Here is a 346,254-nt window from a genome sequence, read left to right as displayed (position 1 = left end):
GCACCTTCTTGACGCGCCTGCCATTCGAGACACGAACACTGCAGTTCTACTTTCCTGAAGAGTTTCGATGTCGGCAGGCGTACGAAAGTCTTGGAGGCCCAAACCCGTGGGCCACAGGCGATGCACTATGAAGTTTTCAGTTTCCGACCTGCTGCGATGACCAGCGACATCGCGGATGCGGGCACGGACTTGGATGCGGGCCGTCCGGATTCGGATTGGCACGTTGGTTTCGCCGGTGAAGATAGCCCGGCCCTACTCGATATGGTTGGCGTCGGACAGCGATCGGCGCATGTGGCATCGGCTCCGCAAGTATCGGTGCTGCGAGACATGGCGGGGCCGTGCCGCGCCGTGCCGGGTCACGACGCCTGCGTCCCGGATAGTAGTGTACGCGCCGGTGGTACGCGGGGCTGGCGCTGACGTTCGAAGGTCTCCACGACGACCATGCGCCCTCCACAGCATGGGCATGGTGGCCGGATCTCGTCCGGTTCGGTTGGCATATCGGCCGCGGCCGGCGGCGCCACCCCGAGTAGCTGGCAGACGTGGTCGAGATGGGCCTTACGAGCTGCACCGGCGAGCAGGGCGTAGGGACGAATGCGGTGGAAGCCCTGTGGGAGAACGTGGAGAAGGAAGCGGCGGATGTGCGGCCCGACCCGCTTGCCAATGCCCGCCGCCACGCTCGCATCGACGACGATGCGGTGTAGCTGCCGCGTGCTGAGCGGCTTGAGATAGTGCTGGCCGGGGAACAGCCAGCCGTCGACGTGCAGCACGCCCTCTTGCTGTCCAACCTTCCACCACTCGCGCAGCAGCGCCGATGGGAGCATGGCGTTGCGATAGCGGCCGCCTTTGCCGCGCTCGACCCTGAGCAGCATGTGCTCGCTGTCGACGTCACGCACCTTAAGAAGTGAAAGTGTTCATGGCAGGGCTCCTTCTCATGAACCCCCGATGCTCTGCCCGCCTCCCGAAGAGCTCAAATCAAGCGCGACGCTCGCCCGTTCACCTCAACCGTGCTGCGAGCACCCCTCCCGCGCAGCGGGTTCGTGCTCCCACCACCTTAAGCCATTCCGGGATGGCTCTTAAACCCATAAAACCGGACGGTTTAGCAACATGAACGGGCGACCGGAGTTGAAAACGAAAACGTGTTGCGGACAGCCGGGATTGCGTCTTTTGGCCAGCAACAGTCGTTCCCAATAGTTCACAGGATCGGTCGCGACCCAACCATCGTCAAAGCGCGATGGCCGCTGCTGGTGCAGCGTGGAGCCGTTCGATGTCGGTACGTGGAGGCGCTCCAAACAATCGCCTGTATTCGCGGCTGAATTGCGATGGGCTGTCATAGCCGACGGCAAAGCCTGCCGTGCTCGCGGTGGCACCCCCTGCCAGCATCAGGCGTCTGGCCTCCTGCAACCGCAGCTGTTTCTGATACTCCAGCGGCGTCATGCGGGTGATTGCTTTGAAGTGCGCGTGGAGCGAGGAGGGGCTCATGCCAGCCTCGGCTGCGACGTCGTCGATGCGGATCGGCGCATCGAAATCCCGGCGGATAGCGGCGATCGCGCGGCTGACCTGATTGAGGTGACTGCCAGCGGTCGCGACGTGACGAAGCATCGGGCCATGCGGGCCGATGAGCAGACGGTAGAGGATCTCCCGCTCAATGAGCGGCGCCAGCGCGGCGATCGTGTCGGGGCGGTCGAGCAGCTTGAGCAGCCGGCATGCCGCGTCGATAAGGTCGGGATCGCCGGGATAAACGCCGAGTACCGGCAGATCCGTACGGGCCACCCCGCCGCCCTCGCTCGCGATCAGATCGGCCAGCATCGCGGAATCGAGATCGATCTTGCAGCAGAGATAGGGTCGCTCAGCGCTCGCATCGAGCACATGACCGACCAGCGGTAGGTCAACCGAGACCAGGAGGTAACGGGCGGCATCATAGACGACGCTGTGCTCGCCGATAGACACGCGCTTCGACCCTTGGGCGATCAGGCATAGCGAGGCCTCGTAGACGGCAGGCGTGGGGGTGCTCGGCGCGTCGGCCCGGATCAGCGACACATGCGGCATCGCCGTGCTGCAAACGCCTGTGTTCGCGACGTGCCGATCAATGACAGCGGCGAGTTCGGCGATCCGGTCCATGCCGACGATCCTTCCCCACTTCCGCGTCGCGGGCAAGCACCCGGCCTCGATTCTGGAGGATCGTGCAAGCTATTAGGATGATCGCTCTACCGCCCGACACAGGCCATGGCCCATCTGCGTCCCGTCACTGCAACGGAAGGACTGCATCATGGCAGGAAGTATCGACAAGGTTGTCCTCATTACTGGCGCGTCGAGCGGGATCGGCGAGGCAACTGCGCGTGAACTGGCCGAGGCTGGTGCCCGGCTGTTCATCGGCGCGCGTCGCGGCGATCGCCTGAAGGCACTCGCCGATGAGCTGGGCGAAAGCGTCGCCTGGCAACCACTCGACGTCACCAACAGCGCCGTTTTCGACGCGTTCGTGGCGGCCGCCGAAGCGCGCTTCGGGCGTGTCGACGTGCTGGTCAACAATGCGGGCGTGATGCCGCTGTCCCCGCTCGCTCAGCTGAAGCGCGACGAGTGGAAGCGGATGGTCGACGTCAACATCCACGGCGTCCTTAACGGCATCGCCGCGGTCCTGCCGCGGTTCGTGGCGCAGCGAAGCGGCCATGTCGTTAACGTCGCCTCGGTCGCCGCGCACATGGTGATGCCGACCGCAACGGTTTATTGCGCCACCAAACATGCCGTGCGCGCCATTACCGAGGGGTTGCGGCAGGAGCATGACGAGGTCCGCTCGACGTTGATCTCGCCGGGCGTGGTCGCCACCGAGCTGGGCCATGACATCACCGATCCTGAGATTGCGGCGGCACTGACCGGGTGGCGGAAGAAGGCGCTGACGCCGGACGCGATCGCGCGAGCCGTTCGCTACGCCATTGAGCAGCCGGAGGGAGTCGACATCAACGAAGTGATCGTACGCCCGACCGCAGCGGACATGTGAGTGCGTGGGCGTGCCGGTGTCGTACCCCGGCATGCCCAAACAATCGGTTCGTCCACATCAACGCGCGGCAAGTATCAGGTAGCTAGAAGGGCTCGGGAACGGCCGATGTGGGTCACCGCTATCGTTGTGCGTTGACATGCCGTCGACAGTCGAGGCGACGTGACGCGTCGGTTGCAAGCAAACACCCGCACATGCTGAACGTCAGCATTCGCAACGATGCTCTCGGGCATGTATTCACGCCGCCGAACATCCCTCTTCGATGGCGAGATCTCGCAGGATCGCGTGCAACCGATCGCCGCTGAAGCGGGAGGGGTCGAACTCACTTGCCCTGCTGATGTCGGCAAAGCGCGAAGCGTCAGCATCCGAGAGGCCGACAAAGCCCATCGCCCAGTTCGGAAAGGTTCTTCCTGCGATCGGCTCCCGTGCGAGCAGAGATACCTCGCCGTAGCGTTCATCCTGCTGGATGCGCTCGACCGCGGCTTCTACGCTGTCGAGCGGACCTTCCAAGACCTGAGCAAAGCAACCGGCATTGAACATCAAGGCGCCGGTAATATCATCGCGAGCATTGTTGCTGCGGCTAATCGCTAAAATGGCATGTAGCTCGGCAGCGAGCGTGTCTGGAACTCGATGCGCATCAACGCACTGGCGGACACAGCATTCAGATTCCGCATAACAACTCGTCTGCCCTGCACGCTCTTTCTCTTGAGCTCGTGGGTTTGGCGGTTTGAAATACGGAGCAGGAATCGAGCGGGAATCACCGGGTATGCTCCGCCTCGCCGTTGCGCGGCAGCAACCCGATCCGGGCCGGGTGCTTCTGCGTCCATCGACAAGGAAAGCCGTGCCCCGCTAGGACGATTAATGTCCAAAAAGGGGCGCGACCAAGGTGAACTAAACGGCCGGATGTGGGTCGTAGCCTCGCAGACTTTCTCGCCTAATGCACGAGGGCCAGAGCCTGGGCGTGGTGTAGGCGAGCAAGCTGGGGCGTTCCCGTCTCAGTCTGCGAAGCGTCAGCAGGTAAGAGGGGCACAGGACGCCCGTAAAGGAAGCCTTGGCCAAGCTGACACCCCAGATGTCTCAGCTGAACCGCCTGAGCTTCGGTTTCGATACCTTCCGCCACGACAACTTTTCCCAAGCCGCGCCCCAGGCCGAGGATGGCGCGCACGATGGGCAGCGTTCCGCCATCTGATTGGCCGATACCGGCGACGAAAGAGCAATCGATCTTGATCCGGTCAATCGGCAACTTGCGTAGATGGACAAGCGAGGCATACCCCGTCCCGAAATCATCAAGCGCGATACAGACGCCGGCGTCATGCAACATGCGCAGGTTGGCAAGAATGCTGTCCGCCGCCCGGTCGAGCATCACACCCTCCGTCACTTCGACGCACAGGCGGGATGGCGCGATGCCATGATAGGCGAGCCGATTGAGGACGCTCTTGGCAGCCTGCGGCCCGGACAGCTGCGCCGAGGTGAAATTCACGCTTAATACGCCAAGCCGCGCACCATGTTCGCGCAATTGGGCAAGCGCGAGTTCGAAGACATGCTCCTGGACGAGCAGTCCAATCCTTTCTGCCACCAGCACGTCGGCGAAACGATCCGGCGTCAGCAGACCATGGCGCGGGTGGTTCCACCGCAGCAACGCCTCGTAGCCGCAGGCTGTTTCGGTGGCGAGCGACACGATCGGCTGCATGTACAGCTCGAACTCCTCCCGTTTCAGCGCCGCTTCGGCGTCGCCGATGAACTCGACCTCTAAGTCGCGTAAGCTGCGTTGCAGGAGATCGTAGCGGGAGTAGCGCGCCCGGCCGAGCCGCTTTGCGGTGTAGAGTGCGAGATCGGCGTTCTGATACAGCAGGTCCAGCGCCTGGGCGTCATCGGGATAGCGCGCCGATCCGACGCTGAGCGATAACGTGCGCTGCTGCTCCGTCTCGCACCAGGCGTCTCCCTGCAAACTGCTTATCGCGTCGGCGAGTGCGACCTCCGCCAGCAGGGCGCCTTGACACAGGATCGCGAACTCGTCGCCGCCAATGCGCGCGATATCAGTGTCCGGCAGGCACCCCGTGGCGGCGGAAAGAGCCGATGCAACATACCGCAGCAGCACGTCGCCAGCGGCGTGGCCCAACCTGTCGTTGACGTCCTTCAGATAATCCACGTCGATCAAGAACAGGCTGAAGGGCGTGCCGGCGGCGATGAGCGTGTGTCCTCTCTCCTGGAACGCAGCGCGATTGCCAAGCCCGGTGAGGAAGTCTGTGTGCGCCGCCAGACGAAGCGTCTTTGCCTCGGCAAGATCGATTTCGCGTCGCTGACGCGCCCGTTCAAGTTCCTGCCGGATCAACCGGAACCGGTCGGCAATTGCTAGCGACAGCACAAGCGCCTCAAACGCGAGCGCCGCAAATGTCATCATGTCGACGCCGTCGTTCTGCGGTGCAAGCCCGAGGTTGCGGGCCAGCCGCGCCAGAAAGACGCAAATCACCGGTCCCCAGCCGATCATGTAGAACCAGATCACGCGGCTGCCCCGACGTACCGCGATGCAACATGACGCCGCAACCACTATGGCCGTGCCCGCGATCGCATAGTTCAGCAGCCTATCCGTGACGGTCGCCGGCAGCCACATGTCCGCTGCCGCCATCAGGCCCAGCGCGGCTCCAGCAGCCGCCAGTACACGACCCGCCATGGCCAAGCCGCCCGGCAGTCTGCCCTCCTCGACCACCGCAAAGAAGAACATGTTCCCCGCCGCCACCATCAACCCGACGAGCACGAAGTCGATCCGGACCGCAACCGGTCCGACGAGGCTGGGCAACAGGAACGTGGCCATGTTTGTCCAGACCAGACCATAGCAGAGCGCAACGGTGACCCACAGCAGGTACCATCGCTGGAACGCGTACCGCTGGCCTGTGTGGATCACCAGATTGTAGAGCAACGCCGAAAGCAAGGTTCCGACAAAGAGCCCCATCAACAGCAACCACCTTGTGTCGCCTGCCGTCATTTCAGAGCTGGAGATCGCGACGATCTTCCGCATAAGAGTCAGATCATCGATGTGCCGGAACCCGAGGTAAAGGCCCTGAACGTCCCGGCCGGGCGGCGCGACGGTAAACTTCAACAAGCCGCCAGGCGCCGCATGGTCGTCGAGGTGAGAGTACGCATCGGCGTGACGGATCATGCCGTCGCGACCGGCCACAAGCACCGCGATCCGGTCAAATCGCGTTTGGTCGACGAGGAGGTGCCACTGAGGCGGCAGATCGCGCAGGCGAGATGTGTCGAGACGCAGCCAAAGCCAAGTCTTGCTGCTGGTCGGCGCGCCGGTGCCGCAGCGATACCGGGCTGTGGCTACCGCTGCGTTCGTCGTGGCGTCAGGGAGGGTGACGGTACAAGCCGTCCGGCGCAGATCGACGCTGCTGGCCGACGCAGCGTGCGGCGTCATGCTCAGAGCAAGCAACAGCAATGTGAGCCAGAGCTCTTTATATCTCGATATCACTATTGCGGCCCCCACCGCGGATCGTCTCGTCTCCCGCTACGGTAGATTTCCTAACAAAGAGGCAACCATCCGCCGGGTCGGCGGCAGCAGGCAGCAGGTGTCTCGCAGCGCTCCCCGGGAGCACCCGCGCCAGTTAACTGGCCTGCTGCAAACTCCAGTAAGGCTCGACCGAAGGGAGGTGTGCAACTGGAACCTCACCGACGAACGTCCGGATCCAGTCGGCGCAGTACAGCATTCCGCCATCGACCGACTTTGCCTCGCCGAGCAGGATCAGCCCCTTCTTTGCTCCGCTCGCGACCATGTCCTGGGCGTACTCGACCGCCTCCCATTCGTGGCTGTAGCCACACACGACAACGTCGGCCGGCCCGTTGAGCAGCGCGATCGTCGGTAGCTGGCGGGCGTTCCCCCAGCTTGCCGCGACACGGGTGACCGGCAGCGCGGGATCGCCGACGACACGCAACGTGCGATCGTCGAGCGTGGCGTGAAGCGATTGTGCCAGCGCGAGCAGCGTCGTCTGCGGTAAGGCGTACAGCGGCACGCCTGGCGTCTGCCGATGCGCTTCCCATCCAAGCGTCCGCGCCATGCCGGTGTCTATGCCGTTCTGCCATCGGTCGTGCAGGTCGAGGACGACAAGGCCGCGCGCACGGATGAACTCACGCTTCGCGGCGAACAGGCGGTTGCCGGCGACGTGATTGAGTTGGTCGCCTTCGGACCAGAACGTTGGATCGTAGCTGACGACGAGGTTGCAGCCTTTCGTGGTCGCCACTTGCAACGCGTCGATCGACGCCATCGCGACCGTCGCTATGCCGGTCACCACGGTAGTTGGGTCGCCCGCGACGACACGGTCAATCGCGGACATCACCGCGCCATCCGTCGCCGCGGCGGCAAGGATGCGGTCGGCGAGCTGGAGCGCGGTGACGGGTTCACGCGGCGGCGTTGCGGGTTCGTTCACGCCGACCATCCCTTCGTGTCGATCTTGAGCGTGGGGTGATCGAGGTTCCAATAGGGCTCGACGATCGGCACGTATCGCACCGGCACCTCGGGTACGAAGCCTTTCAGCCAGTCGGCGCAGTAGCGCATCCCCCATTGCTCCGACTTGACGTGGCCGAGGATGATCAGCGCCTTCTTGCCACCCATCGCGACCAGGTCCTGCACATAGGCGATCAGGTCCCAGTCCTGCGCCTCGCCGATCACGAGCACATCAGCATGATCGAGCAAGGTGATGCCGGGGAACGCGCTGCAATAGCCCCAGCTTTCGTATACGGTCCGGACGGGCAGCGCCGGATCGCCGACGACGCGCATCGTCCGCGCGTGCATCTTCCGGCCGAAATCCGCGGCGAGCGCGCCCAGCGTCGTCGGCGGCAGCTTGAACAGCCGCTGGTCGTCCGGGTGCATGTACGCCGTCCACCCCATCAGCTGCTGCGTGCCGTAATTGATGCCGTCGACCGGTTTGAGCGCATGCCAATTGTCGTGGAAGTGGAACGAGACCATGTCGTGCGCACGCAGGAAGGCGAGCTTCTTCCGGTAAAGCGGATCGTCCTGCAACTGCGTCAGCGTGTCGGGGTGCGACCAGTAGGTCGGCTCGTGCGTGACAACCATGTTGAGGCCCTGTCGCGCCGCGGATTTCAGGGCATCGAACGTCGCCATCATGGTGGTGCCGATGCCGCGCACAGCCGTCTCGGGTGCGCCCGCCTTGAAACCGTCCACGCCCTGCGCCTTCCAGGGCGCGCCGATGTGCTGCTGCATCCGTGCGATCACCTCGCCTGCGGTCAACGGCTTTGCCGCCAGCGCCGGCGAGCCCAGACCTGCCCCGACGGCAGCCGCTGCGATCCCGCCGGCGATCACGTCACGGCGCAACGGCGCATTCCGGTCCATCCACCTCTCCCTTGACTACCCGGCATCCTACAACTGCCATTCCCGACTGCAAGGCCACGGGCCGACGCGCCGCGTGCAACGCATCGCGCTGCATGATAGCTGGAGTGCAGGAGAAGGTTCAGCATGCGCATCGTCGCCCTTATGATCGCGTCGTTCCTGTCGCTCGGCGTGGCTGCTGCAAAACCAGCGCGCTCCCCGGACTACGCCGCCGTGCAGGCGCGTCTCCAGCGCGGGTGGAACAGCTGGGACACCAATACGGTCACCGGGCAGGTGCTGCTTCCCTACGGCCTGCAGATTCGGCTCGGCTTGAAAAAGGACAGCGCAGAGAACACGAACGCGTTCCTGCCAACGGCGCTGATCGGCCGCAAGGCGGCGGGCGAGGAGACGGTGTTCCCGGGTCCGCACGCTTACGATGGCTCTTACACCGAACTACGAGTCAAATGGCGCGGGATCGAAGTACGGCTGGAAACCGCGCATGTCGGAGACGATCTCGTCATGCTGGTGACGCCGCTCTCGGCGTCCGCACGGTCGCCGGATTCGCTCGGAACCGCCGCGACCCGCGCGAACACGACGTTCCGGTCGGATGCGGAAGCGACCAGCCAGCCGCCGGTCGCGACCCTGTCGGCCGCGATGATCTGGAACCGGCCCGGCAACGTCGCGCGCGAGGGCGCCAACATCGTGGCGCGACTGCCCGGCGCCGTCGTTACGATCCATGCCGCCGGACCGGAGATCGACGAGGTTCAGGTGCCCGTGACCGGCCCATACTTCGCCTTTCGCCTGGATCGCCCGGCCGCGGTCAGCACTGGCAAGCCGAGGAACCTCGCCGAGATCACCACGCTGGTCGCGACAGCGCGCGCCGCGTTCGCTGCCCGCACCTCGGCGGCCGGGGCGCCCGCCGAGGTGCGTGGGGCGATCGAGACCGTACTCGGCTGGGACACCATCTACGATCCGGCTGGCGGGCGCGTCATGTCGCCCGTCAGCCGGATATGGAATCAGAACTGGGGCGGATATGTCCTGTTCGATTGGGACACGTTTTTTGCCGCCACCATGGCCTCGCTCGGAAACCGTGATCTCGCCTACGCCAACGCGCTGGAGGTGCTGAACGAGGTATCCCCTGCCGGTTTCGTACCGAATTTCGCGCGCGGCGGCGGCTGGAAAAGCTGGGACCGATCCGAGCCGCCCGTCGGCGCTATCACCATATTGGGTCTCTATCGCCGCTTCCACGATCGGTGGTTGCTTGAGGACAGCTACGACAGGCTGCTGAAATGGAATTCGTGGTGGCCCGACAACCGGGGCGCCGGCGAATATCTGACCTGGGGTAGCGATGCGACCCGGCCGCCGATCAACCCCGACGATCCCAGCGCCGGCACTCTGCAAGGGGCCAGATACGAGTCCGGGCTCGACAATAGCCCGATGTACGATGGGGTCGGCTTCGACGGCCGCAAAATGCAGCTCGCCGATGTCGGATTGATGAGCCTTTACATCGCAGACTGCGACGCGCTCGCCACCATCGCCGGCGAGCTTGGCCGAACCCGAGACGCTGTCGATCTTCGCGCCCGATCCGATCGCTATCGCCGCAGCCTTGCGACGCTGTGGGATCCCGTCGATCACATCTACCGCAACAAGGACCTGCGGACGGGCAGGTTGAGCGAGCACCTGTCGCCAACCAATTTCTACCCTCTGCTCGCCAACGTCCCGTCGCCGCGCGCGGCGGATCAGATGATCCGCGGGCATCTGCTCAACCCGGCTGAGTTCTGGGGCGATCGCGTCATTCCGTCGATCGCGCGCAGCGACCCGGCGTTCAAAGATCAGGATTACTGGCGAGGTCGGATTTGGGGGCCGATGAATTATCTCGTTTGGAAAGGGCTCGGCAACTACCACACCGATATGGCGCTCGCTGCCCGCCGGCAGCTGGCCGACCGATCGCTGGCGCTGTTCATGGGGGAGTGGCGCTCAAAGGGGCATGTCCACGAGAACTATAGCGCGGTGTCAGCCGACAGCGACACAGTCGCGACGACGGACTGGTTCTACCACTGGGGTGCGCTCCTCGGCTTCATCGGATCAGGCGTCGAGCAGGGGAACCCGATCGCACCGAGGCAGCCGTCGCATCGACAGGTCGCCACCGTGGCCAATCAGTCGCGTCGAAACTGACAAGACCGTCACGGCGGCGCTCGCCCGTGCTTCCTGCCCTGTAGTGCGCAGATAGCGTGCGATCTTGGTAGGGTTGCTGATCGTATTTTCGCGGTTATCGGAGAGTATTACCGCCGGACGACCGGTCGCGCTCGTCACCTTCGCTACCAATGAGATCGGCTCCAGCCCTACGGTGCGGCAGGAGCACATGCACAGAAATTGACGGTGAGGTTGCAGCCTCAGAAGCAGGGATAGCCGCTTTCGAGGACTGACCAAGCCGCACTGAGTGATCAAATACCGAGGGCTCCCCGATCCGCGACCGAGACATCGCCACCCAGTACCTGCGCCTAACCGCTGGGAAAAAGGTGAGGTAGGGGAAGTCCGGCGGAAAGGCAGGGTCCAATTCCAGCGTATCCACCATGCCAGCGCGGAAAGCAGCAGCGCTGGCATATAGGCCAGCGTTCGACGTTCCTGGAGCAATGGCAGTTGCTCGAGTATCCGACGTTCATTCTCAATCCATCGCCCCAAGCGTGCCCGTGTAGAGTTCCCCTGCGCGATCAGAGATGATGTGGCAATGTCCGAGTAGACGGCCCTTGGGCATGAACAAACGGCGGAAATTGGGGCGAGAAGCTCGGAATGGCCGGGATTAGATCATGTTCTCCGATTTCCGCGAGTGGCGTCGGCCGCAGGTTCTCCGTTGGCAACGTGGTCGTCGGCTCACGACGCTGACGGTCGCGTCGCTCTGTCGGCTTTAGACAAGCTCGTGCCGGCAAAGAGGTAAGCTCAACCAATGGTGAGTTACGGCGTAACCAGAGGCATCGGAGCCTGAGCCGAACCTCTCATGCCTGCCCGACCGACCAATGCCGCAGTATCTCCGAACTGAAGTGTAAACCTTCATCCCGCGATGGTGAAGACCGACCCGGAGTCCACCCGGATGCCGGCGCCGTTGATGAAGCTCGCACGTTCCGAGCACAGGAACGCGACCGCTGCGGCGACTTCCTCGGCCCGGCCACGGCGCTTCAACACCATGCCCGGCCGTTCCTCCTCGAGGAAGCTGTCGATCGCCGCATCGAAACTTTCGCCGCGTTCGTCAGCGCGCTTGCGCATCATCTTGTCGGTCATCGGCGTCGCGATGAACGCGGGCGAGACGGTGTTGACCAGCACGTTGTCGCCGCCATAGGCCTTGGATAGTCCCTTCGCGAGGGCCAGAATACCCGCCTTCGACGCGCAATAGGCCAGCTCATCGACATAGGGCTGAACCGCATCTTCGGAGGCGAACAATACGATCCTGCCCCAGCCGCTCGCGCGCATTGCCGGGATCGCTTCACGGCACATCCGCACCGCGCCAAACAAATTGATATCGAGCGTCTGTTGCCAGCCGGCATCGTCGACGTCGAGAAAATCGCCGGTCGCACCCGTCACGCCCGCGGCGTTGACGTAGATATCGGGATTGCCAAGCCGGTCGCGAACCTCTGCCCAGATCGAACGAACGTCGTCGGGCTTGGTGACGTCACCGGCTACCGCGACAACGTCGCCAAGCGGCGCGAGCTCCGCGATCGCCTCGTTCAGCGTCCCGCCGGGCTGATCGGTGATCGCGACGCGCACACCCGCCTCGAGCAACAACCGTGCGGTCTCCTTGCCCATGCCGGAGTCCGCGCCGCTGATCAGCGCGATACGGTTCTTGATGCCCAGATCCATGATGAACTCCTCAGTGCCTTGATGCGAGAAAACGGTCGGCAGTGCGCAGCGACAGTGCCATGATCGTCAGCGCGGGGTTGGCTGCGAGCGCGCTGGGAAAGACAGAATTGTCGCAGATCAGCAGGTTCGGGACGTCGAAGCTGCGACCGTCGGGGTCGACCACTGCGGCGTCGCCAGCCGTTCCCATACGGCACGTGCCGACCGTATGGGCGGAGCGGTCGACCGCGACAATGTCCCTCGCGCCGGCCGCAGTCCAGATATCGGTAAGCGTGCGGCGGGCGTGACGGTCGATCGCCTGTTCGTTGGCGTGGTAGCTAAAGTCGATCCGCGCCTTGCGGTGACCGAACGCATCGACTTCGTCGGCGAGCGTCAGGCGATTGTCGGCATGTGGCAGGCATTCGCCGTTGATCCCGATGCCAGCCAAGCGGTTGTAGCTCCTCAGGAAGGTCTCAAGTCGTTCGCCCCACATGCCAGCCCCTCGTGTGAGCCCGTTCGCGACATTGACAGGAAGTACGCCGAGACTCTGAATCAGATAACCACCGGCACAGTCTGTGTCGCCGGGCCGCAGCATGTCCTCGCTGATCAGCGAGGAGGGGTAACCCCTGTTCATCCGCATGTCAGCGTCAAACCGGCCCCAAATCTGCGTCGCGACATGCGCCATGAAGTTACGGCCGACCTGCCCGCTTGAGTTGGCGATGCCGAGGTTGAGCAGCAGGCGTGGCGTCTCCACGCCGCCTGCGCACAGAAAAACGGCCGAGCATCGTTGCCGATGCTCCGCGTCGTCCTGCCGATACACGACCGCGCTGATCCGGCCGCTGCGACTGAACTCGAACGACACCACGCGCGCTTCGGCGCGGATCTCGGCGCCATGCGCGTGCGCAAGCGGCAGGTAGGTCGTATCCATGCTGGTCTTTGCAGCGGTGCGACAGCCCTGATGGCAAGTGCCACAATTGACGCAGGCCTGACGCTGCCCCCAATGCGGCTGTTCGCGATCGCGCGAGACCAAGGCTGCCGGCGCGTCAGTGGCGACCATGCCAATCGCCGCACAGCCACGCGCCATAGCGTCGGCTGCGGCATTGCGCGCGACGGGCGGATAGGCATATCGGCGAGACGTGTCCCAGGGATACTCAGTTGGCCCTGATATGCCGGTAAACTGCTCCACTTCCACGATGTAGCGGATCAGCTCTGCATGATCGATCGGCCAGTCGGCGCCCTTGCCGCTGAGCGTCTTCAGTTTCAGGTCGCGAGGATCCGGTCGTGGGCAGAAAGCGCCCCAGTGCAGTGTCGATCCGCCGACGCCCATGCCGGAGTTGTTCGAGCCGAACGCCGTGGGCGTGGTCCCGCCGCTCAGCCGTTCCTCCATCCAGTAGATGTCGGCCGCAAGCTCGTCGGCAACATGGTCGTCCGGGCGGAACGTTCGGCCCGCCTCCAGCGCAACCACCGACAGGCCGGCCTGCGCAAGCCGTGCGGCAAGGGGAGCGCCGCCCGCGCCGGTACCGATCACCACCGCGTCAACGACATCGGCCGGGGCGTAACGCTTCGCGCTCACGACATCCGCTCCGGTGACGGCTGCCATGTTTCCAGATCGTCGGCGGCGGTACGGGTATAGCCCTGTTTGCGGCGGCCATCGCCGCCGACTGCAAAGCCGTCATAGCCGATTGCCGCCATCGTCGCTGGCAGCGACATCCAGACGCGAACGGTTTCGGCGCGAACGTCCTCGAACCACAAGGCCATCTGTTCGGGTGAAAGCTGCGCCGCGTCCTCGCTGCTGCCGATCGCGCCATCGGCAACGTGTTCCAGCAAGCGGGTTTGCGCATCCCGTTCCAGCGCGGCGAAACCGCTCGTCGCCAGCGTCGCGAGCCCGCGCTGCCACGCTTCACGATCAGGCGGTAGCGCCGCGAACCGCCAGCCGTCGCCCGTACCGTCAGCGATGCTGGCGATGATGCGGTCCGCCAAGACGGCAACGTCGCCCGCATCGGGCAGGATCTGCGCGACTATAGCCGTGGCCGTCGCGCGGTCTTCAGCCGCCCAGAGTGATGTTTGCGGCGGCGGGCGCATACGATCCATAAGCGCGACGCGCGTCCTACGGCTGACGCGATCAGAGGCAAGCAATCTTGCGAAGTCCGGGGGTAGTTCGGCCTGAGCGACGCGCGCGACATGGCCTTCGAGCAGCGACGCGAGCACCTCCGGCTGTTCGTACGGAATGAGATGTGCCGCCCCTTGAACAACCTGAACATCGGCGGTGATGTAATGCGGTAGGTTGAGCCGACGCTGGGCATCTTCGCCAAGATCGCCATCGTCCGCGCCAGCGACGATCTGCGCCGGGATCGTGATACGCCCGGCATCAGCGCTCCAGTCTTCACGACTTCCGCGTTCCAGCCACCCAAGCCAGGCTTCCCGGCTGGAGCGCTGAACGTCTTCGATTGCGGAAGTTCGCAATGCGTCCGCCAATCGGGTTGCGGTATTGGCGTCGACGAACGTCGCCGCTTCTGCCTGGGACGCCTGGTTGTCCGCAAACCACCCGATCATTTCAGCGCGGCGATCCTCATCCATCGGTTCGGGAGAGGGGGGAGATGCCGCGACTAGTACCACGCCGAGCACACCTGACAGGCCGATCTCGCCACGTGCCGCGCGGGCGGCAACGAGTGTGACGATCTTACCACCCATGCTGTGTCCGACGAGCACGCAGGAGGTCAGCGCGCGCGAGCGGATCTCGTCCGCGAGCCAGTCTGCCATCGCCCTGACATCGAGGTAACCGCGTCGTGCCGCCGCACCGTAGCCAGGCAGATCAAGCGCCACGCAATCGCGCGTCGGCAGATGATCAAGGACAAGCTTCCACTCTTCCGCGCTGGCGCCAAGTGCGTGCAGAAACACCAACGTCGGTCCGGTCATGCAGCCTCGCAAATTCAACTGGATGCCTGACGTTGCAGCTAAGCGTCAGTTCCGGTTGGATGTGCCGATCGCACAAATATCCTTCAAAACATCGCCGAGCGATCACCCCCGTTGCGCCGCTTTCGCCGTCAGAGATCTCTGGTCATCCACGCATGCACGGAAGCGTGTGCCGCCTGTCGCTACACATGATCGCATCGAAATTCGCGTTTTTATCGGACCTGACGCGGACCTTTAGAGCCATGTTCCCTGTTGTATGCCCGCACGATCCCAAACACCGAGATGGAGTTGAAGCTCATGGCGAAGAAGCCTGCCAAACAGACTGCCCCTTCCACTGACGAAGCGCAGCCGCGCTATGCCGTCGAATATCGCGAAATCCAGCCGTACGGAACGTTGAAGAATCTACCGATCGCGCTTGAGGATAACGCCCGTGCGCAAAGCGTGGAGATCCTCAATCAGGTTTTGGTCGATACGATGACCCTGCGCGACATGTACAAGAAGCATCATTGGCAGATGTCTGGTGCGACCTTTTATCAGCTTCACCTGCTGCTCGATAAGCACTTCGAGGAGCAGTCGGCATTGGTCGACATGATTGCTGAACGTATCATGGCGCTTGGCGGCATCAGCATCGCCATGGCGCCTGATGTCGCGGAAATGACCCGCATCCCCCGTCCGCCCAGAGGTCGGGAGGACGTTCCGTCGCAGCTTGCACGCCTGCTTGAAGCCCATGAGATCATCCTGCGTCAGGCCCATGAGGGCGCGGAAGCCGCAGACGAGTCCGGGGATGACGGCACCAACGATTTGCTGGTCAGCAACATCATCCGTACCGGTGAGCCGCAGGTATGGTTCTTGGCCGAACATCTCGCGGCAACCGAACTGGTCCGCCCAGACGCGTAAAGAGTCGGATGACGCACACGACTTGGTTGTGTGCGTCACTTCCGACGCCCATCGCGCTGGCAGCGCGCGGGGCGGATACGGCTTGTGTCGTCTGGCAAGTCGGGTAGTTCTTCAGTGCGAGCTGCAGTTATAACTCCGGACAAACTCAGCCGGCATAGGCTGATCACGAATACGGACGGTTCTGGGCCAGCCCGGATTGCGTTGCGGCAGATCAATCATCGAACCAGATACAGCGCGCGGGCTACTGTTCCGAACGCTCAGTCCGCGAAGCTGGTCGACCGGGAGAGCGTATCCCAGGCATCGCGTTCCGTCTTCATCGCATCCAGCTTCTGATCGACTAAGCCCAGCGCATCGGCGCCGAGAAAAAGCCGGGTAGGCGGGCTTTCGGCTTCGACCAAGGCGAGCAGCGCCTGGGCGGCCTTGGCCGGATCGCCCGGCTGGTTGCCGCTCTTGGCTTGGCGCGCTTCTCGCAACGGATCCATCACCGCGTCATAGTCTGCAATGCTGCGCGGCGTACGGTCCATCGAGCGCCCCGCCCAGTCAGTGCGGAACTGGCCGGGCGCAAGCGCCGTCACCCGGATGCCAAAGGCCGCCACCTCCTTGCCGAGGCTTTCGGAGATACCCTCGAGAGCGAATTTGCTACCGCAGTAGAAGCTGATCCCTGGCATGGTGATGAACCCACCCATAGAGGTCACGTTGACGATGTGGCCAGCCCGGCGCTCCCGCATGCCAGGCAGCACCGCCTTTATCATCGCCACGGGTCCGAAAACGTTGGCGGCGAACTGCCGCTGGAGATCGTTGATCGAAGATTCTTCCAGCACGCCCTCATGGCCGTAGCCGGCGTTGTTCACCAGCACGTCGATCGGCCCGATCTCCTGCTCCGTTTTGTCGACTGCCAAAGGGATGGCGGTATAGCTTGTGACATCGAGCACGAGCGGATGCGCACGGCCGGGCGCGAGGGCAGCGAACGCACCGGCGTCGCCGTCCCGCCGCACGGTACCGATTACCTTGTGTCCGGCTTTCAGCGCACCTTCGGCAAAGGCGCGTCCCAAGCCCGAGCTGACGCCAGTGATCAGGAAGGTTTTGGGCAGAGTGATGGTCATGCGATACCTCCGGGGCAAACCACGTACATATAACATGATATAGGAAGCGTATGCCGGGCAGCAAGACAAGGGTTTCGACTTTCGAGAAAGGTGAGCCCGTTCGCCAGCGGATCCTCGATGCGGCGGAACGGCTGCTCCGCAGCGGCGAGGCCGAGTTCTCGATGCGCGACCTTGCCGCCGAAGCAGGGGTCAGCTTCGCTACACCCTTCAACCAGTTCGGAAGCAAGGCGGGGATCATGCACGCTCTGTCCGCCCGGCGGATTGAGAGCATGGCGGAGCGCTATGCTGCCGTGACGCCTCCAATAGACGCAACAGGTCGCGTTCGGCTGGCGATTGAGGTGGCAGTTGCCGTCATGCTGGACGAGCCCGACGTGAACCGTGCGGTGATGGGGTCGATTGCCACCGCGGGGCCAGCAAGAGCCGATGCCTTGACCCGGTCCACAGCCTTCTGGACGCTGGCGGTGGGCGCCTCCGAAGGTGAGGCTGCGCCGAACCGGCAACGTTGGCGCGATCTGCCCATCCAACTCGCCTTAGCCTTTCGCGGGGCCTTGTCGTTTTGGTCGGCTGGTGAGCTACCCGACGCAGAGCTTGCTCCGGCGGCCCTCGCAACTGCGAACACCCTGATGCTCGGCTTTGCCAAGCAATAGCAGCCTTTTAGGGTCTGCAAGCGCCATTCGGGCGATCATCGTGCTTGAAAAGGCAGCACGGCAACGTGTCGGCTACGCAGGCCGACCTTCATATTGCTTTACGGCCTTCCCTTATCCCAATCGCATGCTCACCTCTGTCTAGGCTGCCTGCAACCAAGCGATCGCGTCCGCCCCGGCCGGCAGATACGCCGGTGCGCTCATGTCAGTCACCGCGCGCCAGACCGCCGCGGCAACGTCCTCGGATGAGGTGTTCGGGCCAGTGTCCTGCTGCCAGCCCGCCATCACCTGCTCAACCAACGGCATGTAGGACTCCGGGACGCCGCCGGTTATCAGCGCGTGGGCGTTGTCCCCCCTAAGCGCGTCGTCGGCGCGCGGCCCGGTAGCACAACCCGGACGCGCGCGTTGAACGGCGCGAGTTCGAGATCCACACTGTCTGAAAAGGCATTCACGGCCGCCTTGCTGGCTGTGTAAACCGACAGCAGCGGCAGCGGCCGGTAGGTCCGAGGAGGTGACGTTGACGACGACGCCGTTGCGCCGCTCGCGCATCTGCGGCAGCACCGCCTGCATCATCGCGATCGTGCCGAGCGTTTTGGTCTCAAGGATGTGCCGCGCCGCCTCGATCGGCGTGCCCTCTAGTGCGTTGAGGAAGCCGACACCGGCATTGTTCACTAGAGCGTCGATCGGACCCGCATACGCCTGCGGCCACGTGCCAGCAGCTCCTGCAAGATTGCTGGGACGCAGACGGGACCGTTGGAACGTCCGAGATCGATGGAGCTTAGTACTACCGACAGCCCACCAAGTTGGTAGGCGATCATCGACATCTGTCGATCTTTATCAGGTTCTGTTTAGCCGGTTCGCAGCTGGCAGGCGGCCGTTCGTAAAGCTGCGTGGCGCATGATGGTAGGGCCGCATAGCGAGGTTTCACTCTGCCACTCCTGACGCTGACTAAGCGGCTTAACAAAGCAAGGGAGCCATTAGATCAGCAGTTTGTTCATCTCAGACGCCGCCGCATGATCGAGCGGTCCTTAGGAAACAGATGCCGATCAAATTGAAGCCACTTACCGAGCAGGTCATCGTCGTCACCGGAGCCACGAGCGGCAACGGCCTTGCCATAGTGGAGCAGGCCGTGAAGGCCGGATCTGCTGTGGTGGCTGTCGCGCGAAACGCAGACGCGTTGGAGGCTTTGCAGGCGCGGCTGCGGGCCAATGGCGGCCGGATCGCAACCTGCATTGCCGATGTCAGTGATATGGCCGCAGTCGAGCGGGTAGCCGTCATCGCCACAGAGGCGTTCGGCGGGTTCGACAGCTGGGTCAACAACGCAGGAGTGGGCACGTACGGCACGTTGGAGCAAGTGCCGGTTGAAGATCACCGGCGCGTATTCGACGTGAACTACTTCGGTACTCTCAACGGCTCGCTTGTCGCAGCACGGCATCTGCGTGGGCGAGGCGGCGCGATCGTCAACGTTGGCTCGATTCTTGGTGACCGCGCGATTGTCCAGCAGGGCGCATATTGCGCAACCAAGCATGCTGTGCAGGCGCTGACCGATACGCTGCGTATGGAGCTTGAGCGTGAAGATGCTGGCATTTCCGTCACGTTGGTGAAGCCCGGTGCGATTGATACGCCCTTTCCTGAGCATGCTCGCAACTTCATGGACAAACCGCCCCGACTGCCACCGCCGCTCTACGCGCCCGAAGTGGTTGCTGACGCCGTGCTGTTCGCCTGCGCTCATGCCAAGCGCACGCTCTATGCGGGCGGCGGCGGACTGCTCTCGTCTGCACTCTCCCAAGCAGCTCCGCGCCTGGCCGACCTGGCGATGGAAGTCGTCGGTACCACTGCCCAGCAGAAACCCGGCGACCCAGGTGATCCGAAGCGCCGGGACAATCTTTATGAGGCGCGTACTGACGCGCTACGCGGCAGCCAGCATGTTCATGCCCGCCGATCCAGTCTCGCCCTACAGCTTCAGAAGCTGCCGTTTTCCTCTGTTGCACTCGCGGCCATCGGTGCTTCAGCCGTCGCGCTTACGGCGCGCGCTGTCGCGCGACGGCGTTGATATCTACAAACGCCGCATCAGGTGTTTAGTCGCGGCATCTGGTCGATCAACGTTGTATTGAAGTTGCTCAACGACACAGATCGCTGCTCGCGCCTCTTTGTACACGGAGAAGTGCAACAGCGATCGTGAAGATCGTACATGCCTAAATCGGAAGCGAGGTCGGCAAAACCTTCAAGGTCGGTGGTTCCGATGTTGGCTTCTGCCCTGCTAGCACCTGCGTGGTGTAAAACGTCTACACGCGTGAAAAAATTAGCGCTCTGCGAAATGTCTTTGGTGTACCAGCCGCCGACAAAAACGGGCGATCGGCACTGCGACGGCACGAACGTCCTGCCAACGTCACACAGCGGGGAAAACTACATGCGAATGCGTACGATCATCTGGACAAGTGCCGCGCTGTTCATCGCGGGGCCGGCGATGGCGGACGACGAACCGCGCTTTTGCCCGACACGCCCGAGCATTGGCGGGTCGAGCTGCACCACCGAGCCGGGGCAGGTGCACGTGGAATATTCGTTCCTCGACTGGCAGCGGGACGATCAGGCCGACCAGCGTAACGACCGGATCGTAACGGCGGATCTTCTGACCCGCGTCGGTGTCGGCAAGAACACCGAGCTGCAACTGGGTTGGACCGGGTTCGGGCATGACCGTACGCGCGACAAGACGTCCGGCGCCATCGACACAGTCAATGGCACGGGCGACGTTACGTTCGCGGTCCGCCAGCATCTTGCGGGCGCGGAAGGGAAGCCGTTCTCCACGGGTATTCAGGCGTTTGTCACGGCGCCGACCGGTCGCAATCCGGTCGGTGCGGGAACATGGACGACGGGGGTGATCATTCCCGTTCAATACGATCTTACCGAAAAGGTTGCGGTTTCGTTCACCGGGGAGGCGGACGCCGCCGCAAACGAGTCAGGCGATGGGCGGCACCTTGCCTACAGCGGCATCGCGGGCCTGCGTTATAAATTGACCGGCAACATCTCAACCTTCGCGGAGCTGTCGCTCGAGCGTGACGATGATCCGGAAAAGCACGAGACGTTCGCACTCGCGGCGATTTCGACAGCTTGGCGGCCGATCAAGACGCTGCAGTTCGACGTGTCGGCGGTGGCAGGGCTCAACCGCGCGTCGCCGGACATCCGGCTCGTCACCGGCGGGGCGGTGCTGTTCTAGCACTGCGCGCGCGAGGCAATGCCCTAGCCGGAGCAGGACCGAGGCATCTCGGTAAACGCCACAGAGTGGCTGGGGCTTCGCGCTTGCCACAGGGCCACCGGACGTGACAGCATGTCCTCCAACGACGATCCGGCTGAGGACGTTGGGGAGGATGATGAATGACGGTACGCCGGTTTCTGCTTCTGCTCGGCATGATCGGCACGTCGGCAACGGCGGCGCCGGTGGTGAAGATCGCGCAAGGCAGCTTGAACGGTAGCGAAGCCGCCGGTGTCGCGGTGTTCAAGGGCATCCCCTACGCGGCGCCCCCGGTCGGCACCTTACGCTGGCGGGCGCCCGCAGCGGCCCCGACATGGTCCGGGGTGCGACAAGCCGCGGCATACGGACCGGTTTGCCCCCAGGCGCACGTCACCTGGGCCGGGCACGACCTCGATCGCACCAGCGAGGATTGTCTCACGCTTAACGTGTGGACGCCGCACGCGGAGGTCGGTGCGCGCCTGCCGGTGCTGGTCTGGTTCCACGGCGGCGGGTACACCGCTGGCGCAGGCTCGCAGAGCACCTATGAGGGTAGCAGGCTCGCGCGCCGGGGCGCGGTGATCGTCACGGTCAACTATCGCCTCGGCGTGCTCGGCTATCTCGCCGATCCGGCGCTCAGCAAGGAGGCGAAGAACGGCACCTCCGGCAATTACGGCTTGCTTGATCAGATCGCCGCGCTCCGCTGGGTGCAGGCGAATATCGCGCGGTTTGGCGGCGACCCCAAGAATGTCACGGTCGCGGGGCAGTCGGCGGGCGGTGGATCGGCGATGTTGGTGACGATCGCGCCGCGTGCCCACGGCCTCTTTCAGAAGGCTATTTTTGAGAGCGGCGCGGCGCTCGGTCTGCCCGGCGCGGGCGAGACCGGGCTCGGCCCGGCAGAGGCGGCCGGCGCGGCGTTCGCGAGAACGCTCAAGGTGCAGACCCTTGCGCAGCTTCGCGCGCTGCCGGTGGCGACGCTGTTGAGAGCGGTCACGCCGCGTGTGAGCACCGGCCCGATCCTCGACGGCAAGGTGGTGCCGATGGATATCACCGCCGCCTATCGCAGCGGTCGGGACGCGGGCGTGCCGATCCTGCTCGGCTGGAACAGCAACGAGGCGGCGCGTTTCATCGATCATGCGACACTGGCGGGCTACGCCGCATCCGCCCGGCAGAGCTATGGGCCGCTCGCGCCCGGCTTGCTGCGCCTATACCCCGCGACGACCGAGGCTGCCGCCACGCGCGCCGCACAGGATCTTATGAGCGACGCCGGCTTCGGCTGGCGAAGCTGGAGTATCGCCGAGGCGCGAAACAGGGCAGGCGCGGCTCCGGTGTTCCTCTACCAGTTCGACGATCCCCCGCCGGGGCCGGACGGATCGCGTACGGATGGCGCGGTTCACTCCGATGAGCTTGGCTTCGTGTGGGGGAACGATGATCCGCACGAGCGCTGGTCGGCCGCCGATCGCGCGCTGGCCGACGATATGCAGGCTTATTGGGTCGATTTCATGCGCAAGGGCGATCCCAACGGCTCCGGCCTGCCGCGATGGGATGCATATCGCGGCAGAGGGACTGCGGTGTGGCTGCGTCGCGACGGCATAACGGTGGCGCGCCCGCTCCGCGTGGAGAAACTGCGTGACGTGGACGCGTTGCTACCCCGGTAAGGGCACGCCGCTCCGGAGGTGTTCGCGAGCCTGTTCATACGGCGCGGCGGGTGTAGGTTGCAGCCAATCGCCACAGGCATCTGGAGGGGGCGGCATGCCCGCACGACCACCTAACGCGTGTTGCTGTCCACTCGGTCAAACCCGCGACCGGACGATCCAGACCCCGGTTCTCGCGGGCCAGCGCGCGTGATCCCCGCCGTATTGGCTGCGTGTCTGAGCGTTGCGCCGGTTTCGGCCCATCCTCCTCCCGCCGGTGCGGCAGGCGCGCCTGAGCCGTCGTCGCTGGCGCCATTGCTGCTTGCGACCCTGGACGAGACGCTGGATGTCGCGGGCGATCCGCTCAATGCAGCGGAGGTCCGGACCCGCCTGACTTTGCCGGTCGCGGTGAACGGTGTTGGTCCCTTCCGCTTCGTGGTGGATAGCGGAGCGGACCGATCAGTTGTCGGGTTGCGCCTGGCCGCCCGGCTGCGGCTGCGTCCGGAGGGTTGCCTGCGTCTGCACGGCATGGCCGCGACCACACTCGTGCCCGCCGTGCACCTCGACAGTCTCGACTGGGGCGGCGGGCAAATCGAGAACGTGTCGACGCCCGCGCTCCCTGACGAGGCGATCGGAGCGGACGGGCTGCTCGGCATAGACGCTCTGGCCGGCCGGCGACTGAAGCTGGATTTCGAAGCGCGAGCGATCACCGTGGAGGATCCACAGCGGCGTGAGACGTCATCGGCAGGGGAGCCGGGCGATATCGTCGTGACGGCGCGGCGGCAGCACGGGCAATTGATCCTGACGGCGGCGACGTCTTCCGGCGTCAAGATGCTCGCTGTCATCGACACGGGGGCGGAGGTCACAGTCGGCAACAGTGCGCTGCGCGCGCGCGTGCTGGCGCGCAAACAACCGCTTGAGCCGCATCCGGTCGATCTGATCAGTGTGACCGGGGATCGATTGATCGCCGATCTGGTGACCATACCGGATCTCTCCATCGGGGGCCTGCGAATCAGGGATCTGCCGGTGGCGTTTGTCGACGCGCCGCCGTTCGCGCTCTTCGGGCTGTCCGATAAACCCGCCGTGTTGCTCGGCAGCGACGTGCTGCAGGCGTTCAGACGCGTCAGCCTGGACTTTCGCCGCCGCAAGGTGCGCTTTTCGTTACGCGCACCGCGATAGCGCCGATCGCAGCACCCGCAATCCGGTCCTTGTCGACGGGCGGGGGCGCGGCTAGCGCTGCGTCACCAATCGTTGGGGGAAGATGTCGGATGCTTACCAAACGCGCGTTTGTCGGGATGCTGATGGCGGGTACGACTCTGCCGCTGATCGAGCCTGTCATGGCCTGCGCCGCCACCGGCACCAGCGCCGAAGACGCTCGGCTGCTGCACTTCCTCGATGCGGCGTTCGATGCGAGTGTCGCGCTCAGCCCGGAGACGCAGACCAGCCTCGGCCTCAAGACGAACTACGACCGGCTCGACGATTACACCGACGCGGCCGCACAGCGCGCGCAGACGCTGGAGGACGCGCAACTCGCCGACATGCGGCGCAGTTTCGCGCTCGACCGGCTTGGGCCGGATGCGCAGCTCAGCTACCGTTTGTTCGAGGCGCAGGTCGCCACCGACAAGCGCCAGTCCGCGTTCCGCGATTATGCGTTCCCGGTGTCGACCAACGGCAGCCCGGCCGGCAACATCCCGGTGTTCCTCATCAACCAGCACCGCATCGATACGGTGGCGGATGCGCACGCCTATGTCGCCCGGCTACGCGACTCGCTGCGGGTGATGCGGGAGGTCGCCGCGACCATGCGGAAACAGGCGGCGAAGGGTATCGTGCCGCCGAAGATGGTCTTCGCTCCCGCGCGCGGGGACGCTCGCCAGGTCATCACTGGCGCTCCGTTTGACCACGGCGCGGACAGCAGTCTGCTCGCTGATTTCAAGGCGAAGGTCGGCAAGCTTTCCGCCCCCGATGCAACCAAGACAGCGCTGGTCGCGGAGGCGGTGGCGGCGCTGACGGGGCCGTTCCGGCAGGGCTTCGATGTTCTGTTCGCCGCGCTCGACGAGATCGAGCCGCTTGCCAAGGGTAATGACGGCGCATGGAGCCTACCGGGTGGCGACGCTTATTATCAGGCGCGGCTCGCCTATTATACCACGACCGACATGACGGCGGAGCAGATCCACCAGCTTGGGCTGGATCAGGTGCGATCGATTCATGCTGAGATGACGGCGGTGATGACGCGTGCCGGGTTTGCCGGATCGCTGCAGGATCTGTTCGCGGCGCTGCGCACCGACCCGAAGTTCAAATATCCCAACACCGATACGGGCCGCCAGCTTTACCTTGCCGATGCGCGCGCGGCGATCGCGCAGACCATGGCGGCCGCGCCGCGTTTCTTCCGTCGCCTGCCCAAGGCTCCTCTGGAAGTGCGCGCGGTCGAGACATGGCGGCAGGAGACCGCCCCGGTCGCCTTCTACGATCAGCCTGCGCCCGATGGATCGCGGCCGGGCATTTTCTACGTCAACCTAGCCGACATGACGCAGGTGCAGAAAACGCAGGTGGAGGGCATCGCCCACCACGAAGGCGCGCCCGGACACCATTTTCAGATCGCCCGCGCGCAGGAACTGACCGGCGTGCCTAAGTTCCGCCGCTTCGGCTATTACGGCGCGTATACCGAAGGTTGGGGGCTCTATTCCGAGCGGCTCGCCAAGGAGATGGGTGCTTACCGCGATCCTTATTCGGAACTGGGAATGCTCGCCCTGCAGGTCTGGCGTGCTTGTCGGCTCGTGCTTGACACGGGCATGCACGCCAAGCGCTGGAGCCGTGACCAAGCGATCGCCTATTTCACCCAGAACGCGCCGCTGTCGGCGCGTGACGTGGTCAAGGAGGTCGACCGCTACATCAACAATCCCGGTCAGGCGACGAGCTATATGGTCGGGCAGCAGCGGATATCCGCCTTGCGGCACAAGGCGGAAGCGGCGCTGGGCGCGCGGTTCGACATTCGCGATTTTCACGAGGTGGTGCTGGCGCATGGCGCGTTGCCGCTCGACGTGCTGGCGCAGCAGGTCGATGCCTGGGTTGCCGCCGGCTGACGATCTGGCGCCGGTTGCGAACCGCCTTGGTTTCGATGGAGGTCATGTTGACTGCCGCCGCGGGCACAGCAATGGTGGCGTTCTGATGAAGAGGTAGCCGATGTTCATGAACCGCCGCGCCGTCCTCGCCGGAGGGGTGGCGCTGATTGCCAGCCGCCTCGCTGCGCAAGCGCCCACGCCCGCTGTCCCCCGTGTCCGCCGGCTGTCTCCCGCGTTGGATCAAATGGTGCTGCCGGGGTCGCAGCCGGAGGTGATAGCCACCGGTATTCGCTGGGCAGAGGGTCCGTTATGGGTTGAAAAGGGCAAGTATCTGCTCTTCGCGGACCCGCCGGCCAATATCGTCCGACGCTGGCAGCGGGACCGCCCGGTTGCGGTGTTCCTCGATCCTTCGGGGGCGGCCGGTACTGATCCGAAACTGGTTCGCGAGCCAGGTGCCAACGGGCTGGCGCTGGATGCACATGGCAGGTTGCTGATCGCCAACAGCGGCGGGCGGAGCATCGACCGTGTCGATCTGGCGACCGGGAAACGGGTGGTGCTGGTCGATCGTCACGCCGGCAAGCGTTTCAACAGCCCCAACGACATGCATGTCGCGCGCGATGGATCGATCTACTTCACCGATCCGCCATATGGGCTGGAGGGGGGCGATGCCTCGACGTTGAAGGAGCAGGCGGTCAACGGCGTCTACCGTCTGCGGCCAAACGGTGCGATCGAACTGCTCGACGGCAGCCTGCCGCGGCCTAACGGCATCGCGATGTCGCCGGACGAGCGCCGGTTGTACGTGTCGGTGTCCGACGAAAAGGCGCCCCGGATCATGGTGTACGACCTCGACGCCCGGGGCATGCCCCGCAACGCGCGTGTTCTGCTCGACGCGCGGACCTTGCTGGCGGGGGGTGCGCCCGGTCTGCCCGACGGGATGAAGGTCGCGCGCGACGGAACGTTGGTCTGTTCGGTGCCCGGCGGCATGATGTTCATGACGCCGGAAGCGGAGCCGCTTGGCCTCGTCGAGGATGGCTCGCCGATCGCGAACTGCGCGTTCGGCGAGCGGGGTGCTGCGCTGTTCATGACGTCTGGCACCCGCGTGCTGCGGCTGGCGCTCAAACCCGGCTGGCAGGCGGGCTGATCCCCGCGCGCCTGCGCAGCTCGATGGCGGAGGTCGTCCGTTGAAGGCCATCAGTCCGCCGTCTACCGGCAGGCTCACCCCCGTACACCATAGGCGCGGCGTCGCCCGGTAGGAACGCCATCATCGCCACGATGTCTTTGGAGGCGTGCCGGTGTTCCGAGCCATATCCGTTCCCTGAACTTGGCCATCAACTCCGGCTCTGCCTGTATGTCCTGTCCAACAGGCTCGGATTCACCGCCTTGACGCGACGCTGCCCTTGGCCGCACCATGTTGGTCACCACGCCTTTCGACGGATTGTAGGCGAACATGCACCATCCGCCCGAGCATGGCTCAGGCGAAGATGTCGGCCAGCCTGTCGGCGTCGGGACCATCCTTCCAGTTGCGCAACTCAATGAACAAAGACGCGCCGACGATCGTGAACCACGTCAGCACGACCGTCGTGACGATCGATCGCAGCAGCGCGACGGCCAGCGACGGCGGCATCGGCGCACTGATATGGCCACCGCGGGTGAACGCGCCGAAGGTGCCATAGCCCGCCACGCTCGCTAGGCCGACAGCGATCAGGACGAGCATATAGATGACGAAGGCGAGCAGCATGATGCCGAACACCGGCCAGCGCGCGCCCTTGGTCAGCGCTCGGCTGCGGCCGAATGCGCCGAACACCCCCGTCCGTTCCGCCACGACGGCGGGAAGGCACACCGCCCACATGACGGCGAGGAGGATCCCGGGCACCAGCAAGAAGATACTGCCGATCCACACGCCCAGCACGAACAGGAGATAGACCGCGAATAACGGCAGGGCGCGCTGTGCACCGACCTGGAGCATCTCGCGCAGATCGGCCGACCGCCCTTGATCGTGCGCGACGGTCGCCTGAACGAGGGCACCGCTGGCGACGAGCCACAATATCGCGACGACGAGCCCATAGAGGCCGAACGCTGCATAGCCGCCCCCGGTCAGGCTCCGGTTCGGCAGCGCCCATCCGCTGACTTGCCCGATCAGCAGTTGCGGCAGCGCGATCAGCACATAGGTGACGCCCAGCGTCGCGAGCGGATTGGCCTTGATGACATTTACGCTGCGGCCGAACACACTACCGACGGACAATCCGTGGCGTTGTTCGACGAACGACTGACTTGCCATGCTGCTTCTTCCCCCCAAGACCGCCCTTCCGCCGATGGTGACGAAGCGACGTGACGCTGTCCAGCGGGATCGCTCCGGAACATGGCGATAGCGGATTGCGCCGTACGCGGATCCGGCTAAGTTCGCAGGCGGGGCAGCGCGTCGTCGCTGGGAGGGCACCATCGGCGCATCAGCACAGGTTTCGGCGGCGGATCGACTGGCCGGGGCACATGCCGCGCTGCGTGCCGATCCGTCGGTGCAGTTCACGCTGACGCGCGTACCGGCGCCGCCGCAGCCGCCCGAATGGCTCCGCACGCTCGGGCACTGGATCGCGAACCTGTTTCGGCCGGTCGGGCGCTTGCTGCGCGGGCTGTCCAGCCTGATGCCGGACGCGCCCTATGCCCGCATCCTGCTGTGGACGCTGCTCGCCGCGATCGCGGCGGCGGTGATCTGGATGATCGTCGATCGCATCCGTTCGGGCGAATGGCGGCTGCCCACGTGGCGGCGCGGCAGCAAGGCGACACCGGAAGCGGACGAGGACGGCTGGTCGCCGGGTGCGGAGCCGGCCCGGACATGGTTGCGGGAAGCGGACCTGCTTGCCGCCGAAGGGCGCTTTGCCGAAGCGATCCACTATCTCCTGTTTCATTCGATCGACGATATTGCCCGTCGTCGCCCGGCCTTGAAGCGGCCGTCGCTGACCAGCCGAGAGCTGGCCTCCGCGACACTGCTGCCCGCCGCTGTTCGCCCGCTGTTCGCCAGCATCGCCGGGCTGGTCGAACGCAGCCTGTTCGGCGGGCGTCCGGTCGTGGAGGAGGACTGGCAGGTTGCGCGGGCTGCTTATGCCGACCTCGCGCTGCCGCAGCGGTGGCGCGCGTGAGCGAGGTTTCGATCGCAGCCGCCGGAGCAGGTGACGGCAAGAACGCCGACAGCATCTTCTCGCCGCTGGCGGTGGCGCTGATGCTGGTGATCGGCATTCTGGGTTTCGCCGGATCGTTGCTGCTCGGGGCGTATGCGCCCGACCTGCGATCGGGCCATAATGCGGGGGCACACGCGCTATCCACTGCCGCGACCGGCTACGCGGGCATCGTCGAACTGGCGCGCGCCACCGGGCGCAATCCCCACATCATCCGTGCGGAAGAGGCGTGGAATGACGAGGATCTGGTCGTCGCCACGCCCGAACACGGCACCGTGAACATGAGCAAGTTCCTGAAGGCACGCCGTGGCCGCCCGACGCTGATCGTCCTGCCGAAATGGGACACGGTGGCGGACGGTCGGACGAGCGGCTGGGTAAACGTCGCCGGTCTGCTGCCGGCATTCGACCCTGCCGGCGTCCTCGCACCCGGCGTTGTGATGACAGTCACCCGCCACCGCAGCGGCGCGCGGATGCTGCGCGTGGTCGGCCCGGGAACACCGTCGCTGGTGACATCGGCACCGCAGCCATTGCAGGTGGTGACGTCGCCTGCGCTGCTGCCGGTCCTGACCGACGATGCCGGCCGGATCGTGCTGGGCTGGATCAACGGTACCAGCATATACGTCCTCGCCGATCCCGATCTGCTGAACAACCACGGCATCCGCCGGCTCGACCGCGCGCGCGGGGCGCTCGACCTGCTCGACTACGTCAATGCGAACGGTGCGCGGGGTATCGGCTTCGATGTGACGCTGAACGGCCTTGGCCGGGGTCGCAGCCCGCTGAAGCTTGCGTTCGAGCCGCCGTTTCTCGCGATGACGCTGGCGATCGTCGTCGCGCTCGCGCTGGTCGGGTGGCAGGCGCTGGTCCGCTTCGGGTCGGCGCAACCGCCCACGCGCGCCGTTGCCTTCGGCAAGGCCGCGCTGATCGACAACAGCGCGATGATCGTCCGCAAGGCGGGGCGGGAAGGCGGGCTGGGCACGCGCTACGCCGCGCTGATCCGCGACCGTGCACGCGCGATGTTCGGTGTGCCGGCGCATTTGCCGGACGATGCGGTCGATCGCTATCTGGATCGTCTGCAAGGGGCGACGACGTTCACCGCGCTTGTTGCCGACGCTGGCGACGCGAAACATCCCGCCGACATGCTCGCAGCGGCACAGGCGCTGCACCAATGGCAACAGGAGAAGACACGGTGACGGTCAACGAGGTTCAGGCGCTGGGGGCGGCGATCCGTGCCGAAATCGGCAAGGCGGTGGTCGGCCACGACGCCACTGTCGACCTGCTGTTGGTTGCGCTGTTCGCGGGCGGGCATATCCTGCTGGAAGGGCCACCGGGCACCGCCAAGACATTGCTCGCGCACAGTTTCGCGCAGACCCTCGGGCTGAAGTTCGGGCGGATTCAGTTCACCCCCGATCTGATGCCGGGCGATATCATCGGCGCGAACCTGTTCAACTTCCAGACGTCCGCCTTCACGCTGACGCGCGGGCCGATCTTCACCGAACTGCTGCTCGCGGACGAGATCAATCGCACCTCGCCCAAGACGCAGGCGGCGTTGCTGGAGGCGATGCAGGAACGCACCGTCACCATCGACGGCGAAAGCCTTGCGCTCAGCACGCGCTTCACCGTCGTCGCAACGCAGAACCCGATCGAGCAGCAGGGCGTCTACCCGTTGCCCGAGGCGCAGCTCGACCGGTTCCTGTTCAAGCAGACTGTAGCCTACCCCACTGCCGAGGAAGAACGCCGGATCGTCGCCGGCCACGGCGCGCGGCAGGCGGCGATGTCGCCCGCCGACTGGGGCGTGGAGGCTCGTGCGGATGCCGCGACGATCGATGCGGCGGTGGCTACGGTCGCAGGCGTGCGGCTGGTCGATGCGGTGATCGACTATATCGTCGCGTTGATCCGGGGCACGCGCGGTGTCGCCGATCTCGAAAGCGGCGCCTCGCCGCGCGCCGGTGCGATGCTGGCGGGCGCGGCGCGCGCGCGGGCGGCGCTTGACGGGCGCGACTTCGTCATTCCCGACGACGTGAAGACACTGGCACCGGCGTTGCTGCGCCACCGGCTGATCCTGTCTCCCGCCGCCGAGATCGGCGGGCGCACGGTCGAGGACGTGGTGGCGCAGATCATCGACACGATCGAGGCGCCGCGTTGATCTATCCGACCCGCATGGCGGTGCTGGCGGCGGTGATCGGTGCGCCGGTCACGTTGCTGGTCGCCGTGCTGTTTCCGGCCGTCTGGTATGCGGGGCTGGGCTGGCCTCTGGCGGTGCTGATCCTGGTGGTTGTCGATGCGCTGCTGGGGCACGCGCGTGCCGGCGCGACGCTCGCGCTGCCGCAGTCGGCGTCGGTGGGTGTGTCGCTGACGGTGCCGGCCGCGGTAACCATCACCGGCCAATACGTCCGGGGCGTTGCGCAGGTGGCGATGGCCCGCGATCCGCTGGTCGCGGTCGCCAACGATGGGCGGGTCGACGTGATGCTCGACGACGGTCGCGGCACCGCTGCGCTGGTCCTGACCCCGCTGCGTCGCGGCACCGCGCGTTTCGCGGCGATCTGGGTGCGCTGGGCGGGACCGCTTGGGCTGGTCTGGCAGCAGGCGCGGATCGACGAGGCGCATACACTGCCGATCCTGCCCGATGTCGAGGCGGTTCGTCGCGACGGGGCGCAGGTGTTCCAACGCCACGCCGTGCAGGGTCTGCTCGCGCAAAGCGACCGTGGCGACGGCAATGACTTCGATGCCCTGGTCGAGTTCCGCTCGGGCATGGACCGGCGCGCGATCGACTGGAAACAGACGGCGCGCCACCGCAAGCTCTACGCCAAGGAATATCGCACCGAACGCAACAGTCAGATCGTCTTCGCGATCGATGCCGGGCGACAGATGTCGGACCCGATCGGCGGCATCCCGCGTGTCGATCGTGCGGTCTCGGCGGCGTTGCTGACCGGCTGGCTGGCGCTGAAGCTGGGGGATCGCGTCGCGCTCTATGCCTTCGATTCACGCCCGCGCGTCGCCAGTGGCTTCATCAGCGGCGCGCCGGCTTTTCCGGAGCTCCAGCAACTCGCGGCGGCGGTGGATTACAGTGGCGACGAGACCAATTACACCTTCGCGCTGACCACGCTTGCCGCGCGGCTGACGCGACGGTCGATGATCGTGCTGTTCACCGAATTTACCGATCCGATTTCCGCGGATTTCCTCGTGCGGGCGGTCGCGCGATTGCTCAAGACCCATCTCGTGCTGGTCGTCGTGCTGCGCGACGACGAACTCGAAACCATCGTCGATGCGGCGCCGGTTCAGCCCGCCGACGTGACCCGCGCGGTGACCGCGGCAGCGCTGCTGCGTGATCGCAAGCTGGTGCTGCTGCGGTTGCGTCACCTCGGTGTCCACGTCATCGAAAGCGCCTATGATCAGGTCGCCGAGCGGCTGGTCGAAGGTTATGTCGACCTCAAGCGAAGGAGCCTGTTGTGAGCGCTTTCGTCGATGCCGCCGCGCCGCTGCTCAACGCCAGCCGCTTCCGCGCCGCGCACGAAGCGGAATGGATACGGCTAGAGGCGCTGCTGAAGCGGATCGAGAAGCGCTCGGTCCGCGTGCTTACCGACGACGATCTGCTTGCTTTGCCGTTGCTGTACCGCGCGACACTGTCGTCGCTGTCGGTCTCGCGCCAGACCTCGCTCGACCGCGCGCTGATCGCGTATCTGGAGCAACTGTGCGCGCGGGCGTACTTTCAGTTGTATGGCGTGTCGGATTCGGCGTGGCGCGACCTTGGGCGGTTCTTCACGCAAGGGTGGCCGGGGGCGGTCGCGTCACTCTGGCGCGAGACTTTGGTGATGGCCTTCCTCACCCTGGTGGGCGCGGTTGCCGCCTATCTATTGGTCCGTGCCGACCCCTCCTGGTATTTCGGCATCATCCCCGAAGGGCTGGCGGGCGGGCGTGATCCGGACGCATCGGCGGCGGCACTGCGCGCTACGCTCTACCATAGCAGGGACAGTGGCCTCGGCGTGTTCGCCAGTTTCCTGTTCAACCACAATGCGCAGATCGCGATCTTCGCCTTCGCACTGGGCTTCGCGTTCGTCGTGCCGACCGCGCTGCTGATCCTCTACAACGGGCTGATGCTCGGCGCGATGATCGCGGTGTTCGCGGGCAAGGGGCTGGGGCTGAACTTCGTCGCCTGGCTGGCAATCCACGGCACTACCGAGATGTTCGCGATTATCATCGCAGGCGCGGCGGGCATGCGGATCGGTACCGCCATCGCGTTTCCCGGGCGGGAGGAGCGGATGGTGGCAGTGGTTACCGCCGGGCGCACCGCCGCGATCGCCATGGCGGGCGTGGTGCTGATGCTGGCGGTGGCGGCGATGCTCGAAGGGATCGGGCGGCAGGTGGTGACCGGCGACGGGCTACGCGCTGGCATCGGCCTTGCCATGCTGGCGGCGTGGCTGGTCTATTATTACGGCATCGGGAGGCGTTATGCGCAGAACCGGCGCGGCTAAGCCGCCTGCCACCCTCCGCCGTCGCTTCGTCACGCCGGAAGGCGTCGATCTCCAGCTCGAACTCGGCGGGGCGGGCACCCGCGCGGCGGCGTTCCTGATCGATGTGGTGTTGATGGTAATCCTGCTCGTCGTGGCGTCGCTCGGCCTGTTCGCGATCGGAACCGCGACGCGGGCGGACCTTGCCAAGATCCTCTGGCTGATCGGTGCATTCTGCCTGCGAAACGGCTGGTTCGTCCTGTTCGAGATGGGCGGGCGTGGCGCCACGCCCGGCAAGCGGCTGATGGGGCTGCGGGTCATCGCGCGCGACGGCGCGCGGCTGACCGCTGGCGCGGTGCTGGCGCGCAATGCGATGCGCGAGATCGAGGTGTTCCTGCCGCTTTCCTTCCTTGCCGCGCAGGCGGCGACCGGGACGGCGGATGCTTTCCTGAGCATCTTCGCCTTGTTGTGGAGCGGCATCTTCCTGTTCTTTCCGCTGCTCAACCGCGATCGGTTGCGGATCGGCGATCTCGTCGCGGGCACCTGGGTCGTGCAAACCTCCGCACAGCGTCTCGCCGCGGACCTGTCGACGACGCGCGATCAGCCGCGCCGGATGTTCAGCGATGCGGCGCTCGCGCTGTATGGTGTGTATGAATTGCAGGCGCTGGAGGAGGTGATCCGCAGCGGGGATGCACTGGCGCGGACCACCGTCGCGGCGACGATCCGGACCAAGGCGGGGCTGCCCGACGATGGCGACGACGACGGCTTTCTGGCCGATTATTACACCGCGCTTTGCGCAAGGCTGGAGCGGGGGCTCCTTGTCGGGCGGCGCCGGCTCGACAAATTCGGCGCGTAAAGGGCAGGCGCTGATATCGTACTTGCTTGCTACCATCGCCGCTTGTCGCCATCGGCCGGCGATCACAGTGCCCCCTCCCGGTGTGTGCGGGAAGGGGCATAGCCGTCACCAGACATGCACCCGCTTATCGGGTGCCAGATACAGCTTCTGACCCGGCTGAACCTTGAACGCGGGATACCACGCATCGAGATTGCGCACGGTCTGCGCGCGGAACCGGGCGGGTGCGTGGCCGTCGGTGGCGATGCCCGATCGCAGCGCCGCGTCGCGTTCCTTTGCGCGCCAGTTCTGCGCATAGGCGAGGAACAGGCGCTGGTCGCCGGTCATCCCGCCGATCACCGGGGCGGGCTTGCCGCCAAGCGAGGCGTGATAAGCTTCGTATGCTGCGGTCAGCCCGGCGACGTCGGCGATATTCTCGCCCAGCGTCTGGCGACCGTTGACGTGCAACCCCGGCAGCGCCTCATACGCGTCGTACTGCGCGACCAGCGCTGCACCCTGCTGCTTGAAGTGCGCGAAGTCGGCGGGCGTCCACCAGTTGCGCAGCTTGCCCGTCGCGTCGAACAGTGCGCCGGTATTGTCGAAACTGTGGCTGATCTCGTGGCCGATCACCGCGCCGATCGCACCGTAATTGGCGGCGGCATCGCGATGCGGATCGTAGAACGGTGCCTCGAGGATCGCCGCCGGGAAATTCAGCGCGTTCTGGAGCGGCAGGTTTACCGCGTTGACGGTCTGCGGCGTCATCCACCATTCGCCCTTGTCGGGCGCCTTGCCGAGTTTGCCGAGCTGATGGTGATATTCGGCCAACCGCGCGCGCTGGATATTGCCGACCGGATCGTCCGCCTTGATCTCCAGCGCGCTGTAGTCGCGCCACGACTCTGGATAGCCGATGCCGACGCGCATTGTTGCGATCTTGCGCCGCGCCTCGGCCTTGGTGGCGGGGGCCATCCAGTCGAGTGCTGCGACGCGCGTGTCGAACGCGGCGAGGATGTTCTTCACCATCCCCTGAATATCCGCCTTGGACGAGGCGGGGAAGAACCGCTTCGCATAGATCTGCCCGACCGCGTCGCCGAGATACGCGTTGACTGCGGCGATGCCGCGCTTGTCGCGCGGGCGCTGCGCCGGGGTGCCCGACAGCGTATGGCCGTTGAACTCGAACGACGCCTGATCGAATGCCTTGGGCAGCACGGACGTAACGGCGTTAATATGGTGGAACGTCAGCCAGTCCTGCCATGCCGCGAGCGGCTCGCTCGCCACCAGCTTCGCGAGACCCGCGGTCGCGGCCGGTTGCCAGACGATGAAGGTCTGCTGCCCACCGAGCCCGGCCGCGCCGAAGAACGCCGCCCAGTCCAGCCCCGGCGCCTTCTTCGCGAAATCCGCTCTGGCCCACGGGTTGTTGGCCTTCTCCGGGTCCTGACTCGATATGTTGTCGAGGTGCGCGGTGGCGATTTTCGTTTCCAGCGCCATCACCCGCTGCGCGCGCGCCGCAGGGTCGCTCATGCCCGCAAGCGTGAAGATACGCGTCAGATAGGCGACGTAGGCGGTGCGGATCTTCGCCATCTCGGGCTTGGCCGACAGGTAATAGTCCCGCTCGGGCATGCCGAGGCCACCCTGTAGCAGGTACGGCACTTCCGTATCGGGGTGGGTGAAATCCTGCGTCACGAACAGGCCGAACAGATGCTCGGTGTGGAAGTTGGAGGCGTTGAGCGGATCGACATCGGCGCGCAGGTCGCTGCCGAGCATCTTTGCCAGGACGGTCTTGTCGCTGATCGCCGCGATCGCGGCGAGCTCGGGCTTGATCGGCGCGAGGCCACGCTGCTCGATCGCGTCGGTGTCGAGGAACGCGTTGTAGAAGTCGGCGATGCGGCGCTGGTCGCTGCCGGCTGCGGCGTTGGCCTTCGCCGCATCGCCGATCACCTGCGCGTTGCGCCGTTCGGCGATGTTGAACACGTCGAGAAACACGCCGGTCGAGGCGCGGTCGGCCGGGATCGTCGTCTTCGCGCGCCAGGCGCCGTTGGCATATTGATCAAAGTCGTCGCCCGGCTTCACCGACGTGTCGATGCCCGCCGTATCGATGCCGGATGCGGTCGCCTTCGCCTTCGCCTGGGTCGTCGTGTCGGTCCCGGCAGGTTTGGAGCAGGCGGTGGTGGCGAGCAGCAGAGCGACGAACAGGGCGGAACGCTTCATGGGGCAACCTCTTGCGATCGGTATTGGCACGCGCGTACACCGTGCTCTCATCCAGTGCCAGATCGTGAGTGCCCCCGGCCGTCTGCGAAGGCGAGGCATGCGTTGGTCTGATCTTCCGACAGGCCAGTTCGTTCGGACAATGGTTGTACCGAACCCGGAATGCATACCGCTTTGGCGTACCATGACAGGTCCGATCTGCTGTATTGGCACATCACAACGTGGTGGTGCGGAACCACAGCCATAGTCGCTGCTTTACAGGTTGATGTTAGCTGCCTCCCCCATCGGCCCTGCTTCCGGTGGTAACAGCCTCGACCGCGCTGGGATTCGTCTAAGCTATTGGTGGCGACACGGGCGCCTGCCAAATCTGGACGACCCGCGCCTGTTCACCGAATGGATACAGTACCGCAAGCTTCACGACCGTGATCCGCGTATGCCGATGCTCGCGGACAAGGTGGCGGTGAAGGCGTGGGTGGCGGCCCGGCTCGGCGCGGATTGGGTGATCCCGACGCTCTGGCATGGGGCCATGCTGCCGCCCGCTGCGGTGTGGCCGACGCCCTTCGTGGTCAAGGCGCGGCACGGCTGCAACCAGTCCCGGTTCGTGTTCAACGATGCCGCGGCGTGGCTCGCCGTCCGGCGCGATGCCGCGCGGTGGATGAGGAAGCGGTACGGCGTATGGCTAAGCGAGTGGTTGTACCAAGATATCCCGCGCGGGCTGCTGGTCGAGCCGTTCGTGGGTGTCGATGCAACGCTGCCCGTCGACTACAAGTTCTTCGTTTTCGCCGGGCGGGTCGAATACGTGCAGGTCCATCTCGGGCGCGGGGCGCGACACCGCTGGATCGTTTTTGATCGTGAATGGCGGCGGCTGTCCCGGCGGACCGAAGACCCTGATCCTGCACGTCCGAATGCCCTTGTGCGGATGATGGCGGCTGCCGAAACCCTCGGACAGGGCTTCACCTTTGTGCGGGTCGATCTGTACGATGGTGCTAACGGACCGCTGTTCGGGGAGATGACCTTCTATCCGGGATCGGGGCTGGATCGCTGCGATCCGGTTTCACTCGACATGCGGATGGGGCGTGACTGGCAGTTGGCATTAGAACATCCCGCAGCGAGGGCGGCCGCATAGGATCTCGTCGTAGAGCTTTCCGCGTATCATCAGGAGAGCGCGTTTTCCCGCCAGCCGCCGCCTACCGCCCGGATCAGCCGAACGCTCGCCTGGAGCCGGCGGGTCTCGAGATCCAGCGCGGCGCGGCGTGCACGCAGCGCCGTCGTCTGGGCGGTAAAGACCTCCAAATACGTGACGGCACCCTTGGTGTAGCGGTGAAGCGTCAGCCGTTCGGTAATCGCCGCCTGCCGTACCGCTTCGTCCTCGGCCGCAGCCTCGTCGCCAAGGTGGCGGAGCTGCGCCAAATTGTCCTCCACTTGCTGGAACGCGGTCAGCACCGTCGCGCGATAGTCCGCGCTCGCGCTCGCCCATCGGGCGCGGGCGGCGGCGAGTTCGGCACGGCGGCGCCCGCCGTCGAACAGGTAGAGAACCGCGCTCGGTCCGATCGACCAGATCTCGTTGGGGGCGGAGATCAGGCCGGGCAGACCGGTGTTCTGAAAGCCACCGCTCGCACCGAGCCGGATCGCCGGGAAGAACGCCGCCTTGGCCACGCCGATCCCGGCGTTGGCGGCGGCGACGCGGCGTTCGGCGGCGGCGATATCGGGGCGGCGCTCGATCAGCGTGGAGGGCAGGCCGATCGGTACCGCAGGCACTGCGACGTCAGGAGCGCTCGGCGCGATTGAGAAGTTCGACGCGGGCGTCCCGGTCAGGCTGGCGATGGCGTGTTCGGTGACGGCACGGGCGGCGGCGACATCAGCGAGTTGCGCGCGGGCCTCCGCGAGTTGCGCGCCAGACCTGCTCGTCTCGATACCGCTGGCGATGCCGGCCTGAAAACGCCGCGCGATCAGGTGATCGGCCCTGGCGAAGGCAGCGACCGTCTGGGTGAGCAGCTCGGCCTGCCGGTCATATCCGCGAAGCGCCATATAGTCGCTCGCAAGGTCGGCCTGCAGGCTCAGTCGGACCGCCCCGAGATCGTCGCCGCTCGCCTGCACCGAAGCGTTCCCCGCCGCCACGCTGTTGCGAACCCGGCCCCACAGGTCGATCTCGTAGCCGAAGCTCGCCTCGACCGTGTCCGCGCTGTAAACGTCCGGCTGGTTGGCGCCGCGTAGCGGGCGGTTATCGGACTGCCGATTGCGGGTGAGGCTGGTGTCCACGCCAAGCGTCGGCAACAGCCCAGCCCTAGTTTGGCCAAGTGCGGCGCGCGCACCGTCGTAGCGGGCGAGTGCACCGGCAAGGGTCGGATTGTCGCTGGCGATCTTGGCCTCTAGGTGGTCGAGCGTCGCATCGTCGAACACCGTCCACCAGTCACCGGGCAAAGCCGCTGTCGTGGCGGCGGGCTGCCACGGGCCGGCTTCCTTGTAGGCCGCGACCGGTGTGGTGACCGGCGGGTGATAGGGCGGCGCGAACGAACAGCCGGCGGTGCCCGCCGCCAGCACCAGCGCAAACAGCGTGCGCTTAGCCATGCGTACCACCTTCGACGCGTACTAATTGCCCCTCCGCAATCGAGTCCGGCGGGTTGTCGACGATCTTTTGTGTGGCAGGCAGGCCGGACGTCACCTCCACCGTCTGGCCGAGATCGCGACCGATCGTGATCGGGCACAGGTGAATGTGATGATGCGCGCCGACGGTCGCAATCTGGGTACCTTGCGCGCGGAACAGCAGGGTGCTCGACGGGATCTGCACCGTCCCAGACTGCCCGCGTACATCAAAGCTGACCTGCGCGTAGCCCCCCGGCCGCAAGGCGCCGTCCCGATTGTCGGCGATCAGTTGGACCTGAAACGTCCCGCTCTGCGTGTTGATCGCACCCGAACTGCCGACCACGTGCGCGGCGAAGGTGCGGCCCGGATAGTCCGGTACGGTGAGTGTTGCGCTCAGGCCCGGCGTGATCGCAGCCGAGTAGCTTTGCGGCACGTTGACGTAGATGCGGATGCGTCCGGTATCCGCGACGGCGAACATCGGTGTCTGCACGCTTGCGCCCGGGCCGACGAGATCGCCGATATCGGCGGATCGCACCGTCACGGTGCCGGCGAACGGCGCGCGCACGGTGGAAAACGCCTTCTGCGCGAGCAGCCGGCCAAGATCGGCGCGCGCCGCCATCACGGCCGCGTCGCGTACCGCAAGATCCCCGTTCTTCTCGTCCACCTCCTGCTTGGACACGGAATTGTCGGTCAGCAGGTCGTTCCAGCGCGCCGCCGTCGAGCGCGCCAGACCGGCGTGCGCCTGCGCGCTGACCAGTGCCGCCCGCGCGGAGACGATCTGCTGATCGAGTTCGGGCGTATCGATCTTGCCGAGCGGCGTGCCCGCGCCGACCTGCGCGCCGATGTCCTTGTACCACGCGCTGACATAGCCGCCGACGCGGGCGTAGAGCTTGGCGGCATTCCAGGCCTGCATGGTGCCGGGCAGGGTGAGCGCGTCGCTTGCCGAGGATGCCTTTACCGGCACGAGATGCACTGTCGGCACAGCACGCGCGTCCGACCAGCTTTGCGCGGTGTCGGTATCGTGCGCCCGCACCATGGTACCGGCCGCGATCACGCCGGCGGCGACCAGAGCGGCGACGATGCCGGCGGTCTTTAGGCCGTGCGGTGCCTTGGCGGGCGCTGCGGCGGGGGTGGCTTCATCCGGCATGAGCGAGGGTTTCCGTGGTGGAAGTTGCTGGGGCAGGGGCAGGGTCAGGGGCGGTGCCGCGTGCGCGGCGGTGCGCGATCGAAAAGACCACGGGTACGAAGACGAGCGTGGCAAGCGTCGCGCAGATCAGCCCGCCGATCACGGCGCGGCCCAGCGGCGCGTTCTGCTCGCCGCCTTCGCCCAGGCCGAGCGCCATCGGCGCCATGCCGATGATCATCGCGAGCGCCGTCATCAGCACCGGGCGGAAGCGGGTTGCGCCGGCTTCGGCGGCGGCGCGAAAGGCGTCGCCCGTGTCGGCAAGGCGTTCACGCGCGAAGCTGACCACCAGCACCGAGTTCGCGGTGGCGACGCCCATGCACATGATCGCGCCCGTCAAGGCCGGCACCGAAAGCGGCGTATGCGTGGCGAACAGCATCCACACGATCCCGGCGAGCGCCGCCGGTAATGCCGACACGATGACGGCCGGGTCGATCCAGCTCTGGAAATTGACGACGAGCAGCAGATAGATCAGCACGATCGCGCCGATCAGGCCGAAGATCAGGCCGGAGAACGCGGTGTTCATCGTCTCGACCTGGCCGCGCAGCTTCACGCTCGCTCCTTTGGGCAATGCCGCCTTGTTGGCGTCCAGCACCCGCTGGATATCGCCCGCCACCGCGCCGAGATCGCGGCCCTGCGTGGTCGCGTAGACATCGTAGGATGGCTGTACGGCATAATGTGTCACCACCGCCGGCGATGGCTCACGGTGCAGCGTGCCGAGCCCGCCAAGGATCTGGTAGCTGCCGCCAGCCCCGGTGATCGGCAGGTTCTCGAGCGCGGACAGGGAATCTGTACGGTATTGCGGCGTCTGCACCACGATCGGGTAGGACACGCCGTTCTTCGGGTTCAGCCAGAATGCCGGCGCGACCTGGAAGCTGCCGGCGAGGTTCACCGCCATGCTGCGCGTCACGTCGTTTTCGGTGATGCCGACCCGGTTCGCCCGCGCGCGGTTCACGTCAAAGTCGAGTTCTGGGTAGGCTTCGGTCTGCTGCACCCGTACATCGGCGATGCCGGGTATGTGGCGCAGTTTCGCCGCCAGTGCATGCGCATAGGCCTTGCTGCCCTTTGTATCGCGGCCGGTCACCATCACGTCGATCGGCGCGGGGGCGCCGAAGTTGAGGATCTGGCTGATGATGTCGGCAGGCAGGAACGAGAAGACGGAGCCGGGGAAACTGTCGGGCAGCGCCTTGCGCAGCGCCCGCACGTAGCCGGCGGTCGGCGCGTGTCCCTCGTTCAGCGTAACGAGGATGTCGCCGTCCTGCGGTCCGACGCCGCCGGTGTTTGAATAGGCGCGGTTGATGCCTGACACCGGCATGCCGATGTTGTCGACGATGGAGCCAAGATCCGCAGGCGGGATGACGCTGCGGATGCGATCCTCGACATGGTCGAACATCGCTGCGGTTTCTTCGATACGCGTGCCGATCGGTGCGCGGACGTGCAGGTTGATCTGGCCGGCGTCGATGGTCGGGAAGAAGTTGCGGCCCAGCATCGGGATCAGCGCGAACGAGAGCAGCACGACCAGCAGGAAGGCGGGCACGAACACCCGCCGCCGCGCCAGCGCGAAGTCAAGGATGGCGACGTAATAGCCGCGCACCCGCTCGAAGCGATGCTCGAACCCGCTCTGGAACCTGCGCAGCACGTTGCGGCTGTTCGGGCGGCCGGCCCTGGCGTCATGGCTGACCATCACCTCGGCGGTGTGTTCGCCGGCGTGTTCGCGCAGCAGGTAATTGCCCATCGTCGGGACGAGCGTGCGTGACAGCACGAACGAAGCGATCATCGCGAACACGACCGCCATCGCCATCGGCGCGAACAGGAAACCGGCGACGCCGGGCAGGAAGAACATCGGCAGGAAGGCGATACAGATGCACATCAGCGACACGAACGCCGGCCCGACGATCTGCCGCGCGCCGTCGAGGATCGCGGCGCGTACCGGCTTGCCCTGTTCGAGATGCCAGTTGATGTTCTCGATCGTGACGGTCGCATCGTCGACCAGAATGCCCACCGCGAGCGCGAGGCCGCCCAATGTCATGATGTTGAGCGTCTGTCCCGCCGCCGCGAGCCCTGCCACGGCGGCGAGGATGGCGAGCGGGATCGAGGCGGCGATGATGACCGTCGAGCGCCAGGAGCCGAGGAACAGCAGGATCATCAACGAGGTGAGCGCGGCGGCGATCACGCCTTCCTTGATGACGCCCGATACGGCGGCTTTCACGAACAGCGACTGGTCCGACAGCGGCTGCACCTTCAGCGACGGCGGCAGCGTTTCGCGGATCTTGGGCAGCAGCGCCTTGGCCTGGTCGACGATCGCGACGGTCGAGGTCGCACCCGATTTCAGGATCGTCATCAGCACCGCGCGTCCACCGTTGACGCGGACGATGTTGCGCTGCGGCGGCGATCCGTCGCGGACATGCGCCACGTCGCGCATCGTCACGGTCGCGCCGTCAACCGTCTTGATCGGCAGATCGTTGAGTTGGTCGATCACCTCGGGCGAGTTGTTGAGGCGGACGTTGTATTCGTACTGGCCGATCTTGGCGGTGCCGGCGGGCACGATCTGGTTCTGCGCCGCCAGCGCCGCGCCGACGTCGCTCGCGGACAGATGTCGTGCCTGCAAAGCGGCTGGATCGAGGTCGATCTGGATCTGGCGTTCCTTGCCGCCATACGGAGATGGGATCGCCGCGCCCTGCACGGAGGCGAGGGCAGGGCGGATGAAGTTCTGCCCCAGGTCGAAGATCTTCTGTTCGGACAGGTCCGTCGCCGACAGCGCGAGCTGCAGGATCGGCACCGTCGAGGCGTTATAGTTCAGGATCTGCGGCGGGGTAATGCCCGGCGGCATCTGCTTCAGCACGGTCTGCGAGGCGGCGGTCACCTGCGCTGACGCGGTCCGGATGTCGACGCCCGGCTGGAAGAAGATCTTCACCACGCCGATGCCGTTCAGCGACTGGCTCTCGATATGGTCGATGTCGTTGACCGAATTGGTCAGCTGGCGCTCGTAATAATAGACGACACGGCCGGCCATGTCCTCCGGCGGCAGACCGCGATAGGTCCACACCACGGCGATCACCGGGATCTTGATGTCCGGGAAAATATCGGTCGGCGTGCGCACCCATGCGATCGAGCCGCCCAGCACGATCAGGATGGCGAGGACGACGAACGTGTACGGCCTGCTGAGCGCAAGTTTGACGAGATGCAGCACGATAAACCCGATCTTCCGCGTGGGATGACGGGGCTCCCTCTATGCGCGTTGCAGCGCCGCGCACCTTAAATGAATTTCACCTTGCGATGAGGATCCGGACGACGAGCCCCGGCGCGGCGTCGCCGAGGTCGAGCGTGAACCCGTGCAGGTGGACGATTGCGGCAACCACGCTGAGGCCAAGACCGCTGCCCGGAATCGCCGCCGCATCCACGCCGCGGTAAAACCGGCGCAGCGCCGCTTCGCGCTCGCCCGCGGGAAGCCCGGGGCCATCGTCACGAACGGCGATCTCGACCGTCTCCGCTTCTACCGCCAGCGACAGGACGACGTGGCCGCCCGAACGGGTAAACTTGATCGCATTGTCGGTCAGGTTGCTTACCGCCTCGAACAACAATTGCGGGTCGGCGTTGATCGCCACATCCGCGTCGCCTGCCAGCGTCAGGGTGACGCCGGCATCTTCGGCAAGCGGTTCGTACAGATCGCGCACATCGGCGAGCAGCGGCGCGAGCGACACGGATGCGAAGCCGGCACGGCGGCCACGTGCCTCCAGTTCCGAGATCCGCAACAGCGCTGCGAAGCGGTCCAGGACCAGATCGAGATCGCCGATCGCGGAACGGGCGAGCCCCGCCAGTTCCGGGTCGGCCACGCTGTGTTCGACGACCCGTTGCAACTTGCCGCGCACATGCGCGAGTGGTGCGCAGATCGTGCGCGACCGCGTCCGTCACGTCCTTCACCTGCGCGACGACGCGTTCAACCTCCTCGATCATCGTGTTGACGGTCCCGGCGAACAGATCGAGCTCGTCGCCGCGTCGCCCGACCGGCATCCGCAGATCAAGCCGCCCGGCAGCGATACGCCGGCTGGTCTCCTGTAGATCGCGCACGCGCCGAAGCGGGGCGAGGCTGAGCAGGAACCCGGCGCCAAGCACCAAAGCGACGATGGCAAGCCCGCTGGCGACGAGGATGATGAGAATGCGGTGGCGCAGATCGACGATCGGCCGGATATCGCGCGCGATCAAAATCCGCTCGCCGGTCGGTGCTTCGATCGCCAGCACGCGCAATGGTCCGTGTTCGCCCGCGCGCGCCGCTATGTTGGCTGGATGATCGAAACGGAAGGTGCCGGCGACGCGCAGGTTGCCCGCGATCAGCTCGCCGCCACGCGCCTGCAGACCGAAATAGGTGAGGCCGCTCGCATTATGGCGGATTTCGCTCGCGATCTGCTCGGGCAGCGACTCGGCCGCAACCTCGCGCAACCGTTCTGCTTCGTGCGAGAGGATATGATCGGTGCGGACGGTCAGCTCGCGCGCTGACAAGGCGTAGATCAGCCCGAGCAGCGCCACCATGCCGAGCGCGAACACCAGGCCGAGTAGAACGGTCAGCCGGAACGTGCTGGTCTTGCGGATCTCACGCAGATGCAACCGTTCAACCGGCATCGAGACGATATCCCTCGCCCTTGACGGTCACGATTGCGGAGGGGTGGCCGGGCCGATCGAGCTTCTTGCGCAGCCGCGCGATATGGACGTTGATGAGGTTCGCGCCGGGATCGAAGTAATAGCCCCAGACCTGTTCGAAGATGATCCGCCGGCTGAGCGTATCCCCGGCGTGGCGCGCGAGCATCTCGAGCAGGCGAAACTCCATGTGCAGCAGCTTCACCGGTTCGCCCGCAACCGTGACCGTACGACGGATCAGGTCAATGGCGATCGCCCCGACGCTCAGCACCGCAGCCTCCGGCGGTTCCTGTCGACGGCGCAGCAGCACCTCGACGCGCATCGCCATCTCCTCGGGTGCGAACGGCTTGACGAGATAATCGTCACCGCCCGCACGCAGGCCGTCAATCCGCGCGTCAACGTCGCTCAGCGCGCTGATCATCAGCACGGGCAGCCTGATCCGCCGCTCGCGCAGCGCCGCCACCACCGCCAGCCCGTCAAGGCCCGGTAACATGCGGTCAAGCGTAGCGATGTCGAACGGCTCGCGCGTGGCCCGTTCCAGCGCGACATGGCCGTCCGCCACGTGCACGACGTCATGGCCATGCGCGACAAGCCCGGTCGTTATCTGGAGTGCGGTGTCGGGATCGTCCTCGATGACCAGGATTCGCGCCATGACGGGTCCCTTGATGTTCGGCCGGGCTCTACCCGATGTTCGCCCGCATCGCGAGCGGCGCCAAGACCGGCGAGCTCAGCCTCCGAAACCGAGCGCTGCCACACCCGTCCACACCGCCATCGCAATCATCAGCACGTTCTCGGTCAACGACAGGAAGCCGAGCGGCACGTTGCTGGATCCGCCCACGCACGCACATTTCAACGCGCGCTTGTCGATATAGACCGCCTTGACGACGGAGATGGCTCCGATACCGCCGATCAGCAATGCCACCGGCGCCGACAACCACGCCAGCACGCCCGCGATCATCAGCACCCCCGCCAACGCCTCCGCGAATGGATAGATATAGGCGTAGCGCACCCATCGTCTCGCCAGCAGATCGTAGTTGAGGAACATCGTGGCGAAGCTTTCAATGTTCTGGAGCTTGAGCAGCGCCAGCACCACCATGCTGAAGCTGATGAACCACGCGGCGGCACGCGGCGTGAACGCCGTTGCATAGACGCCATAGCTGACGGCGAGCGCCATCAGCGCGGTCACGGCGAACAGCGCGGCAACCGGCGTGTATGTCGTCGCCTTCGGGTCCGCGACGGTCTTGCCGAAGTGGCGACGAAGGTCGTCGTAACCGCCGATCCGAGCCCCTGCGATAAATACCTGCGGCGTCGTCTTCACGCCGTTCTCCAGCTTAAACGCATCGGTTGCCTCGCGTGAGGTCAACCACCTGTCATCGACGGTGTAACCCTGGCGCCGCAGCAGGTCCTTCGCCTTCAACCCATATGGGCAGACGTGCTTGTCCATCACCATTCGGTACAAGGTGGCGGTACGAGGTTCGGCGATTACAGGCATGGGCGGCTTTCGACGTATATGGATGACCTGTAACCAACATAGGGTCTGTACCATGGTACAGAGTCAAGACGTGTGACGATCAGCCGGAATCGACTGCGCTGCCCGCCAAAGCACTGACGATGCCGTTTCCAAGCAAAAGCGGACGTGCCATCAAGGCTGACAAACGCGAACGATCGGGAGAGTGCGCATGAGGTCCAACGTCTTACGCGTGGCGGCACTGGCAGGCCTGTTGATTACGGGAACAGCGGCAGCGCAGAGCGATCCCGTCGTGCGCACCACCAATGGTGCCGTACGTGGGGTGAGCGAGGGCGGTGTGGTTTCGTTCAAGGGAATACCCTTCGCCGCCCCGCCGGTCGGTCCGTTGCGTTGGCGCGCGCCGCAGCCGGTGCAGCCCTGGGGCGCGGTGCGGGATGCGACGGCGTACGCCGCAGACTGCATGCAACTGCCGTTTCCAAGCGACGCGGCGCCGCTCGGTACCGCACCGGCGGAGGATTGCTTGTACGCCAATGTCTGGCGACCAGCGGGCGCGGCGAAAAACCTGCCGGTGATGGTGTGGATCTACGGCGGCGGCTTCGTCAACGGCGGATCTTCGCCGCCCACGTACAGCGGTGCGGCGCTGGCCCGTGACGGCATTATGGTGATGAGCTTCAACTACCGGCTGGGCCGGTTCGGCAGCTTCGCGCATCCAGGCCTCAAGCCGGCAGATGCCGATTACGGACTGCTGGACCAACTCGCCGCCTTGCGGTGGGTGAAGAGCAACATCGCGCGCTTCGGTGGCGATCCTGCCAATGTTACGATCGTCGGGGAGAGTGCGGGCGGCATGTCCGTCCACGCGCTGCTGACGTCGCCGGCAGCGACCGGACTGTTCAGCCGCGCGGTGGTGCAGTCGGGTGGCACGGGATCGTCGAACGGCCTGTCGTTGGCGACTGCCGAGGCGGCGGGCATTGCCTTCGCCGCGAGCAAGGGCATCGCCGCCGACGATCCGCAGGCCGCCGCGAAGCTACGCGCGCTGCCCGCTGAACAGGTGGTCGACGGCCTCAACCTCGCCGCGATGAACCGGGGCGGCTATAGCGGCCCTGTGCCCGACGGCCGCACCTTCGTGGATAGCCTCACGGCTTACCGCGCGGGGCGCTTCGCGCACGTGCCGGTGATGATCGGCGCGACCAGTGACGACATCGGTGGCGCGGACGGCGCGATGATCACCGGCGCGCGCGATCTTGCCGGGTTGCTCGCAGGGCAAAAGGTGCCGGTCTATTATTATCGCTTCGATTATGTCGCGACTTCGGCACGGACGCCTCGCACCAAGGGCGCGAGCCATGCCACCGACATCCCGTTCTTCTTCGACACCGCCGATATCAAATATGGGTCCGCGACCAGCGAAGCCGACCGTACGGCGGCGCACGTCATGTCCGGGTACCTGGTCAACTTCGTGAAGACCGGCGATCCCAACGGCGGTGGGGCCCCGACGTGGCGGAGATATGATGCGGCCGATCCGGTGATGCTGACGCTCACGCGCAGCGGCAGCGCCAGCATCGCCGCGGAATAGTGGCGGTCCTTTGAAATGAAGCCGAATCGATGTCGGCAGTCTGAAGCTTGCCGAGATGCGCGGCGCTGCCGACACTGCTCAGCTCAAGACGCGAGAGATTTCGATGTAATCAGATTGACGTTTCGCCACATTAATCATCCTTCAACCCGTTTCGGGCACGATCCGACCAGATCCGGGTTGCCAAGCTACATTCCTAAAGCTTGGTCTGGACGACCCAATCCTTGAGAGGTGCGTAATGCGTTTGATTTCATCCAAAGCGTCCGTGGCGGCAGCCATCCTGATCGGTTCGGTCGCCCTCGGCGGCTGCGCTACCAAGGGGTATGTGAACGATCAGATCGCAACCGTGAATTCCCGTATCGACGGCATCGATGGACGGCTCCGCACGACGGAAGGTACGGCAGGTCAGGCGCTCAGCCAGGCACAGGCCGCAGCCGGTCAGGCGCAGCAGAACGGGCAGCGGATCGATCAGCTCAGTGGTCGCGTCGACGGAATGGACCAGCAGGTCCAGCAGCTTCAGCAGCGTGCCCAGCGCCGGCCACGCGGCTGATTGACAGCACGTCGCTATTGCATTGGCGGGGCAGCTTTGCTGAACACTATCGTCGTGTCGATGAAGTTGCTCCGTATTGACTGCCACGCCGCCGTTATTGCGGCGGCGTGGCTTGTGCTCGCGCCGTCGCCCGCCATCCCGGCGACGGTGGCGGTGCCGGCTACCCATGCCAAAGCCAAGCCGAAGGCCGCGCCGCCGGCAGCGCGCCGGGCCGCGACCAAACGCAAGGCCGTAGCCAAACCCACCGCGTCCGTCGCTGTGCCGGAGGTGGTGCCGTCCGAAGCCGCCGCGCGCGTGCTGGCTTGGGTGGCGGCGGAACACGACAACGGTTCGTTGCCGTATATCGTCATCGACAAGCAGGCCGCCACCATGTTCCTGTACCGTGCGGACGGGGAGCTTGTCGGCACGGCGCCGGTGCTGCTCGGCATTGGCGTAGGCGACGATTCCTCGCCCGGTGTCGGCGCCAAGAGCCTTGCGGAGATCGGTCCCGCCGAACGGACTACGCCGGCCGGCCGGTTCGTCGCCAGGTTCGGCAAGGCATTCGGTGGCACGCGCGTGCTGTGGGTCGATTATGCCGACTCCGTCGCGCTGCATGCGGTGATTACCACCCACAAAAAGGAACGCCGCGTCGAGCGGCTGCTTTCGCCGACGCCCGACGACAACCGCATCAGCTTCGGCTGCATCAACGTCGGCACCAGCTTCTATACCAAGCAGGTGCGCCCGCTGTTTCAGAAGAAAGGCGGGATGGTCTACATCCTGCCCGATACCAAACCGCTCGACGACGTGTTCCCGCGCCTGCGGCTGCTGCCCTATATCGCCACCGACCCGCGGCCCGCCGCCACTGGTGCATAGTCCTGCGATCGCTTAACGCTGGACGCGACCGGTCAGCGCAGCGCGCCGCCCCTAGACGATCCTCTCGGGGGAAATGATGTGACCTTGGATACTCGCGCATTCTGGCGCCGCGCCCGCGCAACGCAGATGAGCGTGATCGTCGATGCGGACGATTATTTCCGCAACGCACGAGCGGCGATGCTCAAGGCGCAGCGTCGTATCATGCTGATCGGCTGGGACTTCGATGCGCGTATCGAACTGACCGATCAGGCGCGCGAAGACGGCGAGCCACGTCGTGTCGGTGATTTCATCTACTGGCTGATCGAGCGCAATCCGCAGTTGGAAGTGTATCTGCTGCGCTGGGACGTCGGCGCGCTGAAGACGCTGATGCGGGGCTCGAACATCGCTATGATCCTGCGCTGGATGCGGCATCCCCGCATCCACACCAGGCTGGACGGCTTCCACCCGCCTGCCGCATCGCATCACCAGAAGATCGTCGTTATCGACGATTGCCTGGCGTTCTGCGGCGGTATCGACATGACCAGCGAACGCTGGGACACGCGCGCGCATCGCGATGACGAGCCCGGCCGGGTGACGCCGCGCGGCAAGCCCTATAAACCATGGCACGATGCGACGACCGCGCTGCAGGGACCGATCGCGGCCACGCTCGGCGAACTCGCGCGCGATCGCTGGTCGCGCGCCGGTGGCGGCGAAATCTCCCCGATCACGTCGCAGGCCGATTGCTGGCCGGACCTGCTGACCCCCGACTTCCGCGATGTCGAGGTCGGAATCGCACGTACCCGGCCCGAAATGCCGGACTGTCCGGAAATTCGGGAGATCGAGGGGTTGTTCGTCGCGCAGATCGCGGGCGCGCGAACCAGCATCTACGCGGAGAGCCAGTATTTCGCCTCGCGCCGCATCGCCGAGGCGATCGGCGCCCGGCTGGCCGAGCCCGACTGCCCGGAAATCGTCATCATCAACCCGCGAAGCGCGCAGGGCTGGCTCGAGCCGGTGGCGATGGACACCGCCCGCGCGCGGTTGTTCGCTGCGCTCAAGCAACGCGACCGGAACGATCGCCTGCGGCTGTACCACCCCTATACGGCGGGTGGGGAGGCGATCTACGTTCATGCGAAGGTGATGATCGTGGACGGGCGGACGCTTCGGATCGGATCGGCCAACATGAACAACCGTTCGATGGGCCTCGATACCGAATGCGACGTTATGATCGACGCGGGGGACGAGGGCGCGCAGGCGATCTGCGCCATTCGCGACGGCCTGATCGCCGAACATCTCGGCGTGCCGACCGAGCGGATAACCACCGAGATCGCCGCACGCGGCTCGATCATCGCGACGATCGAGGCTCTGCGCGGCGATGGGCGATCGCTGCGTCCCTATGAGGTGCCGGATCTCAACGCAGTCGAGACGTGGCTCGCGGACAACGAGGTGCTCGATCCCGAAAGCCCGTCCGAGATGTTCGAGGCGACCAGCAAGCGCGGTCTGTTCCGGCGCCTGCGACATCCGTTCGGCTGACCTCAGCGGGCGTTGGGAGCTTACTTGTCGCTGCCGTGGCCTGTTCGGCCGCGGCCACTCAGGTGCGGCTACATTAGCAGTTTTGCGGCCGCGCCACCGGTCGCGATCCGCCGAGGCTTACGCGCTCAGCGCGACGGTTGCGTCGAGAACAGGCGCGATCGGCGGCAGCGCACGAAAGCCGGGCTTTGCGAAGATATAGCCTTGGACATAGCGGACGCCGATCGCTTCCAATGCGCGGAGCTCCGCGACCGTCTCGATGCCCTCGGCAATAACGGTGATCGCCAGCTTCTCGCACAGACGCACCACGCTTTCGACGATCATGCGGCGTGGCAGGCTGGAATCGAGCCCGCGCACCAGATCCATATCGAGTTTGATGACATCCGGCTGGAACCGTGCGAGCAGGTTCAGCCCGGCATGTCCGGCGCCGAAATCGTCGAGTGCGGTGCCGAAACCCATTCGTTGATAGGTGGCGACGATATTCGCCACGTGCGCGGGATCGACCATTTCCTCGTTTTCGGTGAACTCGAAGATCAGCCGGTCGATCGGCAGGCCGACCTGCGCTGCTGTCTTCAGCGTTAACTGGATGCAGGCGGCCGGCGAATAGACTGCGTTGGGCAGGAAGTTGATCGACAGCTTGGCGTCGGTGTTGAGGATACCCGCCGCGACCGCGCCCTCGATCGCGGCCACCCGGCAACGCTGATCGAAGGCATAGCGGTTCTCCGGCGTGACACGCGCGAGCACGCTCGCCGCGCTCTCGCCGTCAGCCCCGCGCACCAGCGCCTCGTATGCGAACGGCTTGTCGGTGCAGATGTCGACGATCGGCTGGAACGCCATGGCGATGTCGAAGTCGATCGCGGCTCCATCCCGACAGCCAGTACACGGCGTCAACTTCGTCGTCACATCACGCATCGTTCGCTCCTCGCGCCCGACCGATACCGCACGAGGTATAAACGATCACTTACCAAACTTTGGCTAAGTGACTGGGCTGGGCTTTAAAACGTGATGAAAGGGTGTTTGGGGCAGGCTTGATATCTTCTGAGAAAAGCACGCTGCGCGACCTGCACGGCACCGTGCTGCGGCAAGCCGGCTATACGCCAATGCTATGCGATAGCATGCAATCGATCTCGAATTGCTACGCACGACACGCCTAATCGGATGCCATCACGAACGGCACCGCACTCCCGCGCCGCCGTCTGGGGCAAAACGATGACCAGCAGGAACCGGGTCGGCACGCCGCCGAACATCATTGCCGATCGCTCGGCGTACGCGCGCCGGTCGCTCATGCCGAACACGCGCGTCTAAGGATCAGCCGATGCAAGATGTGCTCTGTGTCGCGGGCCTCCTCGGCCTCGTGCTGGCGACGCTCGCCTACATCCGACTTTGCGACAACGCCTGAGGAGGCTGCCATGACGCTCGACCTATGGCTCGCCGCGATCGCCGCCGCGGGCCTGCTCACCTATCTGGTGGCGGTGCTCATCCGCCCCGAACGCTTCTGAAGGGGGCGGCGCCATGACCATACAGGGCTGGATCCTGATTATCGTGTTCGTGGGCGTGCTGCTCGCGCTGACCAAGCCGGTCGGCGCGTGGCTGTTCGCGCTGTACGAGGGCCGTCGCACGCCCTTGCACGCCGTCCTGGGGCCGGTGGAGCGCGGCTTCTATCGTTTGTCGGGCGTGAACCCGGCGGAGGAGCAGGGCTGGCGGCGCTATGCCGTGCACATGCTGTTGTTCAACGCCGCGCTTATGCTGTTCAGCTACGTTGTGTTGCGTGCACAAGCGTTCCTGCCGTTCAACCCGCAGGGGCTGGCGGCACCGGTCGGGCATCTCTCGTTCAACACCGCGATCAGCTTCACCACCAACACCAACTGGCAGAGCTACGGCGGCGAATCGACCATGTCGAACCTCAGCCAGATGCTCGCGCTGACCATCCACAACTTCCTGTCGGCGGCGACCGGCATCGCGCTCGCCTTCGCGCTGTTCCGCGGGTTCGCGCGGCGCGAGAGCAAGGCAATCGGCAATTTCTGGGCGGATATCATCCGCATTACGCTATACCTGCTGCTGCCGGTCTGCCTGATCTACGCTGGCGTGCTGATCGCGAACGGCGTGCCGCAGACGCTCGCCGGTACGGTCGACATCTCCACCATCGAAGGCGCCAGGCAGACGCTCGCGATCGGCCCGGTGGCGAGCCAGGAAGCGATCAAGATGCTCGGCACCAACGGTGGCGGCTTCTTCAACGCCAACTCGGCGCACCCGTTCGAAAACCCCAACGCCTTTACCGATCTGCTGCAGATGCTGTCGATCTTCGTGATCGGCTTCGGCCTGACCTGGACGTTCGGCAAGGCGGTCGGCGATACGCGGCAGGGCTGGGCGATCCTGTCCGCCATGCTCATCATGTTCCTGATCGGCACCGCCGTCAGCTATTCGGCGGAAAGCGCGGGTAACCCCGTGCTGCATCACCTCGGCGTCGCCGGCGCCAACATGGAGGGCAAGGAGGTGCGCTTTGGCATCGCCGCGTCCTCGCTGTTCTCGGTGGTGACGACGGCGGCATCGTGCGGCGCGGTCAACGCGATGCACGACAGCTTCACCGCGCTCGGTGGCCTGGTGCCGCTGTTCAACATCCAGCTTGGCGAAGTCGTGGTCGGCGGCGTCGGTGCGGGCATCTACGGTTTCCTGCTGTTCGCCATCCTCGCCGTGTTCGTGGCGGGGCTGATGGTCGGCCGTACGCCCGAATATGTCGGCAAGAAGATCGAAGCCCGCGAAGTCAAACTGGCGGTGCTGGCGATCGCGGTGCTGCCGCTCGTCATCCTCGGCTTCACCGCGCTGTCATCGGTGCTGCAAGCAGGGCTGGCAGGGCCGCTCAACAAGGGGCCGCACGGCTTCTCGGAGATCCTCTACGCCTTCACCAGCGCGGTCGGCAACAACGGCTCCGCCTTCGCCGGCCTCACCGCCAACACGCCGTATTACGACGGTATGCTCGGCGTCGCGATGTGGATCGGGCGCTTCTTCATCATCGTGCCGATGCTGGCGATCGCCGGCAGCCTTGCCGCCAAGAAGCACACGCCAGCCGGCGCTGGATCGTTCCCAACCACCGGCGGCCTGTGGGTCGGGCTGCTGGTCGGCACGGTGCTGATCCTGGGCGGGCTCACCTTCCTGCCGAGCCTCGCGCTCGGTCCGATCGCCGATCATCTCGCGATGATCCGCGCACAACTCTTCTAAGCGGGGACGCCCAAGATGGCACGCGCACAATCAAACACGCTGTTCACGGCGGAGCTGATCCTCCCCGCGATCGGTGACTCCTTTCGAAAGCTCGATCCACGCGAGTTGATCCGCAACCCGGTGATGTTCACCACCGCCGTGGTGGCGACGCTGCTGACGGTCCTGCTGGTCGTCGGGCATGACGGCCTCTCCACCGGCTTCAAGCTGCAACTCGTCGTGTGGCTGTGGCTGACGGTGCTGTTCGGCACCTTTGCCGAAGCCTTGGCTGAGGGGCGCGGTAAGGCGCAGGCGGCGAGCCTGCGCGACACCAAGGCGGAATTGCGCGCCAAACGCCTGATCGGCGTCGAGGGTGCGTGGGAAGCGGTGCCCGCCACGCAACTCTCGGTCGGCGACGTGGTGCTGGTCGAGACGAACGACCTGATCCCGTCCGACGGGGAGGTGATCGAGGGCGTCGCCTCGGTCAACGAAGCCGCCATCACCGGCGAAAGTGCGCCGGTGATCCGCGAGGGCGGCGGCGACCGGTCTGCGGTGACGGCGGGCACGCGCGTCATCTCCGACCAGATCAAGGTGCGCGTCACCGTCGAACCCGGCCAGGGCTTCCTGGATCGCATGATCGCGCTGGTCGAGGGTGCCGAGCGCCAGAAGACTCCTAACGAGATCGCGCTGACGATTCTGCTGGTCGGTCTGACCATCATCTTCCTGATCGCGGTCGGCACGATCCCAGCGTTCGCGCTCTACGCCGGCGGGAGCATCCCGATCGCCATCCTCGCGGCGCTGCTCATCACGCTGATCCCGACCACCATCGCGGCGCTGCTGTCGGCGATCGGCATCGCCGGCATGGACCGGCTGGTGCGCTTCAACGTGCTCGCCAAGTCGGGCCGCGCGGTCGAGGCGGCGGGCGATATCGACGTGCTGCTGCTCGACAAGACCGGCACCATCACCATCGGTGACCGTCAGGCGAGCGAGTTCCGTCCGGTCGGCGGCGCATCGCCCACCGATCTCGCCGAAGCGGCGCTGCTCGCCAGCCTGGCCGACGAAACCCCGGAAGGCCGCTCGATCGTCACGCTCGCGCGCGAACAGTTCGGCATCCGCACCGCGGTGCTGCCGGACGGGGCGGAGGTGATCCCCTTCACCGCACAGACCCGTATCTCGGGCGTGCAGATCGGCGCCAACCTGATCCAGAAGGGCGCGGTCGAATCGATCCTGCGCGCCAATCCGGGCGTCGGCGAAACCGCCACCGCCACCGAATTGCGCCGCATCACCGACGAGATCGCCCGCGCCGGCGGCACCCCGCTGGCGGTGGCGGTCGATGGCAAGCTGGTCGGCGCGATCTTCCTCAAGGATGTGGTCAAGGCCGGCATCCGCGAGCGGTTCGGCGAACTGCGCGCGATGGGCATCCGCACGGTGATGATCACCGGCGACAACCCGCTCACCGCCGCCGCCATCGCCGCCGAGGCGGGGGTGGACGACTTCCTCGCGCAGGCCACGCCCGAGGACAAGCTCGCGCTGATCCGCAAGGAACAGGGGGGTGGCCGCCTCGTCGCGATGTGCGGCGACGGCACCAACGACGCGCCCGCGCTCGCGCAGGCCGACGTCGGCGTCGCGATGAACACCGGCACGCAGGCCGCGCGCGAAGCCGGCAACATGGTCGATCTCGACAGCGATCCGACCAAGCTGATCGAGGTCGTGGGTCTCGGCAAGCAGTTGCTGATGACGCGCGGCGCGCTCACCACCTTCTCGGTCGCGAACGACGTGGCGAAGTATTTCGCGATCATCCCGGCGATGTTCGTCGCGCTCTATCCCGGCTTGGGCGTGCTCAACGTGATGGGGCTCAGCACCCCGCAATCCGCGATCCTCAGCGCGATCATCTTCAACGCGCTCATCATCCCGCTGCTCGTGCCGCTCGCGCTCAAGGGCGTGACGTACAAGCCGATGGGGGCGGGGCCGCTGCTCGCGCGCAACCTCGCCGTCTATGGGCTGGGCGGCCTGATCGCCCCGTTCATCGGCATCAAGCTGATCGACCTCGCCGTCGGTGGCCTCGGCCTCGCCTGAAAGAACCCGAACCATGAACAACGATATTACGTCGGCAATCCGCCCGGCCATCGTGATGACCATCCTGTTCGCACTGCTGCTGGGGCTGGCCTATCCGCTCGCGATGGTCGGCTTCGGGCAGGCGATCTTCCCCGCGCAGGCGAACGGCAGCCTCGTCACCGATGGTGGCAAGGTGATCGGCTCGACCGTGGTCGGGCAGGCCTTCACCGCCCCGCGTTATTTCAACACCCGTCCGTCGGCGGCGGGCAAGGGCTATGACGGCCTTGCCTCCTCCGGCTCGAATTACGGCCCGACGTCGCAGGCCCTCGCCGACCGCGTGAAGACCGACGTCGCCGCCGCCAACCGTTCCGCACCAGGGATTCCAATCCCCGCCGATCTGGTGACGGCCTCCGCCTCGGGACTGGATCCCGATCTCAGCCCCGAGGCGGCTTTTTTCCAGGTTCCCCGCATCGCACGCGTGCGCGGGTTGCCGGAAGATCGTATCAGGACGCTGGTGACCCAACATATCGACCATCCCATCCTCGGCTTCCTGGGTGAACCGCACGTCAACGTGCTGTCGCTCAACCGCGCGCTCGACGGCTTGCGTTGAGCGAACCCGGCCGACCTTCCCCCGACGCCCTGCTGCGCCACGCGGCGCAGGAGGGCAGGGGTACGCTCAAGATTTTCCTCGGCGCCGCCCCCGGCGTCGGCAAGACCTACGAGATGCTCTCCGACGGCGCGGGCCGGTTGCGCGAGGGCGTCGATACGGTGATCGGCGTGGTCGAGACGCACGGCCGCGCCGAGACCGAGGCGATGACGCGCGGCTACGAAACCGTCGCCCGCCGCAGCGTCCCCTATGAGGGGCGTACCCTGCACGAGATGGATATCGACGCGATCCTGGAACGCGCGCCCCGACTCGTGCTGGTCGACGAACTCGCTCACACCAATGCGCCCGGCAGCCGCCATCCCAAACGCTATCAGGATGTCGAGGAACTGCTTGCCGCCGGGATCCATGTCTATTCCACGCTCAACATCCAGCATATCGAGAGCCTGAACGACGTCGTCGCGAGCTTCACCCGCGTGCGGGTGCGCGAGACGGTGCCGGACAGCATCCTCGAAACCGCGGAGATCGAGGTGGTGGACATCCCGCCTGACGAACTGATCGAGCGGCTGAAGGCGGGCAAGGTGTACCTGCCGCAGGAGGCGACGCGCGCGCTGTCGCACTTCTTCTCCAAATCCAATCTGTCCGCTTTGCGCGAACTGGCGCTGCGCCGCGCCGCGCAGGCGGTCGATGCGCAGATGCTCGATCACGTCCGCGCGATGGGGCTGGGCGGCACCTGGGCGGGCAGCGAGCGCGTGGTGGTGGCGATCAGCGAGATGCCCGGCGCCGACAACCTCGTCCGCGCCGCCAAGCGCCTCGCCGATGCGCTGCATGCACCGTGGACGGCGGTGTTCATCGAAACCCCGCGCACGCAAGGCTTCGGCAAGGAGCAGCACCGGCGCCTCGCGGTGGCGATCAACCTCGCCACGCAACTCGGCGGGCAGATCGCTACGGTGCCCGCCACCAGCGTCACCGAGGGGCTGAAGACCTTTCTCGACGAGGCGCGCGCCACCCACCTGATCGTCGGCAAGTCGCACCGCTCGCGCTGGTTCGAGCTGCGCCATGGATCGGTGGTGGACCGGCTGGTGCGCGAGACGCCGGCGGTGGCGGTCCACGTCCTGCCGCTCGATGCGGAGCCGTCGCCGCGCCCTGGCCGTGTGACGCGTGCGCGGGCGCTATGGGGCAAGCCGTCCGGCTATGTGTGGGCGAGCCTGATGGTCACGGCGGTGACAGGGGCGGGCATCGCGCTTTTCCACATCCTCAACCTCGGCAACGTGGCGCTGTTGTACCTGCTGCCGGTGATGGTCGCCGCCAGCCTGTTCGGCGTGCGTACCGGACTGTTCGCGGGGCTTGCCTCAAGCCTCGCCTATAATTTCTTCTTCCTGCCGCCGACCGGCACGCTGACGATCAGCAACCCGGAAAACGTCGTCTCGGTGTTCGTGCTGCTCGGCGTCGCGGTCGCCACCAGCCAGTTGACGTCGCGGGTGCGTGCGCAGGCCGATCTCGCCGCCTCCAGCGCGCGGGTGAATGCTGCGCTGGCCGGCTTCCTGCGCCAGTTGACGGTGCTGAGCGGCCGCGAGGACGTGCAGCGGGCGATCTGTATCGAGATCGCGCGGCTGTTCGGCCGCAGCGTGGTGTTCCTCGCCCCCGCCGGGGGCCACGGGTTGAGCGTCGAGGCGGCGAGCGACCCGACTTACCGGCTCGATACGATGGATCTGGCGGCGGCGGGTTGGTCGTTCGACACGCGCGCGGCGACGGGCAAGGGATCGGACACGCTCGCCGCCTCCGAATGGCTTTTCCAGCCATTGGTGGCGGGCGACCATGCGCTCGGCGTGCTCGGCCTGTCCGATGCCGGCGCGGGCGACCCGGTCCGGCCCGACCAGTTGCCGTTGCTCGCCAACCTGGTCGATCAGGCGGCGCTGGTGCTGGAACGCTTCCGGCTGGAAAGCGAGATGCGCGACGTCGACGTGATCCGCACCCGCGACAAATTGCGTGGCGCGCTCCTCTCATCGGTCAGCCACGATCTGCGTACGCCGCTCACCTCGGTGATGGCCGCCGCCGCCGCGCTCGACCACGGTGCCACGCCCGAATTGATCGCCACCATCAAGAGCGAAGCGGCGCGGCTCAACCGCTTCGTGTCGAACCTGCTCGACATGGCGCGGGTGGAGGCGGGCGCGCTCAACCTCAAGATCGAGGCGATCGATCTGTCCGATGCGGTGACCGGCGCCGCGCACGACGCGCGCGGCGCGCTACAGGGGCACGACCTGCGCTTGCAGGTTCCCCCGGACCTGCCGTTGGTGCGCGCCGACCCGCAGTTGCTGCACCATTGCCTGCTCAATCTGCTCGATAATGCAGGCCGCTATGGTGATCCCGGTACCCCAATCGTGATCGAGGGCACACACCGGTTCGGTACGATCTGCCTCGCCGTGTTGGACGAAGGGCCGGGGCTCCCGCCCGGCCGCGAGCAGGAGGTGTTCGAAACCTTCCGCCGCTTTGAGGGGTCGGACCGGGTGGTCGGCGGCACCGGTCTCGGGCTTGCCATCGTCAAGGCATTCGCCGAGGCGATGGGCATTACCGTCGAGGCCGCCAACCGCGAGGAAGGGGGCGCGCGCTTCGGGTTGACGTTCCCCTCAAACCTCGTGGTACGGGCCGCCGCACCGGAGAGTATTTGACGATGTCCGCCACCATCCTCGTCATCGACGACGAACAGCCGATCCGCCGCCTGCTCCGCAACACGTTGGAACGCGCCGGGTACCGCGTGGTCGAGGCGATGAACGCGGGCGACGCGCTGCAGGTGTTCCGCGCCGAACGCCCGAGCGCGGTGCTGCTCGATCTCGGCCTGCCTGACCGTGACGGGCTCGAAATGGTGCCGCTGCTGCGCAAGGCAGGGGAGGTCGTCATTCTCGTGATTTCGGCGCGCGACGAGACCGACCAGAAGGTCGCCGCGCTCGATCTCGGCGCGGACGATTATGTCACCAAGCCGTTCGATACAGAGGAATTGCTCGCCCGGCTGCGGGTCGCGTTGCGGCACCGCAGCCTGTCGAGCGTAGCGCCGAAGATCGTCCGTCGCGGCGATCTGGAGATCGACTTCGACGAGCGTACCGTGCGGCGTGGCGGCGAGGATCTTCACCTCACCCGCAAGGAGCACGACGTGCTGACGGTGCTGGCCCGCAACATCGGTCGGGTGGTGACGCACGACCGCATCCTCGCCGCCGCGTGGAGCCGCGAGGAAGATCCGCGCATCGAGTACCTGCGCATCGTCGTGCGTAACCTGCGCGGCAAGCTGGAGGCGCCGGGGCCGGTCGGCTCCGTCATCGCCAACGAACTCGGCGTAGGATACCGGCTGCTCGCCGATGGTTGACGGTTAGCGGTACGCGTCAGTCGCCAGTGCGCCGGGCCGGCCTGTGGTGGTCAAGACCTGATCGACCCTGCGCAGGCTGGCGTGGCCGTCGAAGCGGTAGCGTTCGATCCGTCGGTCGTCGGCGCATTGCAGGATGATCTGGTGTTCATCGTCGCTCCATGCCGCGCCTTGGCAGAGCCGACCGGTGCGCGCCTGCGCGACCATTTGCAGCGTGTCGCCGGCGACCGCAAGCACCACGATCGTGCCGGCGTCCTGGTGCTTTGGATCGGCGGGCGGCAGGTTGGTGCCGTCGAGCAGCGTCACCTCCAGAAACCGTCCCGATCGCGACAGCGCCAGCCCTTCGGCGGCGGGCGGCAGCGCCGGTCCCGGTGTGACGTGGAGCGTTGCGGTATCGACTGCGGCAACGAAGGTCTCGCTGCCGCCGGAGGCGATGCGCGACGCCGCGACATAGGCGGTGCGGCCATCCGGACTGAGCGCGATCCCCGAGGCGCCGCTGCCGACCTCGGCTGTGTCGGACGCGACGACCATCCCGCCGCCACCGATGGCGAGCCGGAAAATTCGGCCGCCGCCACCGACCACCAGCGCACTGGCGCTGTCGGGAAGGAAGCGCGCGGAGACCGGCCGCGACCCTGCCGGGAAGCCGACGGACCCCTGCGCAACGAGGTGACCACCAATGATGGCAAACGCCGACACGCTGTTGGCGCGCGCATTCGCGACCAGCACCCGTTTTCCGTCTGGTGCGACCGCGACGCCGCTCGCGCCTGCGCCGGCATGAACGGTTTCGATCAGTCTGGGCCGTGCCGGTGTCGTCAGATCGACCAGCGACACCGCGTCGCCTGCGGACAGCGGCGGGGCGCCGTCAGGATCGAACGCCTGCGACGCGCTGACGATCGCATAATGTCCGTCCGGCGTCAGCTTCACGCTTTCGGGCGGGCCGGTCATGCTGGCCGGCACCGCGATCGTGGCAAGCGTCCGCAGGCCGCTGGAATCGAGCGCGAGGATACGCAGCAGGTCCGGCGTCACCCCGGCGGATGTGTCGCCCGGCCGTACCGGCTTGCCGTCTTCGGCCGAAACCAGGATTTGCCGCGCGGTGACGGGCATGGTCCCGCACGTCGCGATGAGCAGACCGATGCCGACGACGCTCCTGATCCATCTGCGCTGTGCCATCGCCTGCTCCTTTGGTACGCAGCCTTAGCCGGGTTCCAGCGTTGGCGACAATCACAGGTCGTGACGCCGCGCGCGGGCGAGACGCGGGCGGGACGCGGGCGGGACAAATGGCCGGCTCGGGTGTTGCACATCGCGCGCAACCCGGCGATGAAGCCTGATTGCCGCGGAACGTCGCGCCTTGCATGGCTGCGGCTTGACGCGGTGCCTCGCTGTCGCTTCGGCGCGCGGGGCCGATTGTAATGGAGTATATAAAATGGCCAAACCGGTGAACGATATCGAGGCCGCCGCCGCCGAAATCGTAGAGTTGCGCACGATGTCGAGCGCGCCGACCACTGAGGCGCGGACGCTGGAACGTGCGCTGGGCGCGCAGATCCGGCTGCTCAGGCGGCGGCAGGACCTCTCGGTGTCCGATCTCGCCACGGCGGCGAGCATTTCGCTGGGGATGCTTTCCAAGATCGAGAACGGGCAGATCTCGCCTTCGCTGACGACGGTGCAGTCGCTCGCGCATGCGCTGTCGGTGCCGATTTCCTCGCTGTTCGAGAGTGTCGAGGAACGGCAGGATTGTTCGTTCGTGCCGGCCGGGCGCGGGGTCAGCATCGAACGGCGCGGCACCAAGGCGGGTCACAACTACCAGTTGCTCGGCCATCTTTCACGCGGCGACGTGGTGGTCGAGCCGTATCTCATCACGCTCAACGAGGAAGCGACGCCGCACACCAGCTTCAGCCACGCCGGAGTCGAGTTGATCCACATGATCAAGGGGGAGATCAAGTATCGCCACGGCAGCGAAACCTACCATCTGCGCCCCGGCGACACGATGATGTTCGACTCGGGCGCGCTGCACGGGCCCGAGGCGTTCATGGGGCTGCCGCTGCAATACCTTTCAATCATCGTCTATCCGCGCAACCACGGCTGAGCGCCTAGACTCCGTGGTGCGCGGCACCTATATACCGACCGGTATGGAACACGTTGACACTCTTGCGCCCCCGAAAGGGCGACCGCGCGAATTCGATCTTGATACGGCTCTGGCTGCCGCGCTGCGGGTGTTCTGGCAGAACGGCTACGAAAGCGCGTCGATGGCGGAATTGACCGCTGCGATGGGTATAACAAAGCCGAGCCTGTACGCCGCGTTCGGCAACAAGGAACAGCTGTTCCACAAGGCGCTCGACCTCTACGAACGCGACAAGCTGGCCTATACCGAAAAGGCGCTTGCTGCGCCCACCGCACGCGGCGTGGCAGAGCGTTTCCTGCGTGGCGCGCTCGAAATGCAGACGAGTTCGTGCGATCCGAAGGGTTGCATGGCGATCATGAGCGTCATCTCCTGCGGTGCCGAAGCCGAGTCGATCCGTGCGGATGTGATCGCGCGGCGTGCCTCATCGGAGGTGGCCCTGGTCGAGCGGTTCCAGCGCGCCAAGGACGAGGGTGAGTTTCCCGACGGGCTTGAGCCCAAGGCGCTGGCTCGGTTTCTTTATGCGATCATGCAGGGCTTATCGGTTCAGGCGAGCACGGGCACCTGCTGCATGGACCTGACCCAGCTTGTCGAAACGAGCCTGTCGGTGTGGCCGACCAAATAGGACGTCCGCTGGCTCTAAAACTAATTTACCTACCGGTACAGAATGCGGTTGACGCGGTGCAGGCGCTGATTATATACCGCTTGGTATCGAAGCCGGGATAGACAGCCCGGTGTAGCGGCGGAAGGGAAACGCCCATGAGAAAACCTACCGGCTGATTTTCAGCGGCCGCATGTACGCGTGCCGCTTTAGCGTTCCACATCATCTGCATCAAAAACACGGCGGAGCGTGACTCCACGGTCGCCGGTGTTTGCTCAATTCACCCAAGCCGCCGGCCCTCGCGACGCATCAGCGTTCGCGTAACGGTGCCACGCGGCTGCTCAAGGGGACTGACCATGGCCTATCTCGATCTCGAACATCCCTTCGCCGCCCCGGCGACCAGCCGCCAGAGCGCCGATGCGCCGGCTGCCCCCGCTTTCTCCGCGCTCGAATGGAGCGTCATCGCGGTTGCCCGCCGCGACAAGATCAGCAGCCTGAGCGAGCCCGGTCCGGTGTCGCGTGCGTTCGGCGGGCTGTTCGGTCTCGGCAGGACGTCGCGTTTGGCCGAACCGAAGCTGGAAACGCTGCGCCGGCTGGCGGTGCACGCATGGCGGCGTGGTTACGCGCTGCCTGCCTCCGAGGTCGCCGCGTTCCTGACGGCAGGCTTCAGCATGGCGCAGGCGGAGCTGCTGGTGGCGAGCGTCACTGGTGGCACGGTCGGGTCGCTGGCGTGGAAGATAGCGGCATGAACATGGAAACCCACATCGAGACCGCCGAGGCGAGACCGATCTCGCGCGGCTGGTCGAGGATGCCGGGTTGGAAGCGCTCGCCACGATCTTGCTGGCGGTGATCGGCTATGCCGGTGCTAAGCTGGTTGCGCCTGCGCCACGGTGGCGAGCCCGCTGGTGTGCGACGTCAACAAATGGCACGATTACGTCGGCCGCTTCTCGCCTAGCCGCTCGGTAAAGAAACGCTCGCGCGCCGATGGCGAAGTGGCCAGCGTCAACCGCGACGGCGATGTTGCGAGGAAAGGCCAGTTGCTGTTTACCATCGACGCGCGCCCGTATGCGTCACAATTCGGCGAAGCCAGAGCCAATGTCGGCAGCGCGGCCAGTCCGCTGACGCTGGCCGAATTCGTTCTCAGCCACGCTACCGGGCTACCGGGCTACCGGGCTAGCGCGCCAGCGGGAGGGCACGATCGACTTCCTGACGGTATTGGATGCGCAGCGGACCTTCGCCGACGCGGATGCGGACCTTGCGACGGCGGACGTCCGCATCGCGGATGCACAGGTCGATCTGTTCCGGTCCTTGGGGGGCGGGTGGTCGGCGCCGTCGGTCGCGACGACCGGCGCGGGCGATCATGCGGGGCGCTAGCCGCGTACGATGTTCAGGTGGAGCCGGTCAGAACCAGAGGCGGGCGAGGCAGTACAGTCCCACCCACAAGGCGAGACTAATCGGCAGCGCCGCCACGATGCCAGCGATCGGCCCGCGCCTGACACTGTTGTCGGCTTGCGTGTCCTGCGTCGCTTGCAGCTCGTAAGCGGCGACGATCGGTCCTTCATACATCTGGCATCTCCTTGATCGTAATATAGGAGGCCGGTTAAGAAATCGAAAAGCCGGGGGCTGCCCGTAGCGAATTTGTACGTAAGCCGGCGCTAACCGGATGCAACGCTTGCGACGAACAGCCAGCTACGGATCGCGCTGGCGAGATTCGGTGGGTCGGCGGCGGTGATCCGCACGGCATCGATCTCGGCGATCAGCGCGCTGAGCGGTAGTGCATGGTTGCGCGCCGCAGCTTCGAGCGCCTGCCAGAACACCGGTTCGAGGCTGATCGACGTCGGGTGTCCGGCGATCGTCACCGAACGTTTGACCGGGCCGGTGAACCCGGCCTGAGGCGCGACGATCCGCGTCAACGGACTGAACAGCCGTCTGTGCGGTTCGCCCCGCTGAACCCGACGGGCAGCGGCACGCCGAGCAGGTCGCGCAACGCGAGATCCGCGTTGCAATAGCGCCGTTCGCTGTGCAGCGTTGCGATTGTCCGGAACTGCAGCGGCGGGCCGATCCCATCACCGGTCTTTACCAGTCTATCGACTCGCACCGACGCGTGTTCATGGTCCGCCAGCGGCCGTACGGGCGTGGTATCGAGCCGCGCGCTCAGCACCAGGCTGGCCGGTGCTCCGCCGATGGTCGCGCGCGCGAACCGGACGGTGCCGAGGACACGCTCTCCGTCGAATGGAGCGTCGCGGATGATCTCGCCACCGTCCGCTGTGCTGGCCACGCCGACGGGATTGCCCTCGCTTGGTCCGGTCAACACCATCCAGACGTGATAGCCATGCGCGTTCCCATTGCCGCGCCATGCTTCGATGATCGTTGCAGCACCGCCGCCGGGCAGGAAGCCGGGCACGCGGTTGCTGCCGGGACGAAGCGTGATCGGCGCGAGTGGGTCAATCTTCGGTGCAGGTGCAGCCGCCACCGCAAGCAGCGCAAGCGGGAGCAGCGCCCGTATCACGGCGTATCGAACAGCGCCGCAAGCTGTTCGATGATCGTTCCGCCAAGCTGTTCGGCATCCATGATCGTGACGGCGCGCGCATAATAGCGTGTCACGTCGTGGCCGATGCCGATTGCGACCAGTTCGACCGGGGAACGCGTCTCGATCCAGCCGATCACCTGGCGAAGATGCCGTTCGAGGAAGCTGCCCGAATTGACGCTCAAGGTGGAGTCATCGACCGGCGCGCCGTCCGAGATCACCATCAGGATCTTACGCTCCTCACGTCGCGCGATCAGCCGCGAGTGCGCCCACAGCAGCGCCTCGCCGTCGATATTTTCCTTGAGCAGCCCCTCGCGCATCATCAGCCCGAGATTCGGCTTGGCGCGCCGCCACGGCTCGTCCGCCTGTTTGTAGACGATGTGGCGAATGTCGTTGAGGCGGCCGGGTTGCGCCGGACGGCCGGCGGCGAGCCACGCCTCCCGGCTTTGGCCGCCCTTCCACGCGCGGGTGGTGAAGCCGAGGATCTCCGTCTTGACGCCGCAGCGTTCCAGCGTGCGGGCGAGGATGTCCGCGCTGATCGCCGCGATCGAGATCGGCCGACCGCGCATCGAGCCGCTATTGTCGATCAGCAGCGTGACGACCGTGTCGCGGAACTCGGTCTCGCGCTCTATCTTGTAGCTAAGCGAAAGCATCGGGTTGACGACGATCCGCGCCAGCCGTGCTGCGTCGAGGATGCCTTCCTCCTGGTCGAAATCCCAACTGCGGCTCTGCTGCGCCATCAGCCGGCGTTGCAGCCGGTTGGCGAGTTTCGTGACCGCGCCCTGCAAATGGACGAGTTGCTGGTCGAGATACGCGCGCAGGCGGATCAGTTCGTCGGCGTCGCACAGATCGGTTGCCGCGACGACTTCGTCGAACTTCGTGGTCCACGCCTTGTATTCGAACTGCGGCGGGAAATCGGACGTCGGGCGGTTGGGGCGGGTCGGCAGCATGCCGTCCTCGCCGTCGTCGCCGGGTTCGCCTTCGCCATCGTCGAACTGCTGGTCGTCGCGGTCTTCACCTTCGCCGTCCTGCTCTTCGCTGTCGCTGTCGGAGCCGCGCGCCTCGATCTCGCCTTCGCCCTGTTCGCTCTCGGAATCGCCCTCGTCAGTATCGTCGGTCTGTTCCTGCTCGTCGGTGCCTTCCTCCTCCGAACCGCCCTCATCGGTTTCCTCGGGCACCAGTTCGCCCTCGACGAGATCGAGATCCTGAAGCAGTCGCGTGGTCAACCCGGCGAACGCGCGCTGATCGTCGATCGCCAGTGCCAGAGCGTCGAGGTTGCCGCCGGCGTTGCGTTCGATCCAGTCGCGCACCAGCGCAAGGCCAGGCGCGGCGGCGGCGGGGGACTGCTTCCCGCTCAGCCGCTCGCGTACGATCAGCCCGAGCGCGGTGGACAGCGGCACCTCGTCGCGGTTGCGCGCGCGGGTGATCGGATCGGTGCGCAGCTTGGCGTCGAGCGCTGTCGCGAGATTGTCGGAGATGCCGACAAACCCGCGTGCACCGATCGCCTCGACCCGCGCGTCCTCGACCGCATCGAATACCGCGCGCGCCACGGCTTCGGCCGGCGCACCCCGGTCGTGCAGTTTGGCATCGTGATGCCGCAGACGCAGCGCGAAGCCGTCGGCGAACCCGCGTGCCTCCGCCACCTGCGCGGCGGGCAGGTTGCGCGCCGGCATCGGCACCTTGATGTGCTTGCCGGATTGCACGGGCGCATCGGCGGTGAAGCCAAGCTCCACCTCCGGCTCGCGTGACAGCGCGCGCGTCGTGCCGCCGAGCACGGTCTTGAAGCGGTCTAGCGGGGTTTCGGTGGCCATCGGCTGTCCGGTTACGCCTTCGCGACCACGCTCTCGGGCAAGTCCTTGCCGAACACGCGCTGATAATATTCCGCCACCAGCGGCCGCTCGGCCTCGTCGCACTTGTTGAGGAACGACAGGCGGAACGCGAAACCGATATCACCGAAGATCAGCGTGTTCTGCGCCCAGGTGATGACGGTGCGCGGGCTCATCACGGTCGAGATATCGCCGTTCATGAAGCCACGCCGGGTGAGGTCCGCAACCTTGACCATCTGCTCGACGGTCTGCTTGCCCTCCGGCTTGTCGTATTCGCCCGACTTGGCCAGCACGATCTGCGCCTCCACCTTGGCGGGCAGATAGTTGAGCGTGACGACGATGTTCCAGCGGTCCATCTGACCCTGGTTGATCTGCTGCGTGCCATGATACAGCCCGCTGGTATCGCCGAGGCCAATCGTGTTGGCGGTGGCGAACAGACGGAACCACGGGGAGGGGCGGATCACGCGGTTCTGGTCGAGCAGGGTCAGCTTGCCCTCGGTCTCCAGCACGCGCTGGATCACGAACATCACGTCGGGGCGCCCGGCGTCATATTCGTCGAACACCAAGGCGGTCGGCGTCTGGAGCGCCCAGGGCAGCAGCCCCTCGCGGAATTCGGTGACCTGCTGGCCGTCCTTCAGCACGATCGCGTCGCGGCCGACCAGATCGATCCGGCTGATGTGCGCGTCGAGGTTGATACGGATGCACGGCCAGTTGAGGCGCGCGGCCACCTGCTCGATATGGCTCGACTTGCCGGTGCCGTGATAGCCCTGCACCATCACGCGGCGGTTGTGCGCAAAGCCCGCGCAGATCGCCAGCGTGGTATCCTTGTCGAACACATAGGCCGGGTCGAGATCGGGCACGCGTTCATCCGCTTCGCTGAACGCGGGAACCTCCATGTCCGAATCGATGCCGAACAGGTCACGGACCTTGGCCATGCGGTCGGGCGCGTCGAGGATCGTCGTCTCGCGGCTGTCGGGCTGGGTGTTGGGAATGTCGGTCATGTCGTCTGCGTACCGTGATAAGAGCTGTCGCGAAGCCCCCTAACGCATCGCGCGCGCAAACGGCACTCCGCTTTGTTCACTGCGAACGATATTGCCTTGCGTCAAGCCGTCTTCCCCACGCGTAGCGGCGGCATCGTACGTTACGTTCGATACTCCTGCGGCGCATCCGTCGTGCAAGATGAGTCAGGAGACGTTAGCGATGAGCAAGCGGATCTTCGTGAACTTGCCGGTCGACGACGTGACGAAATCGGTCGTCGCAGGTGGAAGGCGCGGGGCTGAACCCGGCCGCGCCGCCCGACGGCGGGCGGGCGCGAACCGGCGATCACGCGAAGGCGCGTGCACTCTTGAGGTGCGTGTAAGCCGCGATGACGTCCTGTAGCTTCTTCTCGAAGCTGCGATCGCCGCCGTTGCGGTCCGGATGATATTTGCGGACGAGCTCGGCATAGCGCTGGCGCAGGCCCCGCCGATCGACATCGGTCGACAGCTCCAGCACCTTCAGCGCGCGCCGATCAATGTCGGACAGCGGCTTGCCGTCCTGCCGCGACGCGGCCGCCTGGGTACGTTCGCGGAAACGCGCGCCGATCGCGTCGAGCGGGTCGGCGAAGTCGGCCCATTTCGGCGGTCGGTCGGCGCCGCCGTTGCCGGTGAAGGCGCGCGTCTCGCGTTCCCAGCCGGCATAAGGCCGCTGCGCGTCGTGAATCTCGTCCACGCTCATACCCGCGAAGAAGTTGTAACGGGCATTGAACGCGCGAACATGATCGAGGCAGAACCAGCGATACGGGCGCGGCCCCTCGAAGTCGTTCCTAGGCCCCTCCGCCGGCGCGCGGAACTCGCCGGGCAGGTCGCAGCCGGGTTCGTCGCACACGCGCGCGCTCCCTTCCACCCGCCCATGGAAGCGGACGTTCGGTCGGTCTTTCTTTTCGGTCTGGCGTGCCACGCCGGCTCCCTGAAATGCTGAAACGGACTATATAGGCGCGATGAACACGCTCGCCACCGGCTCCGTCGCGGATCAGATCGCCGCCCGTCTCACCACCGCGCTCGCGCCCTCGCTGCTGGAGGTGGTCAACGACAGCCACCACCACGCCGGCCACATGGGCGACGACAAGTCGGGGGAATCGCATTTCACCGTCATCATCGAAAGCGCGGCCTTTGTCGGCATCTCGCGCGTTCAGCGGCAGCGGCTCGTCAACCAGGCGCTGGCGGAGCTGCTCGCCGAGCGCATCCACGCGCTGGCGATCAAGGCACGCGCGCCGGGAGAATGAGATGAGCTATTCCTTGTGGTACTGGCCCGACCTGCAGGGGCGCGGCGAGTTCGTACGCCTCGCGATGGAGGCGGGCGGCATCGCCTATACCGATCGCGCGCGCGCCGCTGGCGCCGAGGCGTTGCTGGCGGATCTTGAGGGGCTCACCGGGCGCGGGGCGTTTGCGCCGCCGTATCTCGAAACCGAGGACGGCGTGGTGTCGCAGGTCGCCAACATCCTCGCCTACCTTGGTGAAAAGCATGCCATCGCGCCGTCCGGCCGCGCCGATCGCCAGTGGCTGAACGCGGTGCAACTCACCATCGCGGATCTCGTCGCGGAGGTGCACAACGTCCACCATCCGGTGGCGATGATGGGTTATTACGACGACCAGAAGCCCGAAGCGGCGCGCGCCGCCAAGCAGTTCCGGGCTGAGCGGCTGCCCAAGTTCCTGCGCTATTTCGAGCAGGCACTCGCCGCCAACGCGGGCGACTGGTTGATGGGGGAGACGTGGAGCTATGGAGACACCTCGCTGTTCCAGATCGTCGCGGGTCTGCGCTACATGTTTCCGAAGCGGATGGCGGCGATCGAAGGCAATTATCCAGCGCTGATCGCGCTGCACGACCGCGTCGCAGCGCTCGACGGGATCGCCTCATATCTCGCCAGCGATCGGCGGATCGCGTTCAACACCGACGGCATCTTCCGTCACTATCCCGAACTCGATGCGGCATGAGCGAACGCAAGCAACGCCCCGCCGCGCGCATCCTGTTGCTCGACGGGGCAGGGCGAATCCTGCTGTTCCGCTTCACGCCGCATGATCGGCCGCCGTTCTGGTGCACGCCGGGCGGCGCGGTCGATCCGGGCGAAAGCTACGAGGCGGCGGCGCGGCGCGAACTGTTCGAGGAGACCGGCATCGTCGCGGAACCCGGACCGCAGGTCGCGCGGCGCATCGCCGACTTCATCACGCTGGACGGTGTGCCCGTCACCGGCGACGAACGCTATTTCCTAATCCGCGCCGACACGGTCGAGGTCGATACCAGCGGCCACACCCCGCTCGAACAGCGGGTGATGCAGGAATGGCGTTGGTTCGCCCGCGACGAGATCGCCGGCTTTCCCGAACCGATCTTCCCGGTCGACCTGCTCGACATGCTCGCTACGCTGGAAACGCCATGACAGACGACCTCATCCTCCAGACTTTGCTGCCCGTCACGCACGATCTCGGTGGCTTCAAGGTGCATCGTACCTTGCCGGCGAAACCGCGGACGATGGTGGGGCCATTCATCTTCTTCGACCAGATGGGACCGGCTCATCTCCAAGCGGGTAACGGGATCGACGTGCGCCCGCACCCGCACATCAATCTCGCCACCGTCACCTATCTGTTCGGTGGCGCGATCGGGCATCGCGATTCGATCGGCAGCGACGTGCGGATCGAACCGGGCGCGGTCAATTTGATGACGGCGGGTCACGGCATCGTCCATTCCGAACGCTCGCCCGAGGACGAGCGCGGGCGCGGCCCGGAATTGTCCGGTATCCAGACTTGGCTCGCGATGCCCGAGAAGGACGAGGAAATGGACCCGGCGTTCGAGCATCAGTCCGCCGCCGACCTGCCGATGCTGCGCGACGGCGGCGTAGAGGCGCGCGTCATCATGGGCGATCTGTGGGGGCTGAGCGCGCCGACCACCAGCTATGCGCAGACGATCTATGCCGATATCGTGCTCGCCCCCGGCGGCAGCGTTCCGATCGACGCATCCGCCGATGAACGTGCGCTCTATGTCGCATTGGGCGAGGCGACGCTGGACGGCATGACGCTGGAGCCGATGACGCTGTACGTGCTGCGCCCCGGCACCACGCCGACGCTGCGTTCTGGTGCGGGCGGGCGGGTGATGCTGGCCGGCGGCGAGGCGTTCGCGACACCACGGCATGTATTCTGGAATTTCGTCTCCTCCAGCCGCGAGCGGATCAACGAGGCCAAGCGCGCATGGAAGGCCGGCGCGTTCCCCAAGGTACCGGGCGACGACAAGGAGTGGATTCCGCTTCCGGAGGTACCGCTCACGGTCAGCTACCCGTGATCCGTGTTTCGCTCGCCACGGGCGTCGCTCTCGACGTCGCGGTGGCGGGCGATCGGGCGCATCCGGCGATCATCCTGCTGCACGGCTTCCCCGAATCGCACCGGACGTGGCGGCACCAGATCCCGGAACTGGCGAAAACGCATTTCGTGATCGCGCCCGATCAGCGCGGCTATGCGCGCTCGTCCAAACCGGCGCCGCTGGAGGCGTATGCACCGGACAGGATCATGGCCGACGTGTTCGCGCTCGCCGACCATTTCGGACGGGACACGTTCACGCTCGTCGGGCATGATTGGGGCGGGGCGATCGCCTGGGGTGCGGCGATGAGCCGGCCCGATCGGGTGACGCGCCTTGTGATCCTCAACGCACCGCACCCGGCGCTGTTCGCGAAAACGCTGGCCAACCCGGCGCAGGCGAGAGCGAGCGGCTATATTGGCGTCATCCGGCGTACCCGGCTTGACCGGTCGCACGCGCTGGCGCGGGTGTTCGGCAGCCATGTCGTGCAGTGGCTCGCGGTGCTGGCGATAGGGCGTGAGCGAGCCGCGCATCTTGAGGAATGGAGTCAGCCCGGCGCGATGACCGGCATGCTGAACTGGTACCGCGCAGCGGCGGAGCAGCACGAAAACGCCCGACCGGAGCGGCCGGGGAACAGCTCGGGAGGTCTCGACGATCGTGTCGTCACGCAGCCGACGCTGGTGATCTGGGGAATGCGTGACCGTTATCTGTTGCCGGTCCAGCTTGACGGGCTTGCGTCGCTCGTGCCCGACCTGACGTTGGTGAAGCTCGACGCGGGGCATTTCATCCCCTGGGCGGCGGCCGATGCGGTCAACGCCGCGCTGCGCGGCTGGCTTGATCGCAGCTGACCTGCCCGGCGGCGCGGGTCACTTCCGCCCGATCTCCCGCGTGAGCATCGCCTCCAGCCGCGCCGGGTCGATCGCGCGGATGACCTCCGCCGGTTGCTCGCCAAGCCCCGGCTGATCGCCCGCGCGCCACGACAGCATGTCGCCGTAGCCTGCCGAAAACACCGTGTTGTAATCGATGAACAGCGTCTCGCGCTGCGTGACGATCGACGGATCGAGCCACACCGCTGCGGCAATCTCATCCCACAGCGGCCAGTCGGTGGGCAGTGTGGTGATGAACTTCGCGACCTCGGGCGTGGCGCTTCCAGCAAGCCGCGCCTGCAAGGTAGCGGAAAGCTGCGTCGCGGCGGAAGGATCGACCGGCACCGCCACGATCCTCCGCCACGGCGCGTGCGAGACGATGCTTGCCGCTTCCGGATCAAACCGGGCGTTGAACTCGCGGCGTGGCGTGTTGGTGTAGTCGCGCGCGAACTCCGTCGCGACCGTGCCGCGCAGCATCTGATGCGGGTTCAGGCTGCCGGCCATGTAGACCAGTTCCTTCGCCAGCCCCGCGAAGCTTGGGTCAAGCCGCTGTGCCAGCGCGAGATTGGTCAATGGCCCGGTGGCGAGGATCGTCACCTCGCCCGGATATTTATGCACCATGCGGATCAGGAAATTGGCGGCGATCTCATCCGCCGGCTTCGTGGTCGGGTTGCCGCCGGGCCGATCGACCGGGCTGCTCGGGCCGGGTACGTCGCGTGCTGCCTGCCCGGCGGCCGGCTTGGTCCAAGCGCCGCGCCACGAGAGCTTACCGTACAGCGCCTCCCACCGGTCGGTCTGCGCTTCGGTGTTGAGGAGCGGATAGGTTGCGCCCTGAACCACCGGCACGTCGCTGCGATGCGTGAGCTCCAGCCCCTTCAGCGCCATCGCCGTCGCACGGTTCGCCCACACGTTGCCGGATACGGTGGTGAGGCCCAGCACCTCTACATCCGGATCGCCCAGAAGCATCAGATGCATCAACTGAAAGCCTTCATCGTCGATGATGACCTTCCGCTTCGGCGCCGCGTCGGCCACGCTTATGCTGAGCAGGACCGCGAGGATCAGCGCGGCAAGCCGCATCACCGCGCCGCCATGAAGGCGTCGATCTCGGCGAGATGGGTTGCCACCGTTTCTGGAGCGAGGAACGACCCGGTAAAGCTGTTGCGCGCCAGCGTCGCCAGCGCCTCCCGGTCGAGCGCGCCCGCGACTGCGCGGTAATTATCGCCGACATAGCCGCCAAAATAGGCGGGATCGTCCGAATTGACGGTGGCTTTCAGGCCGAGGTCCAGCATCCGGCCGATCGGATGCGCGGCAATGTCCTCGACCACGCACAGCTTGAGGTTGGAGAGTGGGCAGACCGTCAGCGTCATTTCCTCCGCCGCCAGCCGGCTGACCAGTGCGTCGTCCTCGAGCGCACGGTTGCCGTGGTCGATGCGGTCGACGTGCAGCACATCGAGCGCCTCCCAGACGTAAGCGGCGGGGCCTTCCTCGCCGGCATGGGCGACGAGCTTCAGCCCCTTTTCGCGCGCGGCGGCGAACACACGCGCGAACTTCTCGGGCGGGTGGCCCACCTCCGAGGAATCCAGCCCGACGGCGGCGATCCGGTCGAGCCACGGCTCCGCCGCGGCAAGTGTCGCGAAGGCGGCCTCTTCGCTGAGGTGGCGCAGGAAACTCATGATGAGGCTACTGGAGATGCCGTGCTGCGTCTCCGCCTCGGCCATGCCTGAAAGCAGCCCCTCGATCACCGTCCCGAATGCGACGCCGCGATCGGTATGCGTCTGCGGATCGAACATGATCTCGGCATGCCGCACGCCATCAGCGACGGCACGATCGAAATAGGCGGCAGCAAGATCGTGGAAGTCTGCCTGCGTGCGCAAGACGTCCGCACCCGCATAATAGATGTCCAGGAAGTCCTGGAGGTTGCCGAACGCATAGGCTGCGCGAACATCCTCCACGCTGGCATAGGGGATCGCCACACCGTTGCGCTGCGCGAGCGCGAACATCAGTTCGGGTTCAAGGCTTCCTTCGATGTGGAGGTGCAGTTCGGCCTTGGGCAGGCCGGTGATGAAGCTGTCGATATCAGTCATGCGGTAGCTTATCCGCGCGGCTCCACGGCATCAAATGCAATGATGGCGCTGCGGCTTGCGCGGAACGCGTTTGATCGCGCACATGTTCAGCCGAGGCGGTTCGGTGTCCAGGTGACCAGTACCGACACCGCCATGATGCCGAGGTCGAGCGCCGCTTGAACTTGGTGCGGAGCGAGATCGCGCGGATCGTGCAATTGGATACGCAGATCCGCCGATGGATGCCGCGCGGCGAGTGTCGCGACCAGTACCAGCGCCAGAACCATAGCCGCCCGTCGATTGCGCATGATTGATCTCCCCGCGTTCATCATACGGGAGGCCGGCGATGGCGGCAAGCGCTGCTCAGGCGGCAAAGCGCTGTAGCGCAGGTGAGCCGCGCGTGCGGTCGCGCCCGGCCGCTTTCGCCTCGTAAAGGGCGGCGTCGGCGGAACGGTACAGCGCCTTCCAGTCGACTTCGCGCATCAGCGGGCCGGTGCAGGTGCCGATGCTGGCCGTAACCTGAATGTCGAATGGCATACGCGCGTTGCGGAGCCGGTCGAGGATTTGGTCGGCCAGCGCACCGGCGTTGGCGCCGGTGACCACCGCAAACTCCTCACCGCCAAGACGCGCGACCAGCGCATCCGCAGGCAGCGACTGGCGTAGTGTCCGTGCAAAGATGCGTAGAACCTCGTCGCCGCCATCATGGCCGATCGTCTCGTTTACGCGCTTGAAGTGGTCGAGATCGATGACCAGCAGCGTGAAGTCGCCCTCGCACCCGATCGCGCTGCGCAGGAACGCACGACGGTTGAGCAATCCGGTAAGCGGATCGGTATCGGCCAGCAATCGTGCCGCAATCTCCTGCTCGCGTGCCTCATCACGCTCGCGCGCCAGCAACAGCACGCGGTGGCCGATCGCAAGGCTCGACAGCAAAGCCTCCAACGTCATCGACAGCACCGATGAATTGTCGAGCCAGAAACTGTACGGGCCGCCAAACATGCCCCACAGCACCCGCACTACCGCAAGCACGAGCGGTACTGCCCAGGCAAGCGTGAAGAATGGCAGAAACGCGCTGTGCTGCCGCCACGCGTTGAAGAGGATCGGTACGACCGAACCGAGCAACAGCAGAAACCCGAGCGCATAGGCGGTGTCGAGCACGTGTAATTCGATTGGGGCGATCGCCACGATGCCAAGCGTCGGCACGCCGACCGCGACACTGGAGATGATGCTGAGCCGCCGTAGCCGTGCGGTCATCACGCCTTGCTCGAAGAAATCGCCCAGGAAGGCGAGGGCGGAAATCCCGGTCAGCGCCAGCAGCGCATAGTTGATCTTCATGCGTGCGGTGTTGGCGAGATCAGGCGTCAACCAGGCCAGCGCGCCGGAGGAACTGATCACATAGGCGATCAGCGAGAGCATCATCACGCAGTAGAACCGCATATAGCGGTGGCGTAACGCATAGGCGAGGCCAAGGTTGAACAGCAGCAGCGCCGTGCACGCGCCAGCGATAGCCGCGTACAGCGCGGCGAGATGAATGTCTGACCGACCGACTTCTCCGCCTGTCGCCACCGTAGGCGCGAGGAGTAGCCCGCGAATGTTCGATACCCCCTCGATGTGCCAGAGCAGTCGCACCAACGGCGCTTGGCGCCGCGGTAACCAACGCTGCGAAATCGCGCCGAGCCGGAGATCGCGCGAAACAGCACGGTCGTCGGAACGGATCGAGACAATCGTGCCATCCGCAAACAGTGCATGTACCGTCGTCGCGCGCTGCCAGACCGTGGACGAACGCACCGCCAGCCGGTCGACGCCGGCGGTGACATCGAGCGGCTGGCTCATCAGCCAGAAATCACCGTCACCGAAGCGGACCTGGGGCGTTTTGCAATCGAAGCCGTGCGGATGGCGGAACAGCTTGGCGGCAGTCATCCCCGGCGCATCGCGTAGTACGCACGTCGTGAGCGGCAGCCCGACCGGACCGGCTTTCACGACGGCACACGCAGGCAGCAGGCACACGCCGCAGATGATCGCGAGAAAGGTCGCGAGGCGGCAAACAAGGCTGCGAAGGGGTTCGTGCCGCGACATCGGACGTGTTGCTAAATCGATATGAACAACAATCGGTAAATGCGGATGGCGCAGCGGCATCAGGGCAGTTGGCACGCCTGACACCTCAGCGGCGTGGCGGCAGAGGCTAGCTCGGACCCGCGCAGGTGCCTTTTTCCCGACCAGTCGGGAGCCGGCTTCGGCGGGCTCCGCTGCAGCCGCGACCTTCTTCGGCATCTGAGAAAAGATTTGGTCGCGTGCCGCTGGAGCCGGTCGGCTCTGAAATGCGCCGCCCCGCCACCAATGGACGGGATCAGCCGGCGGGTTGGGGATCACCTCAACCCGCCGGCATTCTCCTTACTTGGCCGGCGTTTCCGCCTTGTCGAGCTTGGTCTTCTTGGGCTTCTTTGGTGCCGCCGGCGTGATTTCGAAGGCGAGGGCATTGTCCTTCATCTTCACCGTCACTTCGCCGCCGTGCACCAGCTTGCCGAACAACAGTTCCTCGGCGAGCGGCTGCTTGATCTTTTCCTGGATCAGACGACCCATCGGACGTGCGCCGTACAGCTTGTCATAGCCCTTGGTGGTGAGCCATGCCTTCGATTCATCGTCCAGGTTGATGTGGACGTTGCGATCAGCAAGCTGAAGCTCGAGCTGGAGGATGAACTTGTCCACCACTCGCGCGACCACCTCGGTCGGCAGGTAACCGAACGGCACGATCGCGTCGAGCCGGTTGCGGAACTCCGGCGAGAACATCTTCTGCACCGCCTGCTCGTCCTCGCCCTCGCGGGTGAGGTTGCCGAAGCCGAGCGTCTCCCGTGCCATGTCCGACGCGCCGGCATTGGTCGTCATGATGAGGATGACGTTGCGGAAATCGACTGTCTTGCCGTGCTGGTCGGTGAGGCGGCCATTGTCCATCACCTGCAACAGGATGTTGAACAGGTCCGGGTGTGCCTTCTCGATCTCGTCGAGCAACAGCACGCAATGCGGCTGCTGGTCGATCGCATCGGTGAGCAGTCCACCCTGATCGAACCCGACATAGCCCGGAGGCGCACCGATCAGCCGGCTTACCGAATGCCGCTCCATATATTCCGACATGTCGAAGCGCTGGAGCGGGATGCCCATGATCGTGGCGAGCTGCTTGGCGACCTCGGTCTTGCCGACGCCCGTCGGGCCGGTGAACAGATAGTTGCCGATCGGCTTCTCCGGATCGCGCAGACCCGCACGGCTGAGCTTGATGGCGGACGCAAGTTTCTCGATCGCGGCATTCTGGCCGAACACCACCCGCTTGAGATCGGTTTCGAGACTCTCAAGCGCCTTGGTATCGTCGGTCGACACAGATTTCGGCGGGATGCGCGCCATCGTCGCGATGACAGCCTCGATCTCGCGCGTGGTGATGGTCTTCTTCCGCTTGGGCGCGGGCACCAGCATCTGCATCGCGCCGACCTCGTCGATCACGTCGATCGCCTTGTCGGGCAGCTTGCGATCGTTGATGTAACGCGCCGACAGTTCGACCGCCGCCTTGATCGCGTCGGGCGTGTACTTGACCGAATGGTGCGTCTCGAAGGCCGAGCGCAGGCCCGACAGGATCTTGATCGTATCCTCGATCGTCGGCTCGTTCACGTCGATCTTCTGGAACCGGCGCAGCAGCGCGCGATCCTTCTCGAAGTGGTTGCGGAACTCCTTGTAGGTGGTCGAGCCGATGCAGCGGATCGTACCGCCCGACAATGCCGGCTTGAGCAGGTTGGACGCATCCATCGCCCCGCCGCTGGTCGCGCCGGCGCCGATCACGGTGTGGATCTCGTCGATGAAAAGCACGGCGTGCGGCAGCTTCTCGAGTTCGTTGACGACCGCCTTCAGCCGCTCCTCGAAATCACCGCGATAGCGCGTACCCGCGAGCAGCGCGCCCATGTCGAGCGAATAGATCACCGCCGGCAGCAGCACCTCGGGCACGTCGCCCTCGACGATCTTGCGCGCGAGCCCTTCGGCGATAGCGGTCTTGCCGACGCCGGGATCACCGACATACAGCGGGTTGTTCTTGGACCGGCGGCACAGGATCTGCACGGTTCGATCGACCTCGGGGCCGCGCCCGATCAGCGGATCGACCTTGCCGTTCTTGGCCTTCTCGTTGAGATCGACGGTGAACTGCTTGAGCGCGCTCTCCGCCTTGCCCTTGGACTCCGCCTTGGGCTTTTCTTCCTCTGCGCCCTTCACGTCGCGCTGCTCCGGGGTGGCGCCACCCTTGCCGACGCCATGCGAGATGAAGCTGACGGCATCGAGACGGCTCATGTCCTGCTGCTGGAGGAAATAGACGGCGTAGCTCTCGCGTTCGGAGAACAAGGCGACGAGCACGTTGGCGCCGGTCACTTCGTCACGGCCGGACGACTGGACGTGCAGGATCGCGCGCTGCACGACGCGCTGGAAGCCGCTGGTCGGCGACGGATCGGTCGCGACATCGACCTTGAGCGCTTCGAGTTCGGTGTCGAGGTAATGCGCGACAGTGGTCTTCAATTCGGGCAAATCGACTCCGCACGATGCCATCACTTTCGAGGCATGCTCGTCATCGACCAGCGCAAGCAGCAAATGCTCGAGCGTGGCATATTCGTGGCGCCGCGACGACGCGGCTTCGAGCGCCTTGTGGAGGGTGGTTTCCAGCGCTGAGGCGAAAGAGGGCATCAGGTTACTCCATGCGGGCCGCAAGCGAACGCGCGGCCCTTTCCGACTATGTTGGATGGCGGGGGGTTCGCATCAAGCACTTGAAATGCGCCTGCCCGCTTACTGTTGCGTTCGCCGCCCAGGGTGGCGGGTGCGGTCACGCCTTGAACAGGCCGTCCGCGAGATTGCGGTGCTTGGTGGCACGGTCGATCTGTTGCCGGCTGCGCGCCGCCTCCGCCTCGAGCAGCGCAATCCGCGCCGTCAATTCCTCCAGCGAGAGACGTTCGAGATCCTGCCGCGCCAGCAGCGCCAGCGGATCTTGCGGGTTTTTCGCGAGAATCTCGTCGAAGTCCATGCCCTGATCGTTGACCCGTGGGGCGACGATGTCAATAAGGCCGAATACGGGTCGAAGCCGGCAAAAAAACAGGGCGGCGCATACATGGATATACCGAAGATGATGCGGGCGATCGATCCCGAGGCGCCCGGCGGACCGGAGGTGCTGCAAGTCGTGGAACGCCCGGTGCCGGAACTTCGCGATGGCGAGGTGCTGGTCCGCGTGGCAGCGGCGGGCGTCAATCGGCCAGACGTGCTGCAACGCCAAGGCGGCTACCCGCCGCCGCCCGGTGCATCCTCGATTCCGGGGCTCGAGATCGCAGGCGAGATCGTCGCGGTCGGCGAGGGGGTCGGTGCGGAGATGATCGGCCAGCCGGTCTGCGCGCTGCTCGCCGGTGGCGGTTATGCCGAATATGCGAGCGTGCCCGCCGGGCAGTGTCTGCCGGTGCCAGACGGTCTGTCGATGGCGGAGGCGGCGGCGCTGCCCGAGACGCTGTTCACGGTGTGGACCAACCTGTTCGAGCGCGCCTATGCGATCGAAGGCGATACCGTGCTGGTCCACGGCGGCACCAGCGGCATCGGCACGATGGCGATCAGCCTCGCCAGGATCTTCGGGCTGACCATCATCGTCACCGCCGGATCGGACGCGAAGTGCGCGGCGGCGCTGGGCCTCGGCGCGGATCATGCGATCAACTATGCGAGCGAGGATTTCGTCGAGCGTGTCCACGCGATCACCGGCGGGGCGGGCGTGGCGGCGGTGCTCGACATGGTCGGCGGGGATTACCTGCCGCGCAACCTCAAGTGTCTGGCAGACGATGGCCGCCACGTCTCGATCGCGGTCCAGCGCGGCGCGAAGGCGGAGATCCCGATCTTCGAGATCATGCGCCGCCGCCTCACGCTGACCGGATCGACGCTGCGCGCGCGAGACGGCGCGTTCAAGGCGCTGGTCGCGGACGAGCTCCACCGCACCGTCTGGCCGCATGTCGAGGCGGGGCGGTTGCGCCCAGTAATGGATCGCAGCTTTCCGCTCGCGCAGGCGCCCGACGCGCACCGCCGCATGGAGGAGGGAAGCCACATCGGCAAGATCGTGCTGACGCTGGAGGATTGAGGGCGTGGCCGACGATACCATCGTAGTGCGCGATCGGTATCGGCGATGGGGAATCGGCGGCGTGATCCTGCTTTACATGCTGGCCATGCTGGCGTTGACCGATCGCAGCCTGCCGTTCGGCCGTCGCGCGCTGATCCTGCCGGGCGCGAGCATCGCCACCGCAGCCGCGCCGGCCGGCTATGCCGACGCGCTTGACCAGTACGGCGTGCATCTGTCCAAGCGCGGCGGTGCGGGCCCCGCGCAATCCGCTCCGCTTGCGGCTCCCGACCGGTTGCATTTCGGCTATTCGGTGATGGAGACGAGCATCCTCGGCGCGCCCTACTGGGTCGGCAGGGACGATGGCGATGTCGTCTATTACGAGACACTGCGCGAATTCGTCTACGCGCCGGTGAGCGACGATTACATGCGCAAGGTGCACCTGCCGGGGCCGGTGCCGCTGGCGTCGCAGCACTTCGCATGGTGGGGCCATGTTTGGGGCTGGGTATTGCCGATCGCGCTTGCCGGCTGGGGGTGGTTTGAGATCGGCGCGGCGCGCCGCAAGCGCGACGTCGAGGGGGTGATATGATGACCGACCTGATCCTGCACGAATATGCCAATTCGGGGAACTGCTACAAGATCCGCCTCACCGCCGCGCATGTCGGCGCGATGATCGAGCGGCGTGAGTATGATATCCTGAAGGGCGAAACGCGCACACCCGGCTTTCTCGGCACCGTCAACGCCAACGGCCGCATCCCCGTCCTCCAGATCGGCGACACGTTCCTGCCCGAAAGCAACGCAGCCTGCGTCTGGCTCGCGCATGGTTCGGCGTTGATCCCGCAGGATCGCTTCGACCATGCCGACATGCTGCGCTGGATGTTCTGGGAACAGTATAACCACGAACCCAACGTCGCCACGCTGCGCTTCTGGCGCGCTATGGTGGGCGAGGCGAACCTCACCGCCCAGCAGCGCGAGCAGATCCCCGCGCGCGAAACCGCCGCCGCCGCCGCGCTCGCGTTGATGGAGGAGCATTTGGCCGCGCGGGACTGGTTCGCCGCCGGTCGCTACACGCTCGCCGATATCGCGCTCTACGCCTACACGCATGTCGCTGGCGAGGGCGGGATGGACCTCGCACGCTATCCGGCGACCACGGCGTGGCTGGCGCGGGTGGCGGCGCAGCCGGGGCATATCGCCATCACCGCGTAACGCAGATGTCATGCCAGCGGACACAAGCTGTAACATTGCACGGGCATAGCCCGGACCAGCCCAGACTGGACCCGGGAGAGACCGTATGGACGCCGTCACCAGAATCGCGATGACCCTGTTGCCCGGCGACGGCGCCGTCACGGACCTTGCCGATTTCGCCAATTCCACGCCGTCGATCCCCGAGCGCAGCCCGACCGAGCGGCAGCGCTTCCGCACGATCTGGATCAGCGATATCCATCTCGGTACGCGCGGCTGCAATGCCGAGATGTTAATCGACTTCCTCGACCACGTCGACAGCGACACGCTGTTTCTGGTCGGCGACATCATCGACGGCTGGCGCCTGAAGAAGAAGTTCTACTGGCCGGACGCGCACAACGACGTGGTGTGGCGCCTGCTGAAACGCGCTAAGCGCGGCACCGAGGTGGTCTACATCCCCGGAAACCATGACGAGGTGATGCGCCAGTTTTCGGGTCTCAGTTTCGGCGGCATCTCGATCCGGCGGAAAGCGATCCACACCACCGCCGACGGCCGTCGCCTGCTGGTGCTGCACGGCGACGAGTTCGACGCGATCACGCTCGCGCACAGATGGCTGGCGCATGTCGGCGACGTCGCCTATGAAACGCTGATGGCCCTGAACCGGGTGGTGAATGCCTATCGCCGCCGGTTCAACATGCCATATTGGTCGCTGTCCAAACATGCGAAGGCGAAGGTGAAGAACGCGGTCGAATTCATCTCGAACTACGAGCAGGTAATCGCCGAGGCGGCCGGTGCGCGCGGCGTCGATGGCGTGGTGTGCGGCCACATCCACACCGCCGAGATGCGCGACATCAACGGCGTACAATATTATAACGACGGCGACTGGGTGGAGGGCTGCACCGCGCTGGTCGAGCATTTCGACGGCCGCATGGAAGTGCTGCACTGGGCCGACGAGATCGCCGCCCGGACTGCCCGCGAGGCGGAAGCGGCGGCACCCGCGAAGATCGAGATGATGGCGGCCTGACGCAGGTGCGGATCGCGATCGCCACTGATGCGTGGAGCCCGCAGGTCAACGGGGTCGTGCGCACGCTGCAATCGGTCCGCGCCGAGCTGGAACGCCAGGGGCATGAGGTGCTCGTGGTCTCGCCCGATCAATTCTACTCATTGCCGTGCCCGACCTACCCGGAAATCCGCCTCGCGCTCGCCAGCACGTCGGGCGTCGGCAAGATGCTGGCCGACTTCAACCCGCACGCCATCCACCTCGCCACCGAAGGGCCGGTGTGTCTTGCCGCGCGGCGCTGGTGCCTGTCCCAAAAGTTCCCGTTCACCACCGCCTATCACACGCAATTCCCAGATTACGTTTCGGCACGCACCGGCGTGAACCCGGAATGGGTCTGGCGCTACATCCGCTGGTTCCACGCGCCCGCGCAGGCGATCCTCGCCTCGACACCCTCGATCGAGGCGACGCTCAAGAGCCACGATCTCAACAACGTCCGCGAATGGGGGCGCGGTGTCGACCTGTCGCTGTTCTCGCCTGCGACCGCGGCCGATCAGACCATCCGCGCGCTGCCCGGTCCGATCCTGCTCTACGTCGGCCGTGTCGCGGTGGAGAAGAACGTGGAGGCGTTTCTCACCGCCGAGCATCCCGGCACCAAGGTCGTCGTCGGCGACGGTCCGGCGCGGGGCACGCTGGAAGCACGCTTTCCGGAGGCGCATTTCCTCGGCGCCCGCTTCGGCGCGGAACTTGCTGCGGCTTATGCAGCGGCGGATGTGTTCGTCTTCCCCAGCCGCACCGACACATTCGGGCTGGTGATGATCGAGGCGATGGCGTGCGGCACCCCGGTAGCGGCGTACCCCGTCACCGGGCCGCTCGACGTGCTGAGGCCAGGCGTCGGCGTGATGGACGACGACCTGGACGCCGCGATCGCGCAGGCGCTGACGCTCGATCGCGCGGCTTGCGCGGCGTATGGAGGCAGCTTCACCTGGGAGGCAAGCGCGCGCCAATTCTTGAAGGCGCTGGCGCCCGTGGGGCTCGACGACGCAGCCATCGCCGCGTAAGCGCGAGCGATTTTTCGGCCGGCGCTTGCTCCGGCGCGCCAATAGGATTAAGCCATCCTCATTATTGCGGCCGCTCCGAAAGGGGCGGCCCTTTCCGTTTTAAGGAGTGACCCGTGGCCCAGCCGCTCATGCCGCACGCGACCGCGTCCTGGCTCGTCGACAACACCGCGCTTTCGTTCGAGCAGATCGCCGAATTCTGCGGCCTGCACATCCTGGAAATCCAGGCCATCGCCGACGATACCGCCGCGACCAAGCTGACCGGCCGCGATCCGGTGCGCGCGCATGAAGTGACGCAGGAGGAGATCGACAAGGGGCAGGCCGATCCCGAGTATCGCCTCGTCATGTTGAAGGGGCCGGAGCAGGTCCGCCGCACCAAGGGGCCGCGCTACACGCCGGTGTCGAAGCGGTCGGACAAGCCCGACGGCATCGCCTGGATCATCCGTAACCACCCGGAAATCTCGGACGGCGCGATCAGCCTGCTGATCGGCACCACCCGCACTACCATCGCCGCGATCCGTGACCGCAGCCACTGGAATATCGCCAACATCACGCCGAAGGACCCGGTGACGCTCGGCCTCACCACGCAGCGCGAGCTGGATGCGGCGGTGGCTAAGGCAGCGAAGGCGGCCGGGATCGAAGCGCCGGTCGACACGCGTCTGGAGGGCGACCGCGAGGCGCTTATCACCGAACTACGCGCTCAGCGCGAGCAGGCCGCGCGCGTTGAGAGCGGCGAGGGCGCCAGCACCACGCCGGCTGAACCGACTGCCGAGACGCTGTTCCGTCGGTAAACCACTAGAAATCCGTCGCTGACACCTCCCCCGGCCTGCGCCGGAGGAAGGTGTCAGGACGGCGGCCACGCTTCCGACTGTCGGAGCGCAAAACGACCACTCGACGCACCGCCAGAGCGCTACAGCGATTTTGTACCGCTCGGTCTGGTAAGCGGCCGCCCGTGTGCCTACATCGGGTGCATGACAGCTTATTCCCTCCTTGATCTCGTCCCTGTCGTCGCTGGCGGCACGGTGGCGCAGAGCCTCGCCAACGCCGCCGATCTCGCTCAGGCGGCCGAGCGGCTCGGTTTCACCCGCTACTGGACCGCCGAGCATCACGGCATGCCCGGCATCGCCAGCGCGGCGACATCGGTCGTGCTCGGCCACGTTGCCGCCGCTACCAAGACGATCCGCATTGGCGCAGGCGGCATCATGCTGCCGAACCACGCGCCGCTTGCCATTGCCGAGCAGTTCGGAACGCTCGATGCGCTGTTCCCCGGCCGTATCGACCTTGGTCTGGGCCGCGCGCCGGGTTCCGACCAGCGCGTCGCCCGTGCGATGCGCCGCACGCTCACCAGCGACGCCAACGCCTTCCCGCGCGACGTGCTCGAACTACAAAGCTATTTTGCGGACGACGGCCAGACCGGCATCACTGCGACACCGGGTGCTGGCGCGGACGTTTCGCTATGGATCCTCGGTTCCAGTACGTTCGGCGCGCAACTCGCCGCCATGCTTGGACTTCCCTACGCGTTCGCTTCGCATTTTGCGCCCGACGCGTTGATGGAGGCGATCGCGATCTATCGCCGTGATTTCAAACCATCCGCCGTGCTCGCCAAACCGCATCTGGTGGCCGGATTCAACGTGATCGCCGCTGACACCGATGCCGAGGCCGAGTATCTCGCCTCCTCGCAGCAGCAGGCGTTCATCGCGTTGCGCACGGGCACACCGGGCCTGTTGCCACGCCCGGTCGAGGGCTATCGCGCTGGCCTCGGCGCGCAGGGCAACGCGATGCTCGACCATGTGCTGCAATGCTCGGCAATCGGCAACGAGGCGACTGTTGCGCGGGGCATCGCGGCGTTCATCGACCGGACTGGCGTCGACGAGATCATGCTCACCAGCATGATGCACGACCACGGAGCCCGCAAACATAGCCTTGAGATCGCTGCAAGCGCGATGCAGTCGCTCACGCCGGAACGCGTCGCCGCCTGATCTGGGGGCGACGAACCGCGAGCCTTCGTGTCAAGCGGGGGCCCGGCACCCGGCATTGCCGCCTCGCCGCCGTTTGGGATGAATGGCGCTAGAGTCAGCCGATCTGGATGCGTATGCCTTCGGCCTCCACCACCGGCGCCAGGCCGGCATAATCCGGCACCATTACGCAGTCCGTCTGCAGCGGGGTGCCGTGCGTTGCGGTCAACACCAGCACGTGAGCGCCAGCAGCTTGTCCGGCGGCGATCCCTGCGGGTGCGTCCTCCAGCACCAGACATGCCGCCGGATCGACGCCGAGCCGCTCCGCCGCAAGCAGATATCCGTCCGGCGCTGGCTTGCCGTGGGTGATATCCCCCGCCGTTACGAATATGGCCGGCGGCGTCAGTCCGGCGGCGGCGAGCCGGCGCTCGGCAAGCTCACGCGGTGCCGAGGTGACGATCGCCCAGCGGTTCGCCGGCAGCGCGGCGGTGAACGTCACCGCACCGGGCAGCGCGACGATGCCGTCGACATCCTCCATCTCAATCGCGGTCAACCGCGCTGCCTCGCCTTCGGGATTGGCAACGCCCAGTCGTCGCATCGTGTCGACCGCACGGACACCATGCATGATCGCCAGCACGTCCGCCGGGTCTAGTCCGATGTCCCGTGCCCAGCGGCTCCAGCATCGTTCGGCGGAGGCGACGCTGCTCAGCAATGTCCCGTCCATGTCGAACAATAGCCCCGCAAACGCGCGGCCGTAGATAACACTCACACCATTCCCCTAGTTCGCTGCCGGCAACCGCAGCCGCACCAGCAGCCCGCCGAGATCATCGCTTTCCTCCAGCGCGACGGTGCCGCCATAGATCTCCGCCACATCACGGACGATCGCCATGCCGAGACCCGTCCCGGGCTTGCCGCTGTCGAGCCGCACGCCGCGATCGAAGATGCGCGCGCGCTGTTCCTCGGGAATGCCCATGCCGTCGTCCTCGATCAGGAATTCGACGAAGCCGGCCTGCGCCTTCACCGTCACGAACACGCTGCCGCCGCCGTACTTCGCGGCGTTCTCGACCAGATTGCCAAGCATCTCGTCGAGGTCCTGCCGTTCGACATGAACCTGCAAATCCTTTGGCCCGTCGGTGTCGATCCGCACATGGCGGTACAGCCGCGCCACTGCACGTTCGACCGATTCGAGACTGGGCCACACATCCGCGCGGCTGTGCGCGGAGCCGCGCCGGCCAACAGCTCGTGCGCGTGCGAGGTGATGGTCGACCTGCCGCCGCATCGTCCGCGCCTCACGCACTACTGTCTCGCCGAGGTCGTCGGCCTGCGCGGTCGCCGCGTTCATGATGACGGTGAGCGGGGTCTTCAACGCGTGCGCGAGGTTGCCGGCATGACGACGCGCTTCCTCGGCCTGTTTCTCGTTATGCTCGATCAGCGCGTTCAGCTCCTCGACCATCGGCGCGACCTCGATCGGCATCGCGCGCTCGATCTGACGCGCTTTGCCCGCGCGCATCCGGGCGATCTCCTCGCGCACTTTCCGAAGCGGCCACAGCCCGTAGAAGGTCTGGAGCGCCGCCATCACGATCAGCCCGAAGCCGAGCAGTGCGAAGCTCTTGAGCAACGTCGAGCGCAACACCTTGATCTGCGCGTTCAGCCCGGCGCGGCTTTGCGCGACCTGGAAGCGCCATTTTACCGGCGATCCGGGGATCTGCACATCGCGTTCGACAATGCGAAGCTTTTCGTCTGGAAATTGGGCGCTGTCATAGACGTGAACGCTAAGATCTTCGTGCGTACCGCCATAAGCCAGACGTCGGTCCCACAAGGAACGCGAACCGAACGGCTCGTGCCCTTTTGCGCTGACCTGCCAGTACAGACCTGAATAGGGTTCAAGAAAACGCTGGTCGGCGGCCGCCCGATTAAAGATCACCTCACCATCGGCGATCTCCGACGAAACGATCTGCGCGTTGAGCACATATTCGAGCTGATCGTCGAAGTTTTTGGTGACTGCACCGGTCAGCACCCGGTCGAGCGCATATCCGCCGCCGCACAGCAGCAGCAGGATCCACGCCGCCGCCACGCCGATCATGCGCCGGCTCAGCGAGCCGGTGGTGCGCACGCGCGGGTTGGGCGGCGAGATATCCTGCGGGGCGGCGTTATCGCTCATGCGGTCGGCGCCTCACACGGCAACCGCCGGGGCTGATAGAAGAGAGGACGCCCGACCATGACCCCGGCGTCGCCTTACGCTTTTGGCTCTTCGAGGCTGTAGCCGAGGCCCCGTATCGTGGTGATGACATCCTGTCCGAGTTTCTTGCGGATGCGCGTCACAAAAACTTCGATCGTGTTGGAATCGCGATCGAAATCCTGATCGTAGATATGCTCGATCAACTCGGTGCGGCTCACCACCTTGCCCTTGTGGTGGAGCAGGTAGCTGAGCAGCTTGTATTCCTGCGCGGTCAGCTTCACCGGTTCGCCCGCCAGGGTCACCTTGCCGCTGCGCGTATCGAGCCGCACGTCGCCCGCAATCAGTTCGGACGAGGCGTTGCCCGAGGCGCGGCGGATCAGCGCACGAAGGCGCGCGATCAGTTCCTCGGACTGGAACGGCTTGGCGACGTAATCGTCGGCACCCGCGTCCAGCCCGGCCACCTTGTCCGACCAGCTGTCGCGCGCGGTCAGCACCAGCACGGGCATCACCTTGCCCTCCTTGCGCCAGCGGTCGAGGACGGTCAGCCCGTCGATCTCGGGCAGGCCGAGATCGAGCACCACCGCGTCGTAATTCTCGGTCTGGCCGAGAAACAGCCCTTCCTCGCCGTCTGTGGCGAGGTCGATCGCATAGCCTGCGCCCTCGAGCGTATTCTTGAGCTGCTGGCCGAGATTGGGTTCGTCCTCGACGATCAGAACGCGCATTGCTGTCCCCTTTGGAATGTCAGCGGGTTGAGGCTCAATGGCCGGTGCGGCCGATGATTTGGCCGGAGCGGCCATCCACATCGACCCAGATGACGACGCCATCGCGCAGGAACTTCAACGTGTAAACGCCGCTTTCCCCCTCGAAATCGAAACCGAGGTACTGGCTGCCCCGCATCGTCGGCAGCACGCGCGCCTCGATTTCGCGCAAGGGGAGGATGCGGCCCTGCTGGCGCTGCCGCCACGCCTGCTGCTGGTCGCGCTGCTGCGCCGGCGCGGCAGACGCGAGCGGCGCTGCAAGCAGCAGCGGTAGTAGCAAGGCGGACAGCATCTTCATGGCGTGTCGCATAGGGGGCTCGCGTTGAACAGCCTGTGAATAGCCGGCGGCGCACGCGAACAGCAAAGCTGCTCGCGAGACGCCGCCAGGCCGGCCGGCGGGTCGGCTCAGCCGAACCCGTCCGACGACGCGGGATTTACTCCCGCGCCGGGTTTGAATGAGGTGATGCCCAAGCCACAAGAACCACCCCCAAACCGTTCGTGCCGAGCGAAGTCGAGGCACATGCGCTTCAGGCGGTCCCTCGACTTCGCTCGGGATGAACGGGGGAAGGGGAAGGTCGCGCCGCGGCAAAGCCGCGTCGTCGGACGGCGCTTGGGCGCCGCCGGCCGGGCGTGCGCCGGCCTTTGCTTTAGCTGCGCTAAAGCGTTAGGCGCACGCCATGCCCGCACCCATCCTCGCTTACGAAAATCTCGGTGTTATCCAAGGCTCCGGCTGGTTGTTCCGGGGGCTCGACATCAACGTCGGTCCGCGTGACCGGCTGGCACTGATCGGCCGCAACGGCGCCGGCAAGACCACCCTCCTCAAACTGCTCGCCGGCGTGATCGACAGCGACGAGGGGCGGCGCACGATCGTGCCCGGCACCCGCGTCGTCCTGCTCGAACAGGAACCGGACCTGCGCACCTTCCCGACGCTTGGCGATTACGTGATGGGCGGCGACAACCCGCCCTTGCAGTACGAAGCGGACGCGATCGCCGATCAGCTCGGCATCGACCTCTCCCGCGAATCCGCCTCCGCCTCGGGCGGTGAGCGCCGCCGCGCCGCGATCGTCCGTGCGCTCGCGCTCGACCCGGACGTGCTGCTGCTTGACGAGCCGACCAACCACCTCGACATCGCCGCGATCGACTGGCTGGAGGAATGGCTCAACCGCTTCCGGGGCGCGTTCGTCGTCATCAGCCACGATCGTACCTTCCTCACCCGCCTGACCAAGCAGACGCTGTGGCTCGACCGCGGGGCGATGCGGCGTGCGGAGATCGGCTTCGGCGGGTTCGAGGCGTGGACCGAACAGGTCTATGCCGATGAGGAACGCAACGCCCAGCGGCTCGACGCCCGGCTCAAGCTGGAGGAACATTGGCTGCTGCGCGGCGTCACCGGCCGGCGCAAGCGCAACCAGGGCCGCCTCACCAAGCTGATCGAGATGCGCGCCGAACGCGCCGCGATGGTCGGCCCGCAAGGCTCCGCCAACCTGACGATCGGCACCGACGACGCGCGCAGCAAGGTGGTGATCGACGCCAAGCATATCTCCAAGCGTTTCGGTGCCCGGACCATCATCGACGACCTGACGCTGCGCATCACGCGGAAAGACCGGATCGGCATCGTCGGCGCGAACGGCGCGGGCAAGTCGACGCTCATCAAGCTGCTTACCGGCACGCTGGAGCCGGACAGCGGCACCATCAAGTTCGCGCAGACGATCGAGGCGATCGTGATCGATCAGCAGCGCATCAAGATGGAACCGCAGAAGACGGTACGCGATGTGCTGGCCGATGGCGGCGACTGGGTGGAAGTGCAGGGGGTGCGCAAGCACGTCATCGGCTATCTCAAGGACTTCCTGTTCGACGGCCATATGATCGACGCGAAGATCGGCACGCTGTCGGGCGGCGAACGCTCGCGCCTGTTGCTGGCGCGCGAGTTCGCGCGGCCGTCCAACCTGCTGGTGCTGGACGAGCCGACCAATGATCTCGACCTCGAAACGCTCGATCTGTTGCAGGACGTGATCGGCGATTTCGACGGCACCGTGCTGATCGTCAGCCACGATCGCGACTTCCTCGACCGCACCGTCACGGTGACGCTCGGGCTGGACGGCTCGGGCACGGTCGACGTGGTGGCGGGCGGTTATGAGGATTGGGAGCGCCAGCGCCGCGAGAAGGCGCGCGGTGGCAAGCGCGAGAATCCGCGCAAGGTCCAGCCGACCGCACCGCCGCCGCCTACGCCGAAGGTCAAGCTCACCTACAAGGACCAGCGCGACTACGAACTGCTGCCCAAGCGCATAGAGGAACTCGACACGGCGATTGCCCGAGACGAGGCGCTGCTGGCGGACCCGGCGCTGTACTCGAAGGACTTTGCGAAATTCGAGATGCTGACCAAGGCGGTCGCCAAGGCCCGCGCGGATAAGGATACAGCGGAAATGCGCTGGCTGGAACTGGCGGAGATGGTCGGAGGGTGAGCAGTCGATGAGGCTGGCCGCAGTAGGCCGCTCCAACGTTGGCAGCGGCTACCCTATTTACGGTCGACGGGCGTGATCGCGGCGCCTTGGACTTTCCACAGCCGGTGATCGGGCGTCGTCACGAAGATCGACATGTGCATGCTGTACGAAGCGAAGACGTGTATTTCGGTAGGGACAGGATCAAGCAGGTCGTTGACCACAAAGCCGACCGGCTTGGCGCCGGCGGGTAACTTGGGCGCGGTCATGTTGATGCACCTGACGCTATAGGGGCGCGAGGCGAGAACCTGTCCGTCGGGTCCGATGATGACGCGAAAGTTGCCGCCGAGGGGATAGGTGCCCGCGTCCTGCTGCGCCGACAGAAGGTAGACCGCGACTGGCCCGCCTGAGCGTGACGGCAGGACGACCGTGTTGAACGGTGATGGCGTACAGGGCTTGTACGCGCGCTCCTTTGCCCGTTGTGCAGCGATATCCCGCGCTTTCGCCAGCGTGAGCTGCCGAGGCGTGAGCGCAACCGGCTGGTCCAGCAGCGTCTTCTGCTCGACCTTGCCGTTTCGGACGTCGGCGACGAAGAATGCCTGCGCGTGCGCCGTGTCGCCGTGATAATAGGTGACGTGCAATGTCTGCATGTCGATCGGTTCGACGATATAGCCGCCGCTACCCGTCAGCTGCTGTTTCGGCGCGGTCGCCCGCAGCGCGTCGGTGCTCACCCATGCGGCCCGGTCGAACGCATAGAGGATCTGGCCGAGACTGGAGGACTGTGCGATCCGCTGTTCGTCGGACGGTGCGGCGGGGGATGGTTCGACGCTCGGCGCAGGAGCAGGAGGACTGGCGAGAGCCTGAGCGGCGGTCACAGCCAGCATGATCGTCATCAGCACGCTAATCTCCCCTCAGCCGGACGTGTAACCCCGAAAGTCTTGCCTCTAGAACACCGCCGCCACCAACTGCCGGAACGCATCCGCGCGGTGGCTGATTGCGGCCTTCTCCTCCGCCGGCAGTTCCGCGAACGTCTCCTCGCGGCCGAACGGCACGAACACCGGATCGTAGCCGAACCCGATGCGCCCGCGCGGTGGCCAGGTCAGGTGCCCCTCCGCGCGGCCCTCGAACCACTGGACGTGGCCGTCGGGCCACGCCAGCGCCAGCGTGCAGACGAAATGCGCGTCGCGCGAGGCATCCGGCCCCTTGGCGGCCAGCGCATCCTCGACCTTTTGCATCGCCAGCGCCCAGTCGCGCCCGGTCGGCGTTTCCGCCCAGTTGGCGGTGTAGACGCCGGGGTCGCCACCCAGCGCATCCACGCACAGCCCGCTGTCGTCGGCGAGCGCGGGCAGGCCGGACAGATCGGCGGCGGTGAGCGCCTTCAGTTCGGCATTGGCGACGAAGGTGGTGCCGGTCTCCTCCGGCTCGGGCAGGTCGAGCTCCTTCGCCGACACCGCGTCGATGCCATAGGGCGCGAGCAGCGCGCGGATCTCGCGCACCTTGCCCTCGTTGTGGCTGGCGATGACGAGCTTGCCGGGGGCGAGCTTGCGGATCGCCTGTGGCACCACCTCGTCCGTCATTTCGCCACCGCGCGCGCCTGTGCCGCGAAGATATCCGCGCAGCCCATGCGCGCCAGCCGCAACAGCCGGAGCAGCGCCTCCTCGTCATAGGTCGCGCCCTCCGCCGTCGCCTGCACCTCGGCGATGTTGCCGCCTTCGAGCAGCACGAAATTGGCGTCCGCGTCGGCGTTCGAATCCTCGTCGTAATCGAGGTCGAGCACCGGCGTGCCGTTATAGATCCCGCACGAAATCGCCGCGACCTTCTGAGTCAGCGGGTCGGCGGTGAGTTTCCCTTGCGCCAGCAGTCCATCGATCGCGAGCCGCAGCGCCACCCACGCGCCCGAGATCGAGGCGGTGCGCGTGCCGCCATCGGCCTGGATCACGTCGCAATCGAGCACGATCTGACGTTCGCCGAGCAGCTTGAGGTCGGTGACGGCCCGCAGCGACCGCCCGATCAGCCGCTGGATTTCCTGCGTGCGCCCGGACTGCTTGCCCTTCGCCGCTTCGCGGCTACCGCGGGTGTGCGTCGCACGCGGCAACATGCCGTATTCCGCCGTCACCCAGCCTTCGCCGCGCCCGCGCAGGAACGGCGGCACCTTCTCCTCGACCGAGGCCGTGACCAGCACCTTGGTCTCGCCGAAGCCGATTAGCACCGACCCTTCGGCGTGTTTGGTGAAGCGCGGTTCGATCGTGATCGCGCGCATCTGGTCTGGGGTGCGGCCGGATGGGCGCATGAATATTCTCCGTTAAAAAAGCTGGGGCAAGCCGTATCGCTGCGCCGGGAGCGTGTCACCCCTTCTTGCGCCACGCTTCGTCCGGATGACTTTGCCGGTTGAGCGGCGCGCGATCCTACCCCACATAGCCACCATGCCCGCCGCCCCGCTCACCGACCTGAACGATCGCGCCCGCGACGTCTTCCGCGTGGTGGTGGAAAGCTATCTCAACACCGGCGCGCCGATCGGGTCGCGCACCATCGCGCACCTCTCCGGCCTCAACCTGTCGCCCGCCTCGATCCGCAACGTGATGCAGGATCTGGAGGAGGCCGGCCTGCTCGCCGCGCCGCACACCAGCGCGGGGCGGATGCCGACCGAAACGGGCTTGCGGCTGTTCGTCGACGGCATGATGCACGCGATGGAACCCTCGGCCGAGGAGCGTGCGGCGATTGAATCGCGTATTCAGCAGGCCGGACCGGTCGAGGAGGCGCTCGCCGCCACCACCGCCGCGCTGTCCGGCCTGTCGGCATGCGCGGGGCTGGTGCTGGTACCCAAGCGCGAGCTGGTGCTGCGCCAGATGAGTTTCGTGCCGCTGTCGGCCGAAAAGGCTCTCGCAGTGCTGGTCGGCGCAGACGGATCGGTGGAGAACCGGGTGGTCGAACTGCCGCCGGGCGTGTCGATCCCGGCGCTGATCGAGGCGGGCAATTACATGACCGCTATGCTCGGCGGCCTTACCCTCGGCGAGGCACGCCAGCGCATCGAGCGCGAGATGGCGGAGGAACGCGCGCTGGTCGACGGTGCCGCGCGTGCGCTGATCGAACAGGGGCTGGCGGTGTGGAGCGAGGATGGCGACCGCCGTCCGGTGCTGATCGTGCGCGGGCAGGGCCGGCTGATCGATGCCGCCGCCGCTGCCGATCTCGAACGGATCAGCGATCTGCTCGATGATCTGGAGGGCAAGCAGGAGATTGCTCGGCTGCTCGACAGCGCCAGCGCGGGTGACGCGACGCGCATCTTCATCGGGGCGGAGAACAAGCTGTTCTCGCTGTCGGGCTCGTCGGTGATCGCCAAGCCGTTTCGGGGATTGGACGGTCGCGTGGTCGGGGTCGTGGGCGTGATCGGCCCGACTCGGTTGAACTATGCGCGCGTTGTCCCCATGGTTGATTTCACTGCCGCGACACTCGCGCGGCTCATGGGTTAAAGTAACCGGGACTGTATGATGATCGAAGAAAACGCCACCGAAGCCGCCGCCGATCTGCGCGAGGAAACCGCCGAGGCGTCGCCCGAACTCGCCGAGCATGATCGCACGAACGCGCTAGAGGCCGAACTTGCCGAGGCCAAGAAGGCGGTGCTCTATGCCCATGCCGAGGCGCAGAACGTCCGCCGCCGCGCCGAGAAGGAAGCCGCCGACGCGCGCGCCTATGCCGCCACCTCGTTTGCGCGCGATCTGCTGTCGGTTGCCGACAATCTCGAACGGGGTCTGGCGACGATCCCCGCCGAACTGCGCGCGGACGACAAGTTCAAGGCGCTGGTGACTGGCCTGGAGGCGACCGGCCGCGAGCTGGAATCGGTGTTTCAGCGCCACGGCATCAAGAAGATCGTTGCGATGGGCGAGAAGCTCGACCCCAACTTCCACCAGGCGATGCTCGAAATGCCGAGCGACAAGGAGCCGGGCACCGTCGTGCAGGAGATGCAGGCCGGCTACGTCATCAAGGACCGCCTGCTCCGCCCGGCGCTGGTCGCGGTGGCGAAGGCGGGTTAACCTCTATTCAGATCGGCGACCAGTGAATCCCAACCCAAATCTGGTCGCCGAGCGGCCGAGCTTCGTCACCCATCTCGAATGTTCGATGACGGGGGAACGCTACGAGGCGGACCAGCTTCACGGCCTGTCCCGCGCGGGCAAGCCGCTGCTGGTGCGCTATGATCTTGACGGCGTCCGCGCCGCCGCGCCGCGCGCGATGGTGGAGGCGCGGCCGACCGATCTGTGGCGGTGGCGCGAATTGCTGCCGGTGCGGCACCCGCGCGATATTGTCAGCCTGGGCGAGATCGAGACGCCGCTGATCCCGCTCGCCAAATCCGGCGGGCCGAACGTGCTGGTCAAGGACGAGGGGCGCTTGCCGACCGGATCGTTCAAGGCGCGCGGCCTCGTCATGGCGGTATCGATGGCGAAGGCGCTCGGCGTCACCAAGATCGCGATGCCGACCAACGGCAACGCCGGTGCCGCGCTCGCCGCCTACGCTACGCGCTGCGGGATCGAAACGATCGTGCTGTGCCCGGACGATACGCCCGAGATCAACGTCCGTGAGATCGCGATGCAGGGCGCGCGCGTGTACCGCGTCAACGGCCTGATCGACGATTGCGGCGCGATCGTCGCGCGTGGCGCGGCGGAGGGGCGCTGGTTCGACTTCTCGACCCTCAAGGAGCCGTATCGCATCGAAGGCAAGAAGACGATGGGCCTCGAGCTCGCCGCGCAACTCCGCTGGGAGCTGCCCGATGCGATCTTCTATCCCACCGGCGGCGGCACCGGCCTGATCGGCATGTGGAAGGCGTTTGCCGAGATGGAAGCGCTCGGCTGGATCGGCCCGAAGCGCCCCAAGATGTTCGCGATCCAGGCGAGCGGCTGCGCGCCGATCGTCCGTGCGTTCGAAGCCGGCGTCGAACATGCCGAGCGTTGGGAGGATGCCTCCACCGTGGCGGCCGGCATCCGCGTACCGCGCGCGGTCGGCGATTTCCTCATCCTGCGCGCGGTGCGCGAAAGCGGCGGGCAGGCGATGGCGGTGGGCGACCCGGCGATCCTGCGCGCGGTCGACGATGCCGCGCGCAAGGACGGCCTGCTGCTTTGCCCAGAAGGCGGCGCGACGCTCGCCGCCTATCGTGAGGCGTTGCGGCTCGGGCTGATCGATGAGGAGGAAAGCGCGGTGCTGTTCAACTGCGCGACCGGGCTGAAATATCCGATGCCGGATGCGAGCAAGACACTCGACCGGCATCAGCCGATCGATCTCGCCACGCTATAGCCTGCGGTGGCGGTGCGTAGCCGCGCGCTCGGCAGACGTTGCTGGCGCGTAGGCCGCGTTTTTTGATGCATAGCCTGACGATTTGCGACGCTACCAGTCGCCGCGCGCCGCCATCCATAGGCTCACCGCCGCCGCCGCCGCGGTGTCGGCACGAAGGATGCGCGGGCCGAGCGTCACGCCCACCGCGCCCGGCATCGCGCGGATCGCGTCGCGCTCGGCATCGTCGAAGCCACCCTCCGGCCCGATCAGGATCGCCGCCGCTGCCGGCCCATCCCGCATCGCCGCCAGCGCCGGCACGCCGCCCGCCTCGTCCGCGAAATACAGCGTCCGCCCCGCCGGCCAGTCGCGCAGCAGCGCCGCCAGCTTCACCGGCTCGGCAAGCTCTGGGACGGCGGTGCGCCCGCATTGCTCCGCCGCCTCGATCATATGCGCCTGCAAGCGTTCGAGATTCAGTCGGTCCACCACCGTGCGGCGCGTAAGCGTCGGCACCAACCGCGCCACCCCCAACTCGCACGCCTTTTCTACCAGCCAGTCGACCCGCCCCTTTTTCAGCGGGGCGGCGCACAGCCACAGATCCGGCACATGCTCGCGCGGGCGCAACTGCTCGGTCACGTCGAGGATCAGGTCACGCTTGCCGACGGTATTCGCCACTCCCAGCCACTCGCCCGAAACGCCATCGAACAGCTTGACCGGATCACCCACCTTGGTTCGCATCACCGAGATGAGGTAATGCGCCTGCGGCCCCTCGATCCGCACCTGTCCCGGCCCAAGCGGCGCGGCGACGAACAGCCGCGGCGTCGATTGCGGCGGCCACGCCGGAGTGGCGACCATCAGCGTTTCTTGCCCTGGTGGCGGATGTTCGCCGGTCGCCCGCGCTTCTTGATAACGCGGGTCTGGCGGGGTTCGGGGGCAGGGCGGCTCGCGCCCTCGACCATCTCGAAACGCAACGCGCCCGATACCGGGTTCGATTCCGCCAGCCGGAGTTGCAGCCGCATGCCGCTGGCATATTCGGTGCCGGTCTCCTCGCCGACCAGCCGCCGCCCCGCCTCGTCATAGCGGAAATATTCGCGGCCAATGTCGCGCACCGGCATCAGCCCATCGCCGCCGATCCCCTCGACGCTTGCGAAGAAGCCGAAGCTCGCCACGCCGGTGATGCGCACGTCGACCACCTCGCCGATGCGGGTGGCGAGGAACGCCGCGACATAGCGGTCGATCGTGTCGCGTTCCGCCTCCATCGCGCGGCGTTCCAGCATCGAGATCGACTGGCCGATCTTCTCCATCGCCGCCGCCTCGCCTGCAGTCAGCCCGCCATCGCCGAGCTTGTACGCATCGACCAGTGACCGGTGCACGAGCAGATCGGCATAGCGGCGGATCGGCGAGGTAAAGTGCGCGTAACTGCCGAGCGCCAACCCGAAATGCCCGTGATTGTCGGGTGCATAATAGGCCTGCGTCTGCGTACGCAGCACCTGCTCCATGATCTGCGGGCGGAAATCGACCTCGCCGACTTTCTCGAGGATGTGGTTGAACGTGCCCGGTCGGATCACCTGCCCAAGCGCGAACTCGACGCCGAAGGTCTTGAGGTAATCCTTGAGCGCGATCAGCTTCTCGCGGCTGGGCGGTTCGTGCACGCGGTACATGACGGGTGCCTTCTTCGCCTCCAGCGCCTTGGCGGCGGCGACGTTGGCGGCGATCATATAATCCTCGATCAGCATATGCGCATCGAGCCGTTCGCGCGGTGCGACCGAGAGGATGCGGCCCTTCTCGTCTAGCATCACGCGCCGTTCGGGCAGATCGAGATCGAGCGGCGCACGCGCCGCCCGCGCCTTGGACAGCGCTTTCCAGCAGCCCCACAGCGGCGTCAGGATCGGCAGCAACGCATCGTCTTCGCGCGCCGCGTCGATGCTCGCCTGCGCATCCTCATAGGCGATATTGGCGACCACCCGGATCACCGCGCGCGTGAAGCGCCACGTCGACAGCGTGCCGTTCGCAGCGATGCGCAAGTGGCAGACCAGCGCGGCGCGATCGACACCCTCCTTCAGCGAACAGATATCGGCGGACAGTTCCTCCGGCAGCATCGGCACGACGCGATCGGGGAAATACGCACTGTTGCCGCGCCGCCGCGCTTCCTTGTCGATCGCTGCACCCGGCCGCACGTAGAAGCTGACGTCGGCGATCGCGACGATCGCCTGCCAGCCGCCGGGATTGGCGGGATCGTCATCGGGGGCGGCCCACACCGCGTCGTCATGGTCGCGCGCGTCGGCGGGGTCGATCGCGACGATCGGCAGGTGGCGGAGGTCTTCGCGGCCGTCCCCGAGAGGCTGCGCGGCAACGCGGTGCGCTTCCTCGATCGCCTCGGGCGCGAACACGGTCGGGATGCCGAGCTTGTGGATCGCGATCATCGAGAAACTGCGCGGCGCAAACGGATCGCCGAGCACCTCGGTCACGCGCGCGGTGATGCGCGGTGGGCGCCCAGCTTTCTCCGCCAGCACGAGATCGCCGGGCTTGGCACCGCCTGCGTCGGACACCTGAAACTCGCGCCGCTCCTTCTTCTCGACGCCTTGCAGCCAGAGCTTGCCGTTTTCCTCATGCAGCACGCCGAGGATCAGTTCCTCACCGCGCGCCAGGCTTTTCATCGGGTGTGCGATCCAGCCGTTCCCCGCTTCCTCGGTCCGCGCCAGCACGCGATCGCCCACCGCGAGCGCGCCGTTCTTGCGTTCGCGCACGCGCAGCCGGGGGGCGGGCGTCTCCGCCTCCCACTTCTCCGGCACCGCCCACACGTTGCCGCCGTCATCGACATCGGCGATGCGCAACACCGTCACCTTGGGCAAGCCACCGAGTTTGTGGAAGGCGCGACCCGGTGCGCTGTCGATCAGGCCTTCGTCGGCCATGTCCTTGAGCAGCGCCTTCAGCGCAATCTTGTCCTGCGCCGACAGGCCGAAGGCGCGCGCGATCTCGCGCTTGCCGGCGGGCGTGGGCGAGGTGGTAATGAAGTCGAGGATCTGCTCGCGCGTGGGCAGGCCGGGGGTAGGGCGTTTGGGCATCTAGCGGAGATAGGGTGCTTAGGCGCCCGCGTCACCTTTTCCGTCCGACCCATCCGAGTGCGCGAGATGCTGCGCCACCAGCCGCGCCAGCAACGTCGCGGGGAACAGGTGGCCGAACACCGACTCCAGATTGGCGAGGCTGCGCGCCAGCGGGTGCACCGGCACGATATCGCCATAGCCGCTGGTGGTGATCGTGGTGAGGCTGAAATACGTCAGCGCGGCGGTGCGCTCGCCCGGCCCCGCCGCGAAGACGTGCCCGTCCGCCATGACGATCCCGCCCGGCGCATGCGCGTCGATCAACGCATAGGCGATCGCGAACAGCGACGCGACGTTGAGGTACACCAGCACCGCGCCGCGTAGCCGATGCGCCGTCACCCGGCCAGGGCCGAACGCGTGCCGCGCGATCAGCGCCGTCACCATCGCGTTGAACACGAATGCGGTCAGCGCGATGACGGCATGCATCGGCGTCGCGCCGATCCCCATCGCGTGCTCGCCGACGATCGGCCCGACCGCGAGCAGCGCGAGTGCCGCCAGCAATATGCCTTGCGTCATCCGGTTGTGCGCCAGCACCGCGACCGAGACGGCTGCGAAGACCAGATGCCCGGCGTCCAGCACGACATGCAGGGCTGGGTGCTGGCCCGACAACGGGATTGCGATGAACAAGGTCACCACTTGCACGATGAGCAGCGCGGTCATCGCACGATCGGCATGGGGAAGCGGGGCGGTGGCGTCCGGTGGGGGTGGCGCGAGAGCGGGCAAGCGGGGTTCCTCGGGCAGTGGCGCGCTGGCGCTATCCGCCAGGCGTGGCGAACCGCAGATGAACGAGGTGGCGCGCGCGCAACAGAAAGGGCGCCCGAATTGCTCCGGGCGCCCTGTCTGTTGTGGGCCCGACGTGGGCAAAGCTCGCGTCGTCGCTCGTCGCTACGCGAGCCTGGCCGAGCGAACGCGTCCGCTTTGCGGATCGGCGCGGATCGCTCCGCGCCTCACGTTCACCTCAGGCGCTGTAATACATATCGAACTCGACCGGGCTCGGCTGCATCTCCCAGCGATACACCTCTGCCCACTTCAGTTCCATGTACGCGTCGATCTGGTCCTGCGTGAACACGCCGCCCTTGAGAAGGAACTCATGGTCGGCGGCGAGGCTCTCGAGTGCTTCGCGCAGCGAGCCGCACACGGTCGGCACCAGCGACAGTTCGGCCGGCGGCAGATCGTACAGGTTCTTGTCCATCGCCTCACCGGGATGGATCTTGTTCTGGATGCCGTCGAGGCCCGCCATCAGCAGCGCCGAGGTGCCGAGATAGGCGTTGGCGAGCGGATCGGGGAAGCGGAACTCGACACGCTTCGACTTGGTGCCGGCACCGTAGGGAATGCGGCACGATGCCGAGCGGTTGCGCGCCGAATAGGCGAGCAGCACCGGCGCCTCAAAGCCCGGCACCAGCCGCTTGTAGCTGTTGGTGGTCGGGTTGGTGAAGGCGTTGATGGCCTTGGCATGCTTGATGACGCCGCCGATGAAGTACAGGCAGGTGTCCGACAGGCCGGCATAGCCGTTGCCGGCAAACGTATTTTCGCCCTTGTTCCAGATCGACATATGGACGTGCATGCCGGAGCCGTTGTCCATCTTGATCGGCTTGGGCATGAACGTCGCGGTCTTGCCGTAAGCCTGCGCGACCATCTTCACGACATACTTGTAGATCTGGATGCGGTCGCACGTCTCGACCAGCTTGCCGAAGGTGAGGCCCAGCTCATGCTGACCACCGGCCACCTCGTGATGGTGCTTGTCCATCGGCAGGCCCATCTCGATCAGCGTCGAAACCATTTCCGCACGGATATCGGTGGTGACGTCGACCGGGCCGACCGGGAAGTAACCGCCCTTGGCACGCGGACGGTGGCCGAGGTTGCCGCTCTCGTAGCTGGTGCCGGTGTTGGTCGGCAGTTCGGTGTCGTCGACCTTGTAGAAGCTGCCGGCATAGGTCGTGTCGAACTGCACGCTGTCGAACATAAAGAACTCGGGCTCAGGGCCGACATAGATCGTGTCGCCGAGGCCGGTTTCCTTGACATACGCCTCGGCACGCTTCGCGGTCGAACGCGGATCGCGCGTGTAGAGCGAACCATCCGACGGTTCGACGATGTCGCACACCACGATCAGCATCGGCGTCGCCGAGAACGGATCGACGTAAACCGCGTCGAGATCCGGCTTCAGGATCATGTCCGATTCGTTGATCTCCTTCCAGCCCTCGATCGAGGAGCCGTCGAACATGAGGCCGTCGGTCAGCTCGTTCTCGCCGATGACGCTCGCGCACATCGTCAGGTGGTGCCAGGCACCTTTAGGGTCGGTGAAACGGACATCGACCCACTCGATCTCCTGGTCCTTGATCATCTTCAGGACGTCGTTTGCGGAATTCGCCATATGCCCCAACCTTTCTGGTTCTCTTAAAGATCCGGCTGGTGCCGGAGAATCAATGTTGCTCCCGGAGGAGCGTTGCCTGTCACACTATGCTGCGATGCGTCAAACGCCGATCGTCAGATCGCGTCCTCATTGCGCTCGCCGGTGCGGATGCGCAGCACCGTTTCGACCGGGATGACGAAGATCTTGCCGTCGCCGATGCGGCCGGTCTGCGCGGCGGCGGCGATCGCCTCGACCACGCGGTCGGCGATGCCATCCTCGACCACGACCTCCAGCTTCACCTTGGGCAGAAAATCGACGACGTATTCGGCGCCGCGATACAGTTCGGTATGGCCCTTCTGCCGCCCAAAGCCCTTTGCCTCGGTCACGGTGATGCCCGATACGCCGACTTCGTGCAGCGCCTCCTTAACCTCGTCCAGCTTGAACGGCTTGATGATCGCTTCGATCTTCTTCACGCAAACGCCCCCGGTCTCTCGTACGCACGACACTTGCGCCGTGCCTTACAACAAACGTGCCACTCGCCGCCCTGCCGGGGAAGGCCGAAAATACGCCAGCAATGACATTACCAAATGCCTAACGCGCACGCAGCCGGTGCGCCGCTGCCGCATTTTACGGCAGCGGGCAAGGGGCCATCAGTACGGCGGGCGATCGAACCCGCCGGGGCTGCCGGTGAAGATCTCGCAACCATCCTCGGTAATGCCGATCGAATGTTCGAACTGCGCGGACAGCGAACGGTCGCGCGTCACCGCCGTCCAGCCGTCGTCGAGCAGCTTCACGTCGGGGCGGCCGATGTTGATCATCGGTTCGATCGTGAAGATCATGCCTGGCTTGAGCTCGGGGCCAGTACCCGGCCGGCCGACATGCACCACCTCTGGCGCATCGTGGAACATGCGTCCGACACCATGCCCGCAGAAATCGCGTACCACGCCGTAGCGATGGCTCTCGGCATGGCGCTGGATGACATGGCCGACATCGCCCAAAAAGTTGCCGGGCTTGGCCTGTGCGATACCGAGCATCAGGCATTCGTAGGTTACGTCGACCAGTCGCTTCGCCTTGATCGGCACATCGCCGATCAGATACATCCGGCTGCTGTCGCCATGCCAGCCGTCGAGCAGCGGCGTCACGTCGACATTGACGATATCGCCCGATTTCAGGGTTTTCTCGCTGGGGATACCATGGCAGACTACGTGGTTGATCGAGATGCAGCTCGAATGCGTATAGCCGCGATAGCCGAGCGTCGCCGGCACCGCGCCATGATCGAGCGTGAAGGTGCGGACCAGATCGTCGATTTCCGCAGTGGTGACGCCCGGCACCATGTGCGGCACGATCATGTCGAGCATGGCGGCGGCGAGTTGCCCGGCGCGGCGCATGCCTTCGAAGGCTTCGGGGCCATGCAGCTTGATCGCGCCGGTGCGGCCGGTGTCGGTTTCGGGCGTAACGGTGATATAGTCGGTCATCGGGGCGATATAGCAATGCATCGCAGGCTTTGCGAGATCGCAGCGGGCGGCTATGCCGGTTGCCATGAACGAGCGCATCTGGACGGCCGCACTGGCGGTGATCGGCGATGAAATCCTGTCCGGCCGCACGCAGGACAAGAACATCGCCCAACTGGCGAGTTGGCTGAACGTGCAGGGCATCCGCCTCGCCGAAGTGCGGGTCGTGCCCGACAAGACCGACGCGATCGTCGAGGCGGTCAATGCGCTGCGGGCCCGCAACGATTACCTGTTCACCACCGGTGGCATCGGCCCGACACACGACGACATCACCGTCGATGCGATCGCGGCGGCTTTGGGCGTGGACGTGGTGTATCATCCGGATGCGGTGGCGACGCTGGACGCCTATTACGAAACGCGCGGCGGCCTGACCGACACGCGCAAGCGCATGGCACGCGTGCCAGAAGGGGCGGGGCTGATCGAGAACCGCATGTCCGGCGCGCCCGGCATCCATATCGAGAACATCTACGTGATGGCGGGGGTGCCGCACATCACCGCCGGCATGCTCGACGCGCTGACCGGCACGCTGGAGGGTGGCCGCCCGGTGGTGTCCGGCACGATCGGCGCGTGGGTCGCGGAAAGCGAGATCGCCGAGCTGCTCGCAAAGACCGAACGCGCGTTCGCGGGCGTGTCGATCGGCAGCTACCCGTTCTTCCGCGACGGGCGGACCGGCGCGAACTTCGTGGCGCGGGCAACCGACCGGGCGGTGGTGGATGCGTGTCTTGCGGAGTTGACGGCGCAGTTGGAGGCGCTGGGCGTGGCGGTGGTAGCCGGCGGAATTTAGCGGTCGTACGCTGCGGGCGGCACGTCCGCGTTCGTCCAACTCCGGACACAATCGAGCGGCATTGCCGTTCCACGTTGCAGCCACGATCGTGTCGATGCATCGTGTGGCATCTGGTTATGTCAGGATGTGCAGGCATGATGCGCGGTTTGATGCTGGCGGTGGTTTGCCTGTTGATCGGCGCTGCGCCAGCAGAGGTGCCACTCGGCAAATTTCAGACCTGGTTTGGGTCGAGCCGAATAGCCACCGACTTTGTTTCAGACGGGGTGAAGGTGCATGTAGAGGCTTTGCCGTGTCCTGCCCGACCGATCGGGGAGAGTACCTGTGGCTTCGAGGGATTCAATAACCAAGCTGCGGTAACCGTGACTGGTCCGCGCTCGGCATCGTTGACGGTGACTACGGACCCGCAAGGTTCCTACGCCCGCATCGCAGTGGTGCGGTTCAGCCGCAACGATGCCCGTTCGGGCGTTATCATAGAAAGCCAGTCCGGCGGCTCGGGTGGCAACCTGACGGCTCAAGTGCTGATCCCCGAGGAGGATGGCTACCGTGCTGTCGACGTGGGTCAACACCACGGATCAGTTCTTGAGGGGGAGTTGGCGGATTTTCCGAGGGACGTGTCTGGGGATGGCATCGTCGACCTTAAACTGGAAGATGGTGCGTTCGACTCGGCTTTCGGCTGCAACGCCTGCACGCCTCGTCCACCTAGACTGTTGGCGGTAAAAGATGGCAAAGTCGTCGATGAAAGCCGCGATCCGGCGCTGCGTCCGGTGTTTGCCAAGGATATGGCGAGGCTCGCGCCGATATGCCTGTCGAAGGCTTCAGATAGAAATGGTGCCTGCGCCGCTTATGTAGCGGATGCCGCGCGAGCCGGGCGCTTCAACGAAGCCTGGGCTGCGATGCTGAAGCACTACCAGCGCGATCAGCAGTGGGGGCAGCCCTGTAGTGTTCCGGTTGCCGCACAAGTAAATGGCCGCTGCCCACCGGGCGGCCGTGAAACCTTCCCCGATGCTCTCCGTGCCTTTCTCATCAGGACGGGTTACCTCCCTCAGCCGACATCAGCTTCGGACCGTGCGTCGTCGAAAAGCTGAAACGCGGCTAATTCCCGAAATCCGCCACTGGCGTGCGTGCTGCTACAACAGCTTATCGAGCGTGATCGGCAAATCACGCACCCGCTTACCAGTCGCATTGTAGATCGCGTTCACTATCGCCGCCGCCGTGCCGGTGATGCCGATCTCACCAATGCCGTGCGCCCCCATCGGCGTATGCGGGTCAGCGATGTCGGTCCAGATCACGTCGATCTCCGGCACGTCCATCTGCACCGGCACATGATATTCGGCGAGACTGGGGTTCATCACCCGTCCGTTGCGTTCGTCGAACTGCGTTTCCTCCATCAGCGCGAGGCCGAGCCCCATGATGATGCCGCCACGAAACTGGCTGCGCGCGGTCTTGGGGTTGAGGATGCGCCCGCAGTCGAACGATCCGAGAATGCGGGTAACGCGTGGCTCGCCGGTCACGGTGTTGACGCGCACTTCGCAGAACACAGCGCTGTGCGAGTGCATTGACCAGTGCTGCGTCTCCAGCGGCATCGGCGGTTCGGCGATGACCGAGATCGTATCGCGGGCGGCACGTGCCAGGATCGAGGCATAGCTTTCGTGGCGTTCCGGCTCGTCCGCCTTGCACAGCCCGCCGTCACGGCTGGCGAGCTCGTCCGGCTTCAGCCCGGCGAGCGGTGAGTCATTACCTGCCGCCTTGAGCAGTTCGGCCACCAGCGCATTGTACGCGGCGATGACCGATGCGCCGATCGCGGCGGTCTGCTGCGATCCGCCCGCTAGCACCACGCCGGGCAGCGTCGAGTCGCCGTAGTTGAAGGTGATGTCCGCCATGCCCAAGCCGAGCCGTTCCGCCGCGACCTGCGTCTGCGCTGTGGCGGTGCCCATACCCATTTCATGCGCGGCGATATCGATGGTGGCGTGGCCGTCGCGGTTCAGCGTGATCCGTGCGGCACCACCCGGCATCCGGTAATAGGGGTAGGTTCCGGTCGCGCAGCCCATGCCGACCAGCCATTCGCCGTCGCGTATCGCGCCCGGCGTGGCGTCACGTCGGCTCCAGCCGAACCGCTCCATGCCGTCGCGCCACATCTTCTCGACGTGGCGGGCTGAGAAGGGCAGGCCAGTTGTCGGGTCGTTCTCCGGCTCATTGCGCAGGCGCAACGCGATCGGGTCGATCCCTGTCGCCTCGGCGAGTTCGTCCATCGCCACCTCCAGTGCGAACGTACCGACCGCCTCGCCCGGCGCGCGCATGAAGGTGTTGCTGAGCATGTCGATCTCCACCGTGTCGACGTGCAGCAGCACGGACTCGGCGGCATAGACGCTGCGGGCAGGCAGGATGAACGGCTCCGGCATCGCGTTGGCGGCGGTCTTGGCGGTTACGCCACTATGGATCAGCGCGGTCAGCTTGCCGTCCAGGTCTGCGCCGAGCGCGACCCGTTGCTCGGTGAGCGATCGCCCGCCAACGATACGGTATACGCCCTCGCGCGACAGCACGAGCCGCACCGGTCGGCCGGCGAACTTCGCCGCCGCCGCCGCGATCGCCTGATGCTGCCACAGGCACTTGCCGCCAAATCCGCCGCCGACGAACGGGGACGTGACGACGACCTGCTCCTCGGCGATGCCGAACATCTGCGCGATCGACCATGCGGTATGCGCGACCAGTTGCGAGGCGTCGTGGATGCGCAGGGTCTCGCCCTCCCACGCGCAGGTGACGCCGTGCAGCTCGATTGCATTGTGGTTGTGGCGCGGCGTGCGGTAGGTCGCATCGACCTTCACCGACGCTTCGGCCAGTGCCGCCTCGGCATCACCGACTGCATTGTGGAGCGGCTCACCCATGAACTGCGCGACCTGCGTACCGCGTGCGACCGCCTCGGCGAAGTCGGTCTGTGCGGGTTCCTCGGCATAAGTCGCCTGGATCAGCGCCTTGGCATGGTCCGCCTGTTCCTGCGTTTCGGCGAGGACGAGTGCGACCGGTTGGCCGTTCCAGTGGATGCGGTCATCCTGCATCACTGGCAGCGTGTCGCCACCGGCGGCCTTCTGGCTCGACATGAACGCAGGCGGGGGCTGGAGACGCGGGGCGTTGCGGTACGTCATGACCGCGATCACGCCGGCTGCGGCTTCCGCCGCCTCGGTATCGATCGCAACGATACGACCCTTGGCGATCGTGCTGTAGGCGAGCGCCGCATAGGCGAGCCCCTCCAGCGGAACCTCCGCCGCGAACCGCGCCGCACCCGCCACCTTGAGCGGCCCGTCGATGCGCGAAACGGGCTTGCCGACATGGCCGTGTTGATGCGCGATCAGCGGATCGGGCTTGCCGCCTGGCATCCAACTATCGGGTGCAAGCGCGACCGCTTTGGCCATGCCCTTCTGCACGAGCCCTTGCGCAACCGCTTTGGTGTCGTCGAGGATGCTCATGCGCGGTCTCCTGCCAGTTCGGTCAGCGTCGCTATGGTGACGCGACGTGCAAGCTCGATCTTGAAGCCATTGTCCTTTAGCGGGCGTGCCCCGGCGAGTTCTGCGTCGATAGCCGCCGCGAAGCTCGCCGCGGTCGCAGGCTTGCCGCACAACTCTGCTTCCGCCGCGAAGGCTCGCCACGGTTTGTGCGCTACCCCGCCAAGGGCGAGTCGCACGTTCTTGACCTGCCCGTCCTCAACCGCGATCGCCGCCGCCACCGAAACAAGCGCGAAGGCGTAACTCGCCCGGTCGCGCACCTTGCGGTAGGTTGAATGTGCCGCGAACGGCAGGGGTGGCAATTCGATTGCGGTGACAAGCTCGCCGGGCGCGAGCACCGTCTCCACGTCCGGCCGGTCACCCGGCAGCCGGTGGAACTCGGCCAACGGCACGCTGCGCTCGCCCGCGTCGCTGCGTAGATGCACCACCGCGTCGAGGGCCGTCAGCGCCACCGCCATATCCGACGGATGCGTCGCTACGCACGCTTCCGATGCGCCGAGGATAGCATGGATACGGTTAAATCCTTCACGCGCGTCGCAGCCTTGCCCCGGCACCCGCTTGTTACAGCGCGATCCCTCGGTATCGTAGAAATAGGTGCAGCGCGTGCGCTGGAGCAGATTGCCCGCGACCGTCGCCATATTGCGAATCTGCGCGCTTGCCCCGGCGACGATCGCACGCGTTAACACCGGGTAGCGATCCCGCACCAGCCGATGCTCCGCCACCGCGGTGTTGCGCGCGGCGGCGCCGATCCTCAGCCCGCCGCCTTCCGTCTCGACGATCGCGTGGTCGAGCGCAGTCACGTCGACCAGGACCTCCGGGCGTTCGATCGTCTCGCGCATCAGATCGACGAGGTTGGTGCCGCCGCCAAGGCACTTGGCGGACGGCACGGCGATGGCGCGGACGGCCTCGGCGACGTCACCCGCACGCTCGAAGCGGAACGGGGTCATGCCGCAACCTCCGCGAAGGCATGCTCGATGGCATCGACGATGCCGTTGTGTGCGCCGCAGCGGCAAAGGTTGCCGCTCATCCGTTCGCGCAATTCGTCACGGCTGAGCGCGATCGTCTCCGCGCCGAGATCTTCGGTGACATGGCTGGGCACGCCGCGCCGCACCTCCTCTACCATCGCGATTGCCGAGCAGATCTGCCCCGGCGTGCAATAGCCGCACTGAAAGCCGTCATGCTCGACGAACGCCTGTTGCAGCGGATGCAGCACGCCCGGCGTGCCGATCCCCTCGATCGTTGTCACCGATCGCCCCTCGAACTGCACCGCCAGCGCAAGACACGAAAGGATGCGCTCACCATCGACCAGCACCGTGCACGCGCCGCAAGCACCCTGGTTGCAGCCCTTCTTGGTACCCGGCAGGTGCAAATCCTCCCGCAACAAATCGAGCAGCGAGACGCGCGGATCGGTCGGCGCCGCCACCTCGCGGCCATTAACGGTGATGGACACGGACGCCTCCCAACGTGCGAACGCACCGAAGCGGAGCGATCGTTACGGCTGCAACGTCCAGCAATGGATCTGGTGCCGAGGCGCATTGACGGCAGCGCACGGGCCGGGCAAACGGGCGGTATCGCGGGTGTAGCTCAATGGCAGAGCAGAAGCTTCCCAAGCTTACGACGAGGGTTCGATTCCCTTCACCCGCTCCAACCTTTCATCACCGGTCCCCTCAGTCGCGGCGGCCTTGCGCGAACGGTCCGATCATCGTGCCGACGAATCCGCCCGCGCTGGCGGTGCTGAGGTTGGTGGCGTCTACGCCGGTGGCGACTGGCACCCACCGCGCGCCCTGCGCGTAAGCAAAATCGTAACGGCCACCATGTGCGGCGATGCGCAGGCGTACTGCGCCCGCAGGCACCGGGCGCTCGGCAATGGTTACGCCGTCGCGCGGGTCCTGCTTGCCGGCCCGGCGTGCCACCCGGATCATGTCTCGGCCATCATGTCGCGTGAGCGCGATCGTCAGGAAGAAGTCGTCATTCTGTAGCGCGGCGAGACCGGCCATCTCGCCCTCATGTGGCGTGAAACGCAGTGCCGTAGTGATGGTGGCGTCAGCATTTTGCTGGCGTCGGGCGACGAACGCTGGCCGCCCGAAATCGCCGAGTCCGTCGCGTCCCGGCGTCAGCGTCAGCGCACCGCCTGCGGGCTGCACCGGCGCACCACGCATCGCCATCCACTCGAGCCCGAGACGCGGGGTGGTGAAATCGTCACGCGCGGTGAAACTGCCGGTCAGCGGTGGCGCGCTCACGTCCGTGGCCGGCAGCGGTGTCGGCACGGTCGTCGGTACCGACTTGCCGCGCGGCAGGATCATCGGCCACCCGCCTTGCCACGCAACCGGCAACAGGAACGTCTCACGTCCGGTATTATAAAAATCTGCCGCATAGGGTCGCGTACCGAGGAATACCGACCACCAGCGTCCGTCCGGCAGTTGCACCAGATCGGCATGGCCGGTCGCGCTGATCGGCGCGAAGCGAGCGGCGGGCAGATCGCGTTGCGTCAGGATCGGGTTGATCGCGGGCGGGGCGGGGCGGTACGGCCCATCTACCGTATCGGCGCGGAACACCACCTCGCTGTGATTGACGCTGGTGCCGCCCTCCGCCGCCATTAGATAGTATTTGCCGTCAACCTTGTAGAGGTGCGGCCCCTCGATCCAGACCGGCTTGGCGGCGGGATCGACACCGCCATCGACGATCATCTTCGCGTTGCCGAGCATCTTCATGGCGACCGGATCGAACTGTTCGATCCAGATCGCGCGATGGCCCTCGTAGCGGGGGGTGCCTGCAGGCGCGCGGTTGTTGACCAGCCAGGCGCGGCCGTCCTCATCGAAGAACAGCGCCGGGTCGATCCCCTCCACGCTTTTCAACCACACCGGGTCGGACCACGGCCCGGCCGGGTTGGTCGCGGTGATGACGAAGTTGCCACCGCAATCGACGCAGGTGTTGACGATGTAGAAGCGACCGTTGTGATGGCTGATCGCCGGCGCGAACACGCCGCGCGACATACCGAGCTTGCCGAAATCGAGTTGCGCCGACTTGCCCGGACCGGTGCGGTCGATCGCGTTGCCGATCTGCCGCCAGTGGATCAGATCGCGGCTGTGAAAGACCGGGATCCCGGGAAACCACGAGAAGGTCGAGGTCACCAGATAGTAATCGCTACCGACGCGTACGATGCTCGGGTCGGAATAGAAACCGGCGAGGATCGGGTTGTGAAACTGCCCAGCCGGAGGCGCTACGCCATCCTCGTTGCGATATTCGACCCAATCGAACTTGGCGCCGCCCGGCTGCGCAACGGGGGCTGCGGCGGTCAGCGTTGCAAGGGCGGCGGCGACTAATGCCACGGCCACCGGAATGTTCGCTTTCATCGCTCCCGCCTCTCCTGCATCCCGCCGTGTGTTTGGGCGTCGATGCAGGACGTGGTAACGCTATCACCAGAAGCTGTCGAGGAGGGTTACTGTTTGTCCCGGCCGGGTTCATCGTCACCGGTGATCGCCTGATCGAGCGGGAAACCGTCACCACCCGCATCATCGCTTGAGAAGTCCTCACCGCTATTGCCGCCGCCAGCACCGGCGCCGCTACCGTGTACCGCGCCAGTCGCATAGTCGAACGAAGCGCGCTTCCCGTTGTCGGGCGGGGTCGTGTCGGCGCTGCGATCGTCTGGTTTCGACATGCCTTCGCTTGTGCTCTCGTTCATGGCACGGACGCTTGCGTGGCGCTGGCTGTCGTATTCCTGGCCAGAATAGCCGGGGCCATTACCCAGCGCGCTATCCTGAACGTCGATGTCATGATCGGCAATCGCAGCGCCTTTGGGTGGGTTAGGGATCGTGTCTTTCGGCATTCTTCATCTCCTTATGCATGTTCAACGCAGGATCGCGCCTGCCGGTCGCACTCTGCGGCGTCGGAATGCATGTTTTCCGGGCGCTGTACGCAGCTTGATTTCAATCAGGCAGATTATCCGAGGCGTTCCCGGAACTGCCGGCCCCGCCAAACGCTCCGCTGCCAAGATCTCGCCGGTCGTTTCCGGCCAATCTTAAGGAGACTATAGATGCTGAAATCCCTGACCGCGCTTGCTCTTGTCGCAACGCCCGCCATCGTCATGGCCGCACCGATGTCGGACTCGGCCTATGTCATGAAAGCTGGCGCAAGCGACCTGTTCGAGATCCAGTCCGCACAGCTGATGATGGATTCGCAGAACCCCCAGATCCATGACTTCGCAACGACGATGGTTCAGGACCACACGCAGAGCACGGCCGACGTCAAGGCGGCTGCCGCCGAAGCGCAGATTATGGTTACACCGCCCAAGCTGATGCCGAAGCAGGTACGTGACATCGCCGCCTTGCAGAAGGCGAGTGGCCCGGCGCGCGATGCACTGTATATCAAGCAGCAGAAAATGGCCCATCAGGAGGCGCTTGCGCTGCATCAGGGCTACGCCAGCAACGGCAAGTCCGCACCGTTGAAGGCGGTAGCTGCCAAGATCGTTCCGGTCATCCAGCACCATATCGAGATGCTCGGCACGATGAGCACCGGCGCCATGTGATGCGGACGTTGCCGCGCATGCGGCGACGGCACTGACGATAGGCGGGGCGCTCTCGACCGGAGCGTCCCGCCTTTTGCTGTTCGGATAGCGCACCTTCGTTTCGCGCAAGACGTCTTCAGGATGGAGCGGACGAGACCATCAGGCGTTGTCGCGGCACAGCATCATAAGGACGCCTCATGCCTTCCGTGACCGAGAATGCGATGACCTTGTGGAGTTGGCCGCTCGCCACCGCCCGCTGGAACAGCGACATGGTGGAAATGATGATGGGCGCGCAGCGTGTCATCGCGGCGCGGCTGCCGACCATCGTCGCGGCGATGCAGAACCCGATCGCCGCCGACCATGTCGAATTGAACCGCATGGTGAGCGAGAAGGTCGGCGCGTTCAACGCTTCGGGCGAGTCGGTCACTGCTGCCGGTGGTGCGGTACACCGCGCGGCCGATGCGAATGCGCGCGCGCTCGGCCACATGGCGAGCGGCAGGATCCTGTGGGCGCAGGACTGGATGCGCCTGGCTGAGCGCAATCTCGCCGCGATGGCTGCGCTGGCAGCGCTGCCTACGGCTACGCTGGCTCCATTGCGGAGCGGGGTAAAGGCGAACGACAGAAGGCTGCGGTGCTGATCGTTCTATGGCGCGCAAGCAGGCCCTGAAGGTTTACCGCACGCCAATCGGCTTTCACGACGCTTATGTCGCGGCGCCAAGTCAGAAGGCGGCGCTAGAGGCGTGGGGCAGCACAGCCAATCTGTTCGCACGCGGTATTGCCGAGCAGGTCGACGATCCCGGCCTCATCGAAGAGCCGATGGCACAGCCGGGTGTCGTCATCCGCCGTTCGCGCGGGACGACTGCCGAACAGATTGCAGCACTTCCCCCCGATCCGCCGAAAACCAAAGTACCGAAGGCCGCCGCGCCAAAAGTGTCGCCGCGCCCGTCCGCGCCACCGCGCCCGAAACCATCGCGCGCATGTCTTGAGGCGGCCGAACAGGCGCTGACCGACGCCGAAAGCCAAAAGCGCGATGCGCTAGAGGAGATCACCCGGTGCGAAAGCGATCTTGCGCGAGATCGCGCCCGTGTCGAACGAGAAGCGCAACGCGAGCGGGACCGCCTGCAAACGCATATAGACGCGGAGCGCGAGAGCTATGAGGCGGCGCTTCGTGAGTGGCGGGGCTGAGGCGTCCATCTCAGCCCCGCACAGGTCAGCCCAACTTTACCGTCTCGAACGTGCGCGCGTTGGGCGTCGGGAGCTTCTTCTTGTACTCCGCGACCAGTTCTTCCTTGCGCGCCTCAAGCTCCTCGCCGAGTGCGTCGAGATCAAGATCGGTGCGGCGCGCCTGCGCGAAGAGGCCCTTGAGGAACGCTTCTTCCTCGTGGACGTGATGCTTGATCTGCTCGGCGAGCACCGTCACCTTGGCGTCGTAATAGGCGTCGCTGGGCTTGCCGTTCTCGATCTCGGCGATCAGCACCTTGGCGCCGTCATGCTCGACATAGCTTTCGTCAAGCAGGTCGCCCTCCACCTTGCCTTTGCAGGCCGGGTAGAAAATCTCTTCCTCGATCTGCGTGTGCACGGTCAATTCGAGGCAGATCTGTTCGGCCAGCTTGCGCTTGGCGGCGGCGCCTTTCGCGCTTTCGTATTCGGAGAACAAATCCTCGACCTTGCGATGATCGGCCTTGAGCAGCGTGATTGCGTTCTGAGCCACGTGTCGTCTCCTGTAGCATGCGTCGCCTGCGTCAACGTGCAAACGCGGCGGGGCGTTCCTGACGGACCGTCTGCGTCACTCGCGGGTTACATTGTCGAATCCATTTCGCACGGAGCATCCCATTGGCGAACACCGTGCAACACGACAGGCCAGTGACGGACATGACGCGCTGTAGCTGGTGCGGCGACGATCCCGCGATGATCGCCCATCATAATGCCGTTCAGGCCGGACTGTCGGCGGCGCTGACGGCGCACGGCTTCAAGTTCGTCGGGCGGGTGATCGTCCACGCCTGGATGCAGGCGGTCGGCGTGGTCAACGATCACGCGCCGGATTGCTTGCGTCTTCCCGCGGTCCGAACACGAATATGAGCTATTTCGAAAGCGTCATCGCGCTGCTCGCGGTTGCCGTGCTGCTGCTGCAAGCCACGCGGCGGATGCAATTGCCCTATCCCGGTATCCTCGCCGCGACCGGCTGTGCGGTGGCGGCGCTGCCGTCCGCGCCGAACATCCCGATCGACCCGCACACCGCACTCGCCCTGTTCATCGCGCCGATATTGATCGATTCCGCCTATGACTTTCCGCTCCGCGCGGCCTGGCGGCTGATGGTGCCGCTGATCGTCTTCGCGGTCGGCGCGGTGGTGTTGACCACGGCGGTGGTGGTGGCGATCGGCTCGGCCGGGTTCGGGTTGCCGCTGGTGGTCGCCGTCACGCTCGGCGCCATCGTTTCGCCGCCCGATGCCGCCGCGACGACGGCGGTGCTGGTCAACCTGCCGGTAGCGCGTCGGGTGGACGCGCTGCTCAAGGGCGAAAGCCTGTTCAACGATGCCACGACCCTGCTGCTCTTCAGTGGCGCGCTCGCCATCCAGGCGCATGGCGGCATCGATGGTGCCACAGCGCTGCGGCTTGGTCTGGCGGTGCCGGGCGGGATCGCGTTCGGCGTTGGTTACGGCCTGCTCGTCTCGCGCGTGCGGCCGCTTGCCGATAACTCGGTAGGCGGAACGCTGCTCCAGTTTGTGCATGCCTTCGCCACCTGGCTGATTGCGGAGCGGCTTCACCTTTCGCCGGTCCTTGCCACCGTCGCCAGCGCGATGACGATTGCGACCCATGCCAGTGTCCGCGATTCACCGCGTATGCGCGTCCATTCCTTCGCGGTGTGGACGACGGTGGTGTTCCTGCTGAACGTGCTCGCCTTTCTGCTGATGGGGATGCAGGCGCGCAGCATCGTCGGCGCGATGTCGGCGCCCCAACTGTCCCGCGCACTGGGTTTTGCCGGCGCGGTTGTGGTGGCGGTGATCGCGACGCGGCTGGCCCTGGCCTTCCTGTACCGCGTGGTTGCAGTGTGGCGCTGCAAGCATACCGGTGGGCCGGAGCCGGTATCGCGGAGTGAGACATTCCTGATCGGCTGGGCAGGGATGCGCGGGCTGGTCACGCTCGCCACCGCCTTCGCGCTACCCGGCAATTTCCCGGAACGCAATCTCGTCGTGCTGACGGCCTTTGCCGTGGTGCTCGCGACATTGGTGCTGCAAGGCGGGACGCTGGCGCTGCTGATCCGCTGGCTGAAGCTGGAACGGCACGAGGATGCAAACCGGGAGCGCGATGCCGCGCAGTTGTCGCTCGTCGAGGCCGCGCTGGCTCGGTTGGAAGAAGAGGAGGGCGATACCGCCGAGGAAATCCGCACGATCTACCGCGAACACCGGAATCGCCTGAACGATCGCGCGCACGAGGCGCCGCTCGCGCACCGCCGCGGGCTGGCGCTGGCGGCGGTGCTGGCGCAGCGCAAGCGGCTCGACGAATTGCGCGACGCGGACGCGATCGGCCCCGACCAGTATCTTGAGCTACAGGAGGATCTCGACTGGCGGCAACTCGGCGTCACTGCGGACGAGGATCGGCGCCTTAACGAGAGTTAGCGTTCGTTGTCCGACTGCGCCTGCAACATCGTAAGGATCGCCGAGAAGTCGCGTGCGCCGTGCCCGTCCGCCGCGAATGCCTCGTAGAGTTGCATGGCGCGCGCGCCCATCGGGGTAGCCGCGCCGACCGATGCCGCCGCTTCCGCAGCCAGCCGTAGATCCTTGAGCATCAGCGCGGTCGCGAACCCGCCTTGATAGCCCCGGTCGGCAGGCGTCTCCGGGCCGACGCCAGGCCACGGTGCATAGGTGGTCAGCGACCAGCTTTGCCCGGAACTGACGCTGGCGATCTCGAAGAACTTCTGCGGATCGAGCCCTAGCTTGGCGGCAAGCAGGAATGCCTCGCATGTGGCGATCATCTCCGCGCCGAGCATCATGTTGTTGCAGATCTTGGCCGCCTGACCCGACCCGCTCGCGCCGGCATGCACGACCGTCTTGCCCATCTGCGAAAGATATGGCTGCGCGACTGCGAAGCCCGCGTCCGTACCGCCCACCATGAACGTCAGCGTGCCCGCCGCCGCCGCTGCGATACCGCCCGACACCGGCGCGTCGAGCATGGCGAAGCCGGCGGCGGCGCCAGCCGCGGCGACGCGTTTGGCGGTGGCGACGTCGATGGTCGAACAGTCGATCAAGGTGGCTTGGGGCGGGGCGGCGGTGAATATGCCGTCGCTGTACACCGCCTCGACATGCTGCCCGGCCGGAAGCATCGTCAGAACGACCTCGGCAGCCTCGCAGGCGGCGGAAGCATTGTGGGCGGCGACGCAGCCCGAAGCGACTGCGCGCTCGAGCGCGTCCGGCGCGACATCGAAGGCGTGTACGTCATGGCCGTGCCGCGCGAGGTTCGCGGCCATCCCGCCGCCCATGTTGCCGAGCCCGATGAACGCGATCCGTACCATGTTTCTCTCCAGATTGTATTTGTGTCACGATTAGGCGCGCTTTGTCCGCGATGCCACACCGTTACGACGCATAGCCGATACGCTACTCCGCCGAGGCTGCACGTAACCGTGTCCGGTGCGTCGATCGCGCCTGCGTGAATGTATAGCGTCCGCAGGAGCGTCTGGCGTCACTCGGCAGCTCGTCACCAGGTGCCTGTCGGCTGGCGTTCCGGCGGGCAAACCGCTCACGCGGGATGAACCCCCCGGCGACGCCGCCGATCAGGCTGGCGGACGGCGACCGCCGCCCGCTCGACCCTTACTCCGCCGCCACGCCGGCGCGGGCGAACATGTCGCCTTCGTCGCCGATCTCTTCGTTCGCAGCCGGGCCGGCCTTCGCCTTGCGGCGCTTGTCGAACGAGTCCCACACCTCGTTCCAATTGCCGCGCGTCGCGGCCTTGGAATATTCGGTCGCGCGCTGCTCGAAGAAATTGGCGTGTTCGACACCGTTGAGCATCGGCGCCAGCCACGGCAGCGGATGTTCGTCAATCATGTAGATCGGCTTCATGCCGAGCTGCCCCAGCCGCCAGTCCGCGATGTAGCGGATATACTTCTTGATCTCCTTGGCGGTCATGCCGTTGACCGGGCCCATTTCGAACGCGAGGTCGATGAAATTGTCCTCGAGATGAACCGTGGTCTGGCACATGTCGCGGATGTCGGACTTGACCGACTTGGTGAGACAGTCGCGTTCGCGCACGAAGGTGTGGAACAGCTTGATGATGCCTTCGCAGTGCAGGCTCTCATCGCGGATCGACCAGGTGACGATCTGCCCCATGCCCTTCATCTTGTTGAAGCGCGGGAAGTTCATCAGCATCGCAAAGCTGGCGAACAGCTGAAGCCCTTCGGTGAAGCCGCCGAACATCGCCAGCGTCTTGGCGATGTCCTCGTCGGTATCGACGCCGAAGTTCTGCAGGTAATCGTGCTTGTCCTTCATCTCGCTATATTCGAGGAAGGCTCCGTATTCGCTCTCGGGCATACCGATCGTGTCGAGCAGGTGGCTGTACGCGGCGATATGCACCGTCTCCATGTTGGAGAACGCGGCGAGCATCATCTTGATTTCGGTCGGCTTGAAGATGCGGCCGTATTTCTCGTGGTAGCAATCCTGCACCTCGACATCGGCCTGCGTGAAGAAGCGGAAGATCTGCGTGAGCAGGTTGCGCTCATGATCCGACAGCTTCTGCGCCCAGTCGCGGCAATCCTCGCCGAGCGGCACTTCCTCCGGCATCCAGTGGATCTGCTGCTGACGCTTCCAGAAATCGAACGCCCAGGGGTATTCGAACGGCTTGTACTGCTTGCGCGCTTCGGTGAGGGACATGGGGTTACTCCGGGGTACTGGCGAATGGGGTCGAGGGGAATGCGGTGAAGTGATCGGCTAACGGCCCATCGGGATGTGCGGCGATGCAACGACGATATGGTTGCGTGTTCACGGTTCCGTACTCCACCGCCACATCGCGGTCGCCGACATGGCAAGCACGAAACCCAGCGCCACCGCCATGATGCCGACCATGCGGTAGGCATACACCTTTCCCGCGCCGGACGGGCGCAGCAGCGCGAGCAGCAGGCCGGCCCCGATCAGCGCGAACAGTGCCGCGACGACGTACATCATGACGACTTGGTACGTCACCGCCGCACCACCCGCGTGACATAGACGGTGCGGGTGCGATGCGAGCCGACGCCGAGGAACACGATGCCGATGAAATAGCCGAAATCGTACCAGCCGCCCTGGTTGGGCACGGCATAGACCGCCACGCCTTGCACGAACAGCGACAGCACCCACGCGACCGGAAAGATGAAGCCGTGCCACACCCCGAGCAGGAAACCGGGCGTGTCCGGCGTATGCTGCACCACGCTCGCGACACGGTGGGCGCACGCGGCGAGCGGCAAAGCGAGCGCGACGATCGGCAACAGGCGCTTCATCGCATCATCTCCCGTGCATCGTTTCGCGTCCGTATGCGTTCACCCGCCGCAACCACAAAGCAGGAGCAGTTCCCATGGCCGACGCAAGCGCAATCAAAGAGCATATGGAAGTCATCGGCGCCGACGGCGTGCATGTCGGCACGGTCGACCATGTCGAGGGTGACCGCATCAAGCTGACCAAGAAGGACAGCGGTGCGCAGGTCAAGGAAGGCAGCAGCGCGCACGAGGGGCATCACCACTTCATCTCGCTTGGCTTGGTCGCTGACGTCGAGGGCGACAAGGTCCGCCTGTCCGCCAATGGCGACGTCGCGGTGAGCTTCGAAGAAGAAGCATAAGTCCGCGCCTGTCGGACGCGACAGCATTTTGCCCCCGGTCCGCGATACGCGGGCCGGGGGTTTTGCTGTGTACGTCGGATCGGTCGTCATTACTATCTTCCTCCGGGCACCCGCCCGCCGTGGTGCATCCCTGATCGGCTCGCGCCCATCAGGGACTCCCAACCTTACTGGCAGGCCAGACACTCGTCGTAATCGGTCGACTCGCCCAACTCGAACTTGGGCGCATCGATCGTGTTGTCCGCTTCCACACCGCCCGCGAAACCGGCGCGCTGCACCGATTTGGAGCGCAGATAGTAAAGCGACTTGATGCCGAGCTCCCACGCGCGGAAGTGCAGCATCAGCAGATCCCACTTCTCGACATCGGCCGGGATGAACAGGTTGAGCGAGGTCGACTGGTCGATATACGGCGTACGATCCGCCTGAAGCTCGATCAGCCAGCGCTGGTCGATCTCGAAGCTGGTCTTGTAGCAGTCCTTTTCCTCGGATGAGAGGAAATCGAGGTGCTGCACCGAGCCGCCGCGTTCGAGGATCGTGTTCCAGATCACATCCGAGTTCTTCGATTTGTCGATCAGCAGTTTCTCAAGATACGGATTCTTGATCGAGAAGCTGCCCGACAGCGTCTTGTGCGTGTAGATATTGGCCGGGATCGGCTCGATGCACGCACTGGTGCCGCCGCAGATGATCGAGATCGATGCGGTCGGGGCGATCGCCATCTTGCACGAGAACCGCTCCATCACGCCGCGATCGGCGGCGTCGGGGCAGGGGCCGCGCTCGACCGCGAGGTGCATCGACGCTTCATCGACCTGAGCCTTGATGTGCTTGAACATGCGCAGGTTCCACGACTTCGCCATCGCACCCTCGAACGCGAGTCCGCGCGCCTGCAGGAACGAGTGGAAGCCCATTACGCCCAAGCCCACCGACCGCTCGCGCATCGCCGAATAAGCGGCACGCTCCATGCCCGGCTCGGCACGCTCGATGAAATCCTGCAGAACGTTGTCGAGAAAACGCATCACGTCCTCGATAAAGCCCTTGGCGTCCTTCCACTGGTCCCACGTCTCGAGGTTGAGTGACGACAGGCAGCACACCGCCGTGCGTTCGTTGCCGAGGTGATCCTTGCCGGTTGGCAGCGTGATCTCGCTGCACAAGTTCGAGGTCGATACCTTGAGGCCAAGCTCACGGTGGTGCTTGGGCATGTTCTTGTTCACCTGATCGGCAAACACGATGTACGGCTCACCGGTGGCGAGGCGGGTTTCGACCAGCTTCTGGAATAGCGCGCGTGCATCGACCGTGCCACGCACCGAACCGTCCTTGGGGCTGAGCAGATCCCATTCCGCGCCGGCGCGGACCGCTTCCATGAAGGCATCGGGGATCAACACGCCGTGGTGCAGGTTCAGCGCCTTGCGGTTGAAATCGCCTGAGGGTTTGCGGATTTCGAGGAACTCCTCGATCTCTGGATGCGAGATGTCGAGATAGCACGCCGCCGAACCGCGCCGCAGCGAGCCCTGCGAAATCGCGAGCGTGAGGCTGTCCATCACGCGGACGAACGGGATGATGCCGCTGGTCTTGCCGTTGAGGCCGACCGGCTCACCGATCCCGCGCACGTTGCCCCAATAGGTTCCGATGCCGCCGCCGCGCGAGGCGAGCCAGACGTTCTCGTTCCAGGTGTCGACGATCCCGTTGAGGCTGTCCGGCACAGAATTAAGGAAGCACGAGATCGGCAGGCCACGGCCCGTGCCGCCGTTCGACAGCACCGGCGTCGCCGGCATGAACCACAATTGCGAGATGTAATCGTACAGGCGCTGGGCATGGCCGGCATCGTCGGCATAGGCGGAGGCGACGCGCACGAACAGATCCTGGAACCGCTCGCCCGGCAGCAGATAGCGGTCGGTCAGCGTCTCCTTGCCGAAATCGGTCAGCAAGCCGTCACGCGAATGGTCGACCTCGACCGGGTAAAGCTGCGGCTTCACCGCCTTTGAATCGCCGCGTTCGGCCAGCTTGCGATCGGCGCCGTTGCTGTCGGGCCGGGTCGCTTCGATCGTGTCGGTCGCCATCGTTGCGCTCACTTCCTGGGTGTCCCTGAAATCCATCGGTCTCGCCCCTGTTCAAACTGTTGTAACGGAGCCGTGTTCGCGGTCCGTTCCGAATCGGGGCCAGGCCCCATGCTATCATTCCGGGCGTTTCCCGGTGAGAACAAAATGAGGCCGCTTCCGCCCGGAAAGTGCCGTCGGGCGTGCCCCTGATATAGGGGCACACGCTCTGTTCTACCAGTTCTAGGGTGGTGCCCTCAACCTTACCCCTACAGATTGTGCCGGATCGCGTCAGACCGCAAGACGGTAAATGACAGACACGGGACTCCGTTCGTCGCGATTTTAGTGCGTGCGCTGGCCACGTCCGACCCCATTCGAAGCGCGACGCGTGGACTTCCGCCACGTCTACGAAACGCAAGAGAACGGATCGGGAAATCCACAGAAATCTTTTGCAGGTGGTGCCGCCACCAGATGTCGTGGCAAGCGCCCGCGAATGCGCGTCATCGCCCGGACGGCGAAACCCTGTGACGTCAGCCGGTCTTGCGAACCGGGTGCGCGATCATCGGCGCGGCAAGCCGCTCCATGTTGAACGCCTGCTCGAATTCGAGACCGGCGCGCCCATCCGCGGCCCAGCGCAGCTTGGCGGCGAACATCTCATTTTCGAGCAGTTCGATCATCACGTCCATGCCGACCGCCTCGCCGTCGACCTCGATGCCGTCGATCATCGCGCCGGTGGGGGACATGTTGCGGATGCGGATTTCGCCGATCGCCTCGCCGACGCGGATGCGCGCGGTGCGAATCATGGCATGGCGGGGCGGGCGGCTCTTGCGATGGCCGGACGCGAGCGCCTTGCCACCTTGCGCGGCGAGTTGCAGTCGTACTTCCTCGGGCTGCGCCGCCTTGCCGTAGACCCAGCCCTGAATGTGGCTGCACCCCAGGGTGCGGATCAGGTCGATCTCGTCATGCGTCTCCACGCCCTCGGCGGTCGTCTCCATGCCGAGTGCGTCGGCAAGCGTCACGATCGCGCGGATGATCGCGGCGTTGCGGTTACCCGCCATCGCGGCGCCGCGTACGAAACTCTGGTCGATCTTGATCTTGTCGAACGGTGCTTTCTTCAGATAGCCGAGTGACGAGTATCCGGTGCCGAAATCGTCCAGCGCCAGCCGTACGCCGATCGCCTTCAGCGTGCGGAACATCTGTTCCGATGACGTGGTCTCGTCAAGGAACACGCCCTCGGTGATCTCGAGTTCAAGCCGGCCGGGTGCGATCCCCGATTTGGCGAGCGCGGAGGTGACAATGGTGGGCAACGCGGGGTTGGCGAACTGGATCGGCGAGACGTTGACGGCCACGCGCACGTCGGCCGGCCAGGTGGCCGCCTCCATGCAGGCGGTGCGCAACACCCACTCGCCGATCGCTTCGATCAACCCGCAATCCTCCGCCACCGGCACGAACTCGGCCGGCGAGATCAGCCCGCGCGTCGGATGCTCCCAGCGCAGCAGCGCCTCATAGCCGACGATCCGCTCGCTCGCCGTGCTGACCACCGGCTGATAGGCGACGTGGAACTGGTCACCCGCGAGTGCATTGCGCAGATCGTCCTCGATCTGCTTGCGGCTGCGCGCACCGTCGAGCATGGCGGTCTTGAAGAAGCGGTGGATGCCGCGTCCATCGCCCTTTGCGCCGTAAAGTGCGAGATCCGCGTTGCGGACCAGCGTCTCGGCGTCGCCGCCGTTCTCCGGTGCGAGCGCGATGCCGATCGAACAGCCGATCGAGATCGAGGAGCCGTCGATCGAATAGGGCTGTGACAAGGCATCGATTACGGTGCGCGCAATGCTGCTCAGCGTATCCTGATTGGTCTCACCGGGCAGGATCACCTTGAACTCGTCGCCGCCCAGCCGACCGACCAGCCCGCTGTCGCCGATGGCGCGCACCAGCCGCTGTGCAACCTGCTTCAGCAACGCATCTCCGGTCTGGTGGCCGAGCGTGTCGTTCACCGCCTTGAACCGGTCGAGATCTAGCAGGAACAACGCCGTGCCGCGCGCGCCGCTCGCTTGCGCCAGCGTCTGGTCGAGCCACTGCCGCATGCGCTGCCGGTTGGCGAGCCCGGTCAGGCTGTCGAACAGCGCCAGCCGCGCGATTTCGGCATCGGCGCGGCGGCGCTCGGTCAGATCGCTGCCGTTGCCGATGAAACCGAGGAAAATGCCGTCAACGTCGGTGATCGGCCGGCCCGACATCGACCACCAGCGATCGAGCTTGCCCGCCACTGCCGGGCGAACCGAATAGTTGGAAAAGGCCGTGCGCGAGGCAAGGTGGAAGGCGATGGTCCGCTCGGTCTCCGCCGTGCTGGTGTCGACGCGGAACAGCGCGGTCATGGCGGCGCCGATCGCCGGCGCGCCGGGGGTGTCGAGTTCGGCGGCGACCTTGGCCGACAGGTAGGTAACGTTGCCGTCGCTGTCCGTCTGCCAGAACCAGCCGGTGCCCTGTTCCTCGAACTCCCGCACCAGCCGCGCCGCGACCCGGTCCGCCGTGTCGGCAAGGGCGAGCGGCTTGTGGACGCGCCGTGTGGTCAGGAACAGCACCGCGGCGACCGCTGCGACCAGCAACAGCGCGGCGACGGCCGCCAGCCACGCCTGACTCGCCATCGCCGCCGCGCTTGCAACGGCGACGCACAGGCATAGTGCTGCCGTACGAATGGGGCTGAGTGGCTGGAGCATCTGCGTGACCCTAGCCGCATGATCCTTGCCAATTGCTTGCGACACGCCGCTGAAACGATCGCGCCGGTGGATTTCTATGGTGAGCGACGCGTTTACCACGAGCGCCAGCCCGACTGCGCCGCGCCACCAGCGCGCGACGGGGCGCCGTGCAGGTCTTTCCCAATGCCGGCCAACTGGTCTAGTGCGGGTAGCTATTCTCCCTTCCCAGCGAGCAGCCATGACCACCATCATCCGCGAAGCCGACCTGATCGAGAGCGTCGCCGACGCGCTTCAGTTCATCTCTTTCTACCATCCGATGGATTACATTCGCGCGCTGGGTGATGCGTATGAGGCCGAACAAGGTCCGGCGGCGAAGGATGCGATCGCGCAGATCCTCACCAATTCACGGATGTGCGCGGAGGGGCATCGGCCGATCTGCCAGGATACCGGCATCGTCAACGTGTTCGTCAAATGGGGCATGGACTGCCGTTTCGACGACACCTCGCGCTCGTTACAGGAGATCGTCGACGAGGGCGTGCGGCTGGCGTATCTCAACCCGGAGAACAAGCTGCGCGCCTCGGTGCTGGCCGATCCCGCCTTCACCCGCCGCAACACCAAGGACAATACGCCGTGCGTGCTGCACGTCGACATGGTGCCTGGTGACCGTGTTTCGGTCGATGTCGCGGCCAAGGGCGGTGGGAGCGAGAACAAGTCCAAGTTCAAGATGATGAACCCGAGCGACTCGATCGTCGACTGGGTGCTGGAGATGCTGCCGCAGATGGGCGCGGGTTGGTGCCCGCCCGGCATGCTCGGCATCGGCATTGGCGGCACGGCGGAACATTGCGTGCTGCTGGCGAAGAAGGCGCTGATGGAGCCGATCGACATGGGACCGCTGAAGGCACGCGGCCCACGCAACGATATCGAGGCGCTCAGGATCGAGATCTTCGACAAGGTCAACGCGCTTGGCATCGGCGCGCAGGGGCTGGGCGGCCTGGCGACCATTCTCGACGTCAAGATCCTTGACGCGCCGTGCCATGCGGCGGGCAAGCCGGTCGCGATGATCCCGAACTGCGCCGCGACCCGTCACGCGCACTTCACGCTGGACGGCTCCGGCCCGGCGTTCCTGGAAACGCCCAAGCTCGACGAATGGCCCAAGGTCGACTGGAAGCCCGACGCCGCCGCCATCCGCGTCAACCTCGACACGCTTACGCCCGAGGAGGTGAAGGGCTGGAAGCAGGGCGACCGGCTGCTGCTCAACGGCAAGATGCTGACCGGCCGCGACGCCGCGCACAAGCGAATCAAGGATATGCTCGATGCCGGCGAACCGCTGCCGGTCGAGTTCAAGGGTCGGGTGATCTATTATGTCGGCCCGGTCGATCCGGTCGGCGAGGAAGTGGTCGGCCCGGCGGGCCCCACCACCGCAACGCGCATGGACAAGTTCATGCGCATGATGCTCAATCAGGGTCTGCTCGCCTGCGTCGGCAAGGCGGAGCGGGGTGCCGACGCCACCAAGGCGATCGCCGAGCATGAGAGTGCCTATCTGATGGCGGTTGGCGGGGCGGCGTATCTCGTCGCGCGCGCGATCAAGGGCTCAAAGGTGGTGGGCTTCGCCGATCTCGGCATGGAGGCGATCTACGAATTCGAGGTGCAGGACTTCCCCGTGACGGTCGCGGTAGATTCGAGCGGCGCCAACGTCCACCAGCTCGCGCCGCTCGTCTGGAAGGAAAAGATCGCGCGCGAACGCCTGCTCGTGTGATCGTGGAAGGGGGTGATGGTGGTCGTTCCCTGCTCACAAAGCTCAAAGATCTAGGCGCGTGATCTACCGACGTTGCACGAAGACGAATAAAGTTTTGCGGCACCGGGCTGGAGCAATTGCCATCATTACCTGCCAAAATCGCGCGATGATAATCGAGCCGAAATGGTAAGATGGCGAACCATTCGCCGTGAACGCGTGATTGTAAAATCGTTGGGGACCAAAAAACCTTCCAACGTCGTTCACTGTATTAAGTTGGTATGCGGTTCGGAATACATCGATCGACTGGCGGGTGTCTCTTGGTTCGGCAAGCGGGACGAGCCTTTCGTGCAGTCTGTTGGGCACCATTCGTACGCCGATCCCGACGTAGCCCCATTTGTTCGGCGTCCATGCGCAAAACCAGCCGCCCGGGCGGAGCACCCGATAGATTTCATCAACAACTTGCGCCGGATTGGCGACATGTTCCAGGACTGCAAAGGAGGTAATAATGTCGACACTGTTGTCGGGTAGCGGGATACGCCCCGTTGCATCAATGACATGTGCCTCGTCGACGAATGGGTTGGTAAGCACTGCGTCGTCGGGATCCACGGCGATGACTGTCTTGCAGCGGCCGCGGAAATCGAGAAGCGTCCGGAGGTGCCCGCTGACAGCTTCGATCTGGTGCCCCCGACCAGCCCCGAAGTCCATCACGACATGATGACTTTCCAGCAAATCCGCGACGATTGAATAGAACAGGAACTTGCCTTCGTCGCGAACGACACGGGAGAAACGACGCTCTGGATAGAGCTTCTGCAGGACGGTTTTCGGTCTGGAGGGCCGGATGAACTGCGGTGCGTCGGATGATCCCGGGCGAACCTGATCTTGCAGATCGGACATTGCTTATCCAGTACTGACGCCGTTCACAGGAACTTGGGGAACAGATACTTGCATACCAAAGGAACGCAGGTGCTGCGGACGAACTCTGCGGCAGACCCAAAGTTTATGGCAGGTATCTGCGGGCATTGTTTTCGTGACGCCAGCGGTCGCCGCCGTTTCAGAGGCTTTTCTTTGTTGTGCGCTGACATCCTATATCGATCGGCGGAGGCGTGATCGCCTCCATCTGGCTGCCCGCCACGCTCGCCGCCGGCGCGATGCAGGCGTGGCGGACGGCGGTGCAGCGCCGCGCCGCGCGCGATCTCTCGATCAACGCGGCCGGGCTGGTACGCTATCTCTACGGCCTGCCGTTCGCGGTGGTGATGCTGCTCGTCTACCACGCTTTCGCCGCGCCGGGTGCGTGGCCCGGATTGGGCGGGCAGTTCTGGCTGTTTTGCCTGCTCGGCGCGATCGGGCAGATCGTCGCCACCAATCTGCTGCTGATGGCGTTCGACGAGGGCAATTTCGTCGTTGGCACTGCCTATTCCAAAACCGAGGCAGTGCAGGCGGCGATCTTCTCGGCGGTGCTGCTGCACGATCATCTCAGTCTGCTGACCTGGGGCGGCGTCACGCTAGGCGTGGTCGGGGTGATGGTGCTGGCGAGCGCCGGGCGGCGGATGGCGCCATTGGCCTTCGTGCGCGCTCTCGGGGAACGTGCGGCCCGCTACGGCATAGCATCGGGCACGGTGTTCGCGCTGGCGGTCATCGCGATCCGCCGCACCACATTCGAGGTTGCCACGCCCGACCATATCCTCGCCGCGCTGGTGACATTGGTCGCGACCGTGACGATCCAGACGATGCTACAAGGTGGCTACGTTCTGCTACGCGAACGCGGTGAACTGGTTCGCGTCGCGAGAAGCTGGCGCGTGTCGGGGCAGGTCGGGCTGTTGTCGTCGGTCGGGTCGGCATGCTGGTTTACCGGCTTTGCAAGTGCGCCGGTCGCGCTGGTACGGATCGTCGGGCAGGTCGAGGTCGCCTTCACGATGGCGTTCGCGCACTTCTACCTCGGCGAGCGGATGGCGCGGAGCGAAGTGGCGGGGCTGCTGATCGTCGCGACCGGCGTGGTGCTGGCGCTGGCGGGCGCGCGTTAGTCTTCGTCGTCGCGGAGGCGAGGCTCGGTCCAACTGGCGATGCAGGTCGGCAGCGCGGAATAAAGCGCGGCGATATAGAAGGCGAGATCGATGTTCGTCTGCCGCAGCAAGTCGACATCCCAGTTTCCCATGATGGACAGCGCGACGATCGTCCACAATCCGGCGACTGCGACGACCGAGATTACCGATAGCGCGATGAGGAAGGCGCGGGCGCGGTTGGCGCGTTCGCGTTCGTCGATCGGCTCGGTGCCGCCCCAGGGTTTAAGCGGGCCGAAGATCGGCATAAAATTGGCGATGCCGAACGCGGCGATCAGCACCGCGTAGCCGGGCCAGCGCAGCGCGGGCCAGAAGATCGCAACGACCAGCGCGCCGGTGGCGGCGAGGATCGCCAAGGTCGACCACATCCGCAGCGGCCGCCGGCGGGGCGGCGCGACGATCGCCGGGATACGGGTCCAGCGCACGCTGTCATCGAGATACTGGGCGATCGTCTTGCGGGTCATGCGCGGTCTCCCGCCCGGCGCAGCGCAACGGCGACGGGTTCGAAAGGGGTGAGCGAAAACAGATCGTGGACGGAGACGCCGAACCGTGCGGCGATCCGCATCGCGAGTTCAAGGCTTGGCTTGTAATCGCCGCGCTCAAGATAGCCGATCGTCTGCGCGTTGACGTCGACCGCCTCGGCCAGCGCCTTGCGTGTCATACCACCTTCCGCGCGGAACAGAGCAATGCGGTTGTACAAGTGTATGTCCTGTCAGCGTTACGAATCGTTGTGTATACACAACATATACTCATGTCCAGCGGTTCACGCTTGCGTGGCTCTGTTCCACCGGCCAAGGCCACGCGATGCGACTGGTTCGTCTCTTTTCGGCGGCAATCCTGTGGATCGTCGTCGTGCTGTGCCTGGCGTTCACGATCGTGCCGCGCTTCCTCGACGCGCGCTATTATCGTGGGCCGGTGAGCGGGCATTTCGACGGCAGCCGCTTCGCCAACCCGGATGGTGACGACACGTTCGCGCCAACCGCTGCCGGCCCCGGGGGCAAGACCGGGCCGGCGCCCGGCTTCGGCATGATGGCGCGCTTCCTCACCGGCAGCGATGGGCGGCCGGCATGGCCCGATCATGTCACCGTCCACCAGATCGCACCGCCCGCTCGGGTGATGGGCGATGCGATGGTGGCGACCTGGGTCGGCCATGCGACAGTGCTGGTGCAGACGCAGGGGCTCAATATCCTCACCGATCCGGTGTGGTCGAACCGCGCGGGGCCGCTTGGTTTCGGGCCGGCGCGCGTGGCGGCGCCCGGCATCGCGTTCGACCGATTGCCCAAGATCGACCTCGTGCTCGTCAGCCACGATCATTACGACCACATGGGCTTGCCCACGCTGAAGCGGCTGTGGGCGCGCGACAAGCCGCTGATCGTCACCAGCCTCGGCAACGACAGCGTGATCGGTCAGGTCGGCGTGCCCGCAACGGCGCGCGACTGGGGCGGGCGTGTGGAGGTTCGGCCGGGCATCGACGTAATCGTCACACGCGGCCACCATTGGGGCAGCCGCTGGTTCGCCGATCGCAACCGCGCGTTATGGTCGAGCTTCGTAGTGACGCTGCCGGGCGGCAACCTGTTCTTCGCAGGCGATACCGGCGCGGGCGATCTGCGCTGGGCGGATGAGGCGGCGGCTTACGGGCCGGTGCGGCTTGCGCTGATCCCGATCGGCGCATTCCGCTTCACCGCCGGGCAGATGGCGTCGGGTAGTCACATCGGTCCGATCGATGCTGTCGAGGCGTATCGCCGGCTTGGCGCATCGACCGGCATCGGCGTGCATTGGGGAACGTTCCGACTGTCTTACGAAGCCTATGACACGCCGCCGCGCCTGCTAGCGGCGGTGGAGGCGTGCCGGGGCGTTCATGGGTTCGAGACGATCAGGCTGGGACAGCCGACGCGGATCGCACCCTATGCGCGGCCGGCGGTCACACCCGTTACGCCGGCGGCGGAGGCGTCTTGCCTCGCCTCACCAGCGGTACGCGATCTGCGCTAAGGCAACGCTCGCGGGAACAGCCCCGAACGCGAATGTGGCGCGGCGCCAGGCGCCACGCCACATTGTTCAGTGTCTATGATCCGGTCGTAGTCGTTGCGAAGCTGTTGCTCCGCTTACTCAATGCCGGACACGATCACCCTTACCGGTAACGCCAGCCGCCATGCCACCGCGTGCGGTTGTGCCAATAGCGATGCCCATCCCAATAACCCCGACCGTTGTAATAGCGATCCACCACCAGCGGACCGCGTTCGACGATCACCGGACCGCGGTTGACGCGGCAGTGGCCATAGGCACCACGGTGCGCGCCAGGCCCGCAGCCTTCGCGCGCGCTGGCGGCGGTGGTCGCGGTGAGGGCGACGCCAAGGGCGAGCGCGGCGGTTACAAGTTTACGCATACAGACCTCCATTAAGATCGAGGTCAAGAAAACGCAGGCGAAACAGTCTCGTTCCCGCAGAACCATCGCGATTGCGCAATTAGCCGACTTTCGCGCCCGTTTCGGCGCCGCGACAGGCGTCAGTGCGTGCGCCGTCGATGGTGATCGTCATCTTCTGTGGTCCCGCCGCACCCGGTGCCTCGACCGTGGAATGCAGGTCGAAATGATAGCTGTCGGGCGTGTAGCTGCCAGCCATCGTCGCTCTCATCGTGCCGACAGCCTCGTTGCAGACCATCGCCGCGTCGATCTTGCCACCGCGCAAGGTAAAATGTTCGTAAGTGCAGTGATGGCTTTGTGAGCCGGTGAAGAAGCCGTGGTCCGTCTTCACATCCTCCGGGGTGACGCAGCGTTTGAACGGGTGCGGCTTGGTCATCCGTTCGATCACTTGCTTTGCACCTCGGCAACGCTGGCATTGGTGGCCTTCACGGTCGGCTGTGACGATCCGCACGCGGCGAGCGGCACGATCAAAGCGGTAGCCAGCAGCAGACGCATCGCCGATTTGCCTGAAATTGGCCGTTGTCCGGTTTAGTTCACGTAGCCGTTCCCGCTTTGTTGCGACGGCACGCGGTACGACCCATATTGGCGCGCATGGCCATTCAGATTCGCACGACGCTTGACGAGCCCGAGACCGGGCAGACCTTCGTTCCGCATCGCCCGGCGCGCCCTCCCAAGGCCGAGGGTGGGCGCCCGTTCAAGCTGGTTTCCGAATATACCGCCGCTGGCGACCAGCCCGCCGCCATCGCGGAACTCGTCGCGCAGACGCAGGAGGGCGAGCGCGATCAGGTGCTGCTCGGCGTGACCGGATCGGGCAAGACCTTCACCATGGCGAAGGTGATCGAGGCGGTGCAGCGCCCGGCGCTGATCCTCGCACCCAACAAGATCCTCGCCGCGCAATTGTACGGCGAGATGAAGTCGTTCTTCCCGGACAATGCGGTCGAATATTTCGTCAGCTATTACGATTACTATCAGCCCGAGGCGTATGTCGCCCGGTCGGACACGTATATCGAGAAGGAAAGCTCGACCAACGAGGCGATCGACCGAATGCGTCATTCCGCGACGCGCTCGCTGCTGGAGCGCGACGACGTCATCATCGTCGCCTCGGTCTCGTGCTTGTACGGTATCGGTTCGGTCGAGACCTATTCGGCGATGATCTTCGACCTCAAGAAAGGGCAGGTGGTCGATCAGCGCGAAATCGTGCGCAAGCTCGTCGCGTTGCAATACAAGCGCAACGACGCCGCCTTCGCGCGTGGCAACTTTCGGGTAAAGGGCGACAATCTCGAAATTTTCCCGTCGCATTACGAGGATACCGCCTGGCGCATCTCGTTCTTCGGTGACGATATCGAGGAGATCACCGAGTTCGATCCGCTCACCGGCAAGAAGGTGGCGAACCTCAACTCGATCCGCATCTACGCCAATTCGCACTATGTGACACCGGGGCCTACGCTCAAGCAGGCGACAGAGGCGATAAAGCACGAACTGGCCGAGCGACTGAAGGAGCTGATCCCCGAGGGCAAGCTGCTAGAAGCGCAGCGGCTGGAGCAGCGCACCAACTTCGATCTCGAGATGATCGCCGCGACCGGCAGTTGCGCAGGGATCGAGAACTATTCGCGCTTCCTCACCGGGCGGATGCCAGGCGAGCCGCCGCCTACCTTGTTCGAATATCTGCCCGACAATTCGCTGCTGTTCGTCGATGAAAGCCACCAGACGATCGGCCAGATCAACGGCATGTCGCGCGGCGATCACCGCCGCAAGCTGACGCTCGCCGAATACGGCTTCCGCCTACCGTCCGCGATCGACAACCGGCCGCTGCGCTTCAACGAATGGGAGGCGATGCGCCCCCAGACCACCTATGTCTCGGCGACGCCGGGCACGTGGGAGATGGAGCAGACCGGCGGCGTGTTCGTCGAACAGGTGATCCGCCCGACCGGCCTGATCGACCCGCCGGTCGAGATCAAGCCGGTCGAGGAGCAGGTGCAGGACTGCATCGTCGAATGCCGCAAGACGGCGGATCAGGGCTATCGCACGCTCGTCACCACGCTGACCAAGCGCATGGCGGAGGATCTCACCGAGTTCATGCACGAGGCGGGCCTCAAGGTCCGCTACATGCACTCCGACGTCGAGACGCTGGAACGTATCGAACTGATCCGCGACCTGCGGCTTGGCGTTTACGACGTGCTGGTCGGCATCAACCTGCTGCGCGAGGGGCTGGATATTCCGGAATGCGGGCTGGTGTGCATCATGGATGCGGACAAGGAAGGCTTCCTGCGGTCGGAAACCTCGTTGATCCAGACGATCGGCCGCGCCGCGCGTAACGTCGATGGCCGCGTGATCCTCTATGCCGATCGCATCACCGGCAGCATGGAGCGCGCGCTCAACGAGACGGATCGTCGCCGCGAGAAGCAGCGCGCCTATAACGAGGAACACGGCATCACGCCGTTCACGATCCGCCGCAACATCGGCGACATCATCCAGGACGTGTCGCAGCGCGATCAGGTCACCGTCGAGATCGACGAGGACCGCCCGCACATGGTCGGCCACAACCTGCGCGCGTATATCGAGGAACTGGAGAAGAAGATGCGCACCGCCGCCGCCGACCTCGAGTTCGAGGAAGCCGGCCGACTGCGCGATGAGATCCGCTCACTGGAGGCGGAGGAACTCGGGCTGCCCGGCGCGGACCGCCCGGTCGCGCCGATCATGGGTCGCAGCAACGAGGGCAAGCCCGGTACGCGCAAAACACGCTACGGCAAAAGCCAGAAGATGCGCGGCGGTTTGCCGGGGGCAAGCCGGCGGTCGCGATAGGCTGGATCAGTCGCCGCGTGGTTTCCACGTGGCGATCCGCCACAGGTAGAGCACCGCCACCACCACCATGATCGCTACGCTGGCCGGGCCGAACCACGCCTCCAGCGTGCGGAAACGCGCGCCGAGGTACCAGCCCGCCCACGCCAGCAGCGTGTTCCAGATCGCCGCACCCGCCGTCGTCCACACCACGAACTTCCAGCGCGGCATGTGGGCCATGCCGGCGGGCAGCGACACGATCGTGCGAAACGCGGGCATGAAGCGGAACACGAACACCACCCACTCGCCGTGGCGCTGGAAGAAATCATGGATGCGTTCCACATCGCGCCACTCGATCGTCAGCCAGCGACCGAAGCGGCGTACCACCGGGCGCAACGGCGCGACGCCGAAGTGCCGGCCAAGTGCATACCAAGCGTAATTCCCCGCCGTCGTGCCGAGCGTACCGGCGATAATCAACGGCACCATCGCCATCTTGCCATGCGCCGCCGCAATGCCGCCCAGGCCCATGATGACCTCCGACGGGATCGGCGGAAAGATGTTCTCCAGCGCCATCATCAGGAAGATGCCGAGATAGCCGCTGCGGGCGATAAGCTGGACGATCAGGTCGGTCATGGCGGTGCAACGCCGCCTTACGCCGGGCGGGCGCATGACGCCACGCGATTTGGTTTGCGCAGCGAAGCGGCTATGCTGCGCGCGAATGACCGACCCGAACCTCCCGCGACCCGGCCCGCTCGCCGGTGTCACCGTGCTCGATTTCTCGCGCGTGCTGGCCGGGCCGTCCGCGTCGATGGCGTTGGCCGATCTGGGCGCGGCGATTATCAAGATCGAGCCGCCTGGCCATGGCGACGATACCCGCACCTTTCCGCCGATGCGCGACGGGGTGAGCCATTATTTCCTCGCGTACAATCGCGGCAAGCGCAGCATCGTCATCGACCTCAAGACGGGCGAGGGCATCGCGCTCGCTAAGGCGCTGGCGGCGAAATGCGACATCCTGATCGAAAATTACCGCCCCGGCGTGATGGACCGGCTCGGGCTTGGCTACGAGGCGCTGCGTGCGATCAATCCGGGGCTGATCTATTGCGCGATCTCGGGCTTCGGCATGACCGGACCGCTCGCCGACAAGCCGTCGTTCGATATCGTCACACAGGCGCTGTCGGGCGCGCTCAGCATCAATGGCGAGCCGGGCGCGTTGCCGGTGCGGCTCGGGCTGCCGCTCGGCGATCTCGTCGGCGGGATCAACGGGCCGATCGCGATCCTGGCGGCTTTGCACGAGCGCAACGCGAGCGGCGCGGGGCGACTGATCGACATCAGCCTGCTCGACGGGCTGATCGGGATGCTCGGCTATCTCGCGCAACTCGCCTTCTACACCGGCGAGAACCCGGCGCCGCAGGGGTCACAGCACCCCAATCTTGTGCCTTATGGTGCGTTTCCGGCACGCAATGGGTCGATCATTATCGCCTGCCTAACCAACGCCTTCTGGGTACGGATCTGCGCGGCGATCGCGCGGCCGGAACTTGGCACCGACGCGCGCTATGACAGCGCGGAGAAGCGGCGCGATGCGCGCGGCGAAGTCAACGCGCTGATCGCCGCCTTCACCGAACGGCACGATCTCGCCAAGCTGCTGGCGATCTTCACCGCGCATCAGGTGCCGCACGCGCCGATCCTCGGCGTGGCGGAGGCGCTGGCGCAGCCGCAGGCAGTGGCGCGCGAGATGGTGGTGGAGGTCGATCATGCGACGCTCGGGCGGGTGCCGATCGTCAACAGCCCGTTCCGCTTCCCCGGCAGCCCTGCGCCGCAGCCGAGCGCGCCACCCGATCTCGGCGAGCATACCGATGCGATCCTGCGCGAGATGCTCGGGCTGGGCGATGCCGAGATCGCGGCGTTGCGCGACGGCGGGATCGTCGCCTGAGGCTTACGTCGCGCGTTTGCGGAGCATCGCCATGCGCAGGCAGCGGCAAACCACCTCGTCACGCTGGTTGAGCAGTTCGTGGGTGAAGGTGACGACGCCGGCGTTCGGGCGGGATTTGCTCTCGCGCAGATCGGTCACTTCGCTGGTGGCGTGCATCGTGTCGCCGATGAACACCGGCTTGGGCATCACCAGTTTGTCGTACCCGAGATTGGCGACCAGCGTGCCGAGTGTCGTGTCGGCCACGCTCAGCCCCACCAGCAGCGCGAAGGTGAAGGTGCCGTTGACAAGGATTTGGCCGAACTCGGACGCCTTGGCCGCCTCCGCATCGATGTGCAGCGGCTGCGGATTGTGCGTCATCACTGAGAACAGCAGATTGTCGGTCTCGGTGACGGTGCGGCGGATCTCGTGTTCAACGCGGTCGCCGATCCGCCATTCGTCGAAATATCTGCCGGCCATCAGTCGTCCTCCGCCACGATGCGGGCGAGCAGCGCGTCGACCTGCACCTGCGCGCCGGCCTGCGCGTTGAGTTCGGCGACGATACCGTCGAACGGCGCGGTGAGCGAATGCTCCATCTTCATCGCCTCCAGCGTCAGCAGGCGCTGCCCCTTGGTGACACGCTCGCCCGGCGCCACCTCGACGGCGATGATGCGGCCCGGCATCGGCGAGAGGATCGCACCGGAGCCGCCCGCGCCTACACCCGATCCATCGACCCGCGCGGGTGCGGCGAGGAACGACAGGCCATCGTCGTTGATCGCGACGCCGCCCGCCACGGGCTCGCCGATCACGGGCTGGTATTGCCATCCCTCCGGCAACGTAACCCGATGGATATGGCCATCGACCAGCACCGATACGTCGCGATTGGCGGCTGTGTTGGCGCGAAAGCCGATCGCGCCCCGCCACGGATCGGATGGGAGGGGCGAAAGCATATCGTCGCCCCGCAACATCGTCGGTGTGCCGTGATACGCCTGCACCACGATCGCGGCGGCGGCTTGCAGCGCCATGTCCTCGGTCGGTTCGGCGGGGGGCAAGAGGGCATCGCCTTTGCGGGCGATGAAGCCGGTGTCGATATCGCCCGAGCGGAAATCCGCATCGTCGAGCGCACGCCACAGGAAGGGCGCGTTGGTCTTGATCGGATAGATGTCGGTCTCGGCACAGGCGCGTGCGAGCATCTCGCACGCCGCGTCGCGCGATGGTGCGTGCGCGACGAGCTTGGCGATCATCGGATCGTAGAAGGGTGAAACCTCAGCGCCTTCGTACACGCCGGTTTCGAGGCGGATTTCGTCGTGTTCGCGGAAGATCTCCAGCCGCCCGACACTCGGCAGAAACCCCTTGGCCGGGTCTTCCGCGTAGAGCCGCGCTTCGATCGCCCAGCCGGTGATGCTCAACTCATCCTGCCGCTTCGGCAACGGCTCGCCGGATGCCACGCGCAACTGCCATTCGACGAGATCGACGCCGGTGATTTCCTCCGTCACCGGGTGTTCGACCTGCAACCGCGTGTTCATCTCCATGAACCAGATGCGGTCGGCGCGCAGACCTTCGGAGGCGTCAGCGATGAACTCGATCGTGCCGGCACCGATGTAATCGACCGCCGCCGCTGCCTTGACCGCCGCCGCGCACAGCTCGGCGCGGGTGGCGTCGTCCATGCCGGGGGCGGGGGCTTCCTCGATCACCTTCTGGTGGCGGCGTTGCAAGCTGCAATCGCGTTCGAACAGGTGGACGATGTTGCCGTGGCTGTCGCCAAACACCTGCACCTCGATATGGCGCGGGCGCTGGATGTACTTCTCGATCAGAACGTGCGGATTGCCGAACGACGCGGCCGCCTCGCGCTGGCACGAGGCGAGCGCGTCGGTGAAATCGCCCGCCGCCTCGACCAGCCGCATGCCCTTGCCGCCGCCGCCCGCCACCGCCTTGATGAGCACAGGGTAGCCGATCTTCGCGGCCTCGGCGGCGAGGAAGTCTGGCTCCTGCCGCTCGCCCATATAACCGGGCGTGACCGGCACGCCGGCTGCCGCCATAAGCGTCTTGGCGGCGTCCTTCAGGCCCATCGCGGTGATGCTGGCGGGCTTGGGGCCGACCCAGATCAGGCCAGCGTCGATCACGCTCTGCGCAAACGCGGCGTTTTCGGAGAGGAAACCGTAACCGGGATGGATCGCCTCCGCGCCGCTCGCCAGCGCGGCGGCGATGATCTTCTCGCCGACCAGATAGCTTTCGCGCGCCGGGGAGGGGCCGATGTGCACCGCTTCGTCCGCCTGCCGGACGTGGAGCGCGCGCGCGTCGGCGTCCGAATAGACCGCGACGGTGCGGATGCCAAGCGCGCGCGCGGTGCGGATGATGCGGCAGGCGATCTCGCCGCGATTGGCGATGAGGAGGGACTGGATCATCTGCATCACATCCTGAACACGCCGAAAGCGGGCCGCTCGGGGATCGGCGCCTCCAGCGTCGCGGCGAGCGCGAGGCCGAGCACGTCGCGGGTCTGCACCGGGTCGATCACCCCGTCGTCCCACAGCCGGGCGGTGGCGTAATAGGGGTTGCCCTCATCCTCGTACTTCTGGCGAACCGGAGCCTTGAACGCCTCGGCCTGCTCCGGCGTCCACGTCACCGCATCGCGGTGGACGGTGGCGAGCACCGACGCGGCCTGTTCGCCGCCCATCACCGAGATGCGCGCGTTCGGCCAGCTGAACAGGAAGCGCGGATCATACGCCCGCCCGCACATGCCGTAATTGCCCGCGCCGAAACTGCCGCCGATCAGCACGGTCAGCTTGGGAACGGTCGCGGTCGCCACCGCCGTCACCAGCTTGGCGCCGTGCTTGGCAATGCCCTCCGCCTCGTATTTGCCGCCGACCATGAAGCCGGAGATGTTCTGGAGGAACAGCAGGGGCACGCGCCGCTGGCACGCCAGTTCGATGAAGTGCGCACCCTTCTGCGCGCTTTCCGAGAACAGCACGCCGTTGTTGGCGAGGATCGCCACCGGCATCCCCCAGATATGCGCGAAGCCGCACACCAGCGACGAACCGTACAGCGCTTTGAACTCGTGGAATTCGGAAGCATCGACCAGCCGGGCGATCACCTCATGCACGTCATAGGGCGCGCGCACGTCCTCGGGGACGATCGCGTAGAGATCCTCAGCCGGATATTTCGGCGCACGCGGCGTTTTGAGCGGCAGGCCGTGCGCGTGCACCGGGCCGAGGTGCGAGACGATATCGCGCACGATCGTCAGCGCATGTTCGTCATTCTCGGCGAGGTGATCGGCCACGCCCGATTTGCGCGTGTGGAGTTCGCCACCGCCGAGGTCTTCGGCCGAGATCACCTCGCCCGTCGCCGCCTGCACCAGCGGCGGGCCGGCGAGGAAGATCGTGCCTTGTCCGCGCACGATCACGGTCTCGTCGCTCATCGCCGGCACGTAGGCGCCGCCGGCGGTGCACGAACCCATCACGCAGGCGATCTGCGCGATGCCTTTCGCGCTCATGTTGGCCTGGTTGAAGAAAATCCGCCCGAAATGCTCGCGATCGGGGAAGACCTCGGCCTGGTGCGGCAGGTTGGCGCCGCCCGAATCGACCAGATAGATGCACGGCAGCCGGTTGGCCTCGGCGATCGCCTGCGCGCGCAGATGCTTCTTTACGGTGAGCGGGTAATAGGTGCCGCCCTTCACCGTCGCATCGTTACACACGATCATGCACTGCCGCCCAGAGACGCGACCGATGCCGGCGATCACGCCCGCGCCGGGCACCTCGTCGCCGTACAGGCCGTTCGCGACAAGCTGGCCGATCTCCAGAAACGGCGAACCCGGATCGAGCAGCCGCTCGACCCGGTCGCGCGGGAGCAGCTTGCCGCGCGCGGCGTGGCGTTCGCGCGAGGCCGCGCTGCCGCCGAGCGCGGCGGTGGCGACGCGGGCGCGCAGTTCGGTGGCGAGCGCACGATTGTGGCGCTCGCGCGCCTGCGCCTCGGGGGCTTGGCGGTCGAGCGCGGTGGGTAGGACAGGCGCACTCATGCGGTTCGTGCCATCGTCGGCATCATCCTCTCAGTCGAGCCGTCATGCGGCCGTATCATCTGTTACGACCGTGGCAGAAAACCTGCGCCGCCGCAAAGGGTCAGCGCGCCGCCACCTTGCGTTCGATTGCATCCCAGATCAGCCCGGCGACGTCGGTGCCGTCGAACGTCTCGATCGCGACGATGCCGGTGGGGGAGGTGACGTTGATCTCGGTCAGCCACTTACCGCCGATCACGTCGATACCGACGAACAGCAGCCCGCGCCGCTTCAGCTCCGGGCCGAGTTCGGCGCAGATCGCCACCTCCTCCGGGGTCAGCACGGTCTGCACTGCCGACCCGCCGACCGCGAGGTTGGAGCGGATCTCCCCTTCGCCGGGCAGGCGGTTGATCGCCCCCGCGACCTCGCCGTCGATCAGCACGATACGCTTGTCGCCCTTCGCCACGTCCGGCAGGAACGCCTGCACCATGTGCGGCTCGCGCCAGGTCTGATTGAACACCTCGATCAGCGCGGACAGGTTGGCGCCGTCGCTGCCGATCTTGAAGATCGCCTTGCCGCCGTTGCCGTGCAGCGGCTTCAGCACGATCTCGCCGTGCTGCGCGAGGAACGCGCGTGTCTCGTCGAGGCTGCGGGTGATGAGCGTCGGCGGCATGAAGTGCGCGTAATCGAGCACGAACACCTTTTCCGGCGCGTTGCGGACGTTGGCGGGATCGTTGACGATCAGCGTCCTGTCCGCGATCCGTTCGAGCAGGTGGGTGGCGGTGATGTAGCCGAGATCGAACGGCGGATCCTGCCGCATCAGCACCACGTCGGCATCCTCGCCGAGATCGAGCTTCACCGGATCGCCGAAGCTGAAGTGGTCGCCCTTCACGCGCTGCACGGTGACAGGGTGCGCGAGTGCCCACACGCGGCCATCGGCGTAGTTGAGCGCGTCCGCCGTGTAATGGAACAACCGATGCCCGCGCGCCTGTGCGGAGAGCATCAGCGCGAAGCTCGAATCGCCGCCGATGTTGATCTGGTCGAGCGGGTCCATCTGGACGGCGACGGTCAGGCTCATTCCGTAATCTCCATGTTCGGTCGCTGCCATCTAGGTGCGATCGTCACCCGATCCAAGCATTCTCGATGTGGCGCAGCGGCGTGCCGCGCGCGATGAGGATCACGTCGACGCGGATGTCGTCGCCGGGGCCGGCATAGTCCGGCATCAGCACCTCCGCGGCAGCGGCGACGCGGGCGAGGCGGCGCTCGTCGATCGCCATGTCGAGTTCGGCAGCGGTGCGGCGGGTTTTCACTTCCACGAACGCGACGAGCCCCGGGCGGCGCGCGATCAGGTCGACCTCGCCGGCCTTGGTTCGGACGCGGCGGGCGACGATCTGCCAGCCCTTGAGACGCAACCACCACGCGGCGACGCGCTCGCCGCGCCGTCCGGCGGCCTCGGCGGCGAGGCGCTTGGGGGAGGGTGGAGGCTTGAGGCGGGCCGGCGTGCGGCTCACCCCTTCATTTCCAGCGCGCGGGCGTAGAGCGCCTTGCGGTCCAGCCCCAATTTCTTCGCGACCTCGCCCGCTGCCTTGGACGCGGGCAGCCGCTCCAGCGCTTCCGCCAGCGCCGCGTCGGCATCCTCCGCGCTCGCCGCTTCCGGCTCCCCCGGAGGCGCGACGACGATGACGATCTCGCCCCGTGGCGGCGCGTCGGCGTAGCGCGCGGCCAGCGCGGCGAGCGAATCGGTGACCGCTTCCTCAAATTTCTTGGTGATCTCGCGCGCCACCGCCGCGTCGCGGTTCCCCAGGCCTTCCGCCAGCGCCGCCAGCGTGACCGCGAGGCGCGGCCCCGATTCGTACAGCACCAACGTCGCGCGGATCGCGGCCACTTCCGCGATGGCGGCGGTGCGCGCGACCGCCTTGGGCGGCAGGAAGCCGAGAAAGAAGAATCGGTCGGTCGGCAATCCCGCCAGCGTCAGCGCGGCGATCGCGGCGCACGGGCCGGGGATCGTCACCACCGCATGCCCCGCCGCGCGGGCATCGCGCACCAGTTTGTAGCCGGGGTCCGAGATCAGCGGCGTGCCAGCGTCCGAAACCAACGCGACGGCCTCCATCCCCATCCGCGCCACCAAACCCGGCCGCACCCCTTCGGCATTGTGATCGTGATACGGTGTCATCGGCCGCTTCATGCCGATGTGGCGGAGCAACCCCGCCGTCACGCGCGAATCCTCGACAGCTATTACGGCCGCGTTGGCGAGGATGTGCGCGGCACGCGGCGACAGATCACCGAGATTGCCGATCGGGGTGGCTACGATATAGAGGCCGGGTTCGAGTTCAGCGTTCATCGGAGGGGTTCATGACAGACGGGGCAAGGGTACGGCAACCGGGCAAGCGGTTGATCCACGCGATCGTCTCGTGGGGCGTCGTTGGGGGCGCGATGCTGCTGGCCGGCTGCGACACGGTGGTGCCACGCGGTCCGACCACGCCGAGCCGCCGTCCGCCGCCGCCGCGCCAGCAGCCGGTGCGGATCGAACCCGGCATCCCGGTCGACACCGAGCGGCACCGTGTCGCGCTGCTGGTGCCGCTGTCCGGCCCCAACGCGGGCGTTGGCCAGAGCCTCGCCAACGCGACGCAGATGGCACTGCTCGATTCGAACAACCAGCGTATCCGCATCACCACCTACGATACCAACCTCGGCGCCGCCGCCGCCGCGCAGCGCGCGATCGCCGAGGGCAACCGGTTGATCCTCGGGCCGTTGCTCGGCGAAGACGTGCGCGCGGTCACGCCGCTCGCGCATCGTTCCGGCGTGCCGGTGGTCGCCTTCTCGAACGATTCGTCGGCGGCGGGGCAGGGTGCGTATCTGATGGGTTATGCGCCGGCGCAGTCGATCGCGCGCGTGGTCGAGTATGCCAAGGGGCAGGGCATCACCAGCTTCGCCGGACTGGTGCCGAACGGCACCTATGGCGAGCGTGCGTCCACCGCGTTCCTGCGCTCGGTCGAAAGCGCCGGTGGGCAGGTCACCTCGCTCCAGACCTATCAGCGTGTGCCCGGCTCGATCACCGCCGCGATCACCAAGATGGCGAAGGACTCGCCGTATCAGGCGGTGCTGATCGCCGACAACGCCAACACCGCGTCCACCGCCGTGCCGGTGCTGCGCCGAATGGGGGCGGGGGGCGCGCATGTGCTCGGCACCGAACTCTGGAACACGGACAATTCGATCGCGAGCAAGGCCGCGCTCGACGGTGCGTGGTATGCCGCCGTATCGAACGGCCTGTACCAGCAATATGTCGCCAAATACCGCGCCCGGTTCGGGAACGCGCCTTACCGCCTGTCGAGCCTGGGCTATGACGCGGTGCTGCTGACGATCCGCATTGCGCAGGACTGGCGGATCGGCACGCCGTTCCCTGAGCGGCGGCTGACCGACGCAGGCGGATTCTCCGGCATCGACGGAGCGTTCCGCTTCGGTCGCGATGGCGTGGCCGAGCGTGCGCTCGAGGTGGAGGAAATCCGCGGGGGCAGCGTCGTCACGGTATCGCCCGCACCGCGCGGCTTCGAGTGATGGCGGACGGCGGCATCTTCATCGGCGCGGACGCGGGCGGCGCCAATCCGCAGACGCTTGAGCTGAAGCGCGCCAACCGCCACGGCCTGATCGCGGGCGCGACCGGTACCGGCAAGACCGTGACGATCCAGGGCATCATCGAGGGGTTCTCGGCCGCGGGGGTGCCGTGCTTTGTGGCCGACGTGAAGGGTGATCTCTCCGGTCTAGCCATGGCGGGGTCGTCTCAGGCCAAGACCCACGACGCCTTCGCGGCGCGTGCCAAGGCGATCGGCGACGACACCTGGACCTATGGCGACAATCCGGTGCAATTCTGGGATCTGTACGGCGAGCAGGGCCACCCGATCCGCGCCACCATCTCGGAAATGGGGCCGTTGCTGCTCGCCCGGCTGATGGACCTGAACGCGGTGCAGGAGGGGGTGCTGACCATCGCCTTCCACATCGCCGACAAGGAAGGGTTGCTGCTGCTCGATCTCGACGATCTCCAGTCGATGCTGAGCTATTGCGCCACCCGTGCCGATGAGCTGACCACCGCCTACGGTAACGTCTCCAAACAATCGATCGGCGCGATCGAGCGCGCCCTGCTGCAATTGCGCTCGCAGGGGGCGGAGAACTTCTTCGGCGAACCGGCACTGGCGATGGCCGATTTCATTGCGCTCGACGACAGGGGGCGGGGCGTCGTAAATATCCTTGCCGCCGACAAATTGATGCAGAGCCCCAAGCTCTACGCGACCTTCCTGCTGTGGCTGATGAGCGAGTTGTTCGAGCATCTCCCGGAGGTGGGCGATCCCGACAAGCCGGTGCTGTGTTTCTTCTTTGACGAGGCGCATCTGCTGTTCGACGCCGCGCCGAAGGCTTTGCTGGAGAAGATCGAGCAGGTCGTCCGGCTGATCCGATCCAAGGGCGTTGGCGTCTATTTCATCACACAGAACCCGATCGACGTGCCCGATACGGTGGCCGGGCAGCTCGGCAACCGCGTGCAACACGCGCTGCGTGCCTTCACCCCGCGCGACCAGGCGGCGGTGAAAGCGGCGGCGACCACGTTCCGTGCCAATCCGGGCGTCGATGTCGAAAGCGCGATCACCGAACTCAAGGTGGGCGAGGCGCTCGTCTCGCTGCTGCTGCCGGACGGCGCGCCCGCACCGGTGCAACGCACGCTCATCAAGCCGCCCGCCTCGCGCGTCGGGCCGATCACGCCGGCCGAGCGGAAAGTGTTGATCGAGACGGATGCGATCGGCGCGAAATACGACACGCTGGTCGACCGCGAATCGTGTGAGGAAATCCTCGCCGCCAAATCGCAGGAGGCCAGCGCCGCCGCAGCCGAAGCCAGTGCAAAGGATGCCGCCGACAAGGCCGCCGCCGCACAGGCCAAGGACGACGCGCGCGCCGCCAAGGATGCCGAACGCGCGAAGATCGCCGCCGACCGCGCCACCGCCGCGCAGGCGAAGGCCGCCGCCAACAGCCCGTGGGCGAAGATCGCCACCACTGCCGCCCGCACCGCAACCTCGACGATCACGCGGCAGGTCGCCAATCAGTTCGCCAAGGAGGTGTTCGGCACCGGCTCGCGGCGTGGGTCGAGCGCGGGCGGTGATATCCTCGGCGGGATTGTGCGCGGCGTGTTGGGCGGGATCTTCAAGGGGCGATAGCGCTCCAGCGTCGGCGGGCAGAGGCGGCCAACGCCAGCGCCGCTACGCCGCCCGACTCTGCGTGTCGGCAGCATCCGCCGAGGTGATCGTCCCGGCCCGTCCGAAGATCGCGGCCGTGCCCCGGCTGGCGTTCTTCGCTTGGTAGAGCGCCAGGTCCGCATTGTGCAGCAGCGCGCTGGCATCGATCACATCGCTGTCGAGAAACGCCGCGCCGATCGTGCCCGACACGGGAATAACGGCATCACCATGCGCGATTGGTAGCCGCAGATCGGCGAGCAGGCGGCGCAGTAGCGACGGCAGGTCCGCCAGCATGGCTTCGTCGGTCACAATCATCACGAACTCGTCGCCGCCCAATCGCGCGGCAAAGCAGTCCGCGAGATACGGCGCGGTAAGCTGTTCGGCGACGGCCTTCAGCAACATGTCACCGGCACGATGGCCGGCGCGATCGTTGACCGTCTTGAAGTGGTCGAGATCGATCAACAACAGCGCCAGCGGCAGATTGGTCCGACGCGCGGCGAACATCTGGCGCGCGAGCATGTCGTTGAAGCGGGCGCGGTTCGCCAACTGCGTAAGGTCGTCGGTGTCCGCGCTGCGGCGGAGTGCTTGCTCGATGCGGTGCCGCTCGGTGATATCCTGGAACACGCCGACCAGCGCGTGAGGCACGCCGTCGCGCAATTCGACCTCGCCAAGCGTGCGGACGCGACGATCTTCGCCCTGCGCGTTGACGAAATCGGTTTCGAGATCGAGCGGTTCGCCGGTGGCGATCGTATGGGCGAGCGCCGCCGCGACGTCAGCCCGTGCACGCGGCGGATAGAAGCGCAACGCTGCGTCGAGCGGCGGAGGGCTGCCGGTGGGCAGGCCGTGGATCCTATAGACCTGCTCCGACCATTCCATGCCCTCGTCGGCGAGCGTCAGCGTCCACGACCCGATATTGGTCATGCGCTCTGCCTGCCGGAATTGCCGGTTCGTGACGTCCAACCGACGCAGCAATGTACGATGTTCGCTTTCGGTCTTCAGCGCGACCGCCAGCGCGGCACGCGTGTTGAGCAGCGACTCCACCAGTTTGGCGAGCCGGCGCAGCATGTCGGCATCGCCCGGCGACAGCGTGCGTGGCACGGTGTCGATGATACACAGCGTCCCCATGGCGAAGCTCGCACCGTCGTCGCGCCCGCCCCGGACACGCAGCGGCATGCCGGCGTAGAAGCGCATGTGCGGCGGCCCCTTGACCAACGGATTGTCGGCAAAGCGCGGGTCTTCGGTCGCGTCCGGTACGACCATGAGATCGTCGCGCAGGATCGCATACGAACAGAACGCCTGCCCGCGCGGCGTCTCGCAGGCGTGAAGGCCGCTTTTCGCCTTGAACCATTGGCGATGCGCATCGACCAGTGACACAAGGGCGATCTTACAACCGAAGCTGCGTCGCGCGATTTCGACGATGGTATCGAACTCATGTTCGGGCGGCGTATCGAGGATGTCTAGGTCGGCGAGGGTCGAGAGGCGTGCCGCCTCGATCTCGTAAGGCAATCCGATCTTTTCCACAGCGCGCCCGACCATCACATTGGTCTAGCGAATTTAGGTTAAGAGAATGCTGCCGCCCGGATCCGTAGCATGTCGCGCCGGGCGGCAGCAGCTTTCAAAAGTCGATCGCGATCGTCCCGAACACCTGGCGTGGCGCGACCGGGAACGCGTTGTAGGTGCTGGTCGCCGATCCGATGCTGATCGTCGACGCGCCCTTCTGGTCGGTGATGTTGGTGACGTTGAGGCTGAGGTTGAGCTTGCGCGCAACCACGCCCTCACCCAGCGGCACCGCCACGCCGATCCGTCCGGCCAGCGTGAAATAGCCCGGCACCGACAGATCGTTGGTAAAGGTCGCATAGCGTTTGCCGAGGTAATCGCCGATCAACTGCACGTCGAACGCACCGTAATTGGCCGACACCACCGTCTTGTTGAGCCACATCGGCGAACCCGGCACCTGCTTGCCTGCGGTCGGCACCACCACGGCCGGCACGCCGGTTGAGTAGTTCTGCTGATACTTCGAGTCGTTGTACGATGCCGCATCGTAGATCGAGAAGTGCGGCCCGAACCGCAGGGTCGCGGCGAAATCGATGCCGTCGGTTTTCACGCTGCCGACGTTCTGGATGATCGCGGCGCCACTGATGATCGAGGTGATGACTGTCGTCGGGCTGAGCGCGAGCAGGCGGTTGCTGAAATCGACATGATAATAGCTGACCTGCCCCTCGAACGCGGTCAGCGGGCCGGCGCCGGTGATCGGGTAATGCACCCGCGCGCCACCCTCGTAGGTCCAGCTCGTTTCGGGCTTCACGTTGGCCTTGAACGCCTCGAACACCGGCTGGCTGCCGAGCGCGAAGGGGGACAGGCCGGTGGCGGCGCTGGTCGGGAACTGGCGGATGTTCTGCTGGGCGTTGGCGAACAACTGGGCGTTGCCGTCGACATCCCAGGTCGCGCCGATCTCGGGCAAGAACGCCTTGTCGGTGTTGAGCTTGCCGACCGGCAGCGCGGTCGAGTTCGAGAACGAGCCGGGGATCGGCTGCACCGGCACCGCCTGCGTCGCGCGCTGGAACGTGCTCTTGAAGCCGGCGAGGATCGTCACGCTCGGCAGGATGCGCCACGTGTCCTGCAGGTGGGTCTGGATCTCGTCGACGCGGATCTCGCTGCCATATTGCGTGATGAGCGGTGCGGCTTCGTCACGCGGGCGGGTATAGGGGGAGGACGGGTTGTTGACGTCGAGCGCGTACCAGCGGCGGTAGGCCGATGAGCTCTGATGTTCGTACCAGCCGCCCAGCTCGATCTCGTGGTTGCCGAAGGTGCCGCGCAACGTCGAAATGCCGCCCTCGCGATCGATGCGGTATTCGGTGGTACGCGAGGCAAGGCCGGAGCCGCCGAAGATCGTGGTCAATCGTGCGAGGTTTGCCGCCGAGGTCGGGCTGCTGCCGGCAACGCCGGGGTAATAGAAGGAGAACAGTCCCGGCAGACCCGCCACGTCGATCGGCCCCGCCACTACGCCGACGCCATCGTTATGATGGTAATAGCCCTGGTTCGACCATTCGATGTTGCTCGACACGTGCCAGTCGTATTTCACGTAACCGAGGTAATCGGTGCGCTGCGCGTCGCTGTAATAATTGCGGTAGTTATCCGCCGCCGCCTTGTACGCACCGGAGGCGAGATAGGTCTGAATGCCGGCGAAGTTCGGATAGAAGAACGGGCGCGCATAGGGCACCTTGCCCGGCGTCTCGCCCTTGCTGATGTTGATGACGGTGGCGTCCTCGTTCGGCTCGGTCTTGTCCGAATAGGCGCCGTAGAGGGTCAGTTTGCCGGTGGCATCGTCATGCACGAACTTGCCATTGGCCTGATAGCCGCCCTGATGGCCGTTGAAGTCCCACGCGCGCGAATCCTGCCGCACGCCGGACAGATAGAAGGCGTTGCCGCCGCCGAGATCGCCCGAATCGACGCGCACGAAGGTGCGGTAAGTGTTGTAACTGCCGAACGTTTGCGAAATCGTGCCGCCGCGCTCGGCCTTGGGGTCACTGGAAAAGGTGTCGATCGTGCCGCCGAGGTTGCTGGTCGAGGCGGTGCCGAGATCGCCCGCGCCGCTGGCGAGCGTGACGCGACCGACGTTCTCGGAGATGATCGCGCGCTGCGGCGATAGGCCGTTGTAATTGCCGTAGGTCTGGTCGCCCAGGGGGATGCCGTCGAGCGTGTAGCCGAGCTGCTGCGCGTTGAAGCCGTGGATGAACAGTGAGATGTTCTGTTCGTTATTGCCCCACGGATCGGCGGTGAGGAAGGTCACGCCGGGCAGCGTCTGGATCGCTTTCAACGGGTTGATGCCGGGCAGCTCCTTCTGGATCTGCGTGCCGTCGAGCTCCACCACCGAGCGGGTGCGGCGGCCGGTGACGACGATCTGGCCTTCGCCGCCGTCGGGGGTGGCCGCACCCTCGGCGGGAGCGACATCCGCCGCCGCCGGTGCCGCCGGAACAACCTCGGCGTAAGCGGCGACCGGCAGGAGTGCGGTCGCCAGCGCGAGCATCGATACGGCGTAGCTGTTCATTCGTCGGCCCCTTACGGCATTGCAGTCGAGCCGGCGGGTAGGAGCGACGAAAGACGTTACGGCGTCAGCATGGTTTCAGTTCTGTGAAATTGTGCATCTGCGAACAGGTGTCTCGTCTTTGCATCAGTCTCGCCCGATGCCATCGCCCCCATCGTTACGTAATCGGTCTTGCCCGTGCCCAGCACCGGCAGCGCCTCGACCACGCGAATGTCGCGCGGGATCGCCAGTTCCGCCACGCCGTTGTCGCGGCCCCAGCCTTGCAGATCGGCGGCCTTGGCATCCTTCTGCGTGGTGAACAGCACCAGTTGTTCGCCCTTCTTGGCATCCGGCCGCGTCACCACCGCATGCGTGGCATCTGGCCACAGCTTGCCGGCATAGCCCTCCACCGCCGGCAGCGAGACCATCTCGCCGCCGATCTTGGCGAAGCGCTTGGCGCGGCCCTTGATGCTGACAAAACCGGCATCGTCGATCTCGACGATATCGCCGGTGTCGTGCCAGCCGCCCTCTGGCGGTTGCAGCACGCCGGGATGGTCCGACTTTAAATACCCCGCCATCACGTTCGGTCCCCGGATCGACAGCTTGCCGCCACCCTCGATGCCCGGCACCGGATCGAGCCTGCTTTCGATATTGGGGAGCAGCCGCCCGACGCTGCCGGTCTTGAAGTGCATCGGCGTGTTGACTGCGATCACCGGCGACGCCTCAGTCGCGCCATAGCCTTCGAGGATGCGCAGGCCGAACTTCTCCATCCACGCCTTGCGCGTCTCGTCCTTCACCCGCTCCGCGCCCGCGACGACGTAGCGCATCGCGTAGAAGTCGTAATTGTGCGCCATTCGCGCATAGCCTGCCAGAAACGTGTCGGTGCCGAACAGGATCGTCGCATTGGCGTCATAGGCGAGCGCCGGCACGATCCGGTAATGTAGCGGGTTGGGGTACAGCACCGTCTTCACCCCGGACAGGATCGGCAGCAACATGCCGCCGGTCAGCCCGAAGCTATGGAACACCGGCAGCGCGTTGAGCACGATGTCCGATCCGTTGAAGTCGATCCGCGCGCCGATCTGCGCGCAGTTGGCGAGCAGGTTGCGATGCGTCAGCACCACGCCCTTGGGCAGCCCTTCGGAGCCGCTGGTGAACAGCACGACGGCAGGGTCGGTCGGCGCGATGCGCCGCCGCCGGTGGTTGCGTTCGGCAAAGTGCGAGGCGACCAGCGCGCGCAGCTTGGCGACCGTGCCGATCCCGGCGGATACGTCCTCCAGATACCGCACGGTCAGCCCCGCCGCGACCAGCCCGTCGATCACCGCGCCGAGCTTGGCTTGTTCGACGAAGGCACGCGCCGTCACCACCGTCCGCACCTCGGCCGCTGCACACGCAGCCTGAAGATTGGCGAGGCCGGCGGTGTAGTTGAGCATCGCCGGCACCCGCCCTGTTGCCTGCAATCCGAAGAACGTCACCACCGCCGCCGACACGTTGGGCAGCAGCACGCCGATATTCTCGCCGGGCGTCGTCCCCGGCTCCAGCGCGCGCCCGAGCGCGAGGCTGCCCGTCACCAGCCGCGCATAGCTGAGCGGATGGCGCTTCACGTCCTCTACGACCGGCTTCTTCGCACCACCAAGGTGACGCGCGTCGAGCAGAGCCGCAAACAGCGTGCGGTCGATATGCGAGGTCGCGAAAATCATCCCGCTCATCACATCGTAAAGGTGCCGCCCGGTCGCGGCGCGTCGCGCCCGCGCGGTCATCTCGCCCTCGATATGGAAGCGGCGCGGCGGCAGCACGATCAGGCTGATCTTGGGGAACATCCGCAGCCGCACCTTGCCGCGCAGGTACGAGAATGGCGTGAACTGCGCGCCGTCGATCCGCACCGGCACGATCGGCGCATCCGCCTTGTCCGCCACCATGCCGGGGCCGTCGAACACCTTCATCAGCGCGCCCGTCACGGTGATCCGCCCTTCCGGGAAGATGACGAGCGTATTGCCCTCCTTCACGCTGCGCACCATCGCCTTGGCCGACATCGGGTTGGTCGGATCGACCGGAAACGCGCGGAACAGCTTCAGCGCAGGCGCCATCCACCAGCGCTTGGTCACCTCGGTATGCACCGCGAACACCGGCTTGCCCGGCAGGAACACCGCGAGCAGCAGCCCGTCCAGCCACGATACGTGATTGACCACCACCACCGCGCGCTCGCCCGGCTGCGGCATGTTCTCGGCGCCCTGCACCTCGACACGGTAGAGCAGTTTCAAAAACCCGCGCACCACCGCCTTGATGACCGTCTCCGGCAGAAGCCAGCAGGAGATCAACGCCACCGACAAGGTCGCGAAGCCGAGCGTGCCGATCACGCCGGGAACGCTCGTCCCGCGCATCTGAAGCACCGTCACCACCGCCACCACGCCGACCGTGACAACCGCGTTGAGAATGTTGTTGGCCGCGATGATCCGCGAGCGTTCCTCAGGCGGGCTCGCGGTCTGGAGGATCGCGTAGAGCGGCACGATGAACATGCCGCCCGCAAACGAAATGCCGGCAAGATCGAGTAGCACGTGCCACGCGCCCGCGCTCTGCACGAAGGTCGCCATGCCGGGGTTGGGCGCGTGGACGACATAAGCGGAGGTCGACAGCCAAAGGTCGACCATGAACGCCGCCATCAGCAGTGCGGACACCGGCACGTACTTGGCCGAAACCTCACCGCTCAGCAGCCGATTTACGAACAGCGAGCCGCCCGCGACCGCGATCGAGAAGGTCAGCAGGAACAATGTCACCACCGGCGCCGCGCCGCCGAGCGTCCCCGTCACCAGCGCCGGGAATTGCGAGACCAGTATCGCGCCGATCGCGAAGAACCAGCTGATGCCGAGGATGCACAGCCACACGCCTTCACCGTCATGCGCGGTCTTGAGGATGCGCCACGTGCTGCGGAACGGGTTGCGATCGACGTGCACGTCGCTGCGCACGGGCGGGGCAGGCGGGATCAGCAGACTGGCGCCGAGGCCGCATGCCGCCAGCACGGTCGCGATCACGCCTGCTTCCCACGGCGGCACCACGCCCGCCAGCAACTGTCCGCCGAGAATGGCGAGGAACGTGCCCGCCTCGATCACGCCGGTCGCGCCCATGATCTCGTGCGCGCCCAACTGCTGCGGCATGATCGAGTATTTGACCGGGCCGAAGATCGTCGAATGGCAGCCCATCAAAAACAGCGCCACGAACAGCAGCGGCAGCGACTGAAACCAGAAGCCGGCGAGGCCGATCGCCATGAAACCGATCTCGGCAGTCTTCACCAGCCGGATCAGCTTCGCCTTGTCCAAGGCATCAGCAATCTGCCCGCCCAGCGCCGAGAACAGAAAATAGGGGAGGATGAACACGCCGGTCGCGATCGTCGCCAGCATTTCCGATTTGGCTGGTTGCCCGGCGTAGATCGTGAAGTTGGCGAGGAACAGCATCGCGAACTTCAGCACATTGTCGTTGAACGCGCCGAGGAACTGGACGACGAACAGCGGCCCGAACCGGCGCTTGGCGAGCAGCGAGAAATCGGGTGCTGACATCATCTTCTCCATGAACGGGCGCGTGTACGCTGCCGACACACCACCGCCTTCATGATGTCGCACAAAAATGAACGGTGTTCAATATAGAAATAGACAGCATTCAATTTTTTGCGTAACCTGCACAGCATGGGCCGCAGATCCGATCACAGCCGCGCAGAACTTGCCGAACTGATCCTGTCCGAGGCGCATGTGCTGATGGCCGAGGTCGGTTTTCAGGCCTTCTCCGCGCGCGGAGTGGCGAAACGGATCGGCTATTCGATCGGTACGATCTACAATGTGTTCGGCAGTCTCGATCGGCTGGTGCTGGCAGTCAACAGTCGCACCTTCGTCGCCTGGGCCGCGCTGATCCGCGCGCGGCTGGATGCGGCCGGGGCGGATCGCGTCGCCGCTCTGGTGGAGGGCTATTTCGATTTCGCCGAGGCTAACCCGCATCTGTGGATGGCGATCTACGATCATCGCCTGCCGCCCGATGCGCCGTTCCCGGAGGATTACTTCCGCCAGCGCGCGGAATTGACTGGACTGGTCGAAGCGGAGATCGCGGCGATCCTGCCGGCAGGGCGACGGGATGACGCGGCCGCACTGGCGCGCTCCTTGGTGGCGATGGTGCACGGGCATTGCGTTTTCGCGCTTAACGGCACCTTTGCACTGCTCGGCGAAGCGGATGCGCGTGGTGCAGCGCTGGCCCGTGCCCGCGAGGTGCTGGCGGCTTGGGGTAAGGGATAAGGCCGCTACCGCGTGCGCCGAGGGCCGTGGCAAGTATCGGAACGGCAGCAGGGTGCACTGCGCTAAGGCGCAAAAACTTCCGTCATCGGCCTCCGCGCTGCCAATTACCAAGCGCGACATTGCTCGATCCAGACGCGCAAACAAAAACGGCGGCGGATCGCTCCGCCGCCGCTTGATCCGCCGCCGATAGCAGGCGTTACTTCTTCAGCTTGATCGCAACGAACAGCGCCGGCAGCCGCGCACGCTGGATATAGAGCGCGACCTGCTCGCGACCTTCGCGCTTGGCCTGTGCCACCACCGCCGCCAGTGCGGCCGGCGTCGACGTCGGCGTACCGTTGGCGGAGATGATGACGTCGCCACGCTTCAGCTTCTGGCCAGCGTCGCTCGACGGATCGGTCGACGCGATCACCACGCCCTGCACCGACGAATCGATGCCGAGGCTGCGGCCGATCTGTGGCGTCAGGGTCTGCACCGTCACGCCGAGCGCGTTCGCGGACGCCGACTGCGTGCCCTGCTGCCCGTTGTCGTCACCACCCAGCGCGTCGTCATCGTCACCGTCCGACACCTTGGCGGCGAGCACGTCCTCGGATGGACGGGTGCCGATCGTCGCGGTGATCGTCATCGGCTTGCCCTGGCGGATGATGCCGATCGGCGTACGCGTACCGGGCGTGATGTTGGCGACCAGATAGCTGAGCGACTGATCGGGCGTGACGTCCTTGCCGTCCACGCTCGTCACCACGTCACCGACCTTGAGCCCGGCCTTAGCCGCTGCTTCGTTCGGCTCGATCGACCGGATGATCTCGCCGTGGTTCTTCTGGAGGCCTAGCGCCGAGGCAATATCGTCGTCGAGCGGCTGTGGGCCGACGCCGAGATAGCCGCGCGCGATCTTGGTGCCCTTCATCAGCTTGTCGATGACGGGCTTGGCATCCTCCGCCGGAATCGCGAAACCAATGCCGATATTGCCACCCGACTGGCCGGCGTAGATCTGCGAGTTGATGCCGATCACCGCACCCGTCATGTCGAACATCGGGCCACCGGAGTTGCCCTGGTTGATCGCCGCGTCGGTCTGGATGAAGCGGTCATACGCGCCGCCACCCGTGACGCGGTGCAGCGCCGACACAATGCCTGCGGTCACGGTCGAGCCGATACCGAACGGATTGCCGATCGCGATCACCCAATCGCCGACGCGCGCGCGGCTGGAGTCGCCGAACTTGACGAAGGGCAGGTTGGTCGCGTCGATCTTGAGCAGCGCGAGATCCGACGTCGGATCGCGCCCGATCAGCTTTGCCTTATACTCCTTGCGGTCGATCATGATCGCAGTGATGGAGTCGACCGTCGCGCCCTTCGCGCCCGGCGCGACGACGTGATTGTTGGTGACGATATAGCCGTCCGGCGAAATGATGAAGCCCGAACCCAGCGACGTGGCTTCGCGCGTCTGCGGAGTGCCGCCACCGCCGCCCTGGCCACCGCCCATCTGCCCGAACAGGTCGCCGAACGGCGTGCCCGCGAACGGGTTGGCGGGCTGTTCGACCTTGATATGCTGGCTGGTGGAGATGTTGACCACGGCCGGCTGAAGCTTCGCGACCATGTCCGCGAAGCTCATCGGTGCGCCGGCGCGCGGAGCAGTGGCGGCAATCGCGCCCGGCTCGTTCTGCGCGGTCTGCGCAGGCGGCTCTAGCGCGACGGCGGCAGCGGTGCCGCTGAGAAGGATGGCAGCAGTAATGGCATATGCGTATCGCACGTGGATTGATTCCTTCCGGGTGCCTTGGTTGGGCAACGCGCCGACCTTAACGAAAGTTGCTGAACGGTGATTGAATATGAACGGGCTGAAAGGAGGTTTTCCAGAGATAAACCTCAGCGGTGCCCCTGAAACTCCTTGAGGTAGGCGTTGTCGGGTGACAGCACCATCGACGTCTGGCCCTTGGCGGTATCGCCGAAGGTGTAACGATACGACTGCATCGCGCGGTAGAAGTCGTAGAAGTCGGGATCCTTGTTGAAGCTTTCGGCGTAGATCTGCGCGGCGCGCGCATCCGCTTCGGCGCTGATGATCTGGGCGGTCTGCTGGCCCTTCGCCTGAATGGTCAGCGCCTCCTGTTCGCGCGCGGTCTTCATCCGATCGAGCGCGCTTTGCAGCGGGGCACCGTCCGGCAGGTCGGCATGCTTGATGCGGACATCGACGATCTGCACGCCGTATTGCGCGGCAAGACGTTGCAACCCGACCTGGATATTCTCCATCACCTGCCCGCGTTCCGGGCTCAGCATCGCCGCGAACGGACGCTTGCCGAGTTCGTTGCGCAAAGCGGAGCTGAACAACGGCTGGAGTTGGTCGATCACGCGCTGTTCCGTCACGGAACTGCTGCCGGTCGACACCACCGCCTTCAGCGGATCGACGATGCGGAAGCGCGCATAGGCATCGACCTCAAGCCGCAACTGGTCGGTCGAGAGCACCGGCTGGTTTTCAAGATCGACGTCGAGCACGCGCTTGTCGACCCATACGATCCGGTCGATGAACGGGATGCGCGCGATCAGGCCGGCGCCCGAGCGGCCGAACACTTCATTCGGCTGCCAGCGGTTGATCGCACCGCCGACCGGCTGCTCGAACCGGAGGATCACCGCCTGCTTGGTTTCCGGCACGATCGCGAACGTGCTGGCAAGCAGGATCAGCACAAGCAGGACAACGATGCTGATCGCGATCGGATTGCGAAGCGACGGGGTCACTGGGCGTCTCCCTGCACGGGGGCGGGGGTCTGTGCGGGCTGCGCCGGCGCGTCTGGCGCGCGGCGCACGGCACCGGGCAGCGGCAGGTACGGTACGACGCCGGGCGCCTCGACGATCGTCTTGTCGCTGTGCGCCATCACCTGTTCCATCGTCTCGTAATACATGCGCTTGCGGGTCACTTCCGGTGCGAGCTTATACTGTGCGTAGATCACATCGAACGAGGCGGCCTCGCCCTGCGCGCGCGCTAGGATTTGCTGCGCGTAACCGCGCGCCTTGTTGATGTTGCCCTGCGCCTCCTGCTGCGCGGCGGACACCTTCTTAAATGCGTCGCTCACCTGCTCGGGCGGTTGCGCGCCCTTGATTGCGACACCCTGGATGTGGATGCCGGCATTGTAGCTGTCGAGGATCGACTGCATGTTCTGCTGAACCTTCACCTCCATCGCGCCACGACCGGAGCCGATTGCGTCGTCAAGCGTGGAGGTCGCCAGCACCGCACGCATTGCGCTTTCGGCGGTGGCGCGCAGCGTCGACTTGGGATCGGCGATCTGGAAGACGTAATCCTGCGGGTTGCTGATGTCCCAGCGCACCGAGTAATTGACGTCGACCACGTTCTGGTCGCCGGTCAGCATCAGGTTCTCGCCACCGTTTTCGGGGAAGGTGTCGGTCTTGATCTCGCGCACGTCGACCTTCATCACCGAATTGAACGGTGCGGGCAGCGTCAGGCGGATACCGGGTTCGAGCGTGCCGGCGTAGCGCCCGAAGAACGTTACCACCGCGCGCTGTTGCGGGCCGATCGCGTGGATCGAGGTAAAGGCGATCCACATCACCACGATGATCGCCACGCCGATCAGCCACAGCGTGCCGGCATTCGGCGTACCGGGGATGCGTGGCCGGCCGCTCCCGTCCGAACCGCCGCCACCGCCGCCGCGCGCGCGCTTGATGAACTCGTCGAGCGCGCTCGGCCCGGGGATGCGCCGGCCGCCATTGCCACCGGGCTGCGGTGCCCACGGGTTGCGGGGGCCGTCACCGCCAGAACCGGAGCCGCCGCCCGAACCGGAGCCGCTGCCCCAAGGGTTCTTCTCTTCGGCGTGGAGGGATGTGGGACGCTGGAACCAGCCCGTCAGGATCGTCATATCTTCACTCTATAGGTATGCCTGCCGGTGAAAAATAGTGCCAAGCGGCCGGAACGACCCTATCTGCGTAACGATGACCGATCCAGCCCAGTTAGAAGCCGCCCTTTCGCCCGTCGCCGGCACCCGCGCCACCGCCCGGATCGAGGGTTCGCGCGCCAGCATCATCCTCGACGTCAGCGGGCTCGACGCGAGCGAACACGATCCGCTCGAAGCACGCGTCCGCGCCGCCGCGTTGACGGTGCCGGGTATCGAGACGGTGCGCGTCGCGCTAACCAGCCAGCGCACGCGGCGGCTGTCGATCGCGGTGGCGAGTGGCAAGGGCGGGGTGGGCAAGTCCACCGTGTCGGCCAATCTCGCGATCGGGCTGAAGGCGCGCGGACGGCGGGTCGGGCTGGTGGATGCCGACATCTACGGTCCGTCTCAGCCGCGGCTGATGCGGGTCGAGGGCAGCAAGCCGACCGCGCGCGACAAGGTGCTACAACCGGTGTCGACCCCGTATGGCGTACCGCTGCTGTCGATGGGCCAACTCGTCGCTGCCGATCAGGCGATCGCGTGGCGCGGGCCGATGGCGGCGGGTGCGCTCGGGCAACTGGTCGATGCCAATTGGGGTGATGCCGATACGTTGGTCCTCGATCTGCCGCCCGGCACCGGCGACGTGCAGCTCACCATGATCCAGAAGCACCGCCCCGCCGGCGCGGTGATCGTCTCCACGCCCCAGGATCTCGCGCTGATCGATGCGCGCCGTGCGATCGATCTGTTCCAGAAGGCCGGCATCCCGATCATCGGCCTGATCGAGAACATGGCCGGTTATGCCTGCCCGCATTGCGGCGAGGTGTCCGACCCGTTCGGGCAGGGCGGGGCCGAGGCGGCGGCGCGGGAACTCGGCATCGCGTTTCTCGGTCGCATCCCGCTCGACATCGCGATCCGCACCGGCTCCGATGCCGGGCTGCCGCCCGTGGCCGGGAACGGTCCGGAAGGCGCGGCGTTCGCCCCGATAGCCGATGCCGTATCACGCTGGATTGAGACGGAGGGACGATAATGCCGATCACCGATGATGCCGGGATCAAGGCGCTGCTCGAAGAAACGCGCACCATCGCGCTGGTCGGCGCGTCCGACCGGCCGAGCCGCCCGTCATGGGGGGTGATGAAGCGATTGCAGGATCACGGCTACCGTGTGATTCCCGTCAATCCGCAGATCACCGGCGAGCATGTCCACGGCGAGTTCGTGTTCCGCGATCTTGATCAGCTTGGCGATCCAATTGATCTTGTCGACATCTTCCGCAATTCGGCGGCGGCCGGCGACGTGGTGGACGATGCGATCCGCATCGGCGCGAAGGCGGTGTGGATGCAGATGGGCGTCGTCAACGAAGCTGCCGCAGCACGCGCAGAGGCGGCTGGGCTGAAAGTGGTGATGGATCGCTGCCCAGCGATCGACATTCCCCGGCTCGGTGTCGCGCGCATCGCGTGAGGAACCAGCACCCTGATCTACCTAAGCCTCGGCGTGACGGTGAAGTGGAACCGTCGTCACGCTTATGAATGAGCGTTGGTTCGTCCCCTCTGCCGCCGTGTTCGATCATCGTAGCGATAGCATCCTCAAAACGGGGCGTAGCCGCACGCTGATACGCCGTAGCAACGTGTTGCCAACGGCTTGACCTCGCGTCGGGCGCCGGTATCCTCCCATTCTTGACCGATGATCGCCGGGGTTACGATGGTAACTGCGCTCCTGCTCGTGCTGCTCGACGCACCCGCCATAGCTGCGGAGACACGATACCGTGCGATGACCAGCGCCACGCCTGCATGTTCGCACCCCGATGGCGACGACGTGGTGGTCTGCGGCCGGCGAAGCGCCGATCGCTATCGCGCGCCGCTGGTGGTGCATGATCCGGGCGATCCGATGTACGAAGGCGTGCCCGCCGAACGCGAACGGCTGTTCGCCAGAACCGACAATTGCCAGGAAAAGTCGCTTTTCCTCGTCGGTTGCGGTTCGGTGGGCGTAAAGGCGACAGTAGGCGCTGGCGGCGTTCACGTCGCGGGTGAGCGGGCGCTGGCGCCCTAGCGTCTACTCGAGAATGTGCATCCACAGCGGCTGGCCGGTCAGGCTTTGCGATCCGCGCAGCCGCTCCAGCGCCTGCGCGACCGCACGTTCAGGCGCTTCATGCGTGACGATCGCGACCAGCACGCTGCCATCGACGTTCGCGCCGCGCTGGATCAGGCTTTCGATCGACACGCCCGCGTCGCGCATCGCTGCGGCGATTTCTGCCAGGACGCCCACCTTGTCCGCTACCGCGAACCGCACGTAGGAGCGCCCGCGCCGCTCGCCCGGGTCAGCCGGTGCTTGCGCCGCCAGTGCCGAGGATGGCATCGCGAAGGCCGGGCCGAACTCACCGCGCGCGATGTCGATCAGGTCGGCGACCACGGCACTCGCGGTGGGGCCGTCGCCCGCGCCCGCGCCCTGGAATAACAACCGGCCGACGTAATTGCCCTCCGCCACCACCGCGTTGGTCGCGCCGGTAACATGCGCGAGCGGGTGGCTGACCGGGACGAGATGCGGGTGCACGCGCTGGAACAGCCCACCTGCGGAATGGTCCGCTACCCCCAGCAAGCGCACGCGGTAGCCGAGCGCCGCCGCCTCGGCGATATCGGCGGCGAGGACGTGGCGGATGCCGCTTGCCTGCACGTCCGCAAATGCCGGTTGCGTGCCGAACGCAATGCTGGCGAGGATCGACAGCTTGTGCGCGGCGTCGATGCCGTCGATGTCGAACGTCGGATCGGCTTCGGCATAACCGAGCGCCTGCGCCTCGGCGAGCACGTCGGCGAAGTCGCGTCCTTCCGCCTCCATCTTCGACAGGATGAAGTTGCAGGTGCCGTTGAGGATGCCATAGACCCGGCCGATCTCGTTGGCGGCGGCACCTTCGCGCAAGCCTTTGATGACCGGTATGCCACCTGCGACCGCCGCTTCGAACTTCAGCGCGACGCCAGCCTGCTCGGCGGCTCCGGCAAGCTCCAATCCGTGATGCGCGATCATTGCCTTGTTGGCCGTCACGAAGCCCTTGCCCGCCGCCAGCGTGCGCCGTGCAAGCGTGAGGGCGGGACCGTCCGAACCGCCGACCAGCTCGACCACCACATCGACCTCGCGCGCCGCGAGTTCCGTCGTGTCGTCAACCCATGCGAATCGTGCAATATCGACGCCGCGATCCTTGCCGCGATCCCGCGCCGAAACCGCGACGATCTCGATCGGCCGCCCCGCACGCCTTGCGATCAACGCACCGTTTTCGTCGAGCAGGCGGATGACGCCGCCGCCGACGGTGCCGAGGCCAGCGAGCGCGATACGGAGCGGTTGGGTCATGCGTCTCTTTCTTCGGAGTCTCGGCGCCTTTAGCCAGCGTCCGGATCGCGGAACAAGCCGGTTATTTCTTGACCAGGCCGATCTCGACCAGCCGCTCGTGCAGGTAATCGTGCGAGGTGATCGGCTGAGGGTAGCGGTTCGGCCGGTCCGCCGTGATGCAGCCCGGCAGCGTCTCGATCAGGAAATCGGGATTGGGATGCAGGAAGAACGGCATCGAGTAGCGCGATACACCGCGCCGCTCGGGCGGCGGGTTGACGACACGGTGGCTGGTCGAGGGCAGCACATGGTTGGTCAGCCGTTGCAGCATGTCGCCGACGTTGACGACCAGCGCGCCTTCCGGCGGCTTGACCGGCAGCCATTGCCCGTCCCGGTCGAGCAGTTCGAGGCCGGCCTCCTCCGCGCCGAGCAGCAAGGTGATGAGATTGATATCCTCATGCGCACCAGCCCGCACGCCCTCGGCGTCGGCCGGGATCGGCGGATAGTGCAGCAGCCGGAGGATCGAATTGCCGTCTTGTACCGCCGGATCGAACCAGTCCGGCGCAAGATTAAGATGCCGCGCGATCGCCGACAGCAGACGGTCCCCGGCACGATCGAACGCCGCATAAAGGTTCAGGAACGTGTCCTTGAATCCGGCGGGCTGCTCTGGCCAGATGTTGGGTGGCATCCGGTCGGACAAGGCATGACCCGCGGGCAGTTCGCGGCCGACGTGCCAGAACTCCTTCAGGTCGACCACTGACGCGCCCTTGGCGATTTCGGTCTTGAACGGCGTATAGCCGCGCTGCCCGCCGCCTGCGGGGCTGAAGTGGCGGCGCTTTTCCGCATCCGGCAGCGCGAAGAATGCCGCCGTCTCGGCCCAGCCCTGTGCGATCAGGTCGGCAGGGATGCCGTGGTCGGCGATCACCGCGAACCCGAACCGCTCGAACGATCCGCCTAACGCGGCGGCGAAGCCGGCCGGGTCCGAGTCCGCAGCGGCGAGCGAGAGCGTGGGGATGGAGGAGAGCGCGGTGTCGGGCATCATGCGGCTTTCATTGTAATTTTCCGCAACATAGTCGGGGTGGGCGGCGGCTCACAAGGTTTGTCGCGAGCGGGGCACCCTTGGCATCACGCCGCGTGCAATTACGACAGGTGCGCTTGCACGTGACCAGCAGGTCGATGTCGGGCATTGCCACGCAATGTCGATCGAATCGCCGCCTCGCGCGCCAAACACCGCGCCGATCCCCTTCTACGAGTTCGTCGCGCTCGTCGCCGCCCTGATGTCGCTCGGGGCCCTCGGCATCGATTCGATGCTGCCCGCGCTGCCCGATATCGGCCGCAGGCTTGGCGCGGACAGCGTTGCGGAGCGTTCGCTCGTCGTCACCGTCTTCGTGGTCGGCTTCGGGCTTGGGCAGATCGTGCAGGGGCCGCTGACCGACCGCCACGGCAGGCGACCGATCCTGATCGGCGGGTTGGCCGGCTATATCGTCTGTTGCCTGCTCGCTGGCCTCGCGGGCAGCTTCACGCTGTTGCTGATCGCGCGCTTCATTGGCGGAGTGTCGATCGCGGCGGGGCGGGTCGTTACCATCGCGCTGGTGCGCGATTGCTTCACCGGCCGCGCGATGGCGCAGGTCTCCAGCCTCGCGTTCATGGTGTTCATGGCCGCGCCGATCCTCGCCCCGAGCGTTGGGCAGTTGGTGCTGCTCGCCGGATCGTGGCGGCTGATCTTCGAGGTGATTGCCGGCCTCGCGTTGATCGTGCTGTCGTGGTTCGCATGGCGCATGCCCGAGACGCTGGCGCCCGCGAACCGGCTGCCGCTGTCGATCGCGCAACTGGTGCGGGGCTACCGCCTGACGCTGACCGACCGCGCATCGTTCGGTTACATGATCGCCGGGCTGATCGTGCAGGGAGCGCTGTTCGGCTATATCGGCCTGATCGAGCCGATCATGGAGAAGGTGTTTCACGCCCAGCATCTGCTTGGCCCGGTGTTTGCCGCCTCGGCCGGTGCGATGGCGGTGGCGAACCTGCTCAACTCGCGGATCGTCATGCGGATCGGCATGCGGCGCATCTCGCAGACGGCCTTGGTCGTGATGACGCTGGCAGCGGCGGGCGGCCTGATCGCGGACAAAATGGGATCGGAAAGCCTCATCCTGTTCGTTGCGCTGCAGGCGCTGGCGATGGCGGGCTATGGCCTCGCCGGATCCAACATGTCCGCGATGGCGATGGAGAATATGGGCGCGATCGCGGGTACCGCCGCAAGCCTGCAAGGTGCGCTGGTGGTGACCGGAGGTGCGGTGATCGGATCGTTCGTCGCTAGCTTTTTCGACGGCACGACAACCGCGCTGCACGCCGGCTTCTTCGTCGCAGGATTGCTAGCTCTGGGCATCGCGGCGATCGTCGAACGCGGACGACTGTTCCGGCCGAGTTGAGCCCACGCCGCCCATTTTCATGCAAGCCGCCGGAACTGACGCGCGGCTTTGATGTTCGCACCTTATCCCCGCACCTTCGCGGGCAGGAGAGCGACGATGGCGATCAGCGGTGGTTACAGGGTGCCGGGCGAAGGACCGGGTGACGATGGTTATGACGAGGAAGGCTATGACGAGAGCCAGCGCGCGGAAATTCTGGAGGCGACCAGTGGCGGCCCGACGGATGGTGCGATCCTGACCGATCTCGAGCCCGACATCGCCGATGACGATGAGGATGACGAGGACGATCTCAAGATGAAAAGCGACGAGGTCGGCGAGGAAGACGACGATGCCGATCAGGATGAGGACGATCAGGACGAAGACTCGCTTCAGGAGGATTTCGATGCGGACGACCTGGAAGACGATGATGACCTGGACGACAAGGATGATGCCGCGCTGAAGCCCTGATCGTTCCTTCTTGTCTGCGCGCTGGCGTGGTTGATCGGGTCAACCACGCCGGCTAGCGCGTCGACACCAGCTGGAACGGAAGCGGCACCGCGCCGTTTGGCAAGATCATCCCACGAAAGGCCGCCACATTGCGCGTTACCGCCGCCCTGCCGCTGTTGCTTCTTGCTGGTGCCTGTTCCTGTTCGCCTCAGACTGATCCGGGCGTGAATAACAGCGTCGACATCGATGCCGCGGCCGAGCGTGCGCAGAGCAGCATCAACGCCTATCATCCGGACGATCCCGCGAACGATACCGATCCGCTGCCGTCGCCCACGCCGACATCCAGCCGCAACGTTCCCGAAGGCCTCGATGAGCCGCTTGCGCCGCCGCCTCCGGGGGCGCCGGGTGGACTGCCCGATGATCGTACGCCGGTCTCCGAAGCGCCGTTCACACCGGATAGCGCGCAGGGTGCAGGCCAGGTCGTTCAGCGCTATTATGCGCTGATCGGCGAAGGGAAGTACAAGCAGGCTTGGTTGCTATGGCATGACGGAGGCGCCGCTTCGCGGCAGAGTGCGGCAGATTTCGCGGACACGTTCGCCGCGTATAGCGAGTACCACGCCAATATCGGCGCGCCGGGGCGGATCGATTCTGGTGCGGGCGAGCGGTATGTCACGGTCCCGGTGCAGATCTACGCGCGGCTCAAGCAGGACCATAGGCCGGTTTATCAAATCGGTACCGTAACGTTACGGCGTGCAGGCGACGTGGACGGCGCATCGGCAACGCAAAAATCCTGGCGGATTCAGCAGATCATGCTGAAGCCGGTCCGCCGAAGGTAACCAAGGATCGTCGGCCCTCACTCGGCGCGTTTTCGAGCCTCATCCGCGCTGACGCCTTCGATTTGATCGGTCTCAACTGAGTGAGAGAGTTCCGACCGTTGTTGTTCTGCCTCGCGCGCGGCGGCGCGAAGCGATCGCGCGGTATGCAACGCCGCCTCGGGTGTGAGGGATAAGACGTAACCGTCAGGCCCGTCGATCATCACTTCGCCTCGTTCGGCGGTCGCGTCTGCCGGTAGTTGCTCGGGATGCTTGGTCATGTACGTTACCTCTGACAATGTCTAACGTGCGCGGCAGTGTCGACGTTCCGGCGGGGCGGGGGAATTCAGGATCGATGATTACGCGATTGTTTCTGCAGGCGCATCGCACGCCCGTTCTGGCCCCGGCGGATGTGGCGGCTCTCGAGGCAAGCGTGTCGCGTACGGTGGAGTTCGCAGCGCGGCGTGTCATCGTCCGGCCGCAAGAGCCGTTGAGCCAATGCACCTTGCTGCTCGAAGGGTTTATCGAACGCTATAAAGACACCGCAGAGGGCCGGCGGCAGATTCTCGCGCTGCATGTGCCGGGCGATTTCGTGGATCTGCACAGCTATCCGCTAAAGCAGCTCGAACATAGCGTTGCTGCCTTGACGCCGGTACGCGTCGCACTGTTCCCGCATGCCGAAATTCGTGCGATCACCCAGCGCTCCGCGACAATCACAGAGCTGCTCTGGCGATCGACGCTGATCGACGCGGCGATCAATCGGGAGTGGATCGTCTCAGTAGGTGCGCGGGCCGCTGCGGTACGGATCGCGCATCTGTTCTGTGAAATGTATCTGCGCCTCGACCGCGTCAACCTGACGGACGGGTTGCGCTTCCCGCTGCCGCTTACCCAGATCGATATCGCAGACGCATCCGGCCTTACCGCCGTGCACGCCAACCGCATGCTTCGCCAATTGCGCGAGCGCAAACTGATCGAGTTTCGACAAGGCAATGTCGAGATCCTCGACTGGCCCGCGCTCAAGCGTTTTGCGGAGTTCGACCCGAGCTACCTGTATCTCGACTGAACGCGGCAGATGTAGGCTCAGGCCGCATGATAGCTGCGATGAGGGTTTGCGCCGCGTCGGTCGCTTCGACCGACAGGACCGAATGCGCGTCACGGAGTGCGCACGTCTTGTTATCGCGATCGGCGGCGGTACAATTTTGCATCGGTCGAGCGCTGTGTTTAGAACGACGACATGCCCAAAATCCGTGCCGACCAACTCCTTGTGGACCGGGGACTCGCCGAAAGCCGCGCCCGCGCGCAGGCTCTCATCATGGCCGGGCTGGTGTTCCTCGGCACGCGCAAGATCGAAAAGCCGGGGCAGGCGGTGGCGGATGACGCACCTCTCGACGTGCGCGGGCGCGATCATCCGTGGGTATCGCGTGGCGGCATAAAACTGGCGCACGCGCTGGAGCATTTCGCGCTCGACGTGACCGGCGTGGTGGCGATCGACGTCGGCTCTTCGACCGGCGGGTTCACCGACGTGCTGCTGACGAACGGCGCCGCGAGAGTCTATGCGGTCGACAGCGGCACCAACCAGCTCGCGTGGCGGCTGCGCGAGGACGGACGGGTAGTGGTGCACGAAAAGACCAGCGCGCGCATCCTGACCGCTGCGCACATCCCCGAAGCGGTCGACCTGATCGTCTGCGACGCAAGCTTCATCGGTCTCGCCAAGGTGCTCGACGTGCCGCTCGGCTTCGCGCGGGCCGGCGCGCGGTTGGTTGCGCTCATCAAGCCGCAGTTCGAGGCGGGGCGCGGTGAGGTTGGCAAGGGTGGTGTGGTGCGCGATCCCGCCATTCACGCGCGGGTTTGCACAGAGGTGGCGGAATGGCTCTCCAGCAAAGGCTGGCACGTCGATGGCGTGGTGGAAAGCCCGATCACCGGGCCTGAGGGGAATGTCGAGTTTCTCATAACGGGGCATTTGCCGGCCTGAAGCGGTCCGCAACGCGGAACTATGACGCGCTGCGGCAATTGTGTTTCGAGGCCGCAATGATAAACGAACCCCTCACCCAGCAGGGGCGAAAGGACCGACGATTTGAGTGAGATCGCGTCGAAGCAGCAGTTGAGGCTGGCGTTTCTGCGCTGGGCGATCGTCACGGTGCCGCTGATCTTGTTGCTCGGTTTCGTGTCCGCGAGGATCGCGCCGGCGGGCGACGACAATCGATGGTTCGCGATGCTGGCGAAACCCTCGGTAAACCCGCCGGGTTGGGTGTTTCCATGGGTTTGGACGACGCTTTACATCCTTATGGGCGTCGCGCTTGCCGTGGTGATCCATGCGCGCGGGTCGCGGCTGCGCGGTGCGGCGATCCTGGTCTTCGTCGTGCAGTTGGCGCTCAACCTGATCTGGTCGCCGGTCTTCTTCGGTATGCATCGCATTGGTATGGCGACGCTGATCATAGCGGCGATGCTGGTGGCGGCGATCGCGACTACAGTGCTGTTCGGACGCATCCGCACGCTGGCAGCCTGGCTGATGGTGCCGTATCTGGTGTGGATCAGCTTCGCAGGCGTGCTGTGCTGGCAGATCGGACGGCTCAATCCTGATGCGCAGGGCATTGCGCCATCGGCTGGCAGTACCCAAGTGATAGACCTGTAATCCTTCTTCACGAAAGTTCCGCATCATGCAGGCCGACAACAAGATTTTCGACGACTTCGTGAAATTCATGAACAGCGCGGCAGGTACGCTCGCCGGCGTCGGCCGCGAGGCGGAGGCCAGCGTCAAAGCGCGTGCCAAGGAGTTCATGGGTGGGCTCGACTTCGTCAGTCGTGATGAATTCGAAGCGGTCAAGGCGATGGCGGCGGCTGCCCGCGATGAGGCTGACGAACTCCGCGCGCGTATCGCCACGCTCGAAGCCAAGGCGGCTGGCGCATCGGCGGTCTCCTGATCTCGCGCGACGAAAACACTATGGTGAACGGCTTGTGGGCATTGACTTGTCCACAAGTCGTCGTGTTGCCGTGCTTGAGCATCATCGGCGCACAGCGTAAAGGCTGACGATATGCTCGACGAAGCCGACTACGAACGCGACGACGCCGCCCCCATCGACATGCTCGAGAGCTATTTCGCGGCCCATGGCTGGGAGTATGAGCGGCAGGACGATGAAGTCATCGCCAAGGTCAAGGGCAGCTGGACGCAATACGAATTGCGGGCGTTGTGGCGCGAGGAAGACAGCGTCATCCAGTTTCTCGCCTTTCCCGACATACGCGTTACCGACGACCGCCGCGCCGCCTTGTACGAGACGGTCGGCCTCATCAACGAACAGCTTTGGGTGGGTCATTTCGAACTCTGGTCGGCAAGTGGCATCCTGCTCTACCGCCATGCCGCGATGATCGATGGGGAGGGCGGTACGCTGTCGCTCGCTGCGGCCGAACTGCTGGTCGAATCCGCGATCGACGAGTGCGAGCGTTTCTATCCGGTTTTCCAGTTCGTACTGTGGGGCGGCAAGAACCCTAAGGATGCGTTGGCCGCGGCGATGACCGAAACACAGGGTGAAGCTTGAAATGATCGGCGCATGAGCCTCTCCGCCACCGGATTGCCGGGCCGCATTTTGCTGGTCGGGGCTGGCAACATGGGTGGCGCGATGCTGGAGCGCTGGGTCGCGGCCGGGATCGCGCCGGACGCCATAACGGTATTAGATCCCGGAACGCCCCGCCTACCCGCAGACGTGCGGCACGTCGTCGCGCTGTCGGAGGACTATACCCCCGACACCTTGGTGCTCGCGATCAAGCCACAACAGCTCGACGCATTCGTCGCGGCCACGCCGGGATTGGCGCCGCGCCTGCTGGTATCGATCCTTGCCGGCGTTGAGGAAACATCATTGGCCGCGCGCTTCCCGGGTGTGGGGGTGGTCGTGCGAGCGATGCCCAACCTGCCCGTGTCGATCGGCAAGGGCGTCGTCGCGCTGCATGGCGGCGCGGAGGACAGTGAGGCGGTGCGCGCGGTTGAGACGCTGATGCAGCCGCTTGGGCTTGTCGAGTGGATCGGCGAAGAAGCACTGTTCGATGCGGTAACCGCGCTGTCTGGTTGTGGCCCTGCCTTCGTGTTCCGCTTCGCAGAGGCGTTGGCGGAAGCGGGGGTGGCGCTGGGGCTGCCGGCGGATCAGGCTGACCGGCTCGCACGCGCGACGCTGGAAGGGGCCGGCATCATGGCTGCCGCGGCACGCGAGACGCCCGCGACCTTGGCAGACCGGGTGGCCAGCCCCGGAGGCTCCACCCGAGAAGGGCTGAATGTGCTCGACGCGGGAGACGTTCTCAAGATGCTGCTGCGTAATACGCTGGCAGCTTCAGCGAAACGCAATGCAGAGATGGCGGCGGCGGCACGCTGATCGCCTTCGCGCGGCGGGCGATGCTCTGGGTGGTTCACGGCGTGAACGTGCGGGGGAAATCCCGGAAGGTCGAAGGAGCTTCTTCCGCTCGGTGACAAGGTCACCGCATGTCGCAGGCGCAGCTGCTCGCTTCGGCAACCCTATCACGCTGCGCCAGCTTAAATCCGGTCCAGCAAGCCCCTTTCGGTCAGATACCCGCTTACCAGCCGCGCTGGGGTCACGTCGAACGCCGGGTTCGCCGCCGCCGAGGCGGTGACTCGAATGGTGCCGCCTTCGCCTGCCACGTGCGTCACCTCATCGCCGTGGCGCTCCTCGATCGGGATGTCGCGGCCCGTGGCGGTCTCGGCGTCGTAGGTGGTATAGGGCAGCGCGACGTAAAACGGCACGTCGTTATCATGGGCTGCCAGCGCTTTGAGATAGGTGCCGATCTTGTTGCACACGTCGCCATTGGCGGTGACACGATCCGTACCGACGATCACCGCATCGACTTGGCCCTGCATCATCAGATGACCTCCGGCGTTATCGGCGATCACGGTGTGCGGTACGCCATGACCGGCAAGCTCGAACGCGGTCAGCAAAGCGCCCTGATTACGCGGCCGCGTTTCGTCCACCCAGACGTGCACCGGAATGCCGGCATCGTGCGCGAGGTAGATCGGCGCGGTTGCGGTGCCGTAGTCGACGGTAGCCAGCCAGCCGGCGTTGCAGTGCGTAAGGATGTTGAGCGGGCGATCGGGATGTTTCGCGTGCAAATCGCGCAACAGCGTGAGGCCATGTTCGCCGATCGCCTTGTTAAGCGCCACATCCTCATCGCAGATCGCGTCGGCTCGGGTGAATGCAGCCTCGGCACGGTCGGCGGGTACAAGCGTGCTGACCGCTCCCGCAACCTGCTCCAGCGCCCAGCGTAGGTTGACGGCGGTTGGGCGCGCCTCGGCCAGCAGCGAGAACGCAGCGTCGAGGTTGGCGTCGGAGGGATCGTCGGCAAGCGCCATCGCGAGCCCGTAGGCTGCGGTTGCACCGATCAACGGCGCGCCGCGCGTCCACATCTCGCGGATCGCGATCTCGGCGGCCTGCGCGGATCGCAGTTCCACCCACACGACCTCCCACGGCAGCCGTCGCTGGTCGAGGATGCGCACGCCTTTGCCGTCTTGCGTGCGGGTGATCGAGCGTTGATGGCTGTTTTGGAGGATCATGTCTGGCTCTCAACTCCGCGCGGCACGATGGTCGGGATTAGATGGCGGGCATGGTGATGGTGCTGAAGTCGGCGATGTCGCCATTGCCATGCACGCGGTCGATCAGCAGCGCCTGCATCCCAGCGGCACGCGCGGCGGCGATCTCTTCGGAAGTGTCGGACAGGAACAGCACCGCACCGACCGGTTCGCCGATTGCCTCGGCGATCTTGGCATAGGAATTCGCTACCCGTTTCGGACCGGTTGTGGTGTCGAAATAGCCGGAGAACACGGGCGTCAGGTCCCCCGCGTCACTATGCGCGAAGAGCAGTTTCTGCGCGGCCACCGAGCCGGAGGAGAAAACGTAAAGCCGTGTCCCTTGCGCGTGCCAGCGCCGCAGCGCGATGGCCGCATCGGCATAGACGTGGCCGGTAAACGCACCGCTTGCGTACCCGTCGGCCCAGATCATGCCTTGCAAGGCTTTGAGCGGTGTCGCCTTACGATCCTCATCGATCCAGCGCAGCAACGTCGCGACGGGATCGCCCGGCTCGGCCGCTGCGACGTCTGCGAGGATCGGCGCGGTTTCGGCCGGATGTGCAGCGACATAGGCCGACAGACGCTCCCGTGCGTAAGGGAACAGGATATCCGCAACGAACGACAGGCTGGTCGTCGTGCCCTCGATATCGGTCAGGATCGCCTTCACGCCGATGCGCGCTCATGCCGGGGGAAACGGTCCGCGATGGCATCGCCGGTGAAGCGCGCGATCCAGCCGTCCGGGTTGCGGAACAGCCGTATCGCGGTGAAGCGCGGGTGCCCGCCCATGTCGAACCAGTGCGGCATTCCGGCCGGGACGGAAATCAGGTCGCCCTGGGTGCACAGCATGTTGAACACCTTGCCCTGCGCATGCAGTGTGAACAGCCCTTCGCCATCGACGAAGAAGCGCACCTCATCCTCGCCGTGGGTGTGTTCCGACAGGAACTTGCCGCGAAGCGCCGCGCGCTCTGGATGGTCGGGCGCCATCGCTACGGTATCGACGGACTGGTAGCCGCCTTCCGACTGCAATCTCGCGATTTCGGGCGCGTACGCGTCGAGGATCGCGGCGTCACCGATCTCGCGCGTCGGCCAACGTTCGAAGCGAACGCCGATCGCTGCCAGTTCCGTAGCGATCTGCGAACCATCCGTGCTGACGAGCAATGCAGTGGTGCCGTCGCGTTCGTCGAACACCTGCAATCGACTCATGCCACTGTTCTCCCCAAAGCGAAACTCCGTGTCGCAAGTTCGGTGGCAACCATGAACTCGATCGCCTCGATCACGCGCTCCGCCTCCGCCATGTCGCGGCCCCAGCCGTACAGGCCGTGACTGCGGATCAGATAAGCGGGCGGAGCGCCGGGCACCAGCAGGGCAGGGGTAACGGCCGTATCGATCACCGCCATATCCTGACTGTTGTCGACGATCGGGAGCGTGACGGACGCGTCGTGCGTGGCATTGCCGGGCAGCGCCTTCAACATCTCGTGCCCGGCAAAGGTGAAGCCGTCGCCAGCCACCGCGCGGCTCAACCCGACGCTGATCGGAGAGTGGCTGTGCAGCACCGCCCCGATGTCGGGGAACAGCCGGTAGACGGCCAGGTGCAGCGCGGTTTCGGCCGAAGGCCGCTTCCCGTCGAGCGACACGCCGTCGGCGGACACGCGCATCACGTCGTCCACGTTCAAGCGCCCCTTGTGGCGCCCCGACACGGTCACCGCGAACGTGCCGTCGTCCAGACGCGCCGAATAATTGCCGGAGGTGGCGGGCGCCCAGCCCTTGCCGTCGAGCCATCGCCCCGCCGCCACGATCGCCGCCCGCGCCTCTTGGAAGGAGATGGCGGTCATGCGGCATCACTCGGCTGGAAAGATGGAGCGGGTAACGGGAATCGAACCCGTGTATTCAGCTTGGAAGGCTGCTGTACTACCATTGTACTATACCCGCGTGGCGCTGGCAGATACCGACAAGCCACTCGCGATGCAATATGCCTTGCGCCAGCGGCGGCCAAAGCCGTTACTGATAATGCGTGGTGTTGCCAAAGCCGGTATTGAGCTTCGCCATCTTGGCCACTTTGCGGATGTATCCGCGCACGTGGCGATCGAACTTCGCATCATTGTAGACGCCGCGCCAGATAAAGTCGTCGCGGTCCAGCAGCGCGCGTAGCGCGTCGGCGAGCGCGCTTTGGGTGTCCGCAGACTTGGTTACGAGGGTGCAGACCATCTCCTCGGCGGCGGCCTTGTCGCAATCGTCCTGAAGCTGGTAACCGCCACGCTCCGCAAGGACCTGATCGCTGCGGGCGGCGGCGATCCGGCTTTGCAGCCAGATGCGAACGGCGGCGGCGTTCCATTCGGGTGGTGCTTCGGCCATGATGGTTCCAGTTCGCTTGCAGGCAATCGGCGGGTGTCATGCCCGGCTGCGACCGAGACCTCAATCAAGCTTTACGGGTCGCTAACCACTGCGGCGCTACAGCGTGCGGCATGTTCCACGATACCGCTCTGTCGCGCGCGGCGCGTGCCGCCGATCCCCGTCCGCGATCTGCGGTCAGCACCGGGTGCGGGCTGGCCGGCCTGGCCGGGCTGCTGGTGTGGATCGCAATTGCGCGAACGTTCGGAATGGACGGGCCATTGTCCGCCATGGCCAATGTTGCAGCCTGTGGGTTGCCGATGGTCCTGTGGTCCGTGCTGGTCGATAAGGTGCATCGCAACCCCTCCACCGGGATCGACTGGTCGAATCCCAAGCCGCTGCGCGAGACGTATGAGATCAGCCTGACCAAGCTCGCCGGGCTGTGGCTGACCTGGGCCGCGATCGGAATAATCTATGGGCTTGAGCGGTTCTACTGGGACGGCAACTATGTGTTCGCGATGTGGTGTCTCGGCATCGCCGCGCCGGTGATGTTCGTGGTCTCGATCCCGTACATGCTGTGGATCGATCGTCACCTCACCGAGCCCAGGGATGGCGCATGGGCATTGGGTGCATGGTTGATGGGACTGGCCGAGCCGATCGAGCGCGAGGCGATCTATGCGCACCTGCGTAGCTGGGCTGTGAAGGGGTTCTTCCTCGCCTTTATGTTGGCGATCGTGCCACCGGGGTTCGGCGACTTCATTCGCGGGGATAGCGCGCAGGTGCTGCACGACCCGGTTGCGCTCGCCAACTGGCTCATCACCTTTATGTTCGTCATTGACGTGGCGTTCGCGACCGTCGGCTACATCCTGACCCTGCGCCCGCTCGACTCGCATATCCGTAGCGCGAACCCCTTCATGGCGGCCTGGACGGCCGCGTTGATCTGTTATCCGCCCTTCGTGCTGATGGGCGATGGCGGCGTGCTCGACTACCATGTCGGCACGCGTGGGCCGGACGGCTGGACGATCTGGTTGGCGGGTCACCCGATCCTGATGGCGGCGACCGGCGCGCTGCTCGTCGCGCTGACGGCGATCTATGCGTGGGCGACGATGGCGTTCGGTCTGCGCTTTTCCAACCTCACCAACCGCGGCATTCTGACGCATGGTCCGTACCGGTTCACGCGGCATCCGGCATACCTTTCCAAGAACCTGTTCTGGGTCATCTCCACGCTGCCGTTCCTCACTACCGGTTCGTGGCTCGATGCGGTGCGCGCGTGTGCGCTGATGGCGGTGACGGCGGGCGTGTACTATTGGCGTGCGCGTACCGAGGAACGTCACCTTGAGCTGGACCCGGACTATCGCGCGTATTCGGAATGGATGGCGCGTAACGGTGCCGTGCCGCGCCTGTTCGCCAGACTGACCGGAAAGCCCCGCGCCGGTTAGGCTGCGAGCGCGGCGGCGAGTTCGTCCAGCGCCTGGCGGACCGTGCCAACGTGTGTGGCGAACACCTCGGTCGCGTCGATCTCGCCGGTGTTCGCCTCGATCAATGCGCGCGGCAGCGTAAGTTCCGGGCAGGTTGCTACGGTACGCAGCTTCAGGGCGGCCAGAACCTCGCGCAATTGCGCGCCGCACTTGCCGCCGCCATGACCGCCGTAGCTGACGATGACCGCCGGCTTGTCGGCCCACTCGCGGTACAGATGGTCGATCGCGTTCTTCAACGCCGCCGGATACCCCCAGTTGTATTGCGGCGTGACAAACACAAAGCCGGGCGCGGCCGCGATCTTCGCGCTCCATGCGCGCGTGTGTGGCTGAGCATAAACTCCGCGCTGCGGCATGTCCGGCTCGTCATCCATCGGCAGCGGCCAGTCGCGCAGATCGAGCACCTCGAAAGCGCCTCCGCCCGCGCGGCCGATGCCGGCAACCCAGTCCGCCACCTGCACGGCAATCCGCGTTGGTCGCACGCTGCCAGCAATAACCAGCGTGGCTGCCATCAGAACGTCATATCCTCGTACACGCGCGACACATCGCCGCCCCACGGGCCGTGATACTTCTCCAGCAGCACTTCCGCCGGAACCTTGCCGCTGCGAACCACTTCACGCAGCGGATCGAGGAAGCCGGTTTCGTTGCTGCCGACGCCATCGAAGCGCGCGCGCGCCGACAGGCCGGCATGCGCGATGTCGAGCACCTCGCCCGCGATGTCGCGAAGTTTGCGCCCGCCAGCGATCGGCGCGTCGAGGCCGAGCTTCGGGACCGAGGAACGCAGCGCCTCGCGCTCGTCCATCGTCCAGTGCTTCACCACATCCCATGCCGCGTCCAAGGCGGCGTCGTCGTACAGCAGCCCGACCCACAATGCGGGAAGCGCGCAGATCCGGCTCCAAGGCCCGCCGTCCGCGCCGCGCATTTCGAGAAAGGTCTTGAGCCGCACCTCGGGGAAGGCGGTGGAAAGGTGGTCGTTCCAGTCATCCAGCGTAGGCTTCTCGCCGGGCAGGATCGAAAGGTCGCCTTTAAGGAAATCGCGGAAGTTCAGCCCCGATGCGTCGAGATATTTGCCATCGCGGTAGACGAAATACATCGGCACATCGAGCGCGTACTCGGCGTACCTCTCGTAGCCGAAGCCATCCTCGAACACGAACGGCAACATGCCGGTGCGCGCGGGATCGGTGTCCGACCAGATATGGCTGCGGTAGGAGAGCATGCCGTTGGGCCGCCCTTCCGTGAACGGCGAGTTGGCGAACAGAGCGGTGGCGAGCGGTTGCAGCGCGAGGCCGACGCGGAACTTCTTTACCATGTCCGCCTCGCTCGCATAGTCGAGGTTGACCTGGATGGTGCAGGTGCGCAGCATCATGTCCAGCCCCATGCTGCCGACGCGCGGCATGTGGCGCAGCATGATCGCATAGCGTCCCTTGGGCATGATCGGCAGCTCGGCACGGGTCTTGTCCGGCCACATGCCGAGCCCGAGGAAGCCGATGCCGAGTTCGTCGCCGACCGCCTTGACCTGTTCGAGGTGGCGACCCGTCTCGGCGCAGGTCTGGTGCAGATTGTCGAGCGGCGCGCCCGACAATTCGAACTGCCCGGCGGGTTCGAGGCTGAGGCTGCCGTCCGCGCCCGTCATCGCGATGACGTTGCCGTTCTCGATCACCGGCTCCCAGCCGAAGCGCTGCAGGCCCATCAGGAGAGCACGAATGCCGCCTGCCTCGTCATAGCTCGGCGCGTGATGATCGGAGCGCGCGTAGACGAACTTCTCGTGCTCGGTGCCGATCCGCCAACGGTCTTTGGGCTTCTCGCCCTTCGCGAAACTCGCGATCAACTGGTCGCGGTGTTCGATGACCGCATGCTTGGCGGGGGGGGCGGTCTTGGTGCTCATGGCCGCGCCTTAGCGGGGCGGTCGGCGACGCGCTAGGGGATAAGCAGCGCCTTAAAACCGATCAGTACAAAAAGCGGACAGCTTCACGGGCGCGCGCGGGATTTTGAGCTCCGGTGGGACAAGCGGAGACGTGGGTAGGCAGGTAACGCGATGCCAATCGGCGCGGTCCCGATCATCGTACGATGCAGCTATTCCAGCCCGGTGTTCTGCATATACCCTAAGGTGAGCGGAAGGCCATACAGCCCGATACCGGCCTTCGGCGAAACGGCATTGAAGATCACCAGAACCACGCCTGGGACGGTAATCAACGATGGCGCAATCCATGCCCGAAGGTTGCGCTCACGTCGTTGAGCAAGGCATCGCCCGCTTTTTTGGTCGGCTCGATGAAGCTGCCTTCACCATATTCGTTCCAGCAACAGATTACGCCCGCGTCGATACGCCTGTCGATCATGAACTCGCGCGCCGCCCGCAAATGTGTTTCGAACTCGGACGGGGTCGGGATCGAACCGTCACGATCGGGCATCGGTCCCCACGGACGATGATCCCAACCCGATGTGATCGGAAGGATCGGCTTGAAGCCTGTAAACCGCGCCATCCGCTGCCACTGCTCGCGATATAGCGCGTCCAGATTCGCATAGCCTTTGCCGTTGATATGACTGTCTGGGCGGCTGTGCATGTTGTAGGCGCTGATCGAGGAGAACCCATTCGCGGTGGCCATCGGAATGATGGTGTCATTGCCGGAAAACACGCCCGCAACGAAGTAGATCGGCGGCAGGTGGCGGCGACGCATTTCGGCCTGCGCATAGTCGGTCCATTCTGACGCGCTCGCGCCGGAGGCTTTTGCGTCATCGACAAAGCGCTGGGCATTGAACACGAAGATGACGTTGCCGCCGCCGATCTGAAAGAACCGGGCCTTGGCGAAGTAGCCGGCCCAAATATCCACGATGGCATGCCAGACCGGCGTCGTCGTGTGACCGCCGTGATTGGCCCACATGATGCTGAGCTGCGGGCGCGGCGTGCTGAGCGCGATATAGGCTTTGAGCGGGCCGTCCAGCTGCACCTTGCCGTTCTCGTAATACCAGTCGAACGCCACATAATCGAGGTGCGCGGCCTGCATCATGTCGGCCTGCTTCTGCAATGTGCCTCGGCTGCTGCCTGCGTACCAGCCGAGCAGGGGCTGACGCTCGGGAAAAGGCCTGATCCGTTGCCAACTGTCCGCCGCGTTGAACGGGTCGTTTGACCAGCCCGGGAAATAGTAGACGCCGATCTTTGGCGGTTCCGCCTGCGCGGTGGCAGCGGCGGCCAGTCCGGCCAACGATGCGAGGGCAATCGCTAACGGTTTCATGCGGTCGGAATCCGCGTCTTGCTCCGCACCAGTCCGACGATTTCATCGACGCCCTCACGATTGAGCAGAAGGCTCATCACCATGAAAACCATGCCGCCGCTTGCGAGGGAAAGGGCGGTGCGTTCGAGGAGCGCGCCGCCCGCGAACAGGCGCGCCAGCAACACGGCCATCACCGCGCCGATCACCGGAACGCCCGGTGCCAGGATCTGGCGATGATATTCGACAAAACCGACCGACGACAGCGGCCGCAATATCGCCACCCAGGCCACTTCGATAAAAACGAGATACACGCTCGCCATGCCCAGCGAGAGCGCAATCGGCCCGTACCGCGAACCCGCCCATGCCGCGATCGCGACCAGCCCTGCAAAGGCGAGCTGGTAGTAGAGCGCCGCCCGACTCTTGCCGAGCGCATACATATAGGTGCCGAGCGGATTCACCGAGGAGCGAAGCGCGAACCACAGTGAGATGTACGGCAGCAGCAGCCCAGCGCTGCGCCAGCGTTCGCCAAGCACCGCTGGCAGCACGTCGGCACCGAGCAAGCCGAGCGCCGCGTAAACGGGGAAGCATACCGAGCAGGACATGCGGCTCATGCGCAGATAGATTTGGCCGACGCGTACCGGATCATGCTGCTCCCGCGCCATCAGCGGCAGACCGACCCGCGAGATGACCGGGTTGATCGCGGTCATGATCTTCATGCTCAAATCGCGCGGCTGACCGAAGCTGCCGAACTGCTGCTTGGTGAAGAACACGCCCGCGATCAGCAGGTCGAGCTGAACGGTGAAGGAGATCGCGGCGTTGACCAGCAGCATGTCGAGCCCATAGGGAACGAACCGCCTCACGTCCGCCCAGGCGAAATGCAGGCTAGGCCGCCACGCGCGCGCAAGCATCAACCACGCCAGGATCAGCAGGCTGATCGAGGTTGCGACCTGACCCCAGATCACCGAAAACGGTCCGACCTTCGCAACCGTGAGCCCGACCGTCACCAGAAACCCGAGTGCCGAGGAGCCGACCTCGACCTTGATGATCGTATCGAAGCGCAGATCACGCTCCGCCAGCACGCGCAACTGGAGGTAGAAGCCATTGGCGACGAACAAGGTGCTGCCGATCCACAACATCGCCTCAAGCCGAGGCGCCGCGTAGAACCGGGCGATGAACGGCGAGGACGCCACCGTCATCAACGCCATGACCACGCCGACCGATACGTTGAGCCAGTATAGCGACGACTTCTCGTCCTCCGTCACGTCGCGAAAACGGATCAGCGCGCTGGATAGTCCGGCGTCGGAGATGTTCTGTGCGAGCTGAAGCAGCGACACCAGCAGGATGACGAGGCCGAAGTCGGCAACCGAGAGGAAGCGTGCGACGATCAGGAGTTGCACCGTCATCAGTGCCGACCGCAGGATGTTGCCGCCTGCGGTCCAACGGACCGATGTCCGCCCCGTGCTCATACCCGCACGCCGAGCGCGCGGCGGAACACCGCCTCATACTGGTCGCACGCGATCGGGATCGAGAACGCGCGCGCGCGCTCGATCTGCCGATCGCGCGGCGCGGGGCTGCGGATCATTTCGGTGATTGCTGCCGCCATCGCGGTGGCATCGCCGACGGGGACCAGCGTGCCGAAGCGGCCGTCCGCCACGATCTCGCGTGGGCCATCGGGGCAATCGGTGGTGACGATACTGGCACCAGAGCTGAGCGCCTCGATCAACACGTTGCCGAAGCCTTCCCAACCGGAACTCAGCACGAAGAAGCCGCTGGCAATGATAGACGGGTTGATGTCGGGCACGAACCCGGGCAGCGCGACCCGGTCGCCGATACCAAGCGACACGACCAGCGCCTCAAGATCGGTACGTAGCGGCCCTTCGCCCAAAATCACCGCCCGCACTGGCGGCTGCTGCTCGACCTGTGCCATCGCGTGGATCAGCGTTGCGAAGTCCTTTTGCTCGACCAGCCGACCTGCACCGACGATTACCGGACCCTTGCCATCGCGGGTCCATGGGTGCGCGAGGGTGGCAATGTCGGCATCGCTATAGGTCTGCGAGCGATAGGCGGGGTTGTAGATCACGGTGATGCGGCCGCGGTTCAGCCCCGCAAAGCGCGCGAGCGAATCAGCCAGACCGCCCGACACCGCGACGATTTCGCTGGCGAAGGGGTAGGCGATCGCCGCCGCCTTGTGCCATGCTTTCTGCTTCCACCCTTTCAGTCGCACATAGTCGGCCTGTGGGTTGGTGCGTTCGGTCAGCACGTTGCGTGCTTTGGTGCGTGACAGGATGCGGCCGAGCACGGCGGCGTTGTTGAACTGCGGCATTGCGCTCAGCACGATATCATACTTGCCCGCGCGCAGCAGCTTGGCGAGAGGGCCGATCGTTCCCCGTGCGCTGCTGGTCGGGTGGCGCAACCAGTGAATGTCGACGTCGGGCGCAACCCGATAATCCTGGTCGGTCGGCGATCCGGCGAGGATCAGCGTCAGGCTGTGCCCACGCGCCAGCAACTCGTGCGACAGGTTGGCGATCATATGCTCGACGCCGCCGGGTTTCAGCCCTTCGTAGAAGAAGGCGATCTTCAAGCCATGCCGATTCACATCGCGTGATGCTGTCATCAGAACGCCCCGTCTGTCATCATCATCCCCGATAGAAGCTGAAGGCGATCATTATCTGCGGCGTCATATCAGGCGCATCTTCTCGCGACAGCCTCGGGCGCCCGAATTACCGATAGAAACCTGTGGCGTTATGACATACCCGCCCGACAGAAGCCTGCGTCTTTGACAGGCGGGTCGGTGGGTGAGGTTGGTGTTGATCGAGTATCCTGTCGACTTCGCAGCCGAACCGCCAACTTGGCGGCCGGGCGAACCGCGCGTCCACGCACATTCGCTGCGAGGCTGACCATGAAGATCTCGACGACCTTCATCCCGGTGTTTCTCTTCATTCTGCTATTGTTCTCGGGCGTGACCTGGTCGCTCGTCGACTCCCAGCAGATGGTGGATACCGGCGGCGCTGCCGCGATCAACGTGTTCAACGGGAAGGCCGGCCTGATCGCGGGGCTGGTGCTGGTCTCGCTCTACCTCGCATACCTGCGCAATCCGATCCGCGCGATGGGTGCGCCGCTCGCGCTGTTCTGCGTGTTTGCCGCCGCTTCCGCGGCTTGGGCGAGCAATCCTGGCACGACCTTGTTCGCGCTCGCCAACCTGTTGCTGTTGCTCGCCACCGTCATCATTGCGCATAAGCTGCTCGGCTTTGCTAAGATGGTGCGTCTGGTGTGGCTGCTCAGCACCGTGATGATCCTGATCTCGGTCGCGCTCGCCCTGATCGACGATCGGCATGCCTTGATGGGCGGGCTTCATACCGGCCGTTGGCGCGGCATCTTCGCGCACAAGAATGCGTTCGGGCAGTTCTTGGCCGTCAACATGCTGATCAGCGCCTTTGGTCGACGAAGCCTGAATTTTTCTGGCCTGACCGTCTCTTCGGTGGTGCTGATCGACGTGGTTGCGTTGGTGATGGCCGATTCCGCCACGGCAGACATCGGCGTTGCCGCGGGACTGTTCGGCGGTATCGCGCTGTTGCCGATCCCCAATCGTGCACTGCGCAATTTATGGCGCTATGGAGCGATTGCGGTGGCGTGCCTGCTGGGCGCTGTGCTGCTGCTGCAACCCGAAATCGTCAACAACGCCGTCGGTCGCGATCCAACGATGAGCAGCCGTGGCGACCTATGGCAGGCGGCGATGCCGATCACATTCCAGCGCACGCTCGGCAGCGGTTACGGTACCGGTGGCGGATTGCAGGTATCGATTGAATTGCAGAAGCGGATGAACCGCACGACAGCACTCAGCGTGCAGAGCGGCTTTATCAACACAGCCTTGGAACTTGGCTGGATCGCAGTGCTCCTTTACGTCGTGTGGGCGGGCGCTGCGGTCGCCTCGGCGCTGCTCGATCGTAACGCCGCGCCGACGCAGACGCTGCTCATCGCGTTGCTCGCGTTGCACATGATCGAGAGCGTTTCCGAGGTGAACGGCTGTTTCGCTGCGAGCTGGCTGCTGCTCATCGTGATGGTGCCGATGATCGAGGTGCGGCTTGCCGGCACGCCGCGCTTCGGGCTGACGCGGCGACGCTATACGTCCATCGCGCCGGCGAATGCGCGGCCGGCCCCTAGCGCCGAACTTCCCGCCTGAACGGACCGCCCGGCGCGGCGGCTCACCCCATCAACGCCTCGCACTGATCGAGCGTATCCTTGAAGCTGGCGACGATCGCCTGATACGGCGTGCTGCTCGCCATATCGAGGCCGGCGCGCTTGAGGATATCGACCGGATAGTCCGATCCGCCCGACTTCAGCACTGTCAGGTACGTGTCGCGCTCCTTGGCACCGCCGTTGAGGATCGACCGCGCGAAGTACGACGCCGCCGAGATCGAGGTGGCATATTGGTAGACGTAGAAGCTGGTGTAGAAATGCGGAATGTACGCCCATTCGGAGCCGTACATATCCGAGATCGCCACCTTCGGCCCGTGATAACGTCGCAGCAGATCGAGGTAGAGCTTGGTCAACGTCGCGCCGGACAGGCCTTCGCCCGCCTCCGCCTTGTCGTGGACCATCAGCTCGAATTCACCGAACATCGCCTGCCGGTAGAAGGTCCCGCGGATCGATTCGAGCTGTTGGCCGAGGTAGAACAGCTTCTCCGCCTTGGTCTTGGCGTGTTCGACCATGTACGCGGCGAGCAGCGCCTCGTTGCAGGTCGACGCGATCTCGGCGAGGAAGATCGGGTAGTTGGTCTTCTCGTACACGTTGTTCTTGTTGGCGAGCAGGGTGTGCATCGCATGGCCCCATTCGTGTGCGTAGGTGGTCATCCCCTCGTAATTCTCGCCGAGGTTGAGCAGCAGGTACGGGTGCACGTCGAACGCAGCACCGGGGTTCATGTACGCACCGGATTTTTTGCCGGGGCGGGGCAGCGGGTCCATCCACTTCTTCGCGGTGGCATCGGCGAAGATCGCGCCATATTCGGGGCCGAGCGGTTTCAGCGCCTCGATCACGGTGGTGCGCATCTCGGGCACGGTCACCTTGCGGTCGAGCTGCACGAGCGGCGGGTAGATATCGTAATAGGCCATGTCGGGCAGCTTGAGCAGGCGGCGGCGCAGTTCGAAATAGCGGTGTAGTTGCGGCAGGCCGGCGTTGGTCTCGCGCACCAGCGACCGGTACACCGCCTCGGGGACGTTGCCGCCCGATAGTGCCATCGCCAACGACGTCGGATATTTCCGCGCCTTCTTTGCGAAGATATCGGCCTTGACGTGGCTTAGATACGCCCCGCCCAGCGACGATTGGAAACGGCCATATTCCGCCCAGAAGGTGTCGAATACCAGCTTGCGATCTGCGCGGACGGGCGCGTCACGGTTGAGCGTATAGGCCTGATCGTCGAGCCGAACCGTCTTGCCGGTGGACAGCGTCACGCTCGGCCAGGGGATGTCCGACGCGACGAGCTGTTCGCGAATGTCGCTGGGGCCGCTGAACGGCGCGGAGGTGCCGGCGAGCAGCACCTCGCCTTCGGGCGAAAGCGTGTGCGCCTCCTGCCTCAGGATATCGGCAAGCTGGAAGTCGAAGTGCGTCTTGAGCGTCTGATTGGCGGCGATGAAGCGGTCGATCTTCGCCTTGCCGACCGTCAACAGTTCCGGCGCCACCCACGAGGTCGCTTCGCCGAACGCCGTGTAGAGGTCGGTGGCAAGCGCCTCCTTCTCCTGATTGGCGGAGTTGCGCAGATCGGCATCGGCCTTCAGGCTGGCATAGGTGTAGATGCGCGAGATGGTGCGGTCGAGCGCGGTCTGCGCCGACAGCGCCTTGGCCAGCGCATCGGCACTGGTGCCGAGCGTGCCCTTGTATTTCGCGAAGCCCGGCAGATCGGCGAGCGCCTGCTTGCGCGCCGCATCCCAGGCGGCATCGCTCGGGTAAAGATCGCTCAGATCCCATGCCACGGCACCGGCGGCCGACGTTTGCGCGAAGGCGGGCATAGTGGCCGCAAGCGTGGCTAGGCTGGCTGCGGCGATCGCCTCGCGGCGGGACAGGTCTGGCATGATGTGCTCCGAACTCGAGAATGGCTTGGTGATGCCAAAGCCGGCGTGGCTTGGCTAGGCAGTCCGCCAATCGGCAAGGATGACGTATTTTTCATTTCGTAGCTGTAACATGTCTGTCGGATGTGCGTTCGGGCAGCGGTATTAATCGGAGGAACATCGACCATGCGCATCCTGCTTAGCCTCGCCGCCGCTGGCCTGCTGCTGTCGCCGGTCACTGCCGCGACCGCTCAGCAGCAGGGCGGCGGGATCGGCCAAGTCGTGACCCAACCGCTGCGGGACACGCGCCTGCGCGATCAGAAGATCCCGCCGGTCCTGCAACGCGCCGCGTCTGCGCCATATTCCTCGACCGGAACCGGCACCTGCGCCGAAATCGCCGCGCAGGTCCGTGATCTGAACCGCGCGCTTGGTGCCGATGTCGACACGCCGGCCCGGCAGAAAGGCGAAGGCTCGGCGATTGCGGCGGCAGGCGCGCGTGCGGTCGTCGGCACGCTTATCCCCGGGCTTGGCCTGGTGCGTGTTCTTACCGGCGCGGACAAAGCGCAGCGTCGTGCGGAAGCGGCGGTTTATGCGGGTTCGGTAAGGCGGGGCTTTCTGAAGGGGCTTGGCCTCGCCAAACGCTGCGCAGGCGGTGCCGCGCCCACCGTTAGCTCGCTTGCCGAGCGACCGGAATTGCTGGACGCGGACAAATAGCCGGGGTGGCGCGGTGCCACCCCGGCGTCGCCGTCACCGTTCGCTGTCGAGCATCGCCATCAGCGGCTTGGGGTAGCGGTCGCCCGAGGCGGCGTCGCGCGGGACCGCCGCCTCGATCGCGGCAAGATCGTCGGCGCTGAACGCCACATCCGCCGCGCCGAGTGCCTCGGTCAGCCGCGTTCGGGTGCGGGCGCCGATCAGTGGCACGATGTCGGAGCCCTGCGCCGAAACCCACGCGATCGCCGCCTGCGCCGTGGTGATGCCGCGCCCCTGCGCGACCTTCGCCAGCGCATTGACCAGCGCGAGGTTGCGGTCGACATGCTCCGCCTGAAAACGCGGGCTGTGGCTACGGAAGTCGTCCGCAGCCGCGACCGTGCCCGGCTTCCAGTGGCCGCCGATCAACCCGCGCGACAGTACGCCATACGCCGTCATGCCGATCCCGAGTTCACGCAGCACCGGCAGGATCGTGTCCTCCACGCCGCGTGAGACCAATGAATATTCGATCTGGAGGTCGCAGATCGGATGCGTGGCGGCGGCACGACGAAGTGTTTCAACGCCGACTTCGGACAGTCCGATGTGCCGGACGTAACCAGCCTGAACCATTTCCCCGATCGCGCCGACGGTATCCTCGATCGGCACGTCCGGATCGAGCCGACCGGGCCGATAGATGTCGATATGGTCGACGCCAAGCCGCTGCAACGTATAGGCAAGCGCGGTTTTCACCGCCGCAGGCCGACCGTCGAAGCCGAGCCAACTGCCGTCGGGCGCGCGCAGGGCGCCGAACTTGACGCTGAGCTGTACCGTATCGCGATCGCGACCGTGCAGCGCTTCGGCGATCAGCAGTTCGTTGTGGCCCATGCCGTAGAAGTCGCCAGTGTCGATCAGCGTGATGCCGGCGTCGAGCGCGGCGTGGATGGTGGCGATACTCTCGTCGCGATCTGACGGGCCGTAGCTGCCCGACATGCCCATCGCGCCGAGGCCGAGCGTCGACGTGCGCGGGCCGGTTTTGCCGAGGTTGGTGGTTTGCATGGAACGTGCTCCTTTGCTGTGGTGGCAGCTATCTAGGAGCTGAAGGATTGTGCGATAATCCGGTTCAGCTCGAACAACATGTACGGATTTCAGAACAATGGTGGATGCCGACCTGACCGATCTCGCCGCCTTCGCGGCAGTCGCCGAACAGCGGAGCTTCCGCCGCGCCGCCAACCTGCGCAATGGCTCGGCATCCACCTTCAGCACCAGCGTGCGGCGGCTGGAGGAGCGGCTCGGCGTGCGGTTGCTCCACCGCACTACCCGCAGCGTCACACTAACGGAGGCGGGTGAGGAACTGTTCGCCTCGCTTCGCCCCGCGCTTGCCGAGATCGGGCGCGCACTTGATGTCGTTGGTGGTTCCGTCGCTTCGCCCCGGGGGACCTTGCGGCTGAACGTGCCGGTCGGCGTGTCGGAGTTGATCCTGCCGGCGCTGCTCGCGCGCTTTGCGATGCGCTACCCGGAGATTCGCGTCGATGTGACGGCGGATGACAGCTTCGTCGATATCCTCGCCGGCGGCTTCGATGCCGGCATTCGCTATGACGAACGGCTGGAGCAGGACATGATCGCGGTGCCGATCGGGCCGCGCCACGACCGCTACGTGACGGTCGCGTCTCCGGACTATCTCGCGCGTCACGGCGTACCCGAACATCCGCACGATCTGTTGCGTCACCGTGCGGTGCGGCATCGCTTCGCCAGCGGCCGAATGGGCGAGTGGGAGTATGAGAAGGACGGGGAAACGATCATCGTCTCGCCACCCGCGCATTTCGTGACCAATCGCATGCCGCTTCTGCTGGCGGCGGTAGAGGCGGGGGTCGGGCTGTTCGGCGGGTTCGAGGCGTATGTCGCGCCTGGGATAGCGCGCGGAACGATGGTGGAGGTGCTGGCGGACTGGTCGACGCGTTTCTCCGGTCCGTTCCTGTACTTCGCTGGCCGGCGGTTGATGCCGGTGCCGCTAAGGGCATTCGTCGACTTTTTACGGGAGGAAGCAAACCACAGCTAGCAACCCTCTGTTTACCTGATAACGTGCTTATAACATGTTATGGAGAAAGATATGTCGCGCGATGTGCTGGCGGATTTCGGCGCTGTGTTCCTGAGCAGCCGGCTCAAACGCCTTGCCGAACGGATGCAGGGGGAGGCCGCCACCGTTTTGCGGAACGCCGGCGTGCCGATCCAGCCAGGCCAGATGCCATTGCTAGCCGCATTGGATCGCTACGGGCCGCTCACCATCAGCGAAGCGGTGGAGGCGCTTGGCGTCAGTCAGCCAGCCGTTACCCGCACCGTGACGGCGCTGGTCGCGCTAGACCTCGTCGCACTCACGCGCGATCACAAGGACCAGCGCCAGAAGACGATCACGCTGACGGCGGCAGGCTCGACGCTCGCCGATCATGCCAGCGTCGCGCTCTGGCCGCAGGTCGGCGCGGCGGCGGTGGAACTGTGCGAGGGACTTGCCGGCCCGTTGCTCGATCAGATCGCCACGCTCGAACGGCGCCTAGCCGAGCAACCGCTCGACATGCGTGTCGCCGCCATGCTGGCGCGTTCCGCTCCGCCACTCGTGTTGCGCGAGTTTACCGACGATCTCGCGCCGCTCTTCCACGATATTAACGCCGAGTGGATCAGGACGATGTTCGCCCTAGAGGATACCGACCGCGACGTTCTCCAAAACCCGCGCGAGCGCATCATCACGCCCGGTGGTGCAATCCTGTTCGTCGAGGCGCCGGGCGTCGGGATCGTCGGCACTTGCGCGTTGCAGAAGACCGCAGAGCGCCAGTTCGAGCTTACCAAGATGGGTGTCAGCGCGGCCGCGCGTGGGCGCAAGGCGGGCGAGTTCCTGCTCACCGCGATGATCGCGCGGGCGCGGAACATGGGGGCGGAGACGCTTTACCTGCTTACCAGCCGCAAGTGCGCCGCCGCGATCCACCTCTATGAGAAACTGGGCTTCGAGCATGACGCCGACATCATGGCACGGTTCGGGGCGCGCTATGCGCGGTGCGACGTGGCGATGCGCTATTGCGGGGTGCTGTAGTCGAGGGCCCTTCGCCTGGACGCACGAAGGGCCGGGGAATCGCTCCCCCGGCCCTTTGTTTTGGTCCAGCTTGGAAGGCTGAGTGGTTCGGAATTGGCGACGGCGAAGCCGCCGCCTGTCGTCGGACGGGATCTGCGGAGTTGCCGCCGACCCGCCGGCCGTTCTGATTTCGTGTCGGGAGCAGCTTTCGCTGCTCCCGTCCGAAATCAGAAGTCCATGCCACCCATGCCGCCCATGCCGCCGCCGCCCATTGCGGGCATCGCCGGCTTGTCTTCCGGCAGTTCGCTCACGGCCGCTTCGGTCGTGATGAGCAGGCCGGCGACCGAGGCCGCGTTCTGGAGCGCGGTGCGAACGACCTTGGTCGGGTCGATCACGCCGGCTGCGACGAGGTTCTCGTACACGTCGGTCGATGCGTTGAAGCCGAACGAGGTGTCGGTCTGGTCGAGCAGCTTGCCCGAGACGACCGCGCCGTCATGGCCCGCGTTGCTGGCGATCTGGCGAACCAGCGCGGTCAGCGACTTGCGGACGATGTCCACGCCGCGGGTCTGGTCCTCATTCGCACCGGTCAGGCCGTCGAGGGCCTTGGTCGCGTAGAGGAGGGCCGTGCCGCCGCCGGGAACGATGCCTTCTTCAACGGCTGCGCGGGTTGCGTGCAGCGCGTCGTCGACGCGGTCCTTGCGCTCCTTGACCTCGACTTCCGACGCACCGCCGACCTTGATGACGGCGACGCCGCCAGCAAGCTTGGCGAGACGCTCCTGGAGCTTCTCACGGTCGTAGTCCGAGGTCGTGATCTCAATCTGCTGACGGATCGCATCGGTGCGGCCCTTGATCGATTCGGCTTCACCGGCGCCATCGACGATGGTGGTGTTGTCCTTGTCGATGGTGACGCGCTTGGCGGTGCCGAGCATGCCGAGCGTGACGCTCTCGAGCTTGATGCCGAGGTCTTCCGAGATCACTTCGCCCTTGGTGAGGACGGCGATGTCTTCAAGCATCGCCTTGCGACGATCACCGAAGCCCGGTGCCTTGACCGCTGCGACCTTGAGGCCGCCGCGCAGCTTGTTGACGACGAGCGTGGCGAGCGCCTCACCCTCGATATCCTCGGCGATGATGAGCAGCGGGCGACCCGACTGAACGACCGCTTCGAGGATCGGCAGGATCGCCTGCAGGTTCGAGAGCTTCTTCTCGTGGATCAGGATGTACGGATCGGCGAGCTCGACCGTCATCTTCTCCGGGTTGGTGATGAAGTAGGGCGAGAGGTAGCCGCGGTCGAACTGCATGCCTTCGACGACGTCCAGCTCGAAGTCGAGACCCTTGGCCTCTTCGACGGTGATGACGCCTTCCTTGCCGACCTTCTCCATCGCTTCGGCGATCTTCTCGCCGACTTCCTTGTCGCCGTTGGCCGAGATGATGCCGACCTGCGCGACTTCCGACGAACCCGAAACCGGCTTCGAACGCGACTTGATGTCCTCGACGACCTTGACGACGGCGAGATCGATGCCGCGCTTCAGATCCATCGGGTTCATGCCGGCTGCGACCGACTTCATGCCTTCACGCACGATCGCCTGGGCGAGCACGGTGGCGGTGGTGGTGCCGTCGCCGGCGACGTCGTTGGTCTTCGAGGCGACTTCGCGCACCATCTGCGCGCCCATGTTCTCGAACTTGTCCTTGAGTTCGATTTCCTTGGCGACGGTGACGCCGTCCTTGGTGATGCGCGGTGCGCCGAACGACTTGTCGATCACGACGTTGCGGCCCTTCGGCCCGAGCGTGACCTTCACCGCATCGGCGAGGATGTCGACGCCGCGCAGGATGCGCTCGCGCGCGTCACGGCTGAATTTTACGTCCTTGGCTGCCATGTTGGCTGACCTTTCAAACTAAAGTGTTGAGAAGAAAAACCGGGTAATTGGCTCAGCCAACGATCCCGAGAATGTCCGACTCTTTCATGATGAGCAGGTCTTCACCGTTGACCTTGACCTCGGTGCCCGACCACTTGCCGAACAGGATCTTGTCGCCGGCCTTCACGTCGAGCGGCGTGACCTTGCCCTCTTCGCTCTTGGCGCCGGCACCGGCGGCGACGACTTCACCTTCCTGCGGCTTTTCCTTGGCCGTGTCGGGGATGATGATCCCGCCAGCGGTCTTCTCTTCCGCCTCAACCCGGCGGACGAGAACGCGATCGTGCAACGGACGAAAGTTCATGCGCTGTCCTTTTTGTAGAGCATGTGAATGGTTGTTAGCACTCGCCAAAGGTGAGTGCCAGCGACGCTCATATGTGACTGAGCCGGGCGATCGTCAACCGGCGCGAGCGCAATTTTTGACCGGCTGTGTTGCCGCAACTGCACGGTGTTTACGCGTCTTCGGCGATGCTCTAGCGATATGTCGTCATCCGCCAACAGGAGAGCGGCAGAGTGAAACTCGTACGAGGTGCGTGGAAGCTTTTGGTCGGGATCAAGGACGCGCTCGTCCTGATCGCGATGCTGCTGTTCTTCGGGGTGCTGTTCGGTGCGCTTGCAGCGCGGCCGGGCGGTTCCGGCAACCGTGCGGGCGCGCTGCTGCTCAAGCTTGACGGTCCGATTGTGGAGCAGCCGGGTACGCCGGGGACGCTTGCGGCACTGACCAGTTCGCCGACCACCACCGAGTTTCGCCTCCGCGATCTGGTGCGCGCACTCGACAAGGCGAAGGGCGACGGCGACGTGAAGGTCGTCGTGCTTGATCTCGATGGGTTTGCGGGTGGCTATCCGGCCGCGCTGACCGAAGTCGGCGATGCGATCCGCCGTGTGCGCGACAGTGGCAAGCCGGTGCTGTCCTACGCCACCGCCTATACCGATGGCGCGTATCGCCTTGCCGCCAACGCCAGCGAGGTTTGGGTGAACCCGATGGGCGGCTCGCTGTTCATGGGACCGGGCGGATCGCAGCTCTATTACAAGGGCCTGATCGACAAGCTCGGCGTCACCGCGCACGTCTACCGCGTCGGCAAATACAAATCCTATGTCGAGCCGTACACGCGCGACGCCGCTTCACCTGAGGCGAAGGAAGAGGTCGTCAAGCTCTACCAGGTTATCTTCGGCCAGTGGCAGGAGGCGATTGCCAAGGCGCGGCCCAAGGCCAAGGTCGGCCCGTTTCTGACCGCACCCGACAAGGTGATCGCGGCGGTGCAGGGCGACATTGCCAAGGCTAATCTCGACGCGGGTCTGGTTGACAAGCTCGGCACCCGTCTGGATTTCGACAAACGCGTGGCACAGATCGCCGGATCCGACACCAGCAAGGCGGCCGGTAATTTCAAGACGATCGGCTATGACGGTTATGTCGCACGCAACCCGCTGCCGACCGGCGGCGATGCGGTCGGCGTGTTGACCATCGCGGGCGACATCGCCGACGGCAAGTCGAGCGGCGGCAATGTCGGCGGCGACACGATCGCCAAGCTGATGCTAGACGGCCTTGCCAAGAAAACCCTCAAGGCTTTGGTCGTTCGCGTCGACTCGCCGGGCGGCTCGGCGCTTGCGTCCGAGACGATGCGCCGCGCGATCCAGGAGGCGAAGGCGCAGAAGCTGCCGGTCGTGGTATCGATGGGGTCGGTCGCGGCCTCGGGCGGCTATTGGGTATCGACTGCCGGCGACCGCATCTTCGCCGAGCCGACCACGATCACCGGCTCGATCGGCATCTTCGGGATCATCCCGACTTTCGAAAACACGCTGAAGAAGATCGGCATCACCACGGATGGGGTGAAGACGACGCCGCTGTCCGGCCAGCCCGACATCTACGCGGGCACCACGCCGGAGGCTGACGCGATTTTCCAGGCAGGTATCGAGAACGGCTACCGCGAGTTTGTCGGCCGCGTCGCCGCCGCGCGGCACCTGACCCCGGCACGCGTCGACGAGATCGGCCAGGGGCGCGTCTGGGACGGCGGTACCGCGCGTCAGATCGGGCTGGTCGATCAGTTCGGCGGGCTTGATGACGCGGTCGCGGCAGCCGCGAAGCTGGCCGGGCTGAAGAGTTACCACGCCGAGTATCTCGAGAAGAAGCCGAGCGCATTCGCCAAGCTGATCGCGCAGTTCGCTCGCGACGACGGGGATGACGATGCGAAAAGCGGTGGCGACGCCTTCACTCGCATCGCCGCGCAGCACCGCGCCGCGTTCGCGCAGGCGCTCGGTGACGTGAAGCGGATCGGCACCGGCTCGGCGATACAGGCGCGGTGTCTTGAGTGTGAAGGGCTGGGCGGGACGCCGCCCGCGCAGGGTGACGTAGCACTGATGAACTACGTGCTGGCGCGCTTCGGATGGTGATCGCGGTCCGTCCCGCCACGCCCGACGACGCCGAGGCGATCGCCGGCATCTACCGCCCTTACGTCGAGGGCGCGACGGTGTCGTTCGAGACCGACGCGCCGGACGCGGACGAGATGCACAAACGCATGCTCGCCTCCGACGGTTATCTGCCATGGCTGGTGGTCACCGAAGGTGAGGCGGCGACGGTTATGGGTTACGCCTTCGCCGGCCCGTTCCGCGATCGGCCGGCCTATCGTTACACGATCGAGACCTCGGTTTATCTCGCGCAGGCGGCACTCGGCAAAGGCTATGGGCGGCAGCTTTACGACGCTTTGATCGATACGGTACGCGCGCAGGGCTTCGCGCATGCGATCGGCGTCATCACGCTGCCGAACGACTGGTCGATCCGGCTGCACGAATCGGTCGGCTTCAAACGCACCGGCGTGCTCCGCGAGGCGGGTTACAAAAACGGCCGCTGGATCGACGTCGGCTTCTGGCAGGTTGAGTTGAACAGCGCGACGATCCCGCCGAAAGAGCCGAAGCCGTTCAGCGAAACCGGCATGGTGTGGAACTGGTGACGAGGCGATGCTCGGGCAGGGGGCTTTATAGTGGCGCGCCGCTCGGCTAAGGCCACCGCTTCATGACCGATACGACCGCCCCCGATAGCCCGCGCGACTGGCGCGACACCGTCTTCCTGCCGAAGACCGACTTCCCGATGAAGGCCGGCCTCGCCGCCAAGGAACCTGCGATTCTCGCACGGTGGGAGAAGCTCGGCCTGTACGATCGCCTGCGCGAGCAGCGCGCTGGGCGCGAGCGCTTCATCCTCCACGACGGCCCACCCTATGCGAATGGCGACATTCACATGGGCCATGCGATGAACAAGGTGCTGAAGGACATCATCGTCCGCAGCCAGTCGCTGATGAGCAAGGACGCGCCCTACGTGCCGGGTTGGGATTGCCACGGCCTGCCGATCGAATGGAAGGTCGAGGAGGCGTACCGCGCCAAGAAGCTCGACAAGGATCAGGTGCCGGTCGCACAGTTCCGGGCCGAATGCCGCGCCTATGCCGAGAAGTGGGTGGCGGTGCAGCGCACCGAGTTCGAACGGCTCGGCGTGATGGGCGATTGGACCGACCCGTATCTGACCATGAAGTATGAGGCGGAAGCGTCGATCGTCGGCGAACTGCTCAAGTTCGCGGAAAGCGGCCAGCTTTATCGCGGCGCCAAGCCGGTGATGTGGTCGCCTGTGGAAAAGACCGCGCTTGCCGAAGCCGAAGTCGAATATGAGGACGTGGTATCGACGCAGATCGACGTCGCGTTCGAAATCACCGAGGCGCCGAATGCGCCCGAACTGGTCGGCGCGCATGCGGTGATCTGGACGACGACACCGTGGACGATCCCGGTCAATCAGGCTTTGGCGTATGGGCCGGAGATCGAATATCTGCTGGTCCGCTTCGACGACATGGTCGGTGGCCCGCGCACGTTGCTGGTCGCGCATGATCTGCTGGAGAGCTTCGGCGCACGCATCGGCCATCCGGTCATCGTCAAGATCGGCGATGCAGCGGGGACCGTCACCGCGCTGATGTCGGTGCGTGGATCGCAGCTGGAGGGCGCCGTTGCCCGCCACCCGATGCACGAACTCGGCGGGTTCTTCGCCAAGCCACGCCCGTTCCTCGCCGGTGATTTCGTCACCACCGACGCCGGCACCGGGCTCGTCCACATGTCGCCCGACCACGGCGAGGACGATTTCCTGCTGTGCAAGGCGAACGGCATCGATCCTGTGTTCGCAGTCGATGGCGCGGGCATGTACCGCGCCGACTGGCTGTGGCTGGGCGGGCAGGGCAGCGTCATCAACAAGAAGTTCGTCAGCGCGGAAGGGCCGATCTGCACCGACTTGCGCGCGGTCGACGCACTGATCGCGGCAAGCGACGACTTCGCGCATTCCTACCCGCATAGCTGGCGGTCGAAGGCCAAGGTGATCTTCCGCGCGACGCCGCAGTGGTTCATCCCGATGGACCGTAGCGCGAACAGCGACTATCCGGGGGATGGTCGCAGCGCGGAGGTTGGCTCGCGGAGCGAGCCGTGGGCCGCGAACAGCGAACGCCCGGGGGCCGTTCGCAGCGGGTTGATCGGCGAGCAAAGCGAGCCGTCGGCCACGAGCGCAGGTGCCTCGACTTCGCTCGGCGCGAATGGTGGGGGGAACGGCGCCACGCTCCGCGAAGTCGCGCTCGACGCGATCGAGCAGACCCGCTGGGTGCCTGAGCGCGCCAAAAACCGCATCAACGCGATGGTGTCGCAGCGCCCCGACTGGGTGATCTCGCGCCAGCGTGCGTGGGGCGTGCCGATCGCGCTCTACGTCCACCGCCAGAGCGGGGACTATCTGCGCGACCCGGCGGTCAACGCCCGCATCCGCGAGGCGTTCACCGCCGGCGGTGCTGACGCGTGGTTCTCCGCCGATCATCAGGCACTGCTCGGCCCCGATTATGCGGTGGCGGATTACGAGATCGTCACCGATATTCTCGACGTATGGTTCGATAGCGGCTCGACGCACGCCTTCGTGATCGAGGCACGCTACGGCGAAGGTACGCGCGCCAACCTCTACCTCGAAGGATCGGACCAGCATCGCGGCTGGTTCCAGTCGTCGCTGCTGGAAAGCTGCGGCACGCGCGGGCGCGCCCCGTATGACGCGGTGCTGACCCATGGCTTCGCGCTCGACGGCAACGGGCGGAAGATGTCGAAGAGCCTCGGCAACGTGGTCGATCCGTTGAAGGTGATCGGGGAAAGCGGCGCGGACATCCTGCGCATGTGGGTCGCCTCGGTCGATTATTTTGAGGACGTGCGGATCGGCAAGGAGGTGCTCACCACCACTTCCGACGCATATCGCAAGCTGCGCAACACCTTCCGCTATCTGCTCGGCGCGCTCGACGGGTTCAGCGATGCCGAAAAGGTCTCGCCGGCCGACATGCCTGAGCTGGAACGCTACGTGCTCCACCTGCTCGGTAACCTCGACCGCGATCTCAAGGCGGCGGCGGAAGCGTTTGAGTTCAATCGTTATCTGCGATTGCTCACCGACTTCGCCAACGAGGATCTGTCGGCGTTCTACTTCGATATCCGCAAGGATTCGCTGTATTGCGACGCGCCGAGCGATCTCAAGCGTCGCGCCGCGCGCACCATGTTCGATCTGCTGTTCCACGCGCTGGTGCGCTATGCCGCACCGATCCTGTGCTTCACCGCCGAGGAAGTATGGCAGGCGCGCTTTCCGAGCGAGGATGGCTCGGTGCATTTCCTGGAGTGGCCGGACGTGCCGGCCACGTCGGGTGACGATGGCGTGTCGACGGTGTGGGCGGGAGTGCGGGCATTGCGCGCGCAGGTGACCGAGGCGATCGAGCCGTTGCGGCGCGAGAAGGTGGTACGTTCCAGCCTTGAGGCCGAAGTGACGGTGCCGGTGCTGCCGGTCGCGCCGGAGGCGCTGGCGGAGGCGTTCATCGTCGCCAATGTCTCGCAGGGTGACGGCATCGCAGTGACGCGCACCGAGTATCACAAATGCGGTCGCTGCTGGCGGTTGCTCCCCGAGGTGACGCAGGATCTCGACCTGTGTGACCGCTGCGAAAGCGTTGTGGCATGAGCCGGCTGCCCGCCGCCGGCTTCGCTGCCGCCGCGCTGCTGTTCGTCGCCGATCAGGCCTCGAAATACGGCATCACGCAGGTGCTGCGGCTTGACGATCTGACCGCCGCGCGTGAGATCACGCCGTTCTTCAACCTACAATTCGTCGCCAATCACGGCGTTTCGCTCGGGCTGCTGCACGCGAGCAACGACACGTCGCGCTGGCTGCTGGTGGCGATGACCGGGCTGATCGCGCTTGGTGTGCTGGTGTGGATGCTGCGCGAACCCAAGCGGATCGAGCAGATCGCGCTTGGTTGTGTGTTGGGCGGCGCGCTCGGCAATATCCTCGATCGGGTGCGGCTCGGCTATGTGGTCGATTTCGCCGATTTCCATATCGGCACGTGGCAACCGTTTTTGGTCTTCAATGTCGCCGATGCCGCGATTACGGTGGGGGTGCTCGTCTTGTTCGTCCGCGCGCTTCTGGTACGCGACAAGCCCAGGGGCGAACGACATGCGGCACAAGATTCTGTGGAGACTTCTGGCAATGCGTAAACTGGTTTGTGTCGCGGGCGTATCGGGCGTCGCGCTGTTGGTGGGCGGATGCGCCGCGCATTCGCGGCTGGGTAGCCCCGGCGGTCCGGACGAGTTCGCGGTCGCGCGTCAGGCGCCGCTGGTAATCCCGCCCGATTTCTCGCTTGCTCCGCCAAAGCCCGGTGCCGCACGCGCGAACGACGTCAGCCCCAACGCGCAGGCGCTCGACGCGCTATTCGGCGGGTCGGCGCCGCGTAGCGCGGGCGAGAGCGCAACGCTCTCGGCAGCGGGCGCGGATAGCGACGACGCGGGCATCCGTTCCTCGGTCGACGATCCCGCAACCAACGTGGTCGATAAGGGTGCGTCGACCCGCGACGTGGTCGCCGCTCCAGAAGGTGACGGTCAAAGCGCCCGCGTAACACAGGCCAAGTGAACTGCCGGCTTTCGGGCCGGTCCATCCGACACACAAAAAAGGGAGCGGCGAACCGCTCCCTTTTTCTTTGTCTTGCGTGGTTTAGAACGCCGCGCCGAGCGACACCACGACACCGCCCTTGGAGATGTTCCGCGTCTCGCCGTGCTGATCGGTAATGAACGAATTTTTGTTGGTATCCACATAGCTCAGGCCGAGCGTCAGATGGTTCCAGGTGTAGCTGCCGCCCAGTCCCCAGTCAGTGTAATTGTCTCCGATCGACAGATAGCTCGGCCCAAAGGTGTGGCCGAGGTGCGCGGTGAAGCCGAACGGCGTGTTCGGCACCGCAAGCGCAGCATCGCCGGCGAGATAGACGTTGCTTTCCGAACCGTTGCCGACGCTCAGCGCCTTCTGCTTCGGCGCATAGTTGACCGTCACCTTGCCGTTGACCGGGCCGAACTGCTTCGAGATGTCGAAGTACGGCTCGACGAAGTCGGTGTTGGCGTGGCCGCCACCGGGATAGTAATAATAGAGCACACCGCCATCGAGCTTGATGCCGTTGATCGTCTTTGAATAACCCGCAATCAGATCAACTTCCTGATCGCTGCCGTTCGCGATGTAATCGTCGATCGTCGAACCCCAGACGGTGGCGTACAGACCCGATTCGTGCGCGATGGTAAACGTACCCTGCAGCGCAACCTTCTTGTCAGTCTGCGAAATGCCGCGGAAGCGATAGTCGGAGATCAACGTTGCGCCACCGCTGACCGTGAAGGCGGGCGGTGGTGCCGTCGGTGCATCGTCCGCAAACGCGGGCGTGGCGGAGGCGGCGAGCAACAGCGCGCCGAGCGAGAGTGTGGAGAAGCGCATCGTTTCCCTTTCGAAATGCGTCGTCCCCGCCTGCTTCCGAATGCATGTGCGTCTGTAAGGGCGAACCCTCCGCGCAACTTGCCTTTGGAAGCCGTAACTTGAGCCTGCTTATGGTGCAGTACAACAAAATTTTGCTGATCTGTGTCCGGTTTGTTGCTGATGTGGCACGCGCGCCACACGGCTACGGGTGCATAATCGTCCGGAACCGCGCGAGGCCGGCTTCGAGATCGGCGATCAGGTCGTCGGCATCCTCGAGTCCGATCTGAAGGCGGATCATCGGCCCGGCGTCATCGCGGCGCGTTGCGGTGCGGTGGCGGGCCGGGTCGATCGGGAGCGCCAGGCTCTCGAACCCGCCCCAACTGTAGCCGATCCCAAAATGCTCCAGCCCATCGATCAGCGCGGCACGCGCCGCCTCCCACTTTTCCTTCGCGCCGCCGTTGAGCACGAACGAGAAAAGGCCGGATGCGCCCAGAAAATCGCGTGCGAAGATCTCGTGCCCCGGGCAGGACGGTAGCGCCGGGTGCAGCACGCGCTCCACCTCCGGCTGCTCGGCGAGCCACCGTGCGATTTGAAGTGCGCTGTCTTGATGCTGGCGCAGCCGCACCGCCATCGTCCGCAGCCCCCGCGAACCGAGCCAGGCATCGTCCGGGCTGGCGACTTGTCCCAACTGGAAGCTGGTATCACGCAGTTGCATGAAATGGCCGGGCGCGGCCGTCACCGATCCGAGCATTACGTCCGAATGGCCGACGATATATTTCGTGCAGGCGAGAATTGAAAGATCGACGCCGTGCTGCATCGCCGGGAACAGCAGCGGCGTTGCCCAGGTGTTGTCGAGCAAGGTCGTAACACCGCGCGCCTTTGCGGCTGCGCAGATTGCGGGCACATCCTGCACCTCGAACGTGAGGCTGCCGGGGCTCTCCATCAGGATCGCGCGCGTGTTCGGCCCGATCAGGTCGGCAATACCGGCGCCGATCAGCGGATCGTAGCAGCGCGTGGTGATGCCCATTCGCTTGAGCAAACCGTTGGCGATGCCGCGCGATGGATCATAGGCGCTATCGACCAGCAGCAGTTCTTCGCCGGGTGAGAGGACCGACAATAACGCCGCCGCGATCGCCGCCACGCCGGAAGGGTAGAGAAACGTCCCCTCCGCTCCGGGTTCCAGTTCGGTCAGCGCGTCGGCGAGGCTCCACTGCGTCGGAGTGCCGCGCCGACCGTAGAACAAACGATGGTGCGTATCGGCCGCGCCGGAAGCGCGCAGGTCGGCGACGCTGTCGTACAGGATTGTGGAGGCACGCCAGACCGGCGTGTTGACGATGCCCTGCGTCCATTCCTTTCGCCGGCCTGCGGCGACAACCCGCGTCGAAGTGCCTTTGCCGCGTGGCTCGCCGCTCATGCGATCGCTCCGGTTGCCTTGGGCGTGGATGGGTCGGCGCCCCATTCGGACCAACTGCCATCGTATAGCGCTGTTTCCACGCCAAGCAGGTGCGCGCCGAACGCCAGCACCGCCGCCGTGATTCCCGACCCGCAGGTGGTGACGATCGGCCGAGAGAGGTCGACGCCGGAATTTTCAAATGCGGTGCGCAGGTTGGCGCGGCTCTTCCAGGTCCCGTCCGGGTTGAACAACGTCGCATAATGCAGGTGTTTCGCGCCCGGGATATGCCCGCTCGCCACACCGGGCCGGGTTTCAGGCTCCTCGCCGGAGAAGCGCGCGGCAGAGCGCGCATCGAGCACCTGTTCCGCGCCGCCGACCAGCGTCTCGCGCATGTCGGCAATCGTGCGCACGTCGCCGCGAGGCGACAGGCAGCTCGGCGTGGCCGGCAGGGGAGCGGCATCGCCGCTTTCTGTAACACGGTGCTCCGCCTGCCACTTGGCTAGACCACCGTCGAGTATCGCAACCTCCTCAAACCCGAAATGGCGCAGCATCCACCATGCCCGTGCGGAGGAGTGGATCGGCGAGGCGTCGTAGATCACCACCCGCGCGGTCGCGCCGATGCCTAGCGCCTGCATCGCCTGCGTGAACGCGTCGGTTGATGGTAGCATGGTCGGGTAGGGGCTGGCGGTATCGGCGACGGTCTTGAGGTTGAGGAACACTGCACCCGGGATATGTGCATCTGCGAACTCGGTTGCTGCATCCCGGCCATGCTCAGGCAGGAAATAGCTTGCATCGACGATGCGAAGATCGGCGGCGCCCAATTCGGCGGCGAGCCACTCGGTCGATACCAGCGAATCCATGTTCATTTCCCGTATGGCCTCTGCTCGCCTACCTAATCCCGCAGGTTGTGCACGTCGAGCGCAGTGGCGAACCACGACATGCATCGCTACATGCGCGGCATGACACCAAAGTATCTTGGCCAAACCAGCGCGTTCCCCGTCTCTCCGGAGGAAGCGGTGCTCGACTACGTTCCCAACCCACGGCGCGGGCGTCCGTATCTGGTGCGGTTTACCGCGCCGGAGTTCACCTCCCTGTGCCCGGTGACCGCCCAGCCGGATTTTGCACACCTCGTGCTGGATTATGCGCCGGGTGAGATGATCGTCGAGTCGAAGTCGCTCAAGCTTTTCCTCGGCAGCTTCCGCAACCATCAGGCATTTCACGAGGATTGCACGGTCGGCATCGGCGAGCGGCTGTTTGCGGAGATGAAGCCATTGTGGTTGCGGATCGGTGGCTACTGGTATCCGCGCGGCGGTATGCCGATCGACGTCTTCTGGCAATCTGGCTCGCCGCCGGATGGCTTGTGGCTGCCGTCGCAGGACGTTCCCGGCTATCGCGGCCGGGGCTGAATGCTGCATCCGCGTGCGCACCTGATCGCGATTGAGGGATTTGCTTCGTTGCGGTGCAACATTCTTGCAACTTATTCGAAAGCAGTTTGTTTGTTGGGGAGACACGTCGGGGCATTTAGCCTCGGTCCACAGGATGTCCCTTGATGACGCGAGCAGCAGAACCGCTTTCTTCGATTGACCACATTGCGCTGATTGGGAATTTCCTGCCGCGCAAGTGCGGTCTTGCGACCTTCACGACGGATACGTTCACCGCGCTGAAGGGGCGCTTCCCCGATCTCAAGATCGACGTGTACGCCATGGACGATCATCCGGGCCGTTACTTTTATCCGCCCGAAGTCACTATGAGCATCCCGCAGCACGATCGTATCGCCTATTCGGAGGCGGCGCGCGCGATCGAGCATAGTGGCGCGCAGGCGCTCTGGGTCCAGCACGAATATGGCATCTACGGCGGCTCGGCCGGCGAGCATCTGCTTGCGCTGCTCGACCGGGTGACGATCCCAGTAATTGTGACGCTTCATACCATCCTCGAAAAACCCAGCGCTGAAGAGCGCCGCGTAATGGAAGGTCTGCTGCGTCGCGCCGCCAAGGTGGTGGTCATGGCGGATCGTGGCAGCGAGATCCTCGAGCGGGTCTATGGTGCCAGTGCGCGATCGATCGTGATGATCCCGCATGGCGTCCCGGATCGCGACTTCGTCGATCCCGATACGCTGAAGGCTCAGTTCGGCTGGCAGGGCAAGAAGGTGATCTTCACCTTCGGGCTGCTCGCCCCCAACAAGGGCATCGAGACCATCATAGACGCGATGCCGGCGATCACCGCGCGCCATCCTGACGCCTATTATGTTGTTCTCGGGGCGACCCATCCAAATCTCGTTGCGCATGAGGGCGAGGTCTACCGTGATCGTCTCAAAGCGCTGGCATCCGAACATGGCGTCGGCGAGCAAGTCGCTTTCATCGACGAATTTGTCGAGCATAATGATCTGATCAATTACCTGCAGGCCGCCGATATCTACGCAACGCCCTACAGCAATCCGGCGCAGATCACCTCGGGTACGCTTTCCTACGCCGTTGGTGTGGGCAAAGCGGTTGTGTCGACGCCTTACGTCCACGCGACCGAGATCCTTTCGGACGGGCACGGCGTCCTGGTCGACTTCGGGGACAGCGCGGCGTTCGCGCGTGAAATCAACGCACTGCTCGACAGCGAACGTAATCGCACCCGCCTTTCGCAGCGTGCGTACGAACGTGGCCGCACGATGATCTGGCCGCGCCTTGCCGAACGCGCGATGCGGGAGATTGCCCATATCATCGCCACGCAGCCACGCCGTATCGCGGGTCCGTCGCCGTCGACGGCGTCTCTTGATCCGGACTTTTCTGCGGTAGAGCGGATGAGCGACTCCACCGGCATGTTCCAGCACGCGATCTTCTCGGTGCCGGACCGCCGTCACGGCTATTGCATCGATGACAATGCGCGCGCGCTGATCCTTGCCTGCAAGATGGAAACGCTTGCTGACGACCTGCGCGACAAGTGGATGACGACCTACGAATCGTTCTTGCAATATGCCTGGAACCCCGAGGCACGTCGTTTCCGCAACTTCATGCGGTTTGATCGAACCTGGTGCGAGGATGTCGGCTCCGAGGACTCCAACGGCCGGACGATCTGGGCGTTCGGCGTAACTGCACGGGATGCCCGCCAAGCCAAGCACCGCGATTGGGCGGTGGCGATGTTCGACATGACGGCGAGCCTCGCCTTCGAGCTTGGCAGCCCACGTGCCCATGGTTTCGCGATGCTTGGCGCGGCCGCAATCCTGGAGGCGTTCCCCGGCCATGCGCTTGCGCGTAGCATATTGACGCGCTTTTCGGCCGACCTGCTCGCCCTTCTCGAAGAGGCACGACGCCCCGAATGGGAATGGTTTGAGATCGTGCTGGCTTATGACAATGCCCGTCTCCCGGAAGCGCTGCTCCGCGCCGGCAAGGCGCTGGGCCGCGATGACCTGATCGCGTGCGGCACCAGGACGCTGGATTGGATCATCGGGCAGCAGACGTCACCCGAGGGCCGTTTCCGCGCTGTCGGCAGCGAGAGTTTCAACCGCCCGTTCCAGGCGCCGCTGCCATACGACCAGCAACCGCTCGAAGCGCAGGCGACGATCGAGGCCTGTGAAGCAGCATTTGAAGCGACCGGTGAACGGCGGTGGATCGATGAGGCCATGAAGGCTTATCATTGGTATCTCGGTCTCAACGATCTCGATCTTCCGCTTGCCACAGTGCATGATGGGGGCTGTTTCGACGGACTGATGCCGAGCGGATTGAACCGTAACCAAGGTGCGGAGTCGATTTTGGCGCTGCAACTCGCATCATGTGCGATTTCGGGGCTTTCAAAGCAGGTCGAAAGCGTGGCAGGGCCGGATCGCGCCGTTGCGTAGCCTCGCTCGTGACGTCGCGTAGCAGACTGTTGGCGAGGCGACGACGTGATAGACCTGTTCCACCATGCTCTGCGGCTCCACGCAGATCCTTCCCGCGTGGTCGTGCGTCCGTTCCATCTTGCCTGGGCGGCAAGCGGGAAGGGACCGAGCCGTACCGAACGCATCGTTAACGCCGTAATGGCGCTTAACACTGCCGAAACGCGTGCGGAACTGGAGATCGTGCTAAAGGATTTCGAGGCGCGTCATTGGCAGACGCGCCGCGTCTTCATGACGCGCTATGACGAAATCGCGGCCATGATGGGCCTCGACGGTACCTATATCGGTGATGAGAAACGTCAGTTGATCGGCGCGTATTTCTGCCACGAATACAGCTATGCCGCAGCCGCGCTGATGAACCCCAGTGCGGTGCCGCATTTCGACCAGACCGGCATGCCGCCGGGTTCGCAACGCATCCTGATGAGCCTGCGTGCGGTGGGTGAGGGGCACATCTCCTCCGTGGCGTTCCGCGAAGGTATCATCACCGATAACAATGAACTGAAACTCGCACCCGAACCGCCTTTCGCGACGGCGACCGACATGATCGACGTCGACGAGGAAACGGTGCCGGAAGGCCCGGTGACGGTTTACCGCCACCGTGACTCCACACTGTCGGGTACGGTGATCTTCCCGATGACCGATGCCCAGTCGAAAGGGCTTGAGGATCTGCGCCTCGTGCATTTCCAGCATGATGACGGTGCGTGGGAGTGGCTGGGGACCTACACCGCCTATAACGGCTCGACGATTCAGTCCGAACTGCTCCGCACGCGCGATTTCCGGGCGTTCGATCTGGTGCCGATGAGCGGCCCTGCCGCACGTAACAAGGGCATGGCGCTGTTCCCGCGCAAGGTGAACGGCCAGTATATGATGATCGGCCGGCAGGACGGCGAAAACCTGTTTCTGCTCAAATCGGATACGCTGACACATTGGGACGAAGGCGAACTGCTGCTCACGCCTGAACTACCGTGGGAACTGGTGCAGATCGGCAATTGCGGTCCGCCGATCGAGATCGACGAGGGCTGGCTGCTGCTCACTCACGGCGTCGGCGCGATGCGGAAATATTCGATCGGCGCGGTCCTGCTCGACAAGGACGATCCCTCCAAGGTGCTTGGCCGGACGCAGGAGCCGATCCTCGCCGCTGCCGATCAGGACCGTGAGGGTTATGTGCCCAACGTCGTCTACACCTGCGGCGCGCTGAAGCATGGTGACAAGCTGTTCGTGCCTTACGGCGTGGCGGATAGCTCGGTTGCGTTCGCGTTCATCCCGATTTCGAGCCTCCTCGCGGCGATGTGACGTCGCGACCGCGTCGCTCGAACCGTCGTTCTCACCTGTAGCCGGCGAGCGGTGGTGTGTTTTGGCAGCTTGCTGCGCGAGGCAGGCTGTTAGCCTGCATGTTGCACAGTCGCCACGAACGGGTCTGCGTTGACAGGACTATACGAAGCATATACGTTTCGTGTGCTGTTCAACGATAGGAGAAAGCCGGTGGGCATCGTCAAAGTCGCCGACGACCTTCACGAAGAGGCGCGCCGTGCAAGTGCGGTGATGTGCCGCTCGATCAACGCGCAGGCCGAGTTCTGGATGAAGATCGGCATGATGGCCGAAGCGAAACCGACGCTGTCCTTTAACGATATCGTAGCAGCCGAACTTGCGGCCGCGCAGGTGCCGCTGTCCGCCGTCGCCGCCTGAGATGGTGAAGACGGCCGACGAGCTCGCGCTGATGCGCATATCGGGCAAGCTGCTCGCCTCGGTGTTCGAGATGCTCGACACCCAGAACCTCGACGGCCTGTCGACGATGCAGGTCAACGATCTGGTTGATCGCTTCATCACCGTCGATCTCGCCGCGCGGCCGGCGAGCAAGGGACAATATGGCTTCAAATACGTCCTGAACTGTTCGATCAACCATGTCGTGTGCCACGGCGTGCCGGATGCGGAAGAGATCATCCGTGACGGCGAAATTATCAACCTCGACATCACGCTGGAAAAGAACGGCTTCATCGCGGGTTCGAGCAAGACTTATGTGGTCGGCAACGTGCCGCCCGCGACGAAGCGCCTGGTGCGTGTCGCGCAGGAGGCGATGTGGCACGGCATCCGCCAGGTAAGACCCGGCGCGTATCTCGGCGATATCGGCTGCGCGATCGAGCGTCATGCCAAGAAGAACGGCTATTCGGTGGTGCGGGAGTATTGCGGTCACGGTATCGGGCGCGAGATGCACGAGGAGCCGCAGGTGATGAACTTCGGCAAGCCCGGCAGCGGCATGAAACTGCGCGAAGGAATGGTCTTCACGATTGAGCCGATGGTCAATCAGGGCACGCGCAAGGTGTCGACCGAGGAAGACGGCTGGACCGTCGTTACCAACGACCGCAAGCTCTCCGCGCAGTTCGAGCACACCGTCGCGGTGACGGCGAGCGGCGTCGAGGTACTGACGCTGCGCCGCGACGAAACGGCGATGATCGCTCGCGCGACGTAAGGCTAACGCGCCATCGCCATGGTGCGACGGTATAGCAGCGCGGCCAGCGCGATGAACAGCAGGGTGCCCGCCACCAGCGCGGTGCCGGCGAACCCCGGCCCGACTAGCGCGAGCGGTGCGTCGCTGCCGGTCAGGTACACAATGAACGCGAAGGCAACGCCCCACAGGCTTTCACCGACGATCAGACCGGTCGCGGTCAGTGTGCCCATCCTCTCGGCGACTTCGGGATTGGCACTGCGTCGCGCCCAGCGATCGTAGAACCAGCCGACCACCGACCCGGTGACGGTCGGCAGGATCACCGACATCGGCAGATAAATGCCAAGCGCGACGCCCAGCGGCGGCAATCGCAGCAGCTTCAGGCGGCCAAGGCCCTCGTCGAGCACGATCAGCGCCACACCCGCGAGTGCGCCAAAGCCAAGCATCCGCCAGTTCGCATCGCCCGACAGCACCCCCTTGGCCAGCGCGGAGATCAACCCGGCCTGGGGCGCCGCCAACGCATTCGGTCCGGCGCCCGGTGCCCCGACGAAGCCGATGCCGGTGTTGAGCACGTTCAGCACCGGCGGAATGATGAGCGAGCCGAACACCACGCCGATCACCAGCGCGACCTGTTGCTTCCACGGCGTCGCCCCGACGAGTTGCCCGGTCTTGAGATCCTGCAGATTGTCGTTCGAGATCGTCGCCACTCCGAACACGATGCCGGTGACGATCAGCGCATAGGCGATCAGCGCGCGCGTCGTGTCCGCGCCCGGATGCTGCCCGAACAGTCCGACCAGCAGCAGCGCCGAACCGATCGCAGCGAGGATGCCGATGCCAGACACCGGCGAGTTCGACGCCCCGATCAGCCCGGCCATATAACCGCACACCGCTGCGATCATCAGACCGGCAACAAGGATGAACACCAGTGCCCCCGCGATCAGCGCAATGCCTGAGGCGGCCAGTGCGCCACCCGCCAGCACATCCCACAGCAGCCATACAATCGGCAGCAGCGTCAGCACCGCGACTGCGCCGACCCACAGGATCGGCAGGTCCTGCTCCTCCAGCGCCAGCGTCTCGCCGCCCTTGCGCGCCGCGCTTGCGGCTAACGCCGAACGGACGCCGCCGATCACTGGTGCAGCGATCCGCACCAAAGTCCACATCGCAGAAATGCCGATGACGCCTGCCCCGAAGAACCGCACCTGGCTGGAGAAGATCATTCCCACCCATCCTGCCACGTCGCCCGGAACGGGCCGTGCGGCGGTCATCACCGGCATCAGCACGCCCCAACCGATGACGAGGCCGAGCGCCATCGCCGCGCCGACCGAAATGCCGACAAGATGCCCGACGCCGAGCAGCGCGAACGACAGGCTTCCCGAAATGCCGGTCGCACCCGCGCCGACACGGAAGGCGGTGGCGGCGGTATCGGTGATGATCTTGGTCTGTGTGGCGATCGCGAAGCCGGCCGAGGCGATGCTGTTGACGACCAGCACGCGCAACCCGCGCGCGCTTTCCTCGCCGCCCTCGCGCGATCCCGCGCCGATCTCCAGCACCTCGGCTGCGGCGACGCCTTCGGGGTAGGGCAGGTCGGTATCGACCACCAGCGCCCGCCTGAGCGGCACGGAGAACATCACGCCAAGGATGCCGCCGGTCGCGGTGATCAGTGCGGTCTGCACATAGGGGAAGCCCTGCCACCAGCCGATCATCACCAACCCCGGCAGCACGAAGATGATCGCCGACAGCGTGCCGGCGGCACTCGCGATCGTCTGCACGATATTGTTCTCGAGGATCGACCCGCCCGGCAGCAGTCGCAGGATCGCCATCGAGATCACCGCCGCCGGGATCGACGTCGCGAAGGTCAGCCCGACCTTCAGGCCAAGGTAGACGTTGGCCGCAGTGAAGAAGAGCGTGATCAAGCCGCCGAGCAAGATCCCGCGCAGGGTGAGTTCGGCCATTGGTTTGGAGGCAGTCTGCATCGGGGCACCGTGGCACGAACCGATCGGGCGTGCATTATGAAAGTGGCATATCGCCGGTCACGGTATGGAGGCTGGCGCGAGGGATTGGTACGCGTTTCCGTCGCAGTCGAATGGAGGTACCGCCGTTAGGGGCGCAAACACATGTTTGGCATGCGGCTCGCTAAATTGGCGCGAGCATCGGCCCCTTTCACCGGTCCGCGCGTTGGCGAGGGATGGAGAAAATCTGGTTCATCACCAACATCGCCTCGGGATCGGCGACCGACGCCAAGGCCGAGGCGATCGTCGCCGTTTTCCAGGAGCGCGGGCTGACTCTGGTCGGGCGCACGGGTTTTCCGAAGGATGATCTGCCCACCAACGCAGAACTCGATGCGGCCGGTGCCGATACGGTCGCGCTGTTCGCCGGCGACGGCACGATCAACGCCGCCGTCTGTGCTTATGCCAAATGGGGCGGCAAGATCCTGATCCTGCCCGGGGGCACCATGAACCTGCTCGCCAAGTCCCTGCACGGCAACGCCGATCCCGCCGCGATCGTCCACGCAGCCCACGAACGCGGGGAGGTGGTGGCGCTCCCGTTCGTGGAGGCGGGCAAGCACCGCGCGCTGGTTGGGCTGATCCTGGGCCCTGCGACCGCTTGGGTACATGCCCGCGAACTGGTGCGGGACGGCAAGCTGCGCGGCCTCGCGCGGGCACTGCGGCACGCGTGGCGCCGCACGTTCTCGCGCGGCATCCGGCTCGACGGTGTGCCGGGCATCGATCACCGCCCACAGGCGGTTTTCGTGCGGCCGGGTGACGACCGGCTTGATGTCGCAGCTGTCGATGCGCGCGATTTCCGTTCGGTCGCATCGCTTGGCTGGGAGTGGCTGACAGGAGACTGGGTCGCTGCGCGCAGCGTCACGCAGGTCTTTGTCGAGACCTTCCGCATCGGCGGCCGCAAGCCGGTGCTCGCGCTGTTCGACGGCGAACCGGAAATGCTCGATCCGCGCACGCAGATTTGCGGTGCCCGCACCGACAAGATGTTTATCCGTACCATAGGCGGGGGGCTATCCTCATGACCCGACTGTTTCACGTCAGCGACGTACACTTCGGACGCGAGGACCGCGCGGCGATCGCGTGGTTCGACGATCTCGTGCATAAGGAGCAGCCCGACGCGGTCATCATGACCGGCGACCTGACCCTGCAGGCACGGCGTGCCGAGTTTGCGAACGGGCTTGCATGGTTGCAAGGGCTGGGCGTGCCGGTGACGGTCGAAGTCGGCAATCACGATCTGCCGTACTTCAACTTGTTCGAACGGTTCTTCCGCCCGTACCGTCGGTTCCTGTCGGTCGAAAAGATGATCGAAACGCCGCTCGAACTGACGGGAGTCACGATCGTGCCGATGGTGACGACCGCGCGTTTCCAGTGGCGGTTGAACTGGTCTAAAGGCTATGTTTCACAAGGTGAGCTTGCAAAGACGCTTGCGTTGGTGCGTGCGGCCCGACCGGGCACGCGTGTGTTCATCGCCTGCCACCATCCCCTGATCGAGCCGCATACGCGCACATCTGCGCAGACGCACCGTGGCGCGGAAGCCTTGCAGGCGCTCGCCGAAGCGGGTGTCGAGGCGGTACTGACCGGCCATGTCCACGATCCGTTCGATATCGCGCATAACGTCGGTGGCCACCAGGTTCGCCTGATCGGGGCCGGCACCTTGTCCGAACGCACGCGCGACACGCCGCCGTCATTCAACGAAATCCGTATCGCGCCTGATGGCTTTTCGGTGAAGGTGCGCGCCCTCACGCCTGCGCCGGACGTGCGGCTGCCGGTCGAGCACGTCGACTGATCCGCACATACGAAAAGGGCGGCCCGTTGCCGGACCGCCCCATTGTGTTCGAGCTGGAAGCGTTTAGCGCTTCGAGAACTGGAAGCTACGACGTGCCTTGGCGCGGCCGTACTTCTTACGCTCGACCGTGCGGCTGTCGCGGGTCAGGAAGCCTGCCGCCTTGACCGGCGCGCGCAGGATCGGCTCGTACTTGGTGATCGCCTGGCTGATGCCATGCTTTACCGCGCCGGCCTGGCCCGAAAGCCCGCCGCCCTTGACGGTGCAGATCACGTCATACTGACCGGTACGCTCGGTGATGCCGAACACCTGGTTGATGACGAGACGCAGCGTCGGACGTGCGAAATACACTTCCTGGTCACGACCATTGATGGTGATCTTGCCGGTACCGGGCTTGAGCCACACGCGGGCGACGGCGTCCTTACGACGGCCAGTCGCATAGGCGCGGCCGTACTGGTCAAGGTCCTGCTCACGCAGCGGCGCGCGCTGAACCGGCTCGTCGATCTGGCCCGACAGATATGCGTCGGCCTGAACCTCGGCACCCGCCTGTGCGGCTTCGCCCTGCTGGTTGAGGACGGCGCCGAGATCGGAAAGGGACTGGCGATTGTCGGTCATTACGCGCCCACCTTGTTCTTGCGGTTCATGCCCGCGATATCGAGGACTTCGGGGTTCTGCGCCTCGTGCGGATGCTCGGTGCCGGCGAAGATGCGCAGGTTGCGCATCTGGGCGCGGCCGAGCGGACCGCGCGGGATCATCCGCTCGATCGCCTTTTCCAGAACGCGCTCCGGGAAGCGGCCTTCCAGGACCTTGGCGGCGGTGATGCCCTTGATGCCGCCGGCATAACCGGTGTGCTTGTAGTACACCTTGTCCTTAAGCTTGTTGCCCGTGAACCGCACCTTGTCCGCGTTGATGATGATGACATTGTCACCGCAATCGACGTGGGGAGTGAAGCTCGGCTTGTGCTTGCCGCGCAGGACGTTGGCGATGATCGACGCCATGCGGCCGACGACCAGACCGTCTGCGTCGACGATAAGCCATTTCTTCTCCACCTCGTGCGGCTTGACCGCCTTGGTGGTCTTCATGAGCGCCTTCATGGGGCTATGACCTCTTGTTTGAAACGAAGCGCGCCGCCCACGAATGGACGGCGCCCGATGTCGCGCTATTGTTGCAGAACCGCCGGCAAGTCAAGCAAGCGGCGGCTTTGCTGACGGGTATTATGATACCGTACGTGTTCAGGGCTCCAGTCGCAGCGTCACGATCGTCTCGGCGCGGCTGCTGCGTGCGCCGCTTGCGGTGGTGATGACGCGGGCGGAACGGCTCTCGATAACCAGCGCGGTCGTCGTATCGACGCGGCGCAGCGTGTCGAGCGTGATCGTGCCGGCGGCGGCACCAGGCATCGTCGTGCCACCAACCGTGACCGGCCCGGCGGCGTGGGTGGTGATGGATACCGCGTCGCCGTCGCGGCGCACGGTTTCGATGCCGGGCAAGGTTTGCCCAGCGGCGGTCGGCACACGCGACGGCAGTGCGACGGTGCGCGTGCCGTCCGGGCGCGCTACATCGACGGGACGGATCAGGTCCGCCACCGCTGAACCAAGCATCGCACGCCGCTGCGCAGGGTCGAAGGCTCGAAGCGGTGCCGCCATCGCGGCGGCGCGGGCGGGGCCGGTTACGGTCCGTGCTGCGGTTTCGACACTGGCCGCGAGGCGCTCGATCAGCGCGTCGGCATCGTCGACCGCCGTGATTGCGCCGGCGGGATCAAGATGCACCCGCACGACGCGACCGAAAAAGACACGATTGCCCGCCAGAAACGCTGAACCCGCCTGTGGCCCGGATTGATCGGCCGAGTCGATCGTCGTCTCCGCGACATAACCGGTCGCCTCGCGGCGGAACACGATGCGCCGGCTGGCGTGGAAATGCTGCGATCCGCCGTCGTCGGTCCTCGTCTCATTGGTGTCGCTTCGGTACGTCGCGCCTTCGATCGGATGGAAAGCAGGCGCGGCGACGGGCGCCGGGGTGAGCGCCAGCAAAATCGCGCCGATCACGCGCGGCGGCGCCCGCTCGCATGGATGCCCCACACCACGCTGACCACCAGCAGCGCACCGACCAGCTGGTGCAGCGCGGCGAGTGCGATGTTGACGCCCGACATCACCACCGCGATGCCGAGCAGGATCTGCAGCCCGAGCGCGATATGGATCGCGATCGACGCACGGCGATGTCCCATCGCCTTAGCACGCCGCGCCAGCACCGCCAGCACCGCCACCAGGACCCACGCCCACCAGCGATGAATGAAATGCACCAGCGAAGGATCATCGATCATCAGCGCACCGAGCGGTCGCGTGCCGAGCACTTCATGCGGGAAGATTCGCCCGTTCATCAGCGGCCACTCGTTCGTAACCAGCCCGGCGCGCAGCCCCGCCATCAGCGCGCCGTAGAAAAGCTGCACGGCCAGCACGACCGCCGCCAATGCGCCGAACCCGGTCAGCGCGGCCGGACGCGCATATGGGTTACGCGCGAGCGCCCGCAGATCGAGCGCGGTCCACACGAGCCCGGCAAGCGTGAACAGCGCCGTCATCAGATGCGCCGCCAACCACAAAGGTGCGACCTCGATCCGATCGGACAGGCCGGATCGTACCATCAGCCAGCCAAACGCGCCCTGCAAGCCGCCGAGCGCCAGCAACGCGACCAGCCGGAAACCGTACCCGCGCGGGATCTGCCTGCGCAGCGCGAACCACAGCAACGGCAGCGCGAACACCGTGCCGATCACACGCCCGAGCAGGCGATGCAGATACTCCCAGAAGAAGATGTGCTTGAACCCGGTCATGGTCATGCCATCGTGGATCGCGGTATATTGCGGAATGCGCCGGTAATGCGCGAACTCCACCTGCCACTGTGCATCCGTGAGAGGTGGCACGATGCCGCTGATTGGTTGCCATTGCGTGATGGACAGGCCGGACTCGGTAAGACGGGTTATGCCGCCGACCACCACGATTAGCACGATCATCGCCGCGACCAGATAAAGCCAGCGGATCATCGCCACGGGAACGGCCGTGCGGCCAGAGTGCGCCTGAAGCATGCCTGTGCCTAGCCCGATCACGGTGCCACGTCGATTGGACATTTTGACAGCACGTTGATCCATTGCACCCCGTTAAGCCAATGTTCGACACCGCAACGCGTTCTTGCGTGCGCGGTGAGCCAACACCAGCAACGGGACTTTTCCCGTCCAGTGGCGGGGCCGGTCTGGGGCGGCTTACGGTTTCAACTCGGTTCTTCCCCCCCCACAAAACTTGCGATGATATGTTGTAACTTCATGTGTTGCATGCCACATGCGCTGGGCAATGACCGCTCATGTTCATCATCCTGCAGTTCACTGGATCGAGTCGCGCTTCGACGGACTCGCGATCGGCCTGTCCGGGCTTTGTGTGATCCACTGCGTCGCCAGTTCGGTTCTGGTCGCGCTCGCCGCGTCGGCGGGCGGATTGCTGCTCAACCCGTTGTTTCACGAAGTCGGCCTGTCGATCGCGATTCTGCTCGGCGTGATCGCACTTGGTCGCGGTGCGGTTTCGCACGGGTATATGATGCCGGCCGCCGTTGGCTCGTTGGGACTCGGCATGATGGCGGGCGCGATGTCACTGCCGCACGACAGCGGTGGCGGGGAGACGGTGTGGACGCTGATCGGCGTCGCCATCCTCGCGCTTGGCCACGATCTTAATCGCCGCGCGGCGAACTGAACGTCCTGCTACCGGATGCGCGGCGGGGTCGCGCGGGGCGAACGACGAGCTGTACGGGCAAGCTGCGCCATCTCCTAACGCCTCGACGCTGTTAAGCCGATCGACAAGGTCGTATCAGCCCCATAATAAGGCGCGCTGCGTCCGCGGTGTTGCAGGTCGCGGGTCCTTTCCACATCATCACGCGCGATTTCGGAGATACGGACGCATGAGCATCAAACCGGTACGCAAGGCAATTTTCCCGGTGGCGGGGCTGGGTACGCGGTTCCTGCCGGCGACCAAGGCGATGCCGAAAGAAATGCTGACTGTCCTCGACAAGCCGCTCATCCAATATGCGGTCGAGGAAGCGCTGGAAGCGGGGATCGAGCAGATCATCTTCGTCACCAGCCGCAACAAGACCTCGTTGGAAGACCATTTCGACGTGTCATACGAGCTCGAGGATACGATGCGCGGCCGCAGCAAGTCGCTCGCCGCGATTGAGAACATTCGCATGAAGCCGGGTTCACCGGTCTATATCCGCCAAGCAGGAGCCGCTGGGGCTCGGCCATGCGGTCTGGTGCGCGCGCGAGATCGTCGGCGACGAGCCGTTCGCGGTGCTTCTTCCCGACGAACTGATGGTCGGAACGCCTGGCTTCATGAAGCAGATGGTCGAAGCCTATGCGCGGGTCGGCGGCAATGTCGTCGGCGCGCTGGAGGTTGCTCCTGCCGAAACGCATAAATACGGCATCATCTCTCCGGGCAAGACCGACGGCCGGCTGACCGAAGTGACCGCGCTGGTGGAAAAGCCCGCGCAAGGGTCGGCGCCGTCGAACCTGATGATCCCGGGGCGCTATATTCTTCAGCCGGAGGTGATGCGCATTCTGGAAAAGCAGGAAAAGGGGGCTGGCGGTGAGATCCAGCTGACCGACGCGATGCTGCAACTGATCGGCCAGCAACCGTTCCACGGTTTCACGTTCGAGGGGCAGCGCTACGATTGCGGCGACAAGGCGGGCTTCATTCAGGCCAACCTCGCGCTGGCGTTGGTACATGAGGAGATCGGCCCGGTTGTGCGCGAATTCGCCACGGAGCTGTTGCGGCAGTCTTAAACGCTAGTCCTGGAGCCGGAGTGGCCCGGCGCCGGCTGCACGGCCCGCCGGGTCAGGCGACGCGACGGCGCGACGTATCCCCAGGTGCCTTGGACGATTCGAACAGCCATCGCCGGGTGCGATCGATGCCAAGGACGGTCAGCCGGTCGCTATACACCGCGCCGGTATCGATGCCGATCCGGTTGGCGCGGATCTCCGGCTCTTCAGACACGGTGTGGCCGTGGACGATGATGCGGCCATGATCGGCGTTGCTTTCAAGGAAGGGGCTGCGAATCCAGCGCAGGTCTTCTTCCTTCTGGTCGGCAAGCGCTACGCCGGGGCGGATGCCGGCATGAACGAAAGCATAGTCACCGCGAAACACCATCACATCGCAGTCGTTGAACAACGCAAAATGCGCATGTGGCACCAACACGCGCAGCCGCTCTGCCAATGCTTGGTTCGATAGCGTGTCGTATTCCTCTCGTGTGATGCCGTAGCTGAGCACCGTCTCGCGACCGCCCATTTTTAGGAACATCGGCAGCAGGCTGAACTCGCCACGCAAAATCCGCAGAAAGATTTCTTCATGGTTGCCGAGCAGCACGCTTACGGGTCGCCCGCTTGCCCGCAACTGCACCACCCGCTCGACCACATCGGCGGAATCCGGGCCACGATCGATCAGGTCGCCCAGAAAAATGATCTCGGAAGGCACGCCGTCGCTCTGCGCTTCCTGCTCTTCGATCTGGCGCAAGACATCGTCGAGCAAATCGCGCCGGCCATGAATATCGCCAATCGCGTACAGGCGGGAGCCGTACCACGCCGCAACCGGCCGTCGCTCGGGTTGCCGCTCGCGGGGTCGGTTAAAAATACGGCGTAACATCGATTCTCGAACACCCACCTTGTCGTTTTGGTTCACGCGCCGCCCGAAGTCACAACGCGCTATCGCCAATCGGCAGCAGTCTCAATCGCCGTCTTCCGCCAGGCTCGCCGCTTGCCGCAGAACGGCGAAGTTCCTATCTGCGGGCGATGGCGATGCACCACCACCATCAGGAGCCGCGGGGCGACGCCCTCGCGCGCGCTGCCCAACAGACCTTGGAGCGGTCGGGCGAGCAGTGGACGACGATGCGCGCGCACATCTTCGCCGCGCTCGCCGCTTTCGACAAGCCGGCGTCCGCCTATGACATCGCCGAGGCGGTTTCGAAGGCGGAAGGTCGGCGTGTGGCCGCCAACAGCGTTTACCGGATCCTCGATGTGTTTGTAGCCGCCAACCTCGCGCGCCGGGTGGAAAGCTCCAACGCCTATATCGCCAACGCGCACCCCGATTGTCTGCACGACTGTATCTTCCTGGTGTGCGATACGTGCGGCCAGACCACGCACCTTGACGACGATCTCATCACCAACGGCGTGCGTTCGGCAGCGGAGAAGGCCGGTTTTTCGCCGGTCCGCCCGGTTATCGAGGTGCGCGGCAAGTGCGCGGACTGCGAGGCGGCCGCCTGACCGACCCGTCGTCAGGCGTGATCGGCACCGCTCAGAGCGTCTTGCCCATCCGTATCCCGGGAACTGCCACGCCGCTCGCGTTCATCCTGTCGACTCGCGCGATCGTGTCGTAGCCACAGGCGCGATACAGCGGCTCGCCCGCCAGAGTCGCCATCATTTCGGCACGGGTAAACCCGGCGACTCGCGCGGCATCCTCGCAGATGACGAGGATCATCCTGCCGACGCCCCGCCGCGTAAAATCCGGGTCCGTGTACATCGCCCGGATCCGCGCCGCATCCCGCGTGGGGTCGAGTGTCGACCCATCACGCAGCGAAACGCTGTGGTTGCCGCCATAGAGCGTCGCCCGGAAACTCCAGCCGCCGCAGCCGGCGAGTCGCGAGCCATCCTCCACCACGAAGTAAGTGCCGTCCTCGATCAGTTGCGTATCGAGGCCCATGCTCAGCCGGCTCGCCGCCACCTGTTCCGGGGTGAGAAACCCCGCTTGCAGCGCGCCGATCGCCCGTTCCATCAGCGCGGCGATGGCGGGGATGTCTTGGGTTACGGCGAGGCGATGGGTGAAGTCTGCCATGCGGACGTTGTGGTTTTGCAACGCACGCCGCGTCAAGGCGCATGGCATGTGCTCGCAATCAATCGACAGTCGCGTGCGGCTTCGCTAAGCACGCGCGATGGTTGACGCTTCCACCACCCCGCTTCTCGACACCGTCGATACGCCTGCCGATCTCCGCAGACTTGCGCCCGCAGACCTCCGCCAGCTCGCCGACGAGCTTCGGCAGGAGACGATCTCCGCCGTCGGCGTGACGGGCGGTCACCTCGGCTCCGGGCTCGGCGTGGTCGAGCTGACCGTCGCGATTCACTATGTGTTCGACACCCCCCGTGACCGGCTGGTCTGGGATGTCGGGCATCAATGCTACCCGCACAAGATCCTCACTGGCCGACGTGACCGTATCCGCACGCTGCGCATGGGCGGCGGCCTGTCCGGGTTCACCAAGCGTAGCGAGAGCGAGTACGATCCGTTCGGCGCGGCGCACTCGTCCACCTCGATCTCGGCCAGCCTGGGCTTTGCGATCGCCAACAAGATCGCGGACCAGCCGGGCAAGGCGATCGCGGTGATCGGTGACGGCGCGATGTCCGCCGGCATGGCGTATGAGGCGATGAACAACGCCGAGGCCGCCGGCAACCGCCTCGTCGTGATCCTCAACGACAACGATATGTCGATCGCACCGCCGGTTGGCGGCCTGTCCGGCTATCTCGCCCGGCTGGCGTCGAGCAAGGAATTCCTGGGCTTACGCGATCTCGCCAAGCGCGTCGCCAAACGGCTGCCGCGTCCGCTCGCCACCAGCCTCAAGAAGACCGACGAGTTCGCGCGCGGCATGGCGATGGGCGGCACGCTGTTCGAGGAACTCGGTTTCTATTACGTCGGTCCGGTCGACGGGCATAACCTCGACCAGCTCATCCCCGTGCTCGAGAACGTGCGCGATGCGGTCGATGGCCCGATCCTCGTCCATGTCGTGACGCAGAAGGGCAAGGGCTATGCCCCGGCCGAGGCGGCAGCCGACAAATATCACGGCGTGCAGCGCTTCGACGTCATCACCGGCACACAGGCCAAGGCACCCCCCGGCCCGCCGCAATACCAGAACGTGTTCGGTCAGGCGTTGGTCGATGCCGCCAAGACCGACAGCCGCGTGGTGGCGATCACCGCCGCGATGCCGTCGGGTACTGGGCTCGATGCGTTCGCCAAAAATTACCCGGATCGGTTTTTCGACGTCGGCATCGCTGAACAGCACGCGGTCACCTTCGCCGCCGGGCTCGCCGCGCAGGGGATGCGGCCGTTCTGCGCGATCTATTCGACGTTCCTGCAACGCGCCTACGATCAGGTTGTTCACGACGTGGCGATTCAGAATCTGCCGGTGCGCTTCGCGATTGACCGGGCGGGGCTGGTCGGCGCGGACGGCGCGACCCATGCCGGCAGCTTCGACGTGACCTATCTCGCCTCGCTGCCGAACTTCGTGGTGATGGCGCCGTCGGACGAGGCGGAGCTGGTCCACATGGTCCACACCGCCGTCGCGCATGACAGCGGCCCGATCGCGGTGCGCTATCCGCGCGGCAACGGCGTCGGCGTCGCGCTGCCCGCCACGCCCGAACTGCTGGAGATCGGCAAGGGCCGCATCGTGCGCCAGGGCCAGAAGGTCGCGATTCTGTCGCTCGGCACCCGGCTGGGCGAGGCGCAGAAGGCGGCCGAGGCGCTGGAAGCGCGCGGGCTTTCCACCACGATCGCCGATCTGCGCTTCGCCAAGCCGCTCGACGAGGGGATGATCCGCAAGCTGCTGTCGACGCACGAAGTCGCCGTGACGATCGAGGAAGGCTCGATCGGCGGGCTTGGTGCGCACGTGCTGACCTTCGCGTCGGACGAGGGGCTGATCGATGCCGGCCTCAAGCTGCGCACGCTGCGCCTGCCCGACACCTTCCAGGATCAGGACAAGCCCGAGGTGCAGTATGCCGAGGCGGGTCTCGATGCCGAGGCGATCGTCGATACAGTGCTGAAGGCGCTGCGTTACAATTCGGACGGCGTGGTCGAACATGCGCGCGCCTGATCGGGAGTTGCCACGATGAAAACCCGCGCCGCCGTCGCGTTCGAGGCCAAGCGGCCGCTCGAGATCGTCGAGCTTGATCTGGAAGGCCCCAAAGCGGGCGAGGTGCTGGTCGAAATCATGGCGACCGGTATCTGCCATACCGACGCCTATACTCTCGACGGGCTCGACAGCGAGGGGCTGTTCCCGAGCGTCCTCGGGCATGAGGGGGCGGGCATCGTGCGCGAGGTCGGCGCGGGCGTCATGTCGGTGCGCCCAGGCGATCATGTCATCCCGCTCTACACGCCGGAGTGCCGCCAGTGTAAATCCTGCCTCAGCGGCAAGACCAACCTGTGCACCGCGATCCGCGCCACGCAGGGGAAAGGGCTGATGCCGGACGGCACCACCCGGTTCAGCTACAAGGGCCAGCCGATCTTCCACTACATGGGCTGTTCGACCTTCTCGAACTTCACCGTGCTGCCCGAAATCGCCGTCGCGAAGATCCGCGAAGACGCGCCGTTCAAGACCTCCTGCTACATCGGCTGTGGCGTCACCACCGGCGTCGGCGCGGTGGTCAACACCGCCAACGTACAGGTCGGTGAGAACATCGTCGTCTTCGGATTGGGCGGCATCGGCCTCAACGTGCTGCAAGGTGCGCGGCTGGCCGGCGCGAACAAGATCATCGGCGTCGACATCAACCCGGACCGCGAGGAATGGGGCCGCCGCTTCGGCATGACCGACTTCATCGACGGGCGCGGCAAGGATCGCGCCACCGTCATCGCGGAGATCCTCGCGCTCACCGATGGCGGCGCGGACTATACGTTCGATTGCACCGGCAACACCGAGGTGATGCGCACCGCGCTTGAGGCGTGCCACCGCGGCTGGGGCACCTCGATCATCATCGGCGTGGCGGAGGCGGGCAAGGAAATCAGCACCCGCCCGTTCCAGCTCGTCACCGGGCGCAACTGGCGCGGCACCGCGTTCGGCGGGGCGAAGGGCCGCACCGATGTGCCCAAAATTGTCGACTGGTACATGAACGGCAAGATCGAGATCGACCCGATGATCACCCACGTCCTGTCGTTGGACGAGATCAACAAGGGGTTCGATCTGATGCACGCGGGCGAAAGCATCCGCTCGGTCGTGCTGTTCTAATCGCCTGACCGGAGAAGCCCGCATGTTCAGTCACGTCGTCGTCGGCAGCAACGATCTTGCCCGCTCCAAGGTGTTCTATGACGCGGTGCTCGCCGTAGTGGGCGCGGCACCCGGTGAGTATGACGCGAAGGGGCGGATTGTCTACTCGCATGGCGGCGGTCGCCTGCTCGTCACCACGCCGGTCGACGGAGAGCCCGCAGCGCCCGGCAACGGTCACACGCTGGGTTTCGCGATGGAATCGCCGGAACAGGCGCGCGCCTGGCATGCGGCAGGCGTGGCCAATGGCGGTACGTCGGCCGAGGACCCGCCCGGCGTGCGCTACATGCCGATCGGTAACATGTACCTCGCCTATCTGCGTGATCCGGACGGCAACAAGCTGTGCGGTCGCCACCGGATGCCGGCGTGATCGAAACCGTCAGCACGGTGCGCGCGCACGGTGGCACGCAGGGCGTGTACCGTCACGCATCGACCGCGACGGATACGCCGATGACCTTCTCCGTGTTCGTGCCCGACCATGTACCGAGCACGACGCTGCCGGTGGTGTGGTATCTGTCTGGCCTGACCTGCACGCACGCCAACGTCACCGAGAAGGGTGAATACCGGCAGGCTTGCGCGGAACTGGGCCTGATCTTCGTCGCGCCCGACACCTCCCCACGCGGCGAAGGCGTGGCGGACGTACCCGAATACAGCTTCGGGCAGGGTGCGGGCTTCTACCTCGACGCGACGCAAGCGCCGTGGTCCACGCACTTCCACATGCGCTCGTACATCGAGGACGAACTGCCCACGCTGATCGCGGCGGAGTTCCCGGCCGATATGACGCGTCAGGGCATCACCGGCCACTCGATGGGAGGCCACGGCGCGCTCACCATCGCGCTTCGTAACCCGGATCGCTTCCGCAGCGTGTCCGCCTTCGCGCCGATCGCCGCGCCGGGGCAGGTCGACTGGGGGCGGAAGGCGTTCAGCGGGTATCTGGGTGACGATCCTGCGACATGGCGGGTCCACGACGCGGTCGCGCTGATCGAGGATGGCGCGCGGCTGCCCGAACTGCTGGTCGATCAGGGCGACGCCGACCCGTTTCTCGCCGAGCATCTCCGCCCGGAATTGCTGGCGGCGGCGTGCGAAGAGGCCGGCATCGCGCTGACGCTCCGGATGCAGCCGGGGTACGACCACAGCTATTACTTCATCTCGACCTTCATGGCCGATCACCTGCGCTGGCACGCGGCGCGGCTGGGTTGAAGTCCGGACACTCCGTGTCGTCGGGCACGTGAGAACGTGCCCGGAGGCGCGTCACCCCAGCACAACCTCCGGCAGGATCGCATCGAGCAGCAGCATTCCCGCTTCGCTTACGGTCAGATGGTTGCCATCGCGCGATAGCAGCCCCTGCGCCGCCAGCCGCGCCACCTTGTCCTCGTCGATCACCGCCGCCACCGGCACGCCGCCAAGCCGCGCCACCCGCGCCAGATCGATCCCCTCGCGCAGGCGCAGCCCCATCAGCAGCGCCTCCTTGACGCGCTCGCCAGGCACCAGTGGCTCCTCGATCTGCGCACCGTGGCCATTGCGCGCCACCGCCGCCATCCAGTTCTCCGGCTTTTTATGCCGTGCGGTCGCCAGCCCCTCGCGTCGGCCGTGCGCGCCGGGGCCGATCCCGGCGTAATCCTGATACCGCCAATAGACGAGGTTGTGGCGGCTCTCCGCCCCCGGCCGCGCATGGTTGGAGATCTCGTAAGCCGGCAGCCCGGCGGCGGCCGTCATCGCGCGGGTGGCCTCGAACAGGTCGGCCGCTGAATCGCCATCGGGAATGACGATCCGCCCCGCCGCCGCCTCGGTCGCGAAGCGCGTGCCGGGTTCGATGGTGAGCTGGTACAGCGACAGATGCTCGGTGCCGAAATCAAGTGCGCGGGCCAGTTCCGCCTCCCACGCGGCGATGCTCTGGCCAGGCCGCGCGTAGATCAGGTCGAAGCTCACGCGCGCGAAGTTGGCCTGCGCTGTCGCCAGCGCGGCCAGCCCCTCGTCGACACCGTGCGCGCGCCCGAGGAAGTGCAGGGCGGCGTCGTCCAGCGCCTGCAACCCAAGCGACACGCGGTTCACCCCCGCCGCCGCCAGATCGGCGAACCGCGCCGCCTCCACCGAAGACGGGTTCGCCTCCAGCGTGATCTCGATGTCGGGCGTGAACCCCCAGGTAGCTTCCGCCGCGCCGAGGATCGCCGCCACTGTCGCAGGCGGCATCAGCGAGGGCGTACCGCCACCGAAGAAGATCGACCCGAGCCGCCGCCCCGGCAACAGCCGCGCCTCGTATGCCAAGTCGGCGAGCAGTGCGTCCCGCCACGCATCCTGATCGACGCTTTCGCGGACATGGCTGTTGAAGTCGCAATACGGGCATTTCGACACGCAGAACGGCCAATGGACGTAAAGCGCGAGGGGTGGGGTTTCGCTTGGGGGCATGCCGCGCCATCTATGCCTGCGCAAAGGATGTGGGAAGATGCGGAAGATAGTGTTGTTGGCGCTGGCGCCGCTCCTCGCGGTGGCCGGGTGTTCGCCGCCCGGCCCGGCGCGGATCGTCGAGCCGCGTTTGAAGGAGCAGCCGGCGCGCGGGCTCAGCTTGTTACGGCAGGCAATGCTCGACGGGCATAACCGCGCGCGCGCTGCCGTCGGCGTCGCGCCTTTGGTGTGGGATGATACGCTGGCCGCGCACGCGCTGACCTATGCGCGGACGCTCGCCGCCGCGCACCGCTTCGAACATGCCGTGCAGCCGATGGGGCCTGGCCGGGAGGGTGAGAATTTGTGGACCGGCACGCGCGGTGCCTACCGCTATGACGAGATGGTCGGCGGTTTCGTCGATGAAAAGCGCTATTTTCGCGATGCGGTAACGCCGGACTTCAGCACCACCGGCCGGTGGGAAGACGTCGCGCATTACACCCAGATCATATGGCGCGGCACAACGCGTTTTGGCTGTGCGCTCGCCAGCAACGAACGCGACGATTATCTCGTTTGCCGCTACACACCGCCGGGCAACGTCGTAGGACAGGTCGCTTATTAGTTTCCTGCGGAGAAGAGTCGTTGCTCTTGGCGGTCAGGTCGCTACCGTCTCGCGCATGTACCCTTCATGCCGAGGTGACGATGCTGAACCGCCGCTCCCTGCTTGCAACCGCAACGGCCGTCGGGCTTGCTGCGCCTCTGGGACGGGAGGCGCTCGCCGCCGCGATGGCGCCGGTGCCGATGCCCGCACCAAGCCTCTACGACAAGGACGAGGACGCGTACTGGGCGAGTTTGCGCAAGCAGTTCCTGATGCCGGCCGATCTCGTCAATCTCAACAACGGCACGGTCGGCTCGTCGCCGCGCCCGGTGCTGAAGGCGGTGTTCGACAGCTACGAGCAGACCGAGCAGATGATGCAGGTCGGCGCGGAGGAGTATCCGATCTGGGGTTACGGCCCATGGCCGGAGTTCCGCAAACCCTTCGCCGATCTCGTCGGTGCGCACGTCGACCAGATCGCGATGGTGCGCAACTGCACCGAGGCGAACAGCTTCATCGGCAACGGCTTCGACATGACGGCAGGCGACGAAGTGCTAATGTCGGACGAGGAACACGGCAGCGGCATCGCGCCGTGGGAGTTGCGTGCCAAACGCTACGGCATCGTCATCAAGACCTTCGCGATGCCCAAGCCGCCGAAATCCCCCGACGAGATCCTGAACCGCATCAACGATGCGATCACGCCGCGCACGAAGATCATCTTCGTCAGCCACATCAGCACCAACACGGGCGTCATCCTGCCCGCCAAGCAGATTTCGGCTTTAGCGCGCTCGAAAGGCATCGTCTCGGCGTTTGATGGCGCGCACGCGGCGGGGATGGGCAAGCTCGACCTCAACGACATCGGCTGCGATCTTTACGCCGGATCGATGCACAAATGGCTGTTTTCCCCGAAAGGGACCGGTTTCCTGTATGTCCGCGACGATAGCGTCGGCGATCGGCTCTGGCCGACGACGGTGACGCACAGCTGGGACGATCCGACTCTGAAGGCCGGTCGTTACCAGCAGTTCGGATCATCCAATATCCCGACGATGATGGGGCTGAACGCGGCGGTGGCGATGGCGCAGGAGATCGGCATCGACCGGATCGAGCGGCGCCACCGCCAGCTTGCCGATTACCTCCATGCCGAGATGATGAAGCGCGGCGCGACGAGCTGGACTTCGCCCGATCCGGCGATGCGCTGCGCGATCATCACCGTCAACGTGCCGCCGGTACATCGTATGGAGCTGGAGACATGGCTCTGGCAGAATCACAAGATCCGGGTGCGCGGTGGCGAGCCGAGCAAGCTCAGGCTATCCACGCCCTATTACCTGTCCAAAGCGGACCTGGACCGGTTCCTCGACGCGTTCGATGCGTTCCGCAGGATGAAGGGGCTGGCCTGACCCAGTGCTTGGACTATGCCGGTGTCGCGCGCCGAACCTCTTTTTCACTCACGACAGCGTGCTCTAGCCGCCTGACTTCGTTGCAAACCCTCGGCAGAGACAACCGCCAACGGCCGACTGTCAGGCCGCCAGTTCCAACGTCTTCCGCGTTCCGCCTGCTCCGCTCTCGGTGCGCAATTTTCCGCCTGCCTGCCGCGCAAACGCGTCGATCAGTCGCGTACCGAGACCGCCGCGTGGCGCGGTGGCGGCGGGGAGGCCGACGCCATCGTCGGCGACGACGAGCGTCCAGCCATCGGCGTGCGCCCGCAGCATCACCTCGATCTGGCCGGTATCACGGCCGGTGAAGGCGTGCTTGGCCGCATTGGTGACGAGTTCGTTGACGACGAGGCCGATCGAAACCGCCCGATCGCGTGGCATCTGCGTGCTGTCGATGTCGCACACCAACGTCACCTTGCCGCTGAGGAACAGCGCCTCGGACAGCGCACCGCACAGTTGGTGCAGATACTCGCTCATCTCGACCGCGCCGACGTGGTCGCTGCCGCGATACAGATGGCGGTGTGCCTGCGCGATGCTTTCCACCCGCATGCGTGCGGTGTCCAGCGCGGCGGCGGTCGCCGAGTGTTCCGCCCGGCGCGCCTGCATGTCGAGCAGCCCCGCGACGATCGCGAAATTGTTCTTCATGCGGTGGTCGAACTCGGCGAGGAACAGGTCGCGGTCGGCGATTTCGCGGTCGCGCTCGGTCGCTGCCATGCGCACCGCCTGCCGGAATGTCTCGGCAATGGCGATGGTGAGGCCGGCGGCAACCGCGATCACCAGCGTACGGGTGACGCCGTACGGATCGTCGAGCGATGCAGGTGCCCGCGCGGCGACCCCGAACACAACGGTATGCCATGCGTAAAACATCGACAGTGCCGCCGTCAGCACGCCGGCCGGCCAGTGCGCGAACAGCGTCGCCAGGATCAGCGCCGGGAACACCAGCGCAAACGGCCCGATGCCTGGGACGACCAGATCGAGCACCAACCGAATTGCGATCGCGCCCAGCCCGCACAGCAGGCCTACGCCGATCTGCGTCGCCCAGCGCGGTATGCCCGGCGCAAGCCGGTCCGGTAGATCGATTTCCCCCACGCGCGCCATGACCGGCATTTCAAAGCGGCACCGGGCCGAGTCAAGCAGGCTTCGCGCCAATCTGATCCGAGTTAAGTTTTATCCTACGGTCTTGCCGTGTTGTCCCGCCAGATCGACGATATAATGCCACGCCACCCGTCCCGACCGGCTGCCACGCCGTGTCGCCCAGCCGACCGCGTCGGTTGCATCGAACGGCAAGTCGAGCACCTGCGCATAGCCCGCGACGATGCCGAGATAGGTGTCCTGATCGATCACGTGGAAACCGAGGCTCAGCCCGAAGCGATCGGCGAGCGCCAGATTGTCGTCGACAACGTCGCGCGGGTTGATCGCGTCGACCTGCTCCTCAAGGTTTCGCGGCACGAGGTGGCGGCGGTTGGAGGTGACGAACAGGCGCGCATTGGCGGGTCGCGCCTCCGCGCCGCCGTCCAGCATCGATCGCAAGGCGCGCGCATCGCTCGCCGCATCGAAGCCGAGATCGTCGATGAAGATCGCGAACGCGCGGGGGGCGGTGGCGATCTGCGCGAACAGGTCGGGGAGCGTGTCCAGCCCGGTGCCGATCACTTCGACTAAAGCCAGCGCCGCGCCGCCCGCCTGCACCGCGGCAGTACAACTCTTGACCAGCGCCGATTTGCCGGTGCCGCGCGCCCCCCACAGCAGTACGTCATGCGCCGCCGCACCGCCGGCCAGGCGGGTGAGGTTGTCGAGCAGCGCCTGTTTCTGCGCGGCAAGGCCGAAGATACGACCGAGCGGCACCGGCGCGAACGCGCGCGCGGCGCTGAGCGTATCGCCGCGCCACACATAGGCCGGATGCGCGAGCGGATCGGCCGGGGCCGCGCGCGGCGGCGCAAGGCGTTCGAGGGCGGCGGCGATCCGTTCGATCGGGTCGGTCATGTGTCTGGTCCCGCAGTGTCGTTGCCGCCGCGCTTTGAAAGAAGACGCGGGTTCGGGCAAGCGGATCAGGCAATCGGTGGCGGCCGCTTGCATTCTGTGGCTTCAGGGTACGCCCGAGCAAAAGTAAGCCGGTTCAGACTTTCAGCGCCTTCAACGCCGCCGTCGCGGCCGTGCGATCGCTGAAAGCGGGATCGGCAAGCGCTGCGCGGATTTGCGCCGCCGCCTCGCCATCCCGGTGCAGGTCGCCGAGCGCTTGCCCGAGATGCCAGTGCAGCGTCGCATCGGCCGGTGCGATCGCCACCGCCTTCTGGAACAACTGCACGGCAAGATCGGTCTTGCCAAGTTGGTACAGCGCCCAGCCATAGGCATCCGTGACGGCCGGGTTCATCGACGCGAGGCGGTAGGCGGCCTTGGCATAGCTGCGGCCCGTGTCGGCATCACCATCGCCGGTATAGGCATAGGCGAGTTCCGCCAGCAGCGCCGCGTCACGATCCCCGAGTTGCTGTCGCAAACCCTCCAGCGTGTCGATCGCCGCGTCGTACTGGGCGGCGGCGATCTGCCAGTGCGCGGCGATGCGCTGCCCAGCGATGCTCTGCGGGTTCTGCGACAGGAACTTGCTGAGCGCATCGAGCGCGGCCGGTCGCTGTCCGGCACGGTCGAGCGCATCCACCATGCGCAGCATCGTCGGTTCGTCGAACCGGATGTCGGCAGCATGCCGGTACGCGGCCGCAGCATCGCCGTAGCGTGCGTTCGCCGCCAGTGTATCGCCCAGCGCGAGCCATCCCGAGGGCGCGCCCGGCATGATCTGCGTGATCGCCTGCGCCTGCGCGAGCGCGCCGCTCTGATTGCCCGCTTCGAGCAGACCGCGCACCGCCCCCAGCCGCGCGACCGGCTCTAGCGGATGATCGCTGGCGAGCGAGGTGAGCAGCCCCGGGCTTTCGTCGGTCCCGAACGGCGCCGCACCCGGCCGCGCCGGCCAGAACGACCGGTTGAGATACGGCGCCGCCCAGTTGCGCTCGCCCGATTGCTCGAACGCGCGCGCCACCAGCGTCAGCGTGTAGCTGTCGGCGTCGCTGCGGAGTGCCGCCGGCCGCAGTGCCGCCAGCGCACCGCGCGCGTCGCCCGCCCGCAGTGTAGCAAGGCCGAGCAGCCGCTTGGCGGTGAGGTTCATTGGCTGTTGCGCGGCAAGTGCGCTCCACTGCTCGATCGCCTGCTGGTATGCGCCGGCCTGATAGGCGAGCAACCCGCCAAGCAGCCGCACGCCCGGCGTCCCCCCGAGTGTACCAGCGGCGCGCGACAACAACGTGCGCGCAAGGTCGTAATTGCCCGATCGCGCGGCCAGCACCGCTTGCAGATAATACGCCTGCGCATCGTTCGGCCGCGCATCGAGCGCCTTGCGGGTCGCCTCCAGCATGTCCTGATTGCGGCCGGCGTCGCCGAGGGTCGCGGCGTAGTCGATCAGCGCGTCATAGTAATAGGCGTCCTTCGTCAATGCAGCCTCGAACCACGGCAGCGCCGCGACAAGCCCGTATTGCGCACGGATCAGTTCGCCGCGCAGCGTCAGCGCGGCGAGGTTGTTGGGGCTGGCCGCGACCGCGCGTGCGGCGGAATCGATCGCACCCGCGACGTTGCCGGAGTCCAGCCGGATGCGCCCCAGGTCGGCGAAGGCCGCGCCGTCCTGCGGATTGGCGGCGATAACCTTTAGCAACATCGCCTCGGCGCCGGGCACATCACCTTTGGCGGCGAGCGCGCGCGCGGCAATCCGCATCGCATAGCCGGCGAAGCGCGGCTGCGCCTTTGCGGCTTCGGCAAGTGCGCGGTCAGGATCGCCCTCGATCAACGCGGCGTGCGCGTAAAGCTGGTGCGCGCGTGCCGTATCGAAGCCGTCGTCGCGCGCGCGGTCGAGTTCGCCTTCCGCCGAGATGCCGTCGCCGATCGCAAGATAGGCGCGCGCGAGCACAGCATGGGCAAGGCCCCAGTTCGGATCGGCCTTGATGGCAAGCTGCGCGTGCAACCGCGCGGCGCTGTAATTGCCGGTGTCGAGCAGTTGGAGGCTCTGTGCAAGTTCACTGCGCGCACCCCCCGCATCGGCGCGGGCTGGGGTCAGCGCGGTAACGGCGAACAACCCCGCCGCGGCGACCGCCCCCAGCGCGCCACCCGTGACCAGCGCCTTGCGGGCGAAACGAACGCGTTTGCGGGGCTTAGGCATGGAGGTCATAGCTCTTCAGGAGGTCGTAGAGCGTCGGCCGGCTTACGCCGAGCAACTTGGCGGTGTTCGAGATATTGCCGTCCGCGCGCGCCAGCGCCTGCCGGATCGTCTTGCGGTCGGCGCTTTCGCGTGCGGCGCGCAGGTTGAGCGGCACTTCCTCCGACCCTTCCGCAAGGTCGAGATCGACAGCGGTGACCAGCTTGCCCTCGGCCATGATGACCGCGCGCTTCATGCGGTTCTCCAGTTCGCGCACGTTGCCGGGCCAGCTCCATGCATCGATCGCGGCGCGCGCATCGGGCGACAGGCCGGTGACAGAGGAATGCATGGTTTTCGAGTACTTCTTGAGGAAATGGCTGGCGAGCAGGCTGGCGTCACCGCTGCGCTCGGCCAGAGAAGGGATGCGCACGACGATTTCGGCGAGGCGGTAGTACAGATCCTCCCGGAACGATCCCGCCGCCACCATCGCGTCGATATCCTGATGCGTCGCGCAGACGATGCGCGTGTCGACCGGAATCGCCTTGCGCCCGCCGATCCGCTCGATCACGCGCTCTTGCAGGAACCGCAGCAGCTTGACCTGGAGCGGCAGTGGCACATCGCCGATCTCGTCGAGGAACAGCGTGCCGCCGCTGGCCTGTTCGATCTTGCCCTCGGTGGTTTTTACCGCCCCGGTGAACGCGCCCTTTTCATGGCCGAACAATTCGCTTTCCAGCAGCGTCTCGGGGATTGCCGCGCAGTTGATCGCCACGAACGCACCTTTGCCGCGGTGGCTGGTGTCGTGCAGTCCGCGCGCGAGCAGTTCCTTGCCGGTCCCGCTCGCGCCGAGCAGCATCACCGACACGTCCGCGCCGGCGACGCGTTCTATCGTGCGCGTCACCTTGAGCATCTCGGGTGCTGCGGTAATCATCCCGCCGAGCGCGGTGCCGCTGTCACGTTCGGCGAGGCGGCGGTTTTCTGTCTCCAGCGCGTGGACATGGAAGGCGCGCGCGACGATCAGGCCGAGGGCGTCGATGTCGATCGGCTTCTGGTAGAAATCCCACGCACCGTCCGCGATCGCCTGCCGCGCGCTCTCGCGCGCGCCGTGGCCCGAGGCGACGATCACCTTGGTATCGGGCTTCAGCGCAAGGATTTCGGCGAGCGTGGCGAAACCTTCGGTCACGCCGTCGGGATCGGGCGGCAAGCCGAGGTCAAGCGTCACGACCGCCGGCTCATTCGCGCGCACGGCGTCGATCGCACTTGCGCGGTCGTGTGCGACGATCACGTCATAGTCCTCATACGCCCAGCGCAACTGGCGTTGCAGGCCGAGATCGTCCTCGATGATGAGCAGTTTGGGCAGCGCTTTGGGCTTGTCGGTCATGCGGCCTGTTCCACGGGGAGGGTGGGCGCGGGGGGAAGCATTACGACGAAGCGTGTGCCCTGGCCCTCGCGGCTGGTGACGGTGACGGTGCCACCCATCGCCTCGGCAAGCTGGCGGGCCTCGAACGCGCCGATGCCGAAGCCGCCGGGCTTCGATGATACGAACGGCTTGAACAACTGGTCGCGCACGAATGCGGGCGACATGCCGCAGCCGGCGTCGGCAACGATGATGGCGGGCCGCTCGCCGGCAGTAACGGTGACGTCGATCGGCTGGTCCTTGCCGCTCGCCTCCACAGCGTTCTGGATCAGGTGCGCGAGCAACGTCTCGAGCCGGGCGGGATCGGCGAGCGCGAAGGCACGGTGTTCACCCGAAAGGTTGATGCGATGCTGACGGCGGCGCTGGCGCACGATGCGTCGGGCTATGTCCGCCAGATCGACCGCGTGCGGCTCCTCGACACGTCCGGTATGGTGCTGTGACAGTCGCGCGAGCAGATCGTTCATGCGACCGGCCGAGTCCTTCAGGGTCGCGATCATGTCGGCGCGAAATGCCGGATTCTCGGCGTGGCGCTCGGCGTTGCGCGCGGTCAGGCTCAACTGACTGACCAGGTTCTTGATGTCGTGCATGATGAATGCGAAGCGGCGGTTGAACTCGTCGAACCGTTCCGCCTCCGCCAATGCCTCCTGCGCGCGCGCTTCGGCGAGATAGCTCGCCACCTGCCGGCCAGCGATGCGCAGCAGGTCGAAATCCTCCCAGTCGAGCGCGCGATCGACCGGCGGCCGTGCCAGCAGGATCGCGCCCTGCAAGCGGCCGAGGTGGACGAGCGGCACCAGCGCCCATGCATCACTGGCAAGCATCCACTGCGGCACGCTCGTCAGTTCGATCGGATCGGCGGTGCCGGCGCGCACCGAATCGAGCTCGACGATCCGCCCGCTGCTGGACAGATGCTCGGCCAGCGCTTCCTCGGTGGTTTGCGCACCCGCGTCCTGCCAGCGCCAGCCCGCGCCGATGCCGAGACCGGCGCCTTCGGGTACCAGCAGCAGCCCGGCAGGCGAGTCGGTCAGGTCCGCGACAGCTTTGACGATGCGCTCGGTGAGTGGCGCGGCGCCCTCAGGCTTGCCGAGGGTAGCGGTGAAACGCACCCATTCGGCGCGATAATCATAGCGATGCTCAAAGAAGTGCTTGGCAAGCTTCACCTTCGCCCACGCCTTCACCCACGGTGAGGACAGCAGCGTCAGCCCCGCGGCAGTGCTGCCGAACACGAACGCGGTTTCGAGCAGGCGGGCATGGTCGCCACCCAATGTCGCGATCGCGCTCGTCGCGAACAGCATTGCGACACCGTACAGGATCGTCGCCGCCAGCGAGAGCGTCTGCCACGCCACGGTGCGCGAGAGTTGCAGCGTCCAGTCGTCGCCACGCTGCACCGCCACCGCCAGCACCGGCGCGATCATCGCCATGACGATGCCGCGCACGGCGACCAGTTCCTGCGGCCAATGTCCGGTCGCGTATGCGGTGGTGGTGAGCAGCAGGTCCGCCCCCCACATTGCCGCCAGCGCCACTACGACGAGCCGGATGCCGCCGCGCGCGCATGGCACGACCGCGCCGTACAAGTGCTGGAGCAACACCAAAGCGCTGATCGCCACCATGACGCGGAACAGTGTGCGCACCGGGGCAAGCTCGTGCGGCACCGACGCGCCGAGCATGTTCTCCACCACCGACAGCATCAGACCACACAGGATGACCAACACGACCGCGCCGTAGATCAACGAAACCGCACGGCGCTGCGGTGCGGCTGGATCGCGGCGCAACAGCGCGAACATGAAGGCAAGCCACGCGAGGTTGCGAGTGGTTTCGGTGAGGCGGGTGACGAGATCCTTGGTGCCGATGCCTGCGACCGCGAGCGCCCACAGCGCGGTCATCACCAGCGCCAGCGTGAACGTGAGGCGTGGCAGCCCGGCTCGGCCGTCGCGCAGCAGCGCCAGCGTCACCCCCGCGAACAGCAGGGCGGCGAGTGCATGGCTCCACAGGATGACCCCCGCGATCATCGCGTCAGCGCACTCCTTCCGGGAACAGCACGACACGGATCGTCTGGAGGATGATGAGCAGGTCCAGGAACGGCGAGTAGTTCTTGGCGTAGTACAGATCGTATTCGAGCTTGTGGCGCGAATCGTCGATCGACGCGCCATAAGGATAGTTGATCTGCGCCCAGCCGGTAATGCCCGGCTTCACCATGTGCCGCTCGGCATAATAGGGTAATTGCTGCTCGAGATCCTCGACGAACTGCGGACGCTCCGGGCGTGGGCCGACGAAGCTCATCTCACCCTTCAGCACGCTCCATGTCTGCGGCAGCTCGTCGATCCGGCATTTGCGGATGAAGCGGCCGACACGGGTAATGCGTGGGTCGTTTTTTTCCGCCCAGACCGCGGTGCCGGCGACTTCGGCATCCTGCCGCATCGAGCGTAGCTTTATGCAGTCGAACCCGACGCCGAACAGCCCGACGCGGCGTTGGCGGTAGAAGGCGGGGCCGCGGCTCTCCAGTTTCACCGCCAGCGCGGTCAGCACGATCACCGGGGCCATGATGAGCAGCAGCGTCGCGCTCGCGCAGATATCGAACAGACGCTTGAACATGCTCGAGAACATCCGGCCCGAAGAAAAACCGTCGGAGAAGATCAGCCAGCTTGGGTTGACGCTTTGCAGGTCGATCCGTCCGGTTTCCCGTTCAAGGAAGGTCGAGATTTCGTTGACGTGGACGCCCGTGGTCTTGATGCGCAGCAGGTCCTTCAAGGGGAGGGCATTGCGCCGTTCCTCCAGCGCCAGCACGACTTCGCTCGCGTTCAGCAGCACGACATGGTCGGCGAGATTGTAGATCGCGTCGCGCGCGATCGCCTCGGGGATGACGCGCGTCGCCGCCTCGCTCATCGCAACATAGCCGACCACGACGAAACCCGCACCCGGCGCCGCCGCCAGCACCTTCAGCCGCGCCGCGCGTGCGCCGGCGCCCAGCACGACGATGCGTCGCTTGAAGATCTGTCCGCCCAGCGCTTTGCCGAGCAGCATCCGCAGCGTCATCAGCAGCACCACGGTGATGCCCATCGCGTAGAGCAGGCTGGATCGCCAGAACGTCGCGCCGGGCAGGAGGAAGGAGATAACGCTGAGCAGAATCACCGCCAGCGACACCGCCACCACCATTCGCGCCATCGCGAAACGCAGCGACTGCAACGACTGCGCGCTGTAGACGCCGGTCGCCATCATCGCCACCTCGACGCACAGCGCAAACGAGCCGAGCTGCGCCACGCGGTTCCGGATGGGATCGACGATGCTGCCAAGCTGATGGATGCGCAGCACATAGCCGACCTCGCCCGAAACGACGAGCAGCACCACATCGAGCAGCCCGAGCAGCAGCACGGCATTGGGGATATAGTGCTTGAACAGCCTTATCATCGTCGCGCGGCCCTAATGACGTGTACAAACGTGCGTTGTGTAAGCATTTCCGACACGCATCAGGCATGTCGCAGAAATTGACAAACAAAGGTTAAACGGACGTCGGAGGAGAAGATTTCGCCACCGCCTTGTGGTATCGCGGTTGGATGTTCTTCGATCCCGGAGCATGGCCACCGTCGCCGGGGGGCTTCGACCCGCCGCCGCCGGAACCCCGGTTGAACGCGGCGCAGGAGCGTGTGTTGCTGCGTCTGATCGGGCTGCTGCTGTTCGCGCTGTTCGTCGGGCCACTGGCGGGCGCGTCGCTGATCGACGTCGCGATCGCCGTCACCCGCGCGATCTTTTAAAAAGCATCGGTACGCCTTGGCGATGGATTAACCCTCTACAAAGCATGAGCGTGACGATACGCTCGCGCCCGGTATCCAGTTCGAGGCTGTTCGATGATCAAAGCCGCTTCCACGCTTCCAAAACCGGCGCCGCGCGCCACCAATCCCGAGACACTCGCGGCGGAGATCGTCGAGAAGCTGACGTACCGCATCGGCAAGAATGCGGTCGCCGCCAAGCCGCACGACTGGCTCGCTGCCGTCATCAACGTGATCCGCGATCGCATCATCGACCGCTGGATCGAATCAACGCAGGAAACCTACGATAAGCGCGGCAAGCGTGTTTACTACCTCAGCCTGGAGTTTCTGATCGGCCGGTTGATGCGCGACGCGGTCTCCAATCTTGGATTGATGGAGGAGATGCGGGAGGCGCTGTCCTCGCTCGGCGTAGAACTCGACCTGATCCGTGAACTCGAACCCGACGCTGCGCTGGGCAATGGCGGCCTCGGCCGGCTGGCGGCGTGTTTCATGGAGTCGATGGCGACGGTCGACGTACCGGCTTATGGTTACGGCATCCGCTACGTGAACGGCATGTTCCGGCAGGAGATCCATGACGGTTTCCAGATCGAGCTGCCTGAGACCTGGCTCGCGCACGGTAATCCGTGGGAGTTCGAGCGGCGCGAGTCGAGCTACGAAATCGGGTTCGGCGGCACGGTCGAGCCCGCCCGCGCGGACGGTAGCGGCGATGATGCGCGTGTCTGGAAGCCGGGCGAACGACTGATCGCGACGGCCTACGACACGCCCGTGGTCGGCTGGCGCGCGGAGCGCGTCAATACGCTCCGGCTTTGGACGGCGACCCCGATCGACCCGATCCTGCTCGACCGGTTCAACGCAGGCGACCACATCGGCGCGTTGGCGGAGAGCAACAAGGCCGACAGCCTCGCGCGCGTGCTCTACCCCGCCGATTCGCATATTGCGGGGCAGGAACTGCGGCTGCGGCAGGAGTATTTCTTCTCCTCCGCCTCGCTTCAGGATATCGTGCGACGGCACATCCAATATTTCGGCGACATTCGCACGCTGCCGGACAAGGCCGCGATCCAGCTCAACGACACACATCCCGCCGTCTCGATCGCCGAGATGATGCGCATCCTCATCGACGAGATGGACCTGTCGTTCGACGACGCCTGGGCGGTCACCCAGCCGACGTTCGGCTACACCAACCACACTCTGCTGCCCGAGGCGCTGGAGACGTGGCCGGTGCCGCTGTTCGAGCGGTTGTTGCCGCGCCACATGCAGCTCGTCTACGCGATCAATGCCAAGCTGCTGATCGCCGCGCGGCGGGAGAGGGGCATGGACGACCGCGCCATCGCCGCGATCTCGCTGATCGACGAGACCGGCGAACGGCGGGTGCGGATGGCGAACCTGGCCTTCGTTGGCTCGCACAGCGTCAACGGCGTGGCAGCACTGCATACCGACCTGATGAAACAGACCGTGTTCGCCGATCTGCACCGCATGTTCCCGGACCGGATCAACAACAAGACCAACGGCGTCACGCCCCGACGTTGGCTGCAACAATGCAACCCGGAACTGACCGGGCTGATCCGCGAGACGATCGGCGACGGCTTCCTCGACGATACCGAGAAGCTGTCCGCACTCGACGCCGTCGCGGAGGACGGCGCGTTCCAGGCCAAGTTCAAGGCGGTGAAGATCGCCAAGAAGGCCGCGCTCTCCAACCTGCTGCGCGAGCGGATGGGACTGAAGATCGATCCCAACGCCTTGTTCGACATCCAGATCAAGCGCATTCACGAATACAAGCGGCAGTTGCTCAACATCATCGAGGCCGTGGCGCTGTACGATCAGATCCGCTCGCATCCAGAGCGCGACTGGCAGCCACGCGTGAAGCTGTTCGGCGGCAAGGCGGCACCAAGCTATCACAATGCCAAGCTGATCATCAAACTGGCCAACGACGTTGCGCGCGTCATCAACCATGATCCGGCCGTGCAGGGGCTGCTCAAGGTCGTGTTCGTGCCGAACTACAACGTCAGCCTGGCCGAGGTGATGATGCCGGCCGCCGACCTGTCCGAACAGATCTCCACCGCTGGCATGGAGGCATCGGGAACCGGTAACATGAAATTCGCGCTGAACGGCGCGTTGACGATCGGCACGCTCGACGGCGCCAATATCGAGATCAAGGATCATGTCGGCGACGACAACATCATGATCTTCGGCCTCACCGCGGAGGAAGTCGCCGCCAAGCGCGCCGGCGGCTACAACCCGCGCGAGGTGATCGAGGGATCGCGCGAACTCGGTCAGGCACTGTCGGCGATCGCCTCCGGCGTGTTCTCGCCCGACGACCGCGACCGCTATCGCGAGTTGATCGGCGGTATCTACGATCGCGACTGGTTCATGGTCGCCGCCGATTTCGATGCTTATCACGCCGCCCAGCGCCGGGTGGATGCGCTCTGGGCGCAGGAAAATACGTGGTATGCCAAGACGATCCGGAACACAGCGCGGGTTGGCTGGTTCTCCTCCGATCGGACGATCCGGCAATATGCGAGCGAGATTTGGGGCGTGCTGCCATAAACCGGTTTTTGTGAGAAGGAGCGTGTGGTGAGGCCCGGCGAAGCGCAAGCGATCGTCGCGGGTACGCATGGTGATCCGTTCGCGGTGCTGGGCGTGCACCGCGAGGATGAGGCTATCGTCGCGCGCTGTTACATTCCGGGTGCGCAGGACGTGGCGGCGTTCGGGCTGGACGGCACGCCACTCGGCACGCTGATCCCGACGGGTGAGGGCGGATTGTTCGCCGGCCCGCTCAAGCTGGTCGCGCCCAAGCCGGTGCGGTATCATGCGCGTAACGCAGATGGCGACTGGTGGGTCGATGATCCCTACGCCTACGGCCCGGTGCTGGGGCCGCTTGACGATCATTATATCGGCGAAGGGAAGCACCTGCGCCTGTTCGACAAGCTCGGCGCCCATCTGCTGCATCACGAAGGCAGTGAGGGCATGCATTTCGCGGTGTGGGCGCCCAATGCGCGCCGCGTGTCGGTTGTCGGGCCGTTCAACCAGTGGGATGGCCGCCGTCATGTCATGCGCCTGCGACGCGACACCGGTATCTGGGAAATCTTCATCCCCGGCGTCGGCGCGGGTGAAGCGTACAAGTTCGAGATCCTGGCCAATAACGGAACGCCGCTGCCGCTGAAGGCGGACCCGTTTGCCTTCCACGCCGAATTGCGCCCCTACACAGCCTCGCTGACCACCGCGCCGCTCGCGCATAAATGGGGCGATCATGAACATCGCGCATTCTGGGCGAAGGCGGATGCGCGGCATCAGCCGATCTCAATCTACGAAGTCCACGCCGGCTCCTGGCGACGCGGCTGGCAGGGCGAGTTCCTGACCTGGGACGAACTGGCCGACCAGTTGATCCCCTACGTTGTCGACCTAGGGTTCACTCATATCGAATTGATGCCGATCACCGAGCATCCCTATGATCCAAGCTGGGGCTACCAGACCACCGGCATGTTCGCCCCAACCTCGCGCTTTGGGGACGGCGAAGGGTTCGCGCGCTTCGTCGATGCCTGCCACCGGGCGGGCATCGGCGTGATCCTCGACTGGGTGCCGGCGCACTTTCCGGTCGACGCATTCGGGCTGGAGCATTTCGACGGTACCGCGCTCTACGAACATGCCGATCCTCGCCAAGGGTTCCATCCCGACTGGAACACCGCGATCTACAATTTCGGGCGCAGCGAAGTGTCCGCCTTTCTCGTCAATAGCGCGCTGTACTGGACCGAGACGTTCCACCTCGATGGCCTGCGCGTCGATGCTGTCGCATCGATGCTGTACCTCGATTATTCGCGGAAAAGTGGCGAGTGGGTGCCCAATGCGCAGGGCGGTCGCGAGAATGTGGAAGCGGTTGCCTTCCTCCAGCGCATGAACGCAGCGGTGTACGGTGCGAACCCCGGCGTGATGACGATAGCGGAGGAATCGACGTCGTGGCCGGGCGTCAGCAAGCCGGTGCATGAGGGCGGCCTCGGCTTCGGTTTCAAGTGGAACATGGGCTTCATGCACGATACGCTCGCCTATCTGGCGCGTGATCCGGTGCATCGGCGCTGGCATCATGACGAGCTTCTGTTCGGCCTCGTCTACGCATTTCACGAGAATTTCGTGCTGCCGCTCAGCCATGACGAGGTGGTCCACGGCAAGGGCACGCTCCTTACCAAGATGGCGGGCACGTATTGGCAGAAGTTCGCCAATCTGCGCGCCTATTACGGTTTCATGTGGGGTTATCCCGGCAAGAAGCTGCTGTTCATGGGGCAGGAGTTCGCCCAAGCCGCCGAATGGAGCGAAGCCCGCGGGCTCGACTGGCATTTGCTCGATCAGCCCGCGCATGATGGCGTGCGCGGCCTCGTCCGCGATCTCAACCGTGTCTACCGCAAACATCCGGCGCTGCACGCGCGCGACTGCGAGGCTGAGGGGTTCGCCTGGATCGTCGCGGACGATCGCGACAACGCGGTGTTCGCCTGGGTGCGGCAGGCGCCGGGCGAGACTTCGGTGGTGGTCGTGACCAACTTCACGCCGCAGGTTCTGACCGGCTATCGCATCACCTTGCCCAGGGCGGGTACGTGGTGCGAGATTCTAAACACCGACGCACACGTTTATGGCGGCAGCGGCGTGGGCAATTTCGGTGGCATCGTGGCGGCGGAAGATGGCGGGGCTGTCATCACCATCCCACCGCTCGCCACCATCATGTTCGAACATAACACGTAACGGGAGAGAACCATGGTCGAGAGGAGAGGCGCACCGCTCGCGCGCGACGCGATGGCCTATGTACTGGCGGGCGGACGCGGCAGCCGGCTGTGGGAATTGACCGACGTGCGCGCCAAGCCCGCGGTCTATTTCGGTGGCAAGGCGCGCATCATCGATTTCGCACTGTCGAACGCGCTGAATTCCGGCATCCGCCGCATCGGCGTGGCGACCCAGTACAAGGCGCATTCGCTGATTCGCCATTTGCAACGGGGTTGGAACTTCTTCCGCCCGGAACGCAACGAAAGCTTCGACATCCTGCCCGCCAGCCAGCGGCAGGACGAATATGGCTGGTATTCGGGTACGGCCGACGCGGTGTACCAGAACCTCGACGTGATCGAGGGCTATGGGCCGGAATTCATGGTCATCCTGGCGGGCGATCACGTCTACAAGATGGACTATGAATTGATGCTGCAACAGCATGTCGATTCCGGCGCCGACGTGACGGTCGGCTGTCTCGAGGTGCCGCGCATGGAGGCGACCGCGTTCGGCGTGATGCATGTGGACGAGAGCGATCGCATCGTCGCCTTCGTCGAGAAGCCGAAGGATCCGCCCGGCATCCCCGCGCAGCCGGACCTCGCGCTTGCGTCGATGGGCATCTACGTGTTCCGCACGAAGTTTCTCGCCGATCTGCTGCGGCGCGATGCGCAGAACCCGGCGTCGCAGCATGATTTCGGCGGCGACCTGATCCCTTATGTCGTCGAGCATGGCAAAGCGGTGGCGCATCGCTTCGCATCGAGCTGCGTGCGATCCGAACTCGAGCAGAACAGCTACTGGCGCGATGTCGGCACGATCGACGCCTATTGGGAGGCGAATATCGACCTCACCGACGTGATCCCGCACCTCGATATCTACGATCGTGCCTGGCCCTTGTGGACCTATTCTGAGATCACGCCGCCAGCCAAGTTCGTGCATGATTTCGATGGGCGGCGTGGCAGCGCGATCTCGTCGCTGGTCGCGGGCGGGTGCATCATTTCCGGCTCGGCATTGCACAGGAGCCTGATCTTCACCGGCGTGCGCGCGCACAGTTACTCGACGATCACCGAGGCGGTGGTGATGCCGCGTTGCGAAATTGGACGGGGTGCGCAACTCACCAAGGTGATCGTCGATTCGGACGTGAAGATTCCAGCCGGGCTGATCGTCGGCGAAGACCCGATCGCGGACGCCGAACGCTTCCGCCGCACCGAGCAGGGCGTGGTGCTCATCACCCAACCGATGATCGACCGGCTGGGCTGACGACATGCACGTCCTCGCCGTCGCCTCCGAAATGCACCCCTTCGTCAAGACCGGCGGGCTGGCCGACGTGGTCGGCGCGCTGCCGGCTGCGCTTGCCCCGTACGGCGTGACGGTGACGACGGTGCTGCCTGGTTATCCCGCCGTGCTTGCGGCGATCGGCGATGCGGAGGCGGTGGCGCATTATCCCGATCTGTTCGGCGGGCCGGCACGGCTGCTGCGAGCTAGCGTGGGCAGCACTTGGCTGCTGGTGGTCGACGCGGCGCATCACTTCCAGCGCGGCGGCGGCATCTACAGCGAGGCGAGCGGGCGCGAGTGGGGCGACAACTGGCGGCGCTTTGCCGCGCTGTCGGCGGTGGCGGCAAGCGTCGCGGCGGGCGCGGTGGCGGATTATTACCCCGATATCGTCCACGCGCATGACTGGCAGGCGGCGCTGACGCTCGCCTATCTGCGCCATGGTCCACGGCGCGACCTGCCGGCGGTGATGACAATCCACAACCTCGCCTTCCAGGGTGGAATCGATGCCGGCCTGTTCCCGCAGCTCGGCCTGCCGGGGAGCGCCTTCGCGGTCGATGGCGTCGAATATTACGGCGGCGTCGGGTACCTAAAGGCCGGGCTGTTCTACGCCGATGCGATCACCACCGTCAGCCCCGCCTATGCCGACGAAATCCTGACGCCGAGCCATGGCATGGGCCTCGACGGACTACTCGCCACGCGGCGCGGGCGGCTGCACGGTATCCTCAACGGCATCGACACCGCCGAATGGAACCCGGCGACCGACCCCGCCGTGCCGGTTCACTTCGACGCGCACGATCTCGCCGCGCGAGCGCGCAACCGCGAGCATGTCGAGCAGCGCTTCGGTATCGTCGGCGGTGATGGCCCCTTGTTCGCGGTGGTAAGCCGGCTGACGTGGCAAAAGGGTCTCGATATCCTCGCCGCCACGATAGACGATCTCGTCGCGATGGGCGGGCGGCTCGCGGTGCTCGGCTCGGGCGATCCGGCGATCGAGGCGGCGATGTTTGATGCCGCCGCGCGCCACCCCGGCACGGTCGGCGTGCTGACCGGCTTCGACGAGCCGCTGTCGCACTGTGTTCAGGCCGGCGCCGACGCGATTTTGATCCCCTCGCGGTTTGAGCCGTGCGGGCTAACCCAGCTTTACGCGCTGCGCTACGGCTGCGTACCGGTGGTCGCGCACACCGGCGGCTTGGGCGATACCGTGATCGATGCCAATCAGGCAGCGGTCGCCGCTGGCGTCGCAACCGGCGTGGTGCATGATCCCGGCAGTCAGGAGGCACTTCGCTCCGCGATCCACCGCGCGGTCACGCTCCATGCGCAACGCGACGTGTGGGCAGCGATGCAACGCGCCGGAATGGCGGCGGATTTCTCTTGGCGGCAGAGCGCGGCGCGCTATGCGGACCTGTACACGTCGCTCCTCCAAGAACGGACGCCCGCATGACCACGACCGTGCCGACGACGCCTTATCAGGACCAGAAGCCGGGGACCTCGGGCCTGCGCAAGAAGGTGCCGCACTTCCAGCAGCCGAACTACATCGAGAATTTCGTACAGGCGATCTTTGACAGCCTTACCGGTTTCGAGGGGCAGACCCTGGTGGTCGGCGGCGACGGCCGATTCTACAACCGCGAGGTGATCCAGATCGTGCTGCGTATGGCGGCGGCGAACGGTTTCGGGCGGGTGCTGGTCGGGCAGGGTGGTATCCTGTCGACCCCGGCGGCGAGCAACGTGATCCGCAAATATGGCGCGTTCGGCGGCATCATCCTGTCGGCCAGCCACAATCCCGGCGGCCCGACCGAGGATTTCGGCATCAAATACAACACCGGCAACGGCGGTCCTGCGCCGGAAAGCGTCACCGACGCGATCTACGCCCGCACCAAGGTGATCGACGCGTACAAGATCGTCACCGCGCCGGACGTGGACATCGATGTGATCGGCGAAACGTTCGTTGAGGGCATGTCGGTGCAGGTGATCGACTCGGTCGCCGACTATGCCGCGCTGATGGAGACGCTGTTCGACTTCCCTGCGATCCGCGACCTGATCGGCGGTGGTTTCCGCGTCGTGTTCGACGCGATGAGCGCGGTCACGGGTCCGTATGCGCTGGAGATTATCGGCCGCCGTCTTGGGGCGGGTGAAGACGCGATCTTCAATGCCGTGCCGCTGCCGGATTTCGGCGGTCATCACCCCGATCCCAACCTCGTCCACGCGCACGACCTGTACCAGCGGATGATGGCGGCGGATGCGCCCGATTTTGGTGCCGCCTCGGACGGCGATGGCGACCGCAACCTCATCATCGGCAAGCACATCTTCGTCACACCATCGGATTCGCTGGCGATGCTGGCGGCGAACGCGCACCTTGCGCCGGGTTATGCCGCCGGGCTGGTCGGCATCGCGCGCTCCATGCCGACCAGCGGCGCGGCCGACCGCGTGGCGGAAAAGCTCGGCATCCCGCTGTTCGAGACGCCGACCGGCTGGAAGTTCTTCGGCAACCTGCTCGACGCCGGCATGGCGACGATCTGCGGCGAGGAAAGCGCCGGCACCGGCTCCGATCACGTCCGGGAAAAGGACGGGCTGTGGGCAGTGCTGCTATGGCTCAACATCTTGGCGAAACGCGTCGAGAGCGTGAAGGCGATCGCCGAGGCGCATTGGGCGACTTATGGCCGCAACTACTACGCGCGGCACGACTATGAAGCGATCGACACCGCCGCCGCCGACGCACTGATGGCGGAGCTTCGCGGCAAGCTTGCCACGCTGCCGGGTACGCGGATCGCCGGGCTGGAGGTCGCCAGCGCAGATGATTTCGCCTATACCGATCCGGTCGACGGTTCGGTCAGCGCGAAGCAGGGCGTGCGCATCGGCTTCGTCGGCGGCTCGCGCGTGGTGTTCCGCCTGTCGGGCACCGGCACCTCCGGCGCGACGCTGCGCGTGTATATCGAACGCTACGAGCCCGCTGGCGGCGATCTCGCGCAGGAGACACCGCAGGCGCTCGCCCCGCTGATCGCCGCTGCGGAGGCGGTGGCGGACATCGTGCGGCACACCGGCCGCACCATGCCGGACATCGTCACCTGATGGAGCCGCCATTCCCGCCCGGCGCGCACGTTCAAGACGATGGCACGCACTTCACGATCTGGTCGGAACATGCCGAGACGATCGATCTCGTGCTGTTCGATGCCGACGATAGCGAGATCCTGCGCAAGCGCCTCGATATGCGGCAGGGCGGCTGGCATCACACCTTTGTCGAAACGGTCGGGCCGGGCACGCGATACGGCTACCGGGTCGACGGGCGCTACGATCCTGCCAACGGCCATTGGTTCGATCCATCCAAGCTGCTCGTCGACCCCTATGCGCTCGCCATCGACCGGCCGTTCGTGCAGGATCCGCGGCTGGGCGAACGTGGCGTCGATACCGCCGCGCTGGTGCCGAAGGGCATAGTCACTATCCTGCCCGAGCCCGGCTTTTCCGAGCCGCCACGCTTTTCGCCCGGCGGCCTGATCTACGAACTCCCCGTGCGCGCCTTCACGATGCTGCATCCGCAAGTGCCTGAAGCGCAGCGCGGCACGATCGCGGCGCTCGGCCATCCGGCGGTGATCGCGCACCTCAAGACGCTTGGCGTCGCCGCCGTCGAACTGATGCCGATCGCGGCGTGGCTGGACGAGCGTCATCTGCCGCCATTGTGGTTGCGCAATGCCTGGGGCTACAACACCATCCCGTTCATGACGCTCGATCCGCGTCTGGCGCCCGGCGGCATCGCGGACCTGGCGGATGTGGTGGCGACGTTGCACGCGGCCGGGATCAGCGTGTTTCTCGACATGGTGTTCAACCACAGCGGGGAGAGTGACGCGCAAGGCTCCACGGTGTCGCTGCGCGGTATCGACGGCGCGAACTATTTCCGTATGGCTGACGGCGCGCTCATCAACGATACCGGTTGTGGCAACACGCTGGCCTGCGAGCGGCCGCCGATGCAGCGGCTGATCCTCGATACGCTGCGGCACTTCGTCGTCAACGCCGGCATCGATGGCTTCCGCTTCGATCTCGCGCCGGTGCTGGCGCGCGGACCCGACGGGTTCGATCCCCAGGCCCCGCTGCTCGCGGCGATGGCGGCCGATCCGGTCCTTCATGACCGGGTGATGATCGCGGAGCCGTGGGATCTTGGCCCGGGCGGCTACCAGTTCGGTCGCTTTCCGGCGCCCTGGCTGGAGTGGAGCGACCGGTACCGCGACGACGTGCGCCGTTTCTGGCGTGGTGACGCGGGGCGCATCGGCGATCTCGTCACGCGGATCGCCGGCTCGTCGGATGTGTTTGCCGGGCCGTTCACACGTGGCGTCAGCTTCATCGCCGCGCATGATGGTTTTACCCTCGCCGATTGCGTCTCTTACGAAACCAAGCACAACGAGGCGAACGGCGAAGGCAATCGGGACGGCCACACGCCCAACCATTCCTGGAACAACGGTGCCGAAGGCCCGAGCGATGATCCGGCGATCATCGACGCGCGCCGTCGCGACGTCAAAGCGCTGCTGGCGACGCTGTTTGCCACGCGCGGCACGATCATGCTCACGGCCGGGGACGAATTTGGCCGTAGCCAACGTGGCAACAACAACGCCTATTGCCAGGACAACGCCTTCACCTGGCTCGACTGGTCAAATCGCGATACCGAGCTGGAGGCGTTTGTCGCCGGCCTGTCGGGGATACGCGCCCAGTGCCCGAGCCTGGCCGATCCGACGCTGGTGACCGACAGCAACGTCAGTTGGCTTCGACCCGACGGGTGTGCGTTCACCGTCGACGATTGGTACGATCCGGCTACGGGCGCGATCGCGATGCGGTTGGCTGGCGTCACCGTGTTGTTCAACCGGACGCCCGACCCCATCACCTTCGTCACGCCTGCCGCGACAGTACAGGCACGCAGTGTCATGTTCGTGCCGGACGCCGATTAGCTTCGTACTTTTACGGAGTTGCGTTTCGCTGGCCTGACGCGCAGCTACGCGCACGATGGACGCGTTGCGCAACTTTGCCTTTCCAGGGGGGACGGAGAGCGCCAGTGGGCGTTGGTGGACGCGCTTCGCCCTGCTCACGCTGGGCTGCTTCGCCGCTTTCCTCATCGGGTTCATCCTGAATCGGTCCGCACCGGTGCCGCCGATCATGCCGGTCACAGGCGTTGCGATGGCCGGCCTGCTGCTGTGGGGCAAGCGGATGTGGCCGGCCGTGCCGATCTCCGTTTTGATGGGGGCGCTCGTGCTGGGTCTTCCACATCCAGTGTTGCAGATCGTCATCGCGCTTGCGCTTACGATCGGGCCGGTCGTCGGCACGTGGGTGGTGGAGCGGATGGTCGGGCGGGTAAAACTCCCCGCACGGGCCGAACACGCTATGCCGGTCATCCTTGGTGCCTGTGTCTCCTCCGTGCTGATGGCGGCGTGCGTGAGCGGGCCGATGGCGTTGCACGGCGACCTGCGTGGGGTCACGTTCGCGGCCGATCTGTTCAGCCGCAGCCTGCGGCACCTGACCGGTGCGATGTTGACGTTTCCGTTGATGCTCGCCTGGGCGGATACGCGGCCGGACCACTGGGATCCGCGACGCTGGCTGCACTTTGCGATCATCCTGATCGTGACCGCTTTGGTCGCCTATCCGATCTTCCTTCGCCGGGACGCCGGCCCGATCTCCTGGGCGGTTTTTCCACCGTTGATCTGGGCAGCGCTGGCGTTTCGGATGCGCGGCGTGACGGCTGCGATGCTCGTCGTAAGCGTGGAGGCGTTCGCCGGCATATCCAATGACGTCGGTGTTTTCGTCCACAGCGACGTTGATCCTATGCTGTTAATGCTGCTGTTCATCAGCATTACGACTGCGACCATGCTGGCGTTTGCGGCGCTTGCGCATGAACGGATCAGCGAGCGCCGGCTTCATCTGGAGGTGTCCGACGCGAAGCTGGCACTGGAGATCGCGCAGGCGGAGGCACTCGATGCCAACACTCGGCTGCGGCTGTCACAGGAGGCGGCGGGCGCAAGCGCATGGCAATATGACGTCGAGTCTGCGCGGATCGTGCGTACGTTCGGAGAGAATGAGAGCGTTGATATCATGACCGGTCACACCCCGGTAGGTGGCTTTTCCGCGGAGGTGGTTGGCGCCGACATGGCGCTGGTGGTCGCCGCGATGCGCCGGGCGGTCGAAACCGAAGGTTCGCTGGACATGACGGTACGGACCGGATCGGTCGAGCGGCCGGCGCGATGGCTGCGTGTGGTCGCCCGGTACGACGGGTCGAACGGGAGGCGACGATTGGTAGGCATGACGTTGGACGTGACACCATTGCATGAGGCCCAGTCGGCGGCGCAGGCGGCGAACGAGAAATTGCTGAGCATCTCGCGGCTGAGCGCGATGGGAGCGATGGCCTCCACGCTCGCGCACGAACTCAACCAGCCGCTGACTGCGATCGCCAATTACGGCGCGACCTCGCGGATGCTGCTGGCCTCGAACATTCCCGATGCCAATGAAATGGCGAGCGAACATCTCGGTCAACTCGTCGATGCGAGCCTTCGCGCCGGCAAGATCATCCGTAAAATGCGTGATTTCACGATCAGTGGTGAGATAACCCGCACCGTCGCGGATCTTGGCGATATCGTTCAGGCGGCGTGGGCGAACGTTCGCGACAGGCCGGTCGCGGTCGGTGCTGTCCTGAATTTCGATGACGAGCGGCACGCGCCAATGGTGGCAGTCGACCGGCTGCAGATCGAACAGGTGCTGGTCAACCTGTTGCTCAACGCGGTTGAGGCGACCGCCGGGCAGGACGATCGCCAAGTCGACGTGGTGATCGTCGGCGGGGCTGATGCCGTCACGGTAACGGTAGGTGACAACGGCCGCGGCCTGCCGGAAGGCATGATCGACAACCTGTTCGAACCGTTCCGCACGACAAAGCCGGATGGCACCGGCCTCGGCCTGCCGATCTGCCGTACCATCGTTGAGGCGCATGGCGGCAAACTGTGGGCGGAGGCTCGCCCGGAGGGCACCGTGTTTGTCTTTACCATCGCCGGCGACGCCCTGCTGCACTGAGCAATTACGGGCGGCAAGGTCGCAAGGTCATTGTCGCGAAGCGATCCGACCACCGATCGGCGGAAACACGGATTGCGACGATCCTCAGCGTATTTTGTTGGCGACTAATGTTGCCAAAAACGGAGCCTTAGAAGGCGCGAGCGATGGCGAACTCGACGGCTTCGATCATCGCGTCCTTGGCCTGACCATCGGGGAAGATCGCCAGGGAGTCGATTGCGCGCCGTCCGTAATGGCGCGCGCGCGCCATCGTATCGTCGATCGCGCGCGTGCTGCGCACCAGCGCGAGCGCGTGGGTGAAATCCTCGTCGCGATTGCGGTGGCCCTCGATCGCGGCCTTCCAGAACGTCCGGTCGACCTCGTCACCACGCGCATAGGCGAGGATGACGGGAAGCGTCGCCTTGCCCTCGCGGAAGTCGTCGCCCGCATCCTTGCCCATCGTGCCGGCGTCCGACACATAGTCGATCGCGTCGTCGACAAGCTGGAACGCCACGCCGAGGTTGCGGCCATAGGCGTCGAGCGCCGCTTCTTCGGCTTCGCTTCGCTCCGCAACCACCGCCGCGATCCGGCAGGCGGCGGCGAACAGCGCGGCGGTCTTGGCGACGATAATATCGAGATAGCGTTCCTCGGGCGTGTCGACCCGGCGCGCGGCGGTGAGTTGGTTGACCTCACCCTCGGCAATGATCGCGCTCGCGCTCGACAGGATCTTGAGCACCTTGAGGCTGCCCGCCTCGACCATCAGTTCGAACGAGCGACTGAACAGAAAATCGCCGACCAGCACGCTCGCCGGATTGCCCCAGATCAGGTTGGCGGTGCGCTTGCCACGCCTCAGGTCTGAGCCGTCGACAACGTCGTCGTGCAACAAGGTAGCGGTGTGGATGAATTCGACCGCAGCCGCGAGTTCATGGTGGTAAACACCATCGTATCCGAGCAGCTTCGCACTGGCGAGCGTCAGCATCGGCCGCATGCGCTTGCCGCCGCCCGCGATCAGATGGCCGGCCAGCGTCGGGATCAACGGGATGTCCGATCGCATGCGATCGAGGATGACGGCGTTGACCTGTTCCAGATCGGCAGCGATCAGCGCCACCATCGGATCGAGCGATGGTGCTGGGCGGGGTTCGAGGCGTTGGGTCGTGGCGCTCATCTTCCCGCGATGTGGCGGCACTGGCGCGCAAAGGCAAGCCCGCATTAGGCTTGCGCGGCGCGGGCCGCCTGCGCAAAAGGCGCGTCACAGTCGAGAGGGAGGCCGCGAGTGAGCGACGAAACGCTGGCAGGATATCGCCAGAGCATCGACAATATCGACGCGGCGCTGGTGTTCCTGCTCGCCGAGCGGTTCAAGGTGACGCAGGCGGTCGGTCGTTACAAAGCCACCGCCGGCTTGCCGCCCGCCGACCCCGGCCGGGAGGATGCGCAGATCACGCGGCTGCGCGGTCTCGCCAAACAGGCCGACCTCGATCCCGATTTCAGCGAAAAATTCCTGCGGTTCATCATCGACGAGGTGATTCGCCACCACGAGCGCGTCCGCGACGCGGGCTGAGCCGCTTCATCCGGTGACGTCGTAGGAGCCGCGACCGACCGCGATCAGCTCAACCACCCCGTGCCGTGCGAAAGCGGCGCGGGGACTGGCCGGCATGACGCGCGAAGAAGCGGGAGAAATAGGCCGGATCCTCAAATCCCACTGCCCATGCGACCTGATTGACGGTCATGTCGGTGTACAGCAGCAACCGTCGCGCCTCCAGCATCGCGCGTTCATCCAGCATCGCGCTCGGCGACGATCCGCCCACCCGCGCGCAGGCGAGCCGCAGCGCGGTTTCGCTCACCCCCAGCGCGGCGGCGTGGACCGCGACCGTCTCGCGCAGGCGGAAGCGCGTCTCGATCCGTTCTCGTAAGTGCGCCACCACCAGCGCTTGGCGCCCCGGTGCATCCCCCGCCAACGCGCCGACCGCCGCGCGGCGCAGCGCCCGTACCAGGATCGCAAGCACCTCCGCTTCCACCGCACTGCGCTGACCGACGCCGATCCAGCCGAGTTCGCGAAGCAACTGGCTGACCGCGCGCTCGACCGCGATGTGATCCTCCGCATCCAGTGCGATCGCCTGCGCAGGGTAGAACAGCGTGGCGAGATCGCGGTCACGCTCGGCCAGTTGCGTCACATAGGCGTCGGCGAGCGTGATGACCCAGCCGCGCGATTCATTCGCCCAGGTGAAGCCGTGCACCGCCCCCGCCGGGATCAGCAGCAGCGCGGGTGCGATGAACGCACAGGTGACACCGTCCACCTGCATCGTCCCGCCGCCCTCGGTCATCACGAAGACGTGATTGAGATCGCGGTGAAGATGCGGCTGGATTGTCCATTCACTGGGCCGCGAACGATCGTCGAGGCTTTCGACATGAACGAACCCCTCGCGAACCGCCCGCTGCGGCTCGCCGTAGAGGTAGAAGGCGGGAATAGCGGGCGCGGCGGATCGCATCGGCATGGCCTGAAGCTGCTGGATCGTCCAACTATCCGGTCGCGCCTGCCATGTCCAATCGTGCTGTCGCGCCGCATCCTGCCGTCAACGAAAAGACGGAGAGATGCGTGAAAACTCAGGTTGCGATCGTGGGCGCCGGCCCGGCGGGGCTGCTGCTCGGCCATCTGCTCCGTGCCGAGGGGATCGAGGTCGTCGTGGTGGAACGCGCCGCGCCGGATTACGTACTCGGCCGCATCCGCGCGGGCGTATTGGAAACGACGCTCACCGATCTGCTCGACCGGCTCGGCCTTGGCGAACGCATGCATGCGGAGGGCATCCCGCACGACGGCTTCAACCTCGCCGATGGTGAACGGTTGATCCGCATCGACGTCGCCGCGCTTACCGGGCGGGAGGTGATGGTGTACGGCCAGACCGAAGTGACGCGCGACCTGATGGACGCGGCACCTTCGCGCGGACTGGAAGTGATCTACGAGGCCGCCGATCTCGCGCCGCACGATGTCGAGGGTGACGCGCCCTACATCACCTACACGAAAGGTGGCGCGCAGCACCGGCTCGACGCGCGCTTTATTTGTGGGTGTGACGGCTATCACGGCCCCTCGCGAAAGGCGATCCCCGCCTCGGCCGGGCAGCATTACGAGAAGGTCTATCCGTTCGGCTGGCTCGGCATTCTCGCCGACGTGCCGCCGTGCAATCACGAGCTGATCTACGCCAATCACGCGAACGGTTTTGCGCTCGCCTCGATGCGGTCGGCCACGCGCAGCCGCTATTACATCCAGGTGCCGCTCGACGAGAAGATCGAAGAGTGGCCCGACGACCGGCTGTGGGACGAACTCGCGCTGCGGCTCGGGCCGGATGCCGCCGCGCACATGACACGTGGGAACGCGCTGGAGAAGTCGATCGCACCGCTGCGCTCGTTCGTTTTCGAGCCAATGCGCCACGGCAGCCTGTTCCTTGCCGGGGATAGCGCGCATATCGTCCCGCCGACCGGCGCGAAGGGGCTTAACCTCGCCGCGTCCGACGTGGCGTATCTGTCCGAGGCGCTGGCGCGCTATTTCCGCAGCAACGACCCGGATGGCGTGGCCGGCTATTCCGCGCGTGCGCTGGCGCGGGTGTGGAAGGCGGAGCGGTTCTCTTGGCAGCTCACCCGCCTGATGCACCGTTTCCCCGAGGCGGATGCGTTCGATCGACGCATGCAACTCGCCGACCTCGACTATATTGCGTCTTCGGTCGCGGCGCAGACCACGATCGCGGAGAATTATGTCGGGCTGCCATTGTAGGCAGCGCCCTCAGGCCTGCCTTCACGCCAGCACTTCACCCGGCAGGACTTCGGTGTCGATCATCGCCTGCATCGCCGCAGTGTAGCGCGGGCCGGCGATCGCGTGGATCGGGAACATCGCGTCGACCGCCGCCAGCGCCGCGCCCGGCACTGGCGTATCGAGCGTCGCGACGTCTTCCTCGATATGCGCGATGCTGCGCGTCCCCGGCAGCGCGATGACATGGTCCCCCCGCGCCAGCACCCAGCCGAGCGCGAGTTGCGCCGGCGTCAGCCCGGCGTTCGCCGCCACCGCATCGAACCGCGCCACCAAATCGAGATTGGTGCGCAGGTCCGCGCCGATGAAGCGCGGCATCGTCGCGCGGATATCGCCGGGCTTGTAAGTGTCCGTCCGGATCGCGCCGGCCAACATCCCGCGCGCCACCGGCGAGAACGCGACGAAGGCGATGCCGAGGTCGCGGCAAGTCTCCAGCACGGCGACCTCCGGGTTGCGCACCATCGGCGAATATTCGCTCTGCACCGCCGCCACCGTGTGAACGGCGTGGGCACGGCGGATCGTGGCGGCGGACATTTCCGAAAGGCCGATCATGCCGATCTTGCCCGCCTCGATCGCGCGGGCGAGCGCGCCTACCGAGTCCTCTACGCCCACGTTCGGATCGAGCCGGTGCAGGTACATCAGATCGATATGATCGGTGCCGAGCCGCGCCAGCGACCGGTCGATCGAGGCGGTGATCGCCGCCGGGCTACCGTCGAGCACGCGCTTGCCGCCCGGCATGTCGAGCACGCATTTGCTGGCGAGGGCGAATTCGCCACGCCGGTGCATCACCGTGCGCGACAGCAGTTTCTCGTTCTCGCCACCGCCATACAGCGCGGCGGTGTCGAGCATCGTCACGCCGAGATCGAGCGCGCGGTTGAGCAGCGCGCTCGCCTCCGCTTCGGACGGTGCCACGTCATACGCGTGGCTGAGGTTCATGCAGCCGAGGCTGATCGCGGTTACAGTGCGGTGCCCGAGCGGTCTCGTCTGCATAATCGTCCTTACTTCAGTTGCTGTTCCAGCGCGTCGAGCACGCGGTAGCACGGCAGCACCTGCGCGACCGAACTGTTCGGCTCGCGCCCGTCGCGGATCGCGGCGATGAACTCGCGGTCCTGCAATTCGATGCCGTTCATCGACACGTCGACCTTCGACACGTCGATCGGCTCCTCCTTGCCGTTCACCAGATCGTCGTAGCGCGCGATATACGTGTCGGTATCGCCGATGTAGCGGAAGAACGTGCCGAGCGGCCCGTTGTTGTTGAACGACAGCGACAGCGTGCAGATCGCGCCACTCTCCGCCTGCATCTGGATCGACATGTCCATCGCAATGCCGAGTTCCGGGTGGATCGGCCCCTGGATTGCATTGGCCTTAACGATCGGCCCGGCCTGATAGGCGAACAGATCGACCGTATGCGCGGCGTGATGCCACAGCAGGTGGTCGGTCCAACTGCGTGCCTCGCCCTTGGCGTTGATGTTCTTGCGACGGAAGAAATAGGTTTGCACGTCCATCTGCTGGACGTTGAACGCGCCCGCCTTGATGCGGTTGTGGACGAACTGGTGGCTCGGATTGAAGCGCCGGGTATGGCCGACCATGCAGGTCAGCCCGGTCGCCTGTTGCTTGGCGAGTACCGCTTCGGCATCGGCGAGACTATCGGCGAGCGGGATTTCGACCTGCACATGCTTGCCAGCATCCATGGAGGCGATCGCCTGCTCGGCGTGCATCTGCGTCGGCGTGCACAGGATCACCGCGTCGACGTCATCGCGGGCGAGCGCGTCGGCAAGCTCGGTCGAACTGTGCGTGGCGCCGTATTTGGCGGCGACGGCGGCGGCCTGGTCGGCGCGGCGGCTGATGACCGAAACGATCTCGACACCGTCGATCTTCTGAAGGCCGTCGAGGTGCTTTTCTCCGAATGCGCCGGCACCGGCGAGGGCGATTCTCATGCGATATGCTCCGTGGGTTCCAAAACGATATGCCCGACCGCGGTGTTGCTGGCGGGAACGTGATAATGTCGGTGCAGGCAGCGCGTCGCGCGGCCGAGCGCGCCGCGCATGATGAGCCACATCACCATCTCGATGCCCTCGCTGCCGGTCTCGCGCAGATATTCGATGTGCGGGATATGGCGCAGCCGGTCGCTGTCACCGACGAGGCCGTCGAGGAAATCGTTATCCCACGCCGCGTTGATGAGGCCGGCGCGCGGGCCCTGCAACTGGTGGCTCATGCCGCCGGTGCCCCACACCTGCACGTTGAGGTCTTCCTCGAAACTGGCGACCGCGCGCGCGATCGCCTCGCCCAGCGCCCAGCAGCGGTTGCCCGACGGCGGCGGGTAGGTGACGACGTTGACGGCGAGCGGGATCACCTTCACCGGCCACGCCTCGGGCTTGCCGAACATCATCGACAGCGGCACGGTCAGGCCGTGGTCGACATCCATCTCGTTGATGATGGTCATGTCGAACTCGTCGAGGATCAGGCTCTGCGCGATGTGCCAGGCGAGATCGGGATGTCCCTCCACCACCGGAACGTTGCGCGGGCCCCAGCCTTCGTCGGCCGGCGGGTAGCTTTCGCCGCAGCCGATCGCGAAGGTGGGGATGATCTTCATGTCGAATGCGCTGGCGTGGTCGTTATAGACCAGGATCACCACGTCCGGCTTCTGCTCGGCCTCCCACTTTTTCGTCCAGTCGTAGCCGGCGAAGGCGGGCGCCCAATAGGCTTCCGCGGTCTTGTCGAGATCGCTCGCCACGCCAAGCGCGGGGATGTGCGACGAGGCGACGCCGGCGGCGATGCGTGCCATGTCAGCGGCCCTCCTTGGTGGATCGCTGGCCCTCGGGGCTGCGGCCGCCCGCCAGCATCATCGCCGCGTAATCGTCCAGCCCCATGCCGCTCATCGTGCTGACCGCTTGCAGGAAGGATTGCCCGTCGGTCGAGAACACTTTGGCCATGAAATAGATATTGCCGCCAAGATCGAGCAGCCGGTTGTAGTCGCGGTCGAGCACCGCCTGCTTCTGCTCCTCGGTCATCGCCCAGCCGTCGAGATAGGCGCGCTCGTCTGCCTTCCAGCGTTCGCGGTTCTCCGCCTTCATCAGGCTCATCGCGAACTGGTTGAGGTGATAGCCCTGCCGCGCGCGCTTGGCGGTGAACACGCGGGTGCCGGGGATATCGTCGAACTCGGCGAGATATTCGTGAATGTCGGTCACGCGGGTCATGCGGTCTCCTCCGGCCAGTACAGCCGCATCGGATTGTCGACGAGCAGCTTGCGTTGCAGCTCCGCCGTCGGCGCGATGCGCGGGATGATATCGACGAGCCAGCCATCGTCGGGCATGTGGCCGACCATATTGAGATTGGGGTGCGGCCAGTCGGTGCCCCAGATCACGCGGTCGGGGTACGTCTCCACCACCTGCCGCGCGAACGGCACGAAATCGTCGTAGGTCGGCGGGCCGGATTTCGAGAGCCGCTCCGGGCAGGTCACCTTGCACCAGATATTGTCGTTTCTCATGAACTCTAGGAACGGCGCGAATTCCGGCCCGTCCGCATCCTTCGTCACGTCGGGGCGGCCCATGTGATCGACCACCAACGTGGTGGGCAGCGACAGGAAGAAGTCGCGCTTCTCGGCGAGATCGGCCGCCTCGAAATAGATCACGACATGCCAGCCGAACGCGGCGATCTTCTCGATGATGCCGCGATAATAGGCGTCGGGCTTGGGATCGACCAGCCGCTTGACGTAGTTGAACCGCACCCCGCGCACGCCCGCTTCGTGCATCGCCGCCAGGTCTTCGTGGCCGATATCCGCCTTCACGTCGGCAACGCCGCGCGCGCGGCCGCCGGCATGGACAAGCGCATCGACCATCGCGCGATTGTCCTTGCCGTGGCAGGTCGCCTGCACGACGACGTTGCGCGAAAACCCGAGGAAATCGCGCAGGCCATACAGCGTGTCGCGCCCCGCATCGCACGGCGTGTACTTCCGCTCAGGCGCGAACGGGAACACGTCGCCCGGCCCGAACACATGGCAATGCGCATCGACCGCGCCCGGCGGCGGCGTGAAGCTGGGCTTGGTCGGCTCGGGATCGAAGCACAACCAGTTCGCGTCCATCGTAAACGCGCTCACAGCCCGCGCGCCTTCAGTTGCGCATCCAGCCGCGGGAACACCCGCCGCGCATTGCCCTCGTAGATCGCATGGCGCTGCTCTTCGGAAATCGGCAGCGCATCGACATAGCGCTTGGTATCGTCGAAATACTGCCCCGTGGTCGGGTCGATGCCGCGCACCGCGCCGACCATCTCGCTGCCGAACAGGATGTTCTTGGTGTCGATCACCTCGGCGAGCAGGTTCACCCCCGGCTGGTGGTACACGCAGGTATCGAAATACACGTTGTTCATCAGATGCGTATCGAGGCTCGGCTGCTTGAGCATGGCCGCTAGCCCCCGATAGCGCCCCCAGTGATACGGCACCGCGCCGCCGCCATGCGGGATGATGAAGCGCAGGTTCGGGAAATCGGCGAACAGATCGCCCTCGATCAACTGCATGAACGCGATCGTATCGGCGGCGATGTAGTAGGCGCCGGTCGCGTGCAGCCCCGGATTGCACGATCCCGAGACGTGGATCATCGCCGGCACGTCGAGTTCCACCATCTTCTCGTAGAAGGGATACCAGAACCGATCGGTCAGCGGCGGCGCGGTGAAGTGGCCGCCGCCCGGATCGGGATTGAGGTTGCAGCCGATGAACCCCATGCCGACGCAGCGTTCCAGTTCGGCGATCGAGCCGGCCATGTCCGCCTTCGGGTTCTGCGGCAGCATGCAGACCGGCGCGAACACGTCCGGGTACAGATCGGCACAGCGCTTGATGAGGTCGTTATTGGCACGCGCCCACGCCAGCGCGACGCCCTCGTCGCCGACGTGCGGCGCCATCGCAGAGGCGCGGGGCGAAAAGATCGTCATGTCCGCACCGCGCTCACGCAGCAGGCGGAGCTGGTTGGTCTCCAGCGTCTCGCGGATCTCGTCGTCGGAGATGATGGGGTAGGGCGGGGTCGGCCCGCCCGCCTTAAACGCCGCCTTCTGCGCCTCGCGCCAGTCGTTATGGGCGGCAGGGGCAGTCGTGTAATGGCCGTGGCAATCGATAATCATGCAGGCTCTGCCTTCCGGTTCAACAGATCGAGTTTGGCGGCGAGGCCGACTGGCGGGATTGCACCGAGGCTGCCGATCGCACGCTGGCGTGTCACGGCGCCCGCGCTCATCATGGAGCCGGTGCCGAGTGCGTCGAGCGTCTTGACGACTTCCGCCATCTCGGCGGCGCGGCGCGCGCCATGTGCGAGCATCCGGTCAAGATTATAGTCGGCGCGGGCCGCCCACGGTTTCGGTTTCTCGCTGGCGTCGAGCGAGGCGAGCACCTCGTCGAGCACGCCAGCGCGGTCGGCGGCGAGCACGCATTCGGCGGTCAGCGCCTCGATCCCCTTGACCATTACCGAGCGGATCATCTTGATCGACGACGCACGTCCGACGTCGCCGGCCACGATGCGGACGTCCGCGAACCCGAGGTCGCGCAGATACGCCGCGCCCGCCTCGGCATGTGGCCCCGACACCAGTAGCGGCACGGCGGTCCGCGCCGGCAGCACCGGCGCCATCACCGCGACATCGACATAGCGCCCACCCTTGGCGGCGATCGCGTCGGCGGCGGCGCGCTTGGTGTCCGGCGCGACGCTGTTCATGTCGAACCACAAAGTGCCGCGCGCGATCTCCGCGCCCCACGCGGCGGCAAGCGCCTGATCGGCGGTGACGAGCAACAAGGCGGCATCCGCGCGGTCGAGCGCGGCGGCGGCGCTGTCGCAGCCGCGCACCCCGACCATGCCGTAATCGTCGCGCTTGTCGTCGGCGAGCGCGGGATCGTCGGTCTTGCGGTCGTAAGCGGTCAGCACGCCCGACAGACCGGGCGCGAACGCCATCGCCGCCTCGCCGAATCCGATCAGGGCCGTCGTCCGCTCCATGGTCGTGGCTTGGCCGCAGCCGGCGGCAGCGCCCAATCGGAAAGCGCGCGGGCATATTCAAAATCCTGAACTTAGTCGAACTGTCGCATTTGCCCGTCTGTGCCGTATTCGCGACGAAAACCATGTCGCGCGCGAAAATAGCCATCCCGGTAACGCGACTAGCCCGCACGGCAACACGCATTGCGATACATTTGATCGCCGTTGCCTCTCTCCGAAACGTGTTAGCCGATCGTTTGCATCACGCCCCGCGCGCCGGCACCCCCACCTGATCGAGCGCCGCCAGGAACCGCGACTGCGCCCGCGTCGGTCGCCAGTCCCGCCGCGTCGTCACGCCAATGATCCGCCCGCTCAGTGCCGGCTCCGGACCGATCGCCGCCAGCACGCCGCTGTCCACCTCGAGCGCGATCTGCTCGGGCGAGAGCAGGGTGAGGAAGTCGCTCTCCGCCAAGATGCCGCGGATCACCATCACCGATCCGCAATGCACTGGCGCACGCGGCAGTGGGCCGTCGCCGAACAGCCGCTCCCACAGCGCGCGCAAAGGCGCGCCGGCATGGCTCACCACCCAGGGGTAGGCGGCAAGCTGCCCGGGCGTCGGCGTGGCGGCGCCGGCGAGCGGGTGCCCTGCGCGCCCGACGATCATCAGCCGGTCGGTCATCAGCGGCGTCTGCGTCAGGTCGGCTGGGGGTTCGGGCCTGAGCGCGCCGATCGTCAGGTCGATCGCGCCGTCGCGCAGAGCCTCGACCAGCTCGCGCCACGATCCTTCGATCACGTCGATCTCGATCTCCGGCGCGGCCGCCACCGTCCGCGCGATCGCGCGCGGCACCAGCATCGCCCGCGACAGCGGCATCGCGCCGATCACGACGCTGCCGCCCTCGCGCGCGGTCAGTTCGGCGATGCCGCCGGCGATCTCGGCGCGGGCGAGCCGGATGCCGCGCGCCAGCCGCAACCCGCCAGCGGTCAGCGCGATACCGCGCCCGCGTCGCTCGACCAGCACCTGCCCGCACACCTGTTCGAGATCGCGCACCGCGCGGTGGATCGCCGGCTGCGACAGCGCGGTCGCGCTTGCCGCGCCGACGAAACTGCCCGCATCGGCGAGCGCGAGGAAGGCGCGAAGCTGCGTCGCCGTCATCAGCCGCTCGGCATTGGCGAAGCGCCGCCCGCCCCGCACGGCGGCGGCGAGATGCGCGAACGCCGCGCCCGTCCGCGCCGCCAGCGCGCGCCCCGCCTCGGTCGGCTCCATGCCGCCCGCCTGGCGCGTGAACAGCGGTGTGCAAAGTTGCGCCTCCAGCTTCGCCACCCCTTGCGTCAGCGCCGGTTGAGACAAACTTACCAGTTGCGCCGCCGCGCTGACGCTGCCGGCGCGCACGATCGCCGCCACCCCGCGCAAATGCCGTAGATTGAGATCGAACGCGTTGGTCATATCCGAGGATTAGAGAAAACTTATCGCGCTTTTGCAATTCGGATTTGTGATCTCTGATGGAATGTTCAGGCCGGCCGTGAAGGAGATTGCAAGCATGGCCAAGGTCGTCACCCGGATCGAACGCGCGGACGCGCACGTCATCGATGGGCTCGCTGCCGCCGGCGTCGCCACCGTGCATGAGGCGCAGGGCCGGATCGGCCTGCTCGCCAGCCACATGCGGCCGATTTACCCCGGTACGCGCATCGCCGGATCGGCCGTCACCATCTCCGCGCCACCGGGCGACAATTGGATGGTGCACGTCGCGATCGAGCAGTTGCAGGCCGGCGACATCCTCGTGCTCGCGCCGACAAGCCCTTGTGAAGACGGCTATTTCGGCGATCTTCTCGCAACTTCCGCGATGGCGCGCGGCTGCCGCGGGCTGGTGATCGATGCGGGCGTGCGCGACGTGCGCGACCTGACGCAGATGGGCTTCCCGGTGTGGTCGAAGGCGGTGTTCGCACAAGGCACCGTCAAGGCGGTGCTGGGCTCGGTCAACGTGCCCATCGTCTGCGCGGGCGCGGCAATCAACGCGGGGGACGTGATCGTCGCGGATGATGACGGTGTGTGCGTAGTGAAGCGCGCCGATGCCGCCGATGTGCTCAACAAGGCGCAGGCGCGCGAGGCCGCCGAAGAAGCCAAGCGCCGGCGGCTGGCGGCGGGCGACCTCGGCCTCGACATCTACGACATGCGCGGCAAGCTCGAAGCGATGGGGCTGAAATATGAGTGATGGATCCGCGCCCTGCATGTGGATGCGCGGCGGCACCTCGAAGGGTGCGGTGTTCCTAAAGGACGATCTGCCGGCGGACACGGCCGCGCGTGACGCGTTCCTGCTGCGGGTGATGGGATCGCCCGATCCGCGCCAGATCGACGGCATGGGCGGGGCGGACCCGCTCACCTCCAAAGTGGCGGTGGTGTCGGCGTCCACGCGTGCAGGGGTCGATGTCGACTACCTGTTCCTCCAGGTGTTCGTAGATCAGGCGATCGTCACCGACGCGCAGAATTGCGGCAACATGCTCGCCGCAGTCGGCCCGTTCGCCATCGAACGCGGGCTGGTCGCCGCCGCCGGGGACGAAACGCGTGTAGCGATCTTCATGGTGAACACAGGGCAAATCGCCGTGGCGAGCGTGCGGACACCCGGCGGCGTGCCGACCTATGCCGGTGACGCCCGGATCGACGGGGTGCCCGGTAGTGCCGCGCCAATCCCGCTTGAATTCCGTGACACCGCCGGATCATCCTGCGGCGCGCTGCTGCCGACCGGCAATGCCGTCGACGTGATTGACGGCGTCGCCTGTACGTTGATCGACAACGGCATGCCGTGTGTGGTGTTCAAGGCAAGCGATGTCGGCGTGACCGGCTATGAGGATCGCGAAACGCTCGACGATGCGACCGAGCTGAAGGCCCGGATCGAAGCGATCCGGCTCAAGGCGGGGCCGCTGATGAACCTCGGCGACGTTCGCGAAAAATCGGTGCCGAAGATGATGCTCGTCGCAGCCCCCGCGCACGGCGGCGCGGTGACGGTGCGCAGCTTCATCCCGCACCGTGCCCACGCAACGATCGGCGTGCTTGGCGCGGTCAGCGTGGCGACGGCATGTCTGGTGGCAGGTTCGCCCGCGGCCGAGGTGGCGGTAGTCCCGGAAGGACCACGCAAGACCCTCTCCGTCGAGCATCCCACCGGCGAGATGAGCTGCGTTCTGGAGGTGGGCGAAGACGGGCAGGTCGCGACCGCCGCGCTGCTGCGGACGGCGCGCAAGCTGATGGACGGCGTGGTTTTCGGCTGATCGCCGACCCGAGAAAGCTTGCTGCTATTGATAAGCGCTCGCAAATAGGCCAAGGGCTCCCGCAGGGAATGCAAAGGGACTCTTGGATGAAGCGTGAGATTTTCGCCGCGATGCTGCTCGGCTCGGTGGCTTACGGTGGCCCGGCCTTCGCCGACGTCGCTAGTGGCTCCGCCATCGACGATCAGGATACGATCGTCGTACAGGGTGAGCGGCCCTCAACCGAATCCTCCGCAGGCACGAAGAACCCGGCGCCGATCGCCGAAACGCCGCAGTCGATCAGCGTCATCAGTTCCGCGCTGATCGCCGATCTCGGCCTGTCGAACCTCAATCAGGCGCTGCGCTTCGTCGCGGGCGTCACCACCGAACAGCGCGGCTCCAGCGCCGAAGTCTACGATCAGTTCAAACTGCGCGGCTTCGATGCGCCGCAGTTCCTCGATGGGCTGAAGGTCACGCAAGGGGCGGGCTATCTCGCCTCGCAGGTCGACGTGTCCCGGCTGGAACGGGTGGAGGTGGTGAAGGGGCCGGCGTCGGCGCTGTACGGCCAGTCCGGCCCGGGCGGCCTGATCGCGCTGTCCAGCAAGCTGCCGCTCGATCAGGCGCTGTACGGCGCGGTGTCGGGCACCTATGGCAGCTACGATCTCTACCGTGTGGATGGCGATATCGGCGGCAAGGCCGGCGGCGTGCTGTGGCGAGTCTACGGCAGCGTCAACGGCGCGCACACCCAGCAGACGTTCAGCGCGCGCGAGCGGGAGACGATTTCCGGCGCGGTGACGCTCGGGTCCGGCCATGCCACCACGCTGACGCTGCTCGGCGCCTACTCGCATGATCCGCAGAACGGCAGCTACAGTGTGTTCCCAGCGTCGGGCACGTATCTTGCCAACCCCAACGGCACGCTGCCGACCAGCCGCGATTTCGGTGAGAAGGGCAATTACTTCCGCCGTGAGCAGGTTGCGGGCACGTACATCCTCAACCATGATTTCGGCGACGGCTGGGCGTTCCGCGCGTCGGGCCGCTACCAGCATGCCACGTCGCGGCTGGGGATCGTCTATTCGTCGAGTGGCCTCGACGCGTCTGATCCGACCGGGCAAACCTACAGCCGCGCGTCCTATGCCACGCGCGAGACCGGCAGCGGCTGGGTGTTCGACAATCGCCTGAGTGGCAGCTTCGACACTGGCCCGTTCAAGCACGACGTGCTGCTCGGCGTCGATCACCAGTTCAACAAGGCGTATGAGCTGTCGGCGTTTGGGGGTGCAACGCCGCTCAACGGTTTCGCGCCGGTGTACGGCACGATGATGGTGCCGGACCGGCCGGACGCTGTCCCGGCGAACTTCGGTGTGACACCGGCAAGCCCGCGCCAGACGCAGACCGGCATCTACGCGCAGGACCAGATTTCTGTCGGCGGCTTGCGGGTGTTGCTGAGCGGCCGGCAGGATTGGGCGGACACGCGCGCGATGAAGGATGACGCGCCGGAGAACTCCAAACGCTTCACCTATCGCGCGGGTGCGCTCTACACCACGTCGTTCGGCCTCGCGCCCTATGCGAGCTATTCCACCTCGTTCGAACCGCAGAGCGGCATCGTCACCCGCTCGGACGGTACGCTCGGCGCGGCGCGGCCGTCGCTCGGCAAGCAGCTCGAGTTCGGCGCGAAATACACGGTGCCGGGTACCAAGATCCTGCTGACCGGCGCGTGGTTCCATATCAACCAGACCAACGTGGTGACATCGAACCCGATCACGTTCGCCGGCGTACAGGGCGGCGAGGTACGCTCGGAAGGGTTCGAGATCGAGGCGAACGCGCCGCTGCCGCACGATTTCAACGCGCGACTGGCGTTCAGCCGGCAGAAAGTGCGTACCGTCAAGGACACCGCCAACCCGGCGACGATCGGCAACGGCATCCTCGGCGTCGGGCGGGGCGGCACGTCCTTCAACCTCGAATGGGCACCACATACCGGTACGCTTGAGGGCTTTGCGATCGGCGGCGCGGTGCGGCAGGTCGACAGCATCACCGCGAGCAGCACGTCGCTGGTCAGCACGCCCGGCTTCACCGTGTTTGACGCGCTGGCGCGTTATGACCTCGGCAAGTTCTCGCCCCGCCTTGAAGGGCTGACGCTCGGCATCAACGCGCAGAACGTGTTCGACAAGAAGTACGTGACGACCTGCTACCTCGATTACGCATGGTGCTGGTACGGTAATCGCCGCACGGTGCAGGGCACGATCGGCTACCGCTTCTAGGAGGGCTTCGGAGACGACGCGATCGGTGCCGCTTGAAGCGCGGCGGCGATCGCGTCGCGGAATGGCTTTGGCCGGAAGTCTGCATCGAACGGGCATGGCCGCTTCGGCAGCCCGTCGCTGCGTGGGCGGAACGCGTTCAGCCAGCTATATTTGTCGCTCAGGCCCCAGCACATCACCGTGCCGCATTGCCGGTAGGACAGCATCAGGTCGAGATAGGCGCGGACATGCGCCGCCACTGCCGCGTCGCGCACCGCGATCGGCCCGGGCAGGGGATTGTCGTGGACGTCCAGCTCGGTGACGAGCAGGTCGAGCCCCATGCCGGTCACCGCGTCCAGGAACTGCCGCCAAGCGCGCTCGTCGATGTTGCCAAGGCCAGTCGGTGTCTCGCTGTACTTGCTGCCGAGGTGACTTTGCACGCCGAGCGCATCGACCGGCGTGCCGCGCTTCTTCATACCTTCGAGCAGCCGCAGCACGGCGTCACGATGCTTGCCGCCATCGGCGGTCCAGCTCATGAAATCGTTGTAGACGAGTTGCGCGTGCGGCGCCGCTTCGCGTGCGGTGTGGAAGGCCAGGTCGATCACCGTCTCCGCCCCGCCGAGCGGACGCGACAGCGTCGTCTCGCGCAGCAGGCCCGTATCCGAGTCGATCGCTTCGTTCACCACGTCGAAGCTGTCGACCGCGGGTGCGTAACGGCTGGCAACCGTGCGGACATGCTCGACGAGCAAACGTTCGGCCTCGGCGTGGGGATGGGGGCCGAAATCATACTCGACCAGCCATTTCGGGAACCAGCGTTGGTAATGCCACAGCAGGGTGTGGCCACGCACGCCGAGACCGTTCGTCTTGGCCCATGCGACGATGGCATCGGCGGCGCGGAAGTCGAAGGTTTTGGCGTCGGGTCGGGTGGCGACCCACTTCATCTCGCCTTCCGGTACGATCAGCCCGCACTGCGCGGCGTTGAGCGCGCGGTAGGCGGGATCGGCGAAGTTGGCGCCGCCCATCGTGCTGCCGAACCGCCGCCCACTCGCCCGCGCAATCGCGGCGAGCGAGGTCGCCTGCGGCGGTGCGGCGGCGAGCGGACCCGACACGGCAAGCGCTGCCCCGGCGGCGAGCACATCGCGGCGGCGCATCACAGCGTCACATTCGCCGGCCCGGCAAGCGCCTGGTCGCGCACGCCGTGTGTTGCGATGGTGGTGAAGCCGCTCACCCGGTCGAGCGAAAAGACGCGGCCCTTCGGCGCCCGCACCGCGAGGAAGTCGGCGTCTGCCACGTCCTCCAGCCGGAACGCGGGGCGGGGATCCGGCGCGATCGTCGCCACCTCGACGTTGCTCATCCGCAAGCCGCGCACGTGGCGGACGAAAAATCCGGTCGCGGGCAGGTCGCCGAACATGGTCGCCTCCGGGTAGCCGAGTTCGTTCTCCGGCGGGACGATCGCCGCCATGGCCACCGGCGCGCCGCCGATGTGCTGGAAATGGCAATCACTGATCTGCACGTCCTCAATCGGGTGATCGGGCAACCCGGCGATCACCGAAGGGAGCAGGTTCGCCCCCGAACTCGACACGTTCTGGATCAGTACGCGGCGGAGCGTGCCGATCGACGCACCCGCCGGGCCGCGCATCCGCTTGCCGAGGCGGAGGAACAGCGGCCCGTCGACCGTGCCGCGCATCGCGATATTGCTGATCGTGATGTCCTCGATCACCGCGCCGTCTACCGTCTCCAGCGCGATCCCGCGGCTGTCCTCGATCACGCAGTTGCTGATCGTGATGTTGCGAAAACCGCCGTTGCTTTCGGTGCCGCATTTGATGCGCCCGTGGATGGTCTTGGCGAAATCGGCCGGCATCTTCTTCCAGCTGCCATCGATTACCGAGCCGACCTGATAATTGCCGGTGACAAAGCAGTTGGTGATCGTCAGGTTCTCGGTCGCGCGCGGATAGCCGAGCGCGAAGCTCGATTTCGGGCAGATACCGTCATCATAGGGTGAGTTGACGGTGCAGTTGCTGATCCGCACGTTGCGGCAGCAGTCGATATCCATGCCGTCGCGGTTGGTGTCGACCGTCAGATTGTCGATGGTGAGATTGTCCACGCCGGTGGCGAGGATGCCGAACCAGCCGCCTTCGAGCAGCTTGAAGTCGCGCAGCAGCACGTTGTGGCAGTTCTTCAGCGCGATCGCCTTGTTGCCGGTCCCGGGGCCATTGGCGTCCTTGAGCCAGCCGTCCTTGCCATCGCCGCGCCCAAGGCCCTTGCCCCAGATCAGGCCGCCCCCGATGATCGCGATGTCGTGCAGGCCTTCGCCCCAGATCAGGCTGTTGCGCCAGTGGCCGTGGCCGAAATCCTGGAACTTTTCGTACGCCGGATCGATCGGCTCGGCGACGTCGTAGCCGGTGCTGCCTTGCGGTGTCGCGGCAAGCAGGACCGCACCTGTGTCGAGGTGCAACGTCACCGCGCTCATCAACCGGATGGTGTAGCTGGGGTAGGTGCCGGCGGGGAAATGGATGGTGCCGCCGCCCCGCGCCGCCGCCGCTGCGATCGCGCGGTTGATGGCGTTGGTATCGTTCGTGCGGCCGTCGCCGCGTGCGCCGAACTGGCGCACGTCGAGCCAACCCACATCCGCCGCGAACGCACTGGTTGGCAAGATCGCGGCCAGCGCCGCCGCGCCACCAGATAGAAGGAGGTCTCGCCGCTGCATGACTATGCTCCGAGAAAAATGCCCCGGCCGGCAACGTGCCAGCCGGGAAGGAGGGAAGCGATCAGAACTTGGCGGTGACGCCCAGGAAGAACTCCGTTCCCATCACGTCATAAGTTGCCGAGAAGGTGTTCGCGCTCGGCCCCTGCGTGGTGATCGGCGGGTTCAGGTTGAAGATGTTGTTGGCGCCACCGAACAGCTCGAAACTCTTCGTCGCATCGTAGGTGAACGACAGGTCGAAATAGTTGCGCGACGGCAGCTTCGGATAGGCGATCGTGTTGAGCGCCGGTGTCGCCGCCGAACCCTGGCGCAGCGGCACCAGGTAGCGGTCCGTTGTCACCGGGCCAATGTAGCGATGGCGCAGCGAGAGGCCGAGTGGGCCGGTCGTCCACGTCACGCGGCTTGTGCCGCGCCACACCGGCAGCGGCTGGCCGCAGGTCGGGCCGAACGATCCATCGCAGTGGTTCTGGATGTTCGGGAATGCGGCCACCGGCACCGATGTGAAGTCGTTCAGCCATGTGAAGCTGCTGCTCAGATCGAAGCGGCTCGTGTCACCGAGGCCGGGGAAGCCGAAGTCTGCGGTGAAACGGTAGCGTGCCGCGAAATCGAGGCCTGAGGTGCGCAGCGACCCCGTGTTGGCGTTGAGGATCTTCGCTACATAGGGATCGTTGATCTCGCCGGTGGTAGGGTTGCGGCTGATCGCCTGGCAATAGGGGCTGCTCGCGTCCTGAATCACGTTGTAGCACAGGCTAAGCGTGTTCTGGAGGCCACCGCCGAGTGACGAGATCGCGCCGTCAAGTTTGATGTTGAAATAATCGACGCTGAAGAACAGCCGTGGCGCAAAGGCGGGCGTGAAGACGACGCCGGCGGTGTACGTGTCTGACTTCTCGGCGGCCAGGTTCGGGTTGCCGCCGAAATCGGCCGGGATGATCGTGTTTGGCTGCACGGCGGCCGTGAACACATTGGCCGCCGGTACGCCGGTCGCGACGCAGACCGCGCGCGCGGCGGCGGTCTGGAGCACGGCGGCGGCACGGCTCGAGCACGGGTCGGTGGCGACGCCGGTCACCCGGTTGACGCCGCCGTACAGTTCCGAGACGTTGGGCGCGCGGATGGCGCGCTGATATTGACCACGGAACGCAAAGCTTTTGTTCACGCGCCAGTCGAGCCCGCCGAGGTACGTCCAGTTGCCGCCAATGCCCTTCAGATCATAGTCCGAATAGCGGAAAGCCGCGTTGGCGGTGAGGTTCTCGATAAACGGCGTGTCGTGGATCAGCGGCACGCGGATTTCGCCGAAGCCTTCCTTCACACCCACGCCACCGCGCGTCGGCAAACCGGGATTGAAGCCCGCCACGTCACCCGAGGCGAGGAAGCTGTCGGGCGAGAAGACCGCGTCAGTCTGCCGCCATTCGAACCCGGCCGAGAAGCCGACCTTGCCCGCCGGCAGCGCGAACAGGTTGCCGGTCAGGCTGCCCTGCGCAACTTGTTGCGTTGCCGTCGTGGTGTTGGTCGCGCTGATCCTGATCGCGGCGGCGCACGCCTCGCTGATCTGCGCGCCGAAGATGTCGCACACCGGTGCGGCACCGTTCTGCGACAGCACCGCCGCCTGCACGCGGCTGCGGGACAGCGCGTTCTGGAGCAGCAGCGTGTCCTCGCTATGCGAGTAGGTGTAGTAGACGTCGTATTTCAGATCGGTGAGGAAAGAGTCGCTGACGTCGCCTAGGTTGCCGCGGAAGCCCCAGGCGCCGCGGAACACGTTGCGCCGCTCGCTAGCCAGGCGCGGGCCGACCTCTACATAGCGGCGGCCGGCGATGATCGACGCCAAGCCATCGTTGGGCCGGTTGGTGTACGTGGCGGTGCCGGCGGTGACCGTGGTGTTCCCGGCTTCCGACCGATCGAGGACGCCCAGCACGTTCTGGAGCGCGGGCGAGAGATACGGATTGTTGACGTTGAACAGGGTCGCGGAACCGATATTGGTCGGCGCGAGCCGCGCGTTCACCTCATTATGGCTGTAGTGCAGCTCCATATAGCCGGTAATGTGGTCGTTGAAGTCGTAATGGCCGAAGCTGTTGATCATCCAGCGCTTCTGCGGCTGGATCAGATAGTTGTCGGGACCGAGGTTGAAATCGTCCTGTGGTGTGAGCGCCGGGCGTGCGGTGGTGCCGGCACTGTCGAAGGTGAAGCCACGCGAGGTCAGCCCGGATAGCCCCGCACCGGCATAGGCGGCGTTGAGGGCCGTGTTCGATCCGCCGGCCGCCGGAATGCCGGAGAAGCGACCATTGGGAATGTCGCCCGATCCGCTGGCGATGAAGCCGAGCTGACCACCACCGGCGACGCAGCTTTGCCCGGCGGGCGGCGTGAACGGCGTACCTGGCCGGGTAGCGCTGCCCGAGCCGGGTGCGACGCAGCCATCGGCAAGGCTGAGGTACGCGAAGCTGCCGCGTTCGCCGCGCGTGATCGACCCACGATTGAGATAGTTGCCCGACACGACGAGATTGCCACGGCCTTCGGCGAAATTGCCGCCCATCGTCAGATCGAAGTTGTACGTTGGCGTGCCGGTCGGCCGGTCGACGTTGACCTGCGCGCGGCCCTCCACACCCGAGAAATCGTCACGCATGATGAAGTTGATGACGCCGGTGATCGCGTCCGAACCATAGACCGCAGAACTGCCGCCGGTGACGATCTCGGTCCGCGCGATGAGCGAGGAAGGAATCGTGTTGAGGTCGGTAACCTGTTCAGGCCCGAAGATCGCGAAGCGGCGACCGTTGACGAGCACGAGGTTGCGGGTCGAGCCGAAGCCGCGCAGGTTCACATCGGCATAACCGCCGGGAACGGTGTTCGACGTCGCGCCGCCGAGCTGCGAGCCGACGACCTGCGGCACCTGTTCCAGCGTGCGGTCGATGTTGACGTTGCCCGAAAGCTTGATGTCTTCCTGATTGAACACATTGACGGGTGTCGATGCGTCGAACCCGGTGCGGGCGATGCGGGATCCGGTGACGACCACGTCCTGCGTCGCGGCCGGCTCCGTCGAGGTCACGCCTTCCGCATTGACTTGGCTGCCGGCCTGCCCGTTGGGATCTGCGACGGTGCTTGTCTGTGCCGGCGCGCCGGTCGGCGCTGCATCTGGCACGGCTTGCTGCGCGGTTTGCGCTGCGGCAGGCGAGGCCAGCGAAAACGCCAGCAGCATCGTGGCCGTGCCCGCGAGTAGCCGGGTACGCGTGTTCCAAGAACCCATTCGTTCATCCTCCTTTGGGGCTTTGCGCCGTTTTTAGACCCTGTCGAGCGTCGGCAGTCGCCGTCACTCTGGCGTCGATTAACATCGATGACGCAATTATGCTAGCGCTGGCAATGGAAACTTGATGCGGTGGTTTTGAGTGGTAAGGGTTGGGCGACCAGCAAGTGAGCGCCACCGAAGACGCCGCGACACACGAGAGGAGCGCGTGACAATGGTATCAATCCGCAGCGGGAAGCGCTGGTGTGTGGCGCTCACGTCCATGGTGTTGGCGGGGCCGCTTTCGGCGTCTCCGCAGCAGCCGCCGGCGACCTTCACCAATCCGATCCTTTACGCCGATTACTCCGACCCCGACGCGATCCGCGTCGGCCGCGACTATTACCTTGTTGCCTCGAGCTTCCACTTCTCGCCGGGGCTGCCGGTGCTGCACTCACGCGATCTGGTTCACTGGACGATCATCGGGCACGTCTTGCCCAAGCTGCCGTTCGCGCCGGAATACGACATGCCCGGGCCGCACACGCTTACGGATGCGATCTCCAAGCCGATCGGCGGCACGCGATACGCGGGCGGGGTGTGGGCGCCATCGATCCGGTTCCACGCCGGCAAATTCTTCGTCTACTGGCCGACACCGGACGAGGGCATCTTCATGGCCACGGCGACCAATCCGGCTGGCCCGTGGAGCAAACCGGTTGCGGTGATGGCGCAGCCGGGCCTCGAGGATCCATGCCCGTTCTGGGATGACGACGGCAGCGCCTGGCTGGTACACAGCCGACTTGGCGCCGGCCCGCTGATCCTTCACCGCATGAGTCCGGACGGCACCCGCGTGCTCGACGCGGGAACCGTCATCGTCGAGGACAAGGTGCGGCTGCCGACGCTGGAGGGGCCGAAGCTCTACAAGCGAAACGGCTGGTATTACATCTTCGCGCCGTTCGGCGGCGTCTCGACCGGCGCGCAGGCGGTCGGTCGTTCGCGCGACATCCGCGGCTCATATGAATGGCATACCGTGCTGAAGCCGGGAACCAGCGGCGTGCAGGGACCGCACCAGGGCGCATGGGTGGAGACGCCATCGGGGCAGGGGTGGTTCATCCACTTCAACTCCACCGGCGCGTTCGGCCGGATCGATTATCTTGAACCGCTGCGCTGGGTAGACGGCTGGCCGATCATCGGCGCTCCCATTCCCGGTGACGCGGAAGCCGGCCAACCGGTCGCGAGTGCGCCGATGCCCGATACCGGTAGCCCGCCAACACGGGATCGCATCCAGGCATCGGACGACTTCGCGTCGCCCAAACTCGGGCTGCAGTGGGCGTGGAACCACAATCCGGACGATCGCGCGTGGAGCCTCACCGCCCGGCCCGGCTGGCTGCGGCTGAACGCGCTGCCCGCGCAGCATCTCGTCACCGCGCGCAACACGCTGACCCAGATCCTGCATGGCCCGAAGAGTCGCATCACCACCCGGATCGACGTGACGCGCATGACCGATGGCGAGCGGGCAGGACTGACGCTGTTCGGCGTTGGACCGAGCTGGATCGGTGTGGTGCAGGCGGGGGGCATGCGCCGCATCACGCTCGCTTCCAAAGGGGTCGAGACTGCGGGTCCGCCGCTTACCGCCGGCACGTTGTCGCTGCGCGCGGATGTCGGGGCGGAGCAGACCGTGCGCTACAGTTATAGCGTAGACGGTAAGCGCTTCACGCCATTCGGTGACGCGATCCCGCTGGCGCGATTCTCCTGGTGGAAGGGGTCTCGCCCGGCGCTGTTCACCTTCAACACGGGCGGTGCCGGTGGCAGTATCGATGCGGATTCATTTGAGGTGGAACAGCCATGATCGTTGGTCGCCGTCCCTTCCTCGCCGGTGCTGCGGCCGCGATCGCGCTGCCCGCCACCGCGCGTGCCGCTCCTGCGGCGTCCTCCGCGCCCGTTTTTACCACCTCCAATGCACGCTGGCAGAACGCCTATGACAAGGCTTTGGCGGTGCTCGCCGGCAACGTCCGCGTGTTGCCGTACATCCCGAGTCCGGTGCTGATCGAAGGGTCGGTCTATAATGGCATCTGGCAGGAATGCGGCCCGCATGAAGCGTTGGTGTACCGCCACTGGCGGCCCGATGTGGCGCGGGCGAGCCACCTCACCTTCTTCGCGCTGCAACGCGCGGACGGTCAGTTGCCGGCCAACAACAAGCTGACCGAAACCGGGTTCGGCCAGATCCAGATGGTCGTGCCGATCGCCGCCACCGCCTGGGAACTCGCGCATGCGACCGGCGACGCCGAGCTGCTGGAAGCCAGCTACCGCGCATGCTCCGCCTGGGACGGCTGGCTGATGCGATACCGCAACACGCGCGGCACCGGTCTGGTCGAGGGGTTCTGCACCTACGACACAGGCCACGACAACAGCCCGCGTTGGCAGGGCGTGCCTGACCAATGCCCGAACAAGGAGGCCAAGCGTTACCCGGCCGGTTTCGGCCTGCCGCGCCTGTGCCCGGACCTTTCGGCGACCGTTTACGGTGGCCGCCGTGCGCTCGCCGCGATGGCGCGCGCGCTCGGCCGTAATGCCAAGGCAGACAGTTGGACCGAGCAGGCCGAGGCGATCCGTCGCCTGATCCTTACCCGTCTGTATGTCGCGGAAGATGCCGCCTTCTACGATCTCGACGCCGCCGACCGCTTCGTACGGGTGCGCGGGGACATCCTTACGCGGGTCGCCGGCGAGCATGTCGTCGATCAGGCCGTGTTCGACGCGATGTGGCAACGCCAGCTCGGCAACCCGAAAGCATTCTGGTCGCCCTTTCCGTTCCCGTCGATCGCGCTTGATGACCCGAGCTTCGTGCGACCGATCCCGCGCAACAGCTGGGGCGGGGCGGCACAGGCGCTTACCGCGCTGCGTACCGGACGCTGGATGGATCACTACCACCGTTCCGCCGAACACGGCACGCTGATGAACCGCTGGTGCGAGGCGATCCAGCAGGACCCCAGCTTCCGGCAGCAGATTGACCCACAGACTGGCGCGTTTACCCAGGAAGACGCCCCGAACTATTCTCCGGCGGCATTGGTGATGGTCGATTTCACCTGGCGGCTGGTCGGCGTTCAGCAGGTCGGTGGCGAACTGCATTGGAATTGCCGCCCCGCGCATCCGGCGGCGCGTGGTGCACGCGCCGTGTTGCGCACTGACCAGGGGCAGGTGGCGACGCTCGCGTATGAGGGTGGCGGCGCGACGCTGACACTGGGCGGTACCCGCGTGGCCCGTATCGATGGCGGCCACGCCCGGTTGGTGACGGATACCGCCGGTCGCCTGCTCAGGCTCACCGGCATCGAAGCGGAGACACAGCAGCCGATGGTGACGCTCATGAACCGATCACCACGCCGTTTTGCGCTTGCGCGCAATGCGGACGTCCCGCTGCCCGCCTGATGCGCCCTTCAAACCGGCGGCGGTCCGCTTGATTCGCTTAGGATCAGCGGCAGGTCGGCGCGATCGACTTGGGCGATTGGCGCTCCGGCCAACGTGTCGAGCAGATGCCGGGTCGCCTGACGCGCCATTTCGTCGAACGGCCGCAGTACCGTCGTCAGCGCGGGCGTCAGCATCTGCGCCAGAATGCTGCCGTCGAAGCCGACCACCGACAGGTCCTGCGGCACCGCGATGCCGCGCGCCGCGGCAACCTTCAGCACCGCCGCCGCCATGATGTCGTTCGCGGCGAAAATCGCGGTCGGCGGCTCGGCGCGATCGAGGAATGCTTCTGCCGCCGACAGCGCGGAGATGAAGCCGTAATCGCCCTCCGCCTCCGCCAGCAACGTCAACCCGGCTTGGTCCAGCGCATCCTTGAAGCCGGCGCGCCGCTCCCGCGCGGAGATCATGTCCTGTGGACCCGTAACCATCGCTATTCGGCGGTGGCCGAGATCGACCAGATAGCGTGCGACCTTGGCCGCAGCGCGCCGCTCTTCAGAGATAATGACCGAGACGTAGCCATCCACCGGGGTCGAGGAAAGCGCGACTGCGGCCACGCCTTCCTGCGCCAGCGCGTCGGCCAATCCGGGGATGCCCGAGACCGGCGGCAGTACCACCAGCCCGTCGACGCGGGAGCGATGAACGAAAGCCAGCACGTCCTTGATCGCGAGGTTCTCGGCCGATGGGACCGAATGCATGATGAGTTCGTACCCATCCGGCGCCGCTTCGCCGACGATGCCGCGTTGCACCGCCTCCAGCACCAGCGCGTTACGATCGTTGTGAACCATACCGATCAAGAACGATCGCCGCATCGCCAGCGCGCGCGCGCGCAAGCTGGGACGAAAGTTGAGCCGTGCGATCGCCGCCTCGATTTTCTCCCGCGTGTCGGCGTTGACCATCGGTGAGCGATTGAGCACGCGCGACACCGTGCGGATCGATACGCCCGCCGCCTCGGCGACGTCGTGGATGGTCGGCTCCGTATGCGCCTGTCGCTCTGCCTGCCGCAATCCTGTTGCCCTTCGCTCTCGTTCCACCCGGAAGCCTAGTCTCTGACGGCATCGTTCGGGAAGTCCGGAATCGAAGATCGCGCATCTCGAGCGACGATCGACCGGTACGAGGGGGGATGGTGCACCCGACTGGATTCGAACCAGTGGCCTCTGCCTTCGGAGGGCAGCGCTCTATCCAGCTGAGCTACGGGTGCCTGGGGGCAAGCGCCTAGCAAAGCGCGAAGCGTTGCGCCAGTCGTTTCGTCACGCTGCTGTCGCCGCTTTCGCCGAGGCGGCCGCCGGCGGTAGTGTTTTTGGTTTGTAGGCGCATAGGTCGGCGACGATGCAGCGCCAGCATTCCGGGCGCCGCGCCTTGCAGACGTAGCGGCCGTGCAGAATCAGCCAATGGTGCGCGTGCAGGCGGAACGGGGCAGGGGTAGCCTTGTCAAGCTTCAGCTCCACGGCGAGCGGCGTCTTGCCACGGGCGAGGCCGGTACGGTTGCCGACGCGGAAGATGTGTGTGTCGACGGCGAAGGTTTCCGCTCCGAAGGCAATGTTCATCACCACGTTGGCAGTCTTGCGGCCGACGCCCGGCAATGTCTCCAGCGCGTTGCGGTCAGCGGGAACCTCGCCACCATATTCGGCGATCAGCCGTTCCGACAGGGCGATCACGTTCTTCGCCTTGGTATTGAACAGGCCGATCGTCCTGATGTGCTGCTTGAGGCCCTCTTCGCCGAGCGCGACCATCTGCGCGGGGGTCGTCACCTCTTCGAACAGCGCGCGCGTTGCCTTGTTCACGCCCACGTCGGTCGCCTGTGCGGACAACGCCACCGCCACGACGAGCTGGAATGGATTGCCCGCCGCCAGCTCCGTTTCCGGGTGCGGGTTGTCGGCGGCGAGCCGCGCGTAGAACTCGACGATGTCGGCCTTTTTCAAGCGCCCAATCCTCAGACTCCCAGAACTTCTGCCATGGTGTAGCTGCCAGCGGGCTTGTCGGCGAGCCACAGCGCCGCCGTCACCGCGCCGCGTGCGAAGATCGCGCGGTTCTCGGCCCGGTGGCCGATCTCGATGCGCTCGCCTTCTCCGGCGAACACCACCATGTGATCGCCCGCGACCGAACCGCCGCGCAGACTGGCCATGCCGATCGTACCGTCGCAGCGTGCCCCGGTCAGCCCGGCACGGTCGCTCACCTGCGCTTCGGACAAGGCGACGCCGCGCCCCTTCGCCGCCGCCTCGGCCAGCAGTTGTGCGGTGCCAGAGGGGGCGTCGACTTTGTGGCGGTGGTGCATTTCGACGATTTCGATGTCCCAGTCGGAGCCGAGTCGTTCCGCCGCCTCCCGCACCAGCTTGGCGAGCAACGTGACGCCGAGCGAGACGTTGCCGGTCTGCAGCACCGCAATGTCACCCGCCGCCTCAGCCACCAGTGCCCGGTGCGCCGCGGTAAGGCCGGTTGTGCCGATCAGGATCGGCGTGCCCGCCGTACGTGCTGCAGCGAGATTGGCGGCAAGCGCGGACGGAGTCGAGAAATCGACCAGCACGTCGGCGCGTTCCGCCAGCGCGGCGAGCGCGGCCCCGTCGCCGCTGGCATCGATGCCTCCCGCCACGGTGCCGCCGAGGTCGGGCACCGTCGCCGCTATCGCCTGGCCCATCTTGCCCGCGCTGCCCAAGATCCCGATCGCCGTCATACCTGCATTCCGCTTTGTCGTGTTGCGGCGCGCATGACAGAAAGGATGGCGGTGCGACAGGGGCAGTCACGCGTATTTTGCGTGAGAATGCTGGTAGTCGCGCGTGCGCTGGCACCGTATCACACGGCATGGCCAAACCGACCAACATCGTCATCCTCACCGGCGCGGGCGTTTCCGCGGAAAGCGGGATTGCCACCTTTCGCGGGCCGGGTGGCCTTTGGGAAGGGCACCGCATTGAGGATGTCTGCACGCCAGAAGCGCTCGCCCGCGATCCGGTGCTGGTGCACAGGTTTTACGACGCTCGCCGCGCCGCGCTGGCTAACGTAACGCCGAACGCCGCGCACGTCGCGCTTGCGCGGCTCGACGCCGCGTGGCCGGGCGAACTGCTGATCGTTACGCAGAACGTCGATGATCTGCACGAGCGTGCCGGTGCGTCCCGGTTGCTGCACATGCACGGCGAACTGCAATCGGCGCTCTGCGCGGCGTGCGGGGTGCGCACCGAATGGAGCGGCGATCTGCCGCCTGAGGAGGTCTGCCCGAACTGCGACGTCCCCGCGCTGCGGCCCGATATCGTGTTTTTCGGCGAGATGCCGTATGAAATGGACCGGATCGAGCAGGCGCTCGCACACGCGGACCTATTCGTCTCGATTGGTACGTCCGGCGCGGTCTATCCCGCGGCGGGCTTCGTTCAGGGCGCGCGGCATCATGGCGCCGACACGCTCGAACTCAATCTGGAAGCTTCGGCGGGGAGTGCCTATTTCGCCGAGACACGGGCCGGCCCGGCGACGATGCTGGTACCGGCTTGGGTTGACGAGATACTCACCTGAAGGAGACGCGAATGCTTGGACGCACGATACCGGACGTGACCCTGAAGACCCGCGTGCGAGATGAGACGGTGGAGGGGCCGAACCCGTTTCGTTGGCAGGATGTCGGCACGGCCGACCTTTTCGCGGGCAAGCTCATGGTGGTGTTCAGCTTGCCCGGCGCCTTCACCCCGACCTGCTCGACCGAGCAGTGCCCGGCGTTCGAGCGGGATTACGATGCGCTCAAGAAGCTCGGTGCGGATGAGGTATATTGCCTCTCCGTCAACGACGCGTTCGTGATGTATCAGTGGGGTCGTCACCTCGGGCTGGAGAAGGTCAAGCTGTTGCCGGACGGCTCGGGCGATTTCACGCGGCGCATGGGTATGCTGATTCGCAAGGACCATCTCGGCTTCGGTGAGCGGAGCTGGCGCTATGCGATGGTGGTCGACGACGGCAAGATCGTCGGCTGGTTCGAGGAGCCGGGCATCAACGACGCCGGCCTCGACGAGGACCCATATGGCGAGAGCGCACCTGACAAGGTGATCGCCTGGTTAGAGGCGAACCCGAAGTAAGCGGGCGATTGCCAAGGCTGCAAGCGGTGCGCGATGAAACCGTTATCGCGCGCCGCGACGGTTTGCTGTCACGGCCCGAACGCATGGTTCGCTTCGGAGCCGCCGGCGCTGGCGTCTTTACCGACCCATTGCCTGCCAGACCGGCTCAAGTCGCCGGCGGCTCGAAGAAATGATCAAGCACCTCGCTCGGCTGCTCGAATACGACCTCCGGTTCGCAGCCCAGCAATGCCGCGCGATTGGCATAACCCCATAGTACCGCGCCGGCGGCGATGCCGACCTTGTGCGCGGCAGCGATGTCTCGGGTTTCATCGCCGATTGACAGTGCCGCATGACGCGCGATCCGCATGCGCTTCAACACCTTGCGATAGCGCGGCGCCTTGCCGAACAGCGAAGCGCCACATTCGAACATTTCGATACGTTGAGCGAGCGAGCCCAGCACGGCGCGTGCGTTATGCTCGGAATTCGAGGTTACGACCGCGATCCGCACCCCTGCATCGGCCAGCGTGTTGATGACCTCGCTCACGCCTTCGAACAGCGCGATCCGCTCGATCTGCGCGGCGAGCCTTGCGTGAACGTAGCGGCCCATCGCCGGGAGCTTCCAGCGCGGAATGCCGAGGTGCCGGATCACCTCGCGCGTGGTATGGCCGCGTAAACCATCAACCTCGTCAGGCGCGACGCGGCGGAACTTGAACCGGTCGGCAAGGTCGTCGGCAATCGACAGGAACCAATCCCCGCTGTCCGCCAGCGTCCCGTCGAAGTCGAAAATCGCCAGCCGGTACCGCGCGCGGTGCTGGCCGGCGGGGGTGTGCATCTGCTTCACGGCGTGGTCGTGGCGTGGCGCCGCTTGCCGCGCTTGCCCGGCAAGCCGTCGCCCGGCGCGCCGACGCCGCTACGGATCGTCAGCACCTCCGCGCGAGACACGCTGCCGTCGCGGTCATGATCGAGCCGCGTGAAGATCGCGCCGAATCGAGCCTCAAGCTCCGCCAGCGTGATGCGATTGTCGCCATCGGCATCGACCTCGAACGGGCTGGGCAGGGCGTTGCGATCACCAAGCCACTTCAACGCCCAATCGCTATAGTCGATATAGCCGATCGAACCCTTCCGCGCGGCATCCGTCGCCGCGAAGCTTTTGGCAAGGCAGGTGTCGAGTTCGGCGCGGCTGACCAGTGCATCGCCGTTCTGATCGCACGCGGCGATCATCATTCCGACCGGCTCGGCAATGATCGTGGCGAGCGGTTGACGCGCCGGAGGTGTGGCGCCGACCGGCTGTTGCGCCAATGCCGGCATCACCATCATGGCGGTGACGCAGAGTGCGGCGATGCGGTATCGCTGTCGTATCGCTGCACTCCGCGTGAATCGGCAGGCTGGCTTCCCCATAGGGGAACAAGCGTTAGCCGAGATCGCGGCCATGTCGATAGGTGGCATGCTACAATCACGCTTCGCCGTTACGGAAGCAGCAGCGACGCATCCCCGTAGGAATAGAAACGGTAGCCGTTGCCGATGGCATGACCGTAGGCCGCCTGCATCCGCTCCAGCCCCATCAGTGCCGAGACCAGCATGAACAGTGTCGAGCGCGGCAGGTGGAAGTTGGTGAGCAGGCCATCGATGCCTTTGAAAACATACCCCGGCGTAATGAAGATCGCGGTATCACCTTCGAACGGCTGGATGCGGCCGTCACGGTCGGTCGCGCTTTCGATCAGGCGCAGGCTGGTGGTGCCGACCGCGATGATGCGCCCACCGGCCGCTCGCACTGCATTGAGACGGTCTGCGGTGGCAGCGTCGATGCGGCCCCATTCGGCGTGCATGCGGTGTGCGGTGGTATCGTCGACCTTGACCGGCAGGAACGTGCCCGCGCCAACGTGCAGCGTCAGCGTAGCGTGGCCGATGCCGGCGGCGTCGAGCGCCGCCATCAGTGATGGGGTGAAGTGCAACGCTGCGGTCGGCGCCGCGACGGCGCCCTGTTCGGCGGCGAACATCGTCTGATAATCATCCAGATCGCGCGCGTCGGTCGGTCGTTTGGAGGCGATGTACGGTGGCAACGGCATGCGGCCAGCACGTTCCAGCAGCAGTTCAACCGGTTCATCGCCCGCGAACGTCAGCGCGAAGCTGCCGTCCTCCTGTCGTTCGCTCGCCACCGCCGACACATCGTTACCAAAGTCGATCGTTTCGCCGGCCCGGATGCGGCGCGCGTTGCGGATGAAGGCGCGCCAGCGGCGCGGCCCCTCGCGCTTGTGCAGCGTCGCACCGATTTTTGCGCCGGCGCCGCCCTGGTGATTGTCCGGGGCCGCTGCGCGGACGCCTTCGAGTTGCGCTGGAATGACGCGCGTATCATTGAACACCAGCAGATCGCCGGCGCGAAGCTGGGTAGGCAGGTCGGTGACAGAGCGGTCGCGCGTCTCGGCACCGTCGAGCACGAGCAACCGCGCGGAATCGCGTGGCGCGGCAGGGCGCAGTGCAATGCGCTCGGGCGGAAGCGCGAAATCGAACAGATCGACTTTCATGACAATTCGCTAGCGTCGCGCCGACCCTATTGCGCCTTGGCCTTCGGCTTTACTGCGGACGGTGCGCTCATCGTCTTGCTCTTGATCGGGGAGGTGTTGGGCAGGCTCGGCGCGAGCGTGGCGGGTGCGCTGGGTGCAGGCGCGACATAGGCGGGCGGGTGATCCGCAGCGATATAGGCGTGGAGGATACGCGATGGGTTCGCAGGCGGCTCGCCGCGCGTGATCGCGTCGACATATTGCATGCCATCGATCACGCGGCCGAACACCGTGTATTTCTTGTCGAGCGACAGCTTGGGGTCGAACACGATGAAGAACTGGCTGTTGGCGCTGTCCTCCTTTTCCGCGCGCGCGGCCGAGACAGCACCGCGCACATGCGGCAGCCAGTTGAACTCGGCGGGGAGATCCGGAAGCGTGGAGCCGCCGGTCCCGTCACCCTTCGGATCGCCACCCTGCGCCATGAAGCCTTCGATCACGCGGTGGAACGGTAGGCCGTCGTAGAAATGCTGACGGGTCAGTATCTTGACGCGCTCGACCATCTTCGGCGCGGCATCCGGGCGCAGCCAGATGACCACACGGCCACCGGTCGACAGATCGAGATACCACAGGTTCTCAGGATCAGTGACCGAGGGGATCGGCGGGCGGCCGGCGACGGGATCGACCACTTGCGCGGACACCGGGCCACCGACGAGCGCGAGGAGAAATATGACGAGAAGACCAAGAAAACGCATTATTTCCCCGCGAAGGCAGATGGGTGCGACCAAGCGCTTAAAGCAAATCCCGGCTTGCGCCAATCTGAACGACACGCGGCCGTCACGAGCCTTTGCGGCCGATCTTCTCGACCCGCGCGGCAACGTCGCGCGCGATCGCTGGCGGCACAAAACGATCGATCGGGCCACCGTACAGCGCGATTTCCTTGACCAGTCGGCTGGCGATCGGTTGCAGCGAGACGTCCGCCATCAGAAACACCGTCTCGATCCGCGGATTGATCTGCTGGTTCATGCCCGCCATCTGATACTCGTATTCGAAGTCCGCCACCGCGCGCAGGCCGCGCACGATCACGCGCGCGCCTTCGCGCTCGGCGAAGTCCATCAGCAGCGAATCGAAACTGACCACTTGAATATCGCCAGCAAGCGGGGCGACCTCGCGTTCTACCATCGCCATGCGTTCGGCGAGATCGAACATCGGCGATTTGGATGGGTTGGTGGTGACGCCGATGACAAGCCGATCGACCAGCTTCGCGCCGCGTCGGATGATGTCCATATGGCCGAGCGTCACCGGATCGAACGTGCCGGGATAGACGCCAATTCGCATGTCAGGTTCTTTGCCCGGCGCCACCTTTCAACGATCGCGTTCAAGGATGAAGCGTGCGATGTCGCGCAGTAGATCGGCTTCCGGGCCATAGCTTTGCAGGTGCGCGATCGCCTGATCGACCAGCATGCGCGCCTGTTCGCGGGCGCGGTCGAGGCCGAGCAGCGACAGGAACGTCTCCTTGCCCGCATCGCCATCCTTGCCGAGTTTCTTGCCGACCGCCGCCTCATCCCCTTCGACATCGAGAATGTCGTCGGCGATCTGGAAGGCGAGGCCGATATCGCGCGCATAGCCGCGCAGATGTGTGCGGGCCTCAGCCGGCAACCGGCCGAGGATCGCGCCCGCTTCCACCGAGCAGGCGATCAACGCGCCGGTCTTCATCGCCTGCAAACGCGTAATGGTCGGCAGGTCGAAGCTTGCCTTTTCCGCCTCGATATCCATCATCTGCCCACCCGCCATCCCGGCCGGACCGGCCGAGCGCGCGAGATCGAGCACCAACTCGCTGCGTACGAACGGATCAGGGTGCGTCTCGGGATCGGCCAATACCTCGAAGGCGAGCGCGTGTAGCGAATCACCGGCGAGGATCGCGGTCGCCTCGTCGTAGAGCTTGTGGACGGTCGGCTTGCCGCGCCGCATGTCGTCATCATCCATCGACGGCAGGTCGTCGTGGATCAGCGAATAGACGTGGATACACTCGATCGCGAGACCGGCCCGGCCCGCGCAATCGCGGTCGACGCCGAACAGCCGCGACGTGGCATAGGTCAGCAGCGGCCGCAGCCGCTTGCCGCCGCCGATCGCGGCATGGCGCATCGCCGCGTACAGATCCTCGCGCGGATCGCCGGGAAGACTGAGCAACGCATCGAAGCGCGCGTCGATATCGGCACCGACTTCGGCGAGCGCATCGCCTAGCGTGAGAGTGGCAGGCGCGGTCATCATCAGCTCGCGGCGAAGGGTTGAACGGTCACCGGACGCCCCTCGGCATCGAGGCGGATTGCTTCGATACGCGCCTGCGCGGCATCAAGCCGCTCGGCGCAGCGGCGACGCAGCTTGTCGCCGCGCTCATAGAGGCGGATCGCCTCGTCGAGCGGGGCATTGCCGGTCTCAAGCTGCGACACGATGGTTTCGAGTTCGCGCAGCGCGTCTTCGAAACTCAGCTCTTCAATGGGTCGATCCATGGCGTCGCTATGCGCGAGGCAAGTCACAGGGGTCAAGGATTGCTGCGCATCATCTTGCCCGTTGCGCGCCAATACCAGTTTGGTCGCAAGGGTTGTACAGACGATCCCTGCAAGAGTATCCCCCCGCGCAATAGGTTGCGCGACCGCACGAGCAGCTTCATTGCGGGTGCGGAGCGGTGCGCCCGCAGGAGAGCACGATGTCGTCGACGATTACCGAACTCGAACGCAAGCGCGCCGCCGCCCGGGTCGGCGGTGGCGAGAAGCGCATTGCCGCGCAGCACGCCAAGGGCAAGCTGACCGCGCGCGAGCGGCTCGACGTGCTGCTCGACGAGGGATCGTTCGAGGAATACGACATGTTCGTCGAACATAACTGCACCGATTTCGGCATGCAGGACCAGATCGTGCCGGGCGACGGCGTCGTCACCGGATCGGGGACGATCAATGGGCGGCTGGTGTTCGTGTTCTCGCAGGATTTCACCGTGTTCGGCGGCTCGCTGTCGGAGCGGCACGCCACCAAGATCTGCAAGATCATGGACATGGCGATGAAGGTCGGCGCGCCGGTGATCGGCATCAACGATTCGGGCGGTGCGCGCATCCAGGAGGGCGTCGCCAGCCTCGCCGGTTACGCCGAGGTATTCCAGCGCAACGTGCTGGCGTCGGGCGTGGTGCCGCAGCTTTCGCTCATCATGGGGCCATGCGCGGGCGGGGCGGTCTATTCGCCGGCGATGACCGACTTTATCTTCATGGTGAAGGATTCGAGCTATATGTTCGTCACCGGGCCGGACGTGGTGAAGACCGTCACCAACGAGGTCGTCACGCAGGAGGCTCTTGGCGGTGCGATCACGCACACCACAAAGTCTTCGGTCGCCGATCTCGCGCTGGAGGACGATATCGAGACGCTGCTGGCCGCGCGCGACTTCATCGACTTCCTGCCCGCGTCGAACCAGTCGCCGCTGCCCGAGCGGCCCACGTCGGACCCATGGGACCGGATCGAGGACAGCCTCGACACACTGATCCCGGCGTCCGCCAACCAGCCCTACGACATGCACGAGCTGATCCGCAAAACCGTGGACGAGGGCGATTTCTTTGAGGTGCAGCCGGCGCATGCGGGCAACATCCTTACCGGCTTCGGGCGGATCGAGGGGCGCACGGTCGGCATCGTCGCCAACCAGCCGATGGTGCTGGCGGGGTGCCTCGACATCAACTCGTCCAAAAAGGCGGCGCGTTTCGTGCGGTTCTGCGACGCGTTCGAGATTCCGATTGTCACGTTCGTCGACGTGCCGGGCTTCCTGCCAGGGGTGGGGCAGGAGCATTCCGGCATCATCAAGCACGGCGCCAAGCTGCTGTTCGCCTATGCCGAGGCGACCGTGCCGAAGATCACCGTCATCACGCGCAAAGCCTATGGCGGCGCCTACGACGTGATGAGTTCCAAGCACTTGCGCGGTGACCTCAACTACGCCTGGCCGACCGCCGAGATCGCGGTGATGGGCGCGAAGGGTGCGGTCGAGATCATCTTCCGCGGCCTGAACGCGGAAGGCATCGCCGAAAAGACCGCGGAATACGAGGCACGCTTCGCCAACCCGTTCGTCGCGGCGAGCAAGGGCTTCATCGACGAGGTGATCCAGCCGCACTCGACACGGCGGCGGATCGCGCTGGGCCTGCGGAAGCTGCGCGGCAAGGCGCTGGAGAATCCGTGGAAGAAGCACGACAATATTCCGCTTTGACCGTGCGTACCGAACGGAGTGTGCCCGTGACCAATAAACCGACGCTGGACGCATGGTCTGCCGCTTCCGCCAAGGAGGTGAAGGGCAAGGATCTCACTTGGCCAACGCCCGAGGGAATCGCGGTCAAACCGCTCTACACCGCCGAGGATGTGGCAGACCTCGACCCCGGCCTGCCCGGTTTTGCGCCGTTCACGCGTGGCGTGCGCGCCTCGATGTATGCCGGGCGGCCGTGGACGATTCGCCAATACGCCGGCTTCTCCACCGCCGAGGCATCGAACGCTTTTTACCACCGCAACCTCAAGGCCGGGCAGAAGGGTCTGTCGGTCGCGTTCGATCTTGCCACGCACCGCGGCTACGACAGCGACCATCCGCGTGTGACCGGCGATGTCGGCAAGGCCGGCGTGGCGATCGACACGATCGACGACATGAAGATCCTGTTCGACGGCATTCCGCTCGATCAGATGTCGGTCTCGATGACGATGAACGGCGCTGTGATCCCGATCCTCGCCTTCTTCATCGTCGCCGGCGAGGAGCAGGGCGTGGCGCGCCACCTGCTCGACGGGACCATCCAGAACGACATCCTTAAGGAGTTCATGGTCCGCAACACCTATATCTACCCGCCCGAGCCGAGCATGCGGATCATCTCGGACATCTTCGGCTACACCAGCCGCGAGATGCCCAAGTTCAACAGCATCTCGATCAGCGGCTATCACATGCAAGAAGCCGGTGCGACGCAGGTGCAGGAGCTTGCCTTCACCATCGCCGACGGCATGGAATATGTGAAATATGGCGTCGCTTCCGGTTTAGATATCGACAAGTTCGCCGGGCGGCTGTCGTTCTTCTTCGCGATCGGCATGAACTTCTTCATGGAGATCGCCAAGCTGCGCGCCGCGCGCGTGCTGTGGCACCGCGCGATGACGCAACTGGGCGCGCAGGACGAACGCTCCAAGATGTTGCGCACGCACTGCCAGACTTCGGGCGTGTCGCTCACCGAGCAGGACCCCTACAACAACGTCATGCGCACCACGATCGAGGCGATGGCGGCGATGCTGGGCGGCACTCAGAGCCTCCACACCAACGCGCTCGACGAGGCGATCGCGCTGCCGACCGACTTCTCCGCGCGCATCGCCCGCAACACGCAGATCGTGCTGCAGGAAGAGACGGGGATGACCAAAGTGGTCGATCCGCTCGGCGGCAGTTATTACGTCGAAAGCCTGACGCAGCAACTGGTCGACGCCGCGTGGGAGATCATCGAGCGCGTGCAGGCCGAAGGCGGCATGGCCAAGGCGGTCGCGGCGGGCTGGCCCAAGGGCATGATCGAGGAGGCGAGCGCCGGCCGCGCCGCGCGGGTCGATCGTGGTGAGGACGTGATCGTCGGCGTCAACAAATACAAATTGGCGGAGGAAGACCCGATTGACATCCTCGACGTCGATAACGTGGCGGTGCGCGAGGCGCAGATCGCCCGCATCGCGCGCGTAAAGGCCGGGCGCGACGCGGCGGCGTGTCAGGCGACGCTCGATGCGCTGCGCGAGGGCGCGCGGGGAAGTGCCAATTTGCTCGAACTCGCGGTCGAGTGCGCCCGTGCCCGCGCCACGCTGGGCGAGATAAGCCAGGCGATGGAGGATGTGTTCGGCCGCTACGACACCAAGCCGACGCCGGTCTCCGGTGTTTACGGCGGCGCGTACGGGGAGGATGCCCAGTGGCAGGGGCTGAAAGACGGTGTCGGCTCCATTAGCCGCGCCAAGGGCCGTGCGCCGCGCATGCTCGTCGCCAAGATGGGGCAGGACGGGCATGATCGTGGCGCCAACCTCGTCTCCTCCGCATTCGGCGATCTGGGGTTCGAGGTGGTACCGGGGCCGCTGTTCCAGACGCCGAAGGAGGCGGCCGATCTCGCCATCGCCTCCGACGTGGACGTGGTCGGCGCGTCCAGCCTCGCCGCCGGGCACAAGACGCTGATCCCCGAGCTGATCGGCCACCTGCGCGAGGCGGGTCGCACCGACATAAAGGTGATCGCCGGCGGCGTGATCCCCGCGCAGGATTATCAGGTGTTGCGCGATGCCGGCGTGCAGGGGATTTTCGGCCCCGGCACGAATCTGGTGGACGCGGCCGGCGAGGTGTTGAAATTGCTGGGTCATAACATGCCCCCTGTCGAGGAAGTCGCGTAATGAGTTTGGACCTCATCCCCGGTGCCGCTGCCGACGCAGCCGCCCACAGCCATGACGATGGCGTGCATGCCGCCCCGTCGCCCGCTGGACGGCCTGGCGACGTGCGTACCGACTGGACGCGGGCGGAGATCGCCGAGCTGTTCGCGCTGCCGTTCGACGAACTAATGTTCCGCGCGCAGACCGTCCATCGCGCGCACCATGCGCCCTCGCAAGTGCAGCTCTGCACGCTCCTGTCGATCAAGACCGGTGGCTGCCCGGAGGATTGCGGCTATTGCAACCAGTCCGCCAGCGCCGAGACCGAGCTGAAGGCGTCGAAGCTGATGGACGTTCGCTCCGTCCTGCAATCCGCCGCACAGGCGAAGGATGCCGGCTCGCAGCGGTTCTGCATGGGTGCCGCATGGCGCAACCCCAAGGACAAGGACATGCCCGCTATCATCGAGATGGTGCGCGGCGTACGCCAGATGGGGATGGAAACCTGTATGACGCTCGGCATGCTGACCCCGACCCAGGCCGATCAGCTCGCCGAGGCGGGGCTGGATTACTACAACCACAACATCGACACCTCGCCCGAGAAATATGGCGAAGTCATCACCACGCGCACCTTCCAAGACCGGCTCGATACGCTGGAAAACGTGCGCGAGGCGGGCATCAACGTGTGCTGCGGCGGTATCGTCGGCATGGGTGAGACGCGCGGCGACCGCGTCGGCTTCGTCCACGCGCTCGCCACGCTGCCGCGTCATCCGGAGAGCGTGCCGGTCAACGCACTCGTGCCGGTGAAGGGCACCGTGCTCGGCGACATGCTCGCCGACACGCCGCTCGCCAAGATCGACGATATCGAGTTCGTCCGCACCGTCGCGGTCGCGCGCATCACCATGCCGCTGAGCATGGTGCGCCTCTCCGCCGGGCGCGAAAGCATGTCGGAAGCGACGCAGGCGCTGTGCTTCATGGCGGGCGCGAACTCGATCTTCACCGGCGACCGGCTGCTCACCACCGGCAATCGCGGCGACAGCGCGGATGCTGTGTTGTTCGAAAAGCTCGGGCTGACCGCGATGCAGGGCGAGGAGCCGGCCCGCGCCGGCAAACCGGACGCTGCGCGATGCTGCTGATGATGCTGGCCCTCACCGCCGATCCGTGCGCCAGCGCGATGACGCAGACCGCGATGAACCAGTGCGCCGGCGCGAGCCACGCCCGCGCGGATGCGGCGATGAACCGGCAGTGGCAGGTCGCCTATGCCCGTGCCAAGCGCGGCGGGGCGGCCTATGCCGCGACCGTTCTCGTTGCGCAGCGTGCCTGGCTCAAGTTCCGCGACGCCGAGTGCAAGGCGGAGGGTGACAAATACCAGGGCGGCTCGATGCAGCCGCTGGCGGTGCAGAACTGCCTCGCCAGCGTAACCGAGGCGCGCACCAGGCAGCTTCAGATCGTGGCGTCGGAACAATGAGCATGCGGGTTGGATCGCGGCGTCTGCCATGCTGATCGCGCTGCTGCTCGCCGCCGCGACGCCAGCGCCGCACGCCACGGCCACGCCGCATCCCAAAGCCTCGCCTGCGCCTAAGGCGACGCCGACACCCGGCCCGCTCACCAAGGCGGCGCTGGAGCAACTCGAGCACGCCGAGTCGGCGCTAGCCGGGCAGTGGAAGATCACCAACGCCTTCATGGCCGGCAAAGACGCGCAGGATCACGCGCGCAGCCACTTCGCCTACGCGGCGGCGTTGCTCGACAGCCAGAAGGCGTGGCGGACGTATCGTGCTGCGGCCTGCCGGGTCGAGGGTGGGGTGCACGCCGGTGATGTGCGGCAGCCGCTCATCGTCGCGCAGTGCAAGACCGCGCTGACCAACGCGCGGCGCCTGCAGCTCAAAGGGCTGATGGCGAGCGAATGAGACGCGGCGCTCACGAAACACAAGAATAGGCGAGGAACGATGTTCAAGAAAATTCTGGTCGCCAATCGTGGCGAGATCGCCTGCCGCGTGATGCGCACCGCCAAGGCGATGGGCATCGCCACCGTCGCGGTCTATTCCGATGCGGACGCCCGCGCGCCGCATGTGCTGATGGCGGACGAGGCGGTGCGCCTCGGGCCGGCGCCGGCGGCGGAGAGCTATCTCAAGGCCGAACTGATCCTGCTCGCCGCGCGCGAGACCGGCGCGGATTGCATCCATCCCGGCTACGGCTTCTTGTCCGAACGCGAGAGCTTCGCGCGCGCCTGTGCCGAGGCCGGCATCGCCTTCGTCGGCCCTCCACCCAAAGCCATCGCCGCGATGGGCGACAAGATCGAATCGAAGAAACTCGCCAAGGCCGCAGGCGTCAACGTCGTGCCCGGTTTCCTCGGCGAGATCGCCGATACCGACGAGGCGGTGAGGATTGCCGGGGAGATCGGCTATCCGGTGATGATGAAGGCGTCGGCCGGCGGCGGCGGCAAGGGCATGCGCCTCGCCTATAGCGAGCAGGACGTGCGCGAAGGCTTCGAGGCGACCAAGCGCGAAGGCCTCGCCAGCTTCGGCGACGATCGCGTCTTCATCGAGAAGTTCATCGAAAGTCCACGCCACATCGAAATCCAGGTGATGGGCGATCAACACGGCAACATCGTCTATCTCGGCGAGCGGGAGTGCTCGATCCAGCGCCGCCACCAGAAGGTGGTAGAGGAAGCGCCATCGCCGTTCGTCACCCCGGCGATGCGCAAGAGCATGGGCGAGCAGGCGGTCGCGCTCGCCCGCGCGGTCGGTTATTATAGCGCGGGCACGGTCGAGCTGATCGTGTCGGGCGCGGATACGACGGGGCAGGGCTTCTACTTCCTCGAGATGAACACCCGGCTTCAGGTCGAACACCCCGTTACCGAGGCGGTGACCGGGCTCGATCTGGTCGAACTGATGATCCGCGTCGCCGCCGGTGAGGCGTTGCCGTTTACGCAGGCCGAGGTGACGCTGACCGGATGGGCGATCGAGAACCGCGTCTACGCCGAGGACCCGTATCGCGGCTTCCTGCCCTCGATCGGGCGGCTGGTGCATTACGATCCGCCCGAGGACGAACGCCCGGACTATGGCTGGGTTGCGACCGGTGCTCCTTATGTCCGCGTCGACGACGGCGTGCGCGAGGGCGGCGAGGTCAGCATGTTCTACGATCCGATGATCGCCAAGCTCATCACCCACGCCGATACGCGGATCGAGGCGATCGACCTGCAGATCGCCGCGCTCGATCGGTTCGAAATCTCCGGGCCGGGCAACAATCTCGATTTCCTGTCGGCGCTGATGCAGCACGATCGCTTCCGCAGCGGCAACATCACGACGGGCTTCATCGCCGAGGAATATCCGGACGGCTTCACCGGCGCACCCGCCGCACCCGAACTGCTCGCCCAACTGGCGGCGGTGGCGGCGTTCGCAGCGACGGCGGAGGCGGACCGCGCGCGCCGTACCGACGGCCAACTCGGCCGCCGGCTCGATCCGCCCGCCGATTGGGTGGTGCGGATCGCGGGCGCGGACCATGCCGTGTCGTTGTCGGAAGACAACATCACCGTCGACGGTGCCGACGTCGACATCGCGATGGAATATACACCGGGCGACCGCGTGATCGACGCGGAGATCGACGACACGCCGTTGTTCGTGAAGATCGCCCGCACGCGCACCGGCTTCCGCCTTAACGCGCGTGGCGCCATCCACATCGCGCGCGTGCTGCCCGCGCATGTCGCGCCTTATGCCGAGCACCTGCTGGTGAAGGTGCCGCCGGATCTCTCGAAGTTCCTGCTCTGCCCGATGCCCGGGCTGCTCCAGAAGCTGTATGTGGGCGAGGGCGACAAGGTCGAGGCGGGCCAGCCGCTCGCCGTGGTCGAGGCGATGAAGATGGAGAACATCCTGCGCGCCGAGAAGGCAGGCGTGGTGAAGACGGTCAGCGCGTCACCGGGCGACAGCCTCGCGGTCGACGCGGTGATCCTGGAGATGGCGTAAACCAAGCCGTTCGTACGAGCGAAGCCGAAACCCCTCGCGCAACGTGCAAGGCCCGTCGCTTGGCACGAACGGATCTGTGTTATTCCTCCGCCCGCTCCTGCATCTCCATCAGCGTGCGCGCCGCGTCCCGGTCCGCCGCATTCTTGAACGCCACGTCGAGATCGGGCGCGACGCCGAGCATCTGCATCAGCGCCCACATGCCGAACCGCCGTCCGCGATCGCGCTCCAGTCCGAACTCGACACGCAGCCGCTCCGCGCCCGCTTGCAACACCGCCGGAGACACCGCGTCCAGATCGTCGGTGCCGAAATAGCGCAAGAACAGATCGTCGAGCTTCATTCCTCGCGCCGCGCGCCGTCGAGTGTGCGCTCGCGCCGCTCCGCCTCGGCATGATCCGCTGCCTTTTGCGCCGGCGTACGGCCATGCAGCGCGCGGTTCTGCGCGGCGGTGGCGGCGGTGCCTGCGCGCGCTTTCGCCTTGCGCGCGGTGCGAAGGTTGATGATCTCGGCCATGTCCGTCTGTAACACCCTTGCGTTTCGCGCGCCAACCGGCTTAGCCCGCCCGCCGGCCCCGACGACGAGGAACTCCATGCACGATGCGATCGGCCTCGATTTCGGCACCACCAACAGCGTCGTCGCGCGCGTCGGCGCGGATGGGCAGCCGCACCTGATCGACTTCGCCGCGCCGGGCGAGACCAGCGCGGTGTTCCGCTCGGCGCTGTGTTTCTACGAGGATGACAGCGGACGCGGCCTTGCCTGCGAAGCGGGGCCGTGGGCGATTGCGGAATATCTCGAATTTCCGCAAGGCAGCCGGTTCCTGCAATCGTTCAAATCGGTCGCGGCATCGGCGACGTTCGAACACGCCTCGATCTTCGACAAGCGTATGCGGTTCGAGGAACTAGGCCGGCTGTTCCTTGCCAAGCTCGCCAGCCACACTGGCGGTGCGCTTGCCAAACCGCCGCAGCGCGTGGTGGTCGGCCGTCCGGTGCATTACGCCGGCGGACGCCCGGACGAGGCGCTGGCCCGGCAACGCTATGACGCGATGTTCGCGGGGTTCGGCGCGGAGATCCACTACGTCTACGAACCGCTCGGCGCGGCGTTCACATATGCCGCACGGGTCGAGGATGCCGCGACGATCCTGGTGGCGGATTTCGGCGGCGGCACCAGCGATTTCTCGGTGGTGCGGGTGGCGCCGCCGGGCGCGCCGAAACGCTGCACGCCGCTTGGCCACGCCGGCATCGGCATCGCCGGGGACCAGTTCGATTCGCGCATCGTCGACAAGCTGGTGCTGCCGATCCTCGGCTACGGCGGGCTGTACCGATCGTTCGACAAGCAGCTTGAAATCCCGCGCGGCTATTTCGCCGACTTCAACGATTGGTCGCGGCTCGCGTTGATGCGCAACCGCCGCACGCTGGAGGAACTGCACAAGCTGCAGAAGAACGCGCTCGACCCGGAGGCGATCGGCCGGATGATCGCGATCATCGAGGAGGAGCAGGGTTATCGCCTATACGACGCGGTCGGCCGGTTGAAGCGCGCGCTGTCGGGCGCGGACGAAGCCGAATTTCACTTCAATGGCGAGGGCGTCAAGATTGACGCGACCGTCACCCGCGCGCAGTTCGAGGGCTGGATCGCCGACGATCTCGCGCGAATGGCGGCGACGGTGGACCGCGCGCTGTCGCAAGCCAGTGTGGATGAGGCCGGCATCGACCGCGTGTTCCTGACCGGCGGCACCTCGCTGATCCCGGCGGTGCGCGCGCTGTTCACGCAGCGGTTTGGGGAGGACCGCATCGCATCGGGCGGCGAGCTCACCTCGATCGCGAGCGGCCTCGCGCTGATCGGGCAGGAGGATGACGTCGCCGCTTGGGCGGTCTGACGCTCAGGCCTCGGTAGACTCGGTCGTCCAGCCGAGGCCGGGGATAGTGATCGAGCGTCGCCCGGACAGATCGACCCGCGTCACGAAGATGTTGCGCCCCTCGATATAGCTCATCACCCGCCGCGCGCGGCCGAGCGAACTGGTGCCGTAGATCCGCGCGATATCCTCGTCCGTCGGGCAGGGGATGCCGTCGCGCGCCGCCCGCGCCACCAGTAGGAACGCGCCGAGCATATCGTCGGGCAGTGTCGCCGCCATCGCCAGCGCGGGCGCCCATTCGGTGTCGAGCCCCTCGAAAATGCCTGCCCGCGCCGCCGCCAGCCGCCGTGCGAACGCGGACGGATCGAGCGGCGCGCGCCGCACCCCGACCATCCGGCACCGCACCTGAAAATCCTGATACAACACCGCAGAGGTCCGCCCCGCCGATTCGGGGTCTTCGGCGATCGCCCGCAGCACATCGATGATGATCGCCTCGAGCGCCTCCGGCTCAAGCGCCGGTTCCGGCTCGGCACGCACCGGCTCCGGCCGCGCGATCACGCTGTCCATCAGATCTGCGGAGCCGGGCACGCGCGGCGGCGGCGGGTTGGCGGCGGCGTGCATGAACAACGTCGGCTCATCGACCTCCACCTCGGTCATCAGCAGCTCGCGCATGTCGGTGGTCTGCGATTGCGGCAGCGGGGTTAGCACCGGGCTGCCGCTGCGCGCGGAGGTGACGACTTGCCCGATCTTCACCATGATCGGCCGCCGCGCGATCGCCGGGCCCAGCCCCAGAAACGTGCCGCGTGTGAGATCGCGGATCTGCTCCGCCTGCCGCCGCTCCATGCCGAGCAGGTCGGCGGCGCGCGCCATGTCGATATCGAGGAAGGTCCGCCCCATCAGGAAGTTCGACGCTTCCGCCGCGACGTTCTTGGACAATTTGGCGAGTCGCTGCGTGGCGATGATGCCGGCGAGACCACGCTTGCGCCCGCGCGACATCAGGTTCGCCATCGCCGACAATGAGGCGCGGCGCACCTCCTCGATCACTTCGGCACCGGCGGCGGGCGCGAAGATCTGCGCTTCGTCGATCACCACCAGCGCCGGATACCAATGTTCGCGCGGCGCATCGAACAGCCCCATCAGGAAGGCGGCGGCGCAGCGCATCTGCCCCTCCATCTCCAGCCCCTCGAGGCTCAGCACCACCGACGAGCGATGCTCGCGCGCGCGCGCGGCGAAGCGGGTGATCTCGGGCAGAGAATAATCCACCGCCTCGATCGCGACATGGCCGTACGGCCCGGCGAGCGTGACGAAATCGCCCTCGGGATCGATGATGATCTGCTGCACCTCGCGCGCGCTGCCTTCGAGCAGACGGCGCAACAGGTACGATTTGCCCGACCCAGAATTGCCCTGCACCAGCAGCCGGGTGGCGAGCAGTTCCTCAAGGTCGATCGTCACCGTGCCGCCGTTTGCGTCGGTCCCCATGTCCACACGGAAAGTCATGGGCAGCGAATGGCGGAAAGGGGGCGGGGGGAGCAAGCGTTAATGCGGCACCACGCCCAGTTCGACACCGGTCTTGTCATGCAGCGCGAAGCGATCGACCAGATCGGCGCTGGCGGTATTGTAGCCGATCACCGCCACGACACGTCCGCCCTGCCGCAGCCGCGCCACCACTTTGTCTAGCGCGCCGACCGCGGAAATGTCCCAGAAGTGCGCGGCCGTCACATCGATCGTCACCGCCCGCGCCGGCTCGTCGCCGCCGAACGCGCGCGTAAAGCGATCGACCGAGGCGAAGAAGATCTGCCCGGTCACCCGGTAGGTTGCGGTCGCGTCGTCGCCGCTCCGCTCGACCGCGAACATCCGCCGCACCTTGCCGGCGAAGAAGATGCCCGACAGCAGCACGCCGACCAGCACGCCGCGCGCAAGGTCATGCGTCGCCACCACCGTCACCACCGTCGCCAGCATCACCACCGAGGAGGTCGGCGGATGCCGGCGCAGGTTGCCAATCGAGTTCCACGAGAAGGTGCCGATCGACACCATCACCATCACCGCCACCAAAGCCGGCATCGGGATCCGCCCGACCCACGGCCCCAGCACCGCGAGCAGGAACAGCAGGAACGCGCCCGCGGTAAAGGTCGACAGCCGCTTGCGCCCGCCCGAGGTGACGTTGATGACCGACTGGCCGATCATCGCGCAGCCGCCCATCCCGCCTACCAGCGCGGCGGCGATGTTGGCGGTGCCCTGGCCGACGCACTCGCGGCGCTTGTCGCTCTCGGTGTCGGTCATGTCGTCGACGATCTGCGCGGTCATCATCGATTCGAGCAGGCCGACCGCCGCCATCGTCAGCGCGTACGGCAGGATGATACGCAGCGTCTCCAACGTCAGCGGCACCTGCGGCCAGACGAGGCTCGGCAACCCTTCGGGCAGCCGGCCCATGTCTGACACGGTGCGCACCGGCAGGCCGAACCAGATGCTCACCCCCGCCAGTACGAGGATCGCGACCAGTGGGGAGGGCACCGCCGTGGTGATGCGCGGAAACAGGTAGATGATTGCGAGGCCGCCCGCGACCATTGCATAGGTATGCCAGCTCACCCCCATGAACTGCGGCAGTTGCGCCATGAAGATCAGGATGGCGAGCGCGTTGACGAAGCCGGTGATGACCGAGCGCGACACGAACTGCATCAGCAGATCGAGCCTGAGCGCGCCGGCGATCATCTGGAACACCCCCATCAGGATCGTCGCGGCGAGCAGATATTGCAGGCCGTACTGGTGCACCAGCGGCGTCACCACCACCGCCACCGCAGCGGTCGCGGCGGAGATCATCGCCGGCCGCCCGCCGACGATCGCCGTCACCATCGCGATCGCGACCGAGGCGTAGAGGCCGACGCGCGGATCGACGCCGGAGATGATCGAGAAGCCGATCGCCTCCGGGATCAGCGCCAGCGCAACGACGATACCGGCAAGCACGTCGCGCCGTGCTTCGGTGGCGTCGGCGAACCATTCGCGACGCAGGCGAGAGAAAGAATATGTCATCGGAAAAACCAATACGGGCACAGACCGGCCGGCGAAAAAGGCGGGGCGCTGTCATCTGTGTGCGTGGTCCGGCGGATCGGCGGCCGGAATAGCCACCCGGATTTGCACCGGGTCCATGTGAGTGCCGCCCTCATAGCGGGAAAGCGCGCAGGTGCAAGGCCGCACGCCCTCCCAACCGGCGTGCGGCGCCCCATATGCAGTGTTCGGACTATCAAGGAGCACGCGCATGGACCTGCAACTCAAAGGCAAGACCGCCCTCGTCACCGGCTCGACCGCCGGCATCGGCCTCGCCATCGCCGAGCGGCTTGCGGCCGAGGGTGCCGACGTGACGATCACCGGCCGCACGCAGGATAAGCTCGACGCTGCCGCGGACAAGGTCGGCACGCACGGCCGGGTGCGCGCGGTGCTCGCCGATCCGGGCACGGCGGAGGGTTGCGAGACGCTCATCGCGGCGGTCCCGCAGATCGATATCCTCGTCAACAACCTCGGCATCTACGAAGCCAAGCCTTTCAGCGACATCACCGATGCCGACTGGTTCCGCTTCTTCGAGATCAACGTGATGAGCGGCATCCGCCTGTCTCGCCATTATTTCCCCGGCATGCTGGAGCGGGACTGGGGCCGAGTCATCTTCATCGCCAGTGAAAGCGCGCAGTTGATCCCGGCGGAGATGGTTCATTACGGCATGACCAAAACCGCGCAGCTCGCCATCTCGCGCGGCCTCGCCGAGCAGACGCGCGGCACCAACGTGACCGTCAACACCGTGCAGCCCGGGCCGACCCGTTCGGAAGGGATCGTCGAGTTCATCCGCTCGACCGTCTCCAACAAGGACGCGCCCGAGGCCGAGCGCGAGGCGGAGTTCTTCGAAAAGATGCGGCCGCTTTCGCTGATCCGCCGCTTGATCGACGCGGAGGAGGTCGCGGCGATGACCGCGTTCCTCGCCAGCCCGCTAGCCGCCGTCACCAACGGTGCTGCGATCCGTGTCGAGGGCGGCATGGTGCCGACCATCGCCTGATCAAATGGGACCGCAGGCGGTGTGTCGCCTGCGGCTTTGGCACGCTTGCGCAACCAAGCGGGCTTTGTGTCGTTGGTCAGCCGAAATCCGAGGAGAATGACAATGGCCGACACGCACGAAATCAAGCAGGACATGTGGGACAAGATGGCGGCCAGCCCGTACCTGATGGTTGGGTTGGTCGATGGCGGGCATAGCGAGCCGATGACAGCGCAGCTCGACAAGGATCAGGTCGACACCCTGTTCTTTTTCGCAGGCAAGGACAACCGCCTCGCCGCTGGTGGCAAGGCGATGGCGCAGTTCGTTTCGAAGGGGCATGATTTCTTCGCCTGCCTCGCCGGCGACGTTCGCGTCGACAATGATCGCGCGATGATCGACAAGCTGTGGAATGAGCAGGTCTCGGCCTGGTTCCCCGGCGGCAAGGATGACCCGAACCTCACGCTGCTGCGCCTCGATATTTCGAGCGCCGAACTGTGGGAGACCGACATGTCGATCTCCGGCCGGCTCAAGATGCTGTTCGGCGGCAAGATCAAGAGCGACGAGGACGGCAGCCACGCCTTCGTCGAAACGACTGCCGCCTGAACGGAATTTCCGAGTGGTTCTCCGGTGCAGGCCGGGGTTCCAGTTGGGAAGGCCGCAGTTACTGCGCGCAACGCCAGCTTACGTACCGTTCGTAGCTAAGGCCCCGGCCTGCGCCGGAACGGCAGAATAGAAAAGGCCGGATCGTCCCGTGACGATCCGGCCTTTCTCTTGTCCCGCCAAACGGCCACCCAAGATCAGGCGTTCGCGGCCATCCACTGCTCCAGCACCGGCGCAACCTGATTGCGCCACTTGCTGCCGTTGAAGATGCCGTAATGCCCGGCATCTACCCGGAAATAACGCTTCTTGTCGTCCGACAGTGCGGTGGCGATATCGAGCGCCGCCTTGGTCTGGCCAAGCCCGGAGATATCGTCGCGCACGCCCTCGATTGCGAGGATGCCGATATCGGTGATCGCCGCCGGATCGACCTTGCGGCCCCGGTGCAGCATCTCGCCTTTGGGCAGCGCGTGCTTCTGGAAGACGAGGTCGATCGTCTCGAGGTAGAACTCCGCCGTCATGTCGCAGACCGAGCGATATTCCTCGTAGAACGCCTTGGTCGTATCCGCGCTCTCGTCATCGCCCTGCACGAGATGCTTGAACATCTCCCAATGCGAGACGAGGTGGTTGCCGAGGTTCATCGACATGAAACCGGCAAGTTGCAGGAAGCCCGGATAGACCTTCCGCCCCGCGCCGGGATAGGTGATCGGCACCTTGACGATGACGTTCTGCTCGAACCAGCTATGCGGGCGTTCGGTGGCGAGCGTGTTGACCGCGGTCGGCGCCTCGCGCGTGTCGATCGGGCCGCCCATCAGCGCAATGGTCTTCGGCCGGCACGGGTTGTTGTCCGCGCTCATCACGCAGGCGGCGGCATAGACCGGCACCGATGGCTGGCACACTGCGAGCACATTGGTGCCCGGGCCGGTCGCCTCCAGGAACGCGATCACGTAATCAACGTAATCCTCGAACCCGAACGCGCCGTCGGACATCGGCGCGAGCTTGGCGTCGCGCCAGTCGGTGATGTAGACGTCCGCGCTCGGCAGCATCCGCTCCACCGTGCCGCGCAGTAGCGTGGCGAAATGGCCGGACATCGGCGCGACGATCAGCAGCTTCGGCCCGCCCTCGATCCCCTCGCGGCGGAACCGCTTGAGCTGGCCGAACGGCATGCGCAGCACGATTTCCTCGGTTACGGCGACGGGCTTGCCGTCGATTACCGTGTGGGTCAGCCCGAAATGCGGCTTGCCGCGCGGGGCGGCGGCGTGCGCGAATACCTCAAGCGCGGAGGCGATCACCGGCCCGCCACCGAAATAGGCGAACGGGTTGGCCGGGTTCTGGAGCAGTTCCGCACTAAAGTCGGCCATCGCGCTTGCGCCGGCCAGAAACGAGCGTTGCAGTTCATAGGCGTTATACAGCATGCGAGCCCCTTATATGATTCCGCACTGCAATAACATCCGTGAGGACGCGGAGGGTGCAAACTCATTTTTGATCGCGCTGATCGAGCCAATCGATCCATCTGCGGTGGCGTGCGCGCGGGTCCCCTGCTAATCGGCCGCGATGGCAGACATGGATCCGGTGGAGCCGCGCGGTTCCCGCAAATTGCGCAATCTCGGCATGGTCTGGCACCATGCCACGCGCTACCCCTTACAGATCGCGCTCGCGCTGGTGGCGTTGGTCGCGGCGGCCGGGGCGACGTTGTTCTTTCCGGCGACGTTCAAGCAGATCGTCGACAATGGTTTCGCACAGCACGCTTCGACCACGGCGGTCGCGCCCTATTTCCATCACCTCATCATCGTCGTGCTGGTGCTGGCGGTGGCGACCGCGACGCGGTTCTACTGCGTATCGTGGCTGGGCGAGCGCACCGTCGCCGACATCCGCGTGGCGGTGCATCGCAACCTGCTCACGCTGTCGCCGGCATGGTTCGAGGAAAACCGCCCGTCCGAAATCGCCTCGCGGTTGACCTCGGACACCGCGCAGATCGAGAATGCGGTGGGCAGCACCATCTCGGTCGCGCTGCGCAGTCTGGTGATCGGCACGGGCGGCATCCTCTACCTGTTCGCACTCGCGCCCAAGCTCGCGCTGTCGCTCATCATCGGCATCCCGATCATCATCACGCCGATCTTCCTGCTCGGGCGGCGGGTGCGGCAATATTCGCGATCCAGCCAGGACCGGGTGGCGGAAATCGGCGCGGTCGCGGTCGAGACGCTGGGCGCGATGAAGATCGTACAGGCGTTCGGCCAGCAGGCGCGCGAGGGCGACCGCTTCCGTCAGACGGTGGACGACAGCTTCAAATCGGCGGAACGCCGCTTCCGCCTGCGCGCGATCATGACCGCGCTGGTAATGGGGCTGCTGTTCGGCGCGGTGACGCTGCTGATGTGGGATACCGTCAACGACGTCGCGTCCGGGCGCCTGTCGAGCGGGGCGCTCGCCGCGTTCGTGCTGACGGCGGGTATCGTAACCGGCTCGTTCGGCTCGCTCACCGAAGTCTATGGCGATCTGTTACGTGCATCGGGTGCGGCCGGGCGCTTGTCCGAACTGCTCGCCGAACGGCCGACCATCGCCGCGCCGCCTGCACCGACCGTATTGCCCGAGCCGGCGCGCGGCACGGTTGCGTTTTCACATGTCGAGTTCCGCTACCCCACGCGGCGCGACGTGGCGGCGCTGCACGACTTTACGCTGAGCGTCGCCCCCGGCGAGACGGTGGCGATCGTCGGTCCGTCCGGCGCGGGCAAGTCGACCCTGTTCCAGTTGCTCCAGCGCTTCTACGATCCCGACGCGGGCGAAGTGCGGATCGACGGCGTGGCATTGCCGGACGCCGACCCCGAGGAAATCCGCCGCCGCATCGCGATGGTGCCGCAGGATACGGTGATCTTCGGCGCGTCGGCGCGCGATAACCTGCGCTACGGCCGCTGGGACGCGAGCGACGATCAGGTCTGGGCGGCGTGCGAGGCCGCCAACGCAGCCGAGTTCCTACGCAAGCTGCCCGACGGGCTCGACACCTTCCTCGGCGAAGGCGGCGCGCGGCTGTCCGGCGGTCAGCGCCAGCGCGTCGCGATCGCGCGCGCGCTGCTGCGCGATGCGCCGATCCTGCTGCTCGACGAGGCGACCAGTGCGCTGGACGCCGAGAGCGAGCAATTGGTGCAACAGGCGCTCGAACGGCTGATGGCGAACCGCACCACCTTGGTGATCGCACACCGACTGGCGACGGTCCGCGCGGCGCAGCGCATCATCGTGATGAACGAAGGCCGCATCGTCGAGAGCGGCAGCCACGCCGAACTGATCGCCGCCGGTGGCCTCTATGCGCGGCTCGCCAGCCTCCAGTTCAGCGAGGCGGCGTGAACGTGTCCAACCTGCGTCTTTCCCCGGCAATCGCCGAGGCCCGGTCACGGGGAGGAGCAAATTGGCGCTGTGTGCCGTTATCCGTAGCCTCTTCGTGCCGAGGGAGGGCCAATGGAAAAGGGCATGACTGAGGCGCAACTCACCCCCGACACCGAACATCGCGGCTTTGTCGGCATCCTCCCCGCCGCCGCGCGCCCGTTCGCGCTGCTCGCCCGGTTCGACCGTCCGATCGGCTGGTGGCTGTTGTTCTGGCCAGGTGCCTGGGGCGTCGCGCTCGCCGGTGGTGCGGTGCGGCGCTGGGATCTGATCCTGTGGCTGCTGCTCGGCAGCGTCGTCATGCGTGGCGCCGGGTGTGTCTATAACGACATCGTCGATCGCGATCTCGATCGGCAGGTCGCGCGCACCCGCAGCCGCCCGCTGGCGAGCGGCGCGGTCAGTTTACGGGCCGCTTGGCTGTGGCTGATCGCACTTTGCCTGATCGGGCTGGTGGTTTGGCTGCAACTTGGCCTCTACGCGAAGATCGTAGCCTTGCTTAGCCTTGCGCTGGTGGCCGGATATCCGTTCATGAAACGCATTACCTGGTGGCCGCAGGCGTGGCTCGGCATGGTGTTCTCTTGGGCCTGCCTGGTTGGTTGGAGCGAGATCGCTGGCCGCCTCACCGCGCCTGGATTGCTGCTTTATGCGGGCGCGATCTGCTGGGTAATCGGCTACGATACGATCTACGCACTACAGGATCGCGAAGACGATGCGCTCATCGGCGTACGATCCTCAGCACTTCGCATGGGTAAGCGGGTGCGGTTCGGCGTCTCCCTGTTTTATATCGCTGCCTTGCTGCTGTGGAGTGTCGCGCTGTGGCTGGTTCGCCCCGATCCGCTTGCGATCGCAACCCTTTTGCCTGTGGCCATGCACTTTGCCTGGCAGGTCGGCACGCTATCGCCCGACGACGGTGCGGGTGCGCTCGCCCGGTTCCGCTCCAACCGGTTCGCGGGGCTGCTGGTGTTCTGCGCGTGTTTTGTCGTCGGCACCGTCGCGACGCTTTGACCTTCGGCACCACCGCACCTAAGTCGTCCCTATGTTGACCACCGATCAGGCGCGAGACCGCGCCGCCGCCATCGTAGACCGCGCGAAAGCCGCCGGCGCCGACGCCGCCGACGCCGTTTTCGCTTCCGACACCGCACTGGACGTCTCGGTTCGGCTCGGCGCCCTTGAGGACGTTGGCCGCAGCGAAAGCGCGGAACTCGGCCTTCGGGTTTTTGCCGGCAAGCGCTCGGCCAGCGTCTCCACATCCGATTTTACCGATGTTTCGATCGCCGCGCTGGTCGAGCGTGCCGTCGCGATGGCACGCGAGGCGCCTGAGGACGCCTGGGCCGGCCTTGCTCCGGAGGAGCGTCTGATGCACGGCGCGCCGCCGCAGCTCGATCTCGACGATGGCGGCGAGGCGTCGCCGGAGTCGCTCCGCGAAGCCGCACTCGCCGCGGAAGATGCCGCGCGCGGAGTTGCCGGCGTCACCAATAGCGAAGGCGGCTCGGCCAGCGCGTCGCGGTCGATCTGGGCGCTCGCCACCAGCCACGGCTTCGCGGCGTCCTATGCCACGACCAGCTACGGCCTGTCGGCAAGCGTGCTGGCGGGAGTCGGCGGGGAGATGGTGCGCGACTACGCGTATCACTCGACGCGCCGGCGCCGCGATCTCGAAAGCGCCGAAGCGATCGGCGTCCGCGCCGGTGAGCGCGCGGTCGCGCGCGCCAATCCAGGTAGGATCGAGAGCGGCGCGATGCCGGTCCTGTTCGATCCACGGGTCGGTTCGAGCCTGCTCGGCCATTTCCTGGGCGCGATCAGCGGGCAGGCGATCACGCGGCGAACCAGTTTCCTGCTCGACGCGCTCGGCAGCGCGGTGTTCGCGCCGGGCGTAGAGATCGCGGACGATCCGCACCGCCCGCGCGGGCTCCGCTCGCGGCCGTTCGACGGTGAGGGGCTGCCGGTATCACCGATGGCGATCGTGCAGGACGGCATTCTCGAAACCTGGCTGCTCGATAGCGCCTCGGCACGCCAACTCGGGTTGGAGCCGACCGGCCATGCCGCGCGCGGTATCGGCGGTGCGCCGGGCGTCTCGACCAGCAATCTGCACATGGCGGCGGGGCATCAGTCGGTGCAGGCGCTGCTCGGCGGCATCACCCGCGGCATCTACGTAACTGAGCTGATCGGCATGGGGGTGAACGGCGTGACGGGTGATTACAGCCGTGGCGCCGCCGGTTTCCTGATCGAGAATGGCGAGATTGCCACGCCCGTCGCGGAATTGACGATCGCGGGCAATCTCAAGGACATGTACCGGGAACTTACCCCTGCCAACGATCTTGAATTCCGATATGCCACCAACGTGCCGACGATCCGCATTGACGGGATGACGGTCGCGAGTGGCTGAATCGCTTGCCGACGCCATCGCCGCGATCGCGGCTGAGGCTGGCGCGCTGGCGATGGCGCGCTGGAAGACGGATTTCGGGCGGTGGGAGAAATCACCCGGCGATCCGGTAAGCGACGTAGATCTTGAAGTGGATGCGTTGCTCCATGCCCGCCTCTCCCAACTCGATCCGGTAGCGGGCTGGTTGTCCGAGGAGACCGCAGACAGTGGCGCGCGATTGTCATGCCAGCGTCTATGGGTGGTCGATCCGATCGATGGCACCCGCGATTATCTGCGCGGTCGGGCCGGCTGGGCCGTCTCGGTAGCGTTGGTTGACGGCGGTATACCGGTGGTGGGCGTGCTCGACGCACCTGCCCGTAGCGAAGTGTGGCGTGCTGTGCGCGGCGAAGGGGCAACGCGCAACGGTGTACCGCTACGCGCGAGCGCCCGCCTGGATATCGCCGGTGCGCGTGTGCCGACCGACGCATTGCCCAAGGCCGACCGCGATCTTGTTATCGTTGAGAAGCCGAATTCGATCGCTCTCCGGATTGCGATGGTTGCAGCGGACGAAGCCGATCTTGTCGCCACCGCCCGCTGGGGCCACGAGTGGGACATTGCTGCCGCCGCGCTGATCGCGACTGAGGCGGGCGCCGTCGTTACCGACGCGCTGGGCGGTCCGCTTGCCTTCAACACCGCGCGGGCCGAAGCGTTTGGCATCCTTGCTGCCGCACCCGGCATCCACGCCGCCGCAACAACCCGCCTTCGCGAGAGGGCGCTAGCAGCAAGCGCCACCTGACAGGGTTCGGTACCTCGTGCCCGGCGCGCTTACGAGGCTAGGATTGCGTCGGCCGGCTAACTCCCACATGTCGCCAGTAAGTTCGGCCAAGTGCGACGATATCGCGCTCGATCAGCGTTTCCAGCGTGACGCCCAACGCGTGAGCAGTGCCACCGGCAGGCCGAGTAGCGCGACATGCAGGAGGATCTGCACCGCCATCTCACGTGCCGTCAGATCGAGAAATGCCGGAGGCCAATCGCGTGGTGCGGCAAGCGTGCTGCGTACCATCCACGCAATCGTGCCGAACGCGGCTCCGCTGATACGCCAGTGGCGATTGAGCCCGGCCATACGAATGGATGCGACGACATACAGATCAACCAGCACCGCGATCACACCGAAATGCACCAGCAGGCCAAGCACCGGCCCCATCACCGGCCCCTGCCAGGCGGCATCTCCGATCACGCCGCTAGCGATGCCGGTCAGCATCGCTGCCGGGCTTCCGCCCGACCAGATCGCGCCGGCGAAGCCAGCGAGCAGCAGCAGTGTGCCGGTCAGCGCCGTCGCCAGTACGAGGCCCCGCAGCGTGCCCGATCGGGTATAAGGTGTCGTCATGCCAGACCTCGCTCGGTGCGTGGCGCGAACGATACGATCCGCCGCGATGGGCGTAAATGGCGCAGCGTACGGTGTGAGTGCCTGAAGAGTATCAAAGCGGAGCAGTCCACGAACAGACGGCTGATCCTTAGGCCGCTCCCGCATCTGCCGCGGCAGCTTCAGGTGCTACCGGATCAGGCGATCACGTCTCCCATCAACGCAGGGAAGAAGCCTTCGTGCGCTGCACGGAGATCTGCGAGCGTCACCACGTGATCATCATCGGGTAGTTCGAAGATGATGCGGTCGGCGATGGTACGGCCGATCCGCTCGATCTCGACGCCCGCCGCATAACCGCGCTTCAACGTCTCCATCAGCAGGTGGTCGGCAACCGTTGCTACATACAGCCCCTGATCCTCGCCGAACAACGCGCAGGCGATCCCGCACGGCAGGGGCGCGTTGAGCATGGCACCAACACCGCCGGCCAGCGCCATCTCCGCAATCGTGACCGCAACGCCGCCATCCGACACATCGTGCACTGCCGTCAGTGCGCCGGCACGGATGCCCGCCCGCACGAAGTCGCCGGCGGCACGCTCGGCATCGAGATCGACCGGCGGCGGTGCGCCATCTTCGCGGCCATGAATTTCGCGCAGCCACAGCGACTGGCCAAGGTGGCCGGTGCGGCTGCCGATCAGCACGATCACGTCGCCAGTACCCTTGAACGCAACGGTCGCGGACTTGGACCAGTCCGCCAGCAGGCCGATGCCGCCGATCGCCGGGGTCGGCAGGATCGCCGAGCCGCCACCGGTCGCCTTCGATTCGTTGTAGAGCGAGACGTTGCCGCTCACGATCGGAAAGTCGAGCGCGCGACAGGCATCGCCCATGCCGTCGAGGCAACCGGTAAGCTGCGCCATGATTTCGGGACGCTGCGGGTTGGCGAAGTTGAGGCAATTGGTCACCGCGAGCGGCTTCGCGCCGACCGCCGACAGGTTACGGTAGCATTCGGCGATCGCCTGCTTGCCGCCTTCATAGGGGTCGGCATAGCAATAGCGCGGCGTGCAATCGGTGCTGATCGCAATGCCCTTTTGCGTGCCGTGGACGCGCACCACCGCCGCATCGCCGCCGGGGCGCTGCACGGTATCGCCGCCGACCTGGGTGTCGTACTGCTCCCAAATCCACCGCCGCGACGCGATGTCGGGGGAGCCCATCAGCTTGAGCAGGTCGCCGCAGATGTCGGTGGTGGTCGGCAGATCGTCGAGCGGCTTGACGCCAGCCCAAGTCTTGTACTCATCCCGGCTGACCGAAGGACGATCGTACAGAGGGGCCTCGTCGGCGAGCGGGGCGAGCGGGATGTCGCACACGGTCTCGCCGTTCCATGTAAGCACCATGCGACCCGTATCCGTCACCGTGCCGATCACGGCGAAATCCAGCTCCCATTTGCGGAAGATCGCTTCGGCGAAGTCTTCACGACCGGGCTTGAGCACCATGAGCATCCGCTCCTGGCTCTCGCTCAGCATCATCTCGTATGGGGTCATGCCGGTTTCGCGCTGCGGCACCGCGTTCATGTCGAGTTCGATGCCGACGCCACCCTTCGACGCCATCTCGACCGAGGATGAGGTGAGGCCGGCCGCGCCCATATCTTGAATCGCGACGATCGCGTCCGACGCCATAAGTTCTAGGCACGCCTCGATCAGCAGCTTTTCGGTGAAGGGATCGCCGACTTGCACGGTCGGTCGCTTCGCGTCCGAATCCTCGCCGAAATCGGCCGAGGCCATCGTCGCGCCGTGGATGCCGTCGCGCCCGGTCTTGGAGCCGACATAGACGATCGAATTGCCGATCCCCGATGCGGCCGAATAGAAGATCTTGTCGGTATCGGCGATGCCGACCGTCATCGCGTTGACGAGGATGTTGCCGTCATACGCCTTGTGAAAGTTCACCTCGCCGCCGACCGTCGGCACGCCCACGCAATTGCCGTAGCCGCCGATGCCGTGGACCACGCCCGCAATCAGGTGACGCATCTTGGGATGATCGGGCGAGCCGAAGCGCAAAGCGTTCATGTTGGCGATCGGCCGTGCGCCCATCGTGAACACATCGCGCAGGATGCCGCCCACGCCGGTCGCCGCGCCCTGATACGGCTCGATGTACGAAGGGTGGTTGTGCGACTCCATCTTGAAGATCGCGGCCTGCCCATCGCCGATATCGACCACGCCGGCATTCTCGCCCGGGCCGCAGATCACCTGCGGGCCAGTGGTCGGGAGCTTCTTGAGGTGGATGCGCGACGATTTATAGCTGCAATGCTCGGACCACATCACCGAGAAGATGCCGAGTTCGGTCAGGTTCGGCTCGCGGCCGAGCGCCTTCAGCACGCGGGCATATTCGTCTTCGGACAGCCCGTGCTGGGCGACGATCTCGGGGGTGATCTGGCTCATGTCTGCGCCATAGCGAGGTGATGCGCGTTCGTCACCACCCGCCGAGCGGTTGCGTGAACGCGAGGTTCAGCCCCGCCGCCCGGCTGCCACTGCCGCATCGCTGGCGAGTCGGTCGGCGCGCTCGTTCTCCGGGTGGCCGGCATGGCCCTTAACCCATTTCCATTCGATCCGGTGCGGCTTGGCGGCGGCGAGCAGCGCTTGCCACAGTTCTGCGTTCTTGACCGGCTTCTTGTCGGCGGTTTTCCAGCCGTTCTTTTGCCAGCCCTTGATCCACTTGGTGAGGCCGTCCATCACATAGCGGCTGTCGGTGGAAAGCGTGACCTGACAGGGGCGGGAGAGGGCGGTCAGCCCCTCGATCGCGGCTGTCATCTCCATGCGGTTGTTGGTGGTCAGCGCCTCGCCACCGGACAGTTCCTTTTCGGCAGCGCCCATGCGCAGCACCACGCCCCAACCGCCTGGGCCGGGATTGCCCTTGCAGGCACCATCGGTGAAGATTTCTACCTTATCGAGTTCGTTCATGTCAGGTGTTTCACCAAATCAGGATTGTAGTGCGAGAGCCGCCGCAGATAGGCAAGCGGGTCTTTCCGCGTCACCAGCGCATCGGCCGGTGTGTTGAGCCAGTCCCACGCGCGCGACAGTGCGAAGCGGATGCAAGCGCCGCTGGCGAGCAACGGGAACGCCGCCGTCTCATGCGGTTGCAGCGCGAAACCGCTCGCATAGCCGCGGATCAGTGCCTCGCCGGTGGCGGCATGATAGGTCGAGCCGCTCGCGTCGAAGCTCCACGCGCTGTGCATGATGGCAAGATCATAGACGCGCAGGTCGGTGCAGGCGAAGTAAAAGTCGATCAGGCCAGAGACGTGATCGCCGAGCATGAGCACGTTGTCCGGAAACAGATCAGCGTGGATGGCAATGCGATCGAACCCATCGTCGGGCCAAGCGGCAGTCACCACGTTCAGGGCGTGGCCGAGATCGTCGTACAAGCCGGGCGCGATCTCGTCGAGGCTGCGGCCGCAGCGCTCGAACAGCGGGCGCCAGCTCGGCATCCCCATCGAATTTTCACGCGCGCCGCCAAAATCGGCGACAGCAGCGTGCATCTCCGCCATCGCGCGTCCCGCCGCCTCCGCCTGGGCAGGCGTCGGGTGAGAGACCGACACCCCCGACAAGAACTTGATGAGGCAGGCGGGGCGGCCTTCCAGTTCCTGTATCGCTACGCCGCGCCGGTCCTTGATCGCTGGCGGTACGTTCAGCCCCTTGGCGGCGAGGTGTTCGAGCAACGCCATGAAGAACGGCAGATCATCCGCAGCGACTCGTTTCTCGTAAAGCGTCAGGATGAAGCGGCCCGTCGTCGTGTCGACTAGGTAATTGGTGTTCTCCACCCCCTCTGCGATACCCTTGGCGGAGATCAGTTCGCCGCAATCGTAGCGCGCGAGAAAGGTGGACAGCGCCTCGGCTGACACGTGCGTGTAAACGGCCATGCAATCGGGGTTCCGGGAATGAGCGAGCGTTCAGACCTAAGCGCCGCTCCACATGCGGGAAACGGCCAAAAGCGGCAGCGCCGGACTAGGCCACAGCCTCAAGCCCGCGCGGCAGCTTGAACGAGATCGTCTCACGCGTCGTCTCCACCTCGCGCTCGACGATGTCGAAGCGTTCGGCCAGCTTGGCGACGAGATCGCGCACCAGCACCTCAGGCGCCGACGCGCCCGCGCTGATGCCAAGCGTCTTCACGCCGTCCAGAAACGCGAAATCGAGCTCCGCCGCGCAGGGAATGAGTTGCGCCGGCGTGCCCTCGCGCCGTGACACCTCCACCAGCCGCACCGAATTGGACGAATTATGCGCGCCGATCACCAGCATCGCGTCGCAATCCTGCGCGATTGCCTTGACCGCTTCCTGCCGGTTGGAGGTGGCGTAGCAAATGTCCTCGCCGCGCGGCCCTTCGATGGTGGAGAACTTGGCTTTCAGAGCCGCGACGATCTCGGCCGTGTCGTCAACCGAGAGGGTGGTCTGCGTCAGAAAGGCTAGGTTGTCCGGGTCGACCGGCGCGAACGCGGCCACATCCGCGCACGTCTCCAGCAGCGTCATCGCCCCCGGCGGCACCTGGCCGAGCGTACCGATCACCTCCGGGTGGCCGGCGTGGCCGATAAAGACGATGTGGCGACCGTTCTGGACGTGGCGCTCGGCCTGGCGGTGGACTTTCGACACCAAAGGGCAGGTCGCATCCAGCCACGAAAGGCCACGTACCGTCGCTTCGGCCGGCACCGATTTGGGCACGCCGTGCGCAGAAAACACCACCGGTGCCTCGTCCGGAACCTCGTCGAGTTCCTCGACGAAAACCGCGCCCTTCGCCTTTAGCGCATCGACGACGTGCTTGTTGTGGACGATCTCATGGCGGACATAGACCGGGGCGCCATGTTTCGCGATCGCGAGTTCGACGATCTGGATGGCGCGGTCAACGCCGGCGCAGAAGCCGCGAGGGGCGGCGATCAGCAGATCGAGCCGCGGTTTGCTGGACATCATCATTGCCATGACCCTCTACGCGATTGCTTGCACGGGCGGAAGCCGGTTCCTATGGTGCAATGCCATCGGGGCCGGGCGATCACAAGCTGCGGCCCCTTCCTTCGTGACTAAGGTGCGTATGTTTCCCACAGGCCGCAAGATCGCCGTTCCCGCGCTGCTCACCATTCTCGCGACGGGACTCGCCGGATGTTCCTCGGTCGGTGAGTTCGACGAGACAGGCGGCATCTCCGCGATCCGCTCGGCCTGCCCGACGGTGGAGGTCGCGGCGGCAACGGGCAACGTGACTTTGTTCAACCCACCGACGAGCCGCGATGCGCGTGCGATCGACGTTGAGGCGTCGCTCACCAACGTGCGGTCGACCTGCAATGACCAGAGCGACGACATCGCGACCAACATCACCTTCGAAGTGCGCGCGCGTCGCGCATCTGCGGCAGGCGCGCGCGACGTGACGCTACCGTATTTCATCGCGGTCATGCAGGGCGGCAGCGCGGTCGTCGCCAAGCGGGTCGGCCATGTCACGCTCCACTTCGACGCCGGCCAGTCGCGCGCCAGCGCCACCGCGACCGGCGACGCCAGTGTCTCCAAGGCGGCGGCGACATTGTCAAAGGAGGTCCGTGACAAGCTGACCGAGAAGCGCAAGGCAGGCGATGCCGACGCCGCGACCGATCCGCTGACCCGGCCCGACATCCGCCAGGCGGTAGCACGGGCGACATTCGAGGCGCTTGTCGGCTTCCAACTCACCGACGATCAGTTGAAGTATAACGCCACGCGCTGAAACCGGTTCGGCGTGTGTTGCGCGAGTGGCGGAGGGCTGCGCGCCTTTCGCGATTGACTCGTCTGCTGCACCGCGTCAGACCGAAATCGTTGATGCCGGGCAACCGGCATGGGCAGGCACGGGAGAGTGCGGGGAAACTCGCCGCCGAAGGAGCAACCGCCCCGGAATCTCTCAGGCAAAGTGGACCGTGCCGGCCGAATCGACACTCTGGAAAGCGGCTACGCTTGTTTTGCGCAGCCCACCGAAGGGGTAAACCGTCCGGTCTCGCCGGTGGTGAAAGCTCTCAGGTTCCGTGACAGAGGGGGCGGCGGATCATGGCGCGAGGCGCGCGCTGTGCTACGCCGTCAGACCTATTGTTTACGGAGACCGGCATGAGCGACGCAGACCTGATCGACGAAACCGGTGAAGAACCCGCAATCCTGACGTTGCCGCTTGACGCGTGGCACCGCGCGCAGGGTGGCCGCATGGTCGAATTCGCCGGATATTACATGCCGGTCCAGTACGACGGCATCATGGCCGAGCATCTGTGGGTGCGCGAGTCGGCCGGCTTGTTCGACGTCAGCCACATGGGCCAGTTGCTGTTCCGCACCGATGACGGTGCCGACCTCGACGGCGCGCTCGAGGCCGTGCTGCCGGGCGACATCGCCAACCTCAAGCCCGGCCGCCAGCGGTATTCGCTGCTGCTGGCCGAAGACGGCGGCATCCTCGACGATCTGATGGTGACGCGCCTGCCGGAGGCCAATCCGTTCGATGTGACCGGCCTCTACATGGTCGTCAACGGCGCGACCAAGTACGACGACATCTCGTATTTCCTCGATCAGTTGCCCGAGGACGTGCTCATCAACCACATGGAAGATCAGGCGCTGCTCGCGCTGCAAGGCCCCAAGGCGGTCGACGCGCTGGCACGGCTGGTGCCGGGCGTGCGCGATCTGGTGTTCATGTCGGCAGCGCCGTTCGAATGGGACGGCAAGCCGCTGTGGATCGGCCGCTCGGGTTACACTGGCGAGGATGGTTTCGAGATTTCGATCGACGGCGAGCATGCCGAGGCGCTCGCCACCGCGCTGTGCGCCGAGCCTGAGGTCAAGCCGATCGGCCTGGGCGCGCGTGATTCGCTGCGGCTTGAGGCCGGCCTGCCGCTCTATGGCCACGATCTCGACGAGACGGTGACGCCGGTGATGGCCGATCTCGGCTTCGCGCTGTCGAAACGCCGCCGCGAGGAGGCGAACTTCCTCGGAGCGACCCGTATTCTTGCCGAGCGCGAGGCGGGTGCCGCCGTCAAGCGCGTCGGTTTGCTGGTCGAAGGTCGCCAGCCGGTGCGCGAGGGCGCCGCGGTGCTCGACGCGAACGGCGGCGAAGTCGGCCGCGTGACGTCGGGCGGGTTCGCGCCGTCGGTCAACGCGCCGATCGCGATGGCGTTCGTGCCCGCCGCGATGGCTGAGCCCGGTACCCGCATCCAGTTGCAGCAGCGCGGCAAGGTCCACAGCGCGACCGTCGCCGCGATGCCATTCGTTCCCCACCGCTACGTCCGCTAAACAGGAGGCCCGCACATGAGCCGGTATTTCACGCAAGATCACGAATGGGTCGATGTCGAAGGCGATACCGGCACTGTCGGCATCACCGAGTTCGCACAAGGGCAGCTCGGCGATATTGTGTTCGTCGACGTTCCCGAGGCGGGCAAGACGCTGAGCAAAGGCGGTGACGCCGCCGTGGTGGAGAGCGTGAAGGCTGCGTCAGACGTCTACGCGCCGGTGTCCGGCACGGTGACCGAAGGCAACGCCGCGCTCACCGATTCGCCAGCACTGGTGAACGAGGATGCCGAAGGGCAGGGGTGGTTCTTCAAGCTGACGCTGTCCGATCCGTCGGAGCTGTCCGGCCTGATGGACGAAGCCGCCTACGCCGCGTTCGTCGCCAAGCAGTAACCCGAACACGCCCGTCCCGCCTGCGTGCGGGAGGGGAGGAGATCTTGATGCGTTACCTGCCGCTAACCGATACCGATCGCCAGGCGATGCTCGCCACGGTGGGCGCTGCCACGATCGACGATCTGTTCGTTGACGTGCCGGAGGCCGCGCGCCTCTCCGGGCCAATCGCCGGTCTGCCGATGCACGCCAGCGAAATGGCGGTCGAACGCCACATGAGCGCGCTTGCCGGCAAGAACGTGGCAGCGGGATCGGTGCCGTTCTTCCTCGGCTGTGGGGCGTACAAGCATCATGTGCCCGCCAGCGTCGATCACATCATTCAGCGCGGCGAGTTTCTCACCGCCTACACGCCGTACCAGCCGGAGATCGCGCAGGGCACGTTGCAGGTGATGTTCGAGTTCCAGACGCAGGTGGCCCGGCTGCTCGGCACCGATGTGGCGAATGCGTCGATGTACGACGGTTCGACCGCATGCTGGGAAGCGATCGGCATGGCACGGCGCATCACCAAGCGTGCCAAAGCGATCCTGTCGCCGGGGCTTCACCCGCATTACGTCTCCGTCGCGAAGACGATGGCGAAATACACCGGCGACGCGCTCGACACGGCAACGCCCACGCTGAACGACGATTTCGGCATCGACGCGCTGATCGCCAAGATCGACGGTGATACCTCCTGCGTGGTGGTGCAATATCCCGACATCCTCGGCCGCATCGCCGATCTGACCGCGCTCGCCGACGCTTGCCACGCCAACAAGGCACTGTTGATCGCCGTCGTCACCGAGCCGGTCGCGCTTGGTGCGATCCGCTCGCCGGGCGAGATGGACGCAGATATCGTGGTGGGCGAGGGGCAATCGCTCGGCGTGGGCCTTCAGTTCGGCGGGCCGTATGTCGGGCTGTTCGGTTGCAAGGACAAATACGTCCGCCAGATGCCGGGCCGGCTCTGCGGCGAGACCATCGATGCCGAGGGCAAGCGCGGCTTCGTACTGACGCTTTCCACGCGTGAGCAGCATATTCGTCGCGAGAAGGCGACGTCGAACATCTGCACCTCCTCGGTGCTGTGCGCGCTGGCGATGTCGGCGCACATGACGTTGCTGGGTGAGGCGGGTTTGCGACGGCTGGCGGAGATCAACCATCTCGGCGCATCTTCGGCGGCGGATCGGCTGGCGCAAGTGCCGGGCGCGGAACTGGTCAATGGGGCTTTCTTCAACGAATTCACGCTGAAGCTTTCCAAGGAAGCGCGGCCGATCGTCCGCGCGCTTGCCGATCGGGGTATTCTGGCGGGCGTGTCGCTCGGCCGGCTCTATCCGGGCGAGGACGATCTGGCGAACGGCCTCGTCGTGGCCGTGACCGAAACCACCACCCAAGACGATGTCGAAGCGCTTGCTCAGGCGCTCGCGGAGGAACTGGCATGACGATCAATGCAAGCGGCTGGCGTCCTGAGCGCCCCGAAGCGGGCGCCGACACCGCACCCGCCACCTTCACCGGCAACCGCGCGCTGATGCTGGATGAGCCGCTGATCTTCGAGGTCGGCTCTACCGAGACGACGGGCGTCGATCTCGCCGACGTGCCGACTGGCACTTCGCGGCTGGGCGGGCTGGAGCGCGCGCGTGAGATCGGTCTGCCCGGCCTGTCCGAGCCGGAGACCATGCGGCACTACACCCGGCTGAGCCGGCAGAATTACGCGATCGACCTGGGTCTGTTCCCGCTCGGGTCGTGCACGATGAAGCACAACCCGCGCCTCAACGAGAAGATGGCGCGGCTGCCGGGTTTCGCGGACGTCCACCCGTTGCAGCCGGTCGACACCGTGCAGGGTGCGTTTGGCGTGATCCACGAACTCGCCGAATGGCTGATCACGCTGACCGGCATGCATTCGGTCGCGATGAGCCCGAAGGCGGGCGCGCACGGTGAACTCTGCGGCATCCTGGCGATCAAGGCCGCGCTCGACGCCAAGGGCGAGGGCGCGCGCAAGGTGATTCTCGTGCCGGAAAGCGCACACGGCACCAACCCGGCAACGGCGGCGTTCGCGGGCTATGCGGTTGAGAACATTCCCGCGAGCGATGCCGGGCGGATCGACACGGACGCGCTGCTCGCGCGGCTCGGCCCGGACGTGGCGGCGGTGATGATCACCAACCCGAACACCTGCGGTCTGTTCGAGCGTGACATGAAGACCATCTCCGACGCGGTCCACGCGGTCGGCGGGTTCGTCTATTGTGACGGCGCCAACTTCAACGCGATCGTCGGCAAGGTGCGGCCGGGCGATTTCGGCATCGATGCGATGCACATCAACCTGCACAAGACCTTCTCGACCCCGCATGGCGGTGGTGGTCCGGGCTCCGGGCCGGTGGTTCTGTCGGAGGCGCTGTCGCCGTTCGCGCCGCTGCCGTTCGTGGCGCGCCAGGCCGACGGCAAGTTCGCGCTGATCGAGGAAGAGAGTGCAGGCGACGATCACCCGCACAGCTTTGGCCGGATGGTCGCGTTCCATGGTCAGATGGGCATGTTCACGCGTGCGCTGACCTACATCCTCAGCCACGGCGCGGACGGTCTGCGGCAGGTGGCGGAGGATGCGGTGCTCAACGCCAATTACATCCTGCGCAGCCTCGAGGGCACGCTGCACGCGCCGTTCGCCGCTTCCGGTCCGTGCATGCATGAGGCTTTGTTCTCAGATGACGGTTTGGCCGACGGCTTCTCGACGCTCGACGTGGCCAAGGGGCTGATCGATGAGGGTTTCCACCCGATGACGGTGTACTTCCCGCTCGTCGTGCATGGCGCGATGCTGGTCGAGCCGACCGAGACCGAGAGCAAGGCGGGGATCGACCAGTTCATCGGCGCGCTACGCTCGGTGGCGGAGCGTGCCAAGGCGGGTGACGCCACCCTCAAGACCGCGCCGCATTTCGCGCCGCGCAGCCGACTCGACGAGACGCAGGCGGCGCGCAAGCCCGTGCTGGTATGGCGCGAACCGGTGCTGGCGGCGGCGGCAGAGTAACGCTTCCCGAGACGGAGAGAAGCATGCGCGGATGGAGGCTGGCTGTGGGTTGCCAGCCTCTTACGCCTTGCTTCGACGTGGCTGACGTTTTCTGCGGGCGTGTTGGAATCTGCTTGAGGCATCGCTCACCCGTAGACCGGGCCTCTATTGAGCTTCCGGCGTTCCGCTGGCACACCACCGCATCGTAGCGCCAGCGATCTTTCGGCGCAGCGCAACGAAGGGGGTCGCGATACAGGTTCAGCCCGGTCACGTCGTGCAATATCTCGTTCCGGCAGCGATCTTCCTTGTTGCGATTGCGCTGCGCGCGCGGCGTATGTCGCAAGTCCGCCCGCTTCAGGTCGAACGGTTGTGGATCTTCCCCGCGCTCTACGCGGCGGTGTGCGTGTATTTGCTGGTCGAGTTCCCGCCGACGCTGATCGGCTGGCTGTGGTGCGCGGTGGCGTTGGCGGGCGGCAGTGTGCTCGGGTGGCAACGTGGCAAGACAATGCGGATCACCGTCGATCCCGCGACACATCAGCTCAACCAGAAGGCGTCGCTCGCTGGCATGGCGTTCCTGTTCGTGCTGGTTGCGATTCGCGCCGGCGCGCGCATGGAAGGGCGGGCGATGCACCTCGACCTGAATACGATCACGGTCGTCCTCGCGCTGTTCGCGCTCGGCCTGTTCGCGGTGCAGCGTATTGAAATGTACCTGCGCGCCAAGCGTCTGCTCGCTGCCGCACGCGCGGGCTGATTGCGGCGGCGGCGCTTCCCCGCTATCGCCGCGCCCCATGATAAAGCACGCCCTGTCCGTCACGCGCGAAGCCGATTTCGCCGCCTGGTATCAAACCGTCATCACCGAGGCCGATATGGCCGAGGAATCGGGGGTGCGCGGCTGCATGGTGATCCGGCCGTGGGGCTATGGCATTTGGGAGCGGATGCAGCGCCTGCTCGACGATCGCATCAAGGCGACCGGACATGAGAATTGCTATTTCCCGCTGTTCATTCCGCTCTCGTACTTCGAGAAGGAGGCCGAGCATGTCGACGGTTTCGCCAAAGAAATGGCGGTCGTTACCCACCATCGGCTGATTTCAGACGGCAAGGGCGGGCTGGTGCCTGACCCCTCCGCCAAGCTGGAGGAGCCGCTGGTGGTCCGCCCGACCTCGGAGACGGTGATCGGCACCGCCTTCGCGCGCTGGGTGCAGTCGTGGCGCGATCTGCCCGTGCTCATCAACCAATGGGCGAACGTGGTGCGCTGGGAGATGCGCACCCGCATGTTCCTGCGCACCGCCGAGTTCCTCTGGCAGGAGGGCCACACCGCGCATGCGAGCGAGGCCGAGGCGCGCGAGGAAACGCTTAAAATGCTCGAAGTGTACCGCGAGTTCGCGGAGAACTGCGTCGCGCTGCCGGTGATCGCGGGCGAGAAGCCGGAGAACGAGCGCTTCCCCGGCGCGGTCGCGACGTTCAGCATCGAAGCGATGATGCAGGACGGCAAGGCGCTTCAGGCCGGTACCTCGCATTTCCTCGGCACCAACTTCGCCAAGGCGCAGAACATCACCTTCCAGAATGCGGCCGGTCAGGTCGAACTCGCGCAGACGACGAGCTGGGGCATGTCAACGCGGATGATCGGCGGGCTCATCATGACGCACGGCGACGATGATGGCCTGCGCGTGCCGCCGCGGATTGCGCCTTGGCAGGTGGTAATCGTGCCGATGCTGCGCGACGTGCCCGAGGATGCGGCGATCGTCGACTATTGCAAGGCGCTGCGGGCCGAGATCGGCGCGCTGAGCGCGTTCGGCGAGCCGGTGCGCGCGCTGCTCGACCTAAAGCAGGTCAAGGCGGCGACGAAGCGCTGGGGCTGGGTGAAGAAGGGCGCGCCGATCGTGATCGAGGTCGGCGGGCGCGACGTGGCGGGCGGCAACGTGTCGGTGATCCGTCGCGACCGGCTCTACCGTGAAGACGGCAAGCTCGACAGTGCGGTCGTCGCCAAGGCTGACTTCGTGGCGCAGGCTGCTGATATGCTTAGCCAAATCCAGCTCGCGTTGTTCACGCAGGCAAAGGCGCGGCTCGACGCGGGCATCGTTCGCGACGTGGTGGACTTCGCGGGTGTGCAGGCGTTCTTCGCGGAAGGAGTGAAGAACCCGGGCTTCCTTGAAGTGCAATGGGCCAAGCCGAGTGGGGCCGCATTGGAGACGGTAATCGAGCAGTTAAAGACGCTGAAGCTGACGCTGCGCAACGTGCCGATGGACGCTTTGCCCGTGGATGGCGTGTGCGTGTTCACCGGCGCGCCCGCGGTCGAGCGGGTGATCGTCGGGCGCTCCTACTAAGCGCGGACGTGCGTAGTTCGGCTGGCCAGCGCGAGGGCTATGGCTGTGCTACGGTGCCGGGCGTTGCGTTTTGGTGGGCAAACCGCGTTTGGCGAGAGCCTAGCCAGCGGGATCGGAGCGGTCGACCTGGACCGCGCCGACATGGCGGGTGCCACGCGCTTCGGCAAGTTTCACCTGACGGTGGCGTTCGGCGAGCGCGGCGCGCTTTTCGGAGTCGCGGGTGCCGTGGCAGGCGGGGCAGCTTACCCCTGCTTCGAAGAGCGGCGAGGCCCGGTCTTCGGCGCTGACCGGCATGCGGCAGGCGCGGCACAAAGCATGGCTTCCGGCGGCAAGGCCGTGGCCGACCGCGACGCGTTCATCGAACACGAAACATTCGCCTTGCCAGTGACTTTCCGCTGCTGGGACTTCCTCGAGATATTTGAGGATGCCGCCGTGCAGGTGGAACACCGAGTCGAACCCCTCGGCCTTGCCGAACGCGGTCGCCTTTTCGCAGCGGATCCCGCCGGTGCAGAACATCGCGATCGTCTTGCCTTCGAGTTCGGCGTGGTGCTCGCGAAACCATGCCGGAAAGTCGCTGAATGTGTCCGTCCCCGGATCTACCGCGCCGGCGAAGGTGCCGACCCGCACCTCGTACGCGTTGCGCGTATCGATCACCACCGTATCGGGCCGCGCGATCAGCGCATTCCAATCGGATGGCGCGACATAGGTGCCGACATCTTCCAGCGGGTCCACCTCAGGCTGACCCATCGTGACGATCTCGCGCTTCACGCGCACCTTCATGCGGTGGAACGGCATTTCGGCGGCGGTAGAGAATTTGATCTCTGCCTCCGCACAGCCCGGCAACATGCGGATATGGCCGATGATCTCCGCGATCGCCGCCTCGTCTCCCGCGATTGTGCCGTTGATCCCCTCGCGCGCGAGCAGCAAGGTGCCTTTCACGCCGTGGCGCGTACACAGTTCGAGCAGCGGGCCTCTAAGCGCGGCGGGATCGGTAAAGCGGGCAAAGCGGTACAACGCGGCGACGTGAACGGGGTGGGGGGTATCCATCGCATCGCCGCTAGGACGAAACCTCGCCCCCAGTCAAAAGATGAAGGTGGCGATGAGCGGCCGCATCGCGCGACAGATCGTCCGCCGACGCACGGTGCCGGTGTGGTTGACCGGTTTCAACCCGCGCTGTATAGGCGCTGCTGCCCTACCGCAGACTCACGTGTGCGGGCGGGTGCTTGAACATTGCTGGATGCATTCAGGGCCAGGGGGAATCGCCATGATTCCCGAAGGCCCTTTTGTATTCCCCATATTGTTCCGGGGGGGCGTGATGGCTCCAGCAAAGTAACCAAAACTCCAAGGTGAAGAGATTCATGCCGACGATCAACCAGCTGGTCCGCAAGGGCCGCGATCCGCAGAAGGCCAAGTCCAAGGTTCCTGCGATGGAAGCGAACCCGCAAAAGCGTGGCGTTTGCACCCGCGTCTACACGACGACCCCGAAGAAGCCGAACTCGGCGCTTCGCAAGGTGGCCAAGGTCCGCCTGACCAACAGCCGCGAAGTCATCAGCTACATTCCGGGCGAAGGCCACAACCTGCAGGAGCACTCGGTCGTGCTGATCCGCGGCGGGCGTGTGCGCGATCTTCCCGGCGTTCGCTACCACGTCCTGCGCGGCGTGCTCGATACGCAGGGTGTGAAGGACCGCAAGCAGTCGCGTTCGAAGTACGGCGCCAAGCGTCCCAAGTAATCTGCCAGAGTAAGCCCCGAACAGGTTTCGGACCGGCTGAAGCACAAGAAGGAATTTGAAATGGCACGTCGTCGTCGTCCCGAAAAGCGGGTCATCCTGCCTGATCCCCAGTACGGGGATGAGGTTCTCTCCAAGTTCATGAACAGCGTCATGCTGGACGGCAAGAAGTCGGTCGCGGAAGGTATCGTCTACACCGCGCTCGCTACGGTCGAGCAGCGCGCCAAGAAGGATCCGATCGGGGTCTTCCACGACGCGCTTCAGAACGTGAAGCCGGGCATCGAAGTTCGCAGCCGCCGCGTCGGTGGTGCGACCTATCAGGTTCCGGTCGAAGTCCGTCCGGAGCGTGCGCAGGCGCTGGCGATCCGCTGGCTGATCACGGCTGCGCGTTCGCGCAGCGAGAACACGATGTCGGCGCGTCTGTCGGGCGAACTGCTCGATGCGTCGAACAACCGTGGCAACGCGGTGAAGAAGCGCGAAGATACGCACCGCATGGCGGAAGCGAACCGCGCGTTCTCGCACTACCGCTGGTAAGCATGTCCATCATGGCGGGTTTGTAAGACTCGCCATGATGACCTATATGGGTGGCGGAGCCGAGAGGCTTCGCCACCACATTTTTATTTCATCATCTGCGCCGAGCGGCTATCGCGCGGCACGGCACGATTGGTGAACACTTTCCGCCGCCCGTTTTTACCGCCGTCCAGGCACCCAGGAGTGACGCATCATGGCCCGCAGCCATCCGCTCGACCGCTATCGCAACATCGGCATCATGGCGCACATCGACGCCGGCAAGACGACGACGACCGAGCGCATCCTTTACTACACCGGCAAGTCCTACAAGATCGGCGAAGTGCATGAAGGCACGGCGACGATGGACTGGATGGTCCAGGAGCAGGAGCGCGGGATCACGATCACGTCGGCTGCCACCACCTGCAAGTGGAAGGGCGAGGATGGCAAGGGCGAAGAGCACCTCATCAACATCATCGACACGCCGGGCCACGTCGACTTCACGATCGAGGTCGAGCGTTCGCTGCGCGTGCTCGACGGAGCGGTCGCCTGTTTCGACGGCGTCGCCGGCGTGGAGCCGCAGTCGGAGACGGTGTGGCGCCAGGCTGATAAGTACGGCGTGCCGCGCATGTGTTTCATCAACAAGCTTGACCGCACCGGCGCGAACTTTGATTTCTGCGTCAACTCGATCATCGAGCGCCTCGGCGCGAAGCCGGCGGTGCTGTATCTCCCGATCGGCATGGAAGGCGACTTCAAGGGTCTGGTCGATTTGGTCAACAACCGCGCGATCGTCTGGCTCGAGGAGAGCCTTGGCGCGAAGTTCGAATATCAGGACATCCCGGCGGAGCTGGCCGACAAGGCGGCTGCGGCCCGCGAGGCGCTGATCGAGCTGGTCGTCGACCAGGACGATGCTGCGATGGAAGCCTATCTCGAAGGCGATCTGCCCGACGTTGCGACGCTCAAGAGCCTGATCCGCAAGGGCACGCTCAACATGTCGTTCGTGCCGGTGGTGTGCGGTTCGGCGTTCAAGAACAAGGGCGTGCAGCCGCTGCTCGACGCCGTCGTCGACTACCTGCCGAGCCCGCTCGACGTTCCAGCGATCAAGGGCGTCAAGCTCGACGGCGAGACGCCGGATGAGCGCCCCTCGTCGGACGACGCGCCGTTCTCGGCACTGGCGTTCAAGGTGATGAACGATCCGTTCGTCGGCACGCTGACCTTCGCGCGCATCTACTCGGGCAAGCTCGAGACCTCGTCGCAGGTCACGAACACCGTGAAGGACAAGAAGGAGAAGGTCGGTCGTATGCTGCTGATGCATGCGAATGACCGTGAGGACATCCAGGCGGCCTATGCCGGCGACATCGTCGCTCTGGCAGGTCTCAAGGACACGACGACCGGTGACACGCTGTGCGCGATCTCGTCGCCGATCATCCTCGAGCGGATGGAATTCCCGGAGCCGGTGATCGAGCTGTCGGTGGAGCCGAAGACCAAGGCCGATCAGGAGAAGATGGGCGTCGCGCTCAATCGCCTCGCCCGCGAGGACCCCTCGTTCCGAGTCTCGTCGGATGCGGAAAGCGGCCAGACCATCATCAAGGGCATGGGCGAGCTCCATCTCGAGATCATCGTCGATCGCATGAAGCGCGAGTTCAAGGTCGAGGCCAACGTCGGCGCGCCGCAGGTGGCGTACCGCGAATACCTCGGCAAGCCGGTCGACATCGACTACACGCACAAGAAGCAGTCGGGCGGCACCGGCCAGTTCGGTCGCGTCAAGGTGAAGCTGACGCCGGGCGAGCGCGGTTCGGGCATCATCTTCAAGGATGAGATCAAGGGCGGTAACATCCCGAAGGAATATATCCCCGCGATCGAAAAGGGCTTCCGCGAGACGGCAGCCACGGGCTCGCTGGTCGGCTTCCCGATCATCGACTTCGAGATCCTGCTGTACGACGGTGCCTACCACGACGTCGACTCGTCGGCGCTGGCGTTCGAAATCACCGGCCGCGCAGCGATGCGTGAGGCGGCGCAGAAGTCGGGCATCAAGCTGCTCGAGCCGATCATGAAGGTTGAGGTCGTCACTCCCGAGGATTATCTCGGCGACGTCATCGGCGACATGAACAGCCGTCGTGGCCAGATCCAGGGCACCGACAGCCGCGGCAACGCACAGTCGGTCGAGGCGATGGTGCCGCTGGCCAACATGTTCGGCTACGTCAACTCGCTGCGTTCGTTCACGCAGGGGCGCGCGCAGTACAGCATGCAGTTCTCGCACTATGACGAAGTCCCGGCGAACGTCGCGGACGAGGTCAAGGCGAAGCTGGCCTGACGCATTTAAAGCTCGCGCGGCGGTTTGCGGCGTGCGGGCTTCAACGCAGGGCTGGCGTTCTTCAATTGGAGCCGCTATGGGGCCGCTTTCGCGCGGCATCCCCGGCACGGAAACGATCAATAAGGTAGGGAATCATGGCTAAAGCAAAGTTCGAGCGGACTAAGCCGCATCTCAACATCGGCACCATCGGTCACGTCGACCATGGTAAGACCTCGCTGACCGCAGCGATCACCAAGGTTCTCGCCGAGACCGGTGGCGCGACGTTCGTCGACTATGCCAACATCGACAAGGCTCCTGAGGAGCGCGAGCGCGGCATCACCATCTCGACCGCACACGTCGAGTACGAGACCACGGCGCGTCACTATGCGCACGTCGACTGCCCGGGCCACGCTGACTATGTGAAGAACATGATCACCGGCGCGGCGCAGATGGACGGCGCGATCCTCGTCGTCTCGGCGACCGACGGCCCGATGCCGCAGACCCGCGAGCACATCCTGCTCGCCCGTCAGGTCGGCGTGCCGACGATGGTTGTGTTCATGAACAAGGTCGATCTGGTCGACGACGCAGAAATCCTCGAGCTGGTTGAGCTCGAAATCCGCGAGCTGCTGTCGTCGTACGATTTCGACGGCGACAACATCCCGGTTATCCCGGGCTCGGCCGTTAAGGCTCTGGACGGCAGCAACGACGAGATCGGCAAGAACGCCGTTCTGAAGCTCATGGAAGCAGTCGACACGTACCTGCCGCAGCCCGAGCGTCCGCTCGACAAGCCGTTCATGATGCCGATCGAAGACGTGTTCTCGATCTCGGGTCGCGGTACGGTCGTCACCGGCCGCGTCGAGACCGGCGTTGTGAAGGTTGGTGAGGAAGTCGAGATCGTCGGCATCCACCCGGCGGTTCGCAAGACCACCGTCACCGGCGTTGAAATGTTCCGCAAGCTGCTCGATCAGGGCCAGGCTGGCGACAACATCGGCGCGCTGATCCGCGGCGTCGGCCGTGAAGAGGTCGAGCGTGGCCAAGTGCTGTGCAAGCCCGGCTCGATCAAGCCGCACACCGACTTCGCTTCTGAAGTGTACGTGCTGTCGAAGGACGAGGGTGGCCGTCACACGCCGTTCTTCGCCAACTATCGTCCGCAGTTCTACTTCCGGACCACGGACGTGACCGGCACCGTCGAGCTGCCCGAGGGCACCGAGATGGTCATGCCGGGCGATAACATCGCACTCGGCGTGAAGTTGATCGCGCCGATCGCTATGGACGTTGGCCAGCGCTTCACGATCCGTGAGGGTGGCCGCACCGTGGGTTCGGGCATCGTTTCGGGCATCACGAAGTAAGCTTTCCGCTTCTTCGCTGAAAAAGTTTACCGCCCGCGTCTCGAAAGAGGCGCGGGCGGTTGCTTTTTGTAGGAGCTCCCGCTAAGGGCGCTCCTCCGGTTTTAAACTGAACAATCAGCGGTGGCTTCTCGGACCGACCTTTGGCATTTTGCCGGGGATCAACCGAGGGAGGTCACCCCGCTCTTTCGCATTGGTAGGGTACATGGACAGCAACATCCGCATTCGCCTTAAGGCGTTCGATCATCGCGTGCTCGATCAGGCGACCGGCGACATCGCCGACACCGCCCGCCGCACCGGCGCACTCATCCGTGGCCCGATTCCTTTGCCTACGCGCATCGAGAAGTTCACGGTCAACCGTGGCCCGCACATCGACAAGAAGTCGCGCGAGCAGTTCGAGGTTCGCACCTACAAGCGCATGCTCGACATCGTTCAGCCGACTCCGCAGACGGTGGACGCGCTGATGAAGCTCGACCTCGCCGCTGGTGTTGACGTCGAGATCAAGCTCGCGTAAACGCGCCGCTTCACAAGAGATTCGGCCCTGTTCGCAGGGCAGTTTATGGGATACCGCCGGAGCTCTCCGGGTCTGCGTCCCCCGACACGCTTCCTGCTATAAGGAAGCACCAGCCCGGGTCGGGGCCGACGCAGTATAAAATGTTTCGGGTTGAGCACGCACGCTACGGAATTCCCCGTGGCGTGCCTCTGTTATAGAAAGGGATCAGATCATGCGCACTGGCGTGATCGCGAAGAAGTTGGGGATGACCCGTCTGTTCCAGGACGACGGCCGGCACGTGCCGGTTACCGTTCTGCAGCTCGACGCTCTCCAGGTCGTGGCCGTTCGCGAGGCCGATCGTGATGGATATGTCGCTGTCCAGTTGGGCGCCGGCGTCGCGAAGACCAAGAATGTTTCCAAGCCGCAGCGCGGCCACTTCGGCAAGGCCGAGGTTGAGCCCAAGGCGATCGTCCGCGAATTCCGCGTGTCCGACGACGCGGTCCTCGAAGTTGGCGCAGAGATTGCTGCCGATCATTACGTCGCCGGCCAGATCGTCGACGTGCAGGGCTATACGCAGGGCAAGGGTTTCCAGGGCGGCATGAAGCGCTGGGGCTTCGGCGGTCTGCGTGCGACCCACGGCGTGTCGGTGTCGCACCGTTCGCTCGGTTCGACCGGTCAGCGCCAGGATCCGGGCAAGGTCTTCAAGAACAAGAAGATGGCCGGCCACATGGGCGACGCGCAGCGTACCCAGCAGAACCTTGAGATCGTGTCGACCGACGTCGAGCGTGGCCTGATCTTCATCAAGGGCTCGGTGCCCGGATCGAAGGGTGGCTGGCTGCTCGTCAAGGATGCGGTCAAGGTCGACCGTCACAAGGACGCGCCGTACCCCGCCGGCCTCAAGGCCGCCCAGAACAACAACGATGCGCCTGCTGAGACGCCCGCCGATACGGCGAACGACGCAGCGGCCACCGACGGCCAGGAGGGCTGATCGTGAAGGTTACGCTTCAATCCTTCGCCGATAACGCCACTGGCGATATCGAGCTGAACGACGAGGTCTTCGGCCTCGATCCCCGCGCAGACATCCTGCACCGTGTCGTCACCTGGCAGCTCGAAAAGCGCCGCGCGACCGCAAGCGGCACGCGTGAGCGCGCTGACGTTGCCCGCACCGGCAAGAAGTTCGGTCGCCAGAAGGGCGGCGGTACCGCACGTCACGGCGATCGCCGCGCGCCGATCTTTATCGGTGGTGGTAAGGCGCACGGCCAGCGCACCCGCGATTTCAATCCGGGTCTGAACAAGAAGATCCGCGCGCTCGGCCTCAAGATGGCGCTGAGCAGTCATGCCAAGGCAGGCACGCTGGTCGTCATGGACAGCCTGACCGTCGCCGAAAGCAAGACCAAGACGCTGATCGCGGATTGGGCAAAGCTCGGCACCGGCAAGACTGCTCTGGTCATCGACGGTGACATGGTCGAGAACACCTTCGCGCTCGCCGCGGGCAACCTGTCGACGATCAACGTGCTGCCGGCTGCCGGCGCCAACGTTTACGACATCCTGAAGCACGACACGCTGGTCCTGACCCGCGCTGCCGTTGAAAAGCTGGAGGCGCGCTTCAATGGCTAAGAAGCAGACTGGCGATATCGCGGTCCGTCATTACGACGTGATCGTTGCGCCGCACATCACCGAAAAGGCGACGATGCTCTCCGAGCACAACGCCGTGGTCTTCAAGGTTTCGCACGACGCGACCAAGCCGGAAATCAAGGCTGCGGTCGAGGCGCTGTTCGGGGTGGACGTCACTGGCGTCAACACCATCGTGCAGAAGGGCAAGACCAAGAAGTGGAAGGGCGCGCCCTACACGCGCTCGGACGTCAAGAAGGCGATCGTGACGTTGAAGGACGGTCAGTCCATCGACGTGACGACGGGGATCTGATCCGATGGCATTGAAGCATTATAATCCGACGAGCCCGGCGCGCCGTGGTCTCATCCTGGTCGATCGTAGCGGCCTGCACAAGGGCGGCCCCGTCAAGGCGCTGACCGAAGGCAAGCGCAAGACCGGCGGCCGTAACAACAAGGGCCATGTCACCTCGCGCGGCATCGCCGGCGGTCACAAGCAGCGCTATCGTATCATCGATTTCAAGCGTCGCCTGTGGGATGTTGAGGGTACGGTCGAGCGGATCGAATATGATCCCAACCGCACTGCGTTCATCGCGTTGATCAACTACGGCGATACGCCCGAGGGCAAGTCGAACGTCGCGTACATCATCGCGCCGCAGCGCCTCGCCGTTGGCGACAAGGTGATCGCGAGCAAGAAGACCGACGTGAAGCCGGGCAACGCGATGGAACTGGGCCAGATGCCGGTCGGCACGATCGTCCACAACGTCGAGATGAAGCCGGGCAAGGGCGGTCAGCTCGCACGGTCTGCCGGCACCTACGTTCAGGTCGTTGGTCGCGACAAGGGCATGGTGATGATCCGCCTCAACTCGGGCGAGCAGCGCTACATCCACGCCGCGTGCATGGCGACTGTCGGTGCGGTGTCCAACCCGGACAACGGCAACACCAACCTCGCCAAGGCTGGTCGCAACCGCTGGCTCGGCATCCGCCCGCTCACGCGCGGCGTCGCCAAGAACCCGGTTGACCATCCGCACGGCGGTGGTGAAGGCCGGACCTCGGGTGGCCGTCATCCGGTCACGCCGTGGGGCAAGCCGACGAAGGGTGCGCGCACCCGTCACAACAAGTCGACGGACAAGATGATTATCCGTTCGCGTCATTCGACGAAGAGGAAGGGCTAAGATGGCTCGCTCAGTTTGGAAGGGTCCTTTCGTGGACCTCCATCTGCTGAAGAAGGCAGAAACCGCGCAGGACACCAACGCGCGTGGTGCGATCAAGACCTGGTCGCGTCGCTCGACGATCCTGCCGCAGTTCGTCGGCCTGACGTTCAGCGTGTACAACGGCCGCAAGTTCGTGCCGGTTTCCGTCAACGAGGACATGGTGGGCATGAAGCTCGGCGAATTCGCGCCGACGCGGTATTTCCCCGGTCACGCTGCTGACAAGAAGGGCAAGCGCTGATGTCTAAGGCGAAATCCCCCCGCAAGGTCGGTGAGAAGGAAGCTCTCTCGGTCGGCACGCAGATCCGCGGATCGGCGCAGAAGCTTGGTCTGGTTGCCGCGCTCATCCGCGGCAAGAAGGTCGGCGATGCGATGAACATCCTGCAGTTCTCGACCAAGGGCATGGCGATCGACGCGCGCAAGGTGCTGGCCTCGGCCATCGCCAACGCCGAGAACAACCACAACCTTGATGTCGACGCGCTGGTCGTGTCCGAGGCTTCGGTCGGCAAGTCGATCGTTATGAAGCGGTTCGCCACGCGCGGTCGCGGCAAGTCGACCCGCATCCTCAAGCCGTTCAGCCGTCTGCGCATCGTCGTGCGCGAGCAGGAAGAAGCATAATGGGTCAAAAATCGAACCCGATCGGTCTGCGCCTGCAGATCAACCGCACCTGGGACAGCCGCTGGTATGCGGAAGGCGCCGACTATGGTCGTCTCCTTCTCGAAGACCTCAAGATGCGCCAGTACATCATGAAGACGCTGCCGCAGGCGGCGATCTCCAAGGTGGTGATTGAGCGTCCTGCCAAGCTGTGCCGCGTGTCGATCTATGCCGCCCGTCCGGGTGTCATCATCGGTAAGAAGGGTGCGGACATCGAGAAGCTTCGCAAGAAGCTTGGTGCGATGACCACGTCTGACGTGTCGCTGAACATCGTCGAGATCCGCAAGCCGGAAGTCGACTCGAAGCTCGTCGCGCAGGGTATCGCCGATCAGCTCGAGCGTCGTATCGCCTTCCGCCGCGCCATGAAGCGTGCGGTGCAGTCGGCGATGCGTCTCGGCGCCGAGGGTATCCGGATCAACTGCGGTGGCCGTCTTGGCGGCGCCGAGATCGCACGGACCGAATGGTATCGTGAGGGCCGGGTGCCGCTTCACACGCTGCGCGCGAACGTCGACTATGCGGAAGCGCAGGCGCACACCGCCTACGGCGTTTGCGGCGTCAAGGTCTGGATCTTCAAGGGTGAGATCCTCGGCCACGACCCGCTCGCGCAAGAGCGCATCATGATGGAGGCTCAGACCTCCGGCGTGCGCCCGGCGCGCGACGACCGTCGCTAAGGACTGAATCATGCTGCAACCAAAAAAGACCAAGTTTCGCAAGGCCTTCAAGGGCCGCATTCATGGCGACGCCAAGGGTGGCACCACGCTCAACTTCGGCTCGTACGGGCTGAAGGCAATGGAGCCGGATCGTTTGACCGCACGCCAGATCGAGGCGGCTCGCCGCGCGATCACGCGTCATATCAAGCGCCAGGGCCGTTTGTGGATCCGCGTGTTCCCGGACGTTCCGGTTTCGGGCAAGCCTGCCGAAGTCCGCATGGGCTCGGGTAAGGGTTCGCCGGAGTTCTGGGCGGCACGGGTCAAGCCAGGCCGCATCCTGTTCGAACTGGACGGCGTGCCCGGCGATATCGCCGCAGTCGCGTTCAGCCGCGCAGCGATGAAGCTGCCGATCAAGGTTAAGGTTGTCGCCCGCCTTGGCGACACCTCGCATCTGGGAGTCGTGTAATATGGCACGGATCGACGATCTGAAGGCGAAGTCCGAGGACCAGCTGTCCGAGGAACTTGGCAACCTGAAGCGCGAGGCGTTCAACCTCCGGTTCCAGGCCGCGACCAACCAGCTCGAAAAGCCGAGCCGGGTTCGCGAAGTCCGCCGCGACATCGCCCGTATCAAGACGCTGCAGACCGCTCGCTCGCGCGACGCGGCTGCCAAGTAAGGAAGTAGACATGCCGAAGCGCGTGCTCACGGGACTGATCGTCTCGGACAAGGGCGACAAGACGGTGGTCGTGAACGTGGAGCGCAAGGTCAAGCACGCGCTCTACGGCAAGATCATCCGCCGCTCGAAGAAGTATCATGCTCACGACGAGAGCAACGAGTATAAGCAGGGTGAAACGGTGCGTATCGAAGAGACCGCGCCGATCTCCAAGCTGAAGACCTGGAAGGTGATCGATCGGGTTAACACCCACGCGACGCCGGAGCGGGTCGACGTCGACGCGTAAGCGTCACATTGCAGTCGGGGTCCGGTCGGTATCGGCCCCATATGAGAAGGAAGCGGATCTATGATCCAGATGCAGTCCAATCTCGACGTCGCTGACAACAGCGGCGCGAAGCGGGTCATGTGCATCAAGGTGCTTGGGGGTTCCAAGCGCCGTACTGCCAGCGTCGGCGACATCATCGTCGTCAGCGTCAAGGAAGCGGCCCCGCGCGGCCGCGTGAAGAAGGGCGACGTGCATCGCGCCGTTATCGTGCGCACCGCGAAGGACATTCGCCGTGCCGACGGTTCGGTGATCCGCTTCGACGGCAACGCCGCCGTCCTAGTCAACAAGAACGAGGAGCCGATCGGCACCCGTATCTTCGGCCCGGTCGTGCGCGAGCTGCGTGGCAAAAAGCACATGAAGATCATCTCGCTTGCGCCGGAGGTGCTGTAATGGCCGCCGCAAAGATCAAGAAGGGTGACCGCGTCATTGTCCTGTCCGGCAAGGACAAGGGCAAGACCGGCGAAGTGACCCAAGCGTTCCCGAAGGACGGCAAGGTTGTCGTCGCGGGCGTCAACGTCCACGTCCGTCATACCAAGCCGACCCAGGGTGACCCGCAGGGCGGCCTGAAGCGTTCGGAAGCGCCGCTCGACGCGTCGAACGTCTCGCACGTCACCGCCGACGGCAAGCCGACGCGCGTCCGCTTCGAAATGCAGGACGGCAAGAAGGTCCGCGTCGCGGTCAAGACCGGGGAGAAGATCAGTGGCTGATGCCTACAAGCCCCGGATGAAGGGCATTTACGACGATCGCATCGTCAAGGCGATGACCGAGAAGTTCGGTTATAAGAACCCTATGGAGGTTCCGCGCATCGACAAGATCGTTCTCAACATGGGCGTCGGCGAAGCGACGCAGGACAAGAAGAAGGTCGACAAGGCGGCTACCGAAATGGAGCTGATCGCCGGCCAGAAGCCTGTCATCACGAAGGCGAAGAAGTCGATCGCGCAGTTCAAGCTGCGTGAGGGTATGCCGATCGGCGTAAAGGTCACGTTGCGCCGTGAGCGCATGTACGAGTTCCTCGACCGCTTCATCACGATCGCGCTCCCGCGCGTCCGCGATTTCCGTGGCCTGAACGACAAGAGCTTCGACGGGCGCGGCAACTATGCCTGCGGCCTCAAGGAGCAGCTGATCTTCCCGGAAATCAGCTACGATCAGGTCGATCAGATCCGCGGCATGGACGTGATCGTCGCGACGACCGCGAAGACCGATGATGAAGCGCGCGAGCTGCTCCGTCTGTTCGGCTTCCCGTTCCCGATTGAAGCCGAAGAAAAGAAGGCGGCATAAGATGGCAAAGCTGAGTTCGATCAACAAGAACGAGCGCCGCAAAGCGCTGGTCAAGAAATATGCGCCGAAATATGCCGCGCTGAAGGCGATTGCCGCCGACGCGACGCTGGATGATGGCGAGCGCATGATCGCGCGCCTGAAGATGGCCGAGCTTCCGCGCAACGGCAACCCGACGCGCATTCGCAACCGGTGCGAGCTGACGGGTCGTCCCCGCGCTTACTACCGCAAGTTCCGCCTCTGCCGCGTGCAGCTTCGCGATCTCGCCAACAAGGGCATGATCCCGGGCGTCACGAAGTCGAGCTGGTAAGGATCACGAGATGGCATTGACCGATCCCCTGGGTGATATGCTCACCCGCATCCGCAACGGCCAGCGCGCACGTAAGGACTCCGTCCTGACGCCGGGCTCCAAGCTGCGGGTTCGCGTTCTCGACGTGCTCCAGCGCGAAGGCTACATTCGTGGCTACAGCGAAGAGCAGATGGGCCCGGCTGCGGGTATCCGCATCGAGCTGAAGTATTTCGAGGGCCAGCCTGCGATCAAGCACGTTGCCCGCGTTTCGAAGCCTGGCCGCCGCGTCTATTCGGGTTCGACCGAACTGCCGCGCGTCATGAACGGCCTCGGCATCACGATCGTTTCGACGCCGAAGGGCGTTCTCTCCGACGCGGAAGCGCGCGAGCAGAACGTCGGCGGCGAAGTGCTGGCGGAGGTATTCTGATGAGCCGCATCGGTAAAAAGCCGGTCGCGATCCCGAGCGGTGTTACCGCCACGATCGACGGCGGCAAGCTGAACGTGAAGGGGCCGAAGGGCATCTTGAGCCTGACGCTGCGCGAAGAGATCACCTACGCGCTCGAGGACGGCGGCATTTCGGTGCAGCCGGCCAACGACAGCAAGGCGGCACGCGCGTTCTGGGGTATGCAGCGCACGATGGTGCAGAATTTGGTCACTGGCGTGACCGAAGGCTTCACCAAGAAGCTGCTGATCAACGGCGTGGGCTACCGCGCCGCCGCACAGGGCAAGGTGCTGAACCTGAAGCTTGGCTACAGCCATGACGTCAACATCGACGTGCCGGAAGGTCTTGAGGTCAAGACCCCCGACAACACGACGGTCGAGATTTCGGGCGCCGACAAGCAGAAGGTCGGCCAGCTCGCCGCAGAGGTTCGTCGTTGGCGTAAGCCCGAGCCGTACAAGGGCAAGGGCATCAAGTACGACGGCGAGTTCATCTTCCGCAAGGAAGGGAAGAAGAAGTAATGTCGACCAAGGGTATGTCTCTCTTCGAGAAGCGGCGTCGCCGCAACCGCTCTGCGCTTCGTGCGCGGGGTTCGGGCCGTCCGCGCCTTTCGGTGCATCGTTCGGGCAAGCACATCTACGCGCAGGTGATCGACGATGCGAATGGTCGCACCGTCGCCTCTGCATCGACGCTGGAGAAGGATGTGCGCGGCACGTCCGGCGCCAACATCGATGCGGCCACGTCGGTGGGCACGCGCATCGCGGAAGCGGCAAAGGCCGCAGGCGTGACGCAGGTCGTGTTCGATCGTGGTGGCTTCCTGTTCCACGGCCGCGTCAAGGCGTTGGCTGCTGCCGCGCGTGAAGCCGGATTGGAGTTTTAACAATGGCCGACACCAACGAAATCCAGTCGCAGGAAGGCGCCCCGGCAGAAGCCGGTACCGCCGAAGCGCCGGCGAACCCCAACAACCGTGGTCCGCGTGGCGGCCGTGGTCGCGGTGGTCCTCCGGGCGGCGGCAACAACCGTGGCGGTCGCGACAATCGCGGCGGTCGTGACAACCGCGGCCGTGGCGGCCCCGGCGCCGATGACGGCGGCGAGGAGCTGATCGAGAAGCTGGTTCACATCAACCGCGTCTCAAAGACGGTCAAGGGCGGCAAGCGCTTTGGCTTCGCTGCGCTCGTCGTCGTCGGCGACGGCAAGGGCCGAGTCGGCTTCGGTCATGGCAAGGCACGCGAAGTGCCGGAGGCCATTTCCAAGGCGACGGCCGCTGCCAAGAAGGCAATGGTCCGCGTTCCGCTCAAGGAAGGTCGCACGCTGCATCATGACGGCAACGGCCACTTTGGTGCCGGTCTCGTCACGCTGCGTTCGGCACCGCAGGGCACCGGCATCATCGCGGGCGGCCCGATGCGCGCCGTCTTCGAATCGCTCGGCGTTGCCGACGTGGTGACGAAATCGGTCGGCACGTCCAACCCGTACAACATGATCCGCGCAACCTTCGAAGCGTTGACGTCGCAGACCAGCCCCAAGGCTGTTGCGCAGCGTCGTGGCAAGAAGATCGCCGACCTGATCGGCCGTGGCGGCTCGCAGACTGCCGAGGCTGATGCCGCGGCCGTGACGGAGTAACTGACATGGCAACCATCAAGATCACGCAGACCGGTTCGCCGATCCGCCGCGAAAAGGACCAACGCGCGACGCTGATCGGTCTCGGCCTCAACAAGATGCACAAGACGCGTGAACTGGAAGACACCCCGGAGGTTCGGGGTATGATCCGCAAGGTCGCGCACATGGTGAAGATCGAGGCTTAAACGCCGCGGTAAACGCCGGATTTGAGAGGGGTCGTCATGCACATGACGGCCCCTTTTTCATGTTCACAGCGGCCGGCTCTCCGCAGAGCCGGGCTCGACATTCATCTACGTCGCGGCGCTGCGTAAGCTGGCGGTTTCGTTGGTAGTGTGCGTCCACTTGGCGACAGTCAGCGCGAAGCTCGGCTGGACCCATCATGAGCCGCGCGATGCCCGCCGCGACGTTCTTCCTGAACCGGGTTGTCCGGATTGTTCCGTTACACTGGCTGGCGACGAGCGTGTGGTTCGCTATAGCACTTACCGTGCGAGCCTTGCTGGATTGCTCCCGCGCTGATTGGCGGAATCTTCTTCCGTCAGCGCCGTACCATTTGATCGTGGCGGTCGATCGATTGAGGGGGTGCTCTTATTTGGCTGAATGCTGAATTACGAAATCTTCTTCTATGCCCGTTACGCGCCAACGCTGTGGAACGCGCGCGGTTGGCCCACTTTGACGGTGTTGACCTGCAGGGCGCTGATCTCGCAGCTGGACGATAAGGCCGACCGGCGTCGCCTCGCAGATTTAGATCGATGACATCATGCGGAATTTCTGTTCGGCATGGCGCCTGCGTGCGTGATCGCTGGTGCCGCCGCCGCCCTCACCATTGCTGCGCCGCTGGTCCTAGCCGGCTTTGCCGCGAAGATCGCGGTAGCGTTGGCGGCAAACCGCCTGATCGAGCCGCCGATCACGCACGCGCTGCCCCGCGCAAGAGGCGCGCGTCGTGCCAATGTGGATGTGCCGATCCGCTCGCGACGAAAGGACGTGACAAGATCGCCGTGACTCAGTAAGCGCACCGCCTTCCAATCATCAGCGCGTAACAAGCGAAAGCGAGTGCATACCATGAAGTTGAACGAAATCCGCGATAACGCGGGCGCCCGTAAGTCCAAGATCCGCGTCGGCCGTGGTATCGGTTCCGGCAAGGGCAAGACCGGCGGTCGCGGCCAGAAGGGCCAGAAGAGCCGCGAGGGCGTAAGCATCGCCGGCTTCGAAGGTGGCCAGATGCCGCTCCACATGCGGTTGCCGAAGCGTGGCTTCAACAACATCTTCGCCAAGGACTATGCCGAGGTGAACCTCGGCGCGATCCAGAAGGCGGTCGACGCGGGCAAGATCGAAGCCGGTGCGTCGCTCGACCATGCCGCGCTGAAGGCAGCGAACCTGGCCCGTGGCGGCAAGGACGGCGTGCGCCTGCTCGGCAAGGGCGAACTGACCGCGAAGCTCAGCTTCACCGTCGCCGGCGCGTCGAAGGGTGCGATCGAGGCGGTCGAGAAGGCTGGTGGTTCGGTTTCGGTGATCGAAGTCGTCGCAGCGGCCGATAAGGCTGCCGCTAAGAAGGGCGTCAAGTACGCCGAGCGCAAGGCCGCCAAGGCTGAGAAGAACGCCGCCAAGGCGTGATCTTCCCGCCCCGCTGCTTTGAAAAGCGGCGGGGTGAGGGTGGCCCGGATCGATCCGGGATCACAATCGCGCTAGGCAACCCCAAACGCATGACTATATGAGCGGCGGGGCGTCCAAACGCTTTCCGCCGCTTTTGTTTCCTAGACCGTTTGATTCGGGACGACTTCCAGCATGGCATCCGCAGCCGACCAGATGGCCTCCGGCCTCAGCATGTCGAAATTCGCGCAGGCGACCGATCTCAAGAAGCGCCTCTGGTTCACGATCGGCGCGCTGATCGTGTTCCGGTTGCTCAGCTACGTGCCGCTGCCGGGTATCGACCCGACCGCGCTCAGCCAGCTCTCGCAATCGACGAGCGGCGGCGTGCTCGATTTCTTCAACGCGTTTTCGGGCGGTTCGCTCAAGCGCATGAGCCTGACCGCGCTCGGCGTGATGCCGTACATCACCGCCTCCATCGTCATTCAGCTCGCCACTTCGCTGTCGCCGACCCTGGCGGCGATCAAGAAGGAAGGCGAGAGCGGGCGCAAGCGCCTCAACCAGTATACCCGCTATGGCACGGTCGGTCTGACCGCGGTGCAGGGCTATTTCATCGCGGTCGGCCTGGAGACGCTCGGCGCCAATCAGGGCGTGCAGGCGGTGGTCGATCCCGGCATGATGTTCCGCGTCGCGGCAGTTATCTCGCTGATCGGCGGGACGATGTTCCTGATGTGGATCGGCGAGCAGATTACCAGCCGCGGCATCGGTAACGGCATGTCGCTCATCATCATGGCCGGTATCGTCGCGAACCTGCCGACGACATTGTACAATCTGTTCGAGGGTGGTCGTTCGGGCAATCTTGATGCGTTCCGTATCATCGGGATCATCATCGCGGTGGTTGGGCTGGTGCTGTTCATCTGCTTCATGGAGCGCGCGCAGCGTCGCATCCTGATCCAATATCCCAAGCGCCAGACGCAGCGCGGCATGCAGGCCGACCGCAGCCATCTCCCGCTCAAGATCAACACGGCCGGTGTGATCCCGCCGATCTTCGCGTCGTCGTTGCTGCTGATGCCGCTGACGATCATGCAGTTCGCGGGTAAGCGCGTGGAGAGCAACAGCTGGTGGAGCGACGTGATCCTCACGCTCAACCAGTATCTCCAGCACGGTTCACCGGTGTACATGCTGCTCTACGGCGCGGGCATCATCTTCTTCTCGTTCTTCTACACGGCGGTGGTGTTCAACCCCGAGGAGACAGCCGATAATCTGAAGCGCTACGGCGGTTTCATCCCCGGCATCCGTCCGGGCAAGAACACCGAGATGTATTTCGATTACGTGCTGACGCGCATCACCGTGATCGGTGCGGGCTATCTGGCAATCATCTGCCTGTTGCCTGAAGAACTGGTGTCGATGCTCCAGATCCCGTTCTACCTGGGCGGAACCAGCCTGCTGATCGTCGTCAACGTGACGATGGATACGGTGACGCAGATCCAGAGCCACTTGCTCGCACATCAATATGGCGATCTAATCAAAAAGTCGAAGTTGAAGGGCGGCCGCCTGCGCTAAGCATGGCGGCTTGCATTAGGGGGACGCGGACTCGTGAACATCATTCTGCTTGGGCCGCCGGGGGCGGGCAAGGGCACGCAGGCGAGCCGGCTCGAGAGTGATCGCGGCATGGTTCAGCTGTCCACCGGCGACATGCTGCGCGCCGCGCGCAAGGCGGATACGCCGCTGGGGGCGAAGGTCGCCGCAGTAATGGATTCGGGCGCTTTGGTGTCGGACGAGATCGTATCCGCCTTGATCGACGACCGGCTGGCGGCGCTTTCAGCCGAGCAGGGTACGATCTTCGACGGCTATCCGCGTACGGCCGCGCAGGCGGAATCGCTCGACGCGATCCTTGCCGCGCATGGTCGCAAGCTCGGCAGGGTGATTGAGCTAGAGGTGAACGAGGATGCGCTCGTCGAGCGGATCGTCGGGCGCTATACCTGCGTCAAGTGCGGCGCGGGCTACCACGATCATTTCAAGCAACCGGCTGTTTCCGGCGTTTGCGACGTATGCGGGTCGACCGAGTTCAAGCGTCGCGCTGACGACAACGAGGAAACGGTGCGCACGCGCATGGCCGAATATCGCGCGAAAACGGTTCCGATCCTGCCGCTGTACGAGGCGCGTGGTCTGGTCGTTCGGGTCGATGGCATGGCGGACATCGAGCAGGTCAGCACCCAGATCGCGGCGATCCTCAACCGGTAAACGCGGTCCGTGCGCGGCTTGGGTGAGGTGCGACCTGGTTGCACGCGCGAAATCGCGCATGCCGCTGCGACCGCGGAGGACAGCAGAGGTTACGGAACGATCCTGAACTGGTAGCTGTAGCTTCTCATCGCACCGTTCACACTGACATTGGCAATGGTGACATCATAGCTCGTGCCGTTGGTGATGCCGGCAATGGCGAACTGAAGGTTGTTGGGTAAGCCATAACCGGCAGTATCCGAGCTGATGTTCGAAACCGCGAGCTCCGCACCACCATGCACGGCCACCCGCACGGTCGCGCTGGCGTAGTTCACCGAAGTGTTGGCGTAGCGGTTGGCGGCGTTGGCGATCACTCCGAACGAGAAAAGCGAGCCCCCCTTGAAATAGCGGGTCGGATAGTCGCCGTAAGGATACGCTACGAACGCCGGCAGCATACCACCAGCCGGAGCGGCGCCGCTGTTATTGAACACCTTCAGGGCCGCGAAATCGAGGATCTGCCCGGTCGATCCGCTAACGACCGTACGGCCGTAGCTGAACGTGGTTGCGAAGGGATCCAGGATCCAGCGGCGGTGACCAACATTGTTGGCGACGATGTTGCTGACCTCGTCCATCAGCCCGCCGAGGATCGCGTCGTCGGACTGTAGCGCAATGTTGCCGGTCTGGAACGCACCTGCAAGATCGCTCGATCCGGCACCTGCCGCTCCAAGATCGCTATAGCATTTCCAGGTTGTTGGTGGCGTGTGGCTAAGCGTGCCGTTCGCCGCCATCATCAGCGACGCGGCCTGCGCGGCGGGCTCGTCCGCAGTGGAGTAGCCGACTGGCGGCAGGCGGTGCAGCGCGCGGATGCCGTTAACCGCCGCGAGGACCTGCGCGGTTATGGATGCCTTCAACTGCCCGGCGACGCAGTTGGTCGCGCTGGGCGGGCTGACGTAGAACGAAGCCGCCGCCGCGACATTGTCGGGTCCGGTCGCCACGTTTGGCGGCGGGCTCGGCGTGGGTGTGGGCACCGGCGCCGGAGTCGGGGCGGGCGTTGTGGCCGCGGGGGCACCCGGAACGACCGCCGTGTCGCCGCCGGTGTTCGACCCGCCACCACAGGCGGTGGTGAGGAGAAGCGCTGTCAGCGCGGCGTGTCTGTACATTGGACCGTATCTCTTTCCCGACAAATACTTCTTATAGGCGAACGGCCGGTCGCCTGTGGCCGCCGGCAAGGCGGTCGCCGGATGTTGCGATGCCAAGATGACATCTTCGTCATGGCTGCTTCATCGGCGCGCCAGTGCGCGCGCGGTAGAACGCCGCCATGGCTCGCTTGGCGGCCAGAAAGTTTCCCAGATCGGCGCCCGCACTCCCGGGGGTGTCGTTGGCCGGCGGAAGGCGTGCTTTCCGCCGGCCTCAATTCGTTCTAGGCTAAAGGCCCCGCCCGGAATGTCAGAGTCGATGACCCGCAAGATCCTGATCGTCGAAGATGATGCCGGCACCGCCGCGTACCTGGCGAAGGGTCTGGGCGAAGCCGGCTTTTCGGTTGAGACCGCCGTTGACGGCCGCGACGGCCTGTTCCTCGCCAGTGAGGGGGTGGTCGATCTCATCATCGCCGATCGCATGCTGCCGGGCTTGGACGGCCTCGCGATGATCGGGGCGATCCGGGCGGCCGGTATTCGCACGCCGGTGCTGATGCTGTCGGCGCTCGCGACCGTGGACGACCGCATCGACGGGCTAAAGGCAGGTGCCGACGACTATCTGTGCAAACCTTTCTCATTCGCGGAGTTGTTCGCCCGCATCGAAGCATTGCTGCGCCGGGTCGATCTCGCCGTCGCCAAGAACCAGGTCACCAAACTGAGCGTCGGCGATCTCGAGATCGACCTGCTCGCCCGCACCGTCACGCGTGAGGGGCGCTCGATCCCGCTTGGTGCGCGGGAGTTCAACCTTCTGGAATATCTCGCGCGGCATGCCGGGCAGGTGGTGACGCGCACGATGATGCTGGAGAAGATCTGGAACTACCATTTCGACCCCGGCTCGAATGTGGTCGACGTGCATATCGGCCGGCTGCGGCGCAAGATCGAGGATGGCTTCCGCGCCCCGATCCTGCATACCGTGCGCGGTGCCGGATACCGACTCTCTGCCGACAGCTAAACGCCCCTTCCGTCTGTCCGTCACTGCGCGAATTGCGCTGCTCGCGATTGGGCTGGCGCTGGTGTCCAACCTCGTTCTGGTGGCATTCGTCTGGCAGCAGATCCGCGATGACTCCGTCGACGCATTGCGGCGTGACACGATCGAGCAGTCGGACGCGTTGGTCTCGGTATGGAGATCGGGCGGTGAGCGGGCGCTCGCCCGCGCCATCGCGGAGGCGCGAGCGCCCGGCGATTTTTCGCTCATCCTCGCGATCGTCGATGGCAGCGGGCAGCGGCGCGTCGGCGTCGGGCCGGAGGATATCACGCTGGTGGGCGCGCCGGAGCCGACCGCCTTCCGCATCGGCAAGATCGGCGGCGACCGGCCCTGGTCAGAGCGCGAAGCAGGCTATTCGGTGCGGCGGATCGGCGCCAGCTTCCTCGTCAGCGGTCGGCTGCTGGATGATTGGGAGCAGGAACAGCGCGGCATCGAACGCGCGATGGGGGCGGCGACCTTGCTGTCGTTGGCTTTGGGGCTGCTCGTCGGGCTGATCGTGACACGCTACGTCGGCCATCGTCTCAACGAGGTGACGGATGTGATCGAGGGCGTGGCGGCGGGGGATCTCACCCGACGCGTGGAGGGCGTCGCGGGGGGGCAGGACGCGTTCGACCGGCTCGCTTCGCGGCTAAACGCAATGCTCGACAAGCTGGAACGGTTGATGAGCGAGCTGCGTGTGGTGACGGATGGCTTCGCCCACGATCTGCGCTCGCCGCTGGCGCGGCTCCGCAGCAAGGCGGAGGCGGCGGTGTTGCAATCCGAACCCGAAGCGCGCGAGGCCGCGATGAGCGGACTGCTCGTTGAAACCGATCTGGTGATGCGGATGCTCACCACGCTTATCGAGATCAGCCGCGCCGAGTCGCTCTCGCGCGACCGGTTCACCAGCGTCGATCCCAAGGCGCTGGTCGAAGAGATCGCCGAACTTTACGCGCCGGTGGTCGAGGATGCCGGCATGACCTTCGTGACCGCGATCGAGCCGACCGACGGCCGTGTGATCCTGCACCGTGAACTGATGACGCAGGCGATTACCAACCTGATCGACAACGCGCTCCGGCACGCAGCCGCCGGTAGGGCGGTGACACTGCGCCTCGCGCGCGACGATCGCGAACTACGCTTTCAGGTCGAGGATCGCGGCCCCGGCATCGCGCAGGCGGATCGCGCACTGGCGCTGCGCCGGTTCGGCCGGCTCGATGGTGCCCGGACGACGCCTGGGGCAGGGCTGGGGATGGCGCTGGTCGAGGCGGTGGCACGCCTGCACGGCGGGCGACTGGACCTTGAGGAGAACGCGCCCGGGCTGATCGCCGCGATCGTTGTTCCCGTCGGCTGATCGGCTATGTGGGGCGAGGAACCTTCCGATCGAGTGGCTTGATGCCAGAGCGCGATCGTGCTGCGCCGCCACCACCGGCTTGACAGCAGCTGTCCGAATCCTTACTCGCCCGCTATTCCGATACCCCGGCGACGGCGGCGCGTTACGCGTGCGCCGCTATCGTGCGTTCGGAACAGGCAACGCGTTGAGATGGGGTGTGCAGCCATGCAGGCCCCGTGGAGCAGGAGAAAGATTTTCATGGCACGTATCGCGGGCGTCAACATCCCGACCAACAAGCGCGTGGTGATCGCGCTGACCTATATCCATGGCATTGGTAACACCAAGGCGAAGGAAATCACCGCCAAGCTGAACATCGCACCGGAGCGTCGCGTCCAGGATCTCACCGATTCGGAAGTGCTGCAGATCCGTGAGACGATCGATGCCGATATCACCGTGGAAGGCGATCTGCGTCGCCAGACCGCGATGAACATCAAGCGGTTGATGGATCTCGCCTGCTACCGCGGCCTGCGTCATCGCAAGGGCCTGCCGGTTCGCGGCCAGCGCACGCATACCAATGCGCGCACCCGCAAGGGCAAGGCGAAGCCGATCGCAGGCAAGAAGAAGTAAGGGATCGTCCCGGACGATCTCGCTTTTTCTTCGTCGGAGGCGGCCGGGCCTAGCGCCGCCGCCTTCCGTCTCAGGATATAGGAACAGGACAAAAAATGGCACGCGAACCACAGCGCATCAAGCGCCGCGAGCGGAAGAACATCACCTCGGGCGTGGCCCATGTGAATGCCAGCTTCAACAACACCATGATCACCATCACCGATGCGCAGGGCAACGCGATCTCCTGGTCGTCGGCCGGCATGATGGGCTTCAAGGGCAGCCGCAAGTCGACCCCGTATGCGGCGCAGGTTGCAGCGGAAGACGCCGGCAAGAAGGCCGCCGAGCACGGCGTCCGTACCCTCGAAGTCGAGGTCAAGGGCCCCGGCTCGGGCCGTGAGTCGGCGCTGCGCGCGCTGCAGGCGGTCGGCTTCCAGATTACTTCGATCCGCGACGTGACTTCGATCCCGCATAACGGCGTTCGCCCCTCAAAGCGCCGCCGCGTCTGAATTCGTCTCGTCCGCGCGCGGTTGATCGCGCCGCGCGGACGATTCGCCCAAGGGCCGGAGTTGCTCCGCTCCCGCCCAAAACCAAGGGGAAGCCCGTGTCCGTCAATGCTAAGAACTGGCAGGAATTGAAGAAGCCCAACGGCCTCGAAGTGAAGTCGGGCGGCGATGCCAAGCGCAAGGCGACGTTCGTTGCCGAACCGCTTGAGCGTGGTTTCGGTCTGACGCTCGGCAACGCGCTGCGTCGCGTGTTGTTGTCGTCACTCCAGGGTGCCGCCGTCACCTCGATCAAGATCGAAAACGTTCTGCACGAATTCTCCTCGCTCGCTGGTGTGCGCGAGGATGTGACCGACATCGTCCTCAACGTGAAGCAGATCGCGTTGCGCATGCAGGGCGAGGGGCCGAAGCGCCTTCAGCTCTCGGCAACCGGTCCGGCCACTGTCACCGCGGGCGACATCGCTGTTACCGGCGATATCGAAGTAATGAACCCCAAATTGGTGCTGTGCCATCTCGACGATGGCGCGACGCTCAACATGGAGTTCACCGCTGACGTTGGTAAGGGGTATGTCGCAGCGGTCGCCAACCGGCCGGCCGATGCGCCGATCGGCCTGATCCCGGTCGATGCGTTGTATTCGCCGGTGCGGCAGGTGTCGTACAAGGTCGAGAACACGCGCGTCGGGCAGGAGCTCGACTACGACAAGCTGACGCTCAACGTCGAAACCGACGGCACGATCACTCCGGAAGACGCGATCGGTTATGCCGGTCGCATTCTGCAGGACCAGTTGGCCTTGTTCGTCCACTTCGACGATTCGGCAATGACGCGTTCGGCACCGATCGGCGTTGCGGCACCGGCGGCGACCAACGAGGTTGCCGGCGATACGCAGCAGATCAATCGCTACCTGCTCAAGAAGGTCGACGAGCTGGAGCTTTCGGTGCGTTCTGCCAACTGCCTCAAGAACGATAACATCATCTACATCGGCGATCTGGTTCAAAAGACCGAAGCCGAGATGCTGCGCACGCCGAACTTTGGCCGCAAGTCGCTCAACGAGATCAAGGAAGTGCTTTCGTCGATGGGTCTCCGTCTCGGTATGGAAATCCCCGGCTGGCCGCCCGAGAACATCGAAGAGATGGCCAAGAAGCTCGAGCAGGAGATTATGGGCTGAGTTGCACCGGGTTAGCATCGCTAACCCGGAGGCAACGCAAGCCCGGCCGGCAGGTCGGCGCAAGCCGAACCTGTCCGACGACGCGGCTTTGCCGCGTCGCTCCCGGCACGAAATCACAGCGGCCTTGGCACTCCACCAAGGCGACGGAACACGGCGAGCGCACCGTCCTCGCCAGGTCTGGGGTTCCGTGAAACGGCCCCTTAACGAACGAAAAGGATTGAACCATGCGCCATCGTGTAGGCGGTCGTAAACTTCAGCGGACCTCGGCCCACCGCATCGCGCTGTTCCGCAACATGTCGGCAGCGCTCATCAAGCACGAGCAGATCACCACCACCGTCGCCAAGGCGAAGGAACTGCGCCCATATATCGAAAAGCTTGTCACGCTCGCCAAGAAGGGTGGTCTTTCCAACCGCCGTCTCGCGCATGCGCGGCTGCTCGACGATGCGCAGCTGGTAAAGCTATTCGACGTGCTCGCCGAGCGTTACGCATCGCGTAACGGCGGCTACACCCGCGTCATCAAGGCCGGCATCCGTATGTCGGACGCATCACCGATGGCGATCATCGAGTTCGTCGACCGTGACGTTTCCGCCAAGGGCCAGGATTCCGGCCCGGTGATGAACGAGGAAGACTACGAGGACGCCTAAGCCTGCCGTCCGGGATTAGCGCAGCTAATACCCGGGTAATCGGCAGGCCCGGGTGGCGGGCCAACGGCCCGACCGACGACGCGGCTTAGCCGCGTCGCATCCCCGCCCAAGCTTGAAAAAGGAGTCGCACCGGATACGGTGCGGCTCCTTTTCGTTTGTCCGGAAGAACCCGATGCGCCGTATCCTGCCGTTGATCGCGCTCCTCTCCACGCCGGCAACGGCCCAGACCAGCAAGGCTCTTCCGATGACATATCCCGACACCCCCCGCGTCGATCAAACAGACGAGCAGTTCGGCGTAAAGGTCGCCGATCCGTACCGCTGGCTGGAAAATGACGTCCGCACCGATGCCAAGGTGCAGGCGTGGGTCGATGCGCAGACCGCCACCACCAGCGCCTATCTGGCGACGCTGCCCGGCCGCGACATTCTCGCCGCGCGGCTGAAGCAGTTGCTCGATTACGAACGGTTCGGCCTGCCGGTGAAGAAGGGCACGCGCTATTTCTACGCGCACAATGCCGGCTTGCAGAACCAGGCGGTGCTGTATGTGCGGGATGGCTTAGGCGGCGCCGGCCGCGTGCTGATCGACCCGAACGGCTGGTCGAAGGACGGTGCCACCGCGCTCGGCGAATGGGTGCCGTCTGAGGATGGCGGCAAGCTGCTCTACACCGTGCAGGATGGCGGGACGGACTGGCGCACGATCAAGGTGCTCGATGTCGCGACCGGGCAGGTCCTGGGCGATACGTTGGAGTGGGTGAAGTTCTCAGGCCTGTCTTGGGCGAAAGACGGCTCCGGCTTTTATTACTCGCGCTTCCCGGCACCGCCATCGGGTGAGAAGTTTCAGGCGCTCAACGAAAACCAGAAAGTCTACTTCCACCAGCTCGGGCAACCGCAATCCGCCGATCGTCTGATCTACGAGACGTCCGATCACCCCCGGCGCGGCCATGGCGCGCAGCTTACCGAAGACGGCAAATGGCTGGTCATCACCACCACGGAAGGCACCGACAACCGCTATGAGATCACCGTTATCGACGTGACTACGCCGACGCCGACCCCGCGCACGATCTTCAAGGGGCTGGAGAACGAATGGACCTTCGTCGGCAACGAGGGCGCCAATTTCTACTGGTCGACCAACAAGGATGCGCCGCGCCTGCGCATCGTCTCGACCAACCTCAACGCGCGCTCGGCCGAGGTGCCGGTTCATAAGGTCGTGCCCGAGGACAGCCACGGCGCGGTGCTGGAAAGCGCGGCGATCCTCGGCGGCAAGCTGATCGCCGACTATCTGGTCGACGTAAAATCCGAGGTGCGGCGCTATAACCTCGATGGCTCGCCGGATGGAACGGTGGCGCTGCCCGGGATCGGCGCGGTGGTCGGCGGCAGCGGCACGCAGGATGACGCGGAGACGTTCTACGCCTTCACCAGCTTCGCCACGCCGACGACGATCTACCGTTACGACGTCAAGACCAACCAGTCGACAGTGTGGGCGCAGCCCAAGGTCGCGTTCGATCCCGCCGGCTATACAGTCGAGCAGCGCTTCTACGCCTCGAAGGATGGCACCAGGGTGCCGATGTTCGTGGTGCGCCGCAAGGACGTCACTGCTCCTGCGCCGACGTTGCTGTACGGCTATGGCGGGTTCAACATCTCGGTCACGCCGGCGTTCTCGGCGACGCGGATCGCGTGGCTCGAGCAGGGCGGGGTATTGGCGGTGGCGAATATCCGCGGCGGTGGCGAATATGGCAAGGCGTGGCACGACGGCGGCCGGCTCGCCCACAAGCAGAACGTGTTCGACGATTTCATCGCCGCCGGTGAATATCTCAAGGCGCAGGGGATTACGTCGAAGCACGGCCTCGCCATCCAGGGCGGATCGAACGGTGGCTTGCTGGTCGGCGCGGTCACCAACCAGCGGCCAGACCTGTTCGCGGCGGCGCTGCCGGCAGTGGGGGTGATGGACATGCTGCGCTTCGACCGGTTCACCGCCGGACGCTACTGGGTGGACGATTACGGTTATCCGGCGAAGGAAGCGGACTTCCGCACGCTCTACGCCTATTCGCCGTACCATAATATCAGGAGCGGCGTGGCCTATCCGGCGATCATGGTGGAAACGGCGGATACCGACGATCGCGTCGTGCCGGGCCACAGCTTCAAATATGCGGCGGCGTTGCAGGCGGCGGAGATCGGCGACAAGCCACATCTGATCCGCATCGAAACCCGCGCCGGCCATGGCAGCGGCAAACCGACTGACAAGGTCATCGCCGAGACCGCTGACAATTGGGCGTTCGCGGCGAAGTGGACCGGCCTCGCGATCAAGCCGGTCGAGTGAGGCGAGAGCAGGGGCGCCGTGGCGCCCCTGCCGACATCAGCGCCGAAGGCTCAGCGCGACGACAGTGCGGTCGCGTGCGGCAGCGCCTGCCGGGCGACCTGATGCGACCAGACCGAATCGCCGGTCGGCGTTTCCAGCATGACATTGTCGAGCGTCAGCGCGCGGCGATAGGTGTTCGCAGCCTCACCGGGGCGGTCGGCGCGAAGATATGCCTGGGCGAGTTCGATCGCGCTGCCACCGTCATTGGGGTGGAGGCGGGCAACGGCTTCCTGGGTCGTTACGCTGTCTGAAACAGCGGGGGCGGCCACTGCCGGTGCCGACAGCGGCGCGGCGACAAGCAAAGCGAGAGCGATCTTCTTGAACATGACGACATCCTTCCAGTTCACCGCTTGACTGCGATGTTACAGAATGATGACATATATGCGTCGGTTTTGTGAAACGGTTTTTTGTTACAGTCCTTAGCGGCGCGACGCAGGGGTGGCGCGGCGCCGCGCGAGCCGGTATCGGGCCGCATGACACTCCCCAGCGAATCGCTTCACCCGGACTCCGTCCTGCCCGACTCGGTCTTGATCGTCGATTTCGGCAGTCAGGTGACGCAGCTCATCGCGCGCCGCGTGCGCGAGGCGGGCGTCTATAGCGAGATCGCCCCGTTCACGACCGCCGCCGAGGCCTTCGCGCGGTTGCAGCCGAAGGGTGTGATCCTGTCGGGCAGCCCGGCCTCGGTGCTGGACGAAGGCTCCCCGCGCGTGCCGCCGGTGGTGTTCGACAGTGGTGTGCCGGTGCTCGGCATTTGTTACGGTCAGCAGGTGATGATGCAGCAGCTCGGCGGGCAGGTCGTGCTCGGCGAATCGGGTGAGTTCGGGCAGGCGTTCATCACCATCCAGGACGAATGCGTGCTGTTCGACGGGCTGTGGGCGACGGAAGAACGCCACCAGGTGTGGATGAGCCACGGTGACAAGGTTATCGAGCTTGCTCCCGGCTTCCGCCCGGTCGCGATCAGCCCCGGCTCACCCTATGCGGTGGTGGCGGACGATGCGCGGCGCTATTATGCGACGCAGTTCCATCCCGAAGTGGTGCATACCCCCGATGGTGCCAAGTTCCTCGGCAATTTCGTCCGCCACGTCTGCGGCCTGTCGGGCGATTGGACGATGGCGGAGTTCCGCGCCGCCAAGATCGCCGAGATCCGCCAGCAGGTCGGTTCTGGCCGAGTGATCTGCGGCCTGTCCGGCGGGGTCGATTCAGCGGTAGCGGCGGTGCTGATCCACGAGGCGATCGGCGAGCAACTCACCTGCGTGTTCGTCGACCACGGCCTGATGCGCAGCGGCGAGGCCGATCAGGTGGTCAGCCTGTTCCGCAACTCGTACAACATCCCGCTTGTCCACGTGAACGCGGAAGCGACGTTCCTCGCAGGCCTCGCCGGCGTCACCGACCCCGAGAAGAAGCGCAAGTTTATCGGCGCGGCCTTCATCGACCTGTTCGAGGCGGAGGCCAAGAAGGTCGGCGGTGCGGATTTTCTCGCGCAGGGCACACTGTATCCGGACGTGATCGAGAGCGTCAGCTTCACCGGCGGGCCGTCGGTGACGATCAAGAGCCATCACAATGTCGGCGGCCTGCCGGAACGCATGAACATGAAGCTGGTCGAACCCTTGCGCGAACTGTTCAAGGACGAGGTCCGCGAACTCGGCCGCGAACTCGGCCTGCCGCAGGCGTTCGTCGGGCGGCATCCGTTCCCGGGGCCGGGCCTCGCCATCCGCATCCCCGGCGAGGTCACCAAGGAACGCTGCGATATCTTGCGCAAGGCGGATGCGATCTACCTCGAGGAAATCCGCGCCGCTGGCCTGTACGACATCATCTGGCAGGCATTCGCGGTGCTGCTGCCGGTGCGCAGCGTTGGCGTGATGGGCGATGGCCGCACCTATGACAACGTGTTGGCGCTCCGCGCGGTGACGTCGACCGATGGCATGACGGCGGAAGCCTATGAGTTCCCGGCGGGCTTCCTCGCGCGCGTCTCGACGCGGATCGTCAACGAAGTGCGCGGCGTCAACCGCGTGACCTACGACTATACCAGCAAGCCGCCCGGCACGATCGAGTGGGAATGATTTAAAGTCCTTCAGAGGAGGGCAGAACTACGCATTATCGGCGCCGTGCTCTTGGAGCAGAACGACAAATACCATTTCCAGAACTGCTACAGGCAGATCGAAGGCATCATTGGTCTCGCCACACCACAGTCGAGGGGGTGCCGCCCATACGCGCTAACTAAGGTTCGCTCAGGCCGATAAGAGCATTCTCGACGCGTTGTGCGGAAAGGAAACGAGACCTGCCATTCATTCAACTGGCAGCAGGTCTCGCCGAAATCTAGCTACTGCGGACCAGTGCTCACCGATGCAAACATTGTGGGTGGGCCACGGAGGTTATTGGTGAAGGAAATCGCGCGATCAGTAATCGAGCAGCAATGGTTGGAGCTCACCCGTATACGCCTTCCCAAGCGCGCCATCGAAGCGCGATGGGCGTTGCGGCTTGATCACTGTTTCCAGCGTATACTGCTCGACGACGCCTGTGGCGGTTGTTGGTACGACCATATTGTAGGCAGACCCGCTTACGCTAAAGCGCCAGATGCGAAGCTGGCCCGCGCGATCGCCACCGGCGAGGCGCTGCTAGCCGGAACGGCTGACGTAAATGCTCTTAACGCGCAGTCGCTGGCATGGAGGGGAAAGGGCGGTAAGCTACCGCGCAGTTGACATTGAAAGCCGCCGCTCAAGACCCTGAGAAACGGCTTGAAGCAGTTGACCGTTACGAGCGTCTTACTGCGGGTGATGTAAGGATTGGCCGCTGCAAGCGCCGCGCGGAAACGCAGGCGACATTCGTTGAGCAAGCTAGTTGGGTTCCACAGAAGTCCGCCTAGCCGGCTTTAGTCGGCCTGCTATCGCCAGAACCCACAAGCGTCGTTCAGCCGCAGTTTTGCGCGCCGCGACTTCAGACATTCGGTGCTGTGAGCTTTTGAGTGGGTTAGCTCCAATCGTGAGACTTAGGGCAGCGGAAAGGGCAACAAAGCCGCTGTAGCCACGTTGAAGGGCTTGAACTTACATGCCGTGATACTGGAGATTACAATGTTCGGACATAGCAAGCGGATTCGCTACGCCGTCGTGGGGGGTGGCCAGATTTCGCAGCAGGCGTTCATGCCCGGCATCTCGCGCACCAACAACTCCGAATTGGTCGCGCTGGTGACAGGCGATCCGGTCAAGGCCGACGAGCTTGCCGGTAAATACAACCTGAAGGCGTGGTCCTATGATGCGTACGATCAGCTCCTTGCATCAGGCGAGATCGACGCCGTCTACATCGCCACCCCCAACTTCCTCCACACCCCTTATGCGGTGGCGGCGCTCGAGGCCGGCGTGCACGTGCTGCTCGAGAAACCGGTCGCGGCGAGCGTCGCCGAAGCCGAGCAGATCATGGCCGCGCAGCGCAAAAGCGGCGCCAAGCTGATGATCGCCTACCGCCTGCACCATGAGCCCGGCAACGTCGAGATGTTCACTCGCGCCCAGGCCGGTGACTTCGGTGAGCTTCTCGCCTTCACCTCGGTGTTTGCCCAGAACGTTGCCGAGGAGAACTCTCGGGGCCATAATGGATATTGGGGTGGACCCGTGCCGGACATGGGCACGTATCCGCTGAACGCGGTGCGCAATCTCTTCGCGGCCGAGCCGATCGCGGTGCATGCGATCGGCACCAAAACGCCCGGACGCGGATTCAATTTCCACGACACGGTCGCGGTGATCCTGCAGTTCCCAGGTGAGCGCGTGGCGCAGTTCACGGTCAGCTACGCCAGCGCTTCGGCCGAGAACTTCACCCTGATTGGCACCAAAGCGATGATCCACGCCGACCCGTGCTTCATGTTCGGTCCAAAGGTCGGCATAACGTACACCGAGAAAACCGAAGAGGGCAGCAAGACCCATCGCTTCGATCCCGTCGAGCAGTTCGGCAACGAGACTCAGTACTTTTCCGCGTGCATCCTAGAGGATCGCCAGCCCCAGGCTGATGGTGAGGAAGGCTGGTGCGACATGCGCGTTCTCGCAGCCGTCGAGCAATCTCTCAACACGGGCGAGACGGTGACGCTCGAGCCTTTCCAGCGTAGCCGCTACGTCGAGCCTGATCAGGCGCTGACGCTGACGCCTGCCAAGGAGCCAGCCGAAGACGATCTGATCAGCGTCATCCCGCAATCGGCCTGATTATTTGCGACTCTTGCTGCCTTGGCTCGCGGAGGCAGCAGGACTTACACAGATGTGGTGCCGGTGCAGAAGCGATGATGCCTTGGAACCTTGAGCGCGACAGCTTCAAAGCTTTGTAATCGTGTGCAGACCTTTTTCGCAGCGGGGAACATGAAGCTGTATCCTAGGGCGGCGACCTAATCCTGCGGCTATGCCAAGCGGCGCTTGGTATAGCCGCAGAGGCGAAGCACGGGCGCTGTCGTCCGCTGTTGCAAGAATGCGCGGTCCGCGCCCGAGCGGCGAAGAGCGACGTGAGGCAAGCGCCGTGAACGCGCGCAGAACCGCGTCGGCGCAGCCTCCGGCAAGAGGCCAGTTCACGTTGCCGCAGTTCAATTTTCGCTACGGACACAGCGAACGGATACGACACTGACCTTGTTTGTTGTGCGAGAGCCGCCAACAGGGAGATGCGCGTGACGGACTTCGCTGCTCAGCTACAAGAGGGCTTGCCCTATCCACGGGGTGCCACATGGAATGGGAGCGGTACGAACTTCGCCTTGTTCTCAGCCAATGCCACCAAGGTCGAGCTCTGCCTGTTCGAGGCGGACGGTCTGACCGAGATCGAACGGATTACGCTGCCCGAATATACTGATCAGGTCTTCCACGGCTATTTGCCGAACGTGAAGCCCGGGCAGTTCTACGGCTACCGGGTGCATGGCCCGTACGAACCTGAGGCAGGCCACCGCTTCAACCCCAACAAGCTGTTGCTGGATCCGTATGCACGCGCGCATGCCGGTACGCTGGAATGGAACCCGGCGTTGTTCGGGTACCAGATGGAAACCGGCGACGATCTGACCTTCGATGAGCGTGACAGCGCGCCGTTCATGCCGAAATGCGTCGTCGTAGATCCCAATTTCGACTGGCGCGGCCAGCCGAACCAGCGGACCACACCGTGGGACAGCACGATCCTCTACGAAGCGCACGTAAAGGGGCTGACCATGCACCACCCCGGCGTGCCCGAGCATCTGCGCGGCACCTATGCAGGCCTTGGCGAGCAGGCGGTGCTCGATCACATCAAGTCGCTAGGCGTATCGTCGGTGGAGCTGCTGCCGGTCCACGCCTTCGTGCAGGACAGCCAGTTGGTCGAGAAGGGTCTCGCCAACTATTGGGGCTACAACTCGATCGGCTTCTTCGCGCCGGAGCCGCGCTACGCGCACGATGTCGCCAACTCACTGCGTGAGTTCAAGGAAATGGTCGCGCGTTTCCACGAAACCGGCCTCGAGGTGATCCTCGACGTGGTTTACAACCACACGGCGGAAGGCAATGAGCTTGGGCCGACGCTGTCGTTCAAGGGCATCGACAACGCGACGTATTACCGGCTCATCCCCGATCAGCCGCGCTATTACATCAACGACACCGGCACCGGAAACACGGTAAACCTCAGCCATCCGCGCGTGATTCAGCTCGTGACCGACAGCCTGCGTTATTGGGCGGACGAGATGCATGTCGATGGCTTCCGCTTCGATCTCGGCACCATCCTCGCGCGTGAGCCACACGGTTTCGACGAACAATCAGGCTTCCTGCGTGCGGTAGGGCAGGATCCGACGCTAGCCAGCGTCAAGCTGATCGCGGAGCCATGGGACATCGGCCCCGGCGGCTATCAGGTCGGCTCCTTTCCGCCCGGCTGGGCGGAGTGGAACGACAAGTACCGCGATACGGTGCGTGATTTCTGGCGCGGCGAGGCAAGCGTCGCCGCGCTTGCTCCGCGGCTGTGCGCCTCGCCGGAGGAATATAATCATAGCGGGCGTCGGTCATGGGCCTGCGTCAACTTCATCACCGCGCATGACGGGTTCACGCTCAACGACGTGGTGAGCTACGACGGCAAGCACAACGAGGCGAACGGCGAGGACGGCAAGGACGGGTCGGACGATAACCGGTCGTGGAATTGCGGTGTCGAAGGCGAAACCGATGACCCCGAGATCCTGGCGCTACGCGAACGCCAGATCCGCAACTTCTTGGCGACGCTGCTGCTCAGCAAGGGGACACCGATGCTGCTGGCTGGCGATGAGTTCGCGCGCACGCAAGGCGGCAACAACAACGCCTATTGTCAGGACAGCGAGATCGGCTGGCTCGACTGGAACATCCAGGAGAAGGGCAAGGGCCTTATCGCCTTCACGCGCAAGCTCACCGCGTTGCGCCGTCGCTTCCCGGTGCTCCACCGTGCGCGCTTCCTCAGCGGCAAGATCGACGAGGAACTGGGCGTAAAGGACGTCACCTGGGTCAACCCCGCCGGGCTGGAGATGGAGCCGGCGGAATGGGAAGATACCAGCGCCCGCTGCCTGGGCATGATGATCGATGGCCGCGCCCGCGCGACAGCCTTGCGGCGTCGTGGCGAGGACGAGACCCTGCTGCTGATCTTCAACGCGTGGCATGATCTCATCAACTTCACGCTGCCGGAGACGGCGGACGCGGAAGGATGGGAGCGGCTGATCGACACCAACGCCCCCGATGCAAGCGATGAACGCTTCGCGGTCGGGGCGACCTATCAGGTCACGGGGCGCTCGGTCGTGGTGTTCCGTCTCGTCCAGTCCGATCAGGCTGCGTCGATCGCTTCTGGATAAGGCTTGTGGGTGGATGCGGGGTTTGTCCGGCTCCGCATCCACTTCTGTGCGACATCACACTAGCATCAGGCGATCTAACTCAGTTCCCGCTATTCGCGGCGCGTTTTCGGCTTCCGAGATCCGGCGCCCGTTCATGTGGCTAGAACGTCCGGCTTCAGTCGTAAAGAACGACCGCGGAATGGCTGAAGGTGTTGGAGAGCAGAACGGCCGCTTTCCAGCGCAACTTTCTATCAGCCGCCGTCCGCGAGCAACGAAGATGAAGAGGCAAGGCCATAATTGGCGGCAGCCGAACGCCTGATCCGGTAGCCCTTCGGCGTAAGTTGCAGGTCTTCCGATAGCGGAAGAGAACCGGATGGAAGGATCGGAACCGGTTGTGCCGCTGGCCAACGGCGCATGATCCCCACCTTGAGGTCTAGCCAGAAACGCCTCGCCGCTGTCCCGTGCTTGCCTGGATATACCGTTATCCAGCTTCTACCATTGTGCGCACCGTCGTCAGCCATAGCAATGAAGTCGTCATCGACATTTCCACTCCAAACACCAGCGTAGAGTGTTTTACGCGCAGGCGGTGGAAGGTCTTTCGCTTGCCGTGCGAACTCGCGCCATTGTGCGGTTCCATCGTCAACGTGGAAGCCTTCCTTCGGTGCTGCCTGTCTAAGTAGCGCAATCAGGTCGGATTTGTCGTTGCTGGTCGGCGTCAGCACTTCGATTGCCGCTATCGGTGATTGGTCGGCTGAAGGCGGCGCTGCCGAGCACGCAGGCAGCGCAAGGACCGACAAGATGAACAAACGTCGCATTGGGGAATGATCGCACCGGCCGACGATCGTCTGCAAGTGGGCGCTTTCGGCCTGGCCGCTTTTCTGTGGGAGCCGACCCGGCCATCTGATCTTACCAAACATCGCCATGCGGCGGAGATGCCCTCCGCCGCGCTATCGCGTACCCTAAGCATTTGCGACTAGCATGACGCCTTGCGGAGGTGGTTCTACCTCCGCGTTACCCCTGTAACTTCGTGCTCGCTAACATCTGATCGCGGTTGCGAGCGAAACGGTATCTCTCGTCTTCAGAACAGTACTTCAAGAGAAGTT

323 protein-coding genes, 3 tRNA genes, 5 pseudogenes, 1 riboswitch and 1 other annotated feature are annotated in these 346,254 nt (G+C 65.3%); of the genes and pseudogenes, 179 read left to right on the top strand and 152 right to left on the bottom strand.

What is annotated here, in order from left to right; all coding sequences use genetic code 11:
• Positions 1-512: 512 nt before the first annotated feature.
• Both OXR00_RS10600 and OXR00_RS10595 read right to left on the bottom strand, forming a co-directional pair.
• Positions 513-908, bottom strand: a pseudogene (locus OXR00_RS10600) (transposase); the annotation flags it as partial.
• A 313-nt stretch (positions 909-1,221) separates the two neighbouring features.
• Positions 1,222-2,118 carry an AraC family transcriptional regulator gene (locus tag OXR00_RS10595; RefSeq protein WP_267388191.1) on the bottom strand — a complete coding sequence of 299 codons (897 nt, stop codon included), beginning with the start codon at positions 2,116-2,118 and terminating at the stop codon, positions 1,222-1,224.
• Positions 2,119-2,266: 148 nt separating this feature from the next.
• On the opposite strand from OXR00_RS10595, the gene OXR00_RS10590 reads away from it, so the two are divergent.
• Entirely contained in the window at positions 2,267-2,992 is a 726-nt protein-coding gene (locus OXR00_RS10590; RefSeq protein ID WP_267388190.1) for an SDR family oxidoreductase, read from the top strand.
• Between the two features lie 234 nt (positions 2,993-3,226).
• Here OXR00_RS10590 and OXR00_RS10585 read toward each other — a convergent pair whose 3' ends face one another.
• The 4 genes from OXR00_RS10585 to OXR00_RS10570 form a co-directional block, all read right to left on the bottom strand.
• Positions 3,227-3,736 carry a BLUF domain-containing protein gene (locus tag OXR00_RS10585; RefSeq protein ID WP_267388208.1) on the bottom strand — a complete coding sequence of 170 codons (510 nt, stop codon included), beginning with the start codon at positions 3,734-3,736 and terminating at the stop codon, positions 3,227-3,229.
• A 187-nt stretch (positions 3,737-3,923) separates the two neighbouring features.
• Positions 3,924-6,428, bottom strand: coding sequence for an EAL domain-containing protein (locus OXR00_RS10580; protein ID WP_267388189.1), 2,505 nt, complete (start codon positions 6,426-6,428; stop codon positions 3,924-3,926).
• 166 nt (positions 6,429-6,594) lie between these two features.
• Positions 6,595-7,413: a Nif3-like dinuclear metal center hexameric protein gene (locus tag OXR00_RS10575; RefSeq protein WP_267388188.1), complete on the bottom strand. Its 819-nt coding sequence runs from the start codon at positions 7,411-7,413 to the stop codon at positions 6,595-6,597.
• Positions 7,410-8,336, bottom strand: coding sequence for a Nif3-like dinuclear metal center hexameric protein (locus tag OXR00_RS10570; RefSeq protein WP_267388187.1), 927 nt, complete (start codon positions 8,334-8,336; stop codon positions 7,410-7,412). Before OXR00_RS10570 ends, OXR00_RS10575 begins: the two co-directional genes overlap by 4 nt.
• Positions 8,337-8,459: 123 nt before the next feature.
• On the opposite strand from OXR00_RS10570, the gene OXR00_RS10565 reads away from it, so the two are divergent.
• Entirely contained in the window at positions 8,460-10,487 is a 2,028-nt protein-coding gene (locus tag OXR00_RS10565; RefSeq protein ID WP_267388186.1) for a trehalase family glycosidase, read from the top strand.
• 873 nt (positions 10,488-11,360) lie between these two features.
• On the opposite strand, the gene OXR00_RS10560 is transcribed toward OXR00_RS10565, so the two are convergent.
• Genes OXR00_RS10560 through OXR00_RS10550 form a run of 3 tightly spaced genes read right to left on the bottom strand, consistent with a single transcriptional unit; the run spans position 11,361 to position 15,056 of the window.
• A complete protein-coding gene (locus OXR00_RS10560) occupies positions 11,361-12,164 on the bottom strand; it encodes an SDR family oxidoreductase (RefSeq protein ID WP_267388185.1) in 804 nt (267 codons plus the stop codon).
• Between the two features lie 10 nt (positions 12,165-12,174).
• On the bottom strand, positions 12,175-13,740 hold the full coding sequence (locus OXR00_RS10555) for a GMC family oxidoreductase (protein WP_267388184.1): 1,566 nt from the start codon (positions 13,738-13,740) through the stop codon (positions 12,175-12,177).
• Entirely contained in the window at positions 13,710-15,056 is a 1,347-nt protein-coding gene (locus OXR00_RS10550) for an alpha/beta hydrolase (protein WP_267388183.1), read from the bottom strand. The genes OXR00_RS10555 and OXR00_RS10550 overlap by 31 nt, the downstream gene beginning before the upstream one ends.
• Before the next feature lie 294 nt (positions 15,057-15,350).
• Here OXR00_RS10550 and OXR00_RS10545 point away from each other — a divergent pair, with 294 nt between their 5' ends.
• Positions 15,351-15,950 carry a DNA starvation/stationary phase protection protein gene (locus OXR00_RS10545; RefSeq protein WP_267388182.1) on the top strand — a complete coding sequence of 200 codons (600 nt, stop codon included), beginning with the start codon at positions 15,351-15,353 and terminating at the stop codon, positions 15,948-15,950.
• 257 nt (positions 15,951-16,207) lie between these two features.
• Here OXR00_RS10545 and OXR00_RS10540 read toward each other — a convergent pair whose 3' ends face one another.
• Positions 16,208-17,053: an oxidoreductase gene (locus tag OXR00_RS10540; protein WP_267388181.1), complete on the bottom strand. Its 846-nt coding sequence runs from the start codon at positions 17,051-17,053 to the stop codon at positions 16,208-16,210.
• A 50-nt stretch (positions 17,054-17,103) separates the two neighbouring features.
• Between OXR00_RS10540 and OXR00_RS10535 the strand changes: the two genes are divergently transcribed.
• On the top strand, positions 17,104-17,700 hold the full coding sequence (locus tag OXR00_RS10535) for a TetR/AcrR family transcriptional regulator (RefSeq protein WP_267388180.1): 597 nt from the start codon (positions 17,104-17,106) through the stop codon (positions 17,698-17,700).
• 138 nt (positions 17,701-17,838) lie between these two features.
• On the opposite strand, the gene OXR00_RS19790 is transcribed toward OXR00_RS10535, so the two are convergent.
• The 3 genes and pseudogenes from OXR00_RS19790 to OXR00_RS10520 form a co-directional block, all read right to left on the bottom strand.
• On the bottom strand, positions 17,839-18,003 hold the full coding sequence (locus OXR00_RS19790; RefSeq protein WP_267388179.1) for a hypothetical protein: 165 nt from the start codon (positions 18,001-18,003) through the stop codon (positions 17,839-17,841).
• A 26-nt stretch (positions 18,004-18,029) separates the two neighbouring features.
• On the bottom strand, positions 18,030-18,149 hold the full coding sequence (locus OXR00_RS10525; protein ID WP_267388178.1) for a hypothetical protein: 120 nt from the start codon (positions 18,147-18,149) through the stop codon (positions 18,030-18,032).
• Positions 18,150-18,213: 64 nt separating this feature from the next.
• Positions 18,214-18,441 (bottom strand): annotated as a pseudogene (locus OXR00_RS10520) (SDR family NAD(P)-dependent oxidoreductase); the annotation flags it as partial.
• 295 nt (positions 18,442-18,736) lie between these two features.
• Between OXR00_RS10520 and OXR00_RS10515 the strand changes: the two are divergent.
• The 6 genes from OXR00_RS10515 (at position 18,737) to OXR00_RS10490 (ending at position 26,757) form a co-directional block, all read left to right on the top strand.
• Positions 18,737-19,750 (top strand): SDR family oxidoreductase, encoded by a 1,014-nt coding sequence (locus OXR00_RS10515; protein WP_267388177.1) that lies wholly within the window; start codon positions 18,737-18,739, stop codon positions 19,748-19,750.
• A 357-nt stretch (positions 19,751-20,107) separates the two neighbouring features.
• Positions 20,108-20,911, top strand: a complete 804-nt coding sequence (locus OXR00_RS10510; RefSeq protein ID WP_267388176.1) for a transporter — start codon at positions 20,108-20,110, stop codon at positions 20,909-20,911.
• A gap of 158 nt (positions 20,912-21,069) precedes the next feature.
• Positions 21,070-22,581 carry a carboxylesterase family protein gene (locus OXR00_RS10505; protein WP_267388175.1) on the top strand — a complete coding sequence of 504 codons (1,512 nt, stop codon included), beginning with the start codon at positions 21,070-21,072 and terminating at the stop codon, positions 22,579-22,581.
• Between the two features lie 291 nt (positions 22,582-22,872).
• Positions 22,873-23,736 carry an aspartyl protease family protein gene (locus OXR00_RS10500; RefSeq protein ID WP_267388174.1) on the top strand — a complete coding sequence of 288 codons (864 nt, stop codon included), beginning with the start codon at positions 22,873-22,875 and terminating at the stop codon, positions 23,734-23,736.
• An 89-nt stretch (positions 23,737-23,825) separates the two neighbouring features.
• Positions 23,826-25,637, top strand: coding sequence for a DUF885 domain-containing protein (locus OXR00_RS10495; protein WP_267388173.1), 1,812 nt, complete (start codon positions 23,826-23,828; stop codon positions 25,635-25,637).
• 106 nt (positions 25,638-25,743) lie between these two features.
• Positions 25,744-26,757 carry an SMP-30/gluconolactonase/LRE family protein gene (locus OXR00_RS10490; protein WP_267388172.1) on the top strand — a complete coding sequence of 338 codons (1,014 nt, stop codon included), beginning with the start codon at positions 25,744-25,746 and terminating at the stop codon, positions 26,755-26,757.
• A gap of 330 nt (positions 26,758-27,087) precedes the next feature.
• Here the strand turns inward: OXR00_RS10490 and OXR00_RS10485 are convergent, their stop codons facing one another.
• Positions 27,088-27,894, bottom strand: coding sequence for a hypothetical protein (locus OXR00_RS10485; RefSeq protein ID WP_267388171.1), 807 nt, complete (start codon positions 27,892-27,894; stop codon positions 27,088-27,090).
• Positions 27,895-28,129: 235 nt separating this feature from the next.
• On the opposite strand from OXR00_RS10485, the gene OXR00_RS10480 reads away from it, so the two are divergent.
• Genes OXR00_RS10480 through OXR00_RS10455 form a run of 6 tightly spaced genes read left to right on the top strand, consistent with a single transcriptional unit; the run spans position 28,130 to position 34,087 of the window.
• Positions 28,130-28,750, top strand: coding sequence for a DUF4129 domain-containing protein (locus OXR00_RS10480; protein WP_267388170.1), 621 nt, complete (start codon positions 28,130-28,132; stop codon positions 28,748-28,750).
• Complete coding sequence (locus OXR00_RS10475) at positions 28,747-29,976, top strand: hypothetical protein (protein WP_267388169.1); 1,230 nt, start codon at positions 28,747-28,749, stop codon at positions 29,974-29,976. Before OXR00_RS10480 ends, OXR00_RS10475 begins: the two co-directional genes overlap by 4 nt.
• On the top strand, positions 29,973-30,929 hold the full coding sequence (locus tag OXR00_RS10470) for a MoxR family ATPase (RefSeq protein ID WP_267388207.1): 957 nt from the start codon (positions 29,973-29,975) through the stop codon (positions 30,927-30,929). The genes OXR00_RS10475 and OXR00_RS10470 overlap by 4 nt, the downstream gene beginning before the upstream one ends.
• A complete protein-coding gene (locus OXR00_RS10465) occupies positions 30,926-32,236 on the top strand; it encodes a DUF58 domain-containing protein (protein ID WP_267388168.1) in 1,311 nt (436 codons plus the stop codon). Before OXR00_RS10470 ends, OXR00_RS10465 begins: the two co-directional genes overlap by 4 nt.
• Entirely contained in the window at positions 32,233-33,255 is a 1,023-nt protein-coding gene (locus tag OXR00_RS10460) for a stage II sporulation protein M (protein ID WP_267388167.1), read from the top strand. Before OXR00_RS10465 ends, OXR00_RS10460 begins: the two co-directional genes overlap by 4 nt.
• Entirely contained in the window at positions 33,233-34,087 is an 855-nt protein-coding gene (locus tag OXR00_RS10455) for an RDD family protein (RefSeq protein ID WP_267388166.1), read from the top strand. Before OXR00_RS10460 ends, OXR00_RS10455 begins: the two co-directional genes overlap by 23 nt.
• 105 nt (positions 34,088-34,192) lie before the next feature.
• On the opposite strand, the gene OXR00_RS10450 is transcribed toward OXR00_RS10455, so the two are convergent.
• Positions 34,193-36,268: a M13 family metallopeptidase gene (locus tag OXR00_RS10450; protein ID WP_267388165.1), complete on the bottom strand. Its 2,076-nt coding sequence runs from the start codon at positions 36,266-36,268 to the stop codon at positions 34,193-34,195.
• Positions 36,269-36,530: 262 nt separating this feature from the next.
• Between OXR00_RS10450 and OXR00_RS10445 the strand changes: the two genes are divergently transcribed.
• On the top strand, positions 36,531-37,391 hold the full coding sequence (locus tag OXR00_RS10445) for an ATP-grasp fold amidoligase family protein (RefSeq protein ID WP_267388164.1): 861 nt from the start codon (positions 36,531-36,533) through the stop codon (positions 37,389-37,391).
• 29 nt (positions 37,392-37,420) lie between these two features.
• Here OXR00_RS10445 and OXR00_RS10440 read toward each other — a convergent pair whose 3' ends face one another.
• The 5 genes and pseudogenes from OXR00_RS10440 to OXR00_RS19780 all read right to left on the bottom strand — a co-directional run.
• Positions 37,421-38,833: an efflux transporter outer membrane subunit gene (locus tag OXR00_RS10440; RefSeq protein ID WP_267388163.1), complete on the bottom strand. Its 1,413-nt coding sequence runs from the start codon at positions 38,831-38,833 to the stop codon at positions 37,421-37,423.
• A complete protein-coding gene (locus OXR00_RS10435) occupies positions 38,826-39,995 on the bottom strand; it encodes an efflux RND transporter periplasmic adaptor subunit (protein ID WP_267388162.1) in 1,170 nt (389 codons plus the stop codon). The genes OXR00_RS10440 and OXR00_RS10435 overlap by 8 nt, the downstream gene beginning before the upstream one ends.
• Positions 39,985-43,221: an efflux RND transporter permease subunit gene (locus OXR00_RS10430; protein ID WP_267388161.1), complete on the bottom strand. Its 3,237-nt coding sequence runs from the start codon at positions 43,219-43,221 to the stop codon at positions 39,985-39,987. The genes OXR00_RS10435 and OXR00_RS10430 overlap by 11 nt, the downstream gene beginning before the upstream one ends.
• A gap of 76 nt (positions 43,222-43,297) precedes the next feature.
• Positions 43,298-43,864, bottom strand: a complete 567-nt coding sequence (locus tag OXR00_RS19785) for an ATP-binding protein (protein ID WP_267388160.1) — start codon at positions 43,862-43,864, stop codon at positions 43,298-43,300.
• 163 nt (positions 43,865-44,027) lie between these two features.
• Positions 44,028-44,099 (bottom strand): annotated as a pseudogene (locus OXR00_RS19780) (hypothetical protein); the annotation flags it as partial.
• A 93-nt stretch (positions 44,100-44,192) separates the two neighbouring features.
• On the opposite strand from OXR00_RS19780, the gene OXR00_RS19775 reads away from it, so the two are divergent.
• Positions 44,193-44,525 carry a hypothetical protein gene (locus OXR00_RS19775; protein ID WP_267388159.1) on the top strand — a complete coding sequence of 111 codons (333 nt, stop codon included), beginning with the start codon at positions 44,193-44,195 and terminating at the stop codon, positions 44,523-44,525.
• A 112-nt stretch (positions 44,526-44,637) separates the two neighbouring features.
• On the opposite strand, the gene OXR00_RS10410 is transcribed toward OXR00_RS19775, so the two are convergent.
• A complete protein-coding gene (locus OXR00_RS10410; RefSeq protein WP_267388158.1) occupies positions 44,638-45,315 on the bottom strand; it encodes a response regulator transcription factor in 678 nt (225 codons plus the stop codon).
• A gap of 75 nt (positions 45,316-45,390) precedes the next feature.
• Entirely contained in the window at positions 45,391-46,155 is a 765-nt protein-coding gene (locus OXR00_RS10405) for a glutaredoxin (protein WP_267388157.1), read from the bottom strand.
• 187 nt (positions 46,156-46,342) lie between these two features.
• On the opposite strand from OXR00_RS10405, the gene OXR00_RS10400 reads away from it, so the two are divergent.
• The 4 genes from OXR00_RS10400 to OXR00_RS10385 all read left to right on the top strand — a co-directional run bounded on the left by OXR00_RS10400 (position 46,343) and on the right by OXR00_RS10385 (position 50,609).
• The gene (locus tag OXR00_RS10400; RefSeq protein ID WP_267388156.1) at positions 46,343-47,701 is read left to right on the top strand and encodes a carboxylesterase family protein; all 1,359 of its coding nucleotides are present in this window, start codon (positions 46,343-46,345) and stop codon (positions 47,699-47,701) included.
• Between the two features lie 235 nt (positions 47,702-47,936).
• Positions 47,937-48,248: a hypothetical protein gene (locus OXR00_RS10395; protein ID WP_242149169.1), complete on the top strand. Its 312-nt coding sequence runs from the start codon at positions 47,937-47,939 to the stop codon at positions 48,246-48,248.
• A 36-nt stretch (positions 48,249-48,284) separates the two neighbouring features.
• Entirely contained in the window at positions 48,285-49,100 is an 816-nt protein-coding gene (locus tag OXR00_RS10390; RefSeq protein WP_267388155.1) for a L,D-transpeptidase, read from the top strand.
• A gap of 126 nt (positions 49,101-49,226) precedes the next feature.
• Positions 49,227-50,609 carry a phospholipase D-like domain-containing protein gene (locus OXR00_RS10385; RefSeq protein WP_267388206.1) on the top strand — a complete coding sequence of 461 codons (1,383 nt, stop codon included), beginning with the start codon at positions 49,227-49,229 and terminating at the stop codon, positions 50,607-50,609.
• 117 nt (positions 50,610-50,726) lie between these two features.
• Here OXR00_RS10385 and OXR00_RS10380 read toward each other — a convergent pair whose 3' ends face one another.
• A complete protein-coding gene (locus OXR00_RS10380; RefSeq protein ID WP_267388205.1) occupies positions 50,727-51,443 on the bottom strand; it encodes an EAL domain-containing protein in 717 nt (238 codons plus the stop codon).
• Positions 51,444-52,015: 572 nt separating this feature from the next.
• Between OXR00_RS10380 and kdpF the strand changes: the two genes are divergently transcribed.
• From kdpF to OXR00_RS10350, 6 genes are read left to right on the top strand one after another with little or no spacing between them, the layout of a single operon-like run.
• Positions 52,016-52,105 carry a K(+)-transporting ATPase subunit F gene (gene kdpF / locus OXR00_RS10375; protein ID WP_267388154.1) on the top strand — a complete coding sequence of 30 codons (90 nt, stop codon included), beginning with the start codon at positions 52,016-52,018 and terminating at the stop codon, positions 52,103-52,105.
• 13 nt (positions 52,106-52,118) lie between these two features.
• The gene (kdpA, locus tag OXR00_RS10370) at positions 52,119-53,822 is read left to right on the top strand and encodes a potassium-transporting ATPase subunit KdpA (RefSeq protein WP_267388153.1); all 1,704 of its coding nucleotides are present in this window, start codon (positions 52,119-52,121) and stop codon (positions 53,820-53,822) included.
• 15 nt (positions 53,823-53,837) lie between these two features.
• Positions 53,838-55,874: a potassium-transporting ATPase subunit KdpB gene (gene kdpB, locus OXR00_RS10365; RefSeq protein WP_267388152.1), complete on the top strand. Its 2,037-nt coding sequence runs from the start codon at positions 53,838-53,840 to the stop codon at positions 55,872-55,874.
• A 13-nt stretch (positions 55,875-55,887) separates the two neighbouring features.
• The gene (gene kdpC / locus OXR00_RS10360) at positions 55,888-56,463 is read left to right on the top strand and encodes a potassium-transporting ATPase subunit KdpC (protein WP_267388151.1); all 576 of its coding nucleotides are present in this window, start codon (positions 55,888-55,890) and stop codon (positions 56,461-56,463) included.
• Positions 56,460-59,126, top strand: coding sequence for a sensor histidine kinase KdpD (locus OXR00_RS10355; RefSeq protein WP_267388150.1), 2,667 nt, complete (start codon positions 56,460-56,462; stop codon positions 59,124-59,126). The genes kdpC and OXR00_RS10355 overlap by 4 nt, the downstream gene beginning before the upstream one ends.
• 2 nt (positions 59,127-59,128) lie before the next feature.
• On the top strand, positions 59,129-59,815 hold the full coding sequence (locus OXR00_RS10350; RefSeq protein WP_267388204.1) for a response regulator transcription factor: 687 nt from the start codon (positions 59,129-59,131) through the stop codon (positions 59,813-59,815).
• 3 nt (positions 59,816-59,818) lie between these two features.
• Here the strand turns inward: OXR00_RS10350 and OXR00_RS10345 are convergent, their stop codons facing one another.
• A complete protein-coding gene (locus OXR00_RS10345) occupies positions 59,819-60,982 on the bottom strand; it encodes a YncE family protein (protein ID WP_267388149.1) in 1,164 nt (387 codons plus the stop codon).
• A gap of 253 nt (positions 60,983-61,235) precedes the next feature.
• Between OXR00_RS10345 and OXR00_RS10340 the strand changes: the two genes are divergently transcribed.
• From OXR00_RS10340 to OXR00_RS10325, 4 genes and pseudogenes are all read left to right on the top strand, one after another.
• Positions 61,236-61,895 carry an XRE family transcriptional regulator gene (locus OXR00_RS10340; RefSeq protein WP_267388148.1) on the top strand — a complete coding sequence of 220 codons (660 nt, stop codon included), beginning with the start codon at positions 61,236-61,238 and terminating at the stop codon, positions 61,893-61,895.
• 43 nt (positions 61,896-61,938) lie between these two features.
• Positions 61,939-62,553, top strand: coding sequence for a TetR/AcrR family transcriptional regulator (locus tag OXR00_RS10335; protein ID WP_267388147.1), 615 nt, complete (start codon positions 61,939-61,941; stop codon positions 62,551-62,553).
• A 332-nt stretch (positions 62,554-62,885) separates the two neighbouring features.
• On the top strand, positions 62,886-63,278 hold the full coding sequence (locus OXR00_RS10330; protein WP_242149195.1) for a hypothetical protein: 393 nt from the start codon (positions 62,886-62,888) through the stop codon (positions 63,276-63,278).
• 424 nt (positions 63,279-63,702) lie between these two features.
• A pseudogene (locus OXR00_RS10325) lies at positions 63,703-63,903 on the top strand (TolC family protein); the annotation flags it as partial.
• A 27-nt stretch (positions 63,904-63,930) separates the two neighbouring features.
• Here OXR00_RS10325 and OXR00_RS10320 read toward each other — a convergent pair.
• From OXR00_RS10320 to OXR00_RS10295, 6 genes are all read right to left on the bottom strand, one after another.
• The gene (locus tag OXR00_RS10320; protein ID WP_267388146.1) at positions 63,931-64,095 is read right to left on the bottom strand and encodes a hypothetical protein; all 165 of its coding nucleotides are present in this window, start codon (positions 64,093-64,095) and stop codon (positions 63,931-63,933) included.
• An 89-nt stretch (positions 64,096-64,184) separates the two neighbouring features.
• Positions 64,185-64,442 (bottom strand): ribbon-helix-helix domain-containing protein, encoded by a 258-nt coding sequence (locus tag OXR00_RS10315; RefSeq protein ID WP_267388145.1) that lies wholly within the window; start codon positions 64,440-64,442, stop codon positions 64,185-64,187.
• Positions 64,439-65,038 carry a hypothetical protein gene (locus OXR00_RS10310; protein WP_267388144.1) on the bottom strand — a complete coding sequence of 200 codons (600 nt, stop codon included), beginning with the start codon at positions 65,036-65,038 and terminating at the stop codon, positions 64,439-64,441. The genes OXR00_RS10315 and OXR00_RS10310 overlap by 4 nt, the downstream gene beginning before the upstream one ends.
• The gene (gene cobT / locus OXR00_RS10305; protein WP_267388143.1) at positions 65,035-66,867 is read right to left on the bottom strand and encodes a cobaltochelatase subunit CobT; all 1,833 of its coding nucleotides are present in this window, start codon (positions 66,865-66,867) and stop codon (positions 65,035-65,037) included. Before cobT ends, OXR00_RS10310 begins: the two co-directional genes overlap by 4 nt.
• A gap of 11 nt (positions 66,868-66,878) precedes the next feature.
• A complete protein-coding gene (gene cobS / locus OXR00_RS10300; protein WP_242149205.1) occupies positions 66,879-67,883 on the bottom strand; it encodes a cobaltochelatase subunit CobS in 1,005 nt (334 codons plus the stop codon).
• A 322-nt stretch (positions 67,884-68,205) separates the two neighbouring features.
• The gene (locus tag OXR00_RS10295; RefSeq protein WP_267388142.1) at positions 68,206-68,820 is read right to left on the bottom strand and encodes a J domain-containing protein; all 615 of its coding nucleotides are present in this window, start codon (positions 68,818-68,820) and stop codon (positions 68,206-68,208) included.
• A 40-nt stretch (positions 68,821-68,860) separates the two neighbouring features.
• On the opposite strand from OXR00_RS10295, the gene OXR00_RS10290 reads away from it, so the two are divergent.
• The 5 genes from OXR00_RS10290 to OXR00_RS10270 are packed head-to-tail and all read left to right on the top strand — an operon-like array spanning position 68,861 to position 72,050.
• The gene (locus tag OXR00_RS10290; protein ID WP_242149208.1) at positions 68,861-69,145 is read left to right on the top strand and encodes a BolA family protein; all 285 of its coding nucleotides are present in this window, start codon (positions 68,861-68,863) and stop codon (positions 69,143-69,145) included.
• A 1-nt stretch (position 69,146) separates the two neighbouring features.
• Entirely contained in the window at positions 69,147-69,854 is a 708-nt protein-coding gene (locus tag OXR00_RS10285; RefSeq protein WP_267388141.1) for a glutathione S-transferase, read from the top strand.
• A complete protein-coding gene (locus OXR00_RS10280) occupies positions 69,851-70,294 on the top strand; it encodes an NUDIX domain-containing protein (RefSeq protein ID WP_267388140.1) in 444 nt (147 codons plus the stop codon). Before OXR00_RS10285 ends, OXR00_RS10280 begins: the two co-directional genes overlap by 4 nt.
• Positions 70,291-71,190 (top strand): pirin family protein, encoded by a 900-nt coding sequence (locus OXR00_RS10275; RefSeq protein ID WP_267388139.1) that lies wholly within the window; start codon positions 70,291-70,293, stop codon positions 71,188-71,190. Before OXR00_RS10280 ends, OXR00_RS10275 begins: the two co-directional genes overlap by 4 nt.
• Positions 71,187-72,050 (top strand): alpha/beta hydrolase, encoded by an 864-nt coding sequence (locus OXR00_RS10270; RefSeq protein ID WP_267388138.1) that lies wholly within the window; start codon positions 71,187-71,189, stop codon positions 72,048-72,050. Before OXR00_RS10275 ends, OXR00_RS10270 begins: the two co-directional genes overlap by 4 nt.
• Before the next feature lie 18 nt (positions 72,051-72,068).
• Here the strand turns inward: OXR00_RS10270 and OXR00_RS10265 are convergent, their stop codons facing one another.
• The 6 genes from OXR00_RS10265 to OXR00_RS10240 form a co-directional block, all read right to left on the bottom strand.
• Positions 72,069-73,145, bottom strand: coding sequence for a nucleoside hydrolase (locus tag OXR00_RS10265; RefSeq protein ID WP_267388203.1), 1,077 nt, complete (start codon positions 73,143-73,145; stop codon positions 72,069-72,071).
• The gene (locus tag OXR00_RS10260) at positions 73,145-74,152 is read right to left on the bottom strand and encodes an adenosine deaminase (RefSeq protein ID WP_267388137.1); all 1,008 of its coding nucleotides are present in this window, start codon (positions 74,150-74,152) and stop codon (positions 73,145-73,147) included. The genes OXR00_RS10265 and OXR00_RS10260 overlap by 1 nt, the downstream gene beginning before the upstream one ends.
• 86 nt (positions 74,153-74,238) lie before the next feature.
• Complete coding sequence (locus OXR00_RS10255) at positions 74,239-74,436, bottom strand: hypothetical protein (RefSeq protein ID WP_267388136.1); 198 nt, start codon at positions 74,434-74,436, stop codon at positions 74,239-74,241.
• A gap of 55 nt (positions 74,437-74,491) precedes the next feature.
• Positions 74,492-76,201 (bottom strand): diguanylate cyclase, encoded by a 1,710-nt coding sequence (locus tag OXR00_RS10250; RefSeq protein WP_267388135.1) that lies wholly within the window; start codon positions 76,199-76,201, stop codon positions 74,492-74,494.
• Positions 76,202-76,516: 315 nt separating this feature from the next.
• Positions 76,517-78,832: an ATP-dependent Clp protease ATP-binding subunit ClpA gene (gene clpA, locus OXR00_RS10245; RefSeq protein ID WP_267388134.1), complete on the bottom strand. Its 2,316-nt coding sequence runs from the start codon at positions 78,830-78,832 to the stop codon at positions 76,517-76,519.
• Positions 78,833-78,968: 136 nt separating this feature from the next.
• Positions 78,969-79,166 carry a DUF1192 domain-containing protein gene (locus tag OXR00_RS10240; protein ID WP_267388133.1) on the bottom strand — a complete coding sequence of 66 codons (198 nt, stop codon included), beginning with the start codon at positions 79,164-79,166 and terminating at the stop codon, positions 78,969-78,971.
• A gap of 84 nt (positions 79,167-79,250) precedes the next feature.
• On the opposite strand from OXR00_RS10240, the gene OXR00_RS10235 reads away from it, so the two are divergent.
• The 7 genes from OXR00_RS10235 to OXR00_RS10205 all read left to right on the top strand — a co-directional run bounded on the left by OXR00_RS10235 (position 79,251) and on the right by OXR00_RS10205 (position 85,444).
• Entirely contained in the window at positions 79,251-80,252 is a 1,002-nt protein-coding gene (locus OXR00_RS10235) for an NAD(P)H-quinone oxidoreductase (RefSeq protein WP_267388132.1), read from the top strand.
• 4 nt (positions 80,253-80,256) lie between these two features.
• Positions 80,257-80,817, top strand: a complete 561-nt coding sequence (locus OXR00_RS10230; protein ID WP_267388131.1) for a hypothetical protein — start codon at positions 80,257-80,259, stop codon at positions 80,815-80,817.
• Positions 80,814-81,434 (top strand): glutathione S-transferase family protein, encoded by a 621-nt coding sequence (locus tag OXR00_RS10225; RefSeq protein WP_267388130.1) that lies wholly within the window; start codon positions 80,814-80,816, stop codon positions 81,432-81,434. Before OXR00_RS10230 ends, OXR00_RS10225 begins: the two co-directional genes overlap by 4 nt.
• 85 nt (positions 81,435-81,519) lie before the next feature.
• Positions 81,520-82,434, top strand: a complete 915-nt coding sequence (locus OXR00_RS10220) for a UDP-2,3-diacylglucosamine diphosphatase (RefSeq protein WP_267388129.1) — start codon at positions 81,520-81,522, stop codon at positions 82,432-82,434.
• 5 nt (positions 82,435-82,439) lie between these two features.
• Positions 82,440-83,468 carry a glycosyltransferase family 1 protein gene (locus tag OXR00_RS10215; RefSeq protein ID WP_267388128.1) on the top strand — a complete coding sequence of 343 codons (1,029 nt, stop codon included), beginning with the start codon at positions 82,440-82,442 and terminating at the stop codon, positions 83,466-83,468.
• 113 nt (positions 83,469-83,581) lie between these two features.
• Positions 83,582-84,256 (top strand): DUF1013 domain-containing protein, encoded by a 675-nt coding sequence (locus OXR00_RS10210; RefSeq protein ID WP_267388127.1) that lies wholly within the window; start codon positions 83,582-83,584, stop codon positions 84,254-84,256.
• A gap of 180 nt (positions 84,257-84,436) precedes the next feature.
• Positions 84,437-85,444 carry an LLM class flavin-dependent oxidoreductase gene (locus tag OXR00_RS10205; protein ID WP_267388126.1) on the top strand — a complete coding sequence of 336 codons (1,008 nt, stop codon included), beginning with the start codon at positions 84,437-84,439 and terminating at the stop codon, positions 85,442-85,444.
• A gap of 94 nt (positions 85,445-85,538) precedes the next feature.
• On the opposite strand, the gene OXR00_RS10200 is transcribed toward OXR00_RS10205, so the two are convergent.
• From OXR00_RS10200 to OXR00_RS10185, 4 genes are all read right to left on the bottom strand, one after another.
• A complete protein-coding gene (locus OXR00_RS10200; protein WP_267388125.1) occupies positions 85,539-86,189 on the bottom strand; it encodes an HAD-IA family hydrolase in 651 nt (216 codons plus the stop codon).
• Positions 86,190-86,198: 9 nt separating this feature from the next.
• A complete protein-coding gene (locus OXR00_RS10195; protein WP_242149256.1) occupies positions 86,199-87,581 on the bottom strand; it encodes an ATP-binding protein in 1,383 nt (460 codons plus the stop codon).
• Positions 87,582-87,655: 74 nt separating this feature from the next.
• Positions 87,656-88,321 carry a response regulator transcription factor gene (locus OXR00_RS10190; protein ID WP_242149259.1) on the bottom strand — a complete coding sequence of 222 codons (666 nt, stop codon included), beginning with the start codon at positions 88,319-88,321 and terminating at the stop codon, positions 87,656-87,658.
• Positions 88,322-88,355: 34 nt separating this feature from the next.
• Positions 88,356-88,655, bottom strand: coding sequence for a hypothetical protein (locus tag OXR00_RS10185; protein WP_242149261.1), 300 nt, complete (start codon positions 88,653-88,655; stop codon positions 88,356-88,358).
• A gap of 379 nt (positions 88,656-89,034) precedes the next feature.
• Here OXR00_RS10185 and OXR00_RS10180 point away from each other — a divergent pair, with 379 nt between their 5' ends.
• A complete protein-coding gene (locus OXR00_RS10180; protein ID WP_267388124.1) occupies positions 89,035-90,816 on the top strand; it encodes an ABC-F family ATP-binding cassette domain-containing protein in 1,782 nt (593 codons plus the stop codon).
• Between the two features lie 53 nt (positions 90,817-90,869).
• Here the strand turns inward: OXR00_RS10180 and OXR00_RS10175 are convergent, their stop codons facing one another.
• Genes OXR00_RS10175 through rph form a run of 3 tightly spaced genes read right to left on the bottom strand, consistent with a single transcriptional unit; the run spans position 90,870 to position 93,082 of the window.
• Complete coding sequence (locus OXR00_RS10175) at positions 90,870-91,691, bottom strand: hypothetical protein (protein ID WP_267388123.1); 822 nt, start codon at positions 91,689-91,691, stop codon at positions 90,870-90,872.
• Positions 91,692-91,736: 45 nt separating this feature from the next.
• Entirely contained in the window at positions 91,737-92,369 is a 633-nt protein-coding gene (gene rdgB / locus OXR00_RS10170) for an RdgB/HAM1 family non-canonical purine NTP pyrophosphatase (RefSeq protein ID WP_267388122.1), read from the bottom strand.
• On the bottom strand, positions 92,366-93,082 hold the full coding sequence (rph, locus tag OXR00_RS10165) for a ribonuclease PH (RefSeq protein ID WP_267388121.1): 717 nt from the start codon (positions 93,080-93,082) through the stop codon (positions 92,366-92,368). Before rph ends, rdgB begins: the two co-directional genes overlap by 4 nt.
• A 133-nt stretch (positions 93,083-93,215) precedes the next feature.
• Here rph and hrcA point away from each other — a divergent pair, with 133 nt between their 5' ends.
• Genes hrcA through OXR00_RS10150 form a run of 3 tightly spaced genes read left to right on the top strand, consistent with a single transcriptional unit; the run spans position 93,216 to position 96,072 of the window.
• Positions 93,216-94,259, top strand: a complete 1,044-nt coding sequence (gene hrcA, locus OXR00_RS10160) for a heat-inducible transcriptional repressor HrcA (protein ID WP_267388202.1) — start codon at positions 93,216-93,218, stop codon at positions 94,257-94,259.
• 18 nt (positions 94,260-94,277) lie between these two features.
• A complete protein-coding gene (grpE, locus tag OXR00_RS10155; protein ID WP_267388201.1) occupies positions 94,278-94,820 on the top strand; it encodes a nucleotide exchange factor GrpE in 543 nt (180 codons plus the stop codon).
• A 22-nt stretch (positions 94,821-94,842) separates the two neighbouring features.
• Complete coding sequence (locus OXR00_RS10150; RefSeq protein WP_267388120.1) at positions 94,843-96,072, top strand: threonine synthase; 1,230 nt, start codon at positions 94,843-94,845, stop codon at positions 96,070-96,072.
• A gap of 90 nt (positions 96,073-96,162) precedes the next feature.
• Here OXR00_RS10150 and OXR00_RS10145 read toward each other — a convergent pair whose 3' ends face one another.
• From OXR00_RS10145 to map (OXR00_RS10120), 6 genes are all read right to left on the bottom strand, one after another.
• The gene (locus OXR00_RS10145; RefSeq protein ID WP_267388119.1) at positions 96,163-96,903 is read right to left on the bottom strand and encodes a 16S rRNA (uracil(1498)-N(3))-methyltransferase; all 741 of its coding nucleotides are present in this window, start codon (positions 96,901-96,903) and stop codon (positions 96,163-96,165) included.
• Positions 96,903-99,113 (bottom strand): VacB/RNase II family 3'-5' exoribonuclease, encoded by a 2,211-nt coding sequence (locus OXR00_RS10140; protein WP_267388118.1) that lies wholly within the window; start codon positions 99,111-99,113, stop codon positions 96,903-96,905. The genes OXR00_RS10145 and OXR00_RS10140 overlap by 1 nt, the downstream gene beginning before the upstream one ends.
• An 18-nt stretch (positions 99,114-99,131) precedes the next feature.
• Positions 99,132-99,872, bottom strand: coding sequence for a potassium channel family protein (locus tag OXR00_RS10135; protein ID WP_267388117.1), 741 nt, complete (start codon positions 99,870-99,872; stop codon positions 99,132-99,134).
• Positions 99,873-100,107: 235 nt separating this feature from the next.
• Entirely contained in the window at positions 100,108-101,520 is a 1,413-nt protein-coding gene (glnA, locus tag OXR00_RS10130) for a type I glutamate--ammonia ligase (RefSeq protein WP_242149284.1), read from the bottom strand.
• A gap of 113 nt (positions 101,521-101,633) precedes the next feature.
• Entirely contained in the window at positions 101,634-101,972 is a 339-nt protein-coding gene (locus OXR00_RS10125; RefSeq protein WP_242149287.1) for a P-II family nitrogen regulator, read from the bottom strand.
• Positions 101,973-102,149: 177 nt separating this feature from the next.
• Complete coding sequence (map, locus tag OXR00_RS10120) at positions 102,150-102,974, bottom strand: type I methionyl aminopeptidase (protein ID WP_267388200.1); 825 nt, start codon at positions 102,972-102,974, stop codon at positions 102,150-102,152.
• A 64-nt stretch (positions 102,975-103,038) separates the two neighbouring features.
• On the opposite strand from map (OXR00_RS10120), the gene OXR00_RS10115 reads away from it, so the two are divergent.
• Both OXR00_RS10115 and OXR00_RS10110 read left to right on the top strand, forming a co-directional pair.
• Complete coding sequence (locus OXR00_RS10115; RefSeq protein ID WP_267388116.1) at positions 103,039-103,794, top strand: molybdopterin-binding protein; 756 nt, start codon at positions 103,039-103,041, stop codon at positions 103,792-103,794.
• A gap of 134 nt (positions 103,795-103,928) precedes the next feature.
• The gene (locus OXR00_RS10110; protein ID WP_267388115.1) at positions 103,929-104,879 is read left to right on the top strand and encodes a hypothetical protein; all 951 of its coding nucleotides are present in this window, start codon (positions 103,929-103,931) and stop codon (positions 104,877-104,879) included.
• A gap of 42 nt (positions 104,880-104,921) precedes the next feature.
• Here OXR00_RS10110 and OXR00_RS10105 read toward each other — a convergent pair whose 3' ends face one another.
• The 3 genes from OXR00_RS10105 to OXR00_RS10095 are packed head-to-tail and all read right to left on the bottom strand — an operon-like array spanning position 104,922 to position 108,741.
• A complete protein-coding gene (locus OXR00_RS10105; RefSeq protein WP_267388114.1) occupies positions 104,922-107,255 on the bottom strand; it encodes a xanthine dehydrogenase family protein molybdopterin-binding subunit in 2,334 nt (777 codons plus the stop codon).
• A complete protein-coding gene (locus tag OXR00_RS10100; protein WP_267388113.1) occupies positions 107,252-108,238 on the bottom strand; it encodes a xanthine dehydrogenase family protein subunit M in 987 nt (328 codons plus the stop codon). The genes OXR00_RS10105 and OXR00_RS10100 overlap by 4 nt, the downstream gene beginning before the upstream one ends.
• Entirely contained in the window at positions 108,235-108,741 is a 507-nt protein-coding gene (locus OXR00_RS10095) for a 2Fe-2S iron-sulfur cluster-binding protein (protein WP_267388112.1), read from the bottom strand. The genes OXR00_RS10100 and OXR00_RS10095 overlap by 4 nt, the downstream gene beginning before the upstream one ends.
• 123 nt (positions 108,742-108,864) lie before the next feature.
• On the opposite strand from OXR00_RS10095, the gene OXR00_RS10090 reads away from it, so the two are divergent.
• Positions 108,865-108,938 (top strand) — tRNA-Gly (locus OXR00_RS10090).
• 20 nt (positions 108,939-108,958) lie between these two features.
• Here OXR00_RS10090 and OXR00_RS10085 read toward each other — a convergent pair.
• Complete coding sequence (locus OXR00_RS10085) at positions 108,959-110,644, bottom strand: glycoside hydrolase family 43 protein (protein ID WP_267388111.1); 1,686 nt, start codon at positions 110,642-110,644, stop codon at positions 108,959-108,961.
• 86 nt (positions 110,645-110,730) lie between these two features.
• A complete protein-coding gene (locus OXR00_RS10080) occupies positions 110,731-111,117 on the bottom strand; it encodes a hypothetical protein (RefSeq protein WP_267388110.1) in 387 nt (128 codons plus the stop codon).
• 207 nt (positions 111,118-111,324) lie between these two features.
• Between OXR00_RS10080 and OXR00_RS10075 the strand changes: the two genes are divergently transcribed.
• The 3 genes from OXR00_RS10075 to OXR00_RS10065 all read left to right on the top strand — a co-directional run bounded on the left by OXR00_RS10075 (position 111,325) and on the right by OXR00_RS10065 (position 112,980).
• Positions 111,325-111,816, top strand: a complete 492-nt coding sequence (locus tag OXR00_RS10075) for a DUF4142 domain-containing protein (RefSeq protein ID WP_267388109.1) — start codon at positions 111,325-111,327, stop codon at positions 111,814-111,816.
• 176 nt (positions 111,817-111,992) lie between these two features.
• Positions 111,993-112,433: a hypothetical protein gene (locus OXR00_RS10070; RefSeq protein ID WP_267388108.1), complete on the top strand. Its 441-nt coding sequence runs from the start codon at positions 111,993-111,995 to the stop codon at positions 112,431-112,433.
• Between the two features lie 7 nt (positions 112,434-112,440).
• Positions 112,441-112,980: a hypothetical protein gene (locus tag OXR00_RS10065; protein WP_267388107.1), complete on the top strand. Its 540-nt coding sequence runs from the start codon at positions 112,441-112,443 to the stop codon at positions 112,978-112,980.
• A 25-nt stretch (positions 112,981-113,005) separates the two neighbouring features.
• On the opposite strand, the gene OXR00_RS10060 is transcribed toward OXR00_RS10065, so the two are convergent.
• The gene (locus OXR00_RS10060) at positions 113,006-113,506 is read right to left on the bottom strand and encodes a hemerythrin domain-containing protein (protein WP_267388106.1); all 501 of its coding nucleotides are present in this window, start codon (positions 113,504-113,506) and stop codon (positions 113,006-113,008) included.
• 197 nt (positions 113,507-113,703) lie between these two features.
• Here OXR00_RS10060 and OXR00_RS10055 point away from each other — a divergent pair, with 197 nt between their 5' ends.
• Together OXR00_RS10055 and OXR00_RS10050 are read left to right on the top strand one after the other, a co-directional pair.
• Positions 113,704-113,874, top strand: coding sequence for a DNA-3-methyladenine glycosylase I (locus tag OXR00_RS10055; protein ID WP_267388199.1), 171 nt, complete (start codon positions 113,704-113,706; stop codon positions 113,872-113,874).
• Entirely contained in the window at positions 113,871-115,412 is a 1,542-nt protein-coding gene (locus tag OXR00_RS10050; RefSeq protein ID WP_267388105.1) for a cation:proton antiporter, read from the top strand. The genes OXR00_RS10055 and OXR00_RS10050 overlap by 4 nt, the downstream gene beginning before the upstream one ends.
• Here OXR00_RS10050 and mmsB read toward each other — a convergent pair.
• The 4 genes from mmsB to OXR00_RS10030 form a co-directional block, all read right to left on the bottom strand.
• Positions 115,409-116,305, bottom strand: coding sequence for a 3-hydroxyisobutyrate dehydrogenase (mmsB, locus tag OXR00_RS10045; RefSeq protein ID WP_267388104.1), 897 nt, complete (start codon positions 116,303-116,305; stop codon positions 115,409-115,411). The genes OXR00_RS10050 and mmsB overlap by 4 nt on opposite strands.
• Before the next feature lie 295 nt (positions 116,306-116,600).
• On the bottom strand, positions 116,601-117,656 hold the full coding sequence (locus OXR00_RS10040; protein WP_242149377.1) for a ribonucleotide-diphosphate reductase subunit beta: 1,056 nt from the start codon (positions 117,654-117,656) through the stop codon (positions 116,601-116,603).
• Between the two features lie 108 nt (positions 117,657-117,764).
• Positions 117,765-117,965, bottom strand: coding sequence for a hypothetical protein (locus tag OXR00_RS10035; RefSeq protein ID WP_267388103.1), 201 nt, complete (start codon positions 117,963-117,965; stop codon positions 117,765-117,767).
• On the bottom strand, positions 117,962-118,258 hold the full coding sequence (locus tag OXR00_RS10030; protein ID WP_242149383.1) for a hypothetical protein: 297 nt from the start codon (positions 118,256-118,258) through the stop codon (positions 117,962-117,964). The genes OXR00_RS10035 and OXR00_RS10030 overlap by 4 nt, the downstream gene beginning before the upstream one ends.
• 74 nt (positions 118,259-118,332) lie before the next feature.
• Here OXR00_RS10030 and OXR00_RS10025 point away from each other — a divergent pair, with 74 nt between their 5' ends.
• Positions 118,333-118,593, top strand: a complete 261-nt coding sequence (locus OXR00_RS10025) for a DUF2171 domain-containing protein (RefSeq protein ID WP_242149384.1) — start codon at positions 118,333-118,335, stop codon at positions 118,591-118,593.
• A gap of 164 nt (positions 118,594-118,757) precedes the next feature.
• On the opposite strand, the gene OXR00_RS10020 is transcribed toward OXR00_RS10025, so the two are convergent.
• Together OXR00_RS10020 and OXR00_RS10015 are read right to left on the bottom strand one after the other, a co-directional pair.
• Positions 118,758-120,680: a ribonucleoside-diphosphate reductase subunit alpha gene (locus tag OXR00_RS10020; protein WP_267388102.1), complete on the bottom strand. Its 1,923-nt coding sequence runs from the start codon at positions 120,678-120,680 to the stop codon at positions 118,758-118,760.
• 470 nt (positions 120,681-121,150) lie between these two features.
• A complete protein-coding gene (locus OXR00_RS10015; RefSeq protein ID WP_267388101.1) occupies positions 121,151-123,331 on the bottom strand; it encodes an EAL domain-containing protein in 2,181 nt (726 codons plus the stop codon).
• Positions 123,332-123,548: 217 nt separating this feature from the next.
• On the opposite strand from OXR00_RS10015, the gene OXR00_RS10010 reads away from it, so the two are divergent.
• Positions 123,549-125,066, top strand: coding sequence for a fumarate hydratase (locus tag OXR00_RS10010; protein WP_267388100.1), 1,518 nt, complete (start codon positions 123,549-123,551; stop codon positions 125,064-125,066).
• Between the two features lie 63 nt (positions 125,067-125,129).
• Here OXR00_RS10010 and OXR00_RS10005 read toward each other — a convergent pair whose 3' ends face one another.
• A complete protein-coding gene (locus tag OXR00_RS10005) occupies positions 125,130-125,939 on the bottom strand; it encodes a class I SAM-dependent methyltransferase (protein ID WP_267388099.1) in 810 nt (269 codons plus the stop codon).
• A gap of 209 nt (positions 125,940-126,148) precedes the next feature.
• Between OXR00_RS10005 and OXR00_RS10000 the strand changes: the two genes are divergently transcribed.
• Positions 126,149-127,066 (top strand): EamA family transporter, encoded by a 918-nt coding sequence (locus tag OXR00_RS10000; protein ID WP_267388098.1) that lies wholly within the window; start codon positions 126,149-126,151, stop codon positions 127,064-127,066.
• Here the strand turns inward: OXR00_RS10000 and OXR00_RS09995 are convergent.
• A complete protein-coding gene (locus OXR00_RS09995; protein WP_267388097.1) occupies positions 127,063-127,566 on the bottom strand; it encodes a hypothetical protein in 504 nt (167 codons plus the stop codon). The genes OXR00_RS10000 and OXR00_RS09995 overlap by 4 nt on opposite strands.
• Positions 127,563-127,802, bottom strand: a complete 240-nt coding sequence (locus OXR00_RS09990; protein WP_242149400.1) for a helix-turn-helix transcriptional regulator — start codon at positions 127,800-127,802, stop codon at positions 127,563-127,565. The genes OXR00_RS09995 and OXR00_RS09990 overlap by 4 nt, the downstream gene beginning before the upstream one ends.
• A gap of 104 nt (positions 127,803-127,906) precedes the next feature.
• Between OXR00_RS09990 and OXR00_RS09985 the strand changes: the two genes are divergently transcribed.
• Positions 127,907-129,091, top strand: coding sequence for an MBL fold metallo-hydrolase (locus tag OXR00_RS09985; RefSeq protein ID WP_267388096.1), 1,185 nt, complete (start codon positions 127,907-127,909; stop codon positions 129,089-129,091).
• Positions 129,092-129,230: 139 nt separating this feature from the next.
• Here the strand turns inward: OXR00_RS09985 and OXR00_RS09980 are convergent, their stop codons facing one another.
• Positions 129,231-129,485, bottom strand: a complete 255-nt coding sequence (locus OXR00_RS09980) for a hypothetical protein (RefSeq protein WP_242149405.1) — start codon at positions 129,483-129,485, stop codon at positions 129,231-129,233.
• A gap of 79 nt (positions 129,486-129,564) precedes the next feature.
• Positions 129,565-129,897, bottom strand: coding sequence for a DUF3617 domain-containing protein (locus tag OXR00_RS09975; RefSeq protein WP_267388095.1), 333 nt, complete (start codon positions 129,895-129,897; stop codon positions 129,565-129,567).
• A gap of 215 nt (positions 129,898-130,112) precedes the next feature.
• Between OXR00_RS09975 and uvrB the strand changes: the two genes are divergently transcribed.
• Entirely contained in the window at positions 130,113-132,323 is a 2,211-nt protein-coding gene (gene uvrB, locus OXR00_RS09970) for an excinuclease ABC subunit UvrB (protein ID WP_267388094.1), read from the top strand.
• Between the two features lie 6 nt (positions 132,324-132,329).
• Here the strand turns inward: uvrB and OXR00_RS09965 are convergent, their stop codons facing one another.
• Positions 132,330-132,932, bottom strand: a complete 603-nt coding sequence (locus OXR00_RS09965) for a DedA family protein (protein WP_267388093.1) — start codon at positions 132,930-132,932, stop codon at positions 132,330-132,332.
• An 85-nt stretch (positions 132,933-133,017) separates the two neighbouring features.
• On the opposite strand from OXR00_RS09965, the gene OXR00_RS09960 reads away from it, so the two are divergent.
• Positions 133,018-134,229, top strand: a complete 1,212-nt coding sequence (locus tag OXR00_RS09960; protein WP_267388092.1) for a CaiB/BaiF CoA-transferase family protein — start codon at positions 133,018-133,020, stop codon at positions 134,227-134,229.
• Positions 134,230-134,232: 3 nt separating this feature from the next.
• On the opposite strand, the gene OXR00_RS09955 is transcribed toward OXR00_RS09960, so the two are convergent.
• From OXR00_RS09955 to rsmI, 6 genes are all read right to left on the bottom strand, one after another.
• Complete coding sequence (locus tag OXR00_RS09955) at positions 134,233-134,685, bottom strand: MaoC family dehydratase (RefSeq protein WP_267388091.1); 453 nt, start codon at positions 134,683-134,685, stop codon at positions 134,233-134,235.
• Positions 134,685-136,610, bottom strand: coding sequence for an acetyl/propionyl/methylcrotonyl-CoA carboxylase subunit alpha (locus OXR00_RS09950; protein ID WP_267388090.1), 1,926 nt, complete (start codon positions 136,608-136,610; stop codon positions 134,685-134,687). Before OXR00_RS09950 ends, OXR00_RS09955 begins: the two co-directional genes overlap by 1 nt.
• Positions 136,611-136,615: 5 nt before the next feature.
• Positions 136,616-138,217, bottom strand: a complete 1,602-nt coding sequence (locus OXR00_RS09945; protein WP_267388089.1) for a carboxyl transferase domain-containing protein — start codon at positions 138,215-138,217, stop codon at positions 136,616-136,618.
• Between the two features lie 100 nt (positions 138,218-138,317).
• Positions 138,318-139,271 (bottom strand): glutathione synthase, encoded by a 954-nt coding sequence (gene gshB / locus OXR00_RS09940; RefSeq protein WP_267388088.1) that lies wholly within the window; start codon positions 139,269-139,271, stop codon positions 138,318-138,320.
• A gap of 43 nt (positions 139,272-139,314) precedes the next feature.
• Positions 139,315-139,704, bottom strand: coding sequence for a YraN family protein (locus tag OXR00_RS09935; RefSeq protein WP_267388087.1), 390 nt, complete (start codon positions 139,702-139,704; stop codon positions 139,315-139,317).
• Complete coding sequence (gene rsmI, locus OXR00_RS09930; protein WP_267388086.1) at positions 139,701-140,534, bottom strand: 16S rRNA (cytidine(1402)-2'-O)-methyltransferase; 834 nt, start codon at positions 140,532-140,534, stop codon at positions 139,701-139,703. Before rsmI ends, OXR00_RS09935 begins: the two co-directional genes overlap by 4 nt.
• 11 nt (positions 140,535-140,545) lie before the next feature.
• Here rsmI and OXR00_RS09925 point away from each other — a divergent pair, with 11 nt between their 5' ends.
• Together OXR00_RS09925 and OXR00_RS09920 are read left to right on the top strand one after the other, a co-directional pair.
• A complete protein-coding gene (locus OXR00_RS09925) occupies positions 140,546-141,748 on the top strand; it encodes a penicillin-binding protein activator (RefSeq protein WP_267388085.1) in 1,203 nt (400 codons plus the stop codon).
• Positions 141,748-143,391 (top strand): helicase HerA-like domain-containing protein, encoded by a 1,644-nt coding sequence (locus OXR00_RS09920; RefSeq protein WP_267388084.1) that lies wholly within the window; start codon positions 141,748-141,750, stop codon positions 143,389-143,391. Before OXR00_RS09925 ends, OXR00_RS09920 begins: the two co-directional genes overlap by 1 nt.
• Positions 143,392-143,433: 42 nt before the next feature.
• On the opposite strand, the gene OXR00_RS09915 is transcribed toward OXR00_RS09920, so the two are convergent.
• The 3 genes from OXR00_RS09915 to OXR00_RS09905 form a co-directional block, all read right to left on the bottom strand.
• Positions 143,434-144,945: a diguanylate cyclase gene (locus tag OXR00_RS09915; protein ID WP_267388083.1), complete on the bottom strand. Its 1,512-nt coding sequence runs from the start codon at positions 144,943-144,945 to the stop codon at positions 143,434-143,436.
• A 79-nt stretch (positions 144,946-145,024) separates the two neighbouring features.
• A complete protein-coding gene (locus OXR00_RS09910) occupies positions 145,025-147,457 on the bottom strand; it encodes a TonB-dependent receptor (protein ID WP_267388082.1) in 2,433 nt (810 codons plus the stop codon).
• 56 nt (positions 147,458-147,513) lie between these two features.
• Positions 147,514-150,981, bottom strand: coding sequence for an acyl-[ACP]--phospholipid O-acyltransferase (locus OXR00_RS09905; RefSeq protein ID WP_267388081.1), 3,468 nt, complete (start codon positions 150,979-150,981; stop codon positions 147,514-147,516).
• A 126-nt stretch (positions 150,982-151,107) separates the two neighbouring features.
• Between OXR00_RS09905 and OXR00_RS09900 the strand changes: the two genes are divergently transcribed.
• Positions 151,108-151,704, top strand: coding sequence for a TetR/AcrR family transcriptional regulator (locus OXR00_RS09900; protein WP_267388080.1), 597 nt, complete (start codon positions 151,108-151,110; stop codon positions 151,702-151,704).
• 196 nt (positions 151,705-151,900) lie between these two features.
• Here the strand turns inward: OXR00_RS09900 and OXR00_RS09895 are convergent, their stop codons facing one another.
• From OXR00_RS09895 to OXR00_RS09885, 3 genes are all read right to left on the bottom strand, one after another.
• Positions 151,901-153,445: a Do family serine endopeptidase gene (locus tag OXR00_RS09895; RefSeq protein WP_267388079.1), complete on the bottom strand. Its 1,545-nt coding sequence runs from the start codon at positions 153,443-153,445 to the stop codon at positions 151,901-151,903.
• A gap of 113 nt (positions 153,446-153,558) precedes the next feature.
• A complete protein-coding gene (locus tag OXR00_RS09890; RefSeq protein ID WP_242149477.1) occupies positions 153,559-154,422 on the bottom strand; it encodes a protease modulator HflC in 864 nt (287 codons plus the stop codon).
• Positions 154,419-155,555 carry a protease modulator HflK gene (locus OXR00_RS09885; RefSeq protein ID WP_267388078.1) on the bottom strand — a complete coding sequence of 379 codons (1,137 nt, stop codon included), beginning with the start codon at positions 155,553-155,555 and terminating at the stop codon, positions 154,419-154,421. Before OXR00_RS09885 ends, OXR00_RS09890 begins: the two co-directional genes overlap by 4 nt.
• Positions 155,556-155,628: 73 nt before the next feature.
• On the opposite strand from OXR00_RS09885, the gene OXR00_RS09880 reads away from it, so the two are divergent.
• From OXR00_RS09880 to OXR00_RS09870, 3 genes are all read left to right on the top strand, one after another.
• On the top strand, positions 155,629-156,594 hold the full coding sequence (locus OXR00_RS09880) for an Mrp/NBP35 family ATP-binding protein (RefSeq protein ID WP_267388077.1): 966 nt from the start codon (positions 155,629-155,631) through the stop codon (positions 156,592-156,594).
• Positions 156,594-157,022, top strand: a complete 429-nt coding sequence (locus OXR00_RS09875; RefSeq protein ID WP_267388076.1) for a CoA-binding protein — start codon at positions 156,594-156,596, stop codon at positions 157,020-157,022. The genes OXR00_RS09880 and OXR00_RS09875 overlap by 1 nt, the downstream gene beginning before the upstream one ends.
• Before the next feature lie 240 nt (positions 157,023-157,262).
• Complete coding sequence (locus OXR00_RS09870; RefSeq protein WP_267388075.1) at positions 157,263-157,610, top strand: hypothetical protein; 348 nt, start codon at positions 157,263-157,265, stop codon at positions 157,608-157,610.
• A 3-nt stretch (positions 157,611-157,613) separates the two neighbouring features.
• Here the strand turns inward: OXR00_RS09870 and OXR00_RS09865 are convergent, their stop codons facing one another.
• Entirely contained in the window at positions 157,614-158,900 is a 1,287-nt protein-coding gene (locus OXR00_RS09865; RefSeq protein WP_267388074.1) for a homoserine dehydrogenase, read from the bottom strand.
• A gap of 61 nt (positions 158,901-158,961) precedes the next feature.
• Positions 158,962-159,915 carry a 2-oxoglutarate and iron-dependent oxygenase domain-containing protein gene (locus OXR00_RS09860; protein ID WP_267388198.1) on the bottom strand — a complete coding sequence of 318 codons (954 nt, stop codon included), beginning with the start codon at positions 159,913-159,915 and terminating at the stop codon, positions 158,962-158,964.
• A 157-nt stretch (positions 159,916-160,072) separates the two neighbouring features.
• Between OXR00_RS09860 and OXR00_RS09855 the strand changes: the two genes are divergently transcribed.
• From OXR00_RS09855 to OXR00_RS09845, 3 genes are all read left to right on the top strand, one after another.
• On the top strand, positions 160,073-161,302 hold the full coding sequence (locus OXR00_RS09855; RefSeq protein ID WP_267388073.1) for a multidrug effflux MFS transporter: 1,230 nt from the start codon (positions 160,073-160,075) through the stop codon (positions 161,300-161,302).
• A 96-nt stretch (positions 161,303-161,398) separates the two neighbouring features.
• Positions 161,399-161,746, top strand: coding sequence for a DNA primase (locus tag OXR00_RS09850; RefSeq protein ID WP_242149494.1), 348 nt, complete (start codon positions 161,399-161,401; stop codon positions 161,744-161,746).
• A gap of 203 nt (positions 161,747-161,949) precedes the next feature.
• Positions 161,950-162,561, top strand: a complete 612-nt coding sequence (locus OXR00_RS09845; RefSeq protein ID WP_267388072.1) for a hypothetical protein — start codon at positions 161,950-161,952, stop codon at positions 162,559-162,561.
• Positions 162,562-162,578: 17 nt separating this feature from the next.
• Here OXR00_RS09845 and OXR00_RS09840 read toward each other — a convergent pair whose 3' ends face one another.
• Entirely contained in the window at positions 162,579-162,818 is a 240-nt protein-coding gene (locus tag OXR00_RS09840) for a hypothetical protein (protein ID WP_267388071.1), read from the bottom strand.
• Between the two features lie 74 nt (positions 162,819-162,892).
• Here OXR00_RS09840 and OXR00_RS09835 point away from each other — a divergent pair, with 74 nt between their 5' ends.
• The 6 genes from OXR00_RS09835 (at position 162,893) to proC (ending at position 166,895) form a co-directional block, all read left to right on the top strand.
• Positions 162,893-163,600 carry a Crp/Fnr family transcriptional regulator gene (locus OXR00_RS09835; protein WP_267388070.1) on the top strand — a complete coding sequence of 236 codons (708 nt, stop codon included), beginning with the start codon at positions 162,893-162,895 and terminating at the stop codon, positions 163,598-163,600.
• 171 nt (positions 163,601-163,771) lie between these two features.
• Positions 163,772-164,509 carry a TlyA family RNA methyltransferase gene (locus OXR00_RS09830; protein ID WP_267388069.1) on the top strand — a complete coding sequence of 246 codons (738 nt, stop codon included), beginning with the start codon at positions 163,772-163,774 and terminating at the stop codon, positions 164,507-164,509.
• Positions 164,510-164,611: 102 nt separating this feature from the next.
• Complete coding sequence (locus OXR00_RS09825) at positions 164,612-165,169, top strand: TspO/MBR family protein (protein WP_267388068.1); 558 nt, start codon at positions 164,612-164,614, stop codon at positions 165,167-165,169.
• A gap of 25 nt (positions 165,170-165,194) precedes the next feature.
• Positions 165,195-165,458, top strand: a complete 264-nt coding sequence (locus tag OXR00_RS09820) for an accessory factor UbiK family protein (RefSeq protein ID WP_242149512.1) — start codon at positions 165,195-165,197, stop codon at positions 165,456-165,458.
• Between the two features lie 111 nt (positions 165,459-165,569).
• A complete protein-coding gene (locus OXR00_RS09815; RefSeq protein WP_242149515.1) occupies positions 165,570-166,070 on the top strand; it encodes a YbjN domain-containing protein in 501 nt (166 codons plus the stop codon).
• A 12-nt stretch (positions 166,071-166,082) separates the two neighbouring features.
• The gene (gene proC / locus OXR00_RS09810; protein WP_267388067.1) at positions 166,083-166,895 is read left to right on the top strand and encodes a pyrroline-5-carboxylate reductase; all 813 of its coding nucleotides are present in this window, start codon (positions 166,083-166,085) and stop codon (positions 166,893-166,895) included.
• A 158-nt stretch (positions 166,896-167,053) separates the two neighbouring features.
• Here proC and mtnA read toward each other — a convergent pair whose 3' ends face one another.
• From mtnA to OXR00_RS09780, 6 genes are all read right to left on the bottom strand, one after another.
• The gene (mtnA, locus tag OXR00_RS09805) at positions 167,054-168,085 is read right to left on the bottom strand and encodes an S-methyl-5-thioribose-1-phosphate isomerase (RefSeq protein WP_267388066.1); all 1,032 of its coding nucleotides are present in this window, start codon (positions 168,083-168,085) and stop codon (positions 167,054-167,056) included.
• Positions 168,086-168,122: 37 nt separating this feature from the next.
• Positions 168,123-168,764: an acireductone synthase gene (gene mtnC / locus OXR00_RS09800; protein WP_267388065.1), complete on the bottom strand. Its 642-nt coding sequence runs from the start codon at positions 168,762-168,764 to the stop codon at positions 168,123-168,125.
• Positions 168,761-169,300, bottom strand: a complete 540-nt coding sequence (locus OXR00_RS09795) for a cupin domain-containing protein (protein ID WP_267388064.1) — start codon at positions 169,298-169,300, stop codon at positions 168,761-168,763. Before OXR00_RS09795 ends, mtnC begins: the two co-directional genes overlap by 4 nt.
• On the bottom strand, positions 169,297-169,929 hold the full coding sequence (locus OXR00_RS09790; RefSeq protein ID WP_267388063.1) for a methylthioribulose 1-phosphate dehydratase: 633 nt from the start codon (positions 169,927-169,929) through the stop codon (positions 169,297-169,299). Before OXR00_RS09790 ends, OXR00_RS09795 begins: the two co-directional genes overlap by 4 nt.
• 23 nt (positions 169,930-169,952) lie before the next feature.
• A tRNA-Gly gene (locus tag OXR00_RS09785) sits at positions 169,953-170,026 on the bottom strand.
• A 69-nt stretch (positions 170,027-170,095) separates the two neighbouring features.
• A complete protein-coding gene (locus tag OXR00_RS09780; RefSeq protein ID WP_267388062.1) occupies positions 170,096-170,449 on the bottom strand; it encodes a hypothetical protein in 354 nt (117 codons plus the stop codon).
• Positions 170,450-170,559: 110 nt separating this feature from the next.
• Here OXR00_RS09780 and OXR00_RS09775 point away from each other — a divergent pair, with 110 nt between their 5' ends.
• Entirely contained in the window at positions 170,560-171,864 is a 1,305-nt protein-coding gene (locus tag OXR00_RS09775; protein ID WP_267388061.1) for an isoprenylcysteine carboxylmethyltransferase family protein, read from the top strand.
• On the opposite strand, the gene OXR00_RS09770 is transcribed toward OXR00_RS09775, so the two are convergent.
• The 5 genes from OXR00_RS09770 to OXR00_RS09750 all read right to left on the bottom strand — a co-directional run bounded on the left by OXR00_RS09770 (position 171,861) and on the right by OXR00_RS09750 (position 177,723).
• On the bottom strand, positions 171,861-172,412 hold the full coding sequence (locus OXR00_RS09770; protein WP_267388060.1) for an NADPH-dependent FMN reductase: 552 nt from the start codon (positions 172,410-172,412) through the stop codon (positions 171,861-171,863). The two genes, OXR00_RS09775 and OXR00_RS09770, sit on opposite strands and share 4 nt — an antisense overlap.
• Entirely contained in the window at positions 172,412-173,785 is a 1,374-nt protein-coding gene (locus tag OXR00_RS09765) for a glutamate--cysteine ligase (RefSeq protein WP_267388059.1), read from the bottom strand. The genes OXR00_RS09770 and OXR00_RS09765 overlap by 1 nt, the downstream gene beginning before the upstream one ends.
• 304 nt (positions 173,786-174,089) lie before the next feature.
• Positions 174,090-175,130: a glycoside hydrolase family 99-like domain-containing protein gene (locus tag OXR00_RS09760; RefSeq protein ID WP_267388058.1), complete on the bottom strand. Its 1,041-nt coding sequence runs from the start codon at positions 175,128-175,130 to the stop codon at positions 174,090-174,092.
• Positions 175,127-176,575: a lipopolysaccharide biosynthesis protein gene (locus tag OXR00_RS09755; RefSeq protein ID WP_267388057.1), complete on the bottom strand. Its 1,449-nt coding sequence runs from the start codon at positions 176,573-176,575 to the stop codon at positions 175,127-175,129. Before OXR00_RS09755 ends, OXR00_RS09760 begins: the two co-directional genes overlap by 4 nt.
• Positions 176,572-177,723 carry a glycosyltransferase gene (locus tag OXR00_RS09750; RefSeq protein ID WP_267388056.1) on the bottom strand — a complete coding sequence of 384 codons (1,152 nt, stop codon included), beginning with the start codon at positions 177,721-177,723 and terminating at the stop codon, positions 176,572-176,574. Before OXR00_RS09750 ends, OXR00_RS09755 begins: the two co-directional genes overlap by 4 nt.
• 285 nt (positions 177,724-178,008) lie before the next feature.
• Here OXR00_RS09750 and OXR00_RS09745 point away from each other — a divergent pair, with 285 nt between their 5' ends.
• Entirely contained in the window at positions 178,009-179,289 is a 1,281-nt protein-coding gene (locus OXR00_RS09745; protein ID WP_267388055.1) for an O-antigen ligase family protein, read from the top strand.
• 22 nt (positions 179,290-179,311) lie between these two features.
• On the opposite strand, the gene pepF is transcribed toward OXR00_RS09745, so the two are convergent.
• Positions 179,312-181,174, bottom strand: a complete 1,863-nt coding sequence (gene pepF, locus OXR00_RS09740) for an oligoendopeptidase F (protein WP_267388054.1) — start codon at positions 181,172-181,174, stop codon at positions 179,312-179,314.
• A gap of 162 nt (positions 181,175-181,336) precedes the next feature.
• Here pepF and OXR00_RS09735 point away from each other — a divergent pair, with 162 nt between their 5' ends.
• Positions 181,337-181,864, top strand: coding sequence for a hypothetical protein (locus OXR00_RS09735; protein ID WP_267388053.1), 528 nt, complete (start codon positions 181,337-181,339; stop codon positions 181,862-181,864).
• A 33-nt stretch (positions 181,865-181,897) separates the two neighbouring features.
• Here the strand turns inward: OXR00_RS09735 and OXR00_RS09730 are convergent, their stop codons facing one another.
• The gene (locus tag OXR00_RS09730; protein ID WP_267388052.1) at positions 181,898-182,893 is read right to left on the bottom strand and encodes an aldo/keto reductase; all 996 of its coding nucleotides are present in this window, start codon (positions 182,891-182,893) and stop codon (positions 181,898-181,900) included.
• 97 nt (positions 182,894-182,990) lie between these two features.
• Between OXR00_RS09730 and OXR00_RS09725 the strand changes: the two genes are divergently transcribed.
• Complete coding sequence (locus tag OXR00_RS09725) at positions 182,991-183,893, top strand: LysR family transcriptional regulator (protein ID WP_267388051.1); 903 nt, start codon at positions 182,991-182,993, stop codon at positions 183,891-183,893.
• Between the two features lie 51 nt (positions 183,894-183,944).
• The gene (locus OXR00_RS09720; protein WP_267388050.1) at positions 183,945-184,916 is read left to right on the top strand and encodes a GNAT family N-acetyltransferase; all 972 of its coding nucleotides are present in this window, start codon (positions 183,945-183,947) and stop codon (positions 184,914-184,916) included.
• A 206-nt stretch (positions 184,917-185,122) separates the two neighbouring features.
• Here the strand turns inward: OXR00_RS09720 and groL are convergent, their stop codons facing one another.
• Both groL and groES read right to left on the bottom strand, forming a co-directional pair.
• Positions 185,123-186,769 (bottom strand): chaperonin GroEL, encoded by a 1,647-nt coding sequence (gene groL, locus OXR00_RS09715; protein WP_267388049.1) that lies wholly within the window; start codon positions 186,767-186,769, stop codon positions 185,123-185,125.
• A gap of 52 nt (positions 186,770-186,821) precedes the next feature.
• Positions 186,822-187,109, bottom strand: coding sequence for a co-chaperone GroES (gene groES / locus OXR00_RS09710; protein WP_242150152.1), 288 nt, complete (start codon positions 187,107-187,109; stop codon positions 186,822-186,824).
• A gap of 209 nt (positions 187,110-187,318) precedes the next feature.
• Here groES and sppA point away from each other — a divergent pair, with 209 nt between their 5' ends.
• The 5 genes from sppA (at position 187,319) to OXR00_RS09685 (ending at position 193,736) form a co-directional block, all read left to right on the top strand.
• On the top strand, positions 187,319-189,193 hold the full coding sequence (sppA, locus tag OXR00_RS09705) for a signal peptide peptidase SppA (RefSeq protein ID WP_267388048.1): 1,875 nt from the start codon (positions 187,319-187,321) through the stop codon (positions 189,191-189,193).
• Complete coding sequence (locus OXR00_RS09700; protein ID WP_267388047.1) at positions 189,187-189,750, top strand: GNAT family N-acetyltransferase; 564 nt, start codon at positions 189,187-189,189, stop codon at positions 189,748-189,750. The genes sppA and OXR00_RS09700 overlap by 7 nt, the downstream gene beginning before the upstream one ends.
• Positions 189,751-189,812: 62 nt before the next feature.
• Positions 189,813-192,794, top strand: a complete 2,982-nt coding sequence (locus OXR00_RS09695; protein ID WP_267388046.1) for an isoleucine--tRNA ligase — start codon at positions 189,813-189,815, stop codon at positions 192,792-192,794.
• Positions 192,791-193,324 carry a signal peptidase II gene (gene lspA / locus OXR00_RS09690; protein ID WP_267388045.1) on the top strand — a complete coding sequence of 178 codons (534 nt, stop codon included), beginning with the start codon at positions 192,791-192,793 and terminating at the stop codon, positions 193,322-193,324. Before OXR00_RS09695 ends, lspA begins: the two co-directional genes overlap by 4 nt.
• Positions 193,317-193,736, top strand: coding sequence for a DUF3035 domain-containing protein (locus tag OXR00_RS09685; protein ID WP_267388044.1), 420 nt, complete (start codon positions 193,317-193,319; stop codon positions 193,734-193,736). Before lspA ends, OXR00_RS09685 begins: the two co-directional genes overlap by 8 nt.
• Before the next feature lie 81 nt (positions 193,737-193,817).
• Here OXR00_RS09685 and OXR00_RS09680 read toward each other — a convergent pair whose 3' ends face one another.
• From OXR00_RS09680 to sseA, 3 genes are all read right to left on the bottom strand, one after another.
• Positions 193,818-194,579, bottom strand: coding sequence for a TorF family putative porin (locus OXR00_RS09680; protein WP_267388043.1), 762 nt, complete (start codon positions 194,577-194,579; stop codon positions 193,818-193,820).
• A 181-nt stretch (positions 194,580-194,760) separates the two neighbouring features.
• Positions 194,761-195,972, bottom strand: coding sequence for a cystathionine beta-lyase (gene metC, locus OXR00_RS09675; protein ID WP_267388042.1), 1,212 nt, complete (start codon positions 195,970-195,972; stop codon positions 194,761-194,763).
• Complete coding sequence (gene sseA, locus OXR00_RS09670; protein WP_267388041.1) at positions 195,969-196,811, bottom strand: 3-mercaptopyruvate sulfurtransferase; 843 nt, start codon at positions 196,809-196,811, stop codon at positions 195,969-195,971. Before sseA ends, metC begins: the two co-directional genes overlap by 4 nt.
• Positions 196,812-196,889: 78 nt before the next feature.
• On the opposite strand from sseA, the gene queF reads away from it, so the two are divergent.
• The 5 genes from queF to map (OXR00_RS09645) all read left to right on the top strand — a co-directional run bounded on the left by queF (position 196,890) and on the right by map (OXR00_RS09645) (position 202,277).
• Positions 196,890-197,357 carry a preQ(1) synthase gene (gene queF, locus OXR00_RS09665; protein ID WP_267388040.1) on the top strand — a complete coding sequence of 156 codons (468 nt, stop codon included), beginning with the start codon at positions 196,890-196,892 and terminating at the stop codon, positions 197,355-197,357.
• A 143-nt stretch (positions 197,358-197,500) separates the two neighbouring features.
• The gene (locus tag OXR00_RS09660) at positions 197,501-199,774 is read left to right on the top strand and encodes a glycosyltransferase family 4 protein (protein ID WP_267388039.1); all 2,274 of its coding nucleotides are present in this window, start codon (positions 197,501-197,503) and stop codon (positions 199,772-199,774) included.
• A 45-nt stretch (positions 199,775-199,819) separates the two neighbouring features.
• Positions 199,820-201,103 (top strand): glycoside hydrolase family 130 protein, encoded by a 1,284-nt coding sequence (locus OXR00_RS09655; RefSeq protein ID WP_242149741.1) that lies wholly within the window; start codon positions 199,820-199,822, stop codon positions 201,101-201,103.
• A gap of 189 nt (positions 201,104-201,292) precedes the next feature.
• Positions 201,293-201,496, top strand: coding sequence for a ParD-like family protein (locus tag OXR00_RS09650; protein ID WP_267388197.1), 204 nt, complete (start codon positions 201,293-201,295; stop codon positions 201,494-201,496).
• Between the two features lies 1 nt (position 201,497).
• On the top strand, positions 201,498-202,277 hold the full coding sequence (gene map, locus OXR00_RS09645; RefSeq protein ID WP_267388038.1) for a type I methionyl aminopeptidase: 780 nt from the start codon (positions 201,498-201,500) through the stop codon (positions 202,275-202,277).
• Positions 202,278-202,279: 2 nt separating this feature from the next.
• Here the strand turns inward: map (OXR00_RS09645) and OXR00_RS09640 are convergent, their stop codons facing one another.
• Entirely contained in the window at positions 202,280-204,226 is a 1,947-nt protein-coding gene (locus OXR00_RS09640; protein ID WP_267388037.1) for an oligopeptide transporter, OPT family, read from the bottom strand.
• A gap of 212 nt (positions 204,227-204,438) precedes the next feature.
• Between OXR00_RS09640 and OXR00_RS09635 the strand changes: the two genes are divergently transcribed.
• Both OXR00_RS09635 and OXR00_RS09630 read left to right on the top strand, forming a co-directional pair.
• Positions 204,439-205,278 (top strand): diacylglycerol kinase family protein, encoded by an 840-nt coding sequence (locus OXR00_RS09635; protein ID WP_267388036.1) that lies wholly within the window; start codon positions 204,439-204,441, stop codon positions 205,276-205,278.
• The gene (locus tag OXR00_RS09630; protein ID WP_267388035.1) at positions 205,275-206,042 is read left to right on the top strand and encodes a metallophosphoesterase; all 768 of its coding nucleotides are present in this window, start codon (positions 205,275-205,277) and stop codon (positions 206,040-206,042) included. The genes OXR00_RS09635 and OXR00_RS09630 overlap by 4 nt, the downstream gene beginning before the upstream one ends.
• A 63-nt stretch (positions 206,043-206,105) precedes the next feature.
• On the opposite strand, the gene rpsI is transcribed toward OXR00_RS09630, so the two are convergent.
• The 4 genes from rpsI to OXR00_RS09610 form a co-directional block, all read right to left on the bottom strand.
• A complete protein-coding gene (gene rpsI, locus OXR00_RS09625; protein ID WP_242149760.1) occupies positions 206,106-206,654 on the bottom strand; it encodes a 30S ribosomal protein S9 in 549 nt (182 codons plus the stop codon).
• Positions 206,654-207,133 (bottom strand): 50S ribosomal protein L13, encoded by a 480-nt coding sequence (rplM, locus tag OXR00_RS09620; protein ID WP_242149764.1) that lies wholly within the window; start codon positions 207,131-207,133, stop codon positions 206,654-206,656. The genes rpsI and rplM overlap by 1 nt, the downstream gene beginning before the upstream one ends.
• A 138-nt stretch (positions 207,134-207,271) precedes the next feature.
• Positions 207,272-208,081 carry a hypothetical protein gene (locus tag OXR00_RS09615; RefSeq protein WP_267388034.1) on the bottom strand — a complete coding sequence of 270 codons (810 nt, stop codon included), beginning with the start codon at positions 208,079-208,081 and terminating at the stop codon, positions 207,272-207,274.
• Positions 208,078-209,112, bottom strand: a complete 1,035-nt coding sequence (locus OXR00_RS09610) for a COX15/CtaA family protein (protein ID WP_267388033.1) — start codon at positions 209,110-209,112, stop codon at positions 208,078-208,080. Before OXR00_RS09610 ends, OXR00_RS09615 begins: the two co-directional genes overlap by 4 nt.
• A 262-nt stretch (positions 209,113-209,374) precedes the next feature.
• Here OXR00_RS09610 and OXR00_RS09605 point away from each other — a divergent pair, with 262 nt between their 5' ends.
• Both OXR00_RS09605 and galU read left to right on the top strand, forming a co-directional pair.
• A complete protein-coding gene (locus OXR00_RS09605) occupies positions 209,375-209,767 on the top strand; it encodes a MerC domain-containing protein (protein WP_267388032.1) in 393 nt (130 codons plus the stop codon).
• A 205-nt stretch (positions 209,768-209,972) separates the two neighbouring features.
• A pseudogene (gene galU / locus OXR00_RS09600) lies at positions 209,973-210,849 on the top strand (UTP--glucose-1-phosphate uridylyltransferase GalU).
• 52 nt (positions 210,850-210,901) lie between these two features.
• Here the strand turns inward: galU and OXR00_RS09595 are convergent.
• A complete protein-coding gene (locus tag OXR00_RS09595) occupies positions 210,902-211,705 on the bottom strand; it encodes a metallophosphoesterase family protein (protein WP_267388031.1) in 804 nt (267 codons plus the stop codon).
• Positions 211,706-211,851: 146 nt separating this feature from the next.
• On the opposite strand from OXR00_RS09595, the gene OXR00_RS09590 reads away from it, so the two are divergent.
• Positions 211,852-212,322 carry a transcriptional repressor gene (locus tag OXR00_RS09590; protein WP_267388030.1) on the top strand — a complete coding sequence of 157 codons (471 nt, stop codon included), beginning with the start codon at positions 211,852-211,854 and terminating at the stop codon, positions 212,320-212,322.
• 31 nt (positions 212,323-212,353) lie between these two features.
• Here OXR00_RS09590 and OXR00_RS09585 read toward each other — a convergent pair whose 3' ends face one another.
• The gene (locus OXR00_RS09585) at positions 212,354-212,890 is read right to left on the bottom strand and encodes a GNAT family N-acetyltransferase (protein WP_267388029.1); all 537 of its coding nucleotides are present in this window, start codon (positions 212,888-212,890) and stop codon (positions 212,354-212,356) included.
• 97 nt (positions 212,891-212,987) lie between these two features.
• Between OXR00_RS09585 and dxs the strand changes: the two genes are divergently transcribed.
• Genes dxs through fghA form a run of 4 tightly spaced genes read left to right on the top strand, consistent with a single transcriptional unit; the run spans position 212,988 to position 217,277 of the window.
• The gene (gene dxs, locus OXR00_RS09580) at positions 212,988-214,913 is read left to right on the top strand and encodes a 1-deoxy-D-xylulose-5-phosphate synthase (RefSeq protein WP_267388028.1); all 1,926 of its coding nucleotides are present in this window, start codon (positions 212,988-212,990) and stop codon (positions 214,911-214,913) included.
• A gap of 15 nt (positions 214,914-214,928) precedes the next feature.
• Entirely contained in the window at positions 214,929-216,041 is a 1,113-nt protein-coding gene (locus OXR00_RS09575; protein ID WP_267388027.1) for an S-(hydroxymethyl)glutathione dehydrogenase/class III alcohol dehydrogenase, read from the top strand.
• Positions 216,042-216,063: 22 nt separating this feature from the next.
• Positions 216,064-216,447, top strand: coding sequence for a VOC family protein (locus OXR00_RS09570; protein ID WP_242149787.1), 384 nt, complete (start codon positions 216,064-216,066; stop codon positions 216,445-216,447).
• Positions 216,447-217,277 carry an S-formylglutathione hydrolase gene (gene fghA, locus OXR00_RS09565; protein WP_267388196.1) on the top strand — a complete coding sequence of 277 codons (831 nt, stop codon included), beginning with the start codon at positions 216,447-216,449 and terminating at the stop codon, positions 217,275-217,277. Before OXR00_RS09570 ends, fghA begins: the two co-directional genes overlap by 1 nt.
• 51 nt (positions 217,278-217,328) lie before the next feature.
• On the opposite strand, the gene hemW is transcribed toward fghA, so the two are convergent.
• Complete coding sequence (gene hemW / locus OXR00_RS09560; protein WP_267388026.1) at positions 217,329-218,483, bottom strand: radical SAM family heme chaperone HemW; 1,155 nt, start codon at positions 218,481-218,483, stop codon at positions 217,329-217,331.
• 37 nt (positions 218,484-218,520) lie between these two features.
• On the opposite strand from hemW, the gene OXR00_RS09555 reads away from it, so the two are divergent.
• Positions 218,521-219,078: a CAP domain-containing protein gene (locus tag OXR00_RS09555; protein WP_267388025.1), complete on the top strand. Its 558-nt coding sequence runs from the start codon at positions 218,521-218,523 to the stop codon at positions 219,076-219,078.
• Between the two features lie 80 nt (positions 219,079-219,158).
• Positions 219,159-220,448 carry an aminotransferase class V-fold PLP-dependent enzyme gene (locus tag OXR00_RS09550; protein ID WP_267388024.1) on the top strand — a complete coding sequence of 430 codons (1,290 nt, stop codon included), beginning with the start codon at positions 219,159-219,161 and terminating at the stop codon, positions 220,446-220,448.
• A gap of 120 nt (positions 220,449-220,568) precedes the next feature.
• Here the strand turns inward: OXR00_RS09550 and OXR00_RS19770 are convergent, their stop codons facing one another.
• The 6 genes from OXR00_RS19770 to OXR00_RS09520 form a co-directional block, all read right to left on the bottom strand.
• Positions 220,569-221,573: a sensor histidine kinase gene (locus OXR00_RS19770; protein WP_267388023.1), complete on the bottom strand. Its 1,005-nt coding sequence runs from the start codon at positions 221,571-221,573 to the stop codon at positions 220,569-220,571.
• Between the two features lie 78 nt (positions 221,574-221,651).
• A complete protein-coding gene (locus OXR00_RS09540) occupies positions 221,652-222,464 on the bottom strand; it encodes an ATP-binding protein (RefSeq protein ID WP_267388022.1) in 813 nt (270 codons plus the stop codon).
• A gap of 133 nt (positions 222,465-222,597) precedes the next feature.
• Entirely contained in the window at positions 222,598-224,673 is a 2,076-nt protein-coding gene (locus OXR00_RS09535; protein ID WP_267388021.1) for a tetratricopeptide repeat protein, read from the bottom strand.
• Entirely contained in the window at positions 224,666-226,027 is a 1,362-nt protein-coding gene (prsR, locus tag OXR00_RS09530; protein ID WP_267388020.1) for a PEP-CTERM-box response regulator transcription factor, read from the bottom strand. The genes OXR00_RS09535 and prsR overlap by 8 nt, the downstream gene beginning before the upstream one ends.
• On the bottom strand, positions 226,024-228,069 hold the full coding sequence (gene prsK, locus OXR00_RS09525) for an XrtA/PEP-CTERM system histidine kinase PrsK (protein WP_267388019.1): 2,046 nt from the start codon (positions 228,067-228,069) through the stop codon (positions 226,024-226,026). Before prsK ends, prsR begins: the two co-directional genes overlap by 4 nt.
• A gap of 4 nt (positions 228,070-228,073) precedes the next feature.
• Positions 228,074-229,465: a TIGR03013 family XrtA/PEP-CTERM system glycosyltransferase gene (locus OXR00_RS09520; protein WP_267388018.1), complete on the bottom strand. Its 1,392-nt coding sequence runs from the start codon at positions 229,463-229,465 to the stop codon at positions 228,074-228,076.
• Positions 229,466-229,611: 146 nt separating this feature from the next.
• Here OXR00_RS09520 and OXR00_RS09515 point away from each other — a divergent pair, with 146 nt between their 5' ends.
• From OXR00_RS09515 to OXR00_RS09480, 8 genes are all read left to right on the top strand, one after another.
• Complete coding sequence (locus OXR00_RS09515) at positions 229,612-229,809, top strand: hypothetical protein (protein ID WP_267388017.1); 198 nt, start codon at positions 229,612-229,614, stop codon at positions 229,807-229,809.
• Between the two features lie 93 nt (positions 229,810-229,902).
• The gene (locus tag OXR00_RS09510) at positions 229,903-232,368 is read left to right on the top strand and encodes a glycogen/starch/alpha-glucan phosphorylase (RefSeq protein WP_267388016.1); all 2,466 of its coding nucleotides are present in this window, start codon (positions 229,903-229,905) and stop codon (positions 232,366-232,368) included.
• Positions 232,369-232,392: 24 nt separating this feature from the next.
• The gene (glgB, locus tag OXR00_RS09505; RefSeq protein ID WP_267388015.1) at positions 232,393-234,549 is read left to right on the top strand and encodes a 1,4-alpha-glucan branching protein GlgB; all 2,157 of its coding nucleotides are present in this window, start codon (positions 232,393-232,395) and stop codon (positions 234,547-234,549) included.
• A 12-nt stretch (positions 234,550-234,561) separates the two neighbouring features.
• Positions 234,562-235,821: a glucose-1-phosphate adenylyltransferase gene (gene glgC, locus OXR00_RS09500; RefSeq protein WP_242149822.1), complete on the top strand. Its 1,260-nt coding sequence runs from the start codon at positions 234,562-234,564 to the stop codon at positions 235,819-235,821.
• 4 nt (positions 235,822-235,825) lie between these two features.
• Entirely contained in the window at positions 235,826-237,274 is a 1,449-nt protein-coding gene (glgA, locus tag OXR00_RS09495) for a glycogen synthase GlgA (RefSeq protein WP_267388014.1), read from the top strand.
• Complete coding sequence (locus OXR00_RS09490; protein ID WP_267388013.1) at positions 237,271-238,899, top strand: alpha-D-glucose phosphate-specific phosphoglucomutase; 1,629 nt, start codon at positions 237,271-237,273, stop codon at positions 238,897-238,899. Before glgA ends, OXR00_RS09490 begins: the two co-directional genes overlap by 4 nt.
• The gene (gene glgX / locus OXR00_RS09485; RefSeq protein WP_267388012.1) at positions 238,899-240,761 is read left to right on the top strand and encodes a glycogen debranching protein GlgX; all 1,863 of its coding nucleotides are present in this window, start codon (positions 238,899-238,901) and stop codon (positions 240,759-240,761) included. Before OXR00_RS09490 ends, glgX (OXR00_RS09485) begins: the two co-directional genes overlap by 1 nt.
• Before the next feature lie 64 nt (positions 240,762-240,825).
• Complete coding sequence (locus OXR00_RS09480) at positions 240,826-242,865, top strand: ATP-binding protein (RefSeq protein ID WP_267388011.1); 2,040 nt, start codon at positions 240,826-240,828, stop codon at positions 242,863-242,865.
• Between the two features lie 127 nt (positions 242,866-242,992).
• Here the strand turns inward: OXR00_RS09480 and OXR00_RS09475 are convergent, their stop codons facing one another.
• Positions 242,993-244,006 carry a polyprenyl synthetase family protein gene (locus OXR00_RS09475; RefSeq protein WP_267388010.1) on the bottom strand — a complete coding sequence of 338 codons (1,014 nt, stop codon included), beginning with the start codon at positions 244,004-244,006 and terminating at the stop codon, positions 242,993-242,995.
• A 108-nt stretch (positions 244,007-244,114) separates the two neighbouring features.
• Here OXR00_RS09475 and OXR00_RS09470 point away from each other — a divergent pair, with 108 nt between their 5' ends.
• Positions 244,115-244,399 (top strand): chorismate mutase, encoded by a 285-nt coding sequence (locus tag OXR00_RS09470; protein WP_242149840.1) that lies wholly within the window; start codon positions 244,115-244,117, stop codon positions 244,397-244,399.
• 49 nt (positions 244,400-244,448) lie between these two features.
• Here the strand turns inward: OXR00_RS09470 and OXR00_RS09465 are convergent, their stop codons facing one another.
• Complete coding sequence (locus OXR00_RS09465; RefSeq protein WP_267388195.1) at positions 244,449-245,327, bottom strand: helix-turn-helix domain-containing protein; 879 nt, start codon at positions 245,325-245,327, stop codon at positions 244,449-244,451.
• Between the two features lie 107 nt (positions 245,328-245,434).
• On the opposite strand from OXR00_RS09465, the gene pobA reads away from it, so the two are divergent.
• Complete coding sequence (pobA, locus tag OXR00_RS09460) at positions 245,435-246,604, top strand: 4-hydroxybenzoate 3-monooxygenase (RefSeq protein WP_267388009.1); 1,170 nt, start codon at positions 245,435-245,437, stop codon at positions 246,602-246,604.
• 21 nt (positions 246,605-246,625) lie between these two features.
• Here pobA and OXR00_RS09455 read toward each other — a convergent pair whose 3' ends face one another.
• The 8 genes from OXR00_RS09455 to OXR00_RS09420 all read right to left on the bottom strand — a co-directional run bounded on the left by OXR00_RS09455 (position 246,626) and on the right by OXR00_RS09420 (position 254,023).
• Positions 246,626-247,627: an aldo/keto reductase gene (locus tag OXR00_RS09455; protein ID WP_267388008.1), complete on the bottom strand. Its 1,002-nt coding sequence runs from the start codon at positions 247,625-247,627 to the stop codon at positions 246,626-246,628.
• An 8-nt stretch (positions 247,628-247,635) separates the two neighbouring features.
• Complete coding sequence (locus OXR00_RS09450) at positions 247,636-248,574, bottom strand: Gfo/Idh/MocA family oxidoreductase (protein ID WP_267388007.1); 939 nt, start codon at positions 248,572-248,574, stop codon at positions 247,636-247,638.
• The gene (locus OXR00_RS09445) at positions 248,571-249,422 is read right to left on the bottom strand and encodes a class III extradiol dioxygenase subunit beta (RefSeq protein WP_267388006.1); all 852 of its coding nucleotides are present in this window, start codon (positions 249,420-249,422) and stop codon (positions 248,571-248,573) included. Before OXR00_RS09445 ends, OXR00_RS09450 begins: the two co-directional genes overlap by 4 nt.
• A gap of 1 nt (position 249,423) precedes the next feature.
• Positions 249,424-249,834 (bottom strand): protocatechuate 4,5-dioxygenase subunit alpha, encoded by a 411-nt coding sequence (ligA, locus tag OXR00_RS09440; RefSeq protein WP_267388005.1) that lies wholly within the window; start codon positions 249,832-249,834, stop codon positions 249,424-249,426.
• Positions 249,831-250,718 (bottom strand): amidohydrolase family protein, encoded by an 888-nt coding sequence (locus tag OXR00_RS09435; protein WP_267388194.1) that lies wholly within the window; start codon positions 250,716-250,718, stop codon positions 249,831-249,833. Before OXR00_RS09435 ends, ligA begins: the two co-directional genes overlap by 4 nt.
• A gap of 11 nt (positions 250,719-250,729) precedes the next feature.
• Positions 250,730-251,746 carry an amidohydrolase family protein gene (locus OXR00_RS09430; RefSeq protein ID WP_267388004.1) on the bottom strand — a complete coding sequence of 339 codons (1,017 nt, stop codon included), beginning with the start codon at positions 251,744-251,746 and terminating at the stop codon, positions 250,730-250,732.
• The gene (locus OXR00_RS09425; protein WP_267388003.1) at positions 251,743-252,603 is read right to left on the bottom strand and encodes an NAD(P)-dependent oxidoreductase; all 861 of its coding nucleotides are present in this window, start codon (positions 252,601-252,603) and stop codon (positions 251,743-251,745) included. Before OXR00_RS09425 ends, OXR00_RS09430 begins: the two co-directional genes overlap by 4 nt.
• A gap of 238 nt (positions 252,604-252,841) precedes the next feature.
• Positions 252,842-254,023, bottom strand: a complete 1,182-nt coding sequence (locus tag OXR00_RS09420) for a LysR family transcriptional regulator (protein ID WP_267388002.1) — start codon at positions 254,021-254,023, stop codon at positions 252,842-252,844.
• 94 nt (positions 254,024-254,117) lie between these two features.
• Between OXR00_RS09420 and OXR00_RS09415 the strand changes: the two genes are divergently transcribed.
• The 3 genes from OXR00_RS09415 to OXR00_RS09405 all read left to right on the top strand — a co-directional run bounded on the left by OXR00_RS09415 (position 254,118) and on the right by OXR00_RS09405 (position 258,071).
• Positions 254,118-254,789, top strand: coding sequence for a 4-carboxy-4-hydroxy-2-oxoadipate aldolase/oxaloacetate decarboxylase (locus OXR00_RS09415; RefSeq protein ID WP_267388001.1), 672 nt, complete (start codon positions 254,118-254,120; stop codon positions 254,787-254,789).
• Positions 254,782-255,840, top strand: coding sequence for a 4-oxalomesaconate tautomerase (locus tag OXR00_RS09410; protein WP_267388000.1), 1,059 nt, complete (start codon positions 254,782-254,784; stop codon positions 255,838-255,840). Before OXR00_RS09415 ends, OXR00_RS09410 begins: the two co-directional genes overlap by 8 nt.
• 86 nt (positions 255,841-255,926) lie before the next feature.
• Entirely contained in the window at positions 255,927-258,071 is a 2,145-nt protein-coding gene (locus tag OXR00_RS09405) for a TonB-dependent siderophore receptor (protein ID WP_267387999.1), read from the top strand.
• On the opposite strand, the gene OXR00_RS09400 is transcribed toward OXR00_RS09405, so the two are convergent.
• The 3 genes from OXR00_RS09400 to OXR00_RS09390 all read right to left on the bottom strand — a co-directional run bounded on the left by OXR00_RS09400 (position 258,068) and on the right by OXR00_RS09390 (position 263,983).
• Positions 258,068-259,198 (bottom strand): endo-1,4-beta-xylanase, encoded by a 1,131-nt coding sequence (locus OXR00_RS09400; protein ID WP_267387998.1) that lies wholly within the window; start codon positions 259,196-259,198, stop codon positions 258,068-258,070. The genes OXR00_RS09405 and OXR00_RS09400 overlap by 4 nt on opposite strands.
• Positions 259,198-260,754, bottom strand: a complete 1,557-nt coding sequence (locus tag OXR00_RS09395; RefSeq protein ID WP_267387997.1) for a glycoside hydrolase family 28 protein — start codon at positions 260,752-260,754, stop codon at positions 259,198-259,200. The genes OXR00_RS09400 and OXR00_RS09395 overlap by 1 nt, the downstream gene beginning before the upstream one ends.
• Positions 260,755-260,815: 61 nt before the next feature.
• A complete protein-coding gene (locus OXR00_RS09390) occupies positions 260,816-263,983 on the bottom strand; it encodes a TonB-dependent receptor (protein WP_267387996.1) in 3,168 nt (1,055 codons plus the stop codon).
• Positions 263,984-264,227: 244 nt separating this feature from the next.
• On the opposite strand from OXR00_RS09390, the gene OXR00_RS09385 reads away from it, so the two are divergent.
• The gene (locus tag OXR00_RS09385) at positions 264,228-265,802 is read left to right on the top strand and encodes a glycoside hydrolase 43 family protein (RefSeq protein ID WP_267387995.1); all 1,575 of its coding nucleotides are present in this window, start codon (positions 264,228-264,230) and stop codon (positions 265,800-265,802) included.
• Complete coding sequence (locus OXR00_RS09380; protein WP_267387994.1) at positions 265,799-267,373, top strand: alpha-L-rhamnosidase; 1,575 nt, start codon at positions 265,799-265,801, stop codon at positions 267,371-267,373. Before OXR00_RS09385 ends, OXR00_RS09380 begins: the two co-directional genes overlap by 4 nt.
• 8 nt (positions 267,374-267,381) lie before the next feature.
• Here the strand turns inward: OXR00_RS09380 and OXR00_RS09375 are convergent, their stop codons facing one another.
• The 4 genes from OXR00_RS09375 to dapB all read right to left on the bottom strand — a co-directional run bounded on the left by OXR00_RS09375 (position 267,382) and on the right by dapB (position 270,077).
• The gene (locus OXR00_RS09375) at positions 267,382-268,413 is read right to left on the bottom strand and encodes a LacI family DNA-binding transcriptional regulator (RefSeq protein ID WP_267387993.1); all 1,032 of its coding nucleotides are present in this window, start codon (positions 268,411-268,413) and stop codon (positions 267,382-267,384) included.
• Positions 268,414-268,530: 117 nt separating this feature from the next.
• Positions 268,531-268,607, bottom strand: a tRNA-Arg gene (locus OXR00_RS09370).
• Between the two features lie 49 nt (positions 268,608-268,656).
• The gene (nth, locus tag OXR00_RS09365; RefSeq protein WP_267387992.1) at positions 268,657-269,328 is read right to left on the bottom strand and encodes an endonuclease III; all 672 of its coding nucleotides are present in this window, start codon (positions 269,326-269,328) and stop codon (positions 268,657-268,659) included.
• A gap of 11 nt (positions 269,329-269,339) precedes the next feature.
• Positions 269,340-270,077 carry a 4-hydroxy-tetrahydrodipicolinate reductase gene (dapB, locus tag OXR00_RS09360; RefSeq protein WP_267387991.1) on the bottom strand — a complete coding sequence of 246 codons (738 nt, stop codon included), beginning with the start codon at positions 270,075-270,077 and terminating at the stop codon, positions 269,340-269,342.
• Positions 270,078-270,205: 128 nt separating this feature from the next.
• Between dapB and OXR00_RS09355 the strand changes: the two genes are divergently transcribed.
• Positions 270,206-270,904 (top strand): NAD-dependent deacylase, encoded by a 699-nt coding sequence (locus OXR00_RS09355; protein ID WP_267387990.1) that lies wholly within the window; start codon positions 270,206-270,208, stop codon positions 270,902-270,904.
• A gap of 11 nt (positions 270,905-270,915) precedes the next feature.
• Positions 270,916-271,452 (top strand): peroxiredoxin, encoded by a 537-nt coding sequence (locus OXR00_RS09350; RefSeq protein WP_267387989.1) that lies wholly within the window; start codon positions 270,916-270,918, stop codon positions 271,450-271,452.
• A 145-nt stretch (positions 271,453-271,597) separates the two neighbouring features.
• On the opposite strand, the gene OXR00_RS09345 is transcribed toward OXR00_RS09350, so the two are convergent.
• The 7 genes from OXR00_RS09345 to OXR00_RS09315 all read right to left on the bottom strand — a co-directional run bounded on the left by OXR00_RS09345 (position 271,598) and on the right by OXR00_RS09315 (position 276,436).
• Positions 271,598-272,263, bottom strand: a complete 666-nt coding sequence (locus tag OXR00_RS09345) for an HAD hydrolase-like protein (protein ID WP_267388193.1) — start codon at positions 272,261-272,263, stop codon at positions 271,598-271,600.
• Between the two features lie 5 nt (positions 272,264-272,268).
• Positions 272,269-272,748, bottom strand: coding sequence for an EF-hand domain-containing protein (locus OXR00_RS09340; protein ID WP_267387988.1), 480 nt, complete (start codon positions 272,746-272,748; stop codon positions 272,269-272,271).
• A 149-nt stretch (positions 272,749-272,897) separates the two neighbouring features.
• Positions 272,898-273,953 (bottom strand): tRNA preQ1(34) S-adenosylmethionine ribosyltransferase-isomerase QueA, encoded by a 1,056-nt coding sequence (gene queA, locus OXR00_RS09335; protein WP_267387987.1) that lies wholly within the window; start codon positions 273,951-273,953, stop codon positions 272,898-272,900.
• A 26-nt stretch (positions 273,954-273,979) separates the two neighbouring features.
• A complete protein-coding gene (locus OXR00_RS09330) occupies positions 273,980-274,681 on the bottom strand; it encodes a peptidylprolyl isomerase (RefSeq protein WP_242149909.1) in 702 nt (233 codons plus the stop codon).
• An 82-nt stretch (positions 274,682-274,763) separates the two neighbouring features.
• Positions 274,764-275,264, bottom strand: coding sequence for a pantetheine-phosphate adenylyltransferase (gene coaD, locus OXR00_RS09325; protein WP_242149912.1), 501 nt, complete (start codon positions 275,262-275,264; stop codon positions 274,764-274,766).
• A 27-nt stretch (positions 275,265-275,291) separates the two neighbouring features.
• Complete coding sequence (locus OXR00_RS09320; RefSeq protein ID WP_267387986.1) at positions 275,292-276,197, bottom strand: polyprenyl synthetase family protein; 906 nt, start codon at positions 276,195-276,197, stop codon at positions 275,292-275,294.
• Positions 276,197-276,436 (bottom strand): exodeoxyribonuclease VII small subunit, encoded by a 240-nt coding sequence (locus OXR00_RS09315; protein WP_242149918.1) that lies wholly within the window; start codon positions 276,434-276,436, stop codon positions 276,197-276,199. The genes OXR00_RS09320 and OXR00_RS09315 overlap by 1 nt, the downstream gene beginning before the upstream one ends.
• Before the next feature lie 197 nt (positions 276,437-276,633).
• Here OXR00_RS09315 and OXR00_RS09310 point away from each other — a divergent pair, with 197 nt between their 5' ends.
• From OXR00_RS09310 to OXR00_RS09285, 6 genes are all read left to right on the top strand, one after another.
• Entirely contained in the window at positions 276,634-278,160 is a 1,527-nt protein-coding gene (locus OXR00_RS09310; protein WP_267387985.1) for an acyl-CoA carboxylase subunit beta, read from the top strand.
• Positions 278,161-278,186: 26 nt separating this feature from the next.
• On the top strand, positions 278,187-280,325 hold the full coding sequence (gene scpA, locus OXR00_RS09305) for a methylmalonyl-CoA mutase (protein ID WP_267387984.1): 2,139 nt from the start codon (positions 278,187-278,189) through the stop codon (positions 280,323-280,325).
• Positions 280,326-280,426: 101 nt separating this feature from the next.
• A complete protein-coding gene (bioB, locus tag OXR00_RS09300) occupies positions 280,427-281,431 on the top strand; it encodes a biotin synthase BioB (protein WP_267388192.1) in 1,005 nt (334 codons plus the stop codon).
• Positions 281,431-281,763: a lysozyme inhibitor LprI family protein gene (locus OXR00_RS09295; protein ID WP_267387983.1), complete on the top strand. Its 333-nt coding sequence runs from the start codon at positions 281,431-281,433 to the stop codon at positions 281,761-281,763. Before bioB ends, OXR00_RS09295 begins: the two co-directional genes overlap by 1 nt.
• Positions 281,764-281,791: 28 nt before the next feature.
• Positions 281,792-282,202 (top strand): lysozyme inhibitor LprI family protein, encoded by a 411-nt coding sequence (locus OXR00_RS09290; RefSeq protein ID WP_242149932.1) that lies wholly within the window; start codon positions 281,792-281,794, stop codon positions 282,200-282,202.
• A 39-nt stretch (positions 282,203-282,241) separates the two neighbouring features.
• A complete protein-coding gene (locus tag OXR00_RS09285) occupies positions 282,242-284,257 on the top strand; it encodes an acetyl/propionyl/methylcrotonyl-CoA carboxylase subunit alpha (protein WP_267387982.1) in 2,016 nt (671 codons plus the stop codon).
• 79 nt (positions 284,258-284,336) lie between these two features.
• On the opposite strand, the gene OXR00_RS09280 is transcribed toward OXR00_RS09285, so the two are convergent.
• Positions 284,337-284,594, bottom strand: coding sequence for a hypothetical protein (locus OXR00_RS09280; protein ID WP_267387981.1), 258 nt, complete (start codon positions 284,592-284,594; stop codon positions 284,337-284,339).
• Complete coding sequence (locus tag OXR00_RS09275) at positions 284,591-284,767, bottom strand: DUF4169 family protein (RefSeq protein ID WP_267387980.1); 177 nt, start codon at positions 284,765-284,767, stop codon at positions 284,591-284,593. The genes OXR00_RS09280 and OXR00_RS09275 overlap by 4 nt, the downstream gene beginning before the upstream one ends.
• A 76-nt stretch (positions 284,768-284,843) precedes the next feature.
• Between OXR00_RS09275 and OXR00_RS09270 the strand changes: the two genes are divergently transcribed.
• Positions 284,844-286,127, top strand: a complete 1,284-nt coding sequence (locus tag OXR00_RS09270; protein WP_267387979.1) for an Hsp70 family protein — start codon at positions 284,844-284,846, stop codon at positions 286,125-286,127.
• Positions 286,128-286,130: 3 nt separating this feature from the next.
• On the opposite strand, the gene OXR00_RS09265 is transcribed toward OXR00_RS09270, so the two are convergent.
• A complete protein-coding gene (locus OXR00_RS09265) occupies positions 286,131-287,600 on the bottom strand; it encodes a DUF87 domain-containing protein (RefSeq protein WP_267387978.1) in 1,470 nt (489 codons plus the stop codon).
• Positions 287,601-287,639: 39 nt separating this feature from the next.
• Complete coding sequence (locus tag OXR00_RS09260; RefSeq protein WP_267387977.1) at positions 287,640-289,130, bottom strand: SulP family inorganic anion transporter; 1,491 nt, start codon at positions 289,128-289,130, stop codon at positions 287,640-287,642.
• Positions 289,131-289,192: 62 nt separating this feature from the next.
• Positions 289,193-289,248 (bottom strand) — a sequence feature (sul1 is cis-regulatory element that is thought to sense ions involved in sulfur or methionine metabolism; They are found in Alphaproteobacteria).
• A 108-nt stretch (positions 289,249-289,356) separates the two neighbouring features.
• Between OXR00_RS09260 and OXR00_RS09255 the strand changes: the two genes are divergently transcribed.
• A complete protein-coding gene (locus OXR00_RS09255; protein ID WP_267387976.1) occupies positions 289,357-290,142 on the top strand; it encodes an SDR family oxidoreductase in 786 nt (261 codons plus the stop codon).
• Positions 290,143-290,244: 102 nt separating this feature from the next.
• On the top strand, positions 290,245-290,721 hold the full coding sequence (locus OXR00_RS09250; RefSeq protein WP_267387975.1) for a pyridoxamine 5'-phosphate oxidase family protein: 477 nt from the start codon (positions 290,245-290,247) through the stop codon (positions 290,719-290,721).
• Positions 290,722-290,915: 194 nt separating this feature from the next.
• On the opposite strand, the gene phaZ is transcribed toward OXR00_RS09250, so the two are convergent.
• Positions 290,916-292,130 carry a polyhydroxyalkanoate depolymerase gene (phaZ, locus tag OXR00_RS09245; RefSeq protein WP_267387974.1) on the bottom strand — a complete coding sequence of 405 codons (1,215 nt, stop codon included), beginning with the start codon at positions 292,128-292,130 and terminating at the stop codon, positions 290,916-290,918.
• A 139-nt stretch (positions 292,131-292,269) separates the two neighbouring features.
• On the opposite strand from phaZ, the gene OXR00_RS09240 reads away from it, so the two are divergent.
• The 4 genes from OXR00_RS09240 (at position 292,270) to OXR00_RS09225 (ending at position 297,242) form a co-directional block, all read left to right on the top strand.
• Entirely contained in the window at positions 292,270-294,051 is a 1,782-nt protein-coding gene (locus OXR00_RS09240) for an ABC transporter transmembrane domain-containing protein (RefSeq protein ID WP_267387973.1), read from the top strand.
• A gap of 123 nt (positions 294,052-294,174) precedes the next feature.
• Positions 294,175-295,092 carry a 4-hydroxybenzoate octaprenyltransferase gene (ubiA, locus tag OXR00_RS09235; protein WP_267387972.1) on the top strand — a complete coding sequence of 306 codons (918 nt, stop codon included), beginning with the start codon at positions 294,175-294,177 and terminating at the stop codon, positions 295,090-295,092.
• A gap of 31 nt (positions 295,093-295,123) precedes the next feature.
• Entirely contained in the window at positions 295,124-296,470 is a 1,347-nt protein-coding gene (locus OXR00_RS09230; protein ID WP_267387971.1) for a metallopeptidase TldD-related protein, read from the top strand.
• Positions 296,463-297,242 carry an inositol monophosphatase family protein gene (locus tag OXR00_RS09225; RefSeq protein ID WP_267387970.1) on the top strand — a complete coding sequence of 260 codons (780 nt, stop codon included), beginning with the start codon at positions 296,463-296,465 and terminating at the stop codon, positions 297,240-297,242. Before OXR00_RS09230 ends, OXR00_RS09225 begins: the two co-directional genes overlap by 8 nt.
• A gap of 111 nt (positions 297,243-297,353) precedes the next feature.
• Here the strand turns inward: OXR00_RS09225 and OXR00_RS09220 are convergent, their stop codons facing one another.
• The 5 genes from OXR00_RS09220 to ispH form a co-directional block, all read right to left on the bottom strand.
• A complete protein-coding gene (locus OXR00_RS09220; protein ID WP_267387969.1) occupies positions 297,354-297,833 on the bottom strand; it encodes a hypothetical protein in 480 nt (159 codons plus the stop codon).
• 173 nt (positions 297,834-298,006) lie between these two features.
• Complete coding sequence (gene purL / locus OXR00_RS09215; RefSeq protein WP_267387968.1) at positions 298,007-300,238, bottom strand: phosphoribosylformylglycinamidine synthase subunit PurL; 2,232 nt, start codon at positions 300,236-300,238, stop codon at positions 298,007-298,009.
• A 66-nt stretch (positions 300,239-300,304) separates the two neighbouring features.
• Positions 300,305-300,757, bottom strand: a complete 453-nt coding sequence (rnhA, locus tag OXR00_RS09210) for a ribonuclease HI (RefSeq protein ID WP_242149975.1) — start codon at positions 300,755-300,757, stop codon at positions 300,305-300,307.
• Positions 300,754-301,713: a homoserine kinase gene (thrB, locus tag OXR00_RS09205; RefSeq protein ID WP_267387967.1), complete on the bottom strand. Its 960-nt coding sequence runs from the start codon at positions 301,711-301,713 to the stop codon at positions 300,754-300,756. The genes rnhA and thrB overlap by 4 nt, the downstream gene beginning before the upstream one ends.
• Positions 301,714-301,798: 85 nt before the next feature.
• Positions 301,799-302,749, bottom strand: coding sequence for a 4-hydroxy-3-methylbut-2-enyl diphosphate reductase (ispH, locus tag OXR00_RS09200; RefSeq protein WP_267387966.1), 951 nt, complete (start codon positions 302,747-302,749; stop codon positions 301,799-301,801).
• Positions 302,750-302,870: 121 nt separating this feature from the next.
• Here ispH and OXR00_RS09195 point away from each other — a divergent pair, with 121 nt between their 5' ends.
• The 7 genes from OXR00_RS09195 to OXR00_RS09165 all read left to right on the top strand — a co-directional run bounded on the left by OXR00_RS09195 (position 302,871) and on the right by OXR00_RS09165 (position 310,726).
• On the top strand, positions 302,871-303,527 hold the full coding sequence (locus tag OXR00_RS09195) for a hypothetical protein (RefSeq protein WP_267387965.1): 657 nt from the start codon (positions 302,871-302,873) through the stop codon (positions 303,525-303,527).
• Positions 303,528-303,636: 109 nt separating this feature from the next.
• Positions 303,637-303,725, top strand: a riboswitch (glycine riboswitch).
• A 173-nt stretch (positions 303,726-303,898) separates the two neighbouring features.
• Positions 303,899-305,059, top strand: coding sequence for a glycine cleavage system aminomethyltransferase GcvT (gene gcvT / locus OXR00_RS09190; RefSeq protein ID WP_267387964.1), 1,161 nt, complete (start codon positions 303,899-303,901; stop codon positions 305,057-305,059).
• Between the two features lie 15 nt (positions 305,060-305,074).
• On the top strand, positions 305,075-305,446 hold the full coding sequence (gene gcvH / locus OXR00_RS09185) for a glycine cleavage system protein GcvH (protein WP_267387963.1): 372 nt from the start codon (positions 305,075-305,077) through the stop codon (positions 305,444-305,446).
• A gap of 47 nt (positions 305,447-305,493) precedes the next feature.
• On the top strand, positions 305,494-306,852 hold the full coding sequence (gene gcvPA, locus OXR00_RS09180) for an aminomethyl-transferring glycine dehydrogenase subunit GcvPA (RefSeq protein ID WP_267387962.1): 1,359 nt from the start codon (positions 305,494-305,496) through the stop codon (positions 306,850-306,852).
• Positions 306,849-308,423, top strand: coding sequence for an aminomethyl-transferring glycine dehydrogenase subunit GcvPB (gcvPB, locus tag OXR00_RS09175; RefSeq protein WP_267387961.1), 1,575 nt, complete (start codon positions 306,849-306,851; stop codon positions 308,421-308,423). The genes gcvPA and gcvPB overlap by 4 nt, the downstream gene beginning before the upstream one ends.
• A 253-nt stretch (positions 308,424-308,676) precedes the next feature.
• Positions 308,677-309,153: a CcdC protein domain-containing protein gene (locus OXR00_RS09170; RefSeq protein WP_267387960.1), complete on the top strand. Its 477-nt coding sequence runs from the start codon at positions 308,677-308,679 to the stop codon at positions 309,151-309,153.
• Between the two features lie 37 nt (positions 309,154-309,190).
• Complete coding sequence (locus OXR00_RS09165; protein ID WP_267387959.1) at positions 309,191-310,726, top strand: aminoacyl--tRNA ligase-related protein; 1,536 nt, start codon at positions 309,191-309,193, stop codon at positions 310,724-310,726.
• Positions 310,727-310,825: 99 nt separating this feature from the next.
• On the opposite strand, the gene OXR00_RS09160 is transcribed toward OXR00_RS09165, so the two are convergent.
• Positions 310,826-311,773, bottom strand: a complete 948-nt coding sequence (locus tag OXR00_RS09160) for a rhodanese-related sulfurtransferase (protein ID WP_267387958.1) — start codon at positions 311,771-311,773, stop codon at positions 310,826-310,828.
• A gap of 311 nt (positions 311,774-312,084) precedes the next feature.
• Here OXR00_RS09160 and rpsL point away from each other — a divergent pair, with 311 nt between their 5' ends.
• The 28 genes from rpsL (at position 312,085) to OXR00_RS09020 (ending at position 329,659) form a co-directional block, all read left to right on the top strand.
• On the top strand, positions 312,085-312,456 hold the full coding sequence (rpsL, locus tag OXR00_RS09155) for a 30S ribosomal protein S12 (protein WP_093226361.1): 372 nt from the start codon (positions 312,085-312,087) through the stop codon (positions 312,454-312,456).
• Positions 312,457-312,516: 60 nt separating this feature from the next.
• A complete protein-coding gene (gene rpsG / locus OXR00_RS09150) occupies positions 312,517-312,987 on the top strand; it encodes a 30S ribosomal protein S7 (RefSeq protein ID WP_242150009.1) in 471 nt (156 codons plus the stop codon).
• Between the two features lie 190 nt (positions 312,988-313,177).
• Complete coding sequence (gene fusA / locus OXR00_RS09145; RefSeq protein WP_242150012.1) at positions 313,178-315,274, top strand: elongation factor G; 2,097 nt, start codon at positions 313,178-313,180, stop codon at positions 315,272-315,274.
• 134 nt (positions 315,275-315,408) lie between these two features.
• Positions 315,409-316,602, top strand: coding sequence for an elongation factor Tu (tuf, locus tag OXR00_RS09140; RefSeq protein WP_242150015.1), 1,194 nt, complete (start codon positions 315,409-315,411; stop codon positions 316,600-316,602).
• A 202-nt stretch (positions 316,603-316,804) separates the two neighbouring features.
• On the top strand, positions 316,805-317,113 hold the full coding sequence (gene rpsJ / locus OXR00_RS09135; RefSeq protein WP_007406109.1) for a 30S ribosomal protein S10: 309 nt from the start codon (positions 316,805-316,807) through the stop codon (positions 317,111-317,113).
• A gap of 211 nt (positions 317,114-317,324) precedes the next feature.
• Positions 317,325-318,080 (top strand): 50S ribosomal protein L3, encoded by a 756-nt coding sequence (gene rplC / locus OXR00_RS09130; RefSeq protein WP_242150018.1) that lies wholly within the window; start codon positions 317,325-317,327, stop codon positions 318,078-318,080.
• 2 nt (positions 318,081-318,082) lie between these two features.
• Positions 318,083-318,709 carry a 50S ribosomal protein L4 gene (rplD, locus tag OXR00_RS09125; protein WP_267387957.1) on the top strand — a complete coding sequence of 209 codons (627 nt, stop codon included), beginning with the start codon at positions 318,083-318,085 and terminating at the stop codon, positions 318,707-318,709.
• Entirely contained in the window at positions 318,702-319,016 is a 315-nt protein-coding gene (locus OXR00_RS09120) for a 50S ribosomal protein L23 (RefSeq protein WP_242150025.1), read from the top strand. Before rplD ends, OXR00_RS09120 begins: the two co-directional genes overlap by 8 nt.
• Before the next feature lie 4 nt (positions 319,017-319,020).
• Positions 319,021-319,875: a 50S ribosomal protein L2 gene (rplB, locus tag OXR00_RS09115; protein ID WP_267387956.1), complete on the top strand. Its 855-nt coding sequence runs from the start codon at positions 319,021-319,023 to the stop codon at positions 319,873-319,875.
• A gap of 1 nt (position 319,876) precedes the next feature.
• On the top strand, positions 319,877-320,152 hold the full coding sequence (gene rpsS, locus OXR00_RS09110; RefSeq protein ID WP_130156697.1) for a 30S ribosomal protein S19: 276 nt from the start codon (positions 319,877-319,879) through the stop codon (positions 320,150-320,152).
• Positions 320,152-320,529: a 50S ribosomal protein L22 gene (gene rplV, locus OXR00_RS09105; protein ID WP_242150032.1), complete on the top strand. Its 378-nt coding sequence runs from the start codon at positions 320,152-320,154 to the stop codon at positions 320,527-320,529. The genes rpsS and rplV overlap by 1 nt, the downstream gene beginning before the upstream one ends.
• Positions 320,529-321,236, top strand: coding sequence for a 30S ribosomal protein S3 (rpsC, locus tag OXR00_RS09100; RefSeq protein ID WP_242150035.1), 708 nt, complete (start codon positions 320,529-320,531; stop codon positions 321,234-321,236). The genes rplV and rpsC overlap by 1 nt, the downstream gene beginning before the upstream one ends.
• 10 nt (positions 321,237-321,246) lie before the next feature.
• Positions 321,247-321,681, top strand: coding sequence for a 50S ribosomal protein L16 (rplP, locus tag OXR00_RS09095; RefSeq protein ID WP_069206805.1), 435 nt, complete (start codon positions 321,247-321,249; stop codon positions 321,679-321,681).
• Position 321,682: 1 nt separating this feature from the next.
• Complete coding sequence (gene rpmC, locus OXR00_RS09090; RefSeq protein ID WP_069206804.1) at positions 321,683-321,889, top strand: 50S ribosomal protein L29; 207 nt, start codon at positions 321,683-321,685, stop codon at positions 321,887-321,889.
• Between the two features lie 10 nt (positions 321,890-321,899).
• Positions 321,900-322,172 (top strand): 30S ribosomal protein S17, encoded by a 273-nt coding sequence (gene rpsQ / locus OXR00_RS09085; RefSeq protein ID WP_242150038.1) that lies wholly within the window; start codon positions 321,900-321,902, stop codon positions 322,170-322,172.
• Between the two features lie 60 nt (positions 322,173-322,232).
• Positions 322,233-322,601: a 50S ribosomal protein L14 gene (rplN, locus tag OXR00_RS09080; RefSeq protein ID WP_093226344.1), complete on the top strand. Its 369-nt coding sequence runs from the start codon at positions 322,233-322,235 to the stop codon at positions 322,599-322,601.
• Positions 322,601-322,918, top strand: a complete 318-nt coding sequence (gene rplX / locus OXR00_RS09075; RefSeq protein ID WP_267387955.1) for a 50S ribosomal protein L24 — start codon at positions 322,601-322,603, stop codon at positions 322,916-322,918. Before rplN ends, rplX begins: the two co-directional genes overlap by 1 nt.
• Positions 322,911-323,489, top strand: coding sequence for a 50S ribosomal protein L5 (gene rplE, locus OXR00_RS09070; protein ID WP_242150045.1), 579 nt, complete (start codon positions 322,911-322,913; stop codon positions 323,487-323,489). Before rplX ends, rplE begins: the two co-directional genes overlap by 8 nt.
• A 1-nt stretch (position 323,490) precedes the next feature.
• Positions 323,491-323,796, top strand: coding sequence for a 30S ribosomal protein S14 (gene rpsN / locus OXR00_RS09065; RefSeq protein WP_242150048.1), 306 nt, complete (start codon positions 323,491-323,493; stop codon positions 323,794-323,796).
• Between the two features lie 10 nt (positions 323,797-323,806).
• Complete coding sequence (gene rpsH, locus OXR00_RS09060) at positions 323,807-324,202, top strand: 30S ribosomal protein S8 (protein WP_069206798.1); 396 nt, start codon at positions 323,807-323,809, stop codon at positions 324,200-324,202.
• Entirely contained in the window at positions 324,202-324,735 is a 534-nt protein-coding gene (gene rplF, locus OXR00_RS09055; RefSeq protein WP_267387954.1) for a 50S ribosomal protein L6, read from the top strand. The genes rpsH and rplF overlap by 1 nt, the downstream gene beginning before the upstream one ends.
• Positions 324,735-325,094, top strand: a complete 360-nt coding sequence (gene rplR, locus OXR00_RS09050) for a 50S ribosomal protein L18 (protein ID WP_276592997.1) — start codon at positions 324,735-324,737, stop codon at positions 325,092-325,094. The genes rplF and rplR overlap by 1 nt, the downstream gene beginning before the upstream one ends.
• Before the next feature lie 2 nt (positions 325,095-325,096).
• Entirely contained in the window at positions 325,097-325,834 is a 738-nt protein-coding gene (gene rpsE, locus OXR00_RS09045) for a 30S ribosomal protein S5 (RefSeq protein WP_242150054.1), read from the top strand.
• A gap of 5 nt (positions 325,835-325,839) precedes the next feature.
• Positions 325,840-326,016, top strand: coding sequence for a 50S ribosomal protein L30 (gene rpmD, locus OXR00_RS09040; protein ID WP_069206795.1), 177 nt, complete (start codon positions 325,840-325,842; stop codon positions 326,014-326,016).
• A 607-nt stretch (positions 326,017-326,623) separates the two neighbouring features.
• Positions 326,624-326,830: a hypothetical protein gene (locus tag OXR00_RS09035; protein WP_267387951.1), complete on the top strand. Its 207-nt coding sequence runs from the start codon at positions 326,624-326,626 to the stop codon at positions 326,828-326,830.
• A 60-nt stretch (positions 326,831-326,890) separates the two neighbouring features.
• The gene (rplO, locus tag OXR00_RS09030) at positions 326,891-327,442 is read left to right on the top strand and encodes a 50S ribosomal protein L15 (RefSeq protein ID WP_267387950.1); all 552 of its coding nucleotides are present in this window, start codon (positions 326,891-326,893) and stop codon (positions 327,440-327,442) included.
• Positions 327,443-327,613: 171 nt separating this feature from the next.
• Positions 327,614-328,978: a preprotein translocase subunit SecY gene (gene secY / locus OXR00_RS09025; RefSeq protein ID WP_242150063.1), complete on the top strand. Its 1,365-nt coding sequence runs from the start codon at positions 327,614-327,616 to the stop codon at positions 328,976-328,978.
• A 33-nt stretch (positions 328,979-329,011) separates the two neighbouring features.
• A complete protein-coding gene (locus OXR00_RS09020) occupies positions 329,012-329,659 on the top strand; it encodes an adenylate kinase (RefSeq protein WP_267387949.1) in 648 nt (215 codons plus the stop codon).
• A gap of 89 nt (positions 329,660-329,748) precedes the next feature.
• Here OXR00_RS09020 and OXR00_RS09015 read toward each other — a convergent pair whose 3' ends face one another.
• Positions 329,749-330,795: a CAP domain-containing protein gene (locus OXR00_RS09015; protein ID WP_267387948.1), complete on the bottom strand. Its 1,047-nt coding sequence runs from the start codon at positions 330,793-330,795 to the stop codon at positions 329,749-329,751.
• 295 nt (positions 330,796-331,090) lie between these two features.
• On the opposite strand from OXR00_RS09015, the gene OXR00_RS09010 reads away from it, so the two are divergent.
• The 7 genes from OXR00_RS09010 to OXR00_RS08980 all read left to right on the top strand — a co-directional run bounded on the left by OXR00_RS09010 (position 331,091) and on the right by OXR00_RS08980 (position 338,352).
• Positions 331,091-331,783 (top strand): response regulator transcription factor, encoded by a 693-nt coding sequence (locus tag OXR00_RS09010; protein ID WP_242150184.1) that lies wholly within the window; start codon positions 331,091-331,093, stop codon positions 331,781-331,783.
• A 61-nt stretch (positions 331,784-331,844) separates the two neighbouring features.
• Positions 331,845-333,143: a HAMP domain-containing sensor histidine kinase gene (locus OXR00_RS09005; protein WP_267387947.1), complete on the top strand. Its 1,299-nt coding sequence runs from the start codon at positions 331,845-331,847 to the stop codon at positions 333,141-333,143.
• Between the two features lie 237 nt (positions 333,144-333,380).
• The gene (gene rpsM / locus OXR00_RS09000; protein ID WP_242150075.1) at positions 333,381-333,749 is read left to right on the top strand and encodes a 30S ribosomal protein S13; all 369 of its coding nucleotides are present in this window, start codon (positions 333,381-333,383) and stop codon (positions 333,747-333,749) included.
• Between the two features lie 95 nt (positions 333,750-333,844).
• Positions 333,845-334,234 carry a 30S ribosomal protein S11 gene (gene rpsK, locus OXR00_RS08995; RefSeq protein ID WP_034161671.1) on the top strand — a complete coding sequence of 130 codons (390 nt, stop codon included), beginning with the start codon at positions 333,845-333,847 and terminating at the stop codon, positions 334,232-334,234.
• Positions 334,235-334,329: 95 nt separating this feature from the next.
• On the top strand, positions 334,330-335,394 hold the full coding sequence (locus OXR00_RS08990; protein ID WP_242150078.1) for a DNA-directed RNA polymerase subunit alpha: 1,065 nt from the start codon (positions 334,330-334,332) through the stop codon (positions 335,392-335,394).
• A 224-nt stretch (positions 335,395-335,618) separates the two neighbouring features.
• Entirely contained in the window at positions 335,619-336,038 is a 420-nt protein-coding gene (gene rplQ / locus OXR00_RS08985; RefSeq protein WP_267387938.1) for a 50S ribosomal protein L17, read from the top strand.
• A 172-nt stretch (positions 336,039-336,210) separates the two neighbouring features.
• Positions 336,211-338,352, top strand: a complete 2,142-nt coding sequence (locus tag OXR00_RS08980) for a prolyl oligopeptidase family serine peptidase (protein ID WP_267387937.1) — start codon at positions 336,211-336,213, stop codon at positions 338,350-338,352.
• A 50-nt stretch (positions 338,353-338,402) separates the two neighbouring features.
• Here OXR00_RS08980 and OXR00_RS08975 read toward each other — a convergent pair whose 3' ends face one another.
• Positions 338,403-338,717: a hypothetical protein gene (locus OXR00_RS08975; RefSeq protein ID WP_242150087.1), complete on the bottom strand. Its 315-nt coding sequence runs from the start codon at positions 338,715-338,717 to the stop codon at positions 338,403-338,405.
• A 147-nt stretch (positions 338,718-338,864) separates the two neighbouring features.
• Between OXR00_RS08975 and guaA the strand changes: the two genes are divergently transcribed.
• The 4 genes from guaA (at position 338,865) to glgX (OXR00_RS08955) (ending at position 345,172) form a co-directional block, all read left to right on the top strand.
• Entirely contained in the window at positions 338,865-340,451 is a 1,587-nt protein-coding gene (gene guaA / locus OXR00_RS08970) for a glutamine-hydrolyzing GMP synthase (RefSeq protein WP_267387936.1), read from the top strand.
• 318 nt (positions 340,452-340,769) lie between these two features.
• Positions 340,770-341,090: a GCN5-related N-acetyltransferase gene (locus OXR00_RS08965; RefSeq protein WP_267387935.1), complete on the top strand. Its 321-nt coding sequence runs from the start codon at positions 340,770-340,772 to the stop codon at positions 341,088-341,090.
• Positions 341,091-341,459: 369 nt separating this feature from the next.
• Positions 341,460-342,575 carry a Gfo/Idh/MocA family oxidoreductase gene (locus OXR00_RS08960; RefSeq protein ID WP_267387934.1) on the top strand — a complete coding sequence of 372 codons (1,116 nt, stop codon included), beginning with the start codon at positions 341,460-341,462 and terminating at the stop codon, positions 342,573-342,575.
• 449 nt (positions 342,576-343,024) lie between these two features.
• Positions 343,025-345,172: a glycogen debranching protein GlgX gene (glgX, locus tag OXR00_RS08955; protein WP_267387933.1), complete on the top strand. Its 2,148-nt coding sequence runs from the start codon at positions 343,025-343,027 to the stop codon at positions 345,170-345,172.
• Between the two features lie 230 nt (positions 345,173-345,402).
• Here glgX (OXR00_RS08955) and OXR00_RS08950 read toward each other — a convergent pair whose 3' ends face one another.
• Positions 345,403-346,002: a hypothetical protein gene (locus tag OXR00_RS08950; protein ID WP_267387932.1), complete on the bottom strand. Its 600-nt coding sequence runs from the start codon at positions 346,000-346,002 to the stop codon at positions 345,403-345,405.
• Positions 346,003-346,254 lie beyond the last annotated feature (252 nt).

The sequence above is a fragment of the Sphingomonas sp. GC_Shp_3 genome (assembly GCF_026540945.1).
Taxonomy (GTDB): domain Bacteria; phylum Pseudomonadota; class Alphaproteobacteria; order Sphingomonadales; family Sphingomonadaceae; genus Sphingomonas.
The sequence above is the reverse complement of the archived record's forward strand: the minus strand, read 5'-3'. Positions and strand labels throughout refer to the sequence as shown.

Coding starts and splice junctions, on each gene's coding strand:
- OXR00_RS10595 (WP_267388191.1), bottom strand. CDS start 2,118: ATGGACCGGATCGCCGAACTCGCCGCTGTCATTGATCGGCACGTCGCG.
- OXR00_RS10590 (WP_267388190.1), top strand. CDS start 2,267: ATGGCAGGAAGTATCGACAAGGTTGTCCTCATTACTGGCGCGTCGAGC.
- OXR00_RS10570 (WP_267388187.1), bottom strand. CDS start 8,336: ATGGACCGGAATGCGCCGTTGCGCCGTGACGTGATCGCCGGCGGGATC.
- OXR00_RS10565 (WP_267388186.1), top strand. CDS start 8,460: ATGCGCATCGTCGCCCTTATGATCGCGTCGTTCCTGTCGCTCGGCGTG.
- OXR00_RS10560 (WP_267388185.1), bottom strand. CDS start 12,164: ATGGATCTGGGCATCAAGAACCGTATCGCGCTGATCAGCGGCGCGGAC.
- OXR00_RS10555 (WP_267388184.1), bottom strand. CDS start 13,740: ATGGCAGCCGTCACCGGAGCGGATGTCGTGAGCGCGAAGCGTTACGCC.
- OXR00_RS10550 (WP_267388183.1), bottom strand. CDS start 15,056: ATGACCGGACCGACGTTGGTGTTTCTGCACGCACTTGGCGCCAGCGCG.
- OXR00_RS10545 (WP_267388182.1), top strand. CDS start 15,351: ATGGCGAAGAAGCCTGCCAAACAGACTGCCCCTTCCACTGACGAAGCG.
- OXR00_RS10540 (WP_267388181.1), bottom strand. CDS start 17,053: ATGACCATCACTCTGCCCAAAACCTTCCTGATCACTGGCGTCAGCTCG.
- OXR00_RS10535 (WP_267388180.1), top strand. CDS start 17,104: ATGCCGGGCAGCAAGACAAGGGTTTCGACTTTCGAGAAAGGTGAGCCC.
- OXR00_RS19790 (WP_267388179.1), bottom strand. CDS start 18,003: ATGCCGTTGGTTGAGCAGGTGATGGCGGGCTGGCAGCAGGACACTGGC.
- OXR00_RS10515 (WP_267388177.1), top strand. CDS start 18,737: ATGCCGATCAAATTGAAGCCACTTACCGAGCAGGTCATCGTCGTCACC.
- OXR00_RS10510 (WP_267388176.1), top strand. CDS start 20,108: ATGCGAATGCGTACGATCATCTGGACAAGTGCCGCGCTGTTCATCGCG.
- OXR00_RS10505 (WP_267388175.1), top strand. CDS start 21,070: ATGACGGTACGCCGGTTTCTGCTTCTGCTCGGCATGATCGGCACGTCG.
- OXR00_RS10495 (WP_267388173.1), top strand. CDS start 23,826: ATGCTTACCAAACGCGCGTTTGTCGGGATGCTGATGGCGGGTACGACT.
- OXR00_RS10490 (WP_267388172.1), top strand. CDS start 25,744: ATGAACCGCCGCGCCGTCCTCGCCGGAGGGGTGGCGCTGATTGCCAGC.
- OXR00_RS10485 (WP_267388171.1), bottom strand. CDS start 27,894: ATGGCAAGTCAGTCGTTCGTCGAACAACGCCACGGATTGTCCGTCGGT.
- OXR00_RS10455 (WP_267388166.1), top strand. CDS start 33,233: ATGCGCAGAACCGGCGCGGCTAAGCCGCCTGCCACCCTCCGCCGTCGC.
- OXR00_RS10450 (WP_267388165.1), bottom strand. CDS start 36,268: ATGAAGCGTTCCGCCCTGTTCGTCGCTCTGCTGCTCGCCACCACCGCC.
- OXR00_RS10445 (WP_267388164.1), top strand. CDS start 36,531: ATGTTAGCTGCCTCCCCCATCGGCCCTGCTTCCGGTGGTAACAGCCTC.
- OXR00_RS10440 (WP_267388163.1), bottom strand. CDS start 38,833: ATGGCTAAGCGCACGCTGTTTGCGCTGGTGCTGGCGGCGGGCACCGCC.
- OXR00_RS10435 (WP_267388162.1), bottom strand. CDS start 39,995: ATGCCGGATGAAGCCACCCCCGCCGCAGCGCCCGCCAAGGCACCGCAC.
- OXR00_RS10410 (WP_267388158.1), bottom strand. CDS start 45,315: ATGGCGCGAATCCTGGTCATCGAGGACGATCCCGACACCGCACTCCAG.
- OXR00_RS10405 (WP_267388157.1), bottom strand. CDS start 46,155: ATGCCTGTAATCGCCGAACCTCGTACCGCCACCTTGTACCGAATGGTG.
- OXR00_RS10400 (WP_267388156.1), top strand. CDS start 46,343: ATGAGGTCCAACGTCTTACGCGTGGCGGCACTGGCAGGCCTGTTGATT.
- OXR00_RS10395 (WP_242149169.1), top strand. CDS start 47,937: ATGCGTTTGATTTCATCCAAAGCGTCCGTGGCGGCAGCCATCCTGATC.
- OXR00_RS10385 (WP_267388206.1), top strand. CDS start 49,227: ATGAGCGTGATCGTCGATGCGGACGATTATTTCCGCAACGCACGAGCG.
- OXR00_RS10380 (WP_267388205.1), bottom strand. CDS start 51,443: ATGGCGTTCCAGCCGATCGTCGACATCTGCACCGACAAGCCGTTCGCA.
- kdpF (WP_267388154.1), top strand. CDS start 52,016: ATGACGCTCGACCTATGGCTCGCCGCGATCGCCGCCGCGGGCCTGCTC.
- kdpA (WP_267388153.1), top strand. CDS start 52,119: ATGACCATACAGGGCTGGATCCTGATTATCGTGTTCGTGGGCGTGCTG.
- kdpB (WP_267388152.1), top strand. CDS start 53,838: ATGGCACGCGCACAATCAAACACGCTGTTCACGGCGGAGCTGATCCTC.
- kdpC (WP_267388151.1), top strand. CDS start 55,888: ATGAACAACGATATTACGTCGGCAATCCGCCCGGCCATCGTGATGACC.
- OXR00_RS10350 (WP_267388204.1), top strand. CDS start 59,129: ATGTCCGCCACCATCCTCGTCATCGACGACGAACAGCCGATCCGCCGC.
- OXR00_RS10345 (WP_267388149.1), bottom strand. CDS start 60,982: ATGGCACAGCGCAGATGGATCAGGAGCGTCGTCGGCATCGGTCTGCTC.
- OXR00_RS10340 (WP_267388148.1), top strand. CDS start 61,236: ATGGCCAAACCGGTGAACGATATCGAGGCCGCCGCCGCCGAAATCGTA.
- OXR00_RS10335 (WP_267388147.1), top strand. CDS start 61,939: ATGGAACACGTTGACACTCTTGCGCCCCCGAAAGGGCGACCGCGCGAA.
- OXR00_RS10330 (WP_242149195.1), top strand. CDS start 62,886: ATGGCCTATCTCGATCTCGAACATCCCTTCGCCGCCCCGGCGACCAGC.
- OXR00_RS10320 (WP_267388146.1), bottom strand. CDS start 64,095: ATGTATGAAGGACCGATCGTCGCCGCTTACGAGCTGCAAGCGACGCAG.
- cobT (WP_267388143.1), bottom strand. CDS start 66,867: ATGGCCACCGAAACCCCGCTAGACCGCTTCAAGACCGTGCTCGGCGGC.
- cobS (WP_242149205.1), bottom strand. CDS start 67,883: ATGACCGACATTCCCAACACCCAGCCCGACAGCCGCGAGACGACGATC.
- OXR00_RS10290 (WP_242149208.1), top strand. CDS start 68,861: ATGAACACGCTCGCCACCGGCTCCGTCGCGGATCAGATCGCCGCCCGT.
- OXR00_RS10285 (WP_267388141.1), top strand. CDS start 69,147: ATGAGCTATTCCTTGTGGTACTGGCCCGACCTGCAGGGGCGCGGCGAG.
- OXR00_RS10280 (WP_267388140.1), top strand. CDS start 69,851: ATGAGCGAACGCAAGCAACGCCCCGCCGCGCGCATCCTGTTGCTCGAC.
- OXR00_RS10275 (WP_267388139.1), top strand. CDS start 70,291: ATGACAGACGACCTCATCCTCCAGACTTTGCTGCCCGTCACGCACGAT.
- OXR00_RS10265 (WP_267388203.1), bottom strand. CDS start 73,145: ATGCGGCTTGCCGCGCTGATCCTCGCGGTCCTGCTCAGCATAAGCGTG.
- OXR00_RS10260 (WP_267388137.1), bottom strand. CDS start 74,152: ATGACTGATATCGACAGCTTCATCACCGGCCTGCCCAAGGCCGAACTG.
- OXR00_RS10255 (WP_267388136.1), bottom strand. CDS start 74,436: ATGCGCAATCGACGGGCGGCTATGGTTCTGGCGCTGGTACTGGTCGCG.
- OXR00_RS10250 (WP_267388135.1), bottom strand. CDS start 76,201: ATGTCGCGGCACGAACCCCTTCGCAGCCTTGTTTGCCGCCTCGCGACC.
- clpA (WP_267388134.1), bottom strand. CDS start 78,832: ATGCCCTCTTTCGCCTCAGCGCTGGAAACCACCCTCCACAAGGCGCTC.
- OXR00_RS10240 (WP_267388133.1), bottom strand. CDS start 79,166: ATGGACTTCGACGAGATTCTCGCGAAAAACCCGCAAGATCCGCTGGCG.
- OXR00_RS10235 (WP_267388132.1), top strand. CDS start 79,251: ATGGATATACCGAAGATGATGCGGGCGATCGATCCCGAGGCGCCCGGC.
- OXR00_RS10225 (WP_267388130.1), top strand. CDS start 80,814: ATGATGACCGACCTGATCCTGCACGAATATGCCAATTCGGGGAACTGC.
- OXR00_RS10220 (WP_267388129.1), top strand. CDS start 81,520: ATGGACGCCGTCACCAGAATCGCGATGACCCTGTTGCCCGGCGACGGC.
- OXR00_RS10205 (WP_267388126.1), top strand. CDS start 84,437: ATGACAGCTTATTCCCTCCTTGATCTCGTCCCTGTCGTCGCTGGCGGC.
- OXR00_RS10195 (WP_242149256.1), bottom strand. CDS start 87,581: ATGAGCGATAACGCCGCCCCGCAGGATATCTCGCCGCCCAACCCGCGC.
- OXR00_RS10190 (WP_242149259.1), bottom strand. CDS start 88,321: ATGCGCGTTCTGATCGTCGAGGACGAACCCAATCTCGGCCAGCAGCTC.
- OXR00_RS10185 (WP_242149261.1), bottom strand. CDS start 88,655: ATGAAGATGCTGTCCGCCTTGCTACTACCGCTGCTGCTTGCAGCGCCG.
- OXR00_RS10180 (WP_267388124.1), top strand. CDS start 89,035: ATGCCCGCACCCATCCTCGCTTACGAAAATCTCGGTGTTATCCAAGGC.
- rdgB (WP_267388122.1), bottom strand. CDS start 92,369: ATGACGGACGAGGTGGTGCCACAGGCGATCCGCAAGCTCGCCCCCGGC.
- rph (WP_267388121.1), bottom strand. CDS start 93,082: ATGCGCCCATCCGGCCGCACCCCAGACCAGATGCGCGCGATCACGATC.
- hrcA (WP_267388202.1), top strand. CDS start 93,216: ATGCCCGCCGCCCCGCTCACCGACCTGAACGATCGCGCCCGCGACGTC.
- grpE (WP_267388201.1), top strand. CDS start 94,278: ATGATCGAAGAAAACGCCACCGAAGCCGCCGCCGATCTGCGCGAGGAA.
- OXR00_RS10145 (WP_267388119.1), bottom strand. CDS start 96,903: ATGGTCGCCACTCCGGCGTGGCCGCCGCAATCGACGCCGCGGCTGTTC.
- OXR00_RS10140 (WP_267388118.1), bottom strand. CDS start 99,113: ATGCCCAAACGCCCTACCCCCGGCCTGCCCACGCGCGAGCAGATCCTC.
- glnA (WP_242149284.1), bottom strand. CDS start 101,520: ATGGCGAATTCCGCAAACGACGTCCTGAAGATGATCAAGGACCAGGAG.
- map (WP_267388200.1), bottom strand. CDS start 102,974: ATGACCGACTATATCACCGTTACGCCCGAAACCGACACCGGCCGCACC.
- OXR00_RS10115 (WP_267388116.1), top strand. CDS start 103,039: ATGAACGAGCGCATCTGGACGGCCGCACTGGCGGTGATCGGCGATGAA.
- OXR00_RS10110 (WP_267388115.1), top strand. CDS start 103,929: ATGATGCGCGGTTTGATGCTGGCGGTGGTTTGCCTGTTGATCGGCGCT.
- OXR00_RS10105 (WP_267388114.1), bottom strand. CDS start 107,255: ATGAGCATCCTCGACGACACCAAAGCGGTTGCGCAAGGGCTCGTGCAG.
- OXR00_RS10100 (WP_267388113.1), bottom strand. CDS start 108,238: ATGACCCCGTTCCGCTTCGAGCGTGCGGGTGACGTCGCCGAGGCCGTC.
- OXR00_RS10085 (WP_267388111.1), bottom strand. CDS start 110,644: ATGAAAGCGAACATTCCGGTGGCCGTGGCATTAGTCGCCGCCGCCCTT.
- OXR00_RS10080 (WP_267388110.1), bottom strand. CDS start 111,117: ATGCCGAAAGACACGATCCCTAACCCACCCAAAGGCGCTGCGATTGCC.
- OXR00_RS10075 (WP_267388109.1), top strand. CDS start 111,325: ATGCTGAAATCCCTGACCGCGCTTGCTCTTGTCGCAACGCCCGCCATC.
- OXR00_RS10070 (WP_267388108.1), top strand. CDS start 111,993: ATGCCTTCCGTGACCGAGAATGCGATGACCTTGTGGAGTTGGCCGCTC.
- OXR00_RS10065 (WP_267388107.1), top strand. CDS start 112,441: ATGGCGCGCAAGCAGGCCCTGAAGGTTTACCGCACGCCAATCGGCTTT.
- OXR00_RS10055 (WP_267388199.1), top strand. CDS start 113,704: ATGATCGCCCATCATAATGCCGTTCAGGCCGGACTGTCGGCGGCGCTG.
- OXR00_RS10050 (WP_267388105.1), top strand. CDS start 113,871: ATGAGCTATTTCGAAAGCGTCATCGCGCTGCTCGCGGTTGCCGTGCTG.
- mmsB (WP_267388104.1), bottom strand. CDS start 116,305: ATGGTACGGATCGCGTTCATCGGGCTCGGCAACATGGGCGGCGGGATG.
- OXR00_RS10040 (WP_242149377.1), bottom strand. CDS start 117,656: ATGTCCCTCACCGAAGCGCGCAAGCAGTACAAGCCGTTCGAATACCCC.
- OXR00_RS10030 (WP_242149383.1), bottom strand. CDS start 118,258: ATGAAGCGCCTGTTGCCGATCGTCGCGCTCGCTTTGCCGCTCGCCGCG.
- OXR00_RS10025 (WP_242149384.1), top strand. CDS start 118,333: ATGGCCGACGCAAGCGCAATCAAAGAGCATATGGAAGTCATCGGCGCC.
- OXR00_RS10020 (WP_267388102.1), bottom strand. CDS start 120,680: ATGGATTTCAGGGACACCCAGGAAGTGAGCGCAACGATGGCGACCGAC.
- OXR00_RS10015 (WP_267388101.1), bottom strand. CDS start 123,331: ATGCTCCAGCCACTCAGCCCCATTCGTACGGCAGCACTATGCCTGTGC.
- OXR00_RS10010 (WP_267388100.1), top strand. CDS start 123,549: ATGACCACCATCATCCGCGAAGCCGACCTGATCGAGAGCGTCGCCGAC.
- OXR00_RS10005 (WP_267388099.1), bottom strand. CDS start 125,939: ATGTCCGATCTGCAAGATCAGGTTCGCCCGGGATCATCCGACGCACCG.
- OXR00_RS09995 (WP_267388097.1), bottom strand. CDS start 127,566: ATGACCCGCAAGACGATCGCCCAGTATCTCGATGACAGCGTGCGCTGG.
- OXR00_RS09985 (WP_267388096.1), top strand. CDS start 127,907: ATGCGACTGGTTCGTCTCTTTTCGGCGGCAATCCTGTGGATCGTCGTC.
- OXR00_RS09980 (WP_242149405.1), bottom strand. CDS start 129,485: ATGCGTAAACTTGTAACCGCCGCGCTCGCCCTTGGCGTCGCCCTCACC.
- OXR00_RS09975 (WP_267388095.1), bottom strand. CDS start 129,897: ATGACCAAGCCGCACCCGTTCAAACGCTGCGTCACCCCGGAGGATGTG.
- uvrB (WP_267388094.1), top strand. CDS start 130,113: ATGGCCATTCAGATTCGCACGACGCTTGACGAGCCCGAGACCGGGCAG.
- OXR00_RS09965 (WP_267388093.1), bottom strand. CDS start 132,932: ATGACCGACCTGATCGTCCAGCTTATCGCCCGCAGCGGCTATCTCGGC.
- OXR00_RS09960 (WP_267388092.1), top strand. CDS start 133,018: ATGACCGACCCGAACCTCCCGCGACCCGGCCCGCTCGCCGGTGTCACC.
- OXR00_RS09955 (WP_267388091.1), bottom strand. CDS start 134,685: ATGGCCGGCAGATATTTCGACGAATGGCGGATCGGCGACCGCGTTGAA.
- OXR00_RS09950 (WP_267388090.1), bottom strand. CDS start 136,610: ATGATCCAGTCCCTCCTCATCGCCAATCGCGGCGAGATCGCCTGCCGC.
- OXR00_RS09945 (WP_267388089.1), bottom strand. CDS start 138,217: ATGAGTGCGCCTGTCCTACCCACCGCGCTCGACCGCCAAGCCCCCGAG.
- gshB (WP_267388088.1), bottom strand. CDS start 139,271: ATGAGCCTGACCGTCGCCGTCCAGATGGACCCGCTCGACCAGATCAAC.
- rsmI (WP_267388086.1), bottom strand. CDS start 140,534: ATGAACGCTGAACTCGAACCCGGCCTCTATATCGTAGCCACCCCGATC.
- OXR00_RS09925 (WP_267388085.1), top strand. CDS start 140,546: ATGACAGACGGGGCAAGGGTACGGCAACCGGGCAAGCGGTTGATCCAC.
- OXR00_RS09920 (WP_267388084.1), top strand. CDS start 141,748: ATGGCGGACGGCGGCATCTTCATCGGCGCGGACGCGGGCGGCGCCAAT.
- OXR00_RS09915 (WP_267388083.1), bottom strand. CDS start 144,945: ATGGTCGGGCGCGCTGTGGAAAAGATCGGATTGCCTTACGAGATCGAG.
- OXR00_RS09910 (WP_267388082.1), bottom strand. CDS start 147,457: ATGAACAGCTACGCCGTATCGATGCTCGCGCTGGCGACCGCACTCCTG.
- OXR00_RS09905 (WP_267388081.1), bottom strand. CDS start 150,981: ATGTCAGCACCCGATTTCTCGCTGCTCGCCAAGCGCCGGTTCGGGCCG.
- OXR00_RS09900 (WP_267388080.1), top strand. CDS start 151,108: ATGGGCCGCAGATCCGATCACAGCCGCGCAGAACTTGCCGAACTGATC.
- OXR00_RS09885 (WP_267388078.1), bottom strand. CDS start 155,555: ATGACGATCCTGACGGGCTGGTTCCAGCGTCCCACATCCCTCCACGCC.
- OXR00_RS09880 (WP_267388077.1), top strand. CDS start 155,629: ATGACCGATCCAGCCCAGTTAGAAGCCGCCCTTTCGCCCGTCGCCGGC.
- OXR00_RS09875 (WP_267388076.1), top strand. CDS start 156,594: ATGCCGATCACCGATGATGCCGGGATCAAGGCGCTGCTCGAAGAAACG.
- OXR00_RS09870 (WP_267388075.1), top strand. CDS start 157,263: ATGGTAACTGCGCTCCTGCTCGTGCTGCTCGACGCACCCGCCATAGCT.
- OXR00_RS09865 (WP_267388074.1), bottom strand. CDS start 158,900: ATGACCCAACCGCTCCGTATCGCGCTCGCTGGCCTCGGCACCGTCGGC.
- OXR00_RS09860 (WP_267388198.1), bottom strand. CDS start 159,915: ATGCCCGACACCGCGCTCTCCTCCATCCCCACGCTCTCGCTCGCCGCT.
- OXR00_RS09855 (WP_267388073.1), top strand. CDS start 160,073: ATGTCGATCGAATCGCCGCCTCGCGCGCCAAACACCGCGCCGATCCCC.
- OXR00_RS09850 (WP_242149494.1), top strand. CDS start 161,399: ATGGCGATCAGCGGTGGTTACAGGGTGCCGGGCGAAGGACCGGGTGAC.
- OXR00_RS09840 (WP_267388071.1), bottom strand. CDS start 162,818: ATGACCAAGCATCCCGAGCAACTACCGGCAGACGCGACCGCCGAACGA.
- OXR00_RS09835 (WP_267388070.1), top strand. CDS start 162,893: ATGATTACGCGATTGTTTCTGCAGGCGCATCGCACGCCCGTTCTGGCC.
- OXR00_RS09830 (WP_267388069.1), top strand. CDS start 163,772: ATGCCCAAAATCCGTGCCGACCAACTCCTTGTGGACCGGGGACTCGCC.
- OXR00_RS09820 (WP_242149512.1), top strand. CDS start 165,195: ATGCAGGCCGACAACAAGATTTTCGACGACTTCGTGAAATTCATGAAC.
- OXR00_RS09815 (WP_242149515.1), top strand. CDS start 165,570: ATGCTCGACGAAGCCGACTACGAACGCGACGACGCCGCCCCCATCGAC.
- proC (WP_267388067.1), top strand. CDS start 166,083: ATGAGCCTCTCCGCCACCGGATTGCCGGGCCGCATTTTGCTGGTCGGG.
- mtnA (WP_267388066.1), bottom strand. CDS start 168,085: ATGATCCTCCAAAACAGCCATCAACGCTCGATCACCCGCACGCAAGAC.
- OXR00_RS09795 (WP_267388064.1), bottom strand. CDS start 169,300: ATGAGTCGATTGCAGGTGTTCGACGAACGCGACGGCACCACTGCATTG.
- OXR00_RS09790 (WP_267388063.1), bottom strand. CDS start 169,929: ATGACCGCCATCTCCTTCCAAGAGGCGCGGGCGGCGATCGTGGCGGCG.
- OXR00_RS09780 (WP_267388062.1), bottom strand. CDS start 170,449: ATGGCCGAAGCACCACCCGAATGGAACGCCGCCGCCGTTCGCATCTGG.
- OXR00_RS09775 (WP_267388061.1), top strand. CDS start 170,560: ATGTTCCACGATACCGCTCTGTCGCGCGCGGCGCGTGCCGCCGATCCC.
- OXR00_RS09770 (WP_267388060.1), bottom strand. CDS start 172,412: ATGGCAGCCACGCTGGTTATTGCTGGCAGCGTGCGACCAACGCGGATT.
- OXR00_RS09765 (WP_267388059.1), bottom strand. CDS start 173,785: ATGAGCACCAAGACCGCCCCCCCCGCCAAGCATGCGGTCATCGAACAC.
- OXR00_RS09760 (WP_267388058.1), bottom strand. CDS start 175,130: ATGAAACCGTTAGCGATTGCCCTCGCATCGTTGGCCGGACTGGCCGCC.
- OXR00_RS09755 (WP_267388057.1), bottom strand. CDS start 176,575: ATGAGCACGGGGCGGACATCGGTCCGTTGGACCGCAGGCGGCAACATC.
- OXR00_RS09750 (WP_267388056.1), bottom strand. CDS start 177,723: ATGACAGCATCACGCGATGTGAATCGGCATGGCTTGAAGATCGCCTTC.
- OXR00_RS09745 (WP_267388055.1), top strand. CDS start 178,009: ATGAAGATCTCGACGACCTTCATCCCGGTGTTTCTCTTCATTCTGCTA.
- pepF (WP_267388054.1), bottom strand. CDS start 181,174: ATGCCAGACCTGTCCCGCCGCGAGGCGATCGCCGCAGCCAGCCTAGCC.
- OXR00_RS09735 (WP_267388053.1), top strand. CDS start 181,337: ATGCGCATCCTGCTTAGCCTCGCCGCCGCTGGCCTGCTGCTGTCGCCG.
- OXR00_RS09730 (WP_267388052.1), bottom strand. CDS start 182,893: ATGCAAACCACCAACCTCGGCAAAACCGGCCCGCGCACGTCGACGCTC.
- OXR00_RS09725 (WP_267388051.1), top strand. CDS start 182,991: ATGGTGGATGCCGACCTGACCGATCTCGCCGCCTTCGCGGCAGTCGCC.
- OXR00_RS09720 (WP_267388050.1), top strand. CDS start 183,945: ATGTCGCGCGATGTGCTGGCGGATTTCGGCGCTGTGTTCCTGAGCAGC.
- groL (WP_267388049.1), bottom strand. CDS start 186,769: ATGGCAGCCAAGGACGTAAAATTCAGCCGTGACGCGCGCGAGCGCATC.
- groES (WP_242150152.1), bottom strand. CDS start 187,109: ATGAACTTTCGTCCGTTGCACGATCGCGTTCTCGTCCGCCGGGTTGAG.
- OXR00_RS09700 (WP_267388047.1), top strand. CDS start 189,187: ATGGTGATCGCGGTCCGTCCCGCCACGCCCGACGACGCCGAGGCGATC.
- OXR00_RS09695 (WP_267388046.1), top strand. CDS start 189,813: ATGACCGATACGACCGCCCCCGATAGCCCGCGCGACTGGCGCGACACC.
- lspA (WP_267388045.1), top strand. CDS start 192,791: ATGAGCCGGCTGCCCGCCGCCGGCTTCGCTGCCGCCGCGCTGCTGTTC.
- OXR00_RS09685 (WP_267388044.1), top strand. CDS start 193,317: ATGCGTAAACTGGTTTGTGTCGCGGGCGTATCGGGCGTCGCGCTGTTG.
- OXR00_RS09680 (WP_267388043.1), bottom strand. CDS start 194,579: ATGCGCTTCTCCACACTCTCGCTCGGCGCGCTGTTGCTCGCCGCCTCC.
- metC (WP_267388042.1), bottom strand. CDS start 195,972: ATGAGCGGCGAGCCACGCGGCAAAGGCACTTCGACGCGGGTTGTCGCC.
- sseA (WP_267388041.1), bottom strand. CDS start 196,811: ATGGATTCGCTGGTATCGACCGAGTGGCTCGCCGCCGAATTGGGCGCC.
- queF (WP_267388040.1), top strand. CDS start 196,890: ATGCATCGCTACATGCGCGGCATGACACCAAAGTATCTTGGCCAAACC.
- OXR00_RS09660 (WP_267388039.1), top strand. CDS start 197,501: ATGACGCGAGCAGCAGAACCGCTTTCTTCGATTGACCACATTGCGCTG.
- map (WP_267388038.1), top strand. CDS start 201,498: ATGGTGAAGACGGCCGACGAGCTCGCGCTGATGCGCATATCGGGCAAG.
- OXR00_RS09640 (WP_267388037.1), bottom strand. CDS start 204,226: ATGCAGACTGCCTCCAAACCAATGGCCGAACTCACCCTGCGCGGGATC.
- OXR00_RS09635 (WP_267388036.1), top strand. CDS start 204,439: ATGGAGAAAATCTGGTTCATCACCAACATCGCCTCGGGATCGGCGACC.
- OXR00_RS09630 (WP_267388035.1), top strand. CDS start 205,275: ATGACCCGACTGTTTCACGTCAGCGACGTACACTTCGGACGCGAGGAC.
- rpsI (WP_242149760.1), bottom strand. CDS start 206,654: ATGACCGACAATCGCCAGTCCCTTTCCGATCTCGGCGCCGTCCTCAAC.
- rplM (WP_242149764.1), bottom strand. CDS start 207,133: ATGAAGGCGCTCATGAAGACCACCAAGGCGGTCAAGCCGCACGAGGTG.
- OXR00_RS09610 (WP_267388033.1), bottom strand. CDS start 209,112: ATGCTTCAGGCGCACTCTGGCCGCACGGCCGTTCCCGTGGCGATGATC.
- OXR00_RS09605 (WP_267388032.1), top strand. CDS start 209,375: ATGACCGCTCATGTTCATCATCCTGCAGTTCACTGGATCGAGTCGCGC.
- OXR00_RS09595 (WP_267388031.1), bottom strand. CDS start 211,705: ATGTTACGCCGTATTTTTAACCGACCCCGCGAGCGGCAACCCGAGCGA.
- OXR00_RS09590 (WP_267388030.1), top strand. CDS start 211,852: ATGGCGATGCACCACCACCATCAGGAGCCGCGGGGCGACGCCCTCGCG.
- OXR00_RS09585 (WP_267388029.1), bottom strand. CDS start 212,890: ATGGCAGACTTCACCCATCGCCTCGCCGTAACCCAAGACATCCCCGCC.
- dxs (WP_267388028.1), top strand. CDS start 212,988: ATGGTTGACGCTTCCACCACCCCGCTTCTCGACACCGTCGATACGCCT.
- OXR00_RS09575 (WP_267388027.1), top strand. CDS start 214,929: ATGAAAACCCGCGCCGCCGTCGCGTTCGAGGCCAAGCGGCCGCTCGAG.
- OXR00_RS09570 (WP_242149787.1), top strand. CDS start 216,064: ATGTTCAGTCACGTCGTCGTCGGCAGCAACGATCTTGCCCGCTCCAAG.
- hemW (WP_267388026.1), bottom strand. CDS start 218,483: ATGCCCCCAAGCGAAACCCCACCCCTCGCGCTTTACGTCCATTGGCCG.
- OXR00_RS09555 (WP_267388025.1), top strand. CDS start 218,521: ATGCGGAAGATAGTGTTGTTGGCGCTGGCGCCGCTCCTCGCGGTGGCC.
- OXR00_RS09550 (WP_267388024.1), top strand. CDS start 219,159: ATGCTGAACCGCCGCTCCCTGCTTGCAACCGCAACGGCCGTCGGGCTT.
- OXR00_RS09540 (WP_267388022.1), bottom strand. CDS start 222,464: ATGACCGACCCGATCGAACGGATCGCCGCCGCCCTCGAACGCCTTGCG.
- OXR00_RS09535 (WP_267388021.1), bottom strand. CDS start 224,673: ATGCCTAAGCCCCGCAAACGCGTTCGTTTCGCCCGCAAGGCGCTGGTC.
- prsR (WP_267388020.1), bottom strand. CDS start 226,027: ATGACCGACAAGCCCAAAGCGCTGCCCAAACTGCTCATCATCGAGGAC.
- prsK (WP_267388019.1), bottom strand. CDS start 228,069: ATGATCGCGGGGGTCATCCTGTGGAGCCATGCACTCGCCGCCCTGCTG.
- OXR00_RS09520 (WP_267388018.1), bottom strand. CDS start 229,465: ATGATAAGGCTGTTCAAGCACTATATCCCCAATGCCGTGCTGCTGCTC.
- OXR00_RS09515 (WP_267388017.1), top strand. CDS start 229,612: ATGTTCTTCGATCCCGGAGCATGGCCACCGTCGCCGGGGGGCTTCGAC.
- OXR00_RS09510 (WP_267388016.1), top strand. CDS start 229,903: ATGATCAAAGCCGCTTCCACGCTTCCAAAACCGGCGCCGCGCGCCACC.
- glgC (WP_242149822.1), top strand. CDS start 234,562: ATGGTCGAGAGGAGAGGCGCACCGCTCGCGCGCGACGCGATGGCCTAT.
- glgA (WP_267388014.1), top strand. CDS start 235,826: ATGCACGTCCTCGCCGTCGCCTCCGAAATGCACCCCTTCGTCAAGACC.
- OXR00_RS09490 (WP_267388013.1), top strand. CDS start 237,271: ATGACCACGACCGTGCCGACGACGCCTTATCAGGACCAGAAGCCGGGG.
- glgX (WP_267388012.1), top strand. CDS start 238,899: ATGGAGCCGCCATTCCCGCCCGGCGCGCACGTTCAAGACGATGGCACG.
- OXR00_RS09475 (WP_267388010.1), bottom strand. CDS start 244,006: ATGAGCGCCACGACCCAACGCCTCGAACCCCGCCCAGCACCATCGCTC.
- OXR00_RS09465 (WP_267388195.1), bottom strand. CDS start 245,327: ATGCGATCCGCCGCGCCCGCTATTCCCGCCTTCTACCTCTACGGCGAG.
- OXR00_RS09455 (WP_267388008.1), bottom strand. CDS start 247,627: ATGCAGACGAGACCGCTCGGGCACCGCACTGTAACCGCGATCAGCCTC.
- OXR00_RS09450 (WP_267388007.1), bottom strand. CDS start 248,574: ATGAGAATCGCCCTCGCCGGTGCCGGCGCATTCGGAGAAAAGCACCTC.
- OXR00_RS09445 (WP_267388006.1), bottom strand. CDS start 249,422: ATGGCACGCATCGCCGCCGGCGTCGCCTCGTCGCACATCCCCGCGCTT.
- ligA (WP_267388005.1), bottom strand. CDS start 249,834: ATGACCCGCGTGACCGACATTCACGAATATCTCGCCGAGTTCGACGAT.
- OXR00_RS09435 (WP_267388194.1), bottom strand. CDS start 250,718: ATGGACGCGAACTGGTTGTGCTTCGATCCCGAGCCGACCAAGCCCAGC.
- OXR00_RS09430 (WP_267388004.1), bottom strand. CDS start 251,746: ATGATTATCGATTGCCACGGCCATTACACGACTGCCCCTGCCGCCCAT.
- OXR00_RS09425 (WP_267388003.1), bottom strand. CDS start 252,603: ATGGAGCGGACGACGGCCCTGATCGGATTCGGCGAGGCGGCGATGGCG.
- OXR00_RS09420 (WP_267388002.1), bottom strand. CDS start 254,023: ATGACCAACGCGTTCGATCTCAATCTACGGCATTTGCGCGGGGTGGCG.
- OXR00_RS09415 (WP_267388001.1), top strand. CDS start 254,118: ATGGCCAAGGTCGTCACCCGGATCGAACGCGCGGACGCGCACGTCATC.
- OXR00_RS09410 (WP_267388000.1), top strand. CDS start 254,782: ATGAGTGATGGATCCGCGCCCTGCATGTGGATGCGCGGCGGCACCTCG.
- OXR00_RS09405 (WP_267387999.1), top strand. CDS start 255,927: ATGAAGCGTGAGATTTTCGCCGCGATGCTGCTCGGCTCGGTGGCTTAC.
- OXR00_RS09400 (WP_267387998.1), bottom strand. CDS start 259,198: ATGCGCCGCCGCGATGTGCTCGCCGCCGGGGCAGCGCTTGCCGTGTCG.
- OXR00_RS09395 (WP_267387997.1), bottom strand. CDS start 260,754: ATGCAGCGGCGAGACCTCCTTCTATCTGGTGGCGCGGCGGCGCTGGCC.
- OXR00_RS09390 (WP_267387996.1), bottom strand. CDS start 263,983: ATGGGTTCTTGGAACACGCGTACCCGGCTACTCGCGGGCACGGCCACG.
- OXR00_RS09380 (WP_267387994.1), top strand. CDS start 265,799: ATGATCGTTGGTCGCCGTCCCTTCCTCGCCGGTGCTGCGGCCGCGATC.
- dapB (WP_267387991.1), bottom strand. CDS start 270,077: ATGACGGCGATCGGGATCTTGGGCAGCGCGGGCAAGATGGGCCAGGCG.
- OXR00_RS09355 (WP_267387990.1), top strand. CDS start 270,206: ATGGCCAAACCGACCAACATCGTCATCCTCACCGGCGCGGGCGTTTCC.
- OXR00_RS09350 (WP_267387989.1), top strand. CDS start 270,916: ATGCTTGGACGCACGATACCGGACGTGACCCTGAAGACCCGCGTGCGA.
- OXR00_RS09345 (WP_267388193.1), bottom strand. CDS start 272,263: ATGCACACCCCCGCCGGCCAGCACCGCGCGCGGTACCGGCTGGCGATT.
- OXR00_RS09340 (WP_267387988.1), bottom strand. CDS start 272,748: ATGATGGTGATGCCGGCATTGGCGCAACAGCCGGTCGGCGCCACACCT.
- queA (WP_267387987.1), bottom strand. CDS start 273,953: ATGAAAGTCGATCTGTTCGATTTCGCGCTTCCGCCCGAGCGCATTGCA.
- OXR00_RS09330 (WP_242149909.1), bottom strand. CDS start 274,681: ATGCGTTTTCTTGGTCTTCTCGTCATATTTCTCCTCGCGCTCGTCGGT.
- coaD (WP_242149912.1), bottom strand. CDS start 275,264: ATGCGAATTGGCGTCTATCCCGGCACGTTCGATCCGGTGACGCTCGGC.
- OXR00_RS09320 (WP_267387986.1), bottom strand. CDS start 276,197: ATGATGACCGCGCCTGCCACTCTCACGCTAGGCGATGCGCTCGCCGAA.
- OXR00_RS09315 (WP_242149918.1), bottom strand. CDS start 276,436: ATGGATCGACCCATTGAAGAGCTGAGTTTCGAAGACGCGCTGCGCGAA.
- OXR00_RS09310 (WP_267387985.1), top strand. CDS start 276,634: ATGTCGTCGACGATTACCGAACTCGAACGCAAGCGCGCCGCCGCCCGG.
- OXR00_RS09295 (WP_267387983.1), top strand. CDS start 281,431: ATGATGCTGGCCCTCACCGCCGATCCGTGCGCCAGCGCGATGACGCAG.
- OXR00_RS09290 (WP_242149932.1), top strand. CDS start 281,792: ATGCTGATCGCGCTGCTGCTCGCCGCCGCGACGCCAGCGCCGCACGCC.
- OXR00_RS09285 (WP_267387982.1), top strand. CDS start 282,242: ATGTTCAAGAAAATTCTGGTCGCCAATCGTGGCGAGATCGCCTGCCGC.
- OXR00_RS09280 (WP_267387981.1), bottom strand. CDS start 284,594: ATGAAGCTCGACGATCTGTTCTTGCGCTATTTCGGCACCGACGATCTG.
- OXR00_RS09275 (WP_267387980.1), bottom strand. CDS start 284,767: ATGGCCGAGATCATCAACCTTCGCACCGCGCGCAAGGCGAAAGCGCGC.
- OXR00_RS09270 (WP_267387979.1), top strand. CDS start 284,844: ATGCACGATGCGATCGGCCTCGATTTCGGCACCACCAACAGCGTCGTC.
- OXR00_RS09265 (WP_267387978.1), bottom strand. CDS start 287,600: ATGACTTTCCGTGTGGACATGGGGACCGACGCAAACGGCGGCACGGTG.
- OXR00_RS09260 (WP_267387977.1), bottom strand. CDS start 289,130: ATGACATATTCTTTCTCTCGCCTGCGTCGCGAATGGTTCGCCGACGCC.
- OXR00_RS09255 (WP_267387976.1), top strand. CDS start 289,357: ATGGACCTGCAACTCAAAGGCAAGACCGCCCTCGTCACCGGCTCGACC.
- OXR00_RS09250 (WP_267387975.1), top strand. CDS start 290,245: ATGGCCGACACGCACGAAATCAAGCAGGACATGTGGGACAAGATGGCG.
- phaZ (WP_267387974.1), bottom strand. CDS start 292,130: ATGCTGTATAACGCCTATGAACTGCAACGCTCGTTTCTGGCCGGCGCA.
- OXR00_RS09240 (WP_267387973.1), top strand. CDS start 292,270: ATGGCAGACATGGATCCGGTGGAGCCGCGCGGTTCCCGCAAATTGCGC.
- ubiA (WP_267387972.1), top strand. CDS start 294,175: ATGACTGAGGCGCAACTCACCCCCGACACCGAACATCGCGGCTTTGTC.
- OXR00_RS09230 (WP_267387971.1), top strand. CDS start 295,124: ATGTTGACCACCGATCAGGCGCGAGACCGCGCCGCCGCCATCGTAGAC.
- OXR00_RS09220 (WP_267387969.1), bottom strand. CDS start 297,833: ATGACGACACCTTATACCCGATCGGGCACGCTGCGGGGCCTCGTACTG.
- purL (WP_267387968.1), bottom strand. CDS start 300,238: ATGAGCCAGATCACCCCCGAGATCGTCGCCCAGCACGGGCTGTCCGAA.
- rnhA (WP_242149975.1), bottom strand. CDS start 300,757: ATGAACGAACTCGATAAGGTAGAAATCTTCACCGATGGTGCCTGCAAG.
- thrB (WP_267387967.1), bottom strand. CDS start 301,713: ATGGCCGTTTACACGCACGTGTCAGCCGAGGCGCTGTCCACCTTTCTC.
- ispH (WP_267387966.1), bottom strand. CDS start 302,749: ATGTCCAGCAAACCGCGGCTCGATCTGCTGATCGCCGCCCCTCGCGGC.
- OXR00_RS09195 (WP_267387965.1), top strand. CDS start 302,871: ATGTTTCCCACAGGCCGCAAGATCGCCGTTCCCGCGCTGCTCACCATT.
- gcvT (WP_267387964.1), top strand. CDS start 303,899: ATGAGCGACGCAGACCTGATCGACGAAACCGGTGAAGAACCCGCAATC.
- gcvH (WP_267387963.1), top strand. CDS start 305,075: ATGAGCCGGTATTTCACGCAAGATCACGAATGGGTCGATGTCGAAGGC.
- gcvPA (WP_267387962.1), top strand. CDS start 305,494: ATGCGTTACCTGCCGCTAACCGATACCGATCGCCAGGCGATGCTCGCC.
- gcvPB (WP_267387961.1), top strand. CDS start 306,849: ATGACGATCAATGCAAGCGGCTGGCGTCCTGAGCGCCCCGAAGCGGGC.
- OXR00_RS09165 (WP_267387959.1), top strand. CDS start 309,191: ATGATAAAGCACGCCCTGTCCGTCACGCGCGAAGCCGATTTCGCCGCC.
- OXR00_RS09160 (WP_267387958.1), bottom strand. CDS start 311,773: ATGGATACCCCCCACCCCGTTCACGTCGCCGCGTTGTACCGCTTTGCC.
- rpsL (WP_093226361.1), top strand. CDS start 312,085: ATGCCGACGATCAACCAGCTGGTCCGCAAGGGCCGCGATCCGCAGAAG.
- rpsG (WP_242150009.1), top strand. CDS start 312,517: ATGGCACGTCGTCGTCGTCCCGAAAAGCGGGTCATCCTGCCTGATCCC.
- fusA (WP_242150012.1), top strand. CDS start 313,178: ATGGCCCGCAGCCATCCGCTCGACCGCTATCGCAACATCGGCATCATG.
- tuf (WP_242150015.1), top strand. CDS start 315,409: ATGGCTAAAGCAAAGTTCGAGCGGACTAAGCCGCATCTCAACATCGGC.
- rpsJ (WP_007406109.1), top strand. CDS start 316,805: ATGGACAGCAACATCCGCATTCGCCTTAAGGCGTTCGATCATCGCGTG.
- rplC (WP_242150018.1), top strand. CDS start 317,325: ATGCGCACTGGCGTGATCGCGAAGAAGTTGGGGATGACCCGTCTGTTC.
- OXR00_RS09120 (WP_242150025.1), top strand. CDS start 318,702: ATGGCTAAGAAGCAGACTGGCGATATCGCGGTCCGTCATTACGACGTG.
- rplB (WP_267387956.1), top strand. CDS start 319,021: ATGGCATTGAAGCATTATAATCCGACGAGCCCGGCGCGCCGTGGTCTC.
- rpsS (WP_130156697.1), top strand. CDS start 319,877: ATGGCTCGCTCAGTTTGGAAGGGTCCTTTCGTGGACCTCCATCTGCTG.
- rplV (WP_242150032.1), top strand. CDS start 320,152: ATGTCTAAGGCGAAATCCCCCCGCAAGGTCGGTGAGAAGGAAGCTCTC.
- rpsC (WP_242150035.1), top strand. CDS start 320,529: ATGGGTCAAAAATCGAACCCGATCGGTCTGCGCCTGCAGATCAACCGC.
- rplP (WP_069206805.1), top strand. CDS start 321,247: ATGCTGCAACCAAAAAAGACCAAGTTTCGCAAGGCCTTCAAGGGCCGC.
- rpmC (WP_069206804.1), top strand. CDS start 321,683: ATGGCACGGATCGACGATCTGAAGGCGAAGTCCGAGGACCAGCTGTCC.
- rpsQ (WP_242150038.1), top strand. CDS start 321,900: ATGCCGAAGCGCGTGCTCACGGGACTGATCGTCTCGGACAAGGGCGAC.
- rplN (WP_093226344.1), top strand. CDS start 322,233: ATGATCCAGATGCAGTCCAATCTCGACGTCGCTGACAACAGCGGCGCG.
- rplX (WP_267387955.1), top strand. CDS start 322,601: ATGGCCGCCGCAAAGATCAAGAAGGGTGACCGCGTCATTGTCCTGTCC.
- rpsN (WP_242150048.1), top strand. CDS start 323,491: ATGGCAAAGCTGAGTTCGATCAACAAGAACGAGCGCCGCAAAGCGCTG.
- rpsH (WP_069206798.1), top strand. CDS start 323,807: ATGGCATTGACCGATCCCCTGGGTGATATGCTCACCCGCATCCGCAAC.
- rplF (WP_267387954.1), top strand. CDS start 324,202: ATGAGCCGCATCGGTAAAAAGCCGGTCGCGATCCCGAGCGGTGTTACC.
- rplR (WP_276592997.1), top strand. CDS start 324,735: ATGTCGACCAAGGGTATGTCTCTCTTCGAGAAGCGGCGTCGCCGCAAC.
- rpsE (WP_242150054.1), top strand. CDS start 325,097: ATGGCCGACACCAACGAAATCCAGTCGCAGGAAGGCGCCCCGGCAGAA.
- rpmD (WP_069206795.1), top strand. CDS start 325,840: ATGGCAACCATCAAGATCACGCAGACCGGTTCGCCGATCCGCCGCGAA.
- rplO (WP_267387950.1), top strand. CDS start 326,891: ATGAAGTTGAACGAAATCCGCGATAACGCGGGCGCCCGTAAGTCCAAG.
- secY (WP_242150063.1), top strand. CDS start 327,614: ATGGCATCCGCAGCCGACCAGATGGCCTCCGGCCTCAGCATGTCGAAA.
- OXR00_RS09015 (WP_267387948.1), bottom strand. CDS start 330,795: ATGTACAGACACGCCGCGCTGACAGCGCTTCTCCTCACCACCGCCTGT.
- OXR00_RS09010 (WP_242150184.1), top strand. CDS start 331,091: ATGACCCGCAAGATCCTGATCGTCGAAGATGATGCCGGCACCGCCGCG.
- rpsM (WP_242150075.1), top strand. CDS start 333,381: ATGGCACGTATCGCGGGCGTCAACATCCCGACCAACAAGCGCGTGGTG.
- rpsK (WP_034161671.1), top strand. CDS start 333,845: ATGGCACGCGAACCACAGCGCATCAAGCGCCGCGAGCGGAAGAACATC.
- rplQ (WP_267387938.1), top strand. CDS start 335,619: ATGCGCCATCGTGTAGGCGGTCGTAAACTTCAGCGGACCTCGGCCCAC.
- OXR00_RS08980 (WP_267387937.1), top strand. CDS start 336,211: ATGCGCCGTATCCTGCCGTTGATCGCGCTCCTCTCCACGCCGGCAACG.
- OXR00_RS08975 (WP_242150087.1), bottom strand. CDS start 338,717: ATGTTCAAGAAGATCGCTCTCGCTTTGCTTGTCGCCGCGCCGCTGTCG.
- guaA (WP_267387936.1), top strand. CDS start 338,865: ATGACACTCCCCAGCGAATCGCTTCACCCGGACTCCGTCCTGCCCGAC.
- OXR00_RS08960 (WP_267387934.1), top strand. CDS start 341,460: ATGTTCGGACATAGCAAGCGGATTCGCTACGCCGTCGTGGGGGGTGGC.